Here is a 345,399-nt window from a genome sequence, read left to right on the forward strand (position 1 = left end):
TAGGGCGTGTTTCGAAAGTCCCGTCTGGCCCGCGACTCCCCCAGCCTGGCGGCTGGGAGGTGCCCCCAGGCACGGCACCTCGCCGCGTTGTCGGGATCGTCCGCGTACGCCCAGTACGCGGACGACCCTCCGCCTTGCGATGCACCGCACCAGACGCCGCGGGCCCCGCCCTTCGGGCGGACGACGCTACTCTCGAAACACGCCCTAGTCGCGGACCATCTCGGCGGTGATGGCCCAGCGTTCGTGGTCGCGCCAGGCCCCGTTGATGTAGATCATGTCCGGTGAGAAGCCTTCGAGGCGGAAACCGCAGCGTCGGGCGAGGGCGATCGAGGCGGTGTTGCCGGGCTGTGCGTTGATCTCCAGCCGGTGCAGTCCCATCGGCCCGAACGCGTGCCGCACCACGAGGCCGAGGGCCTCCGCCATCAGTCCCCGGCCGGCCGCGTGCGCGAAGGCGCCGTAGCCGAGTGCTCCGGACAGGAAGCCGCCCTCGACGATGTTGTTGATGTTGATGAACCCGGCGATGGCCCCGCTGTCCTTCTCGCACACCAGAAACCCGGCCTTCGTCGGGTCGTCGATCAGCCGGCCCGCGTAAGCCGCGTAGGCCCCCTCGGTGTCCGGCGGGAAGAGCCAAGGGTGGTGCAGGTCCTTGCTCTCCCGCGCCCTGGCGGTGAATTCGGCCTCGTCCTCAAGGGTGAAGTGGCGAATGCCCACACGGGGGCCCTCGGCGAGATATGAACGGGTCACAGGCACATCGCCACCCTATGTGACCCGTAGGTCTTCGCGCCGAGGACCTGTTCCGGCACCGGGCCGCGGACCTACGCCAGCGCCGGCTCGTCCAGCGTGAGCGTCCCCGCCTCCGCGTCCAGCTCGGCCGCCACACCGAACGGGATCGTCAGCGCGCCGTCGCAGTGCCCGAAGCCGAAATCCTCGACCACCGGTACCCCCAGCCCGCCGAGCCGGTCGGTGAGGACCTGCCGCAGCAGTTCGTAAGGGCCGCACTCCTTCCAGGACCCGAGCGCGATCCCGGCCACCCCGTCGAGCCCGCCGGAGCGCAGCAGTTGGGTGAGCATCCGGTCGACGCGGTACGCCTCCTCGCCGATGTCCTCGATCATCAGCAGGCCGCCCCGGGCGCCGGCCCGGGCGTGCGGGGTGCCGAGTTCGGTCACGAGCATGCACAGGCAGCCGCCGAAGGTGACCCCGCGGGCGCGTCCGGGCACGAGTGTCGCGCCGCCGCTCGCGCGGATCGTCGTCACGGACTCCGGCTCGAAGAGTGTGGCCCGCAGATGCTCCTGCGCCCGCTCGTTCTTCAGGAAGTCCAGAGCCGACGCCATCGGCCCGTGCAGGGTCGCGAGACCGAGGCGGACCGCGAAGGCCTCGTGCAGCACGGTGATGTCGCTGAAGCCGACCAGCACCTTGGGCCCGGCGGCCCGCAGCGCGTCCCAGTCGAGCAGGTCCACCATGCGCTGTGCCCCGTATCCGCCGCGGGCGCACAGGACCGCGGCGATGTCCGGGTCGCACCACGCGGCCTGGAAGTCGGCGGCCCGGTCGGCGTCCGTGCCCGCAAGGTAGGGGAAGGCGGGGTGCCGGTCGAGGACGTGCGGGCCCACGACCGGATCCAGTCCCCAGGCGCGCAGCAGGTCGAGCCCTGCGGCGAGCCGTTCCTCGACCACGGGCCCGCTGGGCGCGACAACGGCCACGCGGGCGCCGGGGGCCAGTCGGGACGGCCGGACGAGAGGCATCATGTGCTGAGCTCCAGGGTGGGTATGCCGGGCGGGTTCAGCCCGAAGACCTGCGCGTACAGCGACAGCTCGGCCTCCAGGGCACGCACCATGGTCTCAGCCCGTCGAAAGCCGTGCCCCTCGCCCTCGAAGGTGAGGTAGGCGTGCGGGATGCGCCGCCCCGCCAGCCGGGCGAGGAACCGCTCGCACTGGGCGGGCAGGCAGATGGGGTCGTCGAGCCCCTGGAGCAGCAGGAAGGGGGCCGTGATCCGGTCGGCGTGCTCGACGGGCGAGCGCTCGGCGTACCGGCCGGGCACCTCGGAGTAGGGACCCACCAGGGAGTCCAGATACCGCGACTCGAAGTCGTGGGTCTCCCCCGAGCCGAAGCTCTTCAGGTCGAGGACGGGGTAGGTGATCGTGCCGCAGGCGTAGACGTCCGTCGAGGTCAGGGACACGGCCGAGGTCCAGCCGCCCGCGCTGCCGCCGCGCACCGCGAGCCGCGCAGGGTCGGCGGTGCCCTCGTCGGCGAGGGCGGTGGCGACGGCCGCGCAGTCCTCGACGTCGACCACGCCCCACTGTCCGCGCAGCCGGTTGCGGTACTCGCGTCCGTAGCCGGTCGAGCCGCCGTAGTTCACCTCGACGACGCCGATGCCGCGCGAGGTGAAGTACGCGATCTCCAGGTCGAGGACGAGCGGAACACGGCTGGTGGGCCCGCCGTGGGCCCACACCACATACGGCGGCCGCTCGCCGTCGGGCGCGGTGTGGCCGGGGTGGTGCGGCGGATACAGATGGGCGTGGATCTCACGGCCCTCCGGCCCGGTGAAGGTGCGGATCTGCGGCTCGGGGTAGTAGGCGGGGTCGACCGCGTCCTCGTGGGCGGCGCCGATGACCCGGGCACGGCCCGTGCGGGCGTCCAGTTCGACCACCTCGTGGGCGGTGCGCGGGCTCGCGCCGACGGAGATGATCCGGCTGCCGTGCGTGGCGAGCGTGGCGGCGAACTCGGTCCAGGGTCCGGCGGCGTCGACGACCTCGCCGCGGTCCGGGTCGAGTATCCCGAGCCGGCTCGCGCCCCGGCCGTGCAGGACGGCGATCAGCCCGCTCTCCAGCGGCGCGAACCACCGCATGCCGACCTTCCACAGCGGTCCGGCGAACTCCTCCTCGCGGGGGCACAGCGGCACGCCGCCCCGGTACAGGTTCCACCAGCCGCTGCGGTCGCATGCGTACAGCAGGGAGCCGTCGGCCGCCCATTCGGCCTGCGGGACCGACTCCTCGGGGCCGCCGGCGACGATGCGCGGCTCCCGGAGTGTCCCGTCGTCGCTCACCTCGGCGACGATCAGCTCGGTGCCGTCCCACGGCATCCGCGGATGGTCCCAGGCGATCCATGCCGCGCGCCGCCCGTCCGGGGAGAGACGGGGGCCGGTGACAAAGCGGTGCCGCGCCTCGGTGAGCTCCCGCACGGCCATCCGGTCCTGCGCCGCGGAGCCGTCCAGGGGTACGGCGACCGCCACCCGGCGCACGTCACAGGGCCCCTCGCCGGTGAACTCCTCCAGCACGCACCAGACCTCGCCGCGCTCGATGTGCACCTGCGGGTCGATCCAGCGCAGTCCGCCGCCCACCGGCGAGAGGGGGGTGAGCGGGCGCGGCCCGTCACCGGGCGCCGCCGGCTCGTACACGTACAGCCGCTGGTCCGCGAAGTTGACGAAGACCAGCAGCGGGCCCTCGGGGCGCATGACGCCGGCCCAGGGGCGTCCGCCGTACTCCATGACCCGGCTGCGCACGTTCCACGGCGGGGGCAGCACCGATTGCTCCGTGCCGTCCGTGGTGCGCCGCACGAGGGTGCGGCGGCCGCCTTCCAGGGGGCGCGGCTCGGTCCACCACGCCTCCTCGCCCACGAAGTCCACCGACTCCGGCTGCCCGTCGTGCGCGGCGGCGAGCCCCGCGTCGATGGGCGAGGGCCATTCCCCGTAGGGCAGGGTCTGCTCCATCTCCCTCACTCCCCTCACTCCCCTCGGTCCCGTCATTCCCCTTGCTCCTCCTCAGGCCGTCCGCAGAAAGCGGTCGAGGACGCGGACGCCGAAGTGCAGGGCCTCGACGGGGACGCGTTCGTCGACGCCGTGGAAGAGGGCCTGGTAGTCGAAGCCCTCCGGCAGCTTCAGCGGCGCGAAGCCGTATCCGGTGATGCCGAGGCGGGAGAACTGCTTGGCGTCCGTGCCTCCCGACATGCAGTACGGCACCACATGTCCCTCGGGCGCGAACTCCTCCACGGCGGCACGCATCCGGGCGAACGTCGGCGAGTCCACCGGCGCCTGGAGGGCGACCTCCCGGTGGTGGAACTCCCAGTCCACGTCCGGTCCGGTCAGTTCGTCGAGGGTGGTGCGGAACTCGTCCTCGCCGCCGGGCAGATAGCGTCCGTCGATGTGGGCGACGGCCTCGCCCGGGATCACATTGACCTTGTAACCGGCCTCCAGCATGGTCGGGTTGGCGCTGTTGCGCACGGTCGGCGCGACCAGCGCGGCGGCCGGGCCGAGCTTCTCCAGGAGACCGTCCATGACGGCGGGGTCGTCGAGGCCGTCGAGGTCGGCTTCCAGGCCGTACAGGGCGGCGAGTTCGGTGAGCGCGGCCCGTACGGTCGGGGTGAGCCGCAGTGGCCACTCATGGGCGCCGATCCGGGCCACGGCGGCGGCGAGCCGGGTGACGGCGTTGCTGCGGTTGGGCTTGGAGCCGTGGCCCGCGCGACCGCGGGCGGTGAGCTTGAGCCAGGCGGTGCCGCGCTCTCCCGCCGCGATGGGGTACATCCGCCGGCCGCTGCCGTCGTGGAACGTGAACGCCCCGGACTCGCTGATTCCCTCGGTGCATCCCTCGAAGAGGTGTGCGTGGTGGTCCGCCAGGAACCCGGAGCCGTCCTGGGCGCTCGCCTCCTCGTCGGCGGTGAACGCGATGACGAGGTCGCGGCGGGGTCGCACGCCCGAGCGCGCCCAGGCCGCCAGGACCGCGAGGATCATCGCGTCCATGTTCTTCATGTCGACCGCGCCGCGGCCCCAGACAACACCGTCGCGCACCTCCCCCGAGAACGGGTGGACGCTCCAGTCGGCGGCCTCCGCGGGCACCACGTCGAGGTGACCGTGGACGAGCAGCGCGTCCGCGGACGGGTCGGTGCCCTCGATCCGGGCGACGACGTTCGTCCGGCCCTCGGTGCGCTCCAGGAGCGTGGGCTCCAGGCCCGCTTCGGCCAGTCGCGCCGCCGCGTACTCGGCGGCGGGCCGCTCTCGGCAGTCGCCGCCGCCGCGGTTGGTGGTGTCGATACGGATGAGGTCCGAGGTGAAGCGCACGACTTCGTCGAGTGCCTGTTGGTCAGCCATACTGCTCCTCCACCGCGGCCGAGACGATCGTGGTGACTGCCTTGAAGGTACGGATGCCCTCGTACATGGTGGCGCTCGTGTAGGCCACCTTCCGCTCGCCGATGCGGTCCACGCCCGGTACGACGGTGGCGGCCATCGCGAGGTGCTCGGCGTCGAATTCCAGCGCCACGGTGAACGGGCCGCCGTGAACCGGCTCGTGACGCACCGCGAGAGCTGCCGCCTCCTTGGCGGCGGCGCGGATGTCGGCGGCGGTTCTGGCGGGGGTGCGGCACACGGCCGCGTACCGCGAGACATGGTCCTTGACGGCGACCTTGAGCGCCTCCGGGGCGTATCCGAGCGCGTCCTCGCAGGCCACGTCGTCGCCGGTGACCAGGATCACGGGCACGCCGTACTCGGCGACGACATGCGCGTTCAGCAGGCCCTCGCTGGCGCGGACGTCGTTCAGCCAGACCCCGGTGATGGAGTTGGCGAGGTAGGTGTGCGCGAGTACGCCCTCCATCCCGGCGCCCGCGTGATAGCCGACGAACGCGATGCCGTCCACGTCGCCGTGTTGCACGCCCTCCACCATGGACAGGGACTTGTGACGGCCTGTGAGCATCTGCGCCCGGTCGTCGAGCCGCTCCAGGAGCAGATTGCGCATGCTCCAGTGCGCCTCGTTGATCAGCACCTCGTCGGCGCCGCCGTCGAGGAGACCGAGCACGGCGGCGTTCACGTCCGAGGTGAACATCGCCCGGCACCGCTCCCATTGCGGCGTCCCGGGCAGCACGTCGGCCGGCCAGGTCACACCGGTGGCGCCCTCCATGTCGGCGCTGATGAGGATCTTCATGGCACGAAACCGTACGCGCTCGTGACGATGCGTGACCAGCCCTGTGGACAAGTGTCCGCGGCTCGGCTGCCCGCGACGGTCGGCCCCCGGCCTGTGCCCGGCCGGGGCCTGGGCGGTTCAGCGGTAGAGCGCCGGGCGTTCGACCAGTTCGACCTCGGCGCGGCCGCCCTCCCGCTGGGCGCGGACGCCCGCCTCGCAGACCGCCGCCGCGGCGTAGCCGTCCCAGGTGCTCGGGCCGGTAACCTCGCCGCGCCGGGTGGCGTCGACCCAGCTCTGCACCTCGTGGTCGTACGCCTGCGCGAAGCGTTCCACGAAGTCCTGGGCGATGCTTCCGCCCCAGCGGCCCGCCTCGTTGAGGACCATGGCGTGCTCCTCCCCGATCCGGGCGGTACCGCGCTCGCAGACCGCCTCGGCCTGCACCTGGTAGCCGAAGCCGCAGTTGACGAAGATCTCGACGTCGACGAGCGCGCCGCCGTCGGTCTCGAAGACGAGGAACTGGGGGTCCTCGAGGCCTTCCGGGGCGTTGCGGGACGGTGTGGGACGCAGCGCCGTCACCGCCCTGATCTCCTGGCCGAGCAGCCAGCGCGTCACATCCATCTCGTGTACGACCGAGTCGTTGACGAGCATCGCGTCGGTGAATCCGGGCGGGCTGGCCGCGTTGCGGTGCCGATTGTGCAGCATCAGCGGCCGGCCCAGCCTGCCGCTGTCCAGCAGCGCCTTGAGCTTGAGGTACTCGGTGTCGTAGCGCCGCATGAAGCCGACCTGGACGCGCCGGTGGCCCAGCTTCTGCTCGGCCTCCAGGATCCTCAGCGCGGAGGCCGCGTCCGGGGTGAGGGGCTTCTCGCACAGCACCGGCAGGTCGTGTGCGAACGCCGTCAGCAGTGCGGCCTCGTGGGCGGGCCCCGGGGAGGCGATCAGTACGGCGTCGACGTCGTCCGCGGCCATGGCGGCGGCCGGGTCGGCGTAGGCGGTGCAGCCCTCGACACCGGCCGCGACGGACTTGGCGCGTTCGGTGTCGACGTCCACGACGGCGCTCACCCGCGCCCCGCTCGTCACCTCGCCGAGGCGGCGTACATGGTCGGCCCCCATCCGCCCGGTGCCGATGACGGCGACACCGAGCGTTCCACGCTGGGTCATGGTGGTTGGTCGTCCCTTCCGGGGTCAGGCACCGCAGGAGCGGAGGAACGCACGGGTGCGCACGGCGATGGGCAGCGGCTTGTCCGGCGGGCAGGGGTACATGTCCTGCTCGACGATGGCGAAGAGGTCGACGCCGAGGCTCTGGGCGGCGGCGAGGACCGGTTCCAGCTCGGGCACGCCGGTCGGGGGTTCGCACATCACCCCGCGCTGCACGGCGGGCCCGAAGGGCACCCCGCCCCGTACGACGTCGGCGAGGATCTCCGGGTCGACCTGCTTGAGGTGCAGATAGCCGATGCGTTCGCCGTAGGTCTCGATGAGCTTGACGCTGTCGCCGCCGCAGTAGGCGTAGTGCCCGGTGTCCAGGCAGAGGCTGACGAGGTCCCGGTCGGTCGAGTCGAGGAAGCGCTCGACATGCTCCTCGGTGTCGATGTGGGTGTCGGCGTGCGGGTGGACGACGATGTCGAGGCCGTAGGTCTCCCTGACCTGGCGGCCGAGCCGCTCCATGCCCTGGGTGAGGTGGGTCCACTGCTCGGCGGTCAGCTCGGACGGTTCGATGATCTCGGCGGTCTTGTCGTCCCGCCAGAAGGAGGGGATGACGACCAGGTGCCGGGCGCCCATCGCCTGGGTGAGCGCGGCGACCTGCGCGACGTGTTCCCAGGTGGGCTCCCAGACGGCCGGACCGCGGTGCAGCGCGGTGAAGACGGTGCCCGCCGACACCTTCAGGTTCCGCTTGTCCGCCTCGTCGGTGAGCCGTGCCGGGTCGGTCGGCAGATAGCCGTAGGGGCCGAGCTCGATCCAGGAGTAGCCGGCCTCGGCGACCTCGTCGAGGAAGCGTTCCCAGGGCACCTGTTGCGGGTCGTCGGGGAACCAGACGCCCCAGGAGTCCGGCGCCGAGCCGACCCGGATGCGGTCCAGGGCAGGGGTCATGTCAGGAGTTCCCTTCGGGGGTTGCCGCCACGGGTGCCGGGAGGTCCTCCGTCTCGGGGAGTCCCTCGACGTCGAGGCCGCCGACCTGGGCCAGCTCGTGCTTGAGGGCGGCGAGTTCGGCGCCGCCGGCCATGTGGTTGGTCAGCTCTTCCAGGCTGACGTGGGTCCGGTCGGCGCTCAGCTCCATGGTGCCGAGACGCAGCACGCTGAAGTGGTCGCCGACCATATAGGCGTGATGCGGATTGTGGGTGATGAAGATGACGCCCAGCCCGCGTTCACGGGCGGCGGCGATGTACTTCAGCACGACACCCGACTGCTTCACGCCGAGCGCGGCGGTGGGCTCGTCCAGGATGAGGACGCGCGCGCCGAAGTAGACGGCGCGGGCGATCGCCACGGACTGGCGCTGGCCGCCGGAGAGGGTGCCGATGGGCTGTTCCAGGTCGTCGAGGACGATGCCCATGTTGCGCAGTTCGTCGTCGGCGGTCTTCTTCATCCGGGCGATGTCGAGGCGGCGGACGGGCCAGGGCCCCTTGGTCATCTCGGAGCCGAGGAAGAAGTTCCGCCACACCGGCATCAGGGGCACGGTCGCCAGGTCCTGGTAGACGGTGGCGATGCCGCGGTCGAGGGCCTCGCGCGGGGTGGTGAAGCGCACCGGTTCGCCGTCGACGAGGAACTCGCCCTCCGTGTGCTGGTGCAGCCCCGAGATGATTTTGATGAGCGTGGACTTGCCGGCACCGTTGTCGCCGAGGACGCAGGTGACCGTGCCGGGGCGGACGGCGAGGTCGACGCCGTGCAGGGCGCGGATGTTGCCGTACGACTTGCCCGCGCCGCGCAGTTCGACGAGGGGGGCCCGGTCGGCCGGGGCCGACGTGTCGTGCTGGTTGCCGAGGTCGGCTTGGGTCATGGGGATCACCTCCGGGTCGCCGACTGGCGGACCCACAGATTGATGAGAGTGGCGCCGAGGAGCATCACGCCGAGGAACGCCTTGAACCAGTCGGGGTTCCAGCCGGCGTAGACGATGCCCTGGCTGACCATGCCGAACATGAACGCGCCGAAGACCGGGCCGATCGCGGAGCCGTAGCCGCCGGTGAGCAGACAGCCGCCGATGACCGCGGCGGCGATGTAGATCAGCTCCTGGCCGACGCCCTCGCCGGACTGCACGGTGTTGAAGGCGAACAGCTGGTGCATGCCCACGAACCAGGAACCGAAGCCGACCAGCATGAACAGGGTGATCTTGGTGAACTTCACGGGCACGCCGACGGCCCGCGCGCTGTCCTGGTTGCCGCCGACCGCGAAGATCCAGTTGCCGTACTTGGTGCGCAGCAGGACCCAGGTCGCGAGGGCCGCGAAGCCGAGCCACCACAGCACGGTCACCTTGAACTGGACTCCGCCGACGGTGAAGGAGGAGGCGAAGACCGCCTTGGCCTGCTGGAAGCCGTCCATGTTGCTGAGGTCGTCGGTGGCCACGTTGCCGGTGACCAGCTTGGTGACCGCGAGGTTGATGCCCTGCAGCCCGAGGAAGGTGCCGAGGGTGATCAGGAAGCTCGGCAGTCCGGTGCGCATCACCATCCAGCCGTTGAACGCCCCGATCGCGACCGAGACCACGAGGGCGACGATCACGCCCACCCACACGTTCATGGTCAGTTGGTAGCTCACCATGCTCGCGGTCAGCGCGGAGCTGATCACCGCCACGCCGGACGACAGGTCGAACTCGCCGCCGATCATCAGCAGCGCCACCGGCAGTGCCATGATCCCGATGGTCGACGACTGGTAGAGGACCGTGGCCATCGCGCTGCCCGTGCGGAACGTCGGCGCCGCGACGAAGAAGAAGACGAACACCGCGACGGCGCCGAGGAAGACACCGACCTCGGGCCGGGCGAGCAGCCGGAGCACAAGGGATCGCTGTGCGGTCCGGCCGTCACGCTCCTTGGGGCCAAAGGCCGGCGGTGAGGACACCGCCGGCGCAGCCTGCTGGCTCATGGTCATCACCTTGTGCCCTTCGCGGCGAACGCCGCGACGGTGCCGACGTTGGACTTGTCGACGAAGGCGGGGCCGGTCAGCACGGGCTGTTCGCCGCCGCCGCTGTAGTTGCCGTTGTTCTTCTCGAGCCACAGGGAGTCGACCGCCAGATAGCCCTGGAGGTAGGGCTGCTGGTCGACGGCGAACTGGATGTCGCCCTTCTGGATGGCGTTGGTGAGGTCCTTGTTGAGGTCGAAGGTGGCGACCTTCGCCTTGCTGCCCGCGTCGCCCACCGACTGCACCGCGGTCAGGGCGTAGGGCGCGCCGAGCGTGACCACGTAGTCGATGGAGCTGTCCTGCTTGAGCTTGGCGGTGATCGTCGACTTCACGGACGGCATGTCGGTGCCGTTGACGTAGAGGATCTGCGTCGTGCCGCTGAAGGTCTTCTTGACCCCGTCGCAGCGCTGGGTGAGCCCGACGTTGCCCTGCTCCTGGATCACACAGACCGCGTTCTTCGCGCCGACCTCGTTCAGCTTCTTGCCGAACGCCTCGCCCGCCACGCTCTCGTCCTGCCCGAAGAACTCCAGCAGTCCCAGCTTCTTCCAGTCGCTCACGCCGGAGTTGAGGCCGACCACCGGGATGCCCGCCTGGGTCGCCTTGCCCACGACGTCCTTCATGGCGTCCGGCTTGGCGAGGGTGATCGCGATGCCGTCGACCTTCTGGTCGACGGCGTTCTGGACCAGGTTGGCCTGGGTGCCCGCGTTCGGGTCGCTGGAGTAGACGAGCTTGATGTTGTCCTTGGCCGCTGCCGCCTCGGCTCCCTTGCGGACGATGTCCCAGAAGGTGTCGCCCGGTGCCTGGTGGGTGACGAGCGCGACCGTCATCCGGGGCGTGGTGGCCTTGCCCGCGGCGGCCCCGGAGCTGTTCTCCTCCGCCTTCTTGCCGCCCGAGCTGCTGGAGCAGCCGGCGACGAGCAGCGCGGACGCCGCGGCCAGCGCGACGAGGGGGGCGATTCTGCGGGAGCGGCGGGGGTGAATCGTGCGGTCCATCTGTCCTGCACCTCACTGTGCGGCCGGGGACGGGGAACGGGGAAGGGAGAGGGACGGCGCCGGGCCAGGGCCCCACGCGGGCCCGGACGGGTGTCCGGGTCGGGTGCCGGTGAACCGGCGGTTTCGCTGGGACGGGATACAAACCCCTGTCGCACCCGCCTGTCAATACTTTGTTAAGACATCATTTCAGAAGCAGGTCCGAATGTAAGTACAAATCCTTGACAGCGACTTGGCTCGCGGCCTACACCTGAGAGGCGTCCAGGCCCGGGAGCCCCGCCTTCCGGAGCTCGACGGCCCGCACCCCCCGCACGAGGAGCGACGCGCATGCCCGAGCCCGCCGATTGTTTCGATCTGATCACCATGGGACGCATCGGGATCGATCTCTACCCACTGCAGACCGGTGTGCCGCTTCCCGAGGTCGAGTCGTTCGGAAAGTTTCTCGGCGGCTCGGCGGCCAACGTCGCGGTGGCGGCAGCCCGCCTCGGACGAAGCACCGCGGTGATCACCCGGACCGGCGACGATCCCTTCGGCACCTATCTGCACCAGCAGCTGCAGGAGTTCGGCGTCGACGACCGGTTCGTCACGCCCGTGGACGCCTATCCGACCCCGGTCACCTTCTGCGAGATCTTCCCGCCGGACGACTTCCCCCTCTACTTCTACCGTCGGCCCAAGGCCCCCGATCTGGAGATCCACCCCGCCGAGCTGGACTTCTCCGCCATCCGCTCGGCCCGTGTCTTCTGGGTCACCGGCACCGGTCTGAGCGAGGAGCCCAGCCGCTCGGCCACCCTCGCCGCCCTGAAGGCCCGCGACAAGGCCGGCGCCACCGTCTTCGACCTCGACTGGCGCCCCATGTTCTGGGCCGACCCCGAGACCGCCCGTCCGTACTACGCCGAGGCCCTGCGACACGCCACCGTCGCCGTCGGCAACCTCGACGAGTGCGAGATCGCCACCGGGGTGCGCGAGCCGCGGGCCTGCGCCCGGGCGCTGCTGGACGCCGGGGTGGAACTCGCGGTCGTCAAGCAGGGACCCAAGGGGGTGCTCGCCGTGCACCGGGACGGTACGACGGCCGAGGTGCCGCCGGTGCCCGTCGAGGTCGTCAACGGGCTCGGCGCCGGGGACGCCTTCGGCGGCTCGCTCTGCCACGGGCTGCTCTCCGGCTGGCCGCTGGAGCGGACCATGCGTTACGCCAACGCGGCCGGGGCGCTCGTCGCCTCCCGGCTCGCCTGCTCCTCCGCCATGCCGACCGAGCCGGAGGTCGCCGGCCTCCTCGCAGACGGCTGACCGCCCCGCCGAGGGCCACTCCCCACGGCCGGCCGGCGCGCCCGGGCCGCCCGCCGCCACCCCCTGAACGGAGCCTGTCTTGACCATCAGCATCACCGACCTGGCCACGGTGCGCGCCCGGCATCCGGAGGCAATCGCCGAGGCCGCCGCCCGCCGCGCCCGCCGCCCGCTGATCGGCGCCGGCGGCCGCCTGATGGTCGTCGCCGCCGACCACCCGGCCCGAGGCGCGCTCGGCGTCGGCGACCGCCCCCTGGCCATGGCGGACCGCGCCGACCTGCTGGAACGCCTGAGCCTCGCGCTGTCCCGGCCCGGCGTGGACGGGGTGCTGGCCACCGCGGACATCCTGGAGGACCTGCTGCTCCTCGGCGTCCTCGACGGCAAGGTGGTCATGGGCTCCATGAACCGCGGCGGCCTCGCGGGAGCGTCCTTCGAGATGGACGACCGCTTCACCGGCCACCGCCCCGAGGACATCGCACGGTTCCGCTTCGACGCCGGGAAACTGCTGCTGCGCATCGACTACGACGACCCGGGCTCCCTTGCGACCCTGGAGTCCGCCGCCCGGGCCGTCGACGCCATGGCCGCGCGCCGACTGCCGCTGTTCATCGAGCCGTTCATGACGCGGCGGGTCGACGGCCGGGTGCGCAACGACCTGAGCGCCGAGGCCGTCACCCGGTCCATCGCCATCGCCTCGGGGCTCGGCGGCACATCCGCCTACACCTGGCTCAAGCTCCCCGTCACCGACGACGCCGACGACATGGCCCGGGCCTTGGAGGCGTCCACGCTGCCCGCCGTGCTGCTCGGCGGCGAGGTCGGCAGGGACGGCAAGGACCAGGAGGCGGTGTACGAGAGATGGCGCAAGGCCCTGCGGCTGCCCACCGTCCAGGGCCTGGTCGTCGGGCGGTCCCTGCTGTATCCCGCCGAAGGCGATGTGGAGAGCGCGGTGGACACCGCGGTCGGCCTGTTGTGACACGCCGTACCGCCCGCGGTGCGGCGGCCCGTCGCGTGCCGCACCGTCCGCAGTGCGGCGGGGCGGCCGTTCGCGTGCCGTCGCATGCCGCACCGTCCGCAGTGCGGCGGCCGTTCGCGTGCCGTACCGCCCCCGCCTCCTGAAACCCCCGCGAGAGAACCCGTCCCAGTGAGGTCCCGTTGAGCCACAGCCACCCCACGCAGTCCGTGCGCCGCCTGACCGTCGCCCAGGCCCTGGTGCAGTTCCTGTCCGCGCAGTACACCGAGCGCGACGGCGCCCGGCACCGGCTGATCGCCGGCACCTGGGGCATCTTCGGGCACGGCAATGTCGCCGGCCTCGGCCAGGCACTGCTGGAGGCCGGCGAGGCCACGATGCCCTTCCACCAGGGCCGCAACGAACAGGCCATGGTGCACGCGGCCGTCGGCTACGCCCGCCGGCGCAACCGGCTGTCCACGCAGGCGGTCACGACCTCCATCGGCCCCGGAGCCACGAACCTCGTCACCGGCGCCGCACTGGCGACGATCAACCGCCTGCCGGTGCTGCTGCTGCCCGGCGACTACTTCGCCACCCGCACCGCCGACCCCCTGCTGCAACAGCTGGAGCACCCGGTCGAGGCGGACGTCTCCGTCAACGACACCCTGCGACCGGTCTCCCGCTACTTCGACCGGATCACGCGTCCGGAGATGCTGATCCCGTCCGCGCTGAGCGCCATGCGGGTGCTGAGCGACCCGGCCGAGACCGGCGCGGTCACCCTCGCCCTGCCGCAGGACGTCCAGGCGGAGGCCTTCGACTGGCCGGAGGAGTTCTTCGACGAGCGTGTGTGGCGCGTACGCCGTCCCGTGCCCGATCCGGTCGAACTCTCCGAGGCCGTACGCGCGGTGCGCGCCGCCGAGCGTCCGCTGATCGTGGCGGGCGGCGGCGTCCACCACAGCGAGGCCGAGGGGGCGCTCAAGGCGCTCGCCGACGCCACGGGCATCCCGGTCGCGTCCACCCAGGCGGGCAAGGGCTCGCTGCGCCACGACCACCCCGCGGACCTCGGCGGCATCGGCCACACCGGCACCGCCGTCTGCGACGCCATCGCGCGCACCGCCGACCTCGTCATCGGCGTCGGCACCCGCTACAGCGACTTCACCACCGCCTCCCACACACTGTTCCAGCGCCCCGGCGTGCGGTTCGTCAATCTCAACATCACCTCCTTCGACGCCCACAAGCTGACGGCCCGCACCCTCGTGGCCGATGCGCGCACCGGCCTGGAAGCGCTCGCGGAGGGCCTGTCGGGCCACCGGGTGAGCGAGGCCTACGAGACCGAGTACCGGGAGGGCAAGGAGCGCTGGGAGCGGGTGGTCGAGGCCACCTACCGGGCGGAGGACGAGAACGCCGTGCCGACGCAGACCCAGGTCCTCGGCGCGCTGGACTCCGTGGTCGGCGACGACGACGTGGTGATCAACGCGGCCGGTTCACTCCCCGGCGATCTGCACAAGCTGTGGCGGGCCCGCTCGCCGCATCAATACCACCTGGAGTATGGCTACTCCTGCATGGGCTACGAGATCCCGGCCGGCATCGGAGTCCAGCAGGCCGCGCCCGGCACCCCGGTGTGGTCGCTGGTCGGCGACGGCACCTATCTGATGATGCCCACCGAGATCGTCACAGCGGTCCAGGAGGGCCTGCCCGTCAATCTGGTCCTCGTCCAGAACCACGGCTACGCCTCCATCGGCGGCCTCTCTGAGGAGACCGGCGGCGAGCGCTTCGGCACCGCCTACCGCCATCGGTCCGCCGACGGCACCTTCACCGGGGCCCCGCTCCCGGTGGACCTCGCCGGCAACGCCGCCAGCCTCGGCATGGACGTCCTGCGTGCCAAGACCGTACGGGAGCTCCGCGAGGCGCTGGCCACGGCACGCACATCCGAGCGTCCCACCTGCGTCTATGTCGAGACCGATCCGGCACCGTCCGCCCCGCCCGCCGAGGCGTGGTGGGACGTGCCGGTCGCCCAGGTCGCCTCGCGCGAGGCCGCCCGGGCCGCCCGCGAGCGATACGACCGGCAGGCCGCCGGCCGCCGGCACCACCTCTGACTCCCCGCCACGCGTCAGGACAGGCCATGACAAAGAATTCCGTCAGGCAGCCGGCCGCGCCTCCTCCCGGCGCGGCCCCCGCCCCGCCCGCGGCCCTCGACTTCACCCTCGACCGCAGCAGCCCGGTCCCGCTCTACTACCAGCTGGCCCAGCAGCTGGAGGCGGCGATCGAGCACGGCGCGCTGGGCCCGGGCAGTCTGCTGGGCAACGAGGTCGACCTCGCCGGGCGGCTCGGCCTGTCCCGTCCGACGGTCCGTCAGGCCATCCAGTCCCTGGTCGACAAGGGACTGATGGTCCGCCGCCGGGGCGTGGGCACCCAGGTGGTGCACAGTCAGGTCAAGCGGCCCCTGGAACTGAGCAGCCTCTACGACGATCTGGAGGCCGCCGGTCAGAAGCCCGCGACGCGGGTGCTGCGCGCCTCGCTGGAACAGGCGTCCGCCGAGGTCGCGGCCGCCCTCAACATCGCGGAAGGCGGCGATGTGCACCATCTTCAGCGGCTCCGGCTCGCCCATGGCCAGCCGATGGCGTTCCTGTCCAACTACGTACCGACGGGCCTGCTGGACCTCGACACCGACCGGCTGGAGGCGACGGGCCTGTACCGGGTGATGCGCGGCGTCGGCATCATCCTGCACAGCGCCCGGCAGTCCGTCGGCGCCCGCTGCGCCACCGCCGGGGAGGCGGAACTGCTGGGCGAGCCGGAGGGGGCCGCCCTGCTGACCATGCGGCGCACGGCCTACGACGACACGGGCCGCGCCGTCGAGTACGGCACCCACATCTACCGCGCCTCGCGCTACGCCTTCGACTTCCAGCTGCTCGTCCGACCCTGAACCGCCCGCGCTCGGCACAGGGCCCCTCGGATCAGACCAACTCCACCCAGGTGCCCTGACGCGCGGAGCGGCTCATGGCGTCCAGGGCGGCGGCGCTGCGCACGGCGTCGTCGAGGGTGGGGCCGTACGCCGTGCCCGCCGCGACCGAGCGCAGAAAGTGGTACGCCTCGATGACCTTCAGGTCGTCGTAGCCCATGGCGTTGGCGGCTCCCGGCTGGAAGGCGGCGTACTCGCCGTGGCCCGGGCCGACGTAGAGGGTGCTGACGGGCTGGTCCTGGTAGGCCGTGCCGCGGCTGACGCCGAGTTCGCCCATGCGCCGGAAGTCCCAGAAGACCGCGCCCTCGGTGCCGTGCACCTCGAAGCCGTAGCTGTTCTGCTCGCCGACGGCGACCCGGCTCGCCTCCAGGACGCCACGGGCACCGGAGGCGAAGCGCAGCAGGCAGTTGACGTAGTCCTCGTTCTCCACCGGACCCGGCTCGCCGCCCGTCGCGCGCGTGTGGCCCGCGGTGGCGCCGGCGGGGCGGGCCCGTTCGGGGATGAAGACGGCGGTGTCGGCGGCCAGCGACGCGATCTCGCCCAGCAGGAAGCGGGCCAGGTCCACGCCGTGCGAGGCGAGGTCGCCGAGGACTCCGCTGCCGCCCCGCGCACGCTCGTACCGCCAGGTCAGCGCGGACTCGGGGTGGGCGGCGTAGTCGCTGAAGAGGCGGATGCGCACATGGGTGACGGTGCCGATGCCGCCGGAAGCGATCAGCTCGCGGGCGGCCTCGACGGCCGGTGCGTTGCGGTAGTTGAAGCCGACCGTGCCCTGGACGCCGGCCTTGGCGACGGCGTCCGCGACCACGCGGGCGTCCTCGACGCCGAGCCCGACCGGCTTCTCGATCCAGATGTGCTTGCCGGCCTCGGCCATGGCGACGCCGATCTCCCGGTGCAGGAAGTTCGGCGCGGCGATGCTCACCGCCTGGACACGGGGGTCGGCGGCGATCTGCCGCCAGTCGCGCACCGCGGCGGCGAAGCCGTACCGCTCGGCAGCCTCCTCGGCGCGGCCCGGCACCTCGTCGGCCACGGCGATCAGTTCGGGCCGCAGGGACGGTTGCGGGAAGTGGTGCGGCAGACGGATGTACGCCTGGGTGTGCACCCGTCCCATCCAGCCGAACCCCACGACGGCGACACCGAGCGTCCTCACCATGACTGCCCTTCTTTGGACCGGTCCAGAGCCTGCTCGGCCCACACTGCGGCTCGTTCCGGCAGTTGTCAATCCTTTGACAAGGGTCTGAGCCGTGTGGAACGGTCCAGACATGAGACCGCCGACGATCCGCGATGTGGCCGAACGGGCCGGAGTGTCGAAATCGCTGGTCTCCCTGGTGCTGCGCGGCTCCGACCAGGTGCGCCCCGAGAAGCGGCAGGCCGTGCTGGCGGCCGTGGAGGAGCTGGGCTACCGGCCCAACGCCGCCGCGCGCAGCCTCAGCGAGCGGCGCACCCGCACGGTGGGGGTGCTGCTGAACGACCTGCGCAACCCCTGGTTCGTGGAGCTGCTCGACGGTCTCAACTCCCGGCTGCACGACGCCGGGCTGCGCATGCTGATGGCCGACGGCCGGCTCGGCCGGCGCCTCGGCGAGGACCTCCCCCGTACGTTCACGGACCTCGGGGTCGACGGCCTGATCGCCGTGGGCACCCTGCCCCCGTCCGAGGCGCTGAGGACGGCGGCGGCGCGGATTCCCACCGTGGTCGCGGGGGCCCGGGAGCCCGAGCTGCCCGCGGTGGACATCGTCGCGGGCGACGACGAACACGGCGCCCGGCTCGCCACCGAGCACCTCGTCGGCCTCGGCCACCGCCGTATCGCGCACATCGCCGGGCCGGGGGTGGTAGGGGAACTGCGCCGACGCGGCTTCGAGACGGTCATGCGCGCACACGGCCTGGCGGACACGGCGGTGGTGGAGCAGGGCGACCTCACGGAGGAGGGCGGCTACCGGGCCGCGGTCCGTGTTCTGGCGGCCCGCGAACGCCCCACCGCCGTCTTCGCGTTCAACGACATGGCGTGTGTCGGCGCCCTCTCGGCGGCCGAACAGCTCGGCCTCCAGGTGCCGCGCGACCTGTCCGTCGTCGGCTACGACAACACCTATGTCTCCCGTCTACGGCACCTGTGGCTCACCACGGTGGACAACGGAAGCCACGACGTCGGCCGCCGCGCCGCCCAATGCCTCCTCGACCGTCTCGCCGAGCCCGCCCGCCCCGCCGAACTGGTGCTCACCACACCCTCGTTGGAGGTACGGGGGACGACGGCCGCACCGGAGGATGCGGCGTGGCCCTGATTCGCCACCTGGGGACTACGTGACCCGTCAGACCGTCCGGCCCGCCACGATCCACTTCGACGGCAGCTCGATGCGTGTGCCGTCCGCCAGGTGCTCGGTGGTGACCAGGGGCAGTTCGCCGCTCGCCAGCACCGTCAGGCCCGCGGCGCGCAGATATTCCGACACCGCGGCATCGGCCACCGCACCGGGCGCGACGCCGTGCCCGAAGACGGGGGCGAGTTTGGCGGGCGGCCCCTCGGGCGCCTGCGCCAGGCCTTTCAGTACGATTCCGGCCGCCTCGGCGAGTTCGACGAGGAAGACCCGGCCGTGCTCCCCCACCAGCGTCGCGATGCCGTCGACGAGCGGCTGCCGGTCGTCGGGCTCGCACTGGTGGAGCACGCCCCGCATATAGACGTTGGCGTCGCCGAGTTCGGCGTGCAGCGTCGCGGTCTCGCTCTTCTCGGCCGCGTCCAGCACACGGTATCCGGCTGTCCCCGCGGGATCGGCGCGGCGGGCGTGGTCGACGGCCGAGGCCGCCAGGTCCACGCCGACGACATGTGGGAAGCGGCCGGCCAGGAAGCGCGTCTGGGTGCCGTTCCCGCAGCCGAGGTCCAGAAGGGGCAGCCCCGGCTCCGTCAGCAGCGGTGCGAACAGGGGGAGATGGACGGCCGCGGTCAGCGCCGGTTCCGCGTCCCAGAGGACGGCCCCCGGGTCATCGGGGGCCTCGCTCCAGAAGCCCTCCCAGGCCCGTCGGTATCGACTCGTCACGCTCATGCCCAACTCCCCGGGGTGCGACCGCTGCCCGCCGGAGGTGACGGGCGAGATCGGTCTACCGCGCCCGGCGCGGGGCGACAAGCGCCGGGCGCGTTCCTGCGTAAGTCACATGACAGCCAGGCCTGTGTTCAGCGACGAGGCGCGCGCGGCAGCGTCAGTTCGAACCACGTCGTCTTGCCCGCGCTCGTACGGCTGGTCCCCCACTCGCGGGCCAGCGTGCTGACCACACGCAGTCCGCGCCCGAACTCGTCGCCGGGGCCCGCGTGAAGCAGCGTGGGCAGGTTGTGGTCGTCGTCGTCCACCTCGCACAACAGAGTGTCGCCGCGCACCAGACGCAGTTCCACCCGGCGGCCGTGCGCATGTCGTACGGCGTTGGTGACCAGCTCGCTGACCATCAGCTCCGCGTTGTACGCGAGCGAGCCGAGCCCCCACTCATGGAGCTGTTCCCGGACCACCGTGCGGGCCCGGCCGACCTCGACCGGCTCGGGCGCGAGCCGCCACATCGCGACGTCCTCGGGCTCGATGCCGTTCAACCGGGCCATCAGCAGCGCCACATCGTCCTTGCGGCCGCCGCGGGTGTTGAGGGCGTGGATGATCGTGTCGCAGGCGTCGTCCATCGAGGCGGCTGGGTGCGCGGCGGACTCGCACAGGGTCGCGAGGCCGACACCGATGTCCTCGCCGCGCATCTCGACCAGGCCGTCTGTGCACATCACCAGGCGGTCGCCGGGCGCCACCGGCACCCGTACGGACTCGAACGGCACCCCGCCGACGCCGATGGGTGCGCCGGTGGGCAGGTCGAGCAGCTCGCTGCGCCCGTCGTCGGCACGCACGATCACCGGGGGGATGTGACCGGCGTTGGCGAGGTGCAGCTCGCTCGCGATCGGGTCGTAGACGGCATACAGACAGGTCGCGAGATAGCTGTCGCCGAGCCGCTGGGCAAGGTCGTCCAGGTTGCGCAGCAGCTGGGTGGGCGGCAGGTCGAGGGCGGCCATGGTCTGCACCGCCGTGCGCAACTGACCCATCATCGCGGCGGAGTTGAGCCCATGGCCCATGACATCGCCGACGACCAGGGCGGTGCGCGCGCCGGGCAGCTTCACGGAGTCGAACCAGTCGCCGCCGATCCGTCCGCGCAGGGTGCCGGGCAGATAGCGGGTGGCGATGTCGCAGCCCGCCGTGCGGGGCGCGATGTGCGGCAGCATGCTGTCCTGGAGCGTCTCCGCGACATTCTCCTGGTACGTGTACATGCGGGCGTTGTCCAGCACGAGGGCGGCCCGGGCGGCGAGTTCGGCGCCGGTGACCCGGTCCATGTCGTTGAACTCGACGCGCTCCGGGTGGCGCAGCAGGATCATGAAGCCCAGCACCACGTTGCGCGCCTTCAGGGGCACGACCAGCATGGACCGGTGGTTGATCAGGGGCCGGATGTCGCGCTTGTCGAACTGCGCGGCGACCGCGTGCCCCATCTCCTCGCTGATACGCGGTACGAGGACGGGCTCGCCGCTGGTCATGCACTGGAAGAACGGTGTGAACGCGGGGAACGGCATGGCCTCGCCGACCGGTACGACATCGTCCCAGCGGCCCGGCTCGTCGGTGTGCTCGACGGCGACACGGTGCCACATGGTGGTGGTGTCGGGCACGCCGTCGGGGAACCCCTCGCCGGCGACGACCTGTTCGCGCAGATAGGTGCCGGCGACGTCCGTGAAGCGGGGCACGACGGCCTTGCTGACCTCGATGATCGTCCGGGACAGGTCGAGCGAGGTGCCGATCTTGCCGCTGACCTCGTTGAGGAACTCCAGGCGCTCGCGCACCGCGACGTACTCGAGGTCCTCGCCCTCGTCCTGGAGGTCGTCCTGCATCGGCTCGCCGACCGCGGCGGCCCGCGCCGCCCGTTCCCGGCGCGCCTTGCGCTCGGCGCGCCGGGCCACACCCCAGTCGGGGGTGACGGGCACGCGATCGTTCTGACTGAACTCCAGGATGGGATAGCCCAGTTCGAGGATCTGCGCGACGATGCGGGCGCTCTCACCGACGCTCATGCTGGGCAGGATCTCGGGCAGTCGCCGGGCGAGTTCCTCGGCGCCGGGAAAGTCCGTGTGCAGGGCGAAGCCGGGCGCGATGCGCTCGGTCACCGCGCCGTCGTCCGCCTGACGCAGGGCGATCGCGTCGGCCGCCAGCACCAGCAGCCGTTCGGGGCCGGGGCCCACCAGGGGGTAGGCCCACCACAGCACATCGACTCTTCCCCGCCGTTCGGCCGAGGGGAGCCGTGCCCCGCCCCGCTCGCGGTCCGGCGCGGTGAGGCGGGCTCGTCCCGCGGCCGGGTAGGACAGCCGCCCGTCGAGCGAGGACTCCAGCCCGGGGCCGAGTCCGTCGTCCATCGCGTAGGCCCCGTAGGGCGCGGTCTCGTCGTCCTCGGGCAGGGCACCGGAGACCGGCAGCAGATCGACCGCGGACCTGCCGATCGCGTCCTCGCGGGAGGTGCCGAACAGTATCCGGGCGCCCCGGCTCCAGTGTGAGACCAGCCCGTCGCGATCGACCACGACCACGGCGAGGGGGATACGGCCGGCCGCGCCGTCCTCGGCCGGGTGGCCGGGAAGCATGCGCGTCTCGGTGCCACGGTCCATGACCCAGGCCCTCTCTCCCCGCGTCCAAGATCTGTGCGCACCACCACGGTACGGCGACGCCCGGTGACCGTGTGGGGTATTGCGCGAATTGACCGCGGGGCGCCTCCGGCGCTCAAGGAAGCGCACTGGGCGGGGAGTTGATGCGGCTGCGCCGGGTGGGCGCGGGGTCCCCTCAGTCCTCGTGGCCCAGCTGAAGGTCGCGTTCCGTCCGGCCGCCCCCGGCGACCTGCAGCACGGTGGCCACCGGCGGGTATCCCGCGGCGATCACGGTGTACTCCCCGGACGACAGATCGACGAACCGGAACGTTCCGTCGGCGCCCGTCGTCAGTGTGTCGACGACATTGCCCGCCGCATCGAGGAGCGTGACCCGGGCGTCCTCGACCGGCCGTCCGCCGCCCGCGCGCACGGTGCCGCGCAGCACCGCACCGCCCGCGAGTTCGACGTCCTGCCGGGTCTCCCGGGAGGCCTGTACAGTGACGGGCAGCGCGGCCGGGCGGAACGCGGGCGCACTGGCCGCCAGGGTGTACTCCCCGGCCACCAACTCCGTGATGACATAGCCGCCTTCACGCCCGCTTCGGGTGCTCGCGACCACCTCCCCGTGCACATTGGTGAGCGTGACGGACGCTTCGCGCACCGGCGTGCCGTCGGCCGTCAGCACACAGCCCGCCAGCCGGCCGGCGCCGCCGAGCACGACGTCCAGTTCGACGGGGCGCTCCCCCACGGTGACCGAGACCGCCTGCGGCTGGTGGCCGCCGGCCGCGGCGATCAGGACGTAGGACCCGGATCCCGGCGTGGACAGCGCGTACCGCCCGTCCTCGCCGCTCGCACCGCGCCCGATCTGCTGTCCCGCGACATCGATGAGGGTGAGCGCCGCACGCGGCACGACGGTGCCGTCGGCGTGCTGGACCGTGCCGCAGACGGGCACTCCCGCGGCGTACGGCGAACGGGCCGGCGGAACCTGGGTGGCGGGCGGGGACTCGGCGGGGGCGTTGTGGGACACCAGCGGTTTCTCCTTGAGGAAGAAGGCGATGAGCAGGCCGAGGACGAGCACCGGCACGAAATAGAGGAAGACCCTCGGCATGGCGTCGGCGTACGCCTCGATGTACGTGTCGCGCAGTACGGGCGGCAGCGCGTGGACGAGCTGCGGGGTGATGGACTCGGGGTCGGGCAGTCGGGTGCCGAGGTGCGGCGGGAGGCGTTGTTCCAGCGCGTCGGCGAGGCGGTTCGCGAACAGGGTGCCGAAGACGGCCGCCCCCACGCTTCCGCCGATCTGCCGGAAGTAGTTGTTGGCGCTGGTCGCGGTGCCGAGGTCGGCGGGGCGCACCGAGTTCTGCACGGCGAGCACCAGCACCGGCATCACCATGCCGATGCCTGCTCCGAGGACCGCCATCCAGATGCTGTACTGCCACCGGGGTGTGCCCACGTCGAGCCGGGACAGCAGCCACATGCCGACGGCCGCCACGGCGGTGCCGAGCACGGGGAACACCTTGTACCGGCCGGTGTGGCTGACGAGTTGGCCCCCGATGACGGAGGCACCGACGATCCCGGCCATCATCGGCAGCATCAGCAGCCCGGACTCCGTGGCGCTCGCCCCGTCGACCATCTGGAGGAAGGTGGGCAGATAGCTGGCGGCGCCGAACAGTGCCACCCCGACCACCAGGCCCACCAGGGCGCTGATGTTGAAGATGGAATCGCGGAAGAGCCGCAGCGGGATGAGGGGTTCGCCGGCGAAGCGCTCGGCGACCAGGAAGAGGGCGACGGCGACGACCGCTCCCGCGCCGAGTCCCAGGATGACGTGGGAGCCCCACGCGTACTCGGTGCCGCCCCAACTGGTCAGCAGCACCAGGCAGGTGGAGGCGGCGGCTAGCAGCAGGGTGCCGGGCACGTCGAGCCGGCGGCCCTTCGCCGCGGGCTTCGGCAGTTTCAGCACCACGGTGACCACGGCCAGGGTGACCAGGCCGAAGGGCACGTTGATGTAGAAGCACCAGCGCCAGGAGAGATGGTCGGTGAAGTAGCCGCCCAGCAGCGGCCCGGCGACGGAGGCGAGGCCGAAGACGGCGCCGATCAGGCCCATGTACCGGCCGCGTTCCCGGGGCGGGACGATATCGGCGATGATCGCCTGCACGCCGATCATGAGCCCGCCGGCCCCGACGCCCTGGACGGCGCGGAAGGCGATCAGCTGGTCCATGGTCCCGGCCCGGCCCGCGAGTGCGGATCCGAGGACGAACACGGCGATCGCGAACTGGAACACGCCCTTGCGGCCGAACAGGTCCCCGCACTTGCCGTAGACCGGCAGTCCCACGGTGGAGGTCAGCAGATAGGCCGTGATGGCCCAAGACATCCGGTCCAGGCCGTGCAGTTCGCCGACGATCTTCGGGAGCGCGGTGGCCACGATCATCTGGTCGAGGGCCGCGAGCAGCAACGCGAGCATCAGCCCGACGAAGACGAGGCGCACCCGGCGGGGGCCGAGCCCCACGGGGCGTTCGGCAGCGGCGGGCTCCTGAAGCGCGTCCAGGAGCTCGGGCGGCAGGGCCCGCTCGCTGTCCACGTCCATCACCGTCGTCCCGCCCACGTATCCGCTCCCCTCGTCGCCGCTGCGCCGCCCATTTCTCGCATTGCGCGACAACTGGTTCAAGCGCGGCGAGTTGCCGCGGAACGGAGCGGTCCGGAGGTATCCGCCGGTCGGAGCCCTACGGCGTACAGGCACGCCGTGCGGAAAACCACTCGAAACGGTGAGCGTGAGATTCAGCCGGACGACTGACGGAGTGCGCTCCGGGGGCTGGGAATCGGGGTTTGGCGCCCCGGAGCGCACAAGGGGTCACGACGAAGCAGACGGCTTACGCCGGTCGCGTACGACGCTGCTTCACGCCGGGGTCACGGCGCCACCGGCGTCACGGGCGTCACGCACCACCGGCATCACGGGGCCACCCCGCGTCAGGCTGCCGCCTGGGTCACTTCTCCACCTCGGCGGCCAGCTTCGCGAGTTCCGCGTCGTAGATCCGGGCGAGGCCCTTGGGTGCGAAGGTCTTCTCGAAGAAGCCGCCGATGCCGCCGGCGCCCTTCCAGGTGGTGGTCACGACGACCCGGGACCTGCCCTCTCCGGCCGGGGTGACCCGCCAGGTGGTCACCATGGAGGAGTTGCGGTCCTTCTCGACCAGTTCGCCGTCGGTCGGCTCGCTGACCTCGAGCAGGCAGTCACGGACGCGCTTGCTGGTGGCCTGGAGCTTCCAGTGCACGAGGGTGCCCTCGCCGTCGCCGCCCTCGCGCACCTCGTACTCGCTGAACTGCTCGGGCAGCAGCCTCGCGCGGGCGCCGCTGTAGTCGGCGAGGGTGTCGAACACCGTCTCCGCGTCCGCCGCGATGATCCGCTCCGTCGAGGCCTCGACCTGCGCCATGACCATCCTCTTCCTGTACGTCTGATGGGGTGTCCGCCATCCCATCACACCCCGGGCACGGCGACGGACGGGGACGCCGGTACCGGGCGGTCGGTCGCGCCCGGACGGCCACGCCGGGCCCGGAGCGCCGCGAGACACTCCTCGAAGAAGCCCAGGGCGCGCAGATGGTACGAGCGCGCCGTCCAGCCCAGGCTGATGTTGTGGCCGGCGTCCGGCTGGTGCTCGATCCGGAGCGCGGGGGCCTCGGTCAGCCGGGCGGTGATCTCCGCGACGTCCTGCTCCCCGTGCAGCCACCATGCCTCGTGCTCGGCGAAGGTCATGCGCACCGGGACCCGGACGCGGGCCGCGATGTCGTCGAAGATCCCCGGCCAGCGGGCGACTTCGTCCGCCTCACGTACCGGCATGGGGGCCACCAGAGCGCCGAGCGAGCGGAAGGTGTCCGGCGGATACAGCCGCAGCGGACCCCAGTTGCGACCCCAGGAGGAGCGGCTGAGGACCCGGGGCAGCTCGGCCGGTTCGATGTCGTAGCGGTAGCCGCAGCCCGACACGTCGACGGCGAGCGGCCGGGCGGTGTGAGCGGCGGTGAGGAGGGCGAGTTTGCCGCCGTAGGAGTGGGCGAGCAGAAAGAACCCCGCGCCCGTGGCGTACTGCTGTGCGAACCCGTCCATGACGGCGTCCAGCACCTCGGCCTGCTCGACCAGGGTCTGCCCGGCGGGCAGCTGCTCGGCGGACAGTCCGTAGCCGGGCCGGTCGAGGGCGAGCACGGTGAAGCCTAGGCGGGCGCCGAGTGACAGCAGGGACAGGTCGGGGTGGGCCTGTCCGTCGAAGTAGCCGGCCGTCATGCCGCCGCCGTGCACGGCGATCACGGTGGCCCGCGGCTGTCCGTCCGGCGGTTCGGCGAGCAGACAGGACAGGGTGACGCCCGCGGCGTCCAGGGTGAGGGGGCGCACGCCCGGGGACAGGGGCTGCGACGGTTTCGACGTCTCCACCCGTCCGTCATGCCACAGATCCCGGCAGGGGCGACGGTGGACGCGCCGACCTCGCCCCAGCGCACTCACCCCTCTTGGCGGCCGCCGAGGAAAAAGCGCAGGTCAGAGACGATGCACTCAAAAAATCAAACACATGACTGAATCCCACCTGATCGAATCCACCACCCGACCGCCCGACCGCCCGCTCACTCACCGGATGGACGCGGTGATCTCCCGGGCCGCCTCCAGCAGCAAGGGGGCCAGCTCGTCGACACGCGAAGGGGGAAGCCGGTCGTTGATCGCCGAGATGGTGATGGCCATGTACGGGTCCGCGGTCCTGGAAGGAATCGGCGCGGCCATTCCCGAGACGCCCCGCATCACGGTGTCCCTGTCGAAGAGGTAGCCACGCTCATGCACCTGGGCGATCGCCCGGCGTACGGCGGCGACGGTGTCCTGGAGATCCGGCAGCTCCGCGGCCCTCATCGTGCGCCACAGCCGCTCGTTCGCCAGCAACCGGGCCTCGACCGCTTCCGGTTCGTGCCAGGAGAGCAGGGCGATACCGGCGAAGGTGGCGCCCAAGGGGACCGTCTCGCCCACTTCCACGACCACCGCCCTGATGGGGTAGGAGCCGTCGGCACGCGTCAGATAGTGCACACCGTCGAGCCGCCGCATGGCGACGTAGACCGTGTCACCGGTCCGGTCGGCCAGGCGACGGGCCACCTTCTCGATACCGGCGAAGTCATTGATCGGTGAGGGGGCGCCCAGCCCCAGCAGATAGGGACTTATCCGGGAACGGGCGCAAGGAGCAGACGTGAGCAGGGGCGAACTGGCCGACGGGGTCGTCGAAGGAGCCGTCACTGTCGACGGGGTCGAGGTGCACTACTTCGACTCCGTCGCGGACCACTCCGCGACCGGGGACAGCTGCCGTAGTCCGATCGTGCTCGTGCACGGGACCGGCGGGAGCACCAAGGCGCACTACGGGTATCTGTTTCCGCTGCTGGCCGGCCGGCAGCGCGTCGTGGCCCTCGACTTCGCCCGGCCGGTCCTGACCCAAGCCCCACTGACGCTGGAGCAACTGGAACAGCAGGTCGTCGCGGTCATCGAGGCGGTGCTCCCCGACCGCCCGGTCACCCTCGTCGGGTACTCACTGGGTGCCGTCGTCGCGGCCGCGGTCGCCGCCCGCCACCCCGAGTCGGTGCGGAACCTCATACTCGTCGCCGGCTGGATGAAGACCGACGCGCAGCAGGAACTCCGCAACCAGGCGTGGCAGCGGCCGCGCGAGGAACGCTCCGCGGCCCTCGGCAAGTACACGGCCTTCTGCGCCTTCTCACGGCCGTTCCTGGGGGCCGCCCAGGCTCTCGGGGAGTTCACCCCCGTTCTCACGGCCTTCCGTCCGGACGGCTTCACCGACCTTCAGATGGAGCTGAACCGCACGATCGACATCTCCGACCTCGTTCCCTCCATCGCGGCCACGACCCTGGTCATCGGCTGCACCCACGACCAGATGGTGCCGAAGTGGCACAGCAAGGCGCTGTTCGGCTCGATCCCGGACGCCCGCTACACCGAGATCGAGTCGGGGCACGCCGTGGTCATGGAGCGTCCCGCCCAACTCGTCCAGGTCCTCAGCCAGTTCATCGAGGCAGCGTCGCGGCACGCCGCCGGCGACGTCATCGCCACCGCCCGCCCGTAACCCCCCAGCACAGACGGAGAATTCACATGAACCGCACCACCGCAGCGCAGCGTCCCGGCACCGCCGACGTGTCCCCCACGGACGTCGACGTCGTCATCATCGGCACCCGCTTCGCCGGTATCGGAATGGGCGCCCAGCTCAAGCGTCACGGCCGGGAGTGCGGCGGCCTTGCCCGCGGTCACCGCCGTCAACGACGGATCCATGGCTCCCCCCGGCAGCCCCGAAATTCCAGCGTTCCGTTCCCGTCTCCGAACCCGCGGCAACAGTGACCAGCGACGGTCCGGACAGCCATAGCGTCACGCTGCAAGGGGGCCCCATCGGTGCACCACCGGCCGGGACGACCCGCCCCGGCGGACGACGGGATCAGCGCTCGGGCCTGGGGGGCCGCTGCATCAGGGCAGCCGCGGCCTGGTCGAGGGTGATCTTCTCGTGCAGCAGGGCCGCGACAACTGCCGTGATCGGCATCTCGACGTCGTGGGCGTCGGCCAGGGAAAGGAGACCCTCGGCGGAGGTGACGCCCTCGGTGGTCTGCCGGGTGGCGGCCGTCGCCTGCTCGACGCTCAGCCCCCGGCCGAGGTGGGCACCGAAGGTGCGGTTGCGGGAGAGCGGGGAGGAGCAGGTGGTGACCAGGTCTCCCAGACCGGCCAGTCCGGCGAGGGTGCCCGGGTGGGCGCCCATGGCGACAGCCAGCCGGGTGGTCTCCGCCAGCCCGCGGGTGATCAGCATCGCGATGGCGTTGTAGCCCAGGCCCATGCCCGAGGCGATGCCGACCGCGATCGCGATGACGTTCTTCACCGCTCCGCCGAGCTCGCAGCCGGTCACGTCGGTGCTCGTGTAGGGCCGGAAGTACGACGTGTGGCAGGCCTGCTGGACGCGGCGGGCGGCGTCCTCGTCGGGGCACGCGACGGTGGCGGCGGCGGGCCGCCCGGCCATGATCTCGCACGCCAGGTTCGGGCCCGAGAGCACCGCGACCCGCTCCGCACCGACACCGGTGACCCCGGTGATGATCTGGCTGGCCCGCAGCCACGTGCCCCGCTCGATGCCTTTCATCAGCGTCACGATCACTGTGTGAGGCTCGATGTACGGGGTCCACACACCGAGGCCGGCCCGCAGGGACTGCGCGGGGACGGACAGCACGAGGATGTCCGCGCCCGCCATGGCGGCGGCCGGATCGGTCGTCGCGGTGACGGTGGAGGGCAGCTCGACCTCCGGGAAGTAACCGGGGTTGCGGTGCTCGGCGTTGATGCCGTCGGCGATCTCGGCCCGGCGGGCGTGCACGACGACGTCGGTGCCGGCGTCGGCGAGAATCTTGCCGACGGCGGTGCCCCAGGACCCGGCCGAGAGGACCGCCGCGCGGGCGGAACGGTGGGGCACGTCAGGAACCTCTCCACGAACGCGGGCCGCGCGCCGGGGCGGCAGGGGACGCCCATCCTATGGGCCGCGAGCGGGCGGGGCGGGTAGGTCGAGAGGCGCCCTTGGTCCTCCGTCCGGGTGTCGGCCTCGGTATCGGCCACGGCCTCGGTCGCTGGGCGGAGCGGAACGGGACCAGAGACCGATGGCGCCGGGCCGGGCGGTTGCTAGCGTGGACAGTGGTTCTGCCACACAGGGGGATGGAGGCCGACCGATGGCAGTCGAACTCAACCACACGATCGTCGCCGCGCACGACAAGCAGGCGTCCGCACGGTTCCTCGCGGATCTGCTGGGTCTGGAGGTGGCACCGGAGTACGGTCCGTTCGTCCCGGTGCAGATGCCGAACGGGGTGACGCTGGACTACATGGACACGGACGAGTCGATCACCCCGCAGCACTATGCGTTCCTCGTCTCCGAGGACGACTTCGACACGATATTCACCCGTGTCCGCCAGGCGGGCCTGACCTACTGGGCCGACCCGCACCACCACCACCCCGGCGAGATCAACCACAACGACGGCGGCCGCGGTGCGTACTTCGACGACCCGAACGGACACAACCTGGAAATCCTGACCAGGCCCTACGGCAGCGGAGAGGACTGACACGACGGAGCGGCTCCGGGAGCCTCCCGCGGCGACTTGCCGGAACGGGACAGGCGCCCCTCGGCGAGCGCGGCAACGGAGCGCAGTCGCCGCCGAAGGCCGGCCGTGCGGGTCGTCGGCCGACACAGTGCGCCGCCGTGCCGCGTGAAGCGTTCGGGCGGCGCACTGAGCCGTGAGACGGGGCGGGTCAGCCCGGCAGGTCGCCGGTGTAGCGGTAGATGTTGCCTGCCGAGTTGACACCCCACACGGTGCCGTCCACGCCCGCGCCGACATCCGTGAGAGCACCCGGGATCTGCACCCAGGGACTCGCGTCGTTATTGGTGTAGCGGTAGATGTTCCCGCCTGCGTTCGCTCCCCACACCGAGGTGCGGGAGCCCGCCGCGATCGCCTTCAGCGCGCCGTTGATCTGCTTCCAGTGGCCGCTGTCCTGGTCACCGGTGTAGCGGTAGATGGTGCCTGCCGAGTTGACACCCCACACGGTGCCGTCCGCAGCCGCGCCGACATCCGTGAGAGCACCCGGGATCTGCACCCAGGGACTCGCGTCGTTATTGGTGTAGCGATAGATGTTGCCGGCCGAATTGACACCCCACACATTGGTCCTGGATCCCGCCGAGATCCGCACCAACGCCCCGCTGATCTGCTTCCAGTGGCCGCTGTCCTGGTCACCGGTGTAGCGGTAGATGGTGCCTGCCGAGTTGACACCCCACACGGTGCCGTCCGCAGCCGCGCCGACATCCGTGAGAGCACCCGGGATCTGCACCCAGGGACTCGCGTCGTTATTGGTGTAGCGATAGATGTTGCCGGCCGAATTGACACCCCACACATTGGTCCTGGATCCCGCCGAGATCCGCACCAACGCCCCGCTGATCTGCTTCCAGTCGGCCATTCCGCCGACTCCTTCCGCTTGGGAACGCTGCACGGAGATGGTCTCCCAGCGGAACGATTCGCCTTGTAAGCGTATTTACAGCATGATCATGATTTTTGTCTGATAAGCCGCGTTTGCGAGATGCGTCGTCTGCTATGACGGGGCCGGTACCGCCCGCCGAGCCCTTCAGGGTGACGTGAACTTAGGTCACCCCTGCGGGTTATGCACGGTGAACCTGTTGACGCTGCCGCGCCGCGCACGGTTTCGGCCTCTCCGCCCGCCCCCTCCGCCCCTCCGCGATGCCGCAGATCGCGCCACGGGGGACGATGGACGCGCCGACCCGGCCATCACACGGTCACCCGGTCCGGGGCGCCCGGAGACGAACAGCAGGTCAGAGCCGACGAACCAGAGAATCGAACCTCCGATCGACTCCCCCTCGCGATCATAGGAACGTGTGTTCTATTCTGTGGTCAGTGCTACCGAGGAGGTGCCCATGCGCTGGGACCATCTGGCCGAGAACCCCACCCCGCCCCGTGACGCCGCGCTGTTCGACGCGGACACGGTGACGACTCGCACCTTCGACAGCCCGGACTTCCGCGGTATCACCTTCCACGAGGTCCGGGCCCGCTCGATCGTGAACCGGGTGCCGGGCGCCTCACGTATGCCGTTCGAGTGGACGGTCAACCCTTATCGAGGGTGTACGCACGCGTGCGTGTACTGCTTCGCACGCAAGACGCACAGCTATCTGGACCTCGACACGGGACTCGGCTTCGACTCCCAGATCGTGGTGAAGGTCAACGCCCCGGAGTTGCTGCGCACCCACCTCGGCTCGCGCCGCTGGCACGGCGAGCACATCGCGATGGGCACCAACGTCGACTGCTACCAGCGCGCCGAGGGCCGCTACCGGCTGATGCCGGGCATCATCTCGGCCCTGCGCGACCACGCGAACCCGTTCTCCATCCTCACCAAGGGCACCCTGATCCTGCGCGACCTCGACCTGCTCAAGCAGGCGTCGGAGGTCACCGACGTCGGTATCTCCGTCTCCGTCGGCTTCGTGGACCAGGAGCTGTGGCGCACCGTCGAACCGGGCACCCCGGCGCCGGAGCGTCGTCTGGACGTGGTGCGCACCCTGAGCGAGCACGGCATCGGCTGCGGTGTGCTGATGGCCCCGGTGATTCCGTTCCTCGGCGACCACCCGGCCCAACTGCGCGCCACGGTAAGGGCGATCGCCGCCTCCGGAGCCACCTCGGTGACCCCGCTGGTGCTGCATCTGCGCCCGGGCGCCCGCGAGTGGTTCATGGCCTGGCTGCAGCAGCGGCACCCCTGGCTCGTACGCCGTTACGAGCGGCTGTACGCGGAGGGCGCGTACGCCCCGAAGTGGTATCAGCGCCGGATCACCCGTCAGGTGCACGAACTGGCACGGGAGTACGGCATCGGGCCCACTCCCCCGGGGATGCCGCGCAGGATCCGGCGGCCCGAGCCCGCGGTGTCCGCCCCTGCCAGGGCCGCGGCCGCGGTGACCGAACCGGTCGTCACCGAGCCCACCCAGCTCTCCCTCCTGTGACCGCGTGGCAGGGCATCCGAGGGCTTCCGGCTACCCGATTGGGTCAAGTGCCGTCAGAACACGCTCTTTCGGGCGGCCCTTTCCGGGACCATGCGGCGAGGACCTGACAGCCGTGGTCCACCCCCTCCGTCCTGGGAGGACTGAAATGAGAAAAGGCGCAGCCGTGCTCTGCGGTGCCGCCGTCATGGTCGCCGGGATGCTCACCGCGGTCCCGGCCGACGCGACCCCGCCGCGCCCCGCGGACACCGTGCAAGCGGCCGAACTCTCCTGGAAGAACTGCGCCACCGCCACGCATCCGACGCTCCAGTGCGCGTCCGTGACGGTGCCGCTCGACTACGCCAATCCCCGCGGACGGCAGATCACGGTGGCGCTGTCGCGCGTCCCGCACACCGCGAAGACATCTCAGGGGCCGCTGCTGGTCAACCCGGGCGGGCCCGGCGGCAGCGGTCTGAAGCTCGCCGGATTCGTCGCGTCCGCGCTGCCCAAGGCGGTGGCGGCGCAGTACGACGTCATCGGCTTCGACCCACGGGGCGTGGGCAAGAGCGAGCCGGCCCTGAACTGCCGCCCCGGCCACTTCGACCCGGTGCGCCCGGACTCGGTACCCAGCACGCACGCGCTGGAGCTGGCCAATCTCAACCGGGCGACGTCCTTCGCCCGGGACTGCGCCCTGAAGTACGCGAGCGTGCTGCCCTACATCAACACGATCAGCGCCGCCCGGGACCTGGACACGATCCGGCAGGCGCTCGGGGCCGACAAGGTGAGCTACTTCGGCTACTCCTACGGCACCTACCTGGGCGCCGTCTACGCGAAGCTGTTCCCGCAGCGGGTGCGCCATCTGGTGCTCGACTCGATCGTCGACCCCACGGGCGTGTGGTACGACGACAACATCCAGCAGGACTACGCGTTCAACGACCGCCATCAGGCGTTCCTGGCCTGGGTCGCCCGGCACGACACCACCTACCGGCTCGGCACCGACCCGGCCGTGGTCGAGGCCAAGTGGTACGCGATGCGGGCGGCGCTGGCCAAGAGCCCCGCACAGAACACGGTGGGCGCCTCCGAACTGGAGGACACCTATATGCCGGGCGGCTACTACAACGGCTACTGGCCGCGCCTGGCCGCCGCGTTCGCGGCCTATGTGAACGACGGGAACTCCGGGCCGCTGGTCGACGCCTACCGCGCCCTGGGCGCGGTCACCGCCTCGGGCGACAACGGCTACAGCATCTACGCCGCGGTGCAGTGCCGTGACACCTACTGGCCACGCGACTGGGCGCAGTGGCGCAAGGACAGCTGGGCGGTGTACGACAAGGCGCCGTTCATGACCTGGAACAACACCTGGTACAACGCGCCGTGCGCCTTCTGGCCGACGACCGCGCTACGGCCGGTGAACGTGGCCAATGACGCACTGCCGCCGACGCTGCTGTTCCAGGCGACCAACGACGCCGCCACCCCGTACCACGGCGGTGTGACGGTCCATCATCTGCTGCGCGGCTCCAGCCTGGTGGTGGAGGAGGGCGGCGGCAATCACGGCATCTCGCTGAGCGGGAACGCCTGCCTCGACAAGTACCTCGCGGCATATCTCACCGACGGCACGGTGCCGCGCGGCGACGGCGGGATCGACGCGGTGTGTCCGAAGCTGCCCGACCCCGAACCGACGACCGCCAAGGCGGCCGGTGCCTCCGAACGCGGCTCCGCGCTGCACGGCCTGCTCGGCTTCCGCGGCTGAGCAAACCGCCCGGCCCGTCGGGGGCGCTGTCAGACCTGTGGTCCACCATGGACCCATGAGTGAGCTGACCCGAATCCCCGCCCCCGACGGGGTCGCCCCCGCCGCCGCGTACACGCATGTCGTCATGGGCACCGGACGCTTCGTCGCGGTCTCCGGCCAGCTCGCGCTGGACGAGGACGGAAAGCTCGTCGGCGAGGGGGATCCGGCGGCACAGGCCCGGCAGGTCTTCGAGAATCTGCGCCGCTGTCTGGCCGCTGCCGGGGCCACGTTCGACGACGTGGTCAAACTGACCTACTTCGTCACGGACATGGCGTATCTGCCGGCGGTCCGCGCGGCCCGCGTCGCGCACATACCCGAGGACCGTCTGCCCGCCTCGTCGGCGGTGCAGGTGGCGGCGCTGGTGGGCCCCGACTTCCTGATGGAGATCGAGGCGTTCGCGGTGCTGCCGGAATAACCCATGCCTCCGCCGGAACAGTCCATGGCTCTGAGCGGACAGCCCACAGCCCTGCTGGAACGGCCCGCCCGTTCCCCTGCCGGGACATCCCGTCGCCCGGCGCGGCCGTGTCCGTCTACGGTTGCGTCATGGACGGTCGGCTGCGCATCCGCGACATGACGTTCGCCGACTGCCGGCGCGTGAGCGAGATCCGTGTCGGCGGCTGGCGGACCGCCTACCGGGGGCTGGTCCTCCAGTCGTATCTCGACACACTCGACGTGGACGCCGACGCCGAACAGCGCCGCGCCCGTCTCGCACAGGGGGCCGGCCGGGCGGTGGACCTGGTGGCCGAGCGGGGCGGCGAGACGGTCGGGTGGGCCGCGCACGGACCGTACCGGGAGGGCGAGATCCGCACCGGAGACGCCGAGTTGTACGCGCTCTACGTGGCCCCCGGCCTGCTCGGGAGCGGCATCGGGCGGGCCCTGCTCACGGAGGCGGCCCACAGGTGCACGGCGGCCGGACGCCCCCTGATGTATCTGTGGGTGCTCAAGGACAACGCCCGCGCACGGCACTTCTACGAGCGGGCCGGATTCCGTGCCGACGGCGCCGAGGAGGCGTTCGAGGTGCACGGGGTGGCCGTGCGCGAGGTGCGGTACGCGGCCGCCTTGCCGCTGCCGGGCTGAGGTTCAGGGCTGCGCTGGGATGCGGGCGAGCGCGTGCACCGCGGCCTGGGCGAGCGCCGGATGGGCGAGCGCCTCGTTCAGCACGCGTATGGCCCGGGCATCGCCCAACTCGCCGAGCCCCTCCACACACTCAAGCGCCACCTTCCGGTACGGATCGTGCGGTCGCAGTCTGCGCTGAAGGGTGGTGATCAGGGCGGGCACGGACTCGGGGGCGCGCAGCGCGACGAGCAGGCGTACGGGGTGGAGCGCGTAGGCCACGCGGAGTTCGTTGGTGGCGAGGGCGGCCGCCGCGCGGGCGGTGCGCGGATCGCCGAGCCGGGCCAGGGCGTGAGCGGCCGAGGCACACCGCTGGGGCTCACGGTGGTTGAGCAGAAGAACGAGCGTCTCGAACGCCCTCCGGTCCCCCGCGACACCCAGCCGGAAGGCCGCCAGCTCCCGGGCCCACAGCGGCTGTCCGGGCTCGGTCAGCACCGCGGCCAGCTCGTCGACCCCGTCCGTGGCGACGAGCCGTCCGTAACCGGGCGAGGAGCCGGCCTCGGCCCGTAAACGCTCCGTGAGCGATCGCAACGCTTCGTCCATGGCCCCGAGAGTAGGGGCGCCGACCGAACCTCGGGACCTACATCACAAAGTCGAGGGGTGGCGCGCTCGTTACCCACGGGTTAAGCTCAATCGAGCGAGTTACCCACTCGCGGCCTGTGGCGGTTTGGTGACGCAGCCACCGCAGGAGGCACCTCCCACGCCGTCAGGCAGGGGAGGGCAGTCGGTTCGGTACATCGCGTACCGCAGTACGACCTGGCTCCGGGACAGAGCCGGTCGGATCACCGCACCCGGACGTGTGCACGTCCGTGGACGCACCGGGCGTGTGCGCTCGTCAGCCCGGCAGACACCCGCGTTTCCCGCACTGTGTGCGCCCTTCGGCGTATCCAGCCGCGCTCCCTCAGTCGTCACCTCATTCCTGGAGTCCCGCGATGGCCACTCCCCTGTCCGACACCCCTCTGTCCCCGCTCAAGACCATTGCCGTGATCGGTCTCGGCACGATGGGCACCGGCATCGCCGAGGTGCTGACCCGGGCCGGCCGCGAGGTCGTCGGCATCGACATCAGCGAGGCCGCGGCCGCCAAGGCCGTCACCGCGCTGGACGCCGCCACCGCCCGTGCCGTGAGCCGTGGCCGCCTCACCGGGCAGGAGCGCGAGGACGCCCTCGCGCGCTTCCGCACCTTCACCGACCTGCGCGCGGCCGCGGAGGCCGACCTGGTCATCGAGGTGGTCCCGGAGTCGTACGAGATCAAGCAGCAGGTCCTCAGCACCCTCGACGGCATCGTGCGCCCGGACGCCATCCTCGCCACCGGCACCAACGCCCTCTCCGTCACCCGGCTCGCGGCCGACTCGGCCCACCCCGAGCGGGTCCTCGGACTGCACTTCTTCAACCCGGCGCCGGCCATGAAGCTGGTGGAGGTCGTCTCCTCCGTGCTGACCGCGCCCGCCGCCGTCACCGCGGTCACCAACCTCGCCCTCGATCTGGGCAAGGAGCCCGTCGCGGTCGGCGACCGGCCCGGATTCGTCGCCGACGGACTGCTGTTCGGCTACCTCAACCAGGCCGCTGCGATGTACGAGGCCAGGTACGCCTCCCGCGAGGACATCGACGCCGCGATGAAGCTGGGCTGCGGTCTGCCCATGGGGCCGCTCGCCCTGCTCGACCTGATCGGCATCGACACCGCGCGTACCGTGCTGGAGGCCATGTACGCGGCCTCCCACGACCGGCTGCACGCGCCGGCCCCGATCCTCAAGCAGCTCAGCGAGGCGGGCCTGACCGGCCGCAAGTCGGGGCGCGGCTTCTACACCTACGAGGCGCCCGGCAGCCCGACCGTCGTGCGGGACGCGCTGACCTCCCTGGCGGACGCCGTCCAGACCCCGGGCCGCCAGGTCCGCTCGGTCGGTGTCGCCGGCTCCGGCACCATGGCGTCCGGGATCGCCGAGGTCTTCGCCAAGGCCGGTCACGAGGTGGTCATCGCCGCCCGCACCGAGGAGAAGGCGCAGACCGCGAAGGCCCGGATCGGAAAGTCGCTGGCCCGCTCGGTCGACAAGGGCCGGATGACGGCCGAGGCGGCCGCGCAGACGCTCGACCGGATCCGGCCGACGGGCAGTTACGACGACTTCGCCGACGTCGACCTGGCCCTGGAGGCCGTCGCCGAGGACCTGGAGATCAAGCAGCAGCTGTTCGCCACGTTCGACAAGGTCTGCAAGCCCGGCGCGATCCTCGCGACCACCACCTCCTCCCTGCCCGTCGTCGCCTGCGCCCGCGCCACCTCGCGCCCGCAGGACGTGATCGGCATGCACTTCTTCAACCCGGCGCCGGCCATGAAGCTGGTCGAGGTGGTCCGTACGGTGCTCACCGCGGACGATGTGCACGCGACGGTCCGCGAGCTGTGCGCGTCGATCCGGAAGCACCCGGTGGACTGCGGCGACCGCGCCGGATTCATCGTGAACGCGCTGCTGTTCCCGTACCTCAACAACGCGGTGAAGATGGTGCAGGAGCACTATGCGTCCCTCGACGACATCGACGCGGCGATGAAGCTGGGCGGCGGCTACCCGATGGGGCCGTTCGAACTGCTCGACGTGGTCGGTCTGGACGTCTCGCTCGCCATCGAGAAGGTCCTGCACCGCGAGTTCCGCGACCCGGGCCTGGCGCCCGCGCCGCTGCTGGAACACCTGGTGGCCGCGGGCTGCCTCGGCCGCAAGACCGGCCGCGGCTTCCGCGAATATGCCAAGCGCTGACCGGCCCGGCGACTGGTTCCAAGGCGGTGCCGACTGGGGCGGACTGCTCGATCCCCAGGGTGCCCCCCCGCCCGCGCGGGGCGGGGGGAACCCGGGACATGCGCACCATCCTGCGCACATGCAGTACGTTCGGGTCATGTCCCAGCCCGCCAAGTCCTCACGTACACCAGCTACGCCCGACGCGCCGGAGAGTGCCGCGGGCACTCGCGCCGCCGCCCAGCGGCTCAAGATGCGCCGGGAACTGGCGGCCGCGGCGATGGAGCTGTTCGCCACCAAAGGGTACGAAGCGACCACCGTCGACGAGATCGCGGCAGCCGCCGGGGTCGCCCGGCGCACCTTCTTCCGCCACTTCCGCTCCAAGGAAGAGGCCATCTTCCCGGACCACGACGACACCCTGGTCCGCGCCGAGGCGGTGCTCAACGCCGCACCCGCGCACGAGCACCCGCTGGACACCGTGTGCCGCGGTATCAAGGAAGTCATGAAGATGTACGCTGCACGGCCGGAGATCTCCGTGCAGCGCTACAAGCTGACCCGCGAGGTGCCGACCCTGCGGGAGGCGGAGATCGCCTCGGTGGCCCGCTACGAGCGCCTGTTCACCCGCTATCTGCTGGGCCACTTCGACGAGCACGCGCACGACGACGACGCGAACGACGATCCACTGCTGGCCGAGGTCGCCGCGTCGGCCGTCGTCACCGCCCACAATCATGTTCTGCGGCGCTGGCTGCGGGCCGGCGGCCAGGGGGACGTCGAGACCCAGCTCGACCACGCCTTCGCGATCGTGCGCAGGACGTTCGGCACCGGGATCGGGGCCGGCCGCGGATCCGCCCCCCGGACCGCTCCGGCCGCCGTGACCGCGCAGGGCGAGGTGCTGGTGGCGGTGGCCAGGACCGACACGCCGCTCGACGAAGTCATGCGGACCATCGAGCAGGCCCTCAAGGAGCGCTCCTAGCCGTATCCCAGCGCCTCACAGGTTCTCCGGTCCCACCACGGGCCGGTGGCGGCACTCGATGCCGCCACCGGCCCGTTCCTTTTGCCCGCCCTGCCCATACTCGTCAGTAACTTTGATCGATCATCGCTCATTTGTTACGTAAAGATTTCATCTGAGACAGATATCTGGCACCCAGTGCCTTGCGGGGTGACACGCCGTGCCATACGTTGGTGTTGTCCGGGCGGCCGGCGTGCAGAGACCTTTCGTACGCCGGCTGTCCCCGCAAGCCTCCCCGGCGAGCGCGCCCGGACGCCTGCGTCACAGGCACCCTCTCGCGCCACAAAGCGCTGCCACAGCACCACTGCGCCGAACCGACGGCACCCCTCTCTTCAGCAGCAGCACACCGACGTAACCCTCAGCGTCTCCCCTCAAGACGCTCTTTCGCCGGAGGCAACACCGTGAAGGACATCCTGGACGCGATTCAGTCGGGGACGGCCACGTCCGCCGACTACGCAGCTCTCCCGCTCCCCGAGTCGTACCGCGCGATCACCGTGCACAAGGACGAGACGGAGATGTTCGCCGGGCTCACCACCCGGGACAAGGACCCCCGCAAGTCACTGCACGTCGACGATGTCCCGCTGCCCGAGCTGGGCCCGGGCGAGGCCCTCGTGGCCGTGATGGCCTCCTCGGTCAACTACAACTCCGTGTGGACCTCGATCTTCGAGCCGCTGTCCACGTTCGGGTTCCTGGAGCGCTACGGCCGGGTCTCCGAACTCACCAAGCGCCACGACCTGCCGTACCACATCATCGGCTCCGACCTCGCGGGCGTGGTCCTGCGCACCGGCCCGGGCGTCAACTCCTGGAAGCCCGGTGACGAGGTCGTCGCGCACTGCCTCTCGGTCGAACTGGAGTCCTCCGACGGCCACAACGACACGATGCTCGACCCGGAGCAGCGCATCTGGGGCTTCGAGACCAACTTCGGCGGCCTCGCCGAGATCGCGCTGGTGAAGTCGAACCAGCTGATGCCCAAGCCCGGCCACCTCAGCTGGGAAGAGGCAGCGGCCCCCGGCCTGGTCAACTCCACCGCCTACCGGCAGCTGGTCTCCCGCAACGGCGCCCAGATGAAGCAGGGCGACAACGTCCTGATCTGGGGCGCGAGCGGCGGCCTCGGCTCGTACGCGACCCAGTTCGCGCTCGCGGGCGGCGCCAACCCCATCTGTGTCGTCTCCTCGCCGGCCAAGGCGGAGATCTGCCGCTCGATGGGCGCCGAGGCGATCATCGACCGCACCGCCGAGGACTACAAGTTCTGGAAGGACGAGCACAACCAGGACCCCAAGGAGTGGAAGCGCTTCGGCAAGCGCATCCGCGAGCTGACCGGCGGCGAGGACGTCGACATCGTCTTCGAGCACCCCGGCCGCGAGACCTTCGGCGCCTCGGTCTACGTGACGCGCAAGGGCGGCACGATCGTCACCTGCGCCTCCACCTCGGGCTACAACCACGAGTACGACAACCGCTACCTGTGGATGTCCCTGAAGCGCATCATCGGCTCCCACTTCGCCAACTACCGCGAGGCCTGGGAGGCCAACCGCCTCATCGCCAAGGGCAAGATCCACCCGACCCTGTCGAAGGTGTACTCCCTGGAGGAGACCGGCCAGGCCGCCTACGACGTGCACCGCAACCTCCACCAGGGCAAGGTCGGCGTCCTGTGCCTCGCCCCGGAGGAAGGCCTCGGCGTGCGCGACCCGGAGATGCGCGCGCAGCACGTCGATGCGATCAACCGCTTCCGGAACATCTGAGGGCAGCGGAGGTACCAGATGACAGAGCGTCAGCCCTCCGAGTCCCGGAGGCAGAAGGACCGGCCGTGGCTCATGCGCACGTACGCCGGTCACTCCACGGCCGAGGCGTCCAACGAGTTGTACCGGCGCAACCTCGCCAAGGGCCAGACCGGCCTGTCGGTCGCGTTCGACCTGCCGACGCAGACCGGCTACGACTCCGACCACGTCCTCGCCCGCGGCGAGGTCGGCCGGGTCGGGGTCCCGGTCGCGCACCTCGGTGACATGCGCCGGCTGTTCCAGGACATACCCCTGGAGCAGATGAACACCTCGATGACCATCAACGCCACGGCCATGTGGCTGCTGGCGCTCTACCAGGTCGTCGCGGAGGAGCAGGGCGCGGACATCACCCAGCTCCAGGGCACGACCCAGAACGACATCGTCAAGGAGTACCTCTCGCGCGGTACGCATGTCTTCCCGCCGGGGCCCTCGCTCCGGCTGACGACGGACATGATCGCGTACACGGTCTCCCACCTCCCCAAGTGGAACCCGATCAACATCTGCAGCTACCACCTGCAGGAGGCGGGCGCCACGCCGGTACAGGAGATCGCATACGCGATGTCCACGGCGATCGCCGTCCTCGACGCGGTGCGCGACGGCGGCCAGGTGCCGCAGGAGCGCATGGGCGATGTCGTCGGCCGTATCTCCTTCTTCGTGAACGCGGGCGTCCGCTTCGTCGAGGAGATGTGCAAGATGCGGGCGTTCGGGCGGATCTGGGACAAGATCACGCGCGAGCGGTACGGTATCGAGAACCCCAAGCACCGTCGCTTCCGCTACGGCGTCCAGGTCAACTCCCTGGGGCTGACGGAGGCGCAGCCGGAGAACAACGTCCAGCGGATCGTGCTGGAGATGCTGGCCGTGACCCTCTCCAAGGACGCGCGCGCCCGCGCCGTACAGCTCCCCGCCTGGAACGAGGCGCTGGGCCTGCCCCGGCCCTGGGACCAGCAGTGGTCGCTGCGCATCCAGCAGGTGCTCGCGCACGAGAGCGATCTGCTGGAGTACGACGACATCTTCGAGGGTTCGAAGGTCATCGAGGCCGAGGTGGGCCGGCTGGTCGAGGAGTCGCTCGCCGAGATCGAGCGGATCCAGGAGATGGGCGGCGCCATGGCCGCCGTCGAGTCGGGCTACCTCAAGTCGCAGCTCGTGGCGTCGCACGCCGAGCGCCGGGCCCGGATCGAGTCCGGCGACGAGAAGATCATCGGCGTCAACATCTTCGAGACCACCGAGCCGAACCCGCTCACGGCCGATCTGGACACCGCGATCCAGACGGTCGACCCGGCGGTCGAGGCCCGCGTCATCGCCTCGCTGCGGGCGTGGCGGGACACCCGCTACCAGCCGCCGTTCAACCACCCGCGCCCCTGCAAGGCGCTGGAGCGGCTGAAGGAGGCGGCCAAGGGCACCGCGAACCTCATGGAGGCCACCCTGGAGTGCGCCCGCGCCGGCGTCACGACCGGCGAGTGGGCCGGGGCCCTGCGCGAGGTGTTCGGCGAGTTCCGCGCCCCCACGGGCGTGTCCTCCGCGCCGGTCGCGGTGACCGCCGAGGAGGGCACGGCGATGGCCAAGGTGCGCCGCAAGGTGGACCTGACGGCCCAGGACCTCGGAGTCGGCAAGCTCCGCTTCCTGGTCGGCAAGCCGGGCCTGGACGGGCACTCCAACGGCGCCGAGCAGATCGCCGTGCGGGCCCGTGACGCCGGGTTCGAGGTGGTCTACCAGGGCATCCGGCTGACGCCGGAACAGATCGTGGACGCGGCCCTCGCGGAGGACGTGCACGCGGTGGGCCTGTCGATCCTCTCCGGATCGCACGCGCAGCTGGTGCCCGACGTGCTGGACCGGCTCCGGGAGGCCGGTGCGGCCGACATACCCGTCATCGCCGGCGGCATCATCCCCAACGCCGACGCCGAGCAGCTCAGAGCCGCTGGAGTGGCAGCGGTGTTCACCCCGAAGGACTTCGACATCACCGGGATCATCGGCCGTATCGTCGACGAGATCCGGAAAGCGAACAAGCTCGACCCCCTGGAGGTCCCCGCATGACAACGCCCGTCAACCGTCTGCGTCCGCGGCGCTCCTGCCTCGCGGTCCCCGGAAGCAACCCCCGCTTCCTGGAGAAGGCGCAGGGCCTCCCCGCCGACCAGGTCTTCCTGGACCTGGAGGACGCGTGTGCGCCGCTGGCCAAGCCCGAGGCGCGGCACACCATCGTCAAGTTCCTCAATGAGGGCGACTGGACGGGCAAGACGCGAGTGGTGCGCGTCAACGACTGGACGACCGAGTGGACGTACCGCGACGTCGTGACGGTGGTCGAGGGCGCGGGCCCGAACCTCGACTGCATCATGCTGCCGAAGGTGCAGAACGCCGAGCAGGTCGTCGCCCTGGACCTCCTGCTGACCCAGATCGAGAAGACGATGGGCTTCGAGGTCGGCAAGATCGGCATCGAGGCGCAGATCGAGAACGCGCAGGGCCTCAACAACGTCAACGCGATCGCGCAGGCCTCCCCGCGCGTCGAGACGATCATCTTCGGCCCTGCCGACTTCATGGCGTCCATCAACATGAAGTCGCTGGTCGTGGGCGAGCAGCCGCCCGGCTACCCGGCGGACGCCTACCACTACATCCTGATGAAGATCCTGATGGCCGCCCGCGCCAACAACCTCCAGGCGATCGACGGCCCCTACCTCCAGATCCGCAACGTCGACGGCTACCGCGAGGTCGCGCAGCGCGCCGCCGCGCTCGGCTTCGACGGCAAGTGGGTGCTGCACCCGGGCCAGGTCGAGGCGTCCAACGAGATCTTCTCGCCGTCCCAGGAGGACTACGACCACGCCGAGCTGATCCTGGACGCGTACGACTACTACACGTCCGAGGCGGGCGGCAAGAAGGGCTCCGCGATGCTCGGCGACGAGATGATCGACGAGGCCAGCCGCAAGATGGCCCTGGTCATCTCCGGCAAGGGCCGCGCCGCCGGCATGCAGCGCACCAGCACGTTCGAGATCCCGGAGGCCTGAGCGCGATGCAGTTCGGACGCACCTACGAGGAGTTCGAGGTCGGGGCGACGTACAAGCACTGGCCCGGCAAGACGGTCACGGAGTACGACGACCACCTGTTCTGCCTCCTCACCATGAACCACCACCCGCTCCACATGGACACGAACTATGCGGAGAGGACGACGGACTTCGGGAAGAACGTCGTCGTGGGCAACTACATCTACTCACTGCTGCTCGGCATGTCCGTGCCGGACGTGTCCGGCAAGGCGATCGCCAACCTGGAGATCGAGTCGCTCAAGCACGTGGCGCCGACCTTCCACGGCGACACGATCTACGGCGAGACGACCGTGCTCGACAAGTGGCCGTCGAAGTCGAAGAACGACCGTGGCATCGTGCATGTCGAGACCAAGGGCTACAAGCAGGACGGCACGCTGGTGTGCGTGTTCCGCCGCAAGGTGATGGTCCCCACCGAGACGTACATCAAGGAGCGCGGCGGCGAGCAGCCGGGCCGCCCCGAGCTGAAGCAGCAGGAGAAGTAGCCATGGCCCGTCTCGCCCAGACCGCCGGTCTGACCGACGTCCAGCAGGAGATCCTCTCCACCGTCCGCGACTTCGTGGACAAGGAGATCATCCCGGTCGCGACCGAGCTGGAGCACCGCGACGAGTACCCGCAGCAGATCGTCGACGGCCTCAAGGAGCTGGGCCTGTTCGGTCTGATGATCCCCGAGGAGTACGGGGGCCTGGGCGAGTCGCTCCTGACCTACGCGCTGTGCGTGGAGGAGATCGCCCGCGGCTGGATGTCGGTCTCCGGCATCATCAACACGCACTTCATCGTCGCGTACATGCTCAAGCAGCACGGCACGCAGGAGCAGAAGGACCACTTCCTGCCGAAGATGGCCCTCGGCGAGATCCGCGGCGCCTTCTCGATGTCCGAGCCCGCGCTCGGCTCCGATGTGTCGGCAATCACGTCCAAGGCGGTCAAGGACGGCGACGACTACGTTCTGACCGGCCAGAAGATGTGGCTGACGAACGGCGGCACGTCCTCGCTCGTCGCGGTGCTCGTCCGGAGTGACGAAGGACACCCCGAGGGCACCGCGCCGCACAAGTCGATGACGACGTTCCTGGTCGAAAAGGAGCCCGGCTTCGGCGAGGTCCGCCCGGGTCTCACCATCCCCGGGAAGATCGACAAGATGGGTTACAAGGGTGTCGACACCACGGAACTCATCATGGACGGTCTGCGCATTCCGGCCAATCGGGTGCTCGGCGGGGCCACCGGCCGAGGGTTTTACCAAATGATGGACGGAGTCGAGGTCGGCCGGGTGAATGTCGCGGCCCGTGGCTGCGGTGTCGCTCAGCGCGCCTTCGAGCTGGGCGTGTCGTACGCGCAGCAGCGGCACACCTTCGGCAAGCCGATCGCCCAGCACCAGGCGATTCAGTTCAAGCTGGCAGAAATGGCCACCAAGGTCGAGGCCGCGCACGCCATGATGGTGAACGCGGCCCGCAAGAAGGACTCCGGCCAGCGAAACGACCTCGAAGCGGGTATGGCAAAGTACCTCGCCTCGGAGTACTGCAAGGAAGTCGTAGAAGATGCCTTCCGGATCCACGGCGGCTACGGCTTCTCCAAGGAGTACGAGATCGAGCGTCTCTACCGCGAGGCCCCGATGCTGCTGATCGGTGAAGGTACCGCCGAAATCCAGAAAATGATCATCGGCCGCCGCTTGCTCGAAGAGTATCGACTCCAGGGCTAGTTGTCCGTTTACGGGGTGTTTTCTTCGCGAAGAAGATCACACCCCGTCAACACAGTTCGGCCGTCGACTCAGCTTCCTGGCTTGCCGAGTTGCGGTCCGCGCCCGGTACGATCGCCGGAAAGCCGCCGTCCCCCGTCGAAGCGCGGCATCATCCGCTACGAAGGTCATCCATGCCCCACAGCCAAACCTCTGCACCACGCGACAGCCTGGCCGGCGTACGCCTCGCGCGCGGAGCATCGCCGTGGCTTCTCCCGACCGTTGCCACCGCAGCACTCAGCCTGGCCCGGGCGCGCCGCTCCGGCGCCGCCAAGGCCGTGGCCGTACCCGCCACGGCCCTCGCGGCCGGCATGCTGTGGTTCTTCCGTGACCCGGAGCGCGAGATCGCTCAGGGCCGGGTCATCTCGCCCGCCGACGGTGTGGTGCAGAGCATCATGCCGTGGAAGGACGGTCGCACCCGCGTCGCGATCTTCATGAGCCCGCTCAACGTCCACGTGAACCGCGCACCGCTCTCCGGCACGGTCACGTCGGTCGAGCACATCCCCGGCGGCTTTGTTCCTGCTTTCAACAAAGAGAGCGAGAACAACGAGCGCGTAGTCTGGCATTTCGACACCGAACTCGGCGACATCGAGATGATCCAGATCGCCGGCGCGGTGGCCCGTCGCATCGTGCCCTACATCCCGCAGGGCACGAAGGTCGAGCAGGGCGACCGTATCGGTCTGATCCGCTTCGGCTCGCGTGTCGACCTCTATCTGCCCGAGGGCGTGGAGGTCGCGGTCGAGGTCGGCCAGAAGACCGTGGCTGGGGTGACTCGCATTGACCGTGATTGATCCGGAGACCCAGGCGGGCTGGGTGCCCGAGGCCGACGAGGTGGACGAAGAGGAGGAGATGCCTCTTTCTCTCCGCCTCTCGATAGCGGACACCCTCACGCTCGGCAACGCGACGTGCGGCTTCATGGCGGTGTACTTCACCACCACCGGCATCCTGATCCCGCACCTGACGGGCAACGACGAGTCGACGGGCATGGCCCGGCACAGCGCCGCCACGGCCGTGATCCTGATGCTCTGCGCGGCGGTCTTCGACCTGTTCGACGGCCTGGTCGCCCGTAAGCTCCGCTCGTCGCCCATGGGCGCCGAGCTGGACAACCTCTCGGACCTGATCAGCTTCGGTCTGGCCCCGGCGTACTTCGTCCTGGTCTACGGCATGGTGGCGGACGACGCGCACCAGCGGGTGGCCGCGCTCGGAGCGATCGTGGTGCTGCTCGCGGTGGTGCTCAGACTCGCGAGGTTCTCCTGCGTGACACCGAGAAACGGCATGTTCCAGGGCATGCCCTCGCCGTTCGGTGCGCTGACGGTGGTCTCGATCGTCCTCCTGGAGCTGCCGTTCTTCGCCACCCTGCTGGCGATCCTCGGCACCGCGTGGCTGATGGTGAGCCGGGTGGAGTACCCGAAGCCGCGGGGCCGTCTCGCGGGGGCGATGCTGTCCTGGATCGTCCTGTCGATGGGCCTCCTGGCGGCTTGGGCGTTCGACGCCCCGGGCGGCCAGCTGCTCCTCCAGACGGGCTGCGCGCTGCAGCTGGTCATGGGCGCGGTGATCCCGCTGTTCGCCACGGCGCGCCGGGTGAACAACTTCCGCGACAACCGCCGCGAGGCGCGCGCCGCGCAGCTGCCGTAACGGCCGCACGAGCTCGAAGGGCCCCGAACCATCCGGTTCGGGGCCCTTCACGTATCACCGCCGGGGTATGGGGCGGAGCCCCGGCGGGACGCCGGGGCGCAGGCCCGGCGGGGGACAAGGGCGTGCGGGTTCCGCGGGTGTGCAGGTTCAGACCAAGAAGTCCCGGGCGATCCGTTCCGCCACCCGCTCCAGGATCGGCCCCGCGTCCGTGAGGCATTTCGCGATGTCCGGTTCCGTGTCCGTCAGCGGATACGCCCGGCGGATCCCGGCCCGCCCCAGTGCCTCCGGGGGCAGGGCCAGCCGTCCGCACACCGCGACGACCTCCTTGCCGACCGCGCGGGCCGCCGCGGCGACCCCCGCCGGGGCCTTCCCGTGCAGCGTCTGCTCGTCCAGCGAGCCCTCGCCCGTGATCACCAGCGAGGCCCGCGCCAGCGCCGGCGCGAAGCCCAGGACATCCAGCATGATCTCGATGCCGGGCCGGAAGCGCGCCCCGAGAACGAGCGCGCCGTACCCGAGGCCGCCCGCGGCGCCCGCGCCCGGCGCCAGGGCGTACTCCACCGCCCGGGGACCGATCGCCCCCTCCAGCACCTTGGCGAAGTGCGTGAGCGCCGCGTCCAGGGCCTCCACGTCGTCCGGCGAGGCCCCCTTCTGCGGGCCGTAGACCGCGGGCGCCCCCTTCGGGCCGGTCAGCGGGTTGTCGACATCACTGGCGAGCACCAGGTCCACCGAGGACAGCCGGGGGTCGAGGCCCGACAGATCGGCGCGGGCCAGCCGGGCCAGTCCCCCGCCGCCCGGCGCCGGCGGCTCACCCTCCTCGTCCAGGAACCGTGCCCCGAGCGCGGACAGCATCCCCGCGCCCCCGTCCGTCGTGGCGCTCCCGCCGACCCCGAACACGATCGAGCGCGCCCCGGCGTCCAGCGCGGCCCGCAACAGCTCCCCGGAGCCGTACGTGGACGCGGTCAGCGGTGCGAGGACCCCGGACGGCAGCCGTTGCAGTCCGCTCGCCTCCGCCATCTCCACGACCGCGGTGTCGCCGCGCAGGGCGAAGGCCGCCGTCACCTCCTGGCCGAGCGGGCCCGCGACCCGCACCTCGCGCCGCTGGAACCCGGCCGCCACGGCGGCGTCCACGGTCCCGTCGCCGCCGTCGGCCACAGGCAGCGCCTCGACCTCAAGATCTGGTACGACTCTGCGCAGCCCCGCGGTGACCCGTGCCGCGACCTGTACGGCCGTCAGCGACCCCTTGAACTTGTCCGCGGCGATGAGCACCCGCTCGGCCTGCCGCGCCCGCCGGGTGTCGTTCACTGCAGCCTCCGCCACCTGCACTCCCCTTGCTCTCCAGGCCTTGCGCATGTCAAGGCAGTCGCGCCGCTGCGACCCTAGCCCGAGCCCACCACCACCGCCACGCCCGTCCGGTTCCCGAACACGGCACAACCACCGCGGAATCGGGTAGACCGAAGCCATGACCCATGCGGGCACCGAACTCGCCGACCGGATCCTCGGGGGCTGGCTCGGCCGGATCTCGGGCAACATGCTCGGCAAACCGGTCGAGCGCGGCGACCTGTGGACGCGCGAACGCATCGACCGCTATCTGCGGCAGGCCTCCGCCCTGCCGCTCACCGACTACCTGCCCGAACCCGCCACCGAGACCGACCGCCGCGAGCTGCGCCCCGAGTGGCGCCAGTGCGTGCGCGGCCGCATCCACGGCAGTTGCCGCGACGACGACGTCGACTACGCGATCCTCGGCCTCGACCTGCTGGAGACGCACGGCTTCGACTTCAGCACCGAGCAGGTTGGCGACCTGTGGCTGCTGCGGTTGCCGTATCTGCAGACGTTCACCGCCGAGCGGGCCGCGTACCGCAATCTCGCGAACGGTCTCAGGCCACCGCTCACAGCCACGTACGACAACCCCTACCAGGAGTGGATCGGCGCGCTGATCCGCGCCGACATCCATGGTTGGACCAGCCCGGGTGCCCCCCAGCGGGCCGCCGCGCTGGCCCGCCGGGACGCGGTCCTGTCGCACAGCGGCAACGGGGTCTACGGTGCGATGTTCGCGGCGGCGCTGATCTCGGCGGCGTTCACCGCGCCGAGCGTCCGGCACGCCCTGGACGCGGCGCTGACGCTGATTCCCGTGAGCAGCCGCCTCTCCCGCACCGTACGCCGGGTGATCTCCCTGCACGAGACCCGGCTGAGCTGGGAGGAAACGCTCGACACGGCGGTCGCGGAGACGGCCGGGCTCGGCTGGATCCACACCGTCCCGAACGCGGCGGTCCTCACCGCGGGACTCCTCTACGGCGACGGCGACTTCACCCGGACCATCGCACTGACCGTCCGCGGCGGTCTGGACACCGACTCCAACGGCGCCACCGCGGGCTCGGTCGCGGGCGTCCTCACCGGAGCGCAGGCGATCCCGGCGCAGTGGAAGGACCCCCTGGAGGACACGGTACGCACTGCCGTCTTCGGCTTCGACGGCGTCCGCATCAGCGAACTCGCGGACCGGACGCTACGGCTGGTGGAGACCGAAGCCCGGTGAGCCGGAGAAGCACCGGTGGCGCGTGGCTACCCTTCCAGAATGACCACTCCAGACTTCGCCACGTACATCGCGGGCCTGCCCCGCGTCCTTGCCGGGGCCGCCGTCCTGTTCCGCGACACCGCCGGGCGGATCCTGCTCGTCGAGCCCAACTACCGTGAAGGCTGGGCGCTGCCGGGCGGCACGATCGAGTCGGACGACGGCGAGACCCCGCGCCAGGGTGCGCGTCGCGAGACGCTGGAGGAGATCGGCCTCGACGTGGAGCCGGGCCGGCTGCTCGCGGTGGACTGGGTGCACGGGACGGCACGGCCGCCGCTCGTGGCGTACCTCTACGACGGCGGGGTCCTCGGCGAGGACGACCTCAAGGCGATCCGGCTCCAGGAGGAGGAGCTGCTGTCCTGGCGCCTCGTCCCGCGCGAGGAGATCACCGGCCGGCTCCCGGGCGCCCTGGGCCGCCGCGTCCTGACCGCCCTCGACGTCCTCGCCGAGGGCTCGGGCACGGCGGAACTGGAGAACGGCCACCGCGTCGGCTGACCCGGGTCCCGGGCCCGGCGTCGGTTGTCCGCGGGGAGCGTGGCGCCGATATCCGTTGGCCGCGACACAACCGCCCGACCTACCCTCGGTGACATGACCAAGCCCCTCGTCGCTCTTCTCAGCGGCGCCGGTATCTCCACCGATTCCGGGATCCCTGACTATCGCGGGCCCAACGGGTTGTGGCGGAAGGATCCCGAGGCCGAGAAGCTCGTCACGTACGAGTACTACATGGGCGATCCGGAGATCCGGCGGCGCTCCTGGCAGATGCGGCGGGGGAACCGGACGCTCAAGGCCGAGCCGAACGCCGCGCACCGGGCCGTGGCCGAGCTGGAGCGGTCCGGGGTACCGGTCCGGGTGATCACACAGAACGTGGACGGGCTGCACCAGCTCGCCGGCCTGCCCGCCCGCAAGGTGCTGGAGCTGCACGGCACCGCCCGCAGTGTCGTCTGCACGAAGTGCCACGCGCGCGGCCCGATGGAGGACACCCTCGCCCGGGTCGAGGCCGGCGAGGACGACCCGCCGTGCCTGGAGTGCGGCGGGATCCTGAAGTCGGCGACGGTGATGTTCGGCGAGCGCCTGGACCCGGTCGTCCTGGGTGAGGCGCTCGCCATCGCCAAGGCCTGCCAGATCTTCATCGCCGTCGGCACCAGCCTCCAGGTCCAGCCCGCCGCGGGCCTCGCAGGCATCGCCGCCGACCACGGCGCCCGCCTCGTCATCGTCAACGCCGAACCCACACCGTACGACGAGCTGGCCGACGACGTCGTACGCGAACCGATCGGCACCGCACTGCCCAAGCTGCTGAGCACGCTGGCCGCGTAGACGGCCGACCAGACCGGTCCCGGGCCGCAGGGTCATCGCTCCCCTGCACGAGGACATCGGCTCCCGCGCCACCGCCGCGTCCCCCGGAGCAGAAGGGCGGAATGCAGTATCTCCCGAAGCCGCCGGCCGCCCGCTGCGCCCCTGGAGGAACCATCGTGTCCGCGCAAGCCACCGATCACCGTGGGGTCGCCTTTCCTCATAACGGAAACGGCCACACATCCCCACACACAGGACGTCTGGTGGTGAAGCACCGGGCTGTCGTCGAGCTGGAGCGGTCCGAGGTACCGGCCCGGGTGATCACACAGAACGTGGACGGGCCGCACCAGCTCGCCGGTAAAACGCCCGCCGCGAGATGCTGGAGCTGCCCGGCACCGCGCCGCCCGCTCTACCGGGCACGTGGACGACTAGAAGAGGGCCGTACCGCTCTCGAAGTCCAGCAGGCGCTTCTTGCGCTCCAGGCCGCCGCCGTAGCCGGTCAGGCTGCCGTTGGCGCCGACGACGCGATGGCAGGGCACGACGATGCCGATCGGGTTCTTGCCGTTGGCGAGTCCGACCGCGCGTGAGGCGCCCGGGTTGCCGAGGGCGTCGGCCAGTTCACCGTACGAGCGGGTCTCGCCGTAGGGGATCTCGCGCAGCTGCTGCCAGACGCTGCGCTGGAACGGGGTGCCGGCCATGCGCAGTTCGAGGGTGAACTCCTTGAGCTCGCCCGCGAAGTAGGCCGCCAGTTGTTCGGCCACCGCGCCGAAGGGCGCCGTGTCCCGGTCACCGAAGGTCTCCTCCGGCGGGCGGTGGCGTTGGCCGACCATGTACAGGCCGCACAGAACACCGTCGTCGGCGACGAGGGTGAGCGGGCCGTAGGGGCTGTCGATGAGGGTGTGCTGCTTCATGGACGTTCCTTACACCGGGAGGAAGTTGATCGGGTGGCTGTCGGTCGCCCACAGATACTGGACCGCGTACGCCCGCCACGGCCGCCAGGCCGCCGCGCGGGCCGTGAGTGCCGCCGGGGTGGACGGCAGGCCCAGCTCCTGTGCGGCACGCCGGATGCCGAGATCGGTGGGCAGGAAGGCGTCGGGGTCGCCGAGGGCTCGCATCGCGATCACATCGACCGTCCAGGGGCCGAAGCCGGGCAGCGAGAGCAGTCGGGCCCGGCTCTCCTCCCAGTCACTCTCGACGCCCAAGTGAAGTGTGCCGTCGGCGAGTTGGCGGACGAGCGTGGTGAACGTGGTGCGGCGGGTGCGCGGCATCGCGAGGGACTCGGGATCCAGCACGGCCAGCGCCTCGGGTGCCGGGAAGAGATGGGTGAGGCCGCCCTCGGGGTCCTCGACCGGATCGCCGTGCGCGGTGACCAGGCGGGCGGCATGGGTGCGGGCGGCGGCCGTGGAGACCTGCTGGCCCAGCACGGCCCGTACAGCGAACTCGGCCTCGTCGACGGTGCGCGGCACCCGGCGGCCGGGCGCCTTGTCGACGAGCGGCGCGAGCAGTGGATCCGTACGCAGCAGGTCGTCGATCGCGACCGGGTCGGCGTCCAGGTCGAGCATCCGGCGGCAGCGGCTGATGGCGACGGGCAGATCGCGCATGTCACTGAGGGTGAGGCGGCATGCGATGTGGTCGGGTCGCGGGGTCAGCGTCACGATTCCATGCCCGTACGGCAGCCGGAGGGTGCGGCGGTAGGCGCCGTCGCGCCACTCCTCCACGCCGGGCACGGCGGTCGCGGCGAGGTGGCCGAAGAGGTTGTCGGGGTTGAGCGGGGCCCGGAAGGGCAGGCGCAGGCTGAGGACACCGGGGGCGATCACCGTGTGCCTGGGGAGACGGCCGCGCAGCTCGCTCGGGGAGAGCGCGAAGACCTCGCGGACGGTGTCGTTGAAGGTGCGGATCGAGGAGAAGCCGGCCGCGAACGCGATCTCCGCCATCGGCAGGGGGGTCGTCTCGATGAGCAGCCGGGCGGTCTGGGCGCGTTGGGCCCGGGCGAGCGCGAGAGGGCCCGCGCCCAGTTCGGCGAGGAGCTGGCGCTCGATCTGGCGGGTGCTGTAGCCGAGGCGGCGGGCGAGTCCGGGGACGCCCTCGCGGTCGACGACACCGTCGCCGATCAGCCGCATGGCGCGGGCGACCAGGTCGGCACGTTCGTTCCAGGCGGGCGAGCCGGGGCTGGTGTCGGGGCGGCAGCGCTTGCACGCCCGGAATCCGGCCTGCTGGCAGGCGGCCGCGCTCGGGTAGAACGTCATGTTCTCCGGCTTCGGCGGCACGACAGGGCAGCTGGGACGGCAGTAGATCCGAGTGGTCAGGACAGCGGTGAAGAACCAGCCGTCGAAGCGCGCGTCCTTGGACTGGACAGCGCGCACACAGCGCTCTCTGTCGGTGTGCATCCCGTTCCGCATGTCTCCAGCATCCGCCATCGACGGGGACAGGGCTGGCGGAATTCCGACATGAGGGTGGGCCGACCTGCCACTCCCCCGTTTACCCCGGCTTCCCCCACCTCACGCTGCGCCATGAGCCCCTCAAGTACCGCAACGCTTCAGCCGGAGCCGCACACGCACGCAGCGTGGTTCAACGTCCGAGAACTCGGAGGAGGACGGCGGCCAGTTCCCCTTCGCCGTCCGTCGGCTCGCTGTCCGTCCGCCAAGCCACGAAGCCGTCCGGCCGTACGAGGACGGCACCGTCCGGTGTCGTGCCGTGCACGGTTGACCAGTGGGGGCCGTGGCCGGTGTCGAGGTCGTACCCGGCGCCGCTGCCGATGAGGTAGGCGTCGAGCGGCACGTTCAGTCGTCCGCCCGCCGCCTGGGCGGCCTCGCGCCAGTCGGGACGTCCGCAGAGCAGGACGAAGGAGCGCTCGTACAGATCAATGGTGGAGATGCGCGCTCCGTTGTGTGTCACCCGCATGTGCGGTGCGCGGGTGCCGGGGTCGGCGGACAGGTGCAGGTGATCAGGGATGGTCGGTGCGCCGGCGTCAGCACCGACCACGGCCGCGGAGACGTACCGGTAGCCCAGCGCCACCGTCATCGGATCGATGGAGTTGTCTGCCGATGTCCTGGCGGTGTGGCCGGAGCGCTGTGCACCCGGTGCCCTCAGGGTTGCCTGTGCGCTGGTGACCTGTGCCACCGGACGGCGTTCGGACTCGTAGCTGTCGAGCAGTCCGGGGCCCGCCCAGCCACGCAGCACCGCGGCGACCTTCCAGACGAGATTGTGTGCGTCCTGGATTCCGGTGTTGGCGCCGAATGCCCCGGTCGGCGGCATTTCATGTGCCGAGTCACCGATGAGGAACACGCGTCCGTCTCGGTATCTGTCCGCCAGCCGCTCCGACGCGCGCCATAGTGCCTTGCTGGTGATCTCGACGTCCAGATCACGCACTCCGGCCGCTGCCCGGATATGCCCGGCACACCGATCGTCGGTGAGGTGTTCCACCGTCTGTCCACGCTCGGGAAACCATGGCAGCTGGAAAACCCACTGCTCTTTGTTGTCCACGGGCTGCAGCAGTCCCTCGCCCGAGGGGTCGGTGACGTAGCACAGGATGAAGCGCTCCTCCCCCACCACCTCGCGAAGCCGCTTGCTGCGGAAGGTGACGCTGACACGGTGGAACAGATCTCCTGCTCCCGACTGTCCGATGCCGAGCCGCTCACGCACGGGGCTGCGGGGGCCGTCAGCAGCGAGAAGGTAATCCGCGCGCACCCTGCGGGTCTCACCGGAATCCGCACTCCGCACGACGGCGTCCACACCATGGCCGTCCTGCGAGAAGGACAGCAGCTCTGTGCCGAAGCGCACGTCCCCGCCGAGATCCCGGGCGCCGTGGAGCAGTACGGGTTCGAGGTCGTACTGGCTGCAGTCACACCGGACCGTCGAACACAGATCGACCTCGGGCGGTCTGCCGGCGATCGGCGCCTCGAGCCATTCCCGGTGTTCCCCGTGCAGGGTGTCCACACGCAGGATGCCGCGGTTGTGGGACAACGTGCCCGCCGCTTTCCGGATCTCGGGCTCGAGGGCCGCGGTCCGGAACAGTTCCATCGTCCGTATGTTGTTGCGGCGGGCGCGCGGATGCGTGGACAGGGCCGCATGGCGTTCGACGACCCGGTGCTGGATCCCCAGACGCCCGAGGAATACGGCGGCGGACAACCCTACGAGCGACCCCCCGGCGATCAGCACAGGAACATACTCATCGCCATTGCTACGGTCATTCATCGCGTGTTCTCCTCTGCGGTCTGCAGCGCTGCGTCCTGCGGAGGTCGCCCTGCAAAACCCTGTTCCATTCCTTTTTCCGCATGCCGACTGGAGATACCCGAGCAATCGCCTGGATGCCGTAGTAAAGCTGGAGTCAAGGACTCCCGGGGGTGTGTCGGGGCCCCAACGGCTGATCATGGTTGTGGCCGGCAGGGGTGCCTGCCGGAGGAGAGCGCGAAAAAAGGGTGCGGCGGAGTCCCGGGGATCGGAACCGGGACTCCGCCGTCGGTGCCGGCGTGGTTGACGTCAGTCGAGCTGCCGGACGAACGCCTCGTACGCCCGGTCGTCGAAGAGGACGAACCTGACCTCCTGGACGGCCGTCCGCGCGGCCCGCACCGTTTCCACCGCGATACGGGCGGCGTCCTCCATCGGCCAGCGGTAGACGCCGGTGGAGACGGCGGGGAACGCGACGGTCCGGGCGCCGAGGTCGTCGGCGACGCGCAGCGCCTCGCGGTAGCAGGACGCCAGCAGATGTCCGCGGTCCTCGGTGGCGGACCAGACCGGGCCGACCGTGTGGATCACCCAGCTCGCGTCCAACTCCCCCGCCGTGGTGGCGACCGCCTGGCCCGTGGGCAGGCCCTTGCCGTAGTGGGAGGCGCGGAGGTCGCGGCACTCCGCGAGGATCGCGGGGCCGCCGCGCCGGTGGATCGCGCCGTCCACGCCTCCCCCGCCCAGCAGGGAGGAGTTGGCCGCGTTGACGATCGCGTCGGCGCTCTGCCGGGTGATGTCGCCCTGGACCAGGGTGATGGTGGTCAACTCTGCCTCAGCCTTCGCCAGACGGCCTTCGCCGCGTTGTGGCCGGACATGCCGTGGACGCCGGGTCCCGGAGGGGTGGCCGACGAGCAGATGAAGACGGCCGGGTGCGGGGTGCCGTACGGGAACAGGGACGGTCTGGGGCGCAGCAGGAGCTGGAGTCCGGCCGTCGCGCCGGAGGCGATGTCGCCGCCGACGTAGTTGGCGTTGCGGGCGGCCAGTTCGGGCGGCCCCGCTGTGGCGCGGGCGAGGACGCGGTCGCGGAAGCCCGGTGCGAAGCGCTCCAGTTGACGTTCTATCGCGTCGGTGAGGTCGCCCCGCCAGCCGTTGGGCACATGGCCGTACGCCCAGAAGACCTGCTTGCCCTCCGGCGCCCGACTGGGGTCGGCGACGCTGGGCTGCACGGTGATGAGGAAGGGAGTGTCGGGCGCCCGGCCCTCCCGGGACGCCGCGCGCACGGCGGTGCCGATCTCCAGACTGTCGGCGCCGATCTGCACGGTGCCGGCGACGCGTGGTTCCTTCGCGGTCCACGGTACGGGGCCGTCCAGCGCGTAGTCGATCTTGAAGACGCCCGGGCCGTACCGGTATTTGTCGTAGTACCGCCCGAGTCCCGCGATCCGGGCCAGGGCCGTGGGCGAGGTGTCGAAGACGTACGCGCGTGCCGGGGGCAGGTCGTCGAGACGCTTGACCTCGTAGTCGGTGTGGACGGTGCCGCCGAGGTCCTTGAGGTACGCGGCGAGCGCGTCCGAGATGGACTGGGAGCCGCCGCGGGCCACCGGCCAGCCGCGGGCGTGCGCGGCCAGCGCGAAGACCAGGCCGATCGCGCCGGTGGCGAAGCCGTCGAGCGGGGCGATCACATGGGCGACGAGCCCGGCGAACAGGGTCTTGGCCCGCTCGTCGTGGAAGCGGCGCATCAGCCAGGTCGACGGGGGCAGGCCGACGAGGCCGAAGCGGGCCAGGGTGACCGGGTCCCGTGGGAGAGCGGTGAGCGGCAGGGACATGAAGTCCCGGGCCAGGGTGTCCCAGTGGCGGAGGAAGGGCTCGACCAGTCTGCGGTACGTCCCCGCGTCGCGCGGTCCGAACGAGGCGGCCGTCTCGGCCACGGACCGGGACAGCACCGCGGCGGTGCCGTCGAGGAAGGGGTGCGCCATCGGCAGGTCCGCGTGCAGCCATTCGAGGCCGTACCGCTCCAGGGGCAGTGCTCTGAAGGCGGGTGAGTTGATGCCGAGGGGGTGCGCGGCGGAACACGGGTCGTGCCGGAAGCCGGGCAGTGTGAGCTCCTCGGTGCGGGCACCGCCCCCGATGGTGTCGCGTGCCTCGAAGACGGCCACGGAGAAGCCGCGTCGGGCCAGCTCCACGGCAGCCGTCAGTCCGTTGGGCCCGGCCCCCACCACCACCGCATCGAGCATCGACGGCACCTCGGACTCCTTCGTCAGCCGACGGCCACTGGCCCTCAGGATATGCCGGGGGTCCGACACCGCAGCGGCGCGGGGCCGATCACCGAAGGAGGCCGCAGTTCCGTTTTCGGCATCCGACGTGGCGCCCGCGCCCGTCGGCGCGGGGGGTCTCAGGCGCCGGACAGCAGGTCCACCACGCGGCGGGCGGTGGCCTCGTCCCGGGCCGCGGTGAAGGGCAGGGTGTTGCCCCCGGTGATGCGGAACGGTTCGCCCGCCACCGTGCGGTGGGTGCCGCCCGCCTCCTCGACCAGCAGCAGGCCCGCGGCGTGATCCCAGGCCGCTTCCCAGCAGAACGCCGTGGCGTCCAGCAGGCCCTGGGCAATGGACAGGTACTCCAGGCCGGCCGAGCCGCACGCGCGCGGGCGGACGCCTTCCGTCTGCAGGCCGAGGAGCGCACGCTGCTGCTCGTCCGTCGTGTAGTACGGGTGGGACGTCGCCACCTCCAGGTCACAGCCCGGCGCGGGCGAGCCGGAGCGCAGGCGCCGGCCGTCGAGGAACGCGCCCCCGCCCCGTATCGCCGTGGCGAGCTGGTCCCGGGCCGGGGCGAAGGTCCATGAGGCGCGTACGACGCCGCCCTGGGCGAGCGCGACCAGGGTGCAGAATCCGGGGTCGCCGTGCACGAACTGGCGGGTGCCGTCGACGGGGTCGACGATCCACACGGGCGCCTCGCCGCGCACCGCGTCATAGGTCGCAGGGTTGGTGTGCACCGCTTCCTCGCCCACCACGACCGAGCCGGGCAGCAGCTTGGGCAGTGCCTCGGTCAGATAGGCCTCGGCCTTGCGGTCGGCGTCCGTGACCAGGTCGTGGGGACCGCTCTTCTCGTCGATCTCGTGCGCGGCGAGGCGACGGAAGCGGGGCATGATCTCGGTGGCCGCCGCCGTGCGGACGGCCTCCTCCACGTCGGACGCACGGCGGGCGAGAAACTCGTCGATGGTTTCGGTGTCTCCGATCAGCATGCGTCCATCAGAGCACGCAGCACTGACAATCCCCACCGGTTTAGTGCACCTACGGTGGAATCAGCGTGAACACCAGGTGCCGGGCCCGACCGGGCGGGCTCGCCCCCTCGCCCGCGAGTCAGCGTCCGACCGCGTATCCCTGCATCCCGCGCGGGTTCGCCGCCGCCGACAGCACGCCGGTCTCCGGGTCACGGGCGACCGCGCACAGCCGCCCTTCGGACCAGGCGCCGCCGACCGTGACGCCATGGCCGCGCCGGCGCAGCTCCTCGACGACCGCCGGGTCCGTGCGGGACTCGACGGTGACGCTGCCGGGCCGCATGCCGCGCGGGTAGAAGGAGCCGGGGAAGCTGTCATTGTGCCAGTTCGGGGCGTCGATGGCGCCTTGCAGGTCGAGGCCGCCGCGCACCGGCGGGCGCAGCACGGCCGCCAGGAAGAAGTGCAGCTGCCACTGATCCTGCTGGTCGCCGCCGGGCGTGCCGAACGCGAGTACGGGCACGCCGTCGCGCAGCGCGATCGAGGGAGTGAGGGTGGTACGGGGGCGCCGCCCGGGCGTCAGGGAGTTGGGCAGGCCCTCGTCCAGCCAAGTCATCTGGAGCCGGGTGCCGAGGGGGAAGCCCAGTTCGGGCACCACCGGGTTCGACTGCAACCAGCCGCCGCTGGGGGTGGCGGCGACCATGTTGCCCCAGCGGTCCACGACGTCGAGATGGCAGGTGTCGCCGCGGGTCGCGCCGTCGGCGCCGACGTCCGGGTCGCCGGGCACCGGGGACGTGGGGCGCCGGGCGACCGTCGGCTCGCCGGCCCCCATCGGGTCGAACCCGGGCTCTTCGGCCACCACGCGTGCGTACTCGCTCAGGCGCGGGACACGGCCGGAGGGAGCCCCGGGGCGCAGGTCGTACGACGCCTTGTCGCCGATCAGGGCACGCCGCCCGGCGTTGTAGGCGTCGGAGAGAAGCACGTCGAGGGGCACCTCGGCGGCGTCGCCGTACCAGGCCTCGCGGTCGGCCATGGCGAGCTTGCAGCCCTCGATCAGCAGGTGGACGTAGTCGGCGCTCCCGTAGCGGGGCAGCTCGGGCGGGAGCAGGGCGAGCTGCTGGAGGAGGACCGGGCCCTGGCTCCACGGGCCGGCCTTGCACACCGTCCAGCCGTTCCAGTCGTAGGTCGCCGGTGCCTCGTAGGTCGCGGACCAGGCGGCGAGGTCGTCGCCCGTGAGGGTGCCGGTGTGGTGCTCCCCCGTGACGTCCAGCGTGGGCCGCCGCGCCTGCCGCACCAGGGCCTCGGCGATGAATCCGGACCGCCACACCGAACGGGCGGCCTCGATCTGCGCCGCCCGGTCCCCGGCCCCGGACACCTCGGCGAGCAGCCGTTTCCAGGTGGCGGCCAGCGCGGGATTGCGCAGCAGGGCGCCGGGCCGGGGCGCCTGCCCGCCGGGCAGATAGACCTCGGCCGACGAGGTCCACTCGTTCTCGAACAGTTCCCGCACGCTCTCGACGGTCTCGCCGACGCGCTCCACGGGCGCGTGCCCGTGTTCGGCGTAGCCAATGGCGTACTTGAGGACGTCGGCGAGGGATTTCGTGCCGTGATCGCGCAGCAGCAGCATCCAGGCGTCGAAGGCACCCGGGACGGCGGCAGCGAGCGGTCCCGTGCCGGGGACGAGGGTGAGGCCCAGAGCCCGGTAGTGGGCGATGCCGGCTCCGGCGGGGGCCACGCCCTGTCCGCACAGCACCTGTACCTCGCCGCCCGCCGGGGCGAGGAGGATCGGGACCTCGCCGGCCGGCCCGTTCAGATGCGGCTCCACGACATGCAGGACGAACGCCCCGGCGACGGCCGCGTCGAACGCCGTGCCGCCGTCCTCCAGCACCGCCATCGCCGACTGCGAGGCCAGCCAGTGGGTGGAGGACACCATGCCGATGGTGCCCTGGAGCGTGGGACGGGTCGTGAACACGGCGGACTCCTCACCACGGGGACCGATCCCGTGATCGTACGCACCCGGCCGCCACCCGGACACCCCCAGCGGAACCGTCCCTTTTATTCGATAATGTCGCATAAGGGGTGTGTACAGGGGTACTCACCCTCGGCAGACACCACATCGACCGGGAGAGTGAGGCGGACGGCATGCGAGACAGGGAGTACGGCGGTCCGGACCCCGAGTCGGCGCGGGCCCCTCGCGTGGAACCGGGCGGGGTTCCACCGGGTGAGACTCCGCCCGGCGAGGGCAGCACTTCGGATGCCACCCCGAACCTGTCCTACGACCGGACCCGCGGCTGGGCCAAGGGTCCACTGATCGCGATCATGTTGCTGACCCTGCTGGTGGCCGGCTTCTTCCTGACGTACGCGCTGGCACTGATCCTCCGGTAGTCCGCCACGCACATCGGATGCGCGGGGCGGCGGGTCCGGACCGTTCGCGGGCCGGACCCGCCGCCCTTCGACGTCCTGGTGCACGGACCCGCGCGGGAGGGTCCCCGCGAAGGCGCCCGAAGACACAACTCGCCCAGACATAAAGGGCACACCGTGGCGAGCGCAGCGAAACTCACGGACCGTCAAGGCCGGGCCTGTCACCGCCCGGCCACGGAGCGAGTTCGCCCTTTCGCCTCACAGGGAGTCATGTGAGACTGGCGTCCCGCCCACAGTGCGGACTCCTGCCGCACCGTCCCCCCACGAGAAGTGGCCCGTGCTCTCTCTGCCTCTGCCGCTCGCTCTGACCGCGCGTCTGCTGCCGGTCGCCGTGCTCGCCTCGGCGGGCTGGGCCATGTCGTCCGGGCCGCTCGCCGCGGCCCCGGCCACCGTCCAGAAGCCGGAGCAGGGGGCCCAGAAGACCCAGGACACGGCGAGCGGCTCCCCGGGGTCCGCCTCGCCCGCGGCGCCGCAGGCCACGGCCAAGGCCTACGCCACCGCGCCCCCGCCGTGCACCGCCCTGGCCAAGGGCACGATCACGTCGCTCGTGCCGGGCACCAAGACGGCCGGCAAGGAGATCCCGTCGACGGACGCCACCATCCGGCGCACCTGCTCCTGGAACGCGCTCAAAGGCTTCGACTACCGCTGGCTGGACGTGACCTTCGAGATCACGGACTCGGAGGCCACGGCGCAGAAGGCGTACACGCAGCGCACCACGGAGAAGAGCGGCGGAGGCGCGGTCCCCGGTCTCGGCGACGCCGGCTACTCGGTGGTGAACCTGACCACGGAGGACAAGCAGCAGACCCGCGAGGGCGTGGTGCTGATCCGCTCGTCCAACGCGCTGGTGTCGGTGACGTACAACGGCAGTGACTTCGAGACGAAGAAGGCACCCGGCAGCGACGAGATCAACAAGGGCGCCATCAAGGCCGCCCGGGAGGCGGTGACCGCGCTGGAGAACGGCGGGAAGCAGAGCTGACCGTTCTCCGCGCGCGGCCCGCCCGTCACGCCGTGGCCACCTCGCGGCGCCGCAGCAGCATCAGCGCCAGATACAGCACCAGAGAGGTGCCGAGGCCGACCGCCCAGCCGTAGTCCGCGAGGGGCTTCAGGGCCGGGACGGGACGTCCGTCGATCAGCGGGTGGAAGTCCGCGCCGCCGATCGCCAGCACCCCGCCCACGACGAAGGCGAGGACGGCCCGCCAGTTCCAGCCGCCCGCGTACCAGTACCGGCCCCCGCCCGAGCGGTAGAGGTCGGCGAGGTCGAGGCGGCCGTGGCGCAGGACCCAGTAGTCGGCGATGAGGATGCCGGCCACCGTCCCCAGCAGACCGCCGACGAGACCGAGCCAGGTGAAGATGTAGCCCTGCGGGTCGGAGTAGAGCTTCCACGGGAAGATGAGCACACCGAGCACACAGGTGATGAGGGCGCCGGTACGGAAACTGACCTTCCGGGGCGCGACGTTGGAGAAGTCGAAGGCCGGCGAGACCAGGTTCGCCGCGATGTTCACGGACAGGGTCGCCACCAGGACCGTCACCAGGGCGTAGAGCAGTCCGGCCACGCTGTCGGTCTTGGCGGCCAGTTGCACCGGGTCCCAGACGGGCTTGCCGTAGACCGCCTGCGAGCCCGAGGTGACCAGCACCGACAGGAACGCGAACAGGGTCATCGTGGTCGGCAGGCCCAGGGCCTGGCCCCAGGTCTGGGCCCGCTGGCTCTTGCCGTACCGGGTGAAGTCCGGGATGTTCAGCGACAGCGTGGACCAGAAGCCGATCATGCCCATGAGGGAGGGCCAGAACAGCTTCCAGAAGCCGCCGCCCCAGCCGAGCCTGGAGGGCTGGTCGAAGAGCGGGCCGAGGCCGCCGGCCTTGCTGCTCATCCACCACAGCATCACGACCGCGCCGACGAGGACGAAGGGCGCGGCCCAGTTCTCGAAGCGGCGGATGGTCTCCATGCCCCGGTAGATGATGGCGACCTGGATCGCCCAGAAGATGGCGAAGGACAGCCACATCGTCCAGGCGTAGCCGCCCACCTTGGACGCGTTCGCCCAGCTGTCGCCGATGAGCTTCCCGGCGAGGAAGTAGATCGCCTCACCGCCGATCCAGGTCTGGATGCCGAACCAGCCGCAGGCCACCAACGCCCTGACGACGGCGGGCAGATTGGCGCCGCGCACACCGAAGGAGGACCGCGCGAAGACCGGGAAGGGAATCCCGTACTTGGGTCCCGCGTGCCCGGTGAGCAGCATCGGGACCAGCACGATCACATTGGCCAGGGCGATGGTGAACACCGCCTGCTTCCAGTCCATGCCGACGGCGATCAGACCGGAGGCCAGGGTCCAGGAGGCCGTGTTGTGGGCCATGCCCACCCACAGCGCGGAGAAGTTGTACGTGGTCCAGGTGCGCTTGTCGACGGGGACCGGGAGGAGGTCCTCGTTGGCGTACGGGCCGCTCGGCGGCGGGGAGCCCGGGGCGAACTCCACGCGGCCGTCGGGGCGGACTACTTGGTCGGACATCGGTATGGCCGAGGGAACGGTGTCGGTCATGGGCAGGCCCATCGTGAGGTGAGGTGGGAAACGCCGTGCGGGCGGCGCCGATGGGGGGTGCGCGCCCCGGAGGGATCAGCGGGGAACGCCCTTGGCCCCCTCCCCGGGGGAGCGGGAAGGGGACGAGCGGGGACGGGGGATCCCGAGGACCCTCCGTGGACTAGCCGTTGACCGCCGGGATGACCTGTGACCCGTAGGCGTCGATGACGGCTTCCTGCGCGTCGTGCATGTCGTAGACGGCGAACTGGTCCACACCGAGTTCACGCAGCGCGTTGAGCTTCTCGATGTGCTTCTCGACCGGGCCGATCACACAGAACCGGTCCACGATCTCGTCCGGCACGAACCGGGTGTCGGGGTTGTCGCTGCGCCCGTGGTGCGCGTAGTCGTACCCTTCCCGGGCCTTGATGTACTCGGTGAGTTCGTCGGGTACGGAGCCGGAGTGCGCGCCGTACTTGGCGACGAGGTCGGCGACGTGGTTGCCGACCATGCCGCCGAACCAGCGGCACTGCTCCCGCGCATGGGCGAGCGCCTCGGGCGAGTCGTCCTCGGTGACATACGCCGGGGCGGCCACGCAGATCGTGACGTCGGAGGGGTCACGGCCGGCTGCCACCGCCGCGTCCTTCACCGCCTTGACCATGTACTCGGTCAGATACAGATCGGCGAGCTGGAGGATGAAGCCGTCGGCCTCCTCGCCGGTCATCTTCAGCGCCTTCGGGCCGTACGCGGCCATCCACACCGGCAGTCGGGCGCCGGGCTTGATCCACGGGAACTTGACGACCGTGCCGCCGCCGAGGTCGGCCTCCTCGCCGCGGCCCAGCGCCCGGACGACCTTCATGGCCTCGCTGATCCGGGCCAGGGTGTTGGGCTTGCGGCCGGCGACGCGCATCGCGGAGTCGCCGCGGCCGATGCCGCAGACGGTGCGGTTGCCGAACATGTCGTTGAGGGTGGCGAACGTGGAGGCCGTGACCTCCCAGGTGCGGGTGCCCGGGTTGGTCACCATGGGGCCGACCGTCAGCTTGCGGGTGTTCGCCAGGATCTGGCTGTAGATCACGAACGGTTCCTGCCACAGCACGGCCGAGTCGAAGGTCCAGCCGTAGCGGAAGCCGTTGCGTTCGGCTCTCTTCATCAGGCTGACGACCCGCGAGGCCGGCGGGTCGGTCTGCAGGACGAGTCCGAAGTCCATGAGCGCCACTCCTAGTTGAGGTACTGACAGGTGGAGCGGGGGGTGTAGGCGCCGTGCCCGGCGTGTCCGGTGAACTCCCGCTCGGTGATGACGGGTTCGCCACGGGACAGGACGGTCTCGACCCGGCCGGTGGTGCGCCTGCCCTCGTAGGCCGAGTAGTCGACGTTCATGTGGTGGGTCTCCGCCGACATCACCTGTTCGGCGTGCGGGTCGTAGATGACGATGTCCGCGTCCGCGCCCGGGGCGATGGTGCCCTTCTTCGGGTAGAGGCCGAACATCCGGGCGGGGGCGGCGCAGGCGATCTCGATCCAGCGGCGGCGGGAGATGTGCCCGTCGACGACGGCCTGGTGCAGCAGGTCCATACGGTTCTCGACGCCCGGGAGACCGTTGGGGATCTTGGAGAAGTCGCCCCGGCCGAGCTCCTTCTGTCCCACAAAGCAGAAGGGGCAGTGGTCGGTGGAGACCACCTGGAGGTCGTCGGTGCGCAGGCCCCGCCACAGGGCGGCCTGGTGCTCCTTGGGCCGCAGGGGCGTCGAGCACACGTACTTGGCGCCCTCGAAGTCCGGCTCGGCGAGGTTGTCGGTGGACAGGAACAGGTACTGCGGGCAGGTCTCGCCGAAGACGTGGAGTCCCTCGTCGCGTGCCCGGGCCAGTTCGGCGACCGCCTCCTGCGCCGAGACGTGCACGACATACAGGGGCGCCCCGGCGACCTGCGCGAGTTTGATGGCGCGGTGGGTGGCCTCGGCCTCCAGCAGGGCCTTGCGGACCTCGCCGTGGTAGCGCGGATCGGTCTCGCCGCGGGCCAGCGCCTGCTCGACGAGTACGTCGATCGCGATGCCGTTCTCGGCGTGCATCATGATCAGTCCGCCGTTCTCGGCGGAGCGCTGCATGGCCCGCAGGATCTGGCCGTCGTCGCTGTAGAAGACGCCGGGGTAGGCCATGAACTGCTTGAAGGAGGTCACGCCCTCCTCGACCAGCAGGTCCATCTCCTTCAGCGTCTCCTGGTTGACGTCGGAGACGATCATGTGGAAGCCGTAGTCGATGGCGCAGTTGCCCTCGGCCTTGGCGTGCCAGGCGTCCAGGCCCTCGCGCAGGGTGCGGCCGACGCTCTGCACCGCGAAGTCGATGATGGTGGTCGTGCCGCCCCAGGCGGCGGCCCGGGTGCCGGTCTCGAAGGTGTCGGAGGCGAAGGTGCCGCCGAACGGCAGCTCCATATGGGTGTGGGCGTCGACGCCGCCCGGGATCACGTACTTGCCGGTGGCGTCGATGGTCCGCTCGGCCGTGAAGGCCGCGGCGGCCGGGGTGCCGGACGCGGCGAGGGCGGCGATGCGGCCGTCCTCGATCAGGACGTCGGCATGGATCTCGTCGGACGCGGTGACGACGAGGCCACCGCGGATGACGGTACGGCTGCTCATGCTGCCTCTGCTCCCTTACCTGGCGTGGTCAACACTGCTGTCGTGGCTGCCGTGCGGGACAGCCGTCGCCGCCGGCCCGGTCGGCGCCCGGCCGGACCGGCGGACCCGGCGCCGGTCAGGGAGCGGTCAGCGGCCCGTAGGCGCCCGGAGCCCGGTCCCGGTAGAACTGCCAGCGGTCGCGCACCTCCCGCAGCTTCGCCAGGTCCAGGTCGCGCACGACCAGCTCGGTCTCCTTGTCGCTCGCCACCTCGCCGACGAACTGCGCCTCCGGGTCCACGAAGTACGAGGTCCCGTAGAAGTCGTTGTCGCCCAGTTCCTCGACGCCCACCCGGTTGATCGCCCCCACGAAGTACTCGTTGGCGACGGCCGCGGCCGGCTGCTCCAGCTGCCACAGATAGCCGGACAGGCCCCGGGAGGTGGCCGACGGGTTGAACACGATCTCCGCGCCCGCGAGGCCGAGGGCCCGCCAGCCCTCCGGGAAGTGGCGGTCGTAGCAGATGTAGACGCCGATCCGGCCGACCTTGGTGTCGAAGACGGGCCAGCCGGAGTTGCCCGGGCGGAAGTAGAACTTCTCCCAGAAGCCCTTCACCTGCGGGATGTGGGTCTTGCGGTACTTGCCGAGGTAGGAGCCGTCCGCGTCGATCACCGCGGCGGTGTTGTAGAGCACTCCGGGCTGCTCCTCCTCGTACATGGGCAGCACGAGGACAAGGCCCAGCTCCTTCGCCAGCGCCTGGAAGCGCTGGACCACGGGTCCGTCCGGGATCTGCTCGGCGTACTCGTAGAACGCCGGGTCCTGCACCTGGCAGAAGTAGGGGCCGTAGAACAACTCCTGGAAGCACAGGACTTGGGCACCCTGCGCGGCCGCGTCGCGGGCCGCCTGCTCGTGGACCTGGATCATCGACTCCTTGTCGCCGGTCCAGGCGGTCTGGAAGACGGCGGCACGGATCACTCTGCTCATCGGGACCTCCGGTCGCTCGGTGTGCGGCGAGCCTAGGAAGGCGGCGGGTCCGGGTTGAGTTGCACCGTGTCACGTCTGACGGCGCACCGCGTTCCACGGTGTCACCCCGGCTCGTGCGCGGTGGTTTCCGGCGTGTTCCCATGGCGTCTCACCCGAGTTGGGCATCGTGCGCGAGCAGCGCGATGTGCACGGAGGCGGCCTGCTCGAAGTCGTCGAGGTCGACCCCGAGACGGGCCTCGATGGCCTCCAGCCGACGGTAGAGCGCGGGCCTGCTGACATGGTGCAGCTGGGCGGTGCGGGACTTGTTGCGGCCGGTGGCCAGATAGGTCCGCAGCACGGGCAGCAACTCCTGCTCGGCGTCGCGTCCGGACAGCAGCCCGTCCAGCTCCCGTTCGGCGAAGGACTGCACCTGCGGGTCGTCGCGCAACAGCCGGATCAGACCGCGCAGATGGACGTCCCTCAGCCGTACGACGGCCGGCAGGTCCTGGGCCGCGGAGTGACCGGCGACGGCGTCGGCCACATGCCGGGCCTCGCGCAGCCCGGCAGGCACGTCCTCCCAGGCGGTGCGCGCGTCGGCCGCGGCGACGACCGTACCGAGAGCGCCGGACTCGGTCCGCAGCCGGCCGGCGAGATGCGCGGTCAGCGCCTCGGCGTCCTGGTCCCGGGCGAGGCTGAGGAGGACGGCGGTGGCCCCGTCGGCGAGTTCCGCGACGAGTCCGGACAGCCCCAGCAGCCGCAGGACGCGGTCGAGAGCGGCCGGTTCGCCGTCGCGTACGACGAGGGGGACGAAGGCACGACGGTTGACGGGCAGTCCGGCTGCTCTGGCCCGCGGCAGCAACTGGCGGGCGGGGACGACGCCGGAGACGAGATCGGTCAGCAGGCTCTGCGCGGACTGCTCCTCCCAGGAGTGCGCCGCGCCGCCGAGCATGCGGTGCAGCACCAGGGCCTCGGCCGCGCGCTCGGCCAGCAGGCGCCCGATGGGGCTGTCGCCGCGATAGCCGCACAGCACGATCCTGCCCCAGCGCTCTCCGCGTCCGCCCAGCTCGGCGCGGACCCAGCCGTCGCCCTCGCTGCCGCCCGCCTGCCGGGCGACGCGCTCCCAGTCGCGCAGCACATCGTCGACCGCGGGCCGCTCCCCCGCCGTGGCGAGCACCCGGTGGGCGAGGTTGGCGAGGATCACGGGACAGCCTGCGTGCACGGCGACCTCGTCGAGCAGCCGCTGCAGCGGGGCACCTGCGGTGATGAGCCCGGTCAGGGCCGTGCGGACGGCCTCGGACAGGCTCACGGCCGCGAACTTGCGCCGCACCAGCCGGGACTGGACCTCCTCCGTCAGTTCGGCGAAGGGGAAGGGCCGGTGCAGGACCACCAGGGGCAGTCCGCAGCGCTCGGCGGCCCGGCGCATCACGTCCGGGGGCGCGGGGAAGGCACGGCCGAGCCCGAGGACGACGGCCGCGGCCTCCGCGCGGTGCAGGGACCGGATGTACTCGGCCTGCTTCTCGGTGTCGCCGGCGAGCAGCACTCCGGTGGTGAGCACCATCTCGCCGCCGCTGAGCATGACTCCGACATCGGGTGCCTCGGCGACATGCACCCAGCGCACCGGCCGGTCGAGGTGTCCGGCGCCGGCGACCACCTCGGGCTCTCCGGCGAGCACCCGGTCCAGGGTGAGGACCTGGCGTACCGACAGGGCGGGTTCCAGGGCGGTGGTCATGGCGACGTTCCCTTGCTCAGGTCATCGACTTGTCGATGAGGACCCCTCATGACGACGCTGTGGAGGGGCTGGTGCTGTGGCCGAAAAGGCTTGCCGTGCCAGGGGCCGGCGGGTGGTCACCCGACGCTCCTGAGGGCCCGTTCGAGGATCGCCGCGCCCTCCTCGGCCTCCGCGACGGTGAGCGTGAGCGGCGGGGCGATACGCAGGACGCTGGTGTTGTGCCCGCCGCCCTTGCCGATCAGCAGTCCGCCGTCGCGGGCGGCCTCCAGCACGGCGGCCGCCGCGTCCGGGTCGGCCTCGTCGGTGCCGGGCCTGACCAGTTCGACACCGACCATGAGGCCCCGCCCGCGCACCTCCCGGACGACCGGAAGCTGTGCGGCGACGGCCCGCAGCCGCTCGATGAGCAGCCCGCCGACCCGCCGGGCGTTGCCCTGGAGGTCGTGCTCCAGCAGATAGATGAGGTTCGCGAGCCCCGCGGCCATGGTGATCTGGGTGCCGCCGAACGTCGAGATGGAGTTGGCGTCCAGGCAGTTCATGATCTCGGCCCGGGCGACGACCCCGCCGACGGACATGCCGTTGCCGATCCCCTTGGCGAAGGTGAGCAGGTCCGGCGGCCCGCTCCGGCCGTGCGCCTGCCAGCCCCAGAAGTGGTCGCCGGTGCGGCCCCAGCCGGTCTGCACCTCGTCGGCGATCCACAGGATGCCGTGCTCCTGGAGCACGTCCCGGAAGGCCGCGTACAGCCCGTCGGGCGGCGAGGTGAAGCCGCCGACGCCCTGGATGGGTTCGGCGATCAGCGCCGCGGGCGGCCGGCCCTGTCCGAGCAGGTCCTTCAGGTCCGCGACGCAGGCCGCGATGAAGTCGTCGTCGCTCAGGTGGGCGAAGGGGCCTCGGGTACGGACGCCTCCGTGGACGTACAGGGTCCCCAGCGGGGACAGCGAGGTGGGGGACCAGCTGCGGTTGCCGGTGATGCCGACCGAGCTGAAGGAGCGGCCGTGGTAGCTGTTGCGCATCGCCAGGATCTGGTTGCTGCGCCGGTAGGTGGTCGCGAGCAGCAGCGCGGTGTCGTTGGCCTCGGTGCCGGACGTGGTGAAGAAGACGCGGGCGTCCGGGATGCCGCTCAACCGGGCGATGCGCTCGGCCAGTTCGACCATCGGCCGGTTCAGGTAGAGGGTCGAGGAGTGGACGATCCGCCCTGCCTGCTCGCTCACCGCCTTGGTGACCTCGGGCAGCGCGTGCGCGGTCATGGTGGTGAGGATCCCGCCGAAGAAGTCCAGGTACTTCCTGCCGTCGGCGTCCCAGACGTGGCGGCCCTCGCCGTGGGTGATCTCCAGGGGGTCCTTGTAGTAGAGCGCGAGCCATTCGGGCAGGACGGCCCGGTGGCGGGCGTAGAGGTCGCTCACGGCTTCACCAGTCCTTCGTACGCGTCGGGGCGGCGGTCGCGGTAGAACGCCCACTGCTGCCGCACTTCTTCGATGAGGTCGAAGTCGAGGTCCCGGACGATCAGTTCCTCCTTGTCGCCGGCGACGTCGCCCACGAACTGCCCGCGGGGGTCGACGAAATAGCTCGTGCCGTAGAAGTCGTTGTCGCCGTACTCCTCGCGGCCCACGCGGTTGATCGCGGCGACGAAGTACTCGTTGGCGACGGCCGCCGCGGGCTGTTCCAGCTGCCAGAGGTAGGCCGACAGACCGCGCGAGGTGGCGGAGGGGTTGTAGACCAGCTGGGCGCCGTTGAGGCCGAGTTGCCGCCAGCCCTCGGGGAAGTGCCGGTCGTAGCAGATGTACACGCCGACCTTGGCGACCGCGGTGTCGAAGACAGGCCAGCCGAGGTTGCCCGGCCTGAAGTAGTACTTCTCCCAGAAGCCGTTGACCTGGGGGATGTGGTGCTTGCGGTACTTGCCGAGGTAGCTGCCGTCGGCGTCGATCACGGCGGCCGTGTTGAAGTAGAGGCCGGACTGCTCGATCTCGAAGACGGGGACGACGATCACCATGCCGGTCTCGCGGGCCAGTTCCCGCATCCGGGTGACCGTGGGCCCGTCGGGCACCGGCTCCGCCCAGCGGTAGTGCTCGGGCTCCTGGACCTGGCAGAAGTAGGGGGCGTTGAAGACTTCCTGGAAGCCGATGATCCGCGCGCCCTGCCGGGCCGCCTCCAGGGCGTGCGCCACATGCTTGTCGATCATGGATTCGGTGTCGCCGGTCCAGGTCGCCTGGACCAGTGCGGCGCGTACGACGTGGGCCATGATGCCGCTCCTTTGCCTCAAGTCCCGGTGCGGACGTCAGCGAGCCTCTACGCCCGTAGAAACAGGTGGTAGAGGCTCGAACGTAAGCCTCTGGGGAGGCCTTGCCAAGACCATCGTCGTCAACCCGCTGTGTCGATCACGTTTCGCACCCCTGCGGGTTAAGTGATCGGATCGCCGCCGGGCCGCTCAGGCGCTGAATCCGGCGACTCTCAGGGCGTGGACGAGGTCCCAGTGCCGCTCGTCGGAGACGCCCCGGGCCGCCCGGAGGAGCAGCGGCAGGAGGTGTCCGGGATCCGCCGCGACACTGCGGGCCGCCTCCTCGGGGGTCCGCATGCGGACGTAGGCGTCGAGGAGGGCGCCGACCTCACGGTGTCGGCCCTCGGCGCTCAGGCCCAGCACGGCCTCGCCGATCTCGCTCGCCGGGCGTACGACGCCCTGGCGCAGCATCTGCTCCCCGTCGGCGGTGCGGCCCGCGGCGGTGAGCGCGTCGGCGGCGGCGACGAGGCGGTCCGCGGGCAGGGAGGCGGCCTCCCACAACAGGGTGGCCCAGTCGGCGGCGAGTCCCGCGCGGTGCAGTTCGTCGGCGAGCAGCGGGTAGCGGGCGGCTGGCCAGTGGGCGGCCTCGACGAGCAGGGCATGAGCCTCGCCGCTACGGCCCTCGGCACGCAGCCGGGTGAGCGCCGCGACGGTGTCAGCGGTGATCCGCCGGTCCGCCTGGCCGAGGGGCTCCGCCGGGCGCTCCTCTGGCGGGGTCCCCGGCCCGGGGTCCGCGGCTCCGGCGAACCGGGCGCCGCGCGGGCCCCGGCGGCCGGGTGCGGGGTCCGCGGCGGCGGGTGCGGGGCCCGTCGGCGCCTGCTGGACGTGCATCACCCCGGCGAACCGGGCGCTGCCCCGGGGGCGGCGTCTCGGGCGCTGCTCGGCCGAGGGGACAGGGTCCGCGAGGGCTGGACCCTGCGGGACGGACGGGTGGGAGCCGTGCGGTGCCGCCCTGTCCGGGACGGCCGGGTCGGCGGGGTGCGCCTCGCCTCGGAAGGCCGCCCCGGGGGTCCTTGAGGCCCGCGCGTCCTGCGCGGGCGGGCGCCGGGCCCGGTGGTCCAGGGCCGCCGTACGGCGGCGGAGTTCCGCGATGCGGGCCGTGGCGCGTGCGTGGTCGTCCCGGGCCCAGGCCAGGTCGACACGGAACGACTCGGCCTCCTCCCGGGTCGCGGCCGACTCCAGGCGGCGGCCGAGTTCGGCCTGACGCTCGGCCGCGTAGCGCTGTTCGCGGAGCATCACATCGAGCCGGTCGCCGAGGGCGGCCCAGCCGCCCGGTCGGGCGTCGTGCGCGGCGGCCGAGGCACGGTGCAGCGCCCGCGCGCGGTCGGACTCCCGGGCGGCGCTCGCGGGCCCGTAGGCCGTGGCGACATCCTGCAGCAGCGCCTCCAGGACGTCCCAGGGAGGCACCTCCCGGCCGGCGAGGCAGGCCCGCATACCGTCGGGGTCGCGCTGCCAGAAGACCGCGCACCAGCCGTCGTTCCGGTCGAGCCGCGCCAGCAGCCCGTTCAGGTAGTCCGCGAACTCCCTGACCTGTGCCGGGAGTTGTTCCACAGCCATCGCCCAGCTCCCGCCCGACTGGAGTACTCCGGTCCGGTAGACAACACCAGGTGCGTTACGGGAGGGCTACGGGGAGTTTTCGGACCGGCCGCAGAGCGCTCTGTCGGAGTGCGCACGCGCCGTGCGCGCCTGCTCCACCGGGCGCGCTCCTCCCGTGCACGCCCCTTTGCCGGGCGGGCTCCGGACATGCCGCGGGAGTGCGTTCGTGCCATCGTGGTCTACGAGCGGCGCGCGCGCCCCACAGGTGTAACCGGGCCCCGTCCGGGCACCCGGCACCGGCACGTCGATCAGCGAGCGTGTCCCGGGCCCCGCCGGGACGCCGGAACGGATGGCCATGACCAGCGGCTTCAACGGTTCGCAGGGCTACGGCTCGGACCCCTTCCAAGAGTTCTTCCGACGCATCTTCGGCGGCGGGCCGCGCCCGGGTCCGCGCCAGATCGACCTGGGCCGCCTGCTGAGCGAGCCCGCCCGGCAACTCGTCGCCGGCGCCGCGCGGTACGCCGTCGAGCACGGTGCCCGCGACCTCGACACCCAGCATCTGCTGCGCGCCGCGCTCGCCACCGAACCGACCCGGAGTCTGCTGAGCCGGGCCGGCGCGGACCCGGACTCGCTGGCGACGGAGATCGACCAGCGCTGGGGGCCGGTCCAGCACCCCGAGGACGCCCCGCCCCCCACGTCGCTCTCGCTGACCCCGGCCGTCAAGCGCGCCCTGCTGGACGCGCACGATCTGGCCCGGTCGAGCGGCGCCGGCTACATCGGGCCCGAACACGTGCTCACCGCCCTGGCCGCGAACCCCGACTCCGCCGCCGGGCACATCCTGCACTCGGCGCACTTCGCGCCGCCCTCCCTGCCGCCCGAGGCGGCCGACGCCGCCCAGCCGCGCCCGGAACGGCCGCGCCCCGCCTCGACGCCGACCCTGGACAAGTACGGCCGCGACCTGACCGATCTCGCGCGCCAGGGCCGTATCGACCCGGTGATCGGGCGGGACGAGGAGATCGAGCAGACCATCGAGGTGCTCTCCCGGCGCGGCAAGAACAACCCTGTGCTCATCGGCGACGCGGGGGTCGGCAAGACCGCCATCGTCGAGGGGCTTGCCCAGCGCATCGCCGACGGGGACGTGCCGGACGTCCTGCTCGGCCGCCGGGTGGTCGCCCTGGATCTGCCCGGTGTGGTCGCCGGCACCCGCTACCGCGGCGACTTCGAGGAGCGGCTCACCAACATCGTCGGCGAGATCCGCGCGCACTCCGACGAGCTGATCATCTTCATCGACGAGTTGCACACGGTCGTCGGTGCGGGCGGCGGCGGCACGGAGGGCGGGTCCATGGACGCGGGCAACATCCTCAAGCCCGCCCTGGCCCGCGGCGAACTCCACATCGTGGGCGCCACCACTCTGGAGGAGTACCGCCGGATCGAGAAGGACGCGGCGCTGGCCCGCCGATTCCAGCCGATCCTGGTGCCCGAGCCGTCCGTCGCGGACGCCATCGAGATCCTGCGCGGGCTGAGCGACCGCTACGAGGCCCACCACCAGGTCCGCTACACCGACGAGGCGCTGGTGGCCGCCGTGGAGCTGTCCGACCGCTATCTCACCGACCGCCATCTGCCGGACAAGGCGATCGACCTGATCGACCAGGCCGGCGCCCGGGTGCGGCTGCGCGCCCGGACCAAGGGCACGGACGTACGGGCCATGGAGCGCGAGGTCGAGCAGCTCGCGCGGGACAAGGACCAGGCGGTGGCCGACGAGCAGTACGAGCAGGCCACCCAGTTGCGCGACCGCATCGCCAAGCTGAAGGACCGGATCGGGGAGGCCTCCGGGGAGACCGAGGCGGACGAGGGGCAGCACCTGGAGGTCACCACCGAGGCGGTCGCGGAGGTGATCTCCCGGCTGACCGGGATCCCGGTCTCCCGGCTCACCGAGGAGGAGAAGCAGCGGCTGCTCGGCCTGGAGGAGCATCTGCACGAGCGGGTCGTCGGGCAGAACGAGGCGGTCAGCGTGGTCGCCGACGCGGTGCTGCGCTCGCGCGCCGGGCTGTCCAGTCCGGACCGGCCGATCGGCAGCTTCCTCTTCCTCGGCCCGACGGGTGTCGGCAAGACGGAACTGGCCCGCGCCCTCGCGGAGGTACTGTTCGGCAGCGAGGAACGCATGGTCCGCCTCGACATGAGCGAGTACCAGGAGCGTCACACCGTCAGCCGTCTGGTGGGCGCGCCGCCCGGGTATGTGGGCCACGAGGAGGCCGGCCAGCTCACCGAGGTGGTACGGCGGCATCCGTACTCGCTGCTGCTGCTCGACGAGGTCGAGAAGGCGCACCCGGACGTCTTCAACATCCTGCTGCAGGTCCTCGACGACGGCCGGCTCACCGACGCCCAGGGCCGCACGGTGGACTTCACCAACACCGTCATCGTGATGACGAGCAACCTCGGCTCCGAGGCGATCACCCGGCGCGGCGCGGGCATCGGGTTCGGGCCGGGCGGCGCCGAGGCCGACGAGGAGGCGCGTCGCGAGCAGGTCCTGCGCCCGCTGCGCCAGCACTTCCGGCCCGAGTTCCTCAACCGTATCGACGAGATCGTGATCTTCCGTCAGCTGACGTCCGATCAACTGCGGCAGATCACCGACCTGATGCTCGACAGGACGCGTCGTCGGCTGCAGTCCCAGGACATCGGGGTCACCTTCACCGAGCGGGCCGTGGACTGGCTGGCGCGGCGCGGCTTCCAGCCGGAGTACGGTGCGCGCCCGCTGCGCCGGACCATCCAGCGCGAGGTCGACAACCAGCTGTCCCGGCTGCTGCTGGACGGCCGGATCGAGCGGGGCGGCCGGGTCGAGGTGGACGCGGAGGACGGACAGTTGCTCTTCCGGCCGGAGCGGCCCGCCCGCCGGGAGCAGGCCGAGGCTACGCAGCCGGGTGCGCGGGGCGCCACGGAGCCCGGCCGGTCCGGTGCGGACGGCTCGCCTCCCGCGGTACAGGGCGGCGAGACGGCCCGTCCCGAGGGGGACGGGGCCGCCCGCCCCGAGTGAGCCGCCCGTCGGCCGTTACGGCGCCGGGTTCACGACCATCGCGGAACCGCCGCCGCGCCGCACCTTCTCGGCGGCGGCCAGCCACTTGCCGCCGGGCAGCCGCTGCACGCCGGTGGCGGCGCCGATCTCCGGGTTCAGTGTGAAGGAGTGCCCGATCGCCTCCAGTTGTGCCCGCAGGTCGCTGTCGTAGAGGGCCGGTTCGAGTTCCGTCTTCGCCGCGTTGCGCTGGCTGGCGCGCGGTGCGGCGATGGCGTCGACGAGCGGCAGATGCCGGTCGAGGAACTCGGTCAGGGTCTGCAGCACGGTGGTGATGATGGTCGCGCCGCCGGGCGAACCGAGCGCCACGACCGGCCGTCCCTGCTTGTCTAGCACGATCGTCGGCGATATGGACGAGCGGGGCCGCTTGCCCGGGCCGGGCAGGTTCGGGTCGTGGACGGCCGGGTTGGCGGGGGTGAAGGAGAAGTCCGTCAGCTCGTTGTTGAGCAGGAACCCGCGGTGCGGGACAGTCATGGCGCTGCCGCCGGTCTGCTCGATGGTCAGCGTGTAGGAGACGACGTTGCCCCATTTGTCGGCGACGGTGAGATGCGTGGTGTTCTCGCCCTCGTACGTCGTCGGGGCGGCTGTTCCCCCGGTGCCGCAGGCCGCCGGGTGGCGCGGGTCGCCGGGTGCGAGCGGGCTGGTGAGGACGGCGTCGTCCTTGATCAGGCAGGCGCGGGAGTCGGCGAACCGCTGGGAGAGCAGTCCCTTCGTGGGCACGTCCTCGAAGGCGGGGTCGCCGACCCAGCGCCCGCGGTCGGCGAAGGCGATCCGGCTCGCCTCGATGAAGTGGTGCAGATACTGCGCCTCGCTCGCCTTGGAGAGGTCGGTCCGCTCCAGGATGTTGAGCGCCTCGCCGACCGTGGTGCCGCCGGAGGAGGACGGTGCGATGGAGTAGACCCCGAGGCCGCGGTACGAGGTCTTGGTGGGCGCCTGGAGCTTGGCCCGGTAGACCGCGAGGTCCTTCTCGGACAGTTTGCCGGGACGGGCGTTCCAGCCCGAGGACGGGTCCACCGGGGGCTTGTCGACGGTGGCGGCGATGTCGTCGCCCAGATCGCCGTGGTAGATCGCGCCGATACCCTTCCTGCCCAGCTCCGCGTAGGTGCGGGCGAGGTCCGGGTTCTTGAATGTGGAGCCGACCGCGGGGAGCGCGCCGCCCGGCAGAAACAGCTTGGCGGTGTCCGGGAAGTAGCGGAAGCGGGTCTCGTTGGACGCGGTCTGGGAGCGGAAGGTGTCGTCGACGGTGAACCCGTCGCGGGCTATGCGCTCGGCCGGCTCAAGGACCGTGCCGAGCCGTCTGGTGCCCCACTCGTCCAGCGCCTTCTGCCAGGTGGCGGCGGTGCCCGGGGTGCCGACGCTCAGGCCGCTGCTGACCGCGTCGGCGAAGGAGAGCGGCTTGCCGTTCTCCACGAAGAGGCCGGAGTCCGCGGTGAGCGGGGCCGTCTCCCGGCCGTCGACGGTGTGCACCGTGCGGGTTTTGGCGTCGTAGTAGACGAAGTAGCCGCCTCCGCCGATACCCGCGGAGTAGGGCTCGGTGACGCCGAGCGCGGCGGCGGTGGCGACGGCCGCGTCCACCGCGTTGCCGCCCTTGCGCAGCACCTCGATCCCGGCGGCGGAGGCGTCCGCGTCGACGCTCGCCACGGCCCCGCCGTACCCGACGGCCACGGGGACCTTGTCCGGTGCCGGGGTGGACGACGGCGGTGCCGCCGCTCCCACCGACACCACGGCGGCCGAGACCGCCCACACCGCCAGTTTCCGTCCGACAGGGCGACGCATTCGTACCTCCAGTCGACGTCCGTCCACCGAGCGTAACCGCATTGCCATGGTCCCGTCAGTCCCATCGAACACCGGTCCGCAGCGGCCCGCTACCATGCCCGGCCATGAACGACGACGTGCGCAACATCGTCCTCGGGGTGGTCGCGGCCGGCATCAGCGCCGCGATCGGCTGGCTCGCCCGGACGTATCTCTGGAAGCGGAAACTCCGCCGCAAGCAGGCGTTCTTCGGGCTGCCCGACAATTCCGAGTCGCTACTGGTGGTCAACCGCGAGGCGGGCGGGCCCGAGTTGACGGTGATGCGCCACGACGTGTTCGCCTTGCTGGAGCTGTCCGCGCTCATCAAGGACTGCGGGGCCCATGCCCAGGTCGTCGCGCACGACGCCGCCCAGCAGGGTTTCGGCGAGCGCACGGAGTTCTGCGTCGGCGGTCCGGCGTCGAACCGCCGGATGGCCGCCCACCTCAACTCGCTGCTGCCGGGCATACGGATCAACACGGACGCGGAACCGGGCCCGGAGCGCGGCGCGTTCGCCGTCGGGGGCAAGCACTATCTGCTGGAGTCGGGGCGGGCGGAGTATGTGATCCTGGCCCGGCTCACCGCGGACCTGGGTCGCGGCGCGCGTCCCGTCTTCCTCTTCTGCGGTCAGCGCGCGATCACCAACCAGGCCGCGACCCGCTATCTCGCCCGCCACCACGAGCGGCTGGCACGCAAGTACGGGACCGGTTCCTTCGTCCTGCTGCTGAAGGTGGTCAACTCCCAGGCGTACGGGCCGGACGTGGTGGAGCTGGTGGCGGACGTCACCCGGGCCGCGCAGGCCCCCGCACCGGAGGAATCCCCCTCCGACACCTCACGTGTCCCCTAGGTTTGCTGAGACGTCAACAATCGTTACTCGCACGTAACTTACCGACGGGTTACCCCTGGTAAAGACAGGAGGTTACCGTCTGGTCACTTTGCACTGACACGTGAGGAGTGACCCGTGGGAAACCACCGCAAGGCCCTGCGCACGACCACCGTGGGTGCCGTCTCGGCGACGCTGATCGCCGGCAGCGTCCTCGGGTTCGCCCCGACCGCCCAGGCGGCCTCGAACGACATCCGCTTCGTCGACATCACGGGGGACGGCGGAACGGTCCTCAAAGGGAACGTGGTGACCCCCTCGGGCACCGACGGCACGCGCCGCTATCCGCTGCTCGTGCTCCCGACGAGCTGGGGCCTGCCACAGGTCGAGTACCTCGCCCAGGCCCAGAAGCTCGCGGACTCCGGCTATGTCGTGGTCACATACAACGTGCGGGGGTTCTGGCAGTCCGGCGGCCGGATAGAAGTGGCCGGGCCCCCCGACATAGCCGACGCCTCCCGGGTCATCGACTGGGCGCTCGCCAACACCCCGTCCGACGCCCGGCACATCGGGATGGCGGGGGTCTCCTACGGCGCCGGTATCAGTCTGCTCGCCGCCGCGCACGACAAGCGCATCAAGGCGGTCGCCTCGCTGAGCGGCTGGGCGGACCTGATCGACTCGATCTACTCCCAGCGCACCCAGCACGTCCAGGCGGGCGCCCTGCTCGACGGCGCCGGTACCCTCACCGGCCGTCCGAGCCCCGAACTCCAGCAGGTGTTCCAGGACTTCTTCGCCTCCAACCTGGCGAAGGAGCCGGATCTGATCGCCTGGGGCAGGAAACGTTCCCCCGCCACCTACATCGACGAGTTCAACAAGAACGGCACGGCGCTCCTGCTCGCCAACGCCTGGGGCGACACGATCTTCCCGCCCAACCAGTACGTCGACTTCTACGAGAAACTGACGGGGCCGAAGAGACTGGAGCTGCGTCCGGGCGACCATGCCACGGCCGAACTGACCGGGCTGTTCGGGCTTCCCAACGATGTGTGGACCGACACTCAGCGCTGGATGGACCACTATCTCAAGGGCGAGGACAACGGCATCGACCGCGAACAGCCGGTGGAGCTCAAGCCCCGCTCCTCGGGCGGGTACGAGGGCTACCCCGACTGGAAGTCGGTGGGCGCGACACAGCGGAAGATCGACCTCGCGGGAACCACCACGATCCACGCCAACGCCGACTCCGGCGCGGACGGCGGGGTCATCTTCCTGTCCAGCATCCTCGACCAACTGGCCCAGGTGCCGCCGATCGCCTCGATCCCGCTGCTGCCGCGCCGCTACGCGGCCGTGTGGCAGTCGCCGAAGTACGCCACCGCCCAGCACATCCGCGGTACGGCGAAGCTGCACACCACCGTCACCGGCACCAAGGAGAGCGGCACCCTCGTCGCGTACCTGTACGACGTGGGCCCGCTCGGCCTCGGCAAACTGGTCAGCAACGCGCCGTACACCTGGCACGGGCTGACGCCCGGCAAGCCGTTCGGCGTCGACCTGGAGCTGTTCTCCACGGCCTACGACGTCCCGGCCGGGCACCGGCTCGCGCTGGTCGTCGACACGGTCGACCCGCTCTACATCGAGCACAACCCGTCCGGCGCGCAGCTGACCTTCTCCTCGCCCGCGGAGGACCCGTCCTATGTGTCCGTTCCGCTGCGCGAGCAGTGATCTTCGACCGCCACCGGCCGGGCACACCCCGATGAACTGGTGCTGCCCTCCCCCTACGGTCTCGGTGGCCGTGGGGGGTGCCCCACCGTCACCGAGATCGCGGGGACGAACGCCCCATCCTAGTCGAGGTTCCGGCCGGTGGTCCCCAGGGCTAGAACTCCGCCACCTCGGCGTACACCTGCGTCAGTTCGGGAGCGCCGGTGTCCGCCCAGGTGTGGCCGGCCTCGACCACGTCGATCTCGCGCCCGGAGGTCAGCCGTACCACGGGATGGCCGCTCGGCCACACCACCCAGGCCGCCCCCGGCACCGTACGCACGATCACCGTGCCCAGATACAGGCCCGCGTCGTTGCCGAGCCAGGGGACGATCTCCTCGTCGTCGCGCCAGCGCGGCACGATCTGGTCGAGTGCCTCCAACGACGCCGCCGAGTCGTCCAGTTCGACGCCCGCATCGTCGGCCTGGGAGCGCAGCAGCTCGCACTCGGAGAGAAGTGCGGCGACGCTGCCCGGGTCGGGGTCACCGGTGGAGAGCACCGAAACCCCCCGGGAGGGGCCTCGTTTCTTGCGCCAGTTGCCCAAGAAAGGGATGTTCATACGCCCAGCGTGACACCCCCGCCACGGCTCGCACCACAGGGCGCGCGGACTCCGGCCGCCGCGCCCCGCGCAAGGCCGTCACAACCCCAGGTCGACCACCACCGGCGCGTGGTCCGACGCGCCCTTGCCCTTGCGCTCCTCCCGGTCCACGTACGCGTCCTTCACGGCCTTCGCGAACGGCTCGTTGCCGTACACCAGGTCGATGCGCATGCCGCGGTTCTTGGGGAAGCAGAGCTGGCGGTAGTCCCAGTACGTGAAGGGGTGGTCGTACTTCAGCGGACGCGGGACCACATCCGTGAGACCGGCCTCACGCAGAGAGGTCAGGGCGGCGCGCTCGGCGGGGGTGACATGCGTCGCACCCTCGAAGGCGGCGATGTCGAAGACGTCGTCGTCCGTCGGCGCCACGTTGTAGTCGCCCAGCACCGCGAACGGACGGCTGCCCCCGGCGTCGCCCGCCACGGCCGCCTTCAGGGCCTCGAACCACTGCAGCTTGTACGCGTAGTGCGGGTGGTCCACCTCACGGCCGTTCGGCACGTACACCGACCAGACGCGGACCGGGCCGCAGGTCGCCGAGACGGCGCGGGGCTCCTGGACGCCGTCGTAGCCCGGATCGCCCGGCAGGCCCTTGACCACGTCCTCCAGGCCTACGCGGGAGAGCACCGCCACGCCGTTCCACCGGCCGGTTGCGTGGACCGCCGCCTCGTACCCCAGCTCGCGGAGCTGCTCGTAGGGGAACTGGGCCTCTGAGACCTTGGCCTCCTGGAGGCACAGCACATCCGTGCCGCTGCTCTCCAGCCAGGCCAGGAGCCTCGGGAGACGGGCGGTGATCGAGTTCACGTTCCAGGTGGCGATACGCATGTCCTCCAACCTACCGGGCGGGTACGACAACCGGTTGGGGGCCGCGGAGCCGGGCCCCCAACCGACGCGCCGCGGCCGTCAGACCTCGGCCGACCCGCCCGGAGCCAGGCGCAGGTGCTCGGCGCCGCCCAGCGCGCCGATCTGGTTGTCGTAGATCGGTCGCGCGAGATCCGTCAGAAGGGCGTCGTGGATGTCGTACGCGCGCTGCGGCTTGACCTCGCGGACGTAGTCGATCACCTCGGAGATCTTGTTCCAGGGGGCCATCACCGGAAGCATCAGCGTCTGAACCGGGTGGTCGGGGACCGTGAGCGCGTCGCCGGGGTGGAAGACCTTGCCGCCGTCGATCAGAAAGCCGATGTTCGTGATGCGAGGAATGTCCGGGTGGATCACCGCGTGCAGCTCGCCGTGCACCTGGACGTCGAAGCCCGCGGCGGTGAAGGCGTCGCCGTGACCGACCGTGTGCACACGGCCCGGGAAGGCCGCCGAGATCTTCTCCGCGACGGAGGCGAGGGTCCAGATCTCCGCGCCCTGGCCGGCCTCCAGGGCGGCGCGCAGCCGGTCCTCGTCGAAGTGGTCGAGATGCTCGTGCGTGACCAGGATCGCGTCGGCGCCGACCGCGGCGTCCTCCTCACTGAAGGTGCCGGGGTCGATGACGAGCGTGCGCCCGTCCTTCTCGAGCCGGATGCAGGCGTGCGACTTCTTCGTGAGCTTCATGAGCACCATCCTGCCCCCGCCCAGGCGTCCGGGGTCCCCCCGACGTGGTGCTCCCACTACCCGGCTGACGATCACTCCTGCGGGGTCGTCTCCTCGCGGATGACCTCCTGCGCCACCTTGAACGCGCTGCTCGCGGCCGGTACACCGCAGTAGACCGCCGTCTGGAGCAGCACTTCCTTGATCTCGGCCGGGGTCAGTCCGTTGCGCAGGGCCGCCCGGGTGTGGGAGGCGAGTTCCTCCAGATGGCCGCCCGCGACCAGCGCGGCGAGCGTGACACAGCTGCGGGCGCGCCGGTCCAGGCCCGGCCGGTCCCAGATCTCGCCCCACGCGTAGCGCGTGACGAACTCCTGGAAGTCCCCGGAGAAGTCGTCCGCCGAGGACAGCACCCGGTCGACGTGTGCGTCCCCGAGCACCTCACGGCGGATCTTGAGCCCCAGCTCGTACGGGTCGGCCCGGCCCGCGGGCTCGGACGTCATGACGGGCGGGGCGATCTCGGCCACGGGCGCCACCGGCGCGGGCGGCGCGAGCGCCGGCTTGACCGGGGGTGCCGTGATCGCCGTCAGCTGGCCGGTCGTCGCGTCGAACGCGGGCTGCCAGGCGGTCGAGAAGTGGTGGACGAGCAGATCGGTGACCGCCGCGGGCTGCTCCACAGGCACCAGATGGGAGGCGCCGGGGACGACCGCGAGCCGTGCGTCCGGGATCCCGGCGACCAGGGTGCGGGCCTCGGCGGGGCCGGTGACCTGGTCCTCCGAGCCGACGAGGACCAGGGTCGGCGCGCTGATACGGCCCAGCTCGGCGCGCACGTCGAAGGCGGCGAGCGCCTCGCAGGCCGCGATGTAGCAGCCGGGGTCGGTGGTGCGGACCATCTGCACGGCCCACTCGGTGATCGCGGGCTGGGCGGCCGCGAACCCGGCGGTGAACCAGCGCTCGGGGGAGGTCCGGGCGATGGGGTCGAGCCCGTTCGTCCGGACGATCACGCCCCGCTGACGGAACTCGTCGGCCGTGCCGAAGCGCGGTGACGCGGCGATCAGGGCGAGCGAGGCGAGACGCTCGGGGTGGCGCAGGGCCAGCTCGATACCGACGGCGCCGCCCAGGGCGCAGCCCGTATAGCCGAAGCGCTGCACTCCGAGCCCGTCGAGGGTGGCCAGCAGCCGGGCGGTGAGCTCGGCGACGGAGCCCACCGGGTGCGCCGGGGCGCCGCCGTGACCCGGCAGGTCGTAGCGGAAGACCCGCCACTGCTTGACGAGCTCGGGGATCTGCCGGTCCCACATGTGCCATGTGGTACCCAGTGAGGGACCCAAGATCAGGACCGGAGCGTCTTCTGGCCCGTCAAAGCGGTATTGCAGGGTGTTCGGTGGTGTCTCACTCACGCCCCAGACCCTCTCACGTCTCACGAAATCTCACACGGCCAGGTGAACCCGGCGGCTCGTGACTCTCGCGGCGCGGCACGCCCGGCGCTGCCGAGACCCTCGTGGGTCCACGTACGAGTTTTTCGATGTGCACGCCTGACCGTGGGGACAGTGCGTCCTCCTGGCTCGCGCACCCTCGCGATCCCGGCGCTGCGCAGCTTCCCACTTCGGCACGGCTTCCAGACAGTCTGGTTTGCAGCAAAGCGGGTAGTAGGACTCCGTTAGCTCTGTCTTGATCTTGGTGCCCAGCTCGCGAAGGCTCCAGACGAGGACGCGTAGGACATGGTGGACGGCCCGAACCAACCGTCGCTTCAGTTGCGATAGCCACGCTTGAAGTCTGCTTCGCGCCGACGATCTTCTTCTTCGAAGATGTCGATGGGGCGTAGGGTCCGTCACCAACAGCGCATGGGATCGGCACCCGCTCGCCTCCTCAGGGTGCCGGACGGGTAAGCCAGTCGGCGAAGGGCGTGCGGACATCCGGAACGTGCAATGGCGTGGCGTCTGCGCCGGCGTGGCGCGCTGCCTGCAGGACCGTTGTGAGGTCTCCGCTGGCGAGCGTTTCGACGGGGCACGCACTGCACTCGCCCTCACGGGCATGCTCTGTCCCGGCATCGGCGATGGCACGGACATGAGCGAACCCGTCGAGCCCGCGGTCTACACGAAGCGCGTACCAGGTGCCGTCCTGCTCAGCCCCGGGGAGTCCGGCTGCCACGCCCGGGTACATCGGCAGATAGACGTGGCCATCGTTGACACGTACGAGGACCACCTGATCCAGGTAGTCGCACAGATCGGGCTCAGGCTGATGGTCGTCCAGCCAGGCGACGGCTTCTTCGCGCGGTCCGGGACCCCACAGGTATTGGGCGGGGAAGACGGTGGTGGCGCTTCGAGCATCGAACTCCATCAGGTTCGGGTCAGTAACTCCGCCAGGGCAGAACACGGCACGGACCAGGACGTATGTGAACCTCCCCTCCTCGTCCTCTTGGGCCAGCTGGCTGGCGTAGCCAGCCGTGGTGTACTCGCCGCTGTCGTTCCAACCGATGGCGATGATGCTCCGGCTGAGCGGTGCCGGATACAGCCGACCTCCCGGCGTCGCGTGCCCCCACAGATGATTGATGATCTCCGCAAGGTCGGAAAGCTCCCTGGCCGCTTCCACCGGAGAGGTCAGGTGGTAGGTGCCGTGCGCCACCATGTTCCGCAGCCTGCGCAGAACCGGTTCCAGAGACCGGTTGCGCTGCCCGCGCAACATGCCCTCGCGGCGGGCCCAGGTCAGCAACCCGTCGAGCATGGCATTGAACGGCTCCCACACCCGGGAAGCGCCCATGCGGATTTCCGCACCGCGCACCTTCTTGTACTGCTCGAAGAAGTCGCTGTAGCTGGTCATCGTGATCTGGTACTCGTGCTTCTTGCGATCCCGGACCTCGACGACCTGTCCATGGTGGGCGACGAACCGGTCCCGCAACGCTTGCTCCAGCGTCAGCCGGGCCACGTCTGCCACCAGCGTGAACAGTTCGTAGCAGAGCACTCCGTGGCTGTGGGCGGCGCGCAGCTGATCGAACTTGTGTCGGGTTGTTTCAGTGACATCGTCGGCCAGCCTGAGCCCCGCGATCACACGCTGCTGGAAGTCGGCGGCGTCCTCCGGCTGCATTTGGCCCAGGCCGAGAGGTGTGAAGCGCAGAGAGCGTTCGTCGGCGGCCTGCAGTTCCTCCAACGGCTTGATGTCCATGCGCGCCCTTTCCTGCCTCTCCTAGGCATGCGTCTGGCGAACTGGTCAGGATGAGGTCTGCATCCTGTGCGGTGCAAGCGGATTGAGATTGTGCAGCGGGACAGGGTTGGGCCAGGCAGGGGGCGCCGGTCAGGATTGCGCGATGATGCCGACGTCGGGCCGAACCAGAGCTTGTGAGCCGGGACCGGCTCGGGCAGTACCGGATCAGTGAGGCCGCCTGGGTATGCGCTGAGACAGAAAGGACCACCAGTCGCAGGCCGACATACGCTCGCCAGGCCGCGCCGAGCGGGGGGCGTCCAGGCCGGGGCGCGCAAACACCAGCCGGAGCACGGGGCGTTCTGGAATGCTGACCTGTGTACGGATCGCCACAGAGGGCCGGTAAGGGGACGTATGGGCCTGCACATCTCGCGGATCGAGATACGGAACTTCCGCAACTTTCAGCACCTGGTCATCGATGACTTCCCCGCCCACGCGGTGATCGTCGGTGAGAACGGGGTCGGCAAGTCGAACCTGCTGGAGGCGATCCGTCTGGTCCTGGACCCCTCGTTGCCCGACGCCCGCCGACTGCTGCGCGAGGAGGACATCTGGGAAGGCCACCCGGGGGGCCTGAGTGGCAGGGCCGAAGTGACCATCATCGTGGACCTACAGGGATACGACAGCGACGACGACGCCAAGGGAGTCCTGTCGACGGCCACCGTCGACTTCGATCCCTATACCGCGCGACTGACCTACCGGTTCGCTCCCCGTACCGAGATCGAGACCGCCGCCGGTCCCGCGGTCCAGGTCACCGGACGGCCGCTGACCGCCCAGGACTACGACTTCGTCGTCTTCGCCGGCGTGAGCGAGACCAACGACGTGCGCAGGATCCGACGCGAAGTGGCCCTGCGCGTCCTGCCGGCGCTACGTGACGCTGAAGCCGACCTGCACAACTGGCGTCGCAGCCCCCTGCGGGACCTGCTCGAGCGGCTTCCCCTGGACCCGGCCAACCTCGAGGCCACCGCCTCCGCGATTGCCACTGCGGTCGACCAGCTGACCAAGGACGCCAACGTCGCGAAGCTCGAGCAGCACCTGGCCGACCGGCTGCAGGCCATGCTCGGGCCGCGCCTGGCGGTCGAGCCCACCCTCGGCTTCGCCTCCTCCCAGCCCGACGAACTCATCCGCGCCGTCCGCCTCTTCCTGGACACTGCCCGCCGCAGAGGCATCTCCGACACCAGCCTCGGCAGCGCCAACGTCATCTACCTCGGCCTGCTGCTGGAAGCCCTCAGCCAACAGCGCCGGGACGAGCAGTTCGTCGCCACCCTGATCGCTGTCGAGGAACCCGAAGCACACCTCCACGTCAGCCTCCAGCGCCACCTGTTCGGCTACCTGCTGCGCAGCGGACCGGCCCTCATCCTCACCACACACAGCCCCCACATCGCCGCAGTCGCCCCCGTCCGCTCCTTCATCGTCCTGCGCGCTACCGAGGCAGGCACCGTCGGGGCCAGTACTGCCAGCCTCCCCGTCACCAGCGACGAGGCCGCGGACCTCGAGCGCTATATCGACATCAGCCGTTCCGAGGTCCTGTTCGCCTCCGCCGTCATCCTGGTCGAGGGACTGGCCGAGCTGTACGTCCTGCCGGCTCTGGCCGCCGCCGCGGGATTCGACCTCGACGCCTACGGCACGGTCGTCGCCAGCGTCCACGGAACCGACTTCAAGCCCTACCGGGCCCTGCTGGGGCCCCGCGGCCTGAACACTCCCCACGTGATCATCACGGACGGCGATGCCGCCCCCGACAAGCGCAACCGGCGCGAGGCCGGTCTCACCAGGGGCGCGGGCCTCCACCCCAACCCCACCCAGACCGCAACGCTCCTCACCCAGATCGGGCAGTTGCCTGAGTACGGCACGGCTACTTACCACGCCAGCCGCAGTCCCCTCGCCGACGCCCTGCAGAGCATCGGCGTGTACGTCGGTGCTCAGACTCTGGAAACCGACCTGTGCGCCCTCTTCGGCGACGAGATCGTGGAGGCATTCCAGGAACTCAGCAGCAATGCCAACGCGATCGCCGAGGTGCGCCGCGGCGTCGCCAACGAACAGAGCCCGACCGTGGACCCCGACGTCCGCAAGGACATGCTGGACCGCATCTCCGACTTGGGCAAAGGCCGCTTCGCACAGCGGCTTGCCGCGCACATCCGCGCCGTTGACCTGCCAGCCCGCATCCGCACGGCGGCCCAGATCACCGACTCCGGCACACCCCTGGACACCCGGGCCCTGCACCACCTGGGCACCGCTTCCTACCTCTTCCTCGCCCTGGACGACATCTCCCACAAGGCCCGCGGCACCTCACTCTTCGCCGCCCGGCGGGACACCAACGGCACCAGCGAGCCGCGGGGAACCGATGCTGCAGGTCAGTGACGCGCTGCTGAGCGAACTCGAAGAACTCCACCCTACGCAGCGCACCGCCATCCTGCACCCAGGCAACGTCGTCCTACGCGCCGGCCCGGGCAGCGGCAAGACCCGCACACTCGTCGCCCGCGCCGCCTACCTGCTCGAAACCCAGATCTCCGCCTTCCGCGGCATCGCGTGCATCACCTACACCAACGCCGCAGCCGACGAGATCCGCCGCCGCGTCCTCAAACACGGCGTCCGCACCGACGGACGGATCACCTGCTCCACCGTCCACGCCTTCTGCCTCAACGAGATCCTGCGCGCCTTCGCCCCGCTCACCAAGGAACCCGCACCCCAAGCAGGACAGGTACTCGGCGACAAAGCCACCCAGATACTCCTGCAGCACTGCTTCGACCGCGTCGGCATCGCCGAGACCCTCGCCCAGTTCCGCACTGGCGAGAACACTAGGATCCGCCGCGCTCTGGCCTGCGGCGAACCCCTCGAGACCTTCGACCCACGTGAAGTAGAGGCCGCCCGCCTCTACGAAGAAGAACTCACCACCAGGGGAGAGACCGACTTCGAGTCCATGGTGACCCGGGCCCTGCGCATAGTGCGCGAGCACGAACCTGTACGCGACCTTTTGCGCGCACGCTTCCCGCACCTCATCGTGGACGAATACCAAGACCTCGGCGGAGTCCTCCACGAACTCGTCGTGGCACTGCACGACCTGGCCGGCATCACCGTCTTCGCTGTCGGAGACACCGACCAGTCCGTCTACGGATTCAGCGGCGCTGACGCCAAGTACCTGACCGCCCTGGCCGAACGCGGCGACTTCCGCGACCTGCCCCTAGACGTCAACTACCGCAGCGGACAAAAAATCATCGTCGCCGCCGAAGCAGCTCTCGGAACAACCCGTGAGCGCCGTGCACGCGACGGCGCACCTCCCGGAAGCGTCAACTTCCACCCCGTCGAAGAAGGCTTCGACGACCACGCACGACTAGTCTGCGACCTGGCCCAACAGGCAGAGCAGCAGCAGGTCCGACCGGAACGCATCGCCATCCTCTACCCGCAACGCGGCCCCCTCCTCGACGCCCTGCTGGACGAACTGACTCGACGCGAGATCTACTTCCTCTACGAACGCGACGACAAACTTCCCGCCGGAACCCTTTCCCGGTTCGTTCAACGCTGCGCCAGCCGCGCGGTGACGAACTACCAGATCCACACGGCCTCCGCCGACGAACGACCCGATATGCTCCGCCGGGCCGAAGCGCCCCCGCTTGCCCAGTTGGAACACACCCTCACCACCCTGCGCACTGAAGCCCAACTACCCCCGCCGCCCTCCCGCCTGGCCCTACTGCGGACGCTGCAGACCTGCCTCGACCCCCAGCCGCCCTACCCCTTGGACGCCTCCGCGTACGACTGGCTCCAGCAGCTACGCGCCAGCCTCACGCTCGACGCGATCGCCGAACAGCATCCCGACAAGGACAACAACACCAGCCTCGGCGAGCTGGCCGCCCTGTGCCGGTCCAAGGGCCTCGTCCTGCAGGACCTGGCCCAGGGCGAAGAGGTCATCGGGAAGATCCTCCTCACCACCTATCACTCAGCCAAAGGCCGCGAGTTCGACACCGTGATCCTCCCCGGGCTGCTCAACGGCATCATCCCGCGCAACGTTGCAGACCGCGGGAAGTGGCGCCAGCCCACGGTGAAGGAACTCGCCGAACAGCGGCGCACGTTCTACGTTGCCTTGACTCGCGCCGAGAGCACGCTGCACTTGATCTATGGCCCCGGCTACCACACCAAGAACGGCTATTGGCGTTCAGACGGACCGTCGGACTTCCTGATTGAGATGTACAGGCGCCTTCCGACAACGGACTTGTCGGAGCAACAGACGTGAACACCTCGCGCAGGACTGAAGGTCGCCCGATTTGCGTTCCCGCCTGCGCGATAGCCGCCCCGGCCCCCGCTGGTCCACAGCCAGCAGCCGGCCTCCGGGTCACCTCGATTTTGACTGCCATACTGCTGGGCAGGTCGCTCAATCGGCAGGCCGCCTGAGTCACGCTTACCCCTCCGTCGCAGCACCGTGCAGGCCGTCCCACGTTGTGGCGGCTCCGCGGAGGTCCTCCACGTCCGGCTTCACATACCACTTCTTGGTGGTCTTGACGTTCGTGTGTCCGGCCCACCGGGCAAGGATGTGATCCGGCACGCCTTTGTTGGCGAGGTATGTGAGGCAGGAGGAGCGAGCGTCGTAGAGGCGCACTCTGCGGAGTTCAAGGATCTCCATGAGCCGGTAAGCGCGTCTGCGGAGCTGCTTGATCGTGAAGGCTTCCCCAGTCTCGTGCACCACCACGTATCCGGAGTCCGAGTAAGCCTCACCGAGGACGAGCTTCTCCTTGGCTTGGAGAGCCCTGAACGACTTGAGGGCAGCCAGCACCGGTGCCGGCAAAGGAAGATCCCGTTCCCCAGCCAGGGATTTGGTGTCCTTCTCCACAACGTACCGATTCCCCATCATCGTCCGCGTGTTGGCTATGGTGATCGTGGCGGCCTCCAAGTCCACGTCTTCCCATCGGAGTCCGCAGACTTCCGCCGGACGTAGACCCATGAGGGACAGCAAGAGGGCAGCGTAGAGCCGTTCTTTCCGGACACCGTGAATGAACGTCTGGATCTCCTGGACGTTCCACGGCTTCACCTCCTGCTTCTTCTTTCGCTCCTCTTTGCGTGCCCTACGCGGAATAGTCACATGCTGGGCCACATTCATGGTTACTAGCCGACGCGTAACGGCTCGATTCAGGGCATCCTTCAATCGAGCGAGACTCATTTCCACGCTGGTCACTCCGAGCGGAGTGCCTGCTTTACCACCGCGCACCCGCCCATGCTTCAACGCCCAGTGCATCCAGTCTTCCACATCTTCCTCGGTGAGTTCCTGAAGCCGGATGTGCCCCAGCCTCCCCCGAACTCGATCGAGGGTAACCCGATAGTTGTAGATAGTGGTCTCTTCCAGATCCTCTGCCTTCATGGCCAGCCACTGATCAAGCCACTCATTTACATTTATCTGGTTGGGCGGTACGAACGTCCCTTCCTCGCGGCGGTTGGTGATGCGCGCGTACTCAGCCTTCGCCTCCTTGAGCGTGGCGAACGTACGAGTCAGCTGTTTGCGCCTCCCGGTCGCAGGGTCGATGCCTACGTCGACTACGAACCGGTAGCGCACCTGCCCCTTGGAGTTGGGTGGAAGCTTCTTGATCGGAACGGACAGGGGGTACTCACTCTCCTTCAAGGTGGACCTGCACCAGCAGGGCGCCGGATCATCTGGCTGGCACCAGACCAGTGCCATTCCGTTTCACGAGCTGCTGAGTTCGCTGCAGCTCCGCCGCCAAGCACAGCCGCGCATGCGAATCCTCAAGGAACCTCACGATCGCCGGTTTTGCCAACCGGCGATCGTCGTCTATGTTGCGCACCGCATCACGAAGACGGCATCTGCTTAGGCTCGCCGCAGCCAGGGCCAGTCGACGCCCAACCAGGTGCGCGCCGTCCGTGGCGAGCACCAGCGGACCGTCATCGGTGAGGCGGTCGAGATTCCGCGCAGCGAGGCGCTCGTCCTGATGGCGTGTGCCATTTGCCATGTTGCGGCGCCAAGACGTGCCGCAAGGTATACGAGGGCGGCACTGACGCTGCGATAGCCACGCTGCAACAGGTCCTCGCCGAACAGGCCGGCCACGCAAAAGCAGACGCACAGCCCGACGGAGACGGTCCCGTAGTCGCTGGCTGCCTGGCTGTACCAGGCGTTCAGACGCGCCGTGGGTATAAGGAGCGGGTGCAGTGAAGCGAGCGGATCGCATAGCGGGGTCAGACAGGCGGACCTCCCCAAGTAGGAGCCCTGCCAGCAAGGCAGTCACACGGGTGCAGGATTCCAAGGCATTTCGCAACCCGGGCCGCAGTGGACCATCTGCACATCCTGGCCTGGTATTTTCCAGGACGTTGTACGTTGACATGGTCCGGACGGAGGTATCCAGTCCTGTGGTCCTATTTCTCGTCTGCCGTGAGCGAATAGCCGCCGACAGCCAGCAAGTCCTCCTGTCGTGGGCTTGGGAAGCGCACGAGCCCCGGCGCCTGCATCATGCAGCCGCACGACCTCCTGCCGCTGCGGTGCCTAAGCGACACGCCACCGGCACCTGACTGGTACAGGTCGTGGTTGAGCCTCACTCGCCTTGAGGGGTGGCTACCAGCTTTCGGTGTGCCCTGGACGGCTGGGTAGGGTCGCGGTACCCAAGCTGGAGAGGTATTTGCATGGCCCACGATATTGTGATTGCGCAGACGACCAGCGACGACGAGGGGCAGGCGACGATGCTGGCCCGAGGTGCGGTCGAGAGCAAGCTTGCAGCGGGAGTTCACATTGATGCGCCAATCACCGCCTTCTACTGGTGGAAGGGGAAGGTCGAGGCGGCGCGGGAGTGGCGCATCTCGTATATGACTACGACGGACCGTCTACCCGCGCTAGAAGCGTGGGTGCACGAGAAGCACTCGTACGACGTCCCCCAATGGATCACTCTGCCCGTAACCGGCGGGTCGGAGGCGTACCTGTCCTGGGTCTTCGAGGAGACGGAATCGGACTGAGGAGCCACGGGCCGGGCGTCGGCGGCGTTGGCGCCCTGGGCGTGCCGCGTGCCACCCGAGGTGGATCAGGATGCGAACCGCCGGAAATGAACGGCAAGTTCGTGTTCGCTGTCAGGAAGCAACGCTGCAATAGCCGCCGCCCGCTCCTTGCCCATGGTGTTGGGCTTGGCCTGTGCCGCCGCAGCAAACTGGCGTGCCACGTAGACGCCTTGGTCGACGTCACCCCCACGCAGTAGGGCCGAAGCGAGATCACCGAGGACCACGACGCCCCCGTCCGGTAGTCCGTCTCCGAGGCGGTCGACCGCGGTATCAGCTGTGGACGTGAGCTCGGGACGCCTCAGCTGGCCGTACACGGACAGGGCCAACGAGTCCATGCGGTATGGGGTCACGAACCTGACCCATGCCTGCTCGCTGGCGTGGTCCGCGAAATCGTAAGCGAAGCGCGCTCGGTCTAACGCCCGGAGCGCCCCCACCTCGTCGCCGGCCGCCGCAGCTTCTTCCGCATGCCTACCGAGAACCCAGGCGGCAGCAGTAGCGTTACCGTGGCCGCGCACGTCGTTGGCGGCTTGGGAGAGGAACTCCATCTTCGCCTTTGGCGTCAAAGCGCCGTAGCTGCTGTAGGTCAGGGCCAGGGCTCGGAGTGGAGGATGCCCGGCAGCCGCCGCACACTGCGACGTGACTTTGTAGTAGGCGTTGGCTTTGTCGTGCTCCGCCAGGTCCCAGGCCACCCAACCGGCCAGAGCGGCGGTTTCTCCGGCGGCGATGGTGAGAGCGCTTTCGTGATCGCCTGCACGAGGCAGGGCCGCAGTGATCGCGTCAAGATGCGACTCGACCGTTTTTTGTAGCCGCCGCGCGCTGAGGTTGAGTTCCTGGACGTGCAGTTCAGCGGCTCGGTCGATGAGCGCGGCGGCAGCGGGCGAATCGATCTTGGCCCCCTTGCTGAGGGCGAAGGCGAGGCGCCCCCAGGGCTCGGCGGCCACGCTCACGCCGATGGTGGCGCTACCCAGGAGCGTGCGACGCTTCACGGCGTCTTGCTCCTCCCCTGCATCGGCATGCCCCTTTCTCTTCCGAGCGCGGGCGGCCTTGGCCTCTCGCTGTAGCTCCTCGAAGGGGACACCGCAGGCCGCCGCGATGTGGCCGATCGTGTGGTTGGTAGGAATGTTCTCGAAGTTCTCATAACGGCTGATCTCTCGGCGGGTCATTGTGTCCCGGCCGGAGACAGCGTTGATCGCCTCCGCCTGCTCCTCCTGAGTCCGGCCCGCCTCCTGCCGAAGCCGGAGGAGCAGGTCGGCGAACGGGTCTGGCATGAGTGTGACCTCTGTTGGTGGGCGGAATCCAATCATGGCCTCAATTCCCCCCTGCAGTTTCCCCCTTGACATATTTTCCCCCTCTGGATTCCCCTGGTCGACGGCGTCGCCGCGCGGTGCCATAGCCGACATGATCAGGCTCCAAGAGGCGGCCCCGCCCGGCGGGGGCATCCGTAGCTGTGCGGCTACAGCAGGCGCGTCATGCGTCAGGCCGGTTCAGGAAGATGAGCCCGGCGCATGGGCGAGGGCAGAGGTACCGGCGGCATCCCATGCCTGTCAGGCGGCCCTTCTCCCCGACCTCGCGAAGGTCGGGGAGATGCGGCGCATAGCCAGGGCGTTCCTGCGGCGGTGCCGTGTTTCGGAGCCGGTGGCGGGGCTCGTCGTACTGGCCGTCTCGGAGCTGGTCACCAACGCCGTAGTCCACGGTGAGGGCGAAGTCGTGCTCCGCATCACGGTGGGCGTCGACGTGGTGCGTGTCTCGGTAACCGACCACAACCCGGCGCCCGCTGTGCTCAAGGAAGCCGGACCCGACGGTGAATCGGGGCGCGGGATCCGGCTGGTCGATGCGATCTCAGACGCATGGGAGAGCAGCGGCGAGGAGACGTGGTGTGAGTTCCAAGACGCGAGGGCTGCAGCTTGAGCCAGACCTCCAGTTGGTTGCCGACGATGCAAATGGCAAGCCGGGCAGCTCAGTCGCTTCTGTCACACAGGGCGCTCCGAGGGCCGTTCGCTTGCCTTCGCCCAGTAATTCGGTTCGAGCATCTCGCCGGGCCAGGCGGGCTGACGGATCGGGCCACGAGGCCCCATCTGTTCGAAGTACGGTGCCAAGTCGATCACGGGCGTTCCGTCTACAGCATCGAGATCGGTGACCAACAGGTCCCGTCCCTCGACCTCGAGCAGCCGCGGGTAGCTGATCGCCAGTTGATTGGGACGCCGATGGTTGCGGTGGACGAAGGTACCGGTCGACGGCCAGTCCGGATTCCCGCGGGGGCTGCGTGCGTGGAGCTGGACGTCTTCCGGTCGCGCCAGGTGGAAGAGCCAGGTCACCGTCAGGTGGGAAAACTCTTCGATTCCCTGCAGCGTCTCAAGGGGGTACGCCTCGTTGAGACGGATGACCGACTCGACTCCGCCCTGGTAATCGTCCTGAACGCGGGTGTGGCCCCCGACCACCGTTGCGATCGATTCGACCTCGTACGTTGCCATCGGCGCTCGTTCCTCTCTAACGGGGTCGCGTGTTCAGCAGCTGCCGTCAATAGCTGCGGACGTGCTCTGTGGTCAGCCTATGGCGCGCAGCATTTCCCGCGCCCGGCGGTCCAGTTCGGCGACGTGGCGGCCACCACGTTGCCGCACAGGCGAGAGGTCGCTCTGCATGCGGACGATGACGTCGCGGGCGCGGCCGGACTGGACGCCAGCCATGGCGTCCAGTGCTTGTCCCCAGGTACCACATGCCTCATCGAGGCGTCCCTGCTGGACCTGGACAGCACCGAGGTAGCCGAGCGTCACACTGTGGGTACGGGCATACTGCTGCCGCCGGCGGGTGGCGACGCTGCGCTGAAAATGCAACTCCGCGTCGAGAGGATTTCCCAGGTCTCGCAAGGCACACGCAGTCTCGTGGGCGAGGGAGGCTTCCTGGAAGAAGCTGACGCGGTCGGGGGCATCCTCGTTATCGGCACGTGCGAGGTCCCTCTCCGCGCGACTGATGGCCGCGAGAGTGCCGCGGCGGTCGCCGCCGGCGGCCAGGGCGCGGGCATGGACTACCGCGAGCAGGGCCTTCTCCCGCGAGCTGGCCTGGCCGTAGTGGGTGCGGGACATGGAGGCGTCGGCCAGGTCGAGCGCTCTGCGTGGGTGCCCGAGGTCGACTGCTTGATGGGCGAGGGCACGCAGGATGTGGCCGCCCAGCGGTCCGTCTGCGGCTTCGGCCGCAATGCGTGCGGCGAGGGTGAGGTAGCGCTGGGCGGTCCGATGCTCGGAGGCGTCGAAGGCCATCCAGCCGGCGAGGTAGGTCATCTCTGCCACGGCCGAGTACGTATCCCGGCGGTGCTGTTCCGTTCGGAACCTGCTGCCCAGGAGCGGCACCGCTTCGTCGCGAAGATGGCCGGCCAGGGCCGAGCGCCCCGAGGCTCCACCGCGCTGCTGGTCCCTCGCGGAGTAGAAGGTGGTCAGTTTGCGGACATCGTCGATGTCAGCCTGAGTCACCAGCCGGGAGGAGACTGCAGGGCGCGAGGCCGCCGTGGCCGGGGCGGCTGCCCACCATGGAGCGGCAGGCAGGACGAGGCCGGCGGCCGAGTACGCGGTGGTAGCCAACAGCTTGCGTCGGTGCATGTCCAGATCGTCGCTTCCCAGCTCGGCCAGCACGGTCAGAGGGTCGACGCTCCAGTCAGAACTACTGTCAGTGGATCCTGTCGGCCCATCTTCCAGTCCGAGGTCAGCGAGGGTGAGGCGTCGGCCGAGCCTGCGGGACAGCGTCTCACGCAGGATATGAGGCGCTCGTCCACTGGGCTTCGTGCCCTGGACCCACATGGCGATGTGGGAGCGGGAAATGGCCTCCAGTTCGCGTACACCGCTCTCCGCGGCAACGCGAGCGACCGCGGCGGCTGCTTGGGGCTGGGACCAGCCCGCTTCGCGCAGGAGCGCGGCAAGGGCGACGTTTCTCTCACGGGCCATGTACTGCCCCTCGGTTCCGAAATGATCTTTGACGCCTTTGACGGCCTTGAGGGCCGCGTAGGCATACCCCCTGACAGGGATTCGCGGTTCGCTCAACGTAGCCGCAGGATCACTCACCTTGCACGTCAGTTGCCTGCGGTGCACAGCGTTCCTCGCTCAAGTTGGCTTGATTCACCTAGGAGTTGCGTCATGCGTCCCTCGCTGGCCCTTCGCCGGGCGTGCCAACTCAGTGATCACGGAAGGAGAAGCCACGCCCTTGGTGAGCCCATCCTGCGACGGGACCCGGCGGCCTCGGCGACGGAAACGGTGGCGCTCGTGCTGGGCGAGGACTCGCCGTTACCCGATACTGCCGCCGATGTGGAGGACCTCGCACTGCGGCTGCGAGGACACGTCAGCCAGCTCGGAGCTCTGACGCCTTCGCAAGAGCCGGCCCTGCTCCGTGCGCAGCAGCTCTGTTCGGGCGGCCTCCCCGGTGGCTACATGCCCAGCAGGGTTCATCTGGTCAGGCTGGCCGAGGCGACCCAAGACCTTATCGCTGCCGTGCAGGTCCACGACGTGGCCCCTGCGAAGTCGGTCCAGAGACGGCGCTGGTGGAAGCCGCCGATCAACGTGCTGCGCGGCGCGGTCTACGCTCTCGCCCTCGCGTGCGTGGTTCTGGCCGCGTCGGTGCCCCGGACATGACCGCCGCCGGGGCAGTTCTGATCGCGCTGATTCTCGGTCCCATGGCGTGGCTGGCTCTTCGTGGTGAGCGAGTAACCGGCCGCATTGCTCCACGGGACGTGGATCCCCGGCCGAGGCAGAACAGACCTCCCCCGGACCGGTAACCACCGTGCCTCTCTCACCGACACTTCCCGGCCGCCCCGGCGGCCCCGAAGCCACCCCCGGGTCCACGGGGACTACGGAGACCCACACGATGAAACGCCTCCCGCGCATCGAGCAGTACGGCCTGATCGGCGACATGCAGACCAGTGCCCACGTCTGCGACGACGGTTCGATCGACTGGCTGTGCCTGCCCCGGTTCGACTCGTCGGCCGTCTTCGCCGGCCTGCTCGGCACGCACAAGCACGGCACCTGGCAGATCGCCCCGGCCGCGCCTGGCCCCTCCGGGCCCGAAGCGGTCGCCGAGCGCCGGTACCGCGGTGACACTCTCGTCCTCGAATCGATCTGGCGCACACCGGCCGGGTCGGTCCGCGTCCTGGACTTCATGCCGCCTCGCGACGGGGCACCGCAGGTGATCCGGATCGTCGAGGGTCTGGCCGGTGAGGTGGCAATGGTTTCGGCCATGCGTCCGCGGCCGGGATACGGCAGCGTCAGCCCGTGGATCCACGAGGCCGATGGGCGCATGGTCGCGGAGGCCGGCGCGGACGCACTGTGGCTCGACACCTGCGTCCCGCAGGCGGAGAAGGACGGGGTCGTCGTCAGTGCCTTTGCCATCCGCGCCGGGCAGAGCGTGGCGTTCGTGCTCAGCTGGTGCCCGTCCCACGCACCGGCTCCGGAGATCCCCGACCCGCACGCGGCGCTCACCGAGACGCTCGCCTTCTGGCAGGACTGGACGCAGCAGTGCACCTACGACGGCCCCTACCGTGAGGCCGTGGTCCGTTCCTTGATCGCACTGAAGGCACTGACCTACCACCCGAGCGGCGGGATCGTCGCCGCGCCGACCACCTCGCTGCCCGAGGAGATCGGCGGCCGACGCAATTGGGACTACCGCTTCACCTGGCTGCGCGACGCCGCTACGACCCTGGCCGCGTTACTGGAGACCGGCTACCGGCAGGAGGCGCAGGCATGGCGGCGCTGGCTTCTGCGTTCTGTGGCCGGCGACCCAGAGAACCTGCAGATCATGTACGCGATCACCGGAGAGCGTGATCTTCGGGAACGGGAGTTGCCCTGGCTGCCCGGGTATGAGGGCTCGACGCCGGTGCGGGTCGGGAACGGGGCGGCGGACCAGCTCCAGCTCGACGTGTACGGCGAGGTGATCGAGACCCTGTACCTCGCGCACGAGAGCGGTGTGGCCCACTGTGCCGACACCGCGGTCCTGCACCAGCGGCTCGTCGAGCACCTGGCACAGCTCTGGCGGGAGCCCGACGAGGGGATCTGGGAGATCCGCGGGGCACGCCAGCACTTCGTCCACTCCAAGGTGATGGCCTGGGTTGCGATCGACCGCACCATCCGCCTGGCCGAAGCCGGTGCGCTCGACATCGACCTGGCCCGCCTGACCGAGCTGCGGGTAACCATCCACCACGAGGTCTGCACCAGGGGCTTCGATCCGGTGCGCAACACCTTTACCCAGTCCTACGGTTCCAAGGAACTCGACGCCGCCACGCTGCTGATCCCCCGCGTTGGCTTCCTACCGCCGAACGACCCGCGCGTCATCGGCACCGTGGACGCAGTGCGCCGTGAACTCTCCACGTCTGACGGGCTTGTGCGCCGTTACCCGACCATCGGCGACCACACCGGGGTGGACGGCCTGAGCGGAGACGAGGGCACATTCGTCCTCTGCTCCTTCTGGCTCGTAGACGCCCTGGCCCTGACCGGCCGCCTCGACGAGGCCCACGCCCTGTTCGAACGCCTCCTCGCACTGCGCAACGACCTCGGCCTCCTGGCCGAGGAGTACGACCCCGTCCAGCAGCGCCAGCTCGGCAACTTCCCGCAGGCATTCAGCCACATGGGCCTGATCCAGAGCGCCCGGCTGCTTCAACTCCTGGCGACGCAGTCCTCCCACCGCGGCGCGGTCGCGTTTCCGTCACCCCGCTCGACCTCACGCAGCACACACAAGACCTGCGCAGACCTGACGCTGCAGCACGCCTAGCCACCCCCACCCTGACGAGGATTCCCATGCCTGACAGCGCCTTTTCGGCACGGCCGGCCGCCACCGGCCACCGCCGACGGCGGCCTCCGATCAGCGCGTTCACCCTGCACCGTGTCCACCGCGCCGTCGCACTGCCCCTAGTGCTCCTTGCCGCCCTGCTGGGTGCCGCCTTCACCCTCTGGTCGGTGTCCGCGGTGGGCCTCGGCTGGCTCCTGGCCGGCCTGATCTGCGGACTCGCGGGCGTCGCCACGATGGCGGCTCGCGGAGCGCGAACGGCCGCAGGAGCCATACAGGCAGCGGCGGAGGAGGCCCGGGCGACGGCACTGGCAGCAATCGCAGGGGCAGCCGCGGCCATCGAGAAGTCGGTGCAGTGGTCGGCGGACGAGCTGTGCCGCGGGGGACGCCCGCCGCTGCCGGACCTGCAGGCGCCACCTGCCAGCCCTGACGCCGAGATTGACAAGGCGTTGAGTGCTCTCCAAGTGCGGGCCGTCGCGTCGTTGATACGGGTGCACGACGAGTCCCAGTCCGTCGTCCTCCTGGAAGTGCTGCGCCGCCTGGCCATGCGCGAGCACGCCTTGGTCGGCAAGGCACTTGAAGCACTGAGCCAGCTGGAGATGCTGACCGACGACCCGGAGCTGCTGGCCAAGATCTTCGAGATCGATCACCTCGTGACGCGAATGCGTCGCCAGGTCGAGAGCACGGCGGTGCTGGGCGGGCAGTCCCTGCGCAGCGTGCGTCGGCCCGTTCCCGTCAAGAGCGTGCTACGCGGCGCGGTCTCCGAGGTCGTGCAGTATCCGCGGGTGGCGGTAGCGGCCGGGTCCGTGGGCGCGGAGGTGGGTCTTCCCGGCCATGTGGGGCCGGACCTGACGCACCTGCTGGCTGAGCTGATCGAGAACGCCTGTGAGTGTTCCGATCCGGCTACGAAGGTGATGGTGCGTGCGCAGCGGGTGGCGAACGGGCTGGCGGTCGAGGTCGAGGACCGGGCCATCCCCATGCATCCGCAGACGCGGGCGCAGATGAACCACCTGCTCCAGGCCCCCGACGAGGTCGACGTCAGCGGCCAGGTGCGAGCGGGGCAGCTCGGCTTGCTGGTCGCCGCGAAGATCGCCCAGTCGCACGGGCTGTCCGTTCTCCTGCAGGAGAACGTGACGGGAGGCACCACCGCCCTGGTGGTCATCCCGGCACGGATCCTAGTAGCGATTCCCTCCGTCGACGATGCGAGCGCGCCGCCCCAGGACGCCCGCCCCTTGGCGCCGCAACCGCAGCAGGTTGCAGCGACTCCAGCCACCCCGAGGCCGGGGCAGGTCCCACGCCCCGGTACCGCAGGGGCGCCGGAAGCCGCACAGGCAGGTCACTCTGCTGATGCGCCGGCCCTTCCCACGCGTAGACGCCAGGCCGGCACGTTCCATCCGCCACACGAGCGGGAGCAAGCCCCCGTGACCGCGGCGACGCCAGGGCTCGCAGCCGCCTTCCGTACCGGCATCCAGGCCGGCGGGCAAGCCGGTTCTCCCACCGCTTCGACAGAGCACCCCAGTCCCTGAACCTCGTCCCTCCACGTTCCCGGTGGCCGTTACATCCGCTGGCCCTTCCCCCCCTTCTGGAGCGATCCCTATGAGCACCCACCCCGCGATGAACAACGTGACCGGCGACGCACCCGCAACTGAGACAACGGCAAGCGGACAGCGGGACAACATGGCGTGGCTGCTGCGGCAGTTCGCCTCCGACACGACGGGCGTCACGCACGCCGTCCTGCTCTCGCGGGACGGACTACGGCTGCTGGACAGCGACGTCGACAAGGACTGGGCGGACGAACTGTCGGCCGCCATCAGCGGAGTGGCCTCACTCGCGGCGAACATCACCGGTCCCACCCACAAGAAGAGGCCGGCGAGGCAGGTCGTCATCGAGCGAGACGACTGTCTGATCTTCGTCCAGAGCTCCGGTCGCAGCGCGGCCTTCGAAGGCCATCCCGGCAACGAACGGGGCGTAGTGGACACGGTCCTCGCGGTGATCGCGACCATGGACGCCGATGCCGGCACCGTCGGGTTCGAGATGGGGCGCCTGGTGCAGAAGTTCGCCCCCTACATGCAGATCCCCGTCCGCGTCGGCACGGGTGATGAGGTCCGGTGACCGCACACGGCAGCGCGGCCGAGGATTCGACGTTCGTGCGGACTTACACCCTGACGCGCGGTCGCACCCGGCCACGGCATCTGCTCGGCCTGGACACGGTGCTGGATGCCGGACCCGGGCGGCCCGGCCCGGGCCAGGCCGAGGAATGCGCAGAGATCCTCGCCCTGTGCCGGGAGCACCGGCGTTCGGTGACCGAGCTGGCGGGCCGACTCGGCCGTCCCGTAACCGCCGTCAAGATCCTCATCTCCGACCTCCTGGACGCCGACGCCCTGGTCGTCCCTGTCACCGCCTATGCCGCGTCCGACGCGCATGCACGTCCCTCTGCACAACTGCTGGCGGCCCTTTCTGCCGGCCTGAAGAGGAAGTGGCCCGATGCCATCGCCTACCCCCAGGCCGGGTGACCCGGCCGTGGTGCTGCGGCCGTCGTCGCGCCCGCGTACCGGTTCACCGACCGTGCTGAAGGTCGTGATCGCTGGCGGTTTCGGCGCGGGCAAGACCACCGCCGTGGGTGCCGTCAGTGAGATCACGCCGCTGAGCACGGAGGAGTACCTGACCGAGGCGAGCGCGGACGTGGACAGCCTGGCGGGCGTCGAGGCCAAGCAGACCACCACGGTCGCCTTCGACTTCGGTCGCCTCAACCTGCCTGACGCGCCCGTGCCCCTGGAATTGTTCCTGTTCGGCACGCCCGGCCAGGACCGCTTCGTCGACCTCTGGTACGACCTCTGTCGCGGAGCCGTCGGCGCGGTCGTCCTGGTCGACACCCGCCGCCTGGAAAGCAGCTTCACCCCCGTCGGCTTCTTCGAGGACATCGGCCTGCCCTTCGTCGTCGCGGTGAACCAGTTCGACGGAGCACATCGTTACCCCCCCGAAGAGGTCCGCACCGCCCTCGAACTGCCCGCCTCTGTGCCGGTGGTCACCTGCGACGCTCGCGATCCGAACCACGTCGCTGGCGTCCTGCTGACCGTAGTTGGCCACGCCTTGAAGAGCGCATCGGCAAGCCCCGCTCGCCCCGCATCCACTACCACCTTTCAGGACGCCTGATGTCGTATCAGCCCAACGATCCCTACCGCGCACGGCAGATCGCCCCCCTCACGCAGTCGCTGCCGCGACGCGCCATGCGGGAGGTCACCCATGGGCCATCCCTCCCCGCCGGCGCCGCCGTCCCCGTCCCGCAGGCCCAGCAGGCGAGCGAGCTGGCGCAGCGATACGAGCTGCTGGATCGCCTAGGCGTGCCCACCGCTGCCAGCGAGGACTTCGACGAACTGGCCCGCGACATGGCCACACGAGCCGGGTTCCTGTACGGCTTCGTCAACCTCTTCCTGGAGGAGCAGACCTTCGTCGGGCTGCACCAGCCGCCCGCGGACAGCGGGTACGTCATAGTCGGCCGCACCATGAGCCGAGACCACGGCTGGTGCCCGGAGGTCATGGCCCGCAAGAAGGCCCTTCCGCTGCACGACGTGCACGCCAGCCCGCGCTTCAGCGGCAACCACGTGGTCGACGCGGTCGGGATCCGCTCCTACTTCGGTGCCCCGCTCATCCACGACAGCGGCACCGTGCTGGGCACGGTGTGCGTCATCGACCCCGAGAAGCGGCCCCTGAGCGAGGCCCGACGGCTGAGAGACATCGTCATCGACGCCGGCGTCCGGGTGATGGACCACATCGCCCGCGCGCCCGTCCGCTAGTCCGTTCCACGACCCCCCACCCGGGAGCCGCAGGCGATCCCCGGCCGCTCCACCGTGCGACCTTCATCCAGGGAGAGGGAGACGACCATGCCCGCCACACCCACCACGCCGCCGCCGGCGCTGCGCCCCTATCTCACCGCCCGCCACGAACTGCTGTGGGACGAGGCGGACGCCTTCGCGGCCGAGCACATCGCGCCGCGCGCCGCACGCATGGAGGCCGCCCCCGGCAGGGTGGAGCGCAAGGTCGCCGACCTGATGGCCGCACGACGCTGGTTCGCCGTCACCGTCCCGTCATCCTTCGGCGGGCTGGGCGCCGGACACGTGGCCAAGACCATCCTCGTCCACCGCATTGCCCGCGTCTCGGCGGCTGCGGCGGCCATCCTCCAGGCCACGCTGATCCCCGTCGGCGCCCTGCTGCACTTCGCCACCTACGAGCAGAAGGGCCGCTGGCTGCCCCGTGTAGCGGACGGTTCACTGCTCTTGTCGATCGCCGTGACCGAACCGCGAGCCGGCGGGCACATCGGCGGCATCGAGACCATCGCCGAGCACGTCGGCAACCAATGGGTGATCACCGGCAGCAAGATCCACATCGGGAATAGCCACCTCGCGGGAGCCCACCTCGTGGTCGCCCGGACCGCCAAGGCAGGCGTGAGCACCTCCCAGGCGCTGACCGCGTTCATGGTCGAATCCAAGCGCCGAGGGCTCTCAGTCGCCGACCACCGTCCCGGCCTCGGCCTGCACGGCTTCTCCGCCGGCCGCCTCGACCTCGATCACGTCCACGTCCCCGAGGAAAACGTGGTCGGAGAGATCGGCCAGGGGCTGGGCGTAGCGCAGAGCAGCAGCATCCTGTACGGCCGTCCCAACCTGGCCGCAGTCAGCCTGGGAATACACGAGGCAGTCGTGGCCGCCTCGACCGCTTACCTCAAGGCGCGCTCCCGCTACCGAGGCGCCCTCTCCGATCTGCCGGTTCTGCGGGACCGCATCGGTGACATGGAGGCCCGCCTGCGCGCCGGGCGAATCCTGGCCTATCAGTCCGTGCACCTCCTCGACCAGGGCCTGCCCTGCGACACCGACCTGATCAACGCCAAGTACCTCGGCCACCAGTGGGCGATGCAGTCAACCCAGGACGCCATGGAGCTGCACGGCGCCCACGCCCTCAACGGCGACTACATCCTCCAGCGCCTGTGGCGCGACATCCAGTTCACCTACCCACCGGCCGGAACCGGCGAAGTCCAGCGCATACGCCTCGCCGACGCCGCCTTCGACGAGGCCCACATCCAGTGGTCGGAACGTCTCGCCGCCGAAGCGGCGTGGGCCCGCCCCGACCCGACAGTCGCATGAGCCCCCGTGTGCGGCGCCCCGTGAATCCAGACCGCCGCGCACGGGCCTGTGTCGCCGGCCCCCGTCCCCCGCGGGGTCCGGCGACACCCCACCCGATATCCCTCAACCCAGCCGCGAAAGAGATACCCGTGACCCCGCGCATGATGACCAGCGCACCGATCACCCCCCTGACACCGACCCAGCAGCGCGTCGCCCAGCACCTCGTGGACGGCCTCGGCCCTCAAGAGATCGCCGCGAGGACCGGGCTGTCGGCCGTGACCATCCGCCAGTACGTACGCGACATCCGGGAGAGCCTCCACTGCCCGCCCCGCTGCAAGCCCCCGGTGATCGTGCACTTCCTGTGCAGCGCCCGGCAGGTCGCTCCGCCCGCAACGGACAGGCCAATGCCGGAACTCAGTCCAGAGCAGCAACTGTTGCTGCGGGCGGTCGCTGAGCACAGCAATCCCAGCGACATTGCTGCCATAGCCAAGATCGCGCCCGCCGACGTGCGAGCCGCACATGACGAACTGCTCGACAAGACCGGGGCGGCCAACACCACCCAACTTGTCGTCTGGGCCCACGCGTGGGGCCTGCTGGGCGCCAGGCGGGTCACCACGATGGAGAGCGGAGCGAGCCAGTGAATGCCTCACCCGCTTCTGCGGCCATCGAGTCCTCCCCCGCGCCTCGAAGCCAGTGCGCGAAAGGGTTACCGGCCGTGTACGAGATGCGGTCGTTGCGCACCGACGCCGAACGGGACGAGGCCGCGGCCCTCGTCCAGGACCGTCAGCGCTGGCTCGCCATGCGCGGCGTGCCTACACCCGCCCGGTCCGATATCCCGGCCCTGTTCCGCGCCCCGCAGGTGAAGCCGGCTGGACTGTTCGAGGACGGGCTGCTGCTGGCCTGCATGATCCCGCAACGCGGGCCCGACCTCGGATGGGGCGAAGGCCCGTGCCTCTTCCTGGACTGCGTCCACACCCTGCCCGGTCACTCCGATGACACCGTCCGGCTGATCACTCTGTGGGCCTCCGACTTCGCCGCCCGGCTCGAGGTACCGCTTGTGCGGGCCGAGGCCATGGCCCGCCATCCTCTCGACGTCGATCCGATCGCCACATTCCTTCGTCGGCTCACCGACATGGGCTGGGACGTCCGTGGATCGGGCACCGGACAGCACCATGAGCGAGTCGCGCGCCTCGAACTCACCGCTGAGCTTCGGCCTGGGCTGAGCGCGCTCATCGGCTGCCAGGTCCACGAGCCGCAGTCCGCCGCCGACCAGCGGAGTATCGCGTGAGGACCGCGGAACCGCTGCGGCCGGACCTCGCCCGCGAACTCATCGCCCGCGCCGCACAGTCCGCAGCACGCCGGGCCAGACGCGTACGCAACCAGCTCGACGCCGTCCACCTCGGCCAGGACCGTCACGCTGAGCACGCCGACACCAAAGTGCTGCGCCGCATCCTGGCCGAACATGACTGGCCCGGCCACCGTCTCGTGGGCCCCGACGCAGCACGTGCCGCCTGGAGCATCGCTCTTCACGCCGACGACGAACCCGACTTCCAGCGGGCGGCCACCACCCTTTTGAAACGTGCGGTCCAGGACGGCGATGCGCGCATCCAGCACTGGGCCCACCTTCACGACCGCGCCCTGGTCAACAGCGGGCGCCCCCAAGAGTTCGGGACGCAACTCGTCCTCAGCGCAGCAGGGGTGGAGCTGTGCCCACTGCGTGCGCCGCAGTTGCTGGACCAGCGAAGGGCCGCCGTCGGACTGCCGCCGATCGCCGTCGCTTTGGACACTGTGCGCCGCCGGTACGCCCTGGATCGCATTGTCGGCGGCTCACCGGCCGTCGTGCTAGCGGGGGTCGCATGACGCAGCGAGCCCCGCAGGCTTCCACAGACCCGCCCTCGCCCCAGATCACTTTGCGTGTGAAAGGACCGTTAAAGCATGAAGCTCACCACCGCCGTCCTCGCTGCCGGCGCCGCGGTTTCCCTCGCCACCGTCGTGGTCGGAGCCGCCCGGCTGAGGCAGGACGCGCGGCACCAGTCCGAACGAAATGAGGCGACCGTCGCGCGCAACCAACTCGACTGGCTGACGCAGATGTCCGCCAACCCTGACCTCGCCAAGCTCTGGACGCCCGAGGACCTGGACGTCGAGGAGTACATGCAGCTGCTGAAGGCCAACCAGCTCATCTGCATGCTCAGCCTGCGCGACCGCCTCGGCTTCGTCCGGGAGGGGCGTCTGCCGTTCTACGCCGCGAAACTGATGGAGAGGGACGTCTGCCGGCGGTACTGGGCCCGTTTCGGGGGCCTCCGCGCTCAGGAGGCCGAGGGCGACGAGCGCGCCGAGCACTTCACCAAGGTGCTGGACAAGGCCGCGAAGAACCACCTGGGGCACAGCCCGTAGCCGCCTGAAGAGGCGGCTGCCCCACCCCGCCCGAATCAGCCACACCCTCACCTCTCGGAGAAATCGAATGGGCTTCACTGCTGTTCCACTACCGCCCGGCAATTTCACCATCGGTAAGAAGTTCGCCTTCGAGGCTGGTCATCGGCTTCCCCGGCTGCCGCATGAGCACAAGTGCTCCCGCCAGCACGGGCACAGCTACGAGGTTGAGGTCATCCTCACTGCATCCGCGCTGGAGGATCCCGGCTTTGTCACGGACTTCGGTGCGCTCGCCCCGTTCAAGTCGTTCCTGGACACCGAGCTCGACCACCACAACTTGCACGAGATCCTGCCCTTCGAGCCCACCTCGGAGCGCCTGGCCCAGTTCCTGGCCGGCTGGTTCGTTCAGAACCTCCAATCGGAGATCCCCGGCCGCCTTGTCGCCGTCCTGGTCCGCGAGACCGCAAGCAGCTGGGCCCGCTTCGATGTGGTGGGCCAATGACCACAACCAAGCGGCTCAACCTCGAACCGGAAGCTGCCGAAGGCGAATCCCTGATCGTCGCGGAGTGCTTCGGTACCGAGGTGCCGACGTTTCAGGGCGAGGGCCCAAGCTGCGGACACCCGGCCCTGTTCATCCGCCTGTCCCGGTGCAACCTCACTTGCACGAGATGCGACACGAAGTACACCTGGGACTGGTCTCGGTTCGACCCGCACGAGGAGTCGACGAGGCAATCCGTCGCGGGCCTGGTGGCCTGGGCCACGTCTTCACCGGTCGAGCTGGTCGTGATCACCGGCGGCGAGCCGTTGATCCAGCAGGCGCGACTGGTGCCTCTCGTCCGGGGACTGATAGCAGCCGGCAAGCGGATCGAGTTCGAGACGAACGGCACCATCGCGCCCACTCCCGAGCTGGTGGCCGACGGGGTCCGGTTCAACGTCTCGCCCAAGCTTGCCAGCTTCGGCGTGAAGGAGACCAAGAGCATCGTGCCAGCCGCGCTGGAGGCGTTTGTGGCCTCCGGGCGGGCGGCGTTCAAGTTCGTCGCTTCCACGGTGGACGACCTCGACCGGATCGCCGAGCTGGCCGACGCCCACCGGCTCGCGCCGGTGTGGGTGATGCCGGAGGGCACCACCCCCGAGGTGATCACCGCGACTACCCGGGTCCTCGCGGACGGGGTCGCGGCCCGGCACTGGCACTTCACCACCCGCCTTCACGTGTTGGCCTTCGCGGACGCCCGAGGCCGCTGACCGCACGCGACTCCACGCCCCATCCGTTCCCCAGTCCCCGGAAACGAGAGACGCCCATGACGACCTCTATCGCCAGCCCTGCGGCGGCGCCGACCGCTGCCGTCGCCGGGCCCGCTGCGGTCATCGACACCGGCCGGGTCGCCGGCCTGATCCACCAGCTCTTGGTCGAGCTGGGCGAGAACCCCGCCCGCGAGGGGCTGACCGGCACCCCGGACCGCGTCGCGGCCTGGTGGAGAGCCTTCCTGTCCCCGGACGGCGCCGAAACGGCCACCTGCTTCACCGAGTCCCAGCTGGGTGGTCAGCTGGTCATCGTGGGCGGCATGAGCGTGTGGTCGCTCTGCGAGCACCACATGCTGCCCATGAACTTGCAGGTCACGGCTGGATACGTGCCGGATGGCGAGGTGGTGGGCCTGTCGAAGTTCGGGCGGATCGCCCAGCACTTCGCCGGCCGACTGCAGGTACAGGAACGCTTCACCCGCCAGGTCGCCGAATACCTCAACGGCGTGATCGGACACGAGAACATCGCCGTCGCCGTACGCGGCGTGCACCTGTGCATGAGCATGCGGGGCGTACGGATGGAGGAGGCTCGCACCACCACGGTGCACTCGGGCGGGCGCTTCGGCACCGACCCCGTCCTTTCCCAGCAGTTCCTCACCCTCACCACCGGCCTGTGGGGGGCGTCGTGATCACCACCGCGGGCATCGACTTCTCCGTCATCGCTCCGCCTGCCTACCTGAAGAACTTCGTCGCCCAAGAGCCGGCCCGCGTCCACCACGTGGCCGCCCAGCACGTGCTGTCCGACGAGAGCTACCGGGCCTTCTTCACTCACGAGGCCGAGCGCGGCGCCGAGATCATCATCGACAACGGGCTCTTCGACCTCGGCTACGCCCTGCCGGCGGAAAGCCTCGTCGAAGCCGCGCTGGCGGTATCCGCGAGGGAGATCATCCTGCCGGACGTCATGCGGGACGGGGCCGCGACCTTGAAGGCGAGCGAGAAGGCCGCGCGAGAGATCCGGAAGCTGTCTGGCGACGCATTCCGGCTGTGCGCGGTCCTGCACGCCGCTGACGACGACGAGTGGCTGCGCACCTACGACACCTTCGTGACCAGCGGCTGGGCCGGGGCCATCGCCCTGCCAGCCTCGCGTCGACCGGATCCCGACGAGCAACTGTGCCGCACCCGCTGGTTGGCGACCGCCTACCTGCAGGATCGCGGCCTGGTCGACGATCTGCTCATCTACCGGCTGCTCGGTCTGGGCCGGACCGGGCACCTGGAGCTGATCGAGCAGCGCGAGCACGAGTGGATCTCCTCCGTGGACGGCGCAGCCCCGGTCATCCTCGGCGCGATGGGCGTCGCCCTGCTGCCCGAAGGGCCATACGAGAAGCCCTCCACGCCCCGCATCGAGAAGCTCGGCCCGATCCCCGAAGACCGGTTCGATCTCATCCGGAAGAACATCTCCGTCGTTCGCGCGGCGGCCGGCAGCACCGTGACGATCGCCGAGGAGCACCGATGACGCCCTTACTCGCCGACCCGACCCCCGGACTCCTGCGCGCCGCCCCGATCGAGCCGGCCGGGCACACTATGACCCACGCGAGGCTGCTGCGCTACCTGGAGATCAAGGTCCACCACCTCATCCAGGACCAGGACTGGGACAGCATCCGCGTCATCGGCGGCTACGACCGCACGGCGGTGATCTCCCGGTACGAGAAGACCGGGAAGCTGTTCAACATCGAACGGCCCACCGCAGAGATCCACGGCCGTGACCTCATCGTCAAGGCGTTCCCCGGAGCCGACTACGTCCAGCACTACGCCCTGATCATCGCCACGTATCTGGCCATGACCGGCCGCCCCGTCGGCACCGTCACCTATCAGCCGCCCGAGCAGGAGGAGTGCCGAACGGCGCTCGACGCGCTCGACCTGGAACTGGACGGCGACCTGGTGATCGTCGGCTGGGGCCTTCAGTACCTCGCTCCCGAGAACGGAGTGTGGACCCGCGGACCCGGCTACGCCTGGCAGCGCCTCGACGTCGCCGGCCGTCGCGTGGTCTACCTCGGGTTCCTCCACAGCATCTGGGGAGACGTGGCCGGACGGGTCGTCACGCGCCTTGCCGAACTCGGCGCAGGCGACGTCGTCTACGTCGGCAAGGTCGGCTCGCTGACCCCCGGCGTCGAACCGAACGCCTGGCTGGCGACCGGCAACACCAGCCTGGTGCGCGGGGCGATGGTGAGCTGGGACGACTTCTTCGGCGACTACGCCGCCGCCCACGATGGGGTGCGCAGCGGCCTGCACGTGTCCTCCCCGTCGATCCTGCTGGAGAACCGCGAGTGGCTGGCCCAGCACACCGCCTCGTACGCCTTCGTCGACCCGGAGATCGGCCCCATGGGGGCGGCGGCGCGCCAGGCGGGGATCAGATTCGGTTACCTCCACGTCATTTCCAACAACCTCGCCACGCACTATCCCGCCGACCTGTCGAATGAGCGTCACAGCGACGTCCTGCGCCAGCGCGCCGTCCTGGTGGACCGCATCCGCACCATCATCACCGGCCGCCTGACCGCCGACCCGACCCACCCCCTGGGAGAATCCCGATGACGGCGAACGCGCCGACCACCACCGCAGCCGGGAAGCTGATCACCTTCGTCGGTGGTGACGGGGCCGGCAAGTCCACCCTCGCCGCCCGCCTGCACCAGGCCCTCAACGACGCCGGCCACACGGCAGTCCTCATCGGCAAGCACAGCACCGACGTCCGCCGAGACCCGGACCTGTCCGCCTACCTCGACCGCCTCAACGCGCTGGTCTACCGGCGCGACGCCGGCGTCGCCCAGGCATGCGGCGACCACTACTGGCTGCTTGCCCTGGCCTCCTGGTACACCCTGCAGGACCGGCTCGTCATCCAGCCGGCCCTCGCCGCGGGAACCCACGTGATCCTCGACAACGCGCACCACAAGATCCTCGCTCGGTACGCGGTCAACCCCGAGGTCTCCCCCCGCCTGTGCGAGCAGGTCTTCGCGCATCTCACAAAGCCGGACCTGGTGTTCTTCCTGAACATCGGTGCCCGCGAGGCTCTCGTCCGTAAAGGCTCGTTCACTTCCCTGGAGGCCGGCCACGCCGGCGGCGGTGACGAGGACTTCATCCGTTACCAGGACACCGTCCTGGACCAGATGCGCGAACAGGCGGAGCGCGGCGCCTGGCTGACGCTGGACGTCGCCCAGTTGGACCGCGACCAGGTCTTCAAGGCCGCCGCCGCTGCCCTGGCCGACCGTCTGCGCCTGACCGTCTAAACCGGCCCTCCCTCCCCGATCGACAAGGAACGCACCATGGACCAGGCCCTGCCCGCCAGCGGGACATACGTCTGTCACGGCATCACCTGGGCGAGCGGAGACCCCCGTCTTCTGCTCGCCCCCGTGACCGGCGGACCGCTCGTCTACGCCCCAGTCACGGGCAGGCGCCTGGGCTACCAGGTGAGTGGTACCGGCCGGTGGTGCACCGGCCGGTACCGGTTCGCCGACCGCGTCCGCGTCGAGGCGGTCGCCTGCCCTGACCGGGCCCCGGCCGAGGCCGGCGGACAGTGCCCGGCCTGCGCCGGGCGGGACGACTTCCGCTTCGCCCACCGGTTCCACTCCGGCGGGCATGTTCCCGACGCCCTGGCGGCGTACATGGCCCAGCCGCACTGGCTGTACCTGGCGACGTTCGCCGACGGCACCACCAAGATCGGCACCGCGGCCGAACCCCGTAAGCGCTCCCGCCTCGACGAACAGGGTGCCCTGATCGCTACCTACCTCGCCCGGAGTGCTGACGGCCGCGCCGTGCGGTTCCTGGAGGATGCCCTCACCCGCCACCTCGGCCTGACGCAGACCGTGCGAGCCGCGGCCAAGCTGACGGCCCTGGCCGAGCTGCGCGACCTCGCCCCGCTCGGCGCCGCCCACCAGCGGCACCTCGACCGCACCACCGAGGCCCTGAGCGGCCTGAACGTCCCGGCCACACCGGAGCCGTGGACGCCGCCCAGCGAAGGCGACCTGCTGCGGACGCCGGAGACCGGGCGCGCCTTGTACCCGCACGACCCACGCTCCGGTGAGCACGGGCTGACGGTGCTCTCCTGCCTCGGCTCCCAGGTCCTCGCCACCCTCGACGGCGACGGTGAACAACTGCCCTACCTGCTCGACCTCGGCACCCTCAAGGGTCGGCGCATCGTCCTCGGCGCACAGTTCTCCTCACCGCCCGCCGCCGTACAGTCCGCGCTCTTTTGACCCTGCCCGAACGCCCGGCCTGCACTGCCGGGCCGCTCTGAGAAGCGAGGCCACAGCAACATGGCACCCCAGGACGCCATCCTCGGCTGGGACGAGGACAGCAACGCCGAGGCGTACGACGCCTTCACCCGCGCCCACCCCATGTACGACGCGACCAGCCGCGACCTTGCCCGCCGAGGCCATCTGGCCAACGCCAGCCTGGTGGTCGACCTGTGCGGCGGCGCCGGCGCGACCGCCCGCGCGATCCTCGACCTGATCCCGGCCCGCGCTCGGGTCGTCTCTGTCGACAACGCCGCCGCGATGCAGCGTGTCGGTCGCCGCACCCTGACCGACGCCCGCCTGACCTGGATCACTGCCCCGGCCGAACGGCTCGCCGACCACCTGCATGCCAGCAGCGCCGACGCCGTGGTGTGCAACTCCGCGATCTGGAAGACCGACACCGCCGCAGTGTTCGCGGCCGTCGCCCACATCCTGCGCCCAGGCGGGCGCTTCGTCTTCAACATCGGCGGTGGCTTCGCCGGCGTCCGGCACCCCGACGAACTGTCAACCCGCACCGGGCCTTCGCTGAACGCCCTCATCCGCCAAGTCGCCGCTGAGGCCCACGGATACACCCCACCGCCGCGCGACGCGGACAGGCCGCCGAAGCTGCCACTGAAAACAGTCACCGAGCAGCTGACTTCAGCCGGACTGACGGTCGTCGGCACAGAGGTCACCGCCCAGCACAGCACCATGGCCGAGAAGAAGGCGTGGCTGTCCATCCCCGTCTTCGCGCGGCCCGAGGGCGACTTCACCCACGCCCAGCGGATGCAGATCCTCGACACCGCCTACGCCATGACCACCCCCGATGCCCCGGCCGTGACGAGCTGGCTCGTCGTCGTCGCCCAACGGCCGGAGGCCGCCGCATGACTCCGGCCGCCCCGGCTCCCGGCGGCGGGGCCCGCCTCTGTGACCACGCAAGCGTCGGGGTACTGGTCTCCTCCCCGAGCGGCCTGCTGGTGTTCGAGAGGGCGATTCCTCCGGCCGGAATCGCCCCGGTCGCCGGCCACGTCGACGAGCATGGCGGCCCCGAGCAGGCCGCGCGCGACGAAGTCACCGAAGAGGTCGGTCTTACCGTCACCCACCTGCACCTGCTGCTGGACCAGTGGCGGCCCAACCACTGCCACCGCGCGCCCAGCGGTCCGGTCGGCCACCACTGGTGGATCTTCCAGGCCGAGGTTTCCGGGTCGCTGTGCCCATCGCCCCGGGAGGTCCGCGCCCCTCGGTGGATCCACCCGGCCCAGCTGCAGCAGCACGCGCTGCGGACCGCCGCGCACGCCAACGGATGCCTGGACCGTGAGGAGTTCGAGCGCGAACCCGGCCTGGAGCCGGTGTGGTGCCGCTTCCTGCACGACCTTGAGCTCGTCACCCTGCCCTCGGCCGACCTCGACCGGATCGAGGCCCTCCTGTGAACGGCGGCCAGGGGCCTACCTCAGCGGGAGCCGACCGCCCGGCCCGCTGCCAGACGGCGAGCGTGCGCACGGATGCGCTCGCGGTCTTCGGGGAAGACGCTGTCCCAGCCTGTGTCCAGACGGAACCATGCCGCCGGCTGGTTCTGCTCCCCGGCGAGCGGAACGTCGCGTCCCACGATCGCGGCGTAGGACAAGCCCAGCGTCGGAGACCAGTCGGCCCGGTAGGAACGCACCGCCACGGCCGCGGGCTCGGGCAGCAACTCGGTGCGCAGGCCGGTCTCCTCCAGCAGCTCTCGTGCCGCCGCCGCACGCGGCGCCTCGCCCGGCTCCACCTTCCCGCCTGGCGGCACCCATCCGCGCACGCGGTGCTTGACCAGCAGGACGTGCTCGAAGGCAGGGTCGGTGACCCACACCTCGGCCGCCAGCGGCTCCATGGGATGTCGGCGGGCTTCCTCCAGCCAGGCCCGTGCACCGTCGAACTCCCATGCGGCGAGGCGGGCATCCGCAACAGCCTCGTCCAAGATCACCTGACCGACTTCATCATGACTCACCCGCCCCACCCTAGGCCGACAAACCGGCCGGACGTCGCAGCGACGAGCAGGCAGCCATCCGGGGATGTCCGGCCGACCCGGTGGCCCCTTCGGGCTGCAGGGCGATCACCTGCGGCACCCGCTTCACACGAAGGAGACCAACGTGCCCGATGAGCAGCCCTCGGACCGGGGAGCCTGGGTCGTCCTCGGCGGCGTCCACCTCCTTAACCGCACCGCGCCACGGCGACCAGACGAGCCGATCGTGCTCGTACGGGTGCCACCGCAGGAGGTATGCCGGCCGGCCACCACCGTGATCTTCCGCTGGAACGCGCTGGGGCCCTGCCCGGTCGAAGCGCTGTACCCTGGCGGCACCCGGCTCGGGGCGGCCAGGATCGACGGCGGCGAACTGTTCCCCGACGCCATCGCCGGCCCCGCCCTGCGCGGCCTGGTCGGCACCGAGGCCGCCCCCGGCCTGGTGCCGCTGTGCTACCTAGCCGAACACCCCGGCGGCGGCTACCACGCGTACGCGCAGATCCGCTTCCACCCCGAGGACGCCTGCTTCGTCCGCACCACCCGGGACCCAGTAGGCCACGGCCCGGTCGAGGAACTGCGCTGGTTCGACCCCGTGCTGACGGCGCACGCAGAGTCGAGCACGGCGCTCAACAATCATCTGCGGTACTTCCGCAAGCACTTCTCCGGCACCGAGTTGGAGTTCAAGTACACCCTCGACCCGGCACCGGACATCTGGTCCGCGTCCATGGAACTGCTCAAGGCACTGCGCGACGGCAAGCTGGAAGGCTGCCGTCCGGAGTACCGGGAAGAGTTCCAGATCCACCACACCGAGAACCATCTGTTCGACGTCACCGGCCCCGAGCCCGAGATCGGCTACGCCTCCTTCATCCCCACCGTCACCGCCGGGCACGTGCTCAAGCGAAAGTGGTTCACCGAGGACGCCTTCGCCCGCCGCGAGGAACTCACCCCTGGCCTCGACATCACCCCCGACCGCTTCGAGACGTTCCTGCGCGAAGACCTGAACCTCCAGGTCCGGGCCATGCCGCCCTTCCAGCGCGTCCGCTACGACATCCAGTGCGAGTCGCTGCGCACCGGACACGTCTACGGCATCTTCCTCGATCGCTGCGCCCTCCTGGCGGCCCCCGACGTGGTGCTCTCCCAGTGCGAGCTGGAGTACCTCCGCTCACGCAGCATCCTCGACCACGACCCGGACGAGATCCTCATCGAGATGAAGCGGATCGACAGCTGGCTCTGCGAGTACCTCGCCAGTCACGGTTGGGCCGCCGAGCACACCTTCTACTCCAAGCGCAGCTTTCTTCGCGACGCCATCGCCCTCCGCCCGGACCTCGCCACGCGATGACTGACCAAGCGCCCCCCGGCAATCCCCCGTAGGAGGTACCGCAACCCACATGAGTGATCGAACACTGCATCACAACCCGCCCTACCCGACCGCACAAGGAGAGAGCCCGGTATTCGAAATCACGTTCTAGATTTCGCCCCCCTCCACCCGTTACGGCTACAGCAGGACCGCCGTTACCCGATCACCTGTCCGTATCTCGCCCCGAGGAGTCCCCATGCATCCCGTACGCCGTCCTGGACTCGTTCATCCTGCGTTCGAAAATGCCGCTACCTCCTCGGGCGCCAGCCTTCGCCTCACCCCCGGTCGCGCAGCTCTGCTCGCCGACGGGTCACGAACGGATACGAGGTACCTGGCATGACGCAGCCCACACCTCTCCCGTCCTCCGTCCTCACCTATAGCTTTCGGCACGGCGGTGCCCTCGTGACCAATGCTCGGCACACCGTAGAACGCCTGGTACAGGAGGGCCGCCCGTGAGCGACTCGCCTCACCAGCTGATCGCCGACGTGGCACAGGTCCTGCTCCGTACGAACGGCGCCGCCCTGTGCGTACGCCGCGCACTGGACGCCGCCCTCGCACCGGGACAGCTCACTGTCGTGGGCGGCCACCTGGAAGTCCGTGAACCACTCGACCATGCTGCGCGACGCGAGGCCATGGAGGAGGTGGGGGTCCTTATCACTGCTGAGCATCAGGAGTTCTGCGGGCTAATTCACCACCATGACTCCGACGGTGGCCTGGACCGGATTACCGCCGTGTTCGTGGCGCAGTCGTGGACGGGTGAGCCGTACAACGCCGAGCCACACAAGCACGAAGGGCTCTTCTGGGTGCCGATGGAACGACCGTCGCCGGACTGTCACCCCTACACCGCCACCATCTTCCACATGCTCACCCACGGCCCGTCCTACCGGGCCATCAACTGGCCTGCGGGAGGCGCCCGGTGAAGAGATTCTTCGGCCCGGTCACGATGGCCGATCCGCAGGTCTCCGACGCCGAACACGAGCTGTTCGGCGGCCCCCTGCGCTACGACATGGGCTGGTCCCAGCACGAGCACGCGACCTTGGACCTGACCATGATGTCCGCGCTGCGCTCCATGCCCACGCTCGTCGGCGCAACCCTGCGCATGGCGTGGCAGGCCGACCGGCGGGCTCTGCTCTCGGTCGGGGTTAGCGAGATCGGCCAAGGCATCGCCGCAGCCGCCGGCCTGCTCGCCGTCAACGCCGTCATGCACGCTCTGCTCGCCGGCAACGGCAGCGCTGCCGAGCGGCTGCACGCCCTGTTACCCGGCCTGTTGGCCGCCGCCGCTATCGGCGTCATCAACTCCGCCCTGTCCGCCTGGTCCACCTCCCGCGCAGGGCGGCTGGAGCCGAAGGTCGAGCGGATCGCGACCACGCAGTACCTGGCCGCCGCAGCCAGCGTCGAACTGGAAGCCATCGACGATCCCGACTTCCGGCGGCTCGTGGACATCGCCCAGCATGGCCCGGGTTCGGCCCGCCGCATGATCAGCGCCTGCGTAGCCGCGCTGAACGGCCTCATCTCGCTGATCACCACCGCCGGCGTCCTCGCCGTACTCCACCCCGTACTGCTGCCCATGCTGATCCTCATCGCCGCCCCTCGCGGCTGGGGCGCCATGCGCGTGGCCCAGGAACGATACGTGTCGGTGATGAGCTGGATCGAGCACGTGCGGGCCAGCCGCCTGATCGGCAACCTACTCACCGAACGCACCGCCGCCCAGGAAGTGCGCCTCCACGCCGTCGGCGACTTCCTCCTGAGCCGCTACGAGCAGATGGCCGAGAGCGCCGAGGCCGAACAGGAACGCCTCGCCTCCAACAAGGCCCTGACCGAGTGGGTCGCCTCCGCGCTGTCCGGTCTGGCGATGGCGGCGACCTACGGGGCCATGTTCTGGCTGATCATGGCCGGGCACATGAGCCTCGCCGTCGCCGGGACCGCCGTCATCGCGGTACGCACCGGCTCGGCGAGCCTGGGAGCGCTGGTCATGAACATCAACCAACTCCACGAGGAGAGCCTCTACGTCCGCGACCACGGCCGCTTCCTCGCCCAGGCTGCCCAGCGGACGCTGCCCGCCGGCGGTGCGCCCGTACCGGAACGCATCAGGGAAATCGTTCTGGACCAGGTCACCTACCGCTACCCTGACCGGGACACCGCCGCCCTGGACAGCGTGTCACTGACCCTGCCTATGGGATCGGTCACCGCCGTGGTGGGTGAGAACGGCTCCGGCAAGAGCACCCTGATGAAGATCCTCTCGGGCATGCTGCTTCCCGAGGCCGGCACCCTGCGCTGGGGCGACGCGGACCTCACCGGTCTCGACCGCGCCCAGGTCTTCGAGCGCGTCTCCCTGCTCACCCAGGACTTCCAGCGCTGGCCCGTGACCGCCGCGATGAACATCCGCCTCGGCCGCCCCGACCACCCCGCTACAGACCAGGACCTCAAGCCCTCGGTCGACTACGCCGTTGCCGGCCCCGTCATCGCCAAACTCCCCGACGGGCTGCGCAGTCTGCTGGCCCGCATGTTCCGCGGCGCCATCGAACTGTCCGGCGGCGAATGGCAGAAAGTCGGCCTGGCCCGCACGCACTGGCGCAGTTCAACATCACAGGCAGACGGCGTCCTCATCGTCGACGAACCGACTTCCGCCCTCGACCCCGAAGCCGAAATCGAAGCCTTCGACCGCATCCGCCGCCTCGCCGCACCGAACCGAGCCGTCGTCCTGGTCACCCACCGCATGTCCGGCGTCCGCCACGCCGACCACATCTACGTCCTCAACAACGGACACCTCGCCGAGCACGGCACCCACGACGAACTCATCGCCGCCCGCGGTCGGTACGCCGCCATGTTCGACGCCCAGGCCGCCCAGTACGCCCCGACCGCGACCATCCCGAACCCTGCAACGCCCACCGTCTCGGACCAGGTATGACCCGCACGACCGAAAGGCCCGCCGTGACCACACGCCCCACCACGGACCTCGACGAAGCCACCGCTCTGCGCCACCAACTGGCCGACGAACTCGCCGCCGCCGGACACATCCGCACCCCCGCGGTCGACCGCGCCCTGCGCACCGTGCCCCGGCACGCCTTCGCCCCCGAAACGCCCCTCCATGCTGCGTACGCTAACGAGATCATCGCCACCCGCCACAGCGACGACGGCACCGTCATCAGCTCCATCTCCGCGCCCTGGCTGCAGGCCGACATGCTCGAAGCCGCCCGCATCCAGCCCGGCCACCACGCTTTGGAGATCGGCTCCGGCGGCTACAACGCTGCTCTCATCGCCGAACTCGCCGGCCCGACCGGCCACGTCACCACCCTCGACATCGACCCAGCCGTCACCGACCGGGCCACCCGCTTCCTGACCCAGACCGGATACGGCCGCATCCGCGTGGTCACCGCGGACGCCGAGCACCTGCCTGCCGAGGTGGTGCCGGACGGCGGATTCGACGCCATCGTGGTCACCGTCGACACCTGGGATCTGCCCTGGATCGACGCCCTGGCCGAGGGCGGCCGTCTCGTCGCACCGGTGCGTCTGCACGGGTACCACTGGGCCATCAGCTTCACCAAGCACGACGGGGCCTTGCACAGCGACGAGCCGCTCATCGTCTGCGGCTTTGTCGCCATGCAGGGCGACGGCGCCTGGCACAGGAATCGCCGCACCGTCCCAGGCACCGGCGTCCACCTGTCCTGGGAAGACGGCAACCCGTTGCCCGTCGACGAACTCGCCCCAGCCCTCACCTGCGAGCCGACCGTGACGCACACCCACGTCACCGTAGGCGGCCAGGAACCCTTCGACGCCCTCACCCTCTACCTCGCCGGGGCCCTGCCGGGCTTTTGCCGCCTCTCGGCCGACTCCGACGGCGACAACGGGGTCCTGAACCCGCCGCCCAAGCACTGGCCCGGCGCCGCGATCGTCCGCGGCAACTCCCTCGCGCGACTGGCCACCGAGCGCATCGGCGACGGAGACGACGGCAAGGGCCTGTACGAGTTCGTTGTCCATGGCCACGGCACCCGAGGACACCTCGCTGCACAGGAGATGGCCGAGCAGGTCCGGCACTGGCAGCACAACCACCGCGGCGCCCTCTGCCCCCGCATCACCGCCCGACCGGCCGCCAGTTGCGCCCCGCCGACCAGAGACCACGAACTGCACGTATTTGCCAAGAAGCACACCCGCATCACCGTGGACTGGCCGATCGTTCCCGGCGGCGCTGCACTGCTCACCGTCCGAGGGAGCTGCAGCGCCGGATGAACGGCCGTACCTCCTGATCACCGCTCCCGGCCCGTGCCGAACCCATGCCCGCCCCACCGATAAGGAAGGCACCGCCAAGTGACCACTCCCGTTTCAGGTTCGGATGATGTCGCACCGCGTGCCGCCCTGTCCGCAGGGCAGCACGCCGTCCCCCGGCACACGGTGTGGGTCGGCGCCGCCGCGCTCGTCACTGACCAAGTCGGCCGCGTCCTGCTCGTTCACCCCACCTACCGCGAGGACGACCGGTGGCTGCTGCCCGGAGGAGTCGTCGAACCCGGCGAACACCCGCACGTCGCCTGCCGGCGCGAGATCACCGAGGAACTCGGCCTGACAAGCCTGCCCCTGTCGGGCGTGCTCGCCGTCCACTCCCTCTCCCCGCACCACCCGGACAGCCAGCACAGCACGCGTTTCCCCGGAGAGATCCGGTTCGTTTTCGATGGCGGAACGCTCACTCCTGACCAGGCGGAGGCCATCCGCCTCCCGCGCGAGGAGCTGTCCGAGTACGCCTTCCTGGAGACCCGGGACGCGGTGCAGCGGCTGCGCCCCGTGGACGGGCAGATCATGCTCGCCGCCTACCGTGCACGGCTCGGGAACACAGCCACCGCTCACCTCGCGGACGGCCGGCACATCCTCGACGTCCCGGTACTGGACCGCCATGACGTGCACGTTCGCTACCGGCCTCTGTGGGAGAGCCCCTTCAACCGCGACCCCGTCCCCGAACGGCTCCCCGTGCAGCAAGCCTGGGCGTGGTGCTTCGTCCCCGACGGCCGGGTCGTCCTCTTGGCCGACCCCGGCCCGCAAGGCGCGCTGCCGATGCTGCCCGGCGGCACGGTTGAGAAGACCGACGCGACTCCCGAGGACACCCTCCACCGGGAAGCCGCCGAGGAAGGGCAACTCGCTCTGACTGACCCGGTGCGACTGGGCTGGGTGCTGGACGAAACCGGTGAGGTCTACGGCGGGGTGGGGCCCAACGCCCGGCTCCGCTTGGCCGCCCGGGTCACCGCCGTCGGACCGGCGGCCGTCGACCCTGCCACCGGCCACCCCTTCGCCCGCCTGCTCGCCTCCCCCGCCCAAGCAGCCGCCCTGCTCGGATGGGGGCCGCCCGGAGCGCGGCAAGCCCTGCTTGCCGCTGAGACGGCCTGGGAGCGGTGGGGTCTGCCTGCCGCTCGGCCCGCTGCCATCGAGGAGATCCCTGCTGAGGGGATGCGGCTGAGCTGACACGAACGACTACCCCGCCTCCATCTGTCCCGCTTCACGCTCCTCTGAGGTAGCCGAATGCCGCTGTCACCCGACCACATCCGCACCACCGTCGAGACCTACCTCGCTCGCCACCCTCACGAGCGCGCGCAGCTCAGCGGCCTCCTGGGCGCCCTCGACCGTCCCACCGATATCGCCAGCCGCTCCACCTTCACCGGACACGTCACCTGCGGCGCGATCGTCGTCGATCCGCTCGGCCGCGTCCTGCACGTGCTGGACCTGGCGAGCGGCAAAGTCCTCGCTCCCGGCGGACACACCGAGCCCGAGGACGAGTCCCTGGCAGGGGCGGCTCTTCGGGAGCTGCACGAGGAGACCGGGATCCCGCCCCAGGCCGTGGCACCGTGGCCCGGCTACGAGACTGTCCCGTTCGACATCGACATACACGACATCGACGCCCACCCGGGCAAGGGGGAACCCGGCCACCGGCACTTCGACCTCCGGTTCCTCTTCCGCCTGCAGACCGCGGCAGAGGTGCCGCTGGTACTGCAGGAAGAAGAGGTCGGCGGCATCGAATGGCGTCCCGCGCACAGGGTGGCCTCCCCCTCCCTGCGCCAGAAGCTGCTCAAGCTCCCGCCCGGAACCGGACCGGGGACCGCCAACGCCTCGGCCCTGATCTACAACGACCGTGGCGAGTACCTGCTCCACCTGCGCGACTACTTCCCCGGCCGGATCTGGGAGCCGGGGATGTGGTCACTGCTGGGTGGCGGCCGAGAGCCCCAGGACGCCACCCTGGAGCACACTGTGCGGCGCGAACTGGCCGAGGAAGCCGGCCTCCACATCGCCGACCTGACCCCGTTCGGCATCGAGGAAGCAACCGACGACGCCTGCGGGACCGTACCCATCGCCATCTACGCCGGCCGCTGGAACGGTGACCCCCGCGAACTCCACCTGACGGAAGGGGTGATGCTGGCCTGGTTCGCCCCCGACGACCTCCACCGCCTCCGCATCGCAGACACCACCAGCGCCCTCGTACGGCGCCACGCCGCCAGCCGCCCGGCCGGCGCATCCCGCACCGTGTCGCAGAGCGGGCCCGCATCGCACGAGGGGCGCCGCCCGGCCGCTCCGCACGGCACGGTTCCCAACATCATCGGCGTTCACCTCTACCTGGAACGGCCTGACGGGACGGTGCTGCTCGGGCTGCGCCACCCCGACTCCAACTTCGCGCCTTCCACCTGGCACGTCCTGGCCGGCCACTGCGAGCAGGAGAGCGCCATTACCTGCCTGATCAGAGAGGCATGGGAGGAGGCCGGTCTGCGCATCGAACGACAGGACGTCGAACTCGTCCACGTCGTCCACCACATCGACCGGGCCGGGGGCCGGCCCCGCATGGGCCTGTTCTTCCGCGCTCGGACCTGGGGCGGCGAGCCGGAACTACGCGAGCCGTCCAAGTGCACCCAGTGGAAGTTCTGGGATCCGGCCGCCCTCCCCGAGGACCTCGTCCCCTATACCAGGGTCGCCATCGAGGGCATCCGGGCCGACCGCTCCTACTCCGAAACGGGCTGGGTGTGAACATGGCCGCTTCCATGCACCCGGACCTCCCGCCCGAGGAAGTGCGGCAGCTCGCCGAAACAAGCAGTGGGCTACATCGCCAGCTGGTCGGACACCTCCGCGGCCCGCGAGAGCAGCCGGGTGTGACGGGCCGACGGAGCAGGGGGCGGGACATGGTCCACCCTGAAGATTCCGTCACGGAGCAACCCCCGTTCACCTTCCATGGGCCGCTGAACGCAACGAACCACACCGCATCTATCGGAGGCATGTGTGCCTGACGACACCCAACAGGCGATCCCAGCCGTCCTGAGTCCGGCGGCCAGAGAGGAGCGGCAAGAGCACCACATGCGCCTGCTCCCGCGGTACTACCGCCTAGTGGAAGCAGGCCGCAAGACGATCGAAGTGAGGGTGGCCACCCCGCGGAAGCGCGCCGTTGCCGTCGGCGACACGGTCGTCTTCCACGACCGCGACACCGGCCGGGAGCTCGACGTCATCGTGCAGCGGATCACCCCGTACCCCTCCTTCGAGGATCTGCTCAGTTCAGAGGACCCCGCGCGCATCGACCCGAACGGGCCGCCCGGAGAACTGCTCGCCAACCTGCGAAGCATCTACGCGCCAGCCAAGGAGGGCCTCGGCGTCCTCGCCTTCGCATTCGACCACCGCCCCGCACGGCCAGGCCGACCGATGCCGATGACGCCCGCGCAGTACGCGCACACCGTCCCCCACCACACGGTGTACGGCTGCCTGTACATCCGCGACGAACACGACCGGCCGGTTCAACTGCGCTCGGTCTACGGCTCGCGCCTCTGGCAGTTCCCGGGCGGCAACCTGGACGCCCAAGGAGAGGACCCGCTGCAAACCGCTCGCCGCGAAGCAGTCGAAGAGACCGGCCTCGAACTGGGCCTGGATACGCCGAAGCTTCTCCTCACGCACTTCCTGCACGCCGGGCCCCGCCTGCCGCTGAACAAGGTAGGGCTCATCTTCGACGGAGGGCGGCTAACCGCAGAGCAGCTCGGTCGGATCCGGCTCGATCCCGCCGAGCACGACATGTGGGCCGTGCACGACCTCGCCACCTGGCAGGGACTGATGGCGCCGCGCGCCTTCGCCCGCCTCGACGCCATCGAACAGGCCCGTCGTGGCGAAGGCCCCGCCTACCTCACCACGCACACCTGATCCCCTGCGCACCCACCCAGGAGGCAATCGTGGCCGCCGAGGACACCAACGCATGGGCCTGGCATATGTATGGGCAGCGACAACTGGCTCGCGCCTACACCCCGCCCGTCCCCGACCAGCTCACCTGGACGCCTTGGGAAGGGGTCGGACCGGGAGCAGAAGTCCTCGGTGACGTCACCGGCCGCCGCGTCCTGGACATCGGTTCGGGAGCTGGCCACCACGCCGTCCATCTCGCCCAGGCGCACGGAGCCCGCGTCACCGGAATCGAGCTGTCCCCGACCCAGCACGAACGCGCCATCTCCGCCCACACGAACGTGGAGGGCGTGGAGTTCGTCCAAGGAGACGTGGCCGAGTACCTGGCTGGCACCGCGCCGTTCGACGCCGCATACGCGATCGGGACGCTCGGGTTCATCGATCCGCACCGCTCCCTGCCCGCGCTGCGCGACGGACTGCGCCCCGGTGCCCCTCTGATCCTCTCGCTCCTCCACACCGACTTGCACGGCCGCGGCCCGTCCACGGAGGTGGCGCCGCGCGAGCAGATGATCCTGCTGCGCGACGATCCGCCCCTGCCGACGCAGATGTGGGTCCTGTCACCGCAGCTTTGGGAGGACCTGCTCACCGAGTACGGCTTCCGCGTCGAGGCCATCGACCTGCTGCCTCACCCCGACGAGGGCGCCACGGTTATCCAGCAGCTCATCCACGCCCGGCGCCTTCCCGACCGGCCGGCGCGAGTCTCCAGCCGGCCCCGCAGCACCCGAGCGCCAGCAGCCCACGCAGCCGTCGGCGTCGGAGCGATCCTGCTGAGCGAACAGGGCATTCTGCTGGGCCGACACCGACGCGGCACCCTCGAACTGCCCGGTGGGAGTGTGGAGGCCGGGGAATCCTTCGAGGACGCGGTGATCCGAGAACTCGGCGAGGAAACCGGTCTGGTCGCTCGGACCGGCGACGTCCAGCTCCTGGGCACGCTGGTCGACCACGTCGAAGGTGTCCTGCGGGTCACCGTCGGCGCACTCGTCCACGCCTGGCAGGGGCAGCCGACCACGCAGCCGGACGAAAGCGTCGGCGACTGGGCTTGGCACCCGCTCGATCAGCTGCCCGACGGCCTGTTCGTGTGCAGCGCCCAGATCCTCACCGCATGGCGGCCCGACCTGGCCATCGACCACTCGCCAGCGCACTTCACGCATTTCGCATCCGGACCAGCGGCCACGCCTGGCGACGGCCTGGCCTGACCGCCGACACCGACGTACACCTGTCGCGCCGCTCCTCTATTAGCGTCGAAGGAGACGTAGTTGAAGATCGTGCTGATGTCCGACCCTCGGGTCGCCGCCATCCCTGTCCAGGAATGCGGCGAGGAACTCATCGACACACGGGCGTCCGGCCTGTTTCTCGTCGATCAACGCAAGCAGGACCCCGGCGGCCACTTCGCGCACCTGCGGCACGGGCTCATCGAGCGCTTGGAACACGCCCAGCGACTGCTCCCCACTGAGTTCCGCCTGCTCGTCGTCGAGGGGTACCGGCCTCCGGCGCTCCAGCGGGCGTACTTCGAGGAGTACGCGACCAAGCTGCGTCGCGGAAACCCCGACTGGAGCGACAGCCGCGTCCACGAGGCCGCAAGCCGCTACGTCTCCCCACCGGAGATCGCGCCGCACAGCGCCGGCGCGGCCGTGGACCTGACCCTCGCCGCCCCGGACGGCCAGGAGGTGGACATGGGGACGAGGATGAACGCCTCCCCAGAGGAAAGCGACGGCGCCTGTTACACCCACGCGAACTCGATCAGCGGCGCCGCCCGGGCCCATCGCGACACGCTCTGCCGCGTCATGTCAGCCGCCGGTTTTGTGAACTATCCAACGGAGTGGTGGCATTTCAGCTACGGAGACCGATACTGGGCCCTCCACGCCGGCCAGGCAGCCGCCGTCTACGGACCATGCGACCGCACGTAAGCAGCAGCTACCAGCAGTACCGCGAGGGAGCGCGACATCGTGAGCAAGCCGACCGCCGTCCTGCTCATCGGAATCACCGGCTCCGGCAAGACGCACCTTGCACAGGCCCTCGCCGCGATGGGCCTTGTTCGCCTCAGCGTTGACGAGGAGGTCCACCGCCTCCACGGCCGGTATGGGGTCGACTACCCCGAGCACGGGTATTTCGAGCGCGAGGCTCCTGCGGTCGAGACCGTACGTGCGCAGCTCACGGAGCACCTGCGCGCGGGCCGTGCCGTCGTCCTCGATCACGGCCTGTGGCGTCGTTCCGATCGCGAGGAATGGAAGAAGACAGTCCAGGCCGCGGGCGGATTCCCGCTGCTCGTCTACCTGCCAGCCTCCAGGGAGGAGCTCCTGCGGCGCCTCGCCGCGCGCAATCAGCGCAAGGACGCCAATGCCTTGAACGTGACTCCCGAAGCCTTGGACGACTTCTTCGCTCGGTTCGAACCGCCTACCGACGATGAAGGTGCCGTCATCGCCTACAACGGCGACGCAGAGGTCATCCGCTCCATGATCCGATGACGCCCCCGGCCGTCCCGCCGAGCAGAGGCGCCAGGTGCTCGGCCATCACGAGCAAGGACCGCTCCGAATAGGCCGGTCCTACCAGCTGCACACCGATCGGGAGGCCATCGGCGCTACGCGCAGCAGGCATGACCAGGCTGGGCAGACCGACGTGGCTGGTCAGGTTGGCCCAGCCGGTCTGGTCGAAGAAGCTCCGTTCGACGCCGTCGACCATGAGAGAGCGGCTCCCGGCTGGGATCGCCGCAGTAGGAGCGGCGGGCGTAATGAGGACATCGTGCTGGGCGTCGGCGAAGAACCGGTGCCACGTCTGCCGGAGCCGGAGGCGCTCCTCGTTGGCGCGGAGCCAGACACGGTGTGTCTGCGTTCGGTGGCGGAGGAAGGCGGCTCGAGGGCTCGCATCGTCCGTGTGCAGGTCACGGGCAGCGGCGAGTTCGGCGGCGCCGGCGTCGTCGTCGGTGGCTGCGGTCGTGGTGGCGTAAAGGAGTTGCTCGAAGAGGCGCAGAGAGTCAGCGAAGCCGACCGGCCCCGTGGTGTGGCGGACACTCGCGCCGGCGGAGGTCAGCGTCCGTTCGACGGTGGCGAGAGCATCAGCGGTGTCGCGGTCGACTAGGCAGCTCGCGTCGTCGGTCCACACTGCCACGCGGAGCTGGCCGATTGGGCGTTGCACTGTGGGCAGCGTGACGCTCCAGGGGTTGTTCTCGTCGGGTGACGGTGTCGTCAGTGCGGCGAGGAGCAGGTCGAGGTCTCGGGGGTGGCGGGCCAGGGGGCCGGCGGTGACCATGTCGCTGCTGGTGATCCACCCCGGCGGGCGAGGGACGTGGCCGCGGGCTGGGATGAGTCCCTGCGTGGGGCGCAGGCCGTAGACACCGCAGTAGTGGGCGGGGAGCCGCAGGGAGCCGGCGAGGTCGCTGCCGAGGTCTGCGGGGGTCAGACGGGCGGCGACTGCTGCGGCGGGGCCGCCGGAGGAGCCGCCGGTAGTGCGCTTGGGGTCATGCGGGTTAAGCGTGGGACCGAACAGGACGTTGTCGGTGTGCAGGTCTTGGCAGTACGCCGGGGTATTGGTCTTGCCCATGATGACGGCGCCTTGGTGGCGGAGCCGGGCGACGGCGTCGGCGTCGCGTGCGGGAACGTGATCGGCGAGGTCTTCGGCACCGCTGGTGGTGCGCAGGCCGGCCGTCTCAAAGCTGTCCTTGATCGTGAGGGGAAGGCCGTCGAGGATGCCGGTGCTCTCGTTGCGGGCGCGGCGTTCGTCGGCCGCGTGTGCGACGGCTCGGGCAGCGCTGTCGTCGCGGGTGACGACAGCGTTGATCTGGCTGGCGTCGATCTGCGCCAGGTGGAGGTCGAGCAGTTCGCGGCTGGAGATCTCGCGGCGATCCAGGGCCTGGAGCTGGACGTGGGCGGGCTGGTGGGTGAGGTCGGTCGTCATGCAGAGACCTGCTCAAGGTGGGGGGCTCGTGCGGGCTGGCGGGGCAGGTGGCGCGCGACGTCGAGGAGAGCTTCGATGTCGTCCATGGGCCTGCTGGTCTGGCGTTCGGAGTCGGCGAACTCGGTGAGCTGGTCGGTCTCCGGGCGGGTACCGGCTGCCCGGGCGGCGATTCCGGCGAGGATCTGGTCGGCGGTGACGGCCGCGGACAGCTCTTCTCCGTGAAGCCCTCGGGCCCGGTGGCGGGCTTCGCTGGCTTCGCGGACTGCGGCATCAAGGTACTGACGGATCACGAACCGTCCGTCTCTGATCTCGACTGCTCGGCGGTAGAGCCGGATCGAGATGCTGCGGAAACGGCGCCTCTGGGCCGGGTCGACTCGGTCGATCGGCAGTGCGATCTCGGGCGCCTCGCTGTAGAACGCCAGCCACAGAGGGCGTAGGCCGTAGTAGCTGCGGTATTGCTTGATCCGGTACTGGAGGCTCTGAGCCTGATCGTTGATGGTGGGCACTAGCCAGCCGATGAGCGTGAGCATGGCGCCGACATCGCCGCAGGTCCACGCGAAGCCCTCCCACTCTGCGAGCGACGCGTTGAAGGCACCGGCGATCACGTTCCCGATGCGCACGGCGCTGTATCCGAGAGTGACGGTCGCGCCGAGGGCGACGATGCGCAGGCCGATACGGACGGACCCGCGTGTGCTGCGGTGGGCCAGGCGCCAGCAGGCACGGGCTAGGGACAGTTCACCGATGGTGTAGGCCGTGACGTACAGGGTGAGATACGCGGCGTACCAGCCATCATGCGCGTAGTACAGCGTGAAGTTGATCGGTCGCGGCGCGTTCGGCGTCAGCATGGCGAACAGCACCAGCAGCCCTGCGATCACAGCGAAGCCTGCGGCTAGCCACTCCCGTGCCCTCCTGCGGGCAACTTCGGGGGGTGATCCCCAGTAGGTGAGGACGATCTGCTGGCAGGCGAGCAGCGCGACCACGCACCCCATCGCCAGGGGTACGGAGAGGTTCACCACGCCCAGGACATGGTCGAGGTACTGCCACATCAGTGTGATGGAGAACAGGAACGACAGCCCTGACAGCAGGAAGACGGCGGCCAGCGCGGTGAAGGCGGGGTCTCGGCGGCGGGTCGGCACGTCCCGCAGCAAGCAGAGGAAGCCGAGCGTGGCGACGACGAGGCTGATCGGGTGGAGCAGGTCCTTCACGGCCGGGCCTCCCGTCGGCGCAGCAGCGTGTGCGTGACCCGGTCCTGCACTTCGTCTCCGGAGGACTCGTCGCTGCGCAGCCACCGGTCGATGATCCGGCGCTGGATCAACGAGGCGAGGAGCTCGGTGTCCCGCTCCTCGTCCTCGTCGTACTTGGTACGGCCCAACATCATCTCGACGGTGGCCGAGCCCACGCTGGTGAAGATCGTTGAGGAGAGCGCGGACGCCGGGCGGTTCTTGTGGTGGCCGAGCAGCAGGTGGCTGAACTCGTGGGCAATGATGTGGTCTTGGTGCAGGGAGCTGGTCCGCGGGTCGTAGTACACGTGGAAGGCACTCTCCGTGACGGCGCATGCCCCGCACACGGAGGGCGCCTGCTCACGGGCCTCCAGGACCACCTTCCGTCCCGTGCGGCGTGAGACCTCGTCGCTGAGGTCGCGGATATTGGTGACGTGCGGGAGCTGCAGCTCGGCCAAGAGGTCAGGCCGGCGCAGCCTACGTGCGGACCACATTGCTTTTCCTTGATCACTTACTGAACGCGGCCGTTTTACGAGCCAGTTGAGGGCGGCAACCCCTCGGACTTTCGTACGCTCTCGACGATTCCCAGGACGGCATCCTTTCCGTCTGCGGAAACGTCGGACAGGCGAAGGAGCACGTTTTTGATCTTCGTGTCGCGAAGCAGTGCGAGCAACTCAAGTTCCTGCACGGCCTTTTCGGCGACGGCGTCGTCGAACCAGTACGCGGGGTCCACGCCGAAAAACCCTGCTAGCGCTTCGAGGTGACGCTTCGTCGGGTTATCGCGCTGCCCGGTCCGCAGGAGCCAGAGGTACTGGGCCGACAGTTTGCCCAGCCCGCGCTTCTCCATGAGTTCGGCCACCTCGGCGTTGCTGAAGGGGCCGCGGCCGGGCGGGTGCACTGTGTCGAACAGGCGGTTTAGGCGGTCCATGAGCCCCTTGGGGCTCACCTGGCCTTCGGTCGAGTCTTTCATGATCCTTTCCTGGGTGGACTTCGTCGTCACTTCAAGCACCCTACCCCGCGATAAACGTGAGTTGACGAGCTGATCCACTGTATGGAAAGTTCTTCCCCGCCAGCACGTTTCCGTGTGACGCGTACCGCCTGTTTCAGGTCGGCCTGTCCGTTTCTACCGGCAGGAGTATGCCGGGTGAGTGGCACAAGCCACATTCAGCCAGCGACATAGGTCACGTCTGGCACGCAGGATTTTATCTTCGACCGGAAAGCGCGGAGGCGGCAGTGGAAACACCCCATCCGCCTCGCATTTCCACTGCAGGGAATAACAGACACCCGTTCCAATTCGGACACAGTGACACGCTCTCGGCGTTCGAGGCAACCGCGGCAACGGTGCGCTTCGACGCGGGGGTGCGCCCCAGGTCGCGCCGTACGGGCACTTGCGGCACACGATCACCCGGTGACTCTCTGCAACCAGTACAGAGTTTAAGAACCAAGTCTGGATCTTGACACGGGTCCGTGCGTATGTTCGTCGTCCCCGGGCAGCCCGCCTGCCGCGACGGACGTGAGGAGACCACGACGACGGACCGGACCACGAAGGTCCACAAACAGCGACGGCGCCCGAGAGCGGTAACTCACGGACGCCGAACGCTAAGTGGCACACCCGCCCCGGCAAGGACGGGAGATTGCCCACCATCACCACGCTGAGTCCTTCCAAGCGGCGCGTCAGCGTGGCAACACTGCAAAGGGGAGTATCGCATGCCTCCTGCCCTGCGCAAAAGGCCCTTCCGCCTGGCCTGCGCGGCAGCCACCTCCGCCTCGGCGCCTCAGCGCCCCGAGCCGGACCGCACCATGCTGGCCCCGGCCAGCCGCCGGACCCGCCCGCTCATCGGGAGTGGCCGATGAGCAGCGAAGCCCGCGACTGGGTGTGGGAGCACAGCTCCAGCCGGGGGACGGCGCGTCTGGTCCTGCTGTCGATCGCTGACCGAGTGGGCGACGAGCAGTGCGTCTCCTGGGCCTCGCTGTCGAGCCTGGCCAAGCGCACCCGCGCCTCCGTCTCCACGGTCCGCGAGGCCATCGACCGTCTGGTCGACGCCGGTGAGCTGGAGCAGCTTGACGACCTCACCGGCCCGCAGCGCAGCACCGTCTACCGCCTCCCCCTCGCCGCCAAGGCCGTGGCAGAGACCGTGGACGACGAGGACGCCGACCAGGCGTCGGCGGAGGGGACCGAGGCCATCCCGGCGCTGCGGATCTCGGCCCTGCGGCGCTACAACATCCGCCCGCGTGAGGTGCCGGAATCCCCTGCGAGGGTCCGGAAACCGGCAGTACCGGAATCCGGCAGGTCCGGACGGAAACCGGCACCTCGACGTGCCGGGAACCGGCACAGCGATGTACCGGAAACCGGCACACAGAACCGTAGTGAACCGGATTTGAACCGGAGGTACAGCAGTGGTGGTGCTGCCGTCCTCTCAGCTGCCGAGTGGCAGGTCGACCCAGCCACCCACACCTGGGCCCGCGAGCAGGGGCACCTCGACCGTCTGGGCGAGCAGGGCCTGCAGGCGGCCGACGCGAAGTGGCGTGCCCACCGGGCCGGCTTCAAGCCGAGGCCGGCGGCTGCCTGGGCTGCCGACTGGCGCTCCTGGGTCGCCCGGGAGCACCCCCCTGGCCGCCCGAACCTCTACGCCGTGCCCGGCACGGGTCCCGGCCAACCCGGCGGCATGACGCGGGCAGAGGCCCACACCGCCGCCCTCCTCGCCGCCCTGAACGAGCCGACCGGAACGGAGCAGTAGCCGTGGACCGCCGCGAAATCGCCGCCCTGCTGGCCTACATCGGCCGACTCGACCCCCGCACCATCCGCACCGACCAGGGCGAGGCACGCGACCAGCTCGCCCAGTGGCACGAGCTGCTCGGCGACGTGCCGATGGCCACTCCGCTCGGCTGGGACGCCTGCGTCGCCGCCCGACAGCACATCCGAGTCTCGCCGTACCAGATCCTGCCCGCGGACGTGGCCCGCCCCTGGGAGAGCTACCGGCGCGACCGCCTGGCCCGGCACTCCGATCCCACGCCGTCCGCCGACCCGGACGACCAAGCAGCCTGGACCGCCGAGCTGGTCGGCACCCGCCGCGCCGTCGCCGCCGGCACCGCGCAGCCCGCCCAGGCCAGAGCCATCACCAGCGGTCGCGACCGGATCGACCCGAGGCTGGAGGCGAGGCTGCGGCAGATCGGCTCCTGCATACCGCCCGCCGCCCGCGCCGCCCTCGCCCCCTACCGGCCCGCCCGCGCAGCCCGCGAGGCCGCCGTCGCGCAGGGACTGCCCGACGCCCTGAGCGTCAAGTGCGAGTGGTGCCTGGCCCAGCCCGGCGAGCCGTGTCGTCGCCGCCGGATCGGCCCCGACGACGGCGTACGCACGACCGCCCCGCGCGCCACCCCGCACCCCGGCCGCGTCGCCCTCGCCGCCGCCCAGCAGACCCAGCAGAGCGAGCAGGTCCAGCAGCCCGCCCTGGCCTGACCGGCGCATCGGCGCGTGCCTCCCGGCGCACCGCCACCCCAACATCACCGTCCCGCCCCGGATGCGGCGCACGCCCGCGCGCCGTAGCCGGCACCCGACGCCGCGCCCAGCGCCCGCCCAGCCGGCCGACGCGGCAGCACATCGGAGACCACCCTTGCGTCACATCACCACCCACGACGCGCCGGCCACCGGCCTGCGCAGTATCGGAGACACCAACTGGCACACCCAGGGAGCGTGCCACGGCATGGACGTCGAGGACGCTGACGCCGTCTTCTTCCCGCTCCCGCGGGACCACGAAGCCATAGCCGAGGCGAAGGAGCTGTGCGGCTGGTGCCCGGTACGCAGCGACTGCCTCAACTTCGCCCTGGAAAACGTTCTCAAGGAGGGCATCTGGGGTGGCCTCACCGAGGCCGAGCGGCGTCCCTGGCACGACGGACTGCACCAGCGCCTCGACTACCGACGCGTCACGTCCTTCTTCCTGGGACGTGACGTGCATCTGACCGAGGCCGAGCGGCAGGTCGTCATCGACCACGCCTACGTACGCGGCTGGCGGCCCGACCGGCTCGCCACCGCCCTGCAGATCAGCCACAAGCACGCCCGTGACCTGCTCCGGCAGGCGGCCAACAAGGTGTTCGACCGCGACCGCACCTACGGCGTGCCGCGGCCCAAGAAGAAGCGGAAGAAGACCGCCCCAGCAGCAGGCGGCCCCGCACCCGCCGCACCCGGCACACAGCAGCCGGCAGCCCGCCCGGCAGCGTCGACTCCGGCGCACGCCTCTCTCGGAAAGGCCGCATGACCCACCCCCTCCTGTCCCTCAGCGCCGCTCCGGACCTCCCTCTCCTCCTCGCCGCCGTCGTGCCCACCGCCGTCGTGCTGGTGCTGACCGCCTGGACGATCCGGCGCCGAAGCACGCGCCCGCAGAAACGTCTCAGCGGTCCGGCGGTCAAGGTCGCTGCCCTTGCCGCCCTCGGCTGTACTTGCTACTCCGCGGACACGAGCTGGCGGTTCGCCGCCGACTACCTCGACATGGCCGGCGCCGCCGAGCGAGCCGGCATGTTCGCCGCGGCCGAGCTGGCGCTCTTCGCGACGGCGCTGATGGCACGGCAGAACCTGGCCACCGAGGGCGCCCCCGGCCTGCCGGGCACGCTGGTCTGGGTGATCACCACAGTTCAGGTGATCCCCGCCTATGCCGAGAGCGGTCCTATCGGCGGCACGGTAAGGGCCTTCGTCGGGCCGGTCATGGCGGCGATGCTGTGGCACCTCGCGATGGGGATCGAGCTGCGCCTGCGCACCCCGGGTGCCGCCTCCCACGGACTGATCGCCGTCCTGGGGCGGGAAGCACGCGAGCGGCTGCTGTCCCGCCTCGGGATCGCCGCACGCGACCGCGACGCCGCACAGATCACTCGGGACCGGGCCACCGCCCGCGCAGTCGCCCTCGCCGTCCGCCTCGCCGAACGCACACCCGAGCAGCAGCAGAGCCGACGCGGCCGGCGGCTGACGCGGCGCCTGTCGAAGGCGGTCGGCAGGGCCTCGGTCGGGACCGACGCCCGCCAGCGCGCACAGCTGCTCGACCAGCTCGCCGCGCGCCGGCACGCACTCGCGCTCGCCACGGTCCCGCTTCCCTCGCCCTGGTCCCCGGCGCACATCACCGCGAGGGCAGCCGCCGTCCCCTCGCATCCGGCCTCGACGGCGCCGGTCCCCGCAACCGATCCCCCCGGCCCCCACGAGTCGTACAGGGACCGGGGACCGAGCGCCCCGAGGGGACCGGTCCCCAGGATTGCGGACTCTAAGGCGTCGGATGGCACGGGGACCGGGGGCGAGAACGCGGGGACCAGGGTGGGGACCGAGGTTCCAGCCACAGGTGGGGTCCCGGGGACCGGTCCCACCGACCCGGAAGCCTCACAGGGGGACGCCGGAGGCGTGGGGACCGACCGCACTACGCGAGAAGTAGCTGCTCAAGGCCCTGATTCGCATCCAGGACCGAACGCCGCCGAGTCGGGGACCGAGCCCACCGGGGACCGGGGACCGAACGACACCGACACGGGGACCGAGCCCACCGGGGACCGGGGACCGAACGACACCGACACGGGGACCGAGCCCACCGGGGACCGGGGACACACGGTGCCTCTGCGGAGCAAGACGGCCACGAAGCCCCGGACTAAGACCAAGGGGAAGCGCGCCCGGTCCCGCAGCCCGCAGACGCAGCGCGCGCCGCGGGAGCTCGAGCAGTCGGTGGACCAGCTCGTCCAGCAGGTCCGTCCGCACGTCTCTGCCCTGCTCGAACGGGACGGCAACGAGTCCGTCACCCGGGTCCAGCTGCGGGAGATTCTCCGCCGTGAGGGCCTGAAGGGCGGCCGGAACGACCGGCTGAGCCTCGTCCTCCAGGAACTGCGGAGTGACGCCACCACGACGACAAGGAGCTCCGCCCGATGAAGACCTGCCACCAGTTCGACGCCGTCCGTGCGGAGTACGAGCGGGAGATCGGCTTCATGCTCGCCCACTCAAAGCGGCACGAGGGCAGGCCGGCGGCGAAGTCCAGCGCGAAGCAGGCTGCCTCGACGAAGCAGCGGATGGCCCGCGCGCTCAACAGCCACGTCGGTCGCTGCCCCGAGTGCGGCTGAACCGGCAAAACCCCGCTCAAGGCCCCCTAATCGCAAAGGGTGGCCCGACTCCGTGCCGGGCCACCCGCCCCGCTTGAGGAGACACGCCTTGATTCCGCGTCCTGTTCGCTCATCCGAGGCCACGGTCGTCGAGGCCAGCGCCTGGGCGGACGTCCTGGTCCGCCGGAGACTCCTGCACGCCGCCGTCCTCGCGCCTACCGGCCAGTGGCTCGTCCAGGGCCACTCATAAGGATCCGTCCGTGTCCTTACGGGACCGGCCGACGTCCTCGCGCTGGCCGCGAGCATCCAACAGCACACCCGCTCCACGAGGCCCGAATCCTGATGACGAACCCCACCCAGACCGGCACCGCCCCGGAACCTGCTCCCAACTCCAACTCGGTCTCGGGGCGAGCAAGTTATCGGCCAAGACACTCTTCCCCGTCGGGGAAGCGCGCCTTGGCCAAGCCCGCCCCGGGGGTGGCGAGAGCGGACCAGCACCGGGGGGTGCTGGTCCGTGAGACAGCGACCGAGGGCGGATCGCAGCCGGAGGAGACGCCTTCACTGCACAAGCCGCGCGCCGCGAAGAAGACCTCGCGCAAGCGCTCGCCCAAGCCGCCCTCGCACAAGCGTGATTACGTCTGCAGCGTCCGCCTGAACGGCGACGAGAAGACCCTGCTCTGCGCTGCCGCCACCGCGACCCGTACGAGTTTGCCAGGCTTCCTCGCCCGCAGCGGGCTCGCCGCCGCTCACGACCTCGACAGCACCGCCGCCGCCATCGCCGGCCACCGCGAGCTGATCGCCGAGCTGTTCGCCGCACGCCGGCACCTCGGACAAGTCGGCAACAACCTCAACCAGATAGCCCGGGCCATCAACTCCGGCGGCCAGCCAGCGGAAATCGACGCGGTCGTCGCGGCGGTCCAGCGCGCCGTGACCCGCGTACAGGCAGCCACAGACCGACTGCTGGAGCAGCGCTGAGCTGGCTCCCCTTACCGCCCCGCATCCCGCCACTCCCAGCGACGACCTCGGACAACAGCATGATCCCCCGGATACAAAAGCGCGGGCAGCGCACCATCGGTCTCCTCTACTACCTCTACGGGCCCGGGAAGCACGAGGAGCACATCGACCCGCACCTGGTCGCCTCGTGGGACCACAACGCTCCCGACCCCGGCCGCGACCCGTCTGCCACCCTCAAGCAGCTCCAGCAGCTCCTGGACCAACCCGTCGAGAACATCGACCAGGCTGACCGGCCGAAGAAGCACGTGTGGCATCTGTCCGTCCGCAACAGTGCCGAGGACCGGATCCTGACCGACGAGGAGTGGGGCGAGGTGGCCCGCCGGATGGTCGCCGCCACCGGTATCGACTACCCCGAACAGGGCGCGGGCTGCCGGTGGGTGGCCGTCCGGCATGCCGACGACCACATTCACATCGTCGCCACGCTCGTCCGTGAGGACGGCTACAAGCCCGACCTCGACCACGACGCCGCTCGCGCCCAGGCCCAAGCCCGCGCCTTGGAAGCGGAGCTGGGCTTGCGCCGGCTCAACAAGGGCGACGGCACCGCGGCCCAACGCCCCACCAGCGCCGAGCGCCACAAAGCCGAACGTCAGGGCCGCGAGCGCACCGCGCGGGAGGAACTGCGCGAAACCGTGCGCCGCGCGGTGGCCGGCGCCAGCAGCGAGACCGAGTTCTTCGACCGGCTGGCCGCCGCCGGCCTGATCATCCGTAAGCGCGTCGCCCCCTCCGGCGACCTGCTCGGCTACAAGGTCGCCCTGCCCGACGACCGCAACAAGGACGGCGAACCGGTCTTCTACCCCGGCGCCCGCCTGGCCCCCGATCTGTCCCTGCCCCGTATCCGGGAGCGCTGGTCCGCCGACACTCGCGACCAGGACGCCACAGCGGCAGACGTGCCCGCCCCTGCGGCGCCGAGCGACCCGGCCGCCGCCCGCCGACGCACGGCCTCGGCCGCGTGGAACGCGGTGCTCGTCATCGAGCACGGCGACGACGCCATCGCCGCCGCGTACATTGCCGCTGCCGGCGAGGTCCTGGACGCGCTCGCGAAGACCTCCGCGGCCCGCACCAGGCGCGAACTGCGTGACGCCGCCTTCGCGTTCGAGCGGGCCTCCCGCTCCCACGTCCGCGCCGAGCGTGGCCACGACCGAGCGCTGCGGCAGGCCGCTCGTGACCTCGTCTATAGCGGTCCGGCGTTGGGCCGCGGCGAGGACGGCGCGACCACCGCGATGGCGATCGACATGCTGTTCTTCCTCATCACCGCCGCCGCCCACTGGCACGCGAAGAAGAACCACGCCCAGCAGGCCGCCGCCGCCCGCCAGGCCGCCGAACATCTGCGCGCCGCCTACCAGGCCGCCGCCGCCCAACCCCTCGGTGCCCTCTACCAGCGAGGCCGGCGCCTGGGCCGGGCGCTGCGGCAGCGGCAGACGACGGTGCTGCGCACAGCGCTGCCGGAGTTGGCCGAGCAGATCCTCGCCGAGCCCGGCTGGTACGCGCTCGCCGCCACCCTCGCCGACGCCGAAGCCGCCGGCCATGACCCGGCCGCCCTGCTCGCCGACGCCGCGGGTCGGCGGGAGCTGGACACGGCGGAGTCTGTCAGCGATGTCCTGGTGTGGCGGCTGCGCCGGGCAGCGGACCTGCCTGCGGATACCACCGGCATGGTGCCCGACGCTCACGCCGCACAGCGCTCGGCACAGCGCGCCGGGCAGCACATCCCCGGACAGGCCCGGCCTGGGCGTGGCCGGTCGTGACTGTGGACTTTGTGAATTGAACAGGTCAGCGGACTTCGCGCACGATCATGACGCGTGCAGGACGAGACGAGGGAGGACACCGGGTGTTTCACCGGATACGACGACGCCGCCGCGCGGAAGAGGAAGAGTTCAGTGAGGTGCAGCGCCAAGCGTGCGAGGCGTGGCTGCGGATGGCCGACCAGGTGCCGCCGGTCCTGCAGATGCAGGAGGAGCATCAGCTCGCGGAGCCGGCGCCGGTTGTGGACGACTTCCTCCCGCCGGAGCTGCGCGTCCCCAGCCACGACCAGCTCGACGGCCGGGTGATGCCCTGGCCGTGGCCGGTCGTCCTGGACGGCGAGGTCGTCGCCTGCGCCGAGTGCGGCGCCTACCGCGAGTGGCTCATCCTCTCCACCCACAACCAGGTCTGGCTGCGCTGCCAGGCCGGCCACGAGCAGCACGAGACCCGTCTCGACACCGCGTGGTTCAACCGGCACTCCGGCCCGGGAGATGCCATCCACGCCACGTTCGAGGACTGCCTGCGGCACCTCGGCCACCGCTGACCTCCACTCCTTCGGCCCCTTCTCGGGCCCACGGGCCCGCACTGTCCAACCGTCACCGAGCACCACAGGGGTCAGTTCACCCATGCGCGTTCGCCTCACCATCACCGCCCTCGGCCTCACCGCCGCCGCCCTCACCCTGCCCGCCTGCTCCGCCGGCACCAGCCAGGCGAAGTCCACCTCCCCGTCCTCCGCCCCCGCAGACCACCCGGCCACCACCAAGCAGAGCGACGCCCCGCTGTCGTCGGCCGCGCTTCAGCCCCGCCTGCTCGACGAGAGCGACCTCGGGTCCGACTACACCCGCAAGCCGGAGGACACCTCCAGCCACGACGACGTCACCGTCACCGGCTGCCCCGCCCTGGAGAAGCTGGGCGGCGACGCGGCGGCCAGCGGCTCCCTCGACTTCCCCAACAAGGCGAAGGTGTCCTTCACCTACACCGGCGGCAGCGCCGGTTCGAAGGTCTCCGAGGAGCTGTACAGCGACACCTCCACGAAACTGTCCGCCGGCATCGATCGGATCTTCGACGCCATGACCGGCTGCCCGACGTACCAAGTCGTCTCCGGCAACACCGCCATCAACGTCACCTCACAGAAGACGACCGCGCCCCGGCTCGGCGACCAGCAGTGGAGCCAGCTGATGATCTTCACCTCCGGTGGGCAGGACAGCGTCGTCAAGCAGACCGCGATACGTGAGGGAAGCCTGCTGCTCATCGTCTCCGGCGCCCCAGCCCTGGTCGACCAGCATCTCGACAAGGCCCTCGCCAAGGCGACAGCAACCCGCTGACGCGCCCGCAACGGCGCCCTCGACCACCGCTGTCGAGGGCGCCGTGTCGATACGAGGCTTCAGAGCATCTGGGTGAGCGTGCTGGGTGTCGCCGAGCAGCAGCCCGCCTGGCGTGGCGGGTCAGACGGCCCTCGACTTGAACCGCCATACCGCGTGCTCCATCCCGCCCGGTTCGTGTCCGAGGGCGGCGGCGGCCTCCTCGTACACAGCTCGCAGCTCCTCGTACTGCAGGCCCAAGACGCCGGCATCCGCAGCGAAGGCCCGCAGGTGTACGTCCACAGCGACGTGCGATCGACCGAGGAGCTCACGGCCGTCCACAGCCGGTACGACAGTCTCCGGTCCGACAACGCTGGGTCCTCCGGTGATGCCCCGCGGCCGACGGCAAGCTGGACATAGCCCGTGCGCGACGCGACAAGGGCGAGAGCGTCACCAGCATTGCCAAGGCGCTGGGAGTCCACCGCGCCACCCTCTACCGCCACCTGGCAGAGAGGGCCTGAGAGAGGCGCGCAGGGGCGCAGTCAGGCGCTCACCTCGGAGTGCACCGGAACGGGCGGGCGCACTCCCGTGAGTGCCTCCGCTCGGGCGAGAAGGTGGGGCGCAAGGTCGGGGTACCAGCCACGGGCCACGGCTTGCAGCATCTCGGCCAGGGCCGCGAGTTCCCCGATTCGACCGGCTGGGGTGTCGAGGATGGCGGCGAACTCTTTGCGGATGCGGGCGGCTACGTCGGGTACAAGCAGGCTGTTGGCGTGGAGGAGTCCCACGTCGTAACCGAACGGCACGAGGCCCCACCGCTCCCAGTCCAGCAGGCACAGGGGCGCGGCGGTGAGGTTGCCCCAGTGCAGGTCACCGTGACCGGTCACCCGCTCCACGTTGGCGGGGGCCGGGATGCCGAGGAACTGGGGGAAGGCTCGTTCGATCCATCCGTCCCGGACGGTCGTCTTCACACCCTCCGCTTCAGCGAGCAGGGCAAGGGCTTGGCGAAGGTCCGCCCACCATTCGTCAGGCAGCGCCGGATCGTGGTCGATGTCGGCCCTGTCCGGGGACACCACGGGTTGCCTCAGGTAGTCCAGGACTTCGGCCTCGAAGGCCCACTCGCCGTCAGTCCAGTCGTGCACCCCGTGCAGGCGGGGGCGCGGGACGCCTTCTGGCACGAGCTGGGAAGCCCCGACGATGCCCTCCCCCTGCTTCCTGCCCGCGTTCCTCTTCGCCGTCCGGCTCACCCGTAGCCACCGGTCCCCCGCTCGGCGTCCGAGGGTGACACCGAGGAAGCCCCACGCCAGCGGCCCCGTGCAGGTGAGGCCCAGTGCCTTGGCCGCCCGGTCGTGGGCTGCCTCCATCAGGGCTCGTACCTCCTCATTCACCGGCGAGTTCATCCGTCACCCTCCTGAGTTCCTGGGCCGTCAGCGGCGCAGCCAGAGCCTTGGCCACATCGTCCCAGTGCTCGCGGGTGCTCGCGGAGGTGAGGACGACATCTAGGCCGGGGCATGAGCCAGCGGCCAGCAGGGCAGCGGCTGCGGCCGACAGGCCGGGGCGGATGAGGTTCACCAGTTCGGGTGTCATGGCGTCGAGGAGTTCGCCCCCGTGCAGGGGCGCGGAGCCGAACGTGATCAGCCCGGCGTCCTTCGCCTGTACCAGTGGTCCGCCGCCGTTCAGGGCCTGTGTGATCGGGGCATCCATGATCAGGCTGACGGGCATCTGCATGCCCGTGAAGTGATGCTCGGCGGAACCAGCCGCCTGGCGTGCGAGCGCGAGCAACTCGGCGACACTGAACGCTCCGGAGGTTAGGCCCGACCAGGTGGCGACGCCGTACCCGCCGATCCTGCCCGCGTGGGCGAACTCCTCCAGCGCCGTGAAGGCTTCCCGCACACGCCCGTGCAGAGCGGCGCGGTCAAGGCCGTGCCCGTGGTGCTCGGGGTTGTGCACGAACACGAGGTCCACGCGCCCGAGCGCGGCCAAGGATCGCTCCGTCTGCCAGCGGACGAAGCCTCGCTCAAGGCTGTGCCTACCGGCCGCCTCTTCCCGGGTGAGCACGCCCTCAGCCAGGGCGCTGTGGCCTTGCTCCTCCGTGAAGAACCCCGTCTTCGTGGCTACCCGCACGGTCGGGTATTCCCCGAGCACCGGCCGCAGCTCCTCATGCGCCTGACCACGACCATAGTTGGGTGCCGTGTCCACCCAGGGGCTGCCGGCGGCCAGGGCGGTGCGTGCCGCCTGACTGACGGCACGCACGCGGTATGTCCCCAAGCAGAGCGCGGCGGTCACAGCGCCGTTCCCACGACTGCGACGGCGTGGCCGTCAATGAGGACGGAGACCAGTTCGGCCACCTCCTTGACCTCAAGCCCGGCGGAGTCGGCCACCTCCCCCAGCGTGGTCGGCTGGTTGGTCAGCAGCGTGCCCAGCGCGGGCGCTGCGGACTCGGCGAAGTCCCACGCGGTACCGGCCGCCGAGAAGGTGACCGTGCCCTGTTCTCGGTTGGCCGTCAGGCGACCTCTCGGGGCGGTGAGCTTGACCGTGATCTCTCTCCGTGCGGGGAGTCCGTCCACGTAGGGCAGGGACGGAATCGCGTGGCCCAGGTCGGTCGTGTCGATCGACTCCGCCCACCGCTCCACGAGGCGGGGGTCCGCCATCATGTCGGCCACCTCACGGCGTACGGCGTCGATGAAGTCCGACTGTTCCGCCAGCGAGCCGAAGCGCGGGATGTCCCTGCGCAGCGCGAGGGACGCCCGGAGCTGATCGACGACCCACAGCATCAGGTCAGCGCCCGTGTGCGGGACCATGCCGAACGTGAGGTGAAGGGATTCCGTCCCCTGATCTGCGGTGACCGAGTGCCACCAGCCGCGCGGCAGATAGAGCACGTCACCCGGGGACAGAACGAGGTCCGCCACCGGGTCGCCCTGCGGCTCCTCCGGCGACTCCACGTCCCGGAAGGTGGGCGCCTCACGGGTCATCCCCCACAGGCGCCACCGCTTCGAGCCATGCAGTTGCATCACGACGACATCGTGGTCGTCCCAATGCCGGCCGAAGCCCTCCCGCTCGGTCCACGAGGCGTACACGTTGGCCTGCACAGAAGTCCCGAGGAAGCGTTCCAGCCCCTCCGCAGCCGCCCCCACGGCGGGGTGGATCTTCTCCACCGCGTCGAGGACCAGCGACGCCCCGTCCCTGAGCTGGGCGTGGAAGTCGGACGGCTGGATACGGGACCAGGTGACCGCGCGGCGGTTCGTTGTCGGGATCGCGTAGCGGTGCAGCGGCACCATCTCGCCGTCAGCCGACAGGCGCAGCCGGGGCGGCTCCAGCCGCTGCGTGGCAATGATCCGGTTCAGGTCGTCCCAGGAGAACAGACCCGCCGCGTCGGCGACCCCGGGGAAGTGCGCGTACGAGCGGTGGTACGTCTGGGCGAGGAACCTGTCCCCGCCCAGACGCCCCGCCCACGAGGCTGCATCAAGCAACGCGGGCGCTCCCGTCAGTCGTTGCCGTCGGAACGGCCACTGCTGACGTCCGACTCCTGCTCGGCACGCGTGCGCGCGGCCACGATCTTCCGCTTCGCGACGAGCAGTCCACCCCCCTCGGGGGCGGCCGACGTGGTGTTCTCTTCCACCATCGGGCTTACCTCTCTCTTCTCGGGGACTCCCACCGGGATTCCGGCAGGAAGCAAAGGGACAGCGACGAGCGCGGCGGACGCCGACCTTGGTGACGACGGGCGCCCCGTGCACCGAGGGCACGCGCACGGCGGGTACTTGGTCGGCAAAGCCAAGATCACCGGGATGCGGTGGTTCACCTGCACCATGCGCACCGGGTCGTACATCCGGCGCCCCTCGTATGACACCCGGAGAGTCATGCGCCCGGTCGTCGTGAGCGCACACCAGCGTCAGGGCCGAACCTCCGCCGGTACCCCAGCCGCCACCCCACGCCGTAGCGGACCCACTTTTCGTTTCGCTCGGTCGCTGCCATGGGGGAAATCATTGGCCTACAAAGCGACGGCTGTGTAGTTCTTTCCCGTCATGGACTAAAGATCATGAACGGCAGGCGGCGGACCACTCCGCCAACAAGGCTCGCGCTTCGTCCCCGAACAGCGCATAACCCTCCAGTGTGGAGAACAGTTCCAAGTGCATTTCGATGTCGCGTGGATCTCTCAGGATCACGACACCGGTGGTGTTCTCCACGGTGGCCAGGGTGTCGTCATAGATGGTGAAGGTGTCCATCGGAGCCATGGGCTTGTATCCCGCGATGGGGATGACGCCGAGCTTCACGTTCGCAAGGTGGGTCAGTGAGGCCAGCCGGTCAATCTGCATCGCCATCGCAGCCGGGGGCAGGAGTGGCCACCTCACTGCCTGCTCGGTAAGAATGAAAGTGAACCGCTTCTCCGTGTTGTAAAGAACCTCCTGCCGCTCCAGCTTCCTCGCGATCGTCTTGGTTACATCAGCCGGAGAATGGGCAAGGCTGGCGCGGATGTACTCAGGGGTGGACAGCAGTCCTGTAATCATCGAGAGCAGGAAGAAGCGGAACTTCGTGGACGAGGATTCAAGGGCGGCAAGTTCAGTCTGTTTCTTCTCCAGGCCCCTACGTCGGAGCGAGCGCAGGTCTTGCCATTCGGTGTTGGCCAGCCTCGCGAGGGCAACGACCTCCTCGATGACCTCGGGTGGAGCCACCACGGCCCGGAGGATCCTTTCCAGATCCAGCAGACTCGGCTGGACTTTCCCATTCTCGATCCGACTGATCTTCGATTGGGACATGTTGCAACGCCGAGCGAGCCGGTCCCCAGTGAGGCCGGCTCGCTTGCGTAGTTCTTTCAGCAGGGCCGCCAGTTCCTGTTTTGGCTGCCCGAGCTGCTCAGGATCGAACGTCACCCGCTGCTCACGTACTCCAGGAACGGCACGGATTCGGCAATGGCAATCCGCTTCCACTGCCGGTAGGGCTCCGGGTCGCCCCCGTACAGCTCGCGGTTTATCTGTGTCCCGTCCGACCGGTAGTTCATCAGGACCACCTTGGACTCGTCGAACATCCAGAAGTCCTGATCTGGAAGTCCCGGGTTCTTCCGGTCGGTGAGGTCGAGGATACGGATATCCTCGCCCGCCTTCACGTGGTGCCGGTAGTAGTACTCGAATTCGAACCGAAGGTAGTCCGAGAGCGGGCGGGTCACGACGTGCACCCTGCCGACTCTCTTTCCTTCCGAGGCCCACTGCCGGACCTCATCCATCCAGGCCGATGTGTAATCGTCCGGCGACTTCTCCCCGGCGAGGAATCGCTTCAGCTTCTCCGCTTCCTGGGGCATGGTGTAGACGGGCAGCGTCTCCAGCCTCCACGCCTCACGCTCCATGGAATCGAAGCAGTCGTTCCAGGCGTCACCATCCAAGTGCACGGAACGCCTCCCTGAGAACCGCCTCCGGGATTTCCACAAGCCCTTCCCCTGCGGGCGGGGTGAAGGCGTCGGACACGTCACCCTGCACCACGAACGACCCCGCGGCCGTGCGGTACACGTTCGGGCAGTCCTTCTCTCCGCACTCGCCGTTGCCATTGCCCGTGAGCCGGGTGAGTGCCGAACGCTCGGACATGCCAAACCCCCTTGCTCTGGCCCCGATTGGGCCGCCTGCCCACGACGTTAGAGGGGGCGGGGCGCAGCGTCTATGCACGAACACGACTATGCGTGTCCTCGCATAAACCCGTGCGGCCGGAGGACCGCAGCCGAAGGGGAGGAAGAGGAGCGGCAGGGTGCGTGGGCTGACTGAGGGACCCCGTCCTACCTGCTCCCGGCAGCAGGCCACCCCGGTGCAGGCTGCCTTCAGGGCCGCCTACCACCTCCCGCCCGTGAACGCGGTAGCGGTCGGCACGGACAACCCCGACCACCTGCGAGAGCTGACCAACGCCCAGAGCTTCGCGGTGGACGAGGAGGCCGTCCGCCACTACCGCAGCCTCCTGCGCAACCGCCGTCAGGAGTGAAGCTCGGCGATGAGCCGCGCCGCCTCCTTCCGGGCGGGCTCCAAGCGGGGATCCTGGGGATGGGCGTGCGGTCCTACGACCTTCGCACAGAAGAACAGGGCCATCAGCCGGCCAGACCTGCTCTCCAGGTCTGGCCGACGCTCCGCCCACACTCGTTGTGCCAGGGCGGGGACGGCGAGGGAGTTCCCCCAGAGGGTGGCCGCGTCCAGTCCGCGCGGCGCCATCCCCCAATCCTCCCAATCGATGATGCAGAACTCGGGCCCGGTCACGTTCGCCCACGTCAGATCCGCATGTGCCGGCGTCCACTCATCCACGGTGGCGTCTACTTCGGGGAAGACTGCTCGGATCGTGCCAGTCACCAGTTCCTGGGTGGCCGTCTCTGTGTCCGGAGTGGCGAGGCGGTGCGTGCGCTGCGCGGCGAGTGCGTCCAGCGAAGCATTGAGTGCCGCCCACCAGCCGCCCGACAGTTGAGGATCCTCGATCACCAGAGCGGCTTGCCCAACGGGCGGGGCGGTGACCAGCACCATTTCGTCTGCCCGCCACATCACCGGCTCGTCCCGCTCGCGCCACGCCAGCCCCGCATACCACTTCGGCATAGACACTCCATGCAAGACCGCTGCGGCCTCGGTGCCGTTCCAGCCCTGTGCTCCGATCCGGTCGAAGCTGCGCCGCTCAACCCTCACCCACGTTCCACGGTCCGTCCGCGCCCCAACCGAGCGCCGCTTGCACACCACGGTGTCACGGAGCAACTGCATTTGAAGGGACCGCTCCACGTGTTCGAGAACGTCATCAACCGGCTCAACACGCAAGTCCACGGCCCGTGCACCAGGCGAAGAGAGCGTCATCTGGACTCCTTGGGCCATCGCTGGGGGGTAGGGGCGACCTGCCGTCAGGTGAAAGCACCCGTAAGTTGATTAATGTAGTGAGTGATGTGCGGCATCCTGTGCGGCAGTTGATCGAACGGGAAGAGGCGGAGCGCCTGGCATTCGCCAAGGACGAGGTCGGTTGCGGCAACTTCCCCCCTCTACGGAGCGAGGAACAGCTGCGGCGGGATGATCTGCGGCAGGAGGGACCGCGACGGCCCGCGAGACGCTGGATTAGACGGGCGTGTGCTGTGCTGTACGGCGCGGTCTGGTTGAGCGGATCCATCCGGCGACGGGTGTCCACTGCGTGTACCTGGCAGGGGACGCAACGAACAGTGATGCGGTTGAAGAGCGGCTTGGGTGGCGAAGAATGCGGCGGGCCTGTAGGTTCTCAATTTCAGTGTCAGGCGCCGACCCTGTGACCTGGATATTTCCCTTGAGTCTCACGTTGTGTCGGCAGGCGGCTGTCTCAGATCGGTGTCATTTCCTCAGGCTGTCCAGCAGGCTGCAACGCGGCCCGGGGCGTCACGAACCTGCATCGGCAACCATCCGTTCCACCCACTCACACACCTTCGTTGCACACGAACGTCCCGAGCGTCGTCGCTGACAAGCGCCTGCGGGACTACGGACGGGTTGATCAGCCCATAATTGGAGTCAGTGCCGAGCGACCCGGCGCATCGCACCCGCCCCGGGTGCACTCACCGCGATCGGAGAGCATCGTGAAGAACAGCGCGTTGTGGCGAGTGGTTGACAACGAGAGTGGTACCCAGTCCATCGTCAGCTCGCCCTCCGAGGCGGTCGCGTTCGTCAACAGCCGGTTCGACACCGATGACGACGACGAGCCGTTCAGCATCACCGAGGTCGGTCCTCTCCTTCCGAAGCCGCTCGGGGTCATCACTGCATGGGCTGCCGAGAAGGACGGCGAGCGAACCGACGGGCGTACTGCCCCGATCACCATCAGGCCGGTTGTGACGGACAACGCCAGCGAGTGCGATGACGTCGTGCTCTGGGGCGACGTGTACGTCTCCTGGGACCACGACATGTACACCGTCGAGGAGCCGGACAGCTCCGAGTACAGCGAGGCTTACAGCGCAGCCGAGTTGAGCGCGATCCTCGACGAGTACGCCGATGACTACGAGTACGCGCCTGAAGGGCCTGAAGGGCCCGACAGCCACAGGTGGCCGAAACCGGAAGAGTTGATCACCTACGGCGCCCAGGAGTGCGCCAAGCGGTTCGGGCACCTCGACGACGACGCCCTGCTGTGGCTCGCTGCCACCCGCATCACGCTCGCCGTGTGGCGCAACACACCCGTCGAGAACTGGCATGCCGGGAAGAGTCCGCTGCACGACGGCACAATGATGCGGATCAACGCGGCAACCACCCGACTCGTGCGCTCGATGCTGTCGTTCGACCATGTCGACTGGATCGGTCTCGGTCTCGCGATCGTCAACCCGTCCCGGGTTCTACCGACCGGGCAGTCTGTGCTCGAGCTCGGGCTGGCCTGCCACAACCCTGACGACCCGGCACACGAGGATGATCCGCGCGTAGAACTCGCGGAGATGGCACAGGTCGCGATCTCATGGGGGCGAAGGTACTGCCTTAGCGAGAAGGAGTTCGGTCTGCGAACCCTGGTCGAATCCTTGTGCGCGTTCGACAACGGCTGGTTCGGAGCACCGAGTTGGGGGCGCATCGTCGATCGGTTCCTTACGGCTGTCGACGACCGGGAGAATGCGCACTGGCGCATACACCGGGACAAGCCTTGGTTCGACGAGTGGTTCACCAACCGGTCGGCCGACATTGCGGACACCACGGAATTTCGTCGGCTGCTCCTTGCCGGGCCCGACCTGCTGTCCGAGGAGGCCGCCGAATGGTGCGTGGATGGCGCCATCGGCTACGTCTGTCAGGACGACCACGCAAACGGCTGCCCGCTGTGCGGTATCCCGCTGGCAACGGAGTCCTCAAACGAGTGACAGCAGTGGCCAGCGATTCTCAATCCCGTGTCAGTTCGGCCAGTCACATGACATCGCGACTGAGAAAATGACACGGGATCTGAGAACCTACAGGGCCGCTTCATGTCCGTCGACACGATCTACCCGCCGATGCTGGCAGCACTGGAGGAAGACGTATGACCGAGCAAACGGCACAAGAGCGACCGGGCATCGCAGCCGCGATCGTGGTACAGGACGGCGCCGTGCTCATGGTTCGCCGCCGGGTCGCGGAAGGTCAACTGTCTTGGCAGTTCCCGGCGGGCGAGATCGAGGGGACGGAGACCCCTGAACAGGCAGCCGTGCGAGAGACGAGCGAAGAGGTCGGCATGGAGGTGACCGCTCTCAAGGTCCTCGGAGAACGGGTTCACCCCAAGACTGGCCGGAAGATGACCTACGTGGCCTGTGTCGAAGAGTCCGGCGCTCCTTACGTGGCGGACGACGATGAACTGGCTGAGGTGGCATGGGTCCGGCATGCCCAGATTCCCGCGTACGTGCCATACGGCCTCTTCGACGCGGTGCAGGTATATCTCGACGCCGCACTGAGCCGGTAACACTTCGGTGCGTGCTGCGGACGGAGGACGAGGCAGCTTCGGGTAATCAGACCGCCCTCCCGACGAGCTAAGGAACTGGTCGTGGACACTGAAATCGGCCTGATCTGCATGCGGTTGGTTAGCGTGGCTTCGCCATTGCCTCGTCGACCAAGTGTTCACTCATGGAGTGCCAGAGCTTCAGGTTGTATAACTCTCGTGCCACCTTCGTGTCTCCCGCGGACCGCGCTCGGCGGCCGACGTCTCATTTGTGTGCGTCCGGTGGCGTAAGACGCTGCCGCCATGGGTGGTCCGGCACGGTTACTGCGATGGCGTCCGCCAACCAAATGCGTTGAGGTTCGCCGAGCAGCGGCAGTACCGCTTCGAAGTCTGTCTCATCCTTCTCCCGTGTCGCCTTCGCCTTGTAGTAGAGCTGCACCTCGGGCGCCAGGTAGGGGATACCAGTCCCGCTTCTTCGTCCCAACCGCTCGATCGGAAGCCGGATCCGTGGGGTACGCCGAGAGACCCAATGGGTGCCCTCCGCCTCGTCCAGCATCAGCTGCACGGACCAGGGTGCCTCAGGCGTGCGTCGGCACCAGATGTCGTGGAGGGGCGGCTGAAGAGTCTCCCCAGAACGCCACGGGCGCAGCCGCCCCATGCCAGGTGGGTCCGCCACGTACAGGTCCCAGTCGGTCAAGAGATCGCGCACGCGAGCTTGGTCGCGTCGGAGGACGAGGACATCGAGATCGCCGTGCGGGCGTAGCTCACGGCCGACGGCGAGTTCGATCGCGTACCCGCCAGCGATCCACCACGGGAAGTCGGCCGCAGCGAACATGACAGCTAGATCTTCGGGACGAGCCGGCATCCAGCGCCCCACTCCCTCAATACTCACCTGTCCATGCTCTCAGTGAACGAGGCCCCGGAAGGGAAATCCGACGTAGGCCAGCCATACACAGAGGCCAGCTATGGGGTGAGCCGGTTCGGTCCGCGGAAGAGGAAGGTGGCCTCGCGGATCGACTCCAGTCCGAGCAAGACCATGAGCACGCGTCCAAGGCCCATGCCCAGCCCGCCGTGCGGTGGGCACCCGTACCGGAACGCGTTCAGGTAGTCCTGCATCGGCTCCGGACTCATGCCCTTCTCGGCGGCTTGCTTCAGCAGCACGTCGTAGCGGTGCTCGCGCTGGGCGCCGGTGGTGATCTCCAGCCCCTTCCAGAGCAGGTCGAAGCTCAGGGTCACGCTCGGGTCGTCGGCCGGCCGCATGTGGTAGAAGGGCCGGATGCTCACGGGGTAGTGGGTGATGAACACGAACTCGTGGCCGGTGGCCTGCTGGATGTGGGCGCTGATGCTCCGCTCGCCCTCCGGGTCCAGGTCCTCCTTGGTTCCTTCCGAGTCCCAGCCGCCCTTGCGCAGGATGTCGTGCGCCTTGGCCATGGTGATGCGGGGGAAGGGCGTCGTGGGGACGGTGATCTCCACGCCGAACTGCTCCCGGACCGCATCGCCGTGTGCACCGGCGACCTTGGCGATGGCGTGGGCGAGCATCTGCTCCTCGAACGCCATAACGTCCTCGACGCCGTCAATCCAGGCCAGCTCGACGTCGACGCCGGTGAACTCGGTGGCGTGCCGGGAGGTGAACGACGGCTCTGCACGAAAGACGGGGCCGATCTCGAAGACCTTCTCGATTCCGGCCGAGATCGCCATCTGCTTGTAGAACTGCGGCGACTGGGCGAGATAGGCGCTGCGATCGAAGTAGCCGAGTTCGAAGACCTCCGCGCCAGACTCCGAGGCGGTGCCCATGAGCTTGGGGGTGTGCATTTCCGTGGCGCCCTGGGCATAGGCGTACTCGCGCATCCCCTGCTCAAGGGTGGTCTGCACGGCGAACATCAGCTGAGCGGCGGGACGGCGGCGTACGTCCAAGAACCGCCAGTCCAGGCGGTGCTCCAGGCCCGTGTGCTCGTCGATGGGCAGCGGTGTCGCGGCCCGGCTCAGGACCTCGACCCGCTCCGGGATGATCTCCAGGCTGTGGAGCTTCACGATCGGGTTCTCGACGACGCGGCCGGTGATCCGCACCGCGGACTCCGGCGTGAGCTGCTCAAGGGCGGCCTCGATGTCGTCGCCTGCGCCGCCGCGCCGATGGGTGACCTGCACCATGCCCGTGTGGTCGCGTACGACGACGAACTGGACCTTACTCAGCAGGCGCAGAGTGTGCGCCCAGCCCGACACGGAAACGGTTCGACCCAAGTGCTCGCGCAGGTCAGATACCAGTACACGATCGGTCGTATGGATCATCGCAGCCCTCCAGGGCGTCATGGTGATCCCTTGGGGGCGCGGGCGAGAAGGGGACTCGCGGTTCCACCACGCCTTCACCACCACTCGACAGTGGCGGCCTCATTCGTGGCCGGTAACGGGGCCAGCCGGCGGGGCATTGGACCACATGGCCGTTCCTCCCCGCACTCAGGAGGGTCTTCACCCCGGGGCGCGAGGCTGCCTTCCCAGCTGCCAGCAGCTCTCTCGGCTCGCGTGATCCCGGGCTACTCGTCTCCGTCATCGCGTTGTGACGGAGGATAGCGAGCCAGAGCCTCGAGACGACAGCGAGATTTCTGCGTAGATCGTGATCGTGCCAGTGGGCAGGTTCCGAAGCAGGTGCGGCCACCCGACGATCAACGGCGCCAGGAAGGAGGAGGTGTAGTCGCACTGATGATGACGCTACCCGGGACGCAGCCTACGAGGCTCAGTCAGCGAATGGACGGACACGGATCCGCGTGACAATTTCGTGGCGCCGAGAAACACAGCTCCCCCATCCTGACGGAATGCCCGACATCATCACCTCGCGCCTTCAGTACAACGCCACAGCGGTACGCCCAAACTGGAAGGACCTCCCACAAGACGTTCGCCAGCTCATCACCCGACGCCTCGGAGGCTCAGTACAGGCCGGGCGCAGCGCAGGCAGCGGATTTACCAGCGGCTTCGCCGCTGTACTCCACGGGGCCTTCGGACCTCTGTTCGTCAAGGCGGTCAAGAGCCTCGACAACAGCGTGGTCGCCGACTCCTACCGCAGGGAAGCGTTGATCAACCAGGCGCTCCCGGCAGAGATTCCGGCGCCACGCCTGCAGTGGATTGAGGAGCACGACGGATGGGTCGTTCTCGGCATCGACGCTGTCCCCGGTGGCCGCATGCCCACCACACCGTGGAAGTCTGATGAGCTAACGGCCACTCTCGACGCGTACACGATCACAGCAGAGGCACTCTCCACCCCACCCACAGCACTCCAGCATGTGGGCCTCAAGCCGGTGGGTGACGGCGGTGACTTCGCCGACTGGCGCAACCTCGCCCGAGGCGCCACGTCCACGAACGCCCTGCCTTCCTGGGTACCACTCGACCTACTGGACGTGCTGGCCAGCCTGGAAAGCGGATGGCGGGAGGCCGTCGCAGGCAATGCCGTCCTCCACCACGACCTACGACAGGACAACGTGCTGATCGATGCGTACGGCGCCGCGTGGATCTGCGACTGGAACTGGCCCTGCCTGGGTGCGAGCTGGTTCGACCTCGTCCTGCTCCTGGCCACCGCCTACGCCGACGGCCACGACGCCACCGCCCTGTTCACCCAGCACCCCACCGCCCGCGGAGTCGCCGACGAACAACTCGATGCGGCGCTCGCCGCTCTCTCCGGTTTCTTCCTCACCTCCGGCGGACAGCCCGCAGCAGACTGGTCACCGCATCTTCGCCAGCACCAGACGTGGTGTGGAGAGGTCACACTGCGATGGCTGGCTAACCGGCGTGGTTGGGCATTCTGACCTGGGGCCCACCCGTTCAGTGTTCTACAGACAGCCCGCTCAGCTCAGGCCGAGGGCGGTGCTGTCAGGACACCGCTCGGGATCCACTTGCGCAACACGTCGGGTACCTCCACCGTGCCGTCGGCCCGCTGGTGCTGCTCCAGCAGCGCGGGCACAAGCCTGCTCGTGGCCAGACCTGAGCCGTTCAGCGTGTGGACGAACATCGACTTCCCCTGTTGCGGCCGGTAGCGGATGTTGCCACGCCTCGCCTGGTAGTCGCGGGCATTCGACACCGAGCTGACCTCGACGTACGCCTCGATGCTCGGCAGCCACACCTCGACGTCGTACGTCTTGGCCATCGCTGCGCTGGTGTCCCCGGCCGCGAGTCGCGTGATCCGATAGTGCAGGCCCAGTCCCTTTACCAAGTCCTCCGCTCTGCCGAGAAGCTCCTGGTGTGCGGCGTCCGAGGCGTCCGGGTGGGTGAACTGGAACAGCTCGACCTTGTTGAACTGGTGACCGCGCAGGGTCCCCCGTTCAGCCGTGCGGTAGCCGCCGGCCTCCTTGCGGTAGCACGGCGTGTACGCGACGTACTTCCGAGGCAGCTCCGTCTCGGGCAGCGTCTCGTCCCGGTGCAGATTGACCAACGCTGTCTCCGCGGTCGGGAGCAGGAACCGCTCCGGACCTTGCTCCCCCTGCTCCAAGGCGAAGACCTCGTCCGCAAACTTGGGGAACTGGCCCGCGGTGTACCCGGCCGCGAAGGTCAGGATGTGCGGTGGCAACACGAACTCATAGCCGTCCCGCACATGTGCCTCCAGGAAGTGGTTCAGCAGCGCCCACTCCAGGAGCGCGCCGTCGCCCCGGTAGATCCAGAAGCCGCTGCCGCCGAGCTTCGTGCCCCGCTCATAGTCGACCAAGCCCAGAGTTCGAGCGAGCTCCACATGGTCCCTGGGCGTGAAACCGAACTTCGGACGCTGGCCGGCTTCACGAATGACCTCGTTGTTCTCCTTGCCCCCGGCCAGCACGTCCGCGTCGGGTAGGTTCGGCAGCGGATCAAGGAAGACCTGACGCGCCTGCTCCAGTTCGATGAGCCGCGCCTCGACGGCGGTCAGCTGCTCGCCCACGGCCGATGCTTCACCGTGCAGACTTGCCACGCCCTCCCCAACCCGCTGCCGTTTAGCGATCTCGCCCGAGATCCTCTTGCGCTCCCCACGGAGGCGTTCCATCTCAGCCCGCACCTGTCGGTAGTCGTCGTCCAGTCGAAGAAACTCGTCGAGGTCGACGTGGACCGCCCGCTTGGCTAGCGCCTGCTGGACACGGACTGGGTTCTGGCGAATCAGGGTGACATCGATCATCCTGCCGTGCTCCGTTCGATCAGTCATCATGACGTGATCCCTTGGGAGCGCGGGCGAGAAGGGGCAACTCGCGGTGCCACCGCGCCTTCGCCACCAGCAGATGGTGGCCTCATTCACGACCCGGTCACGGGGGTCAACCGGCGGGGCATTGGACCTTCCCTAAGGCCGTTCCTCCCCGCACTCGGGAGGGGATTCACCTGGGGCGCGAGGCTGCCTTCCCAGCTGCCAGCAGCTCTCTCGGCTCGCGTGATCCCTGGCTACTCGTCTCCGTCAACGCGTTGCCCGGAAGGATACGTACGCCGCGATCGGGTCCGCAATCGAGAAACGCTTCGGCGGCTCCCGCAGCGTCCAGGCTTCCCCTTTGCGCACGGCCAGGATGTCCAAGACGTCCTCGCCGTCGCTGCCATATCCTCCCCAGGTGGCAACGACCAAGGTTGACTGGGCGTACGAACTGGCTGGTGAGCTGCTGAGTAGCAGCCTCCCGCGCAGGTGGGCACACTCGCAGGGCGTTGCCGCTTGCGCCCAGACGCTGGCGCCGCTGGCCGGTAACAGCGCCGAGCTGGAAGCGGCTGCGGTGCTGCATGACATCGGCTACGCGCCCCCGCTCGTCTCTACGGGATTCCATCCGCTGGACGGAGCACGGTATCTCCGGGACGTGCACGGGGCGGAGGGACGGGTTGTCCGCCTGGTCGCGAACCACTCGTATGCGCTGCTCGAAGCCGAGGAGCGTGGCCTCCGGACTGAGCTGGCCGACGAGTTCCCCCTCCTGGATGATCCGCTCCTCGTGGACGCGCTGGTCTACTGCGACATGACCACGACGCCGGACGGCCGACGGACGACGCCCCGTGAGCGGCTGCAGGAGATCTTGGGCCGCTACGGCGAGGACAGCGTGGTCGGGCGTTTCATCCGCCGGGCCGCCCCGCACATCCACGCGAGTGTGGATCGGGTGCGGGCGGCTGCGGTCGAGGCCGGCGTGGAGCTGTAAGTCCGAGCGGTCAGCCGAGGTAGGGGTAAGCCCCGGTCAGGTAGTGGCCGATCTGCTCGTGCATGCTCGGGTGGATGTCGAGCTTGTCCAGGTCGTCCGGGTGAACCCAGCGCACGCCGTCGGCCTCCTCATTGACGGTGGGCTTGCCCCCTAGGGGGCGGCCGACGTACACGGCCTCGTACTGCTGCCGGATCTCGCCGTCGGTGTACTCGATGATGTGCTCCGGGTTGGAGTAGACGCCGAGGAAACCGGTGACCGCCGCGACGATGCGGGTCTCCTCCTCGCACTCGCGGACGGCGCACTGCGCCGGGCTCTCGCCGATGTCCTGGGCTCCTCCGGGCAGGGCCCACTGGCCGGTGTCGCGGCGTCGCTGGAGAAGGATGGCGCCTTCGTCGTTGACCACGAGCAGGTTGCTGGCGGGGATAAGGGTGTTGGCCTTGGGGGCCTTGGGGTCGTGGTAGTACTCGGTCCTGCCCACGGCAGTGCTACTCCTGTCTGTCGGGCGCCCAGGGGCGCGCGGATGCCCACACGGCCTCGAAGCTGTCGCCGTACCGCTGGAACCACTCCCCGCCGTCTATGTTGCGGAGCTGGAGTAGCGGGTTGGCGCTGGCCGGCTGGCCCCAGATGTGCGGGTTGACCATGAGGTGGTCGTCGTAAGGGTGAACATGGACGAACGATGGCACTCCGGTCTGACAATCGGGGCGAGATCGTGGAACGCATCGTCTGGGCAGGCAAGATGGCACTGCTGGTGGTGATTACGGGTTCTGTCGCCGCTGTCGTCACATACTGCCGTCACGGTCCGAACCCCTCAGCGCACCGGCAAACACAGCAGCATGAAGCCCGCCCTTCCCGAAATCGGGGAGGCCGGGCTTCATGCGTCGAATGAAGGACGGACACCGGCGTTCAGCCAGCCGGGGCGCGCAGGAGCCGGTCCCGCGTGCTCGCCGGCAGCACCCGCCGCAGGACCGGTGCCGTCGAGCTGAGGGAGGCGGCGAAGGCGGCCACAAGGTCGTGCGGGACGCTGGCGGAGAAGGAGGCCGCCCACAGGCACGGTGCGCCGAGCGCGGGCTCGGCCCACGCTTGCCACCCGGCCAGCCCCGCCTCGTCGTCCTCGGTGATCAGGGCGCGCGGGTCGCCGTCCTGGATGAGAGGCGGCACCTCGCCGAGGCTGAGGTGCGAGGTGAACGTCGGGTCTGTCGCTGCCGCCTGGGGCTGGTCGATGTCGCGGAGCCATCCGTGTGCGGCGACGGCGTCCAGGACCAGCTCGGGTCCGGCAAGCGGCAGGGCGGGCTCGTCGCGAGCGTCGAGCGCGACGAGGAAGTCGGCTACGGCCTCGCCGGGGACCTCCGGGGTGAAGTAGGCCGACCACTGGGCGAGCGGGCTGCTCGTGTCCGCGCGGGCGGAGATCTGCCAGGCGATCGGCAGGTCCCCCAGGTGGAACGGTTCGTCCGCCAGGCTCCACTGGGCCCAGCGCAGGGCGTCGGGGCTGATGTGCAGGACGGTGCTGCGCAGGACCTGGCGGTCCTGGGGTGCCTCGTCCGGCTCGTGCCGTCCGCGGACGATCGTCAGGCTCGTCCAGCCCAGGCCGGCGAGCGTGTCGGCGACGGCGTCGTAGAGGCGCCCATCGTCACCGGCCAGATGCCGGGGGCCGACCCAGAACGCGGGCTGGCCGCCACGTGGAGTGGACGGGTCGGGCGGACATTCGGGGTACAGGGGCGCCTCCAAGGGGCTCGGTGCGGGTCTAGTTGCCGCCGGCACGGCGGCGGGGGCGGCGCGGGGGTGCCTGGACGTCGCCCTGCCAGGTCAGGGCGACGGCGACCTCGGGCGGCAGGTGGCCGAGCTGTGAGCCCTCGTCCCGGCCTTCGGCGAGGTAGACGACGGTCTGGCCGGTCTCGTCCACGGACTGCACGACCTGCGCCAAGCGGTGTGCCATCGGAAAGAACGGATTCATGGCCTGGCGGACCGGAGCACTGCGGTCGCAACCGGACAGCAGGTCGATGAGATCGCCGACGGTCATCTCCATGGACGTCATGAACGGCCTCCTTGGGTGAGGAAAACGGTGAGCGATGGAATCAGCCGGCGTCAGCCGACCACCCTCCCGGCGAGGACTACGCGTGGGCGCCTGCACTGTCATACGCGACGTGAGGTTTCCAGCACGCGCGCCACGGCGGCAGCGACGATGTCGGCCGGCGTCTCGGTGTCGAACGACAGCTGGTAGCCGGGTACCTTGGCGGTTCCGGTGACGGCGATCTTCCATCCCTCGCCGTCGGTGCCGGGACGACCGAGCGGGAACCAGCCGAGGTAGAACCGGCCGTCCTTGGAGCTGACGTGCACGTCCGCACGGTCGTCCACGATGAGGTTGAAGTCCTCGGCGCAGAACTGGTCCATGACGAGCGTGGGCTGGCCAGGGCCCAGCTGCCACTCGCGCAGCCGCAGGGCTTCGACGGTGGTGGAGAAACCGGGGCCGACGGAAGCCACGGTCACAGACAATCACCTCTCTGACCTGGGGTTTCTTGCAAGGTCGTCTACGTTGACATGCTCCCGCGCAGGTTGGCCAGTCTTTCTGTGATCTTTCCTGTCTGCCCCCGGCGAACTGTCGTCCTTGGACAGTGAAGCCAGTCGCCCTGGCATCTGATCCAGGCGCTTGACAGCGAACCAAGTCGTGGGGGCTTCCCACACCGCCACGGGCCCGAGGAAGTCAGCGGGAACGTCGCGATGCGGGTCTCTTGTCAGCGGCACCTCCTACACTCCGCCGATGCGACAGCCCAGGATGATGAGCTGCCTGGCCGTGGCCCTCCAGGCCATCAGGGCTGATGGGCATGGCGTCTGCCAGGCGCCTGCATGTCCCACAGGTCGCCGACAGCACGCGCCGGCAGAGCTTTCACGAGGACGGTCTCCGGTGCGGATGTCGGAGAGGGTTCCATTACCGTCCTTGTCTAACAGGGGGATTAAAGCTGTGCCTTCCGCTACTGGCTTGACCGACCTGCGCGAGCAGTGGATCCAGAAGATCTGCGCGGGGATTGCCACCTCTGTCGGTCGCCACCACCCGTTGCTGGATCCGGCGCGGATCGTCGGTAACCCGAGTGATCTGGATCTATTGCGTGCCCTCCTGATCCTGCGGATCGCCGTCTTGGACGCGCGTGGCCGGTCCACCGCGCACATCACGGGACTGCTGGCAAAGCACCCGGTCTTCGCCGATCCCAAGCCTGACACGGATCAACTCACCAGCCTGGTCGAGCATGTCCGCCGGCACGTGGAGCGCGACGGCCTTGTCGGTTCCGTCCTGCTGTTCGGCCTCGGACTGCGCGCTGCGGATCCAGAGAGCACGTATGCCCTCCTCCTGGACCACTGGTCACGTCGGTCGTCCCGCGCGGCAACCGCCGCCCAAGTGGCCAGGGAACTGGCCCGGCACTGGGGCGTGGAGGCTCGCACCGGAGAGGCTCTGGTGCCTCTCTCAGTCATATCTCTTGATGCGTACTCCGACACCATCTGGTCCAGGCTGGAAGCGGAACGCGACGCTCATGTGCGGCATGCCGCCTCAGTTGCCTTGATCAGGAAGGGCAACGACGCTCATCGCCTGTGGCTGGCGCAGTTTCCCGCCGACGAGGCCAGGCACCTATGGAAGTTGGGCGCAGATGTGGCCTACTGCACCGCGGCCAAGGAGCACCTTCGAGAGGTAAGTCGACAGCTCCGGAAGAATCACGCTCTGCGGCCAGTGATCGCCCGAGCCTTGAAACTGGTCAACGAGCAGCTAGAGATGCTCGGCGAGGCGATCGGCTGCCTGAGCGACACAGAGCGCGACATGCTGCGGGCGCGCACCCATCAGGAGCGCTTCCAGGACGCCTGCATTCAGACCTTCCTGAACCACTCCCTCGACTTCCGGCAGTCGTACCCAGGCAGTTCCTGTGTTCCTGATGCCGAAGCGGTACATGGCACCTTCGGCCCTCTGCCCTGGTGGAACATCATCGTCCGAACCGCAGCGGAGGCGGAGGCTGCCCTCGCCGCATTCACAGAGGGGGTGCTGCCCCTCGGTTTCGAGCGGGATCCCGAACATCGGAACCGCCTTCTACTCATCTGCCGTAAGCCCAGGACGGAGTCCCCGGGCATGCACGCCCACTTCGTCTTCGACCTGGACAACCCAGGCCACGCCTGCGAGCTGCTCCTCATCGCGAAGCGGGCCGGCGTCCCTATCGACCTCTATGCCCAAGCACACAACGAGTACGACGAAATCGAGTCCACCCACCTAGGCACTGTGTACGCACACATCGGTCCGGAGCTCGCCAGTCTGATCACGGAAGCCGCCACCAATGCACTGGCCCGATCCCTGCCAGACTTCCGTAACCGCGACTACGACGAACATGAGGGGATCGAACCGCTCGAAGAAGCGTTGCGCTGTCTGTCCCGCGCTGAGGTGGAGCACTTCTCCTCGGGACGCCGCATCACCGTCTCATCCCGTCACAACCTCGAAGGTGGGATCGAAGTACTGTCGTCCGACCCGCCAGTCACGCTCTCCGGATTCTCCAGGGGCACCAAGAGGCACCAGAAAACCGGCAGCTCACGGAAGACGGGCAACGGGACTCCTCTGCCCCCTCCTCGGACCACTGGGTTCGTGTACGTCCAGCGGAACCCTGCCTTCCCGGACATGCTCAAGATCGGCTACACAGACCTGCTCGCGGAGGACCGAGCCAAGAACCTGTCGGGCACATCGGTCCCCTTCCCCTTCGACGTGCTCTTCAGGGCCCACACATCCCGGCCCAAAGACGTCGAACAGGCTGTCCACCGCCTCCTCACCGCCCAACGCGTTAACGCAAGCAAGGAGTTTTTCCGCGTCTCCCTTGACACGGCCATCGAGGCGATCCGCCGGTGCCAGAGGGAGGTAACCGGTATCAACAGCTGGGAGCCGATCCCTGCGCTTCATCGCCTGCCCGCGAATGACCGAGTCGTCCTGCCACTGAGGGCAGGGCAGTTGTTCGTTCTCACCGCGTACCCCCATCTGCTCAGCTCGTCCGCTGAGGTTCTCGACATCTGGATGGCCCACGCGGACGGCGACCTCCTGGAGATCCACTCCACGCATGACCCCGGGCACGTGGCCGGAATCAGCGACAACGATCCCGGCGCTTACGAGGACCCCGTTCCCTTCCTCGACAGAGACGGAACCGTGCGGAACGGCATGCTCCATGGCAGGGAGCGCCTGGTAGCCGGCGACCGGCTGATCTGGTTCTCGGACGAGGAGGGGCCGACCGACGCCTGCGGCGTCGTCTTTGAAGCGAACGCGTCCTGCCAGGTCACCTACCGGACATCAGCCCCCCGACGGGGCCCGCTGGGTATTCCTCTCCTGCTGAACGATCCTGACCGGGACCTTCCTGATGCTATGGGGGCACTCGTCAAGGATGTCCTCGCACTGCGCCCACCGCGCACCTGGGCTCCCCGGAACCCTCAAGAAGAGGACGGCTGGGCGGTAGCAGCCACGGATCCGCAGCCGCCCGAGCACTGGCTCCCTCAACTCGAACGACGGCGAAACGACGTGCGCCGGGACCGACCCTGAGTACCGTGCGGTATGGGGGCCAGCTCGACGTGTCCATGTCCGGCGCCAGGACTGAATTACCAGCCGGATCGATTGCGCCGCGGCTCCGTAGACGGCTCGATACCCGGCTCCGGGAGCGGTCTGAGCACATGCCAGAGTGAACCGCATGATCCCCGCGCACATCCCCGACGAGCCGCCGCTGACCTACCCCGACAGCTTCGACATACCAGTCCTGTTCCGAAACGGACCCGCGAAGAAGCCTCGGCGGCAGTGGCGGACGGCCAAGCACAAGGCGTGGGCGGGATCGGACGGGTTCCCGGCGGCCGACGGCTGGTACGCCCCGACCACCACGTGGCGGGAGATCATCAAGGCTGCCACCGAAGTCGGCCGCGACGTCACCCCGCACCTGCAGAACCAGCCGCGCTACGCACACGGGGAACTGGTCGCTCGGGTCTCTCCGCTGTACGCCTACCTTGGCGCGCACGTCGTCGAGCCCCGTCACCCTGTGCCTGGGGCCAAGGGCCGGCGCCTGACCTGGAACCCGGTGTACGCGCACGGCACCGAGCGCAGCGCGAAGAACGCCGCCGGCTACCGGCTGGGCATGACGATGACCGAGTGGGCCTGCCGTTCGTTGCTGGGCCTCGGCCAGACCGAGCACCTCGAACTCGGCGGGCCCATCCCCGCTCTGTACGACACGTTCAAGGACCCGAAGAAGAAGCTGCCCGACCTGTGGGGGCGCCACGAGGCAGAGGAGAGGTACTGGCTGATCGAGGCCAAGGGTGGCGACGTCGGCCTGGGCACGCTCCGCAAAGGGTGGGCGCAGCTGGCGGCCGGCAGCAAGATCCTCGGCGCGTATGCGCACCGCACCGTCCTGGTCGGAGCGTCCGTACGTCCCGGTGACGATCTCTTCCTCACCATCGACCACGACCTACACCCTGGCCAGCCGCCCCTCAGCCCTGATGGGTCTGGCATCGACGAGGAGGCGGCGGGCGCGGGCAACCTGGAAGACCGCCTCGGCGACAGCGACGACGCGCTCATCGGCGCGGCCCGCGCCCAGATGCTCACCTACCTCGCCTTGCGCTCCGCTCCCGTCTCGCAACTGCGCACCGTGCCCGTGCCCGCAGACCGCACTTCTCGCCGTCGGCGCACCGGACTCACCACGCCCCTGGAGCACGACGGCCTCACCCTCGCCATGCGGGCCGATGCCCGCGGAGCAGCGCTCCAAGCCGAGCAGCACACCTTGCGCGCCGGTATCCGCTCCATAGGGCTCGACGACTTCCTCACCTGCCGCATCCCCGGAACCGAAGTGCACCTCGGCATGTCCCGGAAGCTCTTCGCCGCCTGCGAGCGCCTCCATGAGGAAGACCTCGCCATCGCCCGGCGCACTCCAGGACTGCGCGCCGAGGACGAGCCGAGCGGTGACCAAGAGCTCAGCGACGAAGCCCAGGAAGAACAGCGGCTCACCCAGCGGCGGATCTTCCGCGAGCAGCAGGAGGAAGCCCGCCCCCGGCTGCGCCTCCTGCTCCGCGACGCCTACGAGCGGGGTGCGACGAGCGACTGGAGCAGCCTGCTGCGCCGATCCCAGGAGCCGGCACTCGACCTGGAAGGCGACGAGAGCCTCCTCGAAGCGGCGACACCAGAGACCTACCTGGCGGTCAGCCGCTACGACCTGCCCCCGGCACGCGCCTAAATCTCCACATCAGCCGATACCAAGCGTTCGGGGGTGCGCCAAGGAGCAGCTCCCCTTGCCGGCATGACAGGCGGCAGCTGGCGCCTGGCGGTTGGAGCACCGAACGCACAGAGACGATTCGCTGATCTTGGGGCGCGGCCGACAGTCGGAGGCGGGAACTGATCACCGGCCGCTGGTCCTCATCGGCACCCCCAAGGGCGGTCCGCAGCGTCAAGGGCATCACGGGCCGCTGGTGTGGCGGGAAGTTCCCTACCGAATGTGCGTCCGTGAGCGCCGACTGAGCGTCAGCGTGCGTGATGCTCAGGTGCTCGCGCGCCCGCCCCTCAGTGTCCAGGGTGGATCACGACTGCGTGGCGGAACGGCAGTCTACGGAACCGCCGGCTGCACCCTGTTGGTCCTGGCGGACACACAACTCCAGCAGCGTCGCGAGGCGCAGATGGGGCCTCCTCCGGATGGCGCCGCCTCCCATCCGGGCGAAGGAAGTATCGCGTGCGCCGCCCGTCTCGCTCCCGTGTGAGGTAGCCGACTTGTTCCAGGTCCTCGATGATGCTCTGAACGGTGCGGTTCGGCGTCGATAGACGCCAGCAGGCCCCCGGATTCGCTTCACGGGGGCCTGCGGCGGTGGTTGATGTTCGGCTAGTTGGTCTTGCTGTTGTCGTCGGGCTCGGACTCGGTCGTCGTACGACGGCGGACGGCGACCAGGGTGACGACGCCCGCGATGACGAGGATCCCCGCGCCTGCGGCGATCCAAGGCGTGGCGTCGGCACCGGTGTGGGCGAGGGAGCCTGCCGGGGTCGGCGGCGAGGAGTCGCCGTCCGGGGCCGTGGCTGCGGTGGACGAGGAGTCAGCATCCGCTGTGCCGGTGTCCGGCGCTGAGGGCTTGACCCCGCCGGTCCCGTCGCCCGGCGTGTCCGCAGGAGTCGGGGTGCCGGTGGGCTTGGACGTCGGCTTGTCCGAGGGGTGGGGCTTCGGGCTGGTGGCGGTTTTGGTGTTGGTAACGGTCACCGTCACCGGAGCGCCGGGGCCCGCGGTGAATGTCTTGGACGGCTTGTAGCGGTCGTATCCGGCGGGTGCCTTGACCTGCTTGACCCAGAACTCCATGTTCCGGCTCGACACCGGCAGCTCCCCTGAGGCCATGCCCTTGTCCCCGGTCGTCAGGGTGAGCAGCGTCGATGTGCCGGTGCCGATGTTCACCGTTGCGCCGGGCAGGAGCTTGCCGGTCTTGTCGTCCTTGGCCTGCAGGAGAACCTTGGCGGCCTTGAATGGGTCGGTGATCGTCAGTCGCGTGGCGGCGCCAGGCGTGATGATGACGTCCTGGTCGGCGACAACCTCGTGGAGCGGGCTGTTGGAGGCGGTCTCCTTGAGTCGGTAGATGCCCGGGGGGAGGTCGGGGAAAGTCAGCTTGCCCTGCGCGTCGGTTGTCCCGTGTCCGGCCTCCTGGCCAGCTGAGTTGAGCAGCAGGAACGCGGCGCCGGGGAGCCCATCGCCGGCCGTGTCCCTGGTGGTGATCTCGACGCTGCCCGCGTCCGGGGCCGGTGTGTCGGCAACGGTGGCCGACGCGGAGGGGGTCGGTTCGGAGGGTTGGGCGTTCGCGGCAGGCGCCCAGGTGAGGGTGCCGGTCACTGCGGCGACGACTGCGGCGGATCGGACGGCGCCACGGACGAAACGAGCGTGCACGAGGAAGGGGGCTCCTTGATCGGTTGGTGGAAGGTCGGTCACCGCACGGGGATTCAGCGGGTGCGGGCTTGGCTGCGGGTGGCTGGCGGGGCGGGCGCCCGGTGCGCTGCGCGGCTCGCCGCGGGGCTTGGCGTGGTCGCGGCCCAGGCGCCGGGGAACCAGACGGTGGTGTACTGCTCGATGGCGTCGCGCAGCCCGGTGGTGACGGCTCCCTCCCAGGGTGGCCGGCCGGGGCGGCGGTTGGTGCTGAACGTGCCGTACTGCTTGGTGTTCGGCCGGGTGTTGTGGGCTTCGTCGCGGCGGTGGAAGGTGCCGTGATCGAGGAAGCTGAGGGCGGCCACGTCGATTTCACCGCGGTCCGGGTGGATGACCGCCACACGAAGTCCGCCGTAGGTGTCCGCGTGGATGGTGGCGGTGAAGTCGATCCGCAGCCGCAGCGGTGCGCCCGGGACCGGGGCGGCGAAGTAAGTGGCGCCCACGACGGCGTGGTCGTGGAAGGGGAGGCACAGTTCGGCGAAGAACTCGGCGGCGTGCAGGGACAAGGGGGATCTCCGGTCGGGGACGGGCCGGCGCTATCGGCGCGGGCCGGGCAGGGCCGGTCGGCTGTTGGTGCTCCACCGAGGGACACTCGCAGCCGGCAGCGCGGCCGGCTGGCGAGAGGCAGCCCGCTGCACGTCGAGCGGAGTTGGGGCCTGCGCCTGCGGTGGGATGATGGGGGTGAGCTGGGCCATGCCCTCGATGTAGCTGAGGGTGTCCTGGCGCCACCGGGGAAGCGGAGCCGGATCGGCGACGCACTGGGTGACTGCGGTGAGCAGGGCGACGGGGGTGTCGGTGCTGGCCGTCGCGTACCAGACGGGCCGGTCGATGGATCTTCCCGCCCACAGCTGCCAGCGAGCGTCACGGGTGGTCAGCTCGGCTTCCGGATCGAGGTCCCCGGTGGTGAACTCCAGACCGGCGAGGCCGTCCGGGGCCTGGACGGCGAACACGCCCCAGCGGGGACGGTCGATCTCCCAGCCTTGTTGCAGGAGAGGCACGACGGCGAGGAAGGGATCGTGCTCGTCGGTTCCCGAGACTGGTCTGGCGAGGTAGGCGTCCGGCCCCTGTTCGTAGGCGGTGGCGAGGGCGGTGGTGAACGCCTGGACGAACTCGGTGGGGACGCGGTCGTTGAAACAGACGCCCCATGTCGGCGGGCCAAACTGGTCCTTGTAGGCGTTGATGCGCCAGAGCCCGTCGTCCTCGCCTTCGGGCAGGTAGCCCAGGCGCATGCGCCGGTCGGGAGCGTTGACGTACACGTTGCCGAGGTCGTCGTGCTGGACGTCCCAGCCATGGTCGATGAGCGGGGTGAGGGCGGGGTCGCCGGTGTTGGTGCTGCTGGCGAGATGGCGCGGTGAGACGAAGACGTCTCCGTCAGGCGTGTGAGGGTCGTCGTGGAGGGACACGGGTTCCTGATTGGCGGCGTGGGCGGATGAGTCAGTCAGCGGGCAGCAAAGCTGCTCGTAGGGCGTCGGTCGAGCCGGTGTAGTGCAGCGTGCGAAGGCCCAAGCGGGCGGCGGCCTGGCAGTTGTCGGGGCGGTCGTCCACGAACAGGACACGTCGTGGATCACCGACCCCGGTGGCCGCCAGCGCCTGCTGGTAGATAGCCGGGTCGGGCTTGCACAGCTGCACGCGGGCCGAGTAGAGCGCCTGGGTCATCATTCGGCGCCAGTCGTGGGTGTCCAGCACCGTACTGAGGTGGGCGGGTGCGTTGGACAACAGCACCATCGGCAGTCCGGTGGCATGGGCGCGGCGCAGGACGGACAGGACGCCCTCCTCGGTCGCGGTCCACATGTCGGTGTCTGCGGCGAGGAGTTCGCGCAACAGGCGGGGGCCCGGATGGAAGCCGAGGACGCGGGCCCAGTACGCCAGGTCGCTGAGCTGGCCGGCGTCGTAGAGGTCGCGGGCGTTCCAGAAGACGCGCTGGAATGCTGCGAGATCGTCTTCGGGCCAGGAAGCGGTACGGGCCAGCCGTAGCCACTGGGCGCGGGTGGGCTGCAGGCCGAGGACGCCGTTGTAGTCAAGGATGACGGCGTCGGGGCCGGTGGGGCGGGTCAAGGGGCGGTGTTCTCCAGGGCTCGGCGGGTGAGGGCGGCGAGAGCGGCTGCGAGGAGGGCGGGCAGCAGCAGGGCCGTGGGCAAGGTGGTGGCGCTGGCGAGGGCGCCGATGACGGCGGGGCCGGCGAGGAGGCCGAGGTAGCCGGTGACGGAGACCGTGGCGACGGCCCTCGGGCCGTGTCTGCCGGCGGCGGTGATCAGGGAGGGGACGGTGCTGGACAGGCCGAGCCCGAAGACCGCCCAGCCGGCCAGCGCCGCAAGCACGCTGCCGACTAGGACGCCGGTGGTCAGTCCGCCGGCGGCGAGCGCAGCGCCGGTGCGGACCACGGCAGGAGCGCCGAAGCGGGTCGTGAGCCAGTCGCCGGTGAGCCGACCGATCGCCATACCCATGCTGTAGAGGGCAAACGCTGTCGCGCTGAGGGCAGTTGTGGCGTGCAGCGTGTGCAGGTGCACTGCGGCCCAGTCGGCCGCCGCCCCCTCCCCCAGCAGGCTCGCAGCCGCCAGCGCACCCAACAGCCACACACCTCCCGCCCGGCCCTGACCGGCCCCCTGGGGCTCCGGCAGCTTGGGCTGGTCGGCGCCGCTCAGCGCGAGGGTGCGCGGCCCGGCCACGAGCACGGTCGCGGTCAGCGCGAGGCCGGTGGCCATAAACAAGGCGCTGTGGGCTGTGCGCGCAGTGGCAGCGGCCAGGGCGGCACCGCCCAGGGCACCGATCGAGTACGCGGCGTGCAGGGAGGACATGACCGGCCGGCTGGCGGCGTTCTGGCAGCGAACCGCCGCGGTAATGGCGACGACGTCCAGGACACCGTGCGCGGCACCGAAGGTGACAGCCGCCGCGAGTAGCGAGGTCAGCGTCCGGCACTGCCCCAGCACGGCGAGAGCCGCTCCCAGTGCGACAGCTCCGCCAATCAGGAGCAGGGGAAGTCGGTCGGGCCGGGCGAGTCGGCCGCCGGCCTGCAGTCCGGCAACCATGCCGACAGCGGCAGCGAGCAGGACGAGCGACAGGCCGGCGGTGGTGAGGTGAGCGGCGTGCTGGACGGCCGGCATCCGGGCGCCCCAGACCGCCATCACCACGCCCAGGCCGAGGAAGTAGCTGGTCAGCAAGACACGGCTGCGGCGCACGGAAGCGTCGGCGCGGGTCATGCGGGGCGGCCACCCGCAGCAGGCTCGTCGGCCGTGTGCGGCACCAGGGCGACCTGCAGATGGCGCACAGCCTGCTTGGCGCGGGCCTGTGCGAGGTCCGCGGTGGGCGCGGTGGTGATCAGGTAGCCGATACGGGCGGTGAACATGTTGCCGCCGTCGGCCGGGAGGAGCAGCTGGTCGCCGACCTGGTGCTGGAAGTGCACGCGTTCCAACCAGCGCGGGCTGAGGCCGTCGAATCCGAGGCGGAGCAAGGTGCCGGAGGTGTCAGGGTAGAGCAGCTGCATCGCGGCGGCCGAGGACCGGGTCGGGGTGAGGTCGGGGGCACGGCCGCAGGCGATGTCGGCGGCGGTGCGCGGCAGGTCGATGCCGGTGGCGAGCTGGACGAGATGGCCGATCATGTCACCGGCGATCCGGCCGTTGACCTCGACCAGCCGCGGCCGGCCGTCGACCAGCCGCATCTCGACATGGGAGACGCCGTCGGTGATTCCCAGGGCGTGGATCGCGGCGCGTGCCGCCGGTGCGACCACGTCGAGCAGTGGGTCGGCGGCGTCGACCGAGTGCGCCAGTTCCTCGAAATACGGCGGGGCGCTGACCGTCTTGCGGGTGACGGCCACCACGGTGGTCTCACCGCCGTAGGTGACACACTCGGCCGACACCTCGGGTCCGTCGAGATACTCCTCCACCAGCACGCTGGTGGACTCGAGTCCCAGCCCGGCCGCCTGGTCGGCGAACGCGAAGGCGGCGGTGAGCTGTTCGGGGGTGTCGGCGCGGATCACCCCGATGCTGGCCGCGTGCGCGGCGGGCTTCAGCACGACCGGGTAGCCGATCCGCTCGGCCGCCACCTGGGCCTCGGCACGCGTGCGCACGCTCACCGAGGCTGCCGACGGAACCCCGTGCTGGGCGAACAACGTACGGGAGGTGGCTTTGTTGCGGCATGCCTGCATGGCTTCCGGGGCAGTGGTGGGCAGGCCGAGCTGGCGGGCGAGGCGGGCGACCGGGACGAGGTACCACTCGGTCCACGTGAACACGCCGGCAAGGTCGTAGCGGTCGGCCAGGTCCCGGCCGGCGGCGGACAGCGCCGCCTGGTCGGTCGGATCGGACACGACCACGCAGTCCCGCAGGTACGGCGTCTCCCACGAGGGCTCTTCGCCGGTGATCAGGACGACGTCGTAGACGGCGGCCACGGACTGAAGGCAGTACCCGCGGTACGCCTCGGCCTCCATGTCGGATGCGGCGACGACCAGGACGACAGGACGGTCGGGCAAGAACAGGCTCCTCAGAATCTAAAGAGGGGGCAGGGATATGTGGACGGCGGCCCTCGGCGGCGCAGGGCCGCTGAGTGTCCGGCGAGCAGCCGCCGCGAGCGGGGCCGGCGGAGCAGAGCGGCGAAGTCGGTGCCGGCCGAGGATGCTTAGGCGGGAGGAAACCGAGAACTGTCAGTCGGCACGACGGCGGCGCAACTCGAACGCCGCAGCCCAGTGCGGGTTTTCGCTGATCAGCCGACGGGCGTAGAGGGCGGTGAAGTTGTTGTTCAGCCCGGCGACCCCGTACGGGAGTTGGCGGCGCAGGTCCTCGAAAAGGTCCTTCACGCCGACGCGTGTGGCGCCGGAGGCCAGACGGCGGGCGGCCATGCGTTCCAGGGCCCGGTAGACGTTCGGGTTGTGGGCGTCGAAGGCGTGGAACTGCTCGGTGATGGTGCGACCGGTCGCGCGGTGCGATCCGAGGGCGGCGATAGACATGAAGTTCTCCACAGGCTGAGGACGCAGCAGGGTCAGGTGCGCAGGACGGGATCGGTGCGAAGGCGGGCGAAGGAGCAGAACAGGCCGATGGCCTGCAGGGCGGCGCATGCGGTGATGACGTGTCCCAGTGCGTCGGGCGGGGCGAACGCGGTGAGTACGCCGGCGACGGGGAAGGGCAGCAGGAGGATGAGGATGGTCGCCGACAGGGTGCTGCCGAACTTCTCCGGAGGGATCAGGCGGGAGCGCAGGGTGCGCAGGACGACCGTCATGCCTCCTTCGCCCGCCATGAGGACCGCGACTAGGACGAGGTAGGACCGGTAGTCGGGGGCCTGGGCGGCGGCGAGACAGCCGAGTGAGGCGAGGGCGGCGCAGACGGCGCCGACCGGCCACAGACCGAGGCGGTCGATCGCAAACCGGCAGAATGTGACGCTGAGGAGCGTCGCTGCGGCAGCGGCGGACCAGACGAGGCCGACGGCGGTGGTGGACTGCCCGAAGTGCTTGACGACGATCACGGGGCCGGCCGCTTGGAGAAGGCCGGTAGCCAGGTTGGACAGGGTCAGCCCGGTCACGAGCCAGCCGAGCGCGGGCAGCGAGCGGATGGTGCGCCACCCGGTGAGCAGTCCGGCGCCGGACTGCCCCTTCGGCGCGCGGGCCGGTGCCACGGGCGAGGGCGGGGTGCGCAGGGCGAGCATGGCAGCCAGCAGCGAGAGCACGCTGATCATTGCGAGCATCGGCGGCGGCCCGGCGAGCAGGAGCACTGCGGCGAACGCCGGCCCGGCCATGGTTGCGGTCTGGTCGATGCCAAGCAGGACGGCCTGGACACGGTGGGCCCGCCGTCCTGCTCGCCGTCCGGCGGCGGCGCCCGCGGTCTCGGCCGCGATATAGCTGAACTCGGTGAGCACGCCGGTCGTCGCCGCCAGCACCATCACGGTCGCGCCCGCCACGGTGCCGGACGGGTGGAGGTGGAGCAGGACCGCGCCAGCGGCGAGGGCCAGCGCCCTCCCCAGGGAGGCAAGGTGGAAGACCACCGAGGCACCGCGCCGGTCAACGACCGAGCCGGCCCACCCGAACGCAGCCAGCCGCGGAATCCACTCCAGGGCGAAGGCGGCGCCCGTCAGCGCAGCGGATCGCGTCGTGGCTAGGACAAGCAGCGGGATGCCGTAGGTGGACATCGCGAACGCCAACGCGTCCGCCGTGCGCGGCAGGTAGATGCTGCGCATCAGCCCGCCGGTGTGGCGTGCGTGCCGCGGTGTGACCGCTGCGCTCACGCGACCGGCTCAGGCTCGGGCACCCTGGCCACCTGGGGGTTGTCGGCCAGCCACTGGATCAGGAGGGTGCGGGGACGGGCCAGCCCCGCCTCGGCACCGTCGCCGGTCAGCGGAGAGAGAGCGTCGGCGCGCTCGGTGGAGAGCGACGGTGCCAACAGGTCGAGGACGTGCCGGATACGGCGGCTGAACTCGCAGACGGGGGCCGGGACGGCGTGACGCCGGGCCCAGCGAGCCATCGCGTCGTACAGGTCGGCCAACTCCGCTCCTGCCTCGGTAAGTTCGAGACCGGAGCCGGGTGCGATCCGGACGAGGATGTGGGCGCGGGCCGTGTCGGAGGCGCTTCGCAGTTGGTGCGTGGAGAGGTCGGGCAGGGTGCCGGCCAGCCGTCGCGGCGGTATGGCGCCGTTGTCGTCGATCTCGGTGACCAGGCGGATCAAGGAGCGCGAGGCGAGAAGTTCAACGGCGTGGCGTACTTCGGCAGGGGTGAAGGGGGTGCTCATCGGCGCGGGCCTCCCGCCGGGATGGCTGCCTTCGGGCGGGCGGTCGTAGCGTGCGAGAAGAGATCGCGGTGGTGCCACGCCGGAGAGGATGCGGTCGTGCGAGCGGGTGGGAGCGCCGCGGGGGTCGGCCGTGGCTGGCTGCTGAGCCACGGCCTCGGCGCGGGCTTCGCTTGCGGGTGTCCCCAGACCGGGTGTTGGGCCGCCTGGTCGAGGCTCTGCCCGGCGGACCAGGCGGACAGGGCGCCGAGCACGGGGCCAAGGCCGTCGCCGGCTGCGGACAGCCGGTAGGGCTGGCCGATGCCGTCGGTGTCGACCAGGCCGTCGGCGACGAGCTGCCGCAGCGGCGGATAAATGTTGGTCCAGTCGCTGCTGGGCATCACGATCCGGGCCAGAGCCCGGCCGCTGACCTCCTGTCGGGACTTGAGCACCCACAGGATGGCGGCGGCGTGGCGCCGGGTGAGCAGGGTGAGGCCGTCCTCGATCTGCTCGATCGCGGGCAGCGGACCGTCCGCCTTCTCCAGGTGTTCCTCGGCCCAGGTGACGATCACCGGCAGGACCGGCAGCAGGGCCGCGCCACGTTCGGTGTGGCGGTAGCTCACGTGCCGTGCGGTGTGTTCGGTGCGTTCGACGAGTCCGGCGTCGCACAGAGACTTGAGCTTGGGGTGGAGCTGGCCGTTCTGCAGCCAGGACACCTTGGCCGCCAGCTCGCTGTAGCGCAGCGGCGGGCCGGAGAGGGCCAGGAGGATCCTCACGTTCCAGCGTGGGGTGATCATGGCGAGGGCCTCGGTGACCCGGGCGATGTCGGCGTCGGTGTCAGGGGGCAGAGCGGTGATGGCCAAGGGAGGAACTCCTGGGTGAAGGAAAGAGAGAGATCGCCTGGGTCAGCGGCTGTGTGCCGGGCTCGGCACCGGTAGAGGCGGAGCTGGAACGGACGGCGAGGGAGCCGGCGGGGCAGGCGCCGGGGCCGGGACGCGGGCCAGGCTCTGCAGGACGGCGGCGACCGACTTGGCCTGGACGTCGCGGACGGCGACGGCTTCGGCGAGCCGGCGTGCACCGTCGAGGAGGTGGGAGACCTCGTGCGGGTCGATCTGCCGCTCGGGGTGGATGAGCCGGGCGAGGTGGTCGCGGTGGACGTCGATGCTGCGCTCGGCGAGGGCGAGGTCGTCGTGCATGCCGAGCAGGGCAGAGAGCATGCCGGGCGGCTGGTCCTGGGCGTGGGCTTCGAGGTCGGCGAGCGGCGCGCCGTACAAGTCCTCGATCCGTCCGGCTATGTCGGTGGACGTGAGGTGGGGCAAGCGTGGGCTTTCACGGTCGGCGGGCCCGGGCCGCCCCGGCACGCTGCGGTGCCGGGGCGGCAGACGGGGGCAGGGTTGCGGTGGCCCTGAGCTGAGCCGTTCGTACGGGCCGAGCCTGCTGGGCAGGCGGGGGCATGGTGCGCAGCAGTCCGCCGAGGGCGGCGCGGTAGCCGTCGCGGGCCTCCAGTGCGGCTTCCAGCCACTGCGCGTCGAAGCGGAGCTTGTCCGCCGACAGTTCGCCCATGTCGCGGTCCGGGTCCATGTCGGCGTGGACGCGGTCGCGGACGCGGGCGACCTGCTCCTCGGTGAGCGCCAGGAACGAACGCAGCTCCAGGGCACGGGCGAGCGCGGGCGAGGCACCTGGGCTGGCAGCCGTCTCGTACAGCTCGGGTAGCGGGTTGCCGAAGACCTTCTGCAGGTCGGCGTCCATGGTGCTGGCCTTGTCCCGGCTCATCGGGCGGTCCTTGCCGGCCGCCACGCCGATGCCGGTGCGGCTGTGCCGGCGGGCCGGTGGGGAGCGCTGGTCTGCACCGCCGGGCCGGTTCGGGGCCGGAGGCGGGCGAGGCGCTGGGCGGCGAGGTCCTTCTTCCCCGGGGCGTCCGGGTCGAGGAGCCAGCGCACGACCATGGCTCGGCCGTCGCGGGCGGTGACGGCCGCGTTCACCCGGTGGGCGAGGCCCATCGTCGGATCGTCGATCTCGCTGGGCTGGGTTTGCAGCGCAGCGAGGAGGTCGTCCTCCGCACGCTCCAGCACGGACTGGGCCTCGACGAGAAGGCCATGCCACTTGACGACGTCGGTGGCATCGGGATTCGCGGTCGGCGCGGCGGCGACCGCGGCCTTCAACTGGTTCATGCCCATGTCGAAGCGCGCTTCGATCCGTTCGGTGAGCACGCCCACGACATCCTCAGACTCATCGGATATGCCATCGGGCAAAGGGAAATCTCCTGTTCTGGAAAGGCCGATCCCTGGGGTGGGAGGGGCTGCCGTACCCGGTGGCTGAGCCGCTTACGGGCACCTGCTGGGCTCTGTCAGTCCAGGCACATTCGGACGTCGCGGTAGACGTACGTGCCGGAGACCCAGCCCTTGACCCCGGTGGTCTTGTCCGTGATGTAGAGCCAGTTGCCGCTCTTCCTGTGCACGGTGAACTTGTGGTTCTTGTAGAGCACGCCGAGCGCGGTGGACTTCGTGGTGGCCTTGGACCGGATGGTCACGGCCTTGGTGTGTACCTCGTACGGCAGCGGCGGCTGGGACGAGCAGCTGCTCGCGGGGGTCGCGCTGGCGGTGGTGGCGGACAGCACAGGCAGAGCGAGTGCGCCGAGCATGGCTGCGGATATGGCAATTCGGGTGGAGCGCATGCGGAAGAAACCTCCGTGAAGGCATAGGGATTGCGGGGAAGGTGCCGCGGGTGTTGTCCCGGCGGCTGTATAAGAGTCCGGATATTCGCCGGTTTGGCTAACCGGCGATCGTCGGCTATGTTGCGCCGCCCTGGTCGGCTTTGACGCTCAGCGTGAGCGGCCGGGCGGGCGCGGGGCAGGAGCCTTCGGCAAGCCGGCCGGGCGGCTAACTGCGGCTGCCGGGCGGACCGGCGGAAGAGGGCCGGCCTCGCCCGCGAGGCGGTCGCCGCACCACTGCAGTGCCTCGCCGAGCGTGTCCAAGCCGCCCTCGCGCAGGGTGTGCGTCCACGTCTCGGTGTCGACCTCTTCGACCACGACGCGGAACGGCGAGGGAGCTCGCTCGTCCAGGGCACGCAGGGCCACGACGATGACCATGTCGTCCGGGTCGTCGCTGGTGTAGGAGTAGCCCATGGCGTAGTGGTCGCCGTCGCCGGCGAGGCGCAACTCCAGCGCGCGCGTGGCCTCGTCCGCTGGCGGCGGGCCCAGTGGGGCGAGGGCGATGGCATCGGACGGACAGCCACGGTGGATGAGCCAGGACTGCGCCATCGCGGGCAGCGGCAGAGGGGCATGCTCGAAGCTGAACGTCCGCTTCTCGTGGTCCCGTTGCAGATGCACGGCGAGCACCTGCGGCATGCCGGGGTGTCCCCAGGTGGCGGTGCGGTCGAACAGGGCTGTGCGGGCCGTCGTGGTGTTCGGCGAGGGGAACGAGCATGTCCTCGTGGACGGCGACCTTGCGGTAGAAGTCGAGGTACTTCTCCTCGTCGGCGTCGAGGTCGTCCAGATTGAAGTCGACTTGGGGGATGGACTTCCGGTCCGGCGCCGGGTCGGTGGGAGACAACAAGAGCCTTCCGGTGAAGTCAGCGCCGCTGCGCCGGGGTGGGCCGCGATGCGCCGGGGCGAGCCGAGACCTTCGGCGCCTGCACCGTGGGAGCCCGGCGGGCGGCGAACAGCGCGGCCCGTCCGGCATCGGTGAGCGCGACCGGCTGGCCGGCGTGCAAGGGGTGGCCGGTGTCCCGGACGACCAGGCCGGCATCCTCCAACTGATGCAGCTCGGCGTGGGGGATGCGGGTACCGGAGGCGGCTGTGACGGACATCCGGCCGGTCAGCAGGTGTTCGTAGAGCTTGGCGCCGCCGGCGATGGCGAGCAGCGCCGCCTGGTCATCCGTCGAGAGCTGCCGGGCGTCGGGCGCGCAAGCCGCCGCTGCTGCTTCGATGGGCTCTAGGGCGGCGAGCACCTTCCTAGCCGCGGCGTCCCGCGCGGCGGTGGCCTCTTCCAGCTGGTCCACGGTGCGGTCGATGCGCGTGAACAGGGCGCTGTCGACGTCGAACTCGCCGCTGGACAGGCGGTTGAGGAGCCGGAGGTAGAAGGTGACGCTGGTCTGGGCCTTGGCCAGTTCACGGTGCCGGTCGACCAGGTGGGCGTGCTGCTCGTCGAGGATGCCGCGGTCGCGGTAGGCCCACAGGGTGTCGACGTCGTGCCCGGTGACGGCTTGGAGGCGGTGGTCGAGCGGGGAGACCGCACGCCGGGTGGGTGCCGGCGCGGGTGGAGGGTGCATAGGCGGACCTCTGTGCGTTCAGCGGGTGTGATGGTGCGCGGGGTTTGGGGCGGGACGGGGCAGCCCCGGCGGTGCGGTGGGCGGCGGACCGGGCCGGGGTACTGGAGCGCGGGTGGTCAGCTGCGGGGAACGCGAGCGTGCCGCGTGGGTGCGGGCGCTCAGCGGCCGACGAGTCATCCCCAGGCGGCGGCCGACCTCGTCGTAGACGTCGTTGCCTGCTCGCGGCCGGATGGCGACGACGTGGATCTCCTTGGGATGCGCGGACTCCGCGGGTGCCGGGCGGACGCCGTAGACGACACGCCAGTCCCTGCGCGAGTCCACGAACAGCTTCCTGAATCCCTCCAGGTCACCGTCGAGACGCAGGCCGAAGCGCTGCGCGTTCACGACTTCCTGCAGGTAGGCGAGGGTGAGGTCGCGTATGTCGCTGGGGGCCTGGAGGAGATCGGTCAGCGCGCGGGGGTCGAAGCTCAGTGCGAAGGCGGGCTGTCCCGCTCCCGCGGTCATGACGTCGGCTCGTCCGGTTCGGCGGCTTGTGTCGTGTTCGCCGTCTCCGTGCGCACGGACGGCGGCGGGCCGGGCAGAAGGCGGTGCGCGGGCCGGTCGGGCGAGGTCATGCAGGCCGACAGCGGCCCACCCGGCGCGCGGATCGCCGCGACGGCGTGGGTGAGGAAGTCCCGGTGCCACACGAACAGACCGGACAGCCCGGCTTCGGGATCCTTGTGCTGCTGGTAGGCGAGCCACAGGGCGTGGAGCCAGGCCACCACGTCGTCGTGCTCCTGCCACTGCAGGCACCAGGGAGCCGCGGTGGTGACCTCCGCCCCGTACACCGGGAGGAAAAAGTCATCCACCCAGTCGGACAGGGCGTCGAGTTCGTCCTCGCGTTCTTCTCCGTCGAGTTCCAGGATCGGGCGGGGCTCCGGTGGAGCGGCGGGAGGCGGCCCGCCGAGTCCTGGCATGCCGAAGGCGGCGAACGGTGATCCGCTGGACGGCGGGGCGGACGCGAGGTGGTCGAGCTGCTGAGCCTGTTGCGCCGACTGCTCCATGAGCCGCCGCACGCTCGCCTCGATTCCCTCCAGCTGTCGATCCGGAATACGAACCGGCTCCAACTCGCCATCGTCAGGCGACTTTGTTGATTCGGGCATTGAAAAGCTCGGCCTCCTACGAGACACGGGATGAAAAAAGGACGGAAGCGTCTGCGCGCGGCCCATCCGGCGAGCTGCACGGCCACTGCGGCGGTATTGCGCCGGCGGCTACGCTTGGGGAGCCGGTCGCCTTGGCAGCAGGCAAGGACGGGGCTCAGCCGGTAAGGTCCACGTCGTCCTGCGTGAGGGTTTCGCGGATCGTCTCGGTGAGCCGGTCGGCCGCGATCGACGCGTAGTGCTCGGTCTTCTCCACGCCGATGAAGTCCCGGCCTTCCAGCAGAGCGGCCACGCCCGTGGAGCCGGAGCCGGCGCAGAAGTCGAGGACCGTGCCGCCCTCGGGGCTGATCTTGACCAGCTCGCGCATCACCTCGACCGGCTTCTGCGTGATGTGCCGGCGCTGCGCGCCCGAGGGCTGCGACGCCGAGTACATGCCGGGCAGATAGACCGGGTTCCGGGAGCCGTCGATCGGCCCCTTACTGGCCCAGACGATGAATTCGCAGTTCTGGGTGAACCGGCCCTTCTGCGGCCTGGCCTGCGGCTTGTGCCAGGCAAGCACGCCGCGCCACAGCCACCCGGCGGCCTGGATCGCGTCCGTCGTCGTCGGGAGCTGACGCCAGTCGGTGAACAACAGCGCGGTCCCGCCGGTCTTCGTCAGACGGTGCGCTTCGGTCATGATCTGCGTGAGCCAGAACGCGTAGGACCTCTGGTCCATGTTCTCGCCGGTGAAGTCGGCGAGGTCGTTCTTGGCATCGGCGGAGGTGTACTTCTGCTTCGCGGAGCGGGTGGTGCGCTCCTTCGCGGTCCGGCCACCGCTGTTGTACGGCGGGTCGGTGATGACGGAGTCGACGCAGCCGTCCGGAAGGCCGGAGAGAACGGCCAGGGCGTCGCCCTGGTGAAGGGAAAAAGGCAAAGAGGGGCCCCTATTCGGGTGCGGATTCACGGGGGGAACTAGCCGCCTCGCACAGGAGTCCTCGCGGGCCGGAAGTGGGCGTGCAGAAGCCCAGGGCCGCAGACCGAGGAGGCGAGGGGGAGTCCAAAAACTGTAGAGGCGAATCCGCCGACGACCAAGAAGTGCCGTGGGGGGGTGCCGGATTCCGGCACCTCGCGCCAGCTTTTTGGTCAACCGCCAATCCGCATCTACTGTTTTTGAACCGCCCGGCGCACACCGCCGCTGGCTACTCCCCCGCCACACCTCACGGAGGTACCCCCTTGCCCCGGCACACCTAGCTCACGGCCCGGCCAGCTGGAGCGAGCGGCAACTCGCCCCGCGTCGGTCCGCCTTGATCGCCCACCCCGGCCGCCGCGCCCTTCCACCACGCCTCGCGCACGCGGCACGCCGGACACCGCATCCCCGAAGGACACGCTCATGACGTCTCGCTACCCACCCCTGCCCGACCTCGCTGACCCACGAGCGGTCCGCTCCGGTTGAAGGCGCTCGCCGCCGGCATCGGCGTCGTCTTCCTCTCCCCGCTTCTGCTCGCCGGCACCGGCATGATGATGGCGTCCTCCGCGGACGCCGTTCAAAGCAGCAGCAGCTCCCTCATCTGCCTGAACGACATCAACACCGGCAAGGTCGCCGAGCAGGTCACCAAGATCCTCGACGGGGCGTCCGGCAAGAACGTCCACGTCGAGGGCCTGGACCTGCCCGCCGAGCAGGTGCCCAATGCCCAGACGATCGTGGCCACCGGTATCAGCCTCGACGTCCCCAAGAAGGGCCAGGTCATCGCGCTCGCCACGGCGATGCAGGAGTCGAGGCTGCGCAACCTCAACTACGGCGATAGGGACAGCCTTGGGTTGTTCCAGCAGCGTCCCTCCCAGGGCTGGGGCACCGCCGAGCAGATCCGTGACCCGACGTACGCGAGCGAGCAGTTCTACAAGCACCTGCTCAAGGTGAACGGCTGGCAGCAGATGACCGTCACCCAGGCCGCCCAAGCAGTACAGCAGTCCGGCCTGCCGGACGCCTACGCGCAGTGGGAGCACCTGGCCACCGCGCTGCAGGAAGCCATCGCCAAGACCTTCCCCGGCGCCGGCAACAACAAGGACGCCAAGGAGCCGAACACAGGCAAGGACCCGGGAGCCGGCACTACCGGCTGCGCTCCGGGCCAGGACGGCTCCGGCTTCGGCCCCATCCCCGAGGGCAGCGTCCCGAAGGGATACAAGATCCCCAAGGACGCCCACCCGAAGGCGCGCAAGGCCATCGAGTGGGCGATGCACCAGCTCGGCACCCTCTACCAGTGGGGCGGATCCTGCACCAACGCCCACGGCCCGGACCCGATGGGCCGCTGCGACTGCAGCTCGCTGATGCAGCAGGCGTACGCTCACGCCGGCGTCACGCTCTCCCGCACCACGTACACGCAGGTCAACGAGGGCAAGGCGGTCTCGCCCGCCCAGCTCAAGCCCGGTGACCTCATCTTCAGCCGCGGCACCGCCGCCCGGCCTGAGCATGTCGGCATGTACATCGGCGAGGGCCTCGTGATCGAGGCACCGCGCACATCAAAGCCGGTCCGGATCACCCCGATCAAGGACTGGACGATTCTCGCCGCCCGCCGCGTCATCTGACGCCACCCCGCCAGGGCACCGCCAGGGCGGGCCGCCGCCGCGGCGACCTCCCGCGCCCCGAGCGCATCTCCCCACCCCCTCTGCTTCCCCTCTTCTCGCCGCCCCTCGTCTGGCCCGCGTATGCAAGGAGCCCCGCCACACCTATGTCCCTCCCTCTCGCAGACCGCGTCATCCAGCTCGCCTACGACCCAGGGATCTCGCCCAAGGGTGGCGGCCTGCCCGGGCTCAGCGTGCTGAAGAACGTCGTCAACTCGATCAACATGTTCGGGATCATCGCCGTCGTCGGCGCCCTCGCCGTCTCGCTCGGCGTGTGGGCCTGGGGCCACCACACCGGCGGCCACCAGGCCGAGGCCAACGGCAAGAAGGGCGCCGTCGTCGCCGCGGGCGCCGCCCTCGGCCTCGGCGCCGCGAACGGAATCGTCGCGTTCTTCTCCACCCTCGGCTCGCAGGTCCACTGATGCGGAACCGATTCCCCACCCTCTCGCTGTCCTCTTACGGCGTCGGCTGGTCGGCCAACCGGCGCGTCGCCATCGTCGCTCTGGTCGTCACCGTCCTGCTCACCATCGCCGCAGCCGTCGCCTGGCTGTCCGGCAGCGGCAACGCCCACCGGGATCCGACCGCTGCCGGGCCGGCCGCGACGCACAGCCCGTCCTCCTCCGAGGCCCCCGCCCCGAAACCCGAGGCCGACTCCGGTTCCGTGCCCAAGCCTCCGCAGATCGCCGAGCCGGTCGCGTACGCCAAGGCAGCAGCCCAGATGCTGTGGTCCTACGACACCCGCGACACCAGCCGCGACCAGCAGCTCGCCGGCATGCGCGCGTGGATGACCAAAGAGCCCGCCTACGCCGACTGGGCGTCCGTCTCCGGCCAGGTCCCTGATCCGTTGCTGTGGTCGCGGATGGCCGACCAGGACCAGGACGCCACCGCCCGCGTCACCGAAGGCCACTACCCGGGCGCGTTCAAGCAGGCCCTCGCCGAGGACCCCTCGGCGATCACCGAGGCGTACATCTACGTCGTCACCGTCAACGGCACGCAGCAGATCGCCTGGAAAAAGGGCGGCGGCGGAGCCGAGGACCGCGCCGTGACCCTCGCCGTGCAGTGCCGCCCCGGCCACGACTGTGCCCTGGCCGCCATCGCTCCGAGCGTCACGCAGTGACCCGCGCCTGACACGAGATAAGGAGGAGTAATTCCCCGTGGGTTTCTGTGATTACCCCCTGGCGGACAAGCTCTGTGCGGTCGGCGACGCGGTCGATTTCGCCTCGGACCCTGGCAAGGCCATCGGTGACTGGATGGCGAAGTCCGCAGGTGAGCTGGCTGCGGCAGCGGCCGACTTGGCCGCCAAGGCGGTCAACACCACCACGAGGGTCGACCTGAACGCCGGATGGTTCCGCGACAACTACGAGATGCTGCTGCCGTTGGGCCTGGTCCTGCTGGTCGCCACCTTCTGCGCGCAGCTCGTCCGGGCCGCCGTCAGACGCGACGGACAAGCCCTCACCCAGGCGTTCACCGGCACCATGTCAGGGGTCCTGTTCGCGTTCTGCGCCATCGCCCTGACCACGGTCGCCGTCGAAGTCGTCGACGCCGTCAGCGACGGCCTGTTCAAGACCGCGCACCTGAGCATCGAGTCGGCCGTGCGCCGCATCGTGAAGGTCAGCCAGATCGGGTCCCTGGCCGGACTCGGCTGGCTCGTCCCGGTCGTCGTCGGTCTCGGCGCCGCCATCGGCGCCTTCCTCTACTGGTGCGTGATGATGGTCCGCAAGGTCGGCATCCTCGTCATGGTCACCCTGGCCGTCTTCGCGTCCGCCGGCGGCGGCTGGGAAGTCGCACGCCGCTGGCGCAAGGGCTGGATCGAAGCCACCGCCACCCTCGTCGTCAGCAAGCTGCTGATGACTGTGATCTTCGTGCTCGGCATCGCCGCCATGGGCACGACCGACGCCACCGACGGCATCGCCGCCCTCGCCGACGTCATGTCCGGCATCGTGATCATGATCCTGGTGCTGCTGTGCCCCTATGCCGTCTTCAAGTTCGTGCACTGGGCGGCCGACGGCACCGACGGCGAGTCCATCCACCGCGCCGGCGGCGCAGGAGCGCAGATCGCCAAGGCCCACGCCGAGAACGTCGCCCGCAAGGCCGCAGCAGCAGCCGCCACCGCCGGAACCGGCGGCGCGGCAGCCGGAGCGGGTGTCGCCGCCGCGCAAGGCCCCGACGCCGTAGGCGTAGGCGGATTCCCCGGCGACATCGCCGCCAACCCGACCGGCGACAGCCGCGGCGGCAAGGACGCTTCGCAGTGTGGCGGAACGGGCGGCTCGCCCGGTAGCGGTGCCATGAAGTCCGGCCTGGAGAAGGCCGTCCAGCCCGCGCCGACGAGCGTGTCGGATGACACCAGCGGCCAGGTGGGCGGCAGCCCGGGGCCGGGTGGATCCGGCGTGAGCGCCGCGTCCGGCCAGCAAGGCGGCTGGCAGTCAGTGCCGCCGACCACGACCCCGCCGCCGCAGGGCGCACCGCCGTCCCCTGGGGCACAGAACGCCACGCCCGGCGGGACGGCCTCACCGCCGCCGCCTGCGACCGGCCTGTGATCCCCTGTCCGTCTACCGGGGGCGGGACGTGTACTGCACCCCCGCCCCCGGGTTTCCGCCCGCGTCTTCAGGACCCGCCCCTTGACTGATCTCTCCGTCGCTCCGGTCACGGTGAAGTTTCCGCACCGGTCCCGCCGCGGCATCCTCCTCGGCCTCTCCCTGCCGCAACTCGTCCTTGTTTCCTGCACGCTGGCGCTGCTGTTGATGACGGTGGTCTCCACCGGGCTGGTCGGCGCCGTCGCCCTGGCACCGCTGTGGGCGGCTTCCGGTGCGCTCGTGGTGATCCGTCGGCACGGACGCTCCCTGATCGACTGGGCGCCGATCGTCGCCCGCTACGCACAGCGCCGACGCACCGGCCAGACGCTCTGGCTCGCCCGGCCCGTCACCCGGCCCCGGCAGGATGGCATCCTCCACCTGCCCGGCACGGCCGCCTCCCTCAAGGTGGTCACCCCCGGCGACTCCGCCAACGGCGCCGCGGCCGTGCACGACCCGCACCGGCAGACCCTGACCGCCATCGCCCGGGTCAGCAGCCGCGCGTTCGCCCTCCTCGACCCCGCCACCCAGAACCACAACGTGGGCAGCTGGGGACGCGCGCTCGCGGGCATCGCCCGCACCGGGCACATCGCCACCGTGCAGGTGCTGGAACGCACCGTCCCCGACAGCGGCGACACCCTCACCCGCCACTGGGCCCAGAACGGGCAGCCCCAGACACCGGTCGCCGGACAGATCTACTCCGAACTGGTCGCCTCGGCCGGTCCCGCCGCCGCACCCCACGAGACCTACCTCGCCATCTCCCTCGATCTGAAGGCCGCCCGGCGGCTGATCTCGCAGGCCGGCGGCGGGCTGCCCGGGGCGTTCACCGTCATGGAGCAGACCACCGCGTCCATCGCCCAGGCGGCCCGCAACGCCGGACTGATGGTCACCGGGTGGCTGACCGCGCGGGAGATCGCTGCCGTCATCCGCACCGCCTACGACCCGGGGGCCCTCGCCGCACTCCAGCAGTGGTCCGACACCGGCCGCGCCGAGGCCGATCCCGCAGCCGCAGGTCCCGTCGTCCAGGTCGAGGAGTACGACCGCCTCGCCACCGACAGCGCACGGCACGCCACGTATTGGGTGGAGAACTGGCCCCGCACCGAGACGAACGCCGGTTTCATGCACGGCCTCATGTTCACGGCCGGCGTGCAACGCAGCCTGTCCCTCATCTACGTACCGCAGGGGCTCGAGTCCGCGCTGCGGGACGTCCAGCGCAAGAAGGCCGCGATCATTGCCGACGCCAACGAGCGCGCCCGCCGCGGGCAGGTCGACAGCGAGGAAGACTCCGTCGAGTACGCCGACGTCAAACAGCGTGAGCGCCAGCTCATCGCCGGACACGCGGACGTCGCCCTGACCGGCCTCGTCACCGTCACCGCCGAGACCGACGCCCTCCTGGACGCCGCCTGCGCCCAGATCGAGACCCACGCCGTCACCTCGGGCGTCGACCTGCGACGGCTGAACTACCAGCAGCCCGACGCGTTCGCCGTTGCCGCACTCCCCCTGGCCCGCACCACCCTGTAGCTGCCAGTTCGCCCCCCACCCCGCTCCCGCCTCTTTGGCGGCAAGGACCTCCCATTGATCCATCCCCGTCCCAGCGCGCCCGACGCGCACCCCTACCTTCGGGCCGCCACCGCAGGCGTCCGCCACCACGCTCGGGCCCTCAACCGTGCCGCGCCCCCGGATCGCGGGCACCTCGACACCCTCCACGCCCACCTCACCGAACTACACCGGTTCATCGACCAGTTGGTCGAGGTAGCAGGGCCCCCGCATCCTGCAGCAGGCCGCCACCTCGCCACCGCGCACACCCGGCTGTGGCAGGCCGCCACCGAGATCCATGCCGCCTTCCACCTGCTGCCCGGCAATACAGCGCAGGCAGACACCGAGACGAGCGCGTGCCATCCGGAGCGGCTGCCCGAAGGGCCGCCCGTGCTGACCATCTGCCAACGCCACCTCGCCGCCGGGCACAGCATCCGGCGTAAGACCACCCCCACCGACCTCCGCCCACATACCACGGCCTGCGTGCGATGAGCACCACCCGCAGAATCGAGGGCCTCCGATGAGCCACCGGCCCGCTCGCCGCGCCCGCCGCGCCTCCGCCAGCCCGCTGTTCACCCCCCACGGCACCGACCGGGCCAGCCGCAAGGCAGCCCGCCGCCAGCTCGCCGAAGCCGCCGCCAAGGCCCGCGCCGAAGCCAGCGCCCACCAGGCCGAGAGAACACCCGCCGAGCACGAGATGCCCGCTCCGCTCTACCCTCCGAGCGGACGTCCCGGGCCCGCATCCGCGCGCAACAACCGGCTGAAGCTGCCCGCTCACCGCATGACCACCGCCGTGGCCGCCGGCGCCTACCCCTTCCTCGCCGAAGGCGGGCTCGGCGCCGAGGGCATATACATCGGCCGCGACGTCCACGCGGAAGCGTCGTTCGTCTTCGACCCGTTCGCGCTGTACGGCAAGGTCGAGGGATTCACCAACCCCAACCTCCTGCTCGCCGGGGTGATCGGCCAGGGCAAGAGCGCGCTCGCCAAGTCCTTCGCGCTGCGCTCGGTGGCCTTCGGCTACCGCGTCTACGTCCCGTGCGACCCGAAAGGCGAGTGGACGCCGGTGGCGCAAGCCCTCGGCGGCCGGTCCGTCGCTCTCGGCCCCGGACTGCCCGGACGCCTCAATCCCCTGGACGCGGCCCCGCGACCGGACAGCGTGACGGAGGCGGACTGGGTCGGCGAGATCCGCAAACGGCGCCTGCTCCTGCTCGGCTCCCTCGCCCGGACGGTCCTGGGGCGGGACCTGATGCCCATGGAGCACACCGCCCTCGACGTCGCCCTCGACGCCGTTGTCACCCGCGCCGCCGCCACCGGCCGCACCCCGCTGCTCGGCGACGTCGCCGCCACCCTCAACACCCCCAGTGCGCTCGACGAAGCCGCCGGCATGATGTCGGGCCAGCTCGGCGACGCCGCCCGCGACCTGGCCCACGCGATGCGCCGCCTCGTCCACGGTGACCTGGCCGGCATGTTCGACGCCCCATCCACCGTCGCCTTCGACCCGCACGCGCCGATGCTCACCATCGACCTGTCCCGCCTCGGCGGATCCGGCGACGACACCGCCCTCGTCCTGGCCATGACCTGCGCAAGTGCCTGGATGGAGTCCGCCCTCTCCGATCCGAACGGCGGCCGGCGCTGGATCGTGTACGACGAGGCGTGGCGACTGATGCGGCACGTCGGTCTGCTGCAGCGGATGCAGGCCCAGTGGAAGCTCAGCCGCGGCCTCGGTATCGCCAACCTCATGGTCATCCACCGGCTGTCCGACCTGCTCACCGCCGGCGACGCCGGATCACAAGGCCGCGCCCTCGCCGAGGGCCTCCTCGCCGACTGCAGCACCCGGATCATCTACCGCCAGGAGACCGACCAACTCCACGCCGCCGCCGCCCTGCTGGGCCTGACCTCTGTGGAAATGGACGCCATCGCGCACCTCAACCGGGGCCGTGGTCTGTGGAAAGTCGCTGGCAGATCCTTCATCGTCCAGCACCTGCTGCATCCCCACGAGCTGGCGCTCTTCGACACCGACGCCCGAATGCATTGAAAGCGTCGAGTTCACGAATCCTGACAACACCCCATCGAAGGACTTTCGTATCTCCCCGCGTGACCCGGACTTCGAGCTGTACGACAGCGTCGGCCGCGACGCCGACCAGATCCACGCCGCCCGGTACAACCTCGCCACCCGCGGCGACCTGAAGCGGTGGGCGCGACGCGACGCGCAGCCCTTCCGCGACGCGCATCCGCTGCCGGACCAGCCCTGGCCCGCACCTGATCTCACCCCCTACCTGGACGCCCTCGCCGCGGCTCAGACTCCGGCAGAGATCGAAGCAGTCACCGACCACGTCCTGGACGCCGCCGAACCTGCACTGCGCGCCGTGAGCGACTACCTCGTCGCCGCCGCCCGGTGGCGGCGGGAGAACCGCGGTGCGGCCAAGGGATCTCCCTCAAACCTGCTGATGACGGCGGCCAGCCGGGCGCTGTCGGTCCTGGCCCTCGCCGACGAGGCCGGCCTGAGCAGGCTGCGCGCCGCCTACGACCCGGCTCCCACCCCCGCGACACCGACCGGCGGCCAGCCTGGGGCCAGCGCAGGCGTCCCGCCCGCTCCTCCGTCCCCTGGTACCGCACCCCGCCGATAGCTCTCTTTCTGCGATTCCAGTGCCGCCCGACTCTCGCAAACGCGATCCCGAGGGACCACCACTGTTGATCGACACGGCACCGCCACCGCCTGCACACGGAGTCCTCTTGAAACGTCCCCCTCACCTGAACGCCACCGAATGGGCCGAATACCAACAACGCCGAGCCGAAGTCGACGACCTCATGGCACAGGTCGCCGACCAGGACGCCCAGATGAAACACGACCTGATCGCCACCCACGACGAGTACGAACTCGGCTTCAGTCAGGAGTCGCAGCCGGTAGTCACCCCCACTGGACGGACGCCTCCACCGCACCGATCTCCCGCCTCCTCCCGCGGGAGGAACCGTGGCCGCTGACGAAGCGAGCACCCCAGACTCCCGCCGCGTTGCCTCGCTCGCACCGCTTCCCGACCACCGCAATGTGGACACCCCGTGGTGGCAGGAGCTGTGGCGTCGCCACGCGCACATCACCACGCCGCTGCGGGCGCGCGGCCTGCAGTGCGACATCGAGTTCGGCCTCAGCGCCTACATCGTGCGCGTCTCTCTCCCCGACGACAGTTACCTGATCATCGGTCCGCCGCAGGAGCCGTCCTCCGAGCGCCCGCCCGGAGACCCCGAGGGCTGGATCGCGACGCGTGAGCACCCCGACGACCCGTCGCTGTTCGAGGTCCTCTACGACTCGGCCCCCTCCGACGACCCCGGCGCTCCCCAGCGGCCCGAAGCCCGCCACGGCGGCAGCGCCCAGCCCCTGATCGAGGCGATCAACCACCGCCTGGCCAAGCTCAGACTGCTGCCGCACCCCGTCTTGCCCGGCGAAAGCCCACACGTGCACTCAGCCCAGCCGACGCCCCCGCCCCAGGCCCAGGGCGTCCCCGGCACACCCGACGACGCTCCCATCTACGTCTACGGCGACGCGCTGCGCGCTCTGACCGACCGGCTCAACGGAGCGGAGTCGCATGCGGATGCCGCTGCCCTGCTGCACCAGATCCTGGAGCCCACCGACGGCCTGCTGGCGCAGCTCGGCGAGTTCTTCGAAGCAGCCGGGGATAAGGCCAAGGAAGCGGAGGAGGACGACGGCTTCGACCTGTCGTACGACCTCGCCGACGCCGCCGCCGAGATCCGCAACCTCGGAGAGGTCCTGCACGTGGCCGAGGACAGGATGCGGGCCCTCACTCCGCTCGCGTCGGCACCGCGACTGCCCTCCAGCCCGGCCCGTACACCGTCCCTGCCCCCGCGAGTGCTCCCGCCGGCACAGCCGCGGCACACGCGCTGATCCCGGACCATCGCTTCCCTCCCGGAACACATGACCTCACTCCGCACCGACCTGGCCGCCTTCGCCGCCGGCCTTTCCGCGCGCCTGCCCGGCACCTGGACCAGCCAGTACCAGCGCCACTCGCAGTACGCCGACCAGTTCCCCCGCACCGAACAGCTCTGGGACACCGGCCACGTCGACTACGTCGTCAGCCAGTACGTCCTCACCCACGACGCCGTGCTCCAGGGGCCGGCCGACCAGCGGCTCTACGTGACCGACCGGCCTCGCTACCCGCACCAGTTCGTCGTCGCTGCGCTCGCCCCCGACGGCGCGCGCATCAAGCCCCACCACTTCGCCGGAGTCGCGGAACCCAACGGCATCGCCGTTCCCAAGGACCCCGCGCGGGCGGCAGCACGCATCGCCCGGCGGCTGCTACCCCTCTACGAACAGGCCCTGCGGGCGGTCCTCAACAACGCGGAGCACCAGCCCCAGCCTCCGCACCGGCCCGCCCCACCGCAGGTCGACCAGGTCCTCACCCTGACCCTGTACAGCGACGGAGCCCTCGGCGCACCGTACGAGAGCGTGCCGGTGGATGCCCGCATGACCCTGTACACCCACGGCTTCCAGTACCACCCGCACCAAGCAGCGTTTCTCCTGCCCACCGCCTACGGGGACACCGGTCGTGCCCTTCGCGTCCACTCCGTGGTCCAGCAGCTCACGGCCAAGGGCATCGGCGTGAACCTGCGCCACTCGGCGCCCACCACCAGCGCCGCCCTGCTGCCGGCCTCAGCGAAGGCCGTGTCCCCCGCTCCGCCGTACGCGCTGACCCCCCTGCCCCTAGATCCTTGGAGTCTCCATCCGCATCGCCCGCCGCACCCTGCCGCTGTTCGTCGGCGCCGCCTGCCTCGCCCTGGCGCTCACCGGTTGTGCCACCGACAACGATGCTGCCGTCGCCAAGCAGACGCCCAGCGCCAGCAGCGCGGCGCAGCCGGCGCCTGCCCTCAGCGCCGCCCAGGCCCGCGCCGTCATCACCCACTACTCGCAGATCAACAACGAGGCCAACGCCGATCGCAACCGCGCCCTGCTCGGCACCATCGAGGACGGCCCGCTGTACGCCATGTCCGTCTCGGACTACGCCGAGACCGAGGGACTTCCCGCGGCCGACCGCACGCCCTACAAGCCCTGGTCCTACGACACCGCCAGCACCAAGCTGTACATCCCGCGCCTGGCCGCCGGACAGGACCGCTGGTTCGCCGCCGCGCTCTCGGACGACAAGGGCAAGGCCCCCTCGCGTCTGGCGGTGTTCGCCGAACGACCCCAGCACAAGCGCTGGGAGATGGTCTCCGTCGTCGACCTCGACAGCCCGAAACTGCCGGACATCGCACTCGACCACGACGGGTACGCGACGGCCGTCGCCGCCGACGGCAACAAGCACCTCGCCGCCGACGTCGGCGTTCTGCGTGCCGCGGTGCTCGACAACTTCGCCACCGGCGGCACGCACACCGGGACGAAGGTCTTCACGCCGACCACGGCGAGCAAGCGGCAGATCGAGGTCCACGACAAGACCGGCACCCGCTACGGGGACCAGGGCACCACCGTCTTCGCCAGCGCCGACAACCGCTACAAGGACGCCTACGCCCTCAAGACCACCGACGGCGGCGCGCTAGTTCTCTTCTCCCACATGCACACGCAGACCGACACCGTCGCGCACTCCGGCCTGCAGATCAACCCGGGCAAGGAGGACCGGGCCTGGCTCCACGATGTGCCCCGCACCTCCATCAGGTACACGTTCGTGTGCAACGACGCCGCCACCGTCCCCGCGAAGGCTGCCCCGTCCCGCCTGATCGGCTACACCTGCGCCCGCACCGATGCCTCCGGCCCGCCGGTCCCGTCCTGGTCGGACCGCGTGTAGACGCACCCGCGCGCCACCTGATGGCCGCCGAACATTTCCCGCCCCCTGCTTGCTGCGGAGAGCTCCCTGTCCACTCGCTCCTTCATCGCCCGCCCCACCGTCGGCACGGGCTACACCGGCATCCACGTCCAGCTCGACGGCGTGCCCAGCCACCACCTCCCCCTGCTCCTGGCCGCCTACCAGTACAAGTTCGGACGCGACATCAAGGCCATGTGCCGGCACCTCATCGACGACGTCGCCGTCGGCTGGGACGAACTCGGCACCGATCTCTTCGACGATGCCCCGCCCGCACTCGTGACCGCGCTGACCGGCGGCAACCACTGGCCCAGCCGAACCCTCGACCACCTGGTCACCCCGGACGGCTCGCCGCCGGTACGCATGTCGGTCACCGACGAGACCGCCGATGCGCAGGACATGGAGTGGGGGTACGTCCTGCACAAGGAGGGCGTCGAGGTGATCAGCCTCCTGCACGAGGACATCGGCCCCATCGTGAGCTGGGCCATCGACCCGCGCACCGCCTTCAACGACCACCCGGCGGCCTGGTCCTCCCGCGACTCCCCGCCCGCTATCCGGGCATCACGCAGCACGCCGAGTCCGAGCGCTCCTGCCGCAGCCCCGGCAAAGGCCGGCCCCTCGCGCCCCAACGCCCGCCGCTAGCTTTCCCTCGTCTTCCCGGAGCCTTCCCTGCCCCCGCGCACCACGCCCTTGATCACCGTCGTCATCGCCAGCCGTCTGCGCGAAGACCGGCTCGACTACCTGACCGCCATGCACTCGAGCCTGACCCGGCAGTCCGTGCCGTGGGAGGCCGTGATCGCACTCGACGGTGCCTCGCCCGACCGCCTGCCGGCCCCGCTCGCACAAGATGCCCGCGTTCGCACCCTGTCGCTGCCCCGGCCGGTCGGCGCCGCCTGCGCCCGCAACCTGGCCCTGAACCAGGTACGCACCCCGTACACCAACTGGGCGGACGATGATGAGTTCACCGACGATGCGATGGCTCTACGGCTGAACACCCTGGAGTCCACCGGAGTCGGCTGGTGTGCCGGCTGGAGCGAGGACCAGCACCCCGACGGCTCGACCATCCTGTGGCGCTGCCCCACGCCGCCCGGCCGGCACGAGGCCGGTGACGTGTGGACGTACTGGAAGTCACCGGCAGACACCATCCCCATCGGGCCGACTACGATCCTCGCCCGCACCGACCTCGTGCGCGCCGCGCCGATGGGCGGCCTCGTCCAGGGCGAGGACTACTGCGCGGCCCTCGGCGTCACCGCTCTCGCGCCCGGGATCCTGCTGCCGGTCCCCGTGTACCAATACCGCAAGTGGAACGGGCAGATGACAGCCCAGGTCGGATACGACCAGCTGGAGGCGGCTGCCCGTGAGCACGCCTGGGCGTACGGCCGCAGCCTGCGTGCCGTCCTGCGCGGCGGCGAGGACCTGGTCCGTGACTGAGGCGCAGATCATCCTGGCGCACAGCCGGGAGTCCGGGATCGTCGCCATCGCCTCGGGCGAGCGGTATGCCTGGGCGCACACCGCCCTCGCGGAGAGCGGCTTCCAGCGGGACGACGAGGGCGTCTGGCACCTGCCCCCGGACGGCACCCAGACCACCGTGGTCGACCTGGTCACGTGCGCGAAGCGGCACCGCACCAGCGTGCACACGAGCAGCCGCCGGTTCATCGGCGACGCCGCCCGCGACCTCGCGCGCCTCCTGCCCGGCCAGTGGCACGCCTCGGTCGAGATCTACTCGCACCCCGCCTGGCAGGAAGACCTCGTCCCCTGGATCTGGGACAGCGGCGAACTCGGCCGCGCCGTCCAGACCGAGCGAATCCCCTACGCCGCGCTCCTCACCGACGCGGTGCAGCGCACCGCGCTGCTGTTCATCGAACGTCCCGGCCGTCAACTCGACTACCTGGTCGGAGCCTTCTCGCCCGAGGGACTGGAAGGGGGCTACGGCCATCCCCACGCCCCGCGCAGCATCGTCCTGCCGCCGGTTGCCGGGCGGGCTGCCCAGGCCCTCACCGGCCGGTACCTCCCCGCCTACGAGCAGGCCGTCCACGCCCGCCAGACGGCGGCCATCGCCGCCGTGCTCGGGGACATCCGCTGCGAGCACGACACCTGGCAGGCCATAAACGCCTCCGGCCGCTACAGCGACGCCACCCCGCTGAGCGCCGCCGTTCTCGGCGCCGCGACGGAGTTGTTCCTCGACCACGCCTGGCGCTGTTTCCTGACCGTCGTCGACCACGCCCCGGCGCTGCTCGACCGGTGCCGACCCGCGAGCAGCCCGTGGCCCGACGACGCCGCGGCCCTCTCCCGTCTGGCCGACGCCGTGATCGATGCCGAGACCTTGGTCGACGAGATCGTCCACGGCGGTTTCGTGCCGGAGCAGGAGCGCCGAGCACGCGCGTGGCCGGCCATCGAGACCTGGCTCACTGGCACCCCACCGCCGCCCGGCCCTGCCCGTCGCCGCGCCGGCCCGCCCCTTCACCACGGCCCGGCCCGCGCACCGCGGCCCCTGACCCCTTCCGCCCCACGCCCCGAGGAGAACACTGCCCCCTTGCACCCCGGCACCCACTTCGCCTTCGGCGACCACGAGGAACACGGCTTCGTCGCCTCCTTCACCGCGTCTATGCCCGCGCACCTCGCCCACTGGTACCTGGAGCGCGAGCAGTTCGAGCCCGTTCCCGGAGAACCCGGCCTGTACCGGCTCAGCGAGCCCGAGCGCGACGGAGTCCGCCGCACCCGCCAAGCCGTCCACGACCTGCGCCGCCAGGGCTACACCGTGCAGGCCGACATCCGGCTTGACCCGTCCCTCTCGGCCGGACCGGCACACCCCGCCCGGCCCCACGGACTCGAGGAGCGCCGCAGCCGTCTCGCCCGGGCCGCCGCCGGCCGGACGACGCAGAGCTCTACACCGCCCACCACCTCCCCGCCTTCGGCCCGGCCGATCCCGCCGAAGCCCACGTACGCTCCGACCGTCCATCTGACGGCCGCGACCGGCGGGCGGTCCCGATGACACCCGCGAGCAGTCCGACCCCCGACGGCCCCTTGCCGACCGCTCCCGAACTGGCCAACGCGGTACGCGACTTCCGTTTGCGGCTGGCGGTCATCGACCGCGAGACCGAGGCCGCGCTCGACATGACACGCGACCGCTACGGTCGTACCGTTAACGCGGGCGCCGCGGCAGCCGCACGAGCCCACCGCGACAAGGCCGCGGTGGAGGCGTACGCCGCCCACCTCGCCCCGCACGCCGAGGCTCTCCTCGATGCCGCCCGCCTGGTGCTCGATGAGCTGCCACCCGCTCGGCACCTGGCCGGGTGGCGGGCCGTCCTGGACGGCCTGGCCGTTTCGGCCGCCGAGATCCGCCGGGCGCTCGACCGGCCAGCCGCCCCCGGTTCCCCGGCCGCGCGCGCTCAGCACGCGGCCCTGTGGCCGCACCTGGCCGCCTGGGCGGACCACGGCTCCATCGCCAGCAACCTCGCCGACCAGCAGGGCGGCCAGCACCACAAGGCTCCGCTGACCGACGAGGAACAGCAAGTGTGGACCAAGAAGGCCCAGGCCGCGCAAAGGCGCGGCGAGCTGGAGCTGACCGAGTCGTGGTACGCCGCCGACGGGCAGCCGATCACCCTCGCCTATTTGGTCGAGGATGACGACTCGACGGTGGTCGCGCTGCGCGGCGATCCGGACGCACCGGGCTGGCAGGTTGTCGGGCACTACGCCCACGAGTACGAGGCGGGCAAGGTGCTGCCCGCTCCGGTTCCGCCCGGCGTGCTGCGCGCGGACGTCTCCCGGTTCAACCGCCCGGCACCGGTCCCGGAGGTGTCCCTGCAGGACCTCATCCGCGATGTCGTCGAAGGCCACAGTGCCGGTGACGCCTCCAATGCGCTTCTCAGCGCTGTCCAGCGCGGCTATGACGCCGGCCCGATGGTCCGCCTGCAGGAACTCCTGGAGACCAGCGGCCAGTTCGCCAGCGCCCTGGAGACCGTGCAGTGCTGCCAGATCGCCGCCCGCCTGGCAGCGCTGAGCCGGCAGATCGAGTTCCTCACCCGCGAAGTCGAAGAGGCGGCCGAGGACCTCGGCGCGACCGTCGCCGTCCTGCCCCCGCACCGCACCCCCGTGCTGCGCACTCGTCCGCGCCCCGCCGTGGACACCACACCGCCCACGCCGCCACCCCGCGCCAGCACCACCGCCCGACACCGCTAAGCCCATGTCCCACCTGGTCTTGACGGACACGAGCCCATGGAGCAGTACGCGATCAACCTTGCCCTCGCAGAATACGAGCACGATCGTGAGCTGTCTTGAGCGCCCACGGCCTAGGGGCGGCCATGCCAGCCGCCCCGGAGCAGCGGCTACTGCTGACGCTTACTCACGTGTGACACGGCGGTCATGCCGGCGCCGTAGGTGAAGGCAAGGACGACCCCGCCAGAGGCGACGGCGGTGAGGGCAGGCTGCCCCAGAACAGCGGAGCCGATCCCCGCAACCAGCCCAGTGATGACGGATACCAGCGCAACGACGACAACGTGATACACGCGGTGGTCACAGGTAGAAGTGGTGGCAGACAAGTAGGGCCCTCCCATACTCCGTCGGAGCGCCGTCACCTGAATCAGGGCAGGGTGCATCATGCGCTGGATTCACGTCACAGCGTCGCCGCCCAGCGGGCGTCGCGATAGGGAAGCGCCGGCCGGCGCGCCTATCGCTCCTCGGATGGAGCGCCGTAGCGGTTGGCCATCATCACCGATGCACCATGCCTTTCAAGGATCTCGTCGACCACGTCCATATAGCCAACCCCACTGACACACAGACAAGTTGGTGACCGCTTCGGGGGAGCCCAAGCGCCGATCTGCAGCGACTCCCACTTACCTGGTCTTCACGCGCGAAGCCTCGTTGCAGGCACTGGTGGCCGTGCTCCTGGCCAAGCGTCCCGCCCGCCGCACCGCCCTCGCCGGACACCTCGCCAAGCAGCCGCTCGCCGACCCGGCGCTCCCTGGCACCGGCGCGGCCTTCGCTCTCACCGTCCTTCTCGCCGCGCGCCGACGTCTGGGCCCCGCGGGCAGTCGCGGTGCGGCTGGCGCCGGTGCCTGCTCCGTGGCCGGCATAAGACGCCCTGATCAGGGCGCAACCCCCACCTTGCAACCCCTTTGAGGAGATCGAATTATGGCTGTTCGTACGCACTGGACCGTGGAGCACGCCTGCTCCCACCGCGTGGATCATGACCTGTCCAATCGCCCTGCCGACAAGCGGGCAGGCTTCGCCCGCTGGCTCGCGTCGAAGGACTGCACCGACTGCTGGAAGGCGGCGCGCGACGCCGACACCGGGTCCAAGGAGGAGTGGCTCACGGCCAAGCGGGCCGAGGAGCAGGAGGCAGCCCTCGCGTGGGCGAAGCAGTTCGACATGCCGCAGTTGGAGGGCCCGGCCAAGGCCCTGGACTGGGGCGAACGCTCCCGCCACCAGCTGATGACATCCGCGCACACCGCGCTCGTCATCGAGGGCACGTGGGACGAGGCGGACTGGGCGGAGCTGGAGGAGAAGGCCCGCGCCATCACCCGTGCCGGATGGTGGATCGACCAGCGCGACGCCGAAGGCACTGACCTGCTCGAACTCCTCGACGCAGCCAGTGAGGCGGACCGCGGGACGGAGAACCCGTTCCGCTGACGGCTGGGCAACATAGCCGGATAACGCCGGTTAGCCAAACCGGCGTTCCTCCGGACTATTGATGCTCCCACCCCGCCAGCATCTGCGTGGAAGGAACTCATGTCCCAGCTTCCGCCCACCTCGGCGTTCGCACCGACGCCCGACCCGCTCACCCCCGATCGGGACATCACCCACGCCCACTTCCAGGCCGGTGACACTGTCGTCGTCCTGAAGGGGATGGCCGGCGGAGAACTGTGGGGCGATGCGATGCGCGTCGTGGCCCCGTCCTGGCACACCCCGACCGACGAGGACGGCTGGCGGCTGCGTGATGCGACCGGCGGCGCCCAGTCCTACGTCACCGCCCACCCCCGCTACCTCGTGCACCTCTCGCGCCGCTGCCCGGACTGCCTGATCTACCTGCGCGCCATGGAGGATGCCCTCTTTACGCGGTTCGCCGACCGCGACGAGCTGATCGACTGCGGCTGGTACACCACCACCGCCCTGGGCCAGCTCGTGCACATCGCGGACATCCGGAGTGGCCGATGACTTCCCCCACGCACCGTCCCGGCCGTTCCGCCGCGCTCGACAGAGCCAGGGCCCGAGCCACCGCATCTCCGGTCGATTCTTCCTGGCCGCTTCACCTGGCCGAAGACCTCCGCGACATCGAGGCCGACTGGAGAACTTCGGCCGAGGTGTGCGCGGATGCTGCCTGGGCGGCACGGTCGGCCGGCCACAGCGTCCTGGCCCTGCTGTCCCCGCAGGACGTCACCGCAATGGGCCTCGACCCGATCACCGCCCGCACCTTGGCTCATCTGTACCTGAGCGCCCTGCGGTTCGACTTCCGCTGCCCCACCCTCCAACGCCTCGTCGAGCAACTCGCGGAATCCGCACGTCAGCCGCTGGACTGCTACGCCCGGGCCTTGTACGCCTTCGCGCTGCTGGGCCAGTCCCGCCCGGAGGGCCTGGCGGTCATGGACGAGGTCCTCGCGGAGGCCGGGCAGCACACCAAGACCCTGCACGTCCTGCTGCACGGGCTGTGGCTCGGCCAGGACCTGGACCAGGGCGCGGAGCGTCTCCTGGCCCTCAGCTCCCGACCGGCCCTCGCCACCGGCAGCGACCCGATCGTCCTCTTCCGCGTGGCGGGGGCCCTGCGCCGGCTGGGCCGGTACGACGAAGGGCTGGGCGCCATCGACCGGGCGATCGACTGTCTCCCGCCGGGGGACACCTCGGTGCACGCCGACCTGGTCCGCGTGCGCTCCCTGCTCTGCGCAGCCCGCGACCTTCATCAGCACCGGCCGCCCACCCGCACGTCGAGCGGGGTGCCGTCATGATCCCCCGCCTGAACGCGCGGACCCACTCGCCGCGCGACCCGCTCGCCGAGGCACTCGGGCGGCCCCTTTCCCCGAACGAGGGTCTGACGGAGTTCACCATCGTCGCCCACTGGCCGGGCCTGGACTACTACACCCCCAACGACGAGCAGAGAACCTGGACATCCGTTCAGTGGGCCGAGCACCTCGAAGATCCCTATCTGGAGCATCCGTTCACTGCCAGTGCGGACGACGACCGGCGGGCGATCCTCCATCTCGTCATCCGCCTCCACCCGGACGACCGGGAGCTGACCGGTCCCGAGTGGGCCGAAACCGCTCACCGGTTCGCGCGAGCCGCCGGTATCGAGATACCCGGCGCCGCGGAGCACGGCTGGCGGTGGATTGCCGTCCAGGCACAGCCCGGGCGCCTGGACCTGATCGCCAACCTGATCCACCTCGACGGCACGTGGCGCACCCCGCCCGCAGACCTCCTGCGGCGCCTTGCGGGCGAGGCAGGCCGCATCGAACAGGACCTCAACTTGATCCCCGCCCGCACCGGACCCGCGGCACGCCCCGCTGTCCGTACGGCGCCCACCGCATCCGCGCAGTTCGCGAGCGTCCTTACGCAGCTCGCCGACGAGCAGGCCGGCCCGCTGGCCACGGTCCGCGGACTGATCGAGCACACCGCTCACCGCATCGCCCGCCAGCCCGGAGCCGCTGGCACCGAAGCGGCACACGGTTTGGAGCTGATCGCCCGCCGGCTCCACGCGATCCAGCAGGACCTGGACACCACCGCGGCCCACCTGGTCCGCCGGTCCCGGATCGCCGCTGCACCGCCCGTAGCCCGGCACACCGCCCACAGATCTCCGTAGGAGCAACGCCTTCTTGCCCCATACCGGCCGCTTCATGGACATCCGCCGCGACTCGAGCTCCAGCGAACTCCTCGCGCGCGGCGGGGACTTGGAGGCACACAGCATTCTCCAGCGCGCGGGATTCATCGCGGTCGTCCGCCTCCACGAGACCTACCACCGCGCCCCCGCCGGCCTCACCGAGGACGACGAGTCCCGTCTCGCCACCGATGCCGTAGCGCGCCTGCGGGCTGCCGGGTACCACGTCGACTGCGACGAACCTTTCGACACCGACGCCCGCCCCGCGCGCTATACCACGCTCGGTACCTCGGTCTCCCACCTCGCCGAACGCCTGCGCGAAGCCACCGACACCGCCGAGGCAGCCGACATCCTCACCGAACTCACCGCGCCCCACGACGGCATCCTCGCCGGGTTGGAGGAAACCCTCGGCGCTCTGGCGGAGTTCTTCGACGGACTCGGCAACGCGACCGATCCGCACACCGCCCGGCGCCTGCGCTACCTCGCCGACGAATACGTCCGCGTCATCCACTCCGACCTCGCGTACACCCGCGAACGGCTGGCCGACCGGCACGCCCCTCACCCCGGCCGCCGCCCCTGCGCCGAGCAGGTTCCCGACCACGAGCCCGAACGCTCCGCCGTGTGCGCCTGCCCACCCCCGCCGCGTGCACTGCCGGCCCCGGCACCGTCACCCGTCGGTGCCACCCGCCTGCGCCGCTGAGCCCCTGCAACTGCCCAAGGACACCATGCACGACCACGACACCTCCGAGCACCTCGCCTCGTACGCCGACGTCCTCGCCGGTGAACTCCCCGATACCTGGACCAGCACGCACCTGACAGCCGACGCCAAAGACGACCTCGCCGAACTCGCCGACCGGATCTGGGACCTGGACCTGGTCGCCGCCTCCCTCGCCGAGCACCCGCTGACGCAGGCAGCCGTCCTCAGCCGCCCCGACGGCGCCCAGCTCGTCCTCCTGGACCGGCACGACGGACGCGACGGCTTCCTTCTCGCCGCCGTCGCCCCGCGCGCCCTGCCCGACGAGGCGTACCGGGCTGTCCCTGAGCCCAACGGCGTCGCCCTGGCAGACGACCCGTTCCTGAGTGCCGAGCAGGTCGCTGGCGATCTGCTCGCCCGCTACGACAGTGCGCTCGCACAGGTCCGGCACAACGCCCTGGGTGGCATCCAGCCCTCCCAGCCGGACCGGATCGTCCTGACCTGGCAGCCGGACGGCAGCGTCGCCACCGCCCCCGCCGACGACCGGGCCGGCACGATCCTCGTCGCCCACGGCTTTATCCAGGACCCGCAGAGCGGCATCTACCGCCTGGGTGGTGACGACACCCAGGTCCAGGCCCGCGCCCTACGCGAGATCGGCCCGCGCCTCGACGCGCTCGGCATCGGTACCGCCCTCCAGCACCCCGCCGGACGGACCGCGCCTACCTCAGCCCCGGCATCCATGCCGCCGACCCCGTCCGGCACCCGTACGGCAACCGCCAGGACTCGATGAACCAGGCGGAGGCCGACCTGGGCATCCCTGCCCTGCTCCTGACCGGTCATGACGTCAAGTGCACGCCCGGCGTCTTCGACGAAGCCGCCTGCCGGCTGGCCATGCACGGCCTCCGCACCAGAGCGGCCCGTCCCGCAGCGCAGCAACCGGCACCGGACGGCTCCCCGTCGCACTCCGCACCGGCCCGCCGTACCCCGTAAGACGCCCGAGCGGCCCCGGCACCACGCCGGGGCCGCCCAGCACACCGCCCGACTCCCGGAGAAACCCGTAGCACCCCGCACACCCCCACCGATCAGCAACCGGCTTAAGCCCCGGCTCGCCACAGCCCTGTTCCGCCGCTATCTGCGCGCTTGCATACCGACCGGTCCCGACCACACCTCCCCGCTGACCGGCGCCCGCCCGGAGGGCGTCCTCACCGAGTCACAGCGCGTCGGGTAGCGCCACCACCACTGACCGTTCACCGTCCCGGAGGAGCATGTCCCACCCCGCCCCCTATCCGGTGAGACTGGCCGACGAGATCACCCGCCAGCTCGGCCAGCTCGCCGACCACCTCTCGCAGCTTCCCCCACCCCAGGCCGCGCAGGTCATCGCCCGCGTTCTCGACCCGGACGTCGGAGTTCTCGGTGGCGTCACTCACCTCGTCGCCACCGGAAGCGTGTTCGCCAAGGACCAGGCAGAGCGCGGCGCGCTCCCCGCGGAGGTGTGGCTCGCTCTGGGCCGTGCCTCGAACGAACTGCACGACATCACCCTCGACCTGGACGAACACAAGGACGCCCTGGCGCACGTCAGCACCCAGCCCGCCACCACCGCGGCGAAGCGCCCAGTGCCCGCACCGCTCGTGGTCCGGCGGCGCCGGTGAAGAAGAAGCAGTGGCAGGGCTGGGGGCCCGGCGAGCAGGCCGAGCAGCACTACCTCGTCCAGCCCCGTGCCCTGGCAGGCGGCGGCGACGTCCGGCACGTCTCGGAGTTCCTGCGTGCCTCGGGCTGGCGGGACAAGTCCAAGACCGGCGGCCCCTTGTTCATGGAGAGCCCGGACCGGACCGTCCGCGTCGCCTACGACCCTTACGTCCTTCCCGGCGGCTGGACCATCCACGGCCGGGCAGACGGGGCCAGCGGCGAGTGGTCGGCGCACCTGGGCCGTCAGGCCCCGGTGGAGATCGTCGCCGGCCTGACCGACGCCCTCACCCGTCCCCGCTCTGCACACGCCCCCAACGTCTGGGCTCCGCTGCAGGAGCAGAACTGGCACACGCGTTTCGAGGGCGAACACTACGTGGCGACCAGCCCCGATGGCGCCGCCTGGATGCAGTACCGCCAGAACCCCGACGGGGCGGCGACGTGGTGGAGCGGAGCGCAGGACAAGCAGGGCAACGGCTGGACGGCCAACTTCACGCCGAACACTCCGATGCACCTCGTGAAAGCCTTCTCCACCGAACTCGCCAGCCCCGACCCCGTGATGCGCCCGCGCGGACGCGTCCCGCACAGCGCGCAGATCCGCACCTGGTCGGTATCCGTCAAGCCCTCCCAGCTCAGCGCCTGGCAGCAGGCCCGCATCACGGCCGCCCGCGCCGCCACCTGGGCCCGCAACAGCGCCCGAAGCACCAGACCGCGCACCACCGCCCGCGCCCACGCCGCCGCCGGCGGCGCACGAACCCGCCGCTGACCACAACACCCACCCCCCGAGGAGCCCCGTGCCCGTACTCACCCCGGACACCATCCGCGCCGCGACCGACACCCTCTGCCGCCTCACCGAATACCTGCGCGAGAACCCCGACCCCCAGGAGGCCCTCGCCCTCGTCGAGCCCCTCCTCGACGAATACACCGGCCTGCCCATCCAGCTCGGTGACACCCTGCGCGCCCTCGCCCGCGCCGTACAGAGCCACCCGAACACACCGCGCAGCGAGAAGATCAGTGATCTGGTCACCGAGCTGCGTGCCGCGGCGTGGGTGCAGACCGACCAGTACATGCTCCACTACGTCCTGGACGAGCTGCGCAAGGTGATCGTCAGCGCCGCCTCGAGTGAGCCGGGGTGCGGTCGGTGCCGCTGAGCGGACGGCAGCTCGCCGGGTTCGCCGACAAGCACGCCTGGCGGATCCCCTTCGACACCAGCCCCCGCCATCTCGCCGGCCCCGGGGATGCCCGCCACGTCACCCACGGCTTGGCCGCCGCCGGATGGAGCGCCGTCTCCGACCCTTTGAGTGCCGAGATCGTCCTGCGCAGTCCCGACCTTCGCCACAGCCTCCAGTTCGACCCGCAGTCCGCCACCTCTGCGTGGTGGCGGCTGCGGGCCGAGCCCACCGACACCGAGCCCGGCTGGTACGCCGAGTTCGGTGAACTCGTGCCCGCCGAGGTCCTCGCCGGCTTCACCGACGCCCTCATCGCCCCGCCGCCACAACAGCCAGACCCGTGGCAGCCGGTGACCTCGGCGGGCTGGCACCGCGACTCGGCTGGTACGGCGCGCTCGCCGGACTCCATGTGCCACATCGAACTGCGCCCGCTGAGCGAATTCAGTGGCCGGTCGTCCTGGCACGTTGAGACCTGCGAGCCCGGCGACGGGCAGTTCCCCGGCCCGCGCATCTGGCACGCCTACTTCGACGAGGACGTCCCCGCCCACCTCGTCGGAGCGTTCCTCACCGCGCTGGCCGACCGCAGCCCGCTCCAGCGCGGCATGTACGACCGTACCGGCCACTACAGCGCCGTGCAGGAGCCCAGCCCGCTGCGCCCGCAGCAGGTGGTCGACGCCCACACTGCCCGTATCGAGTCGCTCCGCGCCCGGGCACGCTCCGCCCGCAAGCAGCAGACGAAACCCGCACCGACCCCGGCGCCGGCCCACACCGCCCAGCCGGCCGCCCGCCGCTGAACCGACAGGACCCCTTTCCCATTTCCGCCGATCACCGCGCCCACCGCGCCCTCCTCCGTCACCTCGACCATTACGTGAGCGACAGCAAGAAGATCCTCGACGCCTGGGACGCCTACTCCGACGAACACACCGACCTCGACGGATGGCCCTACGACGACCACGCCTACGGAAGGCGCGCGAGCCAGCGCGACGCCGACACCGCCGAGGCATTCGAGCCGCTCCGGTACGGCGCCCGTCACCTGCTGGCCACGGCCGAAACGCAACTGGCCCACCTGCCGGAGACCAACGTGCAGAGCCGCTGGGTCTACCAGCTGGGCGTCCTGCGCGACGCCCTCGACCGACTCGACGAACTGCACGAGCAATGGCTGGTCACCCGCGACGCCCTCCCCGCCACCGCCAAGCCCGGAACCCCGGACTTCGACGACGCACTCGCCGCACATCACGCCGAATCGTGGAGCTACCTCGACGACTGGGCCACCCACGGCAAGGCGCTCCGCGAGATCAACACGGCCGCCCGCAAAGCCCCTTCACCCCTGGCTCCCACACCGACACCGGCCCCGGCCACCGCGCCCGACCGGCGAGCTGCCGCACGGAAGTGAGCACGCCCCGACCCCCGAGACCGTCGAGGTCGACTTCATCACGCCGCGCCACGTGGCCGGCGGCGGTGACCCCGCCTGGATCACCGTCCCCCTGCACCGTACCTGCGGCTGAAGCCACGGCAACGACCCCCTGATGCCCCGCGTCCTGCTCTCCAGCCCGGACCAGAAGGCCCTCCTGCGCCTGGAACCCGACCCCGACGGACAGTGGTGGAACCTCAATCACGCGGCGGAGGCGAACCGGCCCGCCTGGTACGCGAGTTTCGGCGCCCGCACCCCGGTCGAACTCACCGCCGCCTTCAGCGACGTCCCGCCGGCAACTCCAGGCCCGCCGCGCCAGCCGCCGGCCAGGAACAGCCGCAGCCGCTGAATGCCCCGCCCCGCCCGGAAGGCACGCAACTCTTTGCCCCCCACCTCCTCCAACAGTTCCACCGACGGGTACGACATCGTCCTGCGCCTCCTGATCGGAGTCGCAGCCGTCGTCGTCCCCCTGTCCCACCTCGCCTGGCTGTCCGGCAACATCACCGCCTACCTCACCGGAGGCGGCTGGGCGCCGTACCAGCCGACCACCGCCCTGCTCCACCCCCAGCGCCTCTGGCCCCACGCGGGAGAAACATCCCTGCTGATCGGGGCACGCGTCGTGCCCGTTCTCCTCCTCCTGACGCTCGGGACAACAGCGGGCATCCTGTGGGCCCGGCACAAGAACCGCAGCGGCGGCCGGAAGAAGAAGATCACCGGCATGGCCAAGGCCCGGGACATCGAACCGATGATGGCCAAGGCGATCACCGCCAAGGCCCGCTCCCTGCGCCCGAGCCTGAAGGACGCCAAGCACATCGAGGCCCGCGACACCGGCATCCTCCTCGGCAACCTTCAGGGCACCAAGCAGGAGATCCGCATGGGCTACGAGGACGTGGCCGTCGCCATCATGGCGCCCCGCTCGGGCAAGACCACCTCGCTCGCGATCCCCTCCATCCTCGCCGCGCCCGGCCCGGTCCTGCTGACCTCGAACAAGGCCGCCGGCGATGCGTTCACCGCCACCTACGACGCCCGCGCCGCGGTGGGACGGGTGTGGTCGATGGACCCGCAGCAGATCGCGCACGCCGCACGCGAGATGTGGTGGAACCCCTTGGCGGACGCCAAAACCCTCGACGGCGCCGGGCGGCTGGCCGGCCACTTCCTCGCCGCCTCCGTGGACGCCTCCCAGCAGGGCGACTTCTGGTCCAAGGCCGGATCCAACATCCTCGCCCAGCTCTTCCTCGCCGCGGCCCTGGACGAGGGGCCGATCACCGACGTCATGCAGTGGCTAGCCTTCCCCGCCGACCGCACCCCGCTCGACATCCTCCGCGACCACAGATTCACCGCCGTCGCTGCCCAGCTCAAGGGCACCGTGGAAGGACCGCCGGAAACCCGGGACGGCATCTACGAGACCGCCCGCCAGTACGCCGCCGCGCTGCTCAACAGCGAGATCGCCGCCTGGGTCACCCCGCAGAAGAACGTCCCCGAGTTCAAGCCGTCCGAGTTCGTCACCTCCACCGACACCCTCTTCCTGCTCAGCAAGGACGGCGGAGGCGGAGCCTCGGCGCTGATCGCCGCGTGCGCGGACTCGGTGATGCGGGCCGCGACCGCCCAGGCCGAACGCGCCGGAGGACGCCTCGACCCGCCCATGCTCGCGATCCTCGACGAGGCCGCCAACGTGTGCAAGATCTCGGACCTTCCGGACCTGTACTCGCACCTCGGGTCGCGCGGCATCATCCCGATCACGATCCTGCAGTCCTACCGCCAGGGCCAGAAGGTCTGGGGGGACGCCGGCATGGACGCCATGTGGTCCGCCTCGACCGTCAAGGTCATCGGCTCCGGTATCGACGACCCCGACTTCGCGGACAAGCTGTCCCGCCTGATCGGCGACCACGACGTCGAGACCACCTCGACCTCGCACTCCGAGTCCGGCAAGTCGACCTCGGTGTCGATGCGACAGCAGCGGATCCTGCCCGCCGACGAGATCCGCGCCCTGCCCAAGGGCACGGCCCTCTGCTTCGCCACCGGTCTGCCCGCCGCCATGCTCGACCTGCGCCCGTGGTACCAAGAGCCCGGCGCGGCAGAACTGTCCGCGGCGTCCGACCGCGCATCCAAGGCGATCACCGCCCGGGCCATCGCCAAGCACGCACCGGTCCAGTCCGACTTCGGGCCCGCCGCGTGAGCGAATCGCGCCTGCACCTGGTGCCCGTCCGCTCCCGCGATGCCAAGGAACTCGTCCGCCTCTGGCACCGGCACCACCCGCCGCCCGCCGGACAGATCTTCTTTCTCAGTGCCGCCGACGAGGCCAACATCCTGCGCGCCGTGGCCGTGGTCGGCCGCCCTGTCGCCCGCCACTTGGACGACGGCACCACCCTCGAAGTCACCCGCACCGCCAGTGACGGCACACGCAACGCCAACACTATGCATCCTACGAACGCGACGACATGACGTCCGTCAGCAGCGCTGGACGCGGTCATCGCCGCGGCCGTCCCGCTCAGCAGGCGCGGTACCACCACGTGCAGGCTCGCCGGGTCCGCTGAAACAGCCGCCAGATCCCGTTTCCCCGATCCCCCTGGACCACCGTGTCTCTTTTGGACTTCCCCGATGTGTTCATCGGGTCCACCGACGACGGGCACACCTTCATCGTCGTCAACCGCCGTATCCGCGATGCCGACCGGCTGCTGACCGAGGCCGGGTTCCTCGCCCGGGAGCACCTCGGCCGCACGCTCTACCTGCTGCCGCCGGGCACTGCCCAGGACGCGCACGAGCGTGCCGGGATCGCGATGTACGGGCTCCTGGCCCACACCCACGACCTGGTCGATCTCTGCTGGACGACCCGCTGGAGCCCCGACAGTCCCGTCGCCGATCAGGAGATTCGCTTCCACTTCATTGCCGGCACCGTGGCGGTGACGGCCAGGACCGCCGCCGCCCGTTCCCTCCTGGAGCAGCACGGCTTCACCCCGGTGGCGAACGGCTCTTCCTATCGCCCGCCGGACGGGCTGGACGAGCGCGGCCTGCTCGGCGCCGTGACAGCTGCCGAAACCCACGCCTACACCCACGGTCTCGGTGTCCGCGTCGACCTCGGCATCCCCACGCCGGCCGACATCCCTCCCGCTCCCCGCCGCCCGTCAGCTGCCGCCCCCCGCACGCCGACCACGCCTTCGACCCGTCGTCGCACCCGCTGACCCCCCGCGGGTGTGGTCGGGGTGTGAACGATCGCCGAGCTGCGGCCAAGGGCGCGCGGCGGTACACACCTTCGCACTCCAGCCGTTGACCGCTATACCTCTTGGAGTCTTGCCACGTCATCCGACACCCCGAGCGCGCATGACCTCGCCTGCGCGCTTGCCGACCAGATCCGCCCCGGCGCTGCTCCCCGTGATGTGACCGTCAGCTTCAGCGTCCGCCGACAGGCAGCAGCCGAGTATGACCACGGCTCCTGCGGCGGCCCGGTGACGGTCTTCGCCCAAGCACTGCACGCCCGCCTCTACGGCCTTCCCACGGACGACGATCCGCTGCCCACCGCCCTGGACGCGCTGCTGCAGGTCACACACACCGCGACCGCCCCCGAGCAGCAGACCGCGATCCTGCAACAGCTCGCCGAGCAGCTGCGCAACGCCATCGAGATGATCCAGCGCTATCAGTACCAGGCCCAATGGGACCGGCTCCCCGACACCGTCGCCGAGCAGCTCCGGGAGGCCCGCGACCAGGCTCAGCAGGTCGCCAAGACCCTCGACGCCGTCGCACCCGCCTTCAGCAGCCCTCCGGCCGCGCCCGTGCCGCCTGCCCCGCAATCGCGCCACGCCGCGAGCCCACCCGCGCCCACGACTCCACCGGCCGGGCGCCGCCGCTGACCTCCGGCGACAGCCCACCCGCCGGGAAAGGCACCAACCTGGCCACCGCCGATCTCCTCCAGACCTACCTCACCCAAGAATCCTGTGCGCTGGGCGTGTTCGTCCCCGCCGGCCTGCACCCGGCAACCGCACAGCGCCAGCACCTCGATCAGCTCGCGCACGCAGGTGCCGACCTGTTCGAGGTCGGCCTGCCCACCGAGGACGCAGCCCTCGACGGTCCCGTCATTCAGGTCGCCTACCACCGCGCCCTGCGCAGCGGAAACGCCCTCGACCACGCGGTGCGCGCCGTCGAACACGCCGCCAGCCTCCGGCCGACCGTTGTCATGACCTACTGGGAGCCCGTGAGCCGCCACGGCCCCGCGTACGTGGCCCGCGTGTTCGCCGACGCCGGCGCCGACGGCGTGATGATCGTCGACCTGCCCGCCCACCAAGCGGCCCGCTGGCAAGAAACCGCACGGGAGACGGGCCTTCGCACCCCACGCCTCATCCCCCGCACCACCCCTGACCCGCTCCTCCCGGCCGCAGTCGCCGGCGGGTCCGGATGGCTCTACGCACCCGCCAGCACGGCTCCCACCGGCTACCGAGGGCCTCTCGACATCCCGGCGCTCGCCGGCTTCACCCAGCGGCTACGCACCGCGAGCCCACTGCCCGTGGTCTCGGGAGTGGGGATCTCCACCCCGGCCCTCGCCGCACGCATCGCCCCACTGGTGGACGCCGTCGTCATCGGCACCCCCGTCGTCCGCGCCCTGGCCACCGACCCGGCCCAAGCCCCGGACCTGACGGCCGCGTTCGCCCGAGCCCTGCACCCGACCACCCTCGCGGAGACCCGTGCCTGATCGCTCCGCCCCGACCGAGGCCCTCGACCGGATCACGGCCGACGCCCTCACCCTGCACCAGGCCCTGTGCACCAACAACATCGGCCACGCACACGCGCTGGCCGCGCGGATCACCGACGCCCAACGCATCGTCGGCGCCGCCCTGCGGCTGTTCCTCGACCTCGCCCAGCACACGCCGCACACCACAGCCGGGGAGCTGCTTCTCCTCGACCACGTCGCGCAGATCGCCAAGGCCGCCCAGGACGCAAGCGCCGAACTAACCGCAGCCCTCGCCCGCGCCGTGGAGAACCAACGCCGCCGAGCCGACGCCACGACGGGGTCGGCCGTCCTCATCCGCCCCTCACCACAGCAGTTCATCGAGTCGGCCACCGACCTCCTCGACCGCATCCCCACCCTCCACCACGCCATACGCCGCGACCGGCTGATCCCTCCCAGCCGGCTGGCGCACCAGCCTCATTGAGGGCGCGCCCCCCATTTCCCCACCTCCAGGACAGACCATTTCAGATCAGCCTCAATTCCGTGCCCTTTCCCTGGGCGCGGGAGTTCAGTCCAGCACCCTGCTCGCCCTTTCAGCCGAAGGGATCCTCCCGAAGGTCGACTACGCGATATTCGCCGACACTGGATGGGAACCCAAAGCCGTTTACGCCCACCTGGACCGACTGGAACAGGAGATAGCCAAGACCGCCGGTATAGCGGTCCTCCGCGTCTCATCCGGAAACATTCGCAGCGATGCCCTGAACCCGGACCACCGATTCGCCTCCATGCCCCTGCACGTCCTGAACAAGGACGGGCGGCCTGGCATGACCCGCAGGCAGTGCACCGGCGAATATAAGGTGAAACCAATAAAGCAGAAGGTGCGCGAACTACTCGGACACCCCTACCCCTCGCGCGTCCCCAAGGGCGTGTTTGTCGAGCAGTGGGTGGGGATCTCCACCGACGAGTTCCACCGCGCCAAAGACGCCGACGTGAAATACATGCGCAACCGGCATCCACTCCTGGACCTTGGCTGGAGCAGAGCGGACTGTGTTCGTTACCTGACCTCGCTCGGGCTGGCCGATACACCGAAATCGAGCTGCCTGGGATGCCCGTTCCACGGAAATGCGCAGTGGAGGCATATCAGGGACACATCCCCGTCCGAGTGGGCGGACGTCGTCGAATTCGATGCGGCCATCCGGCAGGGCAATGCCCGCGCCAACGCTTCGGGCAGCCGACTGCTCGGCGAGGCGTTCCTGCACCGCTCCCGCGTCCCGCTGAGCCAGGCGCCGATCGACCACGTCACCGCCGCCGAACGGGCAGCACTGCGCATTGACACGGACGAAGCCGACGCGCTGGAGAACGGCGTCGTGGACGGCTGCTCCCCCTGGGCGTGCCGCGGGGACGCGGAGGCGCTGACCCGCGACGACTTCGGGCTGGCCACGTGATACTCGACCTCTTCGCGGGGCCGGGCGGCTGGAGCAGGGCACTGGGCGTCCTCGGCGTGCGCGACGTCGGCCTGGAATGGGACGAGTGGGCCTGCAAAACCCGTGTGGCCGCTGGACAGTTGACGATCCGCACCGACTTGGCCATGTATCCGACGTGGCCCTTCCTCGGCCGCACGCACGGGCTGATCGCCTCCCCGCCGTGCCAGGCATGGAGCATGGCCGGCAAACGCCTCGGCCTGCTCGACCAGCCGCTGGTGCACACGGCGGTGGAGGACCTCGCCGTCGGCCGTGACACCCGCGAGCGTCTCCTCGCCGCCTGCCGCGACGAGCGCTCCCTGCTCGCGGCCGAGCCGATGCGCTACCTGCATGCCCTAAACACGGTCGGAGAGCCCGAGTGGGTCGCGATGGAGGAGGTGCCGGACGTTCTGCCGCTGTGGAAGCAGTACGCGGCCGTTCTGCGCGGCTGGGGTTTCTCGGTCTGGTACGGGATCCTCAACGCCGCCGACTTCGGCGTTCCACAGACGCGCAGGCGAGCGATCCTGATCGCCTCCCGGGTCCGTACGGCACAGCCTCCCACGCCCACCCACGCCCAAGTCGCCGAGCCTGACTCGCTGTTCGGTCCGGGCCGCGCCCGCTGGGTCAGCATGGCCGAGGCCCTCGGATGGGGCGCGACTGACCGGCCCGTTCCCACCGTCTGCGCCGGCGGCGGACCCGGCGGCGGACCCGAACCGTTCCCTTCGGGCTCCCGCAAGTCCCTCTCCGACGCCCGGGAGCGCGGCACCTGGATGCCCAGGCCGGACGGTGTGCTCCTGCAGTCCCGCCGCGAAGGAACTGGCTGGAAGGCACGGCACGGCACACGCCAGAACCGTACCGCCGACGCTCCGGCGCCGACGTTCACCGCCGACGCACACCGCTGGTCCTGGTCCCTGCGCAGCAACAACCAAGCGAACGCCACCGTCCGCCCGCTGTCCGAGCCGGCGGGCACATTGTTCTTCGGGCACCGCGCGAACGAGTGCACCTGGGTCGCCGAACCAGCCTCGCCTCCGACCGAGGACACGGACACGCCAGTGGTACCCGAGCCGATCCGGATCACCGCCCGCGAGGCCGGCCTCCTGCAGACCTTCCCCGCCGACTACCCCTGGGCCGGCAACAAGGGCCAGCAGTTCTCCCAGATCGGCAACGCCGTACCGCCGTTGCTCGCCGGCCACCTCCTCGCCCCGCACCTCGGCGTCACCGTCAACCCCGACGACTTCACCCTCGCAGCCTGATGCCCCACGTCCCCGAACCCGAAGAAGACCACCTCGACGCCATCGCACCGCCGCAGCCGGTGTTCCACGTCGAGCAGGCCCTCCTCGGCGCCCTCCTCCTTCATCCACACCGCCTCGGCGACGTGACCGGCATCGCCGCCGACTCGTTCTCCACCGCCGCGCACGCCGCCCTGTTCACCGCCATCAGCACCCTGCCTCCGCCCGACCCCGCCGAGCACGCGAAGAACACCAAATGGCTCGACCAAGTGCTCGCCACGGGGCGCGAACAGGCGCGCGGACTGACCGCCTCCTACCTGCACACCCTCATCCAGGTCTGCCCCTGGCCCCGCCACGCACCGGCCTACGCACGGATGGTCGAGGCCGAACACGCCCGCCGACGCCTGCAGACGGCCGCCGAACGCCTCATCCAGAGCGTCGACGACGCCACCCACCCGCACCCAGTCGAGACAGTGCTCGCCGAGGCCGACGCGCTCACCGCGGTCGTGGACGACATCGCGAGCCGGTTCCCGCCGCGCGCCGGAGTGCTGCCCCGCACCGCGGCACCGCCGCCGGCCATCACCACCGACCACACCGAGGCGGTCGAGGAGGAGCAACTGATGCTCGCGACCGCCACCGCCCACCCCGCCTCCATCGAGTCCGTCCGGTGGCTGCTCCCCGACGACCTCACCCGGCCCCTGCACGCCGGCCTGTGGCAATGCCTGACCGCCCTGGCCCGCCGCCGCGAGCCCGTCGACCCCGTCACCGTCCTATGGGAGGCCCAACAGCGCGGCCTACTCGACAACGCGAGTGAACCCGACGAGGTGCTCCGCCTGCTGGCCGAACCGGCCGGTTCCGTGGAGCACTGGGGCGAACGTGCCCTACAGCGCTCCCTCCTGGCCACCGCCGATCACGCTGGCCGGCGCATCTCGGCGTACGCCGGAGACCCGGCGAACACCCCGTTCCAGCTTGTGGTGGGCGCCCGCCGCTCCCTCGCCGACATCAGCGCCGTTCGCACCCGCTGGCAGCACGCCACCGGAACTGTCCCGCCACCAGGGCCGCGCCCGGCACCCGCCACTCGCGCCGGCCCGCCGACCACGACGGCCGCTCACGCCGCCCGCGCCGCGCGAGCAATCCGATAGCACCCCACTCACGCCGGTGGCCGGACCCGAAGGCCCGGCCACCGGCAGAAGAGACGACACCCAACGTGACTACCTCCATCGACGCTCACGTCCGCCTCGACACCCACCCAACCCATCCCAGCGCCGTGACCGCTGTCCTGACCGGCAGCCAGGCCCGCATCGCTCTCATGGCTCTGGAGGCAGCCGACTGGGCCGTCCTAGCCGACAACATCCTGGTCCTGGCCCGCATCGACCACGAGGAGCCCTACTGGGCTGAGGATGCAGCCAATCAACTGTCCGCCGGCGGCATCACCGTCGAAATCACCCCTCGACTCCGGGAGGCCATGGACGAGGAATGGACCTGGGCGGACTATCCGATGCCGTGGTGCACCCGCAGCGAGATCCGCGAGGTCTCCAACCAGGCGCAGAAGATCCACGACGACATCCGTTACGGCCATCTCCTCATCCACGCACACGCCCACGACGGCCACACCACCGTCGCGGTCGGCACGTACCTCGGCCGTAACGGCAAGTCGGTCTACCTCCACGGCGAGGACCACCTGCGCCATGTCGCCGGCACCTTCGACTCACCCGCTCAGGCCCTGCTCGCCTTCGAGAAGGTCCACTGCACCGACATGCGCTCCGGTCCGGCACCCCTGACGGACGCCGAGCGCGCCGCCGTCGAGGCCCGCGCCACCTTGGACCTCGGCGCAGCGAAACCCGGGCCTCACCGCCCGGAGCCGGAGACCGTCGCCGTCTACTTGGCCGATGTCGACGACCACGACGCCCTCCTCGACGCCTTCTTCGACCGGCACGGCGAGTTCGAGAAGTGGCGCACCTGGTCCGACGACACCACCCACGCGATCCATGAATCCCAGACCCTGCGCATCGAGCGCGTCCACGAAGCCCACCCCGCGAGACTGCCTGGACCGTGGCCGCGTACGAGACGCCCGTCTCCGACCGGATGTGGCACCTCACCGCGGCCGGCACCACCCCCGCCCCCATGCTCCAGACCGTGCCGCACCACCTCGCCGCGGGCGACGCATGGGACACCGCCATCGGTAGCCCCTTTGACGAGAAAACCGTCACCGCCGCCACGACGCCCCTCACCGATGCCGGCTGGAACACACCGTAGACGGACGCTGGATCCGCTGGATGAACCTGTCCGGGGACGCCGACATCCAGTTCGACGCCATCGCCGCCCAGCAGCCGAACAGCACACTCGTCACCTGGACCATCTGAGTCGGCCGCAGCATCCACCACCCCACCTGGACCGTCACGGCCTCCCTCTACACCCCCGCCGCGCTCCTGGCCGACCTCGCCGACAACCTCGCTCATAAAACCTGCACCTGCCAGACCAACAGCGCACCGCGCGAGGCGCCACGCGTGACTCGGCACCACGCCACCGGCTATGCGGACGGCAACGGCTGGCCACATGAACGGCCGAACCCTCTGATGTTTCCAATCGATTGCAGATCGGCCGACGGCTCACGGTGCGTTCCCGCCCCAGTGGAAGACCACGGGCACACGCCACTAGCAGGAGGGATCATGAGGCATGCGCCCGGATGACGGGCGCATGCCCTGCTAAAGCGACGTCGACTCGTGGTCCTTATTCGATGTCGCCGAGGTCCTCGGGTGTCAGAGGTGCCGAGGACTTCTCCGGCTCTTGATCAACTACCTCACCCGCACGGTAATAGCGCGACGCGCTCTTGTACTGCTCGTCCTCCTCATACATGATCACGTAATTCAGGAGCGCTGTGATCTGCCAGGAAACGGGCAAGGCGGCGGAGACCAGGCGGAACGCCTCGTCCGCCGTGAGGGGACGGTCCGGCGCCTCGACGGAGACGTCCGCCGCGCACGGGGGCTCGACGTACCGGAAATTGTAGGGCAGCCCGGCCTTGAGCTTCTTCAAAAAGGCCCGCAGATCATTCGTCCCGGGGGTGACCCCTTGGACAAGTGCGTCAAGGTTGATGGGGTACTGCACGTCGAAGTGGTCCTTCTTGAGGACCGTCGTGTCACGCCTGCGCCCGGGATCCTTGCTCCCGAATCCACTGTTGTTCCACGGGATCCCGCCCCGCTCTTTGTAGTGGTTGATGAGGAGCTGTTCGGGGGCGAGGGCGGAGAAGTCCTCATCCACGTACAGACACGAGAAGGTGACATCGGCGAGGTCGAGGTTGCGCCGGCCGGACAGCTTGCGCAGGTGGTTGCGGAGTCGCCCAGGGAGTCCTTTGTGCCTTCGGTCCGCCTTTCCCACATAGACGAACGCGTCGTTGACGTAGAGCTGGTACACTCCCGGCCGCTCTTCCAGCTTGGCCAGGCTCTCCTCACTGAGGGGTGCCCGCCCGAGGCTTCTCAGCGCCTGAGCGAGCTGGTCTCCCAGGGCCTTGGTGATACTCAGCCGGAAGTCGTCGTGGAACACCCCGCGACCGTCCGCCCCGCTGCTTCGCGTCATCCTTCTCTCTTTCCTGGGATCTGGGTCGCGGCCTACTCTATGAGCTTCCCCACTCATCGATCACTCGTTCGAGTGAAGCGCTCCGATTCCCAGCGCCTCCGCGGTACGATTCAGCCATGGGTGACCAGCCAGAAGAGACCAAGATCCCTCGCAGCCGCACGAGCGTGGAGCTGTTCGCGGGCGGGGGTGGCCTCGCCATGGGGGTCCACCGCGCGGGATTCCGCCCGCTCCTGTTCAACGAGTTCAACAGGCGGGCCTGCGAGACACTCCTCGCCAGCGCCCGCAGGACTCTCGGCGATGACGGGCTCGTGGAGGTCAGGGAGACGACTCCCGTTCCGCCGAAGGTCGGCGAGCCCGCGCCTCTGTACCCGGGAGACGTGCGCGACCTGGATCTTCGGAAGTTCGAGGGCGAGGTCGACGTCCTCGCTGGCGGCCCTCCCTGCCAGCCGTTCAGCGCCGGGGGTGTCGCCAAGGGCGACGAGGACAAGCGGAACATGTTCCCCGCCGTGTTCAACGCCGTCCGCGAGATGAGGCCGAAGGCCGTGATCTGCGAGAACGTCCGAGGACTCCTGCGCCCGTCGTTCAGCGGCTACTTCGAGTACATCAGGAACGAGCTGCGCCTGCCCTTCATGGAGCGCGACCCCAGGAAGACCTGGCAGGAGCACAACGGCGCGCTCATGGAGGCGCTCGGCGATCCGGACCCGGCGGGACACAAGCTGGACATCGACGGCGGCCTCCCCGTTGACGACAGGAGCGCCGACCGCTACAGGGTGATCGCGTTCCCCGTCAACGCGGCGGACTACGGCGTCCCTCAAATCCGCAACCGGGTCGTCATCGTCGCCTTCCGCGCCGACCTTGGCGTCGACATCGTCAGGGATTTCGCGGCGCACGTGAGGAGGCGCCGCTACTCGGACGACGCCCTCCATCGTTCCATGCGAGACGGCTCCTACTGGGCTCGCCATGACGTCCCCCCCCACGTCAAGGAGCGTGTCATGGCGCGCCTGCCCGAGGTGATCAAGGAGGACAAGTGCCTGCCCTGGCGTACCCTCCGCGATGCCATCGAGGGCTACGGCACTGACGACGGGCTCCCGGCCCTTCCCAAGGTCGACCTGACCCGCCTCGATGAGAAGCACGACTTCGGCGGGGAGAGGTTCCCCGGACACATCGGCTGGCCGGGCGCGAGGATCTACAAGGGCCACACCCCGAACGAACTCGATCGCCCCGCCAAGACCGTCAAGGCCGGCGTTCACGGTGTCCCCGGCGGTGAGTCCGTCATGGAGCTCGACAAGAGGTTGGAGGACCCAACGTCTCCGGGGGGATGGCGTTATCGCCACCGCTACATGACCGTCCGCGAGACCGCCCGAGTCATGACCTTCCCCGACGAGTGGATCGGCTCCGGCCCCCGTGGGGAGCAGATGCGGCAGCTCGGCAACGCCGTCCCGGTGGTCCTCGGTGAGTTCTTCGCCAGGGCCGTCGCCGACGCCCTGGATACGGCGGGTCAGTAACGCCATGCCTCGGCCGACAGGGCGCGCCGGGCACTGGAAGGAGAGCCTTCCTTCCGAACGCGCGTACAAGCGACAGGCGGGCTCCGCCGCTCCGACGCTGGAACAGGACCGCGCCGCTGGCGGTCGTGACCGGCGCGCCGTCGCCCTCGGCGACGGCCGCTACGCGCGCGCCTCCATCACCCTCAAGCTGTACCGGCGGACACGGCGCATCCGGGCCTATATCCGCTGGTCGCAGGACGGCGGTACACAGGAGCGCTATGTCTGCGAAGTGGACAGTGCCACTCGCGGGGAGAATCTCGCCGAGGCGTGGCGCCAGGCCCGGGAGATGGGCCTGGTGAGTGATCGGCCACTGCCGGCCGACTCCAAGGCGTCCTCCACCAGCGTTCGCGCCGTGATGCGCGCCAATCGCGGCAAGAACACCGGTCCAGAGCTCGCCCTGCGGAAACTGCTGTACCGACGCGGCCTGCGTTACCGGGTGGATACGCGCCCCATTCCCGATATCCGGCGCCGGGCGGACCTCGTGTTCCCTGGTCCCCGGGTCGCGGTGTTCGTGGACGGCTGCTTCTGGCATGGCTGTCCCGAGCACTACCGTGCCGCGACAAGGAACGCCGAGTTCTGGCGGGACAAGATCGAGGGCAACAAGAACAGGGATGTCGAGACCACCGAGGCTCTCCGCTCCGCAGGCTGGGCCGTGATCCGGGTCTGGGAGCACGAGGCCCTGGAGTCGGCGGCCGAGCTGATCGCCCACGAGGTCCAAGCGCGGCGGGCGGAGGCGAGGTCTAAGCCCACAAGCGTCGACGCTCCCGCTAGAGGGGACGGCCACTGAGCAGGTCGTCGATGGCGTCCGTCAGACGCCGCAGGACGATCCGCCCCTCGTCCGTGCTCGCAGCTAGCACCTTCTCGCCCGGGTTGAGGCCGGCTTGGGCAAGAAGACTGATGGGCAGTACGACGGTGCCGTCGTCGCGGATCGTCACTTCTTGCGGGTCCTGGATCATCGACATAGTGTCTCATCCCCGCCCCAACCCCCACCTGGGAATTCGGGGTGCTCCCGTCACCCCTCCGACGTGCTGGTCGCTCTCGACGCGCGCAAACGGCCTTTGCCATCCACTTCTTTAGTGATGTCCAGGGCGAGCGGGTCACTCCTTGCCATTCCGGACCTCCACGACGTTCTCCACAAGCCGTTTACCGTCCATGACCCGCGAAGGGCCGTGACCATGCTCGATCGCGTTGCGCGCGAGAGTCGGGGTGCGTCGCTACTTGCAATGTCATCGCTCACCGCCCCGGCGCGCACGAGGCTTCGAGCTGTCAGAAGACCCTGATCAGGTCGAGGACGTGGCCCTCGCCGGACACGCTTCCTCCTCGCAACCGTGGTGGACCTGGGCAGTGCCCTCCCTGAGGTTCAGGACGAGGGCGAGGACACAGCCATCGACCACTCCGAGTTCGAGAGCGTGACGGCGAAGGCTGGAGACCTGAGCGAAGCTCGTGCCGCGGCGGACGGTGAGGGGCGCGTGCCCCCCGAAGCTGGCGAACGTGCGGCTCATAGGGGCTTGGCGGAGGCCAAGGCGCCAGGTCAGCCAGGAGTTCACTCGCACTCCGCTTCCACGCAGGACATCGCGGTCAACGGGAATTCGGGCGCCCAGCACATCACCGTGGACGGCCATGGTGGCCGGCTGTGCTGGCTCCGCCTCCTCGATCGGCTGGGCGCCACGGGTAACCAGGTCGATGAGGCCGTCGGCGGTTTCGCCTATCTGGTCGCTAAGCAGACACTGCGTGAGCCGCCACGCGGTGACGGGGTACAGCTCCGTGACCTTCGCGAAGAGGGATCCTCGGGCGATTGGCCCGTGTTCGGTGACCACCGCGACCAGGGCCTCGACGGCGTTGCTGAACGGGGTGAGGCGCAGGTGTGACCACTCGGCCAGGGCCCAGAAGCCCTCGGGCCGACTCAGAACGAACCGGTCATCACGACGCAGTGCCTCCCGCGCCGCCTTTTCCGTCGCCACGGACATGGGCTTGAGCAGCTCCTCGGTGGTACAGGGGCGACCGGCCTCCAGCAGGTACAGGTACGCGGAATCGCGTCCCCTCGCCTTGCGGCGAACCCAGTGCCCGTCCGTGTTGGAAGCGACCTTGGAGCGGGGATCGTCGAGAAGACCTGCCAGGGGGATCCCCTCGGGCACGCCTGCCGTACGGGCCGCCTCGCGGAGCCCGTCGCCAGCCAGGGGCGCGCTGGCCACCAGTCGGCGCAGCGCGGCATCAAGCGAGTCTGGGTGGGCGGTCCACCAACCCCGTAGGGGGCCAGCCCACGTGTGCGGGGCTTTCAGGCCGGCCTCCAACAGGAGCAACTCCAGAACGACGTGGTCTCTCACTCCCAGGGCGGCCGCGAAGACTTCTCTACGGACGGCGGGCGCCGCGCCGACAGCCCGCAGAATCTCACGCCACCCTTGGTGGGCTATATCGGTCATGGCGGCAAGACTTTGCTGCCGCTGAGTGATGATCTGTCGCACCCGCTCCCGGGTCACCCTGAACTCGGCCCCGGCCTCCTCCAAGGTACGGCCCGCCGCTCGGGCCTCGACGATGGCCCGGGCGCGGTTGTCGAATCCCGAGTGCCATGCCTGGATCATCCATCCCTCGTCGAACATGACTGCCTCTACATCTCATTGAAGTAGATAATCCTCACGCCCAGGAACTTGGCCAGACGCTCGTGCTGGGCCTTGTCCTCGCGTGTGAGGGGGTTGAGGAAGGGATCGATGACACAGATCGTCCACGGCGCGGTCTCGCCACCAGATCGGTCGAGGATGGCGGGCCACACCAAGTGCTTGAAGCTCGCGTCGGGACCGGCCACGAAGTGCAGTTCGTCGTCCTCCGAGCCGACCCTGCGGACCTTGGCTCGCATCGGCTTCTGCCGCTTGGATCGAGGAACTATCTCCCACTCCCCTCCCAGCGTCTTCGCGATGATCTCGTCGATCGTCGCGGCGGGCCTCTTCACGTACTTGGCGTATTTGCCCACGCCCCGGCGGGCCCGTTGGTACTCCTTCATCGGACCGTCCTTGAGCCACGGCCGGACGTTCGCGGCCATGCCGACGAATCCGATCAGCCGACCTCCGACCTCCGGGTCGTCCGTCCACTGCTGGTAGAGGCGGGTGCGATCGCTGTCCTGCAGGTTGAGCCAGTCGGCCTCGGCGGCCTGCTCGAAGACCCGGGTGAGGACGGCGGCTTCGACCTCAGTCGGGATCTTGTAGTCGGTCACAGGATTCCTTTCGGCATGGGGAACTGGAGGCGGACCTCGTCCGCTGCGGTCTCGAGGTTGGCGGCGTCCTCGATCCACATGTCCATGAGGGAGCCGACGGTCTCGTCCTGAAACTCGATCCGGGAGGCGTGGGGGAGCTCCAGGTGTTCGGCCTCGGTGGCCTCCAGGGTCCGGCGAAGGTTCAGGGCTGCGGCGGCGCGTCGGATGTCTGTCACGAAGTCGAGGACCTTGAGCGCCTTCTTACTGGGGCTGAGGCGCAGCCCGCGGCCGAGCTGCTGCACGAAAATTCTTCGGCTGTGGGTGACGCGCAGGAACGCTATGAGGTTCACATCGGGCACGTCGACGCCTTCGTTGAACACGTCGACGCAGGTGATGACCGGAACACGCCCAAGGCGGAACTCGTTCAGCAGGACGTTGCGGTGACGCTTGGGCAGGCCGCTGTGGAGATAGGAGGCGTTGACCCACTGCGGGTCGGAGACCGAGAGGAGCTCCGCCATGTGTTCGGCGTGCTCGATCGTCTGGCAGAAGACGATGGCGCGGGGTTCGGCGGTCTCCCGCCAGGCCGCCCGCAGGTGCTCGACGATTTCTTCGTCCCGTTGGGGGAGGAAGAGGTGCCGGTTGAGATCCTTGATCGAGTAGCCGTGGCGGCTGATCTCCTTGACGGCGTCCCAGTCGACGCCGTCGGCATACAGTCGGTAGTCAACGGCGGACAGGAAGCCCGCTGCCATGCCCTCGGCGATGCCCATGGTGAAGCTGGGGTAGCCGAATCGCGCCGTGATGTCGAACTTGTCACCGCGCCAAGGGGTGGCGGTCACGCCGAATTGCGCCGCAGCCGAACACAGATCGAGGAGTTCCGCAAACCTGCCGGTCTCGGCCACGTGATGGGTCTCGTCGATCATGACGAGGTCAGGACGGTAGCCGTTTCGCGTAGCGGTCAGCGCCGACTCGACGGTCGCGACCACCACTCCGGCCAAGTCCCTGGGCTTGCTCTCACCGGTAAGGAGGCGGGTGGGAACGGTCTTCGGGATGTGCCGCCACAGCGCCTTCTCGAGCTGTTCCACGAGGTCTCGCATGTGCGCCACCACGAGAACCTTGGCCTGCGGACGGGACTTCAGGAGATTGCTGATGACCTCTCCTCCGACGACCGTCTTGCCCAATCCGGTCGCCAGAACGAGGAGCGCCGAGCCATCGGCCGCGAGGTCGCGCTCGATGGCCTCTACCGCCTCGGCCTGATAGCACCTCAGCTTGTAAGGGCTCGGCACGCGCTCCGGCATGCGCTCACCGATTGTCGCGAGCGTGGCACCGTGCCACAGCGCGATGTCAACGCCGACACCGGCCAAGGCGCGGCGGCGCGCCTCGGCCGGCCCGGTGATGTTCGTATTGGTCGCCAAGACGGCCTTGTCCGCCCGGTAGTGGATACGGGCCCGCTCGAGGTCGTCAACGCCGGCGTGGTCCGCCATGCCGTGCGCTTTCCACTTGCTCTGGAACACCCACTGCTCGCGGTTCCGGACGGCGAGGAGATCCGCGCCGTGGTCGTTGGCGCCATCCACGACACGAACGTCATGGAACCCCAGGTGCCACAGAGTTCGCTCGAGTGCCTTGGTCAGTCCCGCCGGGCCACCGTCCCGCAGCTCGGCGGGGGACAGGAACACGGCGTTCACTCTTCACCGGCCAGCTCGTCAGCGAGCAGGGTGATGCTGAGGCGGGCACGCTGGAGCTGGAGGACGGTGGCCTCACCGGCGAAGGTCCCGATGGTTGCCACGTCAGCCAGGTAGCCCGTGACACGGGCCAGGCTCAGGGAGCGCGCGGATGGTGATTTCACATCAGCGTACGGACCCCGGAAGACTCGGCGGTCCAGGAACGCCTCGGGCATCGCCTCCACCAGGCGAACGAGCGCCAGTGCGGGGAGGTAGGAAATGAACTCGGCATCCTGGCCCAAGCGTCCAACTTGGCCGACACGACCAGAGGCGATCATCGACTCTTCGACAGCCGTCCTCTCCTCCTCGCTGAGGTGGCCGAAGACCTGGCGATACTCACCGGAGCGGTTGAGTTCTGCGACCGTGCGGCTGCGGATCTCGTTCAGCAGGTCACGGGCCTCCGCACCGACCGTGGTGCCGTCCAGCGCGCTCTCCTTGAGGGACTGAGAGCGGATGCCGGCGACCAGCTGGGACGGGCCCCACTCGGAGCGCGCGCGAACCTTTAGCAGAGGTGCCAGTTCGGCCAGGAGGAGATCGGCGTAGTCCGCGCCGAACCGCCGGAACACCTCGTGGTCGGCATCAACGAAGGCGGCGAGTTCGTTGCCCGCGCGCTGGTCGAGCAGGACCGGGACGGCCTGTCCCAGGTCGTCAAGGAGAGGCTCACCGCTCTTGAGAAGGCGCGTCTCGACATTCAGGTAGCCGAGGTCGGGGTGGCCGAACGGGCGACTGAGGTACGAGTGCCGTGTCGAGGCGTTCTCATAGCGAGCCAGGCGCTCGCTTCGGGTCTCGGACTTCCCCTTCGCCTCCTTCGGATTGGTGGTCGTGTCATCGCCGCCAGCCTCCGGGCCGGTCGACTGGGTGGAGCCGGAGGCGGGCGCGTCGACGGGCACGCCGAGGGCGTCCATGACCGCCTGCTCATCGGGCTGGTTCGGGACGCTGGCCGTCGTCTTGGCCTGCTTCCCCTTGTTCTTGCTCTCCTCGTGTTCGAGGATCGCCTGCCACCAGCGTTCGTCCGTCTGGAACTCCGGATTGCCCTTATGGAACTCGTTGCCCCAGCGGCGGGTCTCATCGTGGATGGGCTTGCGACCGTCACCGGGTACCAGACAGCGCAGGCCGGCGTCGTTACGGCGGTATCCCTTAAACAGCAGGGCGAGCGGGCTCACGTTCTCCGGGTAGCCGAGGGCCTCGGCCCTCTTGGGCTGGAGCGGTGCCACCCCACGCAGCAGTTCCACAGCGCTGCGCCAGCTCCGGTCCGCGTACTCGAAGGCGTCCTTCTGGTAGGTCACGGGGACGTGGTCGAGGTGGATCTCACCGATGATGCGACCACCCTGGTGGGCGAGCTCGACAGGATACTCGGGGTCCTCATTGCCGGGAACGCCGTCGGGATTGTTCCAGGTGAACAACTGCCTGTCCCAGCGCAGGATCTTGCGACCGTTGCGAAGGAAGTCGATGCCGTAGTCGGTCTTGTGGAGGTAACGCTGAATGCCGAGCCAGCCCCAGATCCGGCGTTTGCGGACGGTGAGCTTCTCACTGCCGCAGTCGGCGCATTCGTCGCCGTGAGTCAGCTGCCACTGACCGCAATCGGAGCAGGCGACCCCGTCCTGGAGCTCCTCGTCGATCTCGATGTACGCGGGGATGCGTTCCTTGCCGTTGTAGAGCACGAAACGGTCGTCCCCCCAGCGGCAGTGCCGGACCGGCTTGACCCGGGTCCCGCCCACGTAGAGCTCGAACCCGCGCGCGTCCAGGATCCACGAGTACACGGAGCCCAGCATGTTGCGGAGGGCTTGCCCGTTGCGGCGCAGCCACTCCGCCCGCGTCCGGTTCAGCCGGTCGATGACGATCCGCGTGCCGTGCTGAGCAGGGTCACTCTTCGGCTCGGTGATGTCCGTCGCCTCGAAGTCGTCCTGAATGTGGTCCAGGTCGATCTCGACGCCGATCCACTCGCTGTCGCCGGGCCGCGTAGTCAGGACGCGGGTGCGCTTGCCGAGGCGGGCGGTGGCCACGTTGAAACCCATGCCGAACAGGCCGAGCTTGTCGTGCATGTCGTTGCCGGACCAGCCGGCCCGCACCGCGCGTTCCAGACGCTCGTACGTCATGCCCCGACCGGTGTCGGCGATGACGAGTTCCCCGTTAGCCGAGGACGGCAAGGACACACTGACCTTGTACCCGTCGGGCCACTCCACTCCGGAACGGACGATCTCGCTGAAGTCGTCGAAGGAGTTATCAACGAGCTCGGCCACGCACTGCCACTCGTCGAACTCGATCTCGCCCAGCATGCGCAGCACGCGGGCCGAAGGGGTGATCTTCACTCCGGCGGAACCCTCTCCTGGTTGAGCAGACGCGCTCGAGAACCGCTTCCGTACGTCAGTGCACGGCGAAGCAGCCCGACTCGGACGAGCCACGCATCGATCCCGAGGGTATAGGCGGCCACTGACAACTCGTCTGCCGCTTTCGGAATCTCGCTAGGTAGGCCATCAGGCGCACTGGCACAGCGGGCGGTGACGGAACGACGGCTACCTCGGTCTCAGGCGCGATCACCCGGGCCAGGTGATCACACCACACAGGAAGCCAAACAAGAGCGCACTGCTGCCTGTGCACCCACGCTGGGAGCGCGACCGCCACTGGCACTCCTCCGACTGCATCCCTGTCGAGCACGCCCTCGCCGACCACAAGCGCTGGCAGCAGCTCACCCCCTTCACCCACCGGCGCGGCCCGGCCATGGTCCACTCGCCCCTCATCGCCTCCACCATGCCCACCCCACGTGCGACACGGCTCAAGGTTCCAGCCGACTGCGCACCTGGAGGACAATCGCGGCAGGACGCGGGGACAGTGGCGGCAGATAGGGGCAGGGGTGGGCGAGAAGTGGGCCGGGGCGGAGGGGACCTGGCCGGACGGGCGGGAGGTCGGCCCGTCGCTGGCATCCTTGCGGGCCGCGACGCGAGCCTTGCGGTTTCATCTGGACACGCTACCCGCGGTCTTCCACTTCGACGGGCCAGCCGACCAGTTCCTCGCCGAGGCTGCGTTCCCTTACGCGCGCTGGCGGTACGCCTGCGCGGATTCTCTACTGGGTTCCGGCATCGGCGGCACCGTCGTGGGAGCCATGGCCCGCAGCCTGTTCGATGACGGTCTGCTGTGGCAGTGGATTGCCCAATCGCCTGCTGAGAGGCGGCCGGGCCTGCTGGACAGCATGCTTCAGGAACGCAACCGGATCTGCGGATATCTGGCCTCCCACGACGCGACCTGCCCCAACTTGGCCCGCTGGTTCGTTCCACTGGACGGCGTGACCGACCTGACGGGGTCGTCCTTGGAAGCGCTTGCGGCGCCGTCCCTTCCGGATGCCACAGAGCTCTTGGACCTGTTCCTCTCCTCCTCCCAAGCCCGGCCCGCGCCGACCTCACTGCTCGGCGGAAGCGTCCAGGACCTATTGAATGCCGCCCGGGGCTTGCTAGTCGTGTCCGGTCTGCGTGGGGCGGTGATGGTGCTAGCGCACGCCGGTCACGGCAACCTGTTGGGTCTGCAGAGCAGCCTGGCCGCCGGCGGCGCCGCCGGGCATGATCTGCGAGCCGATCACGAGGCGCTGTTCATGCATGTAGCTGCCGTCGGAGTCACCGTCACCCTTCTCGGCGTATGCGCGGCGGCGCCGGAGTGCTGGCCGCCGGAAATCGAGCAGGCAGGCTTCCTGGGCACACTGATGCGGCTGACCGGGGATGTCGTCACTGCGGCAAGCGTGGTACACGGCCTAGGCGACCCAAAACCCCTGGCCGTAGTCAATCCCAAGGTCAGGACCAAGGTGCAGACGCGGCGTCTGCGGCCCGAGACCCTGGTGGCGCATCACGAGGTACTACCGGACGTTCTGCACGCCGGTCCGGTCATCCGCGCGGTCCGCCAGTACGAGGAGTTCGTCGGCAGCTGGACCGTCGATCCGTGGGCTCACGGTGATCCCAAGCTAGCGAGTGTTCTGGCCTACGGCGGCGCCCATTCCACATTCTCCACCGTGATGAACACCTTCGACGATCACGCAGCAGTTACCACGGTGTTCGCCGCGCGGATGCTCCTGGAGGAAGCGGCCCGTTTCACCTGGCTGACCCAGGACCTGCACGACGAGGACGCGTTCGTCCAGCGGTCGACCCAGTACTTCGACGAGTTCCGGGCGAAGAAGAAGAACGCGATCGCCACGTTCGCCGGCAACGGCGTTGCCCTCGCCGCAGCCACCAGGTTGCTGAAGACACCCGATAACGTGGTCGAGGGACCGGAGACGATCACCAAGGGTCGTCAACCGCTGCCGTCGATCGACAAGATGCTCCTGCTGATGGGGACGCCCTATCCCGAGCCGGGCTGGATTCCCGTGGCATACTCCCTCCTCAGCCAAGTCACGCACAGCACTCCCGTCGGGATCGTCCACATGACCCGCTATCGCGAGGGCGTTCTGTCCGCCCACGACATCTCCCCCGAGATGCTCTCTCTCGCTCTGGACGTGGCCTGCCTGGGTAGCGCACGCCTGCTCGGCATATCCGGCCTATTGCTGTCCCAAGGCAGTGACGAGGCGCAGCAGTACGCGACCGGCCTGGCAAAACGTGCCTATGAAGTACACGACGTCGCCCGTCTGGTACACGGGCTGGACTGAGCCCACATCGTGCGACGGCCTCGGCTGTCCCCTTCTTCGCCTCCGGCTTTCCGGGGCGGCCCGCCCGGCTCCACGGCCGCCGGACAGTCGCTGCTCTCCATGCCTCACCATCGCGGCACGAGGCCGTTCCGCTCCCAGGGCACGTCGCTGGGGACACACTGCGGCTCTGGCGGGAGCAGCGTGCGTGGTCGCCGAAGGTTCATGGAGGCGCTCTGTGGTGATCACCGCCCCCTCGCTCGTCTCGCTTGCCGGCCAGGTGGCCGCCTGCGACGGGTTTTGGTTCGGCCTCGCCGTCCTGGGTCTGGATTGCCTGCCACGACTTGCGCTGGCGCTCACGCACGTGCTGACCGCCATGGTCGCCTGTGCCACCGAAGCAGCGGCCGTCTCGCGAGGCCCGGATAATCCTCCTCCGACACCCACTCATGCGGCCACCAAAATCCGCCCCGGCACTGCGCCGTAGAGGTGGCCGCGGTACCTGAACCTGAGAAGTCGCTTCCGCCGAGAGTATTTCTCAAGACTCAGGCTGAGGCTTTCCTGACACAGGCCCGGCACGCCGGGCTCGCCGCCGAGATCCCCATCAGCGCCTTGGACATCCAGACCGACGTCGCCGACCGCAGTCATATCCTCGATGCACGAACACCAGGCCGACGTCACGTCGGTCGCGCAGTCATGGCGCTGAACAGCCTCGGCTCGACACAACCCCCTGCCCTATCTGGCAAGAGCCGAGACGACAAATTTGAGATTCCGGGATTATCTGTGACTGGGGCGCGGAATTGTTCTCAGAGGAGTTCTTGCGCGCCGTTGAGACGACGACAATGTGCCGCATGGAATTTCTACTATCTGCTCACCATCAGAATAGGGCTGAGCCCCGTAGTCACCGGAGCGACCGTGAATCACCTCTCGCGTCTTCATACCGACACGTCGGCCGGCTTACTTGACGACACGGCCGAGGCCAAGCCCCCATCGACGACAACCCTCAGCGTCGCCCCGGAAAGGCCCTGCCCGGCCGGAGGTCCGCGGGTGTCCGTGGAGTACGTCGTTGTCGACGGCGAGGACGCTCAGGCGCTGGCCCAGCGCCAAGGTGCCGCGATCTGCGAGGTGCTGAAGTGGCTCTGCGCCCGCCAAAGCGCCCCAGCGGAAGGCGGACAGGCCGAAACGGCCAGCCCTACGCCTTCCCGCACGGAGAGGGACACCACATGACCGCCACCCCACCTGCCCCCCGGTCGTCCTGGGCACCTCCCGTACCCGGCCGCCCCTGGGCCACCGACGGCATCCCGGACGCCGCGGCGCCTCCAGTGACCGTCCCGGTTGCCTGGCTCGGCCGAACCTCCACGGAGGACGCCCAGGACCCCACGCTGTCGCTGCCCCGGCAGCTACGCAACGCCAGAGCCGCTCTGCCGGCCGGCTGGGTGATCGTCGCCCACTTCTACGACGTCGAGTCCGGCCGCAAGGAAGCGCACGAACGAGGCAACTCCCTGGCCCACCAGAACTTCAAGATCCCCATCCCACGCGACGGCAGCCTCACCGACCTCCTCCAAGAGGCCCAGCGCCCCAACCGTCGCTTCGCTGCCGTCATTTGTGAGTCGATCGAACGCGTCGCCCGCCGCACCTACTTCGGCACGAAGATCGAGTACGAGCTGGAGCAAGCTGGAGTCGCCCTGTGCGCCGCCGACGAGCCGATCATCACCGGCCCCAGGGCCAAGCTCGCCACACCGACCCTCACCCGGCGCATCAAGCAGGCCGTCTCCGAGTGGTACGTGCTCCAGATGCTCGAGCTGTCCTGGGACGGCTTTATCGAGCACATCTTCCAGGGCTGGAACGTGGGCAAGCCCCCCTACGGCTACCTGGCGGAGAAAGTGCCCCACCCCGTTCCGGCTCGACGAGCTGAGGGCCGTACCAAGCACAGGCTCGTCCCCGACCCTCCGCGAGCGTCAACGGTCACGTATATCTTCCAGCTTCGTGGGCTGAATAAGCTCGGTTACGATGCCATCGCCGACCGTCTGAACCTGGACCTAGCGGCTTACCCGCCTCCGGAGCCGACCCGCCCGGATGTGGCCCTGGGGTGCTGGAGCGGTTCCGCCGTGCGAGAGATCCTACGCAATCCCAAGTACACGGGCTACCAGGTCTGGAACCGCCGCGCGATGAAGAAGGGCGGCCGCTACAACCACCCGAAGGACTGGGTGTGGTCGCCCCGGCCCGTCCATGAGCCTCTTGTCACCAAGGAACTGTTCGACGCCGTCTCCACCGTGGGCCGCAAACGCCGGGGATCCCGCACCGCCCCCGGAGCCAACACGCACCCGGCCGCCAAGCGCTCCTACGTCCTGCGGTCGTACGTCTACTGCGATATCTGTGACCGCCGCATGTTCGGCAAGACCCGCCACCAGATCTCCTATTACGCCTGCCAGCCCGACCCCAACGAGCATCGTGAGCAGCCGTGGTTCCCTGATCACCCCAAGAGCTTGTGGATCCGTGAGCAAATCCTGATCACCTCCATCTCCCGCTTCTTCGCCACCAGAATCTTCGAACTCGATCGGCGTAGCCATCTCAGGGCCGCCCTCGAAGCGGCTCAGTCCGCAGATGGGGCCGGCGACCGCATCGCCAATGAGTGGGCCGTGCTGGGGCGCAATATCAGTGCCATCGGCCGGCACCAGACCCGTCTCATCCTCACCCTCGCCGACAGCCTCGGCGGCGAGGATGCCGACGATCTCCACCCGGATCACGAGAAGCAGTTGCGTGACGCGACCCACCGCGAGCACGCCGCGCTGGGCGCCCAGCGTGAACAGCTCGCCGAGCAGCCGGCTCACCTACGAGCGCCGAAACAGGCTGTGCGCGCCCCCGACAACGCACCTCTGCTGGATGCGTTCCCGCACCTCGATGTGAACCTCGCCCTAGTCCCGGAGGAGATCCAACGACGGCTCTACAGCGCCTTCGGCCTGGAGGTTCGCTACAGCCGACCCCACGAAGAGCTGACCCTGCGGGTGACGATCCCGGACTACCTGCTTGACGGACGCACGCTCAACGTGGATCCGTTCCCGGAACACGAAGCAGCAGCTACAGACGAGCACGACCGTACCGTCTGAGCGTGATGGCGCCGACGGTCACACCGCCAGCCCTGTCCAGAAACAGCCACGCTCACAAGATCAAGCCCATCGGGATCGGTGGGGTGCTGGCCAGTGCCTACACGGCTCGCAGAACGTCCACATGATGCGTCATCGGAAACCCGTGCAACCATCAACTCATCTGGGGTGACTGCTGCCGTTCGTCACAGTGCTGGGTAATGGCGTGAAGTGCTGGAGCCGCCGACCCCTCTCCGGCATCGCGCCTCACGCCATCAGAGTGGGCCTTCTACAACATGCGGGGCAACATAGCTCCGAATCGCCGGTTAGCCAAACCGACAATAGCGTGGAGGATTGACGGTCACCGCGATGACCTGCGCGTGGAACGTCCGTGAGCCGGCACGGGCTACCCGCCAAGAGAAAGAACTCGGAATGCACACGAAGATCGAAGAGACTCTGGGCCCTCGCTATAGCACGGCTTACATCCGCGCCACCTGGGACGGAACTGGAAGCGTGGAGGATGCCTCAAGGGCGCTTGGATTCTCACGGGCCAAGGGATACGACCTGATCCGCAGCGGGCAGTTTCCGTGCCGCGTGCTACGCATCGGCCGTAAGACGCGTGTCGTCACGGCGTCCCTACTCCGCGTCCTCGAAAGCGGAAATCCGGAGTATAACGATGCCCGCGCCGGATGCCGCCCAACGCCCTAAGACTGTGTCCTATGTGGTGAGGCGGAGCAGTCGCTTCTCCACAGCGCAGCGAACGACATCTCCGTGCCCAGCCGCTCGGGTTCGTCTCCCACGGTAATCAGCAGCGTGACTGCGCTGTCCGGGCCGATGCCCACCGGTGCCAGTAGCTCTGGGGCGTGGCGTTCGACGAGCCGTGCCAGGCATTGGTTCAGCTCGTCGATCTGCGCGGTGAGCTGTTCGATGCGCTCGGCGAGCATGCGCAACGTCATGTGGGCGGCCCGGGCCACCGCGTCCTCGTCTCCCCACCGTCGGGTGGGCTGAGGCGCGCGCAGGTACGAAACAGCTCGGCGTTGCCGAGGGTCGACAGCCGTTCCCGCAGGGCGGGGTCGGCTATGACCAGGACGGCCTTGAGCTCGTTGATCGCCTGAGTTGCGGCAGCTGCGGCTCCTACTCCGTGATCAGCACCCCGATAGCCAACTCACCGGAAGAGAACTCCTGAACCTGCTTCGACTGCAGATCGACCCACGAAGGCGTCTGTACCTTCTGCGACCAGGCTGGCGCCCTCGTCCAGCGACTGCTACCAGATTCGTCTCGGCCCGTTCTGACCTTGACTTGCAGCCCCGACTCAACTCGCGCTGAGGTTGAACGTCAAAGTCACAGCAGGTACGAGAAGCGCAGTGCCCCGCCGTCCTCGCGGTAGCGGCCCCGGCCGCGCTTTCCGTAGGGGTTGGGGAGCATCTGGATGACCATCTTGTGAGGGGTGAGGGCGTGTGTGACCACCAGGAGGCGCCAGCGGTCGTTGCCCGCGTGCTGGCGGGCCGCGCGGACCTCGCTCTCTCCCAGCTCGAAGCGGCCGCCTTCGCCCGCGGTCGCCTTCACCTCGTACAGGTAGGGCCGACTGCCGGAGCCGACCCGGAAGTCGAAGCCTAGGCCGTCGTCGCCGGACGGGCCGGGGAAGGCTTTGCGGCGGTTGCCCGACACCCAGGCAGTCTCGTCCACGCGGTCCGGGTAGCGCGCACACAGCCACTGGTACGCGTACCACTCGCCCACGTACCCGATGGCCTCCCGCTGGGCCGTGGTCAGCCCGCTGTCCGTGCTGCCCCCATACCGCAGCCCGCGCGTGCGACCGGTGGCCTGGGTGCGCCCGGTCTGGGGACGGGGGTCCGTAAAGCGGAGAGGCCCGGCGGCGGTGATGCCTGGCGCCGAGCCGCTCCGCAAAACCCGGTCAAGTTCGCGGGTGAGGGCGGTGAAGTCGCCGGAGTACACGTCGAAGTCGCGGCCGCCGACGGAGATCGACCTCCGTTTTCGCTCCCGTTCGCGGCGCTCGTGTTCCGCCGCGTTGCGCACCCGGTCCAGGTCGGCCTCGGACAGCCCGTGCCGTTCGGGATCCGTCGCCACCGCCATCCCGTCGGGCCACTGGCCGAGGGCCGCCAGCCAGCCGACGACGTCGGTGGGGGACAGAGGTCGGAAGTCCAGCGCGCCCGCGGCCTCCAGCCGCGTGGTGACCTCCTCGGCGGGCTCGGCTACGGTCAGGGCCGCGGGCAACGAGTGGCCGGCCGCCCTGACCAGGACCGCGAGGTCGGCGGCCAGGCCGGTGATCATACGGAGGTTCGCGCCGCGTACCTGGTCGAGGGCGGGCAGGCGTTCGCCTGACCGGGGCAACGGCACCGGGCGGCCCAAGCGCAGCGCCAGCTGCTCCTCCACGTGCGCCTCCAGGCTCCCCGTGTCGGCCGTGTCCACGGTGTACGCCCATGCCTCCGGCGCGGTGATCCAGTCCAGGGCTCGGACCGAGGGCCAGTCGGGCATCGGACGGCGTGCGTCGAAGTCCTCCAGCACTGCCCAGCGCAGCCGGTTGACGAGCTCCTTCTTGCGCAGGTCCAGGTAGGTGCGGAGCGCCTCCCCGTGCTCGGCGGCGTGGCTGATCGGTTCCAGGGGTGGGCTCATCGTGCGCAGGGTGTCGTTCAGCTCGGCGAATCCGATGCCCAGGTCGCGCCGCAGTTCGTCCGTACCGCGGGCCACGCGGGCTCTGGCGATGAACTCGGATACGGGGAGCGGGAGCTCGGCGGCGTACTCCTCGAGGTGAGTCTGGAACTCCCGGGTGTCGCCCGGCGGCGGCAGGAACAGCGAGTTCGCCGTCTCCGTGCCGAGCAGGTGGACGAGGAAGGGCCGGCAGCGCTCCAGGACCACGGCGATGGCCCCGTCGATCCGGAGGCGTGTCTCCTCGACCTGGTGGACTGCAACTTCCAGGGCGTCGGCGAGCTCCTCCTGGCTCGGGTCGCGCAGGTCGGAGTGGCGGGAGGCGAGCTGGTGGGTGGCGAGGCGCAGCCGGTCGCCGAACTCCCGCCGTCCCAGCAGCTCGGCGACCGCCACCACGATGCGGGTGGTCTCGGGCCAGCCCGGCTCGCCTGCCGGGGCGAGGACGAGCGGATGCTTCGGATCGGGCAGTGGCAGCACTCCGCCGAGGCGGCCCGGCAACGTCACGGGCCGGCCGTCGAGCTCGATGTCCCAGGAGCGGTAGCGGTGCAGACGTACGCTCCGGACCAGAGACGTCAGCTCGCTCAGCTCGGCCTCGCTCGCCCGGGGGCCGCGCGCCAGGTGGTCGGAGAGGACGCCCACGGCCAGCGTGAGCCAGGGCAGTTGCTGGGCCAGTGGTTCTCCCATGCTTGCGGGGTTAACCCGTGTGCCGTCCACGGTCACCGTGAACATCAGGTCGTCGGTGTGCCGGACGGTGGTGGGGTGTTCGGCCGCCAGCAGCTCGGCGGCTTTCGTCGAGACACCGGGCAGGGTGAGCAGGGGGCGCGCCGTCTCCCGTATCAGCAGGGCCGTCAGGCTGTCGCGTTCACCGCTGATGTAGAGCACGGTCCCGGCATCACCATCGCCATCGCTCTTCCTGCCGTCCAGGGCGGACAGCGGTACGCTGATCAGCCGGTCCTCGGACTCAGCGAGCAGACTGGCGCCCTTGGGCAGTGCGGGACGGGGCCGCCGTACGAGGTGCTTCCAAGCGCGTTCGTTGGCGCGCTGCGCGGCGGGCCGGTCCTCGGCCCCCAGTGCGCCCTCCGCCGCGAGCCGTCCCAGCGCGGCGATGAGGCGGTCGCTGTCTCGGGGGTCGTCCCAGGTCGGCAGCCGCATTTCCCGCAGGCGGTCGCCCGCCTTCCCGCGTTCCAGGAGGTGGCGCAGCCGATGGTCGACGGTCGGTGCGTACGAGGGCTCCTCCTCCAGCCCGGGCGGGCAGTGCCAGGCGTCGGCCGGCCGGACGAACCGGACGGCCCGGTCGCGGCCCCGCACCGGGAGCCACGGCTGCTCCTGGACGAAGGCGCCGAGCGGGGTCGGGACCCGTTCCCTGTCCGGGGAACTCTGGCTGCCGGCACTGGTCCAGACGCTGGCGAACCTCGCGTCGTTCCAGCTGGCCAGGCCATGCAGGACAAGCCGTGCGTACGCCAGCCGGGCCTCCTGGCCAAGGCGTCCGACGATGTCCTGGCCGGGGAGCCGCCAGGCGGGGGTTCCCCGGTACGGCGTCCGGGGGTAGTAGACACCGGGCCAGTGGACGTAAGGCTCCCACTGCTCCTGCACCTCGGCAGACACCTTCGCCATGCGGACCAGCTGCCGAGTGCTGAGCTCCCGACCTTGCTCTACCCAGCTCAAGGCGTCGGAGGACGTGACCGGGACCAGCCCGTCGGCCACCCCGGCCTCCAGCAGGAACGCCCGCCACTCCTCGGTCTCGCCCCGCTTGGCAAACTCCTCGGGCGCGGCAAGGAGGCGTCCAGCGATCGCCTTCAGGCTCTTCGACACATCCTGCCCGGCGGCGACCACCGCCGCCAGGTCCTCACCTACGGACGCGCGGCCCCAGCCCCGGCCGAAGACGGCGCCGCTCGCCCTGATCAGCCGGCCGTCCGCCGACGGTACGTACAGTCCGAGCGAGGAGATCTCCGTCCCGCCCAGCGAACGCCGCGGCTGCCACAGCCGGAAGACGAACCGCAGGGTCTGGATCCGCAGCCGGAGATCGGTGCTCGCGCTGAGCGCCTGCCGCACGTGCTCCAGCAAGCCCCTTGTGTCGTACGGCCGGACGAGCCCCTCCTGCTCGAGGAAGGCGCGGGCGGCCCGCCCGCGCGTACGCTCGCCGCGGTCCTTCCAGACCAGCCACGGGTGCAGGGAGAACAACCGCTTGCCGAGCAGGGCAGGGATGGACGGGGCCTCGGTCTGGTTCGCCTCCGTACGCACCGGCTGGAAGAACGCCTCACGGCGGACACCCTGACCGCTCGGCTTGCCCTGTGTACGGGTACTTGTGCCCGCACCCGCCCTGCCGAGGGGACGGTTGGTGTACCGCAGTGTGCAGTCCTCCGCGAGCAGCAACTGCCTGCCGTGCAGGACGTGCCCGTCGTCTTCGAAGAGGGCGGCCAGATCCTCGTAGAGCGCGCTCCACTGCTCGGGGGACTCACCGGGCCGGGGTAGGGGAAGGCCCCCGACGATCCGTTCCACGTACTCGGCGAGGATCTCCGGGCCCGGCTCCCACGGGCACGCGAGGGCCTTGCACAAGGTGGCCAGCCGTTTCAGCCGGCCCCCGCCGACCTCAGGGTCCGCCACCACGATCCCGGCGTCGTGCGCGCGGTGTGCCGTGAGAACGGTCAGGTCGAGGTCCGGCCACAGGACCGCACCCCGGGGCGGGGCCCAGCTCGTCTCCGGCAGGGCGCCGTCCGCGGCGAGGACGGGCACGAGCGGTACGTCGGCAAGTTCGCTCCCGTGCACACGCAGAGCCGCCGTGCGGAGCCGCCCCGCCGAGCCCTTCTCACTCTCCCAGCTCACCAAGTCCACGGCCAACTGCCGCATGGACAAATCGGGCACGGTACGCAGTACCGCGGCGGCCGCCAGACAGGTCTCGGCGACCGCGTCGAGCAGCAGTACGTTGAGGGGGTTGTCGGGGGGAAACCCGGTGCGGTCGAACTTGGTGAAGAACGGGGCGTTCACGTGCCCCGGGAACGGCGCGGCCTGGTCCTCGCCCATCGGCAGGAAGGTGTAGATCTGCCCGCGTAGCGGTCGGCGCAGGGCGGGCAGCGGGAGTGCGACCTCGACGACAGCGGACCGCTTCCACTCCTGCCACGTGTCGTCGAGGAGTCCGGAACCCACGGCCTCGGCGAGGGTGCTGTTCAGCCGTTCCTTCTCCACGGTGCCCCGAGCTACGAGAAAGGTGCCGGACGGCCCCAGGTCCACGGTCGCGCAGGAGACGGGGAATCCCTGCCCTGCGCCGTCCTGCGCAACGGCGAAGCGCTCCTCGGAGCGGGTCAGTTCGTGCAGCTCGAGCGTCTCGTGACCGTCGTCCAACTCGCCTGCCTCGCCACCGCCGGCCCGCCGTTCCAGCGTCAGGCCAGCCAGCCGGTCGAGGAACAGCATCACGGGTACCTTCGCCTCCGCGAGCTCGCGCATCCGCAGCCGGACCTCGGCCCGGGCGGCCTCGCTCAGCAAGGGCAGCCGGACAATGGTTACGTACCCCTGGGCAGCGAGCTGCCGACAGGTCGCGGGCACATCGTCCAGCGGCAGCGGCGCCTGGAGCGGCGGATACTTGGCAGCCACCTCATGGGCGTTGTCCTCACCGGCGAGGAACTCCTCCACGTCGGCCCTCTGCGCGAAGCGGAAGCAGTACCCGTCCAATTCCGGACCGAGCGGGCTGTCGGAGTCCGCGCTGTAGATCTCGGGTGCCTCGCTGATCAACAGGATGCTGCGGAACCCGACGCCCTTGTTCCCGATGCCCTCGCCGACCTCCTTCGAGCTCTGGGCGAGCTCGCAGATCCGTTTGACGTTCCGCCAGGTGAAGGGTGTGCCGCCGTTGGCGACGTACAACGTCCCCCACTCGCCCTCCGCCTCGTCCAGCAGGACGTGGACCCGTCCGTCGCGGCGGTCCTCCGGATGCGCGTCGTAGCCGTTCTGCAGCAACTCGAAGAGCGAACGGCCGGCGTACTCCCGCGCGCTCGTGTACGACACGGCGTTCACCTGCCGTGCCATGCGCAGGACTTGCTCCGAACGGGCCCCCTCCAGCACGGACCGGCCGTACTCCCGCAGCTGCTCGGCCCGGGCGTTCCTCGCCATGGTCCTCCCCTCACCTCAGCGTGAAGAGGACGGTATCCCGCCGCACTGACATCGCGGGGCGCGAGGGACCACCTCATATTGGGGTTGTGAACACACGGTCTGCAATACGAGGCCGAACGGCCGGAGCAGCGCCTGGAACCAGGACATCAGGTAGGCAAGGGCAGGAGTTGAGGGACCGGGCAACCCCCGCCCCGACTCCAGGATTTCGAGAACTCACTGGCATCCCCGGCACCTTCTGTGGCAGGCTTCCGCGTGCCAGCAACGGGATCTCGCTCGTAGCCAGATCACCAGCTGCGCTTTAGCCAAGGAGTCTGCGGACGCACCCGGGCCACCGGCTTGTCTCTCACCTCATCTTTCACGTAGCAGGCACGAGTCTGTGGCGGTGTTCCCTACCGTGCCCGCACTCGTTGCCCGTGCACCACACGGAGGCTCAGCCATGCCGGCACATTCCGCACCGCCGCATCTCTTCTTCCTGACCCAGCCCAAGGGCAACGGTGCCATCCTCTTCAGCATGCGGGGGACACTCCGCGGACCGGAACTCTCGAAGATCGGGACGTTCGAAGATCACGACGAATCCCAGCTGCTCGCCGCCACGCTCAACGCGGCTCTCCAGGGAGGAGCAGGCGCCCTCGCGAAGGCTCACGGGTGCTCAGCTTCCCTGCCTGGCCCCCTCAGGAAGGCGATCACTGACATCGCGGATGAGATCGAGGACACACACCGTGACGCTCCACGAGCCCGGGCTGCGCGCAGGGCCGCGCGGGCCGTCACGGAGAACCTGGGACAGCTCAACGCGGCCGTGTTCTCGCTTTTCAGCGCATCCCACTGCGGGAGCTGCCTAAGCTGCGGCTGCAAGTTTGCCGAGGACTGCGCGAAGTGCGCCGTCTGCGGCTCGTCCCCTCGGGGCCGCGGCTGTGGGGACTGCGGCGGCGTTGGGGTAACGCCCAGGACCGCATTCGTTCTCCATCGGCAGCTGAGGGACCTTGCGGACAAGACGTACCGTGCCGCTTATGACCCCGACTTCTGGGAGCACAGCGTTCCGGTCAGCGCGGGGACTCAGTCGGACTGGTTCCTTCTTCACTGCGCTCGCGCGTACGACGACCTCGCGGCCGATCTACTTGCCGGCGGTATCCCGGAGCCGCGCTGTCTGGCCGAGAGCGTGCTATTCGGCTACGCCGTGGATGGCATCGGCGGGTTCAGTATCGAGTCCGTCCATGAGGATGAGGTCTATCAGACCCTTCCGACCTCTCGGTTCGACTATGACTGGGAGTTCCTCGCTAATGAGAGCGGGCTGCTCGACGTCAGCGACAGGGCGCACGACTTCCTGGAAGCAGACGTGGCCGAAGAAGACCTGTGGGACGAGTGGTTCAAGCCTTACACGGACGTCGAGCCCCGGGCCACGACCCGCAGGTTCTGCTGCTGACGGTCGCCCGAACCCAAGCCATTGCTGGAACGGGCGTCCAGTCTGCTCGACTGGGCGCCCGCCCACCAGGTCTCCATACCGAGCGGGCCACCGAGGAGCGCTGACCGAGCCGGCGGCGCGCCGGTACCCTGAAGGGCACCACGATCATGGTCGACGGCACCCGACCCCTGGCGCCGTACGAGCGGATCTCCGCCGAAGAGTTCGCGGCCTACGAGCTGACCTCGATCGAAGACTCCACGGATGAGGACTGCGCGACCGGCGCCTGCCCGGTTCGGGTGGATGGGGTGATTTGAATTTGGTTCTGGTCGCGATTTCGTGAATGATCTCGAACTTCTGGCTTGGCCTGCCCAGCTCTTGCTCCCGATCGGAAGACAGCAGTGTTCTGAGGTGGCGGAGTCGCCCGCCTCCCCCGTGTCCAGCCGGGGCTCCCCGCCAAGGGCGCCTTCGGCGTCACTCACCCGATGGTGGCTTCGCCCCCCCTTCTGTCAGTGCCGCCTCCTACAGTGCTTCCATGTCTGACAACGAACGGCCGCCGAACCGCAGGCTGGTGGAGGCCGTGTATCCCGCTGGCACCCACCTCGACTACTCCCGCGCCTCCTCCAACGGGATGCGCGGCAACATACGCGACGACCGGGACAACTCGCTCATCGGCCAGGCCGAACTCTTCGACGCCCCCGACCGGTACGCCGCTGGCTACCACGACGGCTACGACGACCGGTCCCACGACGACGAGTTCCTCCGTTACCTCGTGGGCCTGCTCGCCCGCGAGGTGGTCCAGTGGTTGGGGGACCTCGCTTATGACGCGGCGGCCCGCGGCTTCGCCACTGCCCGCCCTCGCGTCAACGCCTGGGTGCGCCAGCGCGTGGACAAGCTGCGCAGCCGCTCACCGAGGGTCGCTGCAGCCACCCACCCCGAGCCCGCCCAGGAATCCGGTCCCGAGCACGTACTGCCGCGACCGGCCGCCGCGACCGCGGGCCACCACCGGGTGGACCCCGTGCTGCGCGCCGACCAAGGTGATGCCTGCGCGAACGCCGCTCTGGAGCGGATCAGCGCTCGGGCGGTCGAGGTCCACGGGATGGCCGCGCGCTACGCCGCTGACCTGCCTGCGGCCGATGCCGCCGACGAGGCCATGCGCCAGGCCGTGGCTGCGGCTGCGCCGGGACTAGCCGCCGCCGCTCTCCAACTCATCGCTTCTGACGAGGCGCTGGGCCTGACCCCTGAGCAGCAGATGTACATGTGGGAACGTGCCGCCGAACTCGACCTCGCCGTGGTCGAAGACCTCACTGGCACTCACACCACGCCGGCAGAGGACGTCACGCTGCAGAGCCTTGGTGCGCGAGGGGCTAGAGGATCGGCCAGCGAACCAACTCAGCACTACCGTCCCGAACTTCGCCCAGCCGATGCTGACGGGCGTGGAACCCTCGAAGCTGGCCGGGCCCGACCTGGTGGTGACGCTACGGCAGTACACCGAGTGGACCGCGACGACCGCCCGGCAACTGGCGGATGTCTTCGCCGACCCGGCGGTGCCAGCGCGGCTGCGCGGCGAGCACTACAGCCACATCGTGCACAGCCCCCTGACGCCCTACCGAACCGCGCTGCTGCTGCACTGGGAGTTGGACGAGTTGGCGACGTACTTCATTGGACTGCAGAACCAGATGCGGCAGACCGTGGAGGAGTACCGCAGCTACCGGCAGCGTGTGCTGGTCGTGGACGCGTACACCCTGCTGCACTGTCAGCGCTTCGACAAAATCCCGTGGTCTCGGGTGTGCGGGAAGGGCCCGGCGACGCTGGTGATCCCGCACGTGGTGGTGGAAGAGATCGACACCAAGTCCTACTCCGAGGGCAGCGAGAAGATCAGGAAACGGGCGCGCGGGGTCTACGAGCTGCTGGGCGACGTCCTCAAGGGGCTGTCCACCGAAGGTCGCTTCGAATTGCACGACGGCACCGAGGTCCAGGTCCTACGCGATGAGCTTGGGCACCGACGCCTGCCGAACAACGACGACGAAGCCGTGGCCCGCGCGGCCCACCTGCAGCAGGCCATCGCACCGCGTCAGATCACCGTCATCACGCGCGACAACGGGATGCGCGGCAAGGCCATGACCTGGTGCCTGCCCTGGGGCTTCCCACCGGACAAGTACCTGATCCCCGAGGACGGCTTCGGTGCGAAGCACCGAGAGGCGAATCTCGCGAGTATTAGCGTCGACGTCCCCGAGGACGGTGACGACACGTAGTCCCGCCCGGGACCGCGGCCTTCCGTGACGGCTACGACCGATGCTTCATGGGCCCACGCCTCCGAGTGGACCATTCACGGCGCCGCGGTCAGAACGTCGGCGGGGGCGACACCGCCATGGAGGAAGCCACTTTCCTCACCCGCTTCGCCCGCTCCGTGACCGTCGTCCACCGCCGCTCCACCCTGCGCGCCTCTCAGGTCATGCAGAGCCAGGCATTCTCGGACGACAAGATCTCCCTCTCGTTCGACACGGAGATCGCGGAGGTCAAGGACGAGAAGGGCATGCTGGCGGGAGTCGTTCTGCGCGACGTCTTCACCGGCGCCACCCGCGCGTTTGACGTGACCGTCCTGTTCATCGCCATCGGCCACGACCCGCGCACGGAGTTGTTCTAGGGCAAGTCGGAGCTGGACGACGACGGCTACATCACGGTCGCCTCGCCCTCAACCCGCACCAACATCCCCGGCGTCTTCGCCGCCGGGGACGTCGTTGACCACACCTACCGCTTGGCCATCACCGCCGCCGCCAGTGGCTGCCAGACCGCACTCGACGCAGAGCGGTACCTCGCCGCGCTTGCCGACAGCAGGACCGAGAAGGCGTTGACCGTCGCACCGTCCTGACGGACTCGGGCTCCCGGGGCTGCCTCGCTCGTACGTCAAGCTGCCCGGTCATCCCGACTTGACGGTTAGGCGAGATACGTAAATCCCGCGCACTAGTACGACTTTCACCCATACCCTCAAGTCGTGACAACCACCACTGAGGAAGATCAATACCTCAGACGGATCCTTGCACTGCTGGACAGCGCCAGGCCGTACGAGAGCCTCACCCAATCCGATTCCAGGCAGTGGCAGGTACAGCCGGGCAGCGCCCTGGCCGGGGACGACGCCAAGACTGACCCCTACCAGGTGTCGCACAACGCTTGGAACGCTCTGGGCGTGGCCGTCGACCACCTCCACTGCTTCCGCTCCACGTTTGCGGACGACCCGCGGGACAACTCGGTTTCGATCACGCTCCACACCCACGGGCAGTACTCATTGCTGCGAGGCGCTTTCGAGAACAGCGCCCGTGCTGTATGGATGCTCGGGCCCAACCAGCGCCTCGTCCGCGTGCAGCGGCGGCTGTGCATGCAGGCTGCTGAGAACAAGAACTCCGACCGCATGAACGCACTGCTCCAGCAACACCCCAGGCGGCCGCTGGACGTACGGATGCAGCAGCTGACCGACCTCGTCATCAAGGCGGGGACAGACCCGGCCGACGCCAAGAGGGTCCTCAAGCCCGCGACGTACTCGGAAATCGTGCGGGAAGCGGGGACCCTGAATCCCATGGGCTCTGCCGAGGCCGAAATCGTGTGGAGCAGCTGCAGCTCGCTGGCACACGGCGACATCTACGGCACCCTCAGCATCCTGGAGCGCAACATCGTGGGCACCCAGGGACGGGTGAGCCTCGCACAAATCACCAGTTCTCCGAGGGTGCTTTTCTGGGCGACAGACCGCACGGTCGCGATGATGCAGCGCGGCTTCGAGCTCTTCAAGGAACGCATCACCTGTCACCGCTGACCAGCGGCGCACGCACAGAAGCCACTGTCAGCACCGAGGGGAACAATCAACTCATGCGTGACCACCGCAGATTTAGAATGGCCGATGGTGCGGAACTCGTCGGCAGCCAGGGCGACTCGTTCGAGATGCGGGTCAGCATTCCTTCCGATGACAACGGGTTCTTCGGCCGCCAGTGCCCGGAGTGTTCGCTGGTCTTCCGCATGGACGTTCAGCAGTACGAGGCACTGCCCGACAACCTCGCCCTCTGGTGCGTCTACTGCGGACACCACGCAGAGCACTCGGAGTTCATGACCGAGCAGCAACGCGATCGCATCATGCGCGCCGCAGGTGACTTCGCCATGCAGATGGTCAGCCAGGAGTTGGACAAGATGTTCGGCGGGCTCGCACGCAGCTCGCGCGGCAGCAGCATCTCCTTCTCCTACAGGTCGCAACCCTTCTACCCCCGCCCGCTGCCGGGCATCGACGAGGAGCAACTCGTCCGTGTCCGCACCTGCGCGGGATGCCAGAACAACTATGCGGTCTTCGGAGAACACCGATACTGCCCCGTGTGCGGTCAGCTGCCGGCCGCATCGGTCGCCTTCGACGCCCTCCAGGCCGATACTGCCCGCCTGAACGCGTTGGAAGCCCTGCCCACGGACGCGAAGGCACTGCTCCGGGAACAGGGAGTGTTCACGCGCAACTGGGTCGACACCGTAGAGAACGTGGTCGGAGTAGTGGAAGCCTTGGCTTCCTCCCTCTTCCGCGCGGCCGTGCCGAACGCGGCCAGCCTCCTCAACGGCAAGGGGGCTATCTTCCAGCGTCTCGACCACATGGCCGACCTCATCGTCACCGCCGGCTTCCCCGACCTTCGGACCGCTCTCGGCTCGCAAACGTGGCAGCGCCTCCTCGAAACGTGGGCCGCTCGACACGTCTTCACCCATAACGACGGCATCGTGGACGAGAAGTACCTGATCAAGGTGCCTGGTTCATCCGCACAGATCGGGCAGCGTCTCGTACTGACCGAAACCATGTGCCGCAGCGCCCTGAACGATGCCAAGGCCCTGTGCGAAACCCTCGTGGACGTGCTGCGCTAGAGGCGCGCGAGGGCAAATCTAAGTCACATGAGCCTGGGAAACAGCCGACCGACTCGATCAGCTGCCGCACCGTTGTGAGCAGGGCCTCGCCCGGCCGCGGGGTGCCGCGGTTGCGGCAGGAGGGGCGCAGCAGGCCGATGCCCCGGGCGGCGAGGGAGCGGTCGAGTTCGGCGGCGAGGTATCCCTTGTCCGCCACAATCAGCAGGCCGGGCCGGTCGGCCGCCAGGTGCGGTTCTGCGTCAGGGCGGCCAGGACCTGCCGCTCGTCGACTTTCGGGTCGGCCAGGGCCCAGGTGACGGGGAGCACACCAGGTGCAGCTTCAGGCCCCAGTAGAAGCGGGAGTGTGCACGGCAGTATCCGTAGTTGGCCCAGCCGGCCAGCTGGGACCGTTGGACCATCTGGCGGGAGCGGGCACACTCCACGGGTGTGGAGTCCGCGATCCACACCGGGTCCGGCCACAGGTCGGTGTCCGCGGCCAGGGACCGGATGGCCCGCTTCACCAGCTGTCGGCGTACTCGCGTATGCGGCTTTGGCAAGATTTTCGTAGTCGGAGATCATCTCGGCGCGGGGGTCGGCCGGTCCGCGTAGCGAGCATCCTTCGGGTGTGCCCTGTCGAACTTCCCGACCTCTTACCGCACCTGGCGGGAGTACTGATCTACTCGGTGGACGAAATGGGTCCCGAGGTGATGGTCCGGGCCCGTACGAGGGGTGATGCCGCAGCCTGTACGGGCTGCGGAGCGCCGAGCGGGTGGTGTCACAGTCGCTATGTCCGACGGCTCGCCGATGTGTCCCTGGGTGGCCGTCCGGTACTGATCGAGTCGAGCGTACGCCGTCTGTACTGTGAGAAAGCCGCGTGCGGGAAGACGACGTTCGCCGAGCAGGTGCCGGGCTTGACGGTGCGTTATCAGCGGCGCACGCCGCTGCTGCAGCTCGTGGTCGAGGCGGTGGGGGGGCTGCTGGCGGGCCGAGGCGGTGCCCGGATGCTGCGGATCTTGCACGTCACGCTCTCGCGATGCACCGTCCTGTCGCAGTTGATGCGGATGCCGCTGGTGTCGCTGCAGACACCTCGGGTGCTGGGAGTGGACGACTTCGCCCTCTACGGCGACACCTACGGCACCCTCCTCATCGACGCCACCACCCGAATCCCTCTCACCCTCTGGGAAGGACGGGACGCCGAACAGCTCAGCAGCTGGCTTCGCGCACATCCCGGAGTGGAGACCATTTGCCGCGATGGCTCCCTCACCTACCGCCAGGGCATCGCCGACAGCGCCTCCGACGCCGTGCAGGTCAGCGACAAGGAAGGCTGCGAGGCCGGCGCCGTAGCTGCCGGTTCCTTCGAGTGCCCAGCAGCGGCGGCCAGGGACATGCGAGCGGGCGAAGTCGAGAGGGCGCTGGTAGCCGCGGCCGTGGGCCGGTGCGTCGGTGGTCTCCAGGACGGCGCCGATGGGGCTGACGGCTGCTGCGGCGATGGTGTCGCGGTGGGTGTCGACGCCGATGACGCCCTCGACGTGTTCTGCAAGCATGGTCACGCGGTTGTTCTCCTCCGAGACGGATGGCCGTGGGCGGCGTCGGCCTGGGTGGAGTCACCACGTGGCGGAACTGTGATGAGTCACGCCGGAAGGCGGACAAGCTGCTGATCAAGCCAACGGGTGGGCCAGGTCGGCGCCCGTCTCCGGCAGACATCTCGGGGGAACGGCAGTCCCTGACGGGACGCCAGTTATTTTGCGAGTCATGCCGGATCACGAGCGCCGAGCCTGGCAGCAACCCATCCCGGGCCGCAGAAGAACTCTCACAATTATCTTCTTCGCGGTCCTGTAAGAGGGCCGCTGGCCTCCGGGCCCGGCATGACTGTTGCCCCCTGTCGATCGGATGACCTGGGGGGTGGTGTCACCGGGCCCGAGGGGTGCCGTCGGAGACGCTGATCAGAGGTCCGGCCACTGCCCGGTCCGGCGCAATGCCGGCCACCTCGCGGGCGGCAGGTCTGCATAACGTGGATGCGCGCGAACGGCCCCGCCGCCGAGGCCGGCACAGCATCGACGTATGTGGGGGCACGGTGATCGATATCGACGAGACGGGCGTCTTCCTCGGCCTGGATGTCGGCAAGAGCAACCATCACGGCCACGGGCTCACCCCGGCCGGGAAGAAGGTCTTCGACAAGGCCCTGCCGAACGGCGAACTCCAGTTGCGGGGCGTCTTCGACAAGCTCAAGGCCAAATTCGGCACCGTCCTGGTGGTCGTGGACCAGCCCGCCTCCATCGGCGCCCTGCCGCTGACCGTCGCCCGCGACGCCGGCTGCAAGGTCGCCTACCTGCCCGGACTCGCGATGCGCCGGATCGCCGACCGCTACCCGGGTGAGGCCAAGACCGACGCGCGCGACGCGGCTGTCATCGCAGACGCCGCCCGCACCATGCCCCACACCCTGCGCTCCCTCGACCTCACCGACGAGATCACCGCCGAGCTGACCATGCTGGTCGGCTTCGACCAGGACCTGGCCGGCGAGGCCAACCGCACCTCCAACCGTATCCGCGGCCTGCTCACCCAGTTCCACCCCAGCCTCGAACGCGTCCTGGGACCCCGCCTGGACCACCCCGCCATCATCTGGCTCCTGGAGCGCTACGGATCCCCGGCCGCTCTGCGCAAGGCCGGCCGCCGCAAGCTCGTCGAGGTGATACGGCCGAAGACCCCGCGCATGGCCCAGCGCCTTGTCGACGACGTCTTCGACGCCCTCGACGAACAGACCGTCATCGTCCCGGGCACCAGCACCCTGGACGTGATCGTGCACGTACAGTGCGGTCAAGAGGGTGTCTAGCTCGGTCGTCACAACCCGATGCTGGACACCCTGCCCCACATACGGAACTACTCGTCTAGGCCAGGACGTCGACGCGCCCCGAGCACGCCCGCTGAATGGCCTGCAGGTCCGCCCGCGCAGGGCCGGCGCTTCCGCCGTGGACGGCTGTCCGCACCTTCGCCTCGATCTCAGCCACCACCTCGTCGGTGAGGAACGGCAGGCCGATGCGGCGGTAGCCGGTGTCCACGGGCGTGGACAGGCCGAGCTTGACGGCGTCCCATGCCCGCAGCGCCGCCTTCTGCTCGTCGGCGTGGCCGCCGCCCGCCTGCCGCTCGCCGCGCAGCCGCCGGATCCAGGGCTTCGCCGTGCTCGTCGTGCTGCGGCTGCGTGCCTGGTGGAGCTCGTCGAGGTCTCTCAGCAGGGTCTGCGTGTCGGCGTGGATCTGCGTGCACAGCTTCCGCGCCCGGGCGAATGTCTTGTGGGTGACCACCGCGGCGGCCACCACGAGCGTCAGGCCAGTGGAAATCAGAGGCACCGGGTGCGTGGCGACGAACCGTGCCCCCAGGAAGGCCACCACGGCGAAGATGCCGGTCACGTTCGCCAGCGCCCGGAAGACAGCCGCTCGCTGGATACGGCTCGCGAGCCGCTCCAGGACGTGGTCCTTCGGCTCGGCGATCCGAGACAGGATCGTCAGCGCGATGTAGATCAATGCCAGCGAGAGCGCGGCCTGCCGGTAGTTGACCGGCTGCGCCGTGCCGTCGAAGACCTTGACCAGACTGACGATCGGGCCGGGGACCGCGAAGCTCCCGACGATGAACAGGATCACGAAGATTTTGAGGATGCCTTCACGGAGATGGTTCGCCTTCAGGTAGCTGTTCAGGGCTGGCATTCCGGAAAGCGCCACCACCCATCCGCTGATGAAGAGGAACTTGCCGAGCCCCCGCTGGCCGTCCCGGAAGAGCAGGTCGCCGTACATGATGCTCGCGAACCCGAGGGGAAGCAGAGCGAGTTGCCAGTAGGTGCGCACGGTGCGGACCGTTGTCATGAGCCCACTGTGTGAGACCGCACCGGTCGGCCGTGCTGATTTGAGGTAGGCCAGAGGGTTCCGGCGCCGTACGACGGTTGTTGTTCGCTTACCTGCCCGCGCCGCGCTCGGATTGCGCCTGCCGTCAGCCGCTGCTCGGAGACATGCCTGCCCCGACCCGCCCGCGCGTGGGCTTTCGCAGGCCCAGTGACCGGCTGGTGAGTGATTGGCCGACGATTTACTACCACCCCATTGACTGTTCCGCGCCGAACGGCGGTGATCGAACCCGAGGGATCCCGCTGACACCGGTACAGCTCGTCACGACTGCCGATCAGGTATGGGCTCTTTCCCGGATTGCTGCCCGCTGTTTTCAGAGGAGCTGGTGGGGCCGCCCGCCGACAGCCGCGACCTTCCGTGCAGCCAGTTCCACACGGTCTTGGAGTCGGTGCCCAGCCGTGCGGCTAGTGTGATGCGCCAGAAATCCTGAGGGTTAGTCACTACCCTGTTGGCATGTCGCATTCCGGGCCTTCTGCTGTGGCGATCACGTTGTCCGAGGCTGAGCGTGCCGAGTTGGTGCGCCGGACGGAACTGCCGCACCGGCGCTCGGCCGATAAGGCTCGCATCATCCTGGCGTGTGCTGACGGCATGTCGAACGCGGGTGTGGCACGGCTCGTCGGTGTCCAGGCCAAGACGGTCGGCAAGTGGCGTCGGGCGTTCGCCGCCAAGCGGATGGCCGGGCTTGAGGACGCCGGCTGGATTGGCCGGCCGAAGGCCGACCTGGTCCTCGACGATGCTGAGCGCAGACAGCTGCAGCAGTGGGCGCGGCAGGCCAAGACCGCCCAGTTCCTGGCGTTACGGGCCAAGATCGTGCTGCGCTGCGCGGAGGGCGGGACGAACCAGCAGGCTGCGGCCGACCTCGGCATCGACAGGTCGACCGTGGACCGCTGGCGGGCCCGGTTCATCGCCAAACGCCTCGATGGTCTGCAGGACGAGCCGCGCTCGGGCCGGCCGCCTTCGATCCTCCTCGACCGGGTCGAGGAGGTCGTCGTGGCCACCCTGGAGTCGCTCCCGGGCCAGGACACGCACTGGTCACGGACTTCGATGGCCCAGCGCACCGGCCTGTCGAAGTCGACGATCGGGCGGATCTGGAAGCGGTTCGACCTCAAGCCCCACCTGCAGGATGCCTTCAAGCTGTCCACCGATCCGCAGTTCGTCGCCAAGGTCGTCGACGTCGTCGGCCTGTACCATCACCCGCCCGAGAAGGCGGTCGTGCTCTGCGTGGACGAGAAGTCCCAGATCCAGGCGCTGGACCGGTCCCAGCCGGTGCTGCCGATGATGCCTGGCATGCCCGAACGCCGCACCCACGACTGTCTGAGGCACGGCGTCACCAGCCTGTTCGCCGCCTTCGACATCGCCGACGGCACCGTCATATCGGCACTGCACCGCCGCCACCGGGCGATCGAGTTCAAGAAGTACCTGATCCGGATCGACAAAGCGGTGCCCGCCGGGCTCGACGTGCACCTTGTCTGTGACAACTACGCCACCCACAACACCGCCGAGATCAGGACGTGGCTCGGCAAACACCCCCGCTTTCACGTCCACTTCACCCCCACCGGATCCTCCTGGATGAACCAGGTCGAGCGGTGGTTCGGCCTGCTCACCGACAAGCTCATCCGCCGCGGCGTCCACACCTCCGTGAAGGCACTGGAGGACGACATCACCGCATGGATCGACACCTGGAACGAGAACCCGCGGCCCTTCACCTGGACCAAAACGGTCGACGAGATCCTCAACTCCCTCGCCGACTACCTCACCAAAGTCGGAACCACCGGCCAGAAAACAGAGCAGAACTAACCCTCAGGATTTCTGGCGCATCACACTAGGCGATCAGGAGATGCACCGACGGGCCTTCGAGGGCGGAAGTCGGGAGCGCCGGCCGGAGCCACACCTGGTCGAGCACCTTCGGGTTGCTTTCCCGGTGGTTCCGCATGATCCCGTTGGCGACGGCCGCGATGGTGGTCGGCCCCCCGAGCCATACGGTGTGGCTGCCTGGACGCGGTTGCTGGTCGAGAAGGAGGGCGGTCCGGTAGCCCGCGTCCTTGGCGACCCGAAACTGCCCGTCGAGCTTCTTGAGTAGCGGAGCGCGTAGGCCCAGCTCGATCTGGCTTCCAATGGAGGGGTTCGTCGTCATGCTCGTGAAGGCGACTAGCCTCGATCTTTCGCGGGGGTCCGCCGACGGAGTCGGTGGGCCCTCTTGCTTTCCGGAACTGATGCTGGCCAGGCCGGTGGCCCGGCTGTCGCGTCGGGTGGGCGCCGGGTTCCACTGCCCGGGGCGGGTGATGCTGTCGCAGGGACGGTGGGTTGCTGGTCAGCCGGGGTCGGGCAGGAGTGCGAGCCGTTCGAGGGCTGCGGTGATCTCTCTGGTCCAGGGCCAGTGCCGGGCGAGGCGGAGGATTCTGCGGCGTCCGGTGGTGACGAGCTGGCCGGCTGCGGAGAACAGGCGGAACCGCAGGCGGCGGGGTTCCCAGAGTCGGGCCTTGCCGGTGAGGGCGAGCATGGGCATCCAGGCCAGCAGGTCGAGGGCAATCTGGACGATCCCCAGCCAGACCTTGTTCTGGGCGGTGTCGTGCAGGGGCAGGTTGCGCAGGCCGGTGGCCCGGGCAGCCCGGATCCGGTCCTCGGCCCTGGCCCGGAGCCGGTGACGGAGCTCGAGTTCGGCGATCGGTCGGCCGGTGGTGTTGGTCGCGAAGCACGTGATCCGCATGCCGTCTGCGTCCGTGATCCTCAACTGGGCGCCAGGATGGGGCCGTTCCTTTCGGACGATCAGTCGCATGCCCTTGGGCCAGCCGTCCAGGAGCTTGCCGGTGAGCTCGGCGATCCAGGCCCCGTCACGGGTCTCACCGTCGGCCTCGACGGCCGGGGTCCAGGCCGAGGCGGGGACCTTCAGTACGTGTTCGTGGATCGCTTCGGTGACCGTCATGCCGACCGAGTAGGACAGCCATCGTCCTCGTTTCGCGAGCCAGGACACGAAGTCGTGGGTGCCGCCGGCGGAGTCGGTGCGGATCAGCGTCTGCCGCCCTCGCCGGTAGTGCTTGGGCAGTTGGGCGAGGGCGAGTTGGGCGGTGGTGATGTGGTCGGCGGCGGTGTTGGAGCCCGCGTTTCCTGGTCGCAGGAGGGTGGCGACGGGCTCTCCGGTTCCGCCCGGTCCGTGGTCGACGAAGGCCGTCAGGGGGTGATGGCCGTAGGTCTTCTTCCAGGTCGCGGCTGCGTCCTGCTTGTCGGAGTGGGCGATCACGAGGACGCCGTCGAGGTCGACGGTGACCTGTCCATCGGTGTCCGGGGCGTTCTTGCCCGCCAAGAACCAGACATGGCTCCGGACTTCGGCCCGCGCGGACCGGATGGCCTGCAGGGCTTTCTCGCCGGAGGCGGCGAGGGTGTCGATCAGGCGGGAGACGGTCGGGTCGGAGGCGACCGGACCGAAGAAGGCCGGCTCACACCGCAGCATCGCGACGTCCGCGAGGCAGTCCCCGCCCAGTGCGACCGCCATGGCGACGTCCAGGAGGATCTTGCCGGGATCGTGGACGGCCCGCGGCTTCCGCCACGGAGCCAGAGCCTGGGATACGGCCTGGCCAAGGCCCGTCTTGCGGACCGTTTCGACGAGCAGGACCGACCCGGCCTGGGTGACGACCTGGCGGCCGTCGTCCTGGACGCGGACACGGGGGTAGGACCCGATAGGGTGCTTCACCTGGGAAGTGCCTCCGGCGGTGGCAGGAACAAGGACCTAGACAATCCTCATTCTTGCTGGTCAGAGGCACTTTCTGCTTTTCTGACCGCCTACCGGACAGCCCGCTTCATGAAAGCGCGAGGCTAGGGAGACGTCGGGTGTCTCGGTCGGAACCGCGGCGGCAGTCGCGCAGCCGTCGGCGCCCGTGACGAACGCCCCTGTCTGGATGGCTTCTTTCGCCATCTCTATGAGCTTGTTGTAGTAGTCCTCGCCCCACTTCGTGCCGCGCTCGCCGGTCTGCGGCAGGTAGCTGACCGAGATCAGGCAGCCGTGCTCGCGGGCGAGCGCGCCGAGCTTGTCCTTCAGAGCTGTTTCCGCCGCGTTCAGGGCGGGAGTCAGCAGGGGCGGGCGCGACAGTAGGCAGTGGTCGACGGCCCACTCCTCACCGTCGATGGCAAACAGTGCGTCCACGGTGAGCGGATGCTGAGGATCCGCATCCGGGCGCGTAATGATCGTCGCATCGTGGCCCCGTGCCCTGAGTTCGACGCAAAGCGCTTGCAGGGCGACGTCCTCGTGATCCGACTTCTCGTGCATGAACAGATGATCCTCCGGCAGAGGTCATCCGTCACGCGGGTTGCCAGGGGCCCGCCACGCGCACGCCGCGGGGAAGCTGACGCTCGCATGGCCGGAGGGCGGTTCATCGCCGCGAAGCGAAGGGGCGGGGACAACCAACAGCTCGGCAGCCGGTCTCCCTGACCCTTCGAAGAGCCCACCCCTATGCGGCTGGGGACTCCACCGGCGACCGGCAAACCAAGCATGACAGCCGTTGCGAAGATCAGGACGCCGCCCAGGGGGATGAAGCTGCATCAGCGCCTCAGAATGGCGCTTCCGGGATACCGCCCGATGGCATCGCACCCGGCAGTACACCGGCGGGAAGCGGCAAGTTGGTTACCACGAACTGGTTCAGGATGTCGTCGCGGTCCATGAACATGATCTGGCTCCGCTTCGCCGCGTCCAACGCGTTGCCCAGCCAGTTGCGTGCAGCCTTGGTGATCTCCCCGCCAGCCACGATGAACGCATGGTCGACGAGGACGCGCCGGTTGATCTCGGGGTCGAAGACCTCGTGCGCCAGCATCATCAGAGCCTGATTGTGGATCTCAGCGATGTTGGCATTACCCGCCCTGGACTTCCCGGTGGCGTCCAGCTTCCCGCGCTTCACCTGGATGCCGAAGTACAGGAAGTGCTGGGTCGGCAGGGTATAACGCATCCAGATGTCCTTGCCGTACTCCAGCGCCTTGTCCCGGTGCCCGGCCGCAGTGATCCGGTGAAAACCCAGCTGCCGGAACAGTGGCAGCAGCACTTCCTCAATGAGCGCATCCTCACTGCACGTGTCCAAGAACGCGGCAAGTGCTGTGCGTCGCTGCATCTCGGCCACGCTCAGGGGACGATGTGGGTTCTTGGCCAACATCGAGACAGTGTTCGTTCCGATGTGCCGCAGATAGCAGTGCTTGTCCTCCCCGTAGAAAGCTTCGAACCCCTCGCGGGCGAGCGCATTATTCAGCAAGCGCAAGGCATTGGGCCGGTCGAGACCCTCATTGAGGGCATCCGCCGGATTCATCAGGTGGTCGATCACCCGACAGAAGGACTCCGGCGGGTGCGCAGGCCCCTTGTGCGGCTCCGCCAACAATTGTTCCAGCACCCCTGCGACCCAGCGGTGCCGCGTCGAACCGTCGTGCTCCCAATCCATATCGAGTTCCGCGAAGAACTCGGTGATGTAGCTGCTCGAGCGATACGGGAAGTACGCAGGCTCGGCATCAGCTTGCGGATCTGCCGCACCGAGGTTCCCGCAAATGAGGTCGCCAAGCATTTCCAGCGTTCGCTTTCTGAACTTCACGACGCCCTCCCCAGAGCCGCCCCCCAGCCACCGCGTGCGAACCATTGTGCCCTGTCACCGCAGAACGTCCGGCACGTACGACCAAGTCCGGTTTCGTCACGGGTGCAGCATCAACGGTGGCCACGACGTCACACATCCACCGACAGCCGGCATACCACTGGTCCCGCCCGATCAGGGCCCCCACACGACAGAATCCGCCCGAGTTCCCGGCTGGGCAGCGCCGTCTCACGGATCCCCATCTTGGTGGCTGCGATTGCAAATCCAGCGCCCCCGAGCGCATCACAGGAACACGAACTGCATCAGGAGCCGAGCGCGTCATGCGTGCAAGCACGGTCGATCTCGAGACGAAGCCCCACCGGAGTGCTCCGGTGGGGCTTCGTCTCGCGGCTCCGGGCAGAGGCCCGCCAGCGTGCTCCCCGGCGCGGCCTCGCCCTATCACCGGCCTGTCACAGGCGCGTGTCACACGTCTGTCACCAACTACGCCGACTCCCCCGGACCGCGGTGCGTGACCTGCTCTTACGCCCCAACCCTGGACTGACGTGGACGCCCATGGACGGTCTCTACAACCTGTGCCAGGTGGTACCCAGGGAGGGACCCAAGATCAGGACGGGAGCCTCTTCTGGCCCGTCAAAGCGGTATTGCAGGGTGTTCGACGGTGTCTCACTCACGCCTCAGACCCTCTCACGTATCACGGACGCCCCTATAACGCGGGGGCAAGGGAGACCGGTCTGACCAGGTTGAAGACCTCGCGGGCGGCATACCGCTTGAGGCATCGGATGATCTCGCGTCGGGTCTTACCCTCCTGGGTGCGGCGTTCGTAGTACGCCCGGGTGCGCGGGTCGTGGCGCAGGCGGGTGAACACGATGCGGTGCAGGGCGGCGTTCGCCTGCCGGTCGCCGCCATGGTTGAGCCGACGCGAGCTCCGCCGGCCCGAGGAGTACTCGATGGGACTTACTCCGCACAAAGCGGCGAAGGACGCCTCGGTGTTCGGCCGCTCGGGATTGTCTCCCATGGTGATCAGGAGAGTGACGGCACTGTCCGGGCCGATGCCCACCGGTACGAGCAGCTGAGGGGCGTGGGCTTCGACGAGCCGGGTCAGGCGCTGGTTCAGGTCATCGATCTGCCCGGTGAGCTGCTCGATACGCTGGGCCAGCAGGCTCAGGGTGATGCGAGTGGCCTGCGCCACGGCGTCCTCGTCGCACAAGTAGAGGCGCGCGCAGGTGCGGAACAGCTCGCGGTTGCCCAGGCTGGACAGGCGTTCCCGTAGTTCCGGGTCGGCTATGACCAAGACAGCCTTGAGCTGGTTGATCGCCTGGGTACGGGCCTTGACCGCGGAGTCCTTGGCGAGTTTGAACATCCGGACGCTGTGCACAGGACCGTCGCCGGTTTTCGCCCGGGCCCGGGCGCCACCACCGAGCACGGCCCGCGCAGCAGCCTGCGTATCGAGCGGGTCCGACTTCCCGAGCAGACGGCGGGCCGCGCGGTCGGGCCGGTTCACCTCGTACACCTGGACCCGCTGAGCCACCAGGTAACGGGACAAGCCCGCCCCGAAGGTGCCAGTGCCCTCCACACCCGCCCGGCGCACCGTCCCCAGCTTGCGCGCCCAGACGAGCAGCCGACGGTAGCCGGCCATCGTGGCCGGAAAGGACTCGGTGCCCAGGACCTTCCCCAGCGAGGAGACCACGGCGGCAACATGAACCTCACCGTGCGTGTCCACGCCCAGGACGACCTCACCCGGAACGGGAGGATCCGTGCTGGTGGAGGAGGTGCTGCGTTGTCTGGTCGTCATGGTGGTTCGCCTCCCTCGTGGTGACGTGCTGGGTGATTAACACCGGCCTGCTCGGGCGGTCTGAACCGTGATGGCGCCTGAAACTCGGCATGGCCCCTATGGGGACACGCCCTGTGGCTCGGTACCAGCAGGCGCCATCCCGCAACGACAGTCGACAAGCCCGTGACTGGACACTTCGGTCATAGATCTCATGAGTCGGACCCCCGCCCGGGACGGCACTGCGCCACCGTCCCATCGATCCCGGCACAACGGCATGGCTCGATCACTGCCGGATGGCTTCGAACGAACCGGCGCTCAACCTGGCCTGGACGGGCTGACAACGAGCTGACTCTTCGTCCACTCGTGACCGGCATTGACGGACAGCCTTGTGGCCCGCCCTACCAGCGGTCCTTCGTCGACCATGGCCCGAACGGCCAGACGAACGCTCGACAGGGCTGACTCCGAACAGCGCGGCGAAGTACGCCTCGCTGGCCAGGCGTTCCGGGTTGTCCCCCACCGTGTTGATGGCCTCAGGCGGCGATCGTGGTCGGACGGGCGGCGGCGAGATCCCGCGGCTTTTGTCCGTACGTCGTTGACCGCGGCGGTCTGGTACGGGCGAGCCGTGTCCAGCAGGGTGTTGAAGCTGAGACGCCACAAGAGTGGAGTCGACGCGGGCGGCGGCGCCGAGGTGCGTCTCTGCCTGGCGCTCGTGCACCCGGCCGTCTGGGTTCGTCGCGGGCATCGCGGCCTTGGCGGCGACGCCGAGGAGACCGAGGGGCGTCCTGGGGGTGCCGAGGTGTGCGGATGAACTGGGCTCAGTCCTCGTCCTGGGCTCGTCGGTAGAGCTTGGCAATGTCGTCGTCGAAGTACGCGGCGTAGGACACATCGTCCTGGTCGCCGCCGCCCTCATGGCCGCCCAAAACGCCGATGACCGTGCCTGTGTGGTTCTTGGGGTCGTAGTCGGCGAGCCAGGGGCTGCCGCTGGTCCCGTCCTCGAGACCGGTGCACTGGATGCGCAGCTGGGTGTCGCTGAACTTCGTGGTGCGGTTCTGGCACGAGACCGGGGTGTCACGGCTGGTGGGATAGCCGGTGATCTTGACCTTGTTGTCGAAGCCGTGGTTTATGCCGAGGGTGTTGCCACCCAGGACGTCCTGGATGCCCTTGCCGTCCTTCTGACCGAGGACGAGGAAGGCGACGTCGAGGTCTTCGTCCTGCGACGTGGCCCAGCGGTCGTCGACGACCACCTTGCTGACCTTCCACAGCCCGGTGGGTTCGTCGCCGTTGCGGTAGCCGGGGGCGAAGACCAGGTCGTTCAGCGGCTGCCCGGAGTCGGCGTCGAAGGCGCAGTGGGCCGCAGTGATCAGCATGTTCCGGCCACGACTCTGCACCACGCTCGCCGTGCAGAAATGGGCGCCCTGGTCGTCCTTCTCGAAGACCGCGCCGATCCGCGCGTTCTCCTCGGTCCTGCGGGGAGTGTACGCCTTGCCGTCCTCGGCCGGGGCCGTCGCGAAGAGGGCCTGGTCCTGGTCCTGCGGGGACTGGCCCCGCTCGCCAGACTTGCCGAAACCGCTGCGCCCGCTGCTTCTGGCCGCATGAGTCTCCCTCGCGGCGTCGCCCACCACTGCAGCTGCCGCGACGATGACCAGCGTCAGGGGCAAAACGGATTTCCTGGCTAGCGAGTGCACAAGGTCATTATCGACGCGGGCCGGGGATTCGGAAGGTGCTTCACCGGGAGGCTCCCGTCACAGTCCGCCGTCCCCAAGGCACCGGCCCGACAGCCCACACCCCCAAGGACCTGGACACCGACACGCCGAGCTCCATAGCCGCCCGCGCAAGGCGCTGAAGTGAAGGAAAAACCGTGGATCCTTCGCGCAGGAGCTGGCGTGGATGATGCGCGAGGCCGAGGAGAACACGCTTTCTGCTCGACCAAACCGTCTTCTTCAACAGCCTCAGCGCCCCGACCCTTCGACTCGCACGTCAACCACCCCGGCGTCGCGATCACAGCGAGTTCGGGTGACTCCGGTTACGGCGTCTCCTGGCCGGCCTCCTTCCCGTACGTCACCGCCGTGGGCGGCACCTCGCTGAGCAGGGCGTCCAACGCGCGCGGCTGGACCGAGAGCGCCTGGAGCGGCGCCGGCTCGGGCTGCTCGGCGTACGAGGCCAAGCCGTCCTGGCAGCACGACTCCGGATGCGCCAGGCGCACCGTCGCCGATGTGGCCGCAGTCGCCGACCCCAACACCGGGGTGGCGGTCTACGACACGTACAGCAACTGCGGTGGCGGCATCGTGTGCGACGGATGGGTCGAAGTCGGGGGCACCAGGGTCTCCTCGCCGATCATCGCGAGCGTCTACGCACTGGCCGGAAACACCAGCCAGGTCGTTGACGGCTCCTACCCGTACAGCCACACATCGGCGCTCAACGACGTCACTTCGGGCAGCAACGGCTCCTGCGGCGACAGTTACCTGTGCACCGCGGGTCCGGGGTACGACGGGCCCTCCGGCCTCGGCACACCCAACGGCACCAGCGCCTTCTGACGGAGGCGGCCGCCCTCTCGCCGACAAGGGCTGGGCTGGCGCCGCACTACTGCGGCGCCAGCCCAGCCCTTGTCTCGTCGCAGTCCCCCAGCCGATCGAAAACCACACGTTCCATGCCGTGCCCGGCCGGCCGGCCGGATGCGGAGCATGCTCAGCACACTGCCGAGGCAACCGGTGGAGACATCACCCCGTGCGGGCAGTCCCGGACCACACGGCGCAGCCCGTCCATCGCCCGCCCCTTCGCGGCGGCACGGCATGAGATGCAGACCACGAGGGGGAAAGGGCGGCTCTGACGGCCGTCTGCGGTATCGCTCATCTCCGCGTCTCCTCCGCATGGGTGAAAGGGATCCCCTGTTTGCCATCGGCGCAGCCCAACACGCCGTAGCAATCGGCAAGTTGAGGCACTGGCGATTTGACAGCACCCGACCGCACCACAAGTCTATGCTCATGACATCCATTTTCAATACAGGAAGTGGCTAGCCATGCGCGTTGCCTTCGTCGGCAAGGGCGGCAGCGGCAAGACGACCCTGTCAGCCCTCTTCTCCCGTCACCTGGCGCACTCGGGAGCGCCCGTCGTCGCGATCGACGGCGACCTCAACCAGCACCTGGCCCACGCCCTCGGCCTCGACGAGGACGAGGTCTTCGCCGCGCCCCCGCTCAGCGCGCGCACCGGCGAGATCAAGGACTATCTGAGGGGCGCGAACCCGCGGATCCCGTCCCGCGACGCCATGGTCAAGACCACCCCGCCCGGACACGGATCCCGGCTGCTGCGGCTGCTCGGCGACGACGAGATCCACGGCTATCACGTCCAGGAGGTGGGCGGCGTACCGCTCATGGTCACCGGCGCCTTCGACGAGAGCGACCTCGGAGTGGCCTGCTACCACTCCAAGCTCGGCGCGGTCGAGCTGTACCTCAACCACCTGGTGGACGGCCCCGGTGAGTACGTCGTCGTCGACATGACCGCGGGCGCCGACGCCTTCGCCTCCGGCCTGTTCACCCGCTTCGACATGACCTTCCTGGTCGTCGAGCCGACCCGGAAAAGCGTCTCCGTCTACCGCCAGTACCGCGACCACGCAGCCGAGTTCGGCATCCCGGTCGCCGTCGTCGGCAACAAGGTCACCGGCGAGGACGACCTGCTCTTCCTCAAAGAGCACGTCGGCGACGACCTGCTCGCCCACTGCGCGCAGTCCTCCTACGTACGCGCCCAGGAACAGGGCCGCGACCACGGCGGACTTGAACCGCACAACACCCGCGCGCTGGACCGGCTGCGCGCAGCCGTGGACGCCCGCCCCAAGGACTGGGCCGCCTTCCAGAAGCACGCCGTCGAGTTCCACCTGCGCAACGCCACCGCCTGGGCCAACCAGGCCACCGGCCAGGACCTCGCCACTCAGGTCGACCCGGATTTCCGGCACGGCCCCACAGCGCTGACCGCCCCCGCCTGACCCCCACTCCCTCAAGACCAGAACCACAGAACAGGACAGCCCTTCATGTCACTCGACGTCTCCCCGCAGCTGCTCGCCGAAGCCGAGAACGGCGAGGTACGGGAGCAGGACTTCATGGAAACGGTGCGCACCTCCCTGCCCTACGCATACGACCTCATCGCCCGCCTGGCAGAAGAACTGCGGTCCGGCACTGCGGAGTTCGCCGACAACCAGACTCCGCCACCCTCCGAGAAGGAGCGCGGCCAGCTGCTGCGCGCCCTGTCCAGCGACGCCATCCGAGGCAGTCTGGAACGCCACTTCGGCATCGCCCTCGCCTTCCAGAACTGCCACCGCGTCGCGGCCTTCCGCCCCGAGGCGCGCTGCGGCGCCACCCACACCCGCTTCACCTCCCTGCGCGCGCAGATCCTCAACCAGTCACCGGAGTTCCGCGACTGCTGAACCACTGCCGATCGTGACCGCCGACTGCCGGAACCGGCGTTCGGCCGTCAGGCCGGCCACCTCGGCCCCCTCGGCGGCCGTCGCCCACCAGGACACCCGGACCTTGTGAGCGACGGCCGCCAACGCTTGTCCCGGCGGCATCCGCCGCACCCCCTGCCTGCGCAGCCCCCGAGCAGTCGTACGCACGGTCAAAAGATGGCAACGGTTTTCATCTGACATTGATCTGAAAATCATTTCCATCTAGCGTCGAAGTGTCGCCACACGGTCGACGCGTGTCCGCCACGCGCCCGGCAACGCCCGAAGGAGCTCCCGCATGTCCACCGCCCCCGCCTCCCGTTCCGCCCGACCGACCGCGAGGATCGCACTGGTCACCGCGACGGCCGCCCTTACGGCCGTGACGGCGACCGCCTGCTCGACCTCCTCCTCGCACACCAGCAACACGGCCGCGACCGGCAGCGACAGCGGCTCCGGCAAGACGATCCAGGTGGTGGCGGCGGAGAACTTCTGGGGCAGCATCGCCTCCCAGCTCGGCGGCAGCCACGTGAAGGTGACCAGCATCATCAACAACCCGGACACCGACCCTCACGACTACGAGCCCACGGCTGCCGATGCCCGGACCGTGGCCGGCGCCCCGTACACGATCGTCAACGGCATCGGCTACGACGCGTGGGCGGACAAGCTCCTGGCCGCCAATCCCGGCAGCGGGCGCACCGAGCTGAAGGTCGGCGACCTGGTCGGGATCAAGCCGGGCGGCAACCCGCACCGCTGGTACTCCCCGGACAACGTGCACCAGGTCATCGAGAGGATCACCGCCGACTACAAGAAGATCGACCCGGCCGACGCGGCCTACTTCGACCAGCAGAAGAAGACCTTCGAGACGAAGACGCTCGGCGATTACAACAAGCTCATCACCCACATCAAGGCGAAGTACGCGGGCACCCCGATCGGCGCCTCCGAGTCCATCGTCACACCGCTCGCCGAGGGCCTGGGGCTGAAGATGCTGACCCCGGAGACGTTCCTGGACGCCATGAGCGAGGGCTCCGACCCCACGGCCAAGGACAAGGCCACCATCGACCAGCAGATCAAGATCAAGAAGATCAAGATCTACGTCTACAACTCGCAGAACTCCACGCCGGACGTGCAGGCGCAGGTCAAGGAGGCCAAGGCGCAGGGCATCCCGGTCGCCACGGTGACCGAGACCCTCACCCCCGCCGGGGCCTCCTTCCAGCAGTGGCAGACCACCCAGCTGCAGGGCATCGAGCAGGCCCTGGCCAAGGCCACCGGGAAGTGAACTGAAGCCATGAACCCGATAGCGAAGGCCCGCGAAGCCGTCACACACACCAGCGGCCACGCCGTCCCCGGCCGCCGAAGCGGGGGTCACGACACGGCCACAGGAGCAGGAAGCGATCCGGTGGTCGCCCTGCGCGGGGCCGCCGTGCGGGTCGGCGGCCGGACGCTGTGGTCGGGCGTGGACCTTCGCATCGGGGTTGGCGAGTTCACCGCCGTGCTCGGCCCCAACGGCGTCGGCAAGTCCACCATGATCAAGGTCCTGCTGGGTGCCCTGCCCGCGGCGGCCGGCGAGGTCCGGGTGCTCGGCGCCCGGCCCGGGCAGGCCAATGACCGCATCGGCTACCTGCCGCAGCGGCGCAGCTTCGACGCCAATCTACGCATCCGCGGTGTCGATGTGGTGCGCATGGGCCTGGACGGCGACCGATGGGGGGTGCCCCTGCCGTTCCCGAGCGAGCGTCGGCGGGCCGCCCGTGCGCGGGTGGACGAGGTGATCGAGCTGGTCGGGGCGTCGGCGTACGCACACCGGCCCATCGGGCAGTGTTCCGGCGGCGAGCAGCAGCGGCTGCTGATCGCCCAGGCACTGGCCCGAAGGCCCGAACTGCTCCTGCTCGACGAGCCGTTGGACAGCCTCGACCTGCCCAACCAGAGCACCGTCGCGACGCTGATCGGGCGCATCTGCCATCACGAGAGCGTCTCGGTGGTCATGGTCGCCCATGACGTGAACCCGATACTGCACCACCTGAACCGGGTGGTGTACCTGGCCGAGGGCGGAGCCGCCACCGGCACACCGACTGAGGTCATCACCTCCGAGACACTGACCCGGCTGTACGGCACACCGGTCGAGGTCCTGCGGACCTCGGACGGGCGGCTGGTCGTGGTGGGCCAGCCGGAGGCACCGGCCGTGCACACCGACCGGCACGACACCCCGGGGAGCGGTCATGCTGCTGGCTGAGACAGGGGCACCAACCTGGTCGTGGAACCTCCTGACCGACTTCCAGGACATGTGGTCCTACCCCTTCATGGTCAACGCGTTCCGCGCGGGCGCGGTCGTGGCCGTGGTCTCCGCGGTCGTGGGGTGGTTCGTGGTGCTGCGGCGGCAGACGTTCGCCGCGCACACCGTCTCCGCCGTCGCCTTCCCCGGCGCCGCCGGGGCGCTCCTGCTCGGGTTCAGCGCGGTCTACGGCTACTTCGCCCTGTGCGTGGCCTCTGCACTGGTCATCGCGGCCCTGCGGGGCGGTGGTGAGCACGAGGAGTCGGCGCTGACCGGGACCGTGCAGGCGTTCCTGCTCGCGTCCGGGTTCCTGTTCACCGCCCTGTACAGAGGGCTGCTGGAGGGGCCGCAGACCATCCTCTTCGGCACCTTCCTGGGGATCACCTCCTCCCAGGTGACCGTGCTGACGGTGGTCGGTGCGGTGGTGCTCGCGGTGCTGGCGCTGATCGGCCGGCCACTGCTGTTCGCATCCGTCGACCCACAGGTCGCCGACGGGCGCGGGGTGCCGGTGCGCGCCCTGTCGGTGGTCTTCCTCGTCCTGCTCGGTGCGGCCACCGCCGAGGCGAGCCAGATCACCGGGACCCTCCTGGTCTTCGCCCTCATGGTGATCCCGGCCGCCACCGCGCAAGTCCTCACCGCCCGCCCGGCGTTGAGCCTGGCCCTGGCCGTCCTGCTGGCCTTCGCCGCGACCTGGCTGGGGCTGACCGCCGCCTACTACTCGCCCTACCCCCTGGGCTTCTTCGTGACGACCATCGCCTTCGCCGGCTACCTGCTCGCCCTGGCCCGGCGCTCACTGCGCGAGGCACTCGCTCGCACCCGGGCCGGCGCCGCGCCCACTGCCAAGGAAGTGGTCGCATGACCGTCCTGCTCGCCGCCTCCCCGTTGTCCCACCCGTTCTTCCTGCACGCCTTCCTCGCCGGTACTGCCATCGCCGCGGCCTGCGGACTGGTCGGCTACTTCCTGGTCCTGCGGGCCCAGGTCTTCACCGGCGACGCGCTCAGCCATGTCGCCTTCACCGGTGCGATGGCGGCTCTCGCCTTCGGTGCCGACCTTCGCCTCGGGCTGTTCGCCGCCACCATCGCCATGGCGCTGCTCTTCGGCACCCTCGGCCGCAAGGCCCGGCCCGACGACGTGGTCATCGGGAGCGTCTTCTCCTGGATCCTGGGCCTGGGCGCCTTCTTCATCACCCTCTACACCACCTCGCGCAGCACCACGAACGGCACCGCCGGCGTCAGCGTCCTGTTCGGCTCCGTCTTCGGCATCTCCGCCGGCAGCGCAGTCGTCGCCGCCCTGGTGGCCGCCGCGGTCGGTCTGCTGGTGGCCCTCATCGCCCGGCCGCTGCTGTTCGCCACGCTCGACGAGGCCGTGGCCGCCGCCCACGGCGTACCGGTACGGCTGCTCGGGTACGGCTTCCTCGCCCTGGCCGGGATCAGCGCCGGCGAGGCCGCCCAGGCCGTTGGCTCCCTCCTCCTGCTCGGCCTGCTCGCCGCCCCCGCCGGTGCCGCGATCCGGCTCACCGACCGCCCCTACCGTGCGCTCGCTCTCTCCGCCGGCCTGGCGGTGCTGGAGATGTGGGCGGGGCTGTTCGCCTCGTACTCGGTGCCGAAGATGCCGCCGAGCTTCGCCATCATGGCCGCCGCCACAGCTGTCTACGCCGCGACGTTCCTGATACGACGGCCCGCCTCCGATCCTCGTACGCCAACCGCCGTCCCCACCGGCACGTGAGCGAAGGCACCCGATGGCACCCGACCGCCAGTGGACCCCCACCCCGTCGCACGACGTCACGCTGATCGGCCGCCTCACCCAGCAACGCACCGTCGTGGTCGAGGCGCTCATCCGGGCCGACGGCTTCGTCGGCGCCCAGGCCCTCCACAACCGGCTCGCCGCCGCCGGCTCACCGGTCGGCCTCTCCACGGTCTACCGCACGCTGACCGCCCTGGCCTCCGTCGGCCGGGCCGACATGGTGCGCGACACCAGCGGCGAACGCCTCTTCCGCTACCGCCCAGGACCCGAACACCGCCACTACCTCATCTGCACCGACTGCGGCCTGAGCCGGCCTGTCGACTCCGGCCCGGTGGAGGAATGGGCGGACACCATCGCGCAGACCTCCGGGTTCGCGAACGTCCGGCACACGGTGGAGTTGTCCGGGGTGTGCCCGGACTGCGGCCGACGGCGGGCTGCGGACGAGCGCCGGTGAATGCCGGCACCCTCCTTTTCCCGGAGTCTCCGTCAAGGGCAGCAGTCGCACCCCGGAGGACAGCCGCATGCATCCGCCTCGCTTTGGCCGGCGCCCGGCGCGACGGCCGTCGGCGTTGCGCAGCATCCCTGCCCCCGCCACGCGTCGCGCCCCTCCTTCGCCGCGACCGCGGCGATGACCAGGGCTGCGAGCGGATCGGCCCACGACCAGCCGAACACGGCGTTGACGAGGAGGCCCACCAGCAGGACCGCCGACAAATAGGTGCACAGCAGGGTCTGCTTGGAGTCGGCCACGGCCGATGCGGAGCCGAGTTCCCGTCCGGCGCGGCGCTGGGCCGCCGACAGGACCGGCATGACCACGAGCGAGAGGGCAGCCAGCACGATCCCGGCCAGGGAGCGCGTGGCCTCACCTGTGCCAGTCAGGGCCCGTACGGCATCGACGGTGACATAGGCGGCGAGCGCCAAGAACGACAGCGCGATGATCCGCAACGCGGTCTTCTCGCGGGCCTCGCGCACCGCGTGCTCACGGGCGGAGAACTGCCAGGCGACGGTGGCGGCGGAGGAAACCTCGATGACGGAGTCGAGACCGAAACCGATCAGCGCGGTGGACGAAGCCAGGGTCCCGGTCGTGAGGGCGACGGCCGCCTCGACGGCGTTGTAGGTGATGGTCGCGGCGACCAGCAGCCGTATCCGCCGGGCAAGCACACCGCGCCTGGCCGGGTCGGGGCCGAGGGACAGGGACATCTCTGCGCTCACGGTCAGCAGCACCCTTCGGCGTCGGCGTCGGCGCACGTCCGGTCGCCCTCGACGGCGACCACGGCGGTGCGCAGGTCGTTGAGCGCGTGGCCGAGGCGTTCATCGGCGAGTTCGTAGCGGGTGCGGCGGCCGTCGGGGACGGTGACGACCAGGCCGCAGTCGCGCAGGCAGGCCAGGTGGTTGGACAGCCTGGTGCGGGAGATGTCCAGCGCGTCGGCGAGGTCGGCGGGGTAGGCGGGTGCTTCGCGCAGGGCGAGCAGGATGCGGCAGCGGATCGGATCGGCGAGCGCCCGGCCGAACCGGACCAGGACCTCGATGTCGCAGGCAACAGTCAGCATACGGTCAACGGTACATAGATTCCTGAATTCAGGGAATCATGAACTATAACCACTTCGTAATGGTGTTCATTTTCATGTAGCCTGTGCTCGCCATTCCAACGAGGAGGACTCCCATGGCCGTTCCCAAGCGGAAGATGTCCCGCAGCAACACCCGCCACCGCCGCGCCCAGTGGAAGGCGACCACGCCGGCGCTCGTACCGGTAACCGTCGACGGAATGTCATACCTGGTACCGCAGCGGCTGGTGAGGGCGTACGAGCGCGGTCTGCTGCGCCCCGAGGGCTGAGCGTTGATGCCGTCCGATCCCTCCGGCCGACTGCCCGTCACCGTCTTGTCCGGCTTCCTCGGCGCGGGCAAGACCACCCTCCTCAACCACGTCCTCGGCAACCGCGAGGGACTGCGTGTCGCGGTGATCGTCAACGACATGAGCGAGGTCAGCATCGACGCCGCCCTGGTGCGCGGCGGCGAGGCGGCCCTGTCGCGCACCGAGGAACGACTGGTCGAGATGACCAACGGCTGCATCTGCTGCACCCTGCGCGACGACCTGCTTCAGGAGGTCGACCGGCTGGCCCGCGAGGGCCGCTTCGACTACCTGCTCATCGAGTCGTCCGGCATCTCCGAACCCATGCCGGTCGCCGCGACCTTCGCCTTCGCCCGCGACGACGGCGCCACCCTCGGCGACCTCGCCCGCCTGGACACCATGGTCACGGTCGTGGACGCCGCGAACTTCCTGCCCGAGCTGGCAAGCGGCGACGAACTCGTCGAGCGCGGCCTGGACCAGTACGAGGACGACGAACGCACCGTCAGCGACCTGCTGATGGACCAGATCGAGTTCGCCGACGTCATCGTCCTGAACAAGCTCGACCTCGTGGACAAGGCGCCGGCCGACCGGCTGCGGGCGACACTCACCCGCCTCAACCCCGCCGCACGCCTCGTCCCGGCCGTCCACGGCCGCGTGAAGGTGGGCGACGTGCTGGGCACCCGGCTGTTCGACCTGGAACGCGCCCAACAGGCCCCCGGCTGGGTGAGGGAACTCAACGGCGACCACGTACCCGAGACGGAGGAGTACGGCATCTCCTCCACCGTCTTCCGCTCCGAACTACCCTTCAATCCAGCCCGGTTGTGGACGTTCGTGACGGAGGAACTCGACAGCGGCGCGTACGGACAGATCCTGCGTTCCAAGGGCTTCTTCACCCTCTCCAGCCGCCCGCACGTGACGGGCCTGTGGTCACAGGCCGGCTCCGTCGCACGCTTCGAGCCGTCCGCCGCACGCGACACCGAGAGCCCCGAGTGCCAGGAACTGGTCTTCATCGGCACGCACCTGCACGCGGATGCGCTGCGCGCGGCACTGACCGACTGCCTCATGGCCGACGGTGAGAGCCTGCCACCCACGGACCCGTTCCCCACCTGGGACACCTACGGCATCGACGACACCTGCGAGGATGAGCATCCCGAACTCGTCGCGAGCCCCTGAGGACCCCGGGCCGGGCGGCGGACACAGCCACGGCGCCGGTATGGACACCAGGAGCTCCGGATAAATGCGTTGGGCTGACCGGCCCCCGCTGATAGCGTCTGGGCAGCCGTGAGAGAACGCGAGGAGGTGAGACCCATGAAGGCCGTATCCATGTGGGTGCTCTCCCATGTCGTCACGGTGGGCGATTGACGTAGGTGTCGCCGGGAGCGCCTCCAACAAGGCACTCCTGAGAGGCATCACCTATGAACTTTGTGCATTCCGCTGCGGGCACGGACAACCATCCGGTTGTGGTCACGCGGGTCTCGGAAACACAGTGGCACGCTGTGGAGGATGACCTGACGGTCGGCCGCGGTGTCGCTTGGCGTCGGCCCGACGGGCGGCTCTTCGTTAGCATCGACGTGTGGCACAGCGCGGTCTTCGACCGCGTTGCCGACGCGATGCTGGCGGACCTGCCGACACCGCTGTACACCGTCGTCGACGAGGCCGACCACGACTCGAGGTCCGCCTGGGAGCGGGCCGGCTTCGCCACCGCATGCCGCGAGTGGGGCTATCTCGTGCCCACCGATCCGCAGGTCACCAGGCTCAGCTCGGTCCGGCCTCCGTGCGGCGTGACGATCGTGCCCGCCGGTGAGGCGGAGGAGGGCCCGCTGCGCACCCTGGACCGCCTGATCCGCGACGAGGTCGAGGCCACCGTCGGATGGCAGACGATGCCGGCCGAGGTGTTGCCCCGCCCTGCGGGGACCACTGTGCTCGACCCGTCGACATACGCGGTGGCCAGGCACTTGGACCAGTACGTGGGACTGGTCAGGGTGGCCCCCCTGACCCGGCAGCCACGGATCGGGCTGATCGCCGTCCGGACCGACAGGCACCAACGCGGCATCGCCCGGGCGCTACTGGCCCACGCCCTGGGGTCGCTGCACCACTCCGGGACCGCTTCGGCATGGGCCGAGGTGAACGAGTCCAACGCGGCGGCCACCGCCCTGTTCGAGAGCATCGGTGCCCGGCGCGCGGCCAGCACCCTGGAACTCGTCCGCCACTGACGCGCCGCCGCATCGCACCGAGCGACGTTTCCTACCGAATTCGCCGTCGCAGAACGGGAGAAGTGAGAGACCATGGCAAAGGCAGCAGGGGGCGTAGAAGCCGAAGGCACCGTCGTCGAGTGCCTGCGCAATGCCACCTTCAAGGTGGAGCTCCAGAACGGGCACACGGTGCTCGCCCACATCAGCGGGAAGATCCGGAAGAACCGCATCAAGATCCTCCCGTACGACCGAGTGCTCGTGGAACTCAGCCCCTATGACCTCGCCCGCGGCCGGATCCGCTACCGGTACAGGGCGTAACGGAAGGAGCCGGCGCCTCCGAGACCACCCGGCAGGACAATCAGAAGCCGCGGTGGTTCTGCTGCCTCCCGCACATGGCCATCGCCCTATCGGGAGCCGTAGGGCAGGAGCGCCATCTCGCGTGCGTTCTTGATGGCCTGCGCTATCTGCCGCTGCTGCTGACGCGTCACGTGGGCCACCCGGCAGCTGCGGATCTTTCCGCGGTCGGAGATGAACTTCCGCAGCAAGTCGGTGTCCTTGTAGTCGATGTAGGTGATTCCGGCGGCGTCCAGCGGGTTGGTGCGCTGACGCTTGGCAGTCCGACGCCGGATGCTTGTGCGTCGGGTCATGAGGAGGTCGGTCCTCTCTTTCAGGTCACGGGGTCGAGCAAGCCGTCAAAGGCGTGCGGGAATTGCTTCCAGCGGTCCCTGCCCGCCGCGTACTCGTTGTCGGTGAGCAGGCATGAGTCGAGCAGGGCCGACAGGCCGTCGCGGTCCAGGCCGGGCGAGGTGAAGGTGAGGTACTGGCAGCGGTCGCCGTGTGCCGGGTGCCAGTCCACGGAGGCTGCGAGGCGGCGCTCGGCGGGGCACCATCTCCCAGGCGGCGTCGGGCAGAGCCGCCAGCCAGGGCCCGGCCGACTCCACGCACAGCGCGCCGCCTGCGGCGTCCCAGGACAGCAGTGTGTCGGGGCGGTCCGCCAGCCAGAACCGCCCCCGGCTGCGTGCGGCGGCGCAGGTGAGGTCCTCCAGCGCCGCGTACAGGCGCTGCGGATGGAAGGGCCGTTCGCGCCGCCAGACGAAGGTGCTTACCCCGTGCTCGTCGCACGACTGCGGCAGCAGCGCGCACGCGGGATGCACACGGGCGGCGGCACCGGCTCGTGGCGTTCTGCAACGAGCGGGTGGGTATGGCCCACCCCCGCACGCGGACGGCTTCCGCGGGCGCGCCGCCTCACCAGAGTCGTTGGTGATGACACCGCTGGTCGCGGTCCAGCCGGTGTTGCCGGACTCGAAGCCCGGGTTGGCAAGCAGCTGGGCGGAGGAGCAGCCGCCCTCGCCGGAGCCGACGGTCCAGGTGAAGGAGGTCGAGCCGGAGGCACCGGTGGAGTCCTTCGCGGTCACCGTGACCTGGTAGGTAGCCACGGTGGACGCCGTACCCGAGATCAGGCGCCGCAAGAACACCGGCGGCAAGATCGACCCCGGCCACTACGAGGACTTCAACGTCGCCTTCGGTCAGCTGCCCGACGACACCGACCAGCTCACCTTCAAGACCCTCCAGACGTACTCCGACGGCAAGGTCGTGCGGTGGATCGAGGAGGCTCAGGGCGGTCAGGAGCCGGAGAACCCGGCACCCGTGCTCAAGCTCACCGCCAAGGCGGCAGAGGACGGCGGCAGCGCGACCGCCTCGTCGGCGAGCCCGAAGACCTCCGACAGCTCGAAGTCGACCGCGTCGGCCAGTGACTCGACCGCTCGCGGTCTGGGTGTCGCCGGACTGGTCGTCGGCGTGCTGGGGCTGGCCACGGCGGTGTTCGCCGTTCTGCGCGGCCGCACCGCCGGATCCCGGGCCGGGTAAGACGGCGCCTGCCCTGCCGGCGGAGACCCGTCGGCAGGGCACCCGTCTTTCGATGTGACGCACGAGGGATGAGAGTCGTCACGTATGGCCCGCTCCGCCGTCGGGTCAGACGTGGACCGGGTCGGTGACGCCGTACCCCGCCTCGACGATCGCCGCGCGCAGCCGCCCGTCGTCGAGTTCCGTGCCGTGCACGGTGACGGAGTTCGTGGCGACGTCGACCACGACGTCGCTCACCCCGGGTACCTCGGAAACCTCTTCCCTGACGCTTGCCGCGCAGTGCTCGCAGCTCATGCCAGTGACGTTGTACTGCTTCTGGGGCATGGGAGAACTCCTGAATGCCGTAAGGGCTTTGGGCGGCGTACGGATCCGCGGGTGCGGGTGTTCAGGCCGATGCCGTCACCTCAGAGGTCGGCTGGGCGGACGCCGGCTCCAATGCCGGGCACGAGGGGAGAGGGCCTCCGGGGAATGTGCTTGGACCGCGTCGCGCTTCGGTGCGGATCACTGACGAGGAGGCCAGCCGGACGGCGGATCTTCGGCGCGAGTCCCGGGACCGGGCCGATGCGACATGGCCGTGGGAATGGGAGGCAGGGAAGGCTCGGCACACCCGAATACGGGTCACGGGTGGAGCCTGGCCGCTGACCGCAGCCACCTTGGCCGTCGTCGTCGTTGGGTACGGTTGGCTCGGCTCGTCGCCGGTGACGCTCTCGGTGCTCTGGTCGGCTGCGCTGCCGGGCCGGCGTTGAGTGGGTTGCCGTACGTGCTGGTCGAGCTGGCGGTGTCGGGTATGCCGCCGCGTCGTCGCAGCCGGAACGGGCCGCACGCGAGGCGTTCGGCTCACTGACTTTCCCACTGCAGCGCGGGACCGCACAGATCGAGCACCTATGTGACTCAGCTCATATGTAAGTTTCGGAACTCCAGCCCCTGTGGCTCCGACTCCTGAACCGGTACGGCTCGGACCGAGTGGCGGCCTACGACGCGACCAGGAGACCTTGTGATCGATGAGTCCCGTCAGCTCCCTGCCGGCGAGAGTGCGGTGCTGAGGAAACGGGTGCCGCCGCCCGCCTTGTGTGGCTTCCTCCTGCTGCTGGCGCTGATGTTCACGGTGTCGTACGGCGTCGGCGCCGCCTATGGACCGGTCGCGCCCGGCATGCACGGCACCCGCACCGGTTCCGGCGGTGGAGACACCGTGCCGCACAGCGACAGTGGTGGCATGAGCGGGATGCACGGATGACGGCCCCGGAGGCAGCGGCCGCCCTGACGACCACCGATCTGATCGTCGGCGGCATGACCTGCGCGGCCTGCGTACGGCGGGTGGAGAAGCGGCTGGCCAAGCTGGACGGCGTGAGTGCGACGGTCAACCTGGCCACGGGGCGTGCCCGGGTGAACCATCCGCCGGACGTCACCCCGGTCGAGCTCGTCGCGGCAGTAGAGCGCGCCGGGTACACGGCTGAACTGCCCGCCCCGCCCAGGTCCGAACCCGAATCCCAGCCCGAAGGACCGGAGCAGACAGCCGCGTTCGAGGGCCGGGACCGACTTGTCGTCACCGCGCTGCTCTCGCTGCCCGTACTCGTGCTGTCGATGGTGCCGACCCTGCAGTTCCGGAACTGGCAGTGGCTGTGTTTCGTACTGGCCGCGCCGGTTGCGGTGTGGGGTGCGTGGCCGTTCCACGTGCGGGCGGTGCGAGGGCTGCGGCATGCGGCGGCGACCATGGACACGCTGGTGTCGCTGGGTGTGATGGCGGCCTTCGGCTGGTCTGCCTATGCGCTCTTCCTCGGTGGCGCGGGCGAGCCCGGCATGCGGATGTCCTTCAGCCTGCTGCCGTCCGCCGAAGCCGGCTACGGCAGCGCGCACATCTATCTGGAAGCCGTCGTCGCCGTACCGCTGTTCGTGCTGACCGGGAGGTTCCTGGAAGCGCGAGCCCGGCATGGCACCGGGCAGGTGCTGCGGTCGCTCGCCGAGCTGGGAGCGAAGGACGTCGCCGTGCGGGAACACGGGCGCGAACGACGCATTCCCATAGGTGAGTTGCTGGTCGGGCAGACCTTCGTCGTCCGGCCGGGAGAGCGGGTGGCCACCGACGGCGAGGTGGTGGAAGGCAGTTCCGCGGTGGATGTCTCGCTGGTCACGGGCGAGAGCGAACCGGTCGAGGTCCAGCCCGGCTCGGCGGTCGTCGGCGGTGCCGTCAATGCGGGCGGGCTGCTGCTGGTGCGTGCCACGGCAGTCGGTGCCGACACCCAGCTGGCACGGATCACCCAGCTGGTGACCGAGGCCCAGGCGGGCAAGGCGCGTGCCCAGCGTCTGGCTGACGCGGTGGCGGGAGTGTTCGTGCCAGTGGTGCTGTCGATCGCTGTCACGGTGCTCGGCTTCTGGCTCGGTGCGGGAGCCGATCCGCAGGCGGCCGTCACCGCGTGCGTGGCGGTCCTGGTCGTCGCCTGCCCCTGCGCGCTGGGGCTCGCCACTCCCACGGCGCTGATGGCCGCCACCGGCCGCGGCGCCCGGCTCGGTGTGCTGGTCAGCGGTCCGCAGGCGCTGGAGGCTCTGCGGCACATCGATACCGTCGTCCTGGACAAGACCGGCACCCTTACCACAGGGCACATGAGTGTCACGCGGGTCACGGAGGTTCCGGGCGGGATCGGCAAGGAGGCGGTCGTGCGTCTCGCGGGTGCCGTCGAGCAGGGCTCCGAGCATCCGCTGGGCCGGGCGATCGTCGCCTACTCCGGACGGCCGCTGCCCGAGGTCGCCGACTTCCGGGCACTGCCCGGGCTGGGCGTGCGCGGCCGGGTCGAGGGCCGGCTGGTGGAAGTCCGCTCGCCCGACAGCGAGCTCCCTGAGCTGTTGGCCCGTGCCTTGGACGCGTGCGAGACGGCCCGGCACACTCCGGTCCAGGTGCTGGTGGACGGTCGGCCCGAGGCACTGATAGCGGTCGGGGACCTCGTACGACCGGGCAGTTACCGTGCCGTGGACCGGCTTCGGCGCCTGGGGGTGCGGCCGGTGCTGGCCACGGGCGACCGCGAGCACACCGCTCGCGCCGTCGCCGCCGAGCTGGGGATCGATGACGTACGGGCGCGGTGTACCCCGGAGGACAAGGCGGAGCTCGTACGGGGGCTGAGGGCACAGGGCTGCCGGGTCGCGGTGATCGGCGACGGCGTGAACGACGCCGCCGCGCTGGCCGGTGCCGATCTCGGGATCGCCATGGGCAGCGGCACGGACGTGGCCATCGGAGCCGCCGACGTGACCCTCGTACGTGGGGACATCGAGGCCGTCGCGGACGCGGTCCGCCTCGCCCGCCGGACCCTCGGCACGATCCGGACCAACCTCCTGTGGGCGTTCGGCTACAACGCCGTCACCGTGCCGCTCGCCGCCGTGGGCCTGCTCAACCCCATGCTCGCGGCCGCCACTATGTCGGCCAGCTCCCTGCTGGTCGTCGGCAACAGCCTGCGGCTGCGCACCTGGCAGCCGAGGCGGACGGGTGGTGCGCGGTGACCGAACTCGCGGTGTGGCGGCCCTCTCGGCGTCGGCTCGCCGAGGCGTTCCTCGCCGCGCTCGCCCCCGTGGCGGCGTGTGTGCTGACGCTCGGCGGTCTCGCCGCCTGGACCGCCTCCGGGGCGGCAGGCAGTCCGGCGCGTATCGACGTCACGTCCGGGCGGGCGTTCCTCCCGTACGGGGACAGCCAGGAATCAGCCGCCTTCTTCCGAATCTCCAACTCGGGTGGCACAGAGGACGAATTGACGGGTGTGACCTCGACCGCCGTGGACCGGGCGATGCTCGGCCGCAACACGACGACACCCGGCAACGCCGGATACATGCGCCCCGTCGACTCCGCCGTCGTCCCGGCGGGCGGCACGCTGGCGATGTCACCGCGGGGCCTGGACTTGATGGTGACGGTGCGCGGTAAGTGGCGCGCGGGGGACCTCGTCCCGTTCGTGCTGCACTTCCGGCACAGCGGGCGGATCAAGACCATGGCGGTGGTGGTACGCCCCGGCACGGGCTGAGACCGGAAGCAGCGGAGACTTCGCGCACTCGTCCCTTCGCCGAGAATCACCGGGAACTCATCGCCCTGCCCGTCCGACTCCTCTCGCAGAACGGACAGGAGGTGGGATGGACGGGCTGGATGTGCGGATGCGCCAGGTCGCTTGCCGGCACGGTCGCGTAGAGGCCGTGCGCGAGGTGGATCTCGACATCGAGGCGGGCGAGCGGGTGGCGCTGACCGGGACCAACGGGTCGGGCAAGACCACGCTGCTACGTGCCGTGCTGGGCCTGCACCGCCAGGCCGACGGGGAGATCCTGGTCGGCGGCCGGGGCACCGGCACCGCGGCCGAGTGGGCGTGGCGGCGCCGGGCGTGCGCCTGGGTCCCGCAGAAACCCGCAGTCGGCAGATTTCCACTGCTGGGCAGTGAGTTGTTGGCGAGCAGTGGGGCACCGGCCGAAGCGGTGCAGGCGGCGGAGAAGCTGGGTGTCGGGTCGTTGAGCCGCCGACCGCTGCACACGCTGTCGGGTGGCCAGCTGCAGCGCATGTATCTGGCCCGCGCGGCCGGCTGTGTCGCGGCCGGGGCGGGGGTGCTGCTGGCTGACGAGCCCACCGCCGCGCTCGACTTCGCCGGGCAGGAGGAGGCGGCCGACGTCCTGCTGTCGCTGCCGGTGACCGTCGTGGTCGTCACGCACGACCGGGCGCTGGCCGACCGCTGCAACCGCGTGCTGGAGATGGCCGCCGGCCGGCTCAGGGAGGTCCGGTGAACAACCTTGCCGCCGCCGACCTCGGAACGCTCCTGCAGCTCATACCCGTCCAACGGGCCGGAGCCGCCCTGCTCTTGGCGGCCGTCGGCCTTCCGGTGATCGGTGTCGTGATCGTCGGGCTCGACATCATGCCGGTGCGGTTCGCGATGATGCACGTCGCGCTCCTGGGCATCGCGGTCGGACTGCTGACCGGGCTCGACCCCATGCTGTGCGCGCTTCTTGCCTGCGCCCTCGCCGGGGCAGGGGTCGCGCCGCTCGCCCGCACCCCGGACGGCCTGTCGGGCGCCATGGGCCTGCTGATGAGCCTGGCGATCGCCGCCGCGCTGCTCGTCCTGGCCGTGTCCGGGGTCAACGCGCAAGGCGCGTTCGCGCTCCTGTGGGGCTCGATCCTGTCGGTGGGCACGCCCGACCTGTGGCTGCTGGGCGTGCTCGCCGTCGTCGTACCGGCCCTGTTCTGGTGGCGCCGCCGCGACCTCGCGCTCCTGCTCTACGACCGTGAACTCGCCCTCTCCTCCGGGGTGCCCGTCGACCGGCTCACCCTCCTGCTGCTCGTGCTCGTCGCGGTGTCCGTCGCCGGCGCCCTCAAGCTGACCGGCGCGCTGCTCGTCGACGCGCTGACCCTCCTGCCCGCGCTCGCCGCCCGCCGACTGGGCACGTCCCTGAAATCCATCACCGCCTGGGCGGTCGGCATCGGCGTCGCAGTGAACCTCACCGGGTTCCTCGTCGCGCTGAAGCTCGACTGGCCGCCCGGGCCCGTGCTCGTCCTGACGGCCGGGGTCCTGGTCCTGGCCGTGCACCTCATCCCCGAACGGAGAATCCGCTCATGGCGCGCACCCGCGTCCGCACCGTCCGTGTCCCTTCCCTCGTCGCACTGAGCCTGAGCACCGCGCTGGCGCTGACGGCCACCGCCTGCGGCTCCGACAAGGCCGACAGCAGCGACAAGACCTCGAACCAGAACGGCGGCGGCCCTGTCGTCGTGGCCACCACCACCTGGGAGGGCGCCCTCGCCAAGGCCGCCGGTGCCAAGGACGTGAAGGTCATCGTCCCGTCGTCCGTGCAGCACGCCCCGGACTACGACCCCAAGCCCTCCGACCTCGCGGCGGTAGCGGGGGCCGACTTCGTGCTGTACGCGTCCTTCGAGCCGTACGCCAAGAAGATCAAGGAGGCTGCCGGGTCGAGCGCGAAGATGGTCGAGATGAACCTCGACAACGACGTCGCCACCACGAGTGCAGACGTCACGCGCCTGGGCAAGCTGTTCGGCACCCAGGATGCCGCCGCGAAATGGAACACCTCCTTGAAGAGCGAATACAGCGCGCTGCAGAAGGAGCTGAAGGCCGCGTGGCCGGGCGGCAAGGCGCCGGCCGTCGTCGCGCAGCTCTTCTCCGCCTGGTCGGCGAAGATGGCGGGCGCGGACCTGCGCGGCACCTACGGTCCGCATGCCGTGACCGCCAAGCAGCTGGCCGATCTGGAGACGAAGAAGCCCGCGTTCGTCCTGGACAACATCCACATGACGACAGGCACGGTGCTGCCGGACTCCGGTGCGCGGCAGGTGGAGATCGTCAACTACCCGGGCAGGAACCTGGATCTGCTGGCGGTCTACAAGAACGCCGCGAAGACGATCAAGAAGGCGATGACCTCTTCCTGACCTGGGGTGCGTCGTGAGTGCGAGGCCGCCCGGAGGCTCCGGGCGGCCCGCTCTCGTGGGGGTCAGACAGCCTGCGCGACGGACCTCGGCGCCTGCGCCGAACACCGCTCACGCAGCTGCGCCCGGTCCGGCTTGCCCGCCGGAGTGAGCGGCAACTCCGGTACGACCAGGAGACGTTCGGGGTGCTTGCGCCGCTCCAGGCCGTGCGCGTCCAGGTGCGCGCACAGTTCCTCCAACGTGGGCGCCGCCTCGCCCCGCGGCACGACGCAGGCGGCCAGCCGCTCGCCCATCAGCGGATCGGGCACGCCGACGCACACCACGTCCCGCACGAGCGGATGTACCGCCAGCTCGATCTCCACCTCGGCCGGACTGATGTTGGCCCCGCCGCGGATGACGACGTCCTTCAAGCGCCCGACGATCCGCAGGTTCCCGTCCTCGTCGATGAGGCCGAGGTCGCCGGTGCGCACCCAGCCGTCGGCGGTGCGGTAGCGGGCGTCGAGGTCGGGGGCGGCGACGTAGCACAGCGGGGTCATCGGGCCGCGGGCGACGATCTCACCGACACAGCCGCGCTGCGCCTCCCGGAGTTCGGGGGCGCCGGGGACGGCGATGCGTATGTCGGCGACGATCGGGTCCGGATGGCCGGCGAGGATGCCCGGTCTTTCACCGCGCAGGGGAGGGTCGGACAGCCCGGTGTGGCAGTTGACGCCGTCGGCCGAGCCGTAGAGGTTCACGACCGGGCAGCCGAAGACGCGCCGGGCCTCCTCGGCCGTGGCCTCATCGAGTGGTGATCCGCCGACGATGACCGCCGTCGGGGGAGTGAACGCCGGATGGTGTCCCTCCGCGATCCGGTCCAGCATCATCCGGATCATGGTCGGCACCCCCAGGACATGGGTGGGCTCGTGCGCGGCGAGCGCATCCAGCGCGGCCTCGGGCATGAAGTGATCCAGCAGGACGAGCGTTCCACCGTGCCGGGCGAGCGTGACGGCGGTGCCGCTGCTACCGAAGGCGGAGGCCAGCGGCACGAGGAAGAGGCAGCGCGGCGGCTGACCGTCCGGCATGAGCGCGGCGAGGAAGTTGCCGCGGCCGCCGGCCAGCGCGTTGTGCGAGTACGCCACCATCTTCGGCTCGGCCTCGGATCCGGACGAGACCAGGATGCGGGCGGCCAAGTCGGGGTCGGGGCGGGCCGGCTTGAAGGACGTGGGGTCGGTGCGCAGCAGCGCGGAGAACGCGACTGTCCCCTCAGGCGCTCCGGGCCCGGCGGCGATCACCGTGCGTAGCGAAGGGAGTTCGTCGGCGAGCGTGAGCAGCTCGGCGGCGTGGTGGTTTCCGCGGTGCTCGGTGGCGGCGATCACGGCGACCGCCTCCGACCGGCGCAGCAGGGAGGCCGCCTCGCGAGTGCCGCGGCCGACGGGGAAGGGCAGCGCGATGGCACCCAGCGCGGCCAGCGCCAGGTCGGCGATGACGGCGCCCCGGCCACTGGGGAGTTGTATGCCGACCACGTCACCGATGCGTATGCCGAGCCCGGACAGACCGGCCGCCAGACATCGCGCCTTGCGGTCCAGGGCGGTGTAACAGAGCTTGCCCTTGGCATCGATGACCGCGATGCGGTGCAAGTCGGCGACCTGGTGGGCTCGGTAGAGGCTGTAGAGGTCCAGGTCCGGGCAGGTGCCGTCGACGGCCCAGGTGCGGCGCAGCTCGGCGGGCAGCAGGTCGTGCAGGTCCACGGTCATGCGAAGCTCCAGGGGCCGGGCACGGCGGGGGCGCCGTACGCGTCGCGGTTGATCGGGCCGCAGGAGAGCAGGTCGGCGAGGTCGGTGACGACTGGGACGGCGGCCAGGCCGCGGTCACGCAGCCGCTCCAGCGCCTGGTCTGTGGACAGCTCTCCGATGTCGTAGGGGGCCGCAGACAGATCGGCTGGGGCAATCCAGCCGTCGGCGGTGCGCAGCGGGCGGCGAAACCCCGCCGGCTTGCGCGGGTCGAGTCCCTGCGCGGCCCGGGCCCGATGGGGTGCGGTGAGCACGTCGGCGGCGCCGAGGAGTGACGAGTCGACGCGCACCCCCCGTCCGGTGCGCTCCCGCAGCAGCAGCCCCGCCAGGATCGCCTCGGCGCCGAGCAGGCCGCCGAGCACGTCGAGCAGCGTCATCAGGGACGGAGCGGGCGGCTCGTCCGCGGGTCGCACGGCCTCGCCCACCCCGGTGCGGGCCTGCACCATGAAGTCGGTGCCCATGGGGGCCTGGGGCAGCCGGTCCGCCCAGCCGCTGGTGTAGGCGTAGACGAGCGCCGGGTTGGCGAGGGCCAGGCGCTCGCGGTCGAGGCCGAGACGGGCGGCCGTGCCCGGCGCCCAGTTGTGCAGGAACACATCCGCGTCGGCGGCCACCTCGCGCAGCCGCTCCCGGTCGGCCGCGGACTTGATGTCCACTTCGACGGCCTTCTTGCCCCGGTTCAACGCCAGCCAGCGCGCCGAGACCCCGGAGCAGGCGGGCGGCATCCCGCGCAACGGGTCACCGCCCGGCGGCTCGATCCGGATCACCTCCGCACCCAGCAGGCCGAGGAGGTGAGCGGCGAGCGGGGCCTGGATACGGCGCCCGGCTTCCAGAACGGTGAATCCGGTGAGGGGCAGGGCGTCGGCGGATCTGCCGGGCACGTACGCCTCGTCGTAAGAGTTCAGCTCCCAGGGCGCCGCACCGTCGTACTCGGCCGCACGCTCGGCGAGCGACCGCAACGGGCACACGTCGGCGCCGGACATCTCGGCGGCGTACCGGATCCGCTCCCAGGAGCTTGCCCGCACCGCATCGTGCAACGTCCGCGGGAAGGGCGCGCAGGCCGTGGCATACCGAAACTGAAAGGGCCGCCACCCCCGGCGTATCGATTCCTCAGGGGCCTCCAGGGTGCGCCAGAACGACGCCCACACCCCCGGATCCAGCGCCTCCAACTCGAAGACGATCCCGTCGGCCGACGTGAACGGCGGCCCGCCCGCAAGGAGTTCGACCGCCTCGCCCTCCTCGGCGCCGGCGGCGGCCAGGTACTGGGAGACCACCAGCAGCCCGGCCCGCTCCGCGCTGACCTCGACCTGTGCGACATTCCCGCCGCGCGCCCGCGCCAGCAGCCCGGCCAGCAGGCCCTGCACGGCCAGCACGCCGGTGGCCGTGGCGACGTAGTCGACGGCGAGACCGCGCGGGGCGCCGTCACGGCGGCCGTGTACGGCCATGATGCCGGTCGCCGCCTGGACGGTGGCCTCGTCGGTCGCGGTCTCTCCCCACGTGCTGCGGGCGGTGACACCGCCGATGTCGCCTCCGATGACGGTGAGCCGGCTGCCGCAGCCGCCGTCGGTCTCGGCGCCCAGCAGTCTCAGATGCTCCGCGATGAGACCGTCCGCCGGGCCCGGCGGGCCGGAACTCTCCAGACGGAGGCCGTCGAGTGGTCCGGCCGTCCGCGCGACGGCCGGTGTGGCTGGAGTTGCCATGCCTCTCCTTTCCTGACGCGCGGGAACCCGGGGACGGTCGCCCCCGACCTGTTCCACGGAAGAGGGAGTCGGACGGCCGGCGGCCGGGGTTCCCGCGGATCACGAGGAAAGTGACGGAGACCCGCATGGACGAGATCACCGGGATGCCCCACTGCCCGCCGGACGCAACGGCGTTGAGGGATCGCGTCGCCGAGTTCGTGCGCGGACGGGTGATGCCCTGCGAGCCCGTACTGGACGCCGGCGGTGCGGAGGCCGCCGCCGTGCTGCGCAGGCTCCAGCGCGAGGCGAAGGCCGAAGGGCTCTGGGCGCTCCCGCTTCCCTCGGAACTAGGCGGCCAAGGGCTGCCACTGCGGTCGTACGCCCATGTGGCCGAGGCCGAGGGAGCCAGCGACCACGGCCCGGCCGCCCTCGGCTCGGCACCCCTGCTCGACGCGTCGATGCTGTGGCGGCACGGCAGCCCGGCCGTCCGTGAACGGTACGCCGAACGCCTGGTCGCCGGAGACATACGGGCCTGCTACGCCATGACCGAGCCCGAGACCCCAGGCACCGACCCCTTCCTCACCACGACCCGCGCCGTACCCGCGGATGACGGAACCTGGAGGGTGAGCGGACGCAAATGGTTCACCAGCGGGGCGGCCGACGCGGACCTCGTCACGGTCCTCGCCCGCACGGACGGCACACCGCCGGACCGCGAGGGACTGTCACTGCTCCTGATACCGGCAAACTCGCCGGGGCTCCGTGTGGTTCGTGAACTGCCGGTGCTCGGCGCGGGCGGGCAGTGGGAGATCGAGTTGGACGGGGTCGTGGTCAACGACGACCACCTGATCGGCGAGCGTGGCAATGCACTGGACGTCGCGGCCGAACGGCTCCAACTCGGACGCACGCTGCGCTGCCTACGCTGGCTGGGGCAGGCGGGGCGGGCCTTCGACCTGATGCGCTCACGCGCGACGACCCGTACCCGCTCCCGCGGCCCGCTCGCAGACCTCCAACTCGTCCAGCGCCACGTCTTCGAATCGCTGCTCGTGCTGCGCACGACCCGCCCTCTCGTCCACGAGGCCGTGGCCCGCCTGGACGCGGGCCTCGACGCGCACGTGGAGGTGGGCCTGGCCAAGGTGGCCGCCGCCCGCACTCTCCAACAAGTGGCCGACGCGGCGATCCAGGTACACGGCGCCGCGGGGCTTGGTCCGGACACTGCTCTGCCCGCGCTGTTCCGCACCGGCAGGGCGGCCCGGATCCTCGACGGCCCGGACGAACTGCACATCACCTCGGTCGCGCGCCGGGTGCTGCGTGTTCCCTAGACTTCGTGGGGATCGATGAGGCCGGTGAGGGCAGCGAGCGCGTAGGCGAGGAAGTAGTCGCCCCAGATCAGCTCGTGCCGTGTCGCCGTTCCTGAGGTGAGGTCGTAGCAGCCGTCCAGGAGTCGTCCGTCGCTCGAGAGATGGGTGCGGACCAGTTCTTGCAGCACCTGGACGGCCCGTTCACGTCGGCCGAGCTTGAGCAGGGCCACCGCGGATATGGCGGCGGCGGAAGTGTCGAGGGGGCCTCCCGGGTGGGTCTCGTCCGCGGGCGGGACGGCATGGGCCGCAATCAAGTGGCGCGCGACATGTGCCAGGTCATCGGCGCCGAGACGGTGTATGGCGTCGGCCACGGCCAGCAGCAGCCAGGCCCGGCCCCGGCTCCAGCCGGGCGGCGGATCGTCGCACCTGACCCAGCGCGCAGGGCGTTCGTACCGCCAGGACCAGCCGAAGGAGCCGTTGTCGAGACAGAGTTCGAGATGGCGGCGCAGGTGAGCCTCGGCAGCCTGCTCATCCACCGTTGCCAGGAGCGGCACCATGCCCGGCACGCCGTCCACGCGGGCCAGGAGGCGAGGGCCGCCGAACGCCGAGCCCCACGGGACGAGACCGAGTTCAGCGTCATACGCATCCCGGCAGACGCGGGCGGCTCGATCTCGCAGCTCGGTCACCTCGGGAGTGTCGGCGAGCGCGGTCCCGTACCAGAAGATCAGTCCGCGGGCGGCCGTGTCGGCGTGCACCCAGTCCGCGAGTCGATCGGTGTACTTCGCCGCCGCCTCGCGGGCGCCATCGTTCTTTGTGTACCGGGCACGCAGCCACAGCAGCCCCGCCCAGAGACCGCCCGTCCACGAGCCGCGTCCGGTCGTCGTCCACCGGCCTGTGCGGGGGTCGGCGAACAGCGGGAAGCGGTCCCCGACTTGGGCCTGGGTGGCCACCACCCGCTCCAGGACGGAATCCAGCGCCGGAGCCACCCAGTCGGGGACATCAGGGCGGGGCTGCGGAGCCATGCCCATCAAGCCCTTCGCCGCACGCGCCGCGCTCATCGCCCAACGACCGAACGCCGCTCACGCACCGCCCAGGCCAGCGCCACCACACTCGCCCCCACGAACTCTCCGGCGACCAACAGCCATCCCGTCCCGTACCGCCCTGCGCCCGCCAGTAGCCCGAAAAGCGGCGGACCGATCGCGAACCCGGCGAAGAAACCGGCCGAAACCAGCGCCGAGTCCTGACCGGCCCGGCCGGGCGCCGCACGCTGCATCACCAGCACCATCGAGGCCGCGTTGGCCGCCACCGCGAAGAGGCCCACAGCCACCGCAGCGGCCCACGCCAGCGGGTGCGCGTACGCCGAGGCCGCCAGCAGCAGCGCCGCCCCCACCGCACCGGCGGCCAGTCCACCCGGCAGCCACGCCGCCCGGCCCGGCTGCCCAGCCACCTTCGACCAGCCCACCCGCCCGGCGATGCCCGCGATGCCCAGCACCGCCACCAGCGCACCGGCCGCCGTCGGTCCGAGCCCCAGCCGCCGCACGCCGTACAACGCCAGATATGTGTTCACCGACGCGATGCCGCAACCCAGCAGCAGCGAGAAGAGCGCCAGCCGGCCGATCGCGCCACGCGGGACCCACGAGGCCGGCGCAACCTTCGGCGGCGGGTCGGCGGGCAAGGCACGAGCCGCCCAGACGGCCGCCAGCACGGCCGCACCGGCCGCCGTCCACACCGCGCCCCGCCAGCCGGTCATCCCGGCCAGCGCGGCCAGCGGCAGCCCGGCCGCGAACGCGCCCAGCTGCACCCCGGACTGCTTCATACCGGTCACCGAGCCCCGCCGCTCTATTGGTACGGCGGCCAGGATCGCCTTGTTCGTGGCGGGGTTCGCCAGCGCCTGAGGAAGACCGCCCAGCGCGACCGCCGTCAGCAGGAAGCCGGTGCCCGGCGCCGAGCCAATCAGCGCCAGCGCCACCGCCGACACCAGCAGCAGTGCGACCAGGCAGCGGCGCGGACCCAGCCGGTCCACCACACGCCCGCCCGCCGGCGAGAGCACGGCCGCGGCCCCGAAGCCGACGGTCGTCGTCAACCCCAGCACGGTCGGTGACACCTTCAGGTCGTCCACGAGCCGTGGTCCGAGCGCACCGAGCAGGAACAGCTGCATCATCGAGAAGGCCATGGCGCACGTCAGCAGCGCCGTCATGGCACCTGTCGCCTGTGCCGGACCGTTTCCGGCCGCGGTCCCGATCTGACTCTGAGTCTGGCTCTGGTCCGCCGCCACCGACGTTCCTCCTCCCACCCGGGAATCTCCGGGGCTTCGAGAGAAGTCGGGCTCAACCGCCGAGGAGTTCCACCCCGTTACCGTGGCCTGGATCACAAATTCGGGGCTGAGGGGGGCATAGTCCGTTTTCCGTACCCCCCGGTGACCATGGAAGCGCGAATGCGAGGATGAGGCTGCCATGACTGCTGGGTGGTGTTCTCGCACGGTACGGGCCGCGGTGTTCGCGGCCTGCTGTGTGCTGCTCACGGCCCTGGGTCACATCATGATGTCGGGAACCGCGGTGCCCTGGTGGGCCATGACCGCGGGCGCGGTGGCGACGGGCGGTATGGCCTGGCGGCTGGCCGACCGCGAACGCGGACCGCTTCTCGTCGCCTCCACCGCGGTGGCCACGCAGGCCGTACTCCACTCGTCGTTCTCTCTCGCCCAGGCTGTCGCCCACCCCGTACCGTCCGGCGGGAGGTCGCTCGCCCAGCAGTGGCTCACCTACCTCCTGTGCGCTTCGCCATCGGGGGCGGGCTCCATGGACGAGATGAACTCCATGGGCCACGACATGGCCGCCGTGCACTCCATGTCTTCCATGGGCTCCATGCCTCCCATGGGCTCGATGGACCACATGGCTTCCGCAGCGCCCGCCGGCGCCGTCGCCCACGACATGGCCACCATGTCCTCGACCGGCATGCTCCTCGCCCACCTGCTGGCCGCACTACTGTGCGCGCTGTGGCTCGCGTACGGCGAACGTGCCGCGTTCCGCATCCTGCGGGCCGTCGCCGGCTGGCTCTTCGCGCCGCTGCGCCTGCTCCTCCGGCTGCCCGTGCCGCCGCACCGGCCGCGCGTCCGCGCCCGCCGAGCGGAGTCGGACCGGGCACCGCGCCTCCTCCTCACCCACGCGATCACCTCTCGGGGCCCGCCCGCCGGGACCGCTGTCGCCTGACGACAGCCGGTTCCCCGAGGCCGTCCCCACAGCCGTCAAGCCGTCGGTTCCCTGCCTCGGGCATCGGCCGTGCGCTCCAGCGCCCGGCCGTCCACCCCACCACCGGGTTCCGATCGTGTCGCCCGCTGCCCTGCGGCGCGCGCCGGCCGGACGCCGGATACCTGATTCCCGAGAAGGACAGATCCCAGGTGATCACTCCTGCCCTGCCTGCATCGTGCGAACGATCGAGGAAGAACTCGAGAGAAGACTCGATCACGGCCTTGGCCCTCGCCGCCCGCGGCGGCGAACCCGATGCCGTCGACCTCTTCGTACGCGCCCTGCACCGAGACGTCCGCCACTACGTGACGTACCTCGGTGCCGACCCCCAGAGCGCCGACGACCTGACTCAAGACACCTTCCTGCGGGCCCTCGGCAGCCTGCACCGGTTTGAAGGCCGCTCCTCGGCCCGCACCTGGCTGCTCTCCATCGCCCGTCGCGCGGTCATCGACAGCATCCGCTACAACTCGTCCCGCCCCCGCCTGTCGGACACGGACGACTGGCAGTCGGCCGCCGAACGCACCCAGCCGCGCGACCTGCCCGGCTTCGACGACGGCATCGCACTCACCGAGCTGCTGAACACGCTCCCCGACGACCGCCGCGAGGCATTCGTCCTCACCCAGATGGTGGGACTTCCCTACGCGGAAGCGGCTCACCTCAGCGACTGCCCGATCGGCACGGTGCGCTCGCGGGTCGCCCGCGCCCGCATCTCCTTGATCGCGTGGCTCGACGAGGCCGAGCAATCCGCGCCGACGGCCTCAGCCGCCTGAACGGTCGTATGCGATGGCCCGGATCGCCCGATGATCCGGGCCATAAGTACGGTCTGGCCAACCAAACGGTGTTCGGGTCATGGCGTGCACCCGTCGCTGAACCAGTGCGATGCGGCTGCTGACGAACAGGTTCCCGACGCAGGCAGTCCGGGAATCCGCGAACCCGCGCACTTCCGCCCGGGCGACGATCTCGATGACGACCCAGTGATCGGGCCGCACCTGCCCCTCGGAGATCTTGTTGCCGTGCTCGTCCTCCGCCCCCTTGAAAAATAGAGCCCTTCCATCAACCACAGTCCTGTGACCGCGTCGAACCTCGTGCAGCCTCGGCGGAGGTTGAGCACTTACCCGACTCTCGCGCCGGAGAGGTAGCTGACCACAATGAAGCAGGCCGCGCTCAGCAGTCGGCCAGTTCCGGGGCCTGTTCACGGGTGATGCGGGCGGAGCGCCCGGGCTCGCCGTCCGGCAGACCGGCGATCGGAGCAACGAGGTAAGCGTGCTCGGCGAGGCCCGTTCGCTGAGGCAAGCAATCCCGGGAGTGGAGCGAACGACGTGCTGCGGGGTCGGCCGGGCCTCGTTGTGCCGCGCGTCCTTGCTCCTGAGCCTCGAAGCGGGGAGCCCTCGTACGTCGGTTACCGTGCCCGACGCCGCACCACGTCGTAGCCCGCTCCGTGGCAAAAGCCCCGTCGGGATGGTTCCCGACGGGGCTCCGCCGTATCACCCGCTATCACACAGCTGTCACCAACGGGGCGGACCCTCCCGGACCAGGAAGCCCTGACCTGCGGTTTCGTGCCCGCGCTGGAGTGGCTGGACGGTCCCTACAACCTGTGCCAGGTCGTACCAAGTGAGGGACCCAGGATCAGGACAGGTGCGTCTTCCGGCCCGTCAAAGCGGTATTGCAGGGTGTTCGTCGGTGTCTCACTCACGCCTTCACGCTCTCACATCTCACCATTTCTCACGTGCTGGGTCGCAACCCCGTGCAAGCCGTCCCATGTTGTGGCAGCATCGCGAAGATCCTCCGCAGCCGGCTTCACATTCGGCCCGGCGGGACTTCGGTGCCCCAGGGATCGATCCCGAGGCGCATGACCCGGTTGTCGCCGCGATCGTGACCTTCTTGGTAACGGTCTTCAGGCGGTTCGGGTTGCGCCGCGCGGCCGGGGGCTCCGGCGCGGGGTGAAAGCGTAGAGGTCGAGGATGTCGGGGCGGGGAGCGATGCCGGGGCCGCCGGCCCGTACCCATGCGGCGATGTCCTCGGTGGCGGCCGGGTCGTTGACGAGGCCGAGCCAGACGGGACGGGCGCCGGCGGCGCGTCCTGCGGCGGAGGGCTGGACGACGATCACATTGGCCTGATCGCACACGTCCAGGCAGGTGGAGACCCGTAGGGGCGCCTGCTCCGCGAGGCGGGCGGTCTGCTCCGCGTGGTCGACCCCGGTCACCTTCGGGCTTCCGCAGCAGCAGTCCCTGCACACCACGATCCGGCACGGCGCCGGACCGGCGGGGCCGGCTCCCACCGGTTCATCGGTTCGTGTCTCGGACATGGCTCGTCACGCTCCTCCTCCGGGGAGATCCGCCCCGGTCTGGGTCGAGGAGGCGACGACGTGAGTCTCCTGGCTCTCGGGTCGCTGCTCGTCCCGTCCTTCCCGCCCGTCTCCGGGCGGTGGTCTGTTCGGGATCCGCTCGCCGATCACAGTGGCGGGACCGCGCCGGTCTTCCACCGGCTTCCTCGTTCCGCCGTCGCCTTGTCGTCGGGCATCGTCGCATCCCGGGTGACAGCGCGTCATCACCGCCCTGCGTGCGGACGGTCGGGGCGCCCGCCGCCGGGCGCGGTGGCGGACAAGGCCTTCGGGGCGTCAAGTGCCTGGCGGAGGGGAGGTTCTCCAGGATGCGGGTGTCCAGCAGGAGACTCTCGCCGAACTCCGTCATGTTCGCGAGGAGGGGGACAGGGGACCGCTTCGCGGAACGCTTCGAACTCGGCCTCGTCCGCGAAGGCTTCGGAGAAGATCGCGCCGGCGTCGACGTACGCCTTCGCCCGGTCGATCGCCGCTGCCAGGCCCCCGACGGCGCGAGCGTCCGTGCGGGCCGCGAGCAGGAAGTCCGGATCACGGCGGGCGTCCACGGCCGCCCTGAGGCGGCGGGCCATGTCCTCCCGCGGCACGACGGACTTGCCGGCGAGGCGGCCGCAGCGCTTGGGGTCGGCCCGGTCCTCCAGATGCAGTCCGGCCACGCCCGCGTCCTCCATCAGCTGCACGGGGCGGGCGGCGTTCATCGCTTCGCCGAAGCCGGTGTCGGCGAAGCGATGAGGACGGGCAGGTCGGTGACCCGGGTCGTCTGCCGGGCGCGGGCCACCCCTGGCGGAGACTTCACTCGATCGTGTGCCTCGCTGACCGGCCGGGCCCGGCCGAGGCATCCCTCGCGAGACCGCGTCGCCCATGAACCGCTGGGCGCACGCCCGGTGTTACCGGGCGGACCATCGCGGGCACCACGGAACTCAGCGACGACCCATGGGAGTTCGTATGAGCAGCCTCGACCACTACGACCACGACCCGGACGCCCTGGCCTGGGCCCGCGCCAAGGTCCGCAGGTCCGTCGACCGGGCCGAACGCGCCGCCCAAGACCGCGCTCTCAGTGCCGGGGAACGCGAGGAGTGGCGGCGCATCGCCTCCTATGTGCGGCGCGAACTCCTCACCCGCGACGATGTCGTCCACGCCGCGTTCGACGAGCGCCTGCCCGCGTTCCACGGCGCGGTCCCGGCACGGAACCCTGAGAGAGACGAGGACCCGGAAGCCACCCTCAACACCCTCTCCCCCGCCGAGCGCCTCAAGACGGCGGGGGCCGTCGCCCGGATCCGTGCCTGGATCGCCAGCGAGCCCGTCACCGCGGACACGGGCTTCGGGGACGGCTATCGCGAAGCCCTCCGTGACATCCAGGTCCTCATCGGGCCGACACCCGAGGAACATCCTGCGCAGGAGCACGAGGAGCCCGCTCGGTGAACCCGCCGACGCCTGTCCGTTACGGCTGTGTGGGATGCGACGTGCTGCTGTTGCTCCGTTGCAGGGCTTCCTGCCCTCGCTGGTTCGCGACCTGCAACGCCTTCAGATAGTCGGCCTGCGGCAGGCGCGCGCACTCCGGTGCTCCTATCCCGCCGTGCCGCCCCGTGACCATCCTGTCGGTGCAGGCGGCGATCTGACCGGCGCTCGCGTGGGTGGCCGTGGCGGTCGGCCGCGCGGGCGTGCCGTGGCCCGGGGCCGAGCAGGCCGTCGAAGCGAGGACGAGGGCGGCGAGTACGACAACGGTGGTGCGGGACAAGGGGTCTCCCGAAGGCACGGTGGCCGGTCTGGGCAGCAGACGGCCTGGAGGTACGGCGGCACGAGACCGGACACCACGTGCCGCGCCGCCACGCTATCGGACCGTCAGGTCGCCGACGACGCGCTCGGCTCGGGCCTGAGAGGCCGTTGACCTGAGAGGCCGTTGGCCGCTTGGCGCCGTTCAACGTTTGGTGCCGCTCACCGCTCTGTGCCGCTCACCGCTCGGCCGGAGCCCCCAGTCCCGTCAGCGCGCCGACCGGGTCCGGGTCAGGGGTGCCTCGGGGCCACCAGTCCTCCTGGCCCGGTTCCGACTCGTAGGCGTACCACAGTCCGTCCGTGCCGAGCCGGAGCTGCGCGTGCCCGTCCGGGTGCGTGAGGCGGTTGCGCCAGGGCCGGAACGCGGGCAGGTCCGCGGCCAGGAGCTGGGGACGAGCGCGGTCGAAGCGGCCGGCCGGCGGATCCCACGGTTCCTCCAGGACGGCGAGGGCCCCCGGTCCGCCCTGCCGCCATGCGGCGACCGCGCGCCCCAGGTCGCCCGGGGTCCGCCCGGCCGCGGCGGCCAGCGAGGAGTACAGCGGGCGGGTCGCCGCCGTGAGGCCCGAACCCGGGCGGGCGGCGGCCAGCCGTACCGCGTCCTGCCACAGCGTCAGGTCCGCGACCGGATCCTGCCCGGTGGTGAGCAGGGCGTGCGCCCGGGCCGCCGCGTCCGTGGCCAGTTGGTCCAGCGCGAGCGGGTCCGGGCCGCCGGGCGCCGCCGGGTACGCCGGTGGCTGCTCGGGGTGAGCGGGCGGCGGCAACGGTGCGGGAAGCGGCGGCAGTACACGCCGGGCGACGGCCTCACCGGCCCGTACTCCGGGCACGGGCGCGGGGCGCTGTTCCCGGGCGGCGCGGGCCGCACGGGCCGCGTTGCGCCGGGACAGCGCGTCGATCAGCGCACGCTCGCCCCGGCCTCGGAGCAGGAGCAGCACGAAGGGGTCCTGGTCCAACAGCCGGGCGGTCTGATAGCAGACCGCGGCGGCGTGCTTGCAGGGGTGGCCGTCGTCGGGGCAGTTGCAGCGCGGTTCGAGGTCGCCGGGTCCGGGGAGCAGCCGGACCCCGCACTCGGCGAGGGAGTGCGGCACCTGTCTGTCCAGCAGTGCGGCGATATGGCCCGGCCGCTCGGCGGCGGCGTCCAGGAAGCGGTCCCACTCCTCGTCGGAGAACGTCCGCAGCCGCACCTGCACCCGGTAGGGACGCGGACGGCTCCCCTGGACATACGCGAGGACGAGCCCCGGGGTGACGGTGATGGCGTCCACGTGCCCCCGGTCCGCGTACGCCCGTCCCCGGGCCAGCCGCGCCGCGTCGAGGGCGCCCTCCTCCAGCGCCGCGACCCAGGCGTTGCCCCACCACGTCCCGGCGAACCGGTCGGCGGAGTCCTCCGTCGACTTCTGCTTCGGCGTGCGCGTCGGCAGGGAGGCGAAGGTGCGCCGCAGCTCGCCGTCACGGTCCGGGGCCGCCATGGACCGCGGGTAGCGCGCCGCCGGGGGCGCGGCGGGCGGCGTGTCCCGGGGTTCCTCGGACGGATCCGGTGTCGCCTGCGGGCGTTTCGAGAACAGGTCCACCACCTCGGGCCGGGAGCGGGCGGACGCCTCCTCCCTCCGGCCGCCGGTGGTCGGCGGGGCGGAGGCGGTTCCGCCGCGCGGTGCCACCGACGGCGGGAGCCCGAAGGCTCCGGCGATCAGATCCCGGACGTCTCTGCTCCGGTCACCGGCCGCCCGCGTACGGGCGTCCCGGCGCCGCCGGGCCCCGGACAGCCGGACGACACGGGACGACTCTGTGCTGCCGCCGGGCGGCCCTGGTTCGGCGGTCGGTTCCCGTGTGCCGGGCGCAGCCTGCCCGCCGGGCGCCCCGGAGGCTCCGGGCCGACGCTGTGGTGCGCGGTCCTCTGCCGGCTTCGTGTTCCGCTCCTGTTCCGCTTCTGCCTCGGCCCGGGCGGCTTCTGCCCGGGCGGCGCGCAGGGCCTCTCGGGCGGCATCCCCGGGGCGTGTGGTGCGGGCGGGTTCCGAGGGCGCGGCTGTCGCCGCGTCTCCCTCGGTCCCTCCTCCGGTCCCGGTCCCGACAGGGGGTTCGTTCCCGGCCGGCGGCTCGGTCCCGGGCCCGCCCGGAGTCAGTGCGCCCGGAGTCGTCGCGCCCGCCCCGGTCTCCGCACCGCTGCGGCGGTCCGCGTTCGCCCGTCGTAGGGCCGCGCGTGCCGCGTCGCCCGGTCGGGAGTGCCTCCTCGTCCCCTCGGGCACGGTGACCTCCGCGTCCTCGGCGGGCGGCTCGCCGTCGCGGTCCTCCCCCGCGGCCCGCTCACGGTCCCGGGCGGCGCGCAGCGCGCGTCGCGCCGCGTCGGCGGGACGCCCGTCCGCGCCGGGTGTCTCCTCGGGACGCGTCTCCTTCTCCGCCCCGTTCACTCCGCCCTCCTCAGCGACACCAGGTCCTTCAGCTCACGGTCGGTCAGTTCGGTCAGGGACGTCTCGCCGGTGCCCAGGATCGCGTCGGCCAGGGCGCGCTTGGACTCCAGCATCTCGGCGATACGGTCCTCGACCGTGCCCTCGGTGATCAGTCGGTGGACCTGGACCGGCTGGGTCTGGCCGATGCGGTAGGCCCGGTCCGTGGCCTGTTCCTCCACCGCCGGGTTCCACCAGCGGTCGAAGTGGATGACATGGCCCGCGCGGGTGAGGTTCAGACCGGTGCCCGCCGCCTTGAGGGAGAGGACCAGGACCGGGGTCGCCCCGCTCTGGAAGCGGTCGACCATGCGCTCGCGGTCGGGCACCGCGGTGCCGCCGTGCAGCAGTTCGACGGGCACCGCGCGGGAGGCCAGATGCGTGGTGATCAGACGGGCCATGCGGACGTACTGCGTGAAGACCAGGGCCGAGCCGTCCTCGGTCAGCAGCGTGTCCACCAGTTCGTCGAGCAGGGCGAGTTTCCCGGAGCGCACGATGAGGCCGGCCGCCGTCCCGGTGTCCTCCTTGAGATAGAGCGCGGGGTGGTCGCAGATCTGCTTGAGCGAGCCGAGGAGCTTGAGGACCAGGCCCCGGCGGGCGATGCCCTCCGCCATCTCGATCGCCAGCATGGATTCCCGTACCACCGCCTCGTAGAGCGCGGCCTGCTCATGGCTGAGCGGCACCGGGTGGTCGGTCTCCGTCTTCGGCGGAAGCTCCGGGACGATGCCCGGGTCGGACTTCTTGCGGCGCAGGAGGAAGGGACGGACCAGGCGGGCCAGGCGCTCCGCGGCCTGTGTGTCCTCGCCGTTCTCCACGGCGCGTGCGTGCCGGGCGCGGAAGGACTTCAGTGGCCCGAGCAGTCCCGGGGTCGTCCAGTCGAGCAGGGCCCACAGTTCGGAGAGGTTGTTCTCCACGGGGGTGCCGGTGAGGGCCACACGGGCGGGCGACGGAATCGTGCGCAGGGCCTTCGCCGTCGCCGAGTAGGGGTTCTTGACGTGTTGTGCCTCGTCCGCGACGACCAGGCCCCAGGGCTGTTCGGCGAGCCGGGAGGCGGCCGTGCGCATCGTCCCGTACGTGGTGAGCACAAAGCCGCCGTCCAGGCCGTCCAGGGTGCGCTCGGGGCCGTGGAAGCGGCGCACCGGGACGCCGGGGGCGAATCGGGTGATCTCCCGCTGCCAGTTGCCCAGCAGTGAGGCCGGGCAGACCACCAGGGTCGGCTCACGACGGGCCCGGCGCAGATGCAGGGCGATGAGGGTGACCGTCTTGCCGAGACCCATGTCGTCGGCGAGGCAGCCGCCGAGGCCGAGGGAGGTCATGAGGTCGAGCCAGCCGAGGCCCCGCAGCTGGTAGTCCCGCAGCCGGGCGGCGAGGCCCGGGGGCGGGTCCACCGCGCCGACGCCTGCCGTCAGCCGGTCCCGGAGCGCGGCCAGCGCGCCGACCGGCACTGCCTCCACCGTCTCGCCGTCGACCTCCGTGCTGCCGGTGAGCGCGACGGACAGCGCGTCCACCGGGTCGAGCAGGCCCAGTTCGCGCTTGCGGGCCTTGCGGACGAGGGCCGGGTCGACCAGCACCCACCGGTCGCGCAGCCGGACGACCGGCCGGTGGGCCTCCGCGAGCGCGTCCATCTCGGCCTCGGTGAGCGGATCGCCGCCGAGCGCCAGCTGCCAGCGGAACCGCAGCAGGTCCTCGCTCTCGAAGAACCCTGTGCCGTCGGTTGCCGAGCCGGGCGCGGGCCGGACGACCGCGGTGGCGGTGAGGTCCTGCGCCAGGTCCCGGGGCCAGTGCACCGCGACCCCGGCCGCGCCCAGCCGGGTGGCCGCGACGCCCAGCAGCTCGGCCAGCTCCTCCTCGGACAGCGCGAGGACGTCCGGCGCCTCCTGCTCGACGAGCCGCTCCAGCGGCGGCCAGACGCGGGCCGCCCGGCGGACGGCGAGCGCCGCGTCCACCCGCGCGCGGGGGCCGAACGTCGTGGCCGCCTCGCCCGCCCACAGCTCCGCCGCGTCCACGACGAGGGTCGGGTCGGCGAGGCTGTGCACCTGCACGACCGCGGCTCCGGAGCGGCGGGCGCCCTCGGCGTCGTCGAACAGGTCGTGCGCCGACAGGTCCAGGCGCAGCGAGATCCGTACCCCCGCGTCCATGCCGGCCGCCACCTCGGCGGCCCAGGCCTGGGCCTCGGGCAGCCGCTGCGGACCGGCCGCCGCGAAGGGCCGGCCCGCGGTGTGCGCGGCGGCCGGGGTGCGCGGCAGGGTGTCCGCGACCGCGTCGAGGAAGGACCGCACGAGGGCCTCGGGCTCGGGCAGCAGCAGGGGGCCCTTGCCCGGGAGCGGGACGGCGTGCCCCTCGTACGGCAGGGCGGCGGCGATGGCCCTGAGGTGGGTGATGTCCTCCGGCTCCAGGGGGCCGGCGCGCCAGGCGTCGTCCCCTTCGGGGGTGAGTCCGGGCAGCAGGCGCCCGCGCGCGACGAGCCGGAGGGCGTGCAGGGCGGCCGCGCCCCAGCAGGCGGTGGCGGGGTGTGCGGCGGGGTCGCGCCGCGCCCGGGTGAGCAGCGGCAGGGCCTCGGCGACCGGCAGTGCCACGGCGGGCACGGTGCTTCGGCGCACTCCGGATCCGTGCCGGCGCACGACCGTCAGTTCCTCGGTGGCTCCGGACGGCGGTCGTCCGTCCTCCGGATCCCAGAAAGCGACCCGGCCGCGCCGGGGCAGCGGCTCGGGCAGAAAGACGGCGGCCAGCCGCGCGGGCACGACCGCCTCGGCCACGTGGTCTGCCATACGTCCGGTCACCTCCCGCCGTTGTCGCATCGAACGTCTTCGACTCTACGGGCGGGGTCTGACAATCGGCTCCGGCGAGCGGCCGGGCTCGGACGGTCCGGGGCCGGCCGCGGCCGTCAGGGGATCGTGCGCGAGACCACGTACACCGTCGGGTGCTGGGGGTCGGTCCTGTTCACGACGACGTCCAGGGTGGGTGCGGGGTTCTTCTGCGCATGGGTCAGCCCGGACCAGGGGCCGGGTCCCGTGAAGGCCCAGCCGACGATGTGCCGGTCGCGCTCGCCGACGGCGAGGTCGTCCTTCTTCAGCGAGGCGGGCGTGGCCTTCAGGGTGCTCAGGAAGCGGTTCAGGCCGTCGTCGCTCGTGCTGAACTGCACGTAGAGGCGGCTGGTCTTCCAGTTGTTCGTCTCGTAGGACGCCACGTCCGTGGCGTCCCTCGGGATCCAGATCTTGTACAGCCGGCGCTGCACCCGCGAGGGCCAGCCCTCGGTCAGTCCGGTCGCCGAGTACTTGTCCTCCTTGTCCTTGCCGCTGTTGCGGCTCTGGTTGGCGGAGATCACCAGATAGCCGGCGGGGACGCCGATGAGCAGGACGATGATCAGCAGGGTGAGCGCCCGGCGCCGGAACTTGTGCCACCCGCCCTCCGGGGGCCGCGAGGGCTCGTCCGGCGGGGACGACTGGCGCGGTATCGACACGGTGGTGGTCACAGCGACCCCTTGGCGGTGCGGCGGGCCTGCGCGTACCGCTCGTAGCGTTCGTAGCGCTCCACGCGGCGCCGGTTGGCGCGGCGGAAGCGGCGGGCGACGAGCCGGGCGAGGTCCGCGGCGCCGACCATCCCGGCCTCGGGGCCGAGCTGGGCGCGTGCGATACGGGCCTCGGGCCGGTAGCCGCGACCGGTCAGATGGCGCCGGAAGGCGTCCCGGGCGGGACCGATGAGCAGGTCGTCGGCCGCGCTGACCCCGCCGCCGATCACGAAGCAGGACGGGTCCAGGGCAGCCGCCAGGTTGGCGATGCCCACCCCGAGCCACTGGCCGATGTCCTGGAGCAGCTCGATGCACATCGCGTCGCCCTCGCGGGCCAGCTCGGTGATCATCGGGCCGCTGATGTCGGAGATGTTGCCCTTGACGTGCTCGATGATCCCGTATGCCACCGGGGAGTCCGCCGCGGCCAGCTCCTTGGCCTCGCGGACCAGGGCGTTGCCGGAGCTGTACTGCTCCCAGCAGCCGCGGTTGCCGCACGGGCAACGGTGGCCGCCGGGCACGACCTGCATATGGCCGAACTCGCCGGCGACGCCGAACTTGCCGCGCTTGACCTGGCCGTCCTCCAGGATGGCGCCGCCGATGCCGGTCCCGAGCGTGATCATCACGAGGTGGTCCTCGCCGCGGCCGGCCCCGAAGCGCCACTCGGCCCAGGCGGCGGCGTTGGCGTCGTTGTCGACCAGGACGGGGACGGCGAGCCGGCCGGCGAGGCGGTCGCGCAGGGGCTCGTTGCGCCAGGACAGGTGCGGGGCGAACAGGACGCGGTTGCGCTCCGCGTCCACCCAGCCGGCCGCGCCGATGCCGACGGCGTGCACATCGTGCCGGTCGGAGAGATCGAGGACCAGCTCGACGATGGTGTCCTCGACGACCTTGGGGCTCTTGGACTTGTCGGGCGTCTCGGTGCGGAGCTTCTCCAGGATGTTGCCGTCGGCGTCGACGACGCCCGCCATCACCTTGGTGCCGCCGATGTCGATGCCGACCGTCGGGACACGCGGGGCCGTCAGATGGGAACGGCGCTCGCGTGTGCCCACGGTCCGCAGGACGGTGGCCCGGGCGGAGCCGCGGTGGGTGAGGTCGCGGTAGGTGCTCATCGGGCCCGATTCTGCCTTACGCCGCGGCGGGCTTGCATCGTGGAGTCCCGGCGCCCGGTGCGGGACGGGACGGCCGCGGGCCGTGCGGCCCCCGCGGCTCCGCCGAGGCGGGTGCCGCTCGCCCGGCGCCGCCGCAGGGATCGCTCCACCCGGCGGAGCCGCACGGATCCCATTGCCCCGGGGGACCGCACAGGCCGCCTCCTATCGCCCCTAAAGACGGCCGCGTTCCAGTTCATGGCGCAGATCGTCCAGTTCGTCGCCGCCCGCCATCTGCCGGGTCAGCTCGTCCAGGGTGATCTCCTCGCGGGTGTGGCTGCCCACCATCGCGCCGCGCTTGAGCAGCACGAAACGGTCGCCCACCAGATACGCGTGATGCGGGTTGTGGGTGATGAATACAACACCCAGACCCTCGTCCCGTGCGGCAGCCACATATTTGAGAACCACACCCGACTGCTTCACGCCCAGGGCCGCCGTCGGCTCGTCCAGGACCAGCACCTTGGCGCCGAAGTACACCGCCCGCGCGATCGCCACACACTGGCGCTCACCGCCGGACAGGGTGCCGATGGGCTGGTCGACGTCGCGCAGGTCGATGCCCATGCGCAGCAGCTGCTCGCGCGTCGTCCGGCGCATGAAGTCGACGTCCAGACGCTTGAAGGGGCCGACGCCCCTGCGCGGCTCGGAGCCGAGAAAGAAGTTGCGCCAGACCGGCATCAGCGAGACCACGGCGAGGTCCTGGTAGACCGTGGCGATCCCGCGGTCCAGGGCCTCGCGCGGGGAGGCCAGGCGGGTCTCCTCGCCCTCGATGCGGAAGGAGCCGCCGTCGTGCCGGTGCAACCCCGCCACGATCTTGATCAGGGTGGACTTGCCCGCGCCGTTGTCGCCGAGAACGCAGGTGATCTCGCCCGCGTGCACCTCCAGGGAGACCCCTTCGAGGGCGCGGACATTGCCGTAGCGCTTGCTGACGTCCGCCAGGGCGACGAGCGCGGTGCGCTCCGTCACGTCCTGGGGCGCGTCCTCGGTCGTGTCCGTGGTCACGTCGTCGGTCATGTCGTGGCCTCCGCGCGCTTGCGGACCCAGGTGTTGAGCAGGGTCGCGAGGAGCAGCATCGCTCCGAGGAAGAACTTGAACCAGTCGGGGTTCCACTCGGCGAAGACGATGCCCTTGCTGGTCATGCCGAAGAGGAAGGCGCCCACCGCCGAGCCGATCGCGGAGCCGTAGCCGCCGGTGATCAGACAGCCGCCGATGACGGCCGCGATGATGTAGATCAGCTCGTTGCCGACGCCCTCGCCGGACTGGACGACGTCGTACGAGAACAGCAGGTGCTGGCCGGAGATCCAGGCGCCGAGGGCGACCCCCATGTAGAGGCCGATCTTGGTGCGCGTCACCGGTACGCCGACGGCGCGCGCCGCGTCCTTGTTGCCGCCGACCGCGAAGATCCAGTTGCCGGCGCGGGTGCGCAGCAGGATCCAGGAGGCGAGGGCGACCAGGGCGAGCCACCACAGGATGGTGACCTTGAACGGGACGCCGCCGACGGTGAGGGTGGACGCGAAGAGGGCCTGCGCCGAGGAGAAGCCGTCCATGTCGGAGATCGACTTGGTGGACACCGTGCCGCTGATCAGCTTGGTGAGGCCGAGGTTCATGCCGGTCAGCATCAGGAACGTGCCGAGCGTGACGATGAAGCTGGGCAGTCCGGTGCGGGTCAGCACAAAGCCGTTGAAGGCGCCGATCGCGAGCGTGACCAGGAGCGACACCCCGACGCCGACCCAGATGTTCGCGGTCATCTGGTAGCTGAACATCGAGGACACGAGCGCGGACGACGTCACCATGACGCCCGCCGACAGATCGAACTCGCCGCCGATCATCAGCAGCGCGACCGGGACGGCCATGATGCCGATCGTGGACGCCGCGTACAGCACCGTGCTGAGGCTGGAGGCTCGCAGGAAGCTGTCGGCGACGATCGAGAAGAACAGGAAGACGGCGAGCGCGCCCACCACCGAGCCCAGCTCGGGGCGGCCGAGCAGCCGCTTCAGCGGGGAGGTCCCGAGCAGGCGCTCGTCCGTAACCGTCGTCGGACTCTCGGGGGCGGATGCCGATGCCGAGGCGGTCATCGCGTCCCCCGCTTCGTGTACTGCTCCAGCGCGGCGGCCTGGTCCTTGGTGATGATCTGCGGTCCGGTGAGGACGGGCAGGCCGCCGCCGAGGGCGTTGGCGTTGTACTTGTAGAGCCAGAGCTGGTCGACCGCCTCGTAGCCCTGGAGGTAGGGCTGCTGGTCGACGGCGAAGCCGAGGGTGCCGTCCGTCAGCTCGGACGCCACCTTGGCGTTCAGGTCGAAGGTGTCGACCTCCGCCCGGCTGCCGGCGTCCGACCTGGCCTTCACCGCGGTGTCGGCGTACGGGGCGCCGAGGGTGACGACGGTGTCGACGGACTTGTCCGACTGGAGGCGCGCCTCCAGGGCGGACTGCACGTCCGGCATGTTGGTGCCGTTGACGTAGAGGTTCTCCACCGTGCCGTGGAACGACTTCTTCACGCCCGCGCAGCGCTGCTCATGGCCCACGTTGCCCTGCTCGTGCAGCACGCACAGAACCTTCTTGCGGCCGCGCTTGTTCAGCTCGTCGCCGACGGCCTCACCCGCGATCGTCTCGTCCTGGCCTATGTGGGCGAGCGCGCCGAACGCCTTGGACTCCGCCGAGCCGGAGTTCACCGTGACCACCGGTATGCCGGCCTTCTCGGCGCGGGCGACGGCGGCCTTCATCGCGTCGGGCTTGGCCAGCGTGACGATGATGCCGTCGACCTTCTGGTCCACGGCCGCGTCCACGAGCTGGGCCTGCTGCTGGGCATTGGCGTCGTGCGAGTACAGGAAGTTGATGTTGTCCTTGGCGGCGGCCTGCTCGGCGCCGCTCTGGACGATGTCCCAGAAGGTGTCGCCGTCCCCCGAGTGGGTGATCATCGCGAACGTCCAGCGGGGCGTGCTCACCGCGGCCCGGCCCTGGGCGGCGGCGGCGTTGCGGGCGTCCTCGGCACGCTTCCCGCCGTGGCTGCTGCACCCCGCCAGGGATAGGCCGAGCGCCCCTGCCAGCGCGATGGTTGCCCAGGTCCGAAACCGTGCCACGAGCCCATGCCCTTCTTGCGTAGTTCCTTGGAACCACCAAGTATCACCGACCGCGGATCGACACCGCAGGTCAGGGGGCTGGCGGGGCGGCGGGCAGATGCTTCGGCGCCGGGGAGGCCGGGCGCGGGGGCGGCGGGAGAAGCCCGAAAACTCAGGGGCGTACGAGCAGTTGGAACTCGAACGAGTAGCGCGAGGCGCGATACGTGTGCGTGCCGAACTCCACAGCGCGACCCGTGTCGTCGAACGTCGTGCGCTGCATGGTGAGCAGCGGGGCGCCCTCGGGTTCGCCGAGCCGCTCGCCCTCGACCGGGGTGGCGGCGCGGGCCCCGACGGTCTGCCGGGCGCTGTGCAGGGTGATGCCCGCGGCCCGCATCAGGCGGTACAGACCCGTCGACTCCAGGTGCTCGGTCTCCAGGTCCAGCAGGCCGGTCGGCAGAAAGTTGCACAGGTACGCCATCGGCTCGCCGTGCGCGAGGCGCAGCCGCTCGATGCGGTGCACCTCCACGCCCTCGGGCACCCCGAGGGCGGCGGCGACCTCGGCCGAGGCGGGCGCGACCGTGTTGGCCAGGACCCGGGTCGCGGGGCGCTGTCCGGCGGCCTCCAGGTCGTCGTAGAGGCTGCTGAGCTCCAGGGGGCGCTTGACCTGGCTGTGCACGACCTGGGTGCCGACGCCGCGGCGGCGCACCAGCAGGCCCTTGTCGACCAGGGACTGGATGGCCTGGCGGACGGTGGGGCGGGACAGGCCGAGGCGCCCGGCCAGCTCGATCTCGTTGCCCAGCAGACTGCCCGGCGTCAGCTCCCCGTGCTCGATCGCGGCCTCCAACTGCTGGGACAGCTGGAAGTACAGCGGTACGGGGCTGTTCCGGTCGACGCCGAGCTTGAGGGAGACGGTCGGATCCACATCTGGTTTCGGCACGGAGCGAGCGTAGCTCCGGGACCTGTTGACGGGAAGTTGTGTAGTCCGGTTGTCCGGACAAAGCATTGACAGGGTGGGGGGTGCGCCTCCAGGTTGTTCCCATGCGCATCGGACTCATCGGAGCAGGTCGGATCGGCAGCTTCCACGCGGCCACGCTCAGCCGTCACCGTGAGGTGGGCTCGCTCATCGTCACCGACGTCGACACGGCCCGGGCCCATGCACTCGCGGACCGGCTGGGCGAGACGGCCGCGCCCGGTGCGGACGAGATCTTCACCTGGGGCGTGGACGCCGTGGTCATCACGGCGGCGACCGCGGCCCACGCCGAGCTGATCGGCCGGGCGGCGCGCTCCGGCCTCCCGGTGTTCTGCGAGAAGCCCATCGCGGTGGATCTGCCGGGCACGCTGACCGCACTCGCCGAGGTCGACGCCGCGGGGACCGTGCTGCAGATGGGTTTCCAGCGCCGCTTCGACACGGGCTACGCGACCGCGAGGGAGGCCGTGCGCTCCGGGCGGCTCGGACGGCTGCACACGGTCCGCGCGCTCACGGCCGACCAGGCGCCGCCGCCGGCCGCCTATCTGCCCGTCTCCGGCGGGATCTACCGCGACTGCCTCATCCATGACTTCGACATCGTGCGCTGGGTCACCGGCCGGGAGGTGGTCGAGGTGTACGCGACCGGGTCGGACGCCGGCGGGGCGATGTACCGGGAGGCGCACGACGTCGACACGGCGGCGGTGGTGCTCACCCTGGAGGGCGGCACGCTGGCCACGGCGACGGCGACCCGCACCAACGGCGCCGGCTACGACGTACGGATGGAGCTGTCCGGCGAGCTGGACACGATCGCGGTGGGTCTGGACGACCGCACGCCGATCACCTCGACGGAACCGGCGGGGCCGCCGCCGGCGGACAAGCCGTGGACCGGATTCCTGGAACGTTTCGCGCCCGCCTACGAGGCCGAGGTCGCCGCCTTCGTCGAGGTGGTGCGGGGTGAGCGCACCAACCCGTGCGACGGGCACGAGGCCCTGCAGGCGCTGCGGATCGCGGAGGCCTGCGAGCTGTCCCGCCGGGAGCGCCGCCCGGTGCACGTCGGCGAGATCACGGGTCTTCGCCGCTGACCCACCCGCTGACGCGGTCTGCGCCACGCCTGCTACCAGCGCACCGGCAGGCTCCGCACACCCCGTATCAGCATGCCCGGCAGCCGCGGTCCGGGCGGGCCGTCGAGGGACAGGTTTGGGCAGCGCTCCAGCAGGGTTCGCAGGGCAGTGCGCCCCTCCAGCCGGGCCAGGGGTGCCCCCAGGCAGTAGTGCATGCCGTGCCCGAACGCGAGATGGCCCTGCGGGGCGCGGTGGACGTCGAAGCGGTGGGGGTCGGGATAGCGGGATCCGTCCCGGCCGGCCGAGCCGAGCCCGATGATCACCGGGTCGCCCTCGGCGATGGCGGTGCCGGCGATCTCCAGCGGCTCCGACGCGTAGCGGAACGTCGCGGACTCCACCGGCCCTTCCAGGCGCAGCACCTCCTCGACGACGCCGTCCAGCAGTGTCATGTCGGCGCGCAGCGCGGCGAGCTGCTCCGGGTGGGTGAGAAGCGTGTGCACGGCGTTCGTGATCAGGTTGACCGTCGTCTCATGGCCCGCGACGAGCAGGAGGAAGGCCATCGCGCGCAGTTCGCTGCCCGAGAGCCGGTCGCCGTCCTCCGCGCGGGTGCGGATGAGGTCACCGAGCAGGTCGTCGGCGGGGGCCGTACACCGCTTGTCCTCGATCAACTCGTCCAGGAACGCGGCCAGTTGCCGCATGGCGGCGAATCCGCTCTCCGCGCCGGACGGGGTCACGATCTCGTTCGACAGGGCGCGGAAGGTCCCCCGGTCGATGCCCGGGACGCCGAGCAGCTCGCAGATGACCGTGATGGGCAGCGGATAGGCGAAGGCCTCCACCAGGTCGGCCTGCCCCTTGGGCAGCATCTCCTCGATCAGCTCGTCGGTGATCTGCTGGACGCGCGGGCGCAGCGCCTCCACGCGGCGCATGGTGAACGAGCGGGCGACGAGGGAACGCAGCCGGGTGTGCTCCGGCGGGTCGACGACCAGCAGATGCCGGCCCATCACGTCCTCCTCCAGGCTGAACCGCCCGTTCTTCGTGGCGTCCTTGGAGAATCTGGGGTCGGCGAGGGCGGCGCGCGCCTCCTCGTACCCGACGATCAGCCAGGTCTCCCACGGGTCGGGCGGCGGCGTGCGCACCCGGTGCACCGGGCCGCGCTCGCGCAGCTCCGCGTAGACCTCGTGCGGGCTCTGTGTGAACCGCGCGCCGTACTCCCCCAGATCGATCACGGTCTTCCCCCTCCGTCACCGCTGCAACGAGCGGGGCGCCCGTTCAGTGCCCGTCCTCGTCCAGAAGTCCCGCGTCGTACGTCAACAGGGCGATCTGCACACGGTTGTTGAGTCCGAGTTTGGCGAGGATCCGGGACACGTGTGTCTTGACGCCGGCGATGCTCATGTACAGCTCCGCGGCGATCTCGGCGTTGGAGGCGCCCCGGCCGACGGCGACGGCGACCTCGCGCTCCCGCTCGCCGAGGGGCGCGAGCCGCTCGCGGGCGCCGGCCCGACGGGTGCCCGTACCGGCGCCCACGGCGTGCGTCATCAGCTGACGGGTGACGGCGGGCGACAGCACCGGGTCGCCGGCCGCGACCCGTCGTACCGCGTCCAGGATCTCGGCGGGCGGGGTGTCCTTGAGCACGAAACCGGCGGCGCCCGCGCGCAACGCCCGCAGCACCTGTTCCTCGGCGTGGAAGGTGGTGAGGACCACCACCGGGGGTGCGTCGGGGCGTCGGCGCAGCAGTTCGGTGGCGGTCAGTCCGTCCACCGTCGGCATCCGGATGTCCATGAGGACGACGTCCGGCCGGGTGCGGTCGACGAGTTGCTCGACCTCGCTGCCGTCGGCGGCCTCGCCGACGATCTCGATGTCATCGGCACCGCCCAGCATCAAGGACAGGCCGGCCCGCACGAGGGGGTCGTCGTCGACGAGGAGCAGTCGGATCGCGGTCATGGGCCTACCGTAGTGATCCCTCTCCCGGGCCCGCCCGGAGGCGGGCCGTCCGGGGTGGCGGCGGCCTGCGCCGGCGCCGGCCCCCTGCCCCCATCCCACCCTGGAGGATGCCGTGCGCTACAAGCTGTTAGGCCGGACGGGACTGCGCGTCTCCGAACTGTTCCTCGGCGCCATGACCTTCGGCGAGCAGGGCGGGGTGGGGGCGCCCCGGGAGGAGTGCGCGCGGATGCTCCACGCGTACGAGGAGGCCGGCGGCAATGTGATCGACACCGCGATCAACTACCGGGGCGGCGAGAGCGAGACGATCGTCGGGGAGCTGCTCAAGGGGCGGCGCGACCGGTTCGTGCTCTCCACGAAGTACACCGTCTCGCGCGACGGCACCGACCCGAACGCCGCCGGCAACCACCGCAAGAATCTGATGCTGTCGCTGGAGACCAGCCTGCGCCGGCTCGGTACGGACTACGTCGACATCTACTGGGCCCACATATGGGACCGCCACACCCCCGTCGAGGAGACCGTCCGTGCGCTCGACGACGCCGTACGTTCCGGGAAGGTGCTCTACACCGGCATATCGGATGTCCCCGCCTGGGTGGTGTCGCGGGCCAACACCCTCGCCGAGTGCCGTGGCTGGACCGGGTTCTCGGCACTACAGGTGCCGTACAGCCTGCTCAACCGGGACATCGAGCGGGAACTACTGCCCGCCGCCACCGCGTTCGGGATGTCTGTCGCCGCCTGGAGCCCGCTCCAGAACGGCATCCTGTCCGGGAAGTACACCCGGCCCGGCGGGCTGGAACCGGGCACCGCGACCCGGCTGCCGGCCGAGGCGATCGGCGACCGCGAGCGGACGGCGGCCGAGGCGGTGCAGTCGGTCGCCGCCGAACTGGGCGTCTCCTGTGCCCAGGTGGCCATCGCCTGGACCATGGCGCACTCCCCCGCCGTACACCCCCTGCTCGGCGCCCGCCGTCTGGACCAGCTCACCGACAATCTCGGCGCCGCGGACCTGACGCTCCCCGCCGAGCTGGTCACGAGGCTGGAGGCGGCGACCGACTTCCGCCTCGGCTTCCCCTCGGAGTTCATCGACGACACGGCGGCCTGGGTGTACGGCGCGGCAGGGCAGCGGGTGGTGCCGCGTACGGGCTGATGCCGCTCGCCGTCGGCCGCGGCCCGTTCCTCGTGGGCTGCTCGACGGTACGTCCCCCGAAGGAGGGGGCGGCCACGGTGATCGCGCGGGTCCTGCCCGCCCACCGCGGGCAGGACTTCGGTGAGCGGCTCTACGAGCGGGGCCTCGAAGACGTCCGGGCCGCGGGTGCCGAGGTGATCGGGAGAATCGTGCTCGGTATCGGCCCCGTGGGGCTGGAGTTCGCGCACCGGCACGGATTCGTCGAGATCGAACCGCTCTGTGGCCGGGGTCGACGAGGTGCGGCAGACACTACGGCCGGCCTGAGCCCGCCGGGCGCCGCCCATGTCCCGATCGGAGCTCTCAGGCCGGCCACGGCAGCCGGGCACGCACCCGGAAGCCGCCGTCCCCCGTACTGCCGTGGTCGAGGGTGCCGCCGGCGAGGGTCGCGCGTTCGGTCAGGCCGATCAGGCCCTGGCCGGAGCCGGGGACGTGCGGGACCTCGCCGGGCGGGGCCGGATTGCGCACAGTCACGGTGAGGCCGTCGCCGGGCGCGCCCGCGACCGTCACCGTGACCTCCGTCCCGGGAGCGTGCTTGCGCGCGTTCGTCAGGCCCTCCTGGGTGATGCGGTACGCGGTGCGGCCCACGGAGGCCGGCACGGCGGCGGGGTCCCTGACCCGGTGGTCGAGGACGACCTCCATCCCGGCCTCCCGGGACTCGGCGACCAGGGCGTCGAGCGCGGCCAGCGTCGGCTGGGGACGGCCCGCGTCGTCGGAGTCCCCGGCCCGCAGCACACCGATGATCTCCCTGAGGTCCTGCAGCGCCTCGTGTGCGCTCTCCCGGATCACCCCGGCCGCTCGCGCGATCTCCTCCCGGGGCGCGTCGGGACGGAACTCCAGGGCGCCCGCGTGCACGCTCAGCAGCGTCAGGCGGTGCGCGAGGACGTCGTGCATCTCGCGCGCGATCGCCTCCCGGGCAAGCCGCTGGGCCTGCTCGGCCCGCAGGGCCGCCTCGGTCTCGGCCCGCCGCGCCCGGTCCCGCAGGCTCAGCATCAGCTGCCGCTTGGACCGTACGAACATGCCCCAGCCGACGACCGCGACCGTCACCAGCGCGGTGACGAGGACGGCGGCGAGGTAGGGCAGGTCCGGGTCGGGACGCAGCCAGAAGAACAGCGGGACGAGCGCGAGCTGGGCGCCGCCCAGCCAGGCGGCGTACCGGAACGGCCGGTGCACGGCGACGGTGAAGAGCGCGATCATGGCCGCGCCCCCGGCGGTGTCGGAGAACTGGCTCACCGGGATCATCGCCAGGGCGAGCCCGAGCGGCCACCGGCGGCGCAGCCAGACCGCGGCGCAGGCCAGGGCGCCGAGCGCCAGGTCGACGACCACGATGACATGCGGGGTGTGGGATGCGTTCGTCACCGAGACCGCGGCCACGAACGCGAGGAGTACGGCCAGCACGAAGCACCCGGAGTCGACGACCCAGTCACGCACCGTGCGACGGGGCCGGCGTCCGCCGTCGGCCTCGGGGTCGAGTTCCGCGATCACGGCCGAAGGCAGGAACCAGCGGCGCCGGGGAAGTCCGTACGCGCCCGCCGCCCGGCCCATGGAGGACGGGGACTGCGGCGCGATGCGCGGGGCGGGGACCCCGGTCGGCGTGACGTCGGGTGCGGGTGCCGTGGCGGGATGGGCTGTACGAGCTGTACGGGCGTCGGCCCCTGCCTGCGCGGGCAGGCCCGTCGGCCGCTGCCGCCGCCCCGGCCACCTTGTCCGCGACGAAGGCGGAACGGGCCGCAACCCCTGTGCGGCCGTCTCGGGCCGAGGCGCCGTCCGCCCCGTCGAACGTGCCGACTCGTCTCCACTCACGGTCGACCAATCTAGGCGGCGTACGACGTGGGCACCTCCCCATGAGCGTGATCGGCGACCGAAGTCGCACCACCGAAAACTTTCGATGCGGCCCGCCGGTGAGGGCGGCACTTTCGACGCGCCCGCTCCGGGCCCGGCCGCCTTCCACGGCGGCGGCCACCGCGGCTGCACGGACTGGCCTGCCCTCGGCCGACACGCCGACCCCGCCCGGCGAATGTCCCGGCGGGCGGGGTCGACTTCGTGACCGACAGCACCATCTGCAGGCTTCGAGAATCAGGGAGAACAGAACAACTACGGCTGAATCCGCGCGTGAGAAGCCGGGCCCGGCTTGAACATTGCTACGACGCGAGATGTCCTGCGCGGGGTGTTCTAGCCGAACTCGCCCTCGCGCACGCCCTCTCGGAACGCCGCCCATTCCTCCGCGGTGAACCGCAGAGGCGGCAGGTCGACGTTGTTCGAGTCACGGACCGCGACGGCTCCGCCACCAAGGTCCGCCACCTCGACGCAGTAGGGTCCGGTGGTGCTCTTGCTGCTCTTGACCCAGCGTGCTTCCGTCAGGTCGAGCGCGTACAGTGCAGCCTTCTTCGCACGCATCAGAAGCTCCGTTCGACGCTCGGTTGTGCGTTCCTCATCCACCCTCACTCGGTCGGACCAAGCTCGCAAACCGGCGGTGGACTCGCGTCGACCGTCTCGGCCGACGGCCGTGATCACGAGCGCCGGAACGATGACACCCTGTACCCCAAGTCAGGTTGCTTGACGGAGCGTTGGGGAAGCTGAGGCACCCGACGGTGAAAACGGCCGCGCCCGCGTCCGGGGTGAGACAACTCCCATAGGACGCGGGCGCACCGCGTGATCAGCAGCCGAAGTCGATCAGGTTGAACGTGACGTAGTGGTCGGAGGTGTAGTAGTCCTCCTCGGATTCCTCACCCGTGACGATGCGTCGTGCGCCGCGCGTCGAGGAGCCGGGGGTCTTGACCGTGTACTCGTGGTAGTAACCGCTCGACTGCTTGGGCAGGACGCCCTCGCGGTTCTGGAAGACGATGCCGTCCTGCGGGTAGGGGAAGGGCCCGTCACTGTCGATGAGGTCGAGGGTGTCGTGGGCCTGGGACGGCAGGCGGCTGTAGCAGATGCTGCCTACGGAGGCGGCAGCGGCGTCCGCGGTGGTCGCGGAGACGGTGCCGCCCATGAGGAGGGCGGTCAGGACGGCGGCTGAGGCGCCGATCCTGGTTGCGCGTGGGGGGAATCTCATGGAGTCATGATGACGCGCGTAGAGCATGACATGTCAATGACAACTCAACAAAGTTTCCCGTCGCGTCTCATGAGTTCTCGGGACGTTAACCTGCGCCCCGGGTCGCAGGTCCCGGGACCTCGCAAGCGGATGCGGTCGTGGCGTACCGGCCACTCGCGGTGGACGGTACGCCGAACGCGGCGGTGACGCTCGCGGTGCCGCGGTCAGCCCACGTTCGTGGAGAACAGTCCGCCCGTCGGCCCCTGTTTGTCACCGCCCTGGGCCTTCTTCAGGGCGTTGGCGAGGCTCTCGATGGTGAGGGACTGCAGGATGACGCGGCCGTTGCCCTCCAGGGTGGCCAGGGACAGGCCCTCGCCGCCGAAGACCATGTTCATGATCCCCTGGCGGTTGAGGCCTCCGACGCGCTGGACGCCGTACTGGATGCCCTCCTCGAAGGCGACGACACAGCCCGTGTCGACCTCGATGCGGCCGCCGAAGTCCGCGGGGTTGAGGTCGATGAAGTTGCCGGCGCCGGCGATGATCACCGTGCCGTACCCGGTGAACTTCTCCAGGATGAAGCCCTCGCCGCCGCTCATGCCGGTGCGGCCGCCCTGGAAGGCGATACCGAAGTCGACGGTCGACTCGGCGGCCACGAAGGCGTCCTTCTCGGCGAACCATGCGCGCCGGCCGTCGAGCTCCAGCGCGCGCATCTCGCCGGGGAGCACTCCCGCGAAGCCGACCGTGCCCTCGCCGCCCTGTGCCGTGAAGTACTGGAAGGCCAGCGACTCGCCCGCGAGCGCGCGCTGCCCGACCTGCATGGCGGTGCCCATCGCCTGGCGCAGGAAGCCGCCCATGCCGCCGCTCTGGCCCGCGCCCTGGGGCTGGCCGCCGCTGTTCGACGGGCCGGAGAGACGGGTCTCCATCGTCACGTTCGTGGTCTTGAAGAGGAACTTGCCCGCCTCGCAGTACACGGTCTGGCCGGGGCTCAGGTTGACGACCGCCATCTGCATGGCGTTGCCGACGATTTCTTGCTGAAGAGTCACGAGGGGAGAACGAGGGAGCCGGTCCGATTGGTTCCGGGCCCCTCGAACCCGTTCGACCGGGCCCTCGAACCCGTTCGTCCGGACTCCTCGAACCCGTCCGCGGCGGCGGGCGGCAGCCGCCGTTCAGCCGCCCAGTTCCTGGTGTCGTGCCCGCAGGGCCGCCTCGCCCTCCTCCGTCAGGGAGCCGTACAGGCGCAGCCGGGAGATCCCGCCGTCCGGATAGATGTCCACGCGCGCGTGCGTGCCGACGGCCGCCATCGGAAGCACGAAGCGGTGGTTGGTGTCGGGCCGCAGGCGGGTGCGCGGCAGGATCTCGCGCCACTCGGCGTCCTCAGCGACCCCGGCATCCCTGGCGACCCCGGAGGTCCCGGCGTCTCCGGAGGTCCCGCCACCGCTGACCGACACCGACGCCCAGCCCGCCGCGTTCCCCTTCAGATACGCGGTGTCGATCTCGATCGCCCGGATCCGCGCCTCGGCCGCCAGCCGGTAGCGGATCCAGTCATGGCCCCGGTCGCGACGGCGCCGCGTCTCCCAGCCGTCGTCCATCTTGCGGGAGCGGCCCGGCCGGATGGTGTTGGCGGCGGGCGAGTAGAAGAGGTCGGAGGCGTCCTCGACCCGGCCGCCGTTCTCCAGGGCGACGACGTCGAAGGTGCCCAGCACCTGCAACCACTCGGGGTCGGGCACCACCTCGCCGTACACCCTCAGACGCGCGATGCCGCCGTCGGGGTGCTGGTTGACGCGCAGATGTGTGACCAGTTGCTCCGCCGCCACGACGAAGCCGTTGGCCGCGTGGCCGCCGACCGGTGTGCGCGGGACGAGTGTCGTCCACTTCACGTCGTCGGCGAGGAGGTCGTCAGGCGAGGGGGCGCCCGGCACCGATGTGCCCTCGATGGACACCCCCTGCGGGTAGTTGCCCCGGAAGTGCGCGGTGTCCACGACGATGCCGCGTACGACACCCGGCGCGCCCAGGCGGATCAGTGCCCAGTCGTGGTCGTCGGCGGCGGGCCACGGGTGCCCGGCCGAGGCGCCGCGGCGGCGCCGGGTCTCCCAGCCGTCCATGACCTTGCCCTTGTGCCCGAAGCGCTCGGGGTCGAACTCGGCACGCCCCGGCACCAGCAGGTTCTCGCGCGGGGCGAAGAACTCGTCGTTGGCGGCGACGACCGCCGCGCCGAGCCGGCGGTCGGCGAGGTCGGCGTGGTGGGTGAAGGGGAAGTCGGCGGTGCGGTAGTCCGCGTACGGGTCACCGCCGGCGTAGGGGTGTGCGTCGCCGGTGAAGCGGGCCGGACCAGTGGGATGCTGCGCCGTCACGGTGATCAGATCGTCCTTTCGGGGTCGGCCGGTGCGAGGTCATGTCAGTGGTCCCGGGCGAGCAGCCTGCCCTTCGGCTCGGTGAACTCGCCGTCCGCGACGATGCGTTCGCCGCGCAGCCAAGTCGACCTGACCACCCCGGACAGGGTCCGGCCGGCGTACGCGGTGACGCGATTGCGGTGCTGGAGGGCGGCGGGGTCGACGGTGAACGTCTCGTCGGGAGCGAGTACCGCGAAGTCCGCGTCGTGGCCCGCCGCGATGGCGCCCTTGCGGGACCCGAGCCCCACAAGACGCGCCGTGTGCGCGGACATCCAGCGGACCACGTCCTCCAGTCCGTGGCCGCGCCGGCGTGCCTCGGTCCACACGGCGGAGAGGCTCAGTTGCAGGCCCGCTATGCCGCCCCACGCCGTGGCGAAGTCGCCCGTCTTCAGGTCGGCGGTCGACGGGGAGTGGTCGGTGACCACGCAGTCGATCGTGCCCTCGGCGAGCGCCTGCCACAGCACGTCCTGGTTGGCGGCCTCACGGATGGGCGGGCAGCACTTGAACTCGCTGGCCCCGTCCGGGACTTCCTCGGCCGTCAGGGTCAGATAGTGCGGGCAGGTCTCCACCGTGATCCGCACGCCCTCCGCCCGTGCGGCGGCGATCAGGGGAAGCGCGTCGCCGGAGGACAGATGCAGCACATGCACCCGTGCGTCGAGTTGCCTGGCCTGGGCGATCAGCTCGGCGATGGCGGTGTCCTCGGCGTCCCTCGGCCGTGAGGCGAGAAAGTCGGCGTATCGCGGGCCGCCCTGCTGCGGGGCGGCGGCGAGGCGGTGCGGGTTCTCGGCGTGGACGACGAGGAGGCCGCCGAAGCCGGCGATCTCGGCCAGGGAGCGGGCGAGCTGCTCCCGGTCGAGGTGCGGGAACTCGTCGACTCCCGAGGGGGACAGGAACGCCTTGAAGCCGAAGACGCCCGCGTCGTGCAGCGGCCGTAGGTCCTTGACGTTGTCGGGCAGCGCCCCGCCCCAGAAGCCGACGTCGACATGGGCCTTGTCGGCCGCGGTCCGCTTCTTGGTACGGAGATGGCCGACCGTCGTGGTCGGCGGCAGGGAGTTGAGGGGCATGTCGACGAGGGTGGTGATGCCGCCGGCCGCCGCCGCCCGGGTGGCCGTCCAGAAGCCCTCCCACTCGGTGCGGCCCGGGTCGTTGACATGGACGTGGGTGTCGACGAGACCGGGCAGCAGGACGTCGTCGCCGAAGTCCTCCAACTGGGCTCCGGCCGGCACCGGTGCGTCGTAGGGCAGGACGGCCGTGATCGTGCCCCCGGCGACCGCGACGGACGCGGCGCGCGTCCCCTCGGGCGTGATGACGCGCCTCGATCGCAGCACCAGTTCAGCGTCGGACACCCGAGCCCCTCTCTCCGCGCCGTCGTCGCTTCCGGGAGCGGGACGGGCGCCCGCCCAAGGAATTCAACGTTCTGTTGAAGGAGTCTTCCCCCCGCCCCCGGCGCCGTCAAGGGCGGGACCACCGTCCGGCGCTCCCGGCGTACACCTCCTGAGTCTTTCTGCAAGGCGGAAGTAGGCTTCCAGTGAGCAGAACATCGCTCCGTACCAGCGGGGAGTCAACCGCCTGCCGGGTAGGCTGCTGCCCTTCCCGCCCGTCCCGAAAGGAACGCGCCGTGCCCACGTCGACGTCCAGCGCCAGCGACGCCCCCGCCAAGTCCGCCACGGGCGGGGTGCAGTCCCTTGAGCGCGCCTTCGACCTGCTGGAGCGAATGGCGGACGAGGGCGGCGAGGTCGGCCTCAGCGAGCTGTCCGCGAGCAGCGGGCTGCCGCTGCCGACGATTCACCGTCTGATGCGCACGCTGGTGGCCTGCGGCTATGTACGCCAGCAGCCCAACCGCCGCTATGCGCTCGGCCCCCGGCTGATCCGGCTCGGCGAGTCGGCGTCCCGGCTGCTCGGCACCTGGGCACGCCCCTGTCTCGCGCGGCTGGTGGAGGAGACCGGCGAGACCGCGAACATGGCACTGCTCGACGGCGACGAGATCGTGTACGTGGCGCAGGTGCCGTCCAAGCACTCGATGCGGATGTTCACCGAGGTGGGCCGCCGGGTGCTGCCGCACTCCACGGGCGTGGGCAAGGCGCTGCTCGCCTCCACGCCGGACGACGAGGTGCGCGCCTTGCTGGCCCGCACGGGTATGCCCGCCGCGACGGACAAGACCATCACCACGCCGGAGGCCTTCCTCGCCGCGCTGGAGGAGGTGCGCCGACTCGGGTACGCGGTCGACGACAACGAGCAGGAGATAGGGGTCCGGTGCCTCGCGGTGTCCGTGCCCGGCGCCCCGACGGCCGCGGCGATCTCCATCTCCGGCCCGGCGGGCCGGGTCACCGACGCGGCGACGGAGCGGATCGTGCCGGTGCTCCAGCAGGTGGCGCGGGAACTGTCCGAGGCCCTGGCGGGCACGGGGACCTGACCACCGGACCGACCACCGCCGCACCGCCGGTCAGCCGCGCCCCGGCTCCCCGAACCCTTCCACCGCTTCACGGACCTCCGCGAGCGCCCTGGCCAGGGCGCTCACCGAGCCGATCGCGCCGGCGATCAGCAGCAGGGAGCGGCGCAGACGGGGGATCTCCGGAACACCGCCCGCGACCATCGCGGCGAGCACGGCGAGTTCGTCCTCGGCGATGCCCCGGTCGGCGAACTCTGCCGGGAGAGTGGCGAGTTCACGGCGCAGCCGGGACACCGCGGTCCGTAGTTCCGCCACCCTCGGATCCTCGTCGCTGCCGGTCACCGGTCTCTGCCCCAAGCTCCGCAACACAGCTTCCCCCCTCGCACCGCGTCGTGCGCACGGCTGCGCACCGCCGCCCGGCACCCCGTGGCGTCGGCCCGGCGCCCGGGGACGCGGGTCAGTAAACGCCACGGGGTACGCCGGGCGCCACCACGCGGACCGAAATTCAGTCCCGGGCGCCGCACGGCCGCCGCGGGGTCAGGTATGCAGGACGTATGACGCGAAGTGAAGACGGCCGGGACGGCGGACGGGACGAGGTCGCCGGGCTGCTCCTCGCCGCGGGCGGAGGACGGCGGCTGGGGGGCCGTCCGAAGGCGCTGCTCGTGCACCGGGGACGACCGCTGGTGGAGTACGCGGCGGGCGTGCTGAGGGCGGCCGGGTGCGGTCGCGTCCATGTGGTCCTGGGAGCGGCGGCCGGGGACGTACGGGAGCGCGCGGACCTGTCCGGCTGCGTGCTGGTGGACAACCCGGACTGGGAGCAGGGCATGGGTTCCTCGCTGCGCGCCGGACTCGGCTCGCTCGCCGGTACGGGCGCGCGGGCCGCCCTGGTCTCGCTCGTCGACCAGCCCGGCATCGGCCCGGAGGCGGCGGCACGGGTCCTCGCCGCGTACGAGGACGGGACCTCGCTGGTCTCGGCCGTGTACGGAGGCGTCCGGGGCCATCCGGTCCTCCTCGGGACCGCTCACTGGGCCGGGATCGCGGCCTCCGCCACCGGGGACCGGGGAGCCCGCGCCTATCTGAAGGAACACGAGGACGCGATCCGGCTCGTCGAGTGCGGGGACGTGGCGCGGCCGTACGACATCGACACCGAGGGCGACCTGGTCCACCTGGAATGAACCCTGAGGTCCGCCTCGGGGTACACGGTGGCACGGAGCGCCACCGTGCCTCGAAGCGGAGAATCTCGACATCAACAGATCATTGAGCTTCCACCATGAGGAAACTAGTATCCACTGATCAGAAGCATCTGACTGCTCACAGGCGTGGTCAGCCGCATCCGGATCGCCTGGCACCCGGTGCCGTACGCCCGTGCCACAGCGTCCTCACGTCAGCTCGCCGAAGGAAGTGACAGCTCATGTCCGCACCAGCGTCGTCGCCGGTCGTCATCGACGCCGAGCCCCTGCCGCGGCAGGACGAGGTCCTCACCGAGCCGGCCCTCGCCTTCGTGGCCGAGCTGCACCGCCGGTTCACGCCCCGGCGTGACGAGTTGCTCGCCCGCCGGGGCGAACGCCGCGCCGAGATCGCGCGCACCTCGACCCTCGACTTCCTCCCGGAGACCGCCGCGATCCGCGCGGACCACACCTGGCGGGTGGCCCCCGCACCCGAGGCCCTGAACGACCGCCGGGTCGAGATCACCGGCCCCACCGATCGCAAGATGACCATCAACGCCCTCAACTCGGGGGCTAAGGTCTGGCTCGCGGACTTCGAGGACGCCTCCGCGCCCACCTGGGAGAACGTGGTCCTCGGCCAGCTCAACCTGATCGACGCCTACACCCGGGCCATCGACTTCACCGACCCGGCGACGGGCAAGTCGTACGCCCTGCGCCCCGACGCGGAACTGGCGACGGTCGTCACGCGGCCGCGCGGCTGGCATCTGAATGAGCGTCATCTGCTGGTCGACGGGGAGCAGGTGCCGGGCGCGTTCGTCGACTTCGGCCTGTACTTCTTCCACAACGCCCGGCGCCTGCTCGACCTCGGCAAGGGCCCCTACTTCTATCTGCCGAAGACGGAGTCGCACCTGGAGGCCCGCCTCTGGAACGACGTTTTCGTCTTCGCCCAGGACCGTCTCGGCATCCCGCAGAGCACCATCCGCGCCACCGTCCTGATCGAGACGATCACGGCGGCCTACGAGATGGAGGAGATCCTCTACGAACTCCGCGACCACGCCTCGGGGTTGAACGCGGGCCGCTGGGACTACCTCTTCTCGATCGTCAAGAACTTCCGGGACGGAGGGGCGAGGTTCGTCCTGCCGGACCGCAACGCGGTCACGATGACAGCGCCGTTCATGCGCGCGTACACCGAACTCCTCGTCCGCACCTGTCACAAGCGCGGTGCGCACGCGATCGGCGGCATGGCGGCGTTCATCCCCTCCCGGCGTGACGAAGAGGTCAACCGGGTCGCCTTCGAGAAGGTCAAGGCGGACAAGGACCGTGAGGCGGCCGACGGCTTCGACGGCTCCTGGGTCGCCCACCCCGACCTGGTCCCGATCGCCATGGCGTCCTTCGACCGGGTCCTCGGCGACCGGCCGAACCAGAAGGATCGGCTGCGTGAGGACGTGGACGTCAAGGCGGCCGACCTGATCGCCGTCGACTCCCTGCACGCCAAGCCGACGTACCCGGGCCTGGTCAACGCCGTCCAGGTCGGCATCCGCTACATCGAGGCCTGGCTGCGTGGTCTCGGCGCGGTCGCCATCTTCAACCTGATGGAGGACGCGGCGACCGCGGAGATCTCCCGCTCCCAGATCTGGCAGTGGATCAACGCGGGCGTCGAGTTCGAGAACGGCGAGAAGGCGACCGGTGACCTGGCCCGCAAGGTCGCCGCCGAGGAACTCGCGCACATCCGGGCCGAGATCGGCCCGGAGACCTTCGCGGCCGGCCACTGGCAGCAGGCCCACGACCTCCTGCTGAAGGTGGCGCTGGACGAGGACTACGCGGAGTTCCTCACCCTGCCGGCGTACGAGCAGCTCGCCGGCTGACCCGCTCCGCCGGGGTTCGCCGGCCGGTTCACTCCGCGGTCTTCTCCGAGTGGCCCAGGGGCTTTCCCGGGGCCACCCGGTCGCGTACGAGGCGCTTGACCGCCGTGGGCTCGGGGAAGCCCTGCTCACGGCGGTCCCAGACGACCTCGTCGTTCACCCGTACGACGAAGACCCCGCCCTTGCCCGGCTTGAGCGCGAGTTCCGTCAGCTCGGTCTCGAACGTCGTCAGCAGTTCCTGTGCCAGCCAGGCCGCGCGGGGCAGCCAGCGGCACTGGGTGCAGTACTCGATCTGGACGCGGTACTCGTCGTCCGTGGGGGTGTCCGTCATCCCAGATGCACCGACCAATCCTGTTGTGCCGCCGGTTTGCCGTGCAGGTCGGGGACCCGCTTGAGCCAGTCCGGCCGGCCTTGCTGTGTCCGCGCCGCGCGCAGGGCCTCCTCGGCGGCGAGTTCCTCCCGGGTGGGGAAGTCGGTGGGCAGCCAGGACTCGGAGGCCTTCACCCGCGCGGAGAGGTAGTCCACGTAGGCCCTGCGGACCTCGGCGGGCGTGGCGAAGCCCGGTTCGCCGCTCAGCCAGGCGTCCGGGACCTCCTCGGTGATCTCGCGCAGCAGCTTCTCGGTCACCTTGGGCGCGAGGTCGTCCTCGGCGGCCCGCATGTCCGGGGCGAAGTGGCCGAGGGCGTGATGACGGAAGTCGTACGCCTTCTCCGGCGCGGAGGCGTCCCAGCGGTGGTGGAAGACGAGGGCGGCACCGTGGTCGATCAGCCACAGCCGCGGGGGTGCCGTGCCGAAGACGGGCCAGACCATGAGGTTGGAGCTGTGGACCGTGCGGTCGACGTTCACGGTCAGGGCGTCGAGCCAGATGATCCGGCCCGCCTCCACAGGATCGACCGTGCAGGCCTGAGCGACCTCGGGGGTGAAGTCCCGGGCGCCCGGCAGATAGTCCATGCCGAGATTGAGACCGGGGCTCGCGTTCAGCAGGTCGCGCACCTCCTGGTGGGGTTCGTGCGCGGCGATCGCGGGGTCGAAATGAGCGAGCACCAGTTCCGGGACGCGCAACCCGAGCCTGCGGGCCAGCTCCCCCACGATGATCTCGGCGACCAGCGCCTTCACGCCCTGCGCGGAGCCGGTGAACTTGACGACGTAGGTCCCGAGGTCGTCGGCCTCGACGATCCCGGGCACGGAGCCTCCGGATCGCAGGGGTGTGACGTAGCGGGTGGCGGTGACCTCCCTCAGCATCTTCCCTGGCTCCACGGCTCATCCGCCTTACGTTTCACGGCCCACCTCCACAAAACGGCGGCGGTGCGCCCCTTGCTTCCGTCCCCCGGCATGAAGTGAGCATAGTAACCAGGCGTGACAGCCGGAGGAGTGCGCGAGCCATCGCGCCTGCGTCACGACGGACCCACAGGTGTGCCGCAGTACAGGGAGCACCGGGCCGCATCGGCCGATCCGGCTGTCGGCGAGAGGTCACCTGACCTCGGTGTCCGCAGCCGGGCGTGCCGGGTCTTTCCGGGGCCGCGGGCGGCCCCGGAGAAAGGCCGACGCCACGCCCACGGCCGCCGCGAGCACGACGGTGCCGATGGTGATCACGGCGAATCCCTGACGGGAGGCGTGCGTGGTGTCGCCGGCGAAGCTGGCGAACAATGAGCCGAACAACGACACACCGATGGCCTCGGTCCCGAGCCGGACGGTGTTGACCCAGCCGGCCGCCATGCCCGCCTCGCTGTCCGGCAGCTGCGCCAGCGCCTCGCCGTCCACCAGGCCGGCCTGAAGCCCGAACCCGACGCCGACGACCGCCATGGACAGCGCCATCCAGGCCTGGCCCACGGGGGCGGCCGCACCCGTCGCCACCAGGCCCGCCACCAGCAAGGCGATGCTCCGGACAAACACCTTGTCGACGCCCGTCCCCCGAGCCACCAGGCGGCCGGCGACCAGGGGGGCGACAAGGACGGGCAGGGTCAGGAACATAAGAACCGCCGTCGGTCGCCCTGCGGCACACCGTGTGGTCCTCCATCGACGCCTGCGCGGGCCCTGCGGAACGGGCCCTGCGCGTCGTGCAGTTGATCCTGGGGACGCCCGCCCTGCTCGCCCGCTTCCTGGAACGCCAGACGCAGTGGCGCGACGAGCTGGCGGCGGAGCTGGCCCGCCGGCTCGACCTCGACCCCGCGACGGAGCTGTACCCGCACCTGGCCGCGGGGATGGCCCTGACGGCGTTCGACACCGTGTTGCAGCGGTGGAGCGACGGCGTCGAGGACCCCGCCGCGCTGACCGACCGGGCCCTCGCCATCATCACGCCGGCCCTGGACTCCGTGCTGCGGTCCGGGGCGCCCGGCGATCATCCCTCGGCGTACTGACGGACGGCCAGGGCGGGGCGAACCCCGTCGTGCGACGGGGGCCGCTCCGCTCGGGACGTCACAACGGCCGTGGCGGCCGGCTAACGAGAGGCGCCGACGGCGGGTTCGGGCGCCTCGCCGCTGCGGACCGAGGTGCCGCCCCGTCCGGCCAGCCGGCACCCGAGGCAGTTCGCATGGCCCTGGCGCGCGGAGAGGTCCCTCACGCGCATGCCCCGCTGGTCGGTCGGCCGCAGGCCCGGCGGCTTGCCCCAGCCCGCGAGGTGCAGGAACCAGGTGACCAGCACGGACACCACGACGAGTCCGAGCCCCAGCCAGATCCCCGCACGCCAGCCGCAGACGCCCGCACCGATCAGCAAAGACCCTGCGGTGGCGAGGGCGCTGCCCGTCCACCCGGCCAGGGTGTGGCCTTCCTCGTGCCCCTGTTCGCTCACGTGCCCGCCTCCCCCTGCTCCCCCGACCGGCCCCTACGCGTCACGGCCCGTCGACGGCGCTCTGTATGATGCCTTATCGAGTAAGGAATTTATCTTAGTGACTAAGGGGAGCGCAATGGAGGGCAAGCCGCGCCCAGCCGCCTCCGCCTCGGACGCCATCAGCGCACTGGACGACCTCGTCGCGACGAGTGTCGTGGGGCAGCAGGAGTTCGCCCGCAACCTCGGGCTGAGCGTCATGGACCTCATCTGCTTCGCCCATGTCCTCGCGGCCGGGGACTCCGTGGTCACCGCCGGCGATCTGGCCGCGCGCGCCCATGTCACCACCGGTGCGGTGACGGGCATCCTCAATCGCCTGGAGCAGGGCGGGTTCGTCACCCGGGAGCCCGACCCCACCGACCGGCGGCGGGTGCGGGTCGTCGCCGTTCCGGCCGCCGCCGACCGGGTGCAGGCCGTCCACGGCCCCTACCACGCGCTGCTCGCGGAACTGTTCTCGCAGTACACGCCGGACGAGACCGCCGTCATCGCCGACTGGTTCCTGCGCGCCTCCGCACTGGCCCGCACCTACCTGACGGACTCGTGCGAGGCCTGAGCCGCCACCGAGCAGTCGTCCGTCCGCACAGGTCGGCTGATCGTCGGTCAGCGGCCAGGGGTCAGCGGCAGGCCAGCGGGTTCGGCAGGGGCAGATAGCGCGCGTCCGCGCCGTCCGCGCCCGTCCAGCGCAGCAGCAGGTTCGTCTTGCCGGGGAGGGTGGGCGAGGCCAGCAGGGCGGGGATCTCGGGGACGGGGTGGCGGGCCAGTTCCGCGCGGGCGGCGGGCCACGGGTTCCAGCCGGGGTGGCGCTCCGACAGCAGCGCGGCCACCTCGGTGAGGTTGTTGACGACCAGGCAGTACACCAGCCGCTCCCAGCCCGCCTCCCGGGACACGTCCGTGAGGAGCTTCACGCCCTCCGCGTCCCGGAACAGCGCCTGGACGGGCAGGCCCGCGGCGTCCACCGCGATCAGCGTGTTCTGCAGATGCGCCTCCAGGACGACCCCATGGCGCTCGAACGCCTCCAGAGCCGGGGGCACGACCTGGCGCAGATACGCCGTCCACCAGGCCGCCGGGTCGGTGAGCCGGGCGAGCGGGCTGCCGTCGAAACCCTCCTCCACGAGGGCCGCGGCGAGCAACGGGGTGACACCCGGCAGCAGATGGGGGCGCAGCCCGTCGCGGACCAGGACCGCGAGTTCCTCGAAGGCGAACCCGGCCGTACGGTAGCCGCGGTCGCTCAGCCAGGCCGCCGGGCCCCGGTGCGCGGCGAACGCGGCCACCACCGCCGCGTCGGTGCGGCGCAGCTCCAGCAGATCGTGGCGCCACAGCCGACGGATGTCGTTGGTGATCCGTACGTCCAGGCTGAACTTGAGGAAGTGGTCGCCGCCCGGGTCGTACACCGTCCGGATCGCGGCCGTGGGCCACACGGTCCCGGGGGTGCCGTCGAGCCGCAGCAGCCGCCCGTCCTCGAACGCCTCGCGGATCTCCGGGCGCCCGCCGACCAGGTCCAGCTGCCAGGGGTGCGCGGGCAGCAGCCGATAGCCGGGCGGGGCGGCGCCCAGCGCGTCGAGCGCCGTCGTGTCGCCCTCCTCGACGACGGTGTCCTCGCGCACCCCCAGAAGGGTGAGCGGGAAACGGGCGTGCGCCTCCGGCGCGTACGGCAGCCAGCTCGCGACCGGTCCTCCGCCGCGCGCCTTGGGCGCCGGATGGTGGGGATGCCCGGTGATCAGGGACTGCTCGGAGCGCACATAGGGGTCGGGCGACGGGGTTGTACGGGCGCGTGCGGCGAGGATGGCGGCCACCGCGTCCCGGCTGTCGAGCATCTCCCCGGGCAGTTCGGGGTTGGACAGTCCAGTGGCCTGACGTAGTTCCTCGGCGGCGAGTTTGACCAGCTCGGCGTGGGTGAGCGGATGCCAGGTGCCGCCGTTGTGCACCTCGGGGTCGCGGGGACGCCGGGCGCCGCGCACGCGCAGCAGCCGTCCGCCCGCCCGCAGCCGGTGGACGCCCTGCTCGCCCGCGGGCTCCGCGACTTCCCGGAGCAGACAGTTGAGCAGCGGCGCCGCCGCGTAGGCGTCGGCGGGCTCGGGGACCCGATCCCTGGGGTGCATGCGCTCCACGCGATCCATTCGTTCCGTACGGTGCACTGACGATCAGTATGTCTGTCGTGGTCCGGTACCACGAATGCGCCGCCCGTCCCCGAGGAGTTCGAACGTGTCACCTTCCCCCTCCGCCGAGATCCGGCTCGCCCGCGAGCTGGAGGCCGTACGGCCCGGTCTGTCGGCGGCGTACGCGGTCGCGCTCCCCGGCGCCCGGGCCGCGATCCTGTCACGCCTGTGGCGGGCACTGGCCCATGAGCCGCTGCCGTGGACGGTCCGCCGTGAGCCGACGCGCGAGGGGCTGGTTCTCCGTCTGGCGGACGGGCGCCGGCTGCACGGGCCGCCCGCCGACCCGTATGCGACCACCGCGTACGTCACCGAGGTGCTGTTGGACGGGCATGCCTACGACCGGGCGGCGGACCTGGTCACGGCGCTCGGGGTGCCGGGAGGCGCGGCGTTCGCCGCCGAGCTCGACCACAGCACGGCCTCGCTGGCGCTGTCGCGGGCCGACCAGCCGGACGGCGCGCCCGAACCAGTGACCGGCTGGGCGTGGGAGCAGCGGGTGGTGGACGGGCACCCGTACCACCCCAACTGCCGTTCGCGGCCCGGATTCTCGGTCGCCGAGCAGCTCGCCTACGGGCCCGAGCACCGGCCCCTGGTGCGCCTCGGCCTGGTCCCGGCGGACGACGGCGTGCTGCGGGGCGAGTGGCCGGCGTGGCTGTGGGACGGGGGGCGCCCGCTGGTGCCGGTGCATCCCTGGCAGACGGCGCATGTGCTCGGCGGGGCGGCGCACGACGGTCCGGACGCGCATCCGCTGATGTCCCTGCGCACCCTGGCCCTGCCCGGTGACGGCCCGCACGTGAAGACCGCGGTCAGCGCCCGGCTGACGTCGTCCGTACGGGACATCTCGGTCTCGTCCGTCGAGACCTCGCTCGCCGTCTCCGAGTTCGTGGAGTCGGTCGCCGCACGCACCGACGGACTGCTGCGTGTCACCCGCACCCTGGCGGCGTTCAGCGCCCACTCGCCCGATCTGGCCGCGATGGTGCGCGAGTCGCCCGAGAGCTGCGCGGATCCGGCGGCGGGCGAGCGGGTGGTCCCGGTGGCCGCTCTGCCCGCCACCGGACTGGCGGCGTCCCCGTCCTGGCTCGCCGCGTTCGCCCGGCTCGCGCTCACCGTGGGGCTGCGCCTGCTCGATCTGGGCGTGGCCCTGGAGGCGCACGGCCAGAACCTGCTGGTGGTGCTCTCGCCCGCGAACGAGCCACTGCGGCTCGTCTACCGGGATCTCGCGGACATCCGGGTGAGCCCGGCGCGGCTGGCCCGGCACGGCATCAAGGCCCCGGAGGTGGCCGACCGGATGGTCACCGACGACGAGACGGCCCTGCGCCGCAAGCTGTTCGGCGCGCTCGTCGGGGGCTCGCTGGCCGGCACGGCGGGTTCGGCGCCCGCACTGGGGGCAGCGCTGGAAGCTGTCGTACGGGAGTTGCCGGCCACGTCCGATCTGACGGCGCTCCGCGAAGAGCCGCTGCCCGCGAAGGCGTTGACGCTGATGCAGCTGTCCCCCGGGCGTGGCGGGGACCTGTGGACACAGCTGCCCAACCCGCTCGTTCGCATGCCCGTCCCCTGGGATCAATAAGATCGTTTTGAAGCGCGCACCCATTGATCAATAAGATCCGCCGATGATCACAAGACAACGGTTGGCGGCGGGGGTCTGCGCCCTGCTCGCCGCCCTGGCGGCCGGGATCGCCGTCCCGGCCGGCGCCGTCGCCGACGAGACGACAGCCCAGAGCGCGCCCAAGGTCGATCTCGTCCTCGACGTCAGCGGCTCGATGCGAGCGCGGGACATCGACGGCGACTCGCGTATGGCGGCGGCGAAGCAGGCCTTCAACGAAGTCCTCGACGCGACGCCGGAGGAGGTGCAGCTCGGCATACGGACGCTGGGCGCCAACTACCCGGGCAACGACCGCAAGACGGGCTGCAAGGACACCGCGCAGCTGTACCCGGTGGGGCCGCTGAACCGGACCGACGCCAAGACGGCCGTGGCGACGCTGCAGCCCACCGGGTGGACGCCGATCGGCCCGGCCCTGCTGAAGGCGGCGGACGACCTCGACGGCGGCAACGGCACCCGCCGGATCGTCCTCATCACCGACGGCGAGGACACCTGTGCCCCGCTCGACCCGTGCGAGGTGGCCCGGGAGATCGCGGCCAAGGGGGTCGGGCTGACCATCGACACGCTGGGGCTCGTCCCGGACGCCAAGCTGAGCAAGCAGCTGAGCTGCATCGCCGAGGCCACCGGCGGCACGTACACATCGGTGGAGCACAAGACCGACCTCTCCGGCAAGGTCAACCAGTTGGTGGACCGGACGGCGGACAAGGTGGTCACTCCGGTCGCCGTGGACGGCACCGAGCAGTGCACGACGGCGCCCACGCTGAAGTCGGGCCTGTACACGGACCGCGAGGAGTTCGGGCAGCACCGCTTCTACCGGGTGGACGTGAAGCCGGGTCAGGAGCTGCGCGCCTCGGTGAGCGTCTCCGACGACCGGCAGGTCAACCCCGACTACGGGGTGACGCTGCGGGCGATCACCCTGCACGGTCGGGAGATCGTACGTGGTGAGGCGACCGGCACGGGCCGTACGGACGTCCTGTCGACGGGCCTGCGCTATCCGAAGGCCGAGAGCGACGACGAGAACGCGCCCGCCGAGACGGTGTGCCTCCAGGTCGCCAACTCCTTCTCCCCGGCGGCGGGCGTGAAGACCACGCCCGGCCTTCCGCTGGAGCTGACGGTCGATGTCGTCCACGGTCCCGACCAGGCGAGCGACGTGGCCTCCTTCGGCCTCGGGCGCGGCTGGTGGCTGCTCGGCGCCCTCGTTCTGATCGGCTTCCTCGCGGGTGTGCTGTGGGGTTGGCTGTCGCGCTGGCGGGTCGCGGTATGGAGGACCAACTGATGCGTATCGTACGAGCCTTGAGCATGGCGGCCCTGCTGCTGGGTGTTGCCGCCGCACCGGCCCTCGCCGACGCCTCGCCCTCGGCGAGCCCGTCGGACGACAGCGCCGCGCCCACCTCGGCGGGCACGTCGTTCCGTACGGCGACGGAGCTCCAGCAGGGACAGCAGGCCACGGCGAGCGCCTCCACGGGTGACTACCTGTACTGGCAGTTCCCCGCAGAGGCCGGGCAACGGCCCACCGTGAAAGCGACGGTGAAGCTGCCCTCGTCGTCCCGGAGCGGGACGCAGACCTGGCAGCTGGACGTGTACGACGGGCTGCGGCGCCGTCAGGCGTGCCAGTACGGGGCGCAGACACGCACCGCAGCCCAGGGGGCGGCCTCCGTCGACCTCGCGTGCACCCTGCGCACGGTCCGCGCATGGTCGGAGGCCTGGGCCAACGACCCGCTGCCGGGCACGTACTACGTCCGTCTGACCGCCGTGGGGCTCGGCGCGGCCGACCTCGGGGTGCCGGTGAACACCGAGATCCAGGTGGACTCCAAGGACATGGGCGGCGCGGCGGCGGTGGACGGTTCGCTGGCCGAGCCGCTGGTGCCGGGCATCGCCCAGAAGTCCGCGGACTCCGACTCCGGTCCCGGCTCCGAGACGGACGCGCCCACGCTGTCCTCGCTCAAGCCCGACACCTCCGGCTGGTGGTCCGACCGCTGGGTGTGGACGGCGATCGGCGGTGTGCTCGCGGCGCTCGCGGGCATCGGCGGCTATGCGCTGACGCGTGGTTCGGGACGGCCGTACCGGGTGCCGCCGGGCGCCTGACGCCTGGTCGCCCACGGGTGGTGAGGCCCGCCGTGTCCGGGGGACGCGGCGGGCCCCGCCCGTGTCCGAGGCCCTTCCGGCGGCCCCCCGCCGCTGCGTCGGCCGGAGGCTTCGTCAGTCCCCGCGCAGCACCTTGGCGAGCGTGCTGTCACCCGACACCGCGACATGCCCGTCCGTCACGGCCTGATGAAGCGTCAAGGTGCCCTCCCCCAGGGAGATACAGGTCCCCGCGTCGAGGGTCAGCCGGGCGTCGGGCTCTTCCGGGGCGGCCCCGTCGCCGTACAACGGGCCGTCCTGGGCGCCGAGCCGCAGATGGAACCGCCCCTCGTCGAGCCGGACCTCGACCAGTCCCTCGCCCGGCAGTGCGCGCAGCAGCGGCAGGGCGAACCAGTGCGCCCGTACCGCGTCCGTCGGCCGGCGTTCCGCCAGCGCGGGCGCGCCCCAGACACCGAGCGCCTGGATCACCGGCAGCAACTCCCGTCCCCGGCAGGTGAGTTCGTACACATACGCGGCCCCGGGCGGCGGCAGCCTGCGGCGTGTGGTCAGCCCGTCGCGCTCCATGTCCTTCAGCCGGGACGCCAGGACGTCCGTGCTCACACCCGGCAGGTCCGCGTGCAGATCGGTGTAGCGACGCGGACCGGCGAGCAGCTCGCGGACGATCAGGAGGGTCCAGCGGTCGCCGACCGCGTCGAGGGCCCGGGCCGTGGAGCAGTACTGGTCGTAGCTTCGGCGAGGTGACATGCGACGCAGTCTAGACGCGTTGTTGGACTTTCCAAGCTGTCACTTGGTAAAACCAAGCAACCACGGATGGCGGAGGGGAAGCGGTCGTATGGAGTTCCGGCAGTCGAGCAAGCTGAGCGAGGTCTGTTACGAGATCCGCGGTCCGGTGATCGAGCACGCCAACGCACTGGAGGAGGCGGGCCACAGCGTGCTGCGCCTGAACACCGGCAACCCCGCGCTCTTCGGCTTCGAGGCGCCGGAGGAGATCCTCCAGGACATGATCCGGATGCTGCCGCAGGCGCACGGCTACACGGACTCGCGCGGCGTCCTCTCCGCCCGCCGCGCCGTGGCTCAGCGCTACCAGGCGAAGGGCCTGGAGGTCGGCGTGGACGACGTCTTCCTCGGCAACGGCGTGTCCGAGCTGGTCTCGATGGCCGTACAGGCCCTGCTCGAGGACGGCGACGAAATCCTCATCCCCGCACCGGACTTCCCCCTCTGGACGGCCGTGACCACCCTCGCGGGCGGCAAGGCGGTGCACTACCTGTGCGACGAACAGGCCGACTGGTACCCGGACCTGAAGGACATGGCCTCGAAGATCACGGACCGTACGAAGGCCGTCGTGATCATCAACCCCAACAACCCGACGGGCGCGGTCTACCCGAAGGAGGTCATCGAGGGCATCCTCGACCTGGCCCGCCGTCACGGCCTCATGGTCTTCGCGGACGAGATCTACGACCAGATCCTCTACGACGACGCCGTGCACCACTCGGCCGCCGCCCTCGCCCCGGACCTGGTGGTCCTCACCTTCTGCGGACTGTCCAAGACCTACCGGGTCGCGGGCTTCCGCTCCGGCTGGCTGGTCGTGACCGGCCCGCGGCAGCACGCCCGCAACTATCTGGAGGGCCTGACGATGCTGGCCTCCATGCGGCTGTGCGCCAACGCCCCCGCCCAGTACGCCATCCAGGCCGCGCTCGGCGGCCGGCAGTCCATCGACGAACTGACCGCACCGGGCGGCCGCCTCCTCGAACAGCGCGACATGGCGTGGCAGAAGCTCAACGAGATCCCGGGTGTTTCCTGTGTGAAGCCGAAGGGCGCGCTGTACGCGTTCCCGCGCCTCGACCCCAAGGTGCACAAGATCCACGACGACGAGAAGTTCGTCCTGGACCTGCTGCTGCGGGAGAAGATCCAGGTGGTCCAGGGCACGGGCTTCAACTGGCCGGCTCCCGACCACTTCCGCATCCTCACCCTGCCCCACGCGGACGATCTGGAGGCGGCGATCGGACGGATCGGCCGATTTCTGAGCGGGTACCGCCAGTAGGGCCGAGCGGCTCAGCCCGTCCTGCGGCCACGGGGAGAAGGTGCCACCGTACGAAGGGGTGACAGAAAGGGTACGGCGATGGGTGACCTCCTCCTCGTGCGGCACGGTGAGACCGGGTGGTCGTTGTCCGGGCGGCACACCGGTTCCACCGACGTCCCGCTCACGGACCGGGGCCGGGAGCAGGCGCGCCGGCTCGCTCCGCTGATCGCGCGGCACCGCATCGCGTCGGCGTTCGTCAGCCCGATGGAGCGGGCCCGGGAGACGGCCCGGCTCGCGGGGATCGGGGGCGCGCGCGTCGACGCGGATCTGGCCGAGTGGGACTACGGCGGGTACGAGGGGGTCACGACCGTCGAGATCCACCGGACGCAACCGGACTGGTTCCTGTTCACGGACGGCGTCGCGCCCGGTCCCCCGGACCATCCCGGGGAGAGCCCGGAGGAGGTCGGTGCGCGCGCGGACCGGATGATCGCCAAGATCGACGCGGCGCTCGCCGAGGGGGAGGGCAGCGTGGTCGTCGTCTCCCACGGCCACTTCCTGCGGGTGCTGACCGCGCGGCGGCTCGGCCTGCCGGCCTCGGGGGGTGCCCTGTTCCAGCTCTCCACGGGGACGATGAGCCGCCTGAGCACGGAGCATCGCCGCCATGTGGTGGCCGGGTGGAATGTCAGACCCGACGCGTACTGTTCCCATGAGTCCCTCTCCGCGGGGGAGGCGGGGCCGTCCGAGGAGCAGTGAGGGAGGGGCCGTGATCCGACCGCCGACCGCCGTGCAGCAGCGCCTGATCGAGGCCGCCGACCCCCTCACCGGGCGGCTGAAGGGGACGGACGCCCAGCTCGCCGCCCTGGTGAGGCGGGGGCTGGCCTTCCGGCACCCGCGTCCGCCGCACGACCACTTCCTGACCCCGGCAGGTCATCGCATACGGGAGACACCTGCCGGGCAGCCACCGGCGGTCGCGCCGGCGTCCGCGGACTCCGGCGTCTTCGCCGCACGCGTCGGCGGCGAGGTGTCCGCGGACAGCGGACCGGCCCGGCTGCGGGAGGTGCGCGGCGCCTGGCAGGGGCTGCTGGAACTGCGCCGGATGACCAATCCGGACGGCGCCACGGACCGCCCCTGCGGCTGGGAGCGGACCCGTCTGGTGCAGGCCGCCGCACTCGCCCTGGAGGCGGCCGGGCACCGGCCCGCGACCGGCGACCAGGACACCGGCTACCGGGTGCGCGCGACGCCGCAGCCCGAGGCCATCGCCGTGCACGAGCCGGACCTCATGGCACTGCGCGCCTGCGCGAACACGCTGGAGCAGGCGGGCTGGCAGACGAGCGAGCACACGCAGCCACGGACGCGGGCCCGTTATCTGCTGGCGTCCCCGCGACGGGCGTGAGGGACGACATGCCAGGATCGGTCGGCCGGAGCGTCCGGTTCAAGCTGGGAGAAGGGAAAGCCGTGAGCGAGCCGTTTGCCGTCCGCGTCACCGTCCGGGGGTACGAGACCGACGCCCTGGGCCACCTCAACCAGAGCGTCTACCTGCAGTACGCGGAACACGCCCGCTGGTGCGTGCTCCAAGCGGCCGGGGTGGGCCAGTCCGAGTTGCTGTCCAAGGGTGTCGGTCCCGTCGCCCTGGAGACGACCATCCGCTATCTGCGGGAGCTGCGCGCGGGCGACGAGGTGGACGTGACGTGCGCCTTCGAGTGGGGCGAGGGCAAGACGTACCGGGTCGTGCAGACGATACGGAAGACGGACGGCACGGTCGCCGCCGAGGTGAGCGGGGTCGGCGGCCTGCTGGACCTGGAGAAGCGCAGGCTGGTGGCCGACCCGCGGGGCTGCTTCCGGGCAATGACGGACAGGCCGGAGCTGTTCGGCGTGTGAGCGCCCCGACCGGGAGAGGCTGACGACCGAGAGAGCCGAACCGGCCGTGGCGTTCGGCGAGTTCGGTGACCGGGCGCGCGAAGCGAGTGCGGGCGTCCAGCCGGTGATGTGCGGCTGCCCGGCGTCGTACGAGGAACTCCTCGCCCTTCTCATGGCGTGGCCGGGGCACGCGCCGGCACCCGGCACACCGTTCCGGGGCACGCGCGAGGTGCGCGTGCCCCGGTGACGGCCGCCGTGGGCCCCCGCTCGGGTCCACGGCGTCCGGACGGGAGCCGTCCCTCCCGGCCGGGGTCCTCGCCCGCTCAAGTCCGCGCGGCGATCCGTGCGAGGCGCTGGGCCTCCGCCCGCGTGGAGCGGGCGACGGCGTCCTCGTCGACGTGCAGCAGCCGTCCGTTCTCGACGACCGGTTCGCCGTTCACGAGGGAGAGCGTGACCGGGGCCGCCGCGCCGAAGACCAGCGCGGTCACCGGGTCGGCGATCGAGGCGTGGGCCAAGGTGTCGAGCTTCCACAGCACGAGGTCGGCGAGCTTGCCCGGCTCCAGGGAACCGATCTGTGCCGAACGGCCGAGCACCTGGGCGCCCCCGTAGGTGCCGAGGCGCAGCGCCTGGCGGGCGTTCAGGGCGGCTTCCCTGTGCGCGCCCAGACGGTTGATCAGGAGCGCGTTGCGCAGTTCGGTGTGGAGTTCGCCGGACTCGTTGGACGCGGTGCCGTCGACGCCGAGGCCGACCGGGACGCCCGCCGCGAGCATGTCGGGGACCCGGGCGATGCCCGCGGCCAGGCGGGCGTTGGAGGACGGGCAGTGGGCGACTCCCGTCCGGGTACGGGCGAAGGCGGCGATGTCGGAGTCGTTCATATGGACGCAGTGCGCCATCCACACGTCCTCGCCGAGCCAGCCCGTCGACTCGAAGTAGTCGGTGGGGCCCATGCCGAACAGCTCGTGACAGAACTTCTCCTCCTCGACCGTCTCCGAGCCGTGGGTGTGCAGCCGCACGCCCCTGCGACGGGCCAACTCCGCTCCCTGTCTCAGGAGTTCGGTGGAGACGGAGAACGGCGAACAGGGCGCCACCGCCACCTGGGTCATGGCGTCGAAGGAGGGGTCGTGATGCTCGTCGATGGTCGCCTCGGTGGCGGCCAGCGCGCCTTCGAGGGTCTCGACGGCGAAGTCCGGCGGCAGTCCGCCGTCCTTCTCGCTGCGGTCCATGGAGCCACGGGCGAGAGTGAAGCGGAGCCCCGTCTCACGGGCGGCCCGGATGATGACACCGGACAGGTCGCCGCAGCCCTCCGGATAGACGTAGTGATGGTCCATGGCGGTGGTCACCCCACCGCGGGCCATCACGGCGAGCGAGCCCTGTGCCGCCGCGCGGACCATCGACTCGTCGATGCGGGCCCAGATCGGGTAGAGCGCGACGAGCCAGTCGAAGAGGTTGTGGTCCGTGGCCAGGCCCCGGGTGATCCACTGGTAGAAGTGGTGGTGGGTGTTGACCAGGCCGGGGGTCGCGAGGTGGCCGGACGCGTCGATGCGGCGTACGACACCCTCCAGGCCCTCGGGGGCCGCGCCCGCCCCGACCGCCTCGATACGGTTGCCGGCGACGACGACATGTCCCGAGGCGTACTCGGTGTCGTGGGCGTCCACGGTCGCGATCGAACAGTTCTCGATGACGATGCGCCGGGCTGTCATGGTTCGTGGTTCTCGCTTCCGTCACAGGTTGGTGAGGTCCACCGGGATCCGCGCCTCGCAGCCCTCCCGCAGGAGGGTCGCCTCGATCAGGCCGTACGGCCGGTCGGCGGCGTAGTACACGGCTCCCTCGGCGTCGTCGTTCTTCATCCCGAACGGCTCCAGATCCACCAGGAAGTGGTGCTTGTTCGGGAGCGAGAGGCGGACCTCGTCGATCTCGCCGCGGTGCTCGATGACGCGCGCGCCCATCTGGTAGAGGGTCTGCTGCAGCGACAGGGAGTAGGTCTCGGCGAAGGCCTGGAGCAGGTGCTTCTTCGTCTCCTCGTAGGACGTGTCCCAGTCCGGCGTCTGCTCGGCGTCGTCGCTCCAGCCGAAGCGCCAGCGGGCGGTGACGGACGTGGCCAGGATGCGGTCGTGCGTCTCGGGCAGCGTCGTGTACTTGTCCTTCGCGAAGCCCCAGAACTCGGAGTCGGTCGAGTTCAGCACGGTCAGGTCCGTCAGGCCCGCCACCACCTCCCATGCCGAGCCGTCGTAGGTGATCTGCGTCAGCCGGGTCTCCCGGCCGCTTCGGACGAAGGAGTGCGCGCCCCGCCCCCCGTGTTCGATCCGGTCCCAGGAGTACTCCTCGATCCGGATCCGGGCCCGCTGGATGGGCTCCTGGGACGTCACGAAGTGGCGGGCGAGATGGATGCCGAACTGCTCGGCGGACTCGATACCGTGCTCCTTGGCGAACGCGTACACCGTGTTCTTGGTGCTGTCGGTCGGCAGGACATGGGCGTTGGAGCCGGAGTAGTGGACCTCGTCCATGTCGCCGGAGAGCGAGACGGACACATTGAGGTCCTTGACGTGGTGGGTGGCGCCGTCCCGCGTGATCCTGACGACTCGGTTCTCGGCCTTGCCGTACTGGTTCTGTCCGAGGACCACAGGGCGGGTGGGGCGGGAGTTGACGGCCATACAGTTAGCTCCCTCGGTAGACGGAGTACCCGAACGGGCTGAGCAGCAGCGGCACGTGATGGTGCTCCCCCGGCATGACGGCGAACGTGACCGTCACCTCCGGGAAGAACGCTCGCGGGGCACCGCTGCCCCGATCCGCAGGGGCTTCCTGCTGCCCCTCGGCCGGCTTCTTCACAAACCTTGCGAGATACGCCTCGACGGCGAAGTCGAGCCGTACGTGGGTGGTCCCTTCCGGCGGGTCCGGGAGGTCCTTGCACCGGCCGTCCGTGTCGGTCGCGGAGCTGCCGAGCGGCTGCCAGTCCGCGTCCCGGCCGGAGCGGGCGAGCAGACGGACGGCGACGCCCGGGGCGGGGCGGCCGACGCTGGTGTCCAGGATGTGCGTGGAGACGGAGGCAGTGGTGTCGGTGCTCATGCGCTGTCCTCTTCAGGCGGTGTCGAGGAGTCCGACGAGCTTGCGTCAGACGGTGTCGAGGAGTCCGACGGTCCTACGTCAGACGGTGTCGAGGAGCCCGACAGGCTTGCGTCAGGCGGTGTCGAGCAGCCGGGCGAGCCGGATGCGGTTGATCTTCCCCAGCTCGGTGCGGACGATCTCCCACTCCTGTTCCGGCGCGTTGCCGATCCGCTCCCTGACCGCGTCACGCATCTGCTCCCCCGTCTTCCCGGTCGCGCAGATCAGGAAGACGTGGCCGAACTTCTCCTGGTACGCGATGTTGAGTTCGAGCATCTCCGCCCTCAGTTCCTCCGAGGCGCCCGCCATGCCGCGCTGCTCCCGGGCGGAGGTGGGGTCGCCCGGTCCGGGCCGGCCGATCGGCGGGTGCCCGGCCATCGCCTCCTGAAGGTCCGCCGTGGTCAGCTCCGCCGTGGCCGCGTCCCCGGCGGCGTACAGGTCGTCGGCGGTGCGGTAGGGGCGGTACGCGAGCAACCGGGCGGCCCATGCCGTGGCGGCGCACACCTCGTGGAGGGCGGCCGAGGCCGCGTGCTCCTCAAGGGTGTTGAACCGGACGAGGCCCGGCGGCATGGAAGTCGACGTCACGGGTGCCTCCGTGGCCTGGTGGCTGAACGGACTGCGAACAGCTAACGCCCTCCACCGGACAACGTCAACACTTTGTTGAAAAATCGGAGGGCGCCGAGCGTCGCCCGACGGCCGGGCGGCGCTCCGCCGAAGAGGCCCGCACGGAGTCCATCGGGCCTGGTCAGGACCCCTTCTCGCGGTTGAGGTAGTTGTACACGGTGAAGCGGCTCACGCCGAGGGCGCTCGCGACCGTCTCCACGCCATGGCGCACGGAGAAGGCGCCGCGCGCCTCCAGGGCTCGTACGATCTCCTGCTTGGCCTTGCGGTCCAGTTCGGCCAGCGACTTGCCGTGCCTGCGCTCCATGGCGGCGAGGATGTGATCGAGCGAGTCGGCGAGCTGCGGCAGTCGTACGGCGACGACACCGGCCCCCTCCCAGACGAGCACGACATCATCCGGCCCGGCCTGGTCGGGGGGCAGCAGCTCGCCGCCCATGGCGTCGACCAGCGGCTTCACGGCCATGATGAAGAGCTCGTCCCCGGACCCGCTCATCTGCCGGCCTCCGTGACCACGTTGACCTGCAACGAGATCCGGGTGGCACCGGCCTCCAGGGACTTGCGCAGCAGCCCGTCCACGGCGGTGAGCACCGCGTCGGCGCGGCCTTCGACGGTGTTGCCGAACGGGCCGACGTCCACGGCGTCCAGGTCGGCCGCCTCGACGACCTCTCGGGCGACCAGCGCATGCCCTGGCACCTCGTCGAGGTCGAAGGGCTCGGTCGTGAACTCCACTCTCAGTCGCACGGTGCCCCCAAAGCACGGTCGTGACCTGTACTGCCATCCGGATCGCCCGGGACGAGGGCACGTCGGGGGCCTCCACCGGGACGGAGCCGCCCCCGTCCGGCACGAGGCGACCCTAACCGACGCCAGGTTGCGGCCGCTTCCCCTTCCAGCCCCTTGACAAGCGGCACCGGGCCCGACAGCCTTCCATTGAGCAGAAATTCAATTCCGCAATACGGAAGTCAGTCGGAGGGGGCGTCGCGATGGGATTCGCCGACCAGCGCTTCACCGTCAATCTGTCGATCCTCTTCACGGAGCTCCCGCTCCTGGAACGCCCCGCAGCCGCCGCGGCGGCAGGCTTCACCGCGGTCGAACTGTGGTGGCCCTGGACCGACTCACCCACCCCGAAGCGGTCCCGGCTGGACGCCTTGGAGAAGGCGATCGAAGCCGCGGGGGTGCGCCTGACGGGACTGAACTTCTACGCGGGACAGCTGCCGGGACCGGACCGCGGCGCCCTCTCCGTCCCCGGCGAGGAGTCGGCGAGGTTCCGCGCCAACGTCGAGGTGGCCACGGACTTCGCCGGAGCGCTCGGCTGCACGGCCCTCAACGCCCTGTACGGCAACCGCGTCGACGGCGTGGACCCGGCCGAGCAGGACGCGCTGGCCCTGGAGAACCTGGTGCTCGCGGCCCGCGCCGCCGACCGCATCGGCGCGATCGTGCTCGTCGAGGCGCTGAACAGGCCGGAGTCCCCGCGGTATCCGCTGGTGTCGGCCCCGGCCGCCGTGGCGGTCGTCGACCAGGTGAACGAGGCGACCGGCCTCGGCAACGCACGGTTCCTCATGGACCTGTACCACCTGTCGAGGAACGGCGAGGACCTGCCGGAGGTGATCGAGCGGTACACACCGAGGACCGGCCACGTCCAGATCGCCGACAACCCGGGCCGCGGAGCGCCGGGGACGGGGGCACTCCCGCTGGCGGACCTCCTCGACCGGCTCGCGAAGGCGGGGTACGGCGGCTGGATCGGCCTGGAGTACAAGCCGGGGGACGCACCGAGCGCCGGGGCCTTCGACTGGCTGCCCGCTCAGGCACGTACGGCCCGCTGAGCTTCGACCCCAGACGCAGCAGAGAGGCACCCCATGACCACCACGCTTCCCAAGATCGCCTGGATCGGACTCGGCATCATGGGCTCCCCCATGTCCGAGAACCTGATCAAGGCGGGGTACGACGTCAGCGGGTACACCCTGGAGCGGGAGAAACTGGACCGCCTGACCGCCGCCGGAGGCACGGCGGCCGCCTCGGTCGCCGAGGCCGTACGCGACGCCGATGTGATCATCACCATGGTGCCGGCGTCCCCCCAGGTCGAGGCGGTCGCCTACGGTCCCGGCGGCATCCTGGAGAACGCCCGGCCCGGCGCCCTGCTGATCGACATGTCGTCGATCACCCCCGGTACCTCGATCGCCCTGGCCGAGAATGCCGGGAGAAAGGGCATCCGTGTCCTCGACGCACCGGTGTCCGGCGGCGAGGCCGGCGCGGTCGAGGCGGTCCTGTCCATCATGGTCGGCGGCGAGCGGGCCGACTTCGAGGCGGCGCGGCCGCTCTTCGAGGCACTGGGCAGGACCATCGTGCTGTGCGGCCCGCATGGTTCGGGGCAGACCGTGAAGGCCGCGAACCAGCTCGTGGTCGCGGTGAACATCCAGGCGTGCGCCGAGGCCGTGGTCTTCCTGGAGAGGTCCGGAGTGGATCTGGAGGCCGCCCTGGAGGTGCTGGGCGGCGGGCTGGCGGGCTCGGCCGTCCTGGCGCGCAAGAAGGACAACTTCCTGAGCCGCGACTTCTCGCCCGGCTTCCGCATCGATCTGCACCACAAGGACATGGGCATCGTCACGGACGCCGCCCGCGCCGTGGGGGCCGCCCTGCCCGTCGGTGCCGTGGTCGCCCAACTGGTCGCGTCGCTGCGCGCGCAGGGCGACGGCGGCCTGGACCACTCGGCCCTGCTGCGGGGCGTGGAACGCCTCTCGGGCACCCGGACCTGAGCCTTCGAGCCCCAGACTCCGGGTGGTGCCGTCGCCGACACCTGTCCTGTCGCGCCCAGGCGCCGGCACCACCCGGAACCCTCCGCCGGACACGGACCGTTCCGCGTCCGCGCTTCCTTGTGCCCGCGGTGCGGCTCGCATCCGGGCCGCGGCTCGTGTCCGGGGTGCGGATCGGTCCGGGCGGCAGGAGGCTGAAGGCATGGAACAGTCATCGCAGCATCCGCACATCGTGGTGCACGCCCCAGCCCTGGACGGATCCCGGCGGGTCACCGAGGGCGATGTCACCCTCGGACTCGCCAGCCACCTCGACGATGTCGTCGAGATCCTGCGCCTGGCCGACCTGGACCGGATCGAGGTTGAGGAGAGCGACCTCATCGAGTGGCAGGGCGGCGGGCCGGACGACTGGCCCGGGCTGTCGGAGCACTACCTCGAAGAGACCGAAGACATCGCCTACACAGATTGGCGTAGGCCGTCTACGTAACCCTCAAATCATCCTCTGAACACCGGCCGGAAGGCTTCAAATGCCCGGCCACTTGGGCAGATTGTCGGCACACAGGGCCTGTCGGCACGGGGGCGGCAGGCCCTGCCGGAGGGGTCCGTGCCGCCCATCGGCGGCATCCTGGGCGCGACGCGAACTACGGGGGTACCGCGCCGCGCCGGACCTCTCCGGGGGGAGACAGCGCGAGGGGCGACCCGCATCACGCCAGGGCCGCCCCTCGTCGCGGTGTACGTCGGATACGGCGGCGTGCGTCAGATCTTCAGGGTTCTGGTCGAGGTCGGCGCGTGCCCCGGCTCGGTCGCGGTCTCCTCGAACTCGACCACGGCGCTGATGTCGTTGGTGGTCGACATGGAGATGTCGGTGACGCGCTCCAGGATGACCTCGACGACGACCGGCACCCGGTGCTCGGCGGCGAGTTTCCCGGCCTGCTCGAAGGCGGCGCCGAGCTCGGCCGGGTCGGTCACCCGGATCGCCTTGCAGCCGAGTCCCTCGACGACCTTGACATGGTCGACGCCGTAGCCGCCCAGCTCGGGCGAGTTGATGTTCTCAAACTCCAGGTTGACCTGGAAGTCGATGTCGAACGCCCGTTGCGCCTGGCGGATCAGGCCCAGATAGGCGTTGTTCATCAGGACATGGATGTACGGGATCCGGTGCTGGGCGCCGACGGCCAGTTCCTCGATCATGAACTGGAAGTCGTAGTCCCCGGAGAGAGCGACGACGGACGCCTCCGGATCGGCGGTGGCGACGCCCAGCGCGGCCGGGACGGTCCAGCCGAGGGGGCCGGCCTGACCGCAGTTGATCCAGTGGCGGGGCCGGAAGACGTGCAGCAGCTGGGCGCCGGCGATCTGGGAGAGACCGATGGCGGAGACATACCGGGTCCCGGGTCCGAAGGCCCTGTTCATCTCCTCGTAGACCCGCTGCGGCTTGATCGGGACGTCGTCGAAGTGGGTACGGCGCAGCAGGCGCGCTCTCCTCTCCTGGGCGGCGGCGGCCCAGTCGCCCCGGTCGGGGAGCCGGCCGGCCGCCTTCAACTCCCGTGCCACGTCCACGAACAGTTCGAGGGCGGCCTTGGCGTCGGAGGTGATGCCGTAGTCGGGGCCGAAGATCCTGCCGATCTGGGTGGGCTCGATGTCGACGTGGACGAAGGTCCGGCCGGCCGTGTAGACGTCGAGCCTGCCGGTGTGGCGGTTGGCCCAGCGGTTGCCGATGCCGAGGACGAAGTCGGACTCCAGGAAGGTCGCGTTGCCGTAGCGGTGCGAGGTCTGCAGGCCGACCATTCCGGCGTTCAGCTCGTGGTCGTCCGGGATGACACCCCAGCCCATCAGGGTCGGCACGACCGGAGTGCCCGTCAGCTCGGCGAATTCCACGATGAGTTCGGCCGCGTCCGCGGTGATGACACCGCCGCCGGCGACGATCAGCGGGCGTTGCGCGGCGTTGAGGAGCGCCGTCGCCTTCTCGATCTGGGCGCGGGTGGCGGCGGGCCGGTGGACGGGGAGCGGCGCGTAGGTCTCCGGGTCGAACTCGATCTCGGTGAGCTGGACGTCGACGGGCAGATCGATGAGGACCGGTCCGGGGCGGCCCGAGCGCATGAGATGGAAGGCCTGCTGGAAGACGCCCGGCACCTGGGCGGCCTCCAGCACGGTGACCGCCGTTTTCGTGACCGGCCTTGCGATGGAGGCGATGTCGACGGCCTGGAAGTCCTCCTTGTGGATCACCGCGGTCGGGGCCTGCCCGGTGATGCAGAGGATCGGGATCGAGTCACCGGTCGCCGAGTAGAGCCCGGTGATCATGTCGGTACCGGCCGGACCGGAAGTGCCGATGCACACACCGATGGCCCCGGGACGGGTGCGGGTGTAGCCCTCCGCCATATGGGAGGCGCCTTCGACATGGCGGGCGAGGGTGTGCTGAATCCCGCCGGCGGCCTTCAGCGCCGCGTAGAAGGGGTTGATCGCCGCACCCGGGACCCCGAACGCGTGGCTGATGCCCTCACGCTTGAGGATCTCGACTGCCGCGCGGGCAGCGGTCATACGAGCCATGGAGTACTCCTGCCTCGGCTGTCGGACTCGCGCTCCCGTCGCGCCCCGCGGTGAGCACTTCCGCCTGGATTTCCGTATTACGGAAACTCTCTTCTGCTATCTGGAAGCAATGTAGGTGGGGTGGTGACAGCCGTCAAGGGCGGGCGGCGCCGGGGCGCGCGGTGCGCGAAGCCGAGGACAAGCGGGGGCCCTGGGGAGCAGGATGGGACCGGTGTCCGAATGCGAGGGGTGGAGAGGGCCATGTCCGAGAGCGTCCTCGTGCGCTGCCCGATCTGCCGCCGTGAGCATCTCTACGCGGCACCCCGCTATCCCTGTGTGTGCGGCACCCCGGTCGCCCCGCCGCTGGACCGTCTCGGCGAGCCCGCCGTCGTCACCCACCGCACCTGGGCCGACGACTGGGTCACGGTCCGCTGCGGCACGTGCGAGCGCGAGGACGAGTGGCCGCACCCGGAACTGGGCTGTGCGTGCGGGACGGTGCTCCGTGTCCCGGTGGCCGGGCTGCCGGGACAGCGCCGCCCCGCGTCACAGGAGGAGCCGGGCCGCTCCCGGGACGGCACGGGGTCCCGACAGGAGACAGCGGGCACGGAACCGCGGGACCCGGCGGGCCACGGCGGCCCCGGATCCGGCCCGGCCGGCGGACGGAAGCGGTCCCGTACGGCCTTCCAGCCCGTCGCCATCCGCTCCGCGCGCGACGCCGTCACCGTGGCCGCGCTCTATCTGCGCTGGCTCGGCTACCGCGACATACGGCGCGCCGACCAGCGGCAGCCGAACGGGATCGGGCTCGCCGCGCGCGGGATCCTGGCGCAGGTGGATCCGACGGTGCAGCCGGCCTCGCTGCGGGACGTGGAGTGCCTGTGGCTCACCGCGCTGTCCGAGTCGGCCCGCTGTGTCTATTTCTCCCTCGCGGGCTACGCCGCCGACGCCCGGGCCGTCGCCGACCGCCTCGGCGTCCCGCTGTTCGTCCTCGACCTCACCGGCGCGCCCCAGCCGGTCAACAGCCTCGCCGACGAACTGGCCGCCGGCCCCTCCTGACCCTCGCCCCGCCTCCTACGGCCGTTCCGCGCAGGTCTCCCGCAGCTCCACCTTGCGCACCTTCCCCGACACCGTCATCGGGAAGGATTCGAGGATCCGCAGGCTGCTCGGGATCTTGTAGTGCGCGAGTTGCTCCTCGCAGAAGGCCCGGAGCTCCTCCAGAGTCGGCGGATCGGCCGGATCCCGCGCGATCACACAGGCGAGGACCTCCTCGCCGTAGCGCTCGTGGGGGATCCCGACCACCTGGACGTCGGCGATCTTCGGGTGGGCGTAGAGGAACTCCTCGACCTCACGCGGGTAGACGTTCTCGCCGCCGCGGATGATCACGTCCTTGATGCGGCCGACGACCTCGACATAGCCGTCCTCGCGCATCACCGCCAGGTCGCCGGTGTGCATCCAGCGGCCCGGGTCGACGGCCTCGGCGGTCTTCTCGGGCTCGTTCCAGTAGCCGAGCATCACGCTGTAGCCGCGGGTGCACAGCTCACCGGCCGAACCCCGCGGCAGGATCACGCCGGTCGCCGGGTCGACGACCTTCACCTCGATGTGCGGCAGCACCCGGCCGACCGTCGCGGTGCGGTGCTCCAGGTCGTCGTCCCTGCGGGTCTGCAACGACACGGGGGAGGTCTCGGTCATGCCGTAGCAGATCGACACCTCCTCCATGTGCATCTCGGCGACCACCCGCTTCATCACCTCGACGGGGCACGGGGAGCCGGCCATGATGCCGGTCCGCAGGGAGGAGAGGTCGAACTCGGCGAAATCGGGGAGGTTCAGCTCGGCGATGAACATCGTCGGGACGCCGTACAGGGAGGTGCAGCGCTCCCGCTGCACCGCCTCCAGGGTCGCCCGGGGGTCGAAGGAGGGCGCCGGGATCACGATGCAGGCGCCGTGCGCGGTGGCTCCCAGGTTCCCCATGACCATGCCGAAACAGTGGTAGAACGGCACGGGCAGACACACCCGGTCCTGCTCGGTGTAGCCGACCGTACGACCCACCCAGTAGCCGTTGTTGAGGATGTTGTGGTGGGAGAGCGTGGCCCCCTTGGGAAAGCCGGTGGTGCCCGACGTGTACTGGATGTTGACCGCGTCGTCGCAGCTCAACTCGGCCGCCACGGCGGCCAGTCGTGCGTACGGCACCCCGGTCCCGCCCGCGATGAGTTCCTCCCAGCCGGGGTCGCCGATGTAGACGGTCTCGCGCAGTTCGGGGCAGTTGTCGCTGACCTGGTCGACGAGGGCGCGGTAGTCGCTCGTCCGGTGGGAGAGGGAGGCGACCAGGAGCGAGACCCCGGACTGTCCGAGCACGTACTCCAGCTCATGGGCGCGGTAGGCCGGGTTGATGTTCACCATGATCGCGCCGATGCGGGCGGTGGCGTACTGGATCAGCACCCACTCCGGGCAGTTGACCGCCCAGATACCGACCCGGTCGCCCTTGCGCACGCCCTTGGCGAGCAGCCCGAGCGCCACCTCGTCGACAGCGGCGCCGAACTGCGCGTAGGTCCAGCGGCGTCCGGAGGCCACGTCGACCAGCGCGTCGCGTCCGGGGTGGGCGGCGACCGCCCGGCCGAGGTCAGCGCCGATGGTGTCGCCGAGCAGCGGGGTGGTGCTGGTCCCGTGGGCGTACGACAGTGCGGTCACCGGAAGTCCTCCTCGCGGTACTCGTTCCCGGACCCGGCCGCCGTGGCCGCGCGCAGCTCGATACGGCGGATCTTGCCGGAGACGGTCTTGGGCAGATCGGCGAACTCCAGGCGGCGGATGCGCTTGTAGGGGGCGAGGACGTCCCGGGAGTGCTCGAAGAGGACCTTGGCGGTGTCCGGACCGGGCTCCCAGCCCTCAGTGAGCACGATGTACGCCTTGGGGACGGCCAGGCGCAGTTCGTCCGGCGCGGGCACCACGGCCGCCTCGGCCACCGCCTCGTGTTCGAGGAGTGCGCTCTCCAGCTCGAAGGGGGAGATCTTGTAGTCGGAGGCCTTGAAGACGTCGTCGGACCGCCCGACGTAGGTGATGTAACCGTCCCCGTCCCGTGCGCCGATGTCCCCCGTGCGGTAGTAGCCGCCCGCCATGGCCTGCGCCGTACGGTCGGCGTCACCGTGGTAGCCGGTCATCAGGCCGACGGGCCGCTCCGACAGGTCCAGCGCGATCTCGCCCTCGGTCATCCCCGGCGCCCCGCTCACCGGGTCGAGCAGTTCGATGCGGAAGCCCGGGCTCGGACGGCCCATCGAGCCCGTCTTCAGGGGCTGGCCGGGGCTGTTGGAGACCTGCACGGCCGTCTCGGTCTGTCCGAAGCCATCCCGGACGGTGACGCCCCAGGCCCGCCGCACCTGCTCGATGACCTCGGGGTTGAGCGGCTCACCGGCGGCGACCGCCTCGCGCGGCGGGGTGCGCAGCTGGGTGAGGTCGGCCTGGATGAGCATGCGCCACACGGTCGGCGGGGCGCAGAAGGTGGTCACGCCGGCCCGGTCCATCTCGGCCATCAGCCGGGCCGCGTCGAAGCGCGTGTAGTTGTGGAGGAACACGGTCGCCTCCGCGTTCCACGGCGCGAACAGGTTCGACCAGGCGTGCTTGGCCCAGCCCGGCGAGGAGATGTTGAGGTGGACGTCCCCGGGCCGGAGCCCGATCCAGTACATGGTCGCCAGATGGCCGATCGGGTACGAGACATGGGTGTGCTCCACCAGCTTGGGGTGCGCCGTGGTGCCCGAGGTGAAGTACAGCATCAGCGGGTCCTCCGCCCGCGTGGGCCCGTCGGGCGCGAAGAGCGTGGAGGCGGCGTACAGGTCCTCGAACGGCTGCCAGCGCGCGCCCGCGCCGCCGACCGCGATACGGCTGTAGTCGCCGGGCACCTCGTCGAACTTGCCGGTGTCCTCGGCACGCGCGACCACATGCCGCACCCGGCCGCGGTCGACCCGGTCGCGCAGGTCGGCGGGGCCGAGCAGCGGGGTGGCCGGGATGACCACGGCCCGCAGCTTCATCGCGGCCAGCGCCGTGATCCACAGCTCGGCCTGGTTGCCGAGCATGACGAGGATGCGGTCCTCGGCGCGGACGCCGCGCCCGCGCAGCCAGTTCGCGGCCTGGTCGGAGCGTTCGGACAGCTCGCGGAAGGACAGCCGGGTCTCGCGGCCGTCCTCCTCGACGATGTGCAGCGCGGTGCGGCCGTTGCCGTCCGCGATGACGTCGAACCAGTCGAGCGCCCAGTTGAAGTGCGTCGGACGCGGCCAGCGGAAGCCCGCGTAGGCCGTGGAATAGTCCTCCCGATGCGCGAGCAGGAAGTCCCGCGCGGTCCGGAACGCATCCGCCGGATCGGTGTTCACCGTCACGTGTCCTCCTCATTGCCGGACAGCCGGATCACATCGTGTAATCCGTGATACAGGTCTCACCACCCCCGAACGGGGGTGCGCCGCGCGACGAGGGGGGCGGACAGGTGGCAGCTGACACGGCCGAGGCGGTGGAGGTGCGCGGCGCGCTGGTGCGGCTGCGGCGTGCGACAGGGCTCCCGGTCGCCTTCGGCGGCCTGGTGGAGCCCGGGCGGCCCCAGATCCGCATCAGCGAACTCAGCGGGACCGCAACGACGGCGCTCCGCTCGCTCGCCGTGGTCTCCGGCAACGGCCTGGGCGGCAAGGTGGCGGCGCTGGCCCGGCCTTGCGCGGTGACCGACTACTCGGCCTCACGGCAGATCAGCCACGAGTACGACGGGGCGGTGGCGACGGAGGGCCTCAGATCCGTGCTCGCGGTGCCGCTCGTCGTACGGCGCAAGGTGCGCGGTGTCCTCTACGGCGCCCTGCGCACCGCCCAGCCGCTGGGCGACCGCACGCTGAGCGCGGCCGTGGCCGCGGCGCGGGACGTGGAGCAGGCACTGGTCGCGCGGGACGAGGCGCGGGCGGTGCTGACAGCCGTGCGGGAACCCGCGGGGCCGCCGTCCGGGGCGGCCTGGGAGCGGGTCCGCGAGGCGCACGGCACGCTGCGGTCGCTGGCGCAGCGGGTGGAGGACCCAGCGCTGCGCGCGGAGTTGCTGGCCGTGTGCGGGCGACTGGCGGGCGCGGCGTCCGCCGCTCCCCCGGAGCCCCAGGGGCGGGCCGCGGAGCTGTCGCCGCGGGAGGTGGACGTACTGTCGTGCGTGGCTGTCGGCTCCACCAACGCGGCTGCCGCGGAGCGACTGGGGCTGCGCCCGGAGACCGTGAAGGGCTATCTGCGGTCGGCCATGCGGAAGCTGGGCGCGCGCACGCGCTGGGAGGCGGTCGTCGCCGCCCGGTGTGCCGGGGTGCTGCCGTAGACGCCATGACGGCCATCTGTCAGCCTCTGCGCGGGTTCCCGGTGAATTGCCACGGACCCGCACGTTTTGCACGCTCTCGGATTGTTGGTTCTCATTCATTCGGCACTCCAGAGAATTCCGCTGTGCCGACGTCTTGTTATTTGCCTCACCTCACCGGCTGTCCGAAATTCAAAGCCTCGTTGCCTAATATTGGCCAGGACACGACACACGGAGGGGAGCGGTGACCGTGCGACGGGACTTCAAGGAGCCTGCCAGACCCCGCCCCGACCTGGTCATCGGCCGGGACGAGCTGTGCGCGGGAGCGCGCGAGCAACTCGCCGGCGGGGGAAGTGTGCTGGTGCACGGCCCGGCCGGAATAGGAAAGTCGACCGTCCTGCGCTCGCTGGCCGCCGATTACGGCGAACAGGTGCGCACCGTGTTGCGCTGCTCGGCGACCGAGTCCGAATCCCATCTTCCCTTCCTGGCCCTCGCCGACCTGCTCGGCCTCGTCGTGGACGAGGTCGCCGACCAGCTGCCCGCCCCGCAGCGCACCGCACTGGAGTCCGCGCTCACCGGCCGCGGTGAGTCCACACTGCAACGGGACGGTCTCGCGCTGCGGCTCGCGGTGCTGTCCACCCTGCGGGCCCTCGCCGCCCGCGGGCCGGTACTGATCGTCGCCGACGATCTGCAGTGGCTGGATCCGGCCAGCACCGAACTCCTTGGCTTCGCCGCGCGCCGCCTCGGCGGCACACCCGTGCAGATGCTGTGCGCGGTGCGCACGCACACCGAACCGCAGGGCCAGGAGCACGACCGCTATCTGAGCGCGGCCCCGCCGGACACCCTCGCGATCCGGGTCGGCCCGCTCCCCCGCACCCAGATCGCCGCCCTGCTCGACCACCGCGGCTACACCGGCCTGCCCCGCTCCACCGTCCGGGACATCCACCGCACCAGCGGCGGCAACCCGCTGTTCGCGCTGGAGCTCGGCCGCGCCCTGTTCGAGAGCACGACACCGCCGAGCCCGGGGGAACCCCTGCCGGTGCCGACCTCGCTGCGCGCGCTGGTGCTCAACCGGCTGGAGGCGCTGCCCGCGGAGGCCCGCCGCACGCTGCTCGTGGCGAGCGCCGGGGCCCGGCCCACACTGGCCCTGCTGCGCGCCGCGGGACGGCCGAACGCGGAGGCGGAGACCGCGCAGGCCGCCACGCTCGGGCTGCTGCTGACGGAGCGGGACGCGCCGTACGTACGCTTCGCGCATCCGCTGATATCGGCCGCGCTGTACGCGCAGGCCGGCGCACAGGAGCGGCGGGCCGTGCACGCGGCCCTGTCGACGGCGGCCGGCGACCCGATCGAGCGGGCCCGGCACCTCGCACTCGCGAGCACCGGCGCCGACCCGGGGGTGGCCGGGCGTCTCGGCGAGGCCGCGGCCACCGCCCGGGACCGGGGCGCGCCGTCGGTGGCGGCGGAACTCGGGCTGCTCGCGGCCCGGCACACCCCGGCGGACGCGACACCGGCCGCGGACGAACGGCGGCTGCAGGCGGCCGAGGACGCGTTGACAGCGGGTGAGACGGACTTCGCGCGGGACATCGCCCATGAGGTGCTGGCGCGGGCGGCCGAACCGGCGGACCGGGTGCGGGCGTGGATGGTCGTGATCGACGCCGCCGGGCATGCGATGGCCGAGGTCGACGCGGTCTTCCCGCAGGCACTCACGGACGCGGGCGACGATCCACGGCTGCTCGCCCTCGTGCACTACCAGCTCGCCTGGCGGGCGCTGCTCGTGGAGGGCGACTTCGACCGGGCCCGTGAGGAGGGCGCTCTCGCCGCGGACCTGGCGGCGCGCGCCGGGGACCGTCGCAACGAACTGCTGGCACTGGCCTTCCAGGCGCAGTCCGAGACCCTGATGGGGCATCCGGACGCGCCCATGACCATCAAACGGGCGCTGAGGGAGCCCCAGGACCCGCGGGTGGCGTGTGACCACAACGGCGCGGGCTACGCCCGGTTCCGCTGGCTGATCATGAGCGACCAACTGGCCGAGGCGCGCAAGACGATCAGCGGTCTGCTGCGCGAGGTACGGCGGCGCGGGATGGTCGAGGCCGAGGTGCACTTCCTGCGCGGGCTCGCCGAGACCGAACTGCGGGCCGGACACTGCGGACGCGCCCTCGACCTGGCGCGCGAGGGCCTGCGGCTCGCCCGTGACACCGGTATCGGGGAAGCGGCGAGCGCCATGCTCACCTCGCTCGCGGAGGCCGCGGGCGGAGAGGTGGAGCGGGCGCTGACGCTGGCCCGGGAGGCCGTCGGGCGCGCCGAGGAGGACGGCGACGTGCTGTATCTGTCGCGGGCCCTGGCCGCCCTCGGGCACGCCCAGCTGGTGGCCGGGGACGCGGCGGGGACGGTGGGATCGCTGCGCCGCGTCCGGGAGTTGGAGGAGGGCCTCGGGGTCACCGACCCGGCCAGGGGGCGCTGGCAGGGCGACCTCGCCGAAGCACTCGTGCGCACCGGGGAACTCGCCGAGGCCCAGGACGTCATCGACGCCACGCGTACCCGTGCGCTGCGGCTCGGGCGGGAGAGCGTACTGGCGGCGCTGGACCGGGCGGAGGCGCTGGCGCGCGCCGCACGAGGGGAAATGGTCGCCGCGGAAAGACAGTTGACGTCGGCTCAGGACCGCCTGGCGAAACTGGGGTACGGGCTGGAGGAGGCCCGGGCCGCGTACACGCTGGCAGGTCTGCGCACCCACAAGCCCGGGCCCACCTCGTACGACGAGGCGGCCCGGCTCTTCCGCCGCTGCCGCGCGATGCCGTGGCTGCGCCAGGTGGAGACGGCCACGGTCACGGGAGCCGCCGCCCAGCCGCCCCTGGCCGCGGCGGCCCTGGACACCCTGGCCGCGACGGAACGGCAGGTGGCCGCGTTGGTCATGGAGGGCGCGACCAACCGCGAGATCGCGGCCCGGCTGTTCATCAGCGTGAAGACCGTGGAGGCCACGCTCACCCGGGTGTACCGCAAGCTGGGCATCCGGTCACGGGTGGACATCGTGCGCCTGGCAGCGGGACACCGCTCGGCCTGACCGGCCCGCGCACCGGCCCGCCCCGCGCCGCGACACGGCCCGATCGGGATCCGGCCGACGTACCGGCCCATCACTCGCCCCGACCGGATTCGGTCGACATACCGGCCCGCCCCGTGCGCTGACGGGATCCGGCCACGCACGGGGCCGGCACCCGGCCCGACCGGTTCCAGCCACGCACAAGGCCGGCACCCGACACGACCGATTCCAGCCACGCACAAGGCCGACACCGGACACGACCGGATCGCCCCCATGTCCCGGGCCGCCCCTCGACCGGATTCAGCCGACGTGACAGGCCATCGGTTTACGCGCGCAGACCGAGGGTTATCCCTGCCCAACTCCCCTAGGGGGTTCCCTCATTGGGGAGGGACCGGCCCTGCTTCTAGCGTAAGGGCGTGCCGCTCGCCGGGCGCACCGGGGCCGGCCCTCACTCCTCTCGAAGTCCACTCGAGCGGGACGGGCCGACGCCGTCGTGCAGCACCCCCCACCCGTGCGACCCCCCACCGGCAACCCCCTGAGGAGACTCATGTCCGGGCTCAACCGCGCGAGACAGACCGTCGCCGCCGCCCTCGCGACCGCCGCCACCACGACCGCGCTCCTCGGCGCCACCACCACCGCCGTCGCCGCGCCCCAGCCGATCGTCGGCGGCACGACGACCACGACGACCGCGTACCCGTTCATGATGCAGATCACGGACGCGTCCGGTGACCAGTTCTGCGGCGGCACGCTGGTCGCGGCGAAGAAGGTCGTCACCGCCGCGCACTGCATGGCCGGCGAGACCACCGGCAGCGTCCGCGTGGTCGGTGGCCGCACCTACCTCAACGGTACGAACGGCACGGTCAGCAAGGTCAGCAAGATCTGGGTCGACCCGGACTACACAGACGCCGACAACGGCGACGACGTCGCGGTGCTGACGCTGTCCAGCTCGATGCCGTACACGACGGCGTCGTATGTCTCGTCCTCCCAGACGGGCGTGTACGCGGCCGGCGCCACCGCGCGGATCGTCGGCTGGGGCACCACCTCGGAGAACGGCAGCTCCTCCAACCAGCTGCGCACCGCCACGGTTCCGATCGTGGCGGACTCCAGCTGCAAGAGCTCCTACGGTTCGGACTTCGTCCAGTCCGACATGGTTTGCGCCGGATACGCGTCCGGCGGCGTAGACACCTGCCAGGGCGACAGCGGCGGTCCCCTGCTCATCGGGGGCGTCCTGGCAGGGATCACTTCCTGGGGCAACGGCTGTGCCGAGGCGGGGTACCCGGGTGTCTACACCCGGCTCACCACCTTCTCCTCGCTGGTGACCGCGCAGGTCAACTCCTAGCCCCAGAAGACTCCTGAGTACCCCTCAGGTAGTGACCGGGGGGCGTTGCGGGCCTCCACGAGCGGTTCGCAACGCCCCCTTTCCAACCCTCCGGCCGTGGGCCGGGCCTCCGGGCCCGACCCACGGTCTCTTTCCTACTTGTCGGCGGTCAGCTTCCCCGCGGCACCCCAACTGTCCGCCGGCACCTCGTGGATCCACACCTGCACGGTCTCGGCCGGGACCCCGTACGCCTCGACGAAGGCGTCGGTGACCCGCCGGACGAGGTCCCGCTTGAGCGTGACGTCGCGGGGACCCTGCTGGACGGTGACGATGGGCATGACCGAACTCCTCGGTGTGCGAAGGCCGCCAGTTGATCAACAAGGTGCTGCCGCACCAGTGGATGCGCATGCAGACCGGACACGAACGAAGGGCACCCGCGAGTATGACTGGGCCTGGCTCGATGTCCGTGCGGACGACACCCCTAACGGACACGGAGACGACGGCACCAGCGTCCTGGTCGCTCGCCGGCACCGGCACACCGGCGAGCTCTCCTTCTTCCGCTGTTGGTCGACCGAAGATGTCACCCTCGCCCAGCTGGTCAACGTGATCTGCCGACGATGGCGGATCGAGGAGACTTTCCCACTCGGCAAGACCTTCACCGGCCTGGACGAAGGACAGGTGACCTGCTGGAACTCCTGGATGCGCTGGTCACTGTTCTCCCTTGCCGCATCCGCCGTCCGCGCCCTGACCGCTACTGCCGCGACCACGGCGGGCCCTGCCCGACCGGCCCGTCTCGTCCCGTTGACCTGCCCCGCGCTCGTCCGACTCCTCCGGGCGTTCGTCCTCACACCACCCGGGACGCGGACCACATCCAGACCGGCCGGGGGCTGTGCTCTCCACGGAGGCGGTCGACCTGAAGACGGATGACGGTGCCTGCAAATGACCGGCAGCTCACCTTCGGGGTAGTCGGCCCGGCCGAGCGCCGAACCAGCAGCGGGTGCAGGCGGTCCCAGGAAGTGGCGCCGGCCCTCCCGTAGTGAGTGGTGTCGCTCAGCGTGGTGACGGACGGGACTGGCTGGGTGGCCGGATCCTCGAACTTGAACTCCGCCCCGCGCTTGGGCTTGCGCCCGCGTTTGCCCGCCGGTTGCGGTGGGGGCGGGAAGTACAGGACGCGTCCGAACGCATGCGGCCCAGCAGCTCAACAGGCGGGTCCGCGAGCAGGAAAGCCAGGCGGGTCACGTCATAGCCGGCATCGACGACGACCAGGACGGGCGGGTCGCCGATCTGCCACTGGCCCGCCGCATACAGCCGCTGGAACACTTCCCGGACCTGGGCGGCGGTGACCGTGATGATGTCGTCCCACGGACACAGCCGGACCACGTCCAGCATGGCAGTTCACGATGTCCGACCCTGCTCCAGGGCGGCGGCGAAGGAGTAGGGCCGCCCGGGGATCACCTGGGCCGAGCCCCTGCCCCGGCCGTATGTGTGGCAGAACAGCCGGTCCGGGCTGGTATTTGCCTCCGGACGCAGCCAGTTGCTCACATCCACTGCCAGGACCAGCCGCCCATCCGCCGTCCGGGGAAGCGGTAATCCTGCCAGTGCCCTGCGCAACCGGGACACATCCAGACGCCCGTGGTTCAGTCCGCCGTACAACGCGCCATGTCCGCGACGGTGCTCAGGCGCCAGGGACAGCTCGACCAACGTCCTCACCGGGCCGTCCGCACACAGCAAGGCGTCACTCAGCTCGAACAAGGCGTCGGGCCGCCGGGTCAGGCAGGCGTAGAACTCGGTCCGAAAGCATGACAGTTCGGCAAACGCATCCCACGGGACATCCCGCTGCAACAGACTCATTGCTACGGCCTTCGTACTGGTCAAGTGCCTCTGTGACGGAGCACAGGATCAGATGAAGGCCGCTCTCACGTCAGGCACTCAGACGAAAACGTCAGCAAGTTCGAGGCCATGTTCGACCACGGACGATAAACGCGAAGCTTAGGCCCCCCACCTGTGCGAGGTCACGCTCAAGGTTTCCTGCGCAGCGACGAGATCTTACGGTGGACCAAATGCCAGTCAACGACATGGTAAGGGAACGTCGACAGGCGCATCGTGGCGATAGGCGATTCGCAGTTTCCGACTCGCCGTGACACTCATGCTCCGCGAGCCCCCACGGTCGCCGCCCGATTCATCAAGCGCATCCCTGCCTCCTGGAGCGCGGCCCTGGATGGTGAGAGCGCGAGTGAGCACTCCCGGCCTATTGACAAGAAGAAATTTAAGGATAGGACTCGGCGACATCAACGCCTATCAGCTACAAACCAGCCCTAAACCCCCACTCATATCCCAGCCACGTCCCTATAAAGGGAGGGTAGACGGCCAATATTGGGCACATGGCCGCCACTACACACATCAATACGGGCGGCATAAGCTGCCCAGCAATGCAATATTCCACTGCGATGCGGACGCACCTAACTACCGTGCGCGCGAGCTGGACTGGAAAAAGAACCCTGCGGCATACACGAAGAACGAATTCACGACCGTCCTCGTCGCCACCCTGGCGACCATCGGACTGACAATACTCATCCCCACCGAAAATGCGTCAGCAGCAACCGCCATAACGAACATCAGCCGCGTTCCCTGCACCAATAGTGATTATCTGCCGATCTGGTGGCACATTGCAGGCTTCCCTCCAAAGACTCAGGAGACCCGCTACGCCACTGCCGGAACGTTCGAATGGGATAGTGACGATTGGCTTGATGCATTTTCGACGGGGAACAACCGCATACAGTTCAAGTCGGACGGCACTTGGCAACCCGCCACCCCCGTCGCAAAGTACACTTACTTCCAATTTCCCAACCATCCCGGCGGGGTGAAGTGGGAAGGCATCTGCATCCAGTAGGTGATCAGGAGTACGGCTAGGAGCCGCACCACGCGAGATGACCATTCCACCCTACAACAAGTTGCCGCCGCGATTGGGCCCTTTAGCGGGCAGTCGGCCCGGGATAACTTGTCACCGCAGTCCGGGGAATGTGCTTTCTTCATCATACGCACGACGCGATCGTGCCGTTCGAAAAGGCGACACATTGCACACAATGGACAGGCCCCCAGTAGGCGAAGCGGCTGTAAGGGCACTCTGGAACAGCCTGCTTGAAGCAGACCGGATCTTGAAGGTCGACCACTCAATCCACCACGGCGACATCGGTGGCCACCGCCCGCGCGACGTCGTGGCCACCGTAACCGTCAACTCCGTCGAACAGGTCCAGGACGTCGTACGTGCCGCGGCGCAGACGGGCGCCCCACTGTATCCGCTGAGCACCGGCGCCAACTGGGGCATGGGCTCACGGTTCCCGGCCATCGACGGATGCACGGTACTCGATCTGAGCGCGATGACACGTATCCGCGTGCTGGACCTGGAACACGGGTACGCCGTCGTCGAACCGGGCGTCACCCAGGCCCAGTTGGCCTCGGCGCTGGAGGGTTCCGCCTGGATGCTCAACGTCACGTCCTCTTGCGCGGACACCAGCATCGTGGGCAACGCGCTTGAGCGCGGTGACGGCACCATCCGTTCCCGGGTCCGGGAGACCCTCGCCTTCGAAGTGGTGCTGGGCACCGGCGAACTGCTCACCACCGGTGGGCTGGACGGTCGCGGCCGCTACCACGGTACGGTCGCGGGCCCCGACCTCACCACCGCCTTCGTCGAGTCCAACCTGGGCGTCGTCACCGCCATGGTGGTCTCCCTCGTGCCCCGCCCGGAGGCCATCGAGCTGGCACACGCATGCTTCAAGCCGGATGCCTTTCCCGAACTCGCCGACGCGGTCGTGCGGTTGGGGCGCGCCGGGCTTCCGACCGTTGGGCTGCCGCGGCTGCGGGACTTCTTCCTGGTTCCCTCGGACGCCCCGGCGGACTCCTACGCCCTGCCGAAGACCGCCAATCCGCAGCAGTTGTCGCTGCTGATACCGCTGATGGGGCGGCGGGAGGAGATCAGGCTCAGCGAACGCCTGATGCGGAAGGCGCTGGAGTCCGTACCTGACACCGTGTCCTTCCAGACGATGGACGCCGAGACCGTGCCGGCCGACCATCCCATGTACTACCGCGCCCTGATGGCTCGCGGCATACCGACCTGCGCCTCGCTCCGACGGGGACTGGGTGTGACCGACTGCCAGGTGGAGGACACCGCCCTGGCATGGCTCATGTTCATGCCGCTGATCCCCCTGGACCGCGAAAGCATGGTCCGCGCCGTGGACATCCTGCAACAGGCGGTCGACAGGCACACCACGGCCCTGACGGCGGAGCTCAACATCGTCAGCCCGCACGTGGCCAACATGGTCGTCCAGATCGCCTTCGACAGGACCCCGGAGTCGACCGCGCGGGCCCACGCACTGCGGGACGAGGTGCGGACGCTCTTCGCCGAGGCGGGCTTCCTCGCCTACCGCTCCAACATCGACCACGCGAGCAGCGAACTGGCCATCAGACCGGACGCCCTGATCGCCCCGCTGGGCGACCTCAAGGCGCTCTTCGACCCGCACGGCGTGATCGCCCCCGGTCGCTACCTGACCACGGCCGCCCGGTGACCGCGGTGCACACCTCCGCGGAGCAGCCGCTCTCCCCCCGCACCCAGCGGTCGCACAACGGCGTCGTCATCGCCGGAGCCGGAGTCGGCGGCTCCTTCCTCGCCCTCCTCCTGGGCCGCAGCGGGCTCCGCGTGACGGTCGTGGAACCGGCCGCGCACATCGCGGCTCACGGCGCGGACTTCCTCAAACCCCGAGGCATCCGGTTGCTGTCCGACCAGGGCCTGCTGCCGGAGCTGATGAGTCGCGGCGCGCTGCGGCGGGACACCATCAGCTACTACCACGACGGCGAAGTGCTGCGCGACTTCAGCTACCAGGAGCACACCGACCTCGGGTACTTCCTGATCCTGCCCTACCGGGAGCTCGTCACCGCCATCGTGGAGAGCGCCCGCCGGCTGCCGAACGTCGAATTCGCCTTCGGCACGTCCATCGACGGCGCGGAAAGCCACCCGGCCGACAAGACCGGGACCGCCGACGAGGAGCACACCGGAATCTCGGCCGTGCTGCTCAGCGACGGCCGGAGGCTCACGGCCGACGCGGTCGTGGACGCCGGCGGTCCGCCCTCACCGGTGCGGTCGTTCGTCGATCCCCGCCAGCAGATCCACGAGTACGACCACGACGTGCGGATGGCCACCCTCGCAGTCACGCCGAGCATCGCCGAACGAAACCGGTTGTACTTCGAATCAGACGGCTGGTTCGCCTACTTCTACCCGGTCAGCACCGAACAGGCACGGCTCTTCGTCGGGGTGCCACGGCACGAGGCCGCCGCCGTCTTCGGCGAGCACAGGGGGAAGCTGGTCGAGCGGCTGCGCGGCTTCGCCACCGGCAGTGCCGACGCACTGGGGCAGGTGGAAACCGCCCGTTTCGTGCCGGCTCCGGTCATGGCCCTGCGCAGCACGCCCTATCACCGGGGCAACGTGGCCCGCCTGGGCAGCACGCTGTTCAGTTGCCATCCCATGACCGGACAGGGCATGAGCTACACCATGGAGGACGCCTCCCTGCTCGCCGACCTCATCATTCGGTCGGCCGAGGGCGGCCCACCTCTGGCGAAGCTGCTGAGTCACGACTACGAGCTCCGTCGCACGGTGCACGACCGGCTCGTCGACTACGGGGACGACCTGGCCGTCTCCTATCCCGACCCGGCGCGCTACCAGCAGGTCTTCCAGCCCGTGCTGCACGGCGGTGACCGGTAGCCCCACAGCGGTTCGCACCGTGATGACCGGCGGTGGAACGGGGGGGGGTGTTAGGGGCCCCCCCGGTGTTCCCCGT

332 protein-coding genes, 16 pseudogenes and 1 riboswitch are annotated in these 345,399 nt (G+C 70.2%); of the genes and pseudogenes, 189 read left to right on the forward strand and 159 right to left on the reverse strand.

The window, feature by feature from the left end:
- Positions 1-204: 204 nt before the first annotated feature.
- The 10 genes from AB0L95_RS00005 to AB0L95_RS00050 form a co-directional block, all read right to left on the reverse strand.
- Positions 205-750, reverse strand: a complete 546-nt coding sequence (locus AB0L95_RS00005; protein ID WP_365154461.1) for a GNAT family protein — start codon at positions 748-750, stop codon at positions 205-207.
- Positions 751-815: 65 nt separating this feature from the next.
- Positions 816-1,742, reverse strand: coding sequence for an LD-carboxypeptidase (locus AB0L95_RS00010; protein ID WP_365154464.1), 927 nt, complete (start codon positions 1,740-1,742; stop codon positions 816-818).
- On the reverse strand, positions 1,739-3,703 hold the full coding sequence (locus AB0L95_RS00015; protein WP_365154467.1) for an LpqB family beta-propeller domain-containing protein: 1,965 nt from the start codon (positions 3,701-3,703) through the stop codon (positions 1,739-1,741). The genes AB0L95_RS00010 and AB0L95_RS00015 overlap by 4 nt, the downstream gene beginning before the upstream one ends.
- Before the next feature lie 51 nt (positions 3,704-3,754).
- Positions 3,755-5,077 (reverse strand): M20/M25/M40 family metallo-hydrolase, encoded by a 1,323-nt coding sequence (locus AB0L95_RS00020; protein ID WP_365154470.1) that lies wholly within the window; start codon positions 5,075-5,077, stop codon positions 3,755-3,757.
- Positions 5,070-5,903, reverse strand: a complete 834-nt coding sequence (locus tag AB0L95_RS00025) for a M55 family metallopeptidase (protein ID WP_365154473.1) — start codon at positions 5,901-5,903, stop codon at positions 5,070-5,072. The genes AB0L95_RS00020 and AB0L95_RS00025 overlap by 8 nt, the downstream gene beginning before the upstream one ends.
- A gap of 117 nt (positions 5,904-6,020) precedes the next feature.
- The gene (locus AB0L95_RS00030; protein WP_365154476.1) at positions 6,021-7,040 is read right to left on the reverse strand and encodes a Gfo/Idh/MocA family oxidoreductase; all 1,020 of its coding nucleotides are present in this window, start codon (positions 7,038-7,040) and stop codon (positions 6,021-6,023) included.
- Positions 7,041-7,064: 24 nt separating this feature from the next.
- Positions 7,065-7,967 (reverse strand): sugar phosphate isomerase/epimerase, encoded by a 903-nt coding sequence (locus AB0L95_RS00035; RefSeq protein WP_365154479.1) that lies wholly within the window; start codon positions 7,965-7,967, stop codon positions 7,065-7,067.
- Position 7,968: 1 nt separating this feature from the next.
- Complete coding sequence (locus AB0L95_RS00040; protein ID WP_365154482.1) at positions 7,969-8,871, reverse strand: ATP-binding cassette domain-containing protein; 903 nt, start codon at positions 8,869-8,871, stop codon at positions 7,969-7,971.
- 5 nt (positions 8,872-8,876) lie between these two features.
- Complete coding sequence (locus tag AB0L95_RS00045; RefSeq protein WP_365154486.1) at positions 8,877-9,953, reverse strand: ABC transporter permease; 1,077 nt, start codon at positions 9,951-9,953, stop codon at positions 8,877-8,879.
- Positions 9,953-10,975 (reverse strand): sugar ABC transporter substrate-binding protein, encoded by a 1,023-nt coding sequence (locus AB0L95_RS00050; RefSeq protein ID WP_365154489.1) that lies wholly within the window; start codon positions 10,973-10,975, stop codon positions 9,953-9,955. Before AB0L95_RS00050 ends, AB0L95_RS00045 begins: the two co-directional genes overlap by 1 nt.
- Positions 10,976-11,299: 324 nt before the next feature.
- Between AB0L95_RS00050 and iolC the strand changes: the two genes are divergently transcribed.
- From iolC to AB0L95_RS00070, 4 genes are all read left to right on the forward strand, one after another.
- Positions 11,300-12,256, forward strand: coding sequence for a 5-dehydro-2-deoxygluconokinase (iolC, locus tag AB0L95_RS00055; protein ID WP_365154492.1), 957 nt, complete (start codon positions 11,300-11,302; stop codon positions 12,254-12,256).
- Positions 12,257-12,335: 79 nt separating this feature from the next.
- Positions 12,336-13,223 carry a deoxyribose-phosphate aldolase gene (locus AB0L95_RS00060; protein WP_365154495.1) on the forward strand — a complete coding sequence of 296 codons (888 nt, stop codon included), beginning with the start codon at positions 12,336-12,338 and terminating at the stop codon, positions 13,221-13,223.
- Positions 13,224-13,402: 179 nt separating this feature from the next.
- Positions 13,403-15,292, forward strand: a complete 1,890-nt coding sequence (iolD, locus tag AB0L95_RS00065; protein WP_365154497.1) for a 3D-(3,5/4)-trihydroxycyclohexane-1,2-dione acylhydrolase (decyclizing) — start codon at positions 13,403-13,405, stop codon at positions 15,290-15,292.
- A 26-nt stretch (positions 15,293-15,318) separates the two neighbouring features.
- Positions 15,319-16,119 (forward strand): GntR family transcriptional regulator, encoded by an 801-nt coding sequence (locus tag AB0L95_RS00070; RefSeq protein WP_365154500.1) that lies wholly within the window; start codon positions 15,319-15,321, stop codon positions 16,117-16,119.
- Between the two features lie 31 nt (positions 16,120-16,150).
- Here the strand turns inward: AB0L95_RS00070 and AB0L95_RS00075 are convergent, their stop codons facing one another.
- A complete protein-coding gene (locus AB0L95_RS00075) occupies positions 16,151-17,305 on the reverse strand; it encodes a Gfo/Idh/MocA family oxidoreductase (protein ID WP_365154503.1) in 1,155 nt (384 codons plus the stop codon).
- A gap of 109 nt (positions 17,306-17,414) precedes the next feature.
- Between AB0L95_RS00075 and AB0L95_RS00080 the strand changes: the two genes are divergently transcribed.
- Positions 17,415-18,428 (forward strand): LacI family DNA-binding transcriptional regulator, encoded by a 1,014-nt coding sequence (locus AB0L95_RS00080; protein WP_365154505.1) that lies wholly within the window; start codon positions 17,415-17,417, stop codon positions 18,426-18,428.
- 27 nt (positions 18,429-18,455) lie between these two features.
- Here AB0L95_RS00080 and AB0L95_RS00085 read toward each other — a convergent pair whose 3' ends face one another.
- From AB0L95_RS00085 to AB0L95_RS00110, 6 genes are all read right to left on the reverse strand, one after another.
- On the reverse strand, positions 18,456-19,181 hold the full coding sequence (locus AB0L95_RS00085) for a class I SAM-dependent methyltransferase (RefSeq protein WP_365154508.1): 726 nt from the start codon (positions 19,179-19,181) through the stop codon (positions 18,456-18,458).
- Positions 19,182-19,309: 128 nt separating this feature from the next.
- Entirely contained in the window at positions 19,310-21,796 is a 2,487-nt protein-coding gene (locus AB0L95_RS00090) for a SpoIIE family protein phosphatase (RefSeq protein ID WP_365154511.1), read from the reverse strand.
- Positions 21,797-21,968: 172 nt separating this feature from the next.
- Entirely contained in the window at positions 21,969-24,368 is a 2,400-nt protein-coding gene (locus tag AB0L95_RS00095) for an MFS transporter (protein ID WP_365154514.1), read from the reverse strand.
- Between the two features lie 379 nt (positions 24,369-24,747).
- Entirely contained in the window at positions 24,748-25,191 is a 444-nt protein-coding gene (locus tag AB0L95_RS00100; protein WP_365154516.1) for an SRPBCC family protein, read from the reverse strand.
- 44 nt (positions 25,192-25,235) lie between these two features.
- Positions 25,236-26,180 (reverse strand): alpha/beta fold hydrolase, encoded by a 945-nt coding sequence (locus tag AB0L95_RS00105; RefSeq protein WP_365154519.1) that lies wholly within the window; start codon positions 26,178-26,180, stop codon positions 25,236-25,238.
- Between the two features lie 189 nt (positions 26,181-26,369).
- The gene (locus tag AB0L95_RS00110) at positions 26,370-26,879 is read right to left on the reverse strand and encodes an IclR family transcriptional regulator C-terminal domain-containing protein (protein WP_365154522.1); all 510 of its coding nucleotides are present in this window, start codon (positions 26,877-26,879) and stop codon (positions 26,370-26,372) included.
- A 91-nt stretch (positions 26,880-26,970) separates the two neighbouring features.
- Here AB0L95_RS00110 and AB0L95_RS00115 point away from each other — a divergent pair, with 91 nt between their 5' ends.
- Together AB0L95_RS00115 and AB0L95_RS00120 are read left to right on the forward strand one after the other, a co-directional pair.
- A complete protein-coding gene (locus AB0L95_RS00115; RefSeq protein ID WP_365154525.1) occupies positions 26,971-27,849 on the forward strand; it encodes an alpha/beta hydrolase in 879 nt (292 codons plus the stop codon).
- A gap of 26 nt (positions 27,850-27,875) precedes the next feature.
- The gene (locus AB0L95_RS00120) at positions 27,876-28,118 is read left to right on the forward strand and encodes a hypothetical protein (RefSeq protein WP_365154527.1); all 243 of its coding nucleotides are present in this window, start codon (positions 27,876-27,878) and stop codon (positions 28,116-28,118) included.
- Positions 28,119-28,212: 94 nt separating this feature from the next.
- On the opposite strand, the gene AB0L95_RS00125 is transcribed toward AB0L95_RS00120, so the two are convergent.
- Positions 28,213-29,223 carry an NAD(P)H-dependent glycerol-3-phosphate dehydrogenase gene (locus AB0L95_RS00125; RefSeq protein ID WP_365154530.1) on the reverse strand — a complete coding sequence of 337 codons (1,011 nt, stop codon included), beginning with the start codon at positions 29,221-29,223 and terminating at the stop codon, positions 28,213-28,215.
- Between the two features lie 250 nt (positions 29,224-29,473).
- Here AB0L95_RS00125 and AB0L95_RS00130 point away from each other — a divergent pair, with 250 nt between their 5' ends.
- A complete protein-coding gene (locus AB0L95_RS00130; RefSeq protein WP_311693463.1) occupies positions 29,474-29,860 on the forward strand; it encodes a VOC family protein in 387 nt (128 codons plus the stop codon).
- A gap of 187 nt (positions 29,861-30,047) precedes the next feature.
- Here the strand turns inward: AB0L95_RS00130 and AB0L95_RS00135 are convergent, their stop codons facing one another.
- Positions 30,048-30,746 (reverse strand): tectonin domain-containing protein, encoded by a 699-nt coding sequence (locus AB0L95_RS00135; protein WP_365154533.1) that lies wholly within the window; start codon positions 30,744-30,746, stop codon positions 30,048-30,050.
- A gap of 472 nt (positions 30,747-31,218) precedes the next feature.
- Here AB0L95_RS00135 and AB0L95_RS00140 point away from each other — a divergent pair, with 472 nt between their 5' ends.
- The 4 genes from AB0L95_RS00140 to AB0L95_RS00155 all read left to right on the forward strand — a co-directional run bounded on the left by AB0L95_RS00140 (position 31,219) and on the right by AB0L95_RS00155 (position 35,128).
- Positions 31,219-32,289 (forward strand): Rv2578c family radical SAM protein, encoded by a 1,071-nt coding sequence (locus AB0L95_RS00140; RefSeq protein ID WP_365154536.1) that lies wholly within the window; start codon positions 31,219-31,221, stop codon positions 32,287-32,289.
- 145 nt (positions 32,290-32,434) lie between these two features.
- Complete coding sequence (locus AB0L95_RS00145) at positions 32,435-34,012, forward strand: alpha/beta hydrolase (RefSeq protein WP_365154539.1); 1,578 nt, start codon at positions 32,435-32,437, stop codon at positions 34,010-34,012.
- Between the two features lie 55 nt (positions 34,013-34,067).
- Positions 34,068-34,466, forward strand: a complete 399-nt coding sequence (locus AB0L95_RS00150) for a RidA family protein (RefSeq protein WP_365154542.1) — start codon at positions 34,068-34,070, stop codon at positions 34,464-34,466.
- A 128-nt stretch (positions 34,467-34,594) separates the two neighbouring features.
- A complete protein-coding gene (locus AB0L95_RS00155; protein WP_365154545.1) occupies positions 34,595-35,128 on the forward strand; it encodes a GNAT family N-acetyltransferase in 534 nt (177 codons plus the stop codon).
- Between the two features lie 3 nt (positions 35,129-35,131).
- On the opposite strand, the gene AB0L95_RS00160 is transcribed toward AB0L95_RS00155, so the two are convergent.
- A complete protein-coding gene (locus AB0L95_RS00160; protein ID WP_365154548.1) occupies positions 35,132-35,707 on the reverse strand; it encodes an adenylosuccinate lyase in 576 nt (191 codons plus the stop codon).
- 389 nt (positions 35,708-36,096) lie between these two features.
- Here AB0L95_RS00160 and AB0L95_RS00165 point away from each other — a divergent pair, with 389 nt between their 5' ends.
- The 9 genes from AB0L95_RS00165 (at position 36,097) to pssA (ending at position 47,052) form a co-directional block, all read left to right on the forward strand.
- On the forward strand, positions 36,097-37,902 hold the full coding sequence (locus tag AB0L95_RS00165; RefSeq protein ID WP_365154551.1) for a 3-hydroxyacyl-CoA dehydrogenase family protein: 1,806 nt from the start codon (positions 36,097-36,099) through the stop codon (positions 37,900-37,902).
- A gap of 136 nt (positions 37,903-38,038) precedes the next feature.
- On the forward strand, positions 38,039-38,851 hold the full coding sequence (locus AB0L95_RS00170) for a TetR family transcriptional regulator (RefSeq protein WP_365154554.1): 813 nt from the start codon (positions 38,039-38,041) through the stop codon (positions 38,849-38,851).
- A 437-nt stretch (positions 38,852-39,288) separates the two neighbouring features.
- On the forward strand, positions 39,289-40,626 hold the full coding sequence (gene ccrA, locus AB0L95_RS00175) for a crotonyl-CoA carboxylase/reductase (protein WP_365154556.1): 1,338 nt from the start codon (positions 39,289-39,291) through the stop codon (positions 40,624-40,626).
- A gap of 18 nt (positions 40,627-40,644) precedes the next feature.
- Complete coding sequence (locus AB0L95_RS00180; RefSeq protein WP_365154559.1) at positions 40,645-42,693, forward strand: protein meaA; 2,049 nt, start codon at positions 40,645-40,647, stop codon at positions 42,691-42,693.
- On the forward strand, positions 42,690-43,655 hold the full coding sequence (locus AB0L95_RS00185) for a CoA ester lyase (RefSeq protein WP_355922323.1): 966 nt from the start codon (positions 42,690-42,692) through the stop codon (positions 43,653-43,655). The genes AB0L95_RS00180 and AB0L95_RS00185 overlap by 4 nt, the downstream gene beginning before the upstream one ends.
- A gap of 5 nt (positions 43,656-43,660) precedes the next feature.
- Positions 43,661-44,173 (forward strand): MaoC family dehydratase, encoded by a 513-nt coding sequence (locus tag AB0L95_RS00190; RefSeq protein ID WP_365154562.1) that lies wholly within the window; start codon positions 43,661-43,663, stop codon positions 44,171-44,173.
- A 2-nt stretch (positions 44,174-44,175) separates the two neighbouring features.
- Positions 44,176-45,381, forward strand: coding sequence for an acyl-CoA dehydrogenase family protein (locus AB0L95_RS00195; RefSeq protein WP_365154565.1), 1,206 nt, complete (start codon positions 44,176-44,178; stop codon positions 45,379-45,381).
- 170 nt (positions 45,382-45,551) lie between these two features.
- A complete protein-coding gene (locus tag AB0L95_RS00200) occupies positions 45,552-46,208 on the forward strand; it encodes a phosphatidylserine decarboxylase (RefSeq protein ID WP_365156407.1) in 657 nt (218 codons plus the stop codon).
- Positions 46,209-46,230: 22 nt separating this feature from the next.
- Complete coding sequence (gene pssA, locus AB0L95_RS00205; RefSeq protein ID WP_365156410.1) at positions 46,231-47,052, forward strand: CDP-diacylglycerol--serine O-phosphatidyltransferase; 822 nt, start codon at positions 46,231-46,233, stop codon at positions 47,050-47,052.
- Positions 47,053-47,199: 147 nt separating this feature from the next.
- On the opposite strand, the gene AB0L95_RS00210 is transcribed toward pssA, so the two are convergent.
- Entirely contained in the window at positions 47,200-48,318 is a 1,119-nt protein-coding gene (locus tag AB0L95_RS00210) for a glycerate kinase (RefSeq protein ID WP_365156413.1), read from the reverse strand.
- Positions 48,319-48,511: 193 nt separating this feature from the next.
- Here AB0L95_RS00210 and AB0L95_RS00215 point away from each other — a divergent pair, with 193 nt between their 5' ends.
- From AB0L95_RS00215 to AB0L95_RS00225, 3 genes are all read left to right on the forward strand, one after another.
- Positions 48,512-49,582, forward strand: a complete 1,071-nt coding sequence (locus AB0L95_RS00215) for an ADP-ribosylglycohydrolase family protein (RefSeq protein ID WP_365154567.1) — start codon at positions 48,512-48,514, stop codon at positions 49,580-49,582.
- Between the two features lie 39 nt (positions 49,583-49,621).
- Positions 49,622-50,113: an NUDIX hydrolase gene (locus AB0L95_RS00220; RefSeq protein ID WP_365154569.1), complete on the forward strand. Its 492-nt coding sequence runs from the start codon at positions 49,622-49,624 to the stop codon at positions 50,111-50,113.
- A 93-nt stretch (positions 50,114-50,206) separates the two neighbouring features.
- Positions 50,207-50,932: a Sir2 family NAD-dependent protein deacetylase gene (locus AB0L95_RS00225; RefSeq protein WP_365154572.1), complete on the forward strand. Its 726-nt coding sequence runs from the start codon at positions 50,207-50,209 to the stop codon at positions 50,930-50,932.
- A 404-nt stretch (positions 50,933-51,336) separates the two neighbouring features.
- Here AB0L95_RS00225 and AB0L95_RS00230 read toward each other — a convergent pair whose 3' ends face one another.
- The 7 genes from AB0L95_RS00230 to AB0L95_RS00260 all read right to left on the reverse strand — a co-directional run bounded on the left by AB0L95_RS00230 (position 51,337) and on the right by AB0L95_RS00260 (position 60,249).
- Positions 51,337-51,819, reverse strand: a complete 483-nt coding sequence (locus tag AB0L95_RS00230; RefSeq protein WP_365154574.1) for a methylated-DNA--[protein]-cysteine S-methyltransferase — start codon at positions 51,817-51,819, stop codon at positions 51,337-51,339.
- 9 nt (positions 51,820-51,828) lie between these two features.
- Positions 51,829-53,295 (reverse strand): AlkA N-terminal domain-containing protein, encoded by a 1,467-nt coding sequence (locus tag AB0L95_RS00235; RefSeq protein WP_365154577.1) that lies wholly within the window; start codon positions 53,293-53,295, stop codon positions 51,829-51,831.
- A 181-nt stretch (positions 53,296-53,476) separates the two neighbouring features.
- The gene (locus AB0L95_RS00240) at positions 53,477-55,102 is read right to left on the reverse strand and encodes an FAD-dependent monooxygenase (RefSeq protein ID WP_365154580.1); all 1,626 of its coding nucleotides are present in this window, start codon (positions 55,100-55,102) and stop codon (positions 53,477-53,479) included.
- Between the two features lie 285 nt (positions 55,103-55,387).
- The gene (locus AB0L95_RS00245) at positions 55,388-55,897 is read right to left on the reverse strand and encodes an O-acetyl-ADP-ribose deacetylase (protein WP_365154583.1); all 510 of its coding nucleotides are present in this window, start codon (positions 55,895-55,897) and stop codon (positions 55,388-55,390) included.
- Positions 55,894-57,303 (reverse strand): NAD(P)/FAD-dependent oxidoreductase, encoded by a 1,410-nt coding sequence (locus tag AB0L95_RS00250; protein ID WP_365156416.1) that lies wholly within the window; start codon positions 57,301-57,303, stop codon positions 55,894-55,896. Before AB0L95_RS00250 ends, AB0L95_RS00245 begins: the two co-directional genes overlap by 4 nt.
- A gap of 158 nt (positions 57,304-57,461) precedes the next feature.
- Complete coding sequence (locus AB0L95_RS00255; protein ID WP_365156419.1) at positions 57,462-58,304, reverse strand: inositol monophosphatase family protein; 843 nt, start codon at positions 58,302-58,304, stop codon at positions 57,462-57,464.
- A gap of 121 nt (positions 58,305-58,425) precedes the next feature.
- Positions 58,426-60,249: a gamma-glutamyltransferase gene (locus tag AB0L95_RS00260; RefSeq protein ID WP_365154586.1), complete on the reverse strand. Its 1,824-nt coding sequence runs from the start codon at positions 60,247-60,249 to the stop codon at positions 58,426-58,428.
- Positions 60,250-60,419: 170 nt separating this feature from the next.
- Between AB0L95_RS00260 and AB0L95_RS00265 the strand changes: the two genes are divergently transcribed.
- Entirely contained in the window at positions 60,420-60,662 is a 243-nt protein-coding gene (locus AB0L95_RS00265) for a DUF6480 family protein (RefSeq protein ID WP_365154589.1), read from the forward strand.
- A 313-nt stretch (positions 60,663-60,975) separates the two neighbouring features.
- Complete coding sequence (locus tag AB0L95_RS00270; protein ID WP_365154591.1) at positions 60,976-61,674, forward strand: hypothetical protein; 699 nt, start codon at positions 60,976-60,978, stop codon at positions 61,672-61,674.
- A gap of 25 nt (positions 61,675-61,699) precedes the next feature.
- On the opposite strand, the gene AB0L95_RS00275 is transcribed toward AB0L95_RS00270, so the two are convergent.
- From AB0L95_RS00275 to AB0L95_RS00310, 8 genes are all read right to left on the reverse strand, one after another.
- On the reverse strand, positions 61,700-63,229 hold the full coding sequence (locus AB0L95_RS00275) for an NCS1 family nucleobase:cation symporter-1 (protein WP_365154594.1): 1,530 nt from the start codon (positions 63,227-63,229) through the stop codon (positions 61,700-61,702).
- A gap of 160 nt (positions 63,230-63,389) precedes the next feature.
- Positions 63,390-64,412 (reverse strand): TIGR03842 family LLM class F420-dependent oxidoreductase, encoded by a 1,023-nt coding sequence (locus AB0L95_RS00280; protein ID WP_365154597.1) that lies wholly within the window; start codon positions 64,410-64,412, stop codon positions 63,390-63,392.
- 11 nt (positions 64,413-64,423) lie between these two features.
- Positions 64,424-65,827: a dihydropyrimidinase gene (hydA, locus tag AB0L95_RS00285; RefSeq protein WP_365154600.1), complete on the reverse strand. Its 1,404-nt coding sequence runs from the start codon at positions 65,825-65,827 to the stop codon at positions 64,424-64,426.
- A 115-nt stretch (positions 65,828-65,942) separates the two neighbouring features.
- Positions 65,943-66,785, reverse strand: a complete 843-nt coding sequence (locus AB0L95_RS00290; protein WP_365154603.1) for a nitrilase-related carbon-nitrogen hydrolase — start codon at positions 66,783-66,785, stop codon at positions 65,943-65,945.
- Between the two features lie 148 nt (positions 66,786-66,933).
- Positions 66,934-68,493, reverse strand: a complete 1,560-nt coding sequence (locus AB0L95_RS00295; RefSeq protein ID WP_365154605.1) for a PucR family transcriptional regulator — start codon at positions 68,491-68,493, stop codon at positions 66,934-66,936.
- A gap of 116 nt (positions 68,494-68,609) precedes the next feature.
- Positions 68,610-69,893, reverse strand: coding sequence for an aspartate aminotransferase family protein (locus AB0L95_RS00300; RefSeq protein ID WP_365154608.1), 1,284 nt, complete (start codon positions 69,891-69,893; stop codon positions 68,610-68,612).
- Positions 69,890-70,729, reverse strand: a complete 840-nt coding sequence (locus tag AB0L95_RS00305) for a nitrilase-related carbon-nitrogen hydrolase (protein ID WP_365154611.1) — start codon at positions 70,727-70,729, stop codon at positions 69,890-69,892. The genes AB0L95_RS00300 and AB0L95_RS00305 overlap by 4 nt, the downstream gene beginning before the upstream one ends.
- Before the next feature lie 186 nt (positions 70,730-70,915).
- Positions 70,916-72,322 (reverse strand): hypothetical protein, encoded by a 1,407-nt coding sequence (locus tag AB0L95_RS00310; RefSeq protein ID WP_365154614.1) that lies wholly within the window; start codon positions 72,320-72,322, stop codon positions 70,916-70,918.
- A gap of 334 nt (positions 72,323-72,656) precedes the next feature.
- Between AB0L95_RS00310 and AB0L95_RS00315 the strand changes: the two genes are divergently transcribed.
- Positions 72,657-75,332 carry an ATP-dependent Clp protease ATP-binding subunit gene (locus AB0L95_RS00315; RefSeq protein WP_365156422.1) on the forward strand — a complete coding sequence of 892 codons (2,676 nt, stop codon included), beginning with the start codon at positions 72,657-72,659 and terminating at the stop codon, positions 75,330-75,332.
- 15 nt (positions 75,333-75,347) lie between these two features.
- On the opposite strand, the gene ggt is transcribed toward AB0L95_RS00315, so the two are convergent.
- Positions 75,348-77,144 (reverse strand): gamma-glutamyltransferase, encoded by a 1,797-nt coding sequence (gene ggt / locus AB0L95_RS00320; protein ID WP_365154617.1) that lies wholly within the window; start codon positions 77,142-77,144, stop codon positions 75,348-75,350.
- A 104-nt stretch (positions 77,145-77,248) separates the two neighbouring features.
- On the opposite strand from ggt, the gene AB0L95_RS00325 reads away from it, so the two are divergent.
- Both AB0L95_RS00325 and AB0L95_RS00330 read left to right on the forward strand, forming a co-directional pair.
- Positions 77,249-78,004, forward strand: coding sequence for a hypothetical protein (locus tag AB0L95_RS00325; RefSeq protein WP_365154620.1), 756 nt, complete (start codon positions 77,249-77,251; stop codon positions 78,002-78,004).
- Positions 78,005-78,118: 114 nt separating this feature from the next.
- On the forward strand, positions 78,119-79,687 hold the full coding sequence (locus AB0L95_RS00330) for an alpha/beta fold hydrolase (protein WP_365154623.1): 1,569 nt from the start codon (positions 78,119-78,121) through the stop codon (positions 79,685-79,687).
- Between the two features lie 151 nt (positions 79,688-79,838).
- Here the strand turns inward: AB0L95_RS00330 and AB0L95_RS00335 are convergent, their stop codons facing one another.
- The 5 genes from AB0L95_RS00335 to AB0L95_RS00355 all read right to left on the reverse strand — a co-directional run bounded on the left by AB0L95_RS00335 (position 79,839) and on the right by AB0L95_RS00355 (position 84,983).
- Complete coding sequence (locus tag AB0L95_RS00335; protein ID WP_365154625.1) at positions 79,839-80,279, reverse strand: DUF6278 family protein; 441 nt, start codon at positions 80,277-80,279, stop codon at positions 79,839-79,841.
- A 78-nt stretch (positions 80,280-80,357) separates the two neighbouring features.
- Positions 80,358-81,137, reverse strand: a complete 780-nt coding sequence (locus tag AB0L95_RS00340; protein WP_365154628.1) for an exodeoxyribonuclease III — start codon at positions 81,135-81,137, stop codon at positions 80,358-80,360.
- Positions 81,138-81,215: 78 nt separating this feature from the next.
- Positions 81,216-81,851: an MBL fold metallo-hydrolase gene (locus AB0L95_RS00345; protein ID WP_365154631.1), complete on the reverse strand. Its 636-nt coding sequence runs from the start codon at positions 81,849-81,851 to the stop codon at positions 81,216-81,218.
- Between the two features lie 71 nt (positions 81,852-81,922).
- Complete coding sequence (gene pcaC / locus AB0L95_RS00350; protein WP_365154634.1) at positions 81,923-83,221, reverse strand: 4-carboxymuconolactone decarboxylase; 1,299 nt, start codon at positions 83,219-83,221, stop codon at positions 81,923-81,925.
- Between the two features lie 469 nt (positions 83,222-83,690).
- Positions 83,691-84,983, reverse strand: a complete 1,293-nt coding sequence (locus AB0L95_RS00355; protein ID WP_365154636.1) for a hypothetical protein — start codon at positions 84,981-84,983, stop codon at positions 83,691-83,693.
- Between the two features lie 390 nt (positions 84,984-85,373).
- Here AB0L95_RS00355 and AB0L95_RS00360 point away from each other — a divergent pair, with 390 nt between their 5' ends.
- Together AB0L95_RS00360 and AB0L95_RS00365 are read left to right on the forward strand one after the other, a co-directional pair.
- The gene (locus AB0L95_RS00360; protein ID WP_365154639.1) at positions 85,374-87,374 is read left to right on the forward strand and encodes an AAA family ATPase; all 2,001 of its coding nucleotides are present in this window, start codon (positions 85,374-85,376) and stop codon (positions 87,372-87,374) included.
- Positions 87,358-89,241 carry an ATP-dependent helicase gene (locus AB0L95_RS00365; RefSeq protein ID WP_365154642.1) on the forward strand — a complete coding sequence of 628 codons (1,884 nt, stop codon included), beginning with the start codon at positions 87,358-87,360 and terminating at the stop codon, positions 89,239-89,241. Before AB0L95_RS00360 ends, AB0L95_RS00365 begins: the two co-directional genes overlap by 17 nt.
- 165 nt (positions 89,242-89,406) lie before the next feature.
- Here AB0L95_RS00365 and AB0L95_RS00370 read toward each other — a convergent pair whose 3' ends face one another.
- Positions 89,407-90,618 carry a tyrosine-type recombinase/integrase gene (locus AB0L95_RS00370; protein ID WP_365154645.1) on the reverse strand — a complete coding sequence of 404 codons (1,212 nt, stop codon included), beginning with the start codon at positions 90,616-90,618 and terminating at the stop codon, positions 89,407-89,409.
- A 1-nt stretch (position 90,619) separates the two neighbouring features.
- On the opposite strand from AB0L95_RS00370, the gene AB0L95_RS00375 reads away from it, so the two are divergent.
- Both AB0L95_RS00375 and cutA read left to right on the forward strand, forming a co-directional pair.
- Positions 90,620-90,826, forward strand: a complete 207-nt coding sequence (locus AB0L95_RS00375) for a hypothetical protein (RefSeq protein WP_189902918.1) — start codon at positions 90,620-90,622, stop codon at positions 90,824-90,826.
- 802 nt (positions 90,827-91,628) lie between these two features.
- Entirely contained in the window at positions 91,629-91,955 is a 327-nt protein-coding gene (gene cutA / locus AB0L95_RS00380) for a divalent-cation tolerance protein CutA (protein WP_006143010.1), read from the forward strand.
- 65 nt (positions 91,956-92,020) lie between these two features.
- On the opposite strand, the gene AB0L95_RS00385 is transcribed toward cutA, so the two are convergent.
- Entirely contained in the window at positions 92,021-93,262 is a 1,242-nt protein-coding gene (locus AB0L95_RS00385) for a helix-turn-helix transcriptional regulator (protein WP_365156424.1), read from the reverse strand.
- A gap of 130 nt (positions 93,263-93,392) precedes the next feature.
- Between AB0L95_RS00385 and AB0L95_RS00390 the strand changes: the two genes are divergently transcribed.
- Entirely contained in the window at positions 93,393-93,902 is a 510-nt protein-coding gene (locus AB0L95_RS00390) for an ATP-binding protein (protein WP_365154648.1), read from the forward strand.
- Between the two features lie 62 nt (positions 93,903-93,964).
- Here AB0L95_RS00390 and AB0L95_RS00395 read toward each other — a convergent pair whose 3' ends face one another.
- Both AB0L95_RS00395 and AB0L95_RS00400 read right to left on the reverse strand, forming a co-directional pair.
- Positions 93,965-94,465: an SAM-dependent methyltransferase gene (locus tag AB0L95_RS00395; protein WP_055493703.1), complete on the reverse strand. Its 501-nt coding sequence runs from the start codon at positions 94,463-94,465 to the stop codon at positions 93,965-93,967.
- Positions 94,466-94,537: 72 nt separating this feature from the next.
- Positions 94,538-95,926 (reverse strand): Tat pathway signal protein, encoded by a 1,389-nt coding sequence (locus AB0L95_RS00400; protein ID WP_365156426.1) that lies wholly within the window; start codon positions 95,924-95,926, stop codon positions 94,538-94,540.
- A 189-nt stretch (positions 95,927-96,115) separates the two neighbouring features.
- Here AB0L95_RS00400 and AB0L95_RS00405 point away from each other — a divergent pair, with 189 nt between their 5' ends.
- The 21 genes from AB0L95_RS00405 to AB0L95_RS00505 all read left to right on the forward strand — a co-directional run bounded on the left by AB0L95_RS00405 (position 96,116) and on the right by AB0L95_RS00505 (position 113,165).
- Complete coding sequence (locus AB0L95_RS00405; RefSeq protein WP_365154651.1) at positions 96,116-96,607, forward strand: DUF6415 family natural product biosynthesis protein; 492 nt, start codon at positions 96,116-96,118, stop codon at positions 96,605-96,607.
- A gap of 232 nt (positions 96,608-96,839) precedes the next feature.
- Positions 96,840-98,735 (forward strand): glycoside hydrolase family 15 protein, encoded by a 1,896-nt coding sequence (locus tag AB0L95_RS00410; RefSeq protein ID WP_365154654.1) that lies wholly within the window; start codon positions 96,840-96,842, stop codon positions 98,733-98,735.
- Between the two features lie 26 nt (positions 98,736-98,761).
- Positions 98,762-100,276, forward strand: coding sequence for an ATP-binding protein (locus AB0L95_RS00415; RefSeq protein WP_365154657.1), 1,515 nt, complete (start codon positions 98,762-98,764; stop codon positions 100,274-100,276).
- Between the two features lie 70 nt (positions 100,277-100,346).
- On the forward strand, positions 100,347-100,862 hold the full coding sequence (locus AB0L95_RS00420; RefSeq protein ID WP_061916021.1) for a roadblock/LC7 domain-containing protein: 516 nt from the start codon (positions 100,347-100,349) through the stop codon (positions 100,860-100,862).
- Positions 100,859-101,263, forward strand: coding sequence for a DUF742 domain-containing protein (locus tag AB0L95_RS00425; RefSeq protein WP_006143017.1), 405 nt, complete (start codon positions 100,859-100,861; stop codon positions 101,261-101,263). Before AB0L95_RS00420 ends, AB0L95_RS00425 begins: the two co-directional genes overlap by 4 nt.
- Before the next feature lie 7 nt (positions 101,264-101,270).
- A complete protein-coding gene (locus AB0L95_RS00430) occupies positions 101,271-101,903 on the forward strand; it encodes an ATP/GTP-binding protein (RefSeq protein ID WP_365154660.1) in 633 nt (210 codons plus the stop codon).
- Positions 101,903-102,544 (forward strand): GAF domain-containing protein, encoded by a 642-nt coding sequence (locus AB0L95_RS00435; RefSeq protein ID WP_365154663.1) that lies wholly within the window; start codon positions 101,903-101,905, stop codon positions 102,542-102,544. Before AB0L95_RS00430 ends, AB0L95_RS00435 begins: the two co-directional genes overlap by 1 nt.
- 87 nt (positions 102,545-102,631) lie before the next feature.
- Positions 102,632-103,885, forward strand: coding sequence for an acyl-CoA dehydrogenase (locus AB0L95_RS00440; RefSeq protein ID WP_365154666.1), 1,254 nt, complete (start codon positions 102,632-102,634; stop codon positions 103,883-103,885).
- A gap of 128 nt (positions 103,886-104,013) precedes the next feature.
- Positions 104,014-104,505 carry a LuxR C-terminal-related transcriptional regulator gene (locus tag AB0L95_RS00445; protein WP_365154669.1) on the forward strand — a complete coding sequence of 164 codons (492 nt, stop codon included), beginning with the start codon at positions 104,014-104,016 and terminating at the stop codon, positions 104,503-104,505.
- Positions 104,506-104,588: 83 nt separating this feature from the next.
- Entirely contained in the window at positions 104,589-105,152 is a 564-nt protein-coding gene (locus AB0L95_RS00450) for a hypothetical protein (RefSeq protein WP_234425793.1), read from the forward strand.
- Positions 105,149-105,724 (forward strand): DUF6624 domain-containing protein, encoded by a 576-nt coding sequence (locus AB0L95_RS00455; protein ID WP_176119292.1) that lies wholly within the window; start codon positions 105,149-105,151, stop codon positions 105,722-105,724. The genes AB0L95_RS00450 and AB0L95_RS00455 overlap by 4 nt, the downstream gene beginning before the upstream one ends.
- A 75-nt stretch (positions 105,725-105,799) precedes the next feature.
- Positions 105,800-106,258, forward strand: a complete 459-nt coding sequence (locus AB0L95_RS00460; protein ID WP_365154673.1) for a DUF6082 family protein — start codon at positions 105,800-105,802, stop codon at positions 106,256-106,258.
- A gap of 67 nt (positions 106,259-106,325) precedes the next feature.
- Positions 106,326-106,736, forward strand: a complete 411-nt coding sequence (locus AB0L95_RS00465; RefSeq protein ID WP_093593327.1) for a 6-carboxytetrahydropterin synthase — start codon at positions 106,326-106,328, stop codon at positions 106,734-106,736.
- Positions 106,733-107,476: a 7-carboxy-7-deazaguanine synthase QueE gene (locus tag AB0L95_RS00470; protein WP_365154676.1), complete on the forward strand. Its 744-nt coding sequence runs from the start codon at positions 106,733-106,735 to the stop codon at positions 107,474-107,476. The genes AB0L95_RS00465 and AB0L95_RS00470 overlap by 4 nt, the downstream gene beginning before the upstream one ends.
- Before the next feature lie 56 nt (positions 107,477-107,532).
- The gene (folE, locus tag AB0L95_RS00475) at positions 107,533-108,162 is read left to right on the forward strand and encodes a GTP cyclohydrolase I FolE (RefSeq protein WP_334540804.1); all 630 of its coding nucleotides are present in this window, start codon (positions 107,533-107,535) and stop codon (positions 108,160-108,162) included.
- A complete protein-coding gene (locus AB0L95_RS00480) occupies positions 108,159-108,986 on the forward strand; it encodes a hypothetical protein (RefSeq protein WP_365154679.1) in 828 nt (275 codons plus the stop codon). Before folE ends, AB0L95_RS00480 begins: the two co-directional genes overlap by 4 nt.
- Positions 108,983-110,062 (forward strand): hypothetical protein, encoded by a 1,080-nt coding sequence (locus AB0L95_RS00485; RefSeq protein ID WP_365154682.1) that lies wholly within the window; start codon positions 108,983-108,985, stop codon positions 110,060-110,062. The genes AB0L95_RS00480 and AB0L95_RS00485 overlap by 4 nt, the downstream gene beginning before the upstream one ends.
- The gene (locus AB0L95_RS00490; protein WP_365154685.1) at positions 110,059-110,751 is read left to right on the forward strand and encodes a thymidylate kinase; all 693 of its coding nucleotides are present in this window, start codon (positions 110,059-110,061) and stop codon (positions 110,749-110,751) included. Before AB0L95_RS00485 ends, AB0L95_RS00490 begins: the two co-directional genes overlap by 4 nt.
- 36 nt (positions 110,752-110,787) lie before the next feature.
- Positions 110,788-111,717, forward strand: a complete 930-nt coding sequence (locus AB0L95_RS00495) for a DUF2797 domain-containing protein (protein WP_365154688.1) — start codon at positions 110,788-110,790, stop codon at positions 111,715-111,717.
- A gap of 60 nt (positions 111,718-111,777) precedes the next feature.
- The gene (locus tag AB0L95_RS00500; protein ID WP_365154691.1) at positions 111,778-112,623 is read left to right on the forward strand and encodes a class I SAM-dependent methyltransferase; all 846 of its coding nucleotides are present in this window, start codon (positions 111,778-111,780) and stop codon (positions 112,621-112,623) included.
- Positions 112,620-113,165 carry an NUDIX hydrolase gene (locus AB0L95_RS00505; RefSeq protein WP_365154694.1) on the forward strand — a complete coding sequence of 182 codons (546 nt, stop codon included), beginning with the start codon at positions 112,620-112,622 and terminating at the stop codon, positions 113,163-113,165. Before AB0L95_RS00500 ends, AB0L95_RS00505 begins: the two co-directional genes overlap by 4 nt.
- Before the next feature lie 20 nt (positions 113,166-113,185).
- Here the strand turns inward: AB0L95_RS00505 and AB0L95_RS00510 are convergent, their stop codons facing one another.
- Complete coding sequence (locus AB0L95_RS00510) at positions 113,186-113,716, reverse strand: NUDIX domain-containing protein (RefSeq protein WP_365154696.1); 531 nt, start codon at positions 113,714-113,716, stop codon at positions 113,186-113,188.
- A gap of 142 nt (positions 113,717-113,858) precedes the next feature.
- Here AB0L95_RS00510 and AB0L95_RS00515 point away from each other — a divergent pair, with 142 nt between their 5' ends.
- From AB0L95_RS00515 to AB0L95_RS00560, 10 genes are all read left to right on the forward strand, one after another.
- Complete coding sequence (locus AB0L95_RS00515; RefSeq protein ID WP_365154698.1) at positions 113,859-115,067, forward strand: hypothetical protein; 1,209 nt, start codon at positions 113,859-113,861, stop codon at positions 115,065-115,067.
- A 470-nt stretch (positions 115,068-115,537) separates the two neighbouring features.
- Positions 115,538-116,005, forward strand: coding sequence for an NUDIX domain-containing protein (locus AB0L95_RS00520; protein ID WP_365154701.1), 468 nt, complete (start codon positions 115,538-115,540; stop codon positions 116,003-116,005).
- Positions 116,002-117,993, forward strand: coding sequence for an ABC transporter ATP-binding protein (locus AB0L95_RS00525; RefSeq protein WP_365154704.1), 1,992 nt, complete (start codon positions 116,002-116,004; stop codon positions 117,991-117,993). The genes AB0L95_RS00520 and AB0L95_RS00525 overlap by 4 nt, the downstream gene beginning before the upstream one ends.
- 23 nt (positions 117,994-118,016) lie before the next feature.
- Positions 118,017-119,312 carry a methyltransferase, FxLD system gene (gene fxlM / locus AB0L95_RS00530; RefSeq protein ID WP_365154707.1) on the forward strand — a complete coding sequence of 432 codons (1,296 nt, stop codon included), beginning with the start codon at positions 118,017-118,019 and terminating at the stop codon, positions 119,310-119,312.
- Between the two features lie 78 nt (positions 119,313-119,390).
- Positions 119,391-120,530, forward strand: a complete 1,140-nt coding sequence (locus AB0L95_RS00535; protein WP_365154710.1) for an NUDIX hydrolase — start codon at positions 119,391-119,393, stop codon at positions 120,528-120,530.
- Positions 120,531-120,587: 57 nt separating this feature from the next.
- Positions 120,588-122,078 (forward strand): NUDIX domain-containing protein, encoded by a 1,491-nt coding sequence (locus AB0L95_RS00540; protein WP_365154713.1) that lies wholly within the window; start codon positions 120,588-120,590, stop codon positions 122,076-122,078.
- Positions 122,079-122,402: 324 nt separating this feature from the next.
- Positions 122,403-123,230 carry an NUDIX domain-containing protein gene (locus AB0L95_RS00545; RefSeq protein ID WP_365154716.1) on the forward strand — a complete coding sequence of 276 codons (828 nt, stop codon included), beginning with the start codon at positions 122,403-122,405 and terminating at the stop codon, positions 123,228-123,230.
- Positions 123,231-123,259: 29 nt separating this feature from the next.
- Complete coding sequence (locus tag AB0L95_RS00550; RefSeq protein WP_365154718.1) at positions 123,260-124,459, forward strand: bifunctional class I SAM-dependent methyltransferase/NUDIX hydrolase; 1,200 nt, start codon at positions 123,260-123,262, stop codon at positions 124,457-124,459.
- 75 nt (positions 124,460-124,534) lie between these two features.
- Positions 124,535-125,170: a M15 family metallopeptidase gene (locus AB0L95_RS00555; RefSeq protein ID WP_365156429.1), complete on the forward strand. Its 636-nt coding sequence runs from the start codon at positions 124,535-124,537 to the stop codon at positions 125,168-125,170.
- Between the two features lie 39 nt (positions 125,171-125,209).
- On the forward strand, positions 125,210-125,728 hold the full coding sequence (locus AB0L95_RS00560; RefSeq protein ID WP_365154721.1) for an ATP-binding protein: 519 nt from the start codon (positions 125,210-125,212) through the stop codon (positions 125,726-125,728).
- Here AB0L95_RS00560 and AB0L95_RS00565 read toward each other — a convergent pair.
- The 4 genes from AB0L95_RS00565 to AB0L95_RS00580 are packed head-to-tail and all read right to left on the reverse strand — an operon-like array spanning position 125,706 to position 129,374.
- A complete protein-coding gene (locus AB0L95_RS00565; RefSeq protein ID WP_365154724.1) occupies positions 125,706-127,154 on the reverse strand; it encodes an amidase family protein in 1,449 nt (482 codons plus the stop codon). The genes AB0L95_RS00560 and AB0L95_RS00565 overlap by 23 nt on opposite strands.
- Positions 127,151-128,359, reverse strand: a complete 1,209-nt coding sequence (locus AB0L95_RS00570; RefSeq protein WP_365154727.1) for an MAB_1171c family putative transporter — start codon at positions 128,357-128,359, stop codon at positions 127,151-127,153. Before AB0L95_RS00570 ends, AB0L95_RS00565 begins: the two co-directional genes overlap by 4 nt.
- Positions 128,356-128,868, reverse strand: coding sequence for a hypothetical protein (locus tag AB0L95_RS00575; RefSeq protein ID WP_245765974.1), 513 nt, complete (start codon positions 128,866-128,868; stop codon positions 128,356-128,358). Before AB0L95_RS00575 ends, AB0L95_RS00570 begins: the two co-directional genes overlap by 4 nt.
- 35 nt (positions 128,869-128,903) lie before the next feature.
- Positions 128,904-129,374: an XRE family transcriptional regulator gene (locus tag AB0L95_RS00580; protein WP_365154730.1), complete on the reverse strand. Its 471-nt coding sequence runs from the start codon at positions 129,372-129,374 to the stop codon at positions 128,904-128,906.
- A gap of 850 nt (positions 129,375-130,224) precedes the next feature.
- Here AB0L95_RS00580 and AB0L95_RS00585 point away from each other — a divergent pair.
- From AB0L95_RS00585 to AB0L95_RS00630, 10 genes are all read left to right on the forward strand, one after another.
- A complete protein-coding gene (locus AB0L95_RS00585) occupies positions 130,225-131,112 on the forward strand; it encodes a helix-turn-helix domain-containing protein (protein ID WP_365154733.1) in 888 nt (295 codons plus the stop codon).
- Positions 131,113-131,114: 2 nt separating this feature from the next.
- On the forward strand, positions 131,115-131,831 hold the full coding sequence (locus tag AB0L95_RS00590; RefSeq protein ID WP_365154736.1) for a hypothetical protein: 717 nt from the start codon (positions 131,115-131,117) through the stop codon (positions 131,829-131,831).
- 154 nt (positions 131,832-131,985) lie between these two features.
- Positions 131,986-132,627, forward strand: coding sequence for a WhiB family transcriptional regulator (locus tag AB0L95_RS00595; protein WP_365154739.1), 642 nt, complete (start codon positions 131,986-131,988; stop codon positions 132,625-132,627).
- Positions 132,624-134,264: a hypothetical protein gene (locus AB0L95_RS00600; RefSeq protein ID WP_365154742.1), complete on the forward strand. Its 1,641-nt coding sequence runs from the start codon at positions 132,624-132,626 to the stop codon at positions 134,262-134,264. Before AB0L95_RS00595 ends, AB0L95_RS00600 begins: the two co-directional genes overlap by 4 nt.
- Positions 134,261-134,452 carry a hypothetical protein gene (locus AB0L95_RS00605; protein ID WP_073946777.1) on the forward strand — a complete coding sequence of 64 codons (192 nt, stop codon included), beginning with the start codon at positions 134,261-134,263 and terminating at the stop codon, positions 134,450-134,452. The genes AB0L95_RS00600 and AB0L95_RS00605 overlap by 4 nt, the downstream gene beginning before the upstream one ends.
- 88 nt (positions 134,453-134,540) lie before the next feature.
- A complete protein-coding gene (locus AB0L95_RS00610; protein ID WP_234377039.1) occupies positions 134,541-134,681 on the forward strand; it encodes a hypothetical protein in 141 nt (46 codons plus the stop codon).
- A gap of 206 nt (positions 134,682-134,887) precedes the next feature.
- A complete protein-coding gene (gene mobC, locus AB0L95_RS00615) occupies positions 134,888-135,406 on the forward strand; it encodes a plasmid mobilization relaxosome protein MobC (RefSeq protein ID WP_234377038.1) in 519 nt (172 codons plus the stop codon).
- Positions 135,407-135,465: 59 nt separating this feature from the next.
- The gene (locus tag AB0L95_RS00620; protein WP_365154745.1) at positions 135,466-137,187 is read left to right on the forward strand and encodes a relaxase/mobilization nuclease domain-containing protein; all 1,722 of its coding nucleotides are present in this window, start codon (positions 135,466-135,468) and stop codon (positions 137,185-137,187) included.
- A gap of 83 nt (positions 137,188-137,270) precedes the next feature.
- Positions 137,271-137,726 (forward strand): hypothetical protein, encoded by a 456-nt coding sequence (locus AB0L95_RS00625; RefSeq protein ID WP_365154748.1) that lies wholly within the window; start codon positions 137,271-137,273, stop codon positions 137,724-137,726.
- A gap of 82 nt (positions 137,727-137,808) precedes the next feature.
- Entirely contained in the window at positions 137,809-138,507 is a 699-nt protein-coding gene (locus AB0L95_RS00630; RefSeq protein WP_365154751.1) for a hypothetical protein, read from the forward strand.
- Positions 138,508-138,627: 120 nt separating this feature from the next.
- Here the strand turns inward: AB0L95_RS00630 and AB0L95_RS00635 are convergent, their stop codons facing one another.
- A complete protein-coding gene (locus AB0L95_RS00635; protein WP_365154754.1) occupies positions 138,628-138,786 on the reverse strand; it encodes a hypothetical protein in 159 nt (52 codons plus the stop codon).
- 113 nt (positions 138,787-138,899) lie between these two features.
- Here AB0L95_RS00635 and AB0L95_RS00640 point away from each other — a divergent pair, with 113 nt between their 5' ends.
- On the forward strand, positions 138,900-139,004 hold the full coding sequence (locus AB0L95_RS00640) for a helix-turn-helix domain-containing protein (protein WP_259297248.1): 105 nt from the start codon (positions 138,900-138,902) through the stop codon (positions 139,002-139,004).
- Between the two features lie 21 nt (positions 139,005-139,025).
- Here the strand turns inward: AB0L95_RS00640 and AB0L95_RS00645 are convergent, their stop codons facing one another.
- The 7 genes from AB0L95_RS00645 to AB0L95_RS00675 form a co-directional block, all read right to left on the reverse strand.
- Entirely contained in the window at positions 139,026-139,880 is an 855-nt protein-coding gene (locus tag AB0L95_RS00645) for a hypothetical protein (RefSeq protein WP_365154757.1), read from the reverse strand.
- Positions 139,861-140,733 (reverse strand): aldo/keto reductase, encoded by an 873-nt coding sequence (locus tag AB0L95_RS00650; RefSeq protein ID WP_365154760.1) that lies wholly within the window; start codon positions 140,731-140,733, stop codon positions 139,861-139,863. Before AB0L95_RS00650 ends, AB0L95_RS00645 begins: the two co-directional genes overlap by 20 nt.
- Before the next feature lie 29 nt (positions 140,734-140,762).
- Positions 140,763-141,950 carry a cupin domain-containing protein gene (locus AB0L95_RS00655; protein ID WP_362491057.1) on the reverse strand — a complete coding sequence of 396 codons (1,188 nt, stop codon included), beginning with the start codon at positions 141,948-141,950 and terminating at the stop codon, positions 140,763-140,765.
- A gap of 14 nt (positions 141,951-141,964) precedes the next feature.
- Positions 141,965-142,102 (reverse strand): hypothetical protein, encoded by a 138-nt coding sequence (locus tag AB0L95_RS00660; RefSeq protein WP_006143122.1) that lies wholly within the window; start codon positions 142,100-142,102, stop codon positions 141,965-141,967.
- Between the two features lie 412 nt (positions 142,103-142,514).
- Positions 142,515-143,348, reverse strand: a complete 834-nt coding sequence (locus AB0L95_RS00665; protein ID WP_365154764.1) for a helix-turn-helix transcriptional regulator — start codon at positions 143,346-143,348, stop codon at positions 142,515-142,517.
- Positions 143,345-143,860 carry a DUF6879 family protein gene (locus AB0L95_RS00670; protein ID WP_365154767.1) on the reverse strand — a complete coding sequence of 172 codons (516 nt, stop codon included), beginning with the start codon at positions 143,858-143,860 and terminating at the stop codon, positions 143,345-143,347. Before AB0L95_RS00670 ends, AB0L95_RS00665 begins: the two co-directional genes overlap by 4 nt.
- Positions 143,844-144,053: a hypothetical protein gene (locus AB0L95_RS00675; protein ID WP_055493664.1), complete on the reverse strand. Its 210-nt coding sequence runs from the start codon at positions 144,051-144,053 to the stop codon at positions 143,844-143,846. Before AB0L95_RS00675 ends, AB0L95_RS00670 begins: the two co-directional genes overlap by 17 nt.
- A gap of 157 nt (positions 144,054-144,210) precedes the next feature.
- Between AB0L95_RS00675 and AB0L95_RS00680 the strand changes: the two genes are divergently transcribed.
- Positions 144,211-144,438 (forward strand): hypothetical protein, encoded by a 228-nt coding sequence (locus AB0L95_RS00680; RefSeq protein WP_061915924.1) that lies wholly within the window; start codon positions 144,211-144,213, stop codon positions 144,436-144,438.
- On the opposite strand, the gene AB0L95_RS00685 is transcribed toward AB0L95_RS00680, so the two are convergent.
- Positions 144,429-145,283 carry a hypothetical protein gene (locus AB0L95_RS00685; protein ID WP_365154771.1) on the reverse strand — a complete coding sequence of 285 codons (855 nt, stop codon included), beginning with the start codon at positions 145,281-145,283 and terminating at the stop codon, positions 144,429-144,431. The genes AB0L95_RS00680 and AB0L95_RS00685 overlap by 10 nt on opposite strands.
- A gap of 226 nt (positions 145,284-145,509) precedes the next feature.
- On the opposite strand from AB0L95_RS00685, the pseudogene AB0L95_RS00690 reads away from it, so the two are divergent.
- The 3 genes and pseudogenes from AB0L95_RS00690 to AB0L95_RS00700 form a co-directional block, all read left to right on the forward strand.
- Positions 145,510-145,650: pseudogene (locus tag AB0L95_RS00690) on the forward strand (NUDIX hydrolase); the annotation flags it as partial.
- Positions 145,651-146,020: 370 nt separating this feature from the next.
- Positions 146,021-147,271, forward strand: coding sequence for a hypothetical protein (locus AB0L95_RS00695; RefSeq protein WP_365154774.1), 1,251 nt, complete (start codon positions 146,021-146,023; stop codon positions 147,269-147,271).
- A 155-nt stretch (positions 147,272-147,426) separates the two neighbouring features.
- A complete protein-coding gene (locus tag AB0L95_RS00700; RefSeq protein WP_365154777.1) occupies positions 147,427-147,840 on the forward strand; it encodes an NUDIX hydrolase in 414 nt (137 codons plus the stop codon).
- Positions 147,841-148,081: 241 nt separating this feature from the next.
- On the opposite strand, the gene AB0L95_RS00705 is transcribed toward AB0L95_RS00700, so the two are convergent.
- Both AB0L95_RS00705 and aspS read right to left on the reverse strand, forming a co-directional pair.
- The gene (locus AB0L95_RS00705) at positions 148,082-148,651 is read right to left on the reverse strand and encodes an amino acid transporter (RefSeq protein ID WP_365156432.1); all 570 of its coding nucleotides are present in this window, start codon (positions 148,649-148,651) and stop codon (positions 148,082-148,084) included.
- A gap of 128 nt (positions 148,652-148,779) precedes the next feature.
- Entirely contained in the window at positions 148,780-150,102 is a 1,323-nt protein-coding gene (aspS, locus tag AB0L95_RS00710) for an aspartate--tRNA(Asn) ligase (RefSeq protein WP_365154780.1), read from the reverse strand.
- A 521-nt stretch (positions 150,103-150,623) separates the two neighbouring features.
- On the opposite strand from aspS, the gene AB0L95_RS00715 reads away from it, so the two are divergent.
- Complete coding sequence (locus AB0L95_RS00715; RefSeq protein ID WP_365154783.1) at positions 150,624-151,607, forward strand: hypothetical protein; 984 nt, start codon at positions 150,624-150,626, stop codon at positions 151,605-151,607.
- A gap of 44 nt (positions 151,608-151,651) precedes the next feature.
- Here the strand turns inward: AB0L95_RS00715 and serS are convergent, their stop codons facing one another.
- A complete protein-coding gene (serS, locus tag AB0L95_RS00720) occupies positions 151,652-152,968 on the reverse strand; it encodes a serine--tRNA ligase (RefSeq protein WP_365154786.1) in 1,317 nt (438 codons plus the stop codon).
- 346 nt (positions 152,969-153,314) lie between these two features.
- Here serS and AB0L95_RS00725 point away from each other — a divergent pair, with 346 nt between their 5' ends.
- Entirely contained in the window at positions 153,315-153,923 is a 609-nt protein-coding gene (locus tag AB0L95_RS00725) for an HD domain-containing protein (protein ID WP_365156435.1), read from the forward strand.
- 10 nt (positions 153,924-153,933) lie between these two features.
- Here the strand turns inward: AB0L95_RS00725 and AB0L95_RS00730 are convergent, their stop codons facing one another.
- From AB0L95_RS00730 to AB0L95_RS00750, 5 genes are all read right to left on the reverse strand, one after another.
- Positions 153,934-154,401 carry an NUDIX domain-containing protein gene (locus tag AB0L95_RS00730; protein ID WP_365154789.1) on the reverse strand — a complete coding sequence of 156 codons (468 nt, stop codon included), beginning with the start codon at positions 154,399-154,401 and terminating at the stop codon, positions 153,934-153,936.
- A gap of 7 nt (positions 154,402-154,408) precedes the next feature.
- Positions 154,409-154,564 (reverse strand): hypothetical protein, encoded by a 156-nt coding sequence (locus AB0L95_RS00735; RefSeq protein ID WP_199880944.1) that lies wholly within the window; start codon positions 154,562-154,564, stop codon positions 154,409-154,411.
- A gap of 262 nt (positions 154,565-154,826) precedes the next feature.
- Complete coding sequence (locus AB0L95_RS00740) at positions 154,827-155,648, reverse strand: DUF317 domain-containing protein (protein ID WP_362491089.1); 822 nt, start codon at positions 155,646-155,648, stop codon at positions 154,827-154,829.
- Positions 155,649-155,664: 16 nt separating this feature from the next.
- Positions 155,665-155,955 carry a hypothetical protein gene (locus AB0L95_RS00745; protein ID WP_362491092.1) on the reverse strand — a complete coding sequence of 97 codons (291 nt, stop codon included), beginning with the start codon at positions 155,953-155,955 and terminating at the stop codon, positions 155,665-155,667.
- A gap of 98 nt (positions 155,956-156,053) precedes the next feature.
- On the reverse strand, positions 156,054-156,407 hold the full coding sequence (locus tag AB0L95_RS00750; protein WP_093724906.1) for a DUF317 domain-containing protein: 354 nt from the start codon (positions 156,405-156,407) through the stop codon (positions 156,054-156,056).
- A 490-nt stretch (positions 156,408-156,897) separates the two neighbouring features.
- On the opposite strand from AB0L95_RS00750, the gene AB0L95_RS00755 reads away from it, so the two are divergent.
- Entirely contained in the window at positions 156,898-159,468 is a 2,571-nt protein-coding gene (locus AB0L95_RS00755) for a GIY-YIG nuclease family protein (RefSeq protein WP_365154793.1), read from the forward strand.
- A gap of 145 nt (positions 159,469-159,613) precedes the next feature.
- Positions 159,614-161,137, forward strand: a complete 1,524-nt coding sequence (locus AB0L95_RS00760; RefSeq protein ID WP_365154796.1) for a gamma-glutamyltransferase — start codon at positions 159,614-159,616, stop codon at positions 161,135-161,137.
- Between the two features lie 636 nt (positions 161,138-161,773).
- Here AB0L95_RS00760 and AB0L95_RS00765 read toward each other — a convergent pair.
- The 19 genes and pseudogenes from AB0L95_RS00765 to AB0L95_RS00855 all read right to left on the reverse strand — a co-directional run bounded on the left by AB0L95_RS00765 (position 161,774) and on the right by AB0L95_RS00855 (position 175,851).
- Entirely contained in the window at positions 161,774-162,814 is a 1,041-nt protein-coding gene (locus tag AB0L95_RS00765; RefSeq protein ID WP_365154799.1) for a SpaA isopeptide-forming pilin-related protein, read from the reverse strand.
- Between the two features lie 53 nt (positions 162,815-162,867).
- On the reverse strand, positions 162,868-163,356 hold the full coding sequence (locus AB0L95_RS00770; protein WP_365154802.1) for a hypothetical protein: 489 nt from the start codon (positions 163,354-163,356) through the stop codon (positions 162,868-162,870).
- 30 nt (positions 163,357-163,386) lie between these two features.
- Positions 163,387-164,253: a DUF317 domain-containing protein gene (locus AB0L95_RS00775; RefSeq protein WP_365154805.1), complete on the reverse strand. Its 867-nt coding sequence runs from the start codon at positions 164,251-164,253 to the stop codon at positions 163,387-163,389.
- A 31-nt stretch (positions 164,254-164,284) separates the two neighbouring features.
- A complete protein-coding gene (locus AB0L95_RS00780; protein WP_365154807.1) occupies positions 164,285-164,905 on the reverse strand; it encodes an HAD family phosphatase in 621 nt (206 codons plus the stop codon).
- Entirely contained in the window at positions 164,902-166,047 is a 1,146-nt protein-coding gene (locus tag AB0L95_RS00785) for an MFS transporter (RefSeq protein WP_365154811.1), read from the reverse strand. The genes AB0L95_RS00780 and AB0L95_RS00785 overlap by 4 nt, the downstream gene beginning before the upstream one ends.
- Positions 166,044-167,270, reverse strand: a complete 1,227-nt coding sequence (locus AB0L95_RS00790; RefSeq protein ID WP_365156438.1) for an ATP-grasp domain-containing protein — start codon at positions 167,268-167,270, stop codon at positions 166,044-166,046. Before AB0L95_RS00790 ends, AB0L95_RS00785 begins: the two co-directional genes overlap by 4 nt.
- 213 nt (positions 167,271-167,483) lie before the next feature.
- Positions 167,484-167,786, reverse strand: coding sequence for a hypothetical protein (locus AB0L95_RS00795; protein WP_040896681.1), 303 nt, complete (start codon positions 167,784-167,786; stop codon positions 167,484-167,486).
- Between the two features lie 32 nt (positions 167,787-167,818).
- Complete coding sequence (locus AB0L95_RS00800; protein ID WP_365154813.1) at positions 167,819-169,054, reverse strand: MFS transporter; 1,236 nt, start codon at positions 169,052-169,054, stop codon at positions 167,819-167,821.
- The gene (locus tag AB0L95_RS00805; protein WP_365154816.1) at positions 169,051-169,554 is read right to left on the reverse strand and encodes a regulator; all 504 of its coding nucleotides are present in this window, start codon (positions 169,552-169,554) and stop codon (positions 169,051-169,053) included. Before AB0L95_RS00805 ends, AB0L95_RS00800 begins: the two co-directional genes overlap by 4 nt.
- A complete protein-coding gene (locus AB0L95_RS00810; RefSeq protein WP_006143148.1) occupies positions 169,551-170,393 on the reverse strand; it encodes a winged helix-turn-helix transcriptional regulator in 843 nt (280 codons plus the stop codon). Before AB0L95_RS00810 ends, AB0L95_RS00805 begins: the two co-directional genes overlap by 4 nt.
- Before the next feature lie 42 nt (positions 170,394-170,435).
- On the reverse strand, positions 170,436-170,849 hold the full coding sequence (locus AB0L95_RS00815; RefSeq protein WP_365154818.1) for a hypothetical protein: 414 nt from the start codon (positions 170,847-170,849) through the stop codon (positions 170,436-170,438).
- A 10-nt stretch (positions 170,850-170,859) separates the two neighbouring features.
- The gene (locus AB0L95_RS00820) at positions 170,860-171,303 is read right to left on the reverse strand and encodes a hypothetical protein (protein ID WP_006143150.1); all 444 of its coding nucleotides are present in this window, start codon (positions 171,301-171,303) and stop codon (positions 170,860-170,862) included.
- Positions 171,300-171,782 carry a hypothetical protein gene (locus tag AB0L95_RS00825; protein WP_365154821.1) on the reverse strand — a complete coding sequence of 161 codons (483 nt, stop codon included), beginning with the start codon at positions 171,780-171,782 and terminating at the stop codon, positions 171,300-171,302. The genes AB0L95_RS00820 and AB0L95_RS00825 overlap by 4 nt, the downstream gene beginning before the upstream one ends.
- 95 nt (positions 171,783-171,877) lie before the next feature.
- Positions 171,878-172,171, reverse strand: coding sequence for an SH3 domain-containing protein (locus tag AB0L95_RS00830; RefSeq protein ID WP_365156440.1), 294 nt, complete (start codon positions 172,169-172,171; stop codon positions 171,878-171,880).
- Positions 172,172-172,351: 180 nt separating this feature from the next.
- A pseudogene (locus AB0L95_RS00835) lies at positions 172,352-173,084 on the reverse strand (hypothetical protein).
- Positions 173,085-173,100: 16 nt separating this feature from the next.
- Positions 173,101-173,799, reverse strand: coding sequence for a hypothetical protein (locus tag AB0L95_RS00840; RefSeq protein ID WP_365154824.1), 699 nt, complete (start codon positions 173,797-173,799; stop codon positions 173,101-173,103).
- 18 nt (positions 173,800-173,817) lie between these two features.
- The gene (locus AB0L95_RS00845; RefSeq protein ID WP_365154827.1) at positions 173,818-174,303 is read right to left on the reverse strand and encodes a hypothetical protein; all 486 of its coding nucleotides are present in this window, start codon (positions 174,301-174,303) and stop codon (positions 173,818-173,820) included.
- Entirely contained in the window at positions 174,300-174,842 is a 543-nt protein-coding gene (locus tag AB0L95_RS00850) for a DUF4913 domain-containing protein (RefSeq protein WP_176119695.1), read from the reverse strand. Before AB0L95_RS00850 ends, AB0L95_RS00845 begins: the two co-directional genes overlap by 4 nt.
- Before the next feature lie 253 nt (positions 174,843-175,095).
- Positions 175,096-175,851: a site-specific DNA-methyltransferase gene (locus AB0L95_RS00855; RefSeq protein WP_006143159.1), complete on the reverse strand. Its 756-nt coding sequence runs from the start codon at positions 175,849-175,851 to the stop codon at positions 175,096-175,098.
- A gap of 515 nt (positions 175,852-176,366) precedes the next feature.
- Here AB0L95_RS00855 and AB0L95_RS00860 point away from each other — a divergent pair.
- The 10 genes from AB0L95_RS00860 to AB0L95_RS00905 all read left to right on the forward strand — a co-directional run bounded on the left by AB0L95_RS00860 (position 176,367) and on the right by AB0L95_RS00905 (position 185,540).
- Complete coding sequence (locus AB0L95_RS00860) at positions 176,367-177,500, forward strand: NlpC/P60 family protein (protein ID WP_365154831.1); 1,134 nt, start codon at positions 176,367-176,369, stop codon at positions 177,498-177,500.
- A 143-nt stretch (positions 177,501-177,643) separates the two neighbouring features.
- The gene (locus tag AB0L95_RS00865) at positions 177,644-177,958 is read left to right on the forward strand and encodes a DUF6112 family protein (RefSeq protein WP_006143162.1); all 315 of its coding nucleotides are present in this window, start codon (positions 177,644-177,646) and stop codon (positions 177,956-177,958) included.
- Positions 177,958-178,653, forward strand: coding sequence for a hypothetical protein (locus AB0L95_RS00870; RefSeq protein WP_365154834.1), 696 nt, complete (start codon positions 177,958-177,960; stop codon positions 178,651-178,653). The genes AB0L95_RS00865 and AB0L95_RS00870 overlap by 1 nt, the downstream gene beginning before the upstream one ends.
- A 37-nt stretch (positions 178,654-178,690) precedes the next feature.
- A complete protein-coding gene (locus tag AB0L95_RS00875; protein WP_365154837.1) occupies positions 178,691-180,073 on the forward strand; it encodes an ATP-binding protein in 1,383 nt (460 codons plus the stop codon).
- An 81-nt stretch (positions 180,074-180,154) separates the two neighbouring features.
- Positions 180,155-181,627: an SCO6880 family protein gene (locus AB0L95_RS00880; protein WP_365154840.1), complete on the forward strand. Its 1,473-nt coding sequence runs from the start codon at positions 180,155-180,157 to the stop codon at positions 181,625-181,627.
- Positions 181,628-181,681: 54 nt separating this feature from the next.
- Positions 181,682-182,134 (forward strand): DUF6238 family protein, encoded by a 453-nt coding sequence (locus AB0L95_RS00885; protein WP_167531904.1) that lies wholly within the window; start codon positions 181,682-181,684, stop codon positions 182,132-182,134.
- Positions 182,135-182,162: 28 nt separating this feature from the next.
- Entirely contained in the window at positions 182,163-183,677 is a 1,515-nt protein-coding gene (locus AB0L95_RS00890; protein WP_365154842.1) for an ATP-binding protein, read from the forward strand.
- Positions 183,580-184,269, forward strand: a complete 690-nt coding sequence (locus tag AB0L95_RS00895) for a hypothetical protein (protein ID WP_365154845.1) — start codon at positions 183,580-183,582, stop codon at positions 184,267-184,269. Before AB0L95_RS00890 ends, AB0L95_RS00895 begins: the two co-directional genes overlap by 98 nt.
- A gap of 106 nt (positions 184,270-184,375) precedes the next feature.
- On the forward strand, positions 184,376-184,624 hold the full coding sequence (locus AB0L95_RS00900) for a hypothetical protein (protein WP_365154848.1): 249 nt from the start codon (positions 184,376-184,378) through the stop codon (positions 184,622-184,624).
- Positions 184,614-185,540, forward strand: a complete 927-nt coding sequence (locus AB0L95_RS00905) for a hypothetical protein (protein WP_365154851.1) — start codon at positions 184,614-184,616, stop codon at positions 185,538-185,540. Before AB0L95_RS00900 ends, AB0L95_RS00905 begins: the two co-directional genes overlap by 11 nt.
- Positions 185,541-185,576: 36 nt before the next feature.
- Here the strand turns inward: AB0L95_RS00905 and AB0L95_RS00910 are convergent, their stop codons facing one another.
- Positions 185,577-185,870 (reverse strand): hypothetical protein, encoded by a 294-nt coding sequence (locus AB0L95_RS00910; protein ID WP_365154854.1) that lies wholly within the window; start codon positions 185,868-185,870, stop codon positions 185,577-185,579.
- An 81-nt stretch (positions 185,871-185,951) separates the two neighbouring features.
- Positions 185,952-186,269, reverse strand: coding sequence for a hypothetical protein (locus tag AB0L95_RS00915; RefSeq protein ID WP_365154857.1), 318 nt, complete (start codon positions 186,267-186,269; stop codon positions 185,952-185,954).
- A 367-nt stretch (positions 186,270-186,636) separates the two neighbouring features.
- On the opposite strand from AB0L95_RS00915, the gene AB0L95_RS00920 reads away from it, so the two are divergent.
- The 27 genes and pseudogenes from AB0L95_RS00920 to AB0L95_RS01050 all read left to right on the forward strand — a co-directional run bounded on the left by AB0L95_RS00920 (position 186,637) and on the right by AB0L95_RS01050 (position 208,692).
- Entirely contained in the window at positions 186,637-187,431 is a 795-nt protein-coding gene (locus AB0L95_RS00920) for a hypothetical protein (protein ID WP_365154860.1), read from the forward strand.
- 141 nt (positions 187,432-187,572) lie between these two features.
- On the forward strand, positions 187,573-188,088 hold the full coding sequence (locus AB0L95_RS00925; RefSeq protein ID WP_365154863.1) for a hypothetical protein: 516 nt from the start codon (positions 187,573-187,575) through the stop codon (positions 188,086-188,088).
- Positions 188,089-188,136: 48 nt separating this feature from the next.
- The gene (locus tag AB0L95_RS00930) at positions 188,137-188,877 is read left to right on the forward strand and encodes a glycosyltransferase (RefSeq protein WP_365154865.1); all 741 of its coding nucleotides are present in this window, start codon (positions 188,137-188,139) and stop codon (positions 188,875-188,877) included.
- A gap of 1,102 nt (positions 188,878-189,979) precedes the next feature.
- On the forward strand, positions 189,980-190,438 hold the full coding sequence (locus tag AB0L95_RS00935) for a hypothetical protein (RefSeq protein ID WP_365156443.1): 459 nt from the start codon (positions 189,980-189,982) through the stop codon (positions 190,436-190,438).
- The gene (locus AB0L95_RS00940; protein WP_365154868.1) at positions 190,435-191,625 is read left to right on the forward strand and encodes a hypothetical protein; all 1,191 of its coding nucleotides are present in this window, start codon (positions 190,435-190,437) and stop codon (positions 191,623-191,625) included. Before AB0L95_RS00935 ends, AB0L95_RS00940 begins: the two co-directional genes overlap by 4 nt.
- Before the next feature lie 951 nt (positions 191,626-192,576).
- Positions 192,577-193,074 carry a hypothetical protein gene (locus AB0L95_RS00945; RefSeq protein WP_365154871.1) on the forward strand — a complete coding sequence of 166 codons (498 nt, stop codon included), beginning with the start codon at positions 192,577-192,579 and terminating at the stop codon, positions 193,072-193,074.
- 99 nt (positions 193,075-193,173) lie between these two features.
- A complete protein-coding gene (locus AB0L95_RS00950; protein WP_055495473.1) occupies positions 193,174-193,599 on the forward strand; it encodes a hypothetical protein in 426 nt (141 codons plus the stop codon).
- Positions 193,596-194,384, forward strand: a complete 789-nt coding sequence (locus AB0L95_RS00955) for a hypothetical protein (RefSeq protein ID WP_365154874.1) — start codon at positions 193,596-193,598, stop codon at positions 194,382-194,384. The genes AB0L95_RS00950 and AB0L95_RS00955 overlap by 4 nt, the downstream gene beginning before the upstream one ends.
- The gene (locus AB0L95_RS00960; RefSeq protein ID WP_365154877.1) at positions 194,381-195,232 is read left to right on the forward strand and encodes a relaxase/mobilization nuclease; all 852 of its coding nucleotides are present in this window, start codon (positions 194,381-194,383) and stop codon (positions 195,230-195,232) included. The genes AB0L95_RS00955 and AB0L95_RS00960 overlap by 4 nt, the downstream gene beginning before the upstream one ends.
- 13 nt (positions 195,233-195,245) lie before the next feature.
- Positions 195,246-195,947 carry a hypothetical protein gene (locus AB0L95_RS00965; protein ID WP_365154880.1) on the forward strand — a complete coding sequence of 234 codons (702 nt, stop codon included), beginning with the start codon at positions 195,246-195,248 and terminating at the stop codon, positions 195,945-195,947.
- 25 nt (positions 195,948-195,972) lie between these two features.
- Complete coding sequence (locus tag AB0L95_RS00970; RefSeq protein ID WP_365154883.1) at positions 195,973-196,731, forward strand: hypothetical protein; 759 nt, start codon at positions 195,973-195,975, stop codon at positions 196,729-196,731.
- Entirely contained in the window at positions 196,728-196,931 is a 204-nt protein-coding gene (locus tag AB0L95_RS00975; RefSeq protein ID WP_365154886.1) for a hypothetical protein, read from the forward strand. Before AB0L95_RS00970 ends, AB0L95_RS00975 begins: the two co-directional genes overlap by 4 nt.
- 275 nt (positions 196,932-197,206) lie before the next feature.
- A complete protein-coding gene (locus AB0L95_RS00980; RefSeq protein ID WP_365154889.1) occupies positions 197,207-197,590 on the forward strand; it encodes a hypothetical protein in 384 nt (127 codons plus the stop codon).
- The gene (locus AB0L95_RS00985; protein ID WP_365154892.1) at positions 197,587-198,390 is read left to right on the forward strand and encodes a DUF317 domain-containing protein; all 804 of its coding nucleotides are present in this window, start codon (positions 197,587-197,589) and stop codon (positions 198,388-198,390) included. Before AB0L95_RS00980 ends, AB0L95_RS00985 begins: the two co-directional genes overlap by 4 nt.
- A gap of 28 nt (positions 198,391-198,418) precedes the next feature.
- Positions 198,419-198,775 carry a hypothetical protein gene (locus tag AB0L95_RS00990; RefSeq protein ID WP_365154895.1) on the forward strand — a complete coding sequence of 119 codons (357 nt, stop codon included), beginning with the start codon at positions 198,419-198,421 and terminating at the stop codon, positions 198,773-198,775.
- Positions 198,766-199,587 carry a DUF317 domain-containing protein gene (locus AB0L95_RS00995; RefSeq protein ID WP_365154898.1) on the forward strand — a complete coding sequence of 274 codons (822 nt, stop codon included), beginning with the start codon at positions 198,766-198,768 and terminating at the stop codon, positions 199,585-199,587. Before AB0L95_RS00990 ends, AB0L95_RS00995 begins: the two co-directional genes overlap by 10 nt.
- Positions 199,588-199,661: 74 nt before the next feature.
- The gene (locus AB0L95_RS01000) at positions 199,662-200,186 is read left to right on the forward strand and encodes a hypothetical protein (protein ID WP_208611264.1); all 525 of its coding nucleotides are present in this window, start codon (positions 199,662-199,664) and stop codon (positions 200,184-200,186) included.
- A pseudogene (locus AB0L95_RS01005) lies at positions 200,170-200,490 on the forward strand (DUF317 domain-containing protein); the annotation flags it as partial. The gene AB0L95_RS01000 and the pseudogene AB0L95_RS01005, both read left to right, overlap by 17 nt.
- A gap of 96 nt (positions 200,491-200,586) precedes the next feature.
- Positions 200,587-202,380 carry a TraM recognition domain-containing protein gene (locus tag AB0L95_RS01010; RefSeq protein ID WP_365154901.1) on the forward strand — a complete coding sequence of 598 codons (1,794 nt, stop codon included), beginning with the start codon at positions 200,587-200,589 and terminating at the stop codon, positions 202,378-202,380.
- Positions 202,377-202,646 carry an XF1762 family protein gene (locus AB0L95_RS01015; RefSeq protein ID WP_365154904.1) on the forward strand — a complete coding sequence of 90 codons (270 nt, stop codon included), beginning with the start codon at positions 202,377-202,379 and terminating at the stop codon, positions 202,644-202,646. The genes AB0L95_RS01010 and AB0L95_RS01015 overlap by 4 nt, the downstream gene beginning before the upstream one ends.
- 134 nt (positions 202,647-202,780) lie before the next feature.
- Positions 202,781-203,383 (forward strand): hypothetical protein, encoded by a 603-nt coding sequence (locus AB0L95_RS01020; protein WP_365154907.1) that lies wholly within the window; start codon positions 202,781-202,783, stop codon positions 203,381-203,383.
- A gap of 195 nt (positions 203,384-203,578) precedes the next feature.
- Positions 203,579-204,049, forward strand: coding sequence for a hypothetical protein (locus tag AB0L95_RS01025; protein WP_365154910.1), 471 nt, complete (start codon positions 203,579-203,581; stop codon positions 204,047-204,049).
- Positions 204,050-204,087: 38 nt separating this feature from the next.
- Positions 204,088-204,885, forward strand: a complete 798-nt coding sequence (gene trpA, locus AB0L95_RS01030) for a tryptophan synthase subunit alpha (protein WP_365156446.1) — start codon at positions 204,088-204,090, stop codon at positions 204,883-204,885.
- On the forward strand, positions 204,878-205,345 hold the full coding sequence (locus AB0L95_RS01035) for a hypothetical protein (RefSeq protein WP_365154912.1): 468 nt from the start codon (positions 204,878-204,880) through the stop codon (positions 205,343-205,345). Before trpA ends, AB0L95_RS01035 begins: the two co-directional genes overlap by 8 nt.
- Before the next feature lie 97 nt (positions 205,346-205,442).
- Positions 205,443-206,306 carry a hypothetical protein gene (locus tag AB0L95_RS01040; RefSeq protein ID WP_365156449.1) on the forward strand — a complete coding sequence of 288 codons (864 nt, stop codon included), beginning with the start codon at positions 205,443-205,445 and terminating at the stop codon, positions 206,304-206,306.
- A complete protein-coding gene (locus AB0L95_RS01045) occupies positions 206,303-207,574 on the forward strand; it encodes a DNA cytosine methyltransferase (protein ID WP_365154915.1) in 1,272 nt (423 codons plus the stop codon). The genes AB0L95_RS01040 and AB0L95_RS01045 overlap by 4 nt, the downstream gene beginning before the upstream one ends.
- Complete coding sequence (locus AB0L95_RS01050) at positions 207,574-208,692, forward strand: DnaB-like helicase N-terminal domain-containing protein (RefSeq protein ID WP_365154918.1); 1,119 nt, start codon at positions 207,574-207,576, stop codon at positions 208,690-208,692. The genes AB0L95_RS01045 and AB0L95_RS01050 overlap by 1 nt, the downstream gene beginning before the upstream one ends.
- A gap of 197 nt (positions 208,693-208,889) precedes the next feature.
- Here the strand turns inward: AB0L95_RS01050 and AB0L95_RS01055 are convergent, their stop codons facing one another.
- Both AB0L95_RS01055 and AB0L95_RS01060 read right to left on the reverse strand, forming a co-directional pair.
- Positions 208,890-209,240 carry a hypothetical protein gene (locus tag AB0L95_RS01055; RefSeq protein ID WP_365154921.1) on the reverse strand — a complete coding sequence of 117 codons (351 nt, stop codon included), beginning with the start codon at positions 209,238-209,240 and terminating at the stop codon, positions 208,890-208,892.
- Between the two features lie 18 nt (positions 209,241-209,258).
- Positions 209,259-209,573 (reverse strand): hypothetical protein, encoded by a 315-nt coding sequence (locus tag AB0L95_RS01060; protein ID WP_365154924.1) that lies wholly within the window; start codon positions 209,571-209,573, stop codon positions 209,259-209,261.
- Between the two features lie 29 nt (positions 209,574-209,602).
- On the opposite strand from AB0L95_RS01060, the gene AB0L95_RS01065 reads away from it, so the two are divergent.
- Positions 209,603-209,806, forward strand: a complete 204-nt coding sequence (locus AB0L95_RS01065; protein WP_365154927.1) for a hypothetical protein — start codon at positions 209,603-209,605, stop codon at positions 209,804-209,806.
- Positions 209,807-209,925: 119 nt separating this feature from the next.
- Positions 209,926-210,240 (forward strand): DUF317 domain-containing protein, encoded by a 315-nt coding sequence (locus AB0L95_RS01070; RefSeq protein WP_365156452.1) that lies wholly within the window; start codon positions 209,926-209,928, stop codon positions 210,238-210,240.
- Positions 210,241-210,280: 40 nt separating this feature from the next.
- Here the strand turns inward: AB0L95_RS01070 and AB0L95_RS01075 are convergent, their stop codons facing one another.
- On the reverse strand, positions 210,281-211,090 hold the full coding sequence (locus tag AB0L95_RS01075) for an Eco29kI family restriction endonuclease (RefSeq protein WP_365154929.1): 810 nt from the start codon (positions 211,088-211,090) through the stop codon (positions 210,281-210,283).
- Positions 211,091-211,239: 149 nt separating this feature from the next.
- Between AB0L95_RS01075 and AB0L95_RS01080 the strand changes: the two genes are divergently transcribed.
- Positions 211,240-212,628 carry a DNA cytosine methyltransferase gene (locus AB0L95_RS01080; protein WP_365154932.1) on the forward strand — a complete coding sequence of 463 codons (1,389 nt, stop codon included), beginning with the start codon at positions 211,240-211,242 and terminating at the stop codon, positions 212,626-212,628.
- 4 nt (positions 212,629-212,632) lie between these two features.
- Entirely contained in the window at positions 212,633-213,454 is an 822-nt protein-coding gene (locus AB0L95_RS01085; protein ID WP_365154935.1) for a very short patch repair endonuclease, read from the forward strand.
- Here the strand turns inward: AB0L95_RS01085 and AB0L95_RS01090 are convergent.
- The 5 genes from AB0L95_RS01090 to AB0L95_RS01110 form a co-directional block, all read right to left on the reverse strand.
- Entirely contained in the window at positions 213,435-213,623 is a 189-nt protein-coding gene (locus AB0L95_RS01090; RefSeq protein WP_365154938.1) for an AbrB/MazE/SpoVT family DNA-binding domain-containing protein, read from the reverse strand. The genes AB0L95_RS01085 and AB0L95_RS01090 overlap by 20 nt on opposite strands.
- Before the next feature lie 324 nt (positions 213,624-213,947).
- Entirely contained in the window at positions 213,948-215,264 is a 1,317-nt protein-coding gene (locus AB0L95_RS01095; RefSeq protein WP_365154940.1) for a sigma factor-like helix-turn-helix DNA-binding protein, read from the reverse strand.
- Positions 215,265-215,272: 8 nt separating this feature from the next.
- Positions 215,273-215,872, reverse strand: coding sequence for a hypothetical protein (locus AB0L95_RS01100; RefSeq protein ID WP_365154943.1), 600 nt, complete (start codon positions 215,870-215,872; stop codon positions 215,273-215,275).
- The gene (locus tag AB0L95_RS01105; protein ID WP_365154946.1) at positions 215,869-217,524 is read right to left on the reverse strand and encodes a DEAD/DEAH box helicase family protein; all 1,656 of its coding nucleotides are present in this window, start codon (positions 217,522-217,524) and stop codon (positions 215,869-215,871) included. Before AB0L95_RS01105 ends, AB0L95_RS01100 begins: the two co-directional genes overlap by 4 nt.
- 5 nt (positions 217,525-217,529) lie before the next feature.
- The gene (locus tag AB0L95_RS01110; RefSeq protein ID WP_365154948.1) at positions 217,530-219,878 is read right to left on the reverse strand and encodes an ATP-binding protein; all 2,349 of its coding nucleotides are present in this window, start codon (positions 219,876-219,878) and stop codon (positions 217,530-217,532) included.
- Between the two features lie 196 nt (positions 219,879-220,074).
- Between AB0L95_RS01110 and AB0L95_RS01115 the strand changes: the two are divergent.
- From AB0L95_RS01115 to AB0L95_RS01135, 5 genes and pseudogenes are all read left to right on the forward strand, one after another.
- Positions 220,075-220,278, forward strand: a pseudogene (locus AB0L95_RS01115) (IS5/IS1182 family transposase); the annotation flags it as partial.
- A 142-nt stretch (positions 220,279-220,420) separates the two neighbouring features.
- On the forward strand, positions 220,421-222,193 hold the full coding sequence (locus AB0L95_RS01120; RefSeq protein WP_365154951.1) for a hypothetical protein: 1,773 nt from the start codon (positions 220,421-220,423) through the stop codon (positions 222,191-222,193).
- Between the two features lie 214 nt (positions 222,194-222,407).
- Positions 222,408-222,653 (forward strand): hypothetical protein, encoded by a 246-nt coding sequence (locus AB0L95_RS01125; RefSeq protein WP_365154954.1) that lies wholly within the window; start codon positions 222,408-222,410, stop codon positions 222,651-222,653.
- Positions 222,654-223,389: 736 nt separating this feature from the next.
- Complete coding sequence (locus tag AB0L95_RS01130) at positions 223,390-225,273, forward strand: recombinase family protein (RefSeq protein ID WP_365154957.1); 1,884 nt, start codon at positions 223,390-223,392, stop codon at positions 225,271-225,273.
- A gap of 408 nt (positions 225,274-225,681) precedes the next feature.
- Positions 225,682-225,957: a helix-turn-helix domain-containing protein gene (locus AB0L95_RS01135; protein ID WP_365156455.1), complete on the forward strand. Its 276-nt coding sequence runs from the start codon at positions 225,682-225,684 to the stop codon at positions 225,955-225,957.
- Here AB0L95_RS01135 and AB0L95_RS01140 read toward each other — a convergent pair.
- Both AB0L95_RS01140 and AB0L95_RS01145 read right to left on the reverse strand, forming a co-directional pair.
- Positions 225,954-226,223 carry a hypothetical protein gene (locus tag AB0L95_RS01140; protein ID WP_365154960.1) on the reverse strand — a complete coding sequence of 90 codons (270 nt, stop codon included), beginning with the start codon at positions 226,221-226,223 and terminating at the stop codon, positions 225,954-225,956. The two genes, AB0L95_RS01135 and AB0L95_RS01140, sit on opposite strands and share 4 nt — an antisense overlap.
- Positions 226,224-226,590: 367 nt before the next feature.
- Positions 226,591-232,014, reverse strand: coding sequence for a DUF3883 domain-containing protein (locus tag AB0L95_RS01145; protein ID WP_365154963.1), 5,424 nt, complete (start codon positions 232,012-232,014; stop codon positions 226,591-226,593).
- A gap of 436 nt (positions 232,015-232,450) precedes the next feature.
- On the opposite strand from AB0L95_RS01145, the gene AB0L95_RS01150 reads away from it, so the two are divergent.
- A complete protein-coding gene (locus tag AB0L95_RS01150; protein WP_365154965.1) occupies positions 232,451-233,434 on the forward strand; it encodes a hypothetical protein in 984 nt (327 codons plus the stop codon).
- 146 nt (positions 233,435-233,580) lie between these two features.
- Positions 233,581-233,727, forward strand: coding sequence for a hypothetical protein (locus tag AB0L95_RS01155; protein ID WP_365154968.1), 147 nt, complete (start codon positions 233,581-233,583; stop codon positions 233,725-233,727).
- A gap of 869 nt (positions 233,728-234,596) precedes the next feature.
- On the opposite strand, the gene AB0L95_RS01160 is transcribed toward AB0L95_RS01155, so the two are convergent.
- Positions 234,597-234,728 carry a hypothetical protein gene (locus tag AB0L95_RS01160; RefSeq protein ID WP_365154970.1) on the reverse strand — a complete coding sequence of 44 codons (132 nt, stop codon included), beginning with the start codon at positions 234,726-234,728 and terminating at the stop codon, positions 234,597-234,599.
- 118 nt (positions 234,729-234,846) lie between these two features.
- On the opposite strand from AB0L95_RS01160, the gene AB0L95_RS01165 reads away from it, so the two are divergent.
- From AB0L95_RS01165 to AB0L95_RS01180, 4 genes and pseudogenes are all read left to right on the forward strand, one after another.
- A complete protein-coding gene (locus AB0L95_RS01165; RefSeq protein WP_365154973.1) occupies positions 234,847-235,665 on the forward strand; it encodes a PIN domain-containing protein in 819 nt (272 codons plus the stop codon).
- 95 nt (positions 235,666-235,760) lie between these two features.
- Positions 235,761-236,282, forward strand: a pseudogene (locus AB0L95_RS01170) (FAD-dependent oxidoreductase); the annotation flags it as partial.
- A 123-nt stretch (positions 236,283-236,405) separates the two neighbouring features.
- Positions 236,406-237,218 (forward strand): hypothetical protein, encoded by an 813-nt coding sequence (locus AB0L95_RS01175; RefSeq protein ID WP_365154976.1) that lies wholly within the window; start codon positions 236,406-236,408, stop codon positions 237,216-237,218.
- 53 nt (positions 237,219-237,271) lie between these two features.
- Positions 237,272-238,291 carry a hypothetical protein gene (locus AB0L95_RS01180; protein WP_365154979.1) on the forward strand — a complete coding sequence of 340 codons (1,020 nt, stop codon included), beginning with the start codon at positions 237,272-237,274 and terminating at the stop codon, positions 238,289-238,291.
- A 239-nt stretch (positions 238,292-238,530) separates the two neighbouring features.
- On the opposite strand, the gene AB0L95_RS01185 is transcribed toward AB0L95_RS01180, so the two are convergent.
- Positions 238,531-238,791, reverse strand: a complete 261-nt coding sequence (locus AB0L95_RS01185; RefSeq protein WP_365154982.1) for a hypothetical protein — start codon at positions 238,789-238,791, stop codon at positions 238,531-238,533.
- A 186-nt stretch (positions 238,792-238,977) separates the two neighbouring features.
- Between AB0L95_RS01185 and AB0L95_RS01190 the strand changes: the two are divergent.
- The 3 genes and pseudogenes from AB0L95_RS01190 to AB0L95_RS01200 form a co-directional block, all read left to right on the forward strand.
- Positions 238,978-239,127: pseudogene (locus tag AB0L95_RS01190) on the forward strand (transposase family protein); the annotation flags it as partial.
- A gap of 54 nt (positions 239,128-239,181) precedes the next feature.
- Positions 239,182-239,928, forward strand: coding sequence for a hypothetical protein (locus tag AB0L95_RS01195; RefSeq protein WP_365156536.1), 747 nt, complete (start codon positions 239,182-239,184; stop codon positions 239,926-239,928).
- Between the two features lie 416 nt (positions 239,929-240,344).
- Positions 240,345-241,070 (forward strand): annotated as a pseudogene (locus tag AB0L95_RS01200) (IS110 family transposase); the annotation flags it as partial.
- Positions 241,071-241,155: 85 nt separating this feature from the next.
- On the opposite strand, the gene AB0L95_RS01205 reads toward AB0L95_RS01200, so the two are convergent.
- A complete protein-coding gene (locus AB0L95_RS01205; protein ID WP_365154984.1) occupies positions 241,156-242,055 on the reverse strand; it encodes a hypothetical protein in 900 nt (299 codons plus the stop codon).
- A gap of 558 nt (positions 242,056-242,613) precedes the next feature.
- Between AB0L95_RS01205 and AB0L95_RS01210 the strand changes: the two genes are divergently transcribed.
- Positions 242,614-243,957, forward strand: coding sequence for an IS630 family transposase (locus tag AB0L95_RS01210; RefSeq protein ID WP_365154986.1), 1,344 nt, complete (start codon positions 242,614-242,616; stop codon positions 243,955-243,957).
- A gap of 25 nt (positions 243,958-243,982) precedes the next feature.
- Here AB0L95_RS01210 and AB0L95_RS01215 read toward each other — a convergent pair whose 3' ends face one another.
- From AB0L95_RS01215 to AB0L95_RS01245, 7 genes and pseudogenes are all read right to left on the reverse strand, one after another.
- Positions 243,983-244,294, reverse strand: a complete 312-nt coding sequence (locus AB0L95_RS01215) for a hypothetical protein (RefSeq protein WP_365154989.1) — start codon at positions 244,292-244,294, stop codon at positions 243,983-243,985.
- A gap of 177 nt (positions 244,295-244,471) precedes the next feature.
- Positions 244,472-245,848: an IS1380 family transposase gene (locus AB0L95_RS01220; protein ID WP_365154992.1), complete on the reverse strand. Its 1,377-nt coding sequence runs from the start codon at positions 245,846-245,848 to the stop codon at positions 244,472-244,474.
- A gap of 60 nt (positions 245,849-245,908) precedes the next feature.
- Complete coding sequence (locus tag AB0L95_RS01225; protein ID WP_365154995.1) at positions 245,909-246,421, reverse strand: hypothetical protein; 513 nt, start codon at positions 246,419-246,421, stop codon at positions 245,909-245,911.
- A 280-nt stretch (positions 246,422-246,701) separates the two neighbouring features.
- Positions 246,702-247,721, reverse strand: a complete 1,020-nt coding sequence (locus AB0L95_RS01230) for a hypothetical protein (RefSeq protein ID WP_365154998.1) — start codon at positions 247,719-247,721, stop codon at positions 246,702-246,704.
- Positions 247,722-248,421: 700 nt separating this feature from the next.
- The gene (locus AB0L95_RS01235; protein ID WP_365155001.1) at positions 248,422-249,510 is read right to left on the reverse strand and encodes an IS110 family transposase; all 1,089 of its coding nucleotides are present in this window, start codon (positions 249,508-249,510) and stop codon (positions 248,422-248,424) included.
- Positions 249,511-249,844: 334 nt separating this feature from the next.
- Positions 249,845-250,021: pseudogene (locus tag AB0L95_RS01240) on the reverse strand (transposase); the annotation flags it as partial.
- Positions 250,022-250,304: 283 nt separating this feature from the next.
- Positions 250,305-251,147 carry a trypsin-like serine protease gene (locus tag AB0L95_RS01245; RefSeq protein ID WP_365155004.1) on the reverse strand — a complete coding sequence of 281 codons (843 nt, stop codon included), beginning with the start codon at positions 251,145-251,147 and terminating at the stop codon, positions 250,305-250,307.
- Between the two features lie 309 nt (positions 251,148-251,456).
- On the opposite strand from AB0L95_RS01245, the pseudogene AB0L95_RS01250 reads away from it, so the two are divergent.
- The 3 genes and pseudogenes from AB0L95_RS01250 to AB0L95_RS01260 form a co-directional block, all read left to right on the forward strand.
- Positions 251,457-252,023: pseudogene (locus AB0L95_RS01250) on the forward strand (peptidase S8); the annotation flags it as partial.
- Positions 252,024-252,505: 482 nt separating this feature from the next.
- On the forward strand, positions 252,506-253,465 hold the full coding sequence (locus tag AB0L95_RS01255) for an ATP-binding protein (protein WP_365155007.1): 960 nt from the start codon (positions 252,506-252,508) through the stop codon (positions 253,463-253,465).
- A 45-nt stretch (positions 253,466-253,510) separates the two neighbouring features.
- Positions 253,511-253,903, forward strand: coding sequence for an SCO5389 family protein (locus tag AB0L95_RS01260; protein ID WP_365155010.1), 393 nt, complete (start codon positions 253,511-253,513; stop codon positions 253,901-253,903).
- Here AB0L95_RS01260 and AB0L95_RS01265 read toward each other — a convergent pair.
- Positions 253,880-254,089: a hypothetical protein gene (locus AB0L95_RS01265; RefSeq protein ID WP_365155013.1), complete on the reverse strand. Its 210-nt coding sequence runs from the start codon at positions 254,087-254,089 to the stop codon at positions 253,880-253,882. The two genes, AB0L95_RS01260 and AB0L95_RS01265, sit on opposite strands and share 24 nt — an antisense overlap.
- Positions 254,090-254,216: 127 nt before the next feature.
- Here AB0L95_RS01265 and AB0L95_RS01270 point away from each other — a divergent pair, with 127 nt between their 5' ends.
- From AB0L95_RS01270 to AB0L95_RS01290, 5 genes are read left to right on the forward strand one after another with little or no spacing between them, the layout of a single operon-like run.
- A complete protein-coding gene (locus AB0L95_RS01270) occupies positions 254,217-255,194 on the forward strand; it encodes a zinc ABC transporter substrate-binding protein (RefSeq protein WP_365155015.1) in 978 nt (325 codons plus the stop codon).
- A 9-nt stretch (positions 255,195-255,203) separates the two neighbouring features.
- Positions 255,204-256,145 carry a metal ABC transporter ATP-binding protein gene (locus AB0L95_RS01275; protein ID WP_365155018.1) on the forward strand — a complete coding sequence of 314 codons (942 nt, stop codon included), beginning with the start codon at positions 255,204-255,206 and terminating at the stop codon, positions 256,143-256,145.
- Complete coding sequence (locus AB0L95_RS01280) at positions 256,132-257,043, forward strand: metal ABC transporter permease (protein ID WP_365155021.1); 912 nt, start codon at positions 256,132-256,134, stop codon at positions 257,041-257,043. Before AB0L95_RS01275 ends, AB0L95_RS01280 begins: the two co-directional genes overlap by 14 nt.
- The gene (locus AB0L95_RS01285) at positions 257,040-257,909 is read left to right on the forward strand and encodes a metal ABC transporter permease (protein ID WP_365155024.1); all 870 of its coding nucleotides are present in this window, start codon (positions 257,040-257,042) and stop codon (positions 257,907-257,909) included. The genes AB0L95_RS01280 and AB0L95_RS01285 overlap by 4 nt, the downstream gene beginning before the upstream one ends.
- A 13-nt stretch (positions 257,910-257,922) precedes the next feature.
- Positions 257,923-258,381, forward strand: a complete 459-nt coding sequence (locus AB0L95_RS01290) for a Fur family transcriptional regulator (protein WP_365155027.1) — start codon at positions 257,923-257,925, stop codon at positions 258,379-258,381.
- Between the two features lie 32 nt (positions 258,382-258,413).
- Here the strand turns inward: AB0L95_RS01290 and AB0L95_RS01295 are convergent, their stop codons facing one another.
- Both AB0L95_RS01295 and AB0L95_RS01300 read right to left on the reverse strand, forming a co-directional pair.
- The gene (locus AB0L95_RS01295; protein ID WP_365156457.1) at positions 258,414-259,124 is read right to left on the reverse strand and encodes a cation transporter; all 711 of its coding nucleotides are present in this window, start codon (positions 259,122-259,124) and stop codon (positions 258,414-258,416) included.
- 14 nt (positions 259,125-259,138) lie between these two features.
- Positions 259,139-259,474, reverse strand: a complete 336-nt coding sequence (locus tag AB0L95_RS01300; protein WP_365155029.1) for a metalloregulator ArsR/SmtB family transcription factor — start codon at positions 259,472-259,474, stop codon at positions 259,139-259,141.
- Positions 259,475-259,587: 113 nt separating this feature from the next.
- Between AB0L95_RS01300 and rpmF the strand changes: the two genes are divergently transcribed.
- The 4 genes from rpmF to infA all read left to right on the forward strand — a co-directional run bounded on the left by rpmF (position 259,588) and on the right by infA (position 262,283).
- A complete protein-coding gene (rpmF, locus tag AB0L95_RS01305) occupies positions 259,588-259,758 on the forward strand; it encodes a 50S ribosomal protein L32 (protein WP_365155032.1) in 171 nt (56 codons plus the stop codon).
- A 6-nt stretch (positions 259,759-259,764) separates the two neighbouring features.
- The gene (locus AB0L95_RS01310) at positions 259,765-260,946 is read left to right on the forward strand and encodes a GTP-binding protein (protein ID WP_365155035.1); all 1,182 of its coding nucleotides are present in this window, start codon (positions 259,765-259,767) and stop codon (positions 260,944-260,946) included.
- A 242-nt stretch (positions 260,947-261,188) separates the two neighbouring features.
- Positions 261,189-261,986 carry a GNAT family N-acetyltransferase gene (locus AB0L95_RS01315; RefSeq protein ID WP_365155037.1) on the forward strand — a complete coding sequence of 266 codons (798 nt, stop codon included), beginning with the start codon at positions 261,189-261,191 and terminating at the stop codon, positions 261,984-261,986.
- A gap of 72 nt (positions 261,987-262,058) precedes the next feature.
- Positions 262,059-262,283, forward strand: coding sequence for a translation initiation factor IF-1 (gene infA / locus AB0L95_RS01320; protein ID WP_365155040.1), 225 nt, complete (start codon positions 262,059-262,061; stop codon positions 262,281-262,283).
- Positions 262,284-262,369: 86 nt separating this feature from the next.
- On the opposite strand, the gene rpsR is transcribed toward infA, so the two are convergent.
- Together rpsR and AB0L95_RS01330 are read right to left on the reverse strand one after the other, a co-directional pair.
- Entirely contained in the window at positions 262,370-262,612 is a 243-nt protein-coding gene (gene rpsR, locus AB0L95_RS01325; RefSeq protein ID WP_365155043.1) for a 30S ribosomal protein S18, read from the reverse strand.
- Between the two features lie 20 nt (positions 262,613-262,632).
- Positions 262,633-263,131: pseudogene (locus tag AB0L95_RS01330) on the reverse strand (GTP-binding protein); the annotation flags it as partial.
- 97 nt (positions 263,132-263,228) lie between these two features.
- Between AB0L95_RS01330 and AB0L95_RS01335 the strand changes: the two are divergent.
- Complete coding sequence (locus AB0L95_RS01335) at positions 263,229-263,393, forward strand: hypothetical protein (RefSeq protein WP_365156539.1); 165 nt, start codon at positions 263,229-263,231, stop codon at positions 263,391-263,393.
- Here the strand turns inward: AB0L95_RS01335 and AB0L95_RS01340 are convergent.
- Positions 263,372-263,440 (reverse strand): annotated as a pseudogene (locus AB0L95_RS01340) (hypothetical protein); the annotation flags it as partial. The gene AB0L95_RS01335 and the pseudogene AB0L95_RS01340 overlap by 22 nt on opposite strands.
- Between AB0L95_RS01340 and AB0L95_RS01345 the strand changes: the two are divergent.
- Positions 263,439-263,831: pseudogene (locus AB0L95_RS01345) on the forward strand (DUF1775 domain-containing protein); the annotation flags it as partial. The pseudogenes AB0L95_RS01340 and AB0L95_RS01345 sit on opposite strands and share 2 nt — an antisense overlap.
- 105 nt (positions 263,832-263,936) lie before the next feature.
- Here AB0L95_RS01345 and AB0L95_RS01350 read toward each other — a convergent pair.
- A complete protein-coding gene (locus AB0L95_RS01350) occupies positions 263,937-264,152 on the reverse strand; it encodes a heavy-metal-associated domain-containing protein (protein WP_365155046.1) in 216 nt (71 codons plus the stop codon).
- A 673-nt stretch (positions 264,153-264,825) separates the two neighbouring features.
- Here AB0L95_RS01350 and AB0L95_RS01355 point away from each other — a divergent pair.
- From AB0L95_RS01355 to AB0L95_RS01380, 6 genes are all read left to right on the forward strand, one after another.
- Positions 264,826-265,062, forward strand: a complete 237-nt coding sequence (locus AB0L95_RS01355) for a hypothetical protein (RefSeq protein WP_365156460.1) — start codon at positions 264,826-264,828, stop codon at positions 265,060-265,062.
- Positions 265,059-267,311 carry a heavy metal translocating P-type ATPase gene (locus AB0L95_RS01360; RefSeq protein WP_365155049.1) on the forward strand — a complete coding sequence of 751 codons (2,253 nt, stop codon included), beginning with the start codon at positions 265,059-265,061 and terminating at the stop codon, positions 267,309-267,311. The genes AB0L95_RS01355 and AB0L95_RS01360 overlap by 4 nt, the downstream gene beginning before the upstream one ends.
- A complete protein-coding gene (locus tag AB0L95_RS01365; RefSeq protein ID WP_365155052.1) occupies positions 267,308-267,820 on the forward strand; it encodes a copper chaperone PCu(A)C in 513 nt (170 codons plus the stop codon). Before AB0L95_RS01360 ends, AB0L95_RS01365 begins: the two co-directional genes overlap by 4 nt.
- A gap of 106 nt (positions 267,821-267,926) precedes the next feature.
- The gene (locus AB0L95_RS01370; RefSeq protein WP_365155055.1) at positions 267,927-268,562 is read left to right on the forward strand and encodes an ABC transporter ATP-binding protein; all 636 of its coding nucleotides are present in this window, start codon (positions 267,927-267,929) and stop codon (positions 268,560-268,562) included.
- On the forward strand, positions 268,559-269,437 hold the full coding sequence (locus AB0L95_RS01375; RefSeq protein ID WP_365155058.1) for a metal ABC transporter permease: 879 nt from the start codon (positions 268,559-268,561) through the stop codon (positions 269,435-269,437). The genes AB0L95_RS01370 and AB0L95_RS01375 overlap by 4 nt, the downstream gene beginning before the upstream one ends.
- Positions 269,386-270,207, forward strand: a complete 822-nt coding sequence (locus tag AB0L95_RS01380) for a zinc ABC transporter substrate-binding protein (protein ID WP_365155061.1) — start codon at positions 269,386-269,388, stop codon at positions 270,205-270,207. The genes AB0L95_RS01375 and AB0L95_RS01380 overlap by 52 nt, the downstream gene beginning before the upstream one ends.
- Before the next feature lie 62 nt (positions 270,208-270,269).
- On the opposite strand, the gene AB0L95_RS01385 is transcribed toward AB0L95_RS01380, so the two are convergent.
- Together AB0L95_RS01385 and AB0L95_RS01390 are read right to left on the reverse strand one after the other, a co-directional pair.
- Positions 270,270-271,937, reverse strand: coding sequence for a class I adenylate-forming enzyme family protein (locus AB0L95_RS01385; protein WP_365155064.1), 1,668 nt, complete (start codon positions 271,935-271,937; stop codon positions 270,270-270,272).
- On the reverse strand, positions 271,934-273,670 hold the full coding sequence (locus tag AB0L95_RS01390) for a CoA transferase (RefSeq protein WP_365155067.1): 1,737 nt from the start codon (positions 273,668-273,670) through the stop codon (positions 271,934-271,936). Before AB0L95_RS01390 ends, AB0L95_RS01385 begins: the two co-directional genes overlap by 4 nt.
- A gap of 125 nt (positions 273,671-273,795) precedes the next feature.
- Between AB0L95_RS01390 and AB0L95_RS01395 the strand changes: the two genes are divergently transcribed.
- Positions 273,796-274,968 (forward strand): acyl-CoA dehydrogenase family protein, encoded by a 1,173-nt coding sequence (locus tag AB0L95_RS01395; RefSeq protein ID WP_365155070.1) that lies wholly within the window; start codon positions 273,796-273,798, stop codon positions 274,966-274,968.
- Here the strand turns inward: AB0L95_RS01395 and AB0L95_RS01400 are convergent.
- A complete protein-coding gene (locus tag AB0L95_RS01400) occupies positions 274,965-276,005 on the reverse strand; it encodes a sugar ABC transporter permease (protein ID WP_365155073.1) in 1,041 nt (346 codons plus the stop codon). The two genes, AB0L95_RS01395 and AB0L95_RS01400, sit on opposite strands and share 4 nt — an antisense overlap.
- Positions 276,002-277,144: an MFS transporter gene (locus AB0L95_RS01405; RefSeq protein ID WP_365155075.1), complete on the reverse strand. Its 1,143-nt coding sequence runs from the start codon at positions 277,142-277,144 to the stop codon at positions 276,002-276,004. The genes AB0L95_RS01400 and AB0L95_RS01405 overlap by 4 nt, the downstream gene beginning before the upstream one ends.
- A 256-nt stretch (positions 277,145-277,400) precedes the next feature.
- Here AB0L95_RS01405 and AB0L95_RS01410 point away from each other — a divergent pair, with 256 nt between their 5' ends.
- A complete protein-coding gene (locus tag AB0L95_RS01410) occupies positions 277,401-278,153 on the forward strand; it encodes a hypothetical protein (RefSeq protein WP_365155078.1) in 753 nt (250 codons plus the stop codon).
- A gap of 188 nt (positions 278,154-278,341) precedes the next feature.
- Positions 278,342-278,959 (forward strand): sigma-70 family RNA polymerase sigma factor, encoded by a 618-nt coding sequence (locus AB0L95_RS01415; protein ID WP_365155080.1) that lies wholly within the window; start codon positions 278,342-278,344, stop codon positions 278,957-278,959.
- Here the strand turns inward: AB0L95_RS01415 and AB0L95_RS01420 are convergent.
- The 4 genes and pseudogenes from AB0L95_RS01420 to AB0L95_RS01435 form a co-directional block, all read right to left on the reverse strand.
- On the reverse strand, positions 278,948-279,250 hold the full coding sequence (locus tag AB0L95_RS01420; protein WP_365155083.1) for a hypothetical protein: 303 nt from the start codon (positions 279,248-279,250) through the stop codon (positions 278,948-278,950). The genes AB0L95_RS01415 and AB0L95_RS01420 overlap by 12 nt on opposite strands.
- A 103-nt stretch (positions 279,251-279,353) precedes the next feature.
- On the reverse strand, positions 279,354-279,482 hold the full coding sequence (locus tag AB0L95_RS01425; RefSeq protein ID WP_365155086.1) for a hypothetical protein: 129 nt from the start codon (positions 279,480-279,482) through the stop codon (positions 279,354-279,356).
- Between the two features lie 601 nt (positions 279,483-280,083).
- The gene (locus AB0L95_RS01430; protein ID WP_365155089.1) at positions 280,084-280,494 is read right to left on the reverse strand and encodes a (2Fe-2S) ferredoxin domain-containing protein; all 411 of its coding nucleotides are present in this window, start codon (positions 280,492-280,494) and stop codon (positions 280,084-280,086) included.
- A 41-nt stretch (positions 280,495-280,535) separates the two neighbouring features.
- A riboswitch (cobalamin riboswitch) is annotated at positions 280,536-280,729 on the reverse strand.
- Between the two features lie 96 nt (positions 280,730-280,825).
- A pseudogene (locus AB0L95_RS01435) lies at positions 280,826-281,299 on the reverse strand (isocitrate lyase/phosphoenolpyruvate mutase family protein); the annotation flags it as partial.
- A gap of 170 nt (positions 281,300-281,469) precedes the next feature.
- Here AB0L95_RS01435 and AB0L95_RS01440 point away from each other — a divergent pair.
- Complete coding sequence (locus AB0L95_RS01440) at positions 281,470-281,946, forward strand: hypothetical protein (protein WP_365155092.1); 477 nt, start codon at positions 281,470-281,472, stop codon at positions 281,944-281,946.
- A 19-nt stretch (positions 281,947-281,965) separates the two neighbouring features.
- Here AB0L95_RS01440 and AB0L95_RS01445 read toward each other — a convergent pair whose 3' ends face one another.
- From AB0L95_RS01445 to AB0L95_RS01485, 9 genes are all read right to left on the reverse strand, one after another.
- Entirely contained in the window at positions 281,966-282,262 is a 297-nt protein-coding gene (locus AB0L95_RS01445; RefSeq protein ID WP_365155095.1) for a hypothetical protein, read from the reverse strand.
- Between the two features lie 214 nt (positions 282,263-282,476).
- Positions 282,477-284,696, reverse strand: a complete 2,220-nt coding sequence (locus AB0L95_RS01450; protein ID WP_365155097.1) for an SWIM zinc finger family protein — start codon at positions 284,694-284,696, stop codon at positions 282,477-282,479.
- Positions 284,693-287,497, reverse strand: a complete 2,805-nt coding sequence (locus AB0L95_RS01455) for an SNF2-related protein (protein WP_365155100.1) — start codon at positions 287,495-287,497, stop codon at positions 284,693-284,695. Before AB0L95_RS01455 ends, AB0L95_RS01450 begins: the two co-directional genes overlap by 4 nt.
- 116 nt (positions 287,498-287,613) lie before the next feature.
- On the reverse strand, positions 287,614-288,201 hold the full coding sequence (locus tag AB0L95_RS01460) for a sugar kinase (protein ID WP_365155103.1): 588 nt from the start codon (positions 288,199-288,201) through the stop codon (positions 287,614-287,616).
- Positions 288,198-289,343: an ROK family glucokinase gene (locus tag AB0L95_RS01465; protein ID WP_365155107.1), complete on the reverse strand. Its 1,146-nt coding sequence runs from the start codon at positions 289,341-289,343 to the stop codon at positions 288,198-288,200. Before AB0L95_RS01465 ends, AB0L95_RS01460 begins: the two co-directional genes overlap by 4 nt.
- Before the next feature lie 210 nt (positions 289,344-289,553).
- Positions 289,554-290,390 carry an ATP-binding cassette domain-containing protein gene (locus AB0L95_RS01470; protein ID WP_365155111.1) on the reverse strand — a complete coding sequence of 279 codons (837 nt, stop codon included), beginning with the start codon at positions 290,388-290,390 and terminating at the stop codon, positions 289,554-289,556.
- Positions 290,387-291,451 (reverse strand): ABC transporter permease, encoded by a 1,065-nt coding sequence (locus AB0L95_RS01475; protein ID WP_365155114.1) that lies wholly within the window; start codon positions 291,449-291,451, stop codon positions 290,387-290,389. Before AB0L95_RS01475 ends, AB0L95_RS01470 begins: the two co-directional genes overlap by 4 nt.
- Positions 291,448-292,452 (reverse strand): sugar ABC transporter substrate-binding protein, encoded by a 1,005-nt coding sequence (locus tag AB0L95_RS01480; protein ID WP_365155117.1) that lies wholly within the window; start codon positions 292,450-292,452, stop codon positions 291,448-291,450. Before AB0L95_RS01480 ends, AB0L95_RS01475 begins: the two co-directional genes overlap by 4 nt.
- A gap of 151 nt (positions 292,453-292,603) precedes the next feature.
- Complete coding sequence (locus AB0L95_RS01485; protein ID WP_365156463.1) at positions 292,604-293,353, reverse strand: GntR family transcriptional regulator; 750 nt, start codon at positions 293,351-293,353, stop codon at positions 292,604-292,606.
- A 116-nt stretch (positions 293,354-293,469) separates the two neighbouring features.
- On the opposite strand from AB0L95_RS01485, the gene AB0L95_RS01490 reads away from it, so the two are divergent.
- Positions 293,470-294,480, forward strand: coding sequence for a Gfo/Idh/MocA family oxidoreductase (locus AB0L95_RS01490; protein ID WP_365155120.1), 1,011 nt, complete (start codon positions 293,470-293,472; stop codon positions 294,478-294,480).
- Positions 294,481-294,512: 32 nt separating this feature from the next.
- Here AB0L95_RS01490 and AB0L95_RS01495 read toward each other — a convergent pair whose 3' ends face one another.
- Positions 294,513-295,685, reverse strand: a complete 1,173-nt coding sequence (locus tag AB0L95_RS01495; RefSeq protein ID WP_365155123.1) for a cytochrome P450 — start codon at positions 295,683-295,685, stop codon at positions 294,513-294,515.
- Positions 295,686-295,728: 43 nt separating this feature from the next.
- Complete coding sequence (locus tag AB0L95_RS01500; RefSeq protein ID WP_365155126.1) at positions 295,729-296,400, reverse strand: response regulator transcription factor; 672 nt, start codon at positions 296,398-296,400, stop codon at positions 295,729-295,731.
- A gap of 112 nt (positions 296,401-296,512) precedes the next feature.
- On the opposite strand from AB0L95_RS01500, the gene AB0L95_RS01505 reads away from it, so the two are divergent.
- Entirely contained in the window at positions 296,513-297,541 is a 1,029-nt protein-coding gene (locus AB0L95_RS01505) for an aldo/keto reductase (protein ID WP_365155129.1), read from the forward strand.
- A gap of 339 nt (positions 297,542-297,880) precedes the next feature.
- Here the strand turns inward: AB0L95_RS01505 and AB0L95_RS01510 are convergent, their stop codons facing one another.
- From AB0L95_RS01510 to allB, 6 genes are all read right to left on the reverse strand, one after another.
- Positions 297,881-299,122, reverse strand: a complete 1,242-nt coding sequence (locus AB0L95_RS01510) for a histidine kinase (RefSeq protein ID WP_365155132.1) — start codon at positions 299,120-299,122, stop codon at positions 297,881-297,883.
- Between the two features lie 627 nt (positions 299,123-299,749).
- On the reverse strand, positions 299,750-299,974 hold the full coding sequence (locus tag AB0L95_RS01515) for a DUF397 domain-containing protein (protein WP_365155134.1): 225 nt from the start codon (positions 299,972-299,974) through the stop codon (positions 299,750-299,752).
- 259 nt (positions 299,975-300,233) lie between these two features.
- Positions 300,234-300,629, reverse strand: a complete 396-nt coding sequence (locus tag AB0L95_RS01520; RefSeq protein ID WP_365155137.1) for a ribonuclease — start codon at positions 300,627-300,629, stop codon at positions 300,234-300,236.
- Positions 300,630-300,832: 203 nt separating this feature from the next.
- On the reverse strand, positions 300,833-301,651 hold the full coding sequence (locus AB0L95_RS01525; protein ID WP_365155140.1) for an AIM24 family protein: 819 nt from the start codon (positions 301,649-301,651) through the stop codon (positions 300,833-300,835).
- A gap of 123 nt (positions 301,652-301,774) precedes the next feature.
- Positions 301,775-302,959: an allantoicase gene (gene alc / locus AB0L95_RS01530; RefSeq protein WP_365155143.1), complete on the reverse strand. Its 1,185-nt coding sequence runs from the start codon at positions 302,957-302,959 to the stop codon at positions 301,775-301,777.
- 44 nt (positions 302,960-303,003) lie between these two features.
- A complete protein-coding gene (gene allB, locus AB0L95_RS01535; protein ID WP_365155146.1) occupies positions 303,004-304,344 on the reverse strand; it encodes an allantoinase AllB in 1,341 nt (446 codons plus the stop codon).
- A 272-nt stretch (positions 304,345-304,616) separates the two neighbouring features.
- Here allB and AB0L95_RS01540 point away from each other — a divergent pair, with 272 nt between their 5' ends.
- Positions 304,617-305,411, forward strand: coding sequence for an IclR family transcriptional regulator (locus tag AB0L95_RS01540; protein WP_365155149.1), 795 nt, complete (start codon positions 304,617-304,619; stop codon positions 305,409-305,411).
- A 30-nt stretch (positions 305,412-305,441) separates the two neighbouring features.
- On the opposite strand, the gene AB0L95_RS01545 is transcribed toward AB0L95_RS01540, so the two are convergent.
- Positions 305,442-305,756 carry a DUF5955 family protein gene (locus tag AB0L95_RS01545; protein ID WP_365155152.1) on the reverse strand — a complete coding sequence of 105 codons (315 nt, stop codon included), beginning with the start codon at positions 305,754-305,756 and terminating at the stop codon, positions 305,442-305,444.
- 185 nt (positions 305,757-305,941) lie between these two features.
- On the opposite strand from AB0L95_RS01545, the gene AB0L95_RS01550 reads away from it, so the two are divergent.
- Entirely contained in the window at positions 305,942-306,562 is a 621-nt protein-coding gene (locus AB0L95_RS01550; protein WP_365155155.1) for a nucleotidyltransferase family protein, read from the forward strand.
- 236 nt (positions 306,563-306,798) lie between these two features.
- Entirely contained in the window at positions 306,799-308,418 is a 1,620-nt protein-coding gene (gene aceB / locus AB0L95_RS01555; protein ID WP_365155158.1) for a malate synthase A, read from the forward strand.
- Positions 308,419-308,446: 28 nt separating this feature from the next.
- Here aceB and AB0L95_RS01560 read toward each other — a convergent pair whose 3' ends face one another.
- From AB0L95_RS01560 to AB0L95_RS01570, 3 genes are all read right to left on the reverse strand, one after another.
- Positions 308,447-308,746 carry an Rdx family protein gene (locus AB0L95_RS01560; protein WP_365155161.1) on the reverse strand — a complete coding sequence of 100 codons (300 nt, stop codon included), beginning with the start codon at positions 308,744-308,746 and terminating at the stop codon, positions 308,447-308,449.
- Positions 308,743-309,657 (reverse strand): HipA family kinase, encoded by a 915-nt coding sequence (locus AB0L95_RS01565; RefSeq protein ID WP_365156466.1) that lies wholly within the window; start codon positions 309,655-309,657, stop codon positions 308,743-308,745. The genes AB0L95_RS01560 and AB0L95_RS01565 overlap by 4 nt, the downstream gene beginning before the upstream one ends.
- Positions 309,658-309,885: 228 nt before the next feature.
- On the reverse strand, positions 309,886-310,386 hold the full coding sequence (locus tag AB0L95_RS01570; protein ID WP_365155164.1) for a hypothetical protein: 501 nt from the start codon (positions 310,384-310,386) through the stop codon (positions 309,886-309,888).
- Between the two features lie 2 nt (positions 310,387-310,388).
- Here AB0L95_RS01570 and AB0L95_RS01575 point away from each other — a divergent pair.
- Positions 310,389-310,772, forward strand: a pseudogene (locus tag AB0L95_RS01575) (TetR family transcriptional regulator); the annotation flags it as partial.
- An 80-nt stretch (positions 310,773-310,852) separates the two neighbouring features.
- Here the strand turns inward: AB0L95_RS01575 and AB0L95_RS01580 are convergent.
- Positions 310,853-311,203: an HGxxPAAW family protein gene (locus AB0L95_RS01580; RefSeq protein WP_365155167.1), complete on the reverse strand. Its 351-nt coding sequence runs from the start codon at positions 311,201-311,203 to the stop codon at positions 310,853-310,855.
- A gap of 115 nt (positions 311,204-311,318) precedes the next feature.
- Between AB0L95_RS01580 and AB0L95_RS01585 the strand changes: the two genes are divergently transcribed.
- Positions 311,319-311,792, forward strand: a complete 474-nt coding sequence (locus AB0L95_RS01585) for a MarR family transcriptional regulator (RefSeq protein WP_365155174.1) — start codon at positions 311,319-311,321, stop codon at positions 311,790-311,792.
- 61 nt (positions 311,793-311,853) lie between these two features.
- Here AB0L95_RS01585 and AB0L95_RS01590 read toward each other — a convergent pair whose 3' ends face one another.
- Positions 311,854-313,356, reverse strand: a complete 1,503-nt coding sequence (locus AB0L95_RS01590) for an IucA/IucC family protein (protein WP_365155177.1) — start codon at positions 313,354-313,356, stop codon at positions 311,854-311,856.
- Between the two features lie 85 nt (positions 313,357-313,441).
- Here AB0L95_RS01590 and AB0L95_RS01595 point away from each other — a divergent pair, with 85 nt between their 5' ends.
- Genes AB0L95_RS01595 through AB0L95_RS01605 form a run of 3 tightly spaced genes read left to right on the forward strand, consistent with a single transcriptional unit; the run spans position 313,442 to position 317,077 of the window.
- The gene (locus AB0L95_RS01595; RefSeq protein ID WP_365155179.1) at positions 313,442-314,959 is read left to right on the forward strand and encodes an IucA/IucC family siderophore biosynthesis protein; all 1,518 of its coding nucleotides are present in this window, start codon (positions 313,442-313,444) and stop codon (positions 314,957-314,959) included.
- Positions 314,960-315,002: 43 nt separating this feature from the next.
- Positions 315,003-316,268 carry a VWA domain-containing protein gene (locus AB0L95_RS01600; protein WP_365155182.1) on the forward strand — a complete coding sequence of 422 codons (1,266 nt, stop codon included), beginning with the start codon at positions 315,003-315,005 and terminating at the stop codon, positions 316,266-316,268.
- Positions 316,268-317,077: a hypothetical protein gene (locus AB0L95_RS01605; RefSeq protein ID WP_365155185.1), complete on the forward strand. Its 810-nt coding sequence runs from the start codon at positions 316,268-316,270 to the stop codon at positions 317,075-317,077. Before AB0L95_RS01600 ends, AB0L95_RS01605 begins: the two co-directional genes overlap by 1 nt.
- A 114-nt stretch (positions 317,078-317,191) precedes the next feature.
- On the opposite strand, the gene AB0L95_RS01610 is transcribed toward AB0L95_RS01605, so the two are convergent.
- Entirely contained in the window at positions 317,192-317,818 is a 627-nt protein-coding gene (locus AB0L95_RS01610; RefSeq protein WP_365155188.1) for a helix-turn-helix domain-containing protein, read from the reverse strand.
- Between the two features lie 88 nt (positions 317,819-317,906).
- Here AB0L95_RS01610 and AB0L95_RS01615 point away from each other — a divergent pair, with 88 nt between their 5' ends.
- The 5 genes from AB0L95_RS01615 (at position 317,907) to AB0L95_RS01635 (ending at position 321,198) form a co-directional block, all read left to right on the forward strand.
- On the forward strand, positions 317,907-319,115 hold the full coding sequence (locus AB0L95_RS01615; protein ID WP_365155190.1) for a pyridoxal phosphate-dependent aminotransferase: 1,209 nt from the start codon (positions 317,907-317,909) through the stop codon (positions 319,113-319,115).
- A gap of 78 nt (positions 319,116-319,193) precedes the next feature.
- Positions 319,194-319,847: a histidine phosphatase family protein gene (locus AB0L95_RS01620; protein ID WP_365155193.1), complete on the forward strand. Its 654-nt coding sequence runs from the start codon at positions 319,194-319,196 to the stop codon at positions 319,845-319,847.
- Between the two features lie 10 nt (positions 319,848-319,857).
- The gene (locus tag AB0L95_RS01625; RefSeq protein WP_365155196.1) at positions 319,858-320,487 is read left to right on the forward strand and encodes a hypothetical protein; all 630 of its coding nucleotides are present in this window, start codon (positions 319,858-319,860) and stop codon (positions 320,485-320,487) included.
- 62 nt (positions 320,488-320,549) lie between these two features.
- Entirely contained in the window at positions 320,550-320,972 is a 423-nt protein-coding gene (locus tag AB0L95_RS01630) for an acyl-CoA thioesterase (RefSeq protein ID WP_365155199.1), read from the forward strand.
- Between the two features lie 46 nt (positions 320,973-321,018).
- Positions 321,019-321,198: a hypothetical protein gene (locus AB0L95_RS01635; RefSeq protein WP_365155202.1), complete on the forward strand. Its 180-nt coding sequence runs from the start codon at positions 321,019-321,021 to the stop codon at positions 321,196-321,198.
- A gap of 76 nt (positions 321,199-321,274) precedes the next feature.
- On the opposite strand, the gene AB0L95_RS01640 is transcribed toward AB0L95_RS01635, so the two are convergent.
- From AB0L95_RS01640 to AB0L95_RS01665, 6 genes are all read right to left on the reverse strand, one after another.
- On the reverse strand, positions 321,275-322,651 hold the full coding sequence (locus AB0L95_RS01640) for an 8-oxoguanine deaminase (protein WP_365155205.1): 1,377 nt from the start codon (positions 322,649-322,651) through the stop codon (positions 321,275-321,277).
- A gap of 21 nt (positions 322,652-322,672) precedes the next feature.
- Entirely contained in the window at positions 322,673-323,602 is a 930-nt protein-coding gene (gene pucL / locus AB0L95_RS01645; protein WP_365155208.1) for a factor-independent urate hydroxylase, read from the reverse strand.
- Positions 323,603-323,606: 4 nt separating this feature from the next.
- Positions 323,607-324,014: a hydroxyisourate hydrolase gene (gene uraH, locus AB0L95_RS01650; protein WP_365155211.1), complete on the reverse strand. Its 408-nt coding sequence runs from the start codon at positions 324,012-324,014 to the stop codon at positions 323,607-323,609.
- Positions 324,015-324,125: 111 nt separating this feature from the next.
- Entirely contained in the window at positions 324,126-324,635 is a 510-nt protein-coding gene (gene uraD / locus AB0L95_RS01655) for a 2-oxo-4-hydroxy-4-carboxy-5-ureidoimidazoline decarboxylase (RefSeq protein ID WP_365155214.1), read from the reverse strand.
- A gap of 160 nt (positions 324,636-324,795) precedes the next feature.
- Positions 324,796-325,164 carry a helix-turn-helix domain-containing protein gene (locus AB0L95_RS01660; RefSeq protein WP_365155217.1) on the reverse strand — a complete coding sequence of 123 codons (369 nt, stop codon included), beginning with the start codon at positions 325,162-325,164 and terminating at the stop codon, positions 324,796-324,798.
- Complete coding sequence (locus AB0L95_RS01665; protein ID WP_365155220.1) at positions 325,161-325,412, reverse strand: hypothetical protein; 252 nt, start codon at positions 325,410-325,412, stop codon at positions 325,161-325,163. Before AB0L95_RS01665 ends, AB0L95_RS01660 begins: the two co-directional genes overlap by 4 nt.
- A 239-nt stretch (positions 325,413-325,651) precedes the next feature.
- On the opposite strand from AB0L95_RS01665, the gene AB0L95_RS01670 reads away from it, so the two are divergent.
- The 3 genes from AB0L95_RS01670 to AB0L95_RS01680 all read left to right on the forward strand — a co-directional run bounded on the left by AB0L95_RS01670 (position 325,652) and on the right by AB0L95_RS01680 (position 327,899).
- The gene (locus AB0L95_RS01670; protein WP_365155223.1) at positions 325,652-326,491 is read left to right on the forward strand and encodes a TIM barrel protein; all 840 of its coding nucleotides are present in this window, start codon (positions 325,652-325,654) and stop codon (positions 326,489-326,491) included.
- Between the two features lie 33 nt (positions 326,492-326,524).
- Positions 326,525-327,418: a 2-hydroxy-3-oxopropionate reductase gene (locus tag AB0L95_RS01675; RefSeq protein ID WP_365155225.1), complete on the forward strand. Its 894-nt coding sequence runs from the start codon at positions 326,525-326,527 to the stop codon at positions 327,416-327,418.
- Positions 327,419-327,617: 199 nt separating this feature from the next.
- Entirely contained in the window at positions 327,618-327,899 is a 282-nt protein-coding gene (locus AB0L95_RS01680; RefSeq protein WP_365155228.1) for a hypothetical protein, read from the forward strand.
- A 269-nt stretch (positions 327,900-328,168) separates the two neighbouring features.
- Here the strand turns inward: AB0L95_RS01680 and gcl are convergent, their stop codons facing one another.
- Complete coding sequence (gene gcl, locus AB0L95_RS01685; protein WP_365155230.1) at positions 328,169-329,953, reverse strand: glyoxylate carboligase; 1,785 nt, start codon at positions 329,951-329,953, stop codon at positions 328,169-328,171.
- Between the two features lie 240 nt (positions 329,954-330,193).
- Between gcl and AB0L95_RS01690 the strand changes: the two genes are divergently transcribed.
- On the forward strand, positions 330,194-330,985 hold the full coding sequence (locus AB0L95_RS01690; protein ID WP_365155233.1) for a hypothetical protein: 792 nt from the start codon (positions 330,194-330,196) through the stop codon (positions 330,983-330,985).
- A 15-nt stretch (positions 330,986-331,000) separates the two neighbouring features.
- Here the strand turns inward: AB0L95_RS01690 and AB0L95_RS01695 are convergent, their stop codons facing one another.
- Positions 331,001-332,614: an AMP-binding protein gene (locus AB0L95_RS01695; RefSeq protein WP_365155236.1), complete on the reverse strand. Its 1,614-nt coding sequence runs from the start codon at positions 332,612-332,614 to the stop codon at positions 331,001-331,003.
- On the reverse strand, positions 332,611-334,290 hold the full coding sequence (locus AB0L95_RS01700) for an AMP-binding protein (RefSeq protein ID WP_365155239.1): 1,680 nt from the start codon (positions 334,288-334,290) through the stop codon (positions 332,611-332,613). Before AB0L95_RS01700 ends, AB0L95_RS01695 begins: the two co-directional genes overlap by 4 nt.
- Before the next feature lie 104 nt (positions 334,291-334,394).
- Between AB0L95_RS01700 and AB0L95_RS01705 the strand changes: the two genes are divergently transcribed.
- The 3 genes from AB0L95_RS01705 to AB0L95_RS01715 all read left to right on the forward strand — a co-directional run bounded on the left by AB0L95_RS01705 (position 334,395) and on the right by AB0L95_RS01715 (position 339,592).
- A complete protein-coding gene (locus tag AB0L95_RS01705) occupies positions 334,395-335,243 on the forward strand; it encodes a LuxR C-terminal-related transcriptional regulator (RefSeq protein WP_365155242.1) in 849 nt (282 codons plus the stop codon).
- A gap of 220 nt (positions 335,244-335,463) precedes the next feature.
- Positions 335,464-338,277 carry an AAA family ATPase gene (locus tag AB0L95_RS01710; protein WP_365155245.1) on the forward strand — a complete coding sequence of 938 codons (2,814 nt, stop codon included), beginning with the start codon at positions 335,464-335,466 and terminating at the stop codon, positions 338,275-338,277.
- Between the two features lie 523 nt (positions 338,278-338,800).
- Positions 338,801-339,592, forward strand: a complete 792-nt coding sequence (locus tag AB0L95_RS01715) for a serine protease (RefSeq protein WP_365155247.1) — start codon at positions 338,801-338,803, stop codon at positions 339,590-339,592.
- 134 nt (positions 339,593-339,726) lie between these two features.
- Here the strand turns inward: AB0L95_RS01715 and dmpI are convergent.
- Positions 339,727-339,924: pseudogene (gene dmpI, locus AB0L95_RS01720) on the reverse strand (4-oxalocrotonate tautomerase DmpI); the annotation flags it as partial.
- 697 nt (positions 339,925-340,621) lie between these two features.
- A pseudogene (locus AB0L95_RS01725) lies at positions 340,622-341,422 on the reverse strand (transposase).
- 382 nt (positions 341,423-341,804) lie between these two features.
- Between AB0L95_RS01725 and AB0L95_RS01730 the strand changes: the two are divergent.
- The 3 genes from AB0L95_RS01730 to AB0L95_RS01740 all read left to right on the forward strand — a co-directional run bounded on the left by AB0L95_RS01730 (position 341,805) and on the right by AB0L95_RS01740 (position 345,323).
- Positions 341,805-342,461 (forward strand): hypothetical protein, encoded by a 657-nt coding sequence (locus AB0L95_RS01730; protein ID WP_365155250.1) that lies wholly within the window; start codon positions 341,805-341,807, stop codon positions 342,459-342,461.
- Between the two features lie 265 nt (positions 342,462-342,726).
- A complete protein-coding gene (locus AB0L95_RS01735) occupies positions 342,727-344,133 on the forward strand; it encodes an FAD-binding oxidoreductase (protein WP_365155253.1) in 1,407 nt (468 codons plus the stop codon).
- Positions 344,130-345,323, forward strand: a complete 1,194-nt coding sequence (locus AB0L95_RS01740) for an FAD-dependent monooxygenase (RefSeq protein WP_365155256.1) — start codon at positions 344,130-344,132, stop codon at positions 345,321-345,323. Before AB0L95_RS01735 ends, AB0L95_RS01740 begins: the two co-directional genes overlap by 4 nt.
- Positions 345,324-345,399: the final 76 nt, after the last annotated feature.

The sequence above is a fragment of the Streptomyces sp. NPDC052036 genome (genome assembly GCF_040680495.1).
Lineage (GTDB): Bacteria > Actinomycetota > Actinomycetes > Streptomycetales > Streptomycetaceae > Streptomyces.

What these genes read in the sequence shown, in the direction of transcription:
- AB0L95_RS00010 (WP_365154464.1), bottom strand. Translation starts at nt 1,742, where the DNA reads ATGATGCCTCTCGTCCGGCCGTCCCGACTGGCCCCCGGCGCCCGCGTG.
- AB0L95_RS00015 (WP_365154467.1), bottom strand. Translation starts at nt 3,703, where the DNA reads ATGGAGCAGACCCTGCCCTACGGGGAATGGCCCTCGCCCATCGACGCG.
- AB0L95_RS00020 (WP_365154470.1), bottom strand. Translation starts at nt 5,077, where the DNA reads ATGGCTGACCAACAGGCACTCGACGAAGTCGTGCGCTTCACCTCGGAC.
- AB0L95_RS00025 (WP_365154473.1), bottom strand. Translation starts at nt 5,903, where the DNA reads ATGAAGATCCTCATCAGCGCCGACATGGAGGGCGCCACCGGTGTGACC.
- AB0L95_RS00030 (WP_365154476.1), bottom strand. Translation starts at nt 7,040, where the DNA reads ATGACCCAGCGTGGAACGCTCGGTGTCGCCGTCATCGGCACCGGGCGG.
- AB0L95_RS00035 (WP_365154479.1), bottom strand. Translation starts at nt 7,967, where the DNA reads ATGACCCCTGCCCTGGACCGCATCCGGGTCGGCTCGGCGCCGGACTCC.
- AB0L95_RS00040 (WP_365154482.1), bottom strand. Translation starts at nt 8,871, where the DNA reads ATGACCCAAGCCGACCTCGGCAACCAGCACGACACGTCGGCCCCGGCC.
- AB0L95_RS00045 (WP_365154486.1), bottom strand. Translation starts at nt 9,953, where the DNA reads ATGACCATGAGCCAGCAGGCTGCGCCGGCGGTGTCCTCACCGCCGGCC.
- AB0L95_RS00050 (WP_365154489.1), bottom strand. Translation starts at nt 10,975, where the DNA reads ATGGACCGCACGATTCACCCCCGCCGCTCCCGCAGAATCGCCCCCCTC.
- iolC (WP_365154492.1), top strand. Translation starts at nt 11,300, where the DNA reads ATGCCCGAGCCCGCCGATTGTTTCGATCTGATCACCATGGGACGCATC.
- AB0L95_RS00070 (WP_365154500.1), top strand. Translation starts at nt 15,319, where the DNA reads ATGACAAAGAATTCCGTCAGGCAGCCGGCCGCGCCTCCTCCCGGCGCG.
- AB0L95_RS00075 (WP_365154503.1), bottom strand. Translation starts at nt 17,305, where the DNA reads ATGGTGAGGACGCTCGGTGTCGCCGTCGTGGGGTTCGGCTGGATGGGA.
- AB0L95_RS00080 (WP_365154505.1), top strand. Translation starts at nt 17,415, where the DNA reads ATGAGACCGCCGACGATCCGCGATGTGGCCGAACGGGCCGGAGTGTCG.
- AB0L95_RS00085 (WP_365154508.1), bottom strand. Translation starts at nt 19,181, where the DNA reads ATGAGCGTGACGAGTCGATACCGACGGGCCTGGGAGGGCTTCTGGAGC.
- AB0L95_RS00090 (WP_365154511.1), bottom strand. Translation starts at nt 21,796, where the DNA reads ATGGACCGTGGCACCGAGACGCGCATGCTTCCCGGCCACCCGGCCGAG.
- AB0L95_RS00100 (WP_365154516.1), bottom strand. Translation starts at nt 25,191, where the DNA reads ATGGCGCAGGTCGAGGCCTCGACGGAGCGGATCATCGCGGCGGACGCG.
- AB0L95_RS00120 (WP_365154527.1), top strand. Translation starts at nt 27,876, where the DNA reads ATGAACCGCACCACCGCAGCGCAGCGTCCCGGCACCGCCGACGTGTCC.
- AB0L95_RS00130 (WP_311693463.1), top strand. Translation starts at nt 29,474, where the DNA reads ATGGCAGTCGAACTCAACCACACGATCGTCGCCGCGCACGACAAGCAG.
- AB0L95_RS00135 (WP_365154533.1), bottom strand. Translation starts at nt 30,746, where the DNA reads ATGGCCGACTGGAAGCAGATCAGCGGGGCGTTGGTGCGGATCTCGGCG.
- AB0L95_RS00140 (WP_365154536.1), top strand. Translation starts at nt 31,219, where the DNA reads ATGCGCTGGGACCATCTGGCCGAGAACCCCACCCCGCCCCGTGACGCC.
- AB0L95_RS00145 (WP_365154539.1), top strand. Translation starts at nt 32,435, where the DNA reads ATGAGAAAAGGCGCAGCCGTGCTCTGCGGTGCCGCCGTCATGGTCGCC.
- AB0L95_RS00150 (WP_365154542.1), top strand. Translation starts at nt 34,068, where the DNA reads ATGAGTGAGCTGACCCGAATCCCCGCCCCCGACGGGGTCGCCCCCGCC.
- AB0L95_RS00155 (WP_365154545.1), top strand. Translation starts at nt 34,595, where the DNA reads ATGGACGGTCGGCTGCGCATCCGCGACATGACGTTCGCCGACTGCCGG.
- AB0L95_RS00160 (WP_365154548.1), bottom strand. Translation starts at nt 35,707, where the DNA reads ATGGACGAAGCGTTGCGATCGCTCACGGAGCGTTTACGGGCCGAGGCC.
- AB0L95_RS00165 (WP_365154551.1), top strand. Translation starts at nt 36,097, where the DNA reads ATGGCCACTCCCCTGTCCGACACCCCTCTGTCCCCGCTCAAGACCATT.
- AB0L95_RS00170 (WP_365154554.1), top strand. Translation starts at nt 38,039, where the DNA reads ATGTCCCAGCCCGCCAAGTCCTCACGTACACCAGCTACGCCCGACGCG.
- AB0L95_RS00180 (WP_365154559.1), top strand. Translation starts at nt 40,645, where the DNA reads ATGACAGAGCGTCAGCCCTCCGAGTCCCGGAGGCAGAAGGACCGGCCG.
- AB0L95_RS00185 (WP_355922323.1), top strand. Translation starts at nt 42,690, where the DNA reads ATGACAACGCCCGTCAACCGTCTGCGTCCGCGGCGCTCCTGCCTCGCG.
- AB0L95_RS00190 (WP_365154562.1), top strand. Translation starts at nt 43,661, where the DNA reads ATGCAGTTCGGACGCACCTACGAGGAGTTCGAGGTCGGGGCGACGTAC.
- AB0L95_RS00195 (WP_365154565.1), top strand. Translation starts at nt 44,176, where the DNA reads ATGGCCCGTCTCGCCCAGACCGCCGGTCTGACCGACGTCCAGCAGGAG.
- AB0L95_RS00200 (WP_365156407.1), top strand. Translation starts at nt 45,552, where the DNA reads ATGCCCCACAGCCAAACCTCTGCACCACGCGACAGCCTGGCCGGCGTA.
- AB0L95_RS00215 (WP_365154567.1), top strand. Translation starts at nt 48,512, where the DNA reads ATGACCCATGCGGGCACCGAACTCGCCGACCGGATCCTCGGGGGCTGG.
- AB0L95_RS00220 (WP_365154569.1), top strand. Translation starts at nt 49,622, where the DNA reads ATGACCACTCCAGACTTCGCCACGTACATCGCGGGCCTGCCCCGCGTC.
- AB0L95_RS00225 (WP_365154572.1), top strand. Translation starts at nt 50,207, where the DNA reads ATGACCAAGCCCCTCGTCGCTCTTCTCAGCGGCGCCGGTATCTCCACC.
- AB0L95_RS00230 (WP_365154574.1), bottom strand. Translation starts at nt 51,819, where the DNA reads ATGAAGCAGCACACCCTCATCGACAGCCCCTACGGCCCGCTCACCCTC.
- AB0L95_RS00235 (WP_365154577.1), bottom strand. Translation starts at nt 53,295, where the DNA reads ATGCACACCGACAGAGAGCGCTGTGTGCGCGCTGTCCAGTCCAAGGAC.
- AB0L95_RS00240 (WP_365154580.1), bottom strand. Translation starts at nt 55,102, where the DNA reads ATGAATGACCGTAGCAATGGCGATGAGTATGTTCCTGTGCTGATCGCC.
- AB0L95_RS00250 (WP_365156416.1), bottom strand. Translation starts at nt 57,303, where the DNA reads ATGCTCGATGCGGTGGTGGTGGGGGCCGGGCCCAACGGACTGACGGCT.
- AB0L95_RS00265 (WP_365154589.1), top strand. Translation starts at nt 60,420, where the DNA reads ATGCGAGACAGGGAGTACGGCGGTCCGGACCCCGAGTCGGCGCGGGCC.
- AB0L95_RS00275 (WP_365154594.1), bottom strand. Translation starts at nt 63,229, where the DNA reads ATGACCGACACCGTTCCCTCGGCCATACCGATGTCCGACCAAGTAGTC.
- AB0L95_RS00280 (WP_365154597.1), bottom strand. Translation starts at nt 64,412, where the DNA reads ATGGACTTCGGACTCGTCCTGCAGACCGACCCGCCGGCCTCGCGGGTC.
- hydA (WP_365154600.1), bottom strand. Translation starts at nt 65,827, where the DNA reads ATGAGCAGCCGTACCGTCATCCGCGGTGGCCTCGTCGTCACCGCGTCC.
- AB0L95_RS00290 (WP_365154603.1), bottom strand. Translation starts at nt 66,785, where the DNA reads ATGAGCAGAGTGATCCGTGCCGCCGTCTTCCAGACCGCCTGGACCGGC.
- AB0L95_RS00295 (WP_365154605.1), bottom strand. Translation starts at nt 68,493, where the DNA reads ATGACCACCGCCCTGGAACCCGCCCTGTCGGTACGCCAGGTCCTCACC.
- AB0L95_RS00305 (WP_365154611.1), bottom strand. Translation starts at nt 70,729, where the DNA reads ATGGCCCACGTCGTACGCGCCGCACTGGTCCAGGCGACCTGGACCGGC.
- AB0L95_RS00310 (WP_365154614.1), bottom strand. Translation starts at nt 72,322, where the DNA reads ATGGCTGTGGAACAACTCCCGGCACAGGTCAGGGAGTTCGCGGACTAC.
- AB0L95_RS00315 (WP_365156422.1), top strand. Translation starts at nt 72,657, where the DNA reads ATGACCAGCGGCTTCAACGGTTCGCAGGGCTACGGCTCGGACCCCTTC.
- ggt (WP_365154617.1), bottom strand. Translation starts at nt 77,144, where the DNA reads ATGCGTCGCCCTGTCGGACGGAAACTGGCGGTGTGGGCGGTCTCGGCC.
- AB0L95_RS00325 (WP_365154620.1), top strand. Translation starts at nt 77,249, where the DNA reads ATGAACGACGACGTGCGCAACATCGTCCTCGGGGTGGTCGCGGCCGGC.
- AB0L95_RS00335 (WP_365154625.1), bottom strand. Translation starts at nt 80,279, where the DNA reads ATGAACATCCCTTTCTTGGGCAACTGGCGCAAGAAACGAGGCCCCTCC.
- AB0L95_RS00340 (WP_365154628.1), bottom strand. Translation starts at nt 81,137, where the DNA reads ATGCGTATCGCCACCTGGAACGTGAACTCGATCACCGCCCGTCTCCCG.
- AB0L95_RS00345 (WP_365154631.1), bottom strand. Translation starts at nt 81,851, where the DNA reads ATGAAGCTCACGAAGAAGTCGCACGCCTGCATCCGGCTCGAGAAGGAC.
- AB0L95_RS00355 (WP_365154636.1), bottom strand. Translation starts at nt 84,983, where the DNA reads ATGGACATCAAGCCGTTGGAGGAACTGCAGGCCGCCGACGAACGCTCT.
- AB0L95_RS00360 (WP_365154639.1), top strand. Translation starts at nt 85,374, where the DNA reads ATGGGCCTGCACATCTCGCGGATCGAGATACGGAACTTCCGCAACTTT.
- AB0L95_RS00365 (WP_365154642.1), top strand. Translation starts at nt 87,358, where the DNA reads ATGCTGCAGGTCAGTGACGCGCTGCTGAGCGAACTCGAAGAACTCCAC.
- cutA (WP_006143010.1), top strand. Translation starts at nt 91,629, where the DNA reads ATGGCCCACGATATTGTGATTGCGCAGACGACCAGCGACGACGAGGGG.
- AB0L95_RS00385 (WP_365156424.1), bottom strand. Translation starts at nt 93,262, where the DNA reads ATGCCAGACCCGTTCGCCGACCTGCTCCTCCGGCTTCGGCAGGAGGCG.
- AB0L95_RS00390 (WP_365154648.1), top strand. Translation starts at nt 93,393, where the DNA reads ATGATCAGGCTCCAAGAGGCGGCCCCGCCCGGCGGGGGCATCCGTAGC.
- AB0L95_RS00395 (WP_055493703.1), bottom strand. Translation starts at nt 94,465, where the DNA reads ATGGCAACGTACGAGGTCGAATCGATCGCAACGGTGGTCGGGGGCCAC.
- AB0L95_RS00400 (WP_365156426.1), bottom strand. Translation starts at nt 95,926, where the DNA reads ATGGCCCGTGAGAGAAACGTCGCCCTTGCCGCGCTCCTGCGCGAAGCG.
- AB0L95_RS00405 (WP_365154651.1), top strand. Translation starts at nt 96,116, where the DNA reads ATGCGTCCCTCGCTGGCCCTTCGCCGGGCGTGCCAACTCAGTGATCAC.
- AB0L95_RS00410 (WP_365154654.1), top strand. Translation starts at nt 96,840, where the DNA reads ATGAAACGCCTCCCGCGCATCGAGCAGTACGGCCTGATCGGCGACATG.
- AB0L95_RS00415 (WP_365154657.1), top strand. Translation starts at nt 98,762, where the DNA reads ATGCCTGACAGCGCCTTTTCGGCACGGCCGGCCGCCACCGGCCACCGC.
- AB0L95_RS00420 (WP_061916021.1), top strand. Translation starts at nt 100,347, where the DNA reads ATGAGCACCCACCCCGCGATGAACAACGTGACCGGCGACGCACCCGCA.
- AB0L95_RS00435 (WP_365154663.1), top strand. Translation starts at nt 101,903, where the DNA reads ATGTCGTATCAGCCCAACGATCCCTACCGCGCACGGCAGATCGCCCCC.
- AB0L95_RS00440 (WP_365154666.1), top strand. Translation starts at nt 102,632, where the DNA reads ATGCCCGCCACACCCACCACGCCGCCGCCGGCGCTGCGCCCCTATCTC.
- AB0L95_RS00450 (WP_234425793.1), top strand. Translation starts at nt 104,589, where the DNA reads ATGCGGTCGTTGCGCACCGACGCCGAACGGGACGAGGCCGCGGCCCTC.
- AB0L95_RS00460 (WP_365154673.1), top strand. Translation starts at nt 105,800, where the DNA reads ATGAAGCTCACCACCGCCGTCCTCGCTGCCGGCGCCGCGGTTTCCCTC.
- AB0L95_RS00465 (WP_093593327.1), top strand. Translation starts at nt 106,326, where the DNA reads ATGGGCTTCACTGCTGTTCCACTACCGCCCGGCAATTTCACCATCGGT.
- AB0L95_RS00470 (WP_365154676.1), top strand. Translation starts at nt 106,733, where the DNA reads ATGACCACAACCAAGCGGCTCAACCTCGAACCGGAAGCTGCCGAAGGC.
- folE (WP_334540804.1), top strand. Translation starts at nt 107,533, where the DNA reads ATGACGACCTCTATCGCCAGCCCTGCGGCGGCGCCGACCGCTGCCGTC.
- AB0L95_RS00485 (WP_365154682.1), top strand. Translation starts at nt 108,983, where the DNA reads ATGACGCCCTTACTCGCCGACCCGACCCCCGGACTCCTGCGCGCCGCC.
- AB0L95_RS00490 (WP_365154685.1), top strand. Translation starts at nt 110,059, where the DNA reads ATGACGGCGAACGCGCCGACCACCACCGCAGCCGGGAAGCTGATCACC.
- AB0L95_RS00495 (WP_365154688.1), top strand. Translation starts at nt 110,788, where the DNA reads ATGGACCAGGCCCTGCCCGCCAGCGGGACATACGTCTGTCACGGCATC.
- AB0L95_RS00500 (WP_365154691.1), top strand. Translation starts at nt 111,778, where the DNA reads ATGGCACCCCAGGACGCCATCCTCGGCTGGGACGAGGACAGCAACGCC.
- AB0L95_RS00505 (WP_365154694.1), top strand. Translation starts at nt 112,620, where the DNA reads ATGACTCCGGCCGCCCCGGCTCCCGGCGGCGGGGCCCGCCTCTGTGAC.
- AB0L95_RS00540 (WP_365154713.1), top strand. Translation starts at nt 120,588, where the DNA reads ATGCCGCTGTCACCCGACCACATCCGCACCACCGTCGAGACCTACCTC.
- AB0L95_RS00545 (WP_365154716.1), top strand. Translation starts at nt 122,403, where the DNA reads ATGCGCCTGCTCCCGCGGTACTACCGCCTAGTGGAAGCAGGCCGCAAG.
- AB0L95_RS00555 (WP_365156429.1), top strand. Translation starts at nt 124,535, where the DNA reads ATGTCCGACCCTCGGGTCGCCGCCATCCCTGTCCAGGAATGCGGCGAG.
- AB0L95_RS00565 (WP_365154724.1), bottom strand. Translation starts at nt 127,154, where the DNA reads ATGACGACCGACCTCACCCACCAGCCCGCCCACGTCCAGCTCCAGGCC.
- AB0L95_RS00575 (WP_245765974.1), bottom strand. Translation starts at nt 128,868, where the DNA reads ATGTGGTCCGCACGTAGGCTGCGCCGGCCTGACCTCTTGGCCGAGCTG.
- AB0L95_RS00585 (WP_365154733.1), top strand. Translation starts at nt 130,225, where the DNA reads ATGAGCAGCGAAGCCCGCGACTGGGTGTGGGAGCACAGCTCCAGCCGG.
- AB0L95_RS00600 (WP_365154742.1), top strand. Translation starts at nt 132,624, where the DNA reads ATGACCCACCCCCTCCTGTCCCTCAGCGCCGCTCCGGACCTCCCTCTC.
- AB0L95_RS00605 (WP_073946777.1), top strand. Translation starts at nt 134,261, where the DNA reads ATGAAGACCTGCCACCAGTTCGACGCCGTCCGTGCGGAGTACGAGCGG.
- AB0L95_RS00620 (WP_365154745.1), top strand. Translation starts at nt 135,466, where the DNA reads ATGATCCCCCGGATACAAAAGCGCGGGCAGCGCACCATCGGTCTCCTC.
- AB0L95_RS00630 (WP_365154751.1), top strand. Translation starts at nt 137,809, where the DNA reads ATGCGCGTTCGCCTCACCATCACCGCCCTCGGCCTCACCGCCGCCGCC.
- AB0L95_RS00645 (WP_365154757.1), bottom strand. Translation starts at nt 139,880, where the DNA reads ATGAACTCGCCGGTGAATGAGGAGGTACGAGCCCTGATGGAGGCAGCC.
- AB0L95_RS00660 (WP_006143122.1), bottom strand. Translation starts at nt 142,102, where the DNA reads ATGGTGGAAGAGAACACCACGTCGGCCGCCCCCGAGGGGGGTGGACTG.
- AB0L95_RS00675 (WP_055493664.1), bottom strand. Translation starts at nt 144,053, where the DNA reads ATGTCCGAGCGTTCGGCACTCACCCGGCTCACGGGCAATGGCAACGGC.
- AB0L95_RS00685 (WP_365154771.1), bottom strand. Translation starts at nt 145,283, where the DNA reads ATGACGCTCTCTTCGCCTGGTGCACGGGCCGTGGACTTGCGTGTTGAG.
- AB0L95_RS00700 (WP_365154777.1), top strand. Translation starts at nt 147,427, where the DNA reads ATGACCGAGCAAACGGCACAAGAGCGACCGGGCATCGCAGCCGCGATC.
- AB0L95_RS00705 (WP_365156432.1), bottom strand. Translation starts at nt 148,651, where the DNA reads ATGTTCGCTGCGGCCGACTTCCCGTGGTGGATCGCTGGCGGGTACGCG.
- aspS (WP_365154780.1), bottom strand. Translation starts at nt 150,102, where the DNA reads ATGATCCATACGACCGATCGTGTACTGGTATCTGACCTGCGCGAGCAC.
- AB0L95_RS00715 (WP_365154783.1), top strand. Translation starts at nt 150,624, where the DNA reads ATGCCCGACATCATCACCTCGCGCCTTCAGTACAACGCCACAGCGGTA.
- serS (WP_365154786.1), bottom strand. Translation starts at nt 152,968, where the DNA reads ATGATGACTGATCGAACGGAGCACGGCAGGATGATCGATGTCACCCTG.
- AB0L95_RS00725 (WP_365156435.1), top strand. Translation starts at nt 153,315, where the DNA reads ATGTCCAAGACGTCCTCGCCGTCGCTGCCATATCCTCCCCAGGTGGCA.
- AB0L95_RS00735 (WP_199880944.1), bottom strand. Translation starts at nt 154,564, where the DNA reads ATGGTCAACCCGCACATCTGGGGCCAGCCGGCCAGCGCCAACCCGCTA.
- AB0L95_RS00745 (WP_362491092.1), bottom strand. Translation starts at nt 155,955, where the DNA reads ATGACGTCCATGGAGATGACCGTCGGCGATCTCATCGACCTGCTGTCC.
- AB0L95_RS00760 (WP_365154796.1), top strand. Translation starts at nt 159,614, where the DNA reads ATGATCCCCGCGCACATCCCCGACGAGCCGCCGCTGACCTACCCCGAC.
- AB0L95_RS00785 (WP_365154811.1), bottom strand. Translation starts at nt 166,047, where the DNA reads ATGACCCGCGCCGACGCTTCCGTGCGCCGCAGCCGTGTCTTGCTGACC.
- AB0L95_RS00790 (WP_365156438.1), bottom strand. Translation starts at nt 167,270, where the DNA reads ATGGAGGCCGAGGCGTACCGCGGGTACTGCCTTCAGTCCGTGGCCGCC.
- AB0L95_RS00795 (WP_040896681.1), bottom strand. Translation starts at nt 167,786, where the DNA reads ATGTCTATCGCCGCCCTCGGATCGCACCGCGCGACCGGTCGCACCATC.
- AB0L95_RS00805 (WP_365154816.1), bottom strand. Translation starts at nt 169,554, where the DNA reads ATGAGCACCCCCTTCACCCCTGCCGAAGTACGCCACGCCGTTGAACTT.
- AB0L95_RS00820 (WP_006143150.1), bottom strand. Translation starts at nt 171,303, where the DNA reads ATGAGCCGGGACAAGGCCAGCACCATGGACGCCGACCTGCAGAAGGTC.
- AB0L95_RS00830 (WP_365156440.1), bottom strand. Translation starts at nt 172,171, where the DNA reads ATGCTCGGCGCACTCGCTCTGCCTGTGCTGTCCGCCACCACCGCCAGC.
- AB0L95_RS00840 (WP_365154824.1), bottom strand. Translation starts at nt 173,799, where the DNA reads ATGCACCCTCCACCCGCGCCGGCACCCACCCGGCGTGCGGTCTCCCCG.
- AB0L95_RS00845 (WP_365154827.1), bottom strand. Translation starts at nt 174,303, where the DNA reads ATGACCGCGGGAGCGGGACAGCCCGCCTTCGCACTGAGCTTCGACCCC.
- AB0L95_RS00850 (WP_176119695.1), bottom strand. Translation starts at nt 174,842, where the DNA reads ATGGAGCAGTCGGCGCAACAGGCTCAGCAGCTCGACCACCTCGCGTCC.
- AB0L95_RS00865 (WP_006143162.1), top strand. Translation starts at nt 177,644, where the DNA reads ATGTCCCTCCCTCTCGCAGACCGCGTCATCCAGCTCGCCTACGACCCA.
- AB0L95_RS00870 (WP_365154834.1), top strand. Translation starts at nt 177,958, where the DNA reads ATGCGGAACCGATTCCCCACCCTCTCGCTGTCCTCTTACGGCGTCGGC.
- AB0L95_RS00890 (WP_365154842.1), top strand. Translation starts at nt 182,163, where the DNA reads ATGAGCCACCGGCCCGCTCGCCGCGCCCGCCGCGCCTCCGCCAGCCCG.
- AB0L95_RS00920 (WP_365154860.1), top strand. Translation starts at nt 186,637, where the DNA reads ATGTCCGTCTCGGACTACGCCGAGACCGAGGGACTTCCCGCGGCCGAC.
- AB0L95_RS00940 (WP_365154868.1), top strand. Translation starts at nt 190,435, where the DNA reads ATGACACCCGCGAGCAGTCCGACCCCCGACGGCCCCTTGCCGACCGCT.
- AB0L95_RS00945 (WP_365154871.1), top strand. Translation starts at nt 192,577, where the DNA reads ATGGCTGTTCGTACGCACTGGACCGTGGAGCACGCCTGCTCCCACCGC.
- AB0L95_RS00950 (WP_055495473.1), top strand. Translation starts at nt 193,174, where the DNA reads ATGTCCCAGCTTCCGCCCACCTCGGCGTTCGCACCGACGCCCGACCCG.
- AB0L95_RS00955 (WP_365154874.1), top strand. Translation starts at nt 193,596, where the DNA reads ATGACTTCCCCCACGCACCGTCCCGGCCGTTCCGCCGCGCTCGACAGA.
- AB0L95_RS00960 (WP_365154877.1), top strand. Translation starts at nt 194,381, where the DNA reads ATGATCCCCCGCCTGAACGCGCGGACCCACTCGCCGCGCGACCCGCTC.
- AB0L95_RS00970 (WP_365154883.1), top strand. Translation starts at nt 195,973, where the DNA reads ATGCACGACCACGACACCTCCGAGCACCTCGCCTCGTACGCCGACGTC.
- AB0L95_RS00975 (WP_365154886.1), top strand. Translation starts at nt 196,728, where the DNA reads ATGAACCAGGCGGAGGCCGACCTGGGCATCCCTGCCCTGCTCCTGACC.
- AB0L95_RS00980 (WP_365154889.1), top strand. Translation starts at nt 197,207, where the DNA reads ATGTCCCACCCCGCCCCCTATCCGGTGAGACTGGCCGACGAGATCACC.
- AB0L95_RS01050 (WP_365154918.1), top strand. Translation starts at nt 207,574, where the DNA reads ATGCCCCACGTCCCCGAACCCGAAGAAGACCACCTCGACGCCATCGCA.
- AB0L95_RS01055 (WP_365154921.1), bottom strand. Translation starts at nt 209,240, where the DNA reads ATGGCGCAGGTGGTCCTCGCCGTGGAGGTAGACCGACTTGCCGTTACG.
- AB0L95_RS01080 (WP_365154932.1), top strand. Translation starts at nt 211,240, where the DNA reads ATGGGTGACCAGCCAGAAGAGACCAAGATCCCTCGCAGCCGCACGAGC.
- AB0L95_RS01085 (WP_365154935.1), top strand. Translation starts at nt 212,633, where the DNA reads ATGCCTCGGCCGACAGGGCGCGCCGGGCACTGGAAGGAGAGCCTTCCT.
- AB0L95_RS01090 (WP_365154938.1), bottom strand. Translation starts at nt 213,623, where the DNA reads ATGATCCAGGACCCGCAAGAAGTGACGATCCGCGACGACGGCACCGTC.
- AB0L95_RS01095 (WP_365154940.1), bottom strand. Translation starts at nt 215,264, where the DNA reads ATGTTCGACGAGGGATGGATGATCCAGGCATGGCACTCGGGATTCGAC.
- AB0L95_RS01130 (WP_365154957.1), top strand. Translation starts at nt 223,390, where the DNA reads ATGACCGCCACCCCACCTGCCCCCCGGTCGTCCTGGGCACCTCCCGTA.
- AB0L95_RS01135 (WP_365156455.1), top strand. Translation starts at nt 225,682, where the DNA reads ATGCACACGAAGATCGAAGAGACTCTGGGCCCTCGCTATAGCACGGCT.
- AB0L95_RS01145 (WP_365154963.1), bottom strand. Translation starts at nt 232,014, where the DNA reads ATGGCGAGGAACGCCCGGGCCGAGCAGCTGCGGGAGTACGGCCGGTCC.
- AB0L95_RS01150 (WP_365154965.1), top strand. Translation starts at nt 232,451, where the DNA reads ATGCCGGCACATTCCGCACCGCCGCATCTCTTCTTCCTGACCCAGCCC.
- AB0L95_RS01155 (WP_365154968.1), top strand. Translation starts at nt 233,581, where the DNA reads ATGGTCGACGGCACCCGACCCCTGGCGCCGTACGAGCGGATCTCCGCC.
- AB0L95_RS01180 (WP_365154979.1), top strand. Translation starts at nt 237,272, where the DNA reads ATGCGTGACCACCGCAGATTTAGAATGGCCGATGGTGCGGAACTCGTC.
- AB0L95_RS01205 (WP_365154984.1), bottom strand. Translation starts at nt 242,055, where the DNA reads ATGTACGGCGACCTGCTCTTCCGGGACGGCCAGCGGGGGCTCGGCAAG.
- AB0L95_RS01210 (WP_365154986.1), top strand. Translation starts at nt 242,614, where the DNA reads ATGTCGCATTCCGGGCCTTCTGCTGTGGCGATCACGTTGTCCGAGGCT.
- AB0L95_RS01215 (WP_365154989.1), bottom strand. Translation starts at nt 244,294, where the DNA reads ATGACGACGAACCCCTCCATTGGAAGCCAGATCGAGCTGGGCCTACGC.
- AB0L95_RS01225 (WP_365154995.1), bottom strand. Translation starts at nt 246,421, where the DNA reads ATGCACGAGAAGTCGGATCACGAGGACGTCGCCCTGCAAGCGCTTTGC.
- AB0L95_RS01235 (WP_365155001.1), bottom strand. Translation starts at nt 249,510, where the DNA reads ATGACGACCAGACAACGCAGCACCTCCTCCACCAGCACGGATCCTCCC.
- AB0L95_RS01255 (WP_365155007.1), top strand. Translation starts at nt 252,506, where the DNA reads ATGCGCGTTGCCTTCGTCGGCAAGGGCGGCAGCGGCAAGACGACCCTG.
- AB0L95_RS01260 (WP_365155010.1), top strand. Translation starts at nt 253,511, where the DNA reads ATGTCACTCGACGTCTCCCCGCAGCTGCTCGCCGAAGCCGAGAACGGC.
- AB0L95_RS01270 (WP_365155015.1), top strand. Translation starts at nt 254,217, where the DNA reads ATGTCCACCGCCCCCGCCTCCCGTTCCGCCCGACCGACCGCGAGGATC.
- AB0L95_RS01275 (WP_365155018.1), top strand. Translation starts at nt 255,204, where the DNA reads ATGAACCCGATAGCGAAGGCCCGCGAAGCCGTCACACACACCAGCGGC.
- AB0L95_RS01280 (WP_365155021.1), top strand. Translation starts at nt 256,132, where the DNA reads ATGCTGCTGGCTGAGACAGGGGCACCAACCTGGTCGTGGAACCTCCTG.
- AB0L95_RS01285 (WP_365155024.1), top strand. Translation starts at nt 257,040, where the DNA reads ATGACCGTCCTGCTCGCCGCCTCCCCGTTGTCCCACCCGTTCTTCCTG.
- AB0L95_RS01290 (WP_365155027.1), top strand. Translation starts at nt 257,923, where the DNA reads ATGGCACCCGACCGCCAGTGGACCCCCACCCCGTCGCACGACGTCACG.
- AB0L95_RS01295 (WP_365156457.1), bottom strand. Translation starts at nt 259,124, where the DNA reads ATGTCCCTGTCCCTCGGCCCCGACCCGGCCAGGCGCGGTGTGCTTGCC.
- AB0L95_RS01300 (WP_365155029.1), bottom strand. Translation starts at nt 259,474, where the DNA reads ATGCTGACTGTTGCCTGCGACATCGAGGTCCTGGTCCGGTTCGGCCGG.
- rpmF (WP_365155032.1), top strand. Translation starts at nt 259,588, where the DNA reads ATGGCCGTTCCCAAGCGGAAGATGTCCCGCAGCAACACCCGCCACCGC.
- AB0L95_RS01310 (WP_365155035.1), top strand. Translation starts at nt 259,765, where the DNA reads ATGCCGTCCGATCCCTCCGGCCGACTGCCCGTCACCGTCTTGTCCGGC.
- AB0L95_RS01315 (WP_365155037.1), top strand. Translation starts at nt 261,189, where the DNA reads ATGAACTTTGTGCATTCCGCTGCGGGCACGGACAACCATCCGGTTGTG.
- infA (WP_365155040.1), top strand. Translation starts at nt 262,059, where the DNA reads ATGGCAAAGGCAGCAGGGGGCGTAGAAGCCGAAGGCACCGTCGTCGAG.
- rpsR (WP_365155043.1), bottom strand. Translation starts at nt 262,612, where the DNA reads ATGACCCGACGCACAAGCATCCGGCGTCGGACTGCCAAGCGTCAGCGC.
- AB0L95_RS01335 (WP_365156539.1), top strand. Translation starts at nt 263,229, where the DNA reads ATGACACCGCTGGTCGCGGTCCAGCCGGTGTTGCCGGACTCGAAGCCC.
- AB0L95_RS01350 (WP_365155046.1), bottom strand. Translation starts at nt 264,152, where the DNA reads ATGCCCCAGAAGCAGTACAACGTCACTGGCATGAGCTGCGAGCACTGC.
- AB0L95_RS01360 (WP_365155049.1), top strand. Translation starts at nt 265,059, where the DNA reads ATGACGGCCCCGGAGGCAGCGGCCGCCCTGACGACCACCGATCTGATC.
- AB0L95_RS01370 (WP_365155055.1), top strand. Translation starts at nt 267,927, where the DNA reads ATGGACGGGCTGGATGTGCGGATGCGCCAGGTCGCTTGCCGGCACGGT.
- AB0L95_RS01380 (WP_365155061.1), top strand. Translation starts at nt 269,386, where the DNA reads ATGGCGCGCACCCGCGTCCGCACCGTCCGTGTCCCTTCCCTCGTCGCA.
- AB0L95_RS01385 (WP_365155064.1), bottom strand. Translation starts at nt 271,937, where the DNA reads ATGACCGTGGACCTGCACGACCTGCTGCCCGCCGAGCTGCGCCGCACC.
- AB0L95_RS01390 (WP_365155067.1), bottom strand. Translation starts at nt 273,670, where the DNA reads ATGGCAACTCCAGCCACACCGGCCGTCGCGCGGACGGCCGGACCACTC.
- AB0L95_RS01395 (WP_365155070.1), top strand. Translation starts at nt 273,796, where the DNA reads ATGGACGAGATCACCGGGATGCCCCACTGCCCGCCGGACGCAACGGCG.
- AB0L95_RS01400 (WP_365155073.1), bottom strand. Translation starts at nt 276,005, where the DNA reads ATGAGCGCGGCGCGTGCGGCGAAGGGCTTGATGGGCATGGCTCCGCAG.
- AB0L95_RS01405 (WP_365155075.1), bottom strand. Translation starts at nt 277,144, where the DNA reads ATGACGGCGCTGCTGACGTGCGCCATGGCCTTCTCGATGATGCAGCTG.
- AB0L95_RS01410 (WP_365155078.1), top strand. Translation starts at nt 277,401, where the DNA reads ATGACTGCTGGGTGGTGTTCTCGCACGGTACGGGCCGCGGTGTTCGCG.
- AB0L95_RS01430 (WP_365155089.1), bottom strand. Translation starts at nt 280,494, where the DNA reads ATGTCCGAGACACGAACCGATGAACCGGTGGGAGCCGGCCCCGCCGGT.
- AB0L95_RS01440 (WP_365155092.1), top strand. Translation starts at nt 281,470, where the DNA reads ATGAGCAGCCTCGACCACTACGACCACGACCCGGACGCCCTGGCCTGG.
- AB0L95_RS01455 (WP_365155100.1), bottom strand. Translation starts at nt 287,497, where the DNA reads ATGGCAGACCACGTGGCCGAGGCGGTCGTGCCCGCGCGGCTGGCCGCC.
- AB0L95_RS01465 (WP_365155107.1), bottom strand. Translation starts at nt 289,343, where the DNA reads ATGAGCACCTACCGCGACCTCACCCACCGCGGCTCCGCCCGGGCCACC.
- AB0L95_RS01470 (WP_365155111.1), bottom strand. Translation starts at nt 290,390, where the DNA reads ATGACCGACGACGTGACCACGGACACGACCGAGGACGCGCCCCAGGAC.
- AB0L95_RS01475 (WP_365155114.1), bottom strand. Translation starts at nt 291,451, where the DNA reads ATGACCGCCTCGGCATCGGCATCCGCCCCCGAGAGTCCGACGACGGTT.
- AB0L95_RS01490 (WP_365155120.1), top strand. Translation starts at nt 293,470, where the DNA reads ATGCGCATCGGACTCATCGGAGCAGGTCGGATCGGCAGCTTCCACGCG.
- AB0L95_RS01500 (WP_365155126.1), bottom strand. Translation starts at nt 296,400, where the DNA reads ATGACCGCGATCCGACTGCTCCTCGTCGACGACGACCCCCTCGTGCGG.
- AB0L95_RS01510 (WP_365155132.1), bottom strand. Translation starts at nt 299,122, where the DNA reads ATGGGCCGGGCGGCGGGCGCGTACGGACTTCCCCGGCGCCGCTGGTTC.
- AB0L95_RS01515 (WP_365155134.1), bottom strand. Translation starts at nt 299,974, where the DNA reads ATGCGTGCGAAGAAGGCTGCACTGTACGCGCTCGACCTGACGGAAGCA.
- AB0L95_RS01520 (WP_365155137.1), bottom strand. Translation starts at nt 300,629, where the DNA reads ATGAGATTCCCCCCACGCGCAACCAGGATCGGCGCCTCAGCCGCCGTC.
- AB0L95_RS01550 (WP_365155155.1), top strand. Translation starts at nt 305,942, where the DNA reads ATGACGCGAAGTGAAGACGGCCGGGACGGCGGACGGGACGAGGTCGCC.
- aceB (WP_365155158.1), top strand. Translation starts at nt 306,799, where the DNA reads ATGTCCGCACCAGCGTCGTCGCCGGTCGTCATCGACGCCGAGCCCCTG.
- AB0L95_RS01560 (WP_365155161.1), bottom strand. Translation starts at nt 308,746, where the DNA reads ATGACGGACACCCCCACGGACGACGAGTACCGCGTCCAGATCGAGTAC.
- AB0L95_RS01565 (WP_365156466.1), bottom strand. Translation starts at nt 309,657, where the DNA reads ATGCTGAGGGAGGTCACCGCCACCCGCTACGTCACACCCCTGCGATCC.
- AB0L95_RS01570 (WP_365155164.1), bottom strand. Translation starts at nt 310,386, where the DNA reads ATGTTCCTGACCCTGCCCGTCCTTGTCGCCCCCCTGGTCGCCGGCCGC.
- AB0L95_RS01585 (WP_365155174.1), top strand. Translation starts at nt 311,319, where the DNA reads ATGGAGGGCAAGCCGCGCCCAGCCGCCTCCGCCTCGGACGCCATCAGC.
- AB0L95_RS01590 (WP_365155177.1), bottom strand. Translation starts at nt 313,356, where the DNA reads ATGGATCGCGTGGAGCGCATGCACCCCAGGGATCGGGTCCCCGAGCCC.
- AB0L95_RS01600 (WP_365155182.1), top strand. Translation starts at nt 315,003, where the DNA reads ATGATCACAAGACAACGGTTGGCGGCGGGGGTCTGCGCCCTGCTCGCC.
- AB0L95_RS01605 (WP_365155185.1), top strand. Translation starts at nt 316,268, where the DNA reads ATGCGTATCGTACGAGCCTTGAGCATGGCGGCCCTGCTGCTGGGTGTT.
- AB0L95_RS01610 (WP_365155188.1), bottom strand. Translation starts at nt 317,818, where the DNA reads ATGTCACCTCGCCGAAGCTACGACCAGTACTGCTCCACGGCCCGGGCC.
- AB0L95_RS01615 (WP_365155190.1), top strand. Translation starts at nt 317,907, where the DNA reads ATGGAGTTCCGGCAGTCGAGCAAGCTGAGCGAGGTCTGTTACGAGATC.
- AB0L95_RS01620 (WP_365155193.1), top strand. Translation starts at nt 319,194, where the DNA reads ATGGGTGACCTCCTCCTCGTGCGGCACGGTGAGACCGGGTGGTCGTTG.
- AB0L95_RS01640 (WP_365155205.1), bottom strand. Translation starts at nt 322,651, where the DNA reads ATGACAGCCCGGCGCATCGTCATCGAGAACTGTTCGATCGCGACCGTG.
- pucL (WP_365155208.1), bottom strand. Translation starts at nt 323,602, where the DNA reads ATGGCCGTCAACTCCCGCCCCACCCGCCCTGTGGTCCTCGGACAGAAC.
- uraH (WP_365155211.1), bottom strand. Translation starts at nt 324,014, where the DNA reads ATGAGCACCGACACCACTGCCTCCGTCTCCACGCACATCCTGGACACC.
- AB0L95_RS01660 (WP_365155217.1), bottom strand. Translation starts at nt 325,164, where the DNA reads ATGAGCGGGTCCGGGGACGAGCTCTTCATCATGGCCGTGAAGCCGCTG.
- AB0L95_RS01670 (WP_365155223.1), top strand. Translation starts at nt 325,652, where the DNA reads ATGGGATTCGCCGACCAGCGCTTCACCGTCAATCTGTCGATCCTCTTC.
- AB0L95_RS01675 (WP_365155225.1), top strand. Translation starts at nt 326,525, where the DNA reads ATGACCACCACGCTTCCCAAGATCGCCTGGATCGGACTCGGCATCATG.
- AB0L95_RS01680 (WP_365155228.1), top strand. Translation starts at nt 327,618, where the DNA reads ATGGAACAGTCATCGCAGCATCCGCACATCGTGGTGCACGCCCCAGCC.
- gcl (WP_365155230.1), bottom strand. Translation starts at nt 329,953, where the DNA reads ATGGCTCGTATGACCGCTGCCCGCGCGGCAGTCGAGATCCTCAAGCGT.
- AB0L95_RS01690 (WP_365155233.1), top strand. Translation starts at nt 330,194, where the DNA reads ATGTCCGAGAGCGTCCTCGTGCGCTGCCCGATCTGCCGCCGTGAGCAT.
- AB0L95_RS01715 (WP_365155247.1), top strand. Translation starts at nt 338,801, where the DNA reads ATGTCCGGGCTCAACCGCGCGAGACAGACCGTCGCCGCCGCCCTCGCG.